Source organism: Actinomadura sp. NEAU-AAG7, assembly GCF_018603865.1.
In the GTDB taxonomy this organism is placed as follows: Bacteria; Actinomycetota; Actinomycetes; order Streptosporangiales; family Streptosporangiaceae; genus Spirillospora; species Spirillospora litoris.
Genome location: NZ_JAHFZY010000001.1, coordinates 1,017,406 through 1,478,778, shown reverse-complemented (window position 1 = coordinate 1,478,778; position 461,373 = coordinate 1,017,406). Strand labels below are relative to the sequence as shown.

The following is a 461,373-nucleotide window of genomic DNA, read 5'->3' as shown; positions in this document are numbered from 1 at the left end:
TGTCCCCTACACTTGACCAGGTCGAGTGGCGGCCACCCCGCCACCCCGGGCCCCCTTCGTCTAGCGGCCTAGGACGCCGCCCTTTCAAGGCGGTAGCGCCGGTTCGAATCCGGTAGGGGGTACCACGCGGACCGGCGCGCGTGTCCACGGCGCCGCCGTCGATCGCCGCACATGCCGCGTCGTGCTGGGTGCCCGCGATCTCGGATGTGACGGTGACTTCACACTCCACGAGATCGACCGTCCGGTCGTACCGCATCCGTAGCCTGAACACATCCAGCAGTTGGGGACAGGGCCGCTCGGGCGCCGCATTCTGCACTTCCCTTAGCTTGGTCCGGGCGGCTTCCAGGTCGGCAGCGATCTGAGCGGCGGGCAGGTCTACGCGAGACGGGCGCTCCGGTTGATCGTCCGGACGGCTGTTCGGAGGTTCGGGATCGCGGACTCCGCCGCCTCTCGGGGGTCACCGGTCCGCTCGGCCGCGAGCCGGCGCAGGTGACGCGGACGCCCCGGTCCTTCACTGGTTCGGCTCGTTGGTGCACTCGGGTACGGACTGTCGATCCTTACACAGGACAACCTGCCACCGCCGCGCGTCCTCGATCGAAGCAAATGAGTAGGCCCAGGCAGCGCCTGCCCCAGGAGCGGGGCGGTGGGGCCGCGGAGCGGGCACGCGCACATTGCAGCGTCTTCTAATGGATGGAGCACCGCCAAGCGTTTGACATCCACGGAAGAGCCTGCCTAGGATTCTAATGGATACTAGACGTGTATCCGTTAGGTGTGCTGAGGAGCTCCACGTGACCACCTCGATCCCGCGACCGCCACAGGTGCCGCGAAGGAGCTGCTCGACCCGGTCCAAGAGGCCCTCGGCACGACTCCGAACATGTCCAGGGCGATGGTGAACGGCCCGGCTCCACATCCGCGCCGCCCCGGGCGCCCCTCCACCCGGTACCCGTGGGCGCAGTCGTGTTGATCGAGTATGCGATCCGTGCCGCGTCCGGTTCAGCGGACGACTCCGTCGGCTTCCACCTGGTTGCCGCGGTCACGGGCCCACCCGCCTCGTCCCCGGCAGCCATAGCCCGCAATCGGAAGGAACCCTTCATGCCCGAGTCCCGCCCGCCGTTCCCGCCCTTCGATGAGGAAACGGCCCTGCGAAAGGTCCAGGCCGCAGAAGACGCCTGGAACACGCGTGACCCGCACCGCGTCTCCCTGGCGTACACGCCCGACTCCGTGTGGCGCAACCGAGACAGCTTCGTCACCGGTCGCGAGGCGATCGTAGAATTCCTCGCCGCCAAGTGGGAACGCGAGCAGGACTACGCGCTGCGCAAGAGCCTGTGGGGCTTTCGCGGCAACCGGATCGCCGTCCGCTTCCAGTACGAGTGGCACGACCACGAGGGCCAATGGTGGCGCAGCTACGGCAACGAACTGTGGGAGTTCACCGACGGGGGCCTGATGTCGCGCCGGGAGGCGAGCATCAACGACCTGGCGATCAGCGAGGCGGAGCGCCGAATCGTCGGCCCACGTCCGGCCCATGAGCACGGAGTCGACATTCCGGTCCAGTAGCTTGGCGGCCTGCGCGCAACGTGTCGGCCCCGCGTTCCGAGCCGCGGCAGTGCGCGGCTGTGGGCGTGGAACGGCCAGTACTCGCCGGTGTGCGGGCATCACCTCGGGGCCACGACGTCCGGGCTGATCGTGATCACTCCGGGCGTCGAAGGGCAAGTGGTGCGGCCCGGGCGGTCCGGTGGAAAAGCTGCCATTGTTCTGCTGCCACGGGGCGATGCCCACGCCGCCATCCCTGCGCGGCGCAAACTTCCGGTCGGCGTCCGAGCGGGGCACGGCATCGATGATCAGGAACCGTCCTGCCATTCGCAGCCTAAGAGCGCACACTAATGCGAAGCAAGCCTTGATACATCAGGGGTTCCGGGCCGCGCCGGGAGCCGAGCGCGAGGAGCCATGACGATCGACGACGTGCCCGACCTGTATCCCTCCGAGCCAACGCCGGTGCGCCTGATGAACACGATCTGGGCGGGCGCGGGCGGAGTGCACGACGCCCTGTCCACGGTCGGGCAACTGGAACGCTGGGCGCGGCAATGCGGGATCCCGTCCACCGGCCCACTCGGCGAGGACGACCTGCTCCTGGCCCGGGCACTCCGCGATGCCCTGCGCCGCCTCGCCGCGACCGTGGTGGCCGACGAACGTCCCGCCGCCGTGGACACGGGCCTGTCGGTCGACCGCGCCCTGGAGAACCTGAACGGCTTCACCGCGTCCTGCGTCCCCGAACTGAGACGGGAGGGCGAGCGGGGGTTCCGCCGCGACTGGCGGTTCAGCGTCCACGGGTTCGAACGCGAACTCGTCGGCCTGGCTCTCCAGGCCGACGAGTTGCTGTCCGAGCGACCGGAGATCCGGCTCGGCGCCTGCTACGGGCCCGGCTGCGTGCTCTACTACCACCGTTCGCGCTCACGACGCGGTTGGTGCTCACCGGGCTGCGGCAACCGGGCCAGGGTCGCGCGCCACTACCGCCGTCACGCGAGCCCCTGAACCGGCGGTCGGGACGAGGTCAGCGGAGGGCGGGCGAGGACTCCTCGGTGGTGCGGGTGGGGGACGGCTCGGCGCGGCGGGGAAGGGCCAGGGCGGCGAGGATGCCGACCAGGGTGAAGCCGGCCGCGATGTAGACGGCGTCGCGCAGGCCGCCGGCCGTGGCCGTGCGCAACGCCTCGCCGGTCAGGTCGCCGAGGCCGGAGGTGGAGACCCCGACCAGGACGGCCAGGCCGATGCTCGTCCCGATCTGCATGGCGGTGTTGGCCATGCCCCCGGCGGCGCCCTGGTCCTCGTCGGCGACCCCGGTTCCGGAGGCGCCGAACATGGTCGGGTAGATGGAGCCCATGCCCAGCCCGTAGACGATCAGGCCCGCGAGGATCGTCCAGTACGAGCCGTCGGCGAGCATCCCGGCGGCCATCAGCGCGCCGCCCCCGGAGCCGAGCAGCAGCGCGATGACCAGGGTCGGCCGGGCGCCGATGCGGATGATCAGCCGCTCGGCGACGAAGTTGGCGATCCCGATCACCACCGAGAGGCTCAGGAAGGCCAGCCCGCCCTGGAGCGCCGAGTAGCCGAGCACGCCCTGGAGGTACAGGCTGAGGAAGTAGACGAGGTTCTGCATCGAGATGCCGAAGGTGAGGATCACCAGCAGGGCGGCGCGGACGTTGGGGTTGCCGAACAGCCGCAGCGGCATCAGCGGGTTCTCGGTGCGTGCCTCGACGATGACGAAGGCGGTCAGCAGCGCCACCGCGAGGACGGCGGACGCGGCGACCCGCGGCGCTGTCCAGCCGACCTCCGGGCCCTGCGCGATGGCGAACACCAGCAGGGTCAGCCCGGCCGTTCCGGTCAGGGCGCCCGGGATGTCGAAGCCGCGCCCCCGCGCACGCGGGCCGTCCGGAGAGAGGAGGACGTACGCGCCCACGGTGCCCGCCACGACCAGCGGCACGTTCACCAGGAACGCCGCCTCCCAGCCGAACGCGTAGGTCAGGACGCCGCCGAGCAGCGCGCCCAGGCTCAGCCCGCCCGCACCGGCCATGGCCCATACGGCCAGCGCCCGGACGCGGTCGGGGCCTTCGGCGAACCTGGTGGTGACCAGCGAGAGCGTGGCGGGGAACAGCACCGCCCCGCCGACCCCCTGGACGGCCCGCGCGGCGATCAGCATCGCGGGCGACGCCGCCAGCCCGCCCAGCAGCGACGCGCCGCCGAACAGCAGCATTCCGAGGACGAACATGCGGCGGCGGCCCAGCAGATCGGCCGAGCGGCCGCCCAGCAGCAGGAACCCGCCGAAGAAGACGGCGTAGGCGCTGACCACCCACTGGGTGGCGTGGCCGGACAGGCCGACGTCCCGCGCGATGTCGGGCAGCGCCACGTACACGATGGTGAAGTCGAGCGAGGTGATCAGACTGGAGAAGGCCAGCAGGCCGAGGACCAGGCGCGGCCCGCCGCCGGTGGCGGTCTTCTCTCGGGGCTTCATGACGGGCTCCTTCACAGCGTCGGGATCAAGGCTTCGGTCAGGCCGCGTAGGGGCGTTCGGCGCGGGCGTCGCGCAGGGCGCGCGCCCACCAGGTCAGCTGGCCGATCAGGCTCTCGGCCGCCGCGCCGCAGCCGGCGGCGTCGATCGGCCGGCCATGGTCGTCGAACCTGTCCCGGCAGAAGTGGAAGCTGACCGTGTCGTGGACGGTGACGGCGTGGAGCTCGACGAAGACCTGCCGGAGGTGCTCCACGGCGCGCAGGCCGCCGGATGCCCCGCCGTAGGAGACGAAGCCGACCGGCTTGGCCCGCCATTCGTCCACGAACCAGTCGATGGCCGTCTTGAGCGGGGCGGGGAAGCTGCGGTTGTACTCGGGTGTCACGACCACGAACGCGTCGGCTCGGGCCAGCCGTCCGCCCAGCTCGCGGACCGGCGCGGGCGCGCCGGCGGCGCCCGGCCGGGCGGGGAGGACCTCGGGGAGGACGGCCTCGGCCAGGTCGACGACGTCGAGGGCGAGGCCGGGATGCCGGCCGGCCTCCGCCGCGAACCATCCGGCCACCGTGGGGCCGAATCGGCCGTGCCGCGTGCTGCCGACGATGATGACGATGTTCAGCGGTCCTGACGCGGTCATCGCGCGCTCCCTTCGAATCTGCGTCCTGCGCGGTTCGGTGGGTCGAGCCTGCCGACGGGCGCTTATCCGGCGCCTACCGCGCGCTTTCACGCGCCCGCAAGCGGCGGCGACCGGACCGATCTCGGAGAAGGCGCCCGTTATCGTGGGGACATGCGATTCGGGGTGCTCGGACCGCTGGAGGTGTGGGCAGCGGACGGCACCCCGGTGGCGGTGCGCGGGGCGAAGATACGGGCGCTGCTGGCCGTCCTGCTCGGGCACGAGGGACGGCCGGTGCCGGTGGACCGGTTGATCGACGACCTGTGGGGCGCCGCGCCGCCCCGCGATCCAGCTGGAGCGCTCCAGGTCAAGGTCTCGCAGCTGCGCCGCGTCCTGGACGATGCCGAGCCGGGCGCCCGGGGCCTGGTGTCCTTCGAGGAGGGGCTGGGGTACCGGCTCCGGGTGGACGCCGAGGCCGTCGACGCGACGCGGTTCACCGGTCTGCTGGCGCGGGCGCGCGAAGCCCCCGACCCGCGGTCGCGGACGGGCCTGCTGACGGAAGCGCTGGGGCTGTGGCGCGGACCGGCCTTCGCCGACTTCGCCGACGAGGAGTTCGCGCGTCCCGCCATCGCCCTCCTGGAGGAGCGGCGGCTCACGGCCGTCGAAGAACGGGCGGAGGCGAGCCTGGAGATCGGCGAGCGGGGAGCGCCGGCGAGCGAGCTAGGCGACCTGGTCGATCGGCATCCCCTGCGCGAACGGCTCCGCGCCGCGTACATGCGCGCCCTGTACGGCGCCGGACGCCAGGGCGAGGCCCTGGAGACCTACGCCGACCTCCAGGCGCGCCTGCGCGGCGAACTGGGCGTCGACCCCGGCCCCGGGATCGCCGAACTCCACCGGCGGATCCTCGACCAGGACCCCGCCCTCGCCGCGGCGCCCGGAACGCCTCCGCGGACCAACCTCCCCGCGCAGATCAGCGAGCTGGTCGGCCGTGACGAGGCGGTGGCCCGGGTCCGGACGCTGCTGGAGTCCGCCCGGCTGGTCACGCTCACCGGACCCGGCGGCGTCGGCAAGACGCGGCTGGCCCTGGAGACCGCCGCCGGGGCGGCCGAACGCCATCCGGACGGTGTGTGGCTCGTCGAGCTGGCCGGCCTCGACCGCGTGGCGGGGGCCCGCGAGGGCGATCGGCTCGCGGGAGCCCGCGAGGGCGACCTGCTGGCGGAGACCGTGATCGCCGTCCTCGACGTCCGCGATGACGCCGCGCCGGGCCTGCCCCGTTCCGGTGTGGCCGCCGATCCGGTCGAACGGCTCGCCGGGGTGCTGCGGAGCCGGAGGGCGCTGCTCGTCCTGGACAACTGCGAGCACGTGATCGACGCGGTCGCCGCGCTGAGCGAGCGGCTCCTGCGGGCGGCACCGGAGATCACGATCCTCGCCACCAGCCAGGAACCCCTCGGGCTCGCCGGAGAGGCGGTCTGGCCGGTTCCTCCGCTGGAGCTGCCCTACTCTCCCTCCGACAACGGGCCCGCGGCGCTCCGGCGGTTCAGCGCCGTCCGGCTGTTCGAGGCGCGCGCCGCGGCCGCCGCGCCGGGGTTCGAGATCGACGCCGCGAACGCCCGCGCGGTCGCGGCGATCTGCCGCCGGCTGGACGGCGTCCCGCTGGCCCTGGAGCTCGCGGCCACCCGCCTGCGGGCGCTGGACGTCCACGACCTGGCGGCACGGCTCGACGACCGGTTCCGGCTGCTCTCGTCCGGGCACCGCGGCGCCCCGGCGCGGCAGCGGACCATGCGCGCGATGATCGACTGGAGCTGGGAACTGCTCTCCGACGCCGAGCGCGTCGTCCTGCGGCGGCTCGCGGTGCACGTCGAGGGCTGCACGCTGGAGGCGGCCGAGGAGGTCTGCGCGGACGGCGACGTGGCGTCCGAGGACGTCCTCGGCCTGCTGGCCCGCCTCGTCGACCGCTCGATGGTGGTCAGGGCCGGTGGCCCGGCCGGGACCCGCTACCGCCTGCTGGAATCGGTCGCCGCCTACGCCCTGGAACGCCTGGAGGAGGCCGGGGAGACCGGACGGCTCCGCCTGCGGCACCTGACCTTCTACACGGAACTGGCCGAACGGTCCGAGCGGCGGCTGCGCGGCCATGACCAGCGGCGAGCGCTCCAGCGTCTGGACGCCGAGCACGGCAACCTGCGGGGGGCGCTGGAGGAGGCCGTCCAACGCCGCGACGCCGGCCATGCCCTGCGGCTGGTCAACGCGATGGCCTGGTACTGGTACCTGCGCGGCAGGATCGGCGAGGGACGGCGCGCGTTCGCGACGGCGCTGGGCGTCCAGGACGAGGCCCCCACCGCGACGAGAGCGCGGGCCGAGGCGTGGAAGACCGGCCTGGACCTCCTCGGCGAACGGACCACGGACTTCCGCGCGCCCTCGGAGGCCATCGCCGATCCGGGCGAACAGGCCAGAGCGGAGTGGTTTCTCAGCGACGTGCTGCTCGGCGCGGGCGATCTGACCCTCAGCCGGGACCTGGTGAACCGGGCGCTGCCGGTGTTCCGGCGGCTCGGCGACCGCTGGGGCACCGCCGCGGCCCTGGCCACCGAGGCCAACCAGGCCCTCGTCCGCGGCGACCTCGGCACGCTCGGCCGGGCCGGGACGGAGAGCCTCGCGGTATTCGACGAACTGGGAGACCGGTGGGGGCAGGCCCGGGCCACCGACCTGCTCGCCAGGCTCGCGGAGATCAAGGGCGACCATCGCGAGGCCGCCGCGCTCGTCCGCGGCGGCCTCCGGCCGGCCGAGGAGCTCGGGCTGTGGTTGCAGGTCTCGCTGCTCCAGTCCGCGCTCGGCCGGCTCGCCCTCCTGGCGGGCGACCACGCCGAGTCGGACCGCCGCCACGAGCGGGGCAGGAGCCTCGCCGCCGAGCACGGCTACCGCCCCGGCGAGGCCTTCGCACTCACCGGCCTGGCCCTCACCGCCCGCCGCGCGGGCCGCCTCGACGAGGCCGAGACCCACATGCGCACCGCCCTCGCCTGGGAACGCGAGGTGCGGTTCGCGCCGGGCATCACGCTCGCCCTGGCCGAGCTCGGATTCACCGCCGAGCAGCGCGGGGACGCCCCGGCGGCGGCGGAACTCCACCGGGAGGCCCTCGCCGTCGCGCAGGAAACCGGCGACCCCCGGGCGATCGCGCTGGCCCTCGAAGGCATGGCCGGCGTGGCGGCCCGCACGGGCGCCCCGGCGGACGCCGCACGGCTCCTCGGCGAGGCCGCCGCCCTGCGCGAGTCCACGGGCGCGCCCCTGCCACCCGAAGAACGCGCGGACGTCGACCGCATCACCGGCACGGCACGATCGGCACTCGGCGACGAAGCCTTCACCACGGCGTTCGCCAAGGGCCACACCCTCGACCGTCCGCACCCGCCCAGGTAGCTCGACCGCCGGGACCATCCGCCCCCCAAGTCGCCGAACGTCCCGGGGTCGCCGTGCGACCCATGCGAGGGCACCGTGAGCTCCATGACCGCAAGCCTGCTCGTGGTCGAGGACAAGCCCGGCATCCGTCGGGCGGCGGATTCACCATGCCGACCCGGCGGTGCTCTAGCCCTGCCTGACGACCCGCGCGGTCAAGGAATCGGAATCGTTAGTCGGCAGCGGTGGATGGTGAATTTGTGGGCGCAGCCATAGGCGCGGTTCCCCATAGGGGTTACCACACCCATGGCCACAAGCCCACCACCCCATGATCGCCACATTCGCGGCTAGCAGTCATCAGGGCAGGATGAGTGGGCGCGCGGATCCGATCCACGCCTCAGGAAAGTTGTTCCGGCCTCCGGCCGAGGTGGTGGCCTTGCGGTTTTACACCAGGTAGCCGGTGTACATGGGATTGGTCAGCACCTCTCGGACCGAGGAGTACGTCCACTTGCTCACACTGCGCTGCTTGGAGGTGACGAGAGCAATGGTCAAGAGCTGTGGATCAAGATCTTTAGGCTACTTTCCGGCAGGCTTGATCGGGTAGGGCGTAGGGTGCGACGAGTCCGCCGTTGATGAAGGCGGCGTCGGCGCGGACGGGGGCCACCAAGGTGTGGGGTGTTGGCCGGGAGCGCGAGTCTGAGAGGTGTTCCACTTCAATACCATGCGTTCCACGCAAGTGAGGCCGGCCTGAATGGGCATGGCCTCTTCCTGCTGCCCGGAAGCATAACTCATGCGTTCAAGATGGCTCCTGGTCGCGGTTTTCCTTCTTGGCGCCACGGCGTGCGGGTCTGACGGGGGGAAGGCCGCCACGGAGGTCAGGAGCGGGTCGCCTGCATCTTCGCCCGTGAACCCGGCCCCATCACCTTCGGCGTCGCATTCTCGGTCATTGCCCCCGTGGCATCTGCACGGCAAGCCGCGCTGCGATCGGCGCTCCTGGGCGTCGAGCCTGTGCCAGCATCCCCGGATCAGCGAGGACAGCGGTGTTCTCACCAAGGTTCAGGCGACCGAGCACAACGGCTACGACCGGGTCACCTTCACGTTTGACGCCTCCCGGCCGCTTCCCGGATACGGGGTGCGGTACGTCCCTGAAGTGATCAAGGATCCGTCGGCGAGAAAAGTGGAAATGCCAGGCCAGGCATACCTGGAGATCTCCTTCAGTTACGCCAATTCCATCACGGGGAAGCAGGGTTTGGGGACGCTGCTCAAGCCGAACCCTGAGCGTCCGGTGCCCATCAGTGGCCTCCACCTGCTACGTGCCTATGTCATGACCTCCGACCGCCATGGCCGTACCGACTTCGTGCTGGGGCTGGGGGACGCGGTGGACTTCCGGGTGCGCAACCGCGGCACCGCGGTGTTCCTGGACGTCAGGCATCGCTAGGCGCCCGCTGATACGAGGTTGACCTTGGCGCGGTGGCGAATCGACTCGGGTCTGGGGCCGGAACGTCCGGATTGCTCAGCGCCTTCGGGCGGCGTCCGGAGCGGGGCGCCGAGCCGCTGTTGGCCGGCCGGTTCGACCGGGTCCGCGTAAGGTGCTTCCGCTGCATGAGTAGTCGCCAGGGGCGCCGTTGCAACACTGGTTTAGTAAAGGCGTTGTCACCTCTGAGAAGGGACCTCCGATGCGCCGGATCAGCCCCCTCCTCGCCGCGGCTTTCGCGGTGTTATCGCTTTCCCAAGGCGCGGCGCGGGCCGCGGAAGGCTGGACCGCCTCGCCGGCGACCGGTGTGAACGGTCCGGTGAGCAGCTTCAGCGACACCGACGCCTGGGCCCTCGGCGGCGACCGCGGCTTCGCGCACTGGGACGGCCGGGAGTGGCGCAACGTCCCGGCGCCGGACGGCGGCGGGACGATGGAGGCGATCGCCGACGCCGGGCCGTCCGACGCGTGGGCGGTCGGCCGGCGAGGCGCCCCTCCCGCTGGGAAGAACTTCGTCACGCAGATCCAGCACTGGGACGGCGTGAGCTGGAACATCACCCCCAGCCCGGAGTTTCGGGGCCGGTACGCGGCCCTCTGGGGCGTGGCGGCGCTCGCGCCGGACGACGCGTGGGCGGTCGGCTGCGACGGAACCACCGCCCTGGCCGAGCACTGGGACGGCGAAGGCTGGAGCCGCGTCACCGTGCCCGTCCCCGGCACCGGGCTCCACTCCTCGCTGACCGCGATCAGCGGGAGCTCGTCGCGCGACATCTGGGCGATCGGCACCTACGGCAACCCCGGGCAGGCCCCGAACTCGCTGTTCGCGATGCACTACGACGGGGCGGCGTGGCGCGCCGTGCCCATGGAGCAGGTCCCGGGCCATGCCGACGGCACCTACGCGCTGCCCCGGTCAGTGGTCGCCATCGGCGCGAACGATGCCTGGGTGGTCGGCTACACGACCGGCACCGGGCAGCGGGGCGGCACGCTGACCGAGCACTGGGACGGGACGCGATGGCAGATCGTCCCCAGCCCGTTCGACCACCCCTCACCCACCTCGACCCCTACCGGCTCGCCGCACAAGGTCACGGCGCGCGCCGGACGACGTCTGGGCGGGCGGCTCCACCTACGACCATCTTGGGGGCCACTACGGGGTGCTGCTGCACTGGAACGGCGTCCGCTGGACCCAGGACACCACCGCGCCGACTCCTCACCCATTCCTAGGTCGCGCACGCCCCTACCGTTCGAGGACCTCGGTGCCTGTGATCCCGGTCAGGTATCGCCTTGTGGTGGTGGTCGGGTCGTCTTCTCGCAGCGCTTCCGCGACGTGGCTGGACGGCTGCGGGGTGGCCGTCCAGCCACGGTGTTACGGCCTTTCGCCTGGGTGTAGGCGTTGCGGGATGTTCGTCAGCGGGAAGTTCTTCCAGAAGTAGGCATCGGCCGCGTGCTGGTCCCCGGGGTAGTTGACGGCCTCGGCGATCCGGCGGCGTTCGATGCGGAAAGCCAGGGCCCAGGTGATGTCCAGGCCCTTCGGCTTGGTGCTCCAGCCTCGGTGCAGGTCCACGACCCAGTCGCCGTCCGCCGCGAGGAAAATCGTCTCGGCCTGGAATCCGGCGCGGGCGAGTTGGGCGAAGAACGCCAGCACCTCGTCGACCCCCTTCATTGTCCCGGCCAGCGGGTGATGGCCGGGAATCGTCCATGTGACGTCCGGGGCGAAGAACCGCTCACGGAGCGCCCGGAGGTCGTTCTTGGCATAGGCGGCGTAGTAACCGCGGATCAGGGTGACGTTGGGATGTTCCTTCGGGGGCTCGGCCGACGCCGCGGGGGTGGCGATGGCTGCGGCCGCTCCGGCCACCGTGAGGCCACGGAGCAGGGTCGCGCGGGAGAGGTCGGACACGGTCACTCCTTCTTCTTGGACGGGGTGGTGCCGCCGTACGGCAGGACCGCGATCACGAGGGCACCGAGCACCGCGACGGCGGCGCCCGCGACATAGGCGGCGTGATAGCCGTCGAGCACGCCGGACGGGGTGCCGGGCGACCCCGCGGCATGGGCGACCGTCACCAGGGCGGCGACGCCGAGACTGCCGCCGAGCTGCTGGGACGTGACGTTCAGGGCGCCGGCCACGCCGTGCCGGGCCTGCGGGACGTCGGTGAGCGAGGCCGCCGTCAGCGCGGCGAACGCCAGCCCCTGCCCCACGCTCATGACGGCGATCCCGGGCAGGACGTCCGCCCGGTAGCCGCCGCCGAGGGGAGTCCGCGCCCAGAGGACGCCGACGCCGAAGGCGATGAGCAGCAGGCCGCCGACGATCAGGGGACGCTGGCCCACCCGGGCGAGGACGCGGCCCGCCACGTTGGCGGAGACCATGACGATCAGGCCCATCGGCACGATCGCCAGCCCCGACTCCAGCGGCGAGTAGCCCAGCATCCCTTGCAGGTAGAGGGGCGCGAAGAAGAGCAGGCCCAGCACCGGGGTGAAGAACGCCACCGCGGCCAGCGTCGCCCGGCGCACCGGTGTGGAATGGAAGATCGTCAGAGGCAGGAGGGGGTCGGCGGTGCGCCGTTCCCAGAGCAGGAAGCCGATGAGCAGGACGACCGCGACGACGATCGGGGCCCACGTCCGCGCATCGGCCCATCCGTTCGTCGCCGCGTTGCCCACCCCGTACACGGCGGCCACCAGGCCGGAGGTGGCGAGGACCGCGCCCTGCGGGTCCATGCTCTGCCTTTCCCGGGTGCCGGACGGCAGGAGGCTCCGCACCGCCAGCAACACCGCCAGGGCGATCGCGGTGAGGACGGCGAACACCGCGCGCCAGCCGAACGCGTCGGTCAGGACCCCGCCCAGCACCAGGCCGCCGCTGAAGCTGGACGCGCCGACCGAGGTGTAGACGGCCAGGGCCCGGTCGCGGAGCGGACCCTCGGGAAACAGCTGGGTCACCAGGGCGAGCGAGGCCGGGCCGGACAGCGCGGCTCCCAGCCCCTGACCGGCGCGGGCGACGACGAGGACCTCCGCCGTCGGCGCCGCCGCGGCGATCGCCGCGCACACGGTGAAGACGCCGATGCCGAGGGCGAAGACCGGCCGCCGGCCGAGCACGTCCGCCGCCCGGCCGCCGAAGAGCAGGAAGCCGGCGAAGGCCGCCGCGTACAAGGTGATCGTCCATTGCAGCAGGGCGTCGTCCATGTCCAGCTCCCGGCCGATCACCGGCAGGGCGGCGTTCACGACCGCCACGCTGCCGGTGTCGATGGCCAGGCCCGCGGCGAGGACGACCAGGGCCGCCCAGGTGCGCCGGCCGACCCGTTCGCCGTCCCGATGGACGGCGAGGTTGGTGCTCACGTGCACTCCTACGGCGATCGAAGGTCAGTGGTAGCGGCCGAGGACGTCGCGGATCAGGCCGTCGCGGACCAGGAAGGCGTAGGAGAAGCTCTCGCCGCCCCCGCTCCCGGTGGAGAAGTCGTAGTCCACGCGGTAGCGCTCTCCGTCCCACCGGCTTCGGGTGACCTTGTAGCGGCCGCCCGCGTCGAGCACCTCGGGGATGAGGAAGCGGGTCATGATCTCCTCGCGCGAGCGGTAGATCCGGCCGACGCTGTCGAACCGGGCGTTCTCGGCGAACACGGCGGCCACGCCCTTGCGGTCGCCGGCGTTGGCGGCCTCGACGAAGCGCTGGGCGATGCGTTCGGCCGCCGCCCTGTCGGCCGGTGGCGCAGCCGGGCTTCCGCTGGGGTCCGCACGGCCTGGCCGGGCCGTTCCCGAGCAGCCCGTCGCCAACGCCAACACCAATGCCGCCAAGCCGACCTGCCCGCTGAATCGCATGACCCTTCACCTCTGGTTGGACGAGCTTCATGAACCCGGCCCGGCAGGCGCGGGGGCTCCCGCCGGGCCGGGTCGGTAGGGAGCCCTCAGACATCGGGCTCCTCGCGCCTTCAGGAAAACGCGGAGCCGCCCGGCGCGTCCAAGACCTTCTGCCATGCAATAACCGCATAGCTGGCGTCAGCCGGTCGGTCGTCCACCCACGGCGTCGACGCCGTCCCGACCGCAGCGGACACTCGGCTTCGCCGCACGGGTCCGGGACCGCGGCCCATACAGTGAACGCATAGATCAACGGCCGGCCAGGGAGGTTGCGCATGGACGTGAACACCCGCTCCCTGCGCTTCTTCATCGAGCTCGCCGAGCAGTTGAACTTCACCCGCGCCTCCGAGCGGCTCTTCATCTCCCAGCCGGCGCTCAGCCGGCGGATCCGCCGGCTTGAGGAGGATCTGCGCACGCCGCTGTTCGAACGGACGGGCCGGGAGGTGCTGCTGACGGCCGCGGGCGAGGCGTTCCTGCCGCTCGCCCGGCAGCTCATCGCCGACTGGCAGGCGGCACAGCGCTCCGCGCGCCTCGTGGCCGCCGCCAGGTCCCGCATCCTGCGGGTCGGGTTCGAGGCGTCGGGCGCGGGCGCGCTGGCCACCCACGCCTACACCGAGTTCATGCGGCGGCACCCCGGCTCCTCCGTGGAGCCCAAGCGTTTCGAGTGGGGCGGGGAGGTCATGGCGCTGCGCGAGGGACTGGTCGACGTCGCCTTCGTCTGGCTGCCCGCCGACACCACCGGGCTGCACACCGAGGTCGTGGCCACCGAGCGGCGCATGGTCGGCTTGGCGGCGGGGCATCCGCTGGCCGCTCGTGACCGCGTGTCGATCCTGGACCTCGGCGACGAGCCGCTCATGTGGACGCGGCGAGCGCCCAGGGAGTGGGTCGACTGGTGGGCGGTGAACCCGCGCCCGGACGGGCGCGAGCCGGTCTGGGGCCCGGAGAACGACAACGTCGAGGAGATGCTCGAACACGTGGCGTCCGGCGTGGCGATCTGCATCAGCCCGGAGTCGATGGCCCTGCACTACGGCCGACCGGACCTGACCTGGCTTCCCATCGAGGACGTCTCGCCCCTGCGCATCGCGATGTGCTGGCCGGTGGGCACCACGGGCCGGTCCGTGGCCGACTTCGCGGCCGTGGTCAGGCACCTGTCCGAGCGCGCCTAGACCGCGGCGGTCAGGAGGGGACGGGCGGGGGTTCCGGGAGGGGGTCCTCGGGGGTCTCCGGGGCGGTGGGCTCCAGGGCGTGGATCAGTTGGTTGACCCGCTCCAGCACCGGCTCGGGCGGCGGCACGGTGGACGGTTCGCCCAGCCGGGTGACGCGCCGGGCGCAGCACAGTTCGACCCCGGCGGCCGCGGCGTCCAGCTCGGCGATGTCGCGTGCCGCGAGGGCGTCGTCCAAGGCCCGGAGGTACTGGTCCGTGCGGTCCCAGCGGTCGTCGGGCAGGCGCCAGCGCGGGATCTCGTTCAGGAGGTCGAGCAGTTCCTCCCGGACGGACGTCTCAGGCCATCGCTCCACACCAGGGATGCTACGAGGTCACGGGACGCCGAGGAGGACGAATCCGGCCCACGTGTAGGGGTCGCGGTAGACCAGCGGGTGGGAGGCGCGGACCTCCGTCTTGGCCGATCGCAGCGCGTCGGCGGGGCGCGCGCCGGACCGCAGGTGCCGGTGGAAGGCGCGCATCAGCCGGCGGGTGGGGCGGTCCGGTATCGGCCACAGGCTCACCACGAGGGACTGCGCGCCGGCGTAGAACAGCGCCCTGCTCATGCCGACCAGCCCTTCGCCGCGCGTGATGGGGCCGACCGCCGTGTCGCAGGCCGAGCAGACGACGACGTCCGCCGTCAGGTCGAGGCCGAACATCTCGTAGACCCGCAGCGTCGTGTCGCCGGTGAAGGACAGCGCCGAGTAGAGCGGTTCGTGGTCGTCGATGGCGCCGTGGGTGGCCAGATGGACGATCCGGTGCCCGCCGGCCTCGCGGGCGAAGTGCTCCTTGGTCGCGTCCGGCCCGAGCAGGGCGCGGGCGCCACCGCCGTACTCCGCCGCGATCTCGGCGACCTCGCGCGTGCCGGGCAGCGACTCCTCCAGCCCGACCCCGAGGAAGGGCCCGCCCGCGGGACGCCGCGTCCGGCCGGTCAGCTCGCCGAGGACGGTGGCGGACGGCACGTAGGAGAGCACCGCCCGGTCCCCCAGCGGCCCGTCGCGGAACGGCAGCATCTCGAAGGGGAGGTAGGCGAGCGCGCCGCCGGGGACGATGACGACGCGGCGCGCCGCGTCCAGTTCGGGCGCGACCGGCCCGAGCAGCAGCCCGGCCAGTTCCCGGCGGGCGGCCTCCGTCGCCTCGTCGCCGAGGGCGCCCTCGCGGTAGCGGGCCAGGGCCCGGTCGAGGAGCTCCTTGATCCGGTCCTCGCCGCCCCTGATGTGGACGGCGCGCGAGGTCCCGCGCGTGATCGCCCAGACCGCGCAGCCGTAAGGGGCGAGGTGGTAGGCGAGGAGCAGCGTGCCGCCGTCCAGGAGCCGCTGGGTGGCGGGCAGGTCGAGCGGTTCCGGTTCCTTCAGGGCGGCGTAGCCGGGCAGCTCGTCGCGGATGCGGAGCGTCACCCGCTCAAGCCTCTCCTCCACGCGCCGGTACTCGCGCTGCCCGGGGCTCTGCTCGTGCAGGACGGCCAGGCGCGTGCGCAGGTCCTGCTCCTCGGCCAGCAGCGCCTCCTGCGCGGGGTCCTCGGCCCGGATCTCCAGGCGGCGCTCGGAGAGCAGGTCCATGAGCGCGCGGGTGCGGGCGCGTTCGGAGACGTGGAACGCGCGGTCGTGATCCCCCGGGCCGCCGCGGTGCACCAGGAGGGCGACGAGCCCGGTGAACGGCGTCTGGTGCTCGGCGAAGAGGCTCTCGCGCGCCGTCCCGATCCCGGCGCGGGCGCGCAGCGACTCGACGATCTCGACGGCCTCGGCGTAGCGGTCCAGCGCCGCGTCCAGTTCGTCGCGGCCCTCGTGGATGACGCCGAGGTTCACCAGGTCGATCATGGTCGACTCGGACGCCGGGGAGGCCCGCCGCGTGATGTCCAGCGCCCGCCGCGCGGCGGCCAGGGCCTGGTCGAGGTCGCCCTCGGCTCTGGCGATCACGGCGAGGTTGCCGTGGACGACGGCGGCCGAGGGCGAGTCCGGGACGGACTCGGCGTAGATCGACAGCGCCTCCTCGCAGTGCCGCCGGGCCGCGGCCAGGTCCTCGTCGATCAGGAAGCCGCCGAGGTTGCCGAGGTCGCGGGCCGTCTCCAGCGAGCGCGGCGCGGCGGCGCGGTCGATGTCGAGCGCCTCGCGGAACGCGGCGAGCGCGGCCGCGCGGTCCCCGGCGCGGAGCCGCAGGCCGCCGAGCGTGCTCAGCCGGCTCGCCAGCGACGGCGAGCGCGGGACGACCCGCCGGCTGATCTCCACCGCGCGTTCGACGGCGTCCAGCGCCCGGCCGTCCTCGCCGCGCCGCCGGTGGATCGCCGCGATGTTCGCGAGGTCGGTGGCGGTCTCGGTGGAGCCGGGGGCCAGCGCCTCGTCGATGTCGAGCGCGCCGTAGTAGTAGCGCAGGGCCTGGTCGAGGTCTCCGCCGAGCCGGAGCACGTAGCCGACGTTGACGAGTTCGCGGGCGGTCGCCCGCGAGCGGGGGTCCAGCTCGCGCTGCATGACCAGCGCCAGTTCGTAGTGGGTGCGCGCCGCGTCCAGATCGCCGTACTCGACCAGGACCGAGCCGATCAGGCTCAGGTCGGTCGCCGCCGCGCCGGGGTCGGTCTTCCGGTCGACCTCCAGGGCCCGGCGGAACAGGGCGAGCGCCTCGTCCAGCTCCCCCAGCGCGAGGTGCACCGTGCCCGCGTTGCTGAGATAGGACGGATAGGCGTCCGGGACGGGGCTGAGGGCGGACACGATCTCGGCCGCCTTCCGGAACAGCGCGAGCGCCTCGCGCAGTTCTCCGCGCGGTTTGTGCAACGAACCGAGGTTGCTGGTGAACTTCGCCACGTCGGCGCTTCCGGCGTCTATCCCGGTGGCGATGTCGAGTGCTCGCCCGAAGTGCGTCTCGGCCTCGTCCAGCCTGCTCTGCCGCAGCATGAGGTTCCCGAGGACGTCGTGCAGGTACTGGAGGAACGGCAGGAGTTCCGCCCGGTCCTCCTCACGTTCGGCGAGCGCGCGTTCCGCCCAGGGCACCGCCTCCTCGTAGCAGCCGATCGCCTCCAACTCCTGGTGGTCGTCCATCAGCCGCTTGCCGATCCGCGCGTAGGCGACGGCGTTGTTGAGCGGATCCGAGGCGTCGAGTTCCGGTGAGCTCACGCGTCCTCCGGAGTCTTCGGCGGGGTCCACAGCCACGCCTGCTCGGCGAACTCCTTCACCTGGACGTGGACCCTGGTGAACTCGTCCGCGGCGCCCCCGAGGTAGCCGGGTTTGATCACGTAGTCGTACAGGTGGTCGGAGACCAGCACGGCGAGGTCGGCCGCCCGCTCCCCGGCGGCGGCGCGCAGCTCCGGGCTGTCCACCAGGCGGTTGATGCCCACGACCATCGAACCGGAGAATCCCGCCACGCTCGGGCCGATGAGTCCGATGCCCACCGCCATGCGCAACCGGACCCGGTCGTGCTCCGCCCCGTTGTCGGCGGCGAGCCTGCGCGCGGTCGAGGCGAGCAGTTGCGGGAGCGCCGCCGTCGGGTCGGCGGTGCTGGGGAGGAACGCGACGAACCCGTCCCCGGTCCACTGCTTGTCGGCCGTGTCGATCGAGACGCCGCAGTCGAGGAGGACCCCGGCGACGAGGCGGGCCAGGCGCTCCTGCACCCGCTCCTGGGCCGGGACGCCGCGCCGCCCGTACCCCATGACGTCCACGACGAAGCCCATCTGGAGGCTCCTGCGGCCGGACGGCGGCCTGACGGCGCTCGCCGCGGCGGCGTCCTCCGCGAACGGCGGCGCGAACGGCGGCGCGATGCCCTCCGGGGCCGCGCCGAGCCGCCGCAGGTTCCGGTCGCCGCCGAGGACCCGGTCGCATACGGCCAGCTCACGGTCGGTGTAGGCGAGCAGGTAGACGACCTGGAGGCCGGACGCCGCCCGGGTGCGGTGGAAGTCGAGGACCGCGCCGAGCATGGCCCGGACCGTCCGCTCGACGTCGCCGCCGCCCTGCCCCACGCCGAGCAGCGGGAACAGGACGCTCCGCAGGGGCGGGTCGGCGTCCGCGCGTTCGACCTCCGCCAGCGCGTTGGTCACGCACCGGCCGATCTCGCGCACCTGCCGGAACCCGCCGCCGGGCTCGCCCTGGACCGCCGCGACATGGACGACGCGGCGCACCCCGCCGCGCGCCAGCATGCCCGCGCCGGTCATCACGGCGGTCGCGGCGGGCAGCGGGGCGCGCCCGGCCGTCGCGCGCGCCAGCTCATGACCCACCAGGTCCTCGACCACCTGCCCGGTGGCGTCCCGCCGCGCCCCCTCGTAGCGGACGATGCTGGACACCGAGAACTCCTCGACGCGTGCCATCTCCATGCTGGTGTTCTCGGAGTTGACCCAGACCTCGGCGCAGCGCGCCCGCCGGATGTCGCCGCAGACGATGCCGACGTAGCGCTCGCCCGCGCCCGCGGTGAACCTGAAGTAGCGGATCTCGCCGCTGTCGAGCGGCCGCCCCGGACCGGTCCGCCGCCCGCGCCGCAGCCACCAAAGGAGCGCGCAGGCCAGGGCTGGCACGCCGACACCGATCAGGGCCGTGGCCGGGCTCATGCCGTCTCGACGCCGTCCGGCGCGCGGGCCGACACCTCGGCGGTGCGTCCGCCGCGCGGGGTGAGCGGCGGGCACTCCGCCAGCAGGGCCGCGCCGTAGGAGGCGGCCGCGAGCGAGGCGTACCTGCGCCAGGTCCGGTCGGTCCGCGTGTCGCCGTAGTCGCTGACACCGCGGACCACCAGCCATTCCAGCCCGCTGGAGAAGCTCGCGACGCCGATGCCCTTGCCCTCCATCTCGACCGCGCGGAGGGCGTGCTCGGCGGCGAGCCGGTCGCGGGTGGCGGCGTTGCGCAGCGCGCGGTCGGCGCTGCCGACGAAGCCGTAGTGCACCTTCGGGTGGCCGGGCCGGTGCCCGCTGGCGGCCCGGTCGGGGTGCGGCGTCGGGGCCTGCGCGCCGTCCGACATGTACAGGACGTCCGTGGCGTCCGGCGGGCGGTCGAAGCCCTGGAGGACGGCGGCTCCCCGGGCGAGGAGGTCCTCCCACGCCCTGCGTCCGAGCTGCTCCTCGGCCTCCAGGTACCTGGCGCGGCGGACGAGCAGCGGCGACGGCCGGGGGAAGGGCTGCCGGAGCGTCAGGCCGTCGGGCCGGTCGACCACGTGGTCGTAGTCGATGACGCCCCACGTGGAGACGACGATGTCGCCGAGCCTGACGTGCCGGTCCGGGTGCCCGGGGTCCGGCACGCCCGCGGCGATGCCGACCATCAGCACGTAGCCGACCGTCGGGAAGCTCCGCACCAGGTTGGCGCAGGCGTCGGCGGCCGCGTCGTTGGCCGTGTCCCCCATCAGCGTCAGGGCCACCCCGTGCGGACGGTCCGGGTCCGCGCCGGTCATGGTCCCGACGACGTAGTCGGCGCGGTCGCCCGCCACGTTCCGCCGCCGCGCGTCCCGCACGAACGCCCGGACGGCGTTGAACTCCTCCGGCAGCGCGCTGACGATACCGATCGTCGGCTCCTCCACGGCCCTCCTTCGTTTCGCGCGGCCCGGCGCGTTCGCGTCGAGCCGCCAGAGCCCGCGTCCGGCCTCGGACGCGGCGTCCAGGTAGGCGATCTCGTCGTCGAGCCGCTGCCGGAACCAGCGGGCGAGCCGGAGGTCGTCGGCGACGAACCCGGACTCGGCGGTACCCGGCCCCAGGACGGCGGCGGCGTTGTCCAGCGCGATCTCGACCGTCCGGCGCATGGTCTTCGCTTCCGCCACGCGTCCGCTCGCCCTGGCCTGGTCGAGGCCCAGCTCCGCCAGGCGGTCGGCGAGCGCGTCGCCCTGACCGAGGGACCGGGCGAGGGAGAGGGCGTCGGACGCTCCGTCGCGGAGCCGGTCGCAGACGTCCCTGACGTCGGGGAACGTGGCGTGGACCCGCATCTGGTAGCGGCTCTTGGCCATGTGCATGAGGTAGCGGCCGAGGAAGGGCATGTCGTCGGCGGTGCCGCGCGACCAGGTCCAGGCGCTGAGCAGATCGTCCTGGTCGGGCGCGCCGAGCACGCGGATGCGGCGGTCGGCCGTCGGCTGGGCGGCGGGCCCGTACTCCCAGGCGACGATCCCCCCGGGCAGCCGGGCGGGCTGCCTCGACCAGCCCGGCGCCTCCTCGGGCGGGACGCCTTTCCCGGTGGTCTTGCCGAGAGCGAGCAGCGCCGTTCCGATGAACACGTCGGTGGGGCCGAGGACCCGGCCCAGTAACCGTTCGTGATCGGCCCAACCCGGGCCGGGCGTGCCGCCGCGCGGCGCGGCGGACACAAGGACGAGATGGAGGACGTCGTGCTCGCGGCGTAACACCATCTGGAGGTCGTGGCCGCGATGCTCGCGCGCCGCGACGGCGCCGTTCGGAACGCGCTTCAGGGAGGGCGGGACCGTGTCGCGGAGGCCGGTGGAGGGGACCGGCTCCGTCATGCCGAGCACGTCGGCGCACCGCTCCCAGATCCGGCGCAGGGCCGTGAGCGCGGCGGCCGACGCCGGACCGTCCAGGGGCGCGAAGACATGTGCCACGAGCTCCTGCTCCACCACACGAATCCCGCCCATGTCGGCTCCGCTCAGCCACGAGTGGTCTCGACGATGAAGCAATCGTATAAGGACGCGGTCGGGCGGAGCCGTCAGAAGGCCAGGGTGATCTTTCCGGCCAGGCCGCCCCGACGGAAGCGCTCGTGTGCGGCCTGGATCTCGTGGATGCCGAAGGCGGAGTGCACACGCGGCCGCAGCGCGCCCTGGTCGACGAGCCGGGTGAGTTCGTTCAGCCCCGCGCCGTCCTCGCGCACCTGGTTGACCGTCGTCCGGACGCCGCGCGCGGACAGATCCGGAACCGGACCGGCCTGCGTGGCGATCGACGCGTACCGTCCGCCGTCGGCCACCGCCCCGGTCACGAAGGCCCCGAAGGTGTCGAAGACCGCGTCGTAGCCACGGCCCTCAAGAGCGCTTTTGTCGGTGGTGACGAGATCGGCGCCGTGCTCCTGCGCGAAACCGACCTGCGCCTCCCGGGAGACCAGGGCGTCGACCTTGACGCCTCGCGCTCGGGCGATCTGCAGCGCCAGCCCTCCGACCGCGCCCGCCGCACCGGCGATCAGGAGCCGCTCCCCGGCGGACACCGCGAGCCAGTCCAGCGTCTGCGAGGCCGTCAGCCCGGGAAGCGGCAGCGTGGCGGCCTCGTTCAGGCTGACCGCCCCCGGCGCGGCCGCCACCGACCGCGCCGGAAGCGCGACCAGGTCGGCCCAGGTGCCCCGGGCGGAGCCGAGCTGGTGCGACATCGCGATGACGCGGTCCCCGGCGCGCAGGCCGCTGCCGCCGCCCTCGACCACGATCCCGGCCAGGTCCCAGCCGAGCGTCGTCGGAAGCGGCGGAGTCCCGTCCCCGATGGCGCCCTCCCGCGTCTTGTCGTCCACGGGGTTGATGCTGGACGCGATGGTCCGGATCAGCACGTCCTCCGAACCCGGTTCGGGCTCCGGAACCTCCACAAGACGGAGGACGTCGGGGGTGCCGAACCGGTCGATCTGTATAGCGCGCACGGAGAGCCCTTCACTAACTGCCGCTGACCAGCGCACTAACGCCCCCGCCGAGGCCGGGATTCCCGCGCCGCGTCCGCCGGGGCGGACGTTCAGTCCCACAGCCCGGTTCGCGCCAGCGCCTCGGCGGGCGTGTCGGCATAAAGGAGGCCCGGCACCACGTCACCGGCGGCGTCCACGATCCGCCAGCCGCCGAGTTGCACCACGGGCACGCCGCCCCGGCGCTTCGCGAGCGCGAGTTCCGAGAGGGTCCCCCAGGACCCGCCGATGACGATCACCGCGTCGCCGCTGTTCACGATGACGCTGTTGCGGGCCTCGCCGATCCCGGTCGCGATGGCGATGGTGAGGTCGGGACCGGCGCCCTCCCGGTCGGCGCGCGACAGCACCCCGACGACCGTCCCACCGGCGGCCGCCGCACCGGCCGCGACCTCGGCCATCACACCGGTGTAGCCGCCGCAGATCACCACCGCGCCCCGTCCGGCGAGCAGCCGTCCGACCTCGCGGGCGTGCCCGCGGTCGTCAGCGGTGCAGTCGCGGGGCCCGCACACCGACACCTGGATCGCCACTGGACCACCCCCACCCGTCCTTACCCATCCGAAAGGAACGGCAAGACGATCGCGGACGCGCCACCGATATGGCCGCCCAAAGATGAAACGCGAAACACACACACTCAACGCGAAGTATTCAAGCCCGACAAACGCACCCGCCGCCACAGGCGGTCATCCGCCTCCGGTCTCCCCCTGGTCCCCTCCTGGTTCTGCAACGGCCCGCCCGCCGGCCGCACCTTCTACACCCGCACCCCCTGGGCAACGCCCTGACCCCTCCCCCATAACCCCCCACCCGTCCAGCGGGGGCGCGTCGGTTGGGTTGGGCCGGGTGGGCTGCTGTTGGCCTGGGTGAACACGGGGTTCGGGTCGGAGATTTCGTGGTGGGGCGGCTGTCAGATCTTGGGTCGGGCCTGTACGGGGGTGTTCGGCGTACAGGCTGACAACAGTGATCATCTTGTGGACACGTGAGTGATCCGTGACGTTTGTCCCCGGCGGGCCCCGCTCCTCCCCACGCCCGCCACCAGGAGGGACGATGAAACTATCCTCATGTGCCGCCGCCCTTGCGGCGACCGCGCTGATCGGGTCTCTGGGCGTGGCGCCCGGGACCGCGGCGCGGGCGGCCGGGGGCACGGCCCTGCCGGGCGTGGACATGGCGGCCACCGTGAAGGCGGCCCAGATCGATCCGCGGCGCGCCGACAGCACATTGACGCCGGGGGCCAAGGCCAGCGTGCTGCTGGTCGAGGAGGCCCTGCGCGACCGGAACCTGCTGGACGCCAAATGGGTGGACGGCTATTTCGGCACCACGACGATCACCGCGTTCGCCGATTACCAGAAGTCTCTCGGCTACAGCGGTATCGACGCCTCGGGGCTGCCCGGGAAGACCTCGCTCGCCAAGCTCGGAACCGGGCGTTTCACGGTCAACCACATCATCGGCCCGGGGACCCGCGTTTCCGTTGGGGACGCCGTTATCAATACCCGGACGCAGAGCATGCTGGCCGAGGCGGAAAGGCTGCTCGGCCGGGATCTCGCGCTGGACCAGGGTTCCTACAACCCGGGCGGGGACCCGACGTCCGCCGGCACCTATGACGGCGGCGGCGTCGTCGACATCTCGGTCGAGGGAATGAGCGCCGCCACCCGCACCTATGTCTCCCGCACCCTGCGCCGCGTCGGATTCGCGGCGTGGGTGCGCAGCCCCGAGCAGGGCGACTGGCCGTGGCACATCCACGCCGTCGCCATCAGCGACACCGACCTCGCCGCACAGGCACAGCACCAGGTCGGTGACTACTACCTCGGCATGAACGGGCTCGCGAACCGCGGCCCGGACGACGGGCCGAGGCTGACGATCCGCACCTGGGAGGAATACCGGCTCGGCTGACCCATCCGTACCCCAAGCCCCACGGACAAGGAGAACAGCATGAGAACGCTCAAGAGGATCCTCACCGCGACCACCGCCGCGATCGCGTTCGGCGGGACGGCGGTCGCCTTCACCTCCGCCGCCTCGGCGTCCGCGCGTGACGGCGTGTGCGACGCCGGCGAGTTCTGTTACTACTACAACAGCAACAACGAGGGTTCGGTCTCGGACTTCACCGGATCCGTCGCCGACTACGGCACCACGCAACCCTCCTGCTACGACTTCAAGGGCCCCGGGGCGGGCCAGGGGCTGTGCATCAAGAACGCCGCCGCCTCGGTGTGGAACCGGAGTGGTCAGACCGTCCGGGTGCATTACAACAGCGACTACGGCGGCGCCTCCCAGGACTTCGCGGCGGGCGCCAAGGGCAACCTGAGCTCCGCCCTGAAGAACCAGAACGCCTCGCACCAGTTCAACCCGTCGACGCGGACGAACATGTCCTATGGGCTCTACGAGCTGAGCGGCGGCTCGATCACCTGCGGCTTCGACGGCTACACCAGCACCCCCGGACGGCACGAGGGCATCGACATCGCCCGCGGCATCGGGTCGGACGTGCACGCGCTGGTGTCCGGCGAGGTCATCTACATCGCGCGCGGCGCCAATGGCGGTTCGGGGCTCTCCACGATCTCCGTCTACAACTCCTCGCTGAACAAGACGGTCATCTACCTGCACTCCGCGCCGCGGTCCGCGCTGGCCGTGGGGCAGCAGGTCGGCCGCGGCCAGGTCATCGCCGACGAGGCGTGGCGCGGCATCTCCTCCAGCTCGGGCGCGCACACCCACGTCGAGATGCGGCTCGGCCGCCAGACCCACGCCGCCAAGAGCGTCAACGACTACACGCTCGACAACCCGAACCCGACCTCGTTCTGGAATTCCCAGGGCTACAACGTCCACTAGGGCGCCGGGACAGCGGAGGACGGCAACTGTGTCGAAACGAACCATGTGGCTCGTGGCGGCCGCCGCGATGGCGCTCGGCGGGACGGTCTCCATTCCGGGGGCGTCCGCTTCGGCGGCGGGCCGTGACGGCGTGTGCGACGACGGCGAGTTCTGCTACTACTTCAACAGCGACAACCAGGGATCGGTCTCGGACTTCACCGGGTCCGTCGCCGACTACGGCACCACACAACCCACCTGCTACGACTTCAAGGGGCCGGGCGCGGGCCAGGGGCAGTGCGTCAAGAACGCCGCCGCCTCGGTCTGGAACCGCACCGGAAAGATCGTCCGCGTCTACTACAACAGCGACTACGACGGCAATTCCCAGGACTTCGCGGCGGGCGCCAAGGGCAACCTGAACTCCGCCCTGAAGAACCAGAACGCCTCGCACCAACTCTTCGACTCCGCGCCGCCGACCGGGTGCAAGACCGACGGCTCGAACAGCGAACTGCCCTCGACGATCCTCGTCTACCGGGTGTCGCTGAACCGTGTCGAGCGGGTGGCGTTCAAGACCTACGTCCAGAACGTCCTGCCCAACGAATGGGTGACGAGTTGGCCGGCCGAGTCCCTCAAGGCGGGGGCGATGGCGGTCAAGAGCTACGGCTGGTACTGGGCGCTGCACTCGACGCGCAAGACGTCGGGCGGCCAGTGCTTCGACGTCTACGACACCACGTCGAGCCAGGTGTACAAGCCGGGCTCGGCGAAAGCCTCGACGAACGCCGCGGTGGACGCGACATGGGGCACCAGAATGACCCGTGACGGAAAGATCCTCCAAGCCCACTACTGCTCGACGACCACGGCGTGCGGCGGCTGGGTGACCGGGGACTGGATGTCGCAGTACGGCTCGCGTGACAAGGCCAACGCGGGCTCAAGCTACTCCAGCATCCTCAAGGCGTACTACAGCAGGATCGCCCTGTCCTGAGATCCGCAACCCGCCCGGCCCTGGCTCCCCGGCCCGTCCCCCCGGACGGGGAGCCAGGGCTCCTTCTTCGACGATGACCTGGAAGTTGACGGGCCTGTTCCCGGGAAAGGCGACCTTTCCGCCGGCGTCCACCAGCTTGAACCGCACATAGCACAGGCCGGGCTTTCTCGGCGTGGTGATGTCGGTCCGGATGTCGACCTCTTTGCCCGGACGGGTGTCGTCGATCGGGACATCGGAAATGGTCTGGCACTGATCGGCCTGTTGCGGGAGGTCGAGGCGGTGGAGGGAGTACCCCTCCCAGGGGACCGTTCCAGCGTTCTTGAGCCGCCAAATCTTGGTGACGGTCTTTCCCGGGGCGACTCGCGCGCAGTCGGGCAGTGTCACGTCCGCGATGAAGACGGCCGCGTCGCCGTTGTGCGCGGGCGGTGCCGGCGCCGGATTGGACACGTGCACCGGGCAGTCGGCCGGGGTGAGCGCGGCTTTGGACAGGGTTCCGGGCGGTTCGCCCCCGTCCTCGTCGGGCCCGGAGGCGCGGTGGCCGGAGATCGCGATGGCGACCGCCGCGCCCACGCCGACGACCGCCACCGCGAGCACGATCACGACCGGCCTCCGCCGCCGGCCTGCCGGGGCGGGCCGAGGCGGTGGGACGATGCCCAGGATCTCGGCGGGCGGGGGCGGCACGGCCGCGCTCACCGTCCGGGAAAGCCCGGGTCCGAGGGCGATGTGGACGGCGGGACGTTTCGCGACGTCCGTCGTGAGGGTCGCCCGCTCGTCCGGCGGACGCTCGTCGGGGGCGTCCGCCGCGGGCTCGTCCTCGGCGTCCGCCGTCTTCGGCCTGGTGCTCACCGACCTGACCGTCGAGTTCGCCTCCTCCCAGCGTGCACGGTAGGTGGCCGGGTCCGCGCCGCACGCCTTGACGAACTCGACGGTCGTGCCCCAACTCGGGAGCCGGTTACCCTTCGTGGCCTCGTGCAGGGTTGTGTGTGAGATCGCCCCTGATCGTCCCGACATCTCCCGGAACGGTGGGTTGTCTACCGATTGACGAAGTTCTCGAAGGATCGCCGCGAAGTCCGCGATGGCCGCCGCCTGCGCACGCATGTCGCCCACCGGCTGAAGCTAACAGCGCACCCGGGCTTCGCTCAAGATCCAATTCGCATCGGGAAGCGAAGCCAGGGTCCGGATACGAGTTTGTTAGATCTAGACCATCTGGAAGCAAGATCGTCGTCACAAATATCGCGGCCGGCGGCGACCCGCGGGACGCGTTGGGCACGCGCCCGCCGTCCTTGAAATTTCACGCTTCCAAAGTACGGCGATGGCTTTGGCCGAGATCACCGAGTTTGCGTGCGCGCGAGGTATTGCGACGGGGTTCACCGGCGCTTGATCAGGCGTTCGACCGCTCGCCCGGTCCGGTGGAAGGGGGCCGGAGATGCGAGCGGGCCGCATTCCTCCCTTTGTCAGATGTTGCTGATCGGCGTCTTGGGGATATGCCCTTGATTCGCGTCATCGTTTGGGCTTCACGCCCCTGCTTCACTCGGACGGAGCCCCTGTCGGCATGGCCACATGTTCCAGGTGGTCGGCCGGCTCGCGCGGCCGGGACAGCATCGCCATGTGGCTGCCGGGAATCTCGTCGGGGGTGATGCCGAGCCGTTCCCTCGCATGGCGGCGCACGAAGTCGGGGGTGAAGAAGCGGTCGTCGCGGCAGAGCAGGTACCGCGTCGGGACGTCCGGCCAGGCGGGCGGCGGCCACGGTTCGCGCCCCGCGCGGGCCATGTCCATCCCCGCGGACAGCGCGGCGTCATGGTCCAGCACGCGCCGGGCCAGGTCCGGGGGACGTCGTGCAGGTAGAGCCCGGTGCCCACTGTTCGCGGAACGGTCAGCCAGTGGATATCGACAGAGCGTGGCGGAAGATGTCGTGCGGATCCCAGCGGCGCTTCACCTGCCGGAGGCGCGAGTAGCCGTCGCCGTAGTAGAGCGCGTGCCAGGGGGTGGCCGACGTGTTCTGCTCGGGGTCGGCCAGATCCGTGTCCGGATAGTTGATGAACGCGCCCTCGTCGTCCGCTCCGGCCGGCACGCCACCACCGCCGGCGTAGATGTCCCGGTAGAACTCGCGGATCCACCCGAGGTGCCTGGCGTCCTCGGACGGGTCGTCCCAGCCGACGAGGAAACCCGCCAGGAAGGTCGAGTCGCGGTGCGCCATCGCGGTCGCGCTCGGGGAGACGGTGCTGACCCGGCCGCCATAGGTGTTGATGAACAGATGCCCGTAGGGATGCCCGTAGTCGGTCCGGGTCAGATGGTGGTGGGCGACGGCCATCTGCTCGTCGGTGAAGCGGCGGCGCCGGAACCCCGACTTCATCTTGACGCGGTGGAAGGGCCCGGGGCCGCCGCCGAATCCCTTGGTGGCGGCGAGGAGCCACGGAAGGGTGGCGACCTGCCGCGCCGGTCGGGCGGCGACGCCCCGGCCGAGCGCCTTCAGAAGGTCGTCCAGCAGAGGTCGCGCGCCTTTGTCGGTGGCCACCTGACCGGACAGCGTGATGGTCTCGGTCGGCCAGCTGGTGAGGGTGAACTCGCCGTAGAGGGCGGCGGCGGGTGAGCCCGCGGCGGAGTTGCGCTCCGTCCATTCTCCGTAGTTGCGCAGGAGCCGCACGAATGTGTCCCGATCCAGTTCGTCCCAGGACCAGTCGAGCGAGAAGTCCAGGACGGTGGAGGGCGGCCGGGGCAGTGGTTCGGCGGGGTCGCCGCCCGGCGAACGGAACCAGTAGCGGGTGATGATCCCGAAGTTTCCGCCACCGCTTCCGGTGTGCGCCCACCACAGGTCGCGGTTCGGGTCCGACGCTTCTCGGGTGGCCACGACGCTTGCGGCCCTGCCGTCCCTTCCCACGACGACGACTTCCACGGCATAGAGGTGGTCGACGGTCAGGCCGTGCACCCGGCACAGCGCTCCATAGCCTCCGCCGCAGATGTGGCCGCCCACTCCCACGTCCGCGCTGGTGCCTCCGGGAATGGTGACGCCCCATTCCAGAAACAGCCGCTGGTACACCTCGCCGAGCGTGGCGCCCGCCTCGACCATGAAAGCGTTGCGGCGCCGGTCGTACCGGACGTCCGTCATGGTGGACATGTCGACGAGCATGCGGACGGCGGGGTCGTCGACCAGGTTCTCGAAACAGTGGCCGCCGCTGCGAACGGCGATGCGCCGACCCGATCGCACGGCTTCGTCGACGGCCAGAATGACGTCCTGCGTGGAGCCGACCACGCGGATCTGGTCCGGCCTGCATTCGAACCGCCGGTTGTAGCCACGGAACACCAGCGAGTCGTAGCGGGGATCGCCGGGGCCGACCGTGACCGGTGTTCGCTTTCGGGAGAGGGACGAACCGGCGGCGGGACGGGCCGCTCCGGCGATGGGAATGGTCGCCGCGGTCAGGGCGGCGCCGCGCAGAACTGTTCGCCGAGATGGCGTGTTGTCGTTGGTCACCCCGTCAGGCTCGCCCGCCCGGCGCGGCCGTCGCATCGGCCGATGTGTTCTCCCGGATCGGCGGAAAGAGGACCGGTTCACCGCGTCGGTGTACGACTTTCCGCCGATGCCCGCCACATGGCGGAGAGGGATCAGGGCGCGAACGCCTGGGCGACGGCGAGGCTGTCCTCGTAGACGTGGTGCCGCGTGACCAGGCCGTCCTCGATTGTGAGGTGCAGGGCGAAACGGGCGCGGTAGGCGCGTCCGGTGGAACGGGCCGTCTGCCGGATCTCGCCGAGCACCACCGCGTCGGCACCGTCCACCAGAACGCGTTCCACCTCGGTGGCGACATCCTCGGGGACGTGATGCTCGGCGATCTCCCTGAAATGGGCGGCGGCATCGGCACGGGTGGCCCGGTGCCGGATCCAGGGTGTGGCGGCACGGCCGTGTTCGGCCTCGGGCCAGTCCAGCTTCCAGTCGCTGTGCTCGGCGTACATCGCGGCGATTCGCTCGGGATCGCCTTCACCGATCCGCCGCAGCAGTTCCTCGACCGCGGCGCGCGTGCCTGTGTCGGACATGGTCGGCCTCCCTCGGGTTGGACGAGGCCAACCTTGGCAGCGCGACTCACTCGGAGGCGATTACCTCCGACGTAACCACCGTGATGACCCATGGACGCCGGGGCCCTTCAGATGGACGGTCGCCGAAGTGCCAGTGGTCAGGATTCGGCCTCCAAATGCGCCAACTCCCGTTCCAGTTCCTCCTGCCGCTCGCGCAGGTCGGCCAGTTCGCCTCTGATCTCGCGGGTGCGGAGCAGTCGTCGCAGCGGCGTCCCCTCGTCGAAGGGCGTGGCGACGGTGACGAACTGCGCATTGACGTCGACACGGCTCGTCAGCAAAGCACGGGCGAGTTCCGAGAAGGCCCACCGGTGGGCGTAGGGGGTGTATCGCGTGAGCCCCGCCGCGTTCAGCGCGCCCTCGTCGCGGACCTTGGAGGCGAAGGCGAATCTCTCCACCAGCCGTGCCCGCATCCGCACGAGGTTGTCGACCGACTTCGCCGCGCCGGCGCAGGCGTCGAACAGCGCTATCTTCCTTTCGAGTTCGGCGGTGTAGGCCGCGACCTCCTCGGGGTCGGGCTCCAGTTCGGCGGCCGCCGCCCACGACGGATGCTCGTGCAGCCTGCGGTGCAGGCTCCAGTCGATCTCCCCGTCCACGACGCGCTTCTCGTAGTGCCGAAACCTGCCGTCCTCATGGCGCCTGTCGCAGGTGTAGTGCGCCTCGATCCGCCGGCGGCCCATTCCGCGTTCCGGCGAGGCGACCAGCGGACCGCCGCAGTCACCGCACCGGACGTCGGGCGCCAGCCGCAGCCGGGGCGGATGCGCCCGGTCGAACGCCTCCATCGCGGAAAGGGTGGCCCGGTAGTCGTCGGCCCGGGTGCCGTAGGTGGCGGCCCAGGCGTCGTCATCTCCGGCTATCACGGGCGCGACCAGGCCGAGCGCGATCCATTGGTTCGCCCCGCTGTGCGGCCACAGTGCCAGCGGTTTCAAGCCGTCGCCCAATGCGTGGAATCCGTGCTCGGGGTCGGACGGGCAGGCGTAGGAGACCTCAAGAGAGCGTGGATCGAAGCTGATGGCGGCCTCGGCGTCGCAGTCGTCGCAGGGGACGAGCGCCACTCGGGGTTCAGCCGGTCCGGTAAACGCCCGCCGCTTTCCGATCGCCCGATCCCAGCCGTTCACGATGTCGCTCGCGCGTTCGTCGATCGCGTCGGCGCGGCTCGTCCGCCGCTCCACCTCGCGCCGGGCCAGTTCCGCTTCGCGCGCCTGCTCGCGCCGCCTCTCCAGGATCGGAACCAGCTTCTCGAACTGCTCCGCCTGGGCGCGGGAGAGTTCCTCGACCAGCGCACCGCCGCAGGTGCGGCAGGGACGGACCTCTCCGCGTGCGCGCAGTTCCCGCGCGGTCATGGTCTCCTCGGCCGGGGTGCGCTTGCCCACCTGCCTGCATTGGGGCGCGTGGGTGACCCCGCTCGTGCTGATACGGACCGTGACGCTGAGTCCCGTCAGCGCGCTCCCTATCTCGTCCAGGCTCAGCAGGGGCGATGAGAGCAGTTCCATCGTCAGCGGTTTCGCCATCGGAGATGTTCACCTCGCAATGCCTCGGCGAAGCGGCGTGTCTATTGAACGGCGGGATCCGTCGCGTGCCGGACGAGCCGCGCGAGTCCCGTCTCGATGGCCTCGACCGCGCTCTCGCTTCCGGCTCCGAGCCCGTGCCGGTCGGCGAGCCACCGGGCCTCGTTGTAGGTCAGCCACACCTTGCCGTCGGCGTCCTCCCAGGCCAGGGCCTTCACCGGAAGGTCGATGCCGCTGGTCTGCCGGTCCCGCATCAACGGGGTCCCGCCGCGGGGGTTGCCGAAGATGAGGAGTTCGGTCGGCCGCAGCTCGAACCCGGCGCGGGCGGCGTTGCCCGCGTGGTCGATCCGGGCGAAGACCAGCAGGTCGGCGCCGGTGGCCGCGGCCTGAAGGCGGTCGATCGTCGCGCCGACGCCCCAGGCGCTGGCGACGGTGACCATTCCTTGATCGCCCATACCGTTCCCTCCTTCCGCGCCGGCCCATCTTCGCGTACGGGTGCGCGATGGACGGACGACCGGCCCGTCCGGATGGTTCCGCCGCCGAGCGATGAGTTCTCGGGCCGCGGCCGGTCTCAGGTGGTGGACGTCGTGAACGGGTGAAGGGGAGACCATGAAGAGCGATGTGTGGCCGATGGTGCACGCCGAGCGCGCGGCGCTCATCGACGATCTCGCGGGGCTGGCGGACGAGCAGTGGCGGATGCCCTCCCTCTGCGGTGAGTGGACGGTGCACGAGGTCGCCGCGCACCTGGTCGACACGGCGCTGACGACGCGCCTCGGTTTCGTGGTCGCGCTCGCCAGGGCGCGGTTCGATTTCGACCGGCAGAACGCGCGGGGTGTGGAGCGCGAGCTGGGCGCGACACCGCGGGTGACACTGGAGCGGTTGCGCCGGGTCGCCGCGCGCACCTCGGCCCCTCCGGCGCCCCTCGACACCCGGCTCGTCGAGGAGGTCGTGCACGGGGAGGACATCCGGCGGCCGCTGGGCCTGGCCCGCGAGTATCCGCGGGAGGCCGTGGTCAGGGCGCTCCGGTTGCAGGCGCGGACGTCCGCGTCCCTCGGCGGCGCCAGGGAGACGGCGTCGCGCGTCCGGCTGACGGCCACGGACGCCGGGGTGTCGATCGGTGACGGACCCGAGGTGAGCGGACCCGCGCTCGCGCTGCTGCTGGTCATCTCCGGGCGGCGGACGGCGCTGGAGGAGCTGGACGGGCCCGGGGTGGCCGCGCTGACGTCCGCCGCCTGAGGATGTCTCGGGCACGCAGAATGGGGACATGGACGAGCTGACGCCGATACGGACGGTCTCCGACTGGTTCGGGGTGCCCATCTCGACGTTGCACTACTGGGAACGGCGCGGGCTGCTGGAGCCGCGCCGGCGCTCCGGGCAGCGCTGCTTCGACCCCGAGCAGGTGTACCGGGTGGCGCTGATCAAGCTGTGGCGGGAGACCGGGCTGATGTCCATCGAGGAGATCGGCGTGCTGCTGCGCCGGGCCGAGGCCGGCCCGAGGTGGCGGGAGACCGTACACGACCGCATCGCCGCGCTGGAGGAGCACATCGCCCGGTTGGACGCGGCGCGCGACTACCTCCGCTACCTCCTCACCTGCCGGCACGAGGGCGCCCCTGAGGGCTGCCCGCTGTTCCGGGAGTCCGTTCCCGTGCCCTTCTGAGAGGTCGGTGGGAGCGGGGCATGACCAGGGTCGCGGCCAGCGCGGCGGCGGCCACGCAACCGGCGGAGACGAGGAACGCGACGGTGTGACCGTGCGCGAGCGCGTGCGGGGCGTCCGCGCCACCGCGCCCGGGATGCGCGGCGGCCCAGTTCCCCGCCGCCGACGCCGAGACCGTGCTGATCACAGCGAGCCCGATCGCCCCGCTGGTCTGCCGGACGGTGTTCAGCACACCCGCGGCGAGCCCGTTCCGGGACGGCGGGACGCCGCTGGTCGCCACCACCGTGATCGGCGTGAACGCGGCACCCGTCCCGAAACCGAAGACGCACCCGGACACCACCACCGTGAGCACGTACGAGCCGTCCACGCCGAGGAAGAAGGCCACCCCGGCGAACCCGGCCGCGCCGATCAGGCAGCAGGTCACGACGGCGCGGCGCGGCCCGAGCAGGACCGTCAGCGGGCCCGCGGCCCGCGCCCCGGCGAACATCGCGACACCGACCGGAAGGTAACCGAGCCCGGACCGCAGCGGTGTCCAACCGTGCACGTCCTGGAGGTACAGCGACAGCAGGATCGGGCTGGCGAAGAAGCCCAGGCCGTGCAGGAGCATCACCAGGTTTCCGCTGCTCACGGCCCGCGAGCGGAAGATGCCCAGCGCCAGCAGGGGCTCCCGCGACCAGCGCGCCTGGTGCAGCAGGAACACCCCGAGGAGGGCGAGACCGCCCGTTAGCGCTCCCGTGACCTCAAGGCTCGTCCAGCCCGCGACGGCGGCGTGCGTCACCGCGTACACCACGCCGGTCAGCCCGGCGGTGGCCAGCGCGGCGCCCACCACGTCCAACCGGGGGCGGCGGCCCGGGGCGTCGCGGCGCGGCAGTCCTCGCGCGGCGCCGATCAGGGCGAGGGCCCCGAGCGGGACCACCACGAAGAACACCCATCGCCAGCCCGCCCACCCGGTCAGGGCGCCCCCGACCAGGGGGCCGGACGCGGCGCCGACCGCCCCGACCGCACTCCACGTGCCGAGCACCCGCGCCCGCCGCACCGGATCGGTGAACGTCGTGGTGAGCAGCGACAGCGTCACCGGCGCGAGCAGGGCTCCACCGAGACCCTGCACCGCCCGCGCGGCCAGCAGCGTTACCGGCGTTACCGCGAGCCCGCCGAGCAGGCTCGCGCCGGTGAACACCGACATGCCGGTGAGCAGCATCGCGCGGTGCCCGAACACGTCCGCGCACCGTCCGCCGAGCAGCAGGAACCCCGCGAACGCGAGCGTGTAGGCGTTGACGACCCAGGGCAGCGCGGCGGTCGAGAACGCGAGCGAACCACGGATGTCGGGCAGCGCCACCGACACGATCGTGGCGTCCAGGATGACGACGAACGACCCCGCGCAGGCCAGCGCCATCACCAGCCGCTCGTGCCGCCGGACGCGCTCATCCCGCCGCGGCGCCGCGGCGGGCCGCCCCCGCACCGGCGGCCTCATGCGGGCTCCTCGTCGCGCTCGCCCGGCCGGGCGGAGACGCGGCGCTCCAGCACCGGGCTCGCGTAGCGCGCGTCCGGCACGTCGAACAGGCCGTCGATGGCGGGGCGGGCGGCGGCATAGGACGCGACGAGCCCGGCGACCTGCTTCTCGCCCGCGGGAAGGAAGGCGGCGGCAAGCAGACTCCGCACCCGCACGGTCACGTCGCGGTACACCGCGCTCTCCTCGGTTGCCGCGGTAGGCCGCGCCTCATCGGGCGAGCACGCGCGCCCCTCACCTGCTACTGCCACGTCGCTTTCCGCGCGCCGTGTGCCTGCGTCCCCCGGGTTCTCGTCGCGCGTGGTCACGCGGTCACCTCCGCCGCCGGTTCGGTGGCCGCCGCGTGCAGGGGGGTGCGCCGGTGCCAGGCGGTGTGCCGCTGGAAGGCGTCGCCGACCCGGAGGATCGCGGCCTCGCCCGCCACCGGGCCCGCGATCTGCATCGACAGGGGCAGCCCGGACGCGGTGAACCCCATCGGCACCGCGAGCACGGGATTGGCGAGCGGGTTCCAGTACGGCGTGTGGATCTTCCCGAAAGCGCCCGCGTCGTCCTGGTGGCCCGCCTCGTCGGCCAGGGCGTCGAACGGGGGCGCGCCGATCGACGCGGTGGGGCAGACGATCACGTCGACGTCCGCGAACAGCGCGTCGACGGCCTGCTGCGCCACCTGCCGGACGCGCTGCGCCTGGACGTACTCCGCGCCCGACACCAGCGCGCCCATGGCGAGCAGCCCGCGCGCGGCGGCGGTGTAGTCGTCCCAGCGGCGGGACAGGTCGGCGCGGTGGTAGGCCAGGCCCTCGCTGGTCGCGGTGACGAAGGTCGCGGTGACCATCTCCCGCCGGTAGGGCAGGCCGACCTCCACCGGGACCGCGCCCAGCCCGGCCAGGACGGACACGGCCTCCTCGAACGCGCCGGGCACCGCCGGGTCGCCGTCCGCCGGGAAATGGTGCTCGCGCACGACACCGACCCGCATTCCGGACAGGTCTCCCTCGAAGCGAGGTTCGGTGAAGGAGGCCGTCCCGGCGATGACGCCCAGTACCGCCGAGCAGTCGCGGGCGCTGCGGGCCAGGGGGCCGACGCGGTCGAGGCTGTATCCGAGCGGCACGCACCCTTCGACCGGGACGCGGCCGAACGTCGGCATCAGCCCCGTCACCCCGCAGAAGGCGGCGGGCATGCGGATGCTTCCGCCGGTGTCGCCGCCGAGCCCGGCGAGGAACATCCCCGCCGCGACCCCGCTGCCGGAACCCGAGCTGGAGCCCCCGGCCCAGGACCCGTGCCGCCAGGGGTTGCGCGGGACCGGGAAGGGTTCGTCCGGCTCCGGGAGCCCGCACCCGAACTCCATCGCGGTCGTCTTCCCGGTGAGCACGGCGCCGGCCGCGCGCAGCCGGGCCACGACCGGCGCGTCCCGTCCGGCGCCCCAGGCCGGGTCGAGGACGAGGCTCTGCGCGGTGGTCGGGCCGTCGGCCACCGCGATCGTGTCCTTGACGCCGACGGGGACGCCGTGCAGCGGCCCCCGGTCGACTCCGCGCGCCAGTTCCTCGTCCGCGCGCCGGGCCGCCGCGAGCGCCTGCTCGTCGAACCGCGCCAGATACACCCCGAGCACCGCGTCGGACCGGTCCGCCGCGGCGATCGCCGCCTCGGTCAGCCCGACGCTGGTCGCCGTGCCGTCCCGCAGCGCCTCCGCGGCCTCGGTCAGGGTCAACGCCTCGATCACGTTCCACCTCCGTCACTCCGCCCCTGTCGGGCGGCAGGCAGAACGCAACCTTCGTAACTCAACCCGGGTTGAGTGCAACCGGGTGTGAGTGACGTCTCCCCTCGGCGGGACGGTCCCGGGGCGTCCGGCAAGGACGCCCCGGGACCGTGACTTCAGGGTGTCAGCGCAGGCCGTAGGCGCGGGTTACGGTCTGCTGGACCGCGTTCCCGGAGCCGTCGGCGGCCTTGAACCTCAGGGCCGCGTAGCCGTTGCCGGTGGCGGGATGGGCGATCCCGGCCGTCCAGCGGTCGGTGCCGGCCGGGGTCAGCGGCGCGGCGGTCCAGGTCGCGCCGTCGTTGAAGGAGACCTCAAGCGACACCGAGGTCACGGCGGTTCCGCCCTCGGGACGCTCGACGGCGACCGCCAGCGGGAACGTGGTGCCGTACGGCGCGCGGCCGTTGGCGTCGAAGCCACCGGTGATCCGCGGCTGGAGCAGGCCGCGCAGGTGCTCGAACGGGTCCTCGGGCCGTTCGGTGGACGTGAAGCTCCAGCTCGTCTTGATGCCCGTGGCGTATCTGGACCAGGGGACCTGGCGGGTCGCGGAAAGGTCGAGCCGGTACTGCGCGCTGTCGGCGGGCACCGTCCAGTCTCCGGCGAGGGGGTTGGTGCTGGTCTCGCCGAACTTCTGCCCATTGCGGAAAAGGGTGAGCGTGCCGGTGGTGCCCTGCGAATTGTTGCCGGCGGAGTTCTCGTAGCCGAGCTGCCCGGTGTCGGCGAGCATCGGACGGGCGAGAAGCAGCCCCTGGCCGTGCCCGACCTTCATGGTCGGGCCGAAGGCCGCCTTGTTCCATGTCGCGGAAGAGGTGGTCCCGGCGGTGTAGGAGCGGAACCCGGTCTGTTGCTCCACCACCTGGACGCCGTTCAAGTAGTAGAAGTACAGCCCCTTCCATTTCACGCCGTTCGCGGTGTAGTAGACGCGCTGGGCACTGGGCGCGCCGGCCGGGTGCTGGAGTCCGGGTGCCGCGCCGATCCCGTTGAAATCGGCGTAGTCGATATGCGGGCCAGGGGTCACCGATGGCACCCCTTGCGTGCTGTAGGTGGTGTTCACCAGGGCGAGGCTTTCCGGCGTCGCGGTGAAGGTCAGCGTGGACGGAATATGACCGGCCGTCGGGAACGCCAGGTTGTAGACGCGTGGGGACGGAAGGGTCGTCAGCGGTTCCGACTGACTTTCCGCATACAGGAAATGGTAGGGGCGGGTGGTATTGGCCGACGGCCATGCGCGCAGGCTGAGCCCTGGATAGCCGCTGATGATCGTGACGAGTTCCTGGCCCGCGATCGTCTGGACGAGTTGGGCGTGGTTGACGACGCGCGCGGCGGTCGCGGACGGGCTGACCGCCTTGACCTCCGCCGCCGTCCGCGCGTCCAGCAGGAGGTCGACGTCCGCGTGCACCTGGAGCGTGGGGTCGCCGTACAGCGCCAGGTCGGTGGGCGCCTCGCGGGGCCCGGTGAGCACGATGCCCGTCAGGCTGTAGTCGCCGTCCGGGACGCTTCCGATGAGCGTGTCACCGGCCTCGACCAGCGCGAACTCCGCGCCGGTCGTCACGTCGACCAGGCTCGCGAGCGGTGCGACCGGGTTTCCGTCGACGTTGACGCCGCGCAGGGTGACCGTGTGGTCGGCGGCCTTGGGCTTCGGTTTGGCTTTGATCTTGCTGTGGCCGAGGGTGAACAGGGGCCCTGAGGAGCCGGGGAGCGGTGGCCGGGCGGCCGCGCCGGGCTCCGCCCGGGTGGCCGGGGTCGCCGGGGACGCCGTCGCCGCCTGCGGGACGACGAGCAGCGCCGCGAGCGCGGCCCCGATGGTCAGGGTAGTTCTCCAACGCCTCACCTGGTTTCCCTTCTGTGCGATGACAGGAGGTCGAGGAGTGGGCGCAGAACCGGACGGAGTGATCCTGCGGGAGGATCGCACCTGCGGGGAGTTCCGTCCCTTCTTACATGATCACCCTAACCTTGATCGCACCGATTTTGTCCCGCGCCAATCGCGATAGTGATCATCGAGGTTCAGGAGTCCCCGGTTGCGGATGTGGCGAAAGGGTCGAGAGAGGCGCGAAGGATCGCCGGGAAGCGGAGGTCGAGGTAAGGGTTGATCCGGCGGGCGACAGCACGATCACGTGCGGACCCGGCGTGGTCGCCCAAGGCCGCGCGGATATCGGCGCGGTGCCGGTAGAACAGCGCGTTGCGCCAGCCGAGGCGCATCGCCCGCCGCTCGTGGCGGAGCGCTTGGCGGTCGCGGCCGTTGAGGTGCAGGGCCCAGGCGAGCGCGTCCGCGACGGTCACGGCGTGGCGGCGCGACCATTCGGCCCGTGCGTGCCGGAGCGCGCCCGCCGCGTCGCCGGAGTCGGCGGCGTACTCGGCGGCCTCCAGGTCGCCGACGACGCCGTTGGCGGCGAGCGACCGCCATTCCGCGCGCAGCAGTCCGTCCTGGCGGGCTGCCTCGCTCCGGTGCCCGGCGGCTCTCAGGACCTCGATGTACTCGATGAGATTTTGTGGACGCGGAACGCGGGCGACGAGGTCGCGGTAGCCCTCGGCCGCCGATTCCAGATCGCCGCGCAACGCGTGCACCCTGGCCCTTCCGCGCCGGGCGGGAACGAACGCCGGATCGGTGGCGAGCACGGCCCGGTAATGCCGGTCGGCCGCGTCCAGGTCGCCGGATCGGAAGGCGATGTCACCGAGGCGGGAACGGGCGCACACGACGTCCGACGAGGTGGCGGCCGTTTCGAGGACGCGTTCCGCGATCGCCCGCGCCCCGGCGTCGTCGCCCCTCATCTCCCGTTCGCGGGAGGCGCGGGCGGCGAACGCGGTACCGGAGCCGTCCATTCGGCCGATCGCCGCGCCGGCGGCCCGGTGGGCGCCGAGTTGGGTGTAGGCGTCGGCGAGCACGCCCTGGACATCGGCGCCGATCGCGGCGCCCCGCTGACCCCAGCCGACGGCGTCGGCGTATTCGTGCCGGGCATCGGCCAGTGACGCCATCGCGGCCGTCGCCGGACGGTTGCCGCCGCCGTTGATGCTCAGCGACCGGCGAAGGGCCTCCTCCGCCTTCGGGTAGAAGGCGGGATCGACGGTGACCTCGGCCCGTTCGATGTAGGCGGCTCCGAGGGCCGCCCACGTCCGGTAGTCGCCCGGCGTGCGGCGCAGGCTGTTCTGGTACCGGACGATGGCGCCGGACGAAACCGCGACATGGCGCCTTTCGGGCGCGGTGCGATAGTGCGCCACATCGGCGCCGACCACCACGGTGACGGCCAATGCCGTGGCCGCCGCCAGGCGCAGCGCGTCGCGATGGGTCGGCACGGCCGCTTCTCCGTCTCCCAGGGCACGGAGCGAGGCGCGGGGAAACCGCGGGGCAACCGCGGGGTGAAAGCTCCCTTATGCTCGTCCGCTAACGAATACTTCCGCTATCGGCGCAAAGTAGACGTCGAACGCCGTCGCACGGAAACCGTCACCCATTATTCGGCGCGGCCGTCCGAGGCCGGGAACGAACACGGTCTTTTGGCGAACAAGTTACCGCCGGATGGTATTGGCGGCGACCCGGGGCGCTATTTCGCGTCCGACGGGATAGACGGCGCGAGAGGCGGGGCATGATTGGGCCCATGGGCGCCTGGTTCACGCGGGAGATCGTCGACAGCGGCCGGCTGCGGCTGTTCGTCTTCCTGGTGGCCTTCATCGCGGCGTTCCTTTTCATCCGGTTCAGCGTGCGGATGATCCGGCGCGGGGCCCGGTGGTGGCCGGGCAATGTCACGCCGGGCGGCCACCACGTCCACCATGTGGTCTTCGGGCTGGTGTTCATGTGCGTGGGCGGCATCAGCGGGCTGCTGGTCGCCGACGAGACCTCCGCCCTGGCCGGGGTGCTGGCGGGCGTCTTCGGCGTCGGGACGGCCCTGGTCCTGGACGAGTTCGCGCTCGTCCTCCACCTCGACGACGTCTACTGGAGCGAGCAGGGGCGCCTTTCGGTGCAGGTCGTCTTCATCGCCATCGCGCTGTGCGGCCTGGCGCTGCTCGGGCTGCGCCCGCTCGGCATCGGGGACGAGCAGGGCACCGCGGTGGCGATCGCCCTGACCCTGCTGTTCAACCTCCTGGTGACGCTGGTCGCGCTCGTCAAGGGCAAGGTGTGGACGGGCCTGATCGGACTGTTCATCGGCATCGTGGCCATTGTCGGCGCGATACGGCTGGCCCGTCCGGGCTCGCCTTGGGCGCGGCGCCGCTACGGCGAGCGGAAACTCGCCCGCGCCACCGCGCGCGACAAACGGCTGCGCGGCCCGTTCCAGCGCCTCGGCACCCGCCTGGCCGATCTGATCGCCGGTCGCCCCAGTTCCTGAAAGCCCGGAGGCGGCTACTCGGCCACCCGCGCGTGCAGGTGCATGTCGTGCCAGCCGTCCTCGTGGAGTACCGAGCTGCGCGCGGTTCCCTCCAGGGCATAGCCGCCTTTCACCGCGACGCTGCATGAGGGCATGTTCTCCACGGAGTGATAAAGCTCGACGCGGTGAAGCCCCGCGACGCCGAGGGCCCATTCGGACAGCGCGCGCAGCGCCTTGGGCGCTATGCCCTGCCCACGCGCCAGCGGCCGCACCCAGTAGGCGCATTCGGCGACGCCCTCCTTGAGGTCCATCGTCCGCAGCCCGGCATGCCCGAGGATCTCCTCGCCTCTCGCGACCGCCCACCCGGCGGTCGTCTCGGTCTTCCAGCCGTCCGCCCAGGCGGTGATCATCTCCTCCGCCTCCTCGACCGACTCGACGCTGCGCACGCCCCACCGGCGGATCGACGGGTCCTGCCTGGCCGCGAGGAGGACGGGCGCGTCCCGGTGCGTCCACGGCCGCAGCACCAGGCCGTCGCCCGCGTCGATGACGGGCTGGGCGGACGCGGCGAGAGAGCCGGGTGGGACGACCGGGGGGACGAGGTTCGGCATGCCGCCATTCAACCCCACGGGCACCCGCCGCAGACGTCCCTCCCCCGCCGCGAACGGCCCTTCTGAGGGGCCGGACGCCGCCGTCCGCACGGGAGTTAAGCGAGAGCGAAAGGTGCGGTGAAGCAGCCCTCACGCCAGCGTACCGTCCCGCTTGAGAGAATGGGATGACCCGTTAAAGGAGACGTGATGCACGACCTGACCATCACCATCGGCGGAGACCTGCCCGTCCGCAGGCTCGGTTTCGGCGCCATGCAGCTCACCGGCCCCCAGATCTGGGCCCCTCCGGCCGACCGGCCCGGGGCCGTCGCCGTGGCGCGCCGCGCCGTGGAACTGGGCGTCACCTTCATCGACACCGCCGATTCCTACGCGCTCGGGGCGAACGAGGAACTGCTCGCCGAGGCCCTGCACCCCTATCCGGAGAACCTGCTCATCGCCACGAAGGCGGGGCAGAGCCGGCCCAGCGCGTCCGAATGGGTTCCGCTCGGACGCCCCGAGTACCTGCGCCAGCAGGCGGAGTTGAGCCTGCGGCGGCTGCGCGTCGAACGCATCGACCTGTACCAGTTGCACCGCATCGACCCGAAGGTCCCGGCCGCCGACCAGTTCGGCGCGCTCAAGGGCCTCCAGGACGAGGGCAAGGTGCGCCACATCGGCCTTTCCGAGGTCTCCGTGGCGGAGATCGAGGCGGCCCGGGAGGTCGTCGACGTCGTCAGCGTGCAGAACCTCTACAACCTGGAGAGCCGCCAGCACGAGGACGTCCTCGACTATTGCGAGCGCGAGGGCATCGCGTTCATCCCGTGGATTCCGATCGCGTCCGGGAAGCTGACCCGTCCCGGCGGACCCGTCGCCCGGGTCGCCGAGGAAGCGGGCGCCACGGCCGCGCAGGTCTCCATCGCGTGGCTGCTCCAGCGGTCCCCGGCGATGCTGCCGATCCCGGGGACCTCGTCGATCGCGCACCTGGAGGAGAACCTCGCCTCGGCCGACCTGGAACTGACCGACGACCAGTTTCAGTTCCTCTCCAAGATCGCCGCGCCGTAGCCCGCGGCGGCGGCCAACTCCTCGACCATCGCGCCGATGGCGGGCCGCCGCGCCGCCTCCCGCCGCCACACCGCGTAGACGTGCCGGCTGAGCACCGGCCGCACCTCGGCGACGGTGACGCCCGGCGGCACCTCGTCCCTGCCGAGCCGTGGGAGGACGCACACCCCGAGCCCCGCCGCGACCAGCGCCAGCTGCGTCGGGTGCTCGGCGGCCGTGTGGACCACCCGCGGCTCGGCGAACGTCCGCAGCAGCCACCCGTGGCAGACGGCGCCGACGGGCCAGGTGATCCATTCCTCGCCCGCCAACTCCTCCACCCCGACGACGGCGCATCCCGCGAGCCGGTGCGAGTCCGGCAGGGCGATGTCGACGACGTCGTCCAGAAGGGGCGCCTTCAGCAGTCCGTCGGGCAGTTCGAGCGGCGCGTTGAACCAGTCCTGGACGATCGCGACGTCCAGTTCCCCGCGTGCCACGCGCGTGCTCGCCGCGCCCGGTTCCAGTTCCGAGACCTCCACCGCGAGATCCGGATACCGCATCCGCATGGCCCCGAGGGCGGTCGGCAGCAATCCGCGCACCGCGGTGGAGAAACCGGCGACGGAAAGGCGCCCGGCGACCGTGCCGCGATGCCCCTCCAGGATGGCCTCGGCCTCGTCGACCAGCGACAGAATGCGCTCGCCGTATCCGACGAGGACCATGGCCGCGCCGGTCAGCGCGACGCCGCGTCCGGCCCGCTCGACCATCGGCTGACCGGTCTCCCGCTCCAACTTCGCGATCCGCTGGGAAACCGCGGACGGCGTTATGTACAGCGCCTCCGCCGCACCGGTCAGCGATCCATGATCACGCACCGCGCACAACGCCTGAAGCAACAAGAAATCGAACACCGAACCCCCTCACCCGAACCTTAGCGACAATGCGGGCTGATAATGTGACCGGTGGTGGTCGAGCCCATGCGGACGGTCGCCTTCCGCCGGGCGCCGAGGCCGAACACCGCCGCACCCTTCGGGCCAATCCCCCTGACCAAAGGGACAGGTGTTGCACGTGTCAGAATCCGTGGAAAGCGTGATGCCGGAGACCGAGGCCTCCTGGCTCGGGCGCCTCGTCGCCCTGTTCACTCCGGTCTTCTCCGTGGCGGCCGGCTGGTTCGCCGGGCTGATCGCCGAGATCGTCCCCGGCGCCGAGCTGGACCAGACGCAGCTCACGACCTTCATGGTCGCGGCCATGACGGCGGCCCTCGCCACCGCCTGGAAATGGCTCCAGGGCTGGCAGCAGCACGAACGCCTCGTGGCCGAGGGGAAGGCCGTCCCGGTGAAAAGCGCACGTTCCAAAAAGCGCGCCTGAACCCGCGCCGCCTCGGCCAGGAAGGGCGCTTGATCTGCGACTTTATCCCGTGCGCTTCCTGGCGTTCACCCGGCGGCGTAGATCGTCATCACGGAAAGCACGGCCGGGCGACCCCGAGTTCGGTCGCGATCGGTGAATTCCGACGTTTCCTGGCGTTCACCTCAGGGACGCTTTGGGTTGGTAGCCATGGCGCGTGAACAGTGGATTGGTTTGGGCGGTCGCACTGTCGTGCCTGGGCCTCACCGGATGCGCCGCGGCAACCGCGTCGGTGTCCAGCAAGGACACGATCGTCGTCGGCGTCAAGGACGACCAGCCGGGGCTCGGGCTCATGGAACGCGGTTCCCACCGCGGGTTCGAGGTCGACGTCGGAACCTACATCGCCGAGCACATGGGCGCGAAGCACATCACCTTTCGGACCGTCCGCTCGGACAACCGGGAACGGCTCCTGAACGCGCACACGGTCGACCTTGTGCTGGCCTCGTACTCGATTACTCCCGACCGTGCGAAACTCGTCACTTTCGGTGGCCCGTACTATGTCGCCCACCAGGACATCATGGTCCGGCGGCCCGAGAACAGGATCCGGGGGGTGCGCGACCTCACCGGACGGCGGATGTGCCAGGCGAGCGGCTCGGTCTCCACTGAGCGGGTGGTGATCGGGCTGGGGATCCGCCCGACGCTCGTGCCCGCGTCGTCCTACAGCGAGTGCGTCGGAAGGCTGCTCGCCGGCAAGGTGGACGTGGTGTCGACCGGTGACCTCGTCCTGGCCGGATTCGCGGCCCGCTACCGGGACCGTGTGAAGATCATCAACGCGCCCTTCACCGACGAGCGGTACGGCGTCGGGCTGCGCAGGGGCGACATCGACGGGTGCGAGGGCGTCAACCGGGCCCTCACCACCATGTACCAGGACGGAACCGCCGCGCGGCTCCTGAGCAAGTGGTTCGGTGCCTCCGAGCTGAAGATGACGACGTCCGTCCCCGAGTTCGAGGGCTGCGCGTAGCCGTCGCGCCGGGAAATGTCGGTGGCGGCCGTTAGCGTGGGGTGATGCACGAGGAACGGGATGTCTGGGAGGAGCTGCGGGGCGCCGGGTTCCTGCACGCGGTGCGGGAGGCGCACCGCGAGGCCACGCTGGCGGTCTTCGGGGGGCTGAGCCGCGCCGCGGGGTTCAAGGAGCGCTCGTTCGGGGTCGGGGCGTTCGACGTGCTGGAATCGCAGATCGACCGCGTCTTCGAGGGCGACGGGCGGGTCGTCCGGGACGATCTGAACGGGTCGCCCGGCTGGCGCTACGGCCCGTACCGGGTGCTGACGAAGCGGCACGAGTTCGGCGCCGTGCGGGCGGTCCGGTGGGACCGCGACAGCCCGACCAAGCAGGCCGTGGCGCGGCAGGGCTACGCGGAGGATCCGCAGCTCGCGCTGGATCTCGGGATCGCCCGCGACACGCCCGGGGTCCTGACGTTGGTGCTGGCCCACAGCGCCAGCGAGGAGCCGCTGGAGATGGAGCTCTACCTGGGGCGGCCCAGGTGGAACGCGGACGGGGGGACGGCCTGGCACTGGGTCCGGGAGCTGAGTGACGAGGCGCTGGGGCGTGATCCACGTCGTAAGCTCGTCGAGCGGACGTTGCCGCTGTGGAGCGATGCGGCCGATGTGCCCATGCGGCTCCGGGAAGAGACGAGCACTGAAACGGCCTAGTGGACGATGAACGGATGGCCCGGCGGGCCGCCGGGCCGCCGTTCGACTGCGAGCGGCTGACGCTGGCCCGGCGGCTCAGGGGGCTGCGCAAGAACCAGCTCGCGCAGCGCGTCGGGACCACGCCGAAGGCGATCGGGCAGTACGAGGCGGGCGTCCACCGCCCGCCGGACGCGACGCTCGCGCGGCTGGCGATCGCGCTCGGCGTCCCGGTCGAGTTCTTCCGGCCGGGCCGGAGCCCGGTCTCGATGGACGGCGCGCACTTCCGGTCGCTGCGGTCGACGTCGCAGATCGAGCGCGACCAGGCGCTCGCCTACGGCCGCATCGCGACCGACGTCGTCGCCGCGCTGGAGCATGCCGTCGACTTCCCGGCCGTCGACCTGCCCGAGTACTCCGTCCCGCCCGACGAGATCGCCGGGAGCGGCCCGGTGGAGGCGGCGAAGGTCACCAGGAAGGCGCTGCTCGGCGAACCGGGCCCGGTCGCGCACGTGGTGCGGCTGCTGGAGGCGCACGGCGTGATCGTCCTCGTCCTGCCGGACGCGGCGGAGCGGGTGGACGCCTTCAGCGTCGGGATCCACCCCCGCCCGATGGTGTTCTTCAACCCGGCGAAAGGCGACTACTGGCGCAACCGCTTCGACGGCGCGCACGAGCTGGGCCACCTGGTGATGCACGCCGACGCCGAACCCGGTGAACGGATCGTCGAAGATCAGGCGAACCGTTTCGCGGCGGAATTCCTGATGCCCGAAGAGGGAATCTCCGAGCAATTGCCGGGAACCGCCGACTGGGACCGGCTCGCCGAGTTGAAGCGGGTATGGGGCGTCAGCATGGCCGCGCTCCTTTACCGCTCCCGCACGCTCGGGATCATGAAGGAGAACGCGTACCGGAACGCGATGAGCACGATGAGCGCACGCGGCTGGCGGCGCCAGGAACCGGGCGGCGTCAGAGCGCTCGAACGGCCCACGATGCTGACCAGGGCGGTCGAACTGGTCGGCGCGGCGGGCACCGACCGTGACCGGCTCGCCGAAAGCGCGCGCGTCACCCGCGCCGATCTGGACCTTCTCGTTCCGCCCCGTTAGAACGCCATTTTGGAGCGGTCCTGAAGGGCGAAATGAGTTACATATCTCTGTCCGGCGGTTCCCTGCGCGCCCGCCATTGACTGTGAGAAGCTCCCAGGGTTGTCAGAAACGAGACCTGGAGATCTTGTGCTGGACAATCGGCAGGCCGCGCCGACCGCGATGCGCATGCAGATCGGCGCCCGGCTGCGGCGCCTGCGGGAGGAGAAGGGCATCGGGCGCGCCCAGGCGGGCGCGGCGATCCGCGGCTCGGCGTCCAAGATGAGCAGGCTGGAACTCGGCCGGCACGCCTTCAAGCCCCGGGACGTCCACGACCTCCTCGACCTCTACGGCGTACACGACGCGGGCGAGCGCGAGGGGCTGCTCGACCTCGTCCGGCAGGCGCGGCGGCCCGGCTGGTGGCAGTCCTTCGGCGACGTCGTGCCGAACTGGTTCGAGCAGTACCTCGGGCTGGAGCAGTCGGCGTCCTCGATCCACTGCTACGAGGTCCAGTACATCCCCGGCCTGCTCCAGACCCGCGAGTACGCACAGGCGGTCATCGGCCTGGAGCACCAGGAGGGCGTCGACCGGCGCCTCTCCGTCCGGATGGCCCGGCAGGAGATCCTGCGCCGCCCCGACCGTCCCGCGCAACTGTGGGCGGTGATCGACGAGGCGGCCCTGCGCCGCCCGATCGGCGGGCCCGCCACGATGCGCGGCCAGATCGAACACCTCATCGCGGTCTCGGAGGGCATGGACAACGTGAACGTGCGCATCCTGCCGTTCGCGGCGGGCGGCCACGTCGCGCTCGGCGGCCCGATCACGGTCGTCCGCTTCGCCCACCACGACCTGCACGACGTCGTCTACCTCGAACAACTCACCGGAGCGCGCTACCCCGAGGGCCATGAGGCCGCCCGCTACCAGGAGATCATGGACCTGGTCACCGGCCGCGCCTGCCACCCGGCCCGCACCGCCGCCTTCCTCAAGGACCTCCTCTCCGACCTCTGACCCGCCGAGGATCACGGGCGAGGCGGTGGCGGTGCTGATGAGGCCGATGAGATGGCCCTCTGGGTCGCTGAACTTGCCCATGGTCAGGCCGCCCCTCACCACGTCCGGGCCTGGCGCTCGGCCTACGCCGACGTGGTCTCGACGTCGTCGACCTCCACGAAGATCGTGACGTGGCCCCGGCAGCCCTCGGCGCGGTCGGTCCGCGCCAGGAGGACGACGGGGTCTCCGGGACCTCGAACACGGCGCCGCCGATTCCCACGCTCGGCGCTGACGTCCTCCTCACCTGACACCAGCCCGTAGCGCGCTGGATTGTCCGCGTTGATCAGCCAGACGAACATGTCGGAGTAGAACTCCTGGACGCCTCGCCGTCCCTGCCCTCGATCTCGAAGTGGACAACAGCGTTTCCCACCGAGACCTCCCGTGACCACCAGCGCGCCGCTCCCTGAGCGGACCACGCGGCCCACCGGAATTCATCGCGAGATCACCATCGGCACCCCGCACACCGCGACCAACAACACGGCGATCTCGCTTGACCCCCCTGGAGCCGGCCAACCGCGCCGACCACGCCCAGCACGACCAAGGCGCCCACGGCCGCATCGACATCGGCACCCGCGCCCGCATCGGCACCGGCATCCGCATCGGCACCGGCATCCGCGTCGGCACCCGCATCGGCACCCGCACCCGCACCCGCACCCGCACCCGCAGCGGCAGCGGTACCCGCGTCCGCATCGGCACCCGCAGCGGCAGCGGCACCCGCGTCGGCGTCGGTGTCCGCGTCGGCGTCGGTGTCCGCGTCGGCATCGGCGGCGCAGCGGCATCGGCGGCGCAGCGGCATCGGCGGCGCAGCGGCATCGGCGGCGGTGGCGGCAGCGGCGGCGGTGGGGGCGGTGGGGGCGGTGGGGGCATGCCGTGGCCGTCGGGCCGGTCGGAGGGTCGGCTCGTTCTGGTGGGGGACGTTGTCCCTCGGATGGGGGAGTTCGTGGCGCGCGGACGTTCCTAGGCTCGCCGCGTGACTTCATCGACCTGGGGTTTCTCGGCCGCGATCGCCTTCGCCGGGGGCCTGCTGCTCAACACACTGATCATGGCCTACGGCGCGCGGCGGTTGCTGGACGCGCGTTTCTCGCTGTTCCGGACGGTCGTCGCCGGGGTCATGGGGCAGGCCGCGGCGAGCCCGATCATCGGTGCGCTCGTCGGCGGGCTGGACGCGCGCCGGGAGCTGACCGCGATCGCGTGGTTCGTCATGCTGGGGCTCGCGTGCGCGCTGCTCGTGTCGATGACCGTCCTGGTGCTGTGGGAGGCGTTCGTCCCGACCGGGTCCGTCCCGTCGCCGCTGCTGTGGACCCGGGGCGTGCGGTCGCGGATCGCGCGGGCGCGGCGGTACCGGCAGATCACGTTCGTGCTGCTGCGTCGCGGGCTCGGCCCCTACCTGCGGGGACGGGCGCGGCGCGGGCCGAGCACGCGGGCGGGGCGGGAGCGGCTCGCGCGGTCGCTGACCTCGGCGCTGGAGGAGGGCGGCGTGGTGTTCGTCAAGCTCGGCCAGGTGCTGTCGACGCGGCGGGACGTCCTGCCGCCGGAGTTCGTCGCGGAACTCGGGCGGCTCCAGGACCGTGCCGCGCCCGTCCCGTGGCCGGAGATCGAGCGGGTGGTCCGGGAGGAGCTGGGCGCGCCGCCCGAGGACGTCTTCGCCGCTTTCGACCGGGTTCCGCTGGCCGCCGCGTCGGTCGCGCAGGTGCACACGGCGAGGCTGCGGTCCGGGGAGGAGGTCGTCGTGAAGATCCAGCGGCCGGACGTCCGCGCGGTCGTGGAACGGGACCTCGACATCGTCGGACGGCTGGCCCGCACGTTGCGGGCCCGCGCCGGGTGGGCGCGCTCGATGGGCGTGGTGGACCTCGCCGAGGGGTTCGCGGCCGCGTTGCGCGAGGAACTGGACTTCCGGGTCGAGGCGGGCAACATGGCCTCGGTGGCGGCGGCCGCGACGGCACGCGGGTCGGACGTCCTCCTCCCGCACCCGCACGCGGACCTGTGCACCGGGCGCGTGCTGGTGATGCAGCGGCTGCCCGGGGTCGCGCTGAGCAAGGCGGGCCCGTCGATCGACGCGCGCGGGCTCGACCGGAAGGCGCTGGCGCGCGTGCTGCTCGACACGCTGCTGCGCCAGATCGTCCTGGACGGGATCTTCCACGCCGATCCGCATCCGGGCAATGTCCTGCTGCTGGACGACGGGCGCCTCGGCCTGATCGACTTCGGCTCCGTCGGACGCCTGGACTCCGAGCTGCGCGCCGCGCTGCGGCGGATGCTGCTCGCGATGAACCGCGCCGACCCGGTCGCGGTGGCCGACGCGTTCCTGGAGGTCGTCGCCCGCCCGGACGAGCTGGACGAGCAGGGCCTCGTCCGCGCGCTCGGCGCGTTCATGACCCGCCACCTCGGCGCCGGCACGACCCCGGGCATGGCGATGTTCACCGAGCTGTTCCGCCTGGTCGCGCGGTACGACCTGGCGGTCCCGGCGGAGATCGCGGCGGTGTTCCGGGCGCTCGCGACGCTGGAGGGCGGCCTCACCGAGCTGGCGCCGGGCCTGAGCATCGTCACCGAGGCACAAACGTTCGGCGAGATCTACCTGCGGGAGCAGATGCACCCCGAGTCGGTGCGGGACGCCGCCGCGGACGAGCTGACCGCGCTGCTGCCGATGCTGCGCCGCCTCCCCCGCCGTCTGGACCGTATCGCCGCGGCCGCCGAGGCCGGACGGCTGACCCTGAACATCCGCCTGTTCAGCGACGAACGGGACCGCCGGACGGTCACCGGCCTCCTCCAGCAGGTGCTCCTCACGTTCCTCGCCTCGACGGCGGGGATCATGGCGGTGATGCTGCTCGGCCTCGGCGACGGCCCGCCCATGACCGGCGAGGTGACCCTGTACGAGTTCTTCGGCTACTGCCTCCTCGTCGTCTGCTCGGTGCTCGCCCTCCGCGTGCTGGCGGTGATCTTCCGCCGCTGAGCCGGCCGGATCCGGGCCTTCGCCCGTGTCGCCGGGGCAGCGCCAGCAGGAGCGGGACCAGGAGGAACGCCGCGCCGGCCGTGACCATCGCTCCCCCGGTCAGCGCGACCAGCCCCGGGACGGCGGGCTGGGCGATCCCCCAGGAGGAGCCGTGGAAGGCGAACCATCGCGGCCGGTCGGCCTCCGGCGCCGTCTCGGCGATCAGGGCGGGCCAGCGCCCTTGCAGGACGCTGTCGACCGCCGCCCACGCGAGGTAGCCCGCCGCCATGAGCGGGACGGAGCGTCCGACGGCCATGGCGAGCGTGAGGACGCCCAAGGCGGCCATCCCGATGACCAGGACGCGCTCGTGCCCGAGGCCGCGTAGGGCGTGGCGGCCCAGACGTCCCGTCACCGGCGCCACCAGGGCGGCACCGGTCAGCGTCAGGCCGGGCAGCCACGCCGGAGCCCCGCGCTGGAGCAGGACGAACGGCACGAACATCAGCACCGCGAGATAGCCGCAGGCGAACGCCGTTCCCGCCGCCGTCAACCGCACCAGCGCACCGGGCGGCCGCCACCCCCTCACGCCACGTCGTCCGAAGAAGCGAACCCGGGTGGTCGTCGTTTCAGGATCAGCGTGTCCCCTGGCGGGCGCCTCCCTTCCGGATGCCGGGGAACCGGGGTGGGTAAACGGGGCCTTCGAGGCGTCGGAGGCCGCCAAGCCGGATGCTTTTGAACTGGGCGTCTCCACGGCAAGGGTCTCGGGACCGGGAATGCGCGAGGCGGAGGGAAGTGGGTTCGCGGTCGGCGGGCGTGGAGGGCTTCGGGTGGGCTGGTCGGGGGTGAGGAGCGCCAGGGCCACGCCTGCGGCCAGGAGGCAGGTCAGGCCGTCCGCAACGATGAGCCATCGGGCGCCGAGCGGCAGCAGGAGCGCGGCGAGCAGGCCGCCGACCGCGCCGGACGCGACCAGTGACGTCCCGAGGAATCCGTAGACGTCGGCCTGGGCGTGACGGTCGGTCAGCCGGGCCAGCGACTCCTGCGTGGCGGGTTCGTAGATCTCGAAGGCGAGCCCGACCAGTGCGACGGCGGCCAGCACCCACCCGGGGCCGCGGGCTCCGGCCAGCAGGAGCATGGTGGCGCCGGTCGCCGTCAGACCCAGGACGATCACCGAGCGGGGCGCCAGGTGATCGAGGAGCAGGCCGCCCAACCAGCGCGAGACGAGTGCCGCGGCACCGAACACGCCGAGCGACCAGGCCGCCAGGTCATGGCCCGCGAGGACGGCGAGGAACGGCAGGACGTACGCGCCCAGCTGGTTGAGCACGCGCACGCCCACCAGCGCCTTCACATCTCTCCGCAGTCTCTCGGTCACGCTGCGAGAGTACGGCTCGGCTCTGACATTTCAGTACGGTCGCCTCCATGCCTCCGACGAAGACGTCCCGCATCAAAGAGCCCGCGCGTCCCAAGCTTCCGGCCGCGCCCGCGCCCGCCGGGCCCGAGCACGATCTCGTGGACGACGAGGTCCTGCGCGAGCTGCGGTTCGGCGCGCGGGACCTCTCCGGACGGGACGCGCAGGACGTCGAGATCGAGCGCTGCGTGTTCGACGGGACGCGGCTCCCCGCGACCGTCCTGGAGCGGGCGACGGTCGCCGACTCCGCGTTCGACCGCTGCGACCTGGCGAACCTGAGGCTCACCAACGCGCGGATGTTCAACGCGACCGTCACCGGGTCGCGGATGACCGGCGCCGCGCTGACCGACTGCGCGTTCCAGGACGTGGTGTACGAGGCGTGCCGCGCCGACCTCGCCGGGTTCCGGTTCAGCACGTTCAAGCGGGTCGTGTTCCGCGACTGCAACCTGGAGGGCGCGACGTTCCAGAACGCCGACCTGCGCGGGGTCCGGTTCCAGGAATGCCGGCTCGACGGCGCGCAGTTCAGCGGCGCGACGATGACGGGCGCGCGGTTCTCCGGCTGCGATCTGCGCGGGGTGGCGGGGGTGCAGAGCATGCGCGGCGTGACCGTGTCGGCGATGGACGCGCCGGGGCTGCTCGCCAGTTTCGCGGCGGAGCTCGACATCACGATCGAGGACAGCTGATCGAACACGTGTTTGACTCGCCGGATACATTGGGGGCATGACAGGCGCTTTTCAAGGCTCGCTGCTGGACGACACGGACGAGACAGGCCCGCGGCCCCTCACCTCCGCCCGCCGGACGCGGCTGGCCCACGGCGCCTGGATCGACGTCCTGCCCGGCTGGGTCCCGGGGGCCGACGCGCTCTTCGAACGGCTCCTCACGGCCGTCCCGTGGCGGGCGGAGAGCCGCCGCATGTACGACCGGGTCGTGGACGTCCCCCGCATGCTGGCCTTCTACCGGGAGGGCGACACACTGCCCGATCCCGTCCTGGACGAGGCGAAGGCCGCCCTCGACGAGCACTACACCCCGGAACTGGGCGAGCCGTTCAGCACGGCCGGGCTCTGCCTGTACCGCGACGGCCGCGACAGCGTCGCCTGGCACGGCGACACGCTCGGACGCGGCGCGACGCAGGACACGATGATCGCGATCCTGTCCGTCGGGACGCCGCGTCCGCTGCTCCTGCGCCCGCGCGGCGGCGGCCCGACGATCCGCCGGGAACTCGGGCACGGCGACCTCATCGTGATGGGCGGGAGCTGCCAGCGGACCTGGGAGCACGCGATTCCGAAGTCGGCCCGCGCGCTCGGCCCGAGGATCAGCGTCCAGTACCGCCCGCACAACGTCCGCTGAGCCGTCCCTGGAGACGCGGGCGCTCCAGTCGTCCCCGGAGACGCGGGCGTCTCCAGCCGTCCCCGGGCACGCGGGCGTCTCCAGGCCGCGCCTACCGCCTGTGCCCGCCCTCGCCGTTGTGCTCCTTCGCCAGCTGCTGCGGGTCGTATCCGTGGAACGGGCGGTCGAAGACCCAGTTGCAGATCATCTCCCGGCAGATCTCGGGCTGGGACGCGGGCGCCTGGTGGCCGGAGTCCGGCAGGCTGACCTGCGTCAGGTGCCGGTACGCGCGGACGAACCCCTTCGGATCGCCTTGGGCCTGCGTCCAGGACGTCCTCGTAGTCCCGGTACAGGCTCTCCTTCTGGTCGATGCCGATGAACCCGGTCGTGTACACGTAGTCGACCAGGATCTTCAGCGACAGCTCGGGTTTGATCCAGCCGTTGCCGATGGCGATGCCCTGGAGGTCGATGTGCCGGCCCTCGTTCTGCCGGTTCTCCTCGTCGATCTTCGAGGCGATGTGCGGCACGTACTTCCGCCGTAGCTCTGGCCGGCGATGTAGAGCGGGCACCGCGCGTACGCCTCGTGTTCGGCGAAGGACCTCTGGAGGCCCTCCCAGAACATCTCGCTGAGCACGTCCTCGTCCTTGACGTACTCGGCGAGGTCGGAACAGCTGTAACCGGTGCCCACGGGCTGGTCCCAGAAGGCGACGTGCGCCTGCTGGTTGCCGCCGACGCGTGGACGCGCGGGGGCGACCGTCGCGTCGTCCTCCTCCCCTCACCATCCGGGGGCGGTAAAGCCTCGCCGACGACCGAGGGGCGGTGGCACGATTACGATGGTCCCCGCCCGTGGCCGAGGAGGTTCGTTTGCTGCGTCTGGTCGTCTCTCAGACCTCCCCCCGGGCGTACCGGACGGTCCTGGACGCGCTCCAGGCCCCGCTGCCGCCCTACGGCCCGCCGGGCCGGCACATCATGATCGAGCCGGGGCAGTACCCGGCGACGGGCTTCCGCAGCTCGGGCGACTTCGTGCTGACGGCCGCCGCGGGCCCCGGGTCGGTCACGCTCGACGGCGCGACGGACGCGACGATCGAGGTCACCGGGAACGTGACACTCCAGGGGCTGATCGTCCGGAACTGGAGCGATGAGGGCAACGCGCTGGACGTGGCGAAGGGCAGCGTCCTCGCCGAGCAGTGCCAGTTCGTGAGCCGCGCCGGGACGGTCGCGGTGAGCGTGTGGAACGGCGGGCGGCTGGCGCTCAAGGGCTGCCGGGTGCAGGACGGCGCGGTCGTGTACTCGGCCTCGTCCGGGCTCGTCGAGTCCACCGACCTCGCGGGGACGCAGAGCAACGCGCTGGCGATCCGCAAGGGCAGCGCGGTGACGGTGCGGGGCTGCCGCATCGAGGGCGCGACCGGCAGCGGGATCTGGGTGACCGAGGGGTCCAAGCCGCTGATCGAGCAGTGCACGATCTCGGCGCCGGGGTCGGCGGCGGTCCTGGTGGACGACCACGCGGACGCCGCGATCCGCAACTCGGCGTTCCACGGCAGCGGGACGTGCTCGCTGGTCGTCCGGGACAAGGGCAAGGCGCTCGCGGAGGACTGCCTGATCACCGACGCGGCGATGGAGGCGGTGTGGGTGACCGCCGCCGGATCGCTGACCGCGCGGCGGCTGCGGCTCCAGACGCCGCGCCGGACCGGCGTGGTCGTCGAGGAGGGCACCGGGTACTTCGAGGACTGCGAGATCCTCGGCGCGGGCAAGCACGGCGTGTTCGTCGGCGAGCGGGGGCGCGGCACGTTCGTCCGGGGGCGGGTGGCGGACGCGGCGGAGATCGGCGTCGCGGCGGTCGAGGGCGGCAGCGGGACGTTCACCGGCGTGACCGTGACCGGCAGCGGGGACATCGGCGCGAACGCCGACCCGGACTGCGAGATGACCCTGCGGGACTGCGCGATCGTCGACAACCCCGGCACGGGCCTCGTCATGGCGAAGACGGCGCGCGTCCACATGTCGGGGGTGACGAGCGAGCGGAACGGCGGGGAGGACATCCTCGACTTCGAGCCGGAGGTCGTCACCGCGAAGGTCGTGGAGACGGCGCTGGGCGCGGCCGCGGAGGCGGACGCGAAGGCGGGCGGCGCCAAGGCGGCGCCGGGCCCGAAACCCCCCGAGCGGGCGTCCGCCGACGAACTGCTCGCCGAGCTGGACGCGATGATCGGCCTCGCCGGGGTGAAGCGGGAGATCAGGAAGCTCACCAACCTCCAGAAGGTCGCCGAGCAGCGGCGGCTCGCGGGCCTGCCGCCGGGCCCGACGATCGGGCGGCACATGGTGTTCGCGGGCCCGCCCGGGACGGGCAAGACGACGGTCGCGCGCCTGTACGGCCGGATCCTCGCGGCGCTCGGCGTGGTCGAGAAGGGCCAGGTCGTCGAGGTCAGCCGCGGCGACCTCGTGTCGGAGAACGTCGGCGGGACGGCGCTGAAGACGGCCGACGCGTTCGAGCGCGCGAAGGGCGGCGTCCTGTTCGTGGACGAGGCGTACGCGCTGGCCCGCGAGACCACCGGCACCGACTTCGGGCAGGAGGCCATCGACACCCTCGTCAAGCTCATGGAGGACCACCGCGACGAGGTCGTGGTGATCGCGGCCGGGTACTCGGCGGAGATGCGCGAGTTCCTCAGCGCGAACCCGGGGCTGAAGTCGCGGATATCCCGGACGGTCGAATTCGAGAACTACGCCCCCGCCGAGCTGCTCCAGATCGTCGAGCTCCAGGCGGGCAAGGACGGCTACCGGCTCGCCGGCGACGCGCGGACCGCCGTCCTCGACCACTTCACCGCGGTGAAGCGGGACGCGAGCTTCGGCAACGGGCGCGCGGCGCGGCGGGTGTTCGAGGCGGCGGTCGAGCGGCAGGCGCAGCGGCTGGCCGAGCTGGTCGAGCTGCCGTCCGGCGAGGAGCTGAGCCTGCTGCTCGCCGAGGACCTCGACGTCGAGACGGGCCTGGCGGCGCGGTTCGGCGAGGCGCGGGACGCGGGGCAGGTCCGCGACGTCCTGGCGAAGCTGACCGGCATGACGGGCCTGGCGGGCGTCAAGCGGGAGATCGGCGACCTGCTCGACCTGCTCGCCTCGGCGCGGCGGCGCCGCGAGGCCGGGCTGGAGGCCGAGCCGTTCACCGGGCACCTGATCTTCGCGGGCCCGCCCGGGACGGGCAAGACGACCGTCGCGCGCCTGTACGGGGAGCTGCTCGCGGCGCTCGGCGTCCTCGCGCAGGGCCAGGTGGTCGAGACGGCGCGCGTCGACCTGGTCGGGCAGTACGTCGGGCACACCGCGAAGCGGACCGCGGACGTCTTCGAGCGGGCCCGCGGCGGGGTCCTGTTCATCGACGAGGCGTACACGCTGGCCCGGTCCACCGGCGGGACCGGGCACGACTTCGGCCAGGAGGCCATCGACACCCTCGTCAAGCTGATGGAGGACCACCGCGACGAGGTGATCGTCGTCGCGGCGGGCTACACGTCCGAGATGGAGGGGTTCCTGGCGGCGAACCCGGGCCTGGCTTCCCGGTTCGCGCGCACGCTCACGTTCGAGCCCTACGACGTGGACGGCCTCGTGTCGATCTTCGTGGGCAAGGCGGAGGGCGCCGACTACCTCGTCCCGGACGAGACGCGCGCGGCCCTCGCCGGCCACCTCGCGGCCGAGCGCGACCGGTTCCGGGAGGGCAACGGCCGCGAGGTGGACAAGCTGTTCCGGACGGCGGTCACCGCGCACGCCCGCCGCACCGAGCAGCTCGCGAACGGCGGCGAGGAACTGACCAAGGCGCAACTGGCGACCCTGCTCCCCGCCGACATCACGCCCGCCTAGTTCACCTTGCTCAGGTCGCCGGGCAGGTCGTGCCGGGCGCGGGGCGCTCTCCGGTGACGAGGTAGTGGTCGATCGTGTCCCGCATGCACGGGCCGCGGTTGTAGGAGCCGTGGCCGGAGCCCTCGTAGGTGAGGAGCGTGGCCGTCCTGCCGAGCTGCCGCGCGACGGTGCGCGCCCAGGAGTAGGGCGTGGCGGGGTCGTGCACCGCGTTCGCCAGCAGGATCGGCGCGCTTCCCTTCACACGCAGCTTGTGCTGCGGGTTCCTGACGGGGCCCGGCCAGCCGAGGCAGGCGGAGACGGCCATGACGGGACGCGCCTGGCTCATGTCCGGCGCGATCTTCTCGGCGCCTCGCATGATCTTCGCGTAGTCGGCGTACCCGCGCACCGGCAGGCTCCAGTCGGAGCAGAACTGCGCGGTGAACGGGTCCGTGCCGGTCGCCGTCCCGGTCGTGCGGGGCGAAGTCCGGGGCGACGTCTGAGGCGACGTCTGGGGCGACGCGCCTCGGGTCGCGACGGGCTTGGACGCGTCCAGCGCGGCGAGCCTCGTCGCGAGGTCCGCCCAGTCGGGGCCGTAGAACGCCTTGTAGGCGAGCACGACGAGGTCGAACTCCGGGAGCGCGGAGCCGGGGTTCCGCGGATCCGGCAGCGTGCCGCGCGCCGCCCGCGCGCGGAGGTCGCGCCAGAGGGCCCGGACGTCGCGGCCGTGCAGCGCGCACTCCTCCGTCCTGCCGCACCAGGCCGCGAACTGGTCGAAGGAGTCCTGGGCCGCCGCCACCTCGGAGTTCACGAACCGCCGGGTGTCGCGGAGGCTGTGGTCGTCGACGCTCTCCAGGACCATCGTCCGGAACCGCTTCGGGAACGTCTCGGCGTACATCTCCCCCAGCAGCGTCCCGTAGGAGCTGCCGTGGAAGTTCAGCCGGGTCTCGCCCAGCGCGGCGCGTATGGCGTCCACGTCCCGGACGGTGCTGAGCGTATCGGCGTGGTCGTAGAGGGGGCCCGTCCGCGTGCGGCAGTCGTCCCGCAGGCGCTTGTTGTAGGCGAGCGTCGCGTCGAACTCCTTCCGGCTCTTCATGACCGGGGACGGACGCTCCGCCAGGAGTTCCGCCGAGCACGTCACCGGGTTGCTGGCGCCGATGCCGCGCGGGTCGAAGCTGACGATGTCGAAGCGGTTCTGGAGCCGCTCGCTGAACCGGTCGATGCCGCCCTTGAGCCTCGTGACGCGCTGGACGCCCGAGTCGCCGGGCCCGCCGGGGCCGAACACGAGCGTGCCGACGCGCGCGTCCGGGTCCTTGGCCTTGCGGCGCGCGATGGCGAGGCCGAAGGACGGGCCGTCCGGCCGCGCCCAGTCGACCGGCAGCCGCAGCGTCGCGCACTCCGCCTTGCCGTCGTCGCCGCATTCCGTCCACGCGATGGACCGCGCCCGCGCCGGTTGCGACATCACCGGCACGGCCGCCGCGACGAGCGCCAGGCTCGCCGCCATCATCACCGCACGCTGCATATATGTGGTCCCCTCACTCTGGTCCGCCTTCCGGCGGGCGCCGCCCGAGAGATCAAGTTAGGGCGGTGCGAGGGGCCTCGTAAGGCCGGCCAGGGAAGGACCAGGGTCGGCTCAGGGTGACCTCAGGGTCGAGGTCCCACCGCGCCGGGGCCACAGTTTTGTGGCAGCGCCCGCCTCATGGGAGGGCGCGGCGGAGGAGCTGCGCCAGGTGCAGGGCTTCGCGTCCGGTGCCCTGGGCGACCTGCGTCCGGCAGGAGAAGCCGTCGGCGAGGATCAGCTCGCCGACGGCGGCGCGCACCTTCGGGTACAGCTCGCGTTCGGCGCAGCTCTGCGAGACCTCCCAGTGGCCGGGCTCGAACCCGAAGTTCCCGGCGAGACCGCAGCAGCCGGACCCGATGACGTCGGTGTCCACGCCGAGGCGCCGCAGGACGGCGAGGTCGGGCGCGTAGGAGCCCTTGGCGTCCTGGTGGCAGTGCACCTGCGCGATCGCGCGGGCGTCCAGCGTCCCGAACGGCCAGTCGCCCTCGTGTTCCGCGACCAGCTCGGCGAGCGTGACCGTGGCGTCCGCGAGGCGCCGCGCGCGCGGGTCGTCCGGGAACAGCTCGGGCGCCTCGTTCCGCAGCATCACCGTGCAGGACGGCTCCAGCCCGACGACCGGCAGCCCGGCGTCGAGCGCGGGCGCCAGCACGTCCAGCGAGTGCCGCAGGACGCGCTTGGCGACCCCGAGCTGCCCGGTCGAGTGCCAGGTCAGGCCGCAGCAGACGCGGCCCGGCGGGATCAGCACCCGGTACCCGAGCGCCTCCAGCACCTCGACGGCGTCCCGCCCGGCCTCGGGCGCGTGGTACTCGGTGAACGTGTCGGGCCACAGGACGACCGTCCGCCCGCGCCCGGCCGGCGGCCTCGCGCGGAACCAGTCGCGCAGCGTCCGCTCCGCGAACCGGATCATCTGGCGGCGCGGCTCGACGCCCGCCGCCCGCTTGACCACCCGGGCGACCCGTCCGCGCGACAGCGCGGCGTTGACCAGGCGGGCCGTGCCGGGGACGGCGGTGACGGCGCGCGACCACAGCGGCAGCCAGCCCATCGAGTAGTGCGCCATCGGACGCCGCCGCCGCGCGTGGTACCGATGCAGGAACTCGGCCTTGTACGTCGCCATGTCGACGTTCACCGGGCACTCGCTCGCGCACGCCTTGCACGACAGGCACAGGTCCAGCGCGTCGTGCGCCTCACGCGAGCGCCATCCGTCCGGCAGCGACTCGCCGCGCAGCATCTCCGCGAGGACGCGCGCCCGGCCCCGCGTGGAGTGCACCTCGTCCCGGGTCGCCTTGAAGGACGGGCACATCGCCCCCGTGTCGAGGTTGCGGCAGGCGCCGACGCCCACGCAGCGGTGGACGGCGGCGGCGAACGAGCCGTGGTCGCGGGTCAGCGCGTGCACGGGCGTGATCTTCAGGGCGTCGCGTCCGGGGCCGGGGCGCAGGTCGGCGTCCAGCGGGGCCGGATCGACGATCACACCGGGGTTGAGCCGGCGGCCCGGGTCGAACACGGCCTTGAACGCGGCGAACGCGTCCAGCAATCCGGGCGAGTACATCGCGGCGAGCAGCTCCGAGCGGGCGCGTCCGTCACCGTGCTCGCCCGACACCGTCCCGCCGTGGGAGACGACGAGGCGCGCCGCGTCCTCGGCGAACGCGCGGTAGCCCGCGACGCCGCGCGGCTCCTCCAGGTCGAAGTCGACGCGCAGGTGCAGGCAGCCCTCGCCGAAATGCCCGTACGGGACGCCGCGCAACCCGTGCCCGCGCATCAACCCGTAGAGTTCGCGCAGGTAACCGGCGAGCCGCTCGGGCGGGACGGCGGAGTCCTCCCAGCCGGGCCACGCCTCGCTGCCGTCCGGGAGCCGCGTCACGATCCCCGACCCGGCCTCGCGGATCCACCACAGCGCCCGCATCCGCGCCGGTTCGCCGACGACGACCGCCGTCGTCCCCGGAACCCGCTCCTGGACGGCCTCGGCGAGCGCCCGCGCCGCGTCCTGCGCCTCACCGATCGTGTCCCCGCCGACCTCGCAGTAGAGCCAGCCGCCGCCCGGCGGTAGGTCGGAGCCCGCGTCGGCGCGGCCGGGCTGGTCACGCAGCGCGACGAGCAGGTCGGCGGCCATCCCCTCGACGGTCAGCGCCCCCGACCGCGCGGCGAACGGCGCCACCTCGGCGGCCACGAAGACGTCAGGGAACCCCAGCACGGCCAGCGCGCGCGCCTTCGGAACCGGGACGAGCCGGACCGTCGCCTCCGTGACGATCCCGCACGTCCCCTCCGCGCCGACCAGAGCCTTCGCGACGTCGAACCCGTTCTCGGGCAGCAGATGATGCAGACCGTAACCGGAGACCTGGCGGCTGAACCTGCCGAGCTCGGTGCGGATCGCGCCGAGGTGCGCGTCGCGGAGCCGCCGCAGCTCGGCGTCGATCGCCGCGTCCCCGGACGTGCCGCGCTCGGCCCCGACCTCCCGTCCGCCGGGGAGCAGCACCCGCAGCGCCTCGACGTTCCCGGACGTGATCCCCCAGGCCACGCTGTGCGACCCGCACGCGTTGTTGCCGATCATCCCGCCGAGCGTGCAGCGCGAGTGGCTGGACGGGTCGGGCCCGAACGTGAGCCCGTACCGGGCGGCCTCGGCGCGCAGGTCGTCCAGCACCACGCCGGGCTCGACGACGGCCGTCCGCGCGTCCGGGTCGATCGACAGGACGCGCCGCAGGTGCCGCGAGGTGTCGACCACGATCCCGGCGCCGACGGAGTTCCCCGCGATCGACGTCCCGCCGCCGCGCATGGTCACGGGCAGGCCCTCGTCCCCGGCCAGCTCCAGCACCCGCCCCAGCTCCGCGGCGGTGCGCGGCTCGGCGACGGCGAGCGGGACGCACCGGTAGACCGACGCGTCCGACGAATAGGCGGTCCGGACGGTCAGTCCGGTACGGAAGACCCCGGGAAGCGCGGCCTCCAGCCGCCGAGCGAGTTCGGCCACACCCTCAAGGTTAGGACCGCCCGGCCAAGACGCCCCACACGACACCACCACCAACACCAACCCCGCACCACCCGCCGCGCCGCCCCGCCGCGGTGGGGCGCCGCGGCGCGGTTCCGCGTTGCGTCGTCGTCGCCTGAGAGGGCGGGGGGCGGCGGGTGCGGGGCACCGTACCGGGGTGGGCGATGCGCGCCTTCCGCGCGGGACGGTGCCTGGCAACAATCACCGGAAATGCTTCACTTCATTGTGGCGCCCGACAATTTCCGAGAAAAGTGGGGAGTTTGAGTCCCATGACTCAGCGGCCGTCCAACTCTCCGCTCCGGATGACGCGCACCAGCGCGCGCCACTGCGTGGAATTGAGCGAGAGCAGACCCGCCGCGTGGTCGTGGGAGTCGCGGACCAGCACCGAGGGCCCGGCCGCGGCGACTTCGACGCAATCTTGCCCCTCGCCGCTCGCACTGGCCTTGCGCCAGTTCAGCGTCCTCCCCTGATCCGGCCGATACACCATCCAGCAACCCTCCATCCATTGCCGGCGGGTGCCGTCTCGCCACCGATCGGGCAAGAACACCCGCCCGACGCGAGCCAAGCAGGGCACAACAAACCACGACCTTGTGGAAAATTTCCCGATCACGAGTGTAAACGGTTCCAGTTATTCCGCCTACACGGGAACACAAGATCACTCTGTGTGCTATGAAGGCCACTCGCCTTGGGGGTCGCCGGTGCGGCCGTCACCTCCGTTCTGCGCGGGAGCGGATAGGGAAGTCGGGCGTTCGGTCAGTCCATCAGCTCCTCGGCCGCCTGCCGGATCAGAGCGATCGACTTCTCCGGGGTGAGCGCCTCGTCCAGCAGGGTCTCGAAGTTGTCGCGGTACTCGGCGATCCGGGTGTCCTCGCCGGTGACCATCACGCTCGCGCTGGCCCGCCCCTCCAGGTAGAGGACGTCGCTGAGCCCGCCCTCGAACTCCAGCAGCGAGAACGGCCCGAAGATGCCGAGATGCGCGCCCGCGCTGAAGGGGATGACGCGGACGGTCAGCAGCTCGTCGGCCTCGGCGGACTCGGCGATGTGGCGGAGCTGGTTCGGCATGATCGCGGGATCGACCTTCACGCCGACATGGCGGCGGATCACGGCCTCGTCGATGATGTAGTTCTGGCGGGGCGGATCGTCGCGCTTGGCCAGCTCACGCTGCCGCTGCATGCGCAGCTTCACTCCGAACGCCTGCTGCTGCGGGGAGACGACGCCGGTGTACAGGACCTGGGCGTACTCCTCCGTCTGCAACATGCCGGGGACGAGCGTCCCGTGGAAGTGCCGGATGTAGGCCGCTCCGGCGGTGTACCCGACATAGGTGAGGAAGGTTTCGTCGAACTCGCCCCGGTAGGCGTTCCACCAGGCGGGCTCGCGCGCGCCGCGCGCCCACGACTGGAGCCGCTCCTGGCGGCTCTCCGACACGACGTCGTACACCGTGAGCAGCGCCTGAAGATCGGTGCGGGTGATCGTGTTCTTGCCGCCCTCGACCCTGATGAGCTTCGACGGGGACCATTCCAGGCGGTTCGCGACCTGCTCCTGTGTCATCCCCTTCTCTTTTCGGAGGCGCACGAGCTCGGTGCGCAGCAGCGCGCTCTGGACGATGGGCCCCTGGTCAGTGGTCATCTGTATCGCTCACCCTGTGTAGTCGGCGCCAGCAGCCCGTCTGCCAGGTGGCAGTCGGCGACCCGGCGGCGTACATGACGCCACTCCGTCATGTCCCTTCCCCCGAAGGTCGCGATCTGCCGACTCCTATCCCCACAACTGCGCTGAAATCTAGCATCTGGAGCTGGCGGCGTGCTGCATGTCGGCTGAGTATGTTGTAGCGTGCTTGGTAGCAGATTAGCAGGCTTCACGATGCGATAGGACGTCCCGCTAGCGAGAAGCCTAAGAATCTGGGAACGGAGGGTGAGGGGAAGGCGTCGACCCGGGTCGCCGCACGAACCTCGCCCGGACGGGAACCGCTCAGGAGGACAGCCTGATACGACACATTCGGCCGGTGCCGACGGACCGGCCAGATGCAGGAAACAAAACAGAGCCGCTCTCACTTCTCGCCGGTCACCGGTTGCGAGCCATGACGATCGACGAAAAGTGCGAGCGACTCCTGGAGACCGCGAGGGACGTCGCGCCGGGCCGTTCCGACATCCTGCAAAGACGCAGAGACACCGGCGTTGACCTGGCAAAACATTCCCTGCGGACTCACCCAGTCTAACCGCGATCACGCGGCATGGGCTATAGGTGACCGCGACTGTGTCGGCGAAGCGACCGCGTCCCCGGACCTCCCCGCGGCCGGCGTGCTGCGCCAGCAGACGCAAATCGAGACATGGGGTTCTCGAACATGATGTCAAGAAAGCAAGATCGTTCCCCGACCTCTGACGTCCGCCCCACACCCCGGACGAACCGTCCGCGCGCACCGAGAACGAACCGTCCGCATGCGGCCTCGGCGGCTCGCCCGGAAGCGCTCCGGACGCACCGTCCGGGCCCGTCCCGGCCAGGCCGACCGGGCTTTCCCGAGGGGGTGCGGTGATGGCCGACCGCGAGCACCGGCACGACCCCGACCAGATCGTCCCCACCGTGTTCGGGATGTCCGGCGACCATCCCCAGCCCCCGACTCCGACCCGCCACGCCTCGTCCGAGGGCGCACCCCCGGAGCACGACGCGGCCGACACGGCGGGCGAGCACGGCTCCGTGCAGGGTTCCGTTCAGGGCTCGGCGGAGGGCCTCGCGCCGTCCGTCCCGGCCGCCGAAGTGGCCGGTTCCGGCGACGCGGACCGCACCCGGGGCTTCTGGCGGGCGCTCACCTCGGCCGAGCGGGACGCGCTGCTGCTGTCCGCGCGGGAGGTCGTCTTCCCGGTCGGCGGAGTCCTCTGGGAGGAGGGCGACGTCGCCGACCACGTCCTGGTGATCCTGTCCGGCCCGGTCAGGATCTGCGTCGAGCGGGACGGCGGCGAGCGGATCATCGCCTTCCGCGGCCCGGGGGACATCGTCGGCGAGCGCGCCGCGCTGCTGCTGCGGCTCCGCTCGGCCACCGTCGTGGCGATGGACGACGTCCGGGCCCTGCGCATGAGCACGCAGGAGTTCGCCGGCTACCTGACCGACCACCCGCGCGTCCTCGCCGTCCTCGAACACGAGATGTACAAGCGGATGACCGAGCGGCCGACCCTTGAGCCGCTCCTCTCGCCCGGCGGATACATGTCGCCGTACGAGACGGGCACTCAACCCTCACCGTACGGAACAGCCACGCACCCCTCACCGTATGGAACGCCCACCCACCCCGTCACGAACCCGCACGACACGTCCCGCCCGCCGTGGGGGGTTCCCGCGCAGCGGTACGCGACCGAGCCGCCGGTCCTCGGGCATCCGCACGCGGCCCATCCGCCGATCGCGTGCCCCTACGCCTGGCATCTGCACGCGAGCCTCAACCGCTACGCGGGGATCCCGCCCTACCAGCACGACCAGAACGGCCATTCCATGATGGCCCACGTCCCCGAAGGACACGCCCCGATGGCCCTCACGCGGCGCGCCGGTGGCGCGCCGCGGCGCGGGACCGCCGCGTCACCGTCGTGGGCGGGCCAGAACTGCACCATCGTCTTCACCGACATCGCCGGCTTCAGCGACGTCGTCCACCGCGACGACCCGGCCCGCCTGGAGATGCGCGGCTGGATGTACGGGTTCCTCCGGCAGGCGTTCGAGGAGTCGCACGTCCCCTGGACGATGTGCCACCGCGAGGACAGGGGCGACGGCGCGCTGATCATCGTCCCGCCCGACACGCCGACCACCGCCGTCATCGACCCCATGGTCGCCCGGCTCGCCGCGCTGCTGAACGGCCACAACCGCCGCTCCAGCAGGGCGGTCCGGATGCAGCTCAGGCTCGCGCTGAACGTCGGGCCCGTCGTGCAGGACGAGGAGGGCGTCTCCGGCTGGGCCCTCATCCAGACGTCCCGGCTGCTGGACGCGCAGATCCTCAAGGACCGCCTTGAGGAGACCGGCGCCGACCTCGGTTTCATCGCCTCGTCGTTCGTCTACGAATCCGTCATCGCCCACCACCGGCACATGAACGCCGCCGAATACGAACTCGTCCGCTGCCGCGTCAAGGAGACGGACGTCCAAGGCTGGATGCACATGCTGGGCGCCCCCGTCCAGCCCGCGCACTGACCCCGATCCCCCAGTAACACGAGGCCCGTTCCCCGCACGGGCCCCCAGTGCGGCCCCCGCCCGCACTGGCCCCCCGCCACCGCGCGGGGTCTTCTTTTTCACGCCCCTTTTCACGCCCCTTTTCACGAGCCGCCGTCGTCACCGCGGCGCGGGCCGGGGCCGTACGGGATGCGCATGACGAACCGGGCGCCGCGCGCGCTGTCCTCGATCGTGAGTTCGCCGCCGTGCGACCTGGCGATCTCGTGCGCGATCGGGAGCCCGAGCCCGGTGCCGTTCGCGTCCTTGGCCCTGCCGTCCCGCAGCCGCGCGAACCGCTGGAACACGATCTCGCGGTCGGCCGGGGCGATGCCGACGCCGTCGTCGAGCACCTCCAGGACGGCGACGCCGTCCTCGCGCCGGACGCTGATGTCGACCCGCTCCTCCGCGTGCCGCTCGGCGTTGTCGAGCAGGTTCGTCAGCAGCCGGACGAGCCGCAGCCGGTCCCCGTTGACCGTCACGCCCTCCTGGAGGTGCGTGACGACGCGCTTGCTCCGCTCCGTCCTGGCCAGCTCGATCGTGACGAGGGCGCCGAGGTCGACCGGCTCGGCCTCGGCCCACTTGCCCGCGTCCAGGCGCGCCAGCTCCAGCAGGTCGGTCACGATCGCCTGGAGCCGGTCGAGGCTCTGCAGGACGGTCCGCCCCGTGCGCGGCCAGTCCACCTCGTCCGGATACATGAGCGCCTCCTCCAACTGCGCCCGCGCGGCGGCGATGGGGCTGCGCAGGTCGTGGGACGCGTCGGAGGTGAAGCTGCGCTGGCGCTCCAGCGCCGCGTCCAGCCGGTCGAGGGTCGCGTTCGCCGCCTCGGCCAGCAGCCGCACCTCGTCCCGGTTCTCCGGGACGGGGACGCGGTGCCCGGACCGGCGCGCCGTGATCTCGGTCAGCTCCGCGCGGATCGCGTCCACCGGCGCGAGGGCGTGGTCGACCGTCCGCCACGCCCACAGCCCCGCCAGGAGGGTCGCCAGGAGCGACACGCAGACCAGGAACGTGAACAGGCTCGCGCTCACGTACCAGGGGGTCCGGTCGGCGGCGGCGTAGACCGTCCAGTCGCCGCCCGGCTCGTACACGCGGAACGCCACGACGGACATGCAGCCGTGCAGCCCGGCGGGCGGGCACAGCGTCTTGGACGCGTAGACGCTGCTCACCTCCGGGACGATGGAGGCGAGGGGCGGCCCGTGCAGCGCCTCGGGGGTCGCGGCGACCACGGCCCGCCGCTCGTCCAGCACCTGGAGGACGATGTGGCGCCGGGCGTCCAGCTCCGCCGGGACGTTCCCGCCCCTGATCTGGTAGGCGAGCCGCAGCGCCGCCGTGGTGGCCTGCTCGCGCCGGTGGTCGGCGACGTGCCCGCGCACGCCCGCGAGGATCCCCACGGTCAGGACGGCACAGATGACGGCGGCGACCGCCCCGGCTATGACGGTCATCCGCACCCGTATGGACCATGTGCGACGTCCGTGCACCCGACCTCCCGCAGGTGAGGTAATCACCCGGGAGACCGGAATCAGTCCTGAAAACGGGGCGCTCTCGCCCAAGAGAGGTCAAAGAAATGGTTCATCCGGTGGCGGAACGACCGACGCGTCCCGTGTGCGAAGCCGCTCGCGGTCCGTTTCCGGAAGCAACGCCCGACTGTGGCCATCAGAAGCAGGGGAAATGAGAAATCCCGCTGTTAGCATCGCTGATTATGGAGCTGCGCCAGCTTGAGTACTTCGTGGCGGTGACGGAGGAGGCCAGCTTCACCAAGGCCGCCGCCCGCCTGCACGTCGCCCAGCCGGGCGTCAGCGCGCAGATCCGGCAACTCGAACGCGAACTCGGCCAGCCCCTGCTGGACCGCTCCGGGCGGACCGTCCGGCTGACGGAGGTGGGCGCCGCCGTCCTGCCCTACGCGCGCGCGGCGCTGGCCGCGGTCGAGGGCGCGCGGCTGTCGGTGGACGAGCTGACCGGCCTGCTGCGCGGGCACGTCACGATCGGCACGATCGACTGGATCAGGTCGCTGGAGCTGCCCGCGATGCTGGCCGCCTTCCACCGCGACCACCCGAACGTGGAGATCACCGTCACGCAGGAGGACACGGCCACCCTCGCCGCCGGCCTGCGCGCCGGGCGGATCGACCTCGCGTTCCTCAGCCTCGCCTCCGAGCCGCCCGAGGGCCTGCGGACGCAGGTCGTCATCGAGCAGGACGTCTACGCGGCGGTCGCCCCCGGGCACGAGCTGGCGGGCCGTCCGACGATCACGCTGGCGGCGCTCGCCGGGCACGACCTCGTCAGCCTGCCGAGGGGCACCGGGCTGCGCGCCGTCCTGGAGGAGGCGTGCGCGGACGCGGGCGTGCGCCCGCGCGTGGCGTTCGAGGCCGCCGAGCCGCCCGTCCTCGCGCAGCTCGCCGCGCACGGCCTGGGCGTGGCGATCCTGCCGGAGTCCGCCGCCCGCGCGTACGCGGACGAGCTGCGCCTGATGCCGATCGTCCGCCCGCGGTTGAGCGGACGCATCGCGCTGGCCTGGCGGGCCGAGGGTCCCCGCAGCCCCGCGGCCCGCGCGCTCATCGACCGCGCCCGCGCCCTCCCTCCGGTCTGACGCGCACGCGGGTGTCACGTTCCAGACATATGGCTGTATCGGCGCCTGGCCGGATCGCCGCCCGATGGTCCCCCTCGGCCTCCGTCACGAGGGGAGGGATCAGGCGGACCCGGCCCTGGCGTCCCGCAGCACGCCGTAGAGCACGTCCGGCTTGTTGGTGATGATGCCGTCCACACCGGCGCCGGCGGCCTGGCGCATCTTGGCGGGGTCGTCGACCGTCCACGTCTGGACGCGCATGTGCGCCGCGTGAATCTTCTTCACATATGACGCGGAAAGGTCGCGGAACGTCGGGTTGATCTGGTCGGCGTACTTCGCGAGCGCGGGCAGCTCGTCGGTCTCGGGCGTGCCGAGCAGCGCGGTCGGCACGGCGGGCAGCTTCGCGTGGAAGCGCTTCACCGAGGCCCAGTCGAACGACTGGACCGTCAGCCTGCGCTGGCTCGCGTCGGGCCGCAGCCACGACGGGTAGCGCTTCAGCTCGGTGGCGATCCGGCCCTCGATGCCGGGGTAGCTCGCCGGGTTCTTGATCTCCAGCAGCAGGCCGAGCCCGCGGCCGTTCATCGTCTTCAGGACCTCACCGAGCGTCGGAACCCGCTCGCCCTTGTACTTGGCGGAGAACCACGACCCCGCGTCCAGCTTCTTGATCTGGGCGAGCGTGAACGAGGAGACCTTCGTCCCCCGGCCGGGGAAGACGCTCTCCACATTGGTCGTGCGGGCGAGGGTGCCGTCGTGGACGATGACGAGCTTGTGGTCCTTGGTCTCCTGGACGTCGAGTTCGAACACGTCCGCGTGCTTGGCGCGTGCCAAGCGGAACGCCGCGATCGTGTTCTCCGGCGCGTAGGCCGACCCGCCGCGGTGCGCGACGTTGGAGATCTTCGAGCTGAGCGCGCCGGCCGCCGGGGCGGCGGTTCCGGGCCGCAGGTCGGGAGAACCTGGAAGCAGGGAGAGGGCGGGGGGCGGATCCGCGATCGCGGCGTCCGTCACGGATCCGGTGATCGTCGTCGTGGTCGCGACCGCGGCGAGCGCGAGACCGTACCGTCGGAACATCTTCACCTCTCGAAGGCTGGGTGATGTCACCCCCACGGTTGATCCGCTTGATGACACGGGAGTGACGAAGCGGTAGCAGGCTATGTACGAGCAGTGACAATACGTATCCGCGACCGTACGGCGCGAGGGCAACACGGAGTGTTCCTGAAATGTTGCAGCTATTCGCTTTCTTCTGATTTGTCGGACTCGACCGGAAGGGGCGCGCCGGGCTCCAGCTCCGCGGGCGGCCCCTGCCGGGACAGCCGCGCCGCCCGCGCGAGGATCAGCGTCCCGGCCAGCACCCTGCGGCTCCGGCGCAGCCCCGGCGGGCGCGGGAAGCGGACGCGGCGGGCCGACGGCGGCCCGCCCCGCGCGGGCCGTTCTTTCTTGGGCATCGGCACCGGGACGGCGGGCGGGCGCGGCGCGGCCAGCCGCGTCGGACGCCTCCTCCCCCGCAGCGTGACCGACTTGCCGAGCGCCCACTCGTCCGCCTCGCCGAGGTGGGCGAGGTCCAGCACGGGCGCCGAGGCGAGCACCCGTCCTGAGGTCATCTTCGCGAGGTCGCTCAGCCGCGCCGCCTCGTTCACCGGGTCGCCGATCACCGTGTACTCGAAGCGCTGCTCGGCGCCGATGTACCCGGCGACGACCGGACCGGCCGACACGCCGATCCCCGCGTCCAGCGTCGGGACGTCCTCGCGCAGCCGCGCCGCCAGCTCCCGCGCGGCGCCGAGCGCCCCGCCCGCCGGGTCCGGCAGCTCGGCGGGCGCGCCGAAGATCGCGAGCGCCGCGTCCCCCTCGAACTTGTTGATCCACCCGCCGTGCCGCGCGACCACGGCCACCACCACGCCGAAGAACCGGTTGAGCAGGCTCACCACCTCGTCCGGGCTGCGCGTCTCGGCCAGCCGCGTGGACCCGGTCAGGTCGACGAACAGCACCGCCACCTCGCGCGTCTCGCCGCCGAGCCGGACGTCGCGCTCCAGCGCCAGGCCCGCGACCTCCTCGCCGACATGCCGCTCGAACAGGTCCCGGAGCCGCTCATGATCGCGGAGACCGGCCACCATGTGGTTGAACCCCGCCTGGAGCTGCCCGACCTCGCTCGCGTCGTACACCGACACCTCGGCCCCGAGATCGCCCCGCTCGACCTGGGCCATGCCCATCCGCACCGACTTGATCGGATCGGCGATCGCCCGTGTCGCCATATAGGTGACATAGACGCCGACGATCAGCGCGGCGCCGCCCAGCCCCAGAATGGTGATCGCGAGTTGGGTGGCGCCGATGTCGGGCGCCGCGAGCGCGGCGACGGCCACGCAGATCAGCCCGAACACCGGGATCGCGGTGCCGAGCGCCCACGCCAGCATCACCCGCGTGGTCACCCCCGGCAGCCGGAACCGCCGGGGCGGCTCCGCCGCGAGCACCAGCGCCGCCGCGGGCCGCAGCAGCCGCTCCGACAGCAGATACATGATCGTGCACGTCGTCGCGGCGCCGAGCAGGCACGTCAGGCCCGTCTTCACGGCGAGCCGTCCGGTGAACAGCACGAGGTCGAGGACGGCCCAGCCGATCGCCCCGAGCACCCACAGACCGCCCATGAGCATCGTCAACCGGAGCGGTCCAAGCAGGACCGCGCGTCCCTGCCGCCGGTCGGGGATCCCCCCGTCCCGCGCCAGCCGGACGACCGGACGCCACAACCGCAGCCCCGCCGCCAGCGCCACCGGCACCGCGAACGCCGGGTAGCCGAAGAACGCGGCAGCGTTCACCAGGTGCACGTGGTTCCGGTCCTTGAGCGGCGGATCCGGGACCACGAACGTCGCGAACAGCAGCACCACCAGCGCGCCGACCATGTTCGCCACACCGACCACGATCAGCAGGACCCAGCGGACGCGGACCTCCAGCATGGTGCGCGGCACGACGGACAGGCGGGTCACGGGGCGCCTCCGGGGGTCAAGGCCCCATCATCGCACCGGGGGACGGGGCGGGACGCCCACTCCGGCGTCCCGACCCCGCCCGTTCACGCGCTGGTGCTCTCCTCCGCCAGCGGCGCGCTCACCGCCGGGGTCTGCGACGTCCGCCGGACGAACGGCCAGCCCACCACCACGAGAGCGAGCCATCCCGCCATCACATACAGCGCGATCCTCGTGTCGGACTCCCACGCGATCGTCACCGTGACGAACACGAAGAACGCGAGGACCATCCAGTTCGTGTACGGCGCCCACGGCATCCGGTACGACACCTTGGGCAGCGCGCCCGCCGCCACCTTCCGCCGGTAGGCCATGTGCGCGACGAGGATGACCGCCCACACCAGGATGGCCCCACCCGTCGACACCGAGGTGATGTACTCGAACGCCTTCTCCGGCACCACCGCGTTGATCACGACGCCGATGCCCATGACCAGCGTCGAGATCACCAGCGTCAGCACCGGCACACCGCGCCCGTTCAGGGCGGCCACCGCCTTCGGGCCGTCCCCGTTCACGCCGGCCGTCCGCAGCATCCGCGACGTCGAGTACAACCCGCCCGCGTTACACGAGGACAGCGCCGCCGTGAGCACGACGAAGTTGACGATGTCCCCGCCGCCCGGAATGCCGATCTTGTCGAAGGCCAGCACGAACGGGCTCGCGCCGCCCTTGAACTCCGTCCACGGCACCACCGCGAGGATCACCAGCAGCGACCCGAGGTAGAACAGCGCGAACCGCAGCGGCAGCGAGTTGATCGCCCGCGGGATGTTCTTCTCCGGGTCCTTCGCCTCGCTCGCCGTCACACCCACCAGCTCGACGCCCAGGTAGGCGAACATCACCATCTGCAACGTCATGATCATCGGGCTGACGCCCTCGGGGAAGAACCCGCCATGCGACCACAGGTTCTGGACCTCCGCCGTGTCGCCCGCGTCGCTGAACCCGAAGGCGAGCACCCCGATCCCGACCAGGATCATCATCACGATCGCCGCGACCTTGATCATCGCGAACCAGAACTCCAGCTCGCCGAACAGCTTGACCGAGATCAGGTTGACCACGAACAGCACGATGAGCGCCACCAGCGCCGTCTGCCACTGCTCGACGCCCGGCCACCACTTCTGGATGTAGGTCCCGGCCGCGGTCAGCTCCGCCATGCCGGTCGTGACCCAGATGATCCAGTACGTCCACGTCGTGGCGTACCCCCAGAAGGGCCCCAGGAACTCCCGCGCGTACCCCGCGAAACCCCCCTCCACCCGCCGATAGCTGAGCAGCTCACCGAGCGCCCGCATCACGAAGAACAACATCAGTCCGGCGACCGCGTAGGTCAGGATCAGGCTGGGCCCCGCCTTGGCGATGTTCTCCCCGGCCCCGAGGAACAGCCCGGTACCGATCGTCCCGCCGATCGCCAGCATCTGGATCTGGCGCGTTCCAAGCCCTCGTTGGTAGTCCTCTGCCTGGTCCGGGAGCTTTTCGACCATGCACTCGGCCTCTCTCGCACGTCTACTCTGACCCGGGTCAGAGTAGGAACTCAGACCACAAAAGCGAAACACCCACCACACCGGACTCCGAACCCGCTCTCGATCGGTATCGCCCCGGTACCGCCCCGTTACCCTCCGTCCCCCCGGCCAACCGCAATCGAGTTGGCGCCGCCCTCGGCCATCGCGTATGCTCTCGGACGTCGCCAAGCGCCGGCGACACCCCTCCCGAGCAAGCCAGGCTCGGATCAGCAAGGTCCTGTGGAGCAGTTAGGAGTGCTCGCCACCCTGTCAAGGTGGAGGCCGCGGGTTCAAATCCCGTCAGGACCGCGCAGGCGCCCCGCGCGCCCTGGGCAGGTAGCTCAGTCGGTACGAGCGTCCGCCTGAAAAGCGGAAGGTCGGCGGTTCGACCCCGCCCCTGCCCACACTCCCAAGCAGCAAGAACGGTCCCCGACCAGCATGTTCGCGGTCAGGGACCGTTCTCGTCTGTCTGGCCGTGTCCGGCGGTCATCGGCGGTCTACGGCTGGCCGTGCGGAATACATGCGGAACTCAGTCCCCCGTAGTGCCTTCCGGGACGGCTGGCAGCGGCCATGAGGTCAGTACATGCGGCTCGCGTCCCCCGGCTACGCAGCGATCAACCGCATCGAGACAGACTCCTCTCGCTCTGCTTTCTTCGCATACGCCACACGAGGGCAGAGCTTGGGTTAGCATCGAGTTAGCCGAGAGCTAAGAGGTACTCGCTGGGCTCATTCATCCCAGAGGAGATCTCCCCGCGACAACGGGTGGTTCACGGCAGCCGTGTGCTCCTCGGACACGGCTAACGAGCGTCCCAAGTCTTGCTGATGCAGACAAAACGAACTAGACGGACTTGTAGTACCTGAGATCCACCCGCGTGGCGAGCGACACACGCAACCGGGGTAGGGCGGGCTCAGCTCAGCCAGGTAGTGAACCTGGTCGAGTTGAGGCTTGCCCGCAAGGCCCCCCTCTCGACCAGACGAGTCGAGAGGCGAGCGGGCAAGTGGAAAACGAGCTAGTGATCGCCGTGGTGTTCGCGGCCCTTTTTTTCTGCTCGACTAGTGGCGGAGTCGCAGGCTGGATCAGTGCCGCAAACGGAGGGAAGGTCCTCCACCAGATCGGGTGGGCAGCCGCCACCTTTTCTGGCATGTTCGCCCTGATTGTTGCTGTTGCTAGTCTCGTTGCGTTGCTGTCGTAAACAGTTCGGGGAGCCTTGCCCCGTCCCGAAGCGACAGGCACGCGTCTCATAGCGCGCCTGCCCTCGGGGCTGGCTCGTCATACTCCGTAACCGCCTTCAGGACCGACCCGTTGCCGAAGACCTTTTTTTACCCACGCCCGCACCTTAAACCGGGCCGCGAACAATCCCGGGGATGCTTCACGAAACAGAGCTCACCTTTGTTGAAGAGCAGGGCCCGGGACCGGTGTGCATGCGGTCCCGAGCCGTGCTCGGTTGTCTGGGTTTTGCTGGTTGTGAGGAATGGATCCGGAACTCAGCCGTCCCGTAGTGCCTGCTCAATGCGCCGCTTGGCGGCCTCGTGCTGCCCCTCGATGCACTTCGCGTAGACGCGGAGCAGTACTTCCACGCTGTGGCCGGCCCACTCGGCGATGTCGGTGGGGGGCACTCCCCCGTTGAGCCAGGTGGACACGCACGCGTGCCGGAGGTCGTAAACCCTCCTGGCGAGCGGCGAGACGTACTCGGCGTCACTCAGCGCCGCGCGGCGGGCAGCGTCCCATGAGCGGCGGTAGGTGATGCTGGCCAGCTCGCCGCCACGGATCCCCCAGAACAGGCGTCCGCCAGGTCCGGGTCCGATGTCCCGCAGGTGAGCGCGCAGGATGCGAGTGAGCGGGGGCGGCGTCGGTACCCGGCGCCATGCGCCCTTGGCGCGCCCCTTGAGCTGGCGCTGTTCCCGGTTGGCGCCATCATCCGTCCAGTCGGTTCCGACCTGAGGGCTGGCGGTGTTGAAGTGCAGTTCTCCCCAGTCGTCCGCGGGTTCCTGCCACTTCTGGGCTTCGTCGTCCCAGACCAGGGCGGGAAGCGTGACGTTCTCGACGCGGAGGTTCACGGCCTCTTCCGGGCGAAGCGCGGCGTAGTAGATCACGGCGAAGAACGCCACGAGACGTTCGCCGCTCGGCCTCTGCTGGCGAACCGCTTCGAGGAGTCGGCGCGCTTGGGCGTGGTTGACCACCGAACGGTGGTCGACCTCGGGGGAACTCTTGCTTCGTGCCTTCCATTTCGTCGTCTTGATCGGGTTGTTGGACAGTACGCCGATTTCCACGGCGTATTCGCAGGCGTGGTGCAGGATCGCGCGGTTGCGCTGGACAGTGGACGGCGCGGCCGGCTTGCCGTCGAGAAGTGTGGCGGCGGCGTCGAGGAGTTCCCGGACGGCGGCAGGGTCGTTCAGTACGGACATGGGCTTGGTGTTGTGCTCGACCCAGCGCAGAACCTCGGCGGCGGCCGGCGGGCACGCGGGGCGATTCTTGGTGTTGAACGCCCACCGACGAAGCGCGGTCCGGATGTGCTGGTCTTTGGGCTTGCCGCGTTCGGTGGTGAGCATCGGGGGTGTGACGGTGACGAGCGCCCATGCCGTATTCGCGCGATGCTTGGCAGAGATGCCCTTCCACTTCATGTCCACGTAGGCGAGGCAGAACGCGTACCAGGACATGTCTTTCTCGGCACGTCCCCAACTCACCGGCCGACCGGTGGTGATGTCGAACGCCTCGCCCTTGTTCGCCGCCGTGCGCACTCGGACTCGAAGCTGATGGCCTGCGCGCGCTTGCGGAAGGATTCCTTCCACGGCTCCGGGCCGGTCCTCCATCGGACAGTGTACGAGGTGACCCTCTTCCCCTTGTACACCTCCATTTTGTAGATGCGGACGTCGTACGTCACGTTTTCCATCATCAGGCGGCGTCCGCCCACCTGGCCACGGCACCGCCGTTCCCGGAGATCAACACCACCCTGGGTGTCGTGGCACACGCCGACCAGGCCGAGCAGGTCTACGCCAGCATCACGGCCAGGCTCGCCGATTCCCTCCCCTCCACTCGGCACGTCCTGGAGCAGGATCTCCACAGGCTCCTGGCAGCACTGAGCTCTTGGAGCGGCGTCCCAGCGACCCGCATCCAGAGCGCGCTCACCCCTCGACCAGGAACTGCGCACCAAAGAAGCCAACCCAAAGAATCCTCGGCCGACGCCGCAGACCGTCCGCGCCCCACCTGTTCAGACGGCACCACACCAACGGTCGATTAACCGCATAACAGGAGAGCCGCCGCGCACAGCGCAAGCACGCACCCTGCCGCACATGCCTGAATCTCACCTCGGCCCAGAACAACGACGCCAGCCACCGCACTGCCCTTCCCATCGGAGGATCCCCATGACGCATGAGCACGACCACGAGGACGTCCGCCGCACCTGGCTCACCGAAATCCTCAACAGCACACTCAACGACCTCGCCCACACCGAACGGGTCATCACCGCACACGCCGCCCAGGACCCCGACGGATTCATCACCTGGGGCATGGCCGAAGGCGAAGCCATCCAAGCCCACCAAGCCCTTCGCCAAGCCCCCTCCCTCCGCGCCACCCTCCCCACCGACTACGACGGCGTGAACGCCATCGCCGACGCCCTGTTCGAACTGGCCAGCAAGATCTCCCAAAACCTCGTCCGGGCCGCCGAGCTCGCAGGCGACCCCGACGACAAGATGGCCTGCCTCCAAGCGGCCCTGCACGCCGGACGTCTCCGGGACACCCTCAGGTAGCCGCCGTGGTCACCTTCGGGGACATGACCGCACTGGCCGACCAACACCTGACCGACCTCAAACACCACCTCCAGAACCCGTCCACAGACCAGGACATCCACCGCCCAGACACCCCCGCCGAGATCGCCCGGCTCACACACGTCCTCATCCGCTACACCGACCAGATCGCCACCGGCTTCGGCCTCCCACAATCCCGCACCAACGATGTAGAGGACGCCGCACGCCAAGCGAGCGCTCTCCTCAAGCAAGCCGAGCACCTCCTCGGCCCACCCGCAGAAACCGAGACCCCACAATCAGCACTGGCCGAAAAACTCCGAGCCACATCCATAGCCCTCGGCTGCGGCCTGGACCTACTTTCCTCCCACTTCCCCACCGCCCCCGATCAGGCCACCACACCAACTGCCATCATCATCGCAACCCCGGAAACAGCCCGCTCCCTACTGCACCGACTCAGCACCCCCACAGCCACCGCCGCCCACCTCACCCAGCAAATCCTCCCACCTACAAACCAGGCAGCCACGCCTCTACTAAAAGCCGCCTCCCTCACCCAAACCCACGGCCAAGACCAGACATCACCTACCACCGCCATCCCCTTCCACCACACCCCGCAACGCATCCCGCCAACACTCGACGAAGACCCCACCCAAACCCTCGCAGGACTCACCAACAGCATTCAGCGCCTGAGCACTCCACACCCCTCCACCTCAGTCACCACATGGCGCTATCTCGCACGAGCGGCTGCCATCATCTGCGACCTCAACTCCAAGACCCTTTACCAACTCATGCACCGGATGACCGAACCAGAGAAACCCGAACACAGTTCAGCATTCAAACAAGCAGCAGCGAAAGTCAACCTCACGGGGAGCGCGTGGAGGAATATCGTCAGACGCTGGGACCAGCAACTCGGCCACTACGGTCACCCAGCCAACGGCCCTGCAACTGACGCCGACGACCTCATCATCCGCCTAGGCCGCCTCATCCACGCCGACCCCGCCTGGACCCCCGGCCCCCGCGCATCCCTTCAACTGAAACCGCCCCACCATCTCGCCCCCGACCTCCCCCGGGCAGCCCACCTCGCCACCATCACCCTCAAAGCCATCGAGGCATGCAACAACATCGCGGCCCCACCACCACGCCGCCATCAACGATGCAGCAGCAATCAGCATCCTCAATCACCAGAAACAGCACCCTACCCGCCGCCCCCGCGTCCCCATAGCAGTCCGAGAACTGCCAACCCGATACGAGACCACAAAACTCAGAGGCCACCACGCCATCGCAACCCTCGGTAGAACCATCCAAGCCCTGACGGCGCCCCCTCAGAACTTGAAAGAGGAGGCATCACTCATCATCCACCGCACCATGGCGTACCCTCGAAACAAGTCAACCTTCACTAGCCGCCGCCGCCTTCCCAGACACGATCAACACGCAACTAGAAAGCGCCCAATCATCAGACCTACGACATCACCGAAAAGATTCTAGTAAGATTACTTTTCGCTCAGCTTCCAGCTAATCTATTATACCCATGTTTGTCGACCTCGACTCGGGCCGGCAAGCGAAGCACCACAGGCGGTCACATTTGTTCATCAAACGCGGCGGACCCGAAGGATGAACCGAAACCGAAAACGAGCAGTGAACTGAACACCCGAACCCGACCAAGGGGGCGCCGAATGTCGATGTCCGAAGTCTTCTGCACGGATGTCTAAAGTCCTATGCACACCCCGATGGCTGTGGGATGTGCGGAGGACTTGGTGGTGTTGCGGTTGGGCTACCTGGTGAGAACAGCCGGACGTGCCCCCATGCGGAGATCGCCGCCCCGGCGGCCTCACCGGCCTCCAGGACCACGAAGTCCAGGCCGCGTTCGGCGGCTAGATGGGCGGCGGCGGCCAGCCCGACCGGGCCCGCCCCGATGACCACCACCGGCAGGCCGCGGCGCACGCCCGCTTGACCAGGGCGGCTTCCGCGTCATCCCAGAAACCGGCATCGGCGGCGACCCCGGTGATGCCGGTGACGTCGTCTCGGTTTTTGTCCTCCATCTCTTTCACGGCCTGGCCGCCGTGGTACCAGGCCCGGTGGGCCGGCTCCCAGGAGGCGCGGGCAACCGCCCATCCCTGCTTCTCCAGCTCCTCCCCGAGGCTGTTCAGCGCGTGCCGCGCCGTGACCTGCGCAAAGGACTCCTACTTTGGAGTTCAGGGCAGCTTGGGGAATCGGCGGCCTTGACCGGCTCCCCCGCCCGGACCTATTTTCTTTACGTTCCAGTTCCGTTTCGTAAATCGGGAGTGCGCGCGTGTCAGGGGCGGGTGAGGCTTCGCCGACGCGGGGCAGGCCGCGTGACAGCGGCCGTGACGCCGCCATACTCGACGCGGCGCTGCGTCTGCTGACCGAAGTCGGGTACGAGCAGCTGTCCATCGAGGCGGTCGCGGCCCGGGCCGAGGTCGGTAAGCCGACGGTCTACCGGCGCTACGCCGGCAAGGCCGCGCTGGTGGCCGCGGCGGTCGAGCGCCGGGCGGTGGACACCCCGCCGGTCACCTGGACAGGTGATCTTCGCGAGGTCTTGCTGGAGCTCGTGCGGTGGCTGGCGCGGCAGATCGGTGAACAGGAGGTCGGGCTGCTCGGCGCCCTGTTCGCGGGCATGCGCAGCGACCCCGAGCTCGCCGCGGCCATGCGGCGGATCCTGCGCCGCGATGGGGCGGTGATGACCGAACAGCCGTTTCGCAGTGCGACCGAGAGCGGCGAACACCTGGTGCCCGGAGCTGCCGGGCTGTTCGCCGAGGTCGCCCCGGCCCTCATCGTTCACCGGCTCATCGTCGCCGGCGAGCCCTGCGACCAGCGATTCCTCGCCCACCTCGTCGACGACATCCTCCTGCCCCTGCTCCGGCGCGGGTGAGAACCGGCGCATCGCCGCCCCTCGCCCCCGCGTGGACGGCCGCAGCCCGGACCGGCTGTCCCTCCCCTTCGGCGCACGTCCTGGCGAGCACTGAGCGCTTCGGCGCCCGACCACGTGGTCCAACACGAAACATCCGCAGAAGGGCATGATCATGATCGTCATCACCGGCGCGACCGGCGCCCTCAACGGCGCCACCATCGAGCACCTGCTCAAGCGCATCCCCGCAGAGGAGATCGGCGTCAGCGTGCGCGACGCCGCCAAAGCACAGCACTTCGCCGACCGGGGCGTGCGCGTGCGGCGTGGCTCCTACGACGATCCGGCCGCGTTGCGTGAGTCGTTCGAGGGCGCCGATCAAGTGCTGCTGGCGTCCCAGAACGACCCCCACGGCGACGGGGTCGGTCTGCACCGCACGGCGATCGAGGCCGCGGTCGCCGCGGGCGCCCGGCGCATCCTGTACACCGGTCACCAGAACGTGCGCAGCGACAGTCCGTTCGCCCCGGCGCGTGAACACGCCGCCACCGAGGCGCTGCTCGCGGACTCGGGAACCGCCTGGACCTCGCTGCGCAACGGCTTCTACGCCCACAGCCTCGACTGGCTGCTGGGCCCCTGGCGGCCGACCGGAGTCATCGCCGCGCCGGCGGACGGCCCCGTCTCGTGGACGGACCGCGCCGACGAAGCCGAGGCCGCCGCGATCATCCTCGCCGGGCAGCGCCCGTTCGACGGCCCCGTCACGCTCACCGCCCGCCGCGCCGTCACCTTCGACGACATCGCCGCGATCGCCACGCAGATCACCGGCCGCGACATCAGGCGAGTCGTCGTGGACGACGAGCAATGGATCGCCGACCAGGTCGCGGCCGGCACGTCGGAGCCCATGGCCCGCATGCTGCTGCCGTTCTTCCAGGCCGCACGAAGTGGCCATTTCACACAAGTCGACCCGCTCCTGGCCGAACTCCTCGGCCGCGAACCACGGACGGTCGCCGACCTGCTCACCGACCGCGTCACCGCCTGAGCCAGCGCCGCAGGTCCAGACACCCCCCTGACCTGCGGCTTGCCCCCCCTCCGGCTTGTCTTGGAACCAGTTCTGCCCCCCTTCCGGCAGGGGATCCCCTGTCGGTTGTCAGCGGATCTGGCGATGTGCCAGTCGATCTGACGGCGCAGATGGCGAGCGCCACTCTGAGCGGCAAAGACGACTCAGTGGAGGTCAGAGCCTGATACCTGCGGGGCGTGGTGGCGCCTCCCCCGTCGTCGCTCGTCCCCAGTGTCGGTTGTCAGTGGTCCTGGTCGGCCAAGTCGCCGTGGGGCTCACGCGGCGGAAACCGCAGCGGATACGCCCGACTGCCGATCATGACGGACTTCGGAGCCAGATTCATGCGGTGAGCTCCGGGGCCACAACTACATCAACGGCGCCGATGAGCAGATTCGGCGCAGAGGGGCCGTCACCTGACCGGATGGTCTCCCAGTCGTGTCATGGGGCGAGTTTCAGGCGGCCAGTCGCGAGGTCGAGCCCGGCGGCGACGGTGAGCACCGCCAGGTTGCGGGCGTGGCCGGGATGGAACTGGGATGGAGCCAACTGATCGTAAGCTGACGACCTCCTGGGCGAGGGTTCTAGCGTCTAGCGGCGCGCGGGCGGACGAGCTGGTCCGCGCGGCCCAGGCTCCCCACCGACCCGGCGGGTCGCCGGGACAGATCACGTGGGTCCGTGCGGACGTCTGGCCGCTGGGGATGGCCCTTCGCGTCCCGAATCAGTCAGAAGACACACGATTTTCACTTTTAGTGCACTATAAGTGACTGCACGTAATAGCCTTCGTGATTGGAGTCGCTCATGCCCCCCCCGCACGCTGACCCTGACCGTCACCACGGCCGCCGCCGCGCTGACCCTGACCGCTCTCACCGGCCCGGCCCACGCCGCCCCCGCCCTCGTCCCCGCCGTCGTCCCCGCAGCGACGGCGGCGGCTCCCCACGGCGGCGGCATCCTCGGCGTCCTTGACGCCGACGTCGAGAGCGCCGTCGACGTCCAGCTCTAGCCGCAGGTCCCCTGGATCCGACCGCCTTCCGGGCGCGGGCGCGCGGCAACCCGAGCAGGCGAGCCGCCGACCGCGCCCGGATGAGCCCGTCCCCCCGGTGTGGCCCGCGGTCGCGGCGGGCACGCGCCGTCGCCAGGGAACCCAACCCATGCAGAAAGTGCCCAAAAGACTACAGTTAGTGATATCTGTGGAGTCCCGGTTCCCTGAGCCCTGAAAGAAGGCCCTCGTGATCGCGCGCCTGTCTCTGACCTCCGCTCTCGCCCTGGCCGCCCTGCTGGCCCCGGCCGCCCCGGCCGCTCTCGCCGCCGCCCCGGCCGCCGCGACCCCCGGCTACCTGTGCTCGTCCGCGCTGCCCGACGAGGGCAGGCAGTGGATCGGCCTCGACGACTGCGAGGCGCGCGGCGGCGCCCCCGCCGAGGGTCCCATCCAGGGCACGTTCACCATCACCAGCCGCTCCCCCCGCCTCACCGTGACCTGCACCCAGCCCACCGCCTCGTTCGTCTCCGGCATCGCCGAAACCCCCGACCGGGTCACCGGCTACCAGTGCCGCCGCTAGCGGCCAGCCCACACCGCACTGCGAACCTGATCACCCCCGCTGCGTTCGGGGCCGTGCCGCCGAGGCGTTGCGGAGCATGGCTCTGGCCGGCACCACCCGGTCCGCTTGAAGAGGCCATGGCATGAACAAACAAGTCCTTTCCCGCCCCGCCCAGGCGTAGCAAAAGAGAAGCAGATGAGCCCAGTGGAGGAAGTCGGCGAGGAGATGGTGGTCCTGCTCGACTGGGTCTGGCGCGCGGTCGGGGCCGCACCCAAACGGACCGTCCACCACAGCGACACCCCCCTGCACCTGGCCTTCACCTGCTACGCCTTCGACACCGGCGGTTGGCTGCTGCTCACCCGGCGGGCCTGGACGAAGAAGACCTGGCCCGGGGTGTGGGCCAACACCTGCTGCGGGCATCCCGCTCCCGGCGAAGCACTCCACCAAGCGGTCCAGCGCCGCCTGGAAGCTGAACTCGGCACGAGGGCGGCGCGCCTGGATGTGGTGCTGGGGGCGGTGCGCTACCGGGCGGTGATGGCCAACGGCATCATGGAGAACGAGGTCGGCCCCGCCGTCCGCGTCCACCTCGCCCGGCCCCCGCCCCGCCGAAGTCGCCGCCCTCGCCTGGCGGCCCTGGGAGGACGTGGCCGACGCCGTGGCCACCGATACCTCTTCCCTCCCGCCGTGGAGCCTGATCACCATCAGTCGGCTCACCGCCCTGGGAGCCGGCCCCTGGCGGTTGGTCGGCCATCCGTCCTCGCAGTGGCCCGCCGCGCTGCCATCCGCGACAGAAAGGGGGCACCCGGCCATGGAGCGCCCGCAGCTGTTCATTCCCTTTCCGCTGCGATGCAGCCCCGAGTATGCGGAGGCTCGCGTGCGCCACCTGGGCTGGGCCCAGAAGACGGGCCTCATTCAGGGTGAAGAGGCCTCCCGGCGCTATCTGGACAGCGAGCTGGCCGACCTCGCCGCCTACATCTTCATCGATGCCACCGGCGCCGACATGGACCTGATGTACGACCTCACCGGCTGGTTCTTCTTCTTCGACGACGTCTTCGAGGTCCACCCCGGGCAGTCACCGCAGTCGGCGCTGACCGCCTACCAGCAGATGCACACCATCCTCAGCTCGCCCCCCGGCCCGGCTCCGGCCGGGGCCTGCACCGAGGTCGCCGCCTTCGCCGACATCTGGCAGCGCGAGACCGCAGGCATGTCCCCCCGGTGGGTCCGCCGCGCCGCCCACAACTGGGCCGACTGGATCCGGTCCTGCCTGACCGAAATGGCCGACCGCCTCACCGGCACCACCCTGAGCCTCAACGACTACCTCGCCCTGCGCCGCCACACCGTCGGCATGGTCCCCACCCTGGACGCGGCCCAACGCGGCGTCCACTACCAAGTCCCCGACATCGCCTACCACCACAGCCACCTCCAGCACCTGCTGGGTCTGGCCGCCGACCAGATCTCCCTGGTCAACGACCTGTACTCGCTGGAGAAGGAGGAGGCCGTCGGCAACACCAACGCGGTCCACTGCCTCATGCGCACCCGCCGCATCACCCGCGACGCGGCGATCCAGGCGACCGCCGAGCTGGCCAACGCCCGTGCCCGCGCCTTCATCCGCTACGCCGAACACCTCCCCGCACTGGCCCGCAGTCTCGGCATCACCCCCGCCGAGACCGACGCGGTCAACCGGTGCGTCGAGCACGCGCGCCTGCTCATGCGCGCTCACTCCCACTGGGGCTTCACCCTGTGCAGCCGCTACCAGCAGCCCCCCGCAGCCCAGCCTTAGACCATCGCCACCCCCACCACCCCGTCCGGTTCTGGCCTTTCGGAGCGCCATGACCACCAGCCCGACCTCGCCCCAAGCGGCGCCAAACAAGGCGTACCTGAAGGCAGAACGTCCCCGCGGGACCGGCCCAGCGCCCCCTCACCCACCCCTGTGGCGGACCGCCACGAGCCCGAGGCCGAATGAACCATCACGGAAAGGACATCGGATGAGCAGGAAGCAGCAAGCGCCGGCCGACAGGTTCCCCGCGCCTCCCCGGATCCGGTTGCGGAGCACGGTACTGCCGATGGTCAGGGACCCGCTGGGCTTCATGGCATCACTGCCCGCCCACGGTGACCTGGTGCGGATCGGAGCGGGGCCGTTGCGGGCCTATGTGGCCTGCAGCCCGCAGATCGCGCGGAGCATGCTGGCCAACGACCGCGACTTCGACAAGGGCGGGCCGGTCTACGACCAGGCGCGGGTGTTTCTGGGGAACGGTCTGGCCTCGTGCGGGCACGCCGATCACCGCATCAAGCGGCGTCAGATGCAGCCGGCGTTCCACCGCGCCCGCATGCCCGGATACGCGCAGATCATGAGCGAACGCATCGACGCCCTCACCGGCACGGACTGGCACCACGGGCAGACCATCGACCCGCGCGAGGAGTTCTACTCGATCGTGGTCGCCACCACCGCCGCCGCCCTCTTCGGCACCGACCCGGACGCCGCGGACATCTCGCGCTCCTACCGCGCGACGCAGGAGACCCTCACGGCGGGCTTCCGCCGGATGGCCGACCCGACCGGGCTGACCGCCAGGCTGCCCACCCGCGCCAACCGCCGCTACCAGCAGGCCGTCGCCGAGTGGTCGGCGCTGGTGCACCAGACCGCCCGGCAGGCCCGCCGCGACGGCCCCGACCGCGGCACACTGCTGTCGGCCCTGGCGCACAGCCGAAACCAGGACGGCACCGCGGCGCTGACCGACGCCGAACTGCACGACCAGATCAAGACACTGATGGTGGCCGGCTACGAAAGCACCTCCTCTGCGCTGGCCTGGGCGTGTCACCTGCTGGCCGCCCACCCCGACATCCAGGAGCACCTGCACGCCGAAGCCCGAAGCGTGCTCGACGGCCGCCCGGCCGACTTCTCCGACCTGCCCCGCCTGGAGCTGACCCGGCAGGTCCTGCTGGAGGCGCTGCGGCTGTATCCGGTCGGCTGGCTGTTCACCCGCAGGACCACCCGCGACACCGAACTCGGCGGCTACCGGCTGCCCCAAGGAACCACCACCGTCTTCTGCACCTACCTTCTGCACCGCCTGGCCGACTGGTTCCCCGAGCCCGCCGTCTTCGACCCCGGCCGGTGGGCCGGGCCCGGACACCCCGAGCGGTCTCCCGCCTTCATGCCCTTCGGCAGCGGCGCCCGCCAATGCATCGGCAACGACTTCGCCCTCACCCTGGCGCCCCTGCTGCTGGCCACCCTCGCCGACCGGTGGCACCTCACCATCCCGCCTGGCGCGCCCCGCGCACGCCCCCTCCCGCACCTGACCCTGGTCCCCTCGCCCGCACCCCTGACCCTGCACCGCCGGTAACACCCCACCACCAACGCGGCCGATACGACGAGGTGGTCCAACTCGCGCAGCAGATGATCGCTCCAGGAGGTCCATCTGCTGTATTCGGCGGTCGCCCAGGCACAACGCGATGAAGAACGCCCGCTTCTCCAAGACCCAGGTCGCGCTCACCTTGCGGACCCGCCGCCTGGGTCCGTGCTCTGGCCCCAGAGTGGATCGCGGGCTGAGCCCGGGTACTGGAGCGACCCCGAGCACGACGGGACGCCACAGGTTTGTCCACCGCCGGAAAGGCATAGGAGGCGCGGACGGTGACGAGGAATTCATCGGGAGCAAGTAGCCCGTCTGCTTACTGCAGCACCCGGAGGGACCGCCGAGATGCTGCCTGGCGCCGCTGAGGAGGACCTGGGGCGCGGTCGACCGCGCCGCGGGAAGCGGTGGGGCGGGCTGTGGCTGAGCCGCCGCGGCACTGGCAATGTCGGCGCCGGTGGACCTTCTGACCTGGTCGACCAGGCGCTCGCCGACGTCATAGCCGAGCAGGCACGCAGTGCCGCTAGTCACCACATGCCCGGCGAAGCGGCGCAACTACGGTGAGGAGGCGCGGGGATGGCCGTTCCGGGTACCTCGACGCCCCGCCCGCCACCGGGCCCTGGAGGGTGGGTCCGGCGCGAGCCTGCCGTGACCTGGCGGATGACCATCGACAACCTCCTGGTGAACATCCCCCCGTCCCTGATATTCGCCCTCGGCGCGTGCCTTCGCGCTCACCTGGGCGCGGTGCAGACCGCCGAGCACGCAGGGATGATCATCCTCCTGCAGATGCTGTTTGGATACGTCTTCGACGCCTCTAACCAGTCCCGCGACACCGATGAGGATCGCATCAACAAGCCGCACCGGCCCGTCCCGTCAGGACTGATCACCCCTGCCGGCGCGCGTCGGCGCTTCTGGTGCGTGATGCCTGTGTACACCCTGGTGGGCTGGGCGATGGGTGTCGTGGAATGGGTCCTGCTCTTCCAGGCGGTCGTCACGTTCCTCAATCTGCTCTGCCCACCGCGTGCCTACCTGTGGTGCAAGACGCCTTGCATGATCCTCGGTGTCGTCGCCCAGCTCGCCGCCGCCTGGCAGTCCGTCGCCCCCATCGACTCCACCGCCTGGCGGTGGATCCTGATCATCGCCGTCCCGTTCTGCCTCGCCCTGCCCTTCGAAGACGTCAGAGACATGGCCGGCGACCACGCCATCGGCCGCCGTACACCGGCGCTGGTCCTGGGCGAGTGGCCCCTGCGGGTCTGGTTCGCCGGGCTGCTCGCCTGGATTCCCCTCGCCCTGCACTACGCACTGTTCCTCCCCACCCACGCCTCCGGGCCCCGAATCCTCCTCTGCGACACGGCCCTGGCCATCGCCTGCTGGACGCCTGCGTTAAGAGCCCTGCTCCTGCGGAACACGGCTGCGGACCGCCTCACCTACCAGCTCCTGATCACCGCGTACATCATCATGACGCTCACCACTCCCGCCCTCTGGTACTGAAACCCTGGCGCATCCGTCGATCGATCTATCCATTGCTCTACGCCAGTCGCGCTGCGCGGTTACGTCGCCGTTTCCGTTGCCGTCCAGAGGTCGCAGGGGGGTGGAACGGGGTGCCAGTTGTTGTCGCCTTCCGTGTCGCGTCGCCGGCGACGTCCAGGCCCCCCGGACTCGGGCGGCGGGAGCCCAGGTCCGATGTCGTGTCGTGTCTAGGGGGCGGGGTGCAGGAGGCGCAAGCCGCCGCTGCCCCCAGCCCCTTACGACAGCACTGCGCGTGGCGAAAGGACGTGCCCCTGATGCTGTTTGCGCCCGGTACCCAGTTCCACCTGCCCGAGCTCACCCGGTCCATCCCAGTGAAGATCCATCCGCGTGCGGCCGAGTGCGAGGCAGAGTCCGAGCAATGGGTACGCGCGATGCTCGGCGCCGCCCTAGTGACCGAGCAGAAGATGGAGGAGATCCTGGAAGAACGCGGCTCCCACTGGGCCTGTCTGGGCTTCCCCACCGCCACAGGCAGGAGAATGACCCCCCTGTGCGACCTCTCCCAGTTCCTGTTCGCCTTCGACTCCGACTTCACGAACCGCATGGGCAGCCGAGGCGAACTCGACCGAGCCAAAGACACGTTCACGCGGATCTTCGGCATCATGGCAGGCGCCACCCCCGCCCCGGCTATGGCGTACGAGATCGCCTTCCATGATGTGTGGCGACGGATCGCTGAAGTGATGAACCCGCCGCAACGTAAACGATTCGTCGACGCCTGCACGGCGTACTTAAACGCCCAGCTCCTGGAAGTGGCGGCACGGGAACGCGACGAGATCTTCGATTTCGAGACCTACATGGAGATCCACCGGGACAGCATCGCCACCCGCCCCTACTGCGTCCAGATCGAGTACGGCCTTGAAATCGACCTGAGCGAGATCATCGAAGAGCCCCCGCTGAAACTGGTCCACCGGCACACAAGCGAACACTTCGTCCTGGTAAACGACCTCTTCTCGTTCCCCTTGGAATGCGCCGCTGACGACTACGTGAACGCAGTAGCCGTATTCTGCGCCGGAGACGGCATGCCCCTTCAAGCCGCTATCAACCGGCTCTGCGCCCTGATCGACCAAGCGGAGGCGAACTTCATCCGGGCCCGCGCCGAACTCCTGGCCAGCTCGCTGGGCGGCTACCCCGGACTGCGCGCCTATGTCGACGCTCTTGGCCTCATGATGTCCGGCAGCCTCCACTGGTCCTACTTCACGACCAGGTACCACGGCCCAGGCTTTGTCTGGAACGGCGCAACCTCGGGACTGGTAACGCTCTATCCCGACCACGTCACCTTCGAATGACACCCCTGACCGCTATGCCCGACCAGGCACTCCGTTCGACTTGCAAATTCCAAGATCGGTTGAGATGCGGCTTCTGATGCGACTCAGCGCACGCAGTCTCCTGACGGGACCGGCAGTGCAGGTACCGCGAGCAGGGTCACCTTGATGTCCGGCCTTGGGGAAGATCGGAACGGCCAGTAGCGACTCCGGGTGGTGGCTGATCAGTGGGCCGCCGGGGTCACAGGTCGTCGCGTTCCAGCCAGCACATCGCGGCGAGCAACTGTTCCGGGGTGAGTCCGGTCGCGTGCCGTAGTTCCTCGACAGAGATCTCTATCTGGTCGGCTGGCCTGGCGTCTTCGAGCGCGCGCAGGAGTTTCCCAGCCCATAGTTCGGCGTCGTTGTAGGGCCGGGCTTCCGCCAGGTCGTGGAGTTGCCTCATGTGATCGGGGGAGCAGGCGACCACCATCCGTCGCCCGTCCCAGGGGGCGGCCTGAAACCGACAGAAAGGGGCCGTGGCTAGGTGTTTGCTGAGGTCAGCGCTGTCGGTGGGCGGGGTCTTGCTGGGGACGGCCGGAATACCCGGAAATCTAGCGATGGGCCTCGCAAGGCACTGATCGCTACTCATCAGTAGGAGGGTGGGACGGCGAAGCGCCCGGGTTACCCGATAGAGAGGGGTTGGTAGCTCCGGCCCCGCATCGGAAGGAGTGAACCATGGCACGGTTGCCTCGACTTCCCCGGGAAGACGGCGACGTCGGTTCGAGGTACTACGCACTGGGCGAGTTGTGCAGGCTCATCACGTTCGTCATTTGGCTCCTCGTAGGCATGCCGGGCGGGCCCCGCTAGCCGCAGGAATCTCGGCCCGATCGGCTGGCGCCACCAAACCCGCAAGGTAGGTCCGGACAATACGAATCGCTGTTGTCCGGACCTACCTCGCATACCGCTGGTCGGCGCACCGGTGGAACTCCTCCTGTCCGGCCACTTTTGGTGCATACCCGCTGAGGTGCCCCGGAGATTCCGGACAGCTTCCCAGCTAGAGTTGGGGAGAACCGGAAGGGAAGGTCGTTGGTGCGACAGAGGCGGCATTTCGCCCAGGAGCACAAGGACGAGATCGTCCGCATGGTTCTGGACGGCCCGCGCCCCATCGCCCACGTTGCGCGTGAGGTCGGATCCATGACACCACCCTGGGCAACTGGGTGAAGGACTACCGCAGGAGGCACGGCGACGCGGCCGCCATCGACACCGGCGGAGGCGGGGATAAGAGCCGGCGGGAGCTCCAACTCGAACGAGAGAACCGTAAACTCCGCGAAGAGAACGAGTTCCTGAAAAAAGCCGCGGCCTTCTTCGCCAGGGATCACCGGTGACCGCCAAGTACGAGTTCATCGACGCGGAGAAGGCCGACCACGCCGTCATCGACATGTGTGCCTGGTTGCACGTGTCACGATCGGGATATTACGAATGGCGCGGACGGCCGGTGTCGGTGACCGCGGAACGACGACAGCGCCTGAAAGCGATGATCCAGGCGGTGTTCGACGCCAACCACGAGACCTACGGGTACCGCCGGATCCACGTCGTGCTGGCCCGTTCCGGTGGACAGGTCTCGCCGGGACTGGTCCGGCGGTTGATGCGCGAGTTGGGCCTGCAGCCGGTGCAGTCCAGGCCCTGGCGGCTGATCACCACCCTGGCCGGCGACCCGCGTGACCTTCCCGACCTGGTCGAACGGGACTTCGCCGCCGAGCGGCCCGGCATCAAACTCCTCGGCGATATCACCTACATCCCCACCTGGGAGGGTTTCCTTTATCTGGCGACCGTCATCGACTGCCACTCCAAGATGGTCGTCGGGTGGGCGATGGCCGATCACTTCAAGACCTCGCTCATCAACGCCGCGCTGGACTCGGCGGCCGGGCACATCGACATCGAGCCCGGATGCATTTTCCATTCCGACCGTGGTTCGAACTACACTAGTGAGGAGTTCGGCAGCCATCTACGCAGGTACCGGATGCGTCGCTCGGTGGGGCGGACGGGAGTGTGCTGGGATAATGCCATGGCCGAGTCATTCTTCGACTTCCTGAAGAACGAGTGGCTCCACCGCATGGTATTTGTCACACGCGCCAAAGCGCGCAGCGCGGTCGTCCAATACATCGAAGGCTTCTACAATCGACGTAGGCTTCACTCGGCGATCGGGTACCGGACGCCTCTGGAGGTCCACACCGAGTACCTGAGCCGACACCAGGCCGCGTAGGACATCCATCAAGCCACTGTCCGGAAAACGCAGGGCCCCTCATCGAAGCCGCCCGTGAATCACTGGTCATCGGAGTCATGTGATGACGAGCAGCCGCAGCAATCCCGAAGATCGGCATACCGCCCTGCCAGATTACACCGAAGGTTCCCGGCTACTTATCGACGAAGGTCACACGGAGCCCCTGCTCGCTCGTGGTCGTTCAGCGGTCATGCATGCCTCCGAGTGTTCGCTAGACGTTTCGTTAGATGAACGCGGTTCAGCGCGTCTCGTAGGTGCCTCAGGTGAAGGGTGCCGACTCTGGTTACGAGTCAGTTGCTGACGCTGGGAAGGGAGAGGCGGAAGGTCCCGCTGCAGGGAGCGGGAGCCTCCAGGCGAGCAGACAGGGTGATCGGGGTGGTGACGACCTCGGATGTGAGAGTGTGATCCTCACGGGGGCGAAGTCGGCCGCTGTGTTTGCCGATGGTCCAGATGAGCCTGGTTTCGGCGCCGCAGCCGGTGTCGGGACGAAAGTCGAGAAAGGCGGAGAAGAACCGGGTTCCGCCCGACAGCGGCATGTTCCTCATCCGGGGAAGGGCGAAAGAGGTGCTGACCGCCTGGCCCGCTGTCAGCCGGTACCCCAGCGCGGTGTGGCCTGCGTACGACCGCTTCTGGGACACGGCGACCCGGGCCGGCCGGGCCCCGCTGACCACCCAGCCCGGGTCCAGGCTCTTGGTCTGAGAGTAAGACTGATACCAGATGAGCGAGGAGAACAGGGCGACGAAGAGCCCGATTAAGACTGCGGGGAACGCCCAGTCAAACCAGTCATAGTCCTCCGTGTCCTCTTCGCCCCCCTCGCGGACCTGCTGGTATCCATCGGCTGACTTTGGGGGCTCCGCTGGTTGCGGGTTGTCCGTGTTCGGCTCGCGAGACTGGCGGGCTTGATCGTGGGCCTCGGCCGATGGCGGGAGCCGCACCTGGCCGGGGGGCGGCCGGTGGGGCTCGGCGTCGTCCTCCAGGAGGTCCTGGGGTTGGTTTCGGGGGTCGTGGCTGGGGCTGCTGAGCTGGGGCGGATCGGTGTCGGGGGTGTTGTCCAGGGTTTGTCCGTGGACAATGGCCGATGCCGGGCGATCTTCGGCCGGTTCCAGCCGCAGCCGGTCGCGGGCCAGGTCCAGGGCGGCCCATATCTGCTGCAGGAAGTCGCGGGCCTGGTCCAGGTACTGGTCGCATTCCTCGGGCGACCATGCCACCGCGATGGGCGGCGGCTCGCCCGGCAGTATTGCCGGGGCCCGCTCCGGCCGGTGCAGCAACTGACGCAGTTGCCCGGACTGGGTGTGTCCTTCGACCATCAGGTCTTCGGCCTCATCGCGAGCGGCCCGCGCCTGACGCAGCCGTTCTTCGGCCAGGTCCCGCCGGAGCCGGTGGACGCCGTGCCGCTCGGCCGCGACCTGGCCGGTCAGCGTCTGGTTCTGCTCACGCAGCAGGCGGACGACGTTCAACAGCGTGAAGAGCACCCGCAAGGACGCCAGCTGTGCCTGCTGAGCGACGATCTGCCCGTCCTGCGCCTGCTCCAGCCGCCGCAGCAGCTCCCCCTCCGACAACCCCCGCGCGGCCACCGCGACCTTGCCCGCGGCCGCCCGCTCGGCCCGCTCCAGCAGGTCGCGTCCCTGCTCCAACCGCCGCTCCCGCAGCCGCGGCTCGGCCACCAGATCGGTGACCACCTGTTCCAGCAGCCACCCCGGGATCAGATCGGCGCCATTGCGGAACTCGGCCCACTTGGCCCGGCCGAACCGGAACCGATCCGCGAGCTCGCGCACCGTCAAACCGGCGGTCAGCGTCTCCCGCAACCACTCTGCCAGCGCGGCCGCCTCGGGCGTCTCGGCACGCACCCGCACCCGACGGCCCGGCCGCCGGCCCTGGTTCGGCCCCGGCACCCCGTGCCCCTCCCCATCCGATCAACCCCACCCGGCCCGGTCCGCCGCCCCTCGGCCGCGTCCCACACCGCTACAGCACCGTATTTGTCCACGACCGACCTGCGCCGCGATATCCAACCAACAACGGACAACTCCTCCGGCAGGCACGGTGAGGCCAGCGACACCGCCGACACCCCCAGGCCGCCCACCCCGGGCACCGGCCGCAAGGAGCACCGTGGAACCGACAACCGCCGTCCAAGCCATCGCCGCGACCCTCAGCGTCGCGGCCGCGATTCTCTCGCTCCTGGAAACCGCCCTGCGCCACCGCACCAACCCCACCGGCGGCGAGGGCACCGACACCCGCAACGACGAAGACTCAACATGACCACCAAGGGGCGGGTCACGAAGCCGAGACTGCCGACTGCCGCGCGGGCGATGGTGAACTCCAGGCCGCAGCCAGTACCACGTGAGCGGACACGGCTTTTGAGACAACGAACCTGCACCAACACCTGCCCGGCGGGCAGCCTCGCGGCAGTCTCAGATCCGATCGTTTGCGGGCAGGTGATCAGCCTTGCCTTCCGGTAACCCCGCAGGTCGCCGACCGGCCGTTATGGGAAGCGGTTCATCTGTCGGTATTCGGCGGTGCCGCCTTCCTCGTGCTGGGTGGGGTGCACGAGGAAGGCGGTCAGGTGCCGCACGGGGGAGGACGCTCAGTGCAGGGTTTCCTTGAGCAGTCGCAGGGTGGTCTCCAGGGCCAGCCGCAGGTACTCGATGCGCAGGCGGTGGTGCCAGTAGCGGGTCTCGGTGGTCGTGGTCGTGGTCGCGGCGGCGCGGCCGGGGGCGCGGTCGCGGGAGCGAGCCTTGCGGTGGCGATTGGTCATCAGATGTCCTCAGGATGTGGAGGGGCGCCGGTGTGGCGGTGAGCGGGCCCGGCCGGGCACCTCCACTCAACGGGGCCACGCGAGCGTTGCGCCAGAGTGCTGGAGCATCCGCACACGCCTGAGGTGCAGGCGGTCACGCCTGCGGTGTTCGGCGGAACAGAAAGGGGCCGGACCTGGACGTTCTAGCGGCTCCGGCTGGATCCGCCGCTACCGTTTCGAACGGGCGAGAACGTCTGAGAACCTCCGCAAACGGCAGCGAACGGTCAGGTGAGTCATGAACGAGCATCCAATGCGCACCGACGACCTCAACCTCACCGCGATCACCACGATGTCGCAGCTGTGCCGGGCCCTGAAGGTGCTGCATCTACGCGCGGACTCCCCGCCGCTGCGATCGCTGTCGGACTGGTCGGTGCGCAACGGCAAGCCCGCGCTGTCGCCAAGCGTGGTGTCCGAGACTCTCAACGGCAAGCGGATGCTGCGTAAGCAGGCCATGTTGGCCCTGGTCGAGGCCTGCGGCGTGCCCGCGGAGTCGCACGGCCCCTGGCGTGACGCCTGGGACCGGGTGATGGCACCCGCCCCCCACACCATCGGCATCGGGAACGCGCAGGCCCACACCACCGCACCGGCACAGGGTCTCGTGCAGGCGGGCGCGTCGGCCCCCGTCCCGACGACGACACCGCCTTCCCCGCCGGCGGCCCCGGCTACCGGCGCCGGCACGGAAGCCGCGGGGACCCTCGGCGGTGGCGGAGTTGGGAGCGGCGGTGGGGCTGGGGGCGAGGGTGCGCCGGGCGGCGGGCTCGGTTCCGCGCGGCCTTTGCCGACAGGGACCGTGGAGCGGCTGAGGGCGATGCTGGATCTAGGGGTGCTGGAGGAGAACGCCGGCAACCTCGACGCGGCCAGCGGCCTCTACCAGCAGGTCATCGACGGCGGCCATCCAGAGCAAAGCGCCTTGGCCCTGAAATGCATGGCCTGGCTGCGCTACCTCCAAGGCGACCTGGACGCATCCCGCGTCCTGCACCAGGCCGCCCTCGACTCCTCCTACAGGCCAGCCCGCGCGGGAGCCAGCAAGAACCTCGCCTGGATCGAGCATCTGCAAGGCAACACCGAACTGGCCCGCGAACTCACCGCCCTGGCGGTCGAGGAAGGAGACGCCGAACTAGGCGCCCTGGCCAAACTCAACCTGGGCTACTTCGAGGAGACCGAAGGCAACTTCGACCTGGCCAGTCACGTGTACGAACAGGAATTGGACAGCCCCTACATCTCCGTGCGCGCCTACGCCCTGCGCAGCCTGGGCTGGCTCCGGCACCAGCAAGGAGACACCGACAAAGCCCGCCGTCTCACGCAAGCGGCCATCGACACCGGCTTCCCCGATGCCGTGGTCAGCGCCACACGGAACCTGGCGGCCATCGAAACACAAGCCGGCAACCTGGACCGCGCCCGCACCCTCTACCAGCGCGCCATCGATGGCACCCCGGCCACCAACCCCCCGCCCAACCCCGCACCGAACACCCCCGGCCCGCCCACACAACGCTGACCAGCCTGCACGACAGAACCACTCAGCCAGGCGCCCGCACCCGAGCACAACACGATTCCCAACGCCTCCCGGGCACCTCTTCGCCATCTCCCAGCACGCTCGCGCCGGTGGCCAGAAAGCGAATCTTGGGCTCAAGGGATCAGTGCATCACCTTTAATGATCTTGATCGTGGAGGTGTGATGCGGGACTACGGGTTGTCGCCGGGTCAGCAGGACGAGTTGTGGCGGCAGTGCGCGGCACGGCGGTCGGACGAGCGGCCCCCTCGACCGCCCCGGAGGTCGGCTTGTCGTCTCCAATAGCGGGGATGGGTCCTGTTCGCGGATGAATGCCGCCGGAACCTCCTTGGTAGTGGCTCGATCCCGCGTGGAGTCGGTGCCGATGCGCGCCCGGGCGTAGACGGCGGCGGACCGCACGTCCCGCTCGCCTGAGCCGAGCTGTTCGATCGCCTTGGTATACCGACCAGTGATCTACCCCTGCGGGCCGTGGGCTGCTGCTGCCCGGTGCGCAAGGTGACGGCGGTGGCGATGAGACTGGCGCCGGCCAGCACGGCCCCGACGAGCAGGACACCGCTGTTGATCCACTGGTGAGTGCTCTGCCGACTCCCCTCGCGCTCACTGTCCCGGCATTGGGCTCCGCCTGGAGCAACTCCAGGCGCCGATCCGCAGGCAATGCGTCCAGTTCGGTTCGCGAGGGTTGCTTGCTTCACCCGCACCGGAGACCCTGCGTAATCATCACTCCGGCCGCCCGAGACGAGCGGATCCGCGGGTTCGCTCACAAGGATCGGCCCCCGCCCGTACCGCCGTTGACCCGAAGACGGCATGTGCGTCTGGTCTCCCGATCAGAGCGGAACCCGGCCACTCGGCAACACGTGGCGGTGGAACATCGTCGGCGGCGCCCGGGCGCGGCCGCGCAGCGGCCCCTCGGCTCGAGGGTCAAGGGGGCGCCTGGCGCTGGTGCCGACCAGGGGTGAGGGCAGAACGACGAGATCACGGTGAGGCTCCTACACCGCCCTGATCCCGGCCCCTCCGGCAGGTCCTTGAGCCACCCACTCCGCCAGGCTCCTCCGCCGTCCAAAGAGCGTCGGGCAGGCCTAACGGGTCAGTCATTCGGGAAGCTGCTAGAACCGGGTCTTGGCGTCAGTCCGGGCCTCTTTCCGGATCTGCGCTTCAGTGGCCCCACGGACGCTGAACAGGAGTGCGCCGGTCAGGTCCGCGTCGATCAAGTCCACGCAGGCCATGTTCACGCCGGGTGGCGCGGGGGATGCGGGTGTTTGTGCAGATCCAGGGACTGGCCGGGGGGATCGGGGGGCGGCGGGTCATGATGGTGAGGACGGCGGCGACTTCGGTCTCGGGTTTGGTCGGTAGGTCCTTGTTCTTCACTTTGGGGGCGGGGTCGTGTTCGCGGACGTAGGCGGCCGGTACGTCGCGGATGGTCAGCGGGCGAGTGTGACGCCGTCGCCACGCAGCATGGTGATTTTCGCGACGGCCGCGCTCATCGTCCGCTGCCCGGCGCGGGGACCATGTATTGGATGACGTACCCGGGTCGCGCATCGGCCGCAGTGGCAGGTCCGCAGCTCACTTGTGATCGGTCCGGCTCATGTACATGACTTGCCATCGTGGAGCCGTTCGAGCTCAGAGCACCGGCTCGTGCCGGTGTGGATGATTTCTCGTGGAATGAGGCGTAGGGCGGTCACGGCTGCGATCAGGCACATGCCGATGGCGATGGTGATGGCTGCGAAGGTGCCCCTGTCGGGGTCTGTTGCGACGATCGCTCCGAGTAGTGCGACCCCGAGTGCGCCGCCTGTCTGCCGGGCCGTGTTCAAGGCACTCGATCCCATGTTCTGGTGCCGGGCGGGGGCGAACGTCATGACGGCGAGCGTTTGGGAGGGTGCGGAGAGCCCCATACCGATGGAGAAGACGCAGAAGCCGACTGCGATGAGTGGGTATGGTGCGGAGGCGACGGTGAGGGGCGCGAGTCCGATGGCCGAGAGGGTCATTCCGGTGGCCAATCCGCTGCGCGGGCCGAACGCGGTGATGAAACGGGCACCGAGAAAGGTCGAGGCGAGGGTGGCGGCCACGGTCAAGGGGATGAAGGCCAACCCGGTCTGCAAGGCCGAGTAGCCACGCAGCTGCTGGAAGTTGAACGTGTAGACGATCAGCATCCCGTAGAGCGTGAAATTGTACGTCGCTCCGCCGAGCAGGCCGGCGAGCACGGGACGCGCGGCGATGATGGCGGGGGGCAGGAGGACCTGTCGCCCGTCTCGCGCCCAGGAATACTGCGCTGCGACGAACACGACGAGGGCCGCGGTGCCGCCCGCGAGAGCCGTGAGCACGGCGGGGTCGAGCCAGCCCGCGACACTCGACTCGACCAGCGCCCACACCATGGCGGCGAGGCCGACGATCGCGAGGACCTGCCCGCGGATGTCGAACGGCACGCGTTGCAGCGGAACCTCCGCCACATGTCGGGCGACAAGCCAGCCGGTGGCGGCGGCGACCGGGACGTTGAGCAGGAAGATGCTCCGCCAGCCGAGAGTGTCGACCAGCAGTCCACCGATGAACGGGCCGATCACGAAGCCGATACCGCCTACGCTCACCCAGACCGCGACAGCTCTGGTGCGTTCGGTCGGCACGGTGAAGATGCGGGTGATCAAGGTCAGCGGTGCCGGGGCGAGGAGCGCTGCTCCCAGACCCTGGCAGGCGCGGCCAAGGACGAGCATGCCCGTGTTGGGAGCGACCGTGCAGGCGATCGAGGCAAGGGCGAACAACCCCAGTCCGGTCAGGTAGCCGCGTCGGGCACCGATCCGATCTCCGAGCCGGCCCGCGGACAGCAGCAGGGCGGCGAACACGAGCGTGTAGGCGTCGATGGCCCACAGTCCGCCGGCCAGGCTCGCGTGCAGGTCGGCACGTATCACTGGGATCGCGACGTTGATGACGTTCGCTTCCATGACGATCAGAGCGGTGCCGAGACACAGGCCGGTGAGGCCCAATGTCCGGCTGGTGGCGGAAGCAGGTGGTGGTAGCCGATTCTTGGCAGCGTCAGGTGACACGGTCACTCCGATGGAATATGGAGAACACGCCCTCGTCGGGAGGCGAGGGCTGTGGCAGCTGCTTGGCGCATGCCGAAGGTTGATGGGGAGAGAAGGTTTCCGGTGCCAGTGGTGTCGCTACCCGATGGAGTTATTGCCGAGCGAGGAGCGACTGGAGCCCCGAGTGCCTACGCCGGTCGGCGTCTGCGGGCACGGGAAGAGAAGGGCTTTCGAACTCGTCGAGGGCCCTGGCCGATGGGGGGTGGTGCCTGGGTTCAGTTCGCGTGCGGAGCGCTCGCCCGTAGAAGTGAGAGCACTCCCCTGATGGCGCGGTCGAAGGGCTCTATCGCCTGCGCCGCGCGGGCCAGGGCGTAGGCGCCCTGGATGACGGCGGCGACGGCGGAAGCGGTCTCGTCGATGTCCAGGTCGCCGGCGAATTCCCCGGCCGCCACGCCTTCGGCGATCGTGCGCCGGAGGTGTTCGTGCAGTACCTCGAAGGTTTCCCGGATCGGTGCGCGCAAGGTGTCGTCGGCCATGACCTCCGGATCGGCGGTGAGCCGTCCCACGCTGCATCCACGCAACACGTCGCGTTCGCGCCCTAGATATCTTGTGATGCGTTCGAGCGCAGTGCCTTCAGCGGCGAACGCTTCGGCGATCTGCTGTTGCATCAGTTCCGCGCTGCGCTGCTCGGCCGCCAACACCAGGTCCGGCTTACCATCGAAATGGTGGTACATGCTGCCCTGGCCGACGCCTGAGCGCGCCAGAATCGCGGTCGGACTGGTGCCGACGTATCCACGCTCCCACAGCAGTTGCCGCGTGCCCTCGATCAGGCGCTCCCGAGCGTTCGGTTTCATCGTGCCTCCCAGCAATGCGGTGCGTGCCTGTCGCGGCCCGCATTACAGGGCCGGATGCCGCAGGTGCCAGTCCGTCTCACGCTGGTAGGCGTGGCCGAGCTGAATCAGTGGTCGTTCCTCGAACGGCCGGCCGACGAACTGGAATCCCAGCGGCATGTCGTCCTCGCCGAAACCGCCCGGCAGGGTGATGGTCGGGACGCCGGCCATATTGAACGGAGTGACGAAGCGGAGGAAGTCCGTCAGGGCTTCGGGGTCGGTATACACCGCCTCCTTCTGCGCAAGCGTGAGGCTCGTGGTCGGCTGCACCGGAGCCAGCAGGACATCCACCTCGCACAGGGTACGCGCCAGTCCGCCGGTGAACGCGAGCCGCTGATGGTGCGCGTGCATCAGCTCGATCGCGGAGACCGTGTGGCCGTGCGTGATGAGCCCGGCGATCGATCCGGGTGTGTCGGCCGGGCCGTATTCCGAGGCGCGCGAGGGATAGCTGGCCTGGTGGGCGATCGCGGCCTCCACACCGGCGTATCGGGACCACATGGCATTGATGGTGCTGGTATCGGGAAGGGTGACCTCGACGATCGTCGCGCCGAGGCGGCGCGATACGGCGACGACGTCATCGAGCATGCCGATGGTCGCCTGGTCGACACGGGTCTCGTTGTAGGCGCGGTCCACTCCGATGCGTACCGGCCCGATCGGGGCGCCGAGGCCGGTCAGATAGTCGGGCACGGGCATGGGGGCCGCGGTCGGGTCATGCGGGTCTGCTCCGGCGATCGCTCCCAGGATCGCAGCCGCGTCCTGCACCGAGCGCGCCATCGGGCCGACGTGGTCGAGGCTCGCGGCGAGCGCAAAGATGCCGTGCCTGCTTACCCGTCCCCACGTGGGTTTGATGCCGGTGATGCCGTTGGCCGCGGAGGGGTACCGGATCGACCCGCCGGTGTCGGTGCCCAGGGAACCGAAGGCGAGGCCGGCCGCCACCGCGACGCCGGAACCGCTTGAGGAGGCGCCGGACCAGTACTCCGTGTTCCAGGGGTTGCGGGGTGGTGTGACAGACGGGTGGTGCTCGGCGAATGCGCTTTCGGTCAGCTGCAGCTTACCGAGCAGAATGGCCCCGGCTTGCGAAAGACGCCGGACCACTGTCGCATCGTAGGTGGGCACATGGCCGGAGCGGATCGTGGTGCCGGCCGCGGTGACGATTCCGGCGGTGAAGCAGAGGTCTTTCACAGCGATCGGCACGCCGTGCAGGGGGCCTCGGTATTTGCCTGCTGCCAGCTCGGTCTCGGCGTTCCTGGCTTGAGCGACGGCGACGTCCGCCGTCACCGTGGCGTAGCTGCGCAGCACCGGATCGACCTGGTCGATCCGTGCCAGCAGCGTCTCGGTCAATTCCACAGGCGTGAGTTCGCGTGCGCGTAGCTTCGCAGCGACCTCCAGCAGGCTCGCATAGTGCACACGGGACTCGGGTGCGGTGCGTGTGAGGGTCATGAGAGCCACCATACATACTAGTATGTATGGCGTCGAGTGTCGCGAGCGCTGGGGAGAGAAAGGCATGCGGGATGGTCTCGGGATGTCCTGTGGTGGCGGTGGGTTCGTGGCTGGGTGTCTTGCGTGTGATCTTCTTGTCGGGGTTCGGCGTCTTCCTGGGGGGCGGTTGGCGGAGTCGTCGGGGTGGGTGGTCGAGCACTCGGTGGGGCCGCTCGGCCTGGGGGCTCTGGTGGTCAAGCCGGTGCGGCATGTCGTCCATGTCGCCGAGTTGAACGATGCCGAGAGTGCGGCTCTGGGCCCGTTGCTGCGCCGGGTCGCCGCGGCGGTGACGGAGGTCGTCCGACCGGAGCAGGTGTATGTGTGCCTGTGGTCCCATGCGGATGCCGTGCCCGGGCACCTGCATTTCGTCGTCCAGCCCGCAAGGAAAGCCGACATGGAGCGGTTCGACGCGTACGGGCCCGCCTTGCAGATGGAGATGTTCCGCGAAGGGGCCGTGCCGGACGAGACCGAGGTGGAAGCGTTGTGCCGGCGCCTCCGACCGATCTTGGTCCGCTCGGTCGCCAGCTCGTGAGCTGGGGATTTCGCTCTGACGGGTTGAAGCTCGGTTCGGATGGGCGGGGTTGTGGGACGGGGCCGCCGACTCCGGCGGGTTGTCGCCGGGAGCGGAGGGCTGCGGTCGGATTCGATTTTGCTGATTGCGGCGTCCAGGTACCGGCGCAGGTAGGTGGGCGCGATGTTGCTTTTGGAGTCGGCGGCGGTTGGCGCTGATGCTTCTGGCGGGTACCGGCAGCGTTCCCTTATGTCGCCTTGGGCGAGCGCGGTCGGGTTTCCTGATTCACTGGTCGTGGGCTTGACCTTGACACGGTGACAAGGTCTCCAATTGTGTGAAGGAGGTGGTTTAGATCGACGGAACAACCCCGCAGCAGGCTCGGGTGGTCAACGCCCTGAGTGCCGAGGACGCTTCGGTGCGGCTTCGAGCGGCCCTGGCGGTCGGCTCGAACCCCGACCCGGTGTTCGTGGAGGCACTTGTTGAGCGGTGCGCGGTCGAGCCGGACTTCTTTGTGCGGGACATGTTGTCCTGGGCGCTGACCTGTCTCTCCCGGGAGATCACCCTGCCCCGGATCCGGCAGGAGCTCGACTCCGAGCGGCCCCAGGCCCGTAGCCAGGCGCTACATACGCTCTCCAAGATCGGCGACAGGGGGGCATGGGATTGGATCGCCCGCGACATGCTCCACGACGCCGACGATGAGGTCGCACGGACCGCGTGGCGCGTCGCGGTCGCCTTCGTCCCGGAGGAGGGGAAGAAGGACTTGGTGAACGAGCTCGTCCTGCAGCTCGGGCGCGGTGACCGCAGCGTGCGGCTGAGCCTGAGCCGCGCCTTCGTCGAACTCGGCGAGGTGATCAAGCCCGCCTTGGAGAAGGCCGCCGAGGACCCCGACCCGGAAGTGGCCGCGCACGCCCGTGCCACCGAGTCGCTCCGGCAGAACCCGGAGACCGGTTTCGACGCGGCCATCGAAGAGGCCAAGCGCGTGGCCGTGGTCGGCGCGAACTCAGCGAAGGCCGAAGAGGCTCGGGAGGCCGCGGATTGCTGATCGGCGATGTGGCCCGCCGATCGGGGGTGAGCACCCGGATGCTCCGGCACTACGACGCCTTGGGGCTGGTGCGGCCGACGGGGCGCACGGCCGGCGGCTACCGCGAGTACTCCGCCGAGGACGTCCGCAAGATCTTCCAGGTGGAGAGCCTGCGGACCCTCGGGCTCTCGCTCAAGCAGATCGGACGTGCGCTGGAGGACCCGGCCTTCACGCCGTCCGTCCTGGTCGGTGACCTCATCCGGTGGACGCGGGACCGCTTGGCGCGCGAGCAGGAACTGCTCGCGCGGCTCCGCGCGATCGACGCGTCGGCGCCCACCGACTGGCAGGACGTGCTGCGCATCGTCGAGCTCATGCGGGGACTCAACTCGACCAGTGCCGCGCGCAGGCAACAGGCTGTTCTGGTCCAGTCGGAGGGCGTGTCGGTTCCTGCGGAACTGCTGGCCGGGGCGGTCCTGGCCGAATCCGATCCACATGTCGCGGGTGCTTTGGCTTGGGCGCTCGCCCGATCGGGCGGTGAGGGGCTGGCGGTGCTGGAGGCCGGCCTGCGCTCGCCGGACGTCGACGTCCGGCGGCGCGCGGTGCGGGCGATCGCCGAGATGCCCGATGCCGCGGGTGCCGCCGCAGCGCTCGCGGACGCCCTCGGGGACCCGGACATGACGGTGCGCAGGCACGTCGCCCTGGCTTTGGGCAGGCACGGCGTGACGGCGGCTGTTCCCGCGCTTGTCGGCATGGTGGTCGAAGGCTTCGACGACGTCGCCGCGGCGGAGGTCCTGGGGACGCTGTCCCAGGACCCCAAGCGTGCGGACCAGATCATGACTGCGCTGGTCGACGAGCTCTCCGCGCCCACCGCGGACTCCGCGACGCGGATCCGCCTCGTCCAGGCACTGGTCGAACTCTCGGGAGCCGCTGGGCAGGAAGTCCTGCGCGAACTGGCCCATGATGACGACCGCGCTGTCGCCCTCGTCGCCTCGGCCCTCGTCGGCGTTCTCCAACAGCGCTCCGCCGGAGAGCAAGCCGACAAGGACTCCTGAAGAGGAGTCCTAGAGCGCCTCCGGAGGCGCCGCACGGGCTGTTCTCGTGCCAGGGCCCGCTTCGGTCGTTCTTCTCGTCGAGGTCGTCGCGCTCCCTCCTGAATTCAGCGGCGTACCGGTGACAAACGATCTTCGGAGGGCCGCTAGACGGCTGGCGAGGCACGAACTCCGTCCCGGGCCGGGGCAGGTCCCGGCCCGGGACCGGGGTCAGATCGCCTGCTCGGCGGCGCGGATGGTGCCGATCAGCTGGGTTCGGGCCCGGGCCACGCGCGAGCGGATCGTGCCGATGGGGCAACCCAGGATCTCGGCCGCCTCGGCATAGGACAGGCCGAGAATCTGGGTGAGCACGAACGGCGCGCGTCGTTCCCACGGAACCTCGGCCAGCAGGGCGGTCAGTGCCACGCCTTCCTCCCATCCGGGAGATGCGGCGGTTTGACCTCTTTCCACGGCTCGTTGCCAGTCGGCCAGATCGGAGACCACCGGTCGGCGGGCGGCCGACCGGTAGCGGTCGATGACGACCCGCCGGGCGATGGACAGCAGCCAGGTGCGGGCGGAGGAGCGGCCGGCGAAGGCGGGGAGGCTGTTCAGCACGTGCACGAAGGTCTCCTGGGTGAGGTCTTCGGCCCCGTGCGTGCCGTCCAGGTAGGAGATGAAGCGTCGTACGTCGGTGTAGACGGCGCGGGTGAAAGCCTCCACATCCGCAGGCGCGCCGTGGCGCGCGGACAGGGCGAGCCGGGTGAGTTGCTGGTCGTCGATGCCAGTGTTCACGCTGATCGTTCCTTTGAACGGTCGGTCGGGGCAGGGGGCGGGGACGCGTGGAACCTGAGCGGCCGGGGAGCTCGGCACGCATGGTGGATCCTTGAGGCGATACGCGGGCCGATGCGGCAATGGGCTCGCCACCGCAGGGGTGTCGGCCGCCTGACGTTCCTCCGCTGCGCGGAGGTCTCCGTTTCGGGTGATCCGCTGGTCTGGGACGCGGTCGGCATTGTTGCGTTGGGTGCCGCGGCCACTGCGGTGTCCGTGGTCGCGGTCATGAGGGCCCCCGCGTCGGGGGCGGCGGCAGGGAGCTTCGCGTTCGTTCTGGAGTAGATGGCCGATTGCGGGCTGTGGGGTGCCGACCGGCTCTCGTCGTCGGACCGCTGTGACTGCGGACGGCACGGTCCATCGGTGTCCCGGTGGGACGTGCCGTCGCACGGCGCCGGGACGGGATGCTCGGCCCTTGAGCCATGTGACATGGCCACCCGGCACGTGCTCCTCAGAGCGCTCGTCCTGTCGCCTGCCCCGACCAAGGTCCTCGGCCATGGGTTCAGGTCAGCGCCTTGACCGGGGCGGGGGTGTTGGCCCGGTCCACAGTGATCACGTCATGATCAGGGGCGGGGAGGTCGACGATCGCGGCTCGTCCGGACTTGAGGCCGGACGGGGCATCGCCGTCGGGAGCGATGGTTCGGCGCGCAGCCGAGGGCGGGGACGGTCTGTAGGTTTTTGGTGATGTTCCGTCACCATGGAGCGAGAGCAAGCGCAGCATCGACGACTCCAAGAAGAGTGGGGAGCGGCTTACGCCCGGATGGCACAAGGTCATCCGGTGGCGGAGTCGGCCTCGTCCTTGTCGTCACACAGATCTGTCGGTGAGCTCAGAGACGCGAGCACCCGATGTGCATGGGCGCTGAAGGATCTGGCGGTGTTCAGACGAGGGCGACGTGCTTCGCTGGAGGCCCTCTCCGCACCATGGCGTGCTTCAGCGCCTGGGCGGGACGAGGGTGGCGCCCTCTGAAAACGGATCTGATCCACGCGGGGCCGTGCACGACGGTGGGCCGCAGCCAGGTCAGGGAGCGCAGCGCCCAGGTGGCCACGCAGCGGACCAGGGCGCACAGCCCCGCCTCGCCGCGCTCCAGCCACCACGAGGTGATCAGCACGGCGATCGCGTGCGCCAGCAGCATGCTGAGGCCGGGCGAACCGTCCGACGCGGCGGACATGCCGTGCGCGGTCATGCCGTCCGCGGTGGTGGTCATGCCGTGGGCCGGGGAACTCCCTGACAGGAGGAGGTGCAGAACCACCTGGCAGAGGGCGACGGCGGGCAGGATCGTGCCGATCGAGCGTTCCCGGCGGGTCAGCAGCAGGGCCGGGACGAACATCGCGGCGAAGCCGATGGCCAGGACGAGCGGTTCGACCGCCCCGCCCGCGGCCAGGTGGCCGCCGGCCGCGAGACCGGCGCACGTCGCGGCGAACGTCGCCGCGCGCACCAGCCGCACTACCGACCACAGCTCCATGATGCGTGGATTCTTACATAATTCCCGATTGGCGTCATTATTCCCAGGACACGTCGATCGATGCGTTTGTCGTTAAGTTCACTCCGGCCACATCCACAACCTGGTCTCAAGCAGGATCGCGGTGCGCTCGACCCACCGCCGCCCCGGGAGGGGCCTGCGATTTCCCGTCCCGGGATCGCCTCGAAAGCGGTCCGGCTATACCCGGGCGGGGGAATTCGTCGGCTGCTTCAGGGGATTTTTGACATATCCGAATTAGCGACGAGCGGTCTGATCGCACGCAGGCGTCGGCCGCCGTCATGCACCCGGGTGGCGGCGGCGGCCCCAGGCCATCGCGGACCAGGGCGGTGCCAGCTCGTCCAGGGAGCCTATTTCGGTCGGTTTCAGCGTGTCCGGGTCGAGCGCCTCCCGGTGCCGGGCGAAGACCTTCTCAACGTACCGGTGGCCGGTGTCCGCGCCGATCACGAGGAGCGTGCGCTCGGGATGGCGGCGTGCCTCCTGCGCCGCGACCAGGTAGGCGGCGCCGGTCGACAGGCCCGCGAAGACGGCGTGCGCGCGCATCAGGCCGATCGTGCCGGCCATGGCGTGCTGGAAGCTCAGCCAGTGCATCTGGTCGTAGAGTTCGGGACGGACGTTGCCGAACGGGATCGCGCTGCCGATGCCCGCGATGATCGCCTCCGGGTCCTGGAACCGTTCGCTGCCGAAGCTCACGCTGCCGAACGGCTGGACCCCGACGAGCGGGGTCGACGGGTCGTGCAGGCGCAGCGGCTGGATCAGGCCCGCGCTGGACGCTCCCGTCCCGACGCCGGCCACCACGGCGAGGCGCGCGTCCGGCAGCGCGAGGCGTACCAGGTCGGCGAGTTCGGCGTACCCGAGGCGGTGCACCGGGTCGTGGTACTGGCGCATCCAGTGCATGCCGGTGCCGGCCCGCAGCAGCTGGTGTATCCGGTCGACCCGGCGGCCCTGGTCGAGGCGCAGGTCGGACTCGGCGGGCATCTGGTCGACGGTCGCGCCGAGGATCTCCAGTTGGACCCGGATCGTCGAGGTGACCGTGGTCGAGGCGACGATGTGGCAGCGCAGGCCGTAGCGGTGGCAGACCATCGCCAGGGCCAGCGCGTAGATGCCGCTCGAACTGTCGACAAGCGTGTCGCCGGGCCGCACCGTGCCGTCGGCGAGCAGGGCCCGCACCGCGCCGAGGGCCGCGTAGATCTTCAGGGTCTCGAAGCGGATGAGCACCACGTTGTCGGAGAGCCGGATCAGGCTCGGCGCCCGGATGCCGTCGGTGATGTGGTCGTGGACGGTCGTGGAGATGGCGGGCGGGACCAGGAATGGCATGGGCGGTCGTCCCTCGGGTCGTGCCGTCATGCGGGCGGCAGGTGTCCCTGTCGATGTACTGACCGGTCTTGGAAGAGGTCGCGCGCGAGATCGAATTGGTTCCCCCGGCGACAGGCCGACCGATGTCGCGGGAACCGGACCCGCGCTCCCGCCGACTACCTCTGCGGCGGGTGACCGCCTGGTGCACCGTCCGCTTGGAGGAGCCTTGTCACGACTTCGTCCAATCGCGGCGCTTGTCGCGTCGTTGACGCTGGTCAGCGCGTGTGGTGGCGGTGCCGGCAGCGGCGCCTCCACGAGCCCGGTGCTGCGCGTCGGCCTGAGCGAGGAGTCCGGCGCCCTGGACCCGCACGCCTTCACCGGCAACTTCCTGATGATCGACGCGATCTACGAGCCGCTCGTCACCTACGCCGCGGGCGGAAGGCTCGAACCGGGGCTCGCGGAGTCGTGGCGGGTGGCCGAGGACGGCAGGCAGGTGACGTTCGACCTGCGCGACAACGTCCGGTTCACCGACGGGACGCCGCTCGACTCCGCCGCCGTCAAGTGGAACTTCGACCGGTGGGTCGGCAACAAGAAGTTCAGCTTCTTCCGGGCCTCCCAGATCATCTCCTCCGTTGACACTCCGAACGCCGACACGGTCCGGCTGACGCTGTCGGAGCCCTACGAGCCGCTGTTGCAGGAGTTGTCGATCGCCCGGCCGGTGCGGTTGCTCAGCCCGAAGTCCGCGAACGCCGCAGGGAGGTTCCAGACCCCGGTCGGCACCGGGCCGTGGAAGCTGGTGTCGAACTCGGCCAAGGGGGCGACGCTGGCCCGCAACGACGGCTACTGGGGTGCCAAGCCCCGGTTGCGGCGGCTGGAGTTCAAGGTCATCCCCAGTTCCCAGGCGCGGGTGGACGCGCTCGCCAACCGCGAACTCGACCTCATCGGCGGCTCCTACCTGTCCGCCATCACGCCGGTGGAGGCCAGGGCGCTGAGCAGGCGCGCCAACGTCAGGCTGCTCACCGGCGCGCCGGACGTCTCGATCATGCTCGGCTTCCAGCCGAAGGGCCCGGCCGGGGACAAGGCCGTCCGCGAGGCCGTCCGCCAGGCCATCGACACCGCGTCCCTGAGCAAGGCGCTGTTCATGGGCTACGCCGAGCCCGCGCGCCGGGTGTTCCCGCCGGAGGTGCCCGACTCCGGCACCGACCTCCCGCTCTACTTCGACCAGGCCGCCGCCCGCCGGACGCTGGACGCCGCCGGATACACACTCAACGGCGGCACCCGGGTCAAGGACGGCAAGCCGCTCTCCCTGAAGCTGCTCATCCCCTCGACACCGGCGCAGGGGCAGCTCGACCCCCGGTCCATGGCCGCCGCCGTCGTCGCCGCCCTCAAGCAGGTCGGCATCACCGTGCGGATCGCCCAGGTGGACGCGGCCTCCTACTACGACGAGCGGGCGGAGGACGACTGGGACCTCACGTTCTTCGAGGGGCTCGGCGCGCCCTACGACCCGTCCGGCTCGGTCGTGTCCATGTTCACCACCGACGCGCGCGGGCCGCTCTGGGCCACCCCGGCCACCAAGGCCGCGGTCGACCGGGCCGTGTTCGCCCGCGACGCCGCCTCCCGCGCCGCGGCCTACCAGAGGCTCTACGCCGTGCTCGCCACCGACGCCGGGTTCGTGCCGCTGGTCTACCGGAAGCGGCTGTGGGCCGTCCGGGACGCGGTGAAGGGCTTCGCGGTGCCGCCCACCGACCTCGACCTCGGGGTCGCCGGGGTCACCGTCCGGTGAAGGCGCCCGACCGGCTGACCACCGGGGGCCGGTACGCCGCCCGCTGGGCCCTCGACACCGCCGGCGTGCTGCTGGCGATGACGGTGGGCACCTTCGCGCTGGTCCTGTTCGCCCGCGGCGACCCCGCGTCGGTGCTCGCCGCGACGCGGGCCGGGCGCCCGGCCACCCGCGAGCAGGTCGAGGCCGTCCGCGTCGAACTCGGCCTCGACGCCCCCGCCCCGATCCGGTACCTGCGCTGGCTCGCCCACGCGTGCACCGGCGACTTCGGGCTGTCGCTGCGGACGGACCTGCCCGTGGGGCCCGAGGTCGCCGACAGGCTCGGTGTCACGCTCGGGCTGGTCGCGGGATCCGCGGTGGTCGGCATCCTGGCCGGCCTGGCCGTGGGGGTGGCGGGGGCGCTGCTCCCGCGCGGCGTCCTGCGCGGCGCGCTGCGGGTCGGTGCGCTGCTGCTGACCTCGGTGCCGGTGTTCTGGCTGAGCTACCTGCTGGTGCTGGTCTTCGCCCTGCGACTGGGGCTGGTGCCGACCTCGGGCATGGCCGGGCCGGAGACGTGGGTCATGCCGATCGCGGTGCTCGCCATGCCGACCGCCGGTGTGCTCAGCCGGGTCGTGGCGGTCACGCTGCGCGAGGCCCTGGACAGGCCGTACGTGCGGGCGGCGCAGGCCCGGGGCAGCGGGACGCTGTCGATCGTGCTCCGCGACGGGCTGCCGAACGCGGCGGGGCCGATCCTCTCGGTCGCCGCGTTCGGCATCGGCGGCCTGCTCGTCGGCACGGTCGTGGTGGAGGAGGTCTTCGGCTGGCCCGGCCTCGGGTCCTATCTCGTGCACGCGGCCGGTTCCCGCGACGTGCCGGCGCTGCAAGCCGCCGTGCTCGTGATGGGCGGCGGGTTCATCCTGACCAACCGGTGCGCGGATCTCGTACAGGGGCTCATCGACCCCCGCTCCCGGCGGCGGTGGACGAGATGAACGGCATGCTCCGCCGACCGGGTACGCGCACCGCGCTGATCGCGGTCCCCCTGGTCCTGTTCGCGGTCGCGGGCGCGCTGGCGCCGCTGCTGGCTCCGGCCGACCCCAACGTCGGCGACCTCGCCGCCTCGCTGCGACCGCCGTCGCGAGAGTACCCGCTGGGCACGGACCAGCTCGGCCGCGACCAGCTCAGCCGGCTCCTGCACGGCGCGCGGATCTCCATCACGATCACGGCGGCGGTGCTGGCGATCTCGCTCGCCACCGGCGCCGTCGTCGGGGCCACCGCCGGTTACCTGGGCGGATGGGTCGACTGGGGCGTCGCCCGGGTGATCGACGTCGTGGTGTCGCTGCCCGGCATGCTGGTCGCGCTGGCGGTGATCGGTGCGCGCGGGCCCGGCGTGCAGAGCCTCGTCCTGGCCCTGTCGCTGTGGTCGTGGGCGCCCTACGCCCGGATCGCCCGCGCCCGCGTCGCCGGGATGCGCGACAGCCCCCACATGGACGCGCTGCGGCTGCTCGGGGCGGGCCGCGTGCGCGTCATCGGCCGGCACCTCCTGCCGCCGGCGCTGGCGCCGTGCCTGGTCTACGCCAGCACGGACGTCGGCATGATCGTCCTCGGCGTCGCCACGCTGAGCTTCCTCGGCCTCGGTGTCGCGCCGCCGCACGCCGAATGGGGCCAGATGCTCATCGAGGGGCAGCCGTTCCTGGACTCCGCGTGGTGGCTGGCCTACCCGCCCGGCATCGCCGTCACGGCGGTGGTCTTCGCCAGCAACCTGCTCGGCGAGCGGCTCGCGGCGGGCGAGGAGCGGCCGTCGCTCCTCCGGCTGGCCCTTCCCGGACGGATCCGGCGGACGGCGCGCCCGAAGGCCGCGGCGGGAACGACCGTGGTCGCGGAACCGTCCGTCACCCAGGACTCTGTGCTGGTGGTGCGGGACCTGTCCGTCGCGTACCCGGGCGAGGGCGGGCCGCGCCGGGTCGCGGCCGGCATCTCCTACGAGGTGCGGCGCGGGCAGGTGCTGGCGCTCGTCGGCGAGACCGGAAGCGGGAAGACCACGGCCGCGCTGGCGCCGTTCGGCCTGCTGGACCCGCGGGCGGCGGTCACGGGGGCCGTGACGCTCGGCACCCGCGAGCCGCTCGGACCCGGTCCCCGGGACCGCCGCCGGGTCGGCGTGGTCTTCCAGGACAGCGCCGCCGCGCTCAACCCGCTGCGGACGATCGGCGCGCACATCGACGAGGCGGTCCGGAACGCGGGCCGGGGCGGACGGCGCGGCGCGACCCGCCGGGTGACCGAGGAGCTGCTGGCCACGGCCGGTCTGCCGGACCCCGCACCGGTCGCCCGCCGGTTCCCGCACGAGCTCTCCGGCGGCATGCGGCAGCGGGCGCAGATCGCCATGGCGCTCGCGGGGGAGCCGGAGTTGCTGATCGCGGACGAACCCACGTCCGCGCTCGACGTGACCGTCCAGGCGCAGCTGCTCGAACTGCTGGCCCGCCTCCGGGACGAACTGGACATGGCCATGGTCATTGTCAGCCACGACCTGGCGGTGGTGGCGCGCCTCGCCGACAGCGTGGCCGTCCTGTACGGCGGACGGATCGTGGAGTCGGGGCCGCTGGAGGAGCTGATCAAGGCCCCCGACCACCCCTACACCCGGGGCCTGCTGGACGCCGTGCCGCGTCCCGGCGCGGCACCGGGGACCCGGTTCCGCACCATGCCGGGCCGGGCCGGGATCGGCCCGGACGACACGCCGGGGTGCGGGTTCGCGCCGCGCTGCGCGCTCGCGGTACCGGCCTGCACGACCGTGCCGCCGACGCTGGAACCGCTGGTAGGCCCGGCGCTGGAGCCGTTGGCCGGCTCGGCCGCGCGCCGGTCGGCGTGCCTGCGCCATCCGAGCACCTCCACGACCGCGGACGGGCCATGCTAGAGATCGAGGGCGTCAGCGCGGGCTACGGCCGTGCCGGCACGACCGTGATCGAGGACGTCACGCTGCGGGTCGCGGCGGGCGAGATCGTCGGACTGGTCGGCGAGTCCGGCTGCGGCAAGTCGACGCTGGCCCGCGTCGTCACCGGCCTGCACCGGCCCAGCGCGGGAACGGTTCGCGTCGCCGGAGTGGACGTGCGGGCGCTCCGGGGCAAGGCGCTGCGGGCCCACCGGCGGCAGGTCCAGATGGTGTTCCAGGACCCCTACCTGTCGCTCAGCCCGCGGCAGACCGTACGCCAGGCCCTCACCGAGCCGCTGGCCATCCACCGCGTCGGCGATGCCCGGTCCCGGGCCGCGCGGGTGAGCGAGCTGCTGGACCTGGTCGAACTCGACCCGCAGGTCGGGGCCCGCCGTCGCGGGCAGCTGTCGGGCGGGCAGCAGCAGCGGGTGGCGATCGCCCGCGCGCTGGCCCTGGAGCCGCGCCTGCTGGTCTGCGACGAGCCGGTCACCGCGCTCGACGTGTCGGTCCAGGCGAAGGTGCTGAACCTGCTCTGCGACCTGCGGGACCGGCTCGACTTCGGCTGCCTGTTCATCGCCCACGACCTCGCGGTGGTCGCCCAGCTCGCGGACCGGATCGCGGTCATGTCGCGCGGCCGGATCGTCGAACAGGGCCCGACCGCGGACGTGACCACCGACCCTCGGCACCCCTACACGCGCCTGCTGCTCTCGGCGACGCCCACGATGTGACGACGGCCGGGAACCATCCGGGCCATCGGGCCGACATACTGATGGTGACCATCGCCTGCCTTGAGATGCTCTCCTTCGGACTCGCCCACCTCGCGCGGGCCGCCCGCGGCGCCGGCGAGCGACTGGTGCTGCTGACCGGCGTCGAGTCGCTGTACCTGCACGAGCTCGCCACGCTGCCGCCCGGGACGATCGAGGTCGTTCCCGTGGACACCGGCGACCGCCGGGCGGTCGCCGAGGCCCTGACCGCCATCGAGGGCCTCAAGGGTCTGATCAGCTCCACCGACACCTGGGGCGTCACGGGCGCCGAACTCGCCGCCGAACTCGGCCTGCCCGGCATCGACCCGGCGGTCATCCGGCTGGTGCGCGACAAGTTCGAGGTCCGCGACCTCCTCCACCGCAAGGGCCTGAGCCCGTTCGCGCCGTTCGCGGTGGACGACGCGTCCGCGCTGGACCTCGACCGGCTCGCCGCGGCCGTGGGGCTCCCCGCCATCGTCAAGGACACGGCGGGCACCAGCAGCCGGAACGTTTGGCTCGTCCGCGACGCCGGCGACCTCGCCCGCCTCCGCCGCGAGGCCGCGGAGGCGACGCTGTTCGGACGGCTGTTCGCGGAGCCGTTCCTCGCCGGGCCGGTGTACAGCGCCGAGACGCTCACCTGGGCCGGGCGCACCCGGCTGCTGGGGCTGTCGAGCCGCCTCATGTCGCCGCAGCCCTGGTTCCGCGAGGACGTCACCGCGTTCCCGGTGGCGCTGCCGCCCGGCGACGCCCGCGAGATCGAGAGGTGGCTCTCCGAGCTGCTGGCGGTGCTCGGCTACACCGACCGGTTCGCCCACGTCGAGCTGGCCATGACCGCCGACGGGCCGCGCCTGATCGAGGTGAACCCGCGCATCGGCGGCGCGCTCGTCGGCGAGTCGATGTGCCGTGCCCTGAACGCCAACGTCTACGAGGGGCTGGTCGACCTCGCGCTCGGCCGACGTCCGCGACTGCTCGACGCGCCCCTGGGCGGCGGACCGGCCGTGGCGTTCGTCCTGGCCTACCCGGACCGGGCCGGGGAGTTGGTCGCCGTGCACGGCCTCGACGACGTCGCCCGCTATCCGGGGCGGACGGAGTGGTATCCGACCAAGGAGATCGGCGCGGACATCGCGCACGTCACCGACGGGCGCGGCCACGCCGGGATCCTGCTCGCCGAGGGGCCGACGGCGGAGATCGCCACACACCGCGCCGTCGCCGCGGCGGCCGCCCTGCGCGTCGAGACGCGTCCCGCGTGCTAGGCCCGGACGCCCCGCACGATCAGCCGCCGCGCGCGGTGGTCGTAGGGCTCGGCGTCGAACCCGCCGAAGCACTCGACGCCGGTGAAGCCCGCCTCGGCGAGCATCCGCTTGAGCTCGACGGCGCTGTAGAGGTGGTGGACGATGGACGCCTGCCGCACCCGGCCGTCCCGCACGAGGTAGAAGTCGTCCCGGAAGCGGGTCCAGTCGTCGAGGACCGTCCCGCGCACGATGAGCGTGCCGCCCTCGACGTCGAGGATCTTCGGTCGGGCCCCGTCCCGGGCCATGACCTCCTTGCCGTACAGGTCGATCAGGAGCCGGCCGCCGGGCGCCAGGCAGGTCCGCGCGTTGCGCAGCACCCGCATGTTCTCCTCGTGGTCGTCGAACAGGCCGAACGAGGTGTACATGCTGATCACCAGGTCGAACCGGTCGGCCTCGGCGAACTCGCGCATGTCCGCCCGGACGAGCCGGACCTCGGTGCCGGCCTCGGACGCGGCCGTCGAGGCGCGGTCGAGCAGCGCCGCGCTGAGGTCCACACCTGTGACCTCCGCTCCCCGGCGGGCCAGGGGCACCGTGTAGGTTCCCGGCCCGCATCCGAGGTCGAGCACCCTGGTCCCGGGCGCCACCCGCAGCAGCGGCGACGAGGCGGCCCGCGTCTCGGCCTCGGCGGCGCGCTCGGCGGAGAACAGCACGTCCGTGAAGTCGGCCCACAGCGCCTCGTCCTCGAACCACTCCATCGCAGTCCCCTCCACAATCGGCCGAACTCCCTGTGCAGTAGGTCGCCTCCGGCGTCCGGCTGGTTCCCGCCTCCTCCGACATCTGGAAAGGGCCGTCATGGATCTGAGCCTGTCCGTCCGTCGCGTGTCGTTACGGCTGACCGAGACCGTGCGAAGCTCCCGCGGTGAGATCGACTCCGTCGACACCTGCGTGGTCGCCCTCGCGCACGGCGGCGTCGTCGCCTACGGAGAGGGCACACCCGTCGAGTACGACGGGGTCACCGCGGAGGATGTCGCGCGGGCGATCGAGTCCGGCGGGCCGGACCTGCTCGGCCACGACCTGGGCGATCCGCGCGCGGCCCTCGACCGGGTCGAGCGGTGGGACGCGCCCGCGGGCGCCCGGATGGCCCTCGACGGCGCGCTGCACGACTGGATCGGCAAGGCCGCCCGGCGGCCGACCTGGAACGTGCTCGGCACGCCCCGCGAGATCGGACCGACCGTGTACACGATCGGGATCGCGAGCCCCGGCGAGGCGGCGCGGGCGGTCCGGGACGCGCCGCCGGTGGGCGCGTTCAAGGTGAAGGTCGGCGGCTCCGACGACATCGAGGTCCTTGCGGCCGTCCGGCGGGCGACCCCGCTGCCGATACGCATCGACGCGAACGAGGCATGGGATCTCGACCTCGCCCGCGCCCTCACCCCCCGGCTGCGCGCGCTCGGCATCCAGCTCATCGAGCAGCCCTTCCCCCGGGCGGCGATCGACGACTACCACCGGTACCGGGAGGTCCCCGGCCGGCTCCCGGTCGTCCTCGACGAGGGATGCACCGACGTGGCCAGCGTCCACGCCGCCGGGCGGCACTCCGACGGCGTCGTCGTCAAGCTGTGCAAGGCCGGCGGCGTCCGGGGCGCCCGGCGGGTCATGGAGGCGGCCCGCCGGGCCGGGCTCACGGTCCTGCTCAGCTGCATGTGCGAGTCGGAGCTCGCCATCAGCCAGGCCGCGCTGCTCGCGCCGCTGGCCGACCACATCGACCTCGACGGCCATCTCTACCTGCGCGAACCGCCCTTTCGCGGGCTCGGCCTGGAGGACGGGCGGATCGTCCTCGGCAAGGCGCCCGGCCTCGGGGTGACGCCCCGAGCCGCTTTCCCACCCGATCCGGATCGGAGGAGACCGTGAACTGGTACGAGGACATGCACCTGTGGTCGGGCTTTTCGGAGGTCCTCTTCACACCCGAGCGGGCGCGCGCCGCCGCCGAGGTGGTGGCCTCCTCGCCCCTGTTCGCGTTCCCCCCGGGAAGCCGCGTGCTCGACCAGTGCTGCGGCGTCGGCTTCTTCACCGAGCCGCTGGCCCGCCACGGCCACCGCGTGACCGGCGTGGACCTCCATCCCGAACTGCTCGAACGCGCGGCGGCCGCGTGCGCCGCCGCCGGGGTGAAGGCGACGCTCGTGCGGGCGGACGTGCGCGAACACGTGGCGCCGGACGCCTACGACGTCGTGGTGAACATGTACACCTCCTTCGGCTACTTCGACGACCACGAGGACAACCTGCGGGTCCTGCGCAACGCCCACCGCTCCCTCGCCCCGGGCGGTCATCTGATCGTGGACCTGTTGAGCAAGGAGACGTACGCGTCCTGGGCCGGCACCCCAAAGATCGTCGATGTGCGCGGCGGCATGGTGGTCATGCGCGACACGATCCTGGACGACTGGGCCCGCTACCGCACCGACTGGACGCTCGTCCGGGGCGACAGGGCCGAGCACACCTCGCTCACCTGCTACGTCTACAGCGCCGCCGAGTTGCGCGCCATGTTCGTCCAGGCCGGGTTCGAGGACGTCGAGTGCTTCGGCACCCTGGACGGCGGCCCGTACGACGCGGGCGCCACCCGCCTGATCGTCCGGGGCGCCAAGGCACGGCCGAGGTGACACCGGGCGGTGCCCGCTCGTTCACCGGCGTCCAGACCGCGCTGCTCGGGAGCGGGCTGCTCGTCAACCTCATCAGTTTTTCGGTGTACCCCTACCTCGCGGTGCTGCTCCGCGACCGGATGGGCCTCGGCATGGACCAGGTCGGTGTCGTGCTCGGGCTGGCCACGCTCGTCCAGTTCGCCGGGGGGCTGCCCGGCGCGGCGCTCGCGGAACGCCTCGGGCTCCAGCGGTCCCTGCTGCTGGCGATGGCGCTGCAAACGCTCGGATCGCTGGGCTTCCTCGCCGGCGGAGCCTGGCCGGCGGTGACGATCGCCGCGCTCTTCCTCCGGTCGGCGGCGACCGCGCTGTACTCGCCGAGCGTCCGCGGCTACGTGGTGCACGGCGCGGGCCCGGACGAGCGGCCGCGGCTGGTGTCGGCGAGCTACGCCACCGGCAACGTCGGGGTCGCGCTCGGGCCGGTGGTGGGGGCCGTGTTCATCCACGACCCGGGCGGGATGTTCGCCGTCGCCGTCGCGCTGCACGCGGCGCTCATGATCGCGCACGCCCTGCTGCCCCGCGAGGCCCGCGACGACCGCGAGGTGATCGAGCCGCTGCGCCGGGCGCTGGGGGGCCTCGCGGCCCTGCCGTTCGCGGTCACCGCCCTGACCATCTACCTGCACATGAACTTCTACCAGTACCTCTCTTCCTACGCGGAGGGCCGGGTGCCCACGATGTTCTACGGATCCGCCATGATGGGCTACTCGCTGCTGCTCGTCGTGCTGCAACCACTGATCACGGGCCGGGTCGAGCGGATGCGGTACGAGTACGCGATGGCGCTCGGCTTCGGTGGCCTTGCCGCCGGCGCGCTCGCCTTCACCGGCGGGAACGAGATCTCGATCGCCGCCGGGATCGCCGTCATCGCCGCCGGGAACTCGGTCCTCTTCCTCAAGAACGTTCTTGAGGCGCTCGCCCGCACCCCCCGCTCACCGGCGGTCGTCTTCGGGCACCAGCGGCTGGCCGAGGGCACCGGCGCGTCCCTGAGCGGGCTCGTCGGCGGCGGAACGTACCAGGCGTTCGAGTCCGCCGACCTGCTCCCCGGATTCTGGGCGGCCGTCGCCGCCCAGTGCCTGCTGCTGCCCGCGGTCGTGCTCGTGCTGCATCGCCGGCTCCGGCGCCCCGCGATGGGAGACCCCCGATGAACCCGGCGGAAGCATTCGCGGCCGCCCGCGCCGTCGCCGACCGGCTGCGCGCGGACGCCGTCGCCCGCGACCGCGCCAACCGGCCGCCCCGCGCCGAGATCGACCTGCTGCGCGGCAGCGGCCTCCTCGCCCTCGCCCCGGACGACCACCGCACCACGCACGCGGTCACCCGGATCGTCGCGGCGGGCGACGCCTCGATCGGCCACCTCCTCGGCTACCACTACCTGCACCTGTGGCGGGCCGCGCTGTACGACAACGCCGACCTGGCCCGCTCCCTGTGGCGGGAGGCCGCCACCGGCACGCACTTCGTGGCCGCGGTCAGCAACCCGCGCGACACCCTCACGGCCGCCGCGTCCGGCGACGCCCTGTCGATCTCCGGCCGGGGCGCGTTCGCCACCGGCTGCGCGGTCGCGGACCGGCTGCTGATCAGCGCGGTCCGCGAGGACCGCGCGTCCCGCCTCGTCGCGGTGGTCCGCGGTGGCGCGGACGGGGTCTCCCACCCCCCGGACTGGGACAACCTGGGCCAGCGCCTGACCGCCAGCGGCAGCATCGTCCTCCACGACGTCCGGGTCGGCCATGGCGACGTCCTGGGCACCTTTCCGACCGGCGAGGACGAGTCGAGCCCGCGCTGGCTCCGGCTGTCGCTGGTCCCGCTGGCCTTCCAGACGGTGCTCACCCAGATTCTCGTCGGCATCGCCGAGGGAGCGCTGGACGAGGCCGCCCGGTACACACGCGAGCGGTCACGCCCGTGGCCCGCCAGCGGCCTCGACCGGGCCGTCGACGACCCGCACGTCCGCGCCGGGTACGGAGAACTCGCCGCCACCCTCCACGCGGCCCGCCTCCTGGCCGACGACGCGACCCGCGCCTTCGCGGAAGCCGACGCCCGCGGTCCCGGCCTCACCGCGGCCGAGCGGGGCCGGGCCGCCCTGACCGCCTCCGCCGCGAAGGTGGTGTCCACCCGGCTCGCCACGGAGGCCACGAACCGGATCTTCGAGTTCACCGGCGCCCGCGCGACGACCCGCTCGACCGGCCTCGACCGGTTCTGGCGCGACGCCCGCACCCTCACCGTGCACGACCCCGTCGCCTACAAGGCACGCGAACTCGGCACCTTCCTCCTCACCGGCGCCCTCCCCCCGATCACGGCCTACAGCTGAGCGCGCCCGTCCCCGCTCGGCGGCCCGACCGTCCGGCCTGTATCCGAGCCCAACCGAACCGCCTCGAAGGACCGCTTGGCACGCGAGCAGGAACTACTCGCGCGACTCCGCGCCATCCTTCATGCGCCTTTACGAGGAAGGCCGCCCCCGCTTGGGACGATTTCGGCGGCTGCATACCGGGAAAGTCATCACGTCGACGCTCAATCGCAAGTCGGCGGGTGAGTGGTGCCGCGGGGGAATACGGCTGAGTGGGCCCTTGCTGTGTGAATCTGTGGGGGGCGCCGAGGTGATCGAGGGTCTGGGGCGGGTGGCCGAGGTCTGTCGGGAGACGCTGGGTGGCGGGCCAAGAATCAGACGTCCTCTGGCGGAGGGTTCGTCCCTCGACATTGTCGAGATCACCTGTTGTGACGATCGGCGGTCGTTTCGTCCGCCGGTCTTGGTCTCCGGGCCGAAGGCCGGGGTCACGCGGATGCTGTTGGTCCGATCCGGCGGGTTCCTGGCGCGGGTCAACGGCCGCGAGGAGTTCACCGACCCGGTCACAGGATTCGTGCTCCGCCAGGGCGATGAGGTGGCCTTCGCCCACCCGGCCCACACCCGCGACATCAGCACGATGCTCGATCTCGGCCTGGACGTGTACGGCGACGTCTGCGCTGACCTCCTGCCACCGGCCCAGAATCCTGTCGTACCGGTTACCGCCGCGCTCGACCTGGCCCACCGGCGGCTGGTCTCCGCCTGCCGGGCAGGGATCGACGGCTTCGAGGTCGCCGAGCGGGTGCATCACCTGCTCACCACAGTCCCCACCCCGCACACCCCGGCACGGACCGGGCGGCGCGCCGCCACCGTCCAGGCGCACCGCAGGCTGGTCGACCACACGCGGGCGGTGCTGATCGACGGGCCGCTGACGGTGAGCCTGGAGGAACTCGGCCGCCAGGTGGGCTGCTCCCCCTTCCACCTCAGCAGGGTGTTCCACCAAGTCACCGGGCAGACCCTCAACCGCTACCGCAACCAGCTACGGGTCCGCGCCGTGGCCGAAGACCTCGCCGGCGGACACTCCTCACTGCGGACGCTGGCCGCCACCTACGGCTTCGCCGACCAGGCCCACCTGACCCGTGTGTTCCGGCAGCACACAGGGCAGGTACCGAGCGCGGTCCGGGCGATGCTGAGACCCGCCGGCCCAGGTGAGCGAATATGAACAGGAATCTTCTACGCCACCGCTGTGCGCCTACGTGACGATCATCAACATGAAGACCGTTGCGTTCTCTGGCCATCGAGCCAGATCCATGCGCTGTCGCGTGCTGGGGATCTCGGAGCCGCGCCGCTTGGCAACGAAGAGCCTTGTATGGTGGCGGCCGCCGTGGCGCTACTGGTCACCATAGGATCGGGTCAGTTCTCCTGCTGCCGCAGCTGACATCGACCCAACGAAACCGCCCGTTCACACCGGCACGACGGCGAAGCCGTCAAGCCAACGGGTATCGGGATTCGGGGCACCGTATACGGCGACCTCTGGGCGCATGCCGTGCCTCACATATTCACCCCGATCACATATTCACCGCACACAATCCTGGGCTACTCAACCTCAAAACTGGATTGTTAACACTGCTCAGGACTCTGGTTTGGGCGGCCTGGGGCGCGGTAGCGCAGAGCGCGTTGCGGAAGTGCCGTTGACGCTGCCACTGACTGGTCTAAATGAGAGGACCTGGGGTGAAATACCGCACTATCGGCGCCGACCCGGCGACACGGCGCGAGGTGAGCGTGCTCAGTCTCGGCGCGATGCTGTTCGGCACGACCACCGACGAGGCGACGTCGTTCGCGATTCTCGACCGGTATGTCGATGCGGGCGGCACGTTCATCGACACCGCGAACAACTACGCGTACTGGAACACCGGCAGCCAGGGCGGGGAGAGCGAGGCGCTGCTCGGCCGCTGGCGGCGCAGCCGCGGGGTCGGCGAGGAGATCACCATCGCCACCAAGCTCGGCGGCCGGCCGACCGCCACCACCAAGCCGACCGGCTCCACCAGCGGGCTGGTCCCCTCAGACGGCGTCGAGGGGGTGAACGCCAAGGTGATCCGGGAGGCTTCGGCCGCCAGCCGCGAGCGCCTCGGCGTGGAGAAGCTGGATCTGTTGTATGCGCACATCGGGTTTCCGGACGCGCCATGGCAGGAGATCGTTGAGGCGTTCGGCGAACTGGTCGCAGCCGGCACGGTCGGCCTGCTGGGCGCCAGCAACCACTGGGCGTGGAGCGTGGAGCGGGCCAGGAACCTGGCCGCCGCCGCCGGCCTGCCCGGCTACGAGATCCTCCAGTACCACCACAGCTACCTGCGGCGGCGGGGCGACCTACCCGGCAGGCGCTCCCCAGACGGGGAGTTCGGCATAGCCTCTGGTGACCTGCTCAGCTATGTGCGGGCCGAGCCCGGCCTCGCGCTGGTCGCCTACTCCCCGCTGCTGGGCGGTGCCTACGTACGCCAGGACAAACCCCTGGACGCCGGCTTCGACCACGCGGGCACACCCGCCCGCCTCGCGGCCCTACACCAGGTGGCCGAGGAAACCGGGGCGACCCCCAACCAGGTGGTGCTGTCCTGGCTCATCGGCGGCGAGATACCGGTCATCCCCCTGGTCGGGGCGTCCTCGGTGGCGCAACTGGAGGAGAGTCTGGCGGCCGTGGACCTGGAGCTGACCGGGGAGCAGCGCGCCAAACTGGACGCGGCACACTGAGCCCCTCCCTAGCGGTTGGCAACGGTGTGTGATCCCCAAAACAGCCCGCCCGATGGCCCTACCCCCGGAAGGCCGCAAAGCGTGTCCTCACTTGCCGCATACTCCGCCACGCGGAACATGCGGCGGGAGGCGGTCCTGGTCTTGCCGAGTCTCCAACTCGACGGCCTACGTGGTGCGCTCCGTCGGCTCCCTCGCCGACATCGGCGAGCGGGGAGACGACGACCTGCTGCTCGGTCGGTGGCCCCAGGGCCGGCGCCTCCGAGCACACCTTGCCGATGCGGAATCTCAAAGCGGTGCATATCGGACAAGAAGCTATGAAAGGCGCATTAACTTGCTTCTCTTAACAAATGGTCCGTAGACGTCACGTAGCCTCTCCGGTCGCAACCGCCCCAGGCCATCGGACTCTCACGACCAAATCCGACACCGCCGATTGGCCATTTCAGGCCAGGAGTACCCACCCGGGGAGCCAATCGGCTCACCTACAGCGAAACCACGAGGCCGCATTGTGGCTGGTTGCGGGCCATTTTGCTCCTTATCTTGATCCTTTTATTCGACCTGGTCAATCCATCATGCCATCGAAGTCACTGCCCGTAGTTTTGACCAAGAGCTTTAGGGAAAGCTAAACTTAACGTAGATCCCGAGTAAGGGAAGGGGTGGTGCGCCATGGTCTTTTATGGTCGGCGCGAAGGCGCAGGTGACGTCCGCGCCCCCGCCGAAAGCGAGACTTGCCTGGCCAGCGCCGTGATGAATGAGATCGCCTGGTTCATGCGCAAGAACGGAATCAAGCGATCCCAACTCGCGGACGAGATGAGCGTCTCCCCGGGCCGGGTGACCCAGATCCTCTCGGGCGAGGAGAACGTCACGTTACGAACCCTGGAGACCGTGGTGACGGCTCTGGGAGCCCGCCTGGAGGTGCGGATGCACCCTCTGCACGACTCGACTCTGCCCCTGCCGAAGGGTGACCGCCAGCCGGTCGGCCGGCTGTTCTGAGGTCCCGGCAGCTCCCGGGACGCCGGGGGGCCGGTCACACCCTGTCGGGGCCCGTGGAGCTCAGCGGCACCCCCGTGAACAGCCCGGGCTTGTACCCCCAGCGCAGAGCACAGGTGAGGATCCGTTGGATCTCGCCCATCGCATCCGAGAGCAACCGTCCTCGCAGCTCGGTCAGATCCTCCCGCCGGGCCCGATCCTCATAGCCCTGACCGCCCAGCAGTCCATGCAGTTCCAGGGCCCGCAGCACCCTCTCGGACGCACGGTCGCCGGTGTCCTCGCACAGCGCGGCGACGCCGACCAGATCGTGGATGTGATCGCTCAGACGCTGCAGTTCGCGCCTGCGCTCATCCGGACTCTCTCCGCCCGCGACCTGCTTGCGCAGTCGCTGGCAGAAGAACCTCGTCGCCGCGATGATCTCCTCGGGGTCGCGCTCGCCATCCAGCCACTCCGGGTCCTTGAAGCAGCGCCCGGCCCATGACACATCGTCATCCGCCAACGATCGTTCGAACCGAAACAGCAGGTAGGCGATGCCGACACTGGCGATCATCATGGTCTGCGTCGGCGCCGACTCAGTGATCTGCCTGACCTGAACACCCCGCCTGATCTCACCGCCGAGCAGTGCCCCGACCGCCGTCAGTGACGCTCCCGCCCCCCACAAGGGGTGAGGCATGAGCACGGCGACATTTCCCAGCACCGTGGCCGCCGCGCCGATGGTCCCGATGACCGCCAGGGTCCACGGGCGGCTGACCTTGCCGAACATCTTGTGCTGGCCCCGGCAGCGAAGCTCCAGACAACCAGCGGCCGCCAGGCACGAAAGCACGAACGACAGCGCCCATCCGCCAGTGGTCTCCCATGACAGCCCCAGCATCGCCTGCAGCCTCCCCATGGCCGGCACGTGAGCCCCTGATCGCCCTCCCGTGCGCCCCCGCACGCAATGCGATCACTCACGCGTTGATCGATTGCTTTACTTCATTTTTGCCTACTCTTTGGTCTCTTTACACCGCATACACTCAGCGTTGTCCAATCGTGGCCGACAAGTCTCGTCCATAGGCGTTTGTCGCACAGATTGCGATCTTTCAAATCGCCTCAATACGGTCATTTCTGACATCAATGGAGGGGCGCATATCCGCAGGGTGTGAGATCGCCGGGCCCGCTGAGGAAGCCATTGGGACAGCGGATCACACCGAGCGGTGTCAGATCGCATGGTCCACAACGCCGCCCCTCCACCCGCCATCGCGCGGCGCCGAGTGCCCCGATCTTGAGGCTCGTCACCTCGACCTCACCGGCAAATCCCGCCAGGACGGAGATCACGGTCAGGAGAGCGCCGATCAGGCCGGCAATTGCGCGATCACAGGAGGCCGCCGTACGGACTCGCGAGGGGACCGAGTGCGGAACTCAGCGATGGTCGCCGGGGTCCCTGGAGGAGAGGAAACGGCCGGTGGCGGCGGGCCTTGTCCAGGAGGCGTGTCTGCGGGTACGGGGAGGCTCGCGGGCAGTGCGAGGGGACGCGCGGTTCGGTGCAGACCCGGCTGCACTGTTCACGACGAATGCCTGCCCGACCGTGCTGAAGTCTCGGGGGCGGCATGCCACTGCCGCCGAGGTTGGCGGACGCGTCGGACCCGCTCGCCCCGCTCGTCCCGGGAGGGAATGCCCGCCTCCGCCCCTGCCCCCGCCGGAGGACAGGCGACTCGGCTGTGGCCGTGATCGACGCGACGAACTCACCCCGACGAGCAGGCCGTACTCGGCAAGCCACTGCGCACGCTTCCGCTTTCCCTGGGCGACCGGGCTAGGAGCCCTTTAGAGGATCGGTCGACCAACGGCGGCGGGGGGGCCGTGGGGCCGTAGCTCATCGGCCAATGCGGGCCTTGAGCCGGGCGCGGTGACCGGGCGGTCTCGGGGGCGGGCCCGCGGACGGTGGCCAAGTCGAGGGGATGGAGCCGGTCGCCTCCGCCGTGGCTCCCCATGCCCGTGAGTATCGCTGGGCCCTGAAGTCAGCCGTCCCCGCGATCTCCGACGAGCGTGGGCACCGGACGAACGTCCGGTCAGCGCGAATTGCTCAATTATCCCTATTTGCACGATTTGTCTGCACGGGCTCGGGCCGCACGGCGCAATCCGTCGAGGGCGGCTGGAGGCAGGCACGCTGAGCTGCGCGCGCTCATCGGCCGCTCCCGATCGGCGAGTCGGCGCCGCCCATTCGACTCAAGATCAACTCTCGGTCAAGGGGCTCGGCATGGAGGACCGCTTCTGGCACACTGCGAACCGTTCGCTACCGAGCAAAACCCTATCTAGTGGGGCATTCTGGGGGAAGCAACGACTGCGCGGCACACTCGGGCGGGTGCCCCGCTCAGGCTCCACGAGGCGCGGTTCGGTCGCGCTCGTCAGGTTCCACGGCGTTCGGAAGGAATCGATGGCGGAGAAGCAGACCGGGCCGTACCCCGTAGCCCATTTGCAGCGTGCGGTGCGGTTGGAGATCGAGGCCATCCTGCACGACGACATGACGAATGCGGAGAAACTGTCCCTGCATGACGGTCGACTCGTCCAGCAGTCGGGGTCCGAGCGGGAGTATCTGTTCCTCTGCAAGGGATGGAAGGAAGCCTTCGGCAGTAAGGACCTGCTGATCCGGACGTCGCGGTCCCGCGGTCCGTGGGAGCGCGCCGAGGCGACCCGGTCGCCGGACGGGAGGATCCGGGTGGCCACGGAGGCCGACCTTGGCGCCCAGCCGGTGAACGCGCAGTTGGTCGAGGACGACACCGCGGGCCTGGTGGCGCTGGCCGAGCGGCTGGAGCAGACGGGCACCAGCGCGCCAGGGGTGAACCTCACCGCCGCGGGGTGGCTGGTCGACCAGGGCAAGCCGAAGATCGGCCGCTGCTCCGACACGGAGCGGTTCGTCCCGGGGTACCGGAACCGCCGGTTGAACACCCGGCAGCGGCAGGCCGTGGAACGGGCGCTCGACAGCGAGCTGACCTTCGTCTGGGGGCCGCCGGGCACCGGGAAGACCGACGTGGTCGCGAGCATCGTGGAGGGCTGTTACCGGCAGGGCCTGCGCGTGCTCTTCCTGGCGCCCACACACGTCGCGGTCGACCAGGCACTGCTGCGGATGTGCGACCTGCTCGCCCGGGAACCCGAATTCGGGTCGGGGCTGGTGCAGCGCGCCGGGGACATCGCCGTCGCGTCCCTCGCCGCGAAGTACGGGGAGCAGATCGACCGGGGCCGCATCGCCGAAAGGCTGACGGGCGAGTTGGACGCCGAGATCGCACAGATCACGCCGGAACTCGCGGGGGTGCGCGCGGGCATCGCCCGCCACGACGAGGCGACGCGTGCCATCAACGGGCGCCAGGAGCTCGGGCAGCGGCTGGTGGCCGCCCACCAGTCCGTCCTCGACGCCGAGGCGGCGGTGAACGCCGCCGCCGCGCAGATCGCCCGGGTCCGGGAGCAGATCGACCGCATCGGGCCTCCGTCCGGGATGTTCGCTCAACGCAAGCAGGCGAAGCTGGACGCGCTCGACAGCGAGCTGTACCACCACCGCCATGCTTTGGAGACCGGCCAGCAGCGGCTTGGAGCCGCCCGCGCGGACTCCCAGCGTTGCGAATCCGAGCTGGCCGCCATCACAGCGGCCTTGCCGAGCCTCCTGGCCCGGGTGGAGGGCCTGGCCCCGGTCGCGCGGCTGCGCGAGGACGCCGACCGATTGCAGCACCGGCTCGACCATCTGCGCAAGGAACTCCAGAGGATCGCGGACACCGTGCGGAGCCGCTGCCGGATCCTGGGCACGACGGTGTCCAAGGCGGTGCAGACCCGCCGGCTGATGGACGAGATCGACGTCGTGGTCATCGACGAGGCCGGGATGGTGAACCTGCCGTCCGCCTGGTACACGGCGGGCCTGGCCCGCAAGCGGGTCGTGCTGGCCGGCGACTTCCGGCAGCTGCCCGCCGTCACACGCGGTTCGAACAACCGCGGGGCATCGCCCCAGGACAAGGAGCACTCGCGGCTGTGGATGGACCGGGACGCGTTCCACGCCGCGGGGCTCGTCGATCCGCACGGCGGCGCCCGCGTCGGCGACCCCAGGATGGTCGCGCTCAACGAGCAGTACCGCATGCGCCGGGCGATCTGCGCCGTGGTGAACGAGGTCGCGTATCCGGACGCGCCGCTGCTGACCGGCAGGGAGGAGGGGACACGGCTGCCGTCCTCACCACTGATCGAGAGCCCGCTGGTGCTCGTCGACACCTCCAGCCGCGTCCCGGACCGGGGAAGGCGGAACGCCCACACCACCAACGCCGTCCACGAAGCCGTGATCCACGAGCTGATCCGGGGCTTGCAGTACGACACCGTGCTGCCCGCCCGCAAGCACACCGGGCTCGCCGAGGGGGAGGGGGCGGCCGACCGGCTCGCCGTCATCTGCCCTTACAAGAACCAGAAGAAGGCGCTGAACACGAGCCTCGCCCACCGCTTCGGCGAGACCTACGACGGTGTGGTGGACACCGTCCACCGCTTCCAGGGAAGCCAGCGTCCGCTGGTGGTGATCGACACCGTCGCGGGAGCCGGTGACCGGCTCGGCTACTTCTACGAGGGCCTCGGGCTGGCCTCGGCCACCTGCCGGCTGCTGAACGTCGCGCTGAGCCGCGCGCAGGACCATCTCGTCCTGGTCGCCAACACCGAGTTCATGCACCGCGGGCTCAGCCGCACGAGCGAGGCCGCCCGCATGCTCGCGCACTTCGAGAAGCACGCCCAGCGGCTCCCGGTCGAGGACCTCGTCCCGGTGCGCAGCGCCGCCGACCTGGGCGGCCTGGCCCCCGAGGAACTGGCGCGCCCCGCGTTCTTCCCCGCCGACGAGGTCTCCCGCGCCGTGGAATGGGACATCGCGCAGGCCCGCCAGAGCATCGACATCTACTGCGCCTTCCTCGCCCCGACCCCGGTGCGGTACTGGCTCCGGCATCTCGCGCCGCGGATCGCCGCCGGCACACGCGTCACCGTCCACACCCGGCGACAGGAACCCGGCACGAAGGACGCCGACCTCGTCGCGGCGATGCAGGCGGCCGGCTGCCGCATCGAGGCCCGCGAGCGCATGCACGAGAAGGTCCTGATCGTCGACGACACCGTCCTCTGGCACGGCTCCCTGAACCTCCTGGCCCACGGCGGCTCGACCGACCTGATGATGCGGATCACCGACCCGACGGCGTGCGAACGGGTACGGCGCATCGTCGACCGCGCCCGCATGGACCGTCCCGCCCGTCCCGGGCCCCCGGCGCCGCGCCGATCCTCGAACAACGGCATCTCCCCCGGCGACGTGGTCGACGGCCGCCTCTACCTGAACGTTCCCTACGAGGAGAAGGACGAGGCGAAGCGCCTGGTAAAGGCGAGATGGGACCCCAAAAACCAGCTCTGGCACGTCGCGGCGGCCACGCCGAGAACACACCTGACCCGCTGGCTCCCCAAATCCCCTTGAACCGCACCTCGCGCTGCCCGACCACGTGCTCGACGGGCACGGAGCATCGATCCAGGAGAAGGGCGTCTTTCTCACGCACTTGAAAGTGCCTTTTGTAGGCCCTTTCTCAGTCACTCATGATGGTGTTACGCACTACCAGTGAGGTGAGGAAGATGATGGAGAAGGCGGCAGGCCGGTTCAAGATCATGAGACGATCCGTCGAGCCGGACCCGGACGCACGATCCCGGCACCGGGGTGTGCCGCGTCCACACCGTCCACGAGACAACGGACCGATCTGCCGCCGACGGCTCAGCCCGTCGGCGCGCTGACCGCGGCCTTGGCCCGGCCTACTCCGGTCAGCTCGCTGGCGGCCCGGTTGCTCGCGATCTCGCCGTGGTGGGCGACGGCCCAGTCGGCCATCGCCATCACCGCGTCGATCAGCGACCGGCCCAGGTCCGTCAGCGCGTACTCCACTCGCGGCGGGACCTCGGCGTACGCGGTCCGCGTGACCAGGCCGTCGCGCTCCAGATGCTTGAGCGTCTGGGTCAGCATCCGCTGGGAGATCCCGGGGATGCTCGCCTGCAAGTCGGAGTAGCGCAGCGAGCCGGCGCCCAGAGTGCTGACGGTCAGCACCGTCCATTTGTCGCCGATGCGGTCGAGCACCTCACGGATGAAGGCGCTGCTCTCCGGCCATTCCCCGCACGGACCACTGATCCGTCGCGCCGGCGCCATCTCGATCACCTCTCATCCGGATGCAACCGCACCACCAGTATGTAACGCCCGCGAGGCGTCCACGCACCCGTGCACGGCTCCGGCGGATCACCGGAGCGCGCTCTCCAACCACTCTGAAAAGGAATTCCACCCATGTCTTTGAACGCACACGACACCATCGTGGTCGGCGCGGGCCCGGCCGGGCTGTGGACGGCGGCGGAGCTGGCCCTGGGCGGCGGGCGGCCGCTGGTCCTGGAACGGGCCGAGCGGCGCAGCCCGCACTCGAAGGCGCTGGCCGTCCACCCGCGCACGATCGAGGTGCTGGCGATGCGCGGGCAGGAGCGGGCCTTCCTCGACGGCGGGCTGCCCGTCCCGGACGGGCATTTCGGCATGCTGCCCGCCCGCCTGGACTTCCGCGGCCTGGCCACGCCGTTCCGGTTCCTGCTCGCGCACCCGCAACTGCGCACCGAGGAACTGCTCGAACAGCACGCCCTGACCCTCGGGGTGGTGATCCGGCGCGGGCACCAGGTGTCCGGGCTGAGCCAGGACGAACAGGGCGTGACGCTGCGGGTCGACGGGCCGGACGGCGAGTACGAGATCACCGCGGACCACGTGGTCGGGGCGGACGGGGCGGGCAGCACCGTGCGCCGGGCGGCGGGCATCGACTTCCCCGGCACCGACTCGACCGTCTTCGGCTTCCTCGGTGACGTCGAGCTGGACGACCCGCCAGACCGGCTGGGCTTCTGGCACAACGAGCACGGCGCGCTGATCGTGGCCCCGATCCCTGGCGGGCTCTACCGCGTCACCGGGTACGCCCCGTCAGATCCCACGCCGACCCTGGAGTCCCTGCGGGAGACGACGAAGCGGATCGCGGGCACGGACCTCGGCATGCACTCCCCCGCGTGGCTGTCCCGTTTCGGCAACGCCACCAGGCTCGCGGCGGAGTACCGGAGGGGCCGGGTGTTCCTGGCGGGCGACGCCGCGCACATGCACTTCCCGGCGGGCGGCGTCGGGCTGAACGTGGGAGTGCAGGACGCGATGAACCTGGGCTGGAAGCTCGCCGCCGTCCAGCGGGGCCGGGCGGACGCGGCCCTGCTGGACACCTACCACTCGGAACGCCACCCCGTCGGCGCGGCCCTGGGCGAGCACACCAAGGCCCAGACCGCCCTGATCACCGCCACGACCGAGGAGGGCCGGTCCCTGCGCCGGTTCATGGCCGATCTGCTGCGAACCCATCCCGACGTGGCGACCGCGCTGGCCGACACGCTGACCGCGCTGGACGTGCGCTATCCGGGCACCCATCCCCTGGCAGGCCGGCGCCTCCCGGCCACCCGCGAACAACTGCACCTGTTGCGCGAGGGCCGCCCGGTGCTGCTGGCCCAGGAAGCCGGCCCGGCGATGAAGGACCTGGCCATGAGCACCGACCTCCATCTGTACGAGACCGAACTGCCCTGGCCCACGGCCGCCGTGCTGATGCGCCCGGACGGACATGTGTGGGCCGCCGGGGACACTGCGGGAGAGTTGGCGGACGCCATGGCGGAACTGCCCCTGACCTGACGGAAAGCGCCGGCCCCCGGGAAAGTCCCCGGGGGCCGCGGGACCGGGGGCGCATATCGCCCACGTCCCGGCCTTCGACCACCTAGGTCACGAAGCGCTTCGTGAGGCGACGAAGGTGTACTCGCCGAGCAGAATGAACCGCCCCGGCTCGGCGGCCTCCTGCGCGCCGGTGAGGGGGACGGCGAGTCGGTGTTCGAGCGTGCCGGGACTGCTGGTCACCGGGTTGTAGGCGCGCAGCATGAGCGTGGCGTCACACGGAAGGGGCTGGGAGAACTCGACCACCACCGTGACCGTCCCGGAATAGTGGGGAGGCAGAGTGATCGAGCGGGAGTACACCTCGTCCTCGCCGGGCGCGTAGATCTGTACCGGCGGCAGAACGAACGGGAACCGCTGGTCGGTGCTGGAGAAGACGGCGGTGCCGTCGGGCAGGTGGGTTCCCGATACGCCGAAGACGTATTTGGTCGGGGTGTCGTTGAGGTTGCCGATGGTCAGGCTGGTCAGGACGTACCTTCGCTGCTCGCACGGGATGACGTCGATGTTGCGCCAGCAGACATCGGGGTTGTTCTTGACCCAGTTGACGTAGTCGACGTTGGAGTTGAAGACCGGTAGTCGCGGGGGCATGGGGTGGGCGGGCGTGTCCACCGTGCCGATCATGCAGTAGTGGCCCGGTGGCAGCCGGTTCGGTAGGACGAAGGCGTTCGCGCTGACACAGATCTGTCCGGGAGCGATCTGCCTGGAGCCGCCGCGCGCGACGAACGGCACGGTGAGGTCGCCGTTCTCCGCGTAGATCGGATGCCAGGCCCGCGGATCCAGGAACAGTCCGCCGGCGGCGTAGTAGAGCCTGACGTGACCGGACGCGGGGCAGCCGCTTCTCAGGCTCTTTCCGCGCACATAGACGCGGTTGAGCCCCCCGTACACAATGGGGTGGCGAACCCCGAGGTCGGGACCGTTGTAGCTGGATTCCAGCAGGTCGAAGTCGAGGATGTCGCTGCCGAAGGGGATGAGGTCGGGGGACCGCCACATGGGGTCGGGTGTGGGAGTCTGCCCCTGGTCCTGGAAATTGTCCCTGACCAGGATGTCGTCCCATCCGGCCTTCTGTTCAACGGGCACGGTGCCTCCCTGATCGTGGTGCCGCCCCTGTTCGGGGGCCGGGGCTTCCTCAACTCTCGTCCGCGGTAAGCGGGGGAGGCCATACCGGTCAGGGAAACGGAGGGTTACCGCAAGGACACACATTTCCTGTTGCATGGTTTTAAAGGCGTTCCGAATCAGCCTTACCCACATCACTCGCGAACAAAAGAAGCCGCCGTGCGGCTTTGGCCACCCGGAATTTGAGAACGCCGAGCCTGCCAGTAGGAAGTGGCACCCCGGGAGGGGTGGTCCCTTGGGTCCGAAAAGGGAGAACGGGCCGGATGCCTACAGGCCGCCACAGCGGGCCGCGTCTTCTTTGAGGAATGGGGCACGTACTCACACCGGCCCCATTGCCATGGTCCTTCCGGGAGCCGTCGGCGGCGGGGTGGCAAATTCGTTAACGCAGAGCAAGAGTTTCCGACTTTTCGACACCCCAACGCGCGCACGGGTGCGGATGGCGGGCCTGATCGGCGTCTCCGGGGAGCGGCGGCCCGACCTCGCCCGGTAAGGGTCCCGCGGATTCTGAGGTCGGAGGGGCCGGCGCTGGCGTCGCGCGGGCCTGGGGACCGGCCCCCGCGCGAGCGGGGGCCGGTCCCCAGGCGGATGGTCCCGTGATGGAGCGGAAGGGCCCGTCGGTCATGGGCGCTTCCTGGTTCGTACGTTCACCGGCTGTCTTACTTCGTTCTGGTCAGAGGTTCTTCCAGAAGGTGTACCCGTGTTCCTTCGCGAAGTCGATCCGCCGGATGCCGCCCTCGCCGGGGGCGAGCACCTGAGTCGCGTTTCCTCCCTCACGCCAGGTCGGCGCGCCCGCGCCGTTGGGGTCGCCTGTGCGGGCGAACCTCGTCCAGTAACCCGTCATCTGATCGGCCAGGTTCCGCTGGGCGGCGCTCAGCCGGCTCTCGTCGAAGTAGTCGGTCTCGAACTGGTATTGCAGTTCGGCGGCGTGGAAGGCGCCGGTCGGGAAACCGGGCTTCCGCACATTCGCGACCCACGGCGATTCGGCGTCCGCGAATTCGTAGGCATACGCGGGCACCCGGCTTGCGACGGAGCGGCCGAGGTCGGTCACCGAACGCGCGAACGTGGCGTCCGTGACGAGAGCGGACCAAGCCTCACTCGGCGAGCCGTAGTCCCGGAGCGGATACCGGGCCAGCACCTTCGGCGCCTTCTCGGCGCCGACATAGGCGCGCACGCGGGCGGCGTACTCCGCCTCGTCCGCCAGCGGGGGAACGCCCATGAGCTGCTGCGCGGCCTCGAACGTGCGGTACTCATCGCGCGTCATGCCGTACATGACCGGGACCTTCGCGAACCTCCCGTCGAGCAGCGCCCGCTTCGGCGAGTACGGGAGCACGCCCCCGCCGCCGTACACCGGCGCGAAGCCGTACTCCGACTCCTTCAGCAGCTTCGACGTCGGCAGCGCGCGCAGGCACGCGGCGGCCGTGGCGGGGGCGGGGCAGCCGAGCTTGGCGGCGACCGCCTGGCCCTGGCGCTCGGCCTTGCCGCGCGGACGCGGCAGCCACGCGCCGGAGGGTTCGAGCGTCCCGTCCCAGTCGGGCCAGTTCTCGACCGTGCACGGACCGCTCTGGACGATCGCCCGCTGGAAGAGGCCCGCGGCGCCCGGGGCGGTGAGCTGCGAACACGTGCTCACCCCGCCCGCCGACTCACCGAACACCGTGACGTTGCGGGCGTCGCCGCCGAACGCCGCCGCGTTCCTGCGCACCCAACCGAGGGCGGCCTGCTGGTCCTCCAGGCCGAAGTTCCCCGAACGGTTCCTGGCCGGGCCGCCGTCCAGCGACGGGTGGTCGAGGAAGCCGAAGATCCCGAGCCTGTAGTTCACGGTCACGACGATCACGTCGCCGCGCGCGGCCATCCGGGCCGGGCGGTACAGGGCACCGGAGCCATTCCGGAATCCGCTGCCGTGGATCCAGACCATGACCGGCAGCCGCTTGCCCTTCGCGGACCGCCGGGGCGTGGTCACGTTCAGGTAGAGGCAGTCCTCGCTGTCGCTCGCCTTCTCACCGAAGAACCCCGCATTCTGGGCGCACGCGTTGCCCGGCTTCGTCGCGTCCCGCGGTGAACTCCAGGCTTTTGCCGCTTGCGGCGAACCCCACCGGACGGGCGGCGCCGCGTACGGGACGCCGAGGAACTCCCGGGTGTCCGCGCTGACGGTGCCCCGCACCGGGCCTTTGTCGGTGACCACCAGCGAACCGCCGCCGGCCGCCGGAGCGGCCGCCGCCGCGACCCCGTCGAGTCCCGATCCGGCGAGCCCTATTGCCGCGACACCGCCGATCGCGGCCAGCGACCTTCCCCACGCGCGCCGCTTCCGATATGTGTCCATGAAGGCTCCCGTCCCGTTGGCTCGACTTCCTCTACGGTCTCGGGACCCGGTGCACGGGCACAGGAGCCTTTCCTCTAGACCTCCGGTAGAGCTAGCTCTACCCCTTCGCACCGAAACGCGGAGGTCAGATAACGGCGACGGCGTCGATCTCGACCAGGAAGCCCGGGGACAGTCCGGCGACGACGTGGACGGTGATGGCCGGCGGCGGGTCGGCCCGGTTCCACACCTGCTGGAAGGCGGCCACCCCCTCGTCGAAGGAGTGGCCGTCGACCACGGCGATCCGCCAGTGGACGATGTCGGACAGGCTCGCGCCCTCGCTTCGCAGGATGGTCTGAAGGTTGCGGAACGCCTGGGCGGACTGCTCTCCAAGCGTGGGGCCGACGATCTCGCCGTCGGCGTCGACGCCGTTCTGCCCGCCGATGTAGATGGTCTTGGCGGGCTGCTCGACCACGACGGCATGGCTGAAGGCCGGGCTGCGGTGCAGCCCCTCGGGGTTGATGTGCCGGACGCCCATGTCGATCTCCTTCTTCGAGACACCGGTTAAAGTGGTGTCGTTGCGACACCAGTTATACTGGTTGCATGCGAACGGGGACAACCGGGCGGGTGCTGCACGACCCCAAGGGCGGGTCGTTCCGGTTCGACGCAGGCGCGGTCTGCCTGGACTTCGCCCACACCGGCGGGGAGGGCGACTACGCGGTCTTCGAGACCCTCCACGAGCCCGGCGACCTCGCCGGATGGCTGGCCCAGCCGCCCCTGGACGCGGCCTTGACCACCCCCGTCACGTCCCGCGAACTGGGCGCGGCCAAGACCTTGCGGCAGGCGATCTGGGAGGCCGCGCACGCCCGCGCCGCGGAGCGCCCCCTGCCCGCCGAAGCGGTGGCCACCATCAACCGGGCCGCCCAGGCGGCGCCACTCGTCCCGGAGCTGTCCGGCGGGGGCACCGCCGCGACGTGGGCGTCACCCGTGCGGGCGACGCAGGCGCTGTCGGCGCTGGCGCGCGAGATGATCGACCTGCTGTCCGGGCCGCTGTCCGGGCGCGTCCGCGAATGCGCCGGCGAGGACTGCCCGCTGGTGTTCGTCGACACCTCTCGCCCCGGCGCGCGGCGCTGGTGCTCGATGGAACGCTGCGGCAACCGGCACAAACTTCGCGCCCTACGCGCCCGGCGGGCCACCGGCCCGCCCTGACCACCGTCCTCCCCTCGGTCGCCATGGCGCTTCATTCCTGGTCGGCGCCGAGTTTGTAGTTGGGACGGGACGGATGCACCCGCCCCAGCGGCCCCTCGGCCATGGCGCGGATGAGCGTCCGGCTGACCTGTGTGACGAACCGGCGTCCCGCCTCGGTGACACCGTGCCCGCAGGCGGGGCCGCGCATGGCGCAGACCCAGCGCATGGTGCCGGTCGCGAACACGCCCGCGCCTTCGCCGGTGGTGTAGTAGGAGGCGTGCGCGACGGCCCGGCGGTCCCCGCAGGTGATCGGCGAGCTGGCGACGATCTCCAGGGTGGCCGGGGTGGGCCCGGCGCGGTTGAGCGCGTCGGCCTCCGGGCCGATGACGCCGGGGAACCTCGTCCCGGCGCGCACCCCGGTGCCCCGGAACAGCCAGAAGTCCGGCCGCGCGACGGTGAAGGCGCCCTCGGCCGGGAAGCACATGTACTGGATGCCGATGATGTCGCTCTCCGGCCGAGGCTCGGGGGGCAGCCGCCAGTCCTGGGTCGTCTCGCTGGGGTCGGTCCGCGCCATGGGGTCGGCGGCGGCGTCCTTGTAGCAGACGACCAGCCGGTTCGACCCGAGCGGGGTGGCGGCGAACCTGATGTGCCGGTTGACCGCGTTGGCGCCGAGGAAGGCGATGTTGACGCCCTGGTCGCGGGCCTGCGTGGCGCGCCGGCGCATGGTGGACGACCAGTACTCGTCATGCCCGAGGGTCAGCAGGCCGCGTGCCCCCTTGAGCAGCCCGGGGTCGGCGTGCAGGTCGTTGTCGGTCGCGTACGCCAGCGGCACGCCCAGCTTCTCCGCGAGCGCGATCGCGGGCTGCTCGTAGACCATGAACTTGCCCGCGCCGTTTCCGTCGTAAGGACGGTCGAAGCTGACCGCGCTGGCCCGGTCCCCCTCCCCGCCCGACGGTCCCTTGTACAGGTCAAAGCCGCCCCACATGTTGTAGGCCTGCCAGGTGGTGGTCGCGTTCAGCACGACGACGCGTCCCGCCGCGCTGGGCGAGCGGAGGGTCACCGGCACGTACCGCCGCGCCCCCGAGGTGGCGGTCAGCATGACCAGGTAGCTGCCCGCGGGCCATCCGGAGGTGGACACGGTCAGCGACGGCCGCCAGGGAGCCGACACCGTCCGGGTCGCCTTGTCGACATGGGCGCCCGCCTGCCGCACCCCGGGGTTGAGCCCGGACCGCCACACCCGGCGCGCCTGCGCGCCGCCGTACCAGCCCATCCTGAACGCCTGGGCGGAGAACCCGGAGGACGTGGTGGACACGAACAACCGGAAGGGCTCGCCCGGCAGCACGCTCACGCGGTCGGCGTAGCCCTCGATCTCGTGCTCGGATCCGAGGTTCCGGCGGACGATCCGCCAGTCCGCGTCGCCGCGTTTGGCGTTCTCGGCTACCTGGGCCGCCTTCGGCGCCCGCCGCCCGCTGGCGTCGCGGCCGTGCGCCCCGGACGAGCAGGCCGAGGCCAGGACGAGAACCAGGGCGAGCACGGCCGCGCCCCGTCCTGGCATCGTCGTGGGCCGCCCGTGCCGGCCAGGTCCGCTTCCGCCGGGCGCACGGCTTCCCACGACGACTCCCCTCGACGGTCGGCTGCTGCGGAAGTCCTCCCCCGTCCGGGCGAGCCGGAAGCCACAGCACCGACTAACAGATGGTCATCAGGGAACCGGAAGGCTCATCCCGCGTCGGTGGAGGGCCGTCCCCGCGTCCGGCGCGTTTCGAGCGCCGCGAACCCGAGCAGCACCACCACGGCGGCGCCCTCCAGAGCGAGCGCGAGCACGATCACGGACCGGTAGCCGTACTCGTGGAACCCGAACAGGCTGGCCTGCTCGCTGATCAGCAGGCCGATGATCGTGCCCAGCGCGAACCCGGCCGCCCCGAGCGCCACGAGTGCGAGCGGCGCGCGTCCCAACAGGGGCGGCCACCGCGGCGGGCTCGCCAGGACGATCCCCAGCGCCACCGCCCCGGCGAAGTTGAGCGCGAACAGGACCCCGATGATCGGGATGACCCGGTAATGGTCGGCGACGTACTCGCGCAGATGGACGGCACCGATGCCGAACAGCAGCAGCACGCCGAGGTAACGCAGCACGTGACGCACGGGGGTCACCCGCCCGGGACGAGGGAGCCACGACTCACTCCGCCCTGGACCTGCTCACCCTGAGGTGAGACGGCGTACCATTCGGCGCCGAACTGCGTGAGCGCCTGGCCTCGGATGTCACCGCGTCCGGTATCGGCCTGGTAGTAGTACAGCGGGTGGCCCGCGTAGACGAGCTGGCGCGGCCCCTCGGAGCGGGCGATCGTGGTGATCTGGGACCGCTGGGCGGCACCGTCCGCGATCGCCGGGCCCTGGGAGGTCGCGGGCGGCCAGATGGCGGCGCACGCCCCGCCGCAGCTCGACCGGTTCGGCAGGTCGGCGACGAACAGGTAGAGCGTGCGGCCCTTCCCGTCCACCAGGATCCGCCCGAGCGAGGGCACCCGCTCCGTGCCGATCCGCGCCCGGCCGGGATGCAGCGAGTTCGTCGCCATCGCGCAGCCAGTGGCCGCCATCACCGGGACGGCGACGAGCGGAGCCCACCACCGGCGGCGCATGTCAGTAGCCGCCGCCCTTGGGCTCGACCTTGCCGCCGGACGCCGACAGCACGTACCACTCGGCGCCGAACTGGTTCAGGCCCTCCCCCTTGGCGCTGCCGGGAGTCATGCCGTCAGGCACGTAGTAGTAGACGGGATGTCCGCCATAGGTGACCTGCGTCGAGCCGTCCGGACGCTTGGTGGTGCCCAGCTTCGCCGCGTCCGCGCCCGGCCCGGCGGTGGGCCGCCCCGCAGTGGCGACCGGCGGCCACACCGCCGCACACGACCCGGTGCACGACGACATGCCGCCCGTGTCCTTCTCGAACAGGTAGACCGTCCGGCCCTGACCGTCGACCAGGATCTGCCCCAGGGCCCCCACGGTCGCCGTTTTGATGGTCTGACCACCGGACGGAGACGCGGACGCCGACCCCGCCAGAGCCGGGGATCTCGGCGCCTGCGAGTCGGACGACTTGTCCCCCTCTCCACCGCCGCACCCGGCGAGCGCCAGTACGGCCGCCGCGACGACGGCCGGCACCCCTGCGGCCACCGATGTTCGCGGTCGCCGCCGTGTCCGGGGCACCGCCACGGCCGCGCGGACCAGGTCGGGCATCTGTGACTCAGACATTCGCGAAACCTCCCCCGAAAGGCGAACGGGTGGGTCATCTGCGTTCATCTTCCGCCGCCACCTACCCGGCCGACCGACCCGTGAACTGCCAGATCCCAGCTCTGACCTGGTCTTTCCTTAGCGCCGCGATGATCTACCCGCTGTTCCCCAAGAGTGGTCGCCAACGGGGCATCGTTCGTCCGGCCCTGGAAAAAGGGAGCGCGGCGCAACGCGACCGCGGCCTCGGACGCGAACCACCCGGGCCGGGATGATCGCGCTCGCAACGGCGGCGGCCCCGGTCGCCCGGATGCCTGGCGAAAGGTCACGCGCTCGTGCAGGTGAGGCCCCAGCGCGGCCCGCGATCAATGGTTCAGTCGTCTACGAGTCCGAACAGGTCGTGGGACGTGCCTGACGCGGTCCGTGGCGCGGCGTCGAAGGCGACCTTCGCTTGGCGTTTGCGGTTGATGACGTACTCGCCCGGCCCGATGCCGTTGGCTCCGTGCTCGTCGGTGTGGATCAGGAGGGCCGTCTGACCGCCGGGGACCCGCAGGTGTCCGACCGCGAGGCCGTCCTCCTGGCCGCTCGCGGGCAGCCAGGACACCCCTGGGCTGTCGAAGCCGGGGTGGAGCCAGTGGGTGTTGCCGGTCGCTTCGCCGCGGACGACCCGCACTCCCGTCGCGGGGACGGTCCGCCAGTCCTTGGAGCGGGGCGCGCCGGTGGGGATGACCAGCAGGTCCCCCTGGGCTTGGGGCCCGGTCAGGATCGGGACCTCGGCGTCGGCGGTGAGATGGCCGGGGACGGTGACGCCGATCAGTTTCAGTGCGGTCGCGTAGGTGTGCATGGCGCTCTCCTCAGGTTCGTCGTTCCAGTCGCCGGTAGACGTCCACGGGGCAGCCGTACTGCCAGGCGGCGGCTTCGACCGGATCGTCCAGATGTCCGGGGACCGGTTCCGCATAGTCGCGGTGCGCGCCGGACCGGTCGGGGCTGCCGTTGCGCATCACCAGCAGTCGTGCGTCGGCGCCGGGGATGTCGTACAGGCGCAGGACGGCACCGGGGTTGCCGGGATCCTCCGTTTCGGCCAGCGGTTCGAGCCCGGCCCTGGAAATGAATCTCTCCCAGCCCATGCGTTCGATGGCCAGGCGCCGCAACTCGCTGTTCCGTGTTCTTTCGATCTGCTGAATGTTCCATTCGCCATCGAACAGTTCCTTCGGCACCAGGGTGCCGTGCAGGAAGAAGTGCTCTTCACCGTTCGGCCATCGCAGCGCGGCCACGTCGTCCGCGTGCGGGCGGGTGGTTCCGTCGGGCAGCGCCTCGGTGCGCACGACCGAGGGCGGCTCGACCACGATCGCCAGGCCGCGGAAGGTCGCGCAGGCGAACGCCCGCCCCGGGACTCCGAAGTGGAGGCAGCCGCGCAGGTCCGCGATATCGCCTCCCTGGAAGAGGGCCGAAGAGATCCGGAGCATGGGGAGCAGCGGATCGAACCGGGGGCTCTCAGGTTTCAGGGCGCGCAGCCTCACCCGGTCGTCGCCCAGATCCAGTAGATCGAGGCCGCCCTCTCCATCGATGGCATGTAAGGCGCAGCACAGATAGGCGAAAAGGGCGAAGAACGAATATATTCCCAGAGCTTTCGGCAGGCTCAGCTCGGCGATGCTCGCGCCGATCATCCCCGCCGGCCTGTCGTCCATGCGGCAGACGATGTAGACGCCCGCCCCCAAGGGAATGAAGACCAGGTAGAGCAAGAGCGCCGAGAGCGACAGCGACAGCGCGTACCGGCACCGAGCCCGGATGCGCTCTCCGGCGGCCAGTTTCGCGGACCGGCTGCTCCGGTGCCGGTACCTCCGGAGGTGCTCCGGGGACTCGACCCAGATCACGCGGCGGTGCCAGCGTCTCCGGGATGCCCGGTAGGCATCGCGCAGTCCGGCGACGATCTCGGCGCGATCCTGATCGCTCAGCGGCCCGTCTACTGCCACGACGCCCCCTCGGCACGCACCATGAGGTCAGCACAGCCGTCCGACGAGCGGGCGGATCGAGCCGCAGTCCGTTCTCGCCCGTCCCAGCGCAGCAGGTCGTCCGCCGGGCAGACCCGGACGTGCCCGGCCGAGGCGACCCTCGTCCCGGTGCCGCAGCGCGGGCAGAATCGGTGCGTGGCATGCCAGTGCTCCAGCGCGACGGCGTGCGTGAGCAGCCCGGAGTCGCGGTCGGCGAGGAGCGCGCCGACCTGGCGCAGGCCGGCGGGCTCAGCGCCCTCGACGGCGGGCAGCGGCGCCGTCACGCCGAAGTAGACGGTGCCCTCGGCGTCCTCCCCGAGACGCCACCCGGGCGCGCCCCGACCGGGCGGGAGGGCTGCGGCGCCGCCGGCGACGAGGACCGTACGGCGACTGGTCGGAGGCGTCATCCGAGCTCCTCGCACAGGACGGGCTGTCACCCCAAAATCGCTGGAAATTGGTTCTGTCTCAAGGGGACCCGGGACGGTCGGCCACAACCGGAACCGCCACGCGATCGCAAGCATGACCGGGTGGTCAGAAGGACCCTGCTCACCGGCGCGGATGACGGCGGTGATGGGGCACTAGCAAACAAGCCGATGCAGATCGGGCGGGGCCAGTCCTCCCCGAGCCGCAGAACACCGACTTCAGTGAACGATCCGCTTCCGTTTTCCGGAGACGAAGGCCCCACGACGCGCTGTCCCGGACGACGCACTCGATGTGTTTCGGTCCGTCCGCGACCGGGCTTCGGCCACCCCGGCCTGGGTCGAGCGGCCCCCTCGACGGCGGCGACAGGAATGGGACCGGTTATTACTTGCCCCTAGAACCGTGACACAAACCGAACTTGACAGCGTCCTGCGGCAGAGACACGTTTCGCCGCGAGGTAATCGACTTGCTCCCCGGACACATATTTACGCTCAGGGCCCTGCGGTGGATGATTTGTTCCTCTCTTGGCGGAGGAGGAGCGCATGGCCCACAACAGCAACTGTGCTCGGGCTGAACGGCCCAGATGTATGTGCGATTGCGGTGGCGCGATGCACGGTTGCCAAGGTGCCTTCGAAATCGCGGATGGAACGGAGAAACGTGTACGTGAGTACCTCGCGGAACAGGAGGGAAACTGGGACACAAGGCCGCCGGGGGTGACCCTGAAACAGGCAGCGATCGGCTGCGCGAGGGCGGACGTCGTTTACTGGCTGTACCGTGATAAGGCGTTGCGGAGGTGCGCTCGGAGCGCGGACGAAAGGGCTTTCGAGGACGCACCGGGCGTCTCCGACAGCGGGCTGGTGCTGCGCGGCCTGTCCGCTCATCTCGGGGCACAACGAATGCAAGCATTCCAGCTCTGGGCGCGCAGTACCCACTTCTGGTGCGAGTTGCTCGCTCAGATCGCCCACGCCATCACTCAGTACGAGCAACTCCGGGACAGAATTTTCCGTATGGCGGAAGAGGCTCTTCGCCTGAGAAGCACACAACCTCTCGCGGATGAGTTGCGCTGTGCGAGAGCAATAGAGGTCGCGGTGTGGTCGGCTTGGAGGTACCTGTTCGAGGGCATCATCTCGACGTTAGACGCCGGGATGAGCCTGCGAGCATTGCTGAACAGCGGGGATGTCGCGCCGCTCCTTTGGCCTATCCGGGTCCTCGCGGTTCTGATGTGCCCGGACGCGTCCGGCCATCCGGCGGTCAGAAGATACTGCTGGGACCCGATCGTGCGCCACGGCGGCGCCGAGGTCCGCCAGAAGGTCCGCGAGCGCCTTACTCAGATGTTCCCCGATGATCCGTGGTTTGCCTAGCAAACACAGGCTCCGGAGTCATCGAGTGATGCTGCCCACAAGGGCGCCCTTCTGATGCCACCTGCGCCGGGCACGGGGGTGTCTAGGGGTTGCGCCCGTCGGCGCCGGACGCGTCGAGCACATGGAGCCGGAGGGGCGGATCGTCGCGGTCCGGGAGCGCCACGCCGATCACACCCGGGCCCCGGGGAGCCGCCGCACCGTGAGGGGGACCACCTGGCCGCCGACGGTCCGGGCCTGTATCGCCTCCGCGGGCGGCGGGGCGGCGGGCAGCCCGACGTGGATGCACACCGAGTCGCATGGCGCGGCTCAGGGGTGCCTCGCGTTCGGTGGTGGTCAGGTGGAGCCGGGCCGGCAGTTCGTCGTCCGACAATGCGGCGCGAGAGGCGGCGGCCGGGGGGTTCGGTGAGGGTGTCCGGCGGGCGGTAGGGCGTGTTACCAGGCGGTCACTGTGTGCTAACCGAGGCGGTATCACGGTGGCATGGAAGTCCGGGGCTCGGCCTGTGGCCTGTTTTGTCCCTCTTTACGCGGGTAGCCCGCCGCTCGACTCCGAGTAGACGGCGAGGTGACGAGGACATGAAACTCCGGACCGGGCTCGCCGCCGGCGTGGCAGGCGCGGGCGGCGTCCTGGGCGCGTTCGCCGTCGGCCGGGTCGGGCGCCGGCTGGCGAGCCGGGTCGTCGGCCGGTACGAGGCGAGGCTGGCGCGCTCCGTCCGGCGGCTGGCGGTGCGGGCCGAGTACGGCGGGCCGCTCGCCAAGGCGTCCCTCGCCGGGGCGCGGGCGCTCGCCCAGGGCAAGTCGCCCGCGCGGGCGCTGGTGAGCTTCGGCTGGACGGCGCTGAAGGAGACACTCAAGCGGATCTTCGGCGGCGGACGGCGCGGCGGCCGGGTCGACATCGTCGAGCAGACCGATGTCGGCGCGCCCTGCCGGCTGGTCTACGACCAGTGGACCCGCTTCGAGGACTTCCCGTCCTTCATGAAGAAGGTGGTGAGCGTCGACCAGGCGTCCGAGGAGAAGCTGAACTGGAAGGCGAAGGTCTTCTGGTCGAGCCGGACCTGGCAGTCGACGATCGTGGAACAGGTCCCCGACCGGCACATCGTGTGGCGCTCAGCGGCGGGGAAGGGCCGGGTGGACGGGACGGTCAGCTTCCACGAGCTGACGCCCGACCTGACCCGCGTCCTGCTCGTCCTGGAGTACCACCCGCAGGGCCTGTTCGAGCGGACCGCCAACCTCTGGCGCGCGCAGGGCCGCCGCGTCCGGCTGGAGCTCAAGCACTTCCGCCGCCATGTCATGACCCGCGCGCTGGTCGCCCCCGGCGAGGTGGAGGGCTGGCGCGGCGAGATCCATGACGGCGAGGTCGTCCGGACGGCGTGAGCGGCCCGCAGTGAGACAGAACCCCGAAACCCAATCCATGCGGAGGAGCACGAATATGAAACGCGGAACCAAGGTGGGCCCGATGCCCATCGGCCGAATCGCGAAACGGCTGCCGGTCGGCCGGAAGAGCCCGTCGGGCCTCGGCCGGATCACGCAGAACCTGCCGGGCGGCATTCCCGGTGGCAAGGCGCTCGGGACCACCGGCGGCGTCCTGCTCGGCGCCGGTGCCGCCGTCGCGGCCGGCCGCGCGCTCAGCCGCCGCAACGGCGAGGACGGCGAGCAGGAGCAGACCGAGACCAAGAGCGGCGCACGCGGCGCCGGTGCCGCCAAGGGTGCGGCGAAGAGCGCCAAGGGCGCGGCCAAGAGCGCCAAGGACACCGCGAAGAACGCCGCCGAGAAGCCCGCCGAAGGGGCCAAGGGCCTGTTCGGCCGGCTGAAGGACACCGTCGGGGGCGCCCTGAAGAAGGGCGGCGGTGGCGGCAAGAAGGTGAAGGTCACCAACATCGTCGAGCACACCGACGTCGGTGCGCCGCGCCGCCTCGTCTACGACCAGTTCACGCAGTTCCAGGAGTTCCCGTCCTTCATGAAGAAGGTCGTCAGCGTCGACCAGGCGGACGAGGAGAAGCTGAACTGGCAGGCGAAGATCTTCTGGTCCAAGCGGACGTGGGAGGCCACGATCGTCGAGCAGGTGCCGGACGAGCACATCGTCTGGCGCTCGAAGGGCAACAAGGGCCACGTCGACGGGACGATCAGCTTCCACGAGCTGGCGCCGAACCTCACCCGCGTCCTGGTGGCGCTGGAGTACCACCCGCAGGGCCTGTTCGAGCGGACCGGCAACCTCTGGCGGGCGCAGGGCCGCCGCGTCCGGCTGGAGCTCAAGCACTTCCGCCGGTACGTGATGACGCAGTCGCTGACCCGCGCCGACGAGATCGAGGGCTGGCGCGGCGAGATCCACGACAGCGAGGTCGTCAAGTCCCATGAGGACGCGCTGAAGGAGGAGGAGAAGTCCGGCGACGGCCCGAAGGCCAGGTCCGGCTCCAGCGCGAGGAACGGCCGCAGGAACGGCTCGAAGGGCAGCAGCAGGGACAGCAAGGAGCCGGAGTACGAGGAGGCTTCCAACAAGTAAGCCGCCGCGGGGCGGTCGGCAGCCGGTCCGGGCGAGAGCCCGGACCTGCCGCCGCCGCCCGCCCGCGTCCGGAGCGGCGACGATCACGTTGCCTCTTCGGTGCGAGCGTGCTCGTGCCCGACCGTCGAGCCGTGGTCCTTCTCGGCGGCGACGGCGGAGGCGGACAGGAGCGTCCCGGCGGTGAGGCCGCCCCACAGCGCGGCCGGGCCGTGGGAGGCGAGGGCGGTGATGATCGCCGGGGAGACGGCGAGGCCGAAACCGGTGGAGAGCTGGAAGCGGGCCAGGGCGCGTCCGAGGACGTGGGCCGGGGCGAGGGTGGTGACGAGCGCGGTCGCGCTGCCCGCGTAGATGATCTCGCCGATCGTGCAGACCACGGACACCCCGGCGACGGCCGGGGCGCCCCAGCCGTGTCCCAGGGAGGTGGCCGCGAGGAAGCCGAGGTAGGACGCGGCGAGCACCACGCCGGAGAGGACCAGCGTGGTCCGGCGGGAGTAGCGGGACATCAGCACGGTGACCGGCACCTGGAAGGCGACGACCAGCACGGTGTTGGCCACGAAGACGGCCGCCGGCCACACCGGCGACGCGTGGAACCGCGTCACCAGGATCAAGGGGATGGCGATTTCGGGAACGTTGAGGCAGAAGACGTAGACCACGTTGGCGGCGAGTAGCGCGGTCATGCGGGGCGCCGGGCCCTCGTCCCGGGCCGAGGCGGCGTCCGCCGGCTGTGCGCGCACGTGGACCGACCACGCCAGAGCGGCGGCGAGCAGGTAGGCGAGCACGGTGGCGGCCGCCAGCGCCCGCAGTGCGGTGGCGCCGCCGGCCAGGCACGCGGCGGCGAGGAGCGCTCCGACGCCCAGGGCCGCGTTGCGCAGGGCGCGGGCCGCCGCGAGGGCGGTGTCGCGTTCCCGTCCGTGGGCGACCGTGGCCACGAGCGCGGCGTGGGCGGTCGGCCATGCCTGGTTGCCGATGCCGAGGAACAGGGCGGCCGAAGCGAAGAGCCAGACGTGCCCCGCCGGGGCGGCCGCCAGCAGCGCCGCGCCCAGCACCCGCACCAGCATCGACGCGGCCACGACCGTGCTGCGCGCGCCCCGGTCCAGCCACCGGCCCACCGCGGGCATGCAGACCAGGCCCGCGACGATGCCGACCGTCATGGCGGTGCCGGTGGCCGGGGCGGACAGCCCCAGCACCGTCACGCCGTAGAGCAGCAGGAAGGGCCGCAGCAGGCCGGTGCCGAGCGCGTCCACCGCAAGGGCGACGGCGTAGCGCGGGCCTCCGGAGGCGCGGACGAGGGCACGGGGCTGGATCCTGGTGGTGGTCGCCATGGCGTCAGACAGTGCGCCGACCCGCCGGGGCGGGGCACGTCGGTTGACGGTTGTCGTCAATCGATGCCGTGACCAGGCCGTCCGGGCGGTGATGATGGGTGAATGACGCTGAGGATCGACATCAGCGGCCTGCCGTCCGAACGGGTGCGGTTCGCCGCCTCCCCACTGGCGGAGCTGACCGCGATGCTGCACGTGCTGGCCGAGCCCGGCCACCATCCGCAGTTCTCCGGCTGGGCCGCGGACGTCTGGGCCGGGCTTCGGCCGGAGCCGGCCGAGCGGCTCCGGGAGGCGGAGTTCCTCTGGCGTTCCTCGCAGGCCGACTTCCTGATCCCCGCGAGACCCCGGCCGACCCTCGCCGAGGAGCTGGACGACGTGGACCGGCTCGACGACGAGACCTATGTGACCGCCGCGCTCGTCACCACGTGCGGCAGCAACCGGGTCCATTTCCCCGGGGCGTCGCCGCTCACCGACACGACCGCGCGCGAGCGGGCCCTGGTCGTGGCCCAGGCCCGCGGCGAACTACAGGAGGCGTTCGCGGAACGGCTGCTCGCGGACCCCGCCGCGGTGCGGGCGCGGGTACGCCGCACCCTCGAAGAATGCGCCGAGGCGTTCTTCGACGACGCCTGGGCGGGCGTCACCGTGCGACTCGCCGACGATCTGCGTCTGAAGAACGAGATGCTCAGGCGCCAGGGCCTTCGCGCGGCGCTCGCCTCGGTCTCCGGCGCGGTCGCCCTGGCACCGGACGGCGACTGCATCGTCGTGGACAAGGTGCAGGACAAGGCGACCACCGCCCACGGCGCCGGGGTCACCTTCATCCCCAGCGTCTTCGGCCGCCCGCACCTGGTGGCGGTCCACACGCCCGGATGGCATCCGGTGGTGCAGTACCCCGTCGCCGAGCCGGGTCCGGCGGAACCGGTCTCCCTGGAGACGGTCACCCTCCGGCTGGAGGCTCTCGCGCATCCGGTGCGGCTGCGGCTGCTGCGCACGCTGGCCCGCGGCCCGCACACCACCAGCGAGCTGGCCGACTTCTGGGAGCTCTCGCCCCCGGAGGTGTCCCGCCACCTCGCCGCCCTGCGCCGCGCGGGCCTGCTCACGTCCCGCCGCCACGGCCGCTACGTCCGCTACACCCTCAACCTGCCCGACCTGACGGCCTTGGGCACCGACCTGCTGGCAGCCGTCCTGCGCTAGCCGCGATCCCGCCGCGCGCGGGGTTTCAGTCCTGGCCGACGTGCGTTATCCGGTCGTCGTCGGTGCGGTGCTGAACCTGTTGGAGCAGAACGCGGAGCAGCTCGGTGAGCTGGGTCCGCTGGTCGGGTGTGAGACCGCTGATCAGTTCGGCCTCCCGGTGGAGCACCTGGTCGACGGTCGCCTCGACCACCTCGTGCCCGGCGGCGGTCAGGGCGACATGCACGGTGCGGGGGCGCCCCTGGGCGGGATGGCGTTCGACCAGGCCCTCGCGTTCGGCGCGGGCGACGCGCTGCGAGATCGCCCCCGCCGTGACCAGGGAGCGGCGGCTCAGCTCGCGGGTGCTGAGCGTGTACGGGGGGCCGCTGCGGCGCAGGACGCTGAGCAGGTCCAGGGTGGCGGCGTCCACCCCCGCGCGGGCCAGGACCGAGCGCCGATCATCGCCGAACAGCTTGGCCAGCTGCCAGATCGGCGTGACGATCCGGATCGAGGAGACCGGCGTGCCGGGGCGCTCCCGCTCCCAGGCGGCGGCGATCTCATGGACGGGGTGCCCGGCGCCGCCCTCGTCGTCTGTTGCCACAAGCCCCTCCCTGGAGGATATATTTAGATCTAAATTTAGACCTCAACGCTAGTGAGGGGCCCAGCTTATGACACGCACCATCCTGGTCACCGGCGGCGGTACGGGCATCGGCCGCGCCATCGCGCGGGGTTTCGCCGAGCGGCACGAGGCCGTCGTCATCACCGGCCGCCGCCCCGGTCCCCTCAAGGAGACGGCGGACGCGCTCGGCGTCCGAGCCCTGATATGCGACCACACCGACCCTGAGGCGCTCATGGGGACACTGGCGGAGCTGCCCGGCAGGATCGACGTGCTGGTCAACAACGCCGGGGGCAACACCGACTTCGACGCCGACGGCAGGACGGACCTCGCCGCCTACGCTCGGGACTTCCGCGCCAACCTCGACGCGAACCTGGTCAGCGCCGCGCTGACGACCAAGGCGGTGGACGAGCGCCTCGTCCCAGGCGGCGCGGTGGTCCACATCGGGTCGATCGCCGCCGACCAGGGCGCCGGTTCCTACGGCGCCGCCAAGGCCGGGCTCGCCTCCTGGAACCTCGACCTGGCGGGCGAGCTGGGCCCACGCGGCATCACCGCCAATGTCGTCTCGCCGGGATACGTCGCCGACACCGAGTTCTTCCGCGACCGGCTGCCGGACGAAAGGCGCGGAGAGTTGGTCTCCTCGACCGCGACCGGCCGCGCCGCCTCCCCCGGCGACATCGCCGAGGCGGTCATTTTTCTCGCGTCACCTGCGGCACGCCACATCACAGGGCAGGTGCTGAACGTGAACGGAGGCGCATACAGAACCCGCTGAACCCGGCCGCGCCACAGTCGCATATCCATATGGACCTCGACGCGTTCTGCATACGCCCCCACGGCACGGACTCCGTGCTACCTCGCCCGGTTTCCCGGCCCAGATGCCGACGGTGGGGCGCCCCACCGTCGGCCGGCCGCGAGCGGCTACTCCAGAATCAGGACGCTCTCATTCGGCGCGTAGCGCGTGGTCGTCGATGGCGGGAGGTTGAACCAACCGGCCTGGTCGGTGCAGTTCGGGCCCATGATGACCTTGATCGGCCTGGTGGTCTCGTTCCCGACGAGGCCGATCTTGGTGTGCCCGGCCTGGGCCGAGAGGTTGTAGCAGGCTCCGGCGGGCGGGTTCTCGATGGTGATCCGGTAACCGTTGCCCTGGTCGAAAGTCAGCTTGCCGGATGCGGCGTTCGCCGGGGACGGTACGGCGAGGGCCCCCGCAACCGCCAGAACTCCGATGGTGATCGCGACTCGTCGCATATCATCTCCTCACAGGAACAGGCGATTCTTAGTGAGTTGACAAATTCGCTGGAAAAAGCCGGAATACGTGATCATTGTGGCGCACCGCGGTCGTCGGCGGCAAGCCCATTTTCGCGTGATGGTCCGTAGCGGCTCGGAAACACCTCCAAGGAATGTGCGCCGTCAACCTGCCGATTCCACTCGGAGTGTTCGATACCACGCACTCGGCAACGCCGTTCCTGAACCCGTTCGGTGGGTGGTGAGCCGGTGACACAAACCCGTCACCCATGCTCTGTCTCGCTCAACTCCGCCATTCGAATCGGCGGGCGACGAAGGCCGGGGAGGGCCGGGGCTAGCGTTGGCCCGACTGCAAGGAGACTCGCGCGGGGCGCGGACGTCCCGTCGTAGCAACGGCTACCGACTGGCGGGGGCGAGCGCGGCCCGGGTCAGCGGGGCCGAGGGGTCGGTCGCCAGCGTCAGACCTGCGGGCGGGGCGCCGGCGTCCACGAGGAGTTCGCCGACGGCGGCGATCATCGCGCCGTTGTCGGTGCACAGCCGCGGCGGCGGGACGCGCAGGACGAGCCCGGCGGCGGCGCAGCGCGAGGCGGCCAGCTCCCGCAGCCGCCGGTTCGCGGCCACGCCGCCGACGATGGTCAGGGTGTCGACGCCGTGCGCGCGGCAGGCCGCGACGGCCTTGGCCGTGAGGACGTCCGCGACCGCCTCCTGGAACGAGGCGGCGACGTCCGCCAGCGGCGCGCGGGTGCCCTCGGCCTCCACATGCCGGGCGACGGCGGTCTTGAGGCCGGAGAAGGAGAAGTCGAATCCGGCGCCGAGCATCGCGCGCGGGAAGCGCACGGCGGTGGCGGAACCCTCGCGGGCGGCCCGGTCCACGGCGGGTCCGCCCGGGTAGCCGAGGCCGAGGATCCGGGCGACCTTGTCGAACGCCTCTCCGGCGGCGTCGTCGCGGGTGTCGCCGAGGTGGACGATCGGGTCCCGGGCCAGGTCGCCCAGCAGGAGCAGCGAGGTGTGCCCGCCGGAGACGATCAGCGCGACGGACCGTCCGGGCGGCGGGCCGTGCTCCAGCGTGTCGGCCGCCACGTGTCCGGCCAGGTGGTGGACCCCGTACAGGGGCAGGTTCCAGGCGAGCGCGTACGCCTTGGCGGCGGCCACACCGGTCTGGAGCGCGGTGGACAGGCCCGGACCGGAGGTGACGGCGATCGCGTCCAGGTCGGACGGGCGGACGTCCGCCTCCGCCATCGCCGTCCGCACGCACGGCGCGAGCGCGTGCAGGTGCGCGCGGGCCGCGATCTCCGGGACGACGCCTCCGAAGCGGGCGTGCTCGTCCATGGACGACGACAGCGCGGCGCCGAGCAGCCGCCCGCCCGACACGACGCCCGCGCCGGTCTCGTCGCACGAGCTCTCGATGCCGAGCACCACCGCCACACCGGCCTCCTTATCGCAATAGACTCGCAGTTGCGAATCTAGTGCAACAAAGGAGCGGACATGCGGACGGCAGAGGTCAAGCGGCGGTTCCTCGCGCACTTCGAGGCGGCGGGGCACCGGGTCGCCGCCGGTGCCCCGCTCCCCGCCGACGATCCGACGCTGCTGTTCGTGAACGCCGGAATGGTGCCGTTCAAGCCCTACCTGCTCGGGCAGCGGACCCCGCCGGGGCCGCGGATGACCAGCGTGCAGAAGTGCGTGCGGACGCTCGACATCGACGAGGTCGGCAAGACCACCCGGCACGGCACGTTCTTCCAGATGAACGGCAACTTCTCCTTCGGCGACTACTTCAAGGAGGAGGCGATCGCGCTCGCCTGGGACCTGGTCGTCAAGCCGGTGGCCGACGGCGGCTACGGGCTGGACGCCGACCGGATCTGGGCCACGGTCTACCGGGACGACGACGAGGCGTACGCGCTGTGGCGCGACCGGATCGGACTGCCCGAGGCGCGGATCGTCCGGCGGGGGAAGGCCGACAACTTCTGGTCGATGGGCGTCCCCGGCCCGTGCGGCCCCTGCTCCGAGCTGTTCTACGACCGAGGCCCCGCGTACGGCCGCGACGGCGGCCCCGAGGTCGACGAGGACCGGTTCCTGGAGTTCTGGAACCTGGTCTTCATGCAGTACGAGCGCGGCGAGGGCAGTGGCAAGGAGGACTACCCGGTCCTCGGCGAGCTCCCGTCCCGCAACATCGACACCGGCATGGGCCTGGAGCGCATGGCCGTGCTGCTCCAGGGCGTCGACAACCTCTACGAGATCGACGAGACCCGTCCCGTCCTGGACGCCGCCGCCGAGCTCACCGGCACCGCCTACCGGACGGAGCCGGACACGGACGTGCGGCTGCGGGTGATCGCCGACCATGTGCGCACGGCCCTGATGATGATCGGGGACGGGGTGACCCCCGCCAACGAGGGGCGCGGCTACGTGCTGCGCCGGATCCTGCGGCGGGCCGTCCGCGGCGTCCGGCAGCTCGGGTACGAGGACCCCGCCCTCCCGCACCTGCTTCCCGTCGCCCGCGACTGCATGGCGCCGTCCTACCCCGAACTGGCCACCGACTTCGAGCGGATCGCCTCCTACGCCTACGGGGAGGAGGACGCCTTCCGCGGCACGCTGCGCCAGGGCAGCGCCCTGCTGGGGCGCGCCCTGTCCGGCACGTCCGGGCCGCTGCCCGCCGGGACGGCGTTCCGGCTCCACGACACCTACGGGTTCCCGATCGACCTGACCGTCGAGATCGCCGCCGAGCGGGGCCTCGACGTGGACGTCGACGGCTTCCGGCGGCTCATGGCCGAGCAGCGGCGCAAGGCCCGGCAGGACGCGCGGGCCAAGAAGACCGGCCACGCCGACACCGGCCTCTACCGGTCCCTGCTGGACGCCGGCGGCCCGACCGACTGGCTCGCCCACGACACCCTCACCGCCGAGGCGACCGTCCTGGCCGTGCTGCGCGACGGCGGGCCCGTGGACGCGGCCGGCGAGGGCGAGATCGTCACCGTGGTCCTGGACCGCACGCCCTTCTACGCCGAGTCCGGCGGGCAGGACAGCGACGCGGGCACCCTGCGCGGCACCGGCTTCGCCGCCGAGGTCCTGGACGTCCAGCGGCCGGTCAAGGGCCTGATCACGCACCAGGTCCGGATCACCGGCGGCGAGATCGCGACCGGCCTGCGGGCGCACGCCGAGGTCGATCCCGAATGGCGGCTCGGCGCCCGGCAGGCGCACTCGGGCACCCATATCGTGCACGCCGCGCTGCGCGCCGCCCTCGGTCCGGGCGCCGTGCAGTCAGGCTCCTACAACCGTCCCGGATACCTGCGGCTGGACTTCTCCTGGCAGGGGGCGCTGCCGGACGCCGCCCGCGGCGAGATCGAGGAGACGGCGAACCTCGCCATCCGCCGCGACCTGCCGGTGGAGGTCCGCCGCATGCCGCTGGCGCGGGCCCGCGAAATCGGCGCGCTGGCGCTGTTCGGCGAGACCTACGACGACGTCGTGCGGGTCGTGGAGATCGGCGGCGCGTGGTCACGGGAGCTGTGCGGCGGAACCCACGTGGACCACGCCGCGCAGGTCGGCAGCATCACGCTCACGGGCGAGTCGTCCGTCGGGTCCGGGCGGCGGCGCGTCGAGGCCGTCACCGGCCTGGAGTCGTTCCGCTACCTCGCCCGCGAGCGGGACCTGGTCACCGAGGTCGCCGCCCGGCTGAACGCGCCCCGGGACCGGCTCCCCGAGCGCGTCGCGAGCATGGTCGAGAAGCTCAGGGAGGCCGAGCGCGTCAACCGGCTCCTGCGCGACCAGGTGGCGGTGGCCGAGGCGGGCATCGCCGCCGCCCACGCCGGGGACGCGGGCGGAGTCCGCTTCGCCCGCGCGCACACCGACGCGCCCCCGCGCCGGCTCGCGGAGCTGATCGTCGATCGGCTGCCCGAGCGCCGTCCGGGGGTCGCGGCCGTGACGTCGCCGTCGGGATTCGTGGTCGCCGCCAACCAGGCGGCCCAGGACGCCGGAGTGTCCGCCGGGGAACTGGTCAAGACGGTCCTGGACGGGCGGGGCGGCGGGAACGCCCGGCTGGCCCAGGGGCGTCCGCCGGGCGACGCGTCGGCGGCCCTGACGGTCCTCGCGCGGCTTCTGGCCGCGTCCGCCGACCGCTGACCGGCGCGGGGTCACTCCTCCGGGAGCCGGGGCGGGCGGCATGCGGCGCAGCGGCCCCGGACGACGATGCCCGTCGCGGCGAACCCGGCGAGGTCGCGCCGCACCAGCGCCCGGACGTCACCGAGTTCGCCGCCGCGCAGCGCGGTGACCCGGGCGCATCCGTCGCAGACGGTGTGCGCGTGCGGGTGGTCGGCCAGCCCGTAGGTGACGCGCTTCCCGATCGCCAGGGTGTGGACGATCTGGAGCCGTTCGAACAGCGCCAGTGTCCGGTAGACGGTCGACAGGTCCATGGTGCCCGCGGCGGCGGCGCGTTCGTGGACCACGTCGGCGGTCAGGTGGCCCTCCGCCTGGGCCAGGACGGTCACGATGAGCGCGCGCGGACGGGTGCTGCGATGGCCCGCCGCCCGCACCCGGCGCAACGCCCACGAACGGCGACGCGCGTGGTCCGGGCGGCAGGGGTCCCGGTGGAAGGGATCCGGAGGCGACATGGCTGCATTGTTGATGCAGTTGCGACTTATTTGCAATAGTGGCCCCATGGCCTACACACCGGTGAACTGGAGCGGCGTCGCCGCCCGCTTCACCGCCGCCAAGAACGCCTGACGCCCGCCCAGGCTCCGCGGACCGCGGCGCCCACCGGACCCCGGATCATGCTCAGAACACGTTCCCCGGGTCCGGTGGGCGCCGCCCCACATTCTCCACCCGCCCCAGTGCCGCCAGGGGAAGGGGCAGGCGACGCCCTCCTCCCCGCCAACACGAAGAGGCGACGGCACGACGAGGCGACGGCACGACGGCACGACGGCACGACGAGGTGAGGAGGCGACGAGGGGACGAGGCGACAAGGCGACAAGGCGACGAGGCGACGAGGGGACGAGGGGACGAGGGGACGAGGGGACGAGGGGACGAGGGGACGAGGGGACGAGGGGACGGCGCGATGATGGGGCGACACGGAGATGAGGCGCGATGACTTTCGTCGTGCCCTATGCCGACAAGCCGGACGCGCGGTTCGAGTACGTCAGGCGGCGTACCGTCCGCGTTCGGTACCTGCTGCGGGTGTCCGCGGTCGGACGGCGGGCCTTCAGGCCAGGCGCCGCTCCGCTTGGGGCCACGGCTGCGGCCCTGAGAAGTCGTCGCTGTCCATGGCTTCTTCCACGTACCACCCCGCGTCGGCGAGCCAGGTCCGCAGCCAGTCCGCGAGGCTGTCGGCGTCCTGGAACCATGCGTGGCTCCAGTCGTCGTCCACGGCATTCGGCTCGAAGAGCAGGACGGGCGCTTCGGCGCCGGTGCAGTCGACCGCCGCGTACATGCCGCAGCCCCAGTCGAGGACGGGAAGCACGCCGGTCGGCCACTGGCCGGGCGTCTGCTCCTCCCGGTAGGCGCTCACGACCGTGCGGCCTTCGGAGCCGATGAGGGGAAGGAACTGGTGGTCGGGCCCGAACCCGCCGTTCCCCACCTCCCGATAGAGCCGTGCCAGCAGCGGAGGCAGCGCGAACCCGAGTACCGCCTCAGCCTCCTTGACCTGCTCTTGCGTGGCACAGGAGAGATCGCCGCCGGTCTGCCGCATCGCGCGCTCGGCGACCCGGCTCAGCAATTCGTCGTGGTCCATCACGCGGATCACGATGGCATTCGCCTCTGACACCAAGGAACGCGGCGCCCGGCGCCCGCCCGACCCGGGCACGCAGTGCGTGAGGTCCGTCAGGACGTACCGAGGCCGACAGCGATGGCGGGCGCCCGGCATCCGCCGCCCCGCCACACGCCGGCCGTTCATCTCCCTCATCTGACGCACCGGCTCGCCAGCGACGCGGTGTGGACGAGGTGCTCCAGCGGCCCGCGCCGGAAGTACCGGGACCACAGGAACGCGGGGACGGTCACCGCGAGCATGAAGCCGAGCAGGATGTGCGGCGGCCATTCCGGCAGCTCGGCCCCGCGCGGCAGGAGTACGACGATGTGGGCGACGTAGGCGGTCAGCGACATCGAGCCGACCGCGATCAGCGGGACGGCCAGCCGCCGCAGCCGGGGAAGCCGGTCGACGGCGGCCAGCGCCGCGACCGTCACCAGCAGTGCCGCGCCGGTGCCGCCGGCCAGCGAGAGGGTGGTCTCGCCGTGCGGCGCGGCGGTCAGCAGCCAGGCGGCCCCCTCGGACGGGTCGCCGTCGACGTCGGACCACCAGGCCGCGGGCGACCCGGTCTCCCCCATGAGGCCCGGGAGGAGCCGGAAGGCCAGCCACGATCCGCCGTACCCGAGCACCGTGAGGGCACCGCCGAGTGCCGCGAGGCGCACGCGGACGGCCCTCGATGCGAGATCGAGGCGGCCGAAGGCCATCCCCGCGATCAGGAACGGCATGTAGGTCAGCGCCGGGTAGGTGCCCGTGAACAGCAGGTCGAGGAGACCTTCGCCGCTCACCCGGACGAGCGCGCCGCCGCCGATGGCGCCGTCGGAGAGGTCGTCCAGGACGTCCCGCATCACGAACGAGAGCTGCGGGCCGACCAGTGCCCACCCGACCGCGATCAGGGCCAGCGTCCGGGCGCGGAGGCGGATCAGGGGCAGCGCGAGCAGGAAGTAGGCGCCGTAGTAGGCGAGGACGACGTCCACGTCGGTCGGGGTCATGGTCAGCGCGACGCCGAGCGGCACCAGGATCGCCGCCCGGATGACGACCTTCGCCGCGGCCTGCCTGCCGGGCCGGCCGGTCTTCGGCGTGCGCCGCCCACCGATGATGACCAGCGTCACCCCGCCGAGCAGCGCGAACAGGGCCATGGATCTGCCGTGCGTCAACTCCGCGAGCACGCCCGTCGGCCCGCCGTCGGCCGGATCAGGGCCGACGTGCGCCACGTACATTCCGAAGACCGCCAGGCATCGGGCCAGGTCGAGACCGACGAGACGTCCCGTCGCCGGGGCGTCCCGCCGGGTCGCCGAGGCGCCGTGCTCGCTCGGGGGAGCCTGCTGTGTCATGTCATCGAATGTCGCGGCTCGGGGCGGCTGATCACATCCGCCGCCCGTCTAGAGATACCCGGCCGATCGGCTAGACCGACCCGCCGACCGGCGGGTGTTCATGGCCGTGCGGCCGTCCAACGACACTTGGACATGGTAGTAATCGAAACGTGATCCGCGTGCTTGTGGTTGATGACGAGGCACTGATCCGTACCGGCTTCACGCACATCCTCAACGCCGCCGACGGCATCGAGACGGTCGGGGCGGTCGCGGGCGGCGAGGCGCTGCGCGCCGTCCAGGACCTGCGTCCCGACATCGTCCTCCTCGACATCAGGATGCCGGACGTGGACGGGCTGACCGTGCTCGCCGACATCCGCCGGCTGGCCGATCCGCCCGTGGTGGCCATGCTCACCACCTTCGACACCGACGAGTTCGTGGCCGGGGCCCTGCGCTCCGGGGCTGCCGGGTTCGTGCTGAAGGACACCGACCCCGAACACCTGGCCTACCTGGTGCGCACCCTCGCCGAGGGCGGAGTCGCGCTGTCGTCCAAGGTCACCCGTACGGTCGTCGACGGCTATCTGGACGCCGGGTCCCAGGCCCCCGCCGTCAGCGCGGTGGCCCGGCTGACCGACCGCGAGCGGGACGTGCTCGTGCTGGTCGCCCAGGGCTTGTCGAACACCGAGATCGGGGCCCGCGTGCATCTGAGCACCTCGACCGTGAAGGACCACGTCAGCGCGATCCTCGCCAAGCTGGAGGTCGGCGGGCGCGTCCAGGCCGCGCTGCTGGCGGACCGCGCCGGCCTGCTCGTCCCGCGCGACGGGGAAGGCGCATGAAACGGCGCGCGGTCCGCCGTCCCCTGACGGACGCGGGTCTCGTCGCCATCTCACTGCTGGACGCCTGGTTCCAGGGGAGCTTCGACACGCGGTTCAACATCGCGTGCGTCGCGCTCACCTCGTGCGCCCTGCTGCTGCGCCGCCGCGCGCCGCTGCCCGCGTTCGTCCTGACCGTGCCCAGCGTGCTGACCTCGTCGGCCGTGGCCGGATCGCTGATCGCCATCTACGCCCTCGCGGCGCGGACGCGCAGCCGCCCCCTGCTGGCGGCCTGCGCGGCGGTCTTCGCCGCCTGCTACATACTGCCGTGGCCGGCGCCCAAGATCGGCCCGATCCTCGCCCTCTCGGACGTCCCGGACCTCGCCTACGGGCTGGGCCTGGCCGCCGCCCCGGCGCTGTTCGGCCAGCTCGTCCAAGCCCGCCGCGACCTCGCCCTCCGCCTCGGGGAGATCACCGAGGTACGCGAGCACGAGCAGTTCCTCGCCGCGCAGAGCGTCCTCGCCAAGGAACGCGCCCAGCTCGCCCGCGAGATGCACGACGTCGTCTCCCACCAGGTCAGCCTGATCGCGGTACGCGCCGGCGCGCTCCAGGTCAGCACGCTCGACCCGGACGCCAAGGACGCCGCGACCACCATCCGGCGGCTGAGCGTCCAGACCCTGGACGAGCTGCGGCACATGGTCAGCGTGCTGCGCACCTCCGGCAGCCCGCCCACGGAGCTGACCCCCCAGCCGACCCTCGCCCAGCTCCACACCCTGGTCGCGGGCTCCGGCATCGAGGCCGACCTGCACGTCGACCTGGACGGCGACCTCCCGCCCCCGGTCCAGCGGGCCATCTACCGGACGGTGCAGGAGGCACTGACCAACGCCCGCAAACACGCCCCGGGCTCCAGCACCCGCGTAGAGGTCCGCCACCGGGACGGGACGGTGCGCACCACCGTCACCAACACCGCCCCGACCAGACCCGCGCTCCCCCTCCCCAGCGCACACCACGGCCTGATCGGCCTACGCCAACGCGCCGAACTCTTAGGCGGCGCCCTGGAATCAGGCCCCACCCCCGACCGCGGCTACCACCTCACCCTGGAAATCCCCATACGGCCACGGCGCTGATCCGCGGGCACCCCCGGGAAGAATCATTCGGCCAAGGACCGCAAGTAGGCCATGAGCGCCTTGCCGCGCGGGGAGACGCGGTAACCGGTCTCCAGGCTTTCGGTGAGGCCGAGGGCCTTGAGACGGCGGACGTCGGCCTTGAAGGAGAGCTTCTCGCGGCCCAGCCGCTCGGCCAGATCCATGGCGCGCAGGCCGGGTCGCTCTTCGATGAGCCGGAGGACCTCACGGGTCCAGGGCGCGCGGCGGCTGCGGCCGTCGATGCCGTCCAGGGTGGCTTTGAGCCCGGCCAGTTCCTGCTCGGTCAGCTCGGCCTTCTCGGCCAGCTCCGATCGAGGGTCGGGGCCGCCCAGATGGAGCATGACGCGGTGGTAGCCGCCCTCCTTGGTGCTCTTGGACAAGGCCGTGAGCAGAGCAGCGCGCCCCTTGAACCCCGACCGGAGCGCGTCCTCCTCGGTGATCTCCTCAGGGGTGACAGCGGTGACCGAGTCGATGACGACGATCCCCGCCCAAGTGCGCTGGGTGCTTCCCGCACGAACACGCGGCTCGGCCCACACCCGGAACACCCGATCGATCCGCCCACCCGCGATCCCCTCCAGGACCTCCCGCCTGAACAGCATCGTCCCCTCCCCGGTAACACGCCCTCTCCTCCCGCAATCCTCCTAGCAAGACCCCGGAGAAGGCCACCAGACCCCAGGCCGAACCGAGGCTTCTGGGACTGGTCAGGGCCGTTGGGGAAGGGCGGCGTGGGCTATGGCGGCGCGTTCGGCCGCGTCGCGTTCGGTGGCCTCCTGCTCAGCGGCGGCGCGGAGGTCGTAGGCGGCGCGGGCCGCGGCGATGGAGTTCTGGTGCTCCTCGGTCCAGACGACCAGGGAGCGGACGGTGGCGTGCAGCGTCTCGCCCATCGGCGTCAGGGCGTAGTCCACGCGGGGCGGGACGGTCGGATGGACCGTCCGGCTGACCAGGCCGTCGCGTTCCAGGTGGCGCAGGGTGCGCGTCAGCATGCGCTGGCTGACCCCGTCGATCGCGCGGCGCAGTTCGGTGAAGCGCAGGCTGCGCTTGTCCAGGAGGGCGATCACCAGCAGCGACCACTTGTCGGCGATGCGGTCGAGGATCTGCCGCACTTCGCAGTCGGCGCGCTGGTCCCACTGGAGAACGTCGTCGTCGACGCCGGTATCCGCGCAGTAACCGAGGGACTTGAAAGTGCCGTCTTCCATGCTCACCGATGGTGCCTGACGATGCTGTCACTTACAAGAGGGAACCGGCAGTCATTCGGGGAACCACCCCGGGGTCCGGTTCCCGCGATGAGAGGGAGCGGGCACCGATGTCCGGTTCGACCAACGTGTCACCCCGGCTGGAACGGCGTGCGTGGGGTGTGCTGCTCGTGCTGTGCGGCGCGATCTTCCTGGAGGGGATCGACGTGGCGATGCTGAACGTGGCGCTGCCGTCGATCCGCGCCGACCTGGGCCTGTCCACGGGGATGCTCAGCGGGGTCGTCAGCGCCTACGTGCTGGGCTACGGCGGGTTCATGCTGCTGGGCGGACGCGCCGCCGATCTGCTGGGCCACCGCCGGATGTTCGTCCTGTGGCTGGCGGTCTTCCTGGTCTTCTCCGGGTTGGGCGGCCTGGCCACCGAGGGCTGGATGCTGCTGGTCGCCCGGTTCGTCACGGGGGTCGCGGCCGCGTTCATGGCCCCCGCCGGGCTGGCCCTGGTCACCCTGAGTTTTCCGGAGGGGCCCGCGCGCACGAAGGCGCTCGGGGTGTACGCGGGGACGGCCGCGGGAGGGTTCTCGCTCGGCGTGGTCGCGGGCGGCGCGCTCGCCTCGTTCGGGTGGCGGTGGGTGTTCTTCGCGCCGGTCCTCCTGTCGGCGCTGATCCTGGTGGCGGCCCTGGCCTTCGTCCGCGACACCGGCGGCGAGCGTCCCCCGGGCGGCTTCGACCTGGCCGGATCGTTCACCGTGACCGGCGCGATGCTGCTGCTGGTGTACGGGGTGGTCCGGCTGGAGCACCCCGGTGACGCTCCCGTCCTGACCGTCGGCGCGTTCGCGGCGGGCCTGGCGCTGCTGGGGCTGTTCATCGCGGTCGAGCGGCGGTCGGCGTCCCCGCTGCTGCGGTTGGGCATCCTGCGGACGGCGTCGCTGGTGCGCGTGAACGTGGCCGCGCTCCTGTTCCTCGCCGCGTTCGCGGGCTTCCAGTTCCTCGCCACCTTGTACTTCCAGGAGGTGCGCGGCTGGAACACGATGCAGACCGGCCTGGCCATGCTGGTGCTCGGTATCGACACCGTCCTGGCGCCTCTTTTGACGCCGCGCCTGGTGGGCCGCTTCGGCAACGCCCGCGTGCTGTTCGGCGGCATCGTGCTCGCCGCGGTCGCGTACGCGCTGTTCCTTCCCGTCGGGCTGGACTGGACCTACGCGGCCATGCTTCCGACGCTGATCCTGCTCGGGCTGGCCTTCTCGCTGACGTACGGGCCGCTGACCATGGCCGCCACCGAGGGCGTCGCCGAGGACGAACACGGCTTGGCGGGCGGTCTGCTCTACACCTCCATCCAGTTCGGGACGGCGCTCGGACTGTCGGCCGTCACCGCCGTCAGCGTCGCCGCCGGTTCGGGCCTGGACGCCCTGCGCACCGCGCTGATCGTCCCCGTGGCGGCGGCGGCGGTCGGCGCGATCGTCATCGCGTTCGGGCTTCGTACGCCCGCCATGCCGCCGAACGCGACCACCCCGGCCGAGTCCAGCGCGATCGCGGCTTGAGAAAGGAAGAGGAGAGCAATGGCCGACAAAGTGGCATCGTTCGCCGAGATCAAAGAACAGTTCGACACCTACATAGGCGACATCGTGTACGCGACCATGACCACCGTCGACACCAAGGGACGGCCTCGCGCGCGGGTGCTGATTCCGGTCTGGGAGACCGTGGACGGCGTGCCGGTGGGATGGCTGGCCACCTACAAGACGCCGGTCAAGGCCGCTCATCTGGCCGGGAACCCGCACACCACCTTCTCCTACTGGACGCCGAGGCAGAACGCGGTGAGCATCGACACCGTCGCCGCGTGGGTGGACGACCCGGACACAAAACAGCATGTGTGGGACCTGTACCAACGAACGAGTCCAAAGGGAGCCGGGTACGACCTGGGCAACTTCTGGCGCGGCGGGCCCGGCGATCCGGAACTGCACATCCTGCGGTTGGAACCCTGGCGCGTCCAGGTGATCAGGGGAACCGACCTGCACAGCAGAATCTGGCGCGCCACAGACGAAGGGTAAAAGGGCGGCGGCTTCTGCCAAGGAACAGATGTCGATCGTCCCCGCCGGGCAGCCGTCCAGCTCCGCTCGGCGGGGACACGTTATCGCGTCATCATGCGCTGACCGCCGCTTGCTCGGCGGCGGTCGGCCTTGGCGGGCCTGCTTCTTCAAGGAGTTCGGCAAGGGCGTTGAGCGCCGGGGTGGTGTGGTCGGTGCGCCAGACCAGGCCGAGCTGGCTCGTGGCCTCCAGGCCGCGTACCGGGATGTAGCGCAGGTCGGTGCGGGCGTGGTGTTCGGTCAGGGGGCGGCAGGCGAGCATGGCGTGGCGGCCCGAGGCGGCAAGGGCCAGGCCCTGCTGGACGGTGGTGATACCGGCCGTGGAAAGGATCGGCGCACCGGACGGCGTGACCGGCGGTGTCCGGGCGGCCTTCCAGTAGTCGGGGGCGTCACCGGTGCGGTGCAGCAGATCGAGGTCGGCCAACTCCTCCAGGTCGATGGTGTGCCGATCGGCCAGCGGGTGCTCGGTGCTGAGGACGATGAACTGGTCCTGGGCCGGGAACCGGAATCCGACGGTCAGTTCGGGCTCATGCACGGGCAGCTCCACGATCACGGCGTCCACCTCACCGTCGAGGACGGGGGTGAACGGTGAGCCCAGCGGGAGATCGTGGGTGTGCACGGCCACCCCGTGCAGGTCGTGCAGGGCGCGGAAGGTCGAGGTGATCTCTTCGTAGACCATGCCGGTGAACCCGATTCGCAACTCTTCCAGGGCACCGCGCATCGCCCGTTCCCGGGCGCGGTCGAAGGTCCGCAGCAGCGTCCGGTAGGCGGGACGGACCTCCTTGACGAACTGCGCCCCGGCCCGTGTGAGGGAGACCCGGCGGCTGGTGCGGGCGACCAGTCGCGCGCCGACGCGCGATTCCAGCGTGGCGACGAGCTGGCTGACCCGCGACTGGGAGTAGCCCAGCCGTTCGGCGGTGCGTCCGAAGTGGAGTTCCTCGGCCAGGATGATCAGGCACTCGATCTGTTGCAGGTGCGCCTGGTGCATCGTGGGAAGCCCGGTGGTCATATGACCGAGTGTAAGGACCGATCGATCAGCCTGGCTAATCGATCAATGAGGAGATCGGTGTTGTTCCGGCGCGTCGGTGGCGATGGGCTGGGGGGCATGAGTTCTCTGGATGCGGCCCGTGACGAGCGAACGCCCCTGCCCGGGTGGGTCGCCGTCGGGGTGCTGACGCTGAGCACGTTCCTGGTGGTGACCTCCGAGATGCTCCCGGTCGGGGTGCTCACCCCGATGGCCGACGGGCTGGGCGTCTCCTCGGGCGCGATGGGCACCAGCCTGACGATCACCGGCCTGGTCTCCGCGCTGACCGCCCCGCTGGTGCCGCGCCTGCTGGGGAACCTTGACCGCCGGGTGGTGCTGGCGGTGGCGATGGTGGTGCTCGCCGCCGGCAACGGGCTGACCGCGATCGCCGGCGGGTTCGGGATGCTGGTCGTCTCGCGGATCGTCCTCGGTATCGGGATGGGGACCGTCTGGGGCATGGCCGCGGCGGTGGCGACCCGCCTGGTCGCGCCGCGCGACATCGCCCTGGCGGTCTCCTTCGCCGTCAGCGGCGTGGCCTCGGCCTCCGTGCTCGGCGTCCCGCTGGGCACCTTCGTGGGCAACGCCTTCGGATGGCGGACGGCCTTCGGTGCCCTCGCGGCCCTGTCGCTGCTCCTCGTCCCGGCCCTGGCGCTGACGCTGCCGAGGCTGCGTCGTCCGGCGGCGACCGGCGACGAAGCCGGGGCCGGACGGCGCCGGTCACTGGCGCGTCCGGCGGTCGTCTCCGGGCTGGTCGTGGTGGTGCTGCTGGTCACCGCGCACTTCGCCGCCTACACCTACGTCCGTCCCGCGCTCGAAGAACTCCCCTGCATGTCGGCGAACGCGATCGCCCTGTCGCTGCTCCTCTACGGCGTGTTCGGGCTGATCGGCAACTTCGCCGCCGGGGCCGCCGCCGGACGCCGCCCCCGGCGGACGGTGCTGCTCCTGGCCGCGGGCATCACCGCGGCGCTCATGATCCTGGCCCTGTTCGGCACCACCGCGCTGGTCGCGGGCCTGGCGATCGCGCTGTGGGGCGCGGCCTACGGCGGCGTCTCGGTCGGTGGACAACTGTGGATGTCGGCCGCCGCCCACGACCGGGTCGAGCACGTCACCGGCCTGTACGTCGGGGTGTTCACCGCTTCCATCGCCCTGGGCGCCTTCGCCGGCGGCCTGATCGTCGAGGGCGCGGGAATCGTGCCACTGCTGTGGAGCACCGCCGCCCTGGCACTGGCCTCCCTAGTGGTCGGCCCCATCGGCCGCGGCCCGAGCAGACCGCAACCCAGCAAACCCCCCACCTCCCCCGACCTGGCCCGGCACGCTTGATCAATGTGTCCGTTCTGCTCAGGCGCGCTCCCCTACACTCTCGCCAATGAGCGGAAGGCTCTCCCGCGGCTTCATGGGCTGCGCGGCGGCCCTGGCGGCCGTCCTGCTCGCGGGTGTTCTCTTACTGGTCGTGTGGTCGTCATCGCGGTGCGGCGAAGCGGAGCCCGGTGAAGTCCAGGTCGTCAACGGCACCGGCGGTGGCGTCCGCCTTCGGCTGCGCTACGACTCCGGCGCGACCAGCGAGGCGATACCGCTGTCACCAGGACAGGCCATTCACATGGCGGCCTCATGCGCTCCCACGGCGTTCGTCGCGACGGCCCCCGACGGCCGCACCGCCACCTACGGCCCTCCGGTCTGTCCCGGAGGGCCCTGGTACATCCGCTTCCCCGGAGCCGAGTCGCCATGACGGTCGATCGCCTCGCCCGGCTCGCTCCGGCGGCGCTGCTGTTACTGACAGCGTCCGCGTGTTGCGCGCCCGGCGAAGGGCCGAGCGTCATCACCGTCATCAACGACAGTCCCGTCGCCGTGAGAGTCTGGCGCCAGTACGGGACCGGGACGGCGGACGGACGGTCGATGCGTGTCCGGCCCGGGGAGATCACCCGCCTTCCCGCGCCGTCCTCCTGCGCCCCCGACACCTACTTCGCGCGGGCGGGCGATGGGCGCACGGTCAGCGACGGGCCCCCTGTCTGCCCGGACGCGACCTGGCGGATCACCCTGCCGACGCCGGGACCGACCGCGTCGCCCACGTCCAGCTAGGACGCGTCCCCCGGCCCGACGCACCGTTCATGACCGGTCCTCGCCTCTGGCCTCCAGGGCCTCGGCGACCTGGCGGTGCACCCGTGTCAGCACGATGACCAGCACCACGAGGATGACGTCCAGGATCAGGACGGAGACCAGGGGAGACAGCCACCGCGCCGCGACTCCGGCGGCGGCGCAGGCGGCGCAGGCGAGGAGCCGGGCGGCCCACGCGCGTCCCGTGGTGACGTAGTACCACCACGCCTGCGCCACCAGGTACAGGATCGGGCCTCCGAACATGAGCAGGCTCAGCCGGACGGTCCCGGCCCCGGAGGCGTGGCCGATCACCAGCCCCGATCCGACCGCCAGGGCCACCAGGCCGGTCAGCGTGCCGTAGGTGCTGTTCACCGCGCGGTGGATCGACCGCATCGGGTCGGACGTGGACGCGACCTGCCGCGTCACGATCTCCTCGCCGCCGAGGAAGTAGGTGGCCCACAGGCACGCCGGCGCGACGAACACGCCGAGGGCCGCGGCCACCGTCGGCGCGTCGACCGGTGCGTCGGTGATCGACGAGCCGATCGTCAGCACGGTCTCGCCGAGTTGCAGGATGAGGAACAGGCGGATGCGCTCCACCATGTGCTCGGCGTCGAACACGAAGTACCGGGACGGGAAGACCCGGCCGGGCAGCGGGTGCCGCAGCCATGTGCCGGCCAGATCGACCGCGGCCGCGGCGGCCCACCAGGCGATCCGGGCGTCATGGTCCACCGCGGCCCCGACCAGCCACAGCGGGACGGAGACGGCCGCCCAGATCAGGACCCGGTGGTAGTGGCTGCGCAGTACGGCCACCGACGCCGTCACGGCGGCCGTCGTGCCGGTCAGCAGCAGGATCGCCACGAGCGGCACCACGAACGCCCACGGACGGCCCGCGAACGCGTGCGGGATCTGGGCGTTCATGAACAGGCCGAGGCCCATCACCACCAGCACGAGCCCTCGGGTCTGGGCCCGCGTGATGTCCAGGAAGGTGGCGTCGAAGCTGGTGAGGACCCATGTGCCGAGGACCGCGACGACCATCACGGCGGTCTCGGCGGCGCCGCGCCAGGACAGCTCGGTGTGCAGGTGCTCCGCGAGCTGCCCGACGGCGAAGACGAAGACCACGTCGAAGAACAGCTCCAGCGGGGACACGGCGCGGCGCGGCCCCGCGTCGGCGACCGCGCTCACGTCGGGAGGTCCGTCGGAGACGCGACACGAACCTCACTCAAGGTCAGCATGAAGTCACGTTAGGTCATCACCAGCGGCGATGGGACGAGGTGTGAACCAGCCCCATCGGGCATAGCGGCCAAAAGGACCGTTGACCACTGCGAAGACGGGAATGGATCATGGCTGTCTCCAGCACTCCGATGAACCTCACCCAGGCCGCCCACGTCGGGATCTCGGTCTCGGACCTGGACGCGTCGATCGCGTTCTACAGGGCCCTCACGGGACGGGACCCCATCGTCGCGGACGAGACCATGCGCAGCGTGCCGTTCGGCGGGACGCAGGGCCTGCCCAACGCCGAGCTCCGGTACGCCACGTTCAACCTCGACAACATCGGGATCGACCTCATCCAGTTCCAGGACCCGGTCGGCACGCCGACGCACGGGGCGGCCAACCGTCCGGGCTCCATGCACCTGTGCTTCGAGGTCGAGGACTTCGACGCGGTGCACCGGCGCATGGAGGAGGCGGGCTACGGCTTCCTCGGGGACGACTACACCTTCGTCGCGGGCGAGGTCACCCCCGATGAGGCACTCGGCACCCAGGTCGCCTACTTCAACGACCCGGACGGCACCAACCTGGAGATCATCCGGCCCAGGGGCGGGTTCGCCAACTAGCGCGGACTCACCAGGGGATGACACCGTCGTCCTCGAAGAAGGAGCCGGTCGGGCCTCCGTCGGGCATCGTGGCGAGCCGGATCGCGATCGCCGCGCCCTGCGCGGCGGTGCGGGGCGCCTGGAAGCCGGTGAAGTCGGTCGCGACCAGTCCGGGGCAGGCGGCGTTGACCAGGAGGTTCGTCCCGGCGAAGTGCCGGGCGTAGTGCACGGTGACGGCGTTGAGGAACGACTTCGTCGGCGAGTACGCCGCCATGACGGGGCCGACCTCGACCTCCGGATCCGTCTGCCGCGTGAGGGAGCCGACGGAACTGGACATGTTGACGATGCGCGGCGACGGCGCGCGCCGCAGCATCGGCAGCATCGCGTTGGTCACCCGGATGACGCCGATGACGTTGGTCTCGACATTGGCGCGGACGACGTCGAGGTCGAGCGTGGTCGGGTCCTGCACCCATCCCGGGCCCGCCTCGCCTGAGATTCCGGCGTTGTTGACCAGGACGTCCAGGCGTCCGGCCCGGCGTTCGATCAGTTTCGCGGCGTCGGCGGCGCTCTGGTCGCCGGTCACGTCCAGGGGGACGCCGAAAGCGTCCGCCCCGGCGGCGCGCAGTTTCCCGACGGCGGACTCGCGGCGTCCTTCGTCGCGGGCTCCCACGCCCACGCGGTATCCGAGGGCGCCCAGGCCGGCCGCGATCTCGTATCCGATCCCCTTGTTCGCGCCGGTCACCAGCGCGACTCTCGCTTCGCTCATGCGTCGATGCTCGCCCGCGACCGAGCGGCGGCTCCAACACCGATGAAGTGCGCTGTGATACCGGGGAGGTATCACCGCATACGCTCCGCCCATGGACACCTTGGAGACGCGCGAGCTGAGGTACTTCATGGCGGTCGCGGAGGAACTGCACTTCGGACGTGCCGCCGCGCGCCTCGGCATGGCGCAGCCGCCGCTGTCCCGGGCCGTCCAGCGGCTCGAACGGCGCCTCGGTGTCACGCTGCTGGAACGCGACCGGCGCGGCGTCGCCCTGACCGGCGCCGGAACGGTGCTGCTGGACGAGGCCCGCGCGGCCCTCGACGCGGTCACCGCCGCCGCCCGCCGCACCCGGCGCGCCGGAGGTTCGGGCTCCGGCGAGCGCCTGGTGCTGGCGGTGAAGGCCGCCGCGTCCCACGAACTGCTGAGCAAACTCCTGGACGCCTATGCCGCCGAGCCCGGCGCCGCCGGGATCGAGGTGCTGCCGAGCGGCATCTGCGAGCAGGGGGAGATGCTGCGCGACGGCCGCGCCGACGTGGCGCTCATGCACACGCCGTTCAACTCCCTCGCCGGTTTCGACAGCGAGGAACTGCTGACCGAGGGGCAGATCGCCATCCTGCCCGCAGGGCACCCGCTCGCCGCGCGCGGAACACTTTCGCTGGACGAGGTCGGCGACATTCCCGACCTGCCGCTGGCCCGCTGGGCCCGCCACGGCGTGTTTCCACCCGGTCCGGGCCCCGAAATCCACGACATGACCCAACTGGCCCAGCTGATCGCCCTCGGACGCACCGCGGCCGTTATCCCCGAATCCGCCCGCGCCTGGCTTTGGGCCGAGCACGCCGCCGTGCCCCTGAACGACGCGCCCGCCGTCGTCACGCATATCGTCTGGCCCGCCCACAGCCGTTCCCGCGCCCTCGCCGAACTCATCCGCACGGCCACACGGCTCTAATACGGCCCGCCCTCGGACGGCGCGGCAACCAGATTTCCCCTGGTTAGGGCGTTCGTTTCCGACCTCCCCGAAATGACGCGACCCCGGCGGCCTTCCCGCTCTATGATCCTTGCACTCCGGGTGCGAGTTCGAGGGGATCTCATGGGGTCGAAAGCCAAGCTGCGGGGCCATCTCAGCGCTGATTTGCAACACGGGGAGACCATCGAAGTCATCACCGTCGCCCAGCTCAAACAGGGGATGAAACAGCACCTGGGCAAGAATCTGGCGGCCGGTGTGGCCGCGGGGCTGGTGACGACGGCGGTCACCGGGGGCGGCAGCCTGTTCGTCTATGCCGCGATACCGGCGGTGTGGGTCGTGGTGACCTCTCAGCGCGTCCTGATGTACGCCAAGACCGGCAGCGCCTCCAAGCCCGGCGAGATGGTGTTCGCCGCGCCTCGCCAGGCCCTCGGCGCCGAAGCGAGGTCCGGGCTGCTCACCCAGGTCGTCATCGCCGACCGCGGCGACGGCCGATCACTGGTGCGGCTGAACCTGGGCCTCAGGAGAAAGGCCGCCAACCGCATCGTCCTTTCCATCGGAGGTTGACAGGGTCGGGCGGCCACTCGCCGGAATGCCCGCTCCAGCCGTATCGAAGCGTTCCGTCATGGCGGGCGGACTCTGCGCGATATCCGCTGTTCAGGTCGTTTGCAACGGCCTGCGGCGGCTGACTTTAGAGCGATCTGACAGGCTCAGAGATCGCTCGACAGTTCCACGGTAAACCGAAGGCCATATTCGCACGTCCTGCTTGCGAATGTTGACCAATTGGACTCCTACCCTCAGTTGAGGTGATGGCGTGAAAAGTCATGTCGGCATCACCGCCTCGGTCGCGTTGACCCTGGCGGCGAGTACGGTGGCGGCCGTTTCCGGGGCGAGTGCGGCCGTCGCGGGAACGAGCTACACCGAACGTGCGCCAAGACCCTACGAAGTGACCTCCAAACGTCCGAAGGCGCCGTTCGCGGTCGCCCCGCGGCGCCTGAACGTCCCGCTGGCCTGGTCGAAGACCGCCGCCAAGCCGGTCAGCCGGGCTATCACTTACCGCAACAACACGCGCAAGGCCATGCAGGTGCGGCTGAAAGTGAACCTGCGCGACCGTTCCGGACGCGCGGTCCCCGCCGCACTGGCGAGGTTGTCGACGACCTCCCTGACCGTCCAGGCCGGACGGGAGGCCGGGGTCGACCTGGAACTGCGTCGCGACGGGACCAAGCCCGGCGCCTACCACGGCACCGTCCAGGTCTCCTCCGCCGCGGGCGAGCCGCTCGGTTCCACGGCGGTGTCGGTCGACCTCCGGGCACCGGTCCCCGCCCCCGCCGCCGCGGTCGGGCCCGTCACCGCGTCCGCGAACTCCATCGTCGCCGACCTCGCCTCACCCGGCATTCCGGACCTGACGCGGCGCTACCCGCTCACCTACCGCAACACCGGGACGAAGCCGGTCACGCTGCGGCTGGCCGCCGACATGAACGGCCCCGGCGGCGAGCCGACCCCGGCTCCCGCGGCGCTCCTCCAGGTGCCCGGCCAGGTGACCGTTCCCGCCCGGGGCACCGCGAAGGTGACGCTGACCTTCCGGGGCGCGAAGATCCCGCACGGCCGCTACCTCGGTGCCCTGGTCGCGACCGGCACCGACGGAACCACGAAGGTGACGACCACGCTCGTGGCCGACGTCGGCCGAGAGAAGTACAGCGTCGCGGTCAACCTGCTCGACCGCGACGGCGCCGTGCCGACCCAGCCGACCTGGGTCTACGCCTGGGGCGTCTCGGACGGCGGGCGCTGGGAGCGCAAGGTCGTGAACGGCGAGGACGTCTTCGAACTGCCGCCCGGCACCTACGACATCACCACCGCGATCACCACCGGCGCGGGCGAGACCCTGATCAACCACCGGGTCACGGTCGACGACTGGGACCTCGACCTGCGAATGGACGCCCGCGAGGGCAGGCCGGTCGAGCTGAGCCCCCAGGGCATCGGCGTTCCCGGCGAGATCGAGGCCTGGTACGACACCCCCTGGTACAGCTTCAACGCCGTGGGGCCCGAGGGTTCGGTCTTCGCCGTCTGGCACGGCCCGGACGAGGTCAAGGACAACGTCGGCTTCCAGGTCACGGGGTGGGGCAAGCGCGACGCCACCGGCGGCCCGGGAGAGGCCTACATCCTGAGGCGGCGCTTCGACGGACGGATCCCGTCCGCCACCGTGTGGCACCCGAGTCCGGACGAGCTGAGCGTGACCCGCAACCACTTCCGTTCGGTGAACCTCTCCGGCTCCGGCGAGCTCAAGGTCACGGGGGGTCTTGTCGACGAGATGCGGTTGAAGGTGACCCTCCCGCAGACCGTCACCACCTACATCGAGCCGGGCCTGGTCTACAGCCGGGAGCTGGGTTACGGAATCGAGTACGGGAAGTGGGCGGAGATCGCCGACTACCGGATCGAGGCGCAACGGGGGGAACGCGACGACGTCTGGAACGGCGCGGTCCTCGCCCCGGGCGCCTTCGCCGAGAACAGGCCGTACCGCGGTTCGAACGGTCAACTGTCGGTGTCCGCCTACGACCAGTACACCGACGCGTCCGGACGGACCGGCTCGATGGACCGGACGGCCAACGCGTTCACCCTCACCGCGGACGGCCAGACGATCGGCACCGGTACGGGACAGCTGTATGCCACCCTCCCGCCTGAGTCCAAGCGCTACACCCTCACCTGGAACCGCACCGCCCACCCCGAGATCGCCAAGTTCTCCACCGCGATCACGACCGAATGGTCGTTCGAGTCGCACCACATCGAGTGGCAGAGCCAGATCCTTCCGCTGCACCTGCTGCGGCTCGCGGTGCCGGGTCTGGACGACGCCAACACCGCAGCGCCGGGCTCCCGCACACAGATCCCGGTGAAGGTGGAGCCGGTCACGGGCCTGCCCGCACCCGAGATCACTTCAATGTCGGTCGAGACGTCCGCCGATGACGGCAAGACCTGGCAGGCGGCCTCGGCCGCGGAAGAAGGCGGCAACTGGACCGCGACCGTGACCAACCCGGACACTCCCGGCTTCGTCTCCCTGCGGATCAAGGCGGCCGACGCCGACGGCAACACCGTGAGCCAGACGTTCATCCGCGCCTACGGGGTGAGGGCCTGATGCGCCGATTCACGATCTTCACAGCGACCGCCGGGGCTCTCGTGGCGTTGCTGCCCCTCCAGGCCGGCCCGGCGGCCGCGGCCCCGGCCACCGGCACCGCGCGCGCCTGCGATCCCCATCTGACCGGGTTCTCCCTCCCGACCCCCGACCTCTTCACCGCCGACGAGGTGACGGGCACGGTCCAGGCGAGCTGCGCCCCGTCCGAGGACATCGCGGTGGGCCTCGCCACCGGCGACCGGCGCGTGACGGTGCCGCCGCTCGCGATCGTCCCGGCCGGGCGGACGACCGCCGCGTTCCCGCTCAAGGTCAGGGAGGCGCCATCCGACCGGTTCACCACCAAGGTGGCCGCGCGGTACGGCGCCGACCTCCTCGCCCAGCCCGTGACGGTCAGCCCCGGCCTCAAGGCGTTCACGCTGCGCCCCGAGTCGGACGGCGTATACGTGTACGGGGAGATCTCGCTCTGGGGACTCTCCCCGACGGGCGGAACCGTCGTGCGCCTCACGAGCGACAGTCCTCTGCTCAATCCGCCCGCCACCAAGACGGTCCGTCCGAACGTGCTGGGAGAGGACTTCCGCTTCGCGGCCGAGAGGGTGACCTCGCCTCAGAAGGTTCATGTCACCGCCACAGTCGGAACTCGGACGATGACCGCTGAAGTCACGCTGGTCCCGTCCGCCTGACACGTTGGAAGGAGGCCCCGGAGCCGGACGGTTCCGGGGCCTCCTGTCACGTCTGCTGGACGCGTTGCGCGACGAGCGCCGCATGGGAGAGCGGCGTCGAGAGGTCGGCCACGTCCCCGTTGGTCGTGTAGTCGAGCAGGACGACGGTCCGGTGGTCGCTGAGTCCGCGCAGTTCGGCGACGAGTTCGGGGACGCGGTGGTCGAGCATCCAGCGATAGGTCGGGAGGTAGAGCAGGCGCCGGGCCCGCTCATATCCGAGCATTCGGCCGTCGAGGCGGTGGCCGAGCGGCGGGCCGAGCCGCCGGACCGTTCGCTTGATGCCCTTCATCGTCGCGACGTCCAGCTTGGTGAAATCCTCCTGCTCGCCGGCGAACACCTTCAGCGCCTGCCAGACGCCTTCGACGGACTGCGACGTCCGGTCCGGATGGCCGGGCACCGGGATGCCGCCGTGCGGATAGAACGGGCTGAGGCGAACCCAGGGCTCGGCTCCCCGGGAGGTCACATCGAGGATCAGCGCGTCGGGGAAGTCCCGGCGAAGGGTGGTGCGGCGACGGCTCGCGACATGAAGCGGCATGGAAGAAGCCGACCACCCGGGTCCGACAGTTCACCTCAAGGCGAGAAGACGAAACAGCACCCGGCCGCGGCGCCCCACCACATCAGCGCCCCCACGTCCCAGACCCGCATCAGGGGCCCCGCATCAAGGAACACCACGCTCCCGGCCGCCACGCCACCGGCCCCACATCACGACCCTTGCGCCACACGGCCCTTGCGTCACACGGGCCTTGCGTCACAGCCCTTGCCTCCCTTGCCTCACAGCCCTTGCCTCACGGGCCTTGCCTCACGGGCCTTGCCTCACGGGCCTTGCGTCACGGGCCTTGCGTCACGGGCCTTGCGTCACGGGCCTGGCCTCACGGGCCCGGCCTCACGGGCCCGGCCTCACGGGCCTGCCTTACGGGCCCTGCCTTACGGGCCCTGCGTCACGGGAGCCGTGGCAAGGGCTCCGGTTCAGGGCCTCCGGTTCAGGGGGTGCTGCGCCGTGCGGTGGTGCGGCACCGGCCCTGCGTGGGGAAACATGTCGCGGCTCTGTGTCGGGACTCCGCGTCCAAGGGGCGTCGCGTCAGGGGGTGCTTCGGGTGGTGAGGTTGTTGATGATCAAGGTGAGGGTGAAGTCGAAGCGGTCGTGGCCGGTGCCGGAGGTCAGTTCGGGTGCGTAGCGGCGGGTGTAGGGGAAGCGGTCGGCGGGGAGGGCGCCGAACCGGTCGATGAGCTCCTCCCGGCTGAGGACCCAGGCGTCTTCGCGGCGGCGTTGCCGTTGCTGGACGAGTGAGCGCTCCAGGGCGTAGCCGCTGACGTAGAGGGTGAGCGCGTCGAGCGTCCAGGCGGCGGTCTGCGGATCGATTCCTCCGGCGAGCAGGATCGCCAGGATTCCCTCGCCGACCCGGAGCGTTTCGAGGTGGGTGGGGACCATCGCCAGCGCGGCGCGGGAGACCCCGGGGTATCTCAGGTACTGGTCGCGGATCTGGCCGTACACGTCGAGGATCTGCTCCCGCCACCTGGCCGGGTTGGGTTCGGGGATCTCGATCTCGGCGCAGAGCCGGGCGATGAGCAGGTCGTCGAGGTCGTCCTTGTTGAGGATGTGCGCGTACAGCGAGGACGGTCCGGTGCCGAGCACGGCGGCGACCCGGCGGATCGTCAGCGCGTCGTAGCCCTCGGTGGCGATGACCTGCAGCGCGGCGTCGGTGATCCGGTCGGGCGTGATGGGCCTCTTGCGCGGCGCGGGCGAGGTGGGGTCGGCCTGGGGCGGCGTGTGGCGGGCGGCGCGTTCCGCCGCGCGGCGCCGTCGGGGATCGGCGGGCATACCGCCCACTATAGCTTGACACGAACTTAGTTCGTTATGTAGGAACTTAGTTCGTGACTACCGAACTTAGTTCGTCAACAACGACACGGGTGGTTCCGCTCCCGCTTGGCCGGGCCTGGCTGGTGCTGGTGGTCGTGGTCCTCGCCGAGCTGATGGACCTGATCGACACCAGCGTCGCCAACCTCGCCGGGCCCTCGATCCGCGCCGATCTCGGGGGCGGGCCGATGACCCTCCAGTGGGTGCTGTCCGCCTACACCGCCGCCTTCGCGCTCGGCCTCGTGACCTCGGGCAGGCTCGGCGACCTGGTGGGCCGCCGGCGGCTGTTCCTGGTCGGCATCGGCGGCTTCACCCTCGCCTCACTGGCCTGCGGCCTCGCGCCCGGCGCGGGCTTCCTGATCGGCGCCCGGCTGTTCCAGGGGCTGTTGGGGGCGGTGATGATCCCGCAGGGCATGGCGCTGGTGAAGATCGTCTTCCCGCCCGAGCACCTGCGCAAGGCGCTGACGCCCTTCGGCCCGATCATGGGGCTGGCCATGGTGGCCGGCCCGATGCTCGCCGGCTGGCTGCTGCACCTGGACCTGTTCGGCGCCCGGTGGCGCTCGATCTTCCTGATCAACGTCCCGTTCGGCGTCCTCGCCGCCGCGCTCGGCTGGTACGTCCTGCCACGGCACGGCGGCGAGGATCGCGGCGCCCGCCTCGACCTCGCCGGGGTGGGCCTGCTCACCGCCGGTTCGGCGCTGTTGATCGTCCCGCTCATCCAGGGCCGCGAGCTGGGCTGGCCCGCGTGGAGTCTCGCGATGATCGCCGCCTCGCCGGCGGCCTTCGGGCTGTTCGCCGCGTCCGAGCGCCGTAGCGACCATCCGGTCATCACCCCGTCGCTGTTCGGCAGGCGCGGGTTCGTCGTGGGACTGCTGATCGTCGGCGGGGTCTACGCCGCGCTCAGCGCGTTCGTCCTGGTGGTCAACCTGCTGCTCCAGTCGGGGTTGGGCTGGACGCCGCTGCGCACCGGTCTCGCACTCGTCCCCTGGGCGGTGGGCACCGCCGCCGCGACGCTGCTGTCGGGCGCGGTGCTCGCCGACAGGCTCGGACGCACCAGCCTGCACCTGGGTCTTTCCATTGCCATCGTGGGCGTGCTCGGGCTGTGGTGGAGCACCGCGCATTGGGGCGACGCCATCACCATGTGGAGGCTGGCACCGGCCCTGTGCGTGACCGGCATCGGCTCCGGGCTGCTGTTCATCCCGCTGTTCGACTACATCCTCGGCGACGCCCGCGCCGAGGAGGTCGGCACCGGCGCGGGAATGCTCAACGCCGCCCAGCAATTCGCCGGTGCCATCGGCGTGGCCGCGCTCGGCACCGCCTTCTTCGCCCGGGTGGGACGGCCGTCCACCGCTTCCTATCTCGCCGCCGCCGGGTTGGTGTTCGCCGTCTGCGCCGGGATCTTCGCCTTGGCGCTCCTGCTGGTCGGCCTCCTGCCCAGGCACTCCCAGCAGTCCCCTCACTAGTGCTCGCGAATCCTGATGGCGCCACGGACGGCTCTCGCTTCAGTCGTGCGCTGGTGGGGCCAGCCCTACCTCGGGCATTCCGGGGAGCCCCATGGGCGGGCCGCGCCGGCGCGCCATAGCGTTCTTCCTGCCTATGGCAGCGACAGCCAATCGGGGGATTTGTGAAAAAGGTTATCGTCGCGGTCGCGACGGCCGGTCTGAGCATCGCCGGAGTCGGTGCCACAAGCGCGTCCGCGGACGCGAGGACGCCCGAGGTGCTCCGTCCCGCGAATCTGAAATGGCACGGTTGCGACACCGAACTCGTCAACGAGGTCAAGCGCTACGACCGCCTCGGACCGGTCGCCGTCTCCAAGATCATCCAGTGCGCCGAGCTGGACGTCCCGCTGGACCACGCCCGCCCGGACGGCCAGAGGATCACGCTCCAGCTGACCCGGACCCCGCACCAGGGCCCCGGCAAGGCCAAGGGCGACATCGTGGTCAACCCGGGTGGTCCAGGGGCCAAGGGATCCCTGTTCGGCCCCGCCTTCTATGCCCAGAACTCCGCGCCGATGCGGGCGGCCTACAACGTCATCGGCTTCGACCCGCGCGGCATCGGCTTCAGCAAGCCCGCGCTCAGCTGCGACACCGGATACGGCAACGCGCCCCGGCCGGCCTACGGCCATGGGGATCCCAAGCTCGAAGCGGCCTGGCTGAAGCGGTCGAAGTCCTACGCCGACGCCTGCGCCCGCAAATACGGCAAGGGTTCGCCGGTGAACCTGCTCGACCACATGAAGACCATCGACGCGGTTCGCGACATGGACATCATCCGGGCCGCCCTCGGTGACAGGAAGCTCGACTACTACGGCGGTTCCTACGGCACCTACCTCGGCCAGGTCTACGCCACGGTGTTCCCCAAGCGGGTCGGCAAGATGGTGCTGGACGGCAATGCCGGCCCGGCCAATGTCTGGTACGAAGCCCAGGCTCCCCAGAACATCGCGTTCAACGAGAACATGGAGTACTACTTCGGCTGGCTGGCGCGATATGACGACCGTTATCACCTGGGCAAGACCCAGGCGGCGGTACGGAAGTTCTACTACGACCTGGAGTCCAGGCTCACCAGATCGCCCATCGTCAAGAACGGCGTCGCGGTCGGTGCCGCCGAACTCGTGGACACCGTCCAGAACGTCGCCTACCGGCGCGCCCAGGCCATTTGGCACACCTATGCCTCCGGCCTTTCCGCCTACAAATCCGGCGACCTGGACACCTTCCTCGACACCTTCGGCGCCACCACGGCCGGCGGCCAGGACGACAACGAGTTCGCCGCCTACCACGCCATCCAGTGCAGTGACGTGAAGTGGCCGAAGAGCTGGCGGAAGTGGCGCGCCGACGCGTCCCGCATGGATCGCGAGGCGCCGTTCTCGACCTGGTTCAACGTCTGGTACAACGCGCCCTGCATGTTCTGGCGGGCCACACCGGGAACGCCGGTGAAGGTCGGGCACACGCGGGACCTGCCCAAGAACATTCTGCTGTTCAACGCCACCAACGACGCGGCCACCCCGTACGCGGACGCGCTGGAGGTGCAGAAGATCTTCAACGCCCACCTCGTCGTCCATGACGGCGAGCGCACGCATTGCGTCGTGCATCGCGGTGATCTCCGTCCGGGCGGCCTGGACTCCTATTTCGACGCCTACTGGCTTCAGGACGAACTGCCCGACAAGCGCACCGTGCACGTCTCCCCGCTCGGTGACCCGACCCCGCCGCCGCTGAACCCGCCCTCCGCGGCGGCCTCCCCCAGGACGTGATCAAGAAGTAGCATGCGAAGGGCCCTCGGTCGTCCGGGGGCCCTTCACCCGCGGTCCCGGCGGTCGAAGCAAGGGCTGGAACCGAAGGGGTTCGCCACCGCCGCAGGCCCGCCATGGGCGCCGCCTTGTGGAAACCATGGCCGTTCGTTTCCCGAGAGTTGCTCCACTCACTGCGCACGCCGGGTTGTCCCCCGATCCTGACTCCATTACCGTCCATATTTGGATGATTACTCTATGTAATCGCATGTCAGAGAATCGGGGAGCCATGTCGATCAGGCAATTCATTGGCGGCGCCATCGTGGCCGGAGCCGTCGCGGCCGGGACCTTCGGCGGCGCTGGGACCGCGTCCGCCGCGACTCCGTCCGCCGCCGTCACCGTCCAGGGCGGGCACGGCGGCAAGGGCGGGCACGGCGACGCCACGGCGCAGGACACAGTGCTGTCCAACAGCGCGCTCGTGCGGGCGTCCAGGGCCTTCGTGCTTTCGGCGCACCGGCACGGGAACCAGCGCGTGACGCTCGTCATCATGGAACGGTCGGGCGTCATCCGGCTCGTGGTCCGTACTCGCCAGGCGGGCCCGCAGACCTATGAATCCGCCAAGCGCAAGGCCTACACCGCCGTCGCGTTCGGCCAGCCGACCAGCGCGCTGGCCGGAAACGAGACGATCAAGCAGATTCCCGGCACGCTCGTGCTGCCCGGCGGCGTCCCCGTCATCCACAAGGGCTTCCCCATCGCCGGGATCGGCGTCGGCGGCGCGCCCGACGGCAGAGTCGACGAGGCCATCGCCAACGACGTTCGCGCCGCCATCGGCCACTGATCCGGGAAACGGTTCGCACCGGGGCGGAGCCGCGATTCGCGTCCCCGCCCCGGTCGCTCCCGGCGTCCCTTTCTCACGGCCGGCCGGGAAGGATGTTGTGGGTGCGCCGGAGAATGTTGTCGGGGTCGTACCGCCGTTTGACGGTCGCCAGCCGCCGGTAGGTGTCCGCCGGATAGGCCGCCGCGACGTCCGCGTGGTCGGCCGAGCCGAGGAATCCGACATAGGCGCCCGAGCCCAGAATGGACACCCGCGACCACCGCCGCAACGCCTGGTCGAGATGTCCGGGCGGCGCGGATTCCGGAACCGGGAACGCGGCCGCCACCATGACCTCGGCGTCCCGGTGGGCGAAGGCGGTGGCGTCCCGGCCGACGCGGGCGACCGCGCCGCCCATGCCGCGGAGCGAGATCGCCGCTCCGCCGCCGGTGAACAGGTCGTGGACGGCGGTGACGCGCGCGCCGTCCAGCGTGCTGAAGAACGTGTTGCGCACCGCCATGCGCATCCCGGGAGGCAGCGCCGTGACGTCCTGGAACACCTCGGCGTACGGCACGACCCCGATGTCGTCGGAGACCACCGGGGCCAGCTCCCGGAACGGGCGCAGCGCCCGCTCCGCCCCGGCGCCGTCCGAGCCCGCGTAGCAGCAGGTCAGCGAGATGCCCTCGGGATGTCCCGGCATCGCGGGCATGAGGTTGAGCGTCGTGGTCAGGTTCTCGTCACTGGCCCGGACGAGGTCGCGCCAGCCCGCGATCAGGCCCGGCAGGTCGTCGGTCCGGTAGCCGAGCGTCCCGAAGCACACGGCCGTGATCGGCTGGGCGATGAAGTCGAAGCCGACCGCGACGCCGAAGTTCCCGCCGCCGCCGCGCAGCGCCCAGAACAGGTCGGCGTGCTCGGCGGTGTCGGCGCCGAGCATCCGGCCGTCCACGGTGACCATCTGCACCGCCGCCAGGCTGTCGATGACCAGCCCGTACCTGCGCGCCATCCAGCCGATACCGCCGCCGAGCGTCAGGCCGCCCACCCCCACCTGGCCGGTGTCCCCCGAGGACAGGCCGAGGCCGTGCCGGCTCAGGGCCGCCGCCACCTCGCCCCAGGTCGCCCCCGCGCCGACGCGGACCCGCCTGGACGCCGCGTCCAGCAGGCGCACCCGGTTCATCCGCCGCGTGTCGATGACCATTCCGTGCGTGTTCGTGCTCAGCCCCGCCATGCTGTGCCCACCGGACCGCACCGTGACGGCCAGCCCGGCGTCGGAGGCGTGCCGCAGCGCCGCCGCCACCCCCGCCGCGTCGTGAGGACGGACGACCAGGTCAGGGGTACCGTCCGCGAACAGGGCCGCCGCGGACTCGGCGTAGCCGTCCTCGCCCGGCAGAAGCACCTGCGCGACCTCGGCCAGGCCCGATGCGAGACGTTCACTGCTCAGGATGTGTGTCATGAGGCAGATCGTGCCTGGGACGGGGGCTCCGGGGCGTCCGGTGGAGGGGGTGTATTTCGCCTGCTCAGCGGGGAGTCGGCGGTCCGGCCGACTACTGCGTGGGGAGTAGGCGACAATCGGCCCGGCGGGAGGATGTGCCCGCGAAACCGGCCCGTATGCTCGGAGAATGCGTAATGGTCGCGGCTTGCGGAGGCTCTACGGGGCCGGGTGGCTCATCTCCGCGGGCGTCATGTTCGTCGTCGCCCGCATGTGGCAGCTCCACCTGCGCGAGGTGGAGCAGCGTGCCGAGGAGGCGGAGCGGACCAAGGACGAGGCCGCCAGGCGCAGGGCCGTGGAGGAGCGGCTGCGCATCGCCCGCGAGCTGCACGACTCGCTCACGCACAGCATCTCGGTGATCCAGGTGCAGGCCGGCGTCGAGGTGCACCTGGCGGGCAAGCGCGGCGAGGAGGTCCCGCCCGCGCTGCTCGCGATCCAGGAGGCCAGCGCGGACGCCGGACGGGAGCTGCGGGCCACGCTCAGCGTGCTGCGCTCCAACGAGGACGGCGACACCAGCGGCCTCGGCCAGTTGGAGAGCCTGGTCGCGCGGGCGCGCACCGCCGGGCAGCCGGTCACCCTGACCGTGACCGGCACGCGGCGCCGCCTCGCGCGCGACGTCGACCAGGCCGCCTACCGCATCGTCCAGGAGGCGCTCACCAACGTCTCCCGGCACGCCGCGGGCACCCGCGCCACCGTCCTCGTGCTCTACCGGTCGGACGAGCTGATCGTCGAGGTGGAGAACGACGGCGACGTGCCCGGCGCCGCGTCCGCCGGGCAGGGGCTCGGCCTGATCGGCATGCGCGAACGGGTCACCGAACTCGGCGGCCGCCTGGAGACGGGGCCGCGCCGGGACGGCGGCTTCCGGGTGCGCGCCGAACTGCCGATCCGGACCACGGAATGATCCGCGTCCTGCTGGCCGACGACCAGGTGCTGATCCGCAGCGGGATCCGGTCGCTGCTCGACGCCGAGGACGACATCGAGGTCGTCGGCGAGGCCGCCGACGGGCAGCAGGCGATCGCGCTGGCACTGGACCACCGTCCCGACATCGCGCTGGTCGACATCCAGATGCCGGTGCTGGACGGCATCGAGGCCACCCGGCAGATCGTCGCGGACCCGCGGCTGGCCGACGTCCGCGTCGTCATCCTCACCAACTACGGGCTGGACGAGTACATCTTCCGCGCGCTGCGCGCCGGCGCGAGCGGCTTCCTCCTCAAGGACACCCATCCCGCCGAACTGCTCCAGGCCCTCCGCGTGGCGGTGCGCGGCGACGCGCTCCTCTCCCCCTCCGTCACCCGGCGCCTGATCAGCGAGTTCGTCGCCCGTCCCCCGGACGTCCTCGCCGCCGTGGGCATGGAGTCGCTCACCAACCGGGAACGCGAGGTCGCCGCCCTGGTCGCCCGCGGGCTGAACAACGACGAGATCGCCGAGGCCATGGTGCTCAGCCCCACCACCGCCAAGACCCACGTCAGCAGGGCGATGACCAAACTCGGTGCCCGCGACCGCGCCCAACTCGTGGTGTTCGCCTACCAGAGCGGCCTCGTGAGCCCGCGCGACACCGCCCCACCCCCCAACACCCCCCGCTGAGCCCCGGCCGCCGCGCCGGGCGAAGCGGCCTGGGACCGGGCGGGTTCAGGCCCTTCGCCGAACGGTTTCGAGTGTTGATCCTGGTGGCGGCCAGGGGCGAGAAATATCCGGGACGGCGCGAACTTCCCTGCGCCTTCACGACATCCTGACGCCCGTATCGGGCAGCGGGTTCGGGGCACGGCGGGTCGGATTGATCACGTCCCGGCGCGCCAACCCCGCCGGGGTGCCCCCCATCTCACCCCGTACAGCGCGATCAAGAAGATCGCGCACCGATACGGGAGCGGGGACCCATGCGGAAGATCGTGATGACCGGAGTGGCCGCGGCGCTGGCGCTCGGGCTGACGGCCTGCGGAAACGTCGGCGACACCAAGTCCGCGGCGACGCCCGCGGCGCCCACGCCGCCGGCCGCGCCCACCACCTCGCAGGGGCCGGGCGGGACGTCCGCGCCCAGCGGCGCCGCCACCCCCGGCGGCGCGTCCACCCCCACGACCCCGGGCGGTTCGGACGCTCCGACGGTGCGGCACTCGCCGCTCGCGCAGCCGGGCGGCAAGCCCGCCAAGGAGGCGTGGGGACGGCTGCGCTACGTCGCGCCGGGCAAGTTCAGTGTCGGCAACGTCATCTTCTTCACCGCCACCGACACCGTCGTGTACGTCGCCGGGGGCACCTGCCCGGACGGCACGCCGCCGCCGGCCGACGTCAGCAGGTGCTCCGTCGACGGGTTCGACGAGTGGGTGCGGGCCGCGCCGCACAACGCCGTCGTGCGCTTCTCCGGCCAGGCCGCCACCATGATCCGCGAGACCCAGTAATACGCGCGGGCGCGGGAACGACGAGCCGGGTCGCCGGTGGCGGACGGACGAAGGGTCCGCCACCCGGCCGGGTGATTCGTCCGACTTAGAGTGGTATTGGGCCCGGGGTAATGGCGGCCGGCGGGTGAGTAAGACCCTGGCTCAGGTGCTGGTTTGTGCTGACCCGGCTCTTGGAGTCGGGGCGGGGCGGACATCATGGCTCTGACCGCGAACAGTGATTCGCGGTTCCGATCATTTCGGGGAGGAGCCGGTCGCCATGGTCAATCCCGCGCCGTTGGAGAGCTTCAAGGGCAGCACCGACGATGAAAGGTTGACGGCCGCGCTGTCCTACAGCGCGGCGCAGACCTACAAGCCCGTCATCCTGCTCGGAGAGGCCCGGCAGTACACGTTCGGAAAGCGGCGGACGATGTTCAACGGTTTCGCGATCAGCGGGCCGCCGGTGTCGGGGAGCGAGTTCCGCTACAACGGCAAGGTGAAGCTGAACGTGCCCGGGTCCGGATGGCTGGACATGACCGGCGGGCAGCTCAAGGGGATCTATATCGGCGACCTCTCGTTCGAGGGCAACGCCGAGACCTCGTTCTTCGTCGACAAGACCAACACCCAGACGGTGCTGTGGGCCAGCCATCTGAAGAACCTCGGCTTCTCGCTGTTCAAGCACGTCATCTGGGGCGCGCACACCGCCGTCACATTCTCGGGGCAGTGGGACGTCAACAACTGCTACGACACCGAGTTCAAGCTCTGGGGTTCCGACAACAACTACTGGACGGACGGCATGCTCCTGGACTCCCCCAACCATCCGGCCGGGGAGCGCTACCACATATGGCTGCCGCACCTGAGCAAGAGCACGGTCGGGCCGGTCTTCGTCACCGGCATGCACAATGTGACGCCGATGCGCGTCGACGGCGGGCGCGGCCTCGTCATCGGCGGGGCGCGGTTGGAGGCCCAGCAGGGGAACCCGACCTGGGGAAGCCAGCTCATCATCACGGGCGGGAAGTTCCTGCGGGTACGGGACGTGTTCTTCTTCAACGGCATGAGCAAGCCGGATTCCACCGGGCATCCCGACCCGGCGCTCCACAAAGGCATCGTCACGATGACCGGTGGGAGCGATGTGGTCTTCGACGGCTGCATGTTCTCCAATGGGGACGGCCAGCAGAAGGGTTCGACGCCCGCCGGGACCCCGCATCTTTATGTCGGGGGCGGTGCGCGTATCCGGGTGCGCAATCACCAGTCGTCGGACACACCGCGGATCGTGCGCGCGCAGTCCGTCTCCGCGCGGGCGTTCTACCTCGACTCCGACCTGAGCGTGACCGCCGGCTAGAGGAAGGCGGGGCCCCGGAGTTCGAGGGTCTCGTTCAGCATCCGCTGGACGGTCTCGCGGACGTGGTCGGTGACGTTGGAGACCGCGGCCGGGTCGTCGGCGTCGTGGCCGTCCAGGGGCATCGGCGCACCGAAGCGGATCAGCCACTTGGACGGGAGCGGGACGAGGCCGAGGGGCCCGAGCAGCGGGAACGTCGGGGTGATCGGGAAGTAGGGGAGGCCGAGCAGGCGGGCGAGCGAGCGCAGGTCGGCGATCTTCGGGTAGATCTCCTCGGCGCCGACGATCGCGGCGGGGACGATGGGGACGCCGGACTCCAGGGCCGTGCGGGCGAAGCCGCCGCGTCCGAAGCGCTGGAGTTTGTAGCGTTCCGCGAAGGGTTTGCCGACGCCCTTGAAGCCCTCGGGGAAGACGCCGACCAGCTCGTCCTTGGCGAGCAGGCGGGACGCGTCGGCCGGGCAGGCGAGGGTGTGCCCGGCCTTGCGGGCCAGGTGGGCGAGCACCGGGACCTGGTACACGAGGTCGGCGCCGAGCAGGCGGAGGTCGCGGCCCGCGTGGTCGTGGACGGCGACCGACAGCATCAGCGCGTCGACCGGGATCGTCCCGGAGTGGTTGGCGACGACCAGCGCGCCGCCGGAGGGGATGTTCTCGATGCCGGAGACCTCCACGCGGAACCAGTGCTCGTAGAGCGCGCGTGCCAGCGGGAGCAGGACGGTGCCGTTGAACTCCGGGTCGAAGCCGAACTCGTCCACCTCGTAGTCGCCCGCGAGGCGGCGGCGCAGGAAGGCCAGGCCGCGGTCGAGGAGGCCGTCGGGTTCGGGCGTGCCCTGGTGGCGCGCGGCGTCCAGCGGGATGACCTCCGCGTCCAGGCTCATGGCCGCCCTCCGCCGAGCACCGCGCCGAGCCGGTCCAGCATGCCGCCGTCCGACGCCGCGAACTCGGCGAACGCCTCTTCGGAGCTGTACTCGGGACGCCACCCGAGCTCGCGGACGAGCGCCGAGGTGTCGATCACACGGCCGTAGGTCAGCCAGCGCAGCAGTTCGGGGGAGAAGCCCGACAGGCCCGCGAAGCGCCGTCCGAGGTCGCCCAGCGTCGACAGCGACGAGGACGGGACGGGCACGTACGGGCGGCCCGCGCGGCGCAGCGCCTGCGACAGCAGCAGGACGCCGTCGCCCGCGACGTTGTAGCAGCCGGGGTGGTCCTCGACGGTCATGCGGCGCAGCGCCTCGGCGCCGTCGCCCGGGTGGACGAACTGGAGCCGCGGGTCGAAGCCCAGCACCGTCGGCACGACGGGCATGCGCAGGTAGCGCGTGAACGGCGAGTCGACGTCCGGGCCGAGGAAGTTCGCGAACCGCAGCACCGAGACCACCAGGTCGGGACGGCGCCGCCGGAGCCCGCGCACATGGCCCTCGACCTCGACCGCGTCCCTGGCGTAGCCGGACGTGGGCGCCTCGACGGGCTCGTCCGGCTCGGTGAAGACCGCCGGGTCCATCGGGGATGAGCCGTAGACGGCCGCCGAGGAGCGCACGACGAGCTTGCGCGTGTCGGGCGAGCGCTGGCACGCGGCCAGGAGCTGCATGGACCCGACGGCGTTGGGCTCCTTCGAACCCGCGCCCGAGGGTGCCAGGCCGAGGTGCACGACCGTGTCGACCCGCGCCGAGGAGATGGTCTCCGCGATGCCGGACGTGCGGACGTCGACCCGGACGAACTCGGTACGGCCGAGCGACGCGGTCGGCGGCACCGTGTCGACGCCGATGACCCGCTCGACGCCCGGGTCGGACTGGAGGGTGTTCGCGACCCGCGCCCCCAGGAAACGGGAGACGCCCGTGACGAGGACGACACGGGCCGCGGCGGCGGGTATGCAGGACACTGTGCGCCCCACCCCTTACGGCTGAGTGGCCGGCGTGACTACTTCTTGTTGCGACGCTGGATGCGCGTCTTCTTCAGCAGCTTGCGGTGCTTCTTCTTCGCCATCCGCTTGCGGCGCTTCTTGATGACAGAGCCCACGAGACCTCGCTCGGCGTATCGGGTGTTGTGCAGGAGACGGGCGTGCCGCAGGCGAGTTCACTCGGCACGCGCGCACGGTCCGCTGCCCAAGGGTACCGCTGTGGCGGTGGAGGTCAGGCCGCGCCCTCGCCCGACCCCGGACATGCCGGAGCCGGCACCGCGCGTCGCGCGGCGCCGGGCACCGTTCCAGCGCGGGCCGGGCATGCCCGTCCCGCACCGGTGTCCTGACCGTCCCCGGCGTCCGGGCGCCCGGGGACATCGGCGATGCCCCCGGCCCCCGGATACCGGTCCCGGTGACCAGGTGGCCACCGTCCGGTCCCTGTCCTCGTTCCCCAGCTCCGGGACGGTTCGTCCCGGATGCCCCCTGCACGGCCGGGTGTGGAGATCGCGGCGAGGGCGTGGATCGCCCCGCCCCTACCCGTTATCCGGCTTCGATGTACGCGTCGCGCAGGTAGTCGTGAACGGCCTGCTCGGGAACCCGGAACGAGCGGCCCACGCGGATCGCGGGCAGCTCGCCTGAGTGGACGAGGCGGTAGACGGTCATCTTGGACACCCGCATCACCGAGGCCACTTCGGCCACGGTCAGGAACCTGACCTCACTGAGAGGTCGCTCGCCTGAGCTCATCGGACGCCCTCTTCCACACGTGCCGCGCACCGGCCCTTTGGGTGACTTTGATCACGCACGTGTACTTCCTCCAGCGTAAATCGCGTATCGGCAGTCGCAAGAGGGGAGTTCCACCCATTTGCGTATCCGGACCTGACCGGGCGGCCACAGGGATATGTCCACACACAGCGTGGACATGACGGCACAACGCGTGGTGTCACGACCCGTTGTCAACCAAAATCAGGCGATGACCTGCGTCTCAGGCGCGATCATCGGCTCCGCGCGGACACCGGCGTCCCACCACCGGAGCCCCGTCACAGGGGGTGACGGCCGCCCGGGTGTATCCGCCGAGTGAGGAAGGTCAGCCGGACGGGAGCAGCCCCGCTCGACCCAGGAGGTAGGCCGTCATAGGCGCGTAATGGTGCGGGGATACGCCGTCGTCCAGCGGAACGACGACGTCGATCTTGCCCTCGGCGGCCCCGGCGAACAGCGCCGGATCGTTACAGTCCGCGAACCCCACGGTGTCGATGCCCGCCTGCCCGGCCGCACCCGCCCAGCCGTGGTCGGCGATGGCCAGATCCGGCCAAACTTCGGTTTTCTCGCCCGTTGGCCCATCGGGAGCGATAACGGACACACGCCCCACGGGTGCCGGTTCACCGGTCGCCAGTTCGCGCAGCATCGCCTCCATGGGCCGCGGGTCGTGGGTGTGGTGGGTGCGCCCGTCGTCGCCTTCGAGCATCGCGACGCCGCCCTCGGCGTAGACGATGCGGCGCGTCTCGGAGCCGCCCCAGCCCGCGTCGATCTCATACGTCCAGCCCTCGGCCGGGGTGAGGACGCGGCAGCCGGCGCCGGCGAGGGCGTGCGCCACCGCCTGGTACACCGGCGACAGCGTCGCCGGGTGGCCGGTGGCGATCAGCACGGTCTCGGCGCGGCGGGCGGCGAGGCCGACGCGCTCGCCCATCGCCTCCAGCATGTCGAGGGTGATGTCGGGGTCGATGGTGTCGTCGCCGTACACGTGCCCGGGATCGGGGTCGACGCCGCAGCGCTCGACCATCATCTCCAGGACGGTCCGCTCCGTCCACGAGGGCTTGAGCTCCAGGCCGAGCTGGTAGTACGGCTCGCCGTCCGCCATCAGCCGGTAGTGCTTGAGGTTGTTCTGCCGCGGTGTCGCCACATCGCCCGCGATCATCGTCTGGACGAGGTGCTCGCGCAGCTCGTCCCGTGCCGGTGCCGTCATGCCCGCTGCCGCCATCCCAGCCGCCATCCCTGCCGTCGCCATCCCAAGTGTCGTTCGCGTGCGAGGGTCGTCATTCGTCGGTCATCGGGTCGAGGCCGTGCTCGGGGAACACCGCCCGGCGCGTCGCCAGGACCGCCTGGTCGATCGGGCTGGCCGGGTCGTAGCCGTCCCCCCAGCGCTGGACGTCGACGACGTCGGTCCCGTCGGTCATGCGCTGCGGGGCGGTCTCGTCGGTGCGCAGCCGGACGAACTCGCGCCATCCCGCCGGCGTCCGCGTCCCGGGCGGGATCGGCGCGCCGGACGCCTCGGCCAGCAGGTGCGTCCACGCCCGCGGCACGACCTGGACCAGCTCGTATCCGCCGCCGCCGGTGGCGATCCAGCGCCCGCCCGCGGTCTCGTGCGCGAGCCGGTGCAGGGCGGCGTAGGCGGTGCGCTGGCCGTCCACGCTGAGGATGAGGTGCGCGAGCGGGTCGAGCGCGTGCGCGTCCGCGCCGTGCTGGGTGACCAGCACCTGCGGCCGGAACCGGCGCAGCAGCGGCGGGACCGTCGCCTCGAACGCGCGCAGCCAGGGCCGGTCGCCGGTGCCGGGCGGCAGCGCCACGTTGACCGCCGTGCCCTTCGCGCCGGGGCCGCCCGACTCGTTGGGGAAGCCGGTGCCGGGGAACAGCGTCCGCGGGGTCTCGTGCAGGCTGATGGTGAGGACGCGGGGATCGTCGTAGAACGCGTCCTGCACGCCGTCGCCGTGGTGGACGTCGATGTCCACGTAGGCGACGCGTTCGGCGCCCTGCTCCAGCAGCCACGCGATCGCGATCGCCGGGTCGTTGTAGACGCAGAAGCCGCTCGCGGCGCCGCTGAGCGCGTGGTGCAGGCCGCCGGAGATGTTCGCGGCGTGCTCGGCGGCGCCCGTCCACACCGCCTCGGCCGCCGCGACGGAGGCGCCCGCGACCAGCGCGGACGCGTCGTGCATGCCGACGAAGACGGGGTTGTCGGACGTGCCGAGCCCGTGCCTTGGATCCGGCCGGCCGGTGGCGCCCGCCTGCTTGACCGCCGCGATGTAGGGCTCCTCGTGGACGAGGCCGAGCAGCGCGTCGCCCGCCGCCTCGAACCCGGTGACCCGCACGTTCGGCCGGTCCGTCACGCCCAGCTCGCGGGCCAGCGCCATCGTCAGCTCGACCCGGACGGGGTTCATCGGGTGGCCCGAGCCGAAGTCGTAGGAGATGAGCCGGTCGTCCCACAGGATCGTGAGCCCGCACCCGGCCGGCTCGGCGGACGGGGGCGGGGCGGCACTGCTCATGACCTCACGGTATCGCGGCGGCCGCGTGGTGCGGATCACACGGCGTGCGCGCGACGCGCGCTCTCAGCGGCGGGCGGCGGGCTCGTGGGCGCGGGACGGCTCGGCGCGGCTCCCCGTCCGGGTGAGCGCGAACCCGGCGATCGCGGCCAGCGCCGCGACGCCCTCGCCGGCGAGGCTGATCGTCTTCTCGGTGTACCAGGCGGGGTCGTGCATGTCGGGCAGCGGTCCGAGCGCGCCCGTGTCGACGTAGTAGTAGAGCAGCAGCGCGCCGACGGCGCTGCCCGCGACGAGGAAGGCCAGCGCGTACGACCAGCGGCGGGCGTAGGTGAGGACCACGACGGCGGCCACCGCCGCCACCGCCGCCTGGATCCGGAACAGCAGGTCTCCGTCGATGGAGCCGCCCTGGACGTAGGCCATGTCCGGGGCGAACCTCCAGTGCACGATGGCGTCGGCCGCGAGCCCCGCGGCCACCAGCAGGCGGATGATGAGTCCCATACCGCTTACACGGCTGGAGGCCCCGTCTCGGCTCAAATGTTCAGAGATGAACTTCTCTCCGATGCCATGCCCGATTCCGTGAGATTTCGCCGACCGGCCGCCCGCGCGTCGACCGGCCGTCCGAGAGTCGACCGGCCCGCCCGCGGGTCAGCCGCCCGCCAGTTCCCGGCCCCGGTCGCGGGCCGCCTCGATCGCCTCCAGGACGGCCGCGCGGACGCCGTGCCGCTCCAGCTCGCGGATCGCGGAGATCGTCGTCCCGCCCGGGGAGGTGACGGCCTCGCGCAGCAGCACGGGATGCTCGCCCGAGTCCCGCAGCATGATCGCCGCGCCGACCGCCGACTGGATCACCATCTCCAGCGCGGCGGCGCGCGGCATGCCGAGCAGGATGCCCGCGTCCACCATCGCCTCGACCAGGTAGTAGAAGTAGGCGGGCCCGCTGCCCGACAGCGCGGTCGCGCCGTCCTGGAGCGACTCGGGGATGCGCAGCACCTTCCCGACCGGCGACAGCAGCTCCTCGGCGAGCTTGAGGTGCTCCTCCCCCGCGTGCGCGCCGGCGGAGATCACGCTCATCGCCTCGTCCACGTGGACGGGCGTGTTCGACATGACGCGCACGACCGGGACGCCCTCGGGGAGCCGCTGCTCGATGAACGGGGTCGTGATGCCCGCCGCCATCGAGACGACCAGCCGTCCGGACGGGACGTGCGGGCCGATCTCGTCCAGCAGGGCGCCCATGTCCTGCGGTTTCACCGCCAGCACGAGCGTGCCCGCCTTCGCCGCGGCCTCGACGTTCGTGACGATCTGGACGCCGTACCGCTCGCGCAGCAGCGTGCCCCGCTGCTCGCGGCGCGTGGTCGCCATCAGCTCCGACGGGCGGCGCCCGGCCCGCAGCACCCCGGACAGCAGTGCCTCGCCCATCTTCCCGGCACCCAGAATCGCGATCATCGGCATATACCTTGACGTGGGGTTTCGTTGACCGCCCCAGCCTACCGAGCGGTCAGGAGCGCCCGGTGACGGACCGCATGACGAGCCGCAGGTTCGCGGGACGCTCGGCGAGGCGCCGCATGAAGTAGGCGTACCACTCGCGCCCGTAGGCGACGTAGACGCGGACGGCCGCGCCCTGCCCGGCCAGGCGCCGCTGCTCTTGCGGGCGGACCCCGTACAGCATCTGGTACTCGAAGGTGTCGGCGTCCCGTCCGTGCAGCACCGCCAGCGCTCCCGCGATGTCGATCAGGCGGGGGTCGTGCGTGGCGAGCATCGGGTAGCCCTTGCCCGCCATGAGCACCTTCATACAGCGGACGAAGGACTTGTCGATGTCCTCCTTGCCGGTGAAGGCGATCGGCTCGGGAGCGGCGTAGGCGCCCTTGCACAGCCTCACGCGCGACCCCTCGTAGGCCAGTTCCGCGCAGTGCTCCTCGGCCCGCCGCAGATACGCCTGGACGACCGCGCCCGTGTCGGGGAAGTCGCGCCGCAGTTCGTGGACGGTCCGCAGCGTGGAGTCGACGGTGGTGTGGTCCTCCATGTCGAGCGTGACCGTCGTCCCGGCGGAGCGGGCGGCGGTGCTGACGCGCCGCGCGTTGTCGAGCGCGAGCGCCTCGTCCACGGTCTGGCCGATCGCCGACAGCTTCAGCGAGACCTCGGCGCGCGTGCCGAGCGGCGCCCCCTCCAGCCGCGTGTCGCCGAGCCGCCGGAGCAGGTCGATGTAGTGCTGGACGTTCGCCTCGGCGCGCTCGCGGTCGGTCGTGTCCTCGCCGAGGACGTCGAGGGTGACCAGCAGGCCCTCGGTGGTGAGCTCCTCGGTGACGCGCGCCGCGTCCTCGATCGTCTCGCCCGCGATGAACCGCCGGACGACGTCACGGGTGAACGGCGCGGTCTCCACCACCCGGCGCGCACCTCCGCTGCGGGACGCGGCCAGCAAAGCCTGCCGAAGCACTGACGGACCCCCCTGTCGCTCGAATCTCGCTCGAACCCCCTGCCGCTCGCCACCAGCGTAGACCCGGGGCGTCAGGACACCGTGCCCAGGTTGTCGCCGCCGCCGTGCTGCCGGACGTACTCGGGCATCTCGGCGGTCTTGACCGCGTTGAACAGCGCCTTCGACTTCGCCGGGTCGAGCAGGACGACGCTCTGCTTTCCGCGCATGCCCGTGCCCCGGAAGGGCGTCGTCATGAACGCCACATCGGAGGCGCGCAGGTGCCGCAGGCTCAGCGCGAGCGAGCGCAGCTTGCCGCCGGACACGCTCTCGTCCACGCTGATCGACTTGGTGAACGCCGACAGGAACCGGTCGAGCTTCAGCGGGTTGGTCAGCGTGCCGCCGGCCGCCGCCTGCTTGGCGAGCGCGCTGAGGAACGCCTGCTGCCGCCTGATCCGGTCGAAGTCGCCGTTCGGCAGGTTGTAGCGCTGCCGGACGAACAGCAGCGCCCGCTCGCCGTCGAGCTTCTGCGGCCCGGCCTGCCAGTTCACCTTGCGGGCCGGGTCGTACACGCTCTGCTTGATGTCGACGGTGACGCCGCCGAGCGCGTCGGTCATCGACTTGAACCCCTCGAAGTCGATGGCGCCGTAGTGGTCGATCCGGACGCCGGTCAGGCTCTCCAGCGTCTTGATCAGCAGCCTCGGCCCGCCGTAGGAGAACGCCGCGTTGATCTTCTGGTTGCCGTAGCCGGGGATCTCCACCCACGAGTCGCGCGGGAACGAGACGACGTAGGCCCTGCGGCGGTCGGCCGGCAGGTGCAGCAGCATGATCGTGTCGGTGCGCTGCCGGCCGGGCTTCCACACCTCGCCGCCGTCGCCCGTCGTGGCGGCCTCGGCGCGCGAGTCCGACCCGACGAGCAGCCAGTTCTCGGTCCCGGCGACGTTCGGGCCGGGCCGCCGGGCGCCGTCCTCGGGCAGCGCGCCCTTGATCCGGCCGATGTTGCCGTTGTAGGAGGACTGGCGCTGCCAGACCAGCCCGCCGATGCCCGCGACGACCAGCGCGAAGAACACCCCGATCGCGATCAGGACGCGCGGCCAGCGGCGCTTGCGCGGCCTGCGGTGCCCCTGGCCGCCCTCGCCCGGGGCGGCGGGCCCGTCGCCGAGGCCGGGCAGCCCCCCGATGCCGGACGGCGTCCCGCTGCCGGACGGCGTCCCGGGCCCGGACGGCGCCCCCGGAGCCGTGGCGCCCGGAGCCCCGCGCGGCGGCACGGACGCGTCGGGTGGCCGGGGCGCGGAGGGGCCGGGGAGGTCTGGGGGGGTCATGGCGCCGGAGATTACCAGCCGCTCCCTGCTGCGAGACCCACATCGGCGCAGGGTGTCCGGTTCAGGCGGGGCCCCCCGTTCAGGTGGTGCGGCGGCGGAGCGTCGCGGCGCCGAGGACCAGCGCGACGACCGTGAACCCGGCGATGACCGCGATGTCCACGGCGAGGTCGCCGGTGAGGCTCGGGTGCAGGCTGATCTCCCGCATGCCCTCCACCGCGTACGTCAGCGGCAGGACGGCGGAGATCGCCTCCAGCCAGGACGCCATGTCGCCGCGCGGGACGATCAGCCCGCACAGCAGCAGCTGCGGCAGCACGAACGCCGGCATGAACTGGACGGCCTGGAACTCCGTCCGCGCGAACGCGCTCGCGAACAGCCCGAGCGCCATGCCGAGCAGCGCGTCCAGCACCGCGACGACCACGAGCGAGGTCAGCGACCCGGCGAGGTCGAGGCCGAGCCAGGTCAGCGAGATCAGCAGCACGACACCGACCTGCACCAGCGTGACGAGCCCGAACGCCAGCGCGTAGCCGAGCAGCAGGTCGAGCTTGCCGGTGGGCATGGTCATCAGCCGCTCCAGCGTCCCGCCCGTCCGCTCGCGCAGCGTCGCGACGCTCGTCACGATGAACATGATCAGGAAGGGGAACAGGCCGAGCAGCATCGGGCCGATCCGGTCGAACAGCACGGGCTGGTCGAACACGTACCGCAGCAGGATCATCAGCAGGCTCGGCACGCCGACGAGCATGGCGAGCGTGCGGTGGTCGTTCTTGAGCTGGGCCAGGATGCGGCGCGTCGTGGCCAGCGTGATCGACAGGCTCATGAGGGGCTCCCCGCGCGCTCGGTGATCAGGTGGAGGAACGCGCCCTCCAGGTCGTCCGCGCCCGTCCTCTCCCGCAGGGCGCCGGGCGCGCCGTCGGCGAGGATCTGGCCCTCGCGCATCAGCAGGAGCCGGTCGGTGCGGCCCGCCTCGTCCATCACGTGGCTGGACACGACCAGCGTCGTGCCGCGGTCGGCCAGCTCGCGGAACAGCTCCCACAGCTCCTGCCGCAGGACGGGGTCGAGGCCGACCGTCGGCTCGTCCAGGACGAGCAGCTCCGGCGAGCCGAGCAGCGCGACCGCGAGGTTGGCGCGGTTGAGCTGCCCGCCCGACAGCGTCGCGACGACCTGGTCGCGGCTGCGGCCGAGCCCGACCTCGTCGATCACCCGGGCGACGTCGCCGCGCGGCGCGCCCAGCACGGACGCGAAGTACCGCAGGTTCTCGGTGACGCTCAGGTCCGTGTAGACGGCGGGCGACTGCGTCGCGTACCCGACGCGGCGGCGCAGGCCGCGCGACCCGGCGGGTTCGCCGAGCACGGTCACCGTCCCGCTCTGGACGATCTGCACGCCGACGAGCGCGCGCATCAGCGTCGTCTTCCCGCAGCCGCTCGGGCCGAGCAGCCCGAGCACCGCCCCCTGCGGGACGTCGAAACTCAACCCGTGCAGCACTTCCCGGCCCCCGCGGACCACCCGCAGGTCCCGCACGCTGACCGCCGGACTTGAACTCATCATGTGTTGAATTTAATTCGCGCAAGCGGTACCGGTCAAGGGGCACGCGGAAGAGAGGAGGAGCTTCGGCCGGGGTTCAGCCGAGGTAGCGCTGGAGCGTGGGCGCGACGAGGGCGATCAGCTCGTCCTCGGAGGCGGACGCGATCGGCTCGACCCGCACGACATAGCGGACGATCATCAGCCCGATCAGCTGGCCCGCCGCGGCCTGGGCGTTCAGCATCGGCACGTCGGTGGCCTCGCCGACGCGTCCGAACAGGGCGGAGGTGACGAACTCGCGCAGCAGCGCGGCGGCGCGCTCGTTGGTCATCGCCGAGCGGAGCATGGCGAGCAGCGGCGCGCGGCGCTCGGGATCGCTCCAGACCTCCAAAAAGACGCGGACCATGGTCTCGCCGAGCCGGTCGCGGGGGGCGGCGAGGATGCGCGGCAGGAGGACGGCCGGGTCCACCGGGAAGCGCATGGCCTCGATGAACACGCCCTCCTTGTTGCCGAAGAAGTGGTGGACGAGCGCCGGGTCGACATCGGCGGCCCGCGCGATCGCGCGCAGGGACGCGCCGTCGTAGCCCTTCTCGGCGAACAGCTCGCGGGCCTGCGCGAGGATCGTCTCGCGCGTCTCGCTGCGCCCGGGCCGGCGGCCGGGCCCCGGACGGCGGCCCGGACCCCGCGCGGGCCTGGTGGCCTCCGTCACCGCGCTCCCCGCAGGGTGATCTCCCCGCGCGAGCTGACCTGCCAGGTGCGGTCGGCCGCGGCGAGGTGCAGGCGGGCGAACGCGAGCGCCTCGGCGAGGTCCTCCATCCGCTCGGGACGGCCCGCCGCGCGCCGCGTGTTGACCTCCAGCACGACGTGCCCCCGGTACCCGCCCTCGGCCAGGTTCTCCAGCATCGGCCCGCACGGCTGGGCGCCCCGGCCCGGGACGAGGTGCTCGTCCTTGTTGGTGACGCCCATGCCGTCGGCCAGATGGACGTGGCGGAGCCGGTCGCCGAGGCTCGCGGCCATGTCCAGCGCGTCGGAGCCCGACACCGCCGTGTGGGACATGTCGAGGGTCACGAAGGGGTAGTCCTGGTCGACCGGGTTCCAGTCGGGGAGGTACATCCCGGCCTCGGCGCCGCGCGCCTTGAGCGGGAACATGTTCTCGACCGCGAACAGGACGTCCGTCTCGTCCTGCATGCGGGCGAGGCCCTCGACGAACTCCTTGGCGTACTCGCGCTGCCAGCGGAACGGCGGGTGGACGACGACGACCTCCGCGCCCAGCTCCTCCGCGACCTCCTTGGATCGCACCAGCTTGCCCCAGGGCTCGCGTCCCCAGACCCGCTGGGTGAGCAGCAGGCAGGGCGCGTGGATCGATTTGATCGGCACCTGGTGGTAGTCGGAGAGGCGGCGCAGGACGTTCAGGTCCTGGGAGGAGGCGTCGGTGGAGACCATCACCTCGACGCCGTCGTATCCGAGCAGGGCGGCGATCTCGAAGGCGCTCGGGACCTTCTCCGGATAGACCGAGGCGGTCGACAGCGTGATCGGCGCGTCCGGCACGCGCAGGGCCGGTGCGAACGCGCCGTTGTAGTCCGCGGTCAAGGCTCCCTCGCCAGGAATGTTCGCCAATGTTTCGTACGGAAAGCCTATGCGCACCCGGCGCCGATCGGACCCTCGCCCAGAGTGATCCTCGTTGCCCTCGCCATCACCCTCCAGTGCCACCCGCGTTCGGCGGGGCTACGCTCTGCTGGCGTGGCCGAGATAGCTCCGGGGGCGGTGCCGAGCCCGAACATCTGGAACTCCCCGCGCGTGTACGAGGTCGAGAACCGCGCGGTCGACCCGGACGGGGTGCTGGAGGCGGCGATGCGGGCCGTCCGGCCGTGGCGGGGCTCGACGGTGCTGGACCTCGGCTGCGGAACCGGCTTCCACCTGCCCTTCTTCGCCCAGGAGGCGGGCCGGGTGATCGGGGTGGAGCCGCATGCGGGGCTCGCCGCGACGGCACGGCGGCGCGTGCGGGACCTGCCGAACGTGACCGTCCGCGTGGGCGCGGCCCAGGCGCTCCCGCTCCCCGACGCGTCGGTGGACGTCGTCCACGTCCGCTGGGCGTACTTCTTCGGGCCCGGATGCGAACCGGGCCTCGCGGAGCTGGACCGGGTCGTCCGGCGCGGCGGCGCGATCATGATCATCGACAACGACGCGACGCGGTCGACGTTCGGCGGCTGGTTCCGGCGCGGGCTGCCGAAGTACGACCCCGGCGCGGTGGAGCGGTTCTGGACGCGGCGCGGCTACCACCGGGAACCCCTCATGATCCGCTGGTCGTTCCAGAACCGGAGCGACCTCGCGGACGTGCTGCGCATCGAGTTCCCGCGCGATCTCGCGGACGCGTTCCTGCGCGAACACGACGGGCTCGACGTGGACTACGCGGTGAACCTGTGGTGGCGCCGCGCGTGAACACTGACTGGCCGGTCACCCCCGACCTCTACTAGACTTCCCGTACAACAACAGCCCTTCGCAGGCGGTGTCGCCGCGTCTCGGCCGGCGTCCGCGACCCCGAGGAACGGGAGGAACCGGCCATGGGCCGTGCCGCCAGGACGAGCCGCACCCTGCTGGCCGCCGGGATGATCGGCGCCGCGGGCGCGGGCGCCGGGATCGCCGGGATCGCCGCCCAGCGCCGCGCCATGCGCCGCTTCCACCTGCGCCCCGACCCCTTCGCGGGCGAGCCGTTCGGCTCCCTGCGCGGGCGTCCCGTCCCCGTCCGCGCGGACGACGGCACCCGCCTGTACGCCGAGATCGACGGCGACGACCGCGACGACCTCGCCGTCGTGTTCACCCACGGCTGGACCCTCACCCAGGACTCCTGGCACTTCCAGCGCAGGGCCCTGCGCGGCCACGGCCGCCTCGTCTTCTGGGACCACCGCGGCCACGGCCGCTCGTCCGGCGGCGCGCGCGACGGGTACACCGTCCACCGCCTCGCCCGCGACCTCGGCGCGGTCATCGAGGCCACCGTCCCCGCCGGGACGCCGGTCGTCCTCGTCGGCCACTCGATGGGCGGCATGACGATCATGCGCTACGCGGACGAGAACCCCGGCCTGATCGGCGACCGGATCGTCGCCGCCGCGCTGGTGTGCACCTCCTCCGGCGGGCTCGGCGAGGTCACGCTCGGCATGCCCGCCCTGCTCGCGCGCGTGTCGCAGCGCGTCCTGCCCGGTGCCCTGCGCGCGGCGGGCGCCGGGTCGGCGGTGATCGACCGGGTCCGCCACCTCGGCCGGGACGGCTCGGTCCTGCTCAAGGACCTGGTCGCCTTCGGCCCCGACGCGGGCCCCGCCGCCGTCGCGTTCGCCGACCAGATGATGACCGAGACCCGCACCGACGCCTACCTCGACTTCTTCCGCTCCATGATCACCACTCAGGTGATCAGCGACTGCGCGGCCCTCGGCGGCACCGACGCGCTCGTCGTCGGCGCCGAGCACGACCGGCTCACCCCGGTCGGGCACAGCCACCGGATCGCCGAGTGCATCCCGTCCGCCCGGTTGGAGATCATCAGGGACGCGGGCCACATGGCCATGCTGGAACGCCCCGACCTCGTCTCCGCCCACCTCACCGACCTCGTCGCGCGGGCTCGCGCGAATGTCGGCGGCGGGCTCTAGGCTCCCGTCCCATGGCGAAGGCGAAGACGGCGGCCAAGGCGGCCTACCGCTGCTCCGACTGCGGCTGGCAGACGTCCAAATGGGTCGGGCGCTGCGGCGAGTGCCAGACGTGGGGCACGGTCACCGAGGCGGCGTCGGCGACGCCCGCGCGGGTGGTGCACGCGGGGCCGGTGAGCGCGCCCGCGCGCCCGATCGGGCAGGTCGACGTGCGCTCCGCCAAGACCAAGCCCACCGGGCTGGACGAGCTCGACCGCGTGCTCGGCGGCGGCATCGTGCCCGGCGCCGTCCTGCTGCTGGCGGGCGAACCGGGCATCGGCAAGTCCACGCTGCTGCTGGAGGTCGCGGCGCTGGCCTCGACCGGCGCCTCCGGCCCCGGCTCCGATGCCGATTCCCATTCCGATTCCAAGGAGACCTCGCACGTCCTGTACGTGACGGGCGAGGAGTCGGCCGAGCAGGTGCGGCTGCGCGCCGACCGCGTCGGCGCGATCACCGACCACCTCTACCTCGCGGCGGAGACGGAGCTGTCGGCCGTCCTCGGGCACGTCGAGGCCGTCCAGCCGACGCTGCTGGTCGTCGACTCCATCCAGACCATCGGGACGTCGGAGGTCGACGGCGCGCCCGGCGGCGTCACGCAGATCCGCGAGGTCGCCGCCAACCTCATCCGGGTCGCCAAGGAGCGCGGCATCACGGTCGTGCTCGTCGGCCACGTCACCAAGGACGGCGCGATCGCCGGGCCCCGCCTGCTGGAGCACCTGGTCGACGTCGTGCTCTACTTCGAGGGCGACCGGCACTCCCGGCTCCGCATGATCCGCGCCGTGAAGAACCGCTACGGCCCCACCGACGAGCTGGGCTGCTTCGACCTGTCGGAGGTCGGCATCGTCGGCCTGCCCGACCCGAGCGGGCTGTTCCTCACCCGCCGCGACGAACCCGTCCCCGGCACGTGCGTGACCGTCACGCTGGAGGGCCGCCGCCCGCTCGTCGCCGAGGTGCAGTCGCTCGTCGCCAAGTCGCACCTGCCCTCCCCGCGCCGCGCGACCTCGGGGCTCGACACCTCGCGCGTCGCGATGGTCCTCGCCGTCCTCGCGCAGCGCTGCAAGATCTCGATGCACGAGCAGGACGTGTACGTGTCCACCGTGGGCGGCGTCCGGCTGACCGAGACCTCCGTCGACCTCGCGCTCGCGCTCGCCGTCGCCGGGTCCACGGTCGAGCAGTCGCTGTCCACCACCCTGATCGCGCTCGGCGAGGTCGGGCTCGCGGGCGAGGCGCGGGTCGTCCCGGGCGTCCAGCGGCGGCTCGCCGAGGCCGCCCGCCTCGGGTTCAAGTACGCCGTCGTCCCGCGCGGCTCCCTCGAACTGGCCGACGGCTCCCCGCTCAAGCGCGCCGATCCGCAGCTCTCCAGCTACGAGGGGATGAAGGTGATGGAGGTCGACAGCATCCAGCAGGCGCTCCAGGTCGCCTTTACGGCGCCCTGAGCCGGGTAGCGCCAGAGTATTACTGCACGCAACCGGTGGTTGCGACCAGGGGAGGAACCAGGCGAGCGCCCTCCTCGGTAAACTGACGCCGTCCAGCGACCTCCGGGGGCCAGGTGCCAGCACACAACAAGGGTCATGACGAACGACGCCGCGCCACCCTCGCGGCGGTTGCCCCGGGCACCCAGATCCGGGACGGACTGGAACGGATCCTCCGGGGCCACACCGGCGGGCTGATCGTGCTCGGCTACGACAAGCCGGTCGAGGAGCTGTGCACGGGCGGCTTCGAACTCGACGTCGAGTTCTCCGCGACCCGGCTGCGCGAGCTGGCCAAGATGGACGGCGCGATCGTCCTCAACGGCAGCCACAGCCGGATCGTCCGCGCCGCCGTCCACCTCGTCCCGGACTCCACCATCCCCACCGAGGAGTCGGGCACCCGGCACCGCACCGCCGAACGCGTCGCCCGCCAGACCGGCTACCCGGTCATCTCGGTCAGCCAGTCGATGCACATCATCGCGCTGTACCTCGACGGCATCCGCTACGTGCTGGAGGACTCCGCCGCGATCCTGTCCAAGGCCAACCAGGCCCTCGCGACGCTCGAACGCTACAAGCTCCGGCTGGACGAGGTGTCGGGCACGCTCTCGGCACTGGAGATCGAGGACCTCGTCACCGTCCGCGACGTCAGCGCCGTCGTCCAGCGGCTGGAGATGGTGCGCCGCATCGCCGACGAGATCGAGGGCTACGTCGTCGAGCTCGGCACCGACGGGCGGCTGCTGTCCCTCCAGCTCGACGAGCTGGTCTCCGGCGTCGACGTCGACCGCGAGCTGATCGTCCGCGACTACCCCTCCGCCGACACCCGCGCCCGCGGGGTCAACGCGATCCTGTCCGCGCTGGACGTGCTGTCGGCCAACGAGCTGCTCGACCTGTCCACGGTCGCCGAGGTCATGGGCTTCGCCGGGCCCGACGCGCTCGACCTGCCCGTCAGCCCCAAGGGCTTCCGCCTGCTCGCCAAGGTCCCGCGCCTGCCGAGCATGGTCGTCGAACGCCTCGTCGAGCACTTCGGCGGCCTCCAGAAGCTCCTCGCCGCCAGCATCGACGACCTCCAGGCCGTCGGCGGCGTCGGCGAGTCCCGCGCCCGCAGCGTCCGCGAGGGCCTGTCCCGGCTGGCCGAGTCCTCCATCCTCGAACGCTACGTCTGACCTTCGGGCCCGGGGGTTCGCGGCCGGTCCGTCAACGGAGCTGGAAGACCTGCTTCCCGGCGCCCTTCAGCGCGACGACATAGGTGCCCGGACGGACGCGGGCGCCCCCGCAGCCGCGCCGCCGGTCCCAGCCGACGGTGTCGACGTAGGGGATGCCGCGGCGCAGCGTCCGGCGGGTGTTCTCCGCACGTCCCCCGCCGCTCCTCCGGCAGCGGGCCGACGACCAGATGCGGTCATCGCCCGACGCGACGCGCACGTCGAGTGATCCCGCGTCCCACGTGCACTCGCCCTCGCCCGCGTTGACGACCGAGACGCGGAAGCGCGGCGCGTCCCGTCCGGTGTAGGTGTCGCGGGACGCCGCCAGGCTGACGACCAGGTTCTTCGCCGCGCAGCGGCCGCCCTCCGCGACGGGCTCGGCGGAGCGGATGACGGTCCGCGTCACGGTGACGGTCGGCATCGCGGTCGGCGGCGGATCGCTCCACGCGGCGTTCGCGCGCCGCCGGGGCTCGTCCTCCCCGTCCGCGCACGCCCACGCGAGGACGCCGACGGCGCCGAGGCCCATCGCGAGGGCCACCACCCGGCGCCGCCAGTACCGGTCGAGCCCAGAACCACCGGAACCACGTCCGGTATCCACCCCCATACGGTCAGTATGCATTCGCCGAACCGGTGCGAGGACGCGACCCGCCGCGTGCCACAATGGCGATCCGCCATGAACTCCATCTACCTCGACCCGATCCTCGGCTGGTACGAGGCGAACGCCCGTGACCTGCCGTGGCGCGCCGACGACGCCACCCCGTGGGGCGTGCTGGTCAGCGAGATCATGCTCCAGCAGACCCCGGTCGCGCGCGTCCTGCCCGTGTGGCAGACCTGGATGCGGCGCTGGCCCGCACCGGCCGACCTGGCCGCCGAACCGTCCGGCGAGGCGGTCCGCGCTTGGGGGCGGCTCGGCTACCCGCGCCGCGCGCTGCGGCTGCACGGGAGTGCCCGCGCGATCACCGAACGGCACGGCGGCGCGGTGCCCTCCGCCCACGAGGAGCTGCTGGCGCTGCCCGGCATCGGCTCCTACACGGCCGCCGCCGTGGCCAGCTTCGCCTTCCGGCAGCGCCACGCGGTGCTGGACACCAACGTCCGCCGCGTCCTCGCCCGGCTGCTCGGCGGCGTCGAGTACCCGCCGAAGTCGCAGACCAGGGCCGAGGTGCGGCTCGCCGAGTCGCTGCTGCCGCTCGACCCGCCGACCGCCGCGCGCTGGGCCGTCGCGGTCATGGAACTCGGCGCGCTGGTCTGCACCGCGCGGACGCCCCGCTGCGCCGACTGCCCGGTCATCGCGTCCTGCGCCTGGCAGCGCGCGGGCAGGCCCGCCTACGACGGCCCGCCGCGCCGCGGCCAGACCTACGCGGGCACCGACCGGCAGTGCCGGGGGCGGCTGCTCGCCGTCCTGCGCGACGCCGAGGGCCCGGTCGAGAAGCCCGCGCTGGACGTCGTCTGGTCCGACGCCGTCCAACGCGAACGCGCACTCGACGCCCTGGTCGCCGACGGCCTGGTCGACCCCCTCCAGGACGGCCGGTACGCGTTGCCCGTGTAAAAGGCGACACCCGCCAGGCGGGTCGCCTGGCGGGCGTCTCACCTTGTGCTGCTCAGTGGCGGTTCTTCTCGTAGGCGTCGATCAGACGGCCGAGCTTCGAGAACTTCTCGGTGTAGGAGTAGGGGTAGGTCCCGGGCGGGGTGGCCGGGCGACCGGCGTCCACGTACTGCGTGCCCAGGTTGGAGAACACGACGACCACGTAGGAGCGGCCGCCCTTGCCGGGCAGCGCCCGGACGATGCCCGCGTCGGCGGCGGTGTTGTTCACCCAGCCGGTCTTGTGCGCGAACGCGACCTCGGCCTTCGCGTTGCACGGACGGACGTCCTGGCCGAACTTGTTGCCGTCGACGGTCACCGTCCCGTCCTCGCCGATCCAGCGGGACGGCACGGCGTTCGGGATGCCGGGCGCCGGGTAGTCGCCGCCGCACCGGTTCGCCGACGACAGCATGTCGTTGAAGCCCTGCTGCCCCAGCTCGGACAGGAAGAACTTCCGCGACTCGGTACTGAGGACCGCCCTGGTCACGGGCTTGCCGTTGGGCGCCGTCCACACCCGCCCGGGGGCGCCGTTGATGAGCGTGAGCAGCTTGGCCGTGTCGAGCGAGCTCATCGTGACCGAGTTGGACCAGCGCCCGCCGTTGGCCGGGTTCGTGCCCTTGAGCTGGAGGGTCTCCAGACCGAGGTCCTGGAACGTCTGGTTCAGCGGGTCGATGGCCTGGTTGTCGTGCAGCATCTTGATCAGCGCGCACGACGCGGCGTTGGAGGAGTAGGTCAGCGAGGCGTCCATGTACTGCCGGATCGTCTTCTTGCTGGCCCCTCCGCACAGCGAGCTGATCGGCGAGGGCTCGTAGGAGTAGGTGTCGTCCAGCTTGACCTTGCCCTGGTCGACCAGCCGCAGCACGCCGAAGTTGACCATCAGCTTCAGCACGGACGCCGGGTAGTCGAGCATGTGGTCGATGGGCGCGTTCTCCCGGCCCTGGACCACGTCGATCGTGCCCTGGCCCTTGTTCTTGTACCAGCCGGCGTCGTCCCACTGCCGCCAGCGGACGCTCTTGGTGGACAGGTTCCGGTCGACCGGGACCACGACGCCGTCCTTGTAGAGCGGGCTCATCAGCACCGTGCCGGACGAGACGGGACGTCCGCGCCGGTCCAGTTCGATGACGGTCGCGTCCATCTGCGGCTGCTGCGCGATCGGCTGCGGCGCGGCGACGGAGGCGACGCGCCTGTCGGCGTTGAGCTCCTTGTCCACCGGGTTCCGCGCGGACCGCGCCTGCGCCGTGCTGGGCGGCGCCGTGTCCAGGACCTCCTGGAACCTCAGCCCCTCGATGGCCTGGCGGAGGTGCTGGCCGACCTTGCCCGTCCGCTTCGCGTCCACACCCTTCGCCGTCTCAGCCGACGCCTGTCCGGTGGTACCGGCCACCAGCGCCGCCGCGGTGACGACTCCGACGGCCCCGTACATCCATGTGCGCCTCAATGGACCTCCCCGATCCGGTGGGCAAATTCAAGATCATCGTAGGGAGGTGCCGGACGGCCGCGCATCGGAACCCGGTATTTCGATGCCGGCCGCCTGTGCCTGAAGCTCGGATCGGACGAGTTCCAGCAGCCGTCCCGACCAGTTGCGCCCCCGATCGCCCCGGGTCGCCCAATGGTCGGAATCCATGCCGCCGTAGCCGATCGGGGCGTCGCCCGTCCCGAGCAGGATCGCGGCGAGCCTTGGATGCTGGGCGAACTTCGCGCGTTGCAGGCCCGCCATGACGGCCGTCCGCGCGTCCGGCCAACCTTCCACCCGCGCCGACTCGGCCGCCAGTTTCCGCGCCTCGGACGGAGTCTCGGCCTCCCGGACGCGCTCCCGCGCCCCGCGATCGGCCGTGGACAGCGCCCAATACGCGTGCGACACGGACGGATAGACGACTCCCCCGACCTCGATCGGTGCGGGGAACTCGTCTTGCAGCACATCGAGGCCGGCTTTCTCAGGAGGGCCTTTGGGGAGCACCCGGCCACCCAGGTGGACCGTCCCCGCGACCGGCTTCTCCGGATCATCGGCAGGCCGTTTGTTCGCGTACTCCGTGCGGGCCTGGTCACGCTCGGCGAAATACCGCAGCGCCTCGTCCCGCATGGATTCGGTGATGACCTCCACCTGGAACCAGCCGCCTATCGGCGGTTCTCCGATATCGGTGGCCAGGGCGACCAGCGGTCCGTCCTTCCGGTCCATGTCACCGAGCGCGTAGTGGCGCTTGTGTTCCGGAATCGCGAGATACGCCTCACGCAACGCGCGCCGATCATCCTCGTCCCGCGTTGCCAGATAGCGGTCGAGCCTGGTCAGGCACCGGTCGGTCGAGTCCGGACGGTCGTTGAGCCGCTCGATGTCGTCGGCGACCTCGCCCAGCAACATCTCGGCCGTGAGCCCGAAACTCGCCTCGGCCGTTTTCCACCGGCCCAACTCGAACGCGCTGACCTCGGCGCCCTCCGGCACCTCGGTCACGACCCAGCCGCTGTCGAGTTTGCGTCGCAGGCCGTCCAGGTCCACCCATTCCCAGCAGTGGATCGCGCCGTCCGCGTATATCTGAAGGCCCGTCAGGTGATATGAGAAGTTGTGAATGAAGACCAGGCGCGTCACGCCCTCGATGCGCCGCCCGTCCGCGACGCGGTAGATCCGATCCATGCCCCCGCCAACTCATAGGTGTCGCCGAAGCATGCCGGGCGCCCCGAGCCAGGTCAACGGACATAAACCGATGGCCCGCGATCACGCGGGCCGAATACGGTACGTGGCGTGCGTGATCTGCTCAGCCTCCCCAAGGTCCACCTGCATGTGCACCTGGAAAGCACCATCCGCCAGGAGACCCTCCGCGAGATAGGAGCGGCGAACGGCATCCGGGTACCGGCCGGCTCCGGCGCCCTCGGCGGTTTCGCCGCGTTCTTCGCGCAGAACAACCTGGTCCGCGAATGCCTCCGCCGCCCGCGGGACTTCCACCGGATCGCCTATGAGTTCTGCCGGGACGAAGCGGCCCAGGGCACCCGCTACGCCGAGGCGTCGTTCACCGCCGCCGCCCACGGCGAACGCCTCGGCGACCTCGACATGCCCCTGACCGCCGTCCGCGAGGGCCTGGCCGCCGGACGCGAGGCGTTCGGCATCGACGTCCGCCTCATCCTCGACCACTCCCGCCGCCGCTCCCTGGACCGCGCCTGGCACACCCTGGCCCTGGCCGAACGCCACGACGACGTGGTGGCCATCGGCCTGGCGGGAGACGAGTCCTACCCGGGCGACCCGTTCACGGCCGTCTTCGCCGCCGCCCATGACGCGGGCCTGCACGTCGTCCACCACGCGGGCGAGGCCGAGGGCCCGGCCAGCATCCGCCAGGCCCTGGACGCGGGCCGCACCGAACGCCTGGGCCACGGCATCCGCGTCCTGGACGACCCGGACCTGGTCGCGGAGGTCCGTGAACGCCGCATCCCCCTGGAGGTGTGCCCGTCCTCCAACGTGGCCCTGGGCTTCTCGCCCTCCCTGGCCGACCACCCCCTCCCTCACCTCCTCGACGCGGGCCTCCTCGTCACGATCAACACCGACATTCCAGCCCTGATCGACACCCCGCTGACCACCGAGTACACCCACGCCCGCGAAACCTTCGGCTACGACGACGCCACCTTGGCCGCCCTGGCCCACAACGCCACCGAAGCCTCCTTCGCCCCACCCCCCACAAAGACAACCATCCACAAAGCAATCAAAACCTGGCTAACCCCACCCCCCCAATAACCCCCCAGCCCCACGCCCCAGCCCCAGCCCCACCCCCGGCCTCCGGGCCCCGCTCCACGCCCCAGACCTCCCTGCCCCCGCCCATGCCCCGGCCCTCCACGGCCCACGCCAAAGCCCCCCACCCCAGACATCCCGCCCCGGCGCCCGAGTTTCGGCCCCCGCCCACACCCCCGGCCCTCGCTCCGCCCCAGGCATCCCGCCTCGCCCCCTCACACCTCATATCCACGCCCGAGCTCCGGGCCCCGCCCACACCCCAGGCCCCGCTCCGCCCCAGGAATCCCGCTCCATGGCGTCCCACCTCACGTCCCACGCCCGAGCCTCCGGGCTCCATGCCTCACCCACACCCCAGGACCCTGCCCCAGGCATCCCGCTCCGAGGCGTCACACCTCGCGCCTCAGACCCACGCCCGAGCCTCCGGACTCCACGTCCCACCCACGCCCCAAGCCCTCGCCTCACACCTCACGCTCCAGGCATCACGCCTGAGCCTCCAGGCTCCCCCCATCCCAGAAGCCCGCTTTCGCCTCACGCTCCGGGCCCCCACCCACACCTCAGGACCCGCTTCGCCCCAGGTATCCCGCTCCGAGGCGTCATACCTCGCGCCTCAGGCTCCACGTCCCCCACTCACACCCGGGCTCCCGCCTCGGGCTCCGGGCTCAGGGCCGTGGGCAGGGCTCCCCGGGGGCCTGGGTGAGGGGCCCTGGGTGGGGTTCAGTGGGAAGTGGGGGGTCGTTACCTGGATCAAGGGGGAGGCTTGGATCTCGCGGAGGAAGGGGTCGTTGTCGTCCTGCCACTGCGCGAGTGTGCGGACCACGGGGTGCACGGGCAGGCCGAGCCGGGCGGACGCCTGCTGGGCCGCGTCGAATGCCGCCTCCGGGCCGATGTCGCCGATCACCAGCACCTCGACGTCGCCCGGCGGGTCGCCCTGGGCGTCCTCGTAGCGCTTGGCCCAGGGGCCGAACAGGTGGAGCTCCCGGACGGCGGGCAGCCGCCCGAACACGTCCGCCACGACGGTCGCCGGGCCGAAGGTCAGCATGATCAGCTGGGCGAGCGGCTCGTACAGCGGGCTGCTCGTGTCGCGGACCACCACGCGGCCCGCGAGGGTGCGCCGCAGGGCCACGACGCCCGCGTCCGCGAGCGACTCGACTTCGCGCATCACGGATCCGAGGTCGCTGCGGAGCATCACCGCGAGATCGAGCATGGTGATCTCGCGCTCGGGCCCGAGCAGGACGCGGGCGAGCAGTTCGCCCTGGAATCGGGAGCGGAAGATCGGCGGTTGGGGCGGGGCGGGCGACCGGGCGTTCCGCAGGAACGCGTCCGGGACACGTCCCTGCCGTCGCCGGAATTCCGCCGCCGAACCAACCGGATTCGATCGCATGTTCGAATATTAGGACTCCCCTCCGACATTCCTCCGCTTCATATGGGGCCTTCTGGGTCGAGTTCGCTGGGTTCTTGCTTCGAGGTCGCCACCACCTCCGGGCTGGTCGGGCGGCCTAGTGAATCGGGGGCTGCCGACGCGCCCCAGAGGGAAGGGCGCTGCCGGCTGTGGGGCGTTGAGGCGGGGCGGGCGGTGGGGTGTCTGGCGGGGCTCAGGAGCGTTCAGGGGTGCGTTCTCCTCTCGACGGTTCGCACGCCCCGGGCAGGGGGTTGAGGCGCTCTGGAGTCGTCTGACGTCCAGGATCGCGGACGGGCGGCGGGGCGGGAAGGCGAACGTGGTTCTGGGGATAACGCGGCGAAGGGCCCGCGCCGCGGGAAGCGGAGCGGGCCCTTCGTGGTCCGGGGGCGGTCAGTCCTTGTTGAAGTTGACCGCGCCCTCGATCGGGGGCGGGCTGTCGGGGACCGTGGACGGCTTCGGAACACCCTTGAAGGTGAACTTGGCCTCCTCGCCGGTGCCCTCGACGCCGACGATGACGATCTGCCCGGCCTTGAGATCGTTGTAGAGGATCTTCTCGGACAGGTTGTCCTCGATCTCGCGCTGGATCGTGCGGCGCAGCGGACGGGCGCCGAGCACGGGGTCGTAGCCCCGCTCGGCCAGCAGGTCCTTGGCCTCCTGGCGCAGCTCGATGCCCATGTCGCGGTCGCGGAGCCGCTCGTCCACCCGGGCGATCATCAGGTCGACGATCTGGATGATCTCCTTCGGCGTCAGCTGGTGGAAGACCACCGTGTCGTCGACGCGGTTGAGGAACTCGGGACGGAAGTGCTGCTTGAGCTCCTCGCCGACCTTGGCCTTCATCCGCTCGTAGGAGCCCTGCTCGTCGTTCGCGCGGGCGAAGCCCATCGAGACGCCCTTGGAGATGTCCTTGGACCCCAGGTTCGTCGTCATGATGATGACGGTGTTCTTGAAGTCCACGACGCGGCCCTGGGCGTCGGTGAGGCGGCCGTCCTCCAGGATCTGCAGGAGCGAGTTGAAGATGTCCTGGTGGGCCTTCTCGATCTCGTCGAACAGGACGACCGAGAACGGCTTGCGGCGGACCTTCTCGGTGAGCTGGCCGCCCTCCTCGTAGCCGACGTAGCCGGGCGGGGAGCCGAACAGCCGCGAGACCGTGTGCTTCTCCATGAACTCGGACATGTCGAGCTGGATCAGCGCGTCCTCGTCGCCGAACAGGAACTCCGCGAGCGTCTTGGACAGCTCGGTCTTACCGACGCCGGACGGGCCGGCGAAGATGAACGAGCCGCCGGGGCGCTTGGGGTCCTTCAGGCCGGCGCGGGTGCGGCGGATGGACTGGGAGAGCGCCTTGATGGCGTCCTCCTGGCCGATGACCCGCTTGTGGAGCTCGTCCTCCATGCGCAGCAGGCGGGTCTGCTCCTCCTCGGTCAGCTTGAAGACCGGGATGCCGGTGGCGGTGGCGAGGACCTCGGCGATCAGCTCGTCGGTGACCTCGGCGACGACGTCCATGTCGCCGGCCTTCCACTCCTTCTCCCGCTGGGCCTTCTGGCCGAGGAGCTGCTTCTCGGAGTCGCGGAGCGCGGCGGCCTTCTCGAAGTCCTGCGCGTCGATCGCGCTCTCCTTCTCGCGCCGGACGTCGGCGATCTTCTCGTCGTACTCGCGCAGGTCCGGCGGCGCGGTCATGCGGCGGATGCGCATCCGGGAGCCGGCCTCGTCGATGAGGTCGATCGCCTTGTCGGGCAGGAACCGGTCGCTGATGTAGCGGTCGGCGAGCTGGGCGGCCGCGACCAGCGCGCTGTCGGTGATCGACACGCGGTGGTGCGCCTCGTAGCGGTCCCGCAGGCCCTTGAGGATCTCGATCGTGTGCGACAGCGACGGCTCGGCGACCTGGATCGGCTGGAAGCGGCGCTCCAGCGCGGCGTCCTTCTCCAGGTGCTTGCGGTACTCGTCCAGCGTGGTGGCGCCGATGGTCTGCAGCTCGCCGCGCGCCAGCATGGGCTTGAGGATGGACGCGGCGTCGATGGCGCCCTCGGCGGCGCCCGCGCCGACGAGCGTGTGCAGCTCGTCGATGAACAGGATGATGTCGCCGCGGGTGCGGATCTCCTTGAGGACCTTCTTCAGGCGCTCCTCGAAGTCACCGCGGTACCGGGAGCCGGCGACCAGCGCGCCGAGGTCGAGGGTGTAGAGCTGCTTGTCCTTGAGCGTCTCGGGGACCTCGCCCTTGACGATCTTCTGCGCGAGGCCCTCGACGACGGCGGTCTTGCCGACGCCGGGCTCGCCCACCAGGACGGGGTTGTTCTTGGTGCGGCGGGACAGCACCTGCATGACCCGCTCGATCTCCTTGTCCCGGCCGATGACCGGGTCGAGCTTGCCCTCCCGCGCGGCCTGCGTCAGGTTGCGGCCGAACTGGTCGAGCACAAGGGAGGTGGAGGGCGCGGACTCCGAAGGACCGCCGGAGGCGGCCGGCTCCTTGCCCTGGTAGCCGTGCAGCAACTGGATGACCTGCTGGCGCACCCGGTTGAGGTCGGCGCCGAGCTTCACAAGGACCTGGGCGGCGACGCCCTCGCCCTCACGGATCAATCCCAGCAGGATGTGCTCGGTGCCGATGTAGTTGTGGCCGAGCTGCAGCGCCTCGCGCAGGGACAGCTCAAGGACCTTCTTGGCGCGCGGAGTGAACGGGATGTGGCCCGACGGCGCCTGCTGGCCCTGACCGATGATCTCCTCGACCTGCTGGCGCACCGCCTCAAGGCTGATCCCCAGGCTCTCCAATGCCTTGGCAGCGACACCCTCGCCCTCGTGGATCAGACCAAGGAGGATGTGCTCGGTGCCGATGTAGTTGTGGTTGAGCATCCTGGCCTCTTCCTGAGCCAGGACGACAACCCGCCGCGCGCGGTCGGTGAACCTCTCGAACATCTCGTCGCTCCTCACAGAGCGGTTGGGCAGAGTCCGGAACGTCCGGAACTGTCCTTCCGCATGCTAGCCCGCCCCGAGGAGGCCGCCCGGTGCACTCCCACCAGGAGACGTTCCCCAGCTAAGCGCTGTTCAGTCTCATCCAACTACCGTATCGGTGCGTCATGTTCCCGCTACGCCCCAAGCGAACGAGGGGTTTCCGCAGGTCGGCCACGGCACGTCCGAGGGTCGCCGAATGGGGCGTCTCGCCCCGCGCGCCCCGGTCTACCTCACCCCCGGTCGCGACAAACCCGCCGGGCGCTACGCCACAAGCGAACGGCCCGCCGCGCCCCCGCGGGCGCTTCCGCCCCATCGCGCCGACAAATCGGTGCGTTTGTATGAGTAACGCCCCGGCCTGGCCACAGCATCCCCGCGCGCGAGCGGCGATCGCCGAAGAACGCCGGAAGGCCGCGCGGTTCCGGCGAACAGCGCACGAACAAACAACACCGCCCTGCTCGGACGGCGCACAGCGGACGCACCTCTTGGGAGGCGGCGCGGCGCTCATGACAAACAACGCACCCGTGCGAGTCCTCGGATCCGCCCGACGATCAACGGCACGCGGCGCCGCCTGAGCGGGCCCGGACAAACGGCATGCCCCGCCTCCCAGGAACAGATCACCGGCGGCCCGCCCGCAAGGACCGGCGGCGGGCGGGCGCAAGAAGCCGCGCACAAGTAGCGGCGCCATGTGGGCGGCCCGCGACAAACACCGGGCCCTCGCGAGAAGCGGCTTCGTCCGACGACCGATGACCGATGACGGGTCGGCCCTGCCCCATGACGGCGGCCTCATGACAAGGCCCTCATGACAAGGCCCTCATGACAAGGCTCCTCCGCGCCACAAGCTAACGGCCCGTCCCACGAAGGGAGACGGGCCGTTGGCGGACGAGCGGATCAGTTGGCCGCCTCGTACTGTTCGATCACCGTGGCCGGGATCCTGCCGCGCTCATTGACCTTGATGCCATTGTTCTTGGCCCAGGCGCGGATCTCGGCGCTGCGCTCTCGGCTGGACGCGCCGCGCTGGCGGCGCCGGCGGGTACCCGTGCCCGCCTTACGCGACTTCTCCACGAACGGGTGCAGGGAATCCCGCAGCTTCTTCGCGTTGGAGCCACTCAAGTCGATCTCGTAGGAGGCGCCGTCGATCGAGAACGCTACGGTCTCGTCCGCCTCGCCACCGTCGAGGTCGTCGACGAGAAGCACCTGAACCTTCTGTGCCATGGGGACAGACCTTTCGGCTGGAGCAAACTTGCATTCGGTTGACAAAGATATACCGAGAACTCCGCCGATGACAATTCAACACCCGTGATGAAGCCGTCCACCCGGAGTGACATCGCGTAAGCGTTGACCGTCGAATCCGCCATGACCACCCGGGACGGCGGGCACGGCGGCTCCGCGCCGCGGCAATTGTCCGGGTGGACGTGCCCGCGGCGGGGATTTCGGCGTGACCGGCGTCACCGTCCACCCGTCCTGACCTGGGCCGCCGATCGCGGATTGGACAGGGTTTCGGGGCGTCCAGGCTTTCCAGGCCCGCGCCGTCCGACGAAAAAGAGCCCGCTGGGACCTTAACAGGCCGGGGGCCTCCGCCCCGCCCGAACCTTTAGACCGGCGTAACGGACTTACCGCACCGCAGGGGAATGGGCGGCGCGCCCGAGGCCCTGCCCGGCGGGAGGGGTTCCGCGCCGCTCACCGGCGGATGTCGCTGGATAACGGCGAGTGCGCCGCCGACGAAATCTTCTTGCCATGTCTCCGTGACGGGAAGTCACGATCCGCTATCCCCGCGCGACGTCGAGCGGACAGTCGATCCCGATTTCAGCGGATTAGCGGCACAATCCCACCTCCTGCCCTGCTTCATCAACCCCGTCTCGGAACCTGGACCAGACCAGACCAGTCCACCCCGCGCGGGCTCCCGCCGCGCGGGCCGAAAGGCCCGTTCCAACCGAGACGTCGTCCCATCCACCGTTAGTCCTTCGCCCTATGAAGCCTGGCCGTCACCGGCGCGCGAAGCACCCCACAAAGCGGAGGGGGCGTCCGGGACAGGACACATCCGCCCCGATTCGGGGCCGTAACCGGAACGAGTGTCACATTCCCCCCGAGTGCACCGATTCCCGCCCACCTGGCGGCCGCCTTAGAGCCCACCCCAGGCCCGCTTGTGGACCGGGGGTGAACGTTCGCGGCGGCGAACCGAAAGCCACGCCTGGACGCTCCCTAACGTCCACCTGCCGACGCGCTAGTGGATCTGTGAACGGACCTCGTCCGACCCAAGCGCCGTAGGCCCTGCGCTGCTATCACGAGCTCCTAACCGCGGCCCTAAAGTGAACGCGGCCTCCTACTGCGCTCGGTATACAGAACGCGCATACGGTTCTATCGGGAGCACCACGTTGAACTGACCACCGGAACGGTCCTTTGAGACCTGGCGGACACCCCTGCCACCGGCCGCCGCCGAGCGTCGTCCGGAGAAACACGGCTCCCGGCGATGGCGCCCGGAAAGCCGCCGGCGCGGGCCGAGGAGGCTCCTGAGAACCGATGGAGGCTTCCGGGCACCTCGCCTGACACCCAGAGCCTTACGGACGCCTACACGGCCGTCAGCAACGACCTGACAGCCCGCGGCGCGATGACGGGAACCGCCCGGCCGAAAGGGCGCCCGCGCCCAGAAGGCCGCCTACTCGGGCGGCGACGAGCGGGGGCGTTTGCGGACCTGGGTGTTCAGGAGCCGGTCGTGGCCCGCCTGGCGGCCGGCGCCCTCATAGAGCAGCCCCGCGTTCACGACCCAGAAGACCCCGGCGAGCAGGCCCAGCACGGGGACGGGCCGGACGGCGACGGGCAGCGCGTAGACCGCCGCGCGGGCGATCGACCGCAGGATCCCCAGCCGGGCGCGCCGGGGCCCGGTCGCGGTGACGACCTCGATACCGGCGAAGCGCTTGCCCAGCGTCCGGCCCCAGACGGCCAGCTGGACCGCGTCGTAGACGAGCAGGCAGCCCGCGACGGCCGGCGGCGCCACGACGTCCACCCGGCTCCCGGACACCAGCTCGCGGACGACCACGATCACGGGCAGGCCGACGATGAGCGTGTCGACGATGCGGGCCAGCAGCCGCTGCCCCGGCTCGGCGAGCCCGTCCGGCCCGGCGGCGGCCTCGGCCACGGCCTCGCCGGAAGGCTCGGCGTCGGGCTCGGGGTCGGCGTCGGGGCGGGCGGGTTCGGCGGGGTCGGTGAGCGGCTCGTCCGGGTGCTGCGATGCCGTCATCGAGAAACTACTCCGCGTAGTCGTAGTCGTCCACTCGCTCGTCGATGACGATCGTCCCCGCGAAACGGTCGTGCAGGGCCTGGTGCAGGGGCTGGTCCCAGATCGCCCACAGGTGCGCCATCAGCGCGCCCGCCCAGACGAGCAACATGCCGTAGGCAGCGTAGTTCCAGACCATCACCGCGAGCACGAGAAAGAAGAACACGCCCAACTGGTAGGCGACATGGGTGATGGCGGCGCGCCACACCGCCTGGGTGGTCGTGATGGCGTTTCCAGCGGGACGCACCTGGACGACGCCCAGCCCGAGCACGCGCTTGCCCAGCGTCCTCCCCCACACGGACAACTGGACGGCCTCATAGATGAACGGCAGAACCGACAGAACGCAGAACAGGGTGAAGATGATGGGCCAGTTCCAGATGCCGCCGTCGTCCTCCGCCTTGCTGCCGGGCTTGCCCAGGCCGAACGCGCCCACCGTGATCGGGAGGACGAGCGCGAAACCGAAGACCGCGACGAGCGCGTTGTCGAGGACGCGCGCGCCGGCGCGCCGGTGGATGGGCGCGAGGGGCAGATCGGCGGCGCTCCCGTCATAGGCGCCGCCCCCCGGGTACTGGTCGTAGGCCGACTCATAGGACGGCTCATAAGACCGCGGCTGCTCATAGGACGGCGCCTCATGGGACGGCTGCCATTGTTGCTGCGGCGGCGGTGACTGCGGCCGCTGAGGCTGCTGCTGAGGCTGCTGCTGCCACTGCGGCGGGCCCTGGTAGGGGGGCGGGGGGCCGTACGAGCCCTGCCCCTGCTGCGGGTGGTAAGGCCGCCCGCGGTCGGGGTTCTCACTCATTGCGGTCAGTCCTCCAGGCGAAGCAGCATCCGGGTGTTGCCCAACGTATTGGGCTTGACCCGGTCGAGGTCGAGGAACTCTGCCACGCCCTCGTCGTAAGAGCGGAGAAGTTCCTCATACACCTCCGGCGCCACCGGGGTCCCGAGTATCTGCTCGAAGCCGTGGCGGACGAAGAACTCCACTTCAAAGGTAAGGCAGAACACCCTCCGCACGCCGAGTTCCCGGGCCGTTTCCAGGAGCCGGTCGACGATCCGGTGCCCGATGCCCCTGCCGGTCAGCCCCTTGTCCACCGCGACGGAGCGGACTTCGGCCAGGTCCTCCCACATCACGTGCAGCGCGCCGCAGCCGAGGACGCGCCCGTCGGCGTCCTGCGCGACCCAGAACTCCTGTACGTCCTCGTACAGCTTCACCGTGGACTTCTTGAGCAGGCGTCGCCCCGTTCCCGCGTACAGGCCGACCAGTCTGCGGATCTCCTGAACATCGGCGGTGCGGGCACGCCTGATCTCGACTTCCACAAACAGGCGAGATTATCGAACACCGGACAGCGGGTCGGACACCGGGCTCCCGCGTCCGCGCCGATGGGGCGGTGAGCCGCCCGCCCGCCCGCCGGGCCTTCATAACTAGCCAACAAGAACTAGTCCGCCTACGGAAAGTGAGCCAAAGCGCACTATCCGCACCGCGATCGGGTGCGGAACTGTCATGGCGACCAGCGAATTCGCATGTTCTGGTTGGCATCCAATGCCGGGTCCGTTAGTGTCCTGCGCTGACGTCGGCCAACCGCATGGCGGAGGCCGAACCGCCGAGTCCCCGGGTCGCAACCAGTGTCCCGAGGAGCCGGGGACCCCACTCCCGGCCGCCCGGGACAGCGTCCAGGGAAGCGGCCGGCAGGGGTGAATCCGTATTCGCGCGCGGACCGATCCGCGCGTGCCTGCGGACGGGCTGCTCCGGCCCGAACCCGTCAGCTAACTCGGTAGGCGGACGAGGAGAGGAGAATCGGTGGAGCCGTCCCGGCCCGCACCCGTTTCACGCTCTGCACGCCCACGGAAGGCAAGCCCGGCGAATGGGCACCCGGCCCGTTTCCGGGGACGCGCGATCGCCGTCGCCGGCGCGCTCGCCGTCGTCTCCGTCGCCCCCCATGCCCTGGCCCCGCACACCGTCGCGGCCGCCCACGCCGACCCGAAGCCCACGACCAAGGAGCTCAGGGCCCAGGCGCTCAAACTCGCCGACCAGCTTGAGCAGATGACCGAGCAGTACAACGGGCTCAAGGTCAAGCTCCAGCAGGCGCAGCGGGCCGCGAAGGTCGCCACCGACAACGCCAAGCGCCAGGAAGAGTCGCTCAAGGGAATCCGCGACAAGGTCGGCGCGCTGGCCGCCACCAGCTACATGCAGGGCGGCTCGGACCCCACGGTGTCCTTCGTCGCCTCCCAGGACCCGCAGGCCGTCCTCGACCAGGCCGCCACGCTCAACTACTTCGCCACCCAGGACAGCACGAGGGTCCTGGGGCTCATGCAGGCCATGCAGGGCGCCCAGCGCGCCCGCAAGTCGGCCGAGGCGCGCGCCCAGCAGGTGGCGCAGCTGCGGAGCCAGCTCGACTCCCAGCGCAAGAAGGTCTCGCAGAGCTATGAGAAGATCCGCGGCAAGCTGGTCAAGGAGGACCCCACCCAGCTCACCAAGCTCCCCACCGTCGGCACGGGCAAGGCCGCGCAGGCGCTGCGGATCGCGATGACCAAGATGGGGCGTCCGTACGTGTGGGGCGCCTCCGGGCCGACCACGTTCGACTGCTCCGGTCTGACGATGTGGGCCTACAAGCAGGTCGGCATCAACCTGCCGCACTACACCGGCAGCCAGTGGAACGCCGGCACGCACGTCTCCGAGAGCGAGCTGCAGCCGGGCGACCTGGTGTTCTTCTACTCCGACCTGCACCACGTCGGGATGTACATCGGGGGCGGCAAGATGCTGCACGCCCCGCACACCGGCGACGTCGTGAAGATCGCCCCGATGGGGGGTCGTCCCTTCGCGGGCGGGGTCCGGGTCGCCTGAGCCGAACCCAGCCCAGTCCGGCCCAGTCGACAGCCGGGAGCCCGCCGACCCGCAAGCCGAGGTGACATGGCATCCGCCGGACGGACCGGGGATGGCACTCGCCTCTCGACCGGAGGTGGCGCACGATGTCCCGCGGACGGCGGTGGCGGGCGCGGTCAGGGCCCGTGCCGCCGCGGCGGTGACAGGACGAACGGTCTTGCGACGAGCGTTCTTGCGACGAGCGGTGGTGCGACGAGCGGTGGTGCGACGAGCGGTGGTGCGATGCGACGAACAACGTCCGCGGCGACGCCTGCTGCAGGGACCTACCTGTCAGGCCGTCGGCGCCGCCGCTGCGGGGTCGGACGGAGTTCGCGAAAGTTGGCCGCCTGTTCTCTCCTTGGTGACGCCCGCCGTCCCCTGACGGGCGTCGTCTGTGCACTCCGCTAGATGAGCTGCCTCCGGGCCGCCCACACAACGGCCTCGATAGGGGTGTTGACCTCCAGCCGGTCGCAGATGGTCCGCAGCCGCCGGCGTAGGGTCCGTGCGCTCAGTTCCAGCTTGCGTGCCGCCACATCGGCGGTGACACCGCTGGCGATCTGGGCGAGCAGCCGAATCTCCTCATCGCTCAGCCGCAGATCGTCGATGCCACGTCGCAGCAGTGTGGCCTGTTCCACTCCGTCCTCCCTCGTCCGTGGTTGATGACCGCGGGGATGCAGCCGTCCGCTGCACAGGCACGGGTTGGCCTCGATCTGTACGCGTTGGGTTGCCGGGTCCGGAGCCTTCCGGACTTAGATCATCGGGTTCCTTTGCTGTCTCGCGCGCTTGGCCGGAGGTGGCCGATGGGCCGATTGCTGGGTCGAGCGGGGGAACTCCGGGTGACGATTCACTCGTTGGCCTACCGGACGACGACACGCTCCCAGGTCCGGGCCGGCCCACGACGGCGTGGGGAGGCCCCTTCGGAACGGGGTATGTCTCGCCGGGGACGGGTCACGATCGCCAGCCATCGAAACCGTCCCTTCCGGTTGGACTCACGAAATCTCCGCGCGGACGAAGATCGTGAATCGTTTCAAGCTACGCTCGTGCCGGAACGCTAGGCGGCCGGATCCGGCCCGTCAAGCGCTGGTTAAATGCAATCTGTGCTCGTATGGTTGCCTTGCGTGACCGACTGTCCGGGGGCTAGATATGGAAAACTCCACTACCTGCGAAAACAGATCCGGGGCGGACGAGGAGCGAGTTGCCACAGACCAGTATTCGTGAGGTCGCGAGGCGAGCCGGGGTCTCAGTTGGGACCGTTTCGAATGTCCTAAACCGGCCAGACCTCGTGGCCGAAGCTACCCGTGACCGCGTCCGAGCGGCGATCGAGGAGCTCGGATTCGTCCGGAACGAGTCCGCCAGACGGCTCCGCCAACGCCCCGACCGCACCGCCGGAGAGTTCGGCGACGAGCGCCGGCGGGCCTTCGGCGTCGTCGTCGAGGACCTCACCAACCCCTACGCGACCGATGTCGTCCGCGGCGCCGAGCAAGCGCTCAACGCCTCGGGGCACGACGCCCTCTGGCTGTCGAGCGACCACTCCTCGGCCAAGGAGCGGCGCTCGCTCGAACTGCTGGAGGACCAGCGCGCCGCCGGAGTGATGATCATCCCGGTGGGGCTGGAGTCCGGCGACATCGCCCGGCTGCGCGCGGCGGGCCTCAGCGTCGTGCTGATCGACCGCGACGGGCCCGACGCGTGCTCGGCCCAGGTCGACCATGTCGCGGGCGGCGAGATCGCCGCCGCGCACCTGCTCGGCATCGGCTGCGAGCGGGTGGCGTTCGTGACCGGCGCGCCCGAGCCGCGCCCCTGTGTGGAGCGCCGGGACGGCGCCGCCCGGACCCTCGTCGAGGCGGGTTTCGGTAAGCCCAAGACCCTTGTTCAGGACGCGTTGAGCCCGGCCGAGGGACAGGTCGCCGCGCAGCGGATCATGGGGATGTCGCCGCCGCCGGACGGCGTGTTCTGCGCGAACGACCTGCTGGCCATCGGCGTGATCAACGAGCTGACCCGGCTCGGCGTCAGCGTCCCGGAGGACATCGCGGTCATCGGCTACGACGACATCGAGTTGGCCGCGAGCGCCGCGGTGCCGCTGACGACCGTGCGGCAGCCGAGGCGCGAGCTGGGCGAGGAGGCCGCCGAACTCGCGATGGCCGAGATCAGGGAGGGTAAGGCCCACCAGCACCGGCAGGTGGTGCTCACCCCCGAACTGGTCGTGCGCGAGTCGGCCTGACCCTGTTCGGGCGCTGTTGCGCGCCCGATTCGTGGGCCAATAACCGAATTGGCCAAATGGGTTGGCTCGGATGGACCAGGTTGTCCACAGGGCGTTGTCTCTGTTGACAGGATTTCGCCGATCGTGGTGACTTGGGCCATGGAGGAAGCGACGGAGCAGGCGGTCGAGGCCGCGGCGATCCTGGGGTTCGACCCGTCCGATCCGGCCTTCCGCGCCGACCCGTACCCGCACTACCGGGCGCTGGCGGCCGGCGGACGGCTCCAGCGGACCGACATCGGCCTGTGGGTCGCCACGTCCTACGAGCTGTGCGATCGGGTCCTCCGCGATCCGCGGTTCGGGCACCAGCCGAAGAACGGCGGCCTGTGGCGCGACATCGCCGAACGGCACCGCTCCTTCCTCACCCTCGACCCGCCCGACCACACGCGGCTGCGCGGGCTCGTGAGCAAGGCGTTCACCCCGCGCCTCGTCGAGCGGCTGCGGCCGCGGATCGAGGCGCTCGTCGACGAGCTGCTGGACGCCGCGTCCGGCGAGACCGACCTGGTCTCCGCGCTCGCCTACCCGCTGCCGGTCATCGTGATCAGCGAGATGCTCGGCGTCCCGGCGTGCGACCGCGCGCTGTTCAAGGGCTGGTCGACCTGCCTGGCCCGCGGCCTCGACCCCGACTTCCTGCTGCCGGGCGAGGAGATCAGGCGCCGCGACGACGCGCGCGAGGAGTTCGGGGCCTACTTCCGCGAGCTGGCGGCGTGCCGCCGCGCGCGCCCGCGCGACGACCTGCTCAGCGCGCTCGTGCGCGTGTCGGACGGCGGCGACGTCCTGTCGGAGGACGAGCTGGTCGCCACCTGCGTGCTGCTGCTCGTCGCGGGCCACGAGACGACCGTCAACCTCATCGGCAACGGCGCGCTGGCGCTGCTGCGCTCCCCCGAGCAGCTCGCCGCGTTCCGGGCGCGGCCGTGCGACGCCCCGGCGGCCGTGGAGGAGGTCCTGCGCTACGACCCACCCGTCCAGCTCACGATGCGCGCCGCCCTCGACGACGTCGAGCTGGACGGCTCGCTCATCGAACGCGGACGGCTCGTCCTCCTGCTGACCGGCGCCGCCAACCGCGACCCGGCCGCCTTCCGCGACCCGGACCGCCTCGACCTGCGCCGCTACGCCGCCCCCCGCGCGCGGGGCCGCGAGGCCCCGCACCACCTCACGTTCGGCCACGGGATCCACTTCTGCCTGGGCGCGCCCCTGGCCCGCCTTGAGGGCCAGATCGCGCTCCGCAAACTCTTCGAGCGCGACGTGGCCCTCACCGGCGCGCCCCTCGCCTACCGCGAGAACCTCGTCCTGCGCGGCCTACGCGCCCTTCCCGTGACCCTCTGACGCCCGCCCGGCAAAGGGCCCGCCGTCGAGCGTCACGGCGCGGACAGGCGCCCCTCAGAGCCCCTCCGCCCTACGCGGCGAAAGGGCGACGGGGAACGCGCCGGCGCCGCTCAGCCCGAGGGGGCCGCCGGTGCCGCGGCCGGCCGAGCGGTCGTGATCACTCGGGCTTGACCAGGGGAAACAGGATCGTCTCGCGGATGCCCTTGCCGGTGAAGGCCATGATCATGCGGTCGATGCCGACGCCGACGCCGCCGGTGGGGGGCATGGCGTACTCCAGCGCGCGCAGGAAGTCCTCGTCGAGCTGCATGGCCTCGACGTCGCCGCCCGCCGCGAGCAGGGACTGCTCGGTGAGGCGGCGGCGCTGCTCGACGGGGTCGGTCAGCTCGGAGTAGCCGGTGCCGAGTTCGGTGCCGAAGCCGATGAGGTCCCACTTCTCGGTGAGCAGCGGCTCCGCGCGGTGCTGGCGGGCCAGCGGGGACGTCTCGACCGGGTAGTCCATGACGAAGGTGGGCTGCACGAGCGTGTGCTCGACCAGCTCCTCGAACAGCTCCTCGACGAGCTTGCCCTGCCCCCACTTCGGGTCCCACGCGATGCCGCGCGCGTCGGCGAGCCCCCGGACGGTCTCGATCGGCGTGTGCGGCGTGACCTCTTCGCCGACCGCGTCCGACACCAGGGAGTACAGGGTGACGCGGGGCCACGCGGCACCGCCGAGGTCGATCTCGACGCCGTCGCGGACGACCACGGTCGTGCCGAGCGCGGCGACGACCGCCCGCTGGTACATCCGCTGGGTCAGGTCGGCCATGTCGTTGTAGTCGAGGTAGGTGCCGTAGGCCTCCAGCATCGTGAACTCCGGGTTGTGCGTGGAGTCCGCGCCCTCGTTCCGGAAGTTCCGGTTGATCTCGAAGACCTTGTCGATGCCGCCGACGACGAGCCGCTTGAGATACAGCTCGATCGCGATGCGCAGGTAGAGGTCCATGCCGTAGGCGTTGATGTGCGTCTGGAACGGGCGCGCCGCCGCCCCGCCGTGGATCGGCTGGAGCATCGGCGTCTCGACTTCGAGGTAGCCCTCGTCCTGCCAGAAGTCGCGCGCGGCGCGGACGGTGGCGCTGCGGACCCGCGCCATCCTGCGGGCCTCGTCGTTGACGATCAGGTCGACGTAGCGCTGCCGCACCCGGGCCTCGGGGTCGGTGAGGCCGGCGTGCTTGTCCGGAAGCGGTCGCAGGCACTTGGAGGTGATCGCGAAGGACTCGGCCATGACCGACAGCTCGCCGCGGCGGGAGGTGATGACCTCGCCCTCGACGCCGATGTGGTCGCCGAGGTCGACCTCGCGCTTCCAGAAGTCGAGCCGCTCCTGACCGACGTTGGCCAGCGACAGCATGACCTGGATGTCGCCGCCGCCGTCCCGGATGGTGGCGAAGCACAGCTTCCCGGTGTTGCGGACGAGCATGACGCGACCGGTGACGCCGACCTTCTCGCCCGTCTCGGTGCCCGGCTCCAGGTCCGGGTGTTTCTCGCGGATCTCGGCGATGGTCGCCGTGCGCGGGAAGGTCACCGGGTACGGGTCGGTCCCGCTCTCGCGGAGGCGGTCGAGCTTCTCGCGGCGGACGCGCATCTGCTCGGGCAGCTCGGCGCCGGCGTCCCCGCTCGGAGCGGTGTCGTTGGTCTCGTCACTCACGGCTCAAGGCTATCCAGCCCGCTCGGTGCGCCGCGAACCACTTCCCGGACGGCCCCCGGCCCGCGCGCCAGCACGGGGCCGAGGTCGCGGGCGAGGGCGGCGGCCAGCGTCCGGAAGGCGCGGACCTCGGCGGACGGGTCGTCCCGCCGGCTGGTGAGGACGCTGTTGTCCCACGGCGCGTCCACGATCGGGAGGTACCGGACACCGGGCCAGGAGTAGAAGCGGGCGAACGAGGCGAGCCCGGACCCGGTGCCGCGCCCGGCGGCGACGCTGGCGAGGGCCTCGTGCGGGTTGCGGGCCTGGTCGGGGCCGCGGCGGGGCCCGGCGCCGCCGCGCGCGGAGTTGAAGTACAGGTAGTCCCGGAACGCGCGCGGGGTCGTGGGCGGCAGGGTGAGGAACGGCAGGTCGAGGATGTCGGAGAGGCGCGCGGAATCCGCGTCGCCGAGGGGGCTGGACGCGGGGACGATGACGATCCGCGGCTCGGTCGTCAGCACGTCGACCGCCACCCGGTCGTCGTCCACCGCGGGGCGGACGAACGCCACGTCCACCTTGCGCTGGAGGAGCGCCGACACGTGCTCGGTGAAGTCCAGCGGCTCGATGTGGAGCCGTGTCAGCGGCCTGGCCTGCCGGAACGCGCGGATGATCGCCGGTGTCAGCTCGGCGGACCCGTGCCCCATCACGCCGACCCGCAGCACCGGCTCGGCGTCGCCCGAGCCGAGGTCGGCGACGGACCCGGCGGCGGCGGCGACGGCGGCGAGCGCGGCCCTGGCGTGCGGGACGAACCGCTCCCCGGCCTCGGTCAGCCGCAGCGGGGAACGCTCCAGCAGCGGCACGCCCAGCTCGCGTTCGAGCCGCGCGACATGCCCGGTCACGGCGGGCGGCGACAGGAACAGCCGCTCGGCCGCCCGCGCGAACCGTCCCTCCTCGACCACCGCGAGGAACGACGCCAGCTCCCGCAACTCCATACCGTCCACGGTAGCCACCGGCCGATCCGGCGATCCGGCCCGGGTTCACGAAATGTAAAGAGATGCGGAGTTCAGGCGTTTCGCGACGTAGACAGGGGCTCATGGCTGCCACGACCTCGTCATCCGTCTCGTCCCGGCCGCGCCGCGCCGCCGGGCCGGGCGCGGTCGCATCGATCATGTTCGGCGTCGGCTGGGGCGCGAACCAGTTCGCCTCGCTGCTCGGGCTCTACAGCGGGAGGCTGCACCTCGGCGACGGCGCCGCGCAGGCGATGTTCGGGATCTACGCGCTGGGGCTGGTGCCGGGCCTCGTGCTCGGCGGGCCCGCCTCCGACCGGCTCGGGCGGCGGCGGATCGCGCTGCCGTTCGCGTCCGTGTCCGCGCTGGTGACGCTGGTGCTGATGGCGGGCGCGACGGCCCCGGCGCTGCTGTATGTAGGCCGCTTCCTGGCGGGCATCGTGACCGGCGCGGTCCTCGCGACCGGGACGGCGTGGGCGAAGGAGCTGTCGCCCCGCTCGGGGACGCGGCTGACGGCGCTGGCGGTCTCGGCCGGGTTCGGCGCCGGGCCGCTGGTGGCCTCGCTGGTCGCGCAGTGGGCCCCGGACCCGCTGGTCACCGCCTACGTCCCGCATCTGCTGATCATGGTGGCGGCGGTGCCGCTGGCGTTCCGCGTCCGCGAGACGAGCGTCCGGCGGCCGAAGCCGGTCGAGGGCCGGGGGCCGCGGCTCGGCGGGGTCGGGCGGGCGCGGTTCTGGCAGGTCGTGGCGCCCGTCGCGATCTGGACGTTCACCGCGCCGGTCACCGCGTTCGCGGTGCTCCCGACGCGGGTGCCCGTCCGGCATCTGCCGATCGTGTACTCGGGGGTCATGACGGCGCTGACGCTGGCGGCCGGGATGGCGGCGCAGCCGGTGGCGCGGCGCCTGGAGGGGCGGCATCCGCGCCTGGTCGCGCGCACCGGGCTGGCGGGGATCATCTCCGGCCTCGTCGCGGCCGCGCTGACCGTCGGGCTGGAGCAGCCCGCGCTGAACGCGGTCGCGGCCCTGCTCCTCGGCGGCGGGTACGGGTTCGTCCTGAACTACAGCCTCACGGAGGTCGCGCGCATGGCGCGGCCGGGTGAGCTCGCCGGTCTGACCGCCGCCGCATACGCCCTGGTCTACGTGGGGATGTTCACGCCGCTGGTGCTCACGAGGCTGGACGGCCTCGTCCCGCTGGACGCGCTGCTGGCGACGCTCGCCGTGCTGGCCTCGGCCTGCCTCGCCTACGTGTGGCGGCGGAACGCCACGGCGCGGCCGGAGGCGGCGGAGCGGCTCACGGAGTGTTCCGCTGGTAGATGAGCCGCAGCCCGACGAGGGTGAGCCACGGCTCGAACACGTCGATGCGGCGCGACTCCTCCAGCACGAGCGGCGCCAGGCCGCCGGTCGCGATGACCGTGACGTCCTGCGGGTCGTCGGCGAGTTCCTCCGCCATCCGCGCTACGATGCCGTCGACCTGCCCGGCGAAGCCGAAGATGATCCCGGACTGGAGCGCCTCGACGGTGTTCTTGGCGATCACGCTGCGCGGCCGGACCAGCTCGATCTTGTGGAGCTGGGCGCCGCGCGAGGACAGCGCGTCGATCGAGATCTCGATACCGGGCGCGATCGCGCCGCCGACGTACTCGCCCTTCGCCGAGACCGCGTCGAAGGTGGTGGCGGTGCCGAAGTCGACGACGATCGCGGGGCCCCGGTGCAGGTGGACGGCCGCCAGCGCGTTCACGATGCGGTCGGCGCCGACCTCCTTGGGGTTGTCCATCCGGACGGGGACCCCGGTCTTGACGCCCGGCTCCACGATCACCGCGGACACGTCGCCGTAGTAGCGGCGGCACATCTCCCGCATCTCGTGCAGGACGGACGGGACCGTGGAGCACAGCGCGATGCCGCTGATGTCGGTGTCGGCCAGCAGCGGGCTCTGCTGGACGAGCCCCTGCAGGACCACGGCGATCTCGTCGGCGGTGCGCCGCGGATCGGTGTTGATCCTCCAGTGCTCGATGACCTCCTCGCCCTCGAACAGGCCGAGGACCGTGTGGGTGTTACCGACGTCGATGGTGAGCAGCATCAGGTCCCCGCTGGTCAGGTGAAGTCAAGGCCGATGTCGAACACGGACGCCGAGTGCGTCAGCGCGCCGACCGCAAGGTAGTCGACCCCGGTCACGGCAACGTCTCGGGCCCTGTCCAGGGTAAGGCCACCACTGGCCTCCAGCTCCGCCTTCCCCCCGACCAGGGCGACGGCCTCGGACATCTCCGCGTCGCTCATGTTGTCGAGGAGGATCGCGCGGGCGCCGACCGCGAGGGCCTCCGCGACCTGGTCGAGGGTGTCGCACTCGACCTGGATGTGCAGGGACGGGTAGACGGCGCGGACGGCCTCGTACGCCTTGGAGACGCTCCCGGCGGCGGCGATGTGGTTGTCCTTGATCAGCGCGGAGTCGTGCAGGCCCATCCGGTGGTTGACGCCGCCTCCGCACCGCACGGCGTACTTCTGGAGCGTGCGCAGGCCGGGCAGCGTCTTGCGGGTGTCGCGGACCCTGGCCTTGGTGCCCTCCATCGCGTCCGTCCAGCGGCGCGTGGCGGTCGCGATTCCGGACAGGTGGGTGAGCAGGTTCAGGGCCGTCCGTTCGGCGCGCAGCACGGCCCGGGTCGGCCCCTCCACCGAGATGAGCACCTGCCCGGGGACGACGCGGTCCCCGTCGGCGACCTTCGCCTCGTAGGCGACCTCCAGCGCTTCGAACACGACGGCGGCGACCGGGATCCCGGCGACGACCCCCTCCTCGCGGGCGGTGAAGTCCCCGGTCGAGGGGTCCCGCGGCGCGAAGATCGGCTCGCTGGTGACATCGGCCTCGCCGTCCTCGGCGAGCGCCGTCCGGACGACGTCCTCCACAGCCTGTGGATCGAGCCCGGCGGTCCTGAGCGTCCCGTCCAGTTCCGGTGTCATGCGCGGCTTCCTTCCTGGCGTTCGTAGGTCGTGGTGAGAGCGTTCCCGTCCAGGCGGGTGACGAGGTGGCCGCGCCAGGTCCCGTCGGCGCGGTCGGGGAAGTCCTCGCGCCAGTGGCTGCCCCGGGTCTCCTCCCGGAGCCGCGCGGCGGCCGCGATCGCGGACGCGACCGTGTGCAGGTTGGTGACCTCCCACGCCGCGACGCCCGGCGCCTGCTCCCGCCGCGGCGCGGACGGCTCCGAAAGCTCGGACAGCTCGCGGACCGCCGTCGCGAGGCCCTCGGCGCCTCGGAGCACGCCGACATGGGACGTCATGATCCGCTGGATCTCGCCGCGCAGCCCCGGATCGAGGAGGCCGCCTGCTCTCCGCTCATCTGCCGGCAGGTCCGTGCCGGGCGGGCCGGCGAGGTCGTCCTCGATCGCGGTGGCGATCCGGGCCGCGAACACGAGCCCCTCCAGGAGGGAGTTGGACGCGAGCCTGTTCGCGCCGTGGACGCCCGTGCAGGCGACCTCCCCGCATGCGTACAGGCCCGGAACGGACGTCCGTCCGAACAGGTCCGTGCGGACGCCTCCGCTCGCGTGGTGCGCCGCGGGGACGATCGGGATCGGCTCGGTCACCGGGTCGATCCCGTGGTGCCGGCAGGCGGCGAGGATCGTCGGGAAGCGGTGCTCCCAGGTAGCGGCGCCGAGGTGCCGGCCGTCCAGGTACATGTGGGACGCGCCGGTCTCGTGCATCCGGTTGATGATCCCCTTGGCGACGACGTCGCGGGGGGCGAGTTCGGCCAGTTCGTGGCGGCCGGTCATGAAGCGCTCGCCCGCGTGGTCTACCAGGTGGGCGCCCTCGCCGCGCACCGCCTCGGAGATCAGCGGCTGCTGCCCGGCGGCGTCCGCACCGAGCCAGAGCACCGTCGGGTGGAACTGGACGAACTCAAGGTCGGTGACGGCCGCCCCGGCGCGCAGCGCGAGCGCGACGCCGTCGCCGGTGGAGACCTCGGGGTTGGTCGTGGCGGAGAACACCTGCCCGAGCCCGCCGGTGGCGAGGACGACGGCGCGGGCGCGGACGGCTCCGACGCCGCCCGGCTGGCCCTCGCCCATGACGTGCAGGGTGATCCCGGCGGCCCGTCCCGAGGCGTCCTTCAGCAGGTCGAGGACCAGCGCGTGCTCGATGACCTCGACGCCGGAGTCCTTGAGCGCGGCGAGCAGCGCGCGGCTGATCTCGGCGCCGGTCGCGTCGCCGCCCGCGTGCGCGATGCGGCGCCGGTGGTGGCCGCCCTCCCTGGTCAGCTCGATGTCGCCGGAGCCGGAGCGGTCGAAGGCGGCGCCGAGGTCGATGAGCCCGCGCACGGCCTCCGGCCCCTCGGTGACCAGGGCCCGGACGGCGTCCTCGGCGCAGATCCCGACACCGGCGGTCAGCGTGTCGGCGAGGTGCTCCTCCGGGGTGTCGTCGGGGGCGAGCGCGGCGGCGATCCCGCCCTGCGCCCAGCGGGTCGACCCCGCGTCCAGCAGTGCCTTGGTGACCAGCAGCACCCGCCCGCGCGGCCGGCACCGCAGCGCGGTGACCAGGCCGGCGATGCCGGATCCGATGACGACGACGTCGGTCTCGGTGGTCCAGCCGGGGGCGGGGGCCGCGAGAACGGAAGGGATCATGAGCCCTCCTCGGGGTTCGGTTCTCGTCATTGTGACATTAACCCCGGGGGCCGCCAATGAATCGGGACGAAGGTCACATTGACGGAGAACTTTCCAGGCAAGCGAAACGGCCGTACGCCCCCGGGCATACGGCCGATACGGCACGCGGATCAGCGCTCAGGCGGGGCGCCGAGGTCCAGGGGCAGGTTGTCGATCAGGTGGGTGGCGCCGACCCGGCCCGCCGCGGCGAGCACGGCGGGGCCGGTGTGCGCGTCCGCGACCTCAAGGAACGTCGCCGGATCGACCAGGACGAGGTAGTCCAGCGTGAGCGGGGGCTCGGCCGTCGCGGCCTCGGCCAGGACGGCCCGCGCCGCGCCGGCGATCGCCTCCGGGCCGCCCCCGGCCGCGTCCGCGCCCGCGCGCAGGGCCCGCGACAGCGCGAGCGCCGTCGCGCGCTCGTCCGCCGACAGGTAGCGGTTGCGGCTCGACAGCGCGAGGCCGTCGGGCTCCCGGACGGTCGGCGCGCCGACGACCTCCACCGGCAGGTTCAGGTCGAGGACCATCCGCCGGATCATCGCGAGCTGCTGCGCGTCCTTCTGCCCGAAGACCGCGACGTCCGGGCGCACCAGGTTGAACAGTTTCAGGACGACCGTGAGCATCCCGTCGAAATGGCCCGGTCGCGTCACGCCCTCCACCCGGGCGCCCATCGGCCCCGACCGCACCGTGACCTGCGGCTCCGTCGGATACATGACCTCGCGCCCCGGGGCGAACACGAGGGCGGCGCCCTCCTCGGCGCAGGCCCGCAGGTCCGCGTCGAACGTCCGGGGGTAGCGGTCGAAGTCCTCGCCGGGGCCGAACTGCAACGGGTTGACGAACACGCTCACGGCCACCACGTCCGCGCGCCGCCGCGCCTCGCGGATCAGCGACCGGTGCCCCTCGTGCAGCGCGCCCATGGTCGGGACGAGGGCGAGGCTCCCCCCGGCCGCCGCCCTGGCCTCCGCCAACTCCTCGCGCGTCCTGACGACGGCGGGCATCGCGGACATCGGGTCCTCCTCGATCGTTGGGGGCGGTCGGCCCGCTCAGTCGGCCAGCGCTTCGAGGAGGCGTTCGGCGTCCTCGGGTTTGAGCAGTCCCGCGCCGAGCGCGCGGTCGGCGGTGAGACGGGCCAGCGCCACGTAGGCGCGGCGGCTCTCGGGCGACACCCGGCCGAGTTCGGCGACATGGTCGGCGACGGTGCCCGCGTCGCCGCGCGCGACCGGCCCGGTGAGGCCGTCGATGCCGAGGCGCAGCCCGTTGTCGAGCGCCGCGCCGAGCAGCGGCCCGAGCATCCGGCCGGGCTCGGCGACCCCCGCGCCGCGCAGCAGGTCCATCGTCTCGACGACCAGCGTGACCAGGTGGTTCGCGCCTCCGGCGAGGGCCGCGTGGTAGAGCGGGCGTCGCTCCTCGGGGATCCACACCGGCTCGCCGCCCATCTCCAGCACGAGCGCCTCGGCGACCGGGCGCAGCGGCTCGGGCGCGGTCACGCCGAACGAGATGCCGGTGAGGCGGTTCACGTCGTCGGGCCGTCCGGTGAAGGTCATGACCGGGTGCAGCGCGAGCGGCAGCGCCCCGGCCCGCGTGACCGGGTCCAGGACGGACGCCCCGTACCGTCCGCTCGTGTGCGCGACGAGCTTGCCGGTCACCTCGACCCCCGCGCCGACGAGCCCGGCGGCGAGTTCCGGCAGGGCGTCGTCGGGGACGGTGAGGAGCACCAGGTCGGCGGCGGCCACGACCTCGTGCGGGGGCGCGACGTCCACGCCGGGGAGGCGCTGCTCGATCCGCTCCCGCGACCGCTCGGACACCGCCGCGGCGGCCACGACGCGGTGTCCGGCGCCGGCGAGCGCGGCGCCGAGCGCCGTCCCGACGCGTCCGGCGCCGACGACGCCGACCGCCAGCCGCGCGGGCCGCTCCCCGGCGCCGCCCGGACCGTCTCCGGGGCCGTTCCCAGGCGCGGCGGCAGGGGGCGTGGCATGTGAATCCATCGGTTCGTTCCAGTCCTCAGGTAGGTACCGGACGTGCGCGACCCAATGTACTCGCGGGCCCGTGGCCTGACGTCCGGCGGATGGCACGGCGCCTGTGCGGCGGGGTGGCACCGCGCGGACACTACCCGAGCCGGCCACGCCATCACATGCGAGTAAGGACTCAACTACCGAGTGTGACGATCATCTCCCCGATCCGGCCACACTTTCTGGGCGACGGAGGGTCATCTCTTGCGGCGCGCCGAAAGGCGAGCGTATCTCTGGATTGCGACGGCGCCGTCACCATAAGTGAAACCCTCGGACGCACCCGAGCCATCGCGGACGGCCCGGCGGTAGGGGAACGGACCCGCTCCTACCACCTCGGAAAGGCCGCCCGCACCCCACTCCGCCCCACCGCTAACCGTCGTCCCCTGCGGTGGGGCGGAGCCAACCCTCATCACGCATCGCACCCGGTTTGGGACCGCGCCGATCCCGCCCCGGGCGCCCTCGCGCACTCAGTCGGTGGCGAGGGACTCGACGATGGACGCCTTGGCGGCGCGCCGCGCGGGCATGACCGCCGCGACCGTCCCGGCGGCGCCCGCGAGCACGACGAAGCCGACGACCTGGAGGTAGGGCAGCGAGAAGACCGACCCCTCCGCCATCGCGCGGGTCGCGGCCCAGCCGAACGCGATCCCGAGCACGACCCCGGTGGACGCCCCGATCACGGCCATGACCAGCGCCTCGACCGACAGCATCCGGCGGAGCTGGCGGCGGGTGAGGCCGAGGGCGCGCAGCAGCGCCGACTCGCGCGTCCGTTCCACGACCGACAGCGTCAGCGTGTTCGCGATCCCGAACAGCGCGATGACGATCGCCAGCCCGAGCAGCCCACCGAAGATCATCAGCATCATGTCGATCGCGTTGCTGACGCTCTCCTCGAACTCCGCCCCCGAGTACACCTTCGCGGTCGGGTAGGGCCGCGCCGCGTCCTCGACGACGCGCCGCGCCGCCTCCGGGGGCACCCTGTCCTTGTCCTGGATGTAGATCGCCGACTGGCCGGGGGCACCGAAGTACCGGCGGAAGTCCGCCTCCGGCACCAGGACCTCGCCGACCGGCGCGGGCGAGGTGTACACCGCGGCGATCTTGACGGGCACGGTTCCGTGCGCGGTCTTGAGCTGGACGGTCCGGCCCGCCGACAGCCCGTTCCTGTTCGCGATCAGCTTGTCCACCAGCACGGTCCCGGGCTGGAGGCCGCCCGGCTTGAGCGCCGCCTCCGACCCCGCCTCGATGCGGGGCTTGAGCACAGTGCCGAGCGCCCTGCCGGTCAGGCTGGCGACCGTCACCGACCTGCCGCCGATCTCGGTGTCCTTGCCCAGCACCTCGAAGACCTGGGCGAACTCCGGCCGCTTGGCCAGCGTCTCGGCGAGCGCGTGCGGGACGACCCCGCCGCTGTCGCGGCCGGGCCCCGCGCCGCCGCGCGCCTCCACCTGGAACTCCACCGGGTACTGCTCCGCGAGCTTGGCCGCCGAGGTCGCCTTGCTGCTCGCCGCGACCACCGCGAACAGGCTCATCAGCCCGACGCCGACGGTCAGCGCGATCGTCGTCGTTGCGGTGCGGCGCGGCGTGCGGCGTGCGTTCTCCACCGCCAGCCGACCCGGGACGCCGCCGAGCCGCGCCGGGATCGCACCGGCGACGCGTCCGAACGGGCGCACCAGCGCGGGCATCCCCGTGACCACCGCCAGGAAGAACACGCCGCCGCCGAGCGCGACGACGTACATCGCGGTCGGCCCCTTCCCCATCTGGAGCGAGCCGAGCCCGCCGAGCGCGAGCCCGGCCGCCCCGAGCAGGACGGTCAGCGCCGTCCGGACGCGCCCGAGCCGGAACCGGCCCCCGCCTGGCTCCAGCTCCGAGCGCAGCGCCGCGACCGGCGGCACGCGCGTCGCCGCCCGCGCCGGCAGCAGCGCGGAGAGCACGGTCACCGTCACGCCGACCGCCAGGCCCACCACGACCGTGCGCCCGGCGAAGGCCAGCCCGCTCACCGGCACCTCCGAGGCGAACCGGCTGAGAGCGGCGACCGCGCCCGCGCCGAGCCCGATCCCGGCGAGGATGCCGAGCAGCGAGCCGACCAGGCCGACCACCGCCGACTCCACCAGGACGCCGCCGAACACCTGCCGCCGGGTCGCGCCGACGCAGCGCAGCAGCGCCATCTCCCGCATCCGCTGCGCGATCAGGATCGAGAACGTGTTGTAGATGACGAGGGCCGAGACCAGCATCGCCACCAGCCCGAAGATCAGCAGGCCGGTGCGGATGATCTCGGTGTCCGCGCCCGCGCCCTTGGCGAGCCGCTTGGCGAGCCCGTCCCCGGTGAGCACCTCGTAGGAGCCGCCGACGGCGGCGGCGACCGCGGCCCGGTCCGGCCCGAGGACGTCGATCTCCGTGTAGCTCTTCCTGCCCGTCATCGCCTGCGCCGTCGCGGCGTCGAACCCCACCCCGCCCTGGGCGCTGACCTCGTTGTCTATGCCGAAGTCGACGATCCCGACGACGGAGAAGCGGTGCGGGCGCCCCGCGTGGTCGAGGACGGTCACCGCGTCCCCGACCTTGTATCCGGCCCGGTCGGCGACCTCCTGGTTGAGCACCGCCTCGGCGGCGCCGGACGGCGCGCGGCCCTTGTCCACGTCGAACCGCAGCAGCCGCCCGGTCGGCACCGACAGGCCGAAGGTCGGGTAGTCGCCGACGGTCTTGCCATCCTTGCCGACGAGCGCGGCCTCCCCGCGCACCGCGCCCTGCGCGTCGGTCACCCCCGGCAGGCCCCGCACCTTGCGCAGGACGTCGGCGGGGATGCCGGTCTCGTCGTCCGCCCCCTTGCCGGCGCCGCGGCTCGGCAGGATCGCGACGTCCACCTTGCCGGCGGACTTCGCGAAGGTCTTGGCGACCCCCTGCTCCATCGTGTCGGTCAGCACGAACGTGCCGGAGATGAACCCCACCCCCAGCGTGATCGCCACGGCGGTCAGCAGCAGGCGCAGCTTGTGGGCGAGCAGGCCCGCGAGTGTCGTCCGCAGCATCACGCCCCCAGGCTCTTGAGGCGGTCGAGCACCGCGTCCGGCGTCGGGCGGACGATCTCCGAGACGATCTCCCCATCGCGCAGGAACACCACCCGGTCCGCATACGAGGCCGCCACCGGGTCGTGGGTGACCATGACGATCGTCTGGCCCATCTCCCGCACCGACGAGCGCAGGAACCCGAGCACCTCGGCGCCCGCGCGGGAGTCGAGGTTGCCGGTCGGCTCGTCGGCGAAGATCACGTCGGGCCGGGCGACGATCGCCCGCGCGCACGCGACCCGCTGCTGCTGCCCGCCCGACAGCTCGCTCGGCCGGTGCCCGAGCCGCTCGCGGAGCCCGACCACGTCCACGACCCGGTCGAACCACGCCCGCTCGACCTTGCGGCCCGCGAGGTCGAGCGGCAGCCGGATGTTCTGCTCGGCGGTCAGCGTCGGCAGCAGGTTGAACGCCTGGAACACGAACCCGACCCGCTCCCGGCGCAGCATCGTGAGCTGCCGGTCGTTCAGGCCGGTCAGCTCGGCGTCGCCGAGCATGATCCGTCCCTCGGTGACGGTGTCGAGGCCCGCCAGGCAGTGCATCAGCGTCGACTTGCCCGAGCCGGACGGCCCCATGATCGCGGTGAAGGCGCCGTCCGCGAACCCGACGCTGACCCCGCGCAGCGCGTGCACGGCCGCGTCACCGGACCCGTACACCTTCGACACGCGGTCGGCCGCGACCGCCGGCGCTTTCGCCGCGTCCGGCGCTCCCCCGGGTGGGCTGGTGAACGTGCTGGTCACGGCGACTCCTTCGTGGATGGGGACGGTCGTGCTCCACGCTAGGAATCGGCGCCGCTCCCGCCATCGCCCCCACGGCCACGGTTCGCGTCAGCCATGTGGCGCGTCCGGAACGCCCCGTACGACCTGAGTCGTACGCCCCCGTCAGCCGTCCTACCGACTCAGCGGCTCCCCGGCCGCCACGGCATGCGATCGGCAACCCCCGGCAGACCGCGCCCGCGACCGGCAGGCCGGGGGGCGCCGCCGGTGGCCACGGCCTCGGTCTCGACCGGAGCCCGCGAACTCCGCCGGGGGACCGCGTTCTCCCCGGGCAGGCGGCGGGTTCGGCCGGGCAAGGCTCCGACCAGGCGATTCGTCGATCGGAGGCGATGCGAGGTCGGTCAACGCGTCCGGAACGCGCGCGAGCGCCGGGGGCCCGAAGGACCCCGGCGCTCGCGGCTGAGACCGGGACGGCTCAGTGGTTCAGGTAGTTCACCGACGCGCCGCCCTTGCAGCCGGCGTTCGCGATGCCGACGACGGCGATCGCGTTGCCGCAGACGTCGATCGGGATGGAGATCGGGGCGATGATCTGGTTGCCGCCCAGGATCGACCCGTTACCGCTGGTGTGGTTGTTCGAGAACTGGCCGCCGTGCCCGTGTCCGTGGCCGTGCCCGTGCCCGTGGCCGTGGCCGTGGCCATCGGCGAAGGCGGGGCCGGCGGTCAGGATCGAGCCGGTGACGGCGAAGCCGATGATGCCGGTAGCGGCAAGCTTCTTGATCACGTGAATCCTCCCGTACGTCGGGTTTCGGTGGACCCGATGGACATTGCCCGAGGCCATCCGCATGAATGGCATCGCGTACGGTAGTTACCCAGCTACCGTCTGGTAGCGGAAATGCTATCCCCAAGCTGTCTGACAATAGTCATCAAGCGGTGACCAAGTCGTTACGGTGAGTCGTCTCTTTGGCCGCTTTTGACCAGACCCGTCTCATACGCGAACACGACCGCCTGGACCCGGTCCCGAAGCCCCAGTTTCATCAGGATCCGCCCCATGTGCGTCTTGACGGTCGCCTCCGACACATACAGCCGCGCCGCGATCTCCGCGTTGGACATCCCGCGCGCGACCAGCCGCAGCACCTCGCCCTCCCGCTCGGTCAGGCTCTCCAGCGCCCCGGTCGCCCGCTCCTGCGCGTCCGGCAGGTGCAGCGCGAACCGGTCCAGCAGCCGCTTGGTCGTGCTCGGCGCGACCACCGCGTCCCCCGAGTGCACCGCCTTGATCGCCTCGATGAGCTGCGCGGGGCCCGCGTCCTTCAGCAGGAACCCGCCCGCCCCCGCCTTGATCGCCGCGAACGCGTACTCGTCGAGGTCGAACGTCGTCAAGATCACGACCTTCGGCCCGGACGCCGCCACCACCCGCCGGGTGGCCTCGATGCCGTCCATCCGCGGCATCCGCACGTCCATCAGGACGACGTCGGCCGCCGTGGCCCGCAGCAGCTCCAGCGCCTGAACGCCGTCGGCCGCCTCCCCCACCACATCGATGTCGGGCTGCGCGTCCAGGACCATCTTGAACCCGGCCCGCACCAGCTCCTGATCGTCGACGAGGGCCACCCGGATCGGGCCCTCGTCCGCAAGCTCGTCCACACTGCCTCCCAGCACGCTCCTGCCACCTCCCACCCAACACCCAGCCGCGGACCCCTCCGGTCACGCCGCCTCGCGGACGGGGATCCGCGCGACCACCTCGAACCCGCCGCCCGGACGCGGCGCCGCCCTGACGCTGCCCCCGTACACCGCCGCGCGCTCGCGCATCCCGACCAGGCCGTGCCCGCGCCCGTCGTTGACCGCGGCGGCACCGCGCCCGTCGTCCACGACACGGATCTCGACGGTGTCCCCGGCATAGCAAAGCCGGACATGGGCGGACACACGCAATCCGCCGTGTTTGAGCGTGTTGGTCAGAGCCTCCTGGACGATCCTGAACACGGTGAGCTGCCGCCCCTCCGACATGGCCGCGGGTGAGCCGTCCACGCCCATCGTCACCGAAAGCCCCGAGGCGCGGAGCTGTTCCACCAGGTCATCGAGCTGCGCGACCCCGGGCTGCGGCGCGTACTCGCCCGCGTCGTCGTCCTCGCGCAGGACGCCGAGCAGCCGCCGCATCTCCCCCAGCGCCAGCCGTCCGGTCGAGGAGATCGTCTCCAGCGCCTGCCGCGCCCGCACGACGTCGGTGTTGATGGCGTAGGACGCGCCGTCCGCCTGGACCACGATCACGCTGACGTTGTGCGCGATGACGTCGTGCAGCTCCCGCGCGATCCGGCCGCGCTCGGCGGCCATCGCCATCTGCACCTCGGCGTCCCGCTCGCGCTCCAGCCGCTCGGCGCGCTCCTCCACCGACCGCAGGTAGGCGCGCCGCGTCCGCATGTGCAGGCCGAGGATCCACACGCCCGCCACCACCGCCGTCATCGCGAGGAACGTGAACTTCCTGTCGTTCGCGTCGACCGGGTACCGGAGCGTCGCCATGAGCGTCCCCAGCTCGCCGATCAGCGCTGTGGCCACCCCCCACCGGAAGGCGCAGCCCGCCGTGACGGTGTAGATCCCCATCAGGATGGCGATGTTCGCGGGCAGGACGGGGATGTGCAGCGCCCACTGGACGAACGAGACGGCGGCGACGACCGCGAAGACCGTCCGGGGGAACGTCCGGCGCAGCACCATCGGCACCAGCAGCGCGGCCGTGACCGCCACATATCTGTTCCCGCTCAGATCGGGACCGTTGCCGAGCAGCACCGGGAACACCAGTACCAGCACCGGCGCGACGAGGAACGCGTCGACCAGCGGCTTCCTGCCGCGCAACCACTCCCAGAACCTCGGGGCCATGCCGTCAGCGTAAGGACACGCAGGTCAGCCTCGGATCAGCCGCAAGTCGGAACCGGCTCCACCCCAAGGATGGACCTCGGCGGCGGCGACCCACGGTAACCTCACAGGAGTGCCGATGCCCGTGACCGAATGGCTGACCTGGCGCACCGCGATGGAGCGGGCCCTGTACGGCGAGGAGGGCTTCTACCGGCGCGGGGAACGCCCCGCCGAGCACTTCCGCACCTCCGTGACCGCCTCACCCCGCTTCGCCGCCGCGATCGCCCGGCTGCTGGCCGAGATCGACGCCGCGCTCGGCCATCCCGCCCGGCTGGACATCGTCGACATCGGCGCCGGTTCCGGACGGCTCCTGGCCAACGTGCTGGCCTGCGCGCCCCCCGCCCTCGCCGACCGGCTCGCGCCGACCGCCGTGGAGATCGCACCGCGCCCGTCCGACGTTCCCGCCCGCATCACCTGGCGCGCCGACCTTCCCACCGAGATCACCGGCCTGGCGGTCGCCAACGAGTGGCTCGACAACATCCCGCTGGACGTGGCCGAGCACACCCCGGACGGCGTCCGCACCGTGCTGGTCGACCCGTCCAGCGGCGCCGAGCGCACCGGTCCCGAGCCCACCGCCGAGGACCGCGACTGGCTGGAGCGCTGGTGGCCCCTGCGCGAGGCGGGCGACCGCGCCGAGATCGGCCACCCCCGCTGCGCCGCCTGGGCCTCGGTCATCGGGCGGCTCCGCCGCGGCCTCGCGATCGCCGTCGACTACTCGCACTACCGCGAGTCCCGTCCGCCCTACGGCACCCTGACCGGCTACCGCGACGGCTCCACGGTCCCCGCCGTCCCGGACGGCTCCTGCGACGTCACCGCCCACGTCGCCCTTGACGCCTGCGTCGTCGCGGGCGAACGCGCGGGCGCCACCTCCACCCTCCTGACCACCCAGCGCGCCGCCCTACGCGGCCTCGGCCTCTCCGGCGCCCGCCCCCCGACGGCCCAGGCCCACCAAGACCCGCGCGCCTACCTGACCGCCCTCTGCCACGCGGGCGAGGACGCCGAGCTGACCGACCCGTCCGGCCTGGGCGGCTTCGGCTGGCTGGCCCAATCCGTCCAGATCCCCCTCCCAACCTCCCTGACCGAGACCCCATAAGCCCCACCCCACCCCGCAGCCCCCGCCCACAACCGCGAACGTCCCAGCATCTCCCCCCGCAGCAGAGCGTCCCGCGCAACAACGGGTCCCCGGCACCACAACACCCTCCCAGCACCACAACGCCCTCCCAGCACCACAACGCCCTCCCGGCACCACAGCACCCTCCCGGCATCACAACTCCCTCCCGGCACCACGGCACCCTCCCAGCACCACAGCACCGTCCCGGGACCACAGCGCTTTTCCGGAGCACATGGCCTTCCCGAGTAACAGCACCCCGCCGCAGCAACGACGGGCCGACGCGGCGACAAGGCATGAGGCGCCAGGGTGACAAGGCGACAGGGTGACAAGGCGACAGGGCGACAGGGTGACAAGCGGCAGGCCGCCGGCACACGACACCGCGCTCCCCTAACGCCTGCAAGCGATGACCGTGACGGCGAAGGGACACGCCTTCCCGGGGGCCAACAACTTGCCCCAGGGACGGCAGGACAAGAAACCGCGCGCCCTCACGTCCGCAAGCGATGAAGCGCCAGCGCGCAGGGCGGCCCCGGCGCGCCGATCACAGCTCGGATGGTCGTCACGGTTGAACTCCGCCAGGCCGAACAAGCCGAACCGGCTCCCAGATCAGCATTCGACGTAGAGGGCCTCCAGGCCACGCAGGACGAAGCCGGACTTCCATTTGGGCTCGTCCGTCAGACGGAGGTCGGGGGCAAGGCGCAGGAGCGCGCCATAGGACTCCGCGAGTTCGATCCGGGCCAGCGGCGCGCCCAGGCAGTAATGGATGCCGAGGCCGAACGTGATGTGCGGGTTCGGGTCCCGTCCCAGGTCAAGGCGGTCGGGATCGGCGAACGTCTCTGGGTCGCGATTGGCGGACGCGAACTGAAGCGCGACCTCGGCACCGCGCGGGATATCGATTCCGGCAACGGTGATGTCCTCCAGTACCCACCGCTCGAACATCGGCGCCGGAGTGTCATACCGCAGCAGTTCCTCGATCGCGGTGGGGACGAGCGAGGCGTCGGCGCGCAGCCGCTCCAGTTCCCCCGGATGGCGGAACAGTGCCCACCACCCATTTCCGGTTGTGTTGACCGTGGCCTCATGGCCCGCGTTGAGCAGCAGGACGCAGGTGCCGATCAGCTCGTCCTCGGTGAGCCGGTCGCCACCGTCCACGACCTGGGCGAGCGCGCTGATCAGATCGTCGCGCGGCTCGTTCCGCCGTGACCGTGCCAGCTCACGCAGGTAGTCGGAGAACTCGGCGGCGGCCCGGACGGCCGTCCGCTGCACGTCCACCGGCGGATTCAGCTCGTACATACCGCAGATGTCGGCGGACCAGGGACGCAGCAGGTGCCGGTCCGAGACGGGCACGCCGAGCATCTCGGCGATCACGTTCACCGGCAGCGGCTCGGCCACCTCGGCGAGCAGGTCGCCGCCGCCCTTGGCCGCCAGGGACTCGGCCAGTTCCCCGGCGAGCCGCTGGATCGTCGGCCGCAGCCCCTCGACCATCCGCGCCGTGAACGCCTTGGAGACGAGCCGCCGCAGCCGCGTGTGCGTGGGCGGCTCCATGTCGAGCATCCCGGCGCGGACGAGATCCCAGAACGGTCTGAGGAACTCGGTCTCCGGCTCCTGCCCGAACTCCTCGTGCCCGGCGATGTGCAGGTAGGTGCGCCCGAGCCGCCGGTCCCGCAGCAGCGCGTTCACGTCCTCGTACCTGCTGATCACCCATTGGCCGCTGGGCTCATGGAAGAACACCGGACGCTCATCACGCAGCCACTCGAAGACGGGATAGGGGTTGGCGACGAAGTCGGGCGACCACGGATCATAGGCCAGCTCGTTCATGGTTCCGACGATAAGCCCGTGATCGCCTCATTCCGAGGGCAAATCGGTGAGAGAACCGGGCATCAGATGGCGCGCCAGCGTCTCCAGCGCCGCCGTCACGTCCGGGACGTGCTCCGGCCCGCCCAGAGCCGCCGTCAAGGCCCCCTCGATGCCCGCCGCGCGTACCTCGGCCACCCGCTCGGACACCTCACCGGCCTTGCGCACCAACGACCGCCGCCGATCCGCCGGATCCGGCGCCGTGACCACCGATCCCGCCTCCCTGAGCCGCGCGACCGCCATCGAGACCTGACTCTGCGGCAACCCGGTGCGCTCGGCGATCTCCCCGACGGCCGTGTCCGGATGCTCGACGACATCGCTCAACACGATCAGCACCGCCCGAGTCCCCCCGCGCTCCCCACCCCGCGCCGCAGGCATCGCCTCCTCCCCGACCTTCATCAACGCCCGCCCCAACAAGAACAGCTGAACTCCGTTCACCCCCTCAACTTACATCTAACGAGATACATCAAACTTGATACATCTAAATAGATCCATTAAGCTCCCCACCAACAACCCCCGCCCAACCACCCACCCCCACCCCTTCGCCACCCCTTCGCCCGCCCCTTCGCCACGCCTTCGCCCACCCACCCTCTCTACATCCAGCGCCGCTTCCCCCAATCAGGGGCCTTCTCCCAGCCGCCCCTCACCCAGAGGCCTTCGCTCAACCGCCCTTCCTCCAGAGACCCTTCGCTCAACCCCGCCCTCGCCCAACCGCCCACACCCGTCCGCCCGAACCGCTCCCCCTGACGACTGGCGGGGGGCTGACCGTATTCACCGCTCCCCGGCGCCGACGGCCCGGCAGCTCATCCGGGACCGCGGCCCCTCTTCTTCGCGCGAGAACCGCAGCACCGGCACCGCAGCACGGACGCCGCAACACCGGCGTCGCACCACGCGCGCCGCAGCACGAAGACCGGCGCACTGCTCTCACCACCTCCCCCGGCAATCCGATCAACCTCGCTCTCACCCGAGCGACCTCGTCTTGAGAGGACGTAGAAGACATGGCAGCCACCAAGAGCGGGATGCTCCCCGTACCTGGAGCCGAGCTGTACTACGAGGTCAGAGGGGGCGGGCCGCTGCTGGTGATCGGTCAGAGCGGCGAGGGGGACGCGCGGCGGAGCGTGGACATGGTCGACCGGCTGGTCGAGCACTACACCGTGGTCACCTATGACCGGCGCGGGCTTTCGCGGACGATCGTCGCCGACCCGTCCGCGCCCGTCTCACCCGAGACGCACGCCGAGGACGTCCACCATCTGCTGGCGAACCTCACCGACGAGCCAGCGCTCATGCTCGGGTGCAGCTTGGGCGCGCTCTACGGGCTTCACCTGGCCGCCACGCACCCCGGGCAACTCTCCACGCTCGTCGCCCATGACGTGGCCGCGCCCGGTTTGCTGCCTCCTTCCGATCGTGCCCGGATCGAGCGCATGCTGGGCGAGGTGGAGATCACCGCTCGGGCGGGCGGCTGGCGTGCCGCCATCGCGATGGTCGCCGCCGCCACCGGGCTCGACCCCTCCCGCATGGAGACCGAGTCCGGCGTCACCCTGGTGCCGATGACCGAGGATCGGGCCGCCAACATGACGTACTACCTGACCAATGACGTTTCCGAGCTTCGGCGCAGCGCTCTCGGGCCCGACGAGGTCGCCGCGGCCGCCGCGAGCACGCGGATCGTGCCCGCCGCAGGAGCCGATTCGAAGAACGCCTGGAACCATCAGTGCGCCGAGGAGCTGGCCTCCCTCCTCAACACCCCGCTCGTGGAGTTCCCCGGCGGGCACAACGGCAACACCGCGTTTCCGCGTGCCTTCGCCGCCCGCCTGCACGAGGTCCTGACCCTCACCTCCTGACGATCACTCGTGTGTTTCGGGCGGTCGGCCCGCCCTCCCCCTCTCGGACGGGCCGACCAACTCCATGGTCGGGGCGGGGCGCCGAGGGCAAAAGTAGAACGGCGTTCTGTGGATAGCCCGGCCGGCGAGAGGGCCCAGCGGGGCGTGCCCCTCCTCGCCACAGTTCCCGGACGAACGGACGACGGCCGGTCAGTGAAGCCCCGGGAGGGTCGTGTCGCTCTACGCCGCAGATCCCGGTCGGGCACGACGGCCGCCGGTCGGCAACCGAGCCTGGTGCGACGTCCGGCATCACCTTCGCGACGACCTCGCGCGTGCCTGGCGGGGGTCCGCAGCACGATCTTCCCGCCGGTCCCTGCCGCGATCCGGAGCGGGCGGTTGCCGACCGGCATGCGCGCGTAGGACGCCGAGGGCCGCGACCTCATATGTGACCCGCCCGCCGCGCGGGCGGGGATGACGGAGAAGCCGTGTTCGGCGGGGCCCCGACCCATACGTGGCCCGCCCCGCCGCGGGTGCTGGACGAACAGGACGCGGCGGCGGCCAGCGAGCGGCCCAGCGGGGTGTGTCGCGCTCCGCCGCGGTTCCTGGGCGAGCGAGAAGGCCGCCGGTCAGCGGGCCGCCCAGTGGGTCGTGTCGCCTGAGGTCCGGCGGGCCGCCTGGGCCCGCCGGGCGGTCGAATCGACGATCGCGCGCGCCTCGCCCAGGTCCCGGGCGGACGCGGCGACCTGCACCGGCCCCGGCGGCGCGTCCACGTGGACCGTCGCCAGCCCCTTGAGCCGCTGGAACAGGTTGGCCGTCAGGCGCACGCTCTGCGCGCGAGCGTGCGCGATGACGTCGGTACGGCGGCAGGGCCAGCCGTGGCGGGCCACGAACACCACGTCGTCGGTACCGGCGCCACCCGCGCGGTCGATGGTCACGGCCTTCGACGACGCGGGGACGAGCGGCAGCGCGTCGATGTTCGTCCCTGGGAACACCTGCGACACGAGGTACATGGCGACCTGCCGGGGCGCCACCGGCAGGAGGGTCGAGGAGAGGGCCTGACGCCCGCCCGCGTATCCCGCGACGGTGACCTCGATCCGGGCCCACCCCAGGGCGCGCCAGAGCGCCGGTTCGACGATGCTGACCGCCTGCACGCGTCCGGGCGGAAGGGTCTGCATGCGGGTCTCCAGCAGCCCGTAACGCAGGCGGATGCCGTCCGGTGACATCGCGACCGTGAAGTTGGCGTACATCACCAGCGGCGCGATGACGGCGCGGATCAGGCCGAGCAGCGCGGGCACGGTGACGGCCAGCATGCCGCCTTCCGCGTAGGCCACGAGGAACACCAGCGAGGCCAGGAACAGGACGATCGTCCCGATCACAGGGAGCCGTATCAGCAGGGATCCGAACAGCGCGCCGAAGGGCACGCGCCACAGATGGCGTTCGGGCGCCTCGGGTGTATGGCCCGGCAGCCCGGCCGCCCGCGCGAGGAGTTCGGCCCGTAGTTGCTGGGCGGAACCACGTCCGAGATAGCGCAGTGCGATTTCGCTCTGCTCGCCCCCGGCGAGTTCCACCCGCACCTCAGCGAGGGCGAAAACGCGAGTGACCAGCGGACGGACGAGGTCGATGGCCTGGACGCGCGACAGCGGTATGCGGCGCTTGCGCTTGCGCAGCAGCCCGGTCTCGACGACGAGGTCGTCACCGTCCACACGGAAGCGCAGCCCCAGCCACGCCCACAGGCCGGAGCCCACGGCGATCAGCATCATCGGGAGGGTCACGACCAGGAACCTGGCGATCACCTCGGGCGTGAGCTCGATGGTCACACCCTCATCGGTCTGCGTGAGCAGCAGCGGAAAACCGAGCAGGACGAAGTACACGATGAGGATGAAGAACGCCCGCAGCGGCGCCGTCGCCCAGTGCAGCCTGTGCGTGCCTTCCGAGAACCGCACCAGTGGGGGCGGCCCATAACCCGGTGGAACTCCATACCCATGAGGCGGACCGTACGGCGGGCGAGGAGGCCCATAAGGAGGGCGTCCCCCAGGCCCATACGGCCCATGCGGCCCGAAGGGGCCCGGTGCTCCGTTAGGGACGGGCGCACCATACGGCCCAGGCCGCCCATACGGACCCGGCTGCCCAGGAGGGCCGTTCTGCCCAGGAGCGCCATATGGTCCGACCGGCCCGGCATGGCCGGGCGCTCCATACGGCCCTTGCTGATGTGGGTGTGGCCCGTGGGGAGAACCCCCGTTTTCTGGAGGAGGGCCAGGAGGGCCGCTCATAGGCCCATGCTCCGCTCCTCGCCCTTCTGGGCGAGCCGATCGCGCAGCAGTCCGGCCTCCGTCGCGGGCAGGCCCGGGATGGTGGCATCGGTGGCCGCGGCGGCGGTGTGCATGCGGACGGTGGCGATTCCCATCCACCGCTCCAGAAGCCCGGCCGTCACGTCCACGAACTGCATCCGCCCGTAGGGGACGACGATGAGCCGCTTGACGAGCACCCCATGCGTGACGATGAGGTCGTCACCCCGTTCCGCGTAGCCGAGGGAGCGGCGCCCCATCTCGGCCATGAGTCCCGCGAGGACGACCACGAGCGCCAAGGCGGCGAGCCACAGGGCGGCGGCCACCGCCCCGCCGCCGTTCCGCCACACCAGGAAGGCCCCGAGGGCGCCGACGGGGATCGCCCACAGCACGGCCGTGGTCAACCGGTGCCAGGTGTGGCGCTTGGAGATGGGCGACCAGTGGAGCCCGTTCCCCGGCGCGAACGCCTGATCCGCCGGGTAGGCCGGGGGCGCGGCCACCGCGCCGCCCCGGCCATGCGCCGCGTAGCCTCCCGGGATCTGCCCCGCCGCGGGGGGCGCCGCGCCGGGGCCCGGCCCGTCCCGGCCTGCCCCACCCCGAGCAGGATCCGGTGGCGGCAACGGATGCGCCGCGCCCTGCGATCCCGGGTTTGCGGCGGGCTCATATGGCGGTTCGCCACGGCTCGCGTTCATCGCCTCCTAGTCAACCGGATAACGCCGACCGCTCGCCATGCGACTATGAGGCGGTGATCGGAGCGGCGGAGACGCGACCATGACCACCGAACGAATCGTCGGTATCGGTGCGGGCGCCAAGGAGCTCGCGACCGAGGACATGACCCTGAACATCGGGCCCCAGCACCCGTCCACGCACGGCGTGCTGCGGCTGCGGCTGACGCTGGACGGCGAGCGGATCTCGGCCGCCGAGCCCATCATCGGCTACATGCACCGCGGCGCGGAGAAGCTGTTCGAGGTGCGCGACTTCCGGCAGATCATCGTGCTGGCCAACCGGCACGACTGGCTTTCGGCGTTCTCCAGCGAGCTCGGAGTCGTGCTCGCCGTGGAGCGGATGCTGGGGATGGAGGTTCCGGTCCGCGCCGTATGGGCGAGGACGTTGCTGGCGGAGCTCAACCGCGTCCTCAACCACCTGATGTTCCTCGGGTCCTATCCGCTGGAGGTGGGCGCCATCACGCCGATCTTCTACGCCTTCCGCGAGCGCGAGGTGCTGCAGCGGGTGATGGAGGAGGTCTCCGGCGGACGCATGCACTACATGTTCAACCGTGTGGGCGGTCTGAAGGAGGAGCTGCCCGCAGGCTGGACGGGACGCGCGCGGCACGCCGTCACCGAGGTCCGGGCGCGCATGAGCGACATCGCGGACCTCATCATGGGCAACGAGATCTTCCGCGCACGCACCCGGAACGTGGGCGTCCTCACCCGTGAGCAGATCCTCCAGTACGGGGTGTCCGGGCCGATCGCGCGCGCGTCCGGTGTGGACTTCGACCTGCGGCGGGACGAACCGTATCTGGCCTACGGCGAACTCCCCGTCCGCGTGGTCACCCGCCAGGAGGGCGACTGCCTCGCCCGGTTCGAATGCCTTCTGGACCAGGTGTACGCGTCCCTGGACATCGCCGACGCCTGCCTGGACCGGCTCGCCGAGCTTCCGCCGGGGCCGATCAACCAGCGGCTCCCGAAGGTCCTGAAGGTCCCGGAGGGCCACACCTACGCCTGGACGGAGAACCCCCTCGGCCTCAACGGCTACTACCTGGTGTCACGCGGCGAGAAGACCCCGTGGCGGTTGAAGCTCCGGTCGGCGTCGTTCAACAACATCCAGGTGCTGGCGGAGCTGCTGCCGGGCAACCTGGTCGCCGACATGATCGCGATCCTCGGCTCGATGTTCTTCGTTGTGGGCGACATCGACAAATAGCCCCGCTCTGGAGCACGCCCCTCTACTAGCGGACCGGGCTCCAGGGGCGGGCGGGGGTCAGGCGCGGGAGGCGCCGCGGTTGTGCTCCTCCTCGTTCGGGTCCTTGGGGACGCGGCATGCGTACTCCAGGAAGAAGGCGGCTCCGGCCAGTACGACGGCGGCCAGGAACGTCCCCCCGCTGACGAAGAAGTCGTGGCGGGGGGTCGGCTTGTCGAGGGAGTCGGCGAGGCTGCCGGCGAACCCCGCGAAGACTCCCGCCAGGACCGCGGCCGCATGCGCGCTGGCCTTGCCCAACGCGGCCATGCGCGCGACCACGAGCGGCTCCACCGGCTTGGTGCCCGGCTTGCGGCGGATGCGGCGCAGCACGTTCACACCGGTGAAGCCCTCGCCCAGCGCCAGCAGCAGCAGCGTCGGGACGGCCGTCCACGGGAGCGGCGGCAGCGAGACGTAGGCCGTGCGCAGCACCGCCCAGGTGCTCACGCCTATGACGACGACGAGGGCGATGAGGAACAGCGGGCGGGACGGTCTCATGCAGGCTGCTGGAGCGTCAGGTCGCCCCGGCGGCGGACGGCCGACGGTCCCCCCTCCGCCTGCTTGGCCTGCGCGAGGTCACCGACACGGCCGTGCCCGGGCAGCAGCACGTCCGGCTCGATGTCGGCCCACGGGACGAGCACGAACGCCCGCTCGTGCGCGCGGGGGTGCGGGAGGGTCAGCGCGGGGTCGTCCATGGCGATGTCGCCGAACACCACGATGTCGATGTCGAGCGTGCGGGGGCCCCACCGGACCTCGCGGACACGGCTCATGGAGTTCTCGATGTTGAGGACGCGTTCGAGCAGGTTCTCCGGCGGCAGGCGGGTGTCGGCGACCAGGACGATGTTGAGGTAGTCGCCCTGTTCGGGGATCGTCTCGCCGGGAGGCGCGAAGGGGGCAGTCTCGTAGACGGGGGAGAACGCCACGAACTCCAGCCCGGGGGCGTCGAACAGCGCGTCCACGGCCTCCTGGATGTTGTCCAGGCGGTCGCCGAGGTTGCTGCCGAGTGAGAACACGACGCGGTGCTGGACCAGCATGTGCCCGCCGGTCGCGGTGCGGTCGGGCATGCGGTCGGACGCTGTCATGGGCGACTCCTCCTGATCTTCACGGCCACGTCCGTGAAGGGGTGCGGCACCGGGGCGCTGGGCTTGTGGACGGTGACCTCGGCCTCCACCACCGTCGCGTCTTCCAGACATATCTTCGCGAGCCTCTCGGCAAGCGTTTCGATCAAGTTGACGGGATCACCCTGGACGGCGGCGACGAGCCGGTCGGCGAGCGATCCGTAGTCGACGGTACGCGAGAGGTCGTCGCCCTCCGCGGCCGGACGCGTGTCCAGGCCGAGGACGACGTCCACCACGAACTCCTGCCCGAGTTCGCGTTCGGCGGGCAGGCAGCCATGCCGGCCCCGGGCGCGCAGGCCGCGCAGTTCGATGTGGTCGAGAGTCATTCTTCCTCTGCATCGACGACGTTGAGCACGGGTGAACCATGGTGGAGCAGGAGCCGCCACTCACCGTCCGACCGGACGAACACGTTGGTGGCGACGATGCTGCCGCCGGCGAGGAACCCCGATTCGGTGTCCTCGTCGGCGGTGAGAACGTTCTCCTTGCAAGTGACCACCGCGTGATCGCCGTAAACATCGGTCTCGACGTCGGTCAGCACGAACTGGATGTAGGGCGTGTTGGCCATGATGAGGGCCCAGGAGCGCAGGACCTCCTCGCGCCCCCTGAGCATCGCCCAGCCCGGATGCACGCAGGAGACGCCGTCGGCGAACCGGCCGTCCGCCCATACGGCCGACATCCGGTCGAAGTCACCGGCCTCGAACGCGGCGTAGAACTCGGCGTGGACCTCGTCCAGATCGGCGCGGTTCACAGCGTGGCTCATCGGTCGTCGCTCCCGGATTCGGCGCGACCGTCCGCCGCGGCAGGTTCGGCGTCGGGGACATCGTGCTCGGGCTCCAGCGGACGGGTCGCGCGCATGGCGGCGGCCACGCGGACGGCGTCGACGTTGGGCCGGACGCGGTGCACGCGCACGCACCACGCCCCGCCGTACGCGGCGAGCGCCGAGGTCGCCACGGTGCCGTCGTCGCATTCGGCGAACGGACGGCGCGTACCGTCGGGGTTGGCCAGGAGGGTCGTCAGGAAGCTCTTGCGGGAGGCGCCCACGAGAACGGGATAGCCGGTTCCGGTGAGCTCCTCCAGGTGCGCCAGCAGCGCCCAGTTGTGCCCGGCCTTGGGGCTCTTCGCGAAACCGAGCCCCGGATCCAGCACGATCAGCGACGGGTCCACGCCCTCTTCCAGGACGGCGTCGACGCGGCGGAGGAGTTCCTCACGGACCTCGCGGACGACGTCGGCGTACACCGCGCGGGTCTGCATGTCGTGGCTGTGGCCGCGCCAGTGGACCACGACGTAGGGGACGCCGGCGGAGGCCACGACACGGGGCATCTCGGGGTCGGCCAGGCCGCCGCTCACGTCGTTCACCAGCCGAGCGCCCGCCGCCACCGCGGCCTCGGCGACCTCGGCCCGCATGGTGTCGACGCTGACGGGAACGTTCTCGTCCCTGAGCGCCTCGATGACGGGGATGACGCGGCGGAGCTCCTCGTCCAGCGACACTCGCTGGGCTCCGGGCCGGGTGGACTCCCCGCCCACGTCGACGATGTCGGCGCCCTCGGCGACGAGGTCCAGCCCGTGCCTGACGGCCTTGTCCGCGTCGAACCAGGAGCCGCCGTCGGAGAACGAGTCGGGGGTCACGTTGACCACGCCCATCACGAGGCAGCGCCCTGGCGCGGGCAGCCCCGGAACAACGGCACTGGTCATATGACCAACCCTATGCCTTGATCTCAGCACTCCGGGGCGCGCCCCAGGGCCTACCGGACACCGGCTCGCGCGCGCATACAGGGACCACCGGGAACGCCTCCGGCGTCCCTGGCGAACGACCACCTGAGACGTCCGAGCGCGGCATCGGCAGAAGATCGTCGAGCAGCCCGGGAAGATCGTCGCGACGGCGCGGAGGCCCGCGGCGGCTCTCGGTACGCCGGACCTCCGGCGGGTCTGCCGGGGCCCCTGAGACGCGCCGAACGGGCCTCAGCTCGTCGCTGAGGCCCGTTCAGATGCCTTGAGAGACCCGGGAGAAGGGCCGACCGGCGCTAGCGCGTGAGGATCAGGCTCATCGCCTCGGCGCGCGTCTCGGGATGATCGCGGAAGTCGCCGCGGACCGCGGACGTCACGGTCTTCGCGCCCGGCTTGCGCACGCCCCGCATCGTCATGCACAGGTGCTCGGCCTCGATCACCACGATCGCGCCGCGCGGCTCCAGGACGCTCATCAGCGCGTCCGCGACCTGGCTGGTCAACCGCTCCTGCACCTGCGGGCGGCGCGCGTACACGTCCACCAGCCTGGCGAGCTTCGACAGGCCGGTGATCTGGCCCTTCTTGTTCGGCGTGTACCCCACGTGGGCGACGCCGTGGAAGGGCACCAGGTGGTGCTCGCACACGCTGTACACCTCGATGTCCTTCACCAGGACCATTTCCTCATGGTCGGCGTCGAACACCGTCGTCAGCGCGTCCTCGGGACGCTGGCGCAGGCCGGCGAACTGCTCGGCGTACGCCCGCGCCACGCGCGCGGGGGTGTCGCGGAGCCCGTCGCGCTCGGGGTCCTCCCCGATCGCGAACAGGATCTCGCGCACGGCCTTCTCGATCCGGGCGTGGTCGAAGCCCGGGGGGTCGTCCCTGATCGGCGCCTCGTCGTACGGAATGGCCAAGGCGATCAGCTCTCGCCCTGGGCCGGGTCCACGGACTCGGAGCCGACGCCGCCGGACACCCCGCCCTGGCCGTTGCCCTTGGTCAGGTCCGTCACATCCTGCGGACCGAGCAGCGCGAGCTCCTTGGGCGAGAGCACCGGCGGACGGTCGGACGGCAGGCGCTTGCCATAGCCGGTGTAGGAGTTCTGGTGCGGCCGCTTGGTGATCGGCGCGAAGATCGCCAGCACCTGGTCCTTGGACAGGGTCTCCTTGTCCATCAGGTTGACCACCAGGTCGTCCAGGACGTCCCGGTACTCGACGAGGATCTCCCACGCCGTGTCGTGCGCGCTCTCGATGTAGCGGCGGACCTCGTCGTCGATCGCGGAGGCGATGTCCTCGGAGTAGTCGCGCTCGTGGCCCACGTCGCGGCCCAGGAAGACCTCGCCCGCGCCGGTGCCGAACTTGCGGGCGCCCAGGCGCTCGCTCATGCCGTACTCGGTCACCATGTTGCGGGCGATGGAGGTCGCCTTCTCGATGTCGTTCGCCGCGCCCGTCGTCGGCTCGTGGAACACCAGCTCCTCGGCGGTGCGCCCGCCCAGGAGCATCGCGAGCTGGTCGTTCATCTCCGAGCGGGTCGTGAGGAACTTGTCCTCCATGGGCAGCGTCATGGTGTAGCCCAGCGCGCGCCCGCGGGGGAGGATCGTCACCTTGTGCACGGGGTCGGCGTTCGGCAGCGCGTGCGCCACCAGGGCGTGCCCGCCCTCGTGGTAGGCGATGATCTTCTTTTCCTTCTCCGACATCACCCGGGTCTTGCGTTCCGGGCCCGCCATGACGCGGTCGATGGACTCCTCAAGGGTGTCCATGTCGATGAGCTTGCGGTCGAAGCGCGCCGTGAGCAGCGCCGCCTCGTTGATGACGTTCGCCAGGTCCGCGCCGGTGAAGCCCGGGGTGCGGCGGGCGATGACGTCCAGGTCGACGTCCGGCGCGAACGGCTTGCCGCGGCCGTGCACCCGCAGGATGCCCTTGCGGCCCTCCAGGTCGGGACGGTCGACGGTGACCTGGCGGTCGAAGCGCCCGGGACGCAGCAGCGCCGGGTCGAGGATGTCGGGGCGGTTGGTCGCCGCGATGAGGATCACGCCGCCCTTGACGTCGAACCCGTCCATCTCCACCAGGAGTTGGTTGAGGGTCTGCTCGCGCTCGTCGTGCCCGCCGCCGAGGCCGGCGCCGCGGTGCCGGCCGACCGCGTCGATCTCGTCGATGAAGATGATCGAGGGGGCGTTGGCCTTGGCCTGCTCGAAGAGGTCGCGCACCCGGGAGGCGCCCACACCGACGAACATCTCGACGAAGTCGGATCCGGAGATCGAGTAGAACGGCACCCCGGCCTCACCGGCCACCGCGCGCGCCAGCAGCGTCTTACCGGTGCCGGGCGGGCCGTACAGGAGCACGCCCTTGGGGATCTTCGCGCCGATCGACTGGAACTTCGCCGGGTTCTGCAGGAAGTCCTTGATCTCCTCAAGCTCCTCCAGGGCCTCGTCGGCCCCGGCCACGTCCGCGAAGGTCGTCTTGGGCGTGTCCTTGGTGATGAGCTTGGCCTTGGACTTGCCGAAGTTCATCACCCGCGAGCCGCCGCCCTGCATCTGGTTCATGATGAACAGGAAGATCAGCACGATGACGACGATCGGCAGCAGGCTGAACAGCAGGTTCAGGAAGAAGCTCTGCTTGGGCACGTCGACGTTGTAGCCGCCGGGCAGCTTGCCCGCGTCGGCCTGCTTCTGCAACTGCTGCTGCAACTGCACGCCCTGGCCGTCGACCCATGACGCCTGCTGGTGCGTCTTGTTGTCGGTGAGCGTGACCTCGATCCGCTGGTCCTTGTCGATGATCTTGGCGGACTTCACCTGGCCCGCGGCGATCTCCTGGACGACCTTGGAGGTGTCGGTCTTCTCGTACGAACGGCCGGGGTTGAAGCCCCACATGACGAGGGCGACCAAGAGGCCGAACAGCAGGATCCACAGCAGCGGCCCGCGAAAATAGCGCTTCACGTCCATTTATCCGGTTACCCCTTCGGGGCCCGTCCCTCCTGACCAACGTCTGTGTGCGATCCACGCCCGTCCCGGGGGGCGGGCGCCACTGCGACCAACCAAAGGCCCGCATCCCGGGGCTCCGGACTCACCAAGGCGGCCTCCCTCGGGCGGCTCCCTGACCCGAGGGCCGGGGACACCGACGGTACACCGCAGGACACAGGAGACGCAGCCAGCGCCGATCTCCTGATCCTTTCCATATACCCGTCAACGACCTTTGCAACGATCCGTCACGGTCCCTTGTTCCCCGGCGCCGTTGTCAAGCCCCTCACCAGCCGCTGAGGCGCTCGATTTCTTCGCCGGTCCGGGCCCGCCCCGAGCCGGGGCTCTGGAACACATCCGTCCAGGGGCGGGTGCCGCAGGTCAAGAGTAAGCGCGAACCGGCCCGGCGCCCGCACCGCCCCATCGAACAGGGGGGACAAGTCGCCGTCACCCCGCGCTCGCCGCTCCCGCGTGAAGCGTTCCCTATGCGGCCCTCCCCCGCGTCAGGCCCTGTCCCCTCCGTACACGTGCGGGGCGAGCGTGCCGACGAATGGCAGGTTCCGGTACTTCTCCGAGTAGTCGAGCCCGTACCCGATGACGAACTCGTTGGGGATGTCGAACCCGATGTAGCGCACGTCGATGTCGGTTCTGACCGCCTCGGGCTTGCGCAGCAGCGCGCAGATCTCCAGCGAGGCGGGCCCACGCGACAGGAGGTTGCTCACCAGCCACGACAGGGTCAGACCCGAGTCGACGATGTCCTCCACGATCAGGACGTGGCGGTCGATGATGTCGGTGTCCAGGTCCTTGAGGATCCGCACCACACCGGACGACTTGGTCCCGGAGCCGTACGACGAGACCGCCATCCAGTCCATCGACGCGGGCGTGTGCAGGGCGCGCGCGAGGTCCGCCATGATCATGACGGCGCCCTTCAGGACCCCGACGAGGAGCAGGTCCCTGCCCGCGTAGTCGGCGTCGATCTGCTCGGCCAACTCCCGCACCTTGGCCTGCAACCGGTCCTCGGGGATCAGTACCTTCGCCAGGTCCGTGCCCAGGTCCTTCTCGTCCACAACCCCACCCTCATCGCTGTGACACTCGCTTGCCCGGCGGACGGGCGCCGCCGCGCGGCGGACGCGCCGATCGGCGCCTGCGACGCGATATCAGGCCGGGCCGAACAGCAGCCTGCCATACCGCCGGAACGTGCGAAGACCCCCGGGCAGGTCGACGTGCCGCTGGCCGTGCCAGGCCGTGACCAGCCGATCCATTGCATCGACATGGACGGCCGCGAGCGTACCGGGTGGGCTTCCGGCCTCGATCGCCGCCATCCGCAACACCCGGGTGCGGACGGCCCTGGGCAGGTCGCCTAGCCCGTCCAGACGAAGCGTGACAAGGGCGCGGGGGCCGTCGCCCCCACGGGTGGGGCCGGCCTGTTCGGAGGCCGTCAGATCCGCGTACGCGGCCTCGGCCAGCTCGTCGAGGGCGTCGGCGTCGTCGCGGAGCATCCGGGCCGTCCTCGCCAGCGCCTCGGCCACGCCGGGGCCCAGCGCCTTCTCCAGGACGGGGAGGGCCTCATGGCGGACGCGCACGCGCGTGTAGACCGGGTCATCGTTGTGGGGGTCGTCCCACGGTTCCAACCCCATGGCGAGGCAGGCCCTGCGCACGGTCGCCCTCCCGAGTTCCAGCAGAGGCCGTTGGTAGAGCACGGTCGCCACGCGCTCTGGGGTGGAGCGTGTGCGTGTGAAGGACGAGCCCATGCCGGACAGGGAGCGCGTACCGGAACCCCGCGCCAACCCCAGCAGAACGGTTTCGGCCTGGTCGTCCCTGGTGTGGCCCAAGAGGACCGCGGCGGCGTCCAACCGCTGGGCGACCGCGTCCAGGGCCGCGTAGCGGGCGTTGCGGGCGGCGTTCTCCATTCCGCCCTCGGCCCCCACCGTGACGGCGACCGATCCGACCGGGTCCAGGCCGAGGCCCGTGAGCACGCGGACGACGGTGTCCGCGCGGGCCCCGGAGCCCTCCTGGAGGCCGTGGTCGACCGTGACCGCGCCCGCCGGGCGTCCGGAGCGCGGCGCCTCGAACGCCAGCGCCCCGGCGAGCGCCAGCGAGTCGGCCCCGCCGCTACAGGCCGCGAGCACCATCGCGTCGGGCGGCAGTGAGGCGAGCGCCCCCCGCACAGCGTGACGTACCGCCGCCACCGCCGGATCAGGCCCCATGCGCTACCTCTACCACCACCCGCCGACATATTCGGCGTGCGGGAACCGGTGCGGGCGCCGGGATCGGCCGCTCCGGCTCACGCCTCGTTGGCCTCCGGCGGGGCCACGTCGATCGCCTGGGGACCGACCACCCGCGCTATCCACAGCGCCGGTTCCTTGATCTCGTCGTGCGTCGGCAGGGACTCCGGCGACTGCCAGACCTTGTTGAAGCCGGACATGCCGGTCTCGGCGACGACCCTCCGCACGAACCGCGAGCCCTCGGCGTACTGCTTCATCTTCAGGTCGATGCCGAGCAGCCGCCGGATCGTCTTGTCCAGCTTGGAGCCGCCGTCCCGCCGCCCCTGGAAGCGCGACCGGATCTGCTGCACGGAAGGGACGACCTCCGGGCCGACGGCGTCCATGACGTAGTCGCCGTGGCCCTCCACCAGCGTCATCACCGCGGTGAGCCGGTCGAGGATCTCGCGCTGCTCGGGGCTCTGGATCGCGTCGATGAGGTTGGCGTCACCGCCCCGGACGGCGTCGGCGACGGCCTCCGCCGCGTCCCGGATGCGGTCCAGCATGACGCCGGGGTCCAGGTCGGACGCGAGGAGGAACTTGGTCATCTGGTCCTGCACGTACTCGCGCAGCCAGGGGACGCCGGTGAACTGGGCGCGGTGCGTCTCCTCGTGGAGGCACACCCAGAGGCGGAAGTCCCGTGATTCCACGCCCAGCTCTTGCTCGACATGCACGATGTTGGGCGCGACCAGGGTGAGCCTGCCCGTCGGAGCGCGGCCGGACGGGTCCGGAGGCAGGAACAGCTCGTACTGCCCGAGGACGCGGCTCGCCATGTAGGCCAGGATCGCGCCCACCTGCATGCCCGTGACCCTGGAACCGACGGCTTGGACGACCACGTTGCCCGCGCCGCCCAGCCCGCCCAGCCCGCCCGTCCCGCGACGTTCGGACATCTGCTCCATGAGCGGTTCGAGCACCACCCGGAAACCGTCGACGTTGGCCCGGATCCAGCCGGGCCGGTCGACGATCGTCGCGGGGGCCGGATCGACCTCGGAGGCCATGCCGGTGAATTCCCGGACGTGTCCGTGGGCGAGCCTGGACAGCTCGCGGAGCTCCGTCACGACCTCACGGGCCTCCGCCTGGCTGACCTGGGGCCCCGGCCTGACGAGCCGGGTACCGGCCTGGACCGCCACGTTCCAGTCGATCATTGAGGCGCTCATGTACTCCACCGTACGTTTCGGAGACGGCGCCGGAGCGCCCCTGCACGATCGTTCAACGAACAACCGTTCTGGTTATCTCCCGTACGGGCCCGCCCACACCCGGGCGGCCTGCCGATAAGACCAGTTCAGCCAGGCCGAAACCCCGTGCGGCGGAGGTCGGCCGCACCATCCGCCCCAGCCGTCGACACGCGACCCATCAGCCGCATCCGCACGTCGCGACGGCGGCGGCGAGCCTGTCGAGTTTTCCGGGGTCCACCGGCGCCTTGCCGTCGCCCGCCATGAAGGCGAACGCCAGCAGTCGTCCGTCCGCGTCATAGGCGATGCCCGCGAGCGTGCTGACGCCCGACAGCGTGCCGGTCTTCGCGCGCACGATCCCGGCCCCGCCCTGGCTCGCCGGAACCGTGTAGCGGGGCGGGCTCAGCGTCCCGGAGAAGCCCGCGATGGGCAGGCCCGTGATGACGGCCCGCAGGTCGGGGCGGTCGGGGCCGGCCGCGAGGGAGACGATGCGTGCGAGCGCGACCGGCGAGATCCGGTTCTGGGGCGACAGCCCGCTGCCGTCGTTGACCTGCACGCCGTTCGCGACGCCGAGCCTGGCGAGGACGTCGTGCACCGCTTGGGCCGCCCCCGCGAACGACGGCGGGCGCCCCAGTTTGATGGCGACCTGCCTGGCCATCGCCTCGGCCACATCGTTGTCGCTGTCGGTCAGTAGATGCTCGACCAGAGCGGACACGGGGGGCGACTGGACCGCGCCCAGTTGCGCCGCGGCCTTCGGCGCGGTGACCATCCGTCCCGCCTTGGCGGACACCCCGTACCGGGACAGCAGGCGCGCGAACGTGGCCGACGCCGCGGCGGGCGGGTTGGCGACCCGGGTCTTGTGCGCCGAACCCGCGGGAGCGACCCGTCCCTCGTCCACGGTCAGCGCGGTGACAGGAGCGAGCTCACCGTCGGGGAGGTAGTTGGGCTTCCAACTGGCGGCGGCGCGGGGGCCCTGATAGGCGGACGTGTCGTAGTCCACTCGCGTGCGCCTCACTCCGGACGACTTGAGGTTCGCGGCGGTCTGCCTGGCCAGCTCCGAGAGCGAGGCGTAGGGCGGATGGCCCCCGCCGGGGCGCTCCGGGAGGGCGGTGAGGGTGGGGTCCCCGCCACCGACCAGCACGATTCCGCCGCCGGCGCCGCGCACGACCTTGGTGGTGATCCGGTGCCGGGGCCCGGCCGACGCCAGCACCGCCACCGATGTCGCCAGCTTCGTGGTGGACGCCGGGGTGGCCGGCTGCCCGGCGCGCAGGTCGAACAGCGGATGCCGGGTCACGGCGTCGATGACGACCGCGTTAACCTTCCCGCCCGGGCCACCGATCAGGGGTGACAGCCGTCCGGCGAGGGCGGAGGCGTTCGGCGGGCGTCCCCCGGTGGGATCGGCGGCGGGCACCACGGCCGAAGCCCGCACGAGATCGCGCTCGGCGACGGAGGGGGGCTGGGGCGACAGGTGCCGTTGTGGTGTGAGTTTCGCCACTGCCACCCCCGCCACGACGGTGAAGACAATAAGGAGGGACAATGACATCACTGCCAGGGTCCGGCCCCGTCCAGGCACGTGACCGCCCCTCTCCCACTCAGCAACCACCAACGTGCGACATCCTTATATAAGGGAACACCCACCCTGTTGGGGGCGGCCTCGCCCGCACAGGCTCCCGAAAGACTATTCACTGCGACCGCGCAGGGAGCGGAGGACATCTTGGATTTCGACGTCACCATTGAGATCCCCAAGGGCCAGCGGAACAAGTACGAGGTGGATCACGAGAGCGGCCGAATCCGGCTCGACCGCATGCTGTTCACCTCCACGCAGTACCCCGCCGACTACGGGTTCATCGAGGACACGCTCGGCGAGGACGGCGACCCCCTGGACGCGCTGGTCCTGCTGCAGGAGCCGACGTTCCCCGGCTGCCTCATCCGCTGCCGCGCGGTGGGCATGTTCCGGATGACGGACGAGGCCGGTGGTGACGACAAGGTCCTGTGCGTCCCCGCGACGGACCCGCGCATGGAGCACCTGCGCGACATCCACCACGTCGCCGAGTTCGACCGGCTGGAGATCCAGCACTTCTTCGAGGTGTACAAGGACCTTGAGCCCGGTAAGTCCGTGGAGGGCGCGAGCTGGGTGGGCCGGGTCGAGGCCGAGGTCGAGATCGAGCGCTCCCGCAAGCGCGCCGCCGACCAGGGCGGGCACTGAGGGACTCCCGGCCCTGGTGACCGTCGGGGCTCCGCCCCAGGACGACACCGCGCGACTCGGGACGACGCTTGGCGGACGGCGCTGGTCCGCTCCCGCCGCCGCCCGCGAGACGGGCTCCTGGAGAACCCTTCCGCACGGGACACCGTGCGGAAGGGTTCTCACCTTCCAGGCGTCCCCTGCGGGGCCCGATACGGATGCGGATCGGCTCAAGAGCAGCTCAGCCTGCGGGGCGTGTGGCGCCGATCAGGTCGTTCCGGTGGATGCTGGAGATCCGTACGCGCGCACCCGTGTAGGGCGCTTCCACCATCCGGTCCTGGGCGAGGTAGATGCCGACGTGGTGGATCGTGTCCGGGTTGGACGTGTCCTTGGCGAAGAAGACCAGATCCCCCGGACGAAGCTCGCTCACCGGGACGTGCGGGCCGGACGTCCACTGCGTACCCGTCCAGTGGTCGAGCCGGACACCCGCCTGGGCCCACGCGTACATGGACAGGCCGGAGCAGTCGAAGCCGTAGATGCTCGCGCCCTGCCCGGTACCGAGGCTCGGCCCGCTCGCCGTGCCCCCGCCCCAGGAGTACGGCGTGCCGAGCCACCGGAGCGCCGCCCGCGCGACGATGACACCGCGCGTCCTGGACATGGCCAGGCCGGCGGCCGGACGGCCTGAACCCTCGTAGGCCGATCGGGTCTCCGCAGCCTCCAACGCCTGCGCCCGCGCGCGCTTGAGCCGGGCCGCATGCGTCTCCGCTTCGGCCAGGCGAGACTCCAGCTTCCGCTTCACCGCGGCTATGCGTTGGACGGATGCCTGCTGCACATCCACCGCGTCCTGCGCGTGCCGTTTGGCGTCCTCCGCGCGTCCGGTCGCGTCCCCCTGCTCCTTGAACGCGTCCTCCGCCTGCTTACGGAAGACACCCGCCACGGTCTCGGACGCCTCCACCCGGCGGAGCGCGCCCGCACGCTGCTCGGCGAGCACCTCCACCATCCCCGCCCGGTCCATGAACCCCTGGGGGCCGCCGTGACCGGAGACGGCGGACGACATCTGGTCGTAGCCCGTGTTGTGCTGGTAGGCCTGCGCCGCGAACGTCGCCAGCGCGGCCTGGTTCTCCGCCACCCGCCGCCTTGCCTGGACGAGTCGCGCCTGGGCGTCGCGGTAGGTCCGGTGGGCTTGCTCCAGTCTGACCCGCTCGCCGTTGTAGCGCTCGATGGCGCTTTCGGCGGCGACCGCGAGCCTGCCGAGTTCGCCGTCCGCCTGGGCGAGCATCGCCTTGGTCCGGCCGACCTCCGCCGCACGGTCCTCGACCGCGCGCTCGCTCCGCTCCACGTCCCGCGCGCTGGGGGCGGGCTTGGCGGAAGCGGACGGCATCAGCCACGCCGCGCCGATCGTCACCCCGGTGGAGAGGGCGACGAAGCGCAGCATCGCACCCCAGGTGGAGGTACGGGTCCGGCCGCGGAGCCCCGCCGTGCTCGATGCCATGAACACGTCCTGCCCGCGGCCGGTTTTGCTTAGCGCAAATGATCACCTACGAAGAGTGGTGCAGTTGGGCAACGATCGGAACTTCCCTGCCCCGGACATGGTCGAACCGCCCAAGCACGACTGGACCGGTCGGGCGCGTACGAATCAGTCAGGATCGGTCGCGACACGGGCAGATCGGCCGTCTCACTTCGCGGACCGGCTCGTGGCGGGGCCAAGGCCGGGAGGGATCGGCGGCGCGGGCAGGTTGCCCGGCGACTGCGGCGGAGCCGAATTGCTCTTGGACGCCGGCGGGCCCGACGCGGGGGCCGGATCCGGCTTCTGCTGCTTCGGCGGGGAAGGCGGCGGCTTGGGCGCCGAAGGTGAAACCGGGCCACCCGCCCCTCCCGTCGCCGATGGCGTGGTGGGAACCGCTGGGCCCGTACTCGTGGGAGTGGGCGCCGACGGAGGGCGTGGTCCTGGGGCGGGACTGCCGGGCCGCCAGGTGACATGAACGGGAATGCCGCCGGGCTGGAACGCGACGCCACCTTCGCCCTGCGAAGTTGCGGCCCGGCGTACATGCACGTTCACGGTCGCCGCCTGCCCCGGCTCAAGGCGTCCGGAAGCCGGGTCGGCCCGCACGCCGCCCCAGCTCCTGGCATGCCACGTGACCGGGCTGCCCACCGCGCGCAGCACGATCGCTCCGTCCGAACCTCCCGCCAGATCGAGGAAGTGCGGGGCGACCTCCAGCCGCCTGGCCTCACCGGAGGACGCCGTGTTCCGCCCCCAGCTCTCGGCACTGACCTCGTACACCGCGCCCGAGGACGTCGGGGACAGGGCGATCGGCGGCGCGGACGACTCGCGCGAGCCGAGCGGGAAGGTGGCCGACACGGGCACGGCGTCGATGGATCCGTCCCGGCCCGTCCCCGGCCGTGCGGTGGCGCCCTCGGCACGTGCCGGCAACCGGCCCGACCCAGCACTCGGGCGGGGGCTTGCGACGGTATCGGCCCGTTCGGGGCTCCCGCCCAGCAGGCCGAGGAACCCGTTCATTGAGGCGAGCACACCCCCGAGGAGGACCGCCGCCGCTCCCACCACGACGGTCGCTCGACGGTGGCGCGTACCCGGCTTGACCCCCTGTGACGCGATACGCGCCGGACGGAGGCGATGCGGCCAAGCGAAACCGCGCCCAGGGGAGGACGCGTCAGGCGCATGCACCGGCTCCCTCGGCTGGACCGGAAACCCGCTCGGCGTGAACTCGGTCGCGCGGGTGGCGACGAAGAGCCGGTAACCGACGAGTTCCTCGTCCCGGAAGCAGTCCAGTACCCGCTGCCGCAGGTCTGCCGGAGGCTCCACGTCCGGAAGCAGGCCGAACACCTTGGCCGCCGACACGGTACGCGTACGGAAAGCCCCGCAGACCTCGCATTCCCTAGCGTGCTGGAGAAGCCGCTCCCCCCGCTCCGTCGAGGGCTCACCCCGGCGCACGCGCAGGAGCAGCGCTCGTTCGGCGCACCCGTAGGGGCCCTGATGAGCGAGGAGCTCGGCCGTCAGCGCCTCTCCGAGCTCCTCGTGCGCGCGATCCAGCGCGGCCTGGGCCTCCTTGGGCGGCATGTCGAAGATCGCCGCGAGGTCGGGTACCGACAACTGGTGCCGAACGCGAAGCTCCAGGACCTCACGGGCGCGCGGCGGCAGCGCCAGCACGGCCTGCCACGCCATGATCCGCCGATCGGCGTCGTCCTGGTCGGGCTGGGCGACGGGGAGGTCGGGCGGGCGGGCGCCGGCGGGCGGCGGGCGGCGGGAGCACTCCTGCCGGGCGATGGCGTACAGCCACGCCCCGAACCGATCCGGGTCGCGCAACCTGCCGATATGAGCCTCGACCACCACGAAGGCGTCGCGCAGCACGGTCTGGGACGCGTCACTGTCATGCAACTGGAACCAGCAGTAGGCGTAGAGCCGATCGGCATACGCGTCATAGAGCTCTGCCATGGCATCCGGATCGTGCGCGCCCAACGCCTCGACCAGAAGAGGGTCGTCCATGGCAGCAAGGTAAGTGCTCTGAGATCCCCCAGCCGTCAATTCAAGGGATCTGAAGCCGGTGTCGCGCGCCATCCTCCCGCATTAGCTGACACTTTACTGAATTGCGACAAGTTAAATTTTCCCGGCAAATCAACTGTCATATCGGCTTCCATGCGGAGGGGATGCCGGGGCGACGCACTCGACGCGACAAACCCACCATTTCGAATCTTCGTGACTTCCCGCCCCTTCGGGTGATCTCGGACGAATCAACGTTGACACTGTCATCGTGACAGTGTCACCATGGGGCCATGGACGGAACCTGGACGATCGGCGAGCTGGCGGAACGCGCCGTGGCGGCCCTCGCCGCCGGCGAATCCGCGCAGGTCAGCGGCCGGGTCCGCGACATGCCGAACGAGCGGCTGATCCGGTGGTACACGACGATCGGCCTCGTCGACCCGCCGCTGGCGCGGCGCGGGCGCACCGCGCTCTACGGCCGGCGCCATCTGCTCCAGCTCACGGCCGTGAAGCGACGGCAGGCCGCGGGGCGCTCGATCGCCGAGATCCAACTGGAGCTGGCCGCCGCCACCGACGCGAAACTCGAACAGATCGCCGCCCTTCCCGCCCCCGGCTCTCCGGCACCACCGGCCGCCACATCCGGCCCGCAGCCGACGGACGCGCCGAGCACCGATGCCGTCGCCCGGCCGCGAAAGAGCGCGGCATCAACCGGACAGCGAAACCGAACCACCGGCCGCGTTTCCGGCTCCCCAAAAGGTGCACCCCATCCGACACCGTCGCCAGCGGACACCACAGAAAGCCGGAACGCCCGGCCGCCGGACTCCGCCACTTCCCGTCCCGCCGCCACGCCCACCCCGGCCCGCCCAGGCACCACCACCGAGGCACCCGAGACGGCAGCCCCACCGCACCAGCAGGAACCAACGACCAGCGCCCCCGACTCCGCCTGGACGAGCGCGGCCGTCGACCTCCCCTCAAGCGCCGAGGAGCCGCCGGGCACCGCAGCCGGTGACGTGGCCGGCTCCGCGGGCCGTCCACGGTTCTGGAGCACCCGCCCCGACGTGACCTACGACCGGGACGTGTCCGTCGACTACGACACGCCTCCACCCGCGCTCGTCCAGGGCGTCCGCCTGGCACCCGGTCTCACGCTGCTGCTGGAGGTCTCCATGCTGGGCGGCGACGACCTCGCCGCGATCCAAACCGCCGCGGAACCGCTGCTGGAGGAGTTGCGGCGACGCGGCCTCGTCCCCTCCCCGATCCTGCCCACCGCCCCTCCCCGGAGGTCACAGTGACCGTGCGCATCATGCCGCTACCCGAGACCGCGACACCTCCGGAACCCGACGGCGGGCTCGGGGCTCTGACCACCGACAGGGGCAACCTGCCGCTCGACTCCGTCGACGTCCACGCCTCGATCACCGGCCTGTCCGCCGGGATCGAGCTCGCCCAGGGCTTCCGGAACCCGTTCGACGTTCCGCTGGAGGCGACCTACATCTTCCCGCTGCCCGACCGCGCCGCCGTCACCTCGCTGCGGATGGAGGCGGACGACCGCGTCATCGAGGGGACACTGAAGGAGCGGGGGCAGGCCCGGCAGGACTACGACGCCGCCATCGCCGCCGGCCGGCGGGCCACGATCGCCGAGGAGGACCGTCCGGACGTCTTCACCATGCGGGTCGGGAACATCCTGCCCGGTGAACGCGTGACGGTCCGGCTCACGCTCGACCAGCCGCTGCCCTACGAGGCCGGCGACGCGGGCTCCGGCGCCACGTTCAGGTTCCCGCTGGTCGTGGCTCCCCGCTACATCCCGGGCGCACCGCTGGACGACGAACGCGCGGGCTCGGGCGTGGCGGACGACACCGACGCCGTGCCCGACGCCTCGCGGATCAGCCCGCCGGTCCTCCTGCCCGGCTTCCCCAACCCGGTGCGGCTGTCGATCTCCGCCGACATCGACCCGTCCGGCCTGCCGCTCACCGGGGTCCGCTCCGCCCTGCACGTCGTGACCGAGAAGGAGGAGGCCGGGCGCACGACCCTGCGCGTCCAGCCGGGCGAGCGCCTCAACCGCGACTTCATCCTGCGCTTCGACTACGCCGCGCGAGAAGCCGCGTCCCTCATGCTGGTCCCGGACGCCTCCGGTGAGGAGGGCACGTTCACGCTGACCGTCCTCCCGTCCGGTGAGGCCCGACCGAGGCCGCGTGACGTGGTCCTCATCCTCGACCGTTCCGGCAGCATGCAGGGCTGGAAGATGGTCGCCGCCCGCCGCGCCGCCGCCCGCATGGTGGACACGCTCCGCGCCGAGGACCGCTTCGCCGTGCTGTCGTTCGACACCGTCGTCGAGCGGCCGCGCGACCTCGACACCGGCCTCGCCGACGGCACCGACCGCAACCGGTTCCGCGCCGTCGAGCACCTGGCGACGCTGACCGCCCGCGGCGGGACGGAGATGCTCGCCCCACTCGACGAGGGCTGCGCCCTGCTCGCCGACTCCACCCGGGACCGGGTCCTCGTCCTCATCACCGACGGGCAGATCGGCAACGAAGACCAGATCCTCGCCCATCTGGAACCCCGGCTCCGGGGCGTCCACGTCCACACCGTCGGCATCGACCGGGCCGTCAACGCGGGCTTCCTGAACCGCCTCGCCGCCATCGGCCAGGGCACCTGCGAACTCGTCGAGTCCGAAGACCGCCTCGACGAGGCGATGGACCACATCCACCACCGCATCGGCACGCCACTCGCGACCGGTCTCTCGCTCCGCGCCGACGGGCTGGAGATCGTGCCCGACTCGGTCTCCCCCAGCCGCTTCAACGCACTCTTCCCCGGCGTCCCCCTGGTGATCGCGGGCCGCTTCCGCGGAGAACCCGCTGGAGCGCTGTCCGTCCACGGCACCGGCAGCGACGGCGAGCCCTGGGAGCGGCACGCCGCCGCCACGATCACCGAGAGCACGAGCGCGTCGTCCATCTGGGCCCGCGCGCATCTACGCGACCTCGAAGACCGCTACACGATCAGCGGCTCCGACGACCTCGAACACCGCATCGTGGCGACCTCCCTCAGATTCGGTGTCCTGTGCCGCTTCACCGCCTTCGTGGCCGTCGACAGCCGGGTCGTCGCCGAAGGCGGCACGCCCCACCAGGCGATCCAGCCCGTCGAGGCCCCCGATGGTTGGGCGACCCCGATGGCGGCCCCGATGGTCGCCCCGGCCGCCTTCACGGCCCAGATGGACGCGGCCGCTCCCCCTTCCATGGCCTACGGCGCGCCGCCACCCGCACCGGGGGCCATGCCGCCACCTCCCGCACCGGGAGCCGTAGCCGGCCGAGGATCAGCCCGCCCACCGGAAGCCGCCTACCGGATGGCCCGTCCCCCCGCGCCCGGTCCCGCACCCGCACCCCGCAGGGCCCGCCGTCCGCTCAGCCAGGAGATCACCACCGAACTCGAACGCCTCCGCCACGTCCCCGACGACCACGACCAGCGACTCGATCACCTGACCCGCGAGCTACCACCCATCCTCGACTCGCTCATCCGGCACATGACGTCCCACAACCTCGACACCACGTCCCTGAGGGCGCTCCGCGACGAACTCCGCCACCTGAACACGTCCTCCGCCCCAACACAGGTCAACGAGGTCTGGACACGCGCCCTCCAGACCTTCACCGATCTCGCCAAGGAGCCGCCCCGCCGCCCCTTCTGGAAACGCAACAACTGACCCCAGCCCACCCCACCACCGCCCGCACCACTCACGGGAGCACCCAAGGCCCGACCCCGTTTCCGATCAACCACCCCCGGCCGTCAACCAACATCCACGACAAGCACACCCACTCGGCGAGGGGCCGCCGGCGGGCACACCAGACGCGCGAACCCCCACCATCACCGCACCGGCGCGGAGGGTCGTGAGGTGCGGACACAGCGCCTACGCAAAGCCTCGCCCTCACCCCAGCCTCACAGCGAGGTGGGGGCGGGCCTAGCTAACCCACAAGGTCTAGGCCTCACCCGAGCCGCGCGGCGAGGCCGTGGAGAGCGGATTCAGCAATTGGGCCACGTTCGCTCGCCTCCCATCCACACGGCGAGCGTCGAGCGTCGAGCACTGCGGATGCGTAAGGTCTCGCCCTCACTCCAGCCCGCGCGGTGAGAGGTGGAGAGCAGGCACAGCAGATAGGCCGCGCGGTGAGGTGCGGAGAGCGGGCTCAGCGGTTGGCCAGGCCTCGCTCGCCACCTACCCGCACGGCGAGCGTCGGGCGTCGGGCACTGCGGATGCGCAGGGCGAGACCCTGGTCTCGCCCTCACTCCAGCCGCGCAGGGGCGTGTGGAAAGCAGGCACAGCAGATAGGCCAAGGCTCGCCCACCCCCTGCCCGGCGGGGTGTTGGGGGCGGAGCACAGCAGATGGGCAAGATCTCGCCTGGGCGGGATCCGCGCTCCATCGAGGCTGCGGTGAAGGGACGAGGGGCGCAGCGCGAAGACACCCGCAGAGGGCAGCGCGAAGACACCCGCAGAGGGCAGCGCGAAGACACCCGCAGAGGGCAGCGCGAAGACACCCGCAGAGGGCAGGGGGAAGGCACCCGCAGGGGGCGGGGAAGGCACCCGCAGGGGGTGCAGCGCGAAGGGGCGCCCTCCTGGATGGAGGACGCCCCCGCGATCACCCGGCCCCCAGGGGCGGAGGGCGCCCCCGCGGGTGCCTTCCGAAGCCAAGGGCCTTCGGCTGATCGATCAGACGTGCTTGGGGCTGTGACGACGACGGAGAAGGGGGATCAGGTTGAGGACCAGACCCACGACCGCGACGCCGCTGACGAGGTTGACCCCGGGGTGGAACTCGCCGAAGTCCCCGCCGCCGCCCTGCGCGCCACCGGCGACCAGGGCGGTGACGACGGCGAGCACCAGGGCCGCGCCGACCTGGCCGGAGGTCTGCACCAGGCCGGAGGCGAGCCCCTGCTCGGAGTCGTCGATGCCATCGGTGGCCTGCGCCATGATCGAGCTGAACCCGAACGCGAAGCCGCCGCCCAGCAGCAGCATCGTCGGCAGGACGGTGAACGCGTAGTGCGGCGTGTCACCGGCGGTCGCCAGGAACCACACGTAGCCGAGGCTCATCGACAGCATCGAGGCGAAGATCAGCGGCGGCGTCCCGTAGCGGTCGATGAGGCGGCCGACGAACGGGGAGCCGAAGGCCACCAGGAGTCCGGCGGGCAGCAGCGCCATCGCCATCTTCAGCGGCGACCAGTGCAGCACGTCCTGCAGGTACAGGGTCATCATGAACTGGAAGCTCAGGTACGACCCGAAGAGCGCGACGATGCTCAGGTTGGCGCGGACGATCGAGCCGATCCGCAGGATGCCGAGGCGGATCAGGGGGTGCTTCACCTTGTTCTCGGTGATGACGAACCCGGCCAGCAGGATCGCCGCGACCGCGACCGAGCCGAGGGTCACCGGGTCGAGCCAGCCCCGGTCCGGTGCCGACACGACGGTGTAGACGGCCAGCAGCATGCCGCCGGTCAACGTGACGGCGCCGACGAGATCGTGCCCGCCGTCGGCGGACGGCTTGTCCCGCGGGATCAGGGCGATGCCCGCGACCAGCGCGATCACAGCGAGCGGAACGGGGGTCAAGAACGTCCAGCGCCAGCCGAAGCTGGTGAGCAAACCGCCCAGGATCAGCCCGGACGAGTAACCGCTGGCGCCGAAGACCGAGAAGACCGACAACGCCCTGTTGCGCGCGGGGCCCTCATGGAAAGTGGTGGTCAGGATGGACAGGGCGGTCGGCGCGGTGAACGCGGCGGCCAGGCCCTTCACGAAACGGGTGACGATGAGCAGCGTGCCGTCGTTCACCAGCCCGCCGACCAGGGACGCGACGGCGAACACCGCCAGCGCGGCCAGGAAGACCTGGCGACGCCCCAGCAGGTCGGCGGTCCGTCCGCCCAGCAGCAGGAGGCCGCCGTAGCCCAGGACATAGCCGTTCACGATCCACTGCAGCGAGGTGGTCGACAGGCCGAGTTCGGACCCGATCGACGGCAGCGCGACGCCCACCATGGAGACGTCGAGTCCGTCGAGGAAGAGCACAGCGCAGAGGACGGCGAGGACTCCCCACAGCCGGGGGGTCCAGGTCTGTTCGGCCGGGGCGCCGGTCGCCGGCCCATGGACGGCGGAGGCAGGTGAGGTGTCGGTGATAGTCACGTCGAAGGACAGTACATGCACATGCATCAAATGTCCACGCACTAAATTCTGCGGAATTTAATGCCGATGCATCTGATGCGTGCGCATGCTAGGATGCGCGGCATGGAGTCGAACGCTGCTCTGGTCGGGCGGTGGCGATCGCTGTCGACCTGCTACAACACCGTCGCGTGTGACCTCGATCGCACGTTGCACGAGGCCCACGGCCTGACCATGAGCGAGTTCGAGACACTCGACCGGCTCGTCGAGTCCGACTGTGAGAAGCACCGCATGCAGGAGATCGCGGCCGAGATGTACCTCAGCCAGAGCGCGCTCTCCCGGACGGTCGCCCGCCTGGAGAAGCAGGGCCTCGTCCAGCGCGGCCTCTGCGAATCGGACCGGCGCGGCGTCTTCGTCGTGGTCACCGAGGCAGGCCGGCAGTGCCATGCCAAGGCGAGGAAGACCCACCTGGAGGTCCTCGCCAAGCACTTGGCCGCCGTCCCAGAACTGGTCGGCTGACCCCTCTACCTCAACGCGGCCCCACGCCGGAGCCACGTCCGGGCTCACACGCCCGGTCGCGGCAACGCCCGCGACACTCGCGCGACCTCCGGAACACGCGTCCCGGCACCGGCCGACAACGTCGGCACCCCACCGCCCAGGGCATCGTCACCGCTTACCGCCCTGGACCGCCGATGACGGGGCCGTCGGGCCAGAGGGAGACCAGGTCGGCGGGGGTCAGGGGCGTCGAGTAGGCCGCGCGGAGTACCTCGCTCTGGGTGGCGGTGTCCGCGTCCGCGAGGTGGACGAACCAGTCGATTCCGGCCGGATAAGACCACAGGTAGGTGCGCAGCTGGGGATCGCGGCGGTCCGTCAACGCGTCGGCGATCACCGCGTCCCTCCACCACGGGACGCGGCGCCGGGCGTGATCGGCGAGATCCCTGATCGGTACACCGTCGTCCAGGCCGAGGTGCAGTTCGGCCCGGACGAGCTGGATGTAGTGATCGAGCCGGATCCGGGCGATGAGAGCCTGGTCGTCCGGGGAGATGAAGAGCGGCAGCGTTTGGGCCAGCCCTTCGAGGAGCACCTGCTGCAAGGCGTGGACGGACATCAGCGGCACCCACGGCACCGAGCCCTTCACCGTCTCGGTCCAGCTGGAACTCTGCAGGCCATGCCCGAGGACTTCGTGGAAGGCGAACCGCCGCGCGCCGACCTCGGTGAAGACCGCGTTCCGCAGGTTCAGCCGCAGCCGAACGCTGTTTCCCGCGCCATCGAGCCAGTACGCCCAGTACGCGTCCACGTCGGCGGTCTCGATGTGAAGCTCGAACGGCGCGGTGCTGCCGGTCGCCTTCCGGACGGCCGGCTCGAACCGGTCGCTGGCCTGCCGGATCTCCTCGGGCGCCGCGTCGAGGTCGAGCGGCCCCTCCGCCTCGTTCAACTCGGTGTCGGTCACCGCGCCCCAGCCGACGCCAAGGCCCGCCAAGGCCGTGCGCGCCCGCTCACCTATCGCGGTGACGTACTCCGCCGACCAACCCGCGGCCCCACACCCCTGCGTGACCTGCACGTACTCGGCAAGCGGCCGGTGCTCGCCGAGCAGGGCACCGAGATAGGCGATGTCCGCGTCGAGACGTCCGGCCAGGCAATCGACGCCCTCGGCGCGCTCCCGCAGCTCGATCAACCGCCGGTAGACGTCGAGTCGGCTGCGCGCGGGCTCGATCTCCTCCTCCACGGGACGGCAGTCAAAGTCGATCACCGGCGCGCATCCGCGGCCCACCTCGTATGCGTGCCAGGCCCGCAGGGCGGACTCCACCTCGTCCCGCACCGTCTCAACGTCCAGAAGTTCCACGACCACCCCAAGATCAGCTTTGCCCCGACCCTAACTCCCTACATGACCTTCGTCACATGGCTACTTCAGCCAAAGTCCGGGCTCCTTCCGCACGGTTGTCACCCGGCCATGACCTGGCCGCATAGTCCCAGTCCTATGGGGTCCGCAGGTTCCTGCGATAACCGGATGCGAGGACGGGACTCCCGGCGTGCGGCACGTCGAGCCGTTGCTCAGGTTCCCTCTGACGGACCCGCCGGAACGGAGCCGTTCACCTCAGGGCTCATTCCATCCACGCGACGGGCGCCGCAGTTGCGCCGCCTCGGGACAGACCACGGAAGCGGTCCCTCAGCCCGCCGAAAGGCCGCGATTCCGTTTGTCAGAGGGCACCGATAGCGTCCCAGGTGACGCCACGCCGCGAGCGGGCAACACAGCTGAGGCGAGTCGGACCGTTCTCCGGTTCACCGATGAGTTCGGGCGGCCCGGAAGGTCCATCAGGGATAGAGCACATCGACGACTCGCAGGGAGACCACCATGAAGAAGATCATCGCGGGCCTGTTCATCTCACTCGACGGCGTCGTGGAGGCGCCCGACAAGTGGCACTTCCCTTACTTCAACGATCAGATGGGTGTGGCGGTCACCAACAGCATGGTCGGGGCGGACACCATGCTGATCGGACGCAAGACCTACGACAGCTTCGCGGGCGCCTGGCCCGGCCGTGAGGCTGCGGGCGGAGAGGACGCCGAGTTCGCCAAGACGCTCGGCGACGTCCGGAAGATCGTGGTGTCCAACCAGCAGCTGGAGTTCACCTGGCGCAACTCCGAGCAGCTCAAGGGCGACCTCGTCCAGGCGGTCACCGCTCTGAAGAACGAGCCCGGGGACGGCTTCATCTCCATCCCCGGCTCGATCTCGATCATCCGCCGCCTGCTGGACGCCCAGCTGATCGACGAGCTGCGCCTGCTGGTGCACCCGATCGCCATCCGCAAGGGCATGCGGTTGTTCGACGAGGGCGACACCTCGATCCCGCTGAAGCTGATCTCCTCGGAAGCCTTCGACACGGGCGTGCTCAACCTCATCTACGCCCCCGCCGAACCTGCCAAGCAGGCCACCTACGACGACGCCAAGTCGCACCTGCCCAACGCCGAATAGCCATCGCGAGAAGCCGCAGCGCTTGTACCTCCACAGGACGCGTGCAACGCGCTGCGCCCCCGCGCACCCATCAGCCCGCCCCCTCCAGAACGAGGCGGACGTGCGCCCCAGCGCCCAACAGCCAAGGCGCAATCGTTTGTCGGCCCGGTTCATGGACGTCGGAGCAACGCACTCCATGAACGCGAGGAGCGACGCCCGTCCGGCCGCAAACCACGGGACCGTTGGCGCAGGGCACCGTGACACCCCGGTGCGGCCCGCCCAGCGCGACGGGTGCTCGATACGGGCGAACGGCTGGTCGGCAACGAATCCGGTGAAAGGCTAGTAGGCGAGAACCCACCGGTGATTCGCGCCGCTCGCCGTCCCGCCAGCCATTCCGACAGCCCGCCGGGCGGCGTGTCGGGCGGCGCGTCGGCGGGATCGAGCTGCGGGAAGTCCGTGCCCCGCGCCCCGCCCGCGCCCCGCCCGCGCCGCGTTCGGGGCCGCCACGCCGCCCGGGCCAGGCCCCGGCATCACCTGTTCGGCAGCATGGCCAGAAACTTCAGCTCCGCCGCACCTCCGGAGATCAGATCCAGGCATTCACCTGGGCCTCCTTGACCGGTACGAGGACGCGCCGTCCGCCCGGTCATGCCGGATGACCTCCGTGCAGAACCATCCGGAGACGATCAAGACGAACGCCCCCGGACTCCCGCAATGGCGTCCGGCAGGCAAAAAGCTGAGGCCGCGCCGCACACCTGCATACGGACCTGCGGCGTCGCGGCCCGCCGCACTCGGCCAGCTCGTCCGTAGGTGCCCCACAGGACCACCATCCCCAGCAGAAGTGCGCCATCATGCCGGCCGGTGCCCAGGACACCATGATCTCAATGACGGAGAGTAGCGAGCAAGGCATGGATGGTGACTCATGCCTTACTGCACGCCCGATTCTGGATAGTTTTGACCATAATCCAGCGGTTCATCCATTCTTGGCCAGAATCGATCGATGGTGGCTCCCGGGTCGGCCCACGGCCGGTCCCCACCACAGATCATGGAGGCGAGAATGCGAACGACCCGCAGGAACCGAAGACGGTCGGCGACGGCCGCGGCCGCCGTGCTGCTGACCGGCGTACTCGGCGCGCCGGCCCACGCCGCCGAGGGCATCGTGATCAACGCGGACGCGCCCGGCACGGTCGACGGCCAGTACATCGTGGCGCTGAACGGCGCGACCTCTCTCGCGCCGACCGCCGCAGCACAAGTGTCCGCGCAGGCCAGGGACCTGGTGCGCCGTCACGGCGGCTCGGTCCAGAGCGTCTTCAGCGCCGTGCTGCGCGGCTTCGCCGCCGACATGACCGCCGAGCAGGCACGGCACCTGGCCGCGGATCCGGCCGTCCGGTACGTGCAGAAATCGGTGATGGTGCATACGGCCGGGCCCGGTACGCAGCCCAGTCCTCCGTCCTGGGGGCTGGACCGCGTCGACGGCAGGCAGGACCGCACCTACGCCTACCCGGGCACGGGTACCGGCGTTACCGTCTACGTCCTGGACACCGGTGTCCGCATCAGCCACCGGACGTTCGAGGGCAGGGCGTCCTACGGCTATGACTTCGTCGACAAGGACACCACCGCGCAGGACTGCCACGGCCACGGCACGCACGTCGCGGGCACCGTCGGCGGCGAGCAGCACGGCGTCGCGAAGGACGTCAGGATCGTCGCCGTCCGCGTCCTGGACTGCGACGGCTACTCCCCCGACCGCTACGCCATCCAGGGACTGGAGTGGGTCGCGAAGAACGCCCACAAACCGGCCATCGGCAACATGAGCATCGGCTCGGACCCTCCGGCCCCGGAACCGCAGGCGTTCCGCGAGGCGACGCGCGGCGCCATCCGCGCGGGCATCCAGTTCGCGATCGCCGCGGGCAACGACTCACGGAACGGCTGCGACGCCCCAGGCGACGTGGCCGAGGCCGTCACCCTCGGCTCCACGGACGAGGGCGACCGGCGGTCCTACTTCTCCAACTACGGCCGCTGCATCGACCTGTTCGCACCGGGCGGCGACATCGTCTCGGCGGACAACGAGTCCGACACCGGCGAGGTGGTCCTGGGCGGAACGTCCATGGCCACACCGCACGCGGCCGGAGCACTCGCCCTCTACCTGGAGGGACACCCCAACGCGACGCCTCAGGAGTCGCGGAACGCCGTGGTCAGGGCCGCCCAGCCCGGCGTCGTCTCCGACGCGGGCGGCGGCTCCCCGAACCTGCTACTGAACGTTACCGCCCTCGCCAGGCTGGCAGCGCGCCGTTAGCAGACGCAAGAACGCCGGTAGCGGGCGGTAGGACGGCACTCCTCGCCGTCCTCGACTCCACGAACCCGCCAGGCCATGTCCCGCCCTCCAGCGGTCACGCTCCCAGCATGAGGAGGACGACGGACGTGGCGCAGGCGTAGCCCGCACCGGTACGAGGCCCATCGCGAACGCCCGCGATGGGCCTCTCGTCTGGGCACCACCAGGCGGCCGCTCAGTCACGCCTGATCACGGCGAGCCAAGCACGAACCTGGGTCACGCCCTGAATCAGGTTGAGGTCGAAGGTGTCGGCGGTGAGGGATTCGAAAGTCCATCCGTTAGTGAACGCGGCGCGCAGCTCGTCCTCGCGGAACCGGCGCGGACCCCAGTCGCCTGGCTCCTGGTCACTGAAACACATCAGGTAGCAGATACCACCAGGACGCAGCGCGGACGCGAGAGCCGTGACATACCTGGCCCTGTCCGCATCGTCGAAAACGTGGAAGACACCGCTGTCGATCACGGTGTCAGCGGTGAGAGCCCGGCGCGGCAGGTCGAGCGCGTCGGCGACCTCGAACCGCACGCTCACGCCCCGCTCGGCCGCCTTCGCGCGGGCGCACGCGATCGCGGTCGGCGAGAGATCCATGCCGGTGACGGCGGCGCCACGTCCGGCCGCGAGCAGCGCGTGCTCCCCTGTGCCGCAACCAAGGTCGAGGACGCGGCCCGCCAACCTCCCCTCGTCCGCGAGCCGCACGATGGCCGGCTGCGGCCGACCGATGTCCCACGGCGGCGGCGTGTCCCCGGTGTAGCTGGCATCCCAGGATGCCTTCATGTCACGTGCCGAGACGATGCGGGCCTCATCGCCCTCGGCGATCACCACGACCAGCAGATGGCGCCCCGCGAGAGTGAGGCCGTAGAGGATGGTCGTGCCGTCCCGTCCGGGCGCCGACCAGTAAGGACGGTCAAGAACCGCCTCCCGCACCTCCTCCGGACTGACACCGTCCACAGCAAAACGATCTTCCAATAGATCACTGTCCCGAACCACCTTGAACTGATCATGCAACATCGACGTTCTCCTCCGGCTAGCGCCTCCGAACACACAACATCACTATCAAATTCTATAGCCAGCACCTAAGCTTGCCAGCACAAGCAGAGGTGAATCTTGGGCTGGATACATGATTCTAAAGTAGATGGAGCGACGAGTCGCTGACCGGGAAGGTCGGCCGGGCGGCGTTACCGCCCGGATGCCCAGGTCGTCCGCCGGGGATCAGAAACTCGCGCCGAGCGGGTACCGGATCGTCACCTGCGAGCAACGCCTCCGCCAAGGCTTCGACCCGCCAGGCGACCAGGACGCCGTGCCGAGCGAAGTAGATCGCGCGTAACGCACTCAGTAGGTGTCAGAGGGTGGCGATCCACACACAGGCGAGCGACCGCCATGTCCGGTGGCGCACGTCAGTGCGGCCGAGGGAACGTCGACGGCACGCCAGATCGTAGCCGTGGCCATCGCCGGTCCCCTCGCCCGTGTCATGGCCGGCGGCGTCCTGTGGGTGTCAGCACTGGACCGGGCCCTGTGCACGGGTTGCTTCTGCTGCCCCTTTTCGGTGATGGCCGCAGCCTTGTTCGCGGCCTGCGCGCGTCATGGAACCAACCGCCCGACCCGGACTGGATCGAGCCGTCCGCCAAGGGGAGCGACAGGGATGGCGTTCAGGAACAAACTATTCGAATTCTGACGGCCGACCCTCCTCGTGTGAATGCATTCCGCGGCTACTCGTGCTCATGCGGAACCGGGAGCACCTTCCGGGAAGGGGTCCGATTTGGCTTGGTCCGCGTCGTCCTCGGACAGGTAGCGGACCTCGGCCAGGCGGTAGGTGAGGCCGGTGACGATCGGGTCGAAGTACTCCCAGTATTCGCAGATCTTGCCGTGGGCGTCGAACTTGAAGATGCAGACGTAGGTGTTCTGGTACTTGCGGTCGCCGCCCTTCATGACGTTGTCGGAGTCGAAGCGCGCGATGAGGGTGTCGGAGTCGCGGTCGGCCCAGATTTCGTGGATGGGGAAGCGCAGGCTGTCGAACAGGTCCGGCACCGACTTCCAGTTGTCGTAGATGGCCTGCCTGCCGTGCAGGTGCCGCGGGAACATCTCGGTGCCGAACGGGTAGTAGTGTTCGGCGCCTTCGGCCCATAGCTCGATCCAGGAGTCGATATCCTTTTCCTCCAGCAGGCGCAGGAAGGTCCGCACCGTCGTCTTGTGCCGGTCGGGGCCACCCGGCTCGTCCGTGGTGTCCGCGCTCATGGGAAACCTCTTTCGATCAGGAGTGTGCTGTGAGAATGGAGAACGAGGGGCGACCCGGTCGGGGGTCCGGTGGTGGATAGGCCGGGAAGAAGGCGTCATGAAGGCCGTCGTCGTCAGGTAGTTGGTAGCGGCGGTAGATGTATCCACCCGGCGCGGTGGTGAAGCGCGCGTCGGCGGGCAGAAGGTGCGCCGCCAGAGTGTGGCGCCATGCGGCTCCCGTCCGCTGAGAACCGGCCGCACCGTGCCAGACGTTGCCGTCGTGGAAGACGATCGTGCCTGCCGGGACTTCGAGTTGGACCACGGCGGGATCCGCGACCCCCGCCGCGGCGGCGGACGCCCGCATCCGTGCGCGATGGTCGCCCGGATCGTGGAAGTCGGCTGGTAGCGGGGCGGTCGGCCAGAGGTGGGAGCCGGGAACGTACTCGATCGTCGCCGCGTCGGCGTGGGTGTCGTCGAACGTCATCCAGCAGGTGCTCATCGTCGCCGGTGCCAGGAAGTCGATAAAGGAGTTGTCCTGGTGCAGGCTCGACGGCCGCGCCAACGGCGGTTTGATCCAGATCGTGTCCTGGCCCAGGCGCGTCCTCGGCCATCCGTTGAGGTAGGCGATCCAATCGCCGACCCACGGCGCCTGGACGATCGATGCGATGAGATGGTCGGACTTCCAGGCGTTGGACATGTGCCGTGTCGCGTCGGGACGGCTCAGCCCTTCACGCCAGTACCACTCGTCCGGATAGGTCCCCGTCGGGAAACGACCTGTGAAGAGCCCTGCGAGACGGTCGCGTGCCCATCGGCACTCGTCAGGCGTGAGAGCGGCTTCCATGACGACGAATCCGTCGCGGTGAAAGCATTCGCGCGCGCTATCGGGCCTGTCCCACGGGATGATCAGATGCATGCGGCGAAAGCTACAGTACCTTCGTCAAGATCTATGATGGCCCGAAACTCTCTCGGAAACTAAGGGTCTTCTATGGAACTGTCACGGGCCGACCTAGAGATTCTGGTCGCTCTCCAGGAGAACTCTCGGCTGACGAACCGCGAGTTGGCCAAGCGGCTCGGTGCCGCCGAGTCGACGACGCACGAACGCCTCCGGCGCCTGGTCCGCGGCGGCGTGATCAAGCGGTTCACCGCGGAGATCGACCTGGCCGCACTGGGCCGGCCGATGCAAGCCATGATCGCCGTCCGACTGCGTCCCCAGAGCGAGGACGTCGTCGAGCGCTTCCTGAGAACCGTGATGGATGATCCCTGCGTGGTCGACGCAATCGTCGTGTCCGGTGAGATCGACGTTCTGCTGCGCGTCGCCGTACAGTCGGCCGAACACCTCCGCACCTTCGCCTGGCGCAAGGTCACCTCGGCGAAATCGGTGCAGTCGATCACAACACATCTGGTGTACGAGTACCGGCGCCGTCCGATCACAGCCCCGCCCTGACCGACTGCCCCGCCCACCTGGAGCGTCGCGAGGCCCCGCTGTGCAGCACGGGCAACCACATCGCCATGTGGCGAGGCGATCTACTGGCACCAGATCCACCGGAGCGGACTCCATGGACGACGTTTCCTCGGCACCGCCGAGAGTGAATAGCCAGGCAGTTGGTCAGGCACTCACGTAAGAGGCCCCTTCCGAAGATCGGAAGGGGCCTCTGAAGTGGAGCCGCCTATCGGAATCGAACCGATGACCTATTCATTACGAGTGAATCGCTCTGCCGACTGAGCTAAGGCGGCCTACCGTGCGGGGCACGGCGGGTAGCAGTCTACCGGGTGCCGGGGGGTGGGTGTGCACTGGTTAATCAGCGGCAGATCGTCCCGGGCTTCGGTGGATCGGCGTTGAGCAGGTAGTCGTCGGTTGCCCTGGTGATGCAGGGGTTGCCCTGGAGGTAGGCCGTGTGGCCGTCGCCGTCGAGGGTGAGGAGGACGCCGCTGGAGAGCTGGGACGCGAGGTTCTGGGCCCACTTGTACGGGGTGGCGGGGTCGCGGAGGGTGCCGATCACGAGGATGGGCTTGGCGCCCTTGGCGGTGACGGGCGTGGGTCGCGTTTTGGTCTGGACGGGCCAGTAGACGCAGGGGAGGCCGCCCCAGACGACGAAGGGGCCGAAGTGGGGGGCGACCCTCTTGGCCTCGGCCGCGGCTTGGCCGTAGGCCTTCGCGGAGGCGGGGTTGGGCTTGTCCACGCAGTTCACGGCCATGTTGGCGTCGGTCTGGTTGCTGTAGGAGCCGTCCGGGTGGCGTTCGACCATCTGGTCGGCCAGCGTCAGGAGGAGCGTGCCGTCCGACTTCTGGAACGCCTGGGCGAGGCCCTGGCGTAGGACGGGCCAGTTCTCTTTCAGGTAGAGGGCCGAGGCGATGCCCATGACCGCCAGGGCTTCCGTGACCTGGCGCGTGTCGCGGGTGTTGCCCAGGGGCTTCTTGTCGGTCTGTGCAAGGAAGGACGCGAGTTTGGTCATGGCTGCGTCCGTGGACGTGCCCAGCGGGCAGTTCGGCTTCTTGACGCAGTCGTTCGCGAAGGCTCGGAAGGCCGTCTCGAAGCCCTTGGCCTGCTCGACGAGCAGGCCGGTGGACGAGGTGGTGGGGTCGACGGCGCCGTCCAGGGCGAGGGCACGGACGTTGCCCGGGAACTGCTGCGCGTAGAAGGCGCCCAGGTAGGTGCCGTAGGAGGCGCCGTAGTAGGTGAGCTTCTTGTCGCCGACGGCGGCGCGCAGGACGTCGATGTCGCGGGCCGCGTTGACGGTGCCCACGTAGGGGAGCTCCGAGGCTGCCTTGGCCCCGCAGTTCTGGGCGAACTCCTTGCTGTCGGCGGCGAACGCGGCGGTCTCCTTCTGGTCGTCCGGAGACGAGTCCGCGGCGAAGAACGCGTCGAGCTGGGGGCCGGTGTTGCAGTGGACGGGATCGCTCTGGCCGACGCCCCGAGGGTCGAAACCGACGATGTCGAAGCGTTTACGCAGGTCGGAGCCGAAGGCTTCGGCGGCCTGGCGGACGAATCCGACGCCGGATCCGCCGGGGCCGCCCGGGTTGATGAACAGGGAACCGATCCGCTCGGACTTGTCCCGGGCGGGAAGCCTGATCAGCGCGATGCCGATTTTCTGACCGGACGGCTTGGAGTAGTCCAGGGGGACTTTGGCGGTCGTGCACTGGAACCCGCCGCCGCAGCCCTTCCAGGAGAGCTGCTGACCGTAGAACGATCCAAGACCGGTGGGAGCGCTCACGCCCACCTCCGAGGTGGCCTGCTTCTCGCCGGAGTTGCATCCGGCCGCCGCCAACGCCAGCACCGTGGCCGCGCCGATGAGCCTTGCTCCCCGCACCCTGATCCCCGTCTCGTCGTCACGGTCCGTACGTTGACGCATACGGTACGTCTTCCCGCCGGTGCGGGGCTACTTCTGCCCGTATTCGTTTTCGATGCCGTCCAGCAGCCACTTGAGGCCGCGTTCGAAGTCGGACTGGCCGTAGAGGCCGGACTCGAAGAGCGGCTTGAGGTGGGGCAGTTCGCCTCTTTCCACGAGGGAGCGGATGTAGGTCTGCTCAAGCATGCTGGTGTAGGCGCGCTGCAGCCCGTTCTCGCCGAGGTCGCGTACGTGCTGCTCGCGGACGGTGAAGCCCAGCATGTAGTAGTCGACGGCGGTGATGATCGCCAGCCTGGCCTCCGGGTCGTCGGTGAGGCGGGCGGCGGCGGCGAGGGACTGCTCGGCGTGTCGGAGCCCGTTCGGGCCCACACGGCTGGCCCGGCCGGCCAGTCCGAAGACCCACGGGTGCCGCAGGCCGGCGTCGCGCTCCCGGCGGGCGATCTCGATCATGGCCTCACGCCAGTCGTCCGGCGGCTCGCCCTCGACCAGGACCTCCTTGGCGATCTCGTCGTACATGAGGTCGAGGAGGTCTTCCTTGGCGTCGATGTGGCTGTAGAGGCTCATCGCGCGGACGCCCAGCTCGGCGGCGACACGGCGGATCGAGACCGCCTCCAGGCCCTCCGCGTCCGCGAGCTTGATCGCGGCCTCGACGATCGCCTCGCGGGTCAGCTTCGGGCGGCGACCGCTCTTCGGGCTCGTCCACAGATCGCGGGGCTGCTCGCGCTGACTCCTGGGGTTACCTGCCACGACGTTGATCGTACGCGATACGGCGTATCGATACGCTGTACGGATTCGGAGATACGGTGTAGCGTGTGGCCGATACGGCGTACGGAAGGCGGTTCGATGATCACCACAGCGGGTGCCCGGCCCGGCGGCAAGGAGCGGATCGACCCCCATCTCCGCACGCTCGCGATCGTCGTCGTGCTCGGCGCGATCATGACCGTCCTCGACAGCACGATCGTCAACGTCGCGATCAGCGCGCTCGGCAAGGACTTCGACACCTCGCTGTCGACCATCCAGTGGGTGGTGACGGGCTACACGCTGGCGCTGTCGATGGCGATCCCGCTGACCGCGTGGTCGGTGCGAAGATTCGGCTCCAAGACGATGTGGCTGCTCTCGCTCGGTCTGTTCATCAGCGGCTCGCTGCTGTGCGGGGTGGCGTGGTCGGTGCCCTCGTTGATCGCCTTCCGCGTCCTGCAGGGGCTCGGCGGCGGGATGCTGATGCCGATCGGGCAGACCATGCTCGCCCGTGAGGCCGGCCCCGAACGGATGGGACGGGTGATGAGCATCGTCTCGGTGCCCGCGATGCTGGCGCCGGCGCTCGGCCCGCTGCTCGGCGGGGTGATCGTCGACCATCTGAGCTGGCGGTGGATGTTCTTCGTCAACGTCCCGTTCTGCGTGGTCGCGCTGCTGGCGGCATGGCGGATGCTTCCGCGCGACACCGAGCGGAGCCCGGACGCCTCGCTGGACGTCCTCGGCATGCTGCTGCTGTCCCCCGGCCTGGCCGCCCTGGTCTACGGGCTGTCCGAGGCGGGCAATGGCACCAGCCTCACGGGCGGACGCTTCGTCGGCAGCGTGGTCGGCGGCGCCGTCCTGATCGCCGCGTTCCTCGTCCACGCCGTACGCAAGGGCGACGGCGCGCTCATCGACGTCCGGCGGCTGACCACCCGCGCGTTCACCAGCGCGACCGGCGGCTTCTTCCTCTACAGCCTGGCCGTCTTCGGGCTGATGATCCTGATCCCGCTGTTCGCGCGGATCGTGCAGGGCGAGTCCGCGCTCGACTCCGGCTGGCTCCTGGCGCCGCTGGGCGTCGGCGCGATGATCACGATGCTGGTGTCCGGACGGCTCGCCGACCGGTTCGGCGGCCGCTGGCCGGCCGCCGCGGGCCTGGTCGTCGTCCTGTGCGGCGCACTCGTGCTCACCTCACTCGACCCCTCGACGGGACGAGCGGTGATCATGAGCGCGATGTTCGTCGTCGGCGTCGGGCACGGCCTGATCGGCCCGTCCCTGATGGCGATGAGCTACCAGGGCCTCCCGCGCGAGGCGGTACCCGCCGCGACGACCGGCGCGAACGTCGTGATCCGCGTGGGCAGCTCCTTCGGCACCGCCGTGTCGGCGGTCATCCTGCAGATCGGCATCCGAGACAAGATCCCGGGCGCGAGCGGCAACCTCGGCGAGGCGGCCGGACAACCGGCGGCACTGTTGTCGGACGCCTTCACCGGCACCTTCTGGTGGCTCGGGGCGATCCTGCTGATCGCCCTTGTGCCGACCCTGACCATTCCGCGCAAGGTGAGGAGTTCACTGTCATGAGGATCCAGGGGGCGACGGGTATCCGGGCGGGGCCGCTCCGGTACGGGTGTCTACCGGCGCCCGCCGAACTCCCACTTGTGGACCTCGATGTCGGCGTACAGATCCGGGGCCAGGACGGCGCGTGCCGTGTCCGGGTCGGGTGCCCTCAGGAGAACCGCGGTGCCGAGCCAGGTGGCGCCGTCGTCGGACAGCAGCGGCCCGTAGGCGACCAGTTCGTCCTCGCCGGGCGGGACGGTGGGGGCGACGTCCTTCTCCGGGCCGAGGCCGAGCACGAGGAAGCGATCGCCGCCGGTCCGGCCACCGGGAAAGTCCCACATGGTGCGTCCCAGCATGTTGCGCCACCGCCGCAACAGCACGTCCCGGTAGACGCCGGCCTGATAGCCGGGCTCGTCGAAGGCGAACGCGCGAGCGGCAGCGGGATCGGGCAGCTCAACGATGTGCACGCTCCCGGTGGGCGTCTCATCATCGTCGGCGTAGGTGGGGCCACGAGCGATCAGTTCCCGCTCGTACCCGTCCATGTAGGCCCAGTGCTCTTCGCCCAACTTCCTGCGCAACGCCAAGGAGTCGGCGCGGTCACGGTGGTAGCAGAAGAACTCCATGCACCACAGTCTTCACTGCGCCCCGCAGCGAGATGGAGCGGGGGGAGGCCATGCACTCGCCGCGCGATCTTGAGTCGGGGTGGGAACGAGAGCCGGAGCCAGGCTCGAAGAACTGAGCCACAGCGGTCGGAGCGCTGAGGAGTAAGGCTGCAAGCGGCCGGAGAGGGGTCAGGAGCCGAAGACCGAGAGGGGAGGGCCGAGGGCGAAGCGGCCAGAGACCGCAAGCGGAGCGGCCCCCGGCCCCCACCGCGAACCGACGACCAAGTCCTGAGCCCCCATAGCCACCCCGACCGCCAACACTGCGGCACCGACGACACCGCCTCAGCGCGGCAGCGGTCAACCCCGCCGGCCTCCGTCCTGCACGCTTCGAGGCGCAGGGCGAATGAGTAGACGGCGCTCCTGGGGGTCACGAGAAGCAAGGTCAGCGAACAGAGGCAGGGCGAGGAGGCAGGAGGGCGGGAGGCCATAGCGCGGGAGGCCATAGCGCGGGAGGCCGAAGGACCGGAGGCCGGGGGGCGAGTGGTCGCACGGCGGGGCGTCACAAGGCGACACATCCAAGGCGGGAGAGCGAAGGACCGGAGGCCGGGGGGCCAGTGGCCGCAGGGCGGAAGACCGGAGGCCGGAGCCGGAGGCCGGAGGGCGGGAGGTCACACGGCGGGGCGTCACAAGGCGACACGTCCCAAGGCGGGAGGACCCAGGATTGTCGACCGGAGGACCGAAGGCGACGGAGCGCGGGGCCGACGGCCGCAGGACCGGATGGCGGAGGGGGTAGGCGTTCGCAGGAGCGCGGAGGCCGGCGGCGCAGGGCTGGAAGGTTGGAGGGTGGCAGGGGCAGGAGCTGGGGGCCGTGGATCCGGGGGGATGGGGGCCGTGGATCCGGGGGGTGGGGGTCGTGGTTGGGGGTGTGGGTGGCGGGGGATGTGGGGGCGGGTGGCGGGGGAAGTGGGGGCGGGTGGCGGGGGAAGTGGGGGCGGGTGGCGGGGGAAGTGGGGGCGGGTGGCGGGGGAAGTGGGGGCGGGTGAAATAGGGCTGTGGGGTGGGCTGTTGGCTCGGTCATGAGTGCACCACACAGCAGTGCTTCGCAGCGGACGGCTGTCCGGATCGAGCAGAGTGGTAAGCGCGTCAGGGCTTACCTTGGCGGCCACCTGGTCGTTGACAGCACTTCGCCGTCTCTCGTCTGGGAGAACCCCTACTACCCCAGTTACTACCTGCCGGTGACGGACGTGCGGGCAGAGCTTGTCGAGGATGGGCCGGGCCAGCATTCGCCGAGCCGTGGGGACGCCACCCTCTTCACCGTGAAGGTGGACGGTAGGCAGGCGCCCGGTGCCGCCCAGCGCTACACCGAATCGCCGATCGAGGAACTGCGCGACCTCGTCCGGCTGGACTGGGACGCCATGGACGCCTGGTTCGAGGAGGACGAGGAGGTCTTCGTCCACCCGCGCAGCCCTTATACGCGTGTCGACATCCTGCCCAGCTCCCGGCACGTTCGTGTCGAGGTGGACGGGGTGACGGTGGCGGAGTCGTCCAGCCCGCGTCTGCTTTTCGAGACGGGACTGCCGGTGCGCTACTACCTGCCGAAGACGCATGTCCGGATGGATCTGCTGGAGCACACGGACACCATTACCCGCTGTCCCTACAAGGGCGATGCGGAGTATTGGTCGGTGCGTGCGAACGACAAGGTTCACGAGGACATCGCCTGGTCGTATCCGTCGCCGCTGGACGAGAGCCGCAAGGTACTCGGTCTTGTCTGCTTCTACAGCGAGAAGGTCGACATTTACGTGGACGGCGTCCAGCAGGAGCGTCCCAAGACCAAGTTCAGCTGATCAGAGGCGCATGTGACGGTGCTGTTCCGCCTCCGCTTCGGCTTCAAGTGAGCGGAGGCCGAGCAGCGATCGGGCTCCCGGAGGTGATTGCGGTGCTGTCGTCATGCTTGTGGGGCGCCGGGATCTGGCGGTGAAGCCTTTTGGCTGTTCTCTCCGTTGCCATTCATCTGGAGTCGGCGCCGATAGGAGGCTGGGAAGGTTGGCGAGGGGTCGGTCTTCTCGTGCTGGGGTTGTGTGGGTGCGCGGCGCATTTTTGGCGCGACTGGTGGGCTAGCCCAGGGCTTGGGCTACGGGGAGGTAGAGGCGGCCGAGGTCGTTTGCGATGGGGGCGCCGTACTCCATCACCGTGGTGGTGAACGCTGCCCGCAGTCCTCGTTTCTCGGCCCAGGTGATGATTTCCGGGTGCCTGGTGTCGATGTCCAGCCGCGACAGCTCGTTGACGGCCAGGTCGTCCAGCAGGGTTGTGGCGGTCTTCTCGTCCTGCGCGATTACGGGGCCCATCATGGTTTGCGGGCCGTTGCGCCAGCGGCCTCCGAATCCTTCCAGGGCACCACCGACGTTTCGGATGACGCGGAACTCATCACAGAAGGACGGCATTTGACGCATGAGAGCCGCGCGTTTCGCGCCGAAGACCTCGTTATCGAGGGCAACTACATCTGAGATGTCGTCAGGTTCGGCTGGGGCGGACGAGTTGTTCGCAGGACCCAGCAGGTCGGGCATGACTCCCGTGTAGGTCACGCAGTGTCCGACTGAGCGGAACCCGAGGCGTTCGTACACCGGACGGCCGTACTCGGTCGCGGTGAGGCACAGGCTCGCGGTTCCCGCGTGTTCCATCGCGTACCGCATGAGGTTCCCGGCGATGCCCCGCCGCTCGTGGCGCGGTGCCGTGAGCACCATGCTGATGGCCGCGACATCGGGCCCGTAGGGGGTGGACACGACCGTGCCGAGCAGGCCGTCTCCGTCCGGGTCGTCGAGGCCGTACACGTTCCCGACCTCGAAGAGCAGGCGCCACTTGCGGTCTTCGGCGCCCCAGTCACGGCTGACGGCGAGCCGCTGGCAGGCGGGCAGGTCGTCCAGGTCGAGCCGCCGTACCGCCCCGTCCATCGGGTCCCCCTCCGTTTGCTACACGGACCCTAGGGCGCCTCAGTCCGGGATTCCAACCGGTTAACGAGAGGCCCGGATCGTTCGCTCGGGGGACGAGGATCACCCGGCAGGGGGAAGGACGATCAGGCGCGGCTCACGAGACTCGGTCCCATGGTGATCATGTCTCGCAGGGCGGTGCTGGCGGCCGGGGTTGTTTCAGTGCTGGGGGCGACCTCGTTCGTGCAGCCCGGGACCGCGTCCGCGACGGAACCTGCGCGGAAGGCCCGGCTGTCCCTCCCGGCTCCCACCGGCAGGGCCGAGGTCGGGGCGACGGACCTTCATCTCGTCGACCGTTCGCGCCGTGACCCGTGGGTGTCGTCCAAGCCGTACCGGGAGTTGATGGTGACCGTCCGGTACCCGGCGCGGGCCACCCTCGGCTATCCCGTGGTACCGCAGATGCCCGCCAAGGCCGCCGAGCATTTCGACGCCGTGGTGTCCGAAGGGGACGATCCGCTCGTCCCGGCCGGAAGAGTCGACTGGGCTGCCACCAGCACCCATTCGTATGCGGGGACACCCGTCGGTCGGCGGGGTGAACGTCATCCGGTGGTGCTCTACTCGCCGGGCCATCGGACGCCGCGCGCGCTCGGCACGCTGCTGGCCGAGGATCTGGCGTCGCGCGGATATGTCGTGGTCTCCATGGACCACACCTACGACCCGAGTGAGGTCGAATTCCCCGGCGGCCGCGTGGAGCCCCATGCCCAGCCGCAGGAGACCCCGGAGAACATCGGCGCGCTGCTCGCCAAGGAGGTGGCGACCCGCAGCGACGACGCCCGGTTCGTTTTGGACGAGATCACGCGGCTGAACCGCGGCCACAATCCCGACGCGGGGCAGCGGCCGCTGCCGCGCGGGCTTCGAGGCGCGATGGATCTGTCCCGCATTGGCATGTTCGGGCATTCCCTTGGCGGTGCCGCGTCGGCCCAGACCATGCATGACGATCGACGTGTGGGAGCTGGGATGAACATGGACGGCGGGATGCTGTTCAATGGAACGCCGATCGGTTCCGTTTTCAAGAACGGCCTGTCCCGGCCATTCCTGCTCATGAACTCGGACCCGTTCGATCACACAGCTCCGGAGCTTCAGCCCTTCTGGGACAACCTGCGCGGCTGGCGTCGAAACACACAGCTCAAGGGCTCGGCGCATAATTCCTACACCGACCTCGTCGCGCAGGTGCCGCAGTTGTTCAAGGCCGGGTTGATATCCAGGGAAGGCGTCATCCAGACGATCGGCACGGACGACCCGTCCCGCGCCGCCCGCGCGCTGGACGCCGAGCGCGCCGTGGCCGGGTCCTTCTTCGACCTCCAGCTCCGCCACCGCGATGACCACCTGCTGGACGGCCCGACGCCCCGCTTCCCCGACCTGAGGTTCGTCCCGTGACCAAGGCAGGGCCCGCCACGCCCCGTACCGTCCCGCTTCCTCCCAGTATGTCGAGGGAGACCCAGGCCGAAACGGCCGCGACCTAGTTTCAAGATCCTCTTCCGTGCGGGCCCCGCCGCAGGTCAGGATGATCCTTGCCGGACCTCACCACCCACGGGAGCCTCACCATGACCCACGACTCGCAGGACGACTCGATCAAGCGGAACCTGGACACGTCCATCCCGCATTCCGCGCGGGTCTGGAACTACTGGCTCGGCGGTAAGGACAACTATCCTCCCGACCGAGCGGCGGGCGACCACTTCATCGCGACGTTTCCGAGCATCGTCGAGATCGCGCGCCAGTCCCGGCTGCTGCTCGGACGGGTCGTCCGGCACCTCGCGGGGGACGAGGGGATCCGGCAGTTCCTCGACATCGGCACCGGCCTCCCGACCGTGGACAACACGCACGAACTCGCGCAGCGCGTCGCGCCGGACGCCCGGATCGTCTACGTCGACAACGACCCCCTCGTCCTCACGCACGCCCGCGCCCTGCTCACCAGCACCCCCGAGGGACGCACCGCCTACATCGACGCGGACCTGCGCAGCCCCGACCAGATCGTCCAGAAGGCCGCCGACACCCTCGACTTCGACGAGCCCATCGCGCTGATGCTGATGGGGATCCTCGGCCACATCCCGGACGAGGCGCAGCCGCACACGATCGTCCGGAATCTGGTGGACGCGCTGCCGTCCGGCAGTTTCCTGTCCATCTGGGACGGCGTGAACGTGGTCACCGGCGACGCCTTGGAAGCCGCCCAGGAGGATTACAACGAGGGCGACGCCGACCCCTACTACCTGCGCAGCCCCGAAGAGATCGCGCAGTTCTTCGACGGCATGGAACTGCTCGACCCCGGCGTCGTGACGATCTCCCACTGGCGTCCCGCCCCGGACGCCGAAGAGCGCGGAAACCTGAGGGAGGTCGACGCCCTCTGCGGAGTCGCCCGCAAACCCTGAACCGCGACGCCCCTACCGAGCCGCCGCCCGCCAACGGATCTTCGCTGGCGGGTAGGTGTGGGCGCTTCGTGTTATCTGGGTGAGGGGCCCTGATCAGGTGCGACCCCGGATCAGGTTGGGTCGTTGTAGTGGGCTTCGTGTTGTTGGCGGGGGGAGCAGACGGAGGCGGACGGGCAGGAGCAGCGGCGGGAGCCGACCTTCACCGTCACGCGGTCACCGGGCACGTTGTAGCCGATGACCTGGCCTTCTCCCTCGGGCGTGCTCACCCGGGAGCCCAGGCGGGGTGCGCTCTCCTTGAATTCCATGTAGAGCGGGTGCTCGTATTTCAGGCAGCACATCAGACGTCCGCAGGCGCCCGCGATGCGCAGGGGGTTGACCGGAAGGTCCTGTTCCTTGGCCATGCGGACGGACACGGGCTCGAAATCCTTGAGGAACGTCGCGCAGCACAGGTCGCGGCCGCAGGGCCCGATCCCGCCCTGGAGACGGGCCTCGTCGCGGGGGCCGACCTGGCGGAGTTCGACGCGGGCCTTGATGCCGCGGGCCAGGTCGCGGACGAGGGCGCGGAAGTCGACGCGGTGCGGCGCGGTGAAGTAGATCTTGAAGATGTTCTCGGCGTCGAGGTAGTCGACGCCGATGACCTTCATCGGGAGGTCGTGCTTGCGGATCAGGCGTTTGGCGATCGAGCGGCCCTCGGCGCGGCGGCGGCGGTTGGCCTCGTCGCGGGCGAGGTGCTCGTCGGCGGCGGGTCCGGCGCATTCGGGGAGGCCGCCGATGTCGTCGGAGACCCATTGCGGCGCCCAGACGCACTCGGCGACCTCGGGGCCCGCGTCGGTGGGGACGAGGACCTTGTCACCCACCTTCGGCGTGTGCGGGCCTGGGTCGAGGTAGTACAGGCGGCCGTACCGGGTGAAGCTGACTGCCATCACCATGCCCACGGTTTCGCTCCGTTCGCCCGATTCCGTGAGACACACTCTATGACGTCTTGTCCGGTTGGCTCCGCTACGCGCCGTTGATTACCAGGCGGCGTCGGTGAGATCGCGCGCGTCCATCAGCGAGCGGTCGGCGAAGAGGCGGCCGTCGGTGAAGGAGATCAGCAGGTGGCGGCCGGTGTGGTCGGTGTCGAGGACGGACACGCGACCCTTGGACGGCTGCCGCGCGATCGTCTTCGTCGGCCTGCGGGCGCCGGGCGTGAACGCCTGGAGGGTGATCTGTCCGCGGTCGGCGAGCGCGGCGATGACCTGCCGTCCGTCGCGGGTCAGGACGGCGTGGGACGCGCCCCTCGGCAGGTTCAGGACGGGCTTGCTGGCCTTGAGGTCGCCGGACGGGCCGCTGGTGTCGAGCGCGCGGACCTGGTGCCGCGCCTCGGTCACCTTCCCGTCGACGCGGCGCAGCGGGCTCCAGACGAAGGCGAGAGTGTCACCGGCCCATGAGAGGCTGCCCACGTGGGCGGGGAGGCGGGTCGTCCACGATTTGCGGGCGCCGGTGCGGGCGGAGACGACGTCCAGCCGGCTCCGCGTGCCCCGGTAGGTGACGTAGGCGATGCGGTCGCCGTCCGGGCTCACGGCCTGGTCGGAGTAGGCGGTGGAGACGCCCGCGAGCGTCGCCTTGGGGAGCGGCTGGAGGGCGGACGGGCGGCCGTCCTCGTCCAGCTTGAGGCGCTGGAACACGACCTCGCGGGAGGGCGAGTAGGACGAGACGGTGAACGTTCCGGCGCGTCCCGACGAGACGCGCTGGTAGCGGCTGCCGGACGGCGCGGCGACGGGCAGGCCGGCGGTGCCGCCGCGCAGGTCGCGGACGACGAGGGCGGTCCCGGTGTCGCGGACGCCGACCACGAAGCGGGACGAGGAGGTCTGCTCGCTCTTGGACGCGGGCTCGGCCTCGTGCTTCTTGCTCGACGCGCGCTGGCGGTTGTGGACGACGTCCACGCCGCCGCCGATGACCAACGCCATCCCGGCGGCGACACCGACCGGGAGGAGCCCCTTCCACGCGGAGCCGATCCGCGATCTTCCGTCCATGGGGTTGCCCCGCACCAGCCTCTCCGCGCCCGTCCAGTCGTCCAACCTGACGTTTCTACCTCATCTACCTCTCGGCAGACAGCCGTCAACGGCTCGTTATCAGTTCGATGCCTCGCGACGGCCGACGTCGAAGCGCGGCGCAGGTCAGGTGGTGAGGGCCGCCGGGGCCGCCCGGAAACCCGGTCGAAGGCGGGCCCCGAAGAGGCCCGACGGAGAGAGCCGGGACCGTCCCCCGTGAGCACGGACGGGCTCAGGGCGCCATCCGCCGAGCAAGTCCGGGCGCTGGTGGAGCGGACGCGCCAGGCGGGGCAACCGTCAGCAAGGAGGGCGAGCCTGCCGCGACGGGCCGGTCACCTGACGGGCCGACGCCTAGCAGATCCGGTGTATCGCGGACGTATCGAAAATCTCAGACGCCGCTGCCACACTCTCCCGGCTGCACTGGACGGGAGGGCCTGTGGCGCAGCGAGGATCGCGCTCTACCTGCGGAGGCGGCGTGATCAAGGGGTGGCAGGGCTGGTTCGGCACGTTCACCGGCATGATCCTCCTCACGATGCTCACCCTGCCCCTGGTCGCACTGGCGATAGGAGCCCTGGCGCGCCACCGCACGGCCACGGGGGTCCCGCGGCCGTGGGCGTTTCGCTCGTCGCTCGCCGAGATCGGCATCGTCTACGGAACCGTTCCGCCCGTCTGGATGATCATGCTGCCGGGCGGCCATGCCGGGGAAGTCCCGGGACGGGTGAGCCTGGTGCCGCTGCGGGACCTGTTCTCGATGCCGACCGGCCAGATCATCGGCAACCTGCTGGTGTTCGCGGCGCTGGGCTCCCCCGCCCCGATCCGGTTCGCGGCGCTGGCCTCGGTGCCCCGGATCCTGGCGCTCGGCGCGGCCTGCTCGGCCCTGCTGGAGACCGGGCAGTACGTCCTGCGACTGGACCGGGTGTCGTCCGTGGACGACGTCCTGCTCAACGCCGGTGGCGCCGGACTGGCCGCGCCGGCGTCGCGCCGCTGGTGGCGCGATACGTCCGACACGCCGCCTGATCGTCTTCGACCCGTGCCGGGACGGGCCGCGGGGTGACCGCGCCCCGGACGTCCGGGGGCGGGTCAGGCCGGTTTCAGGGCGGCGCGGATCTCCTCCAGGAGCTTCGGCATCGCCGCCTCCACCATCTCCAGCGCCAGGTCGAAGTCGGCGCGGCCCCCGTAGTAGGGGTCGGGGACGTCGAGGTCGGGGCCCGCGTCCGGGTCGAACTCGCGGAGCAGCCGGACCCGGCCGCGGGCCTCCTCGTCCGGCGCCATCGACCGCAGCGCCCGCAGGTGGCCCCCGTCCAGCGCGATGATCAGGTCGTAGCCGTCGAACCAGCCCGGTTCGAACCGGCGGGCGATGTGCGCCGACCGGTAGCCCGCCCGGTGGAGCGCCGCGACCGTCCGCTCGTCGGCGCCGTCGCCCGCGTGCCAGCCGCCCGTGCCCGAGCTGTCCACCTCGACGTCCAGGCCCTCGTCCTCGATGTGGTGGCGCAGCACCCATTCCGCCATCGGGGAGCGGCAGATGTTGCCCGTGCATACGAAGGTGACCCGGTACGGCATACCGCAATCATGCCCGAGGCTTGTCCTCGACGATGACGGTGTCGACCCCGGGCAGGCCGATGACCGCCTGCTGCACGAGCTTGACGCCGTCGTTCGAGACCTGCACCCGGAAGGCTTCGGGGATGTCACCGGGCTTCACGGTCTCCCAGTGCTTCTTGTCGGAGAACGCCCTCTTGACCCGTTCGTACGCCTGGAGCTTCGACTCGTACGCGACCTGACGCACCTGCCTGATGTTCGCCAGCCTTTCCTTGATGTTCGCCTTCTGCGCATCGGTCGCCTCCGCATGCCCGCAGGACGCGTTGCTGGAGGTCTTCGTGCAGAGGTACACCGCCACGTGCTTGTCCTCGGGAGGCGAGGACGCGGCACCGCCCCCGTTCCCGGTCAGGGTTTTGCCGCCCACCACCAGGCCGCCCACCACCAGGCCGCCTATCAGCACCAGCGCCACCGCGCACGCGGAGGCCAGCACCGCCGGACGCGCGAGACCCGAACGGCGGGACACGGGTGAACGCATCGGCGGGACGTCCTCGGAACCCATCGTGTCGCCCACGGTCTTCAGCGCCTCCCTCAGCCGATCCTCGGTGCTCTTCACTTCTCCCCCTCCAGAATGCGGCCCAGCGAGGCGAGCGCCCGGGACGTCGTGGACTTGACCGTGCCGCGACTCACGCGCATGGCGTCGGCGATCTCCTCCTCGCTGAGGTCGCAGAAGTAGCGCAGCACCAGCGCCTCGCGCTGCCGGGTGGGGAGGCGGTGCAGGGCCTCGACGACCTCGCGCCGGTCCTCACCGACCATCGCCTCCGATTCGGCCGACCAGACCGGCGGCTGGTGGACGGCCCGGAACGGCCTCCTGCGGCGTCTCAGCGCCGTCCTGGAGCCGTTGAGGACGGCCGAGCGCACGTAGGTCAGCGCGTTCTCCCGGTCGCGCAGGCGCGGCCACCGGCGGTAGAGCCCGGCGAACGCGTCCTGGACGACGTCCTCGGCCGTCCCCCGGTCGCCGATCATGACCAGGGCGAGGCGCATCAGCCCGAGCGCGTGCCCCCGGTACAGCTCGGTGACCGCCCCGGACGCGTCCATGGGCGCCTCGCGCGGCGGAGGCTCGTCGAACACGGTCTCGGTTTCCATGTCCCAGAGACGCCGTCCGGCCTCATTGGTTGCCTCCGCCACGGGAAATTCCTCACACCGCCGATGCGAGGGGCTCGGCGGAGGTCAGTGCTGGACGGCGCGCAACGCGTCCACGATCCCCTCACCGTAGAACCCGTTGCGGCGCGCGCGCCCCTCGCAGGTCTGCGTCGAGGTGTTCTTCACCCATTTGCCGTCCGTCAGCTTGTACCAGACGTACTCGACGGTGTTCGGGCTCGGGCAGGGCGTGGCGGTCGCGGTGCCGCGCAGGACGCGCTCGACGACCCACGGGTCCAGCGCGAGGCGGCCGCGGCCGTCCGGCCTGCCGTACCTGCTGATGATCAGCGCGGCGACCCCGCCGGCGTGCGGCGCGGCCATCGAGGTGCCCTGCATCGACTGGTAGTAGGCGCAGGTGCCGTTCTTGCAGCTGCGGACCACGCTCGGCACCTTCGGAGTGCCGTCCGGGTCGAGCTGGCCGCGCAGTCTCGCGATGTGCTCGGGGTAGGCGGCCCAGATGCCGCGCCGGTCGTCGGGCCTGCCGTCGGGGGCGTCCGCCTTGTCGCCGCCGGGCGCGGCCACGGCGACATGGCCGTCGCCGAAGCTGCTGTAGTAGGACTTGCGGGTGCTGGGCCCGGTCGCCGAGACCGGGATCACGTGCTCGCCCTCGGTCGGCATCGACAGGCAGTTCGCCGAGACCGTCCGCTTGTGGGGCTTCTCTCCCGGGACGGACGGGAAGTTCGGGCTCGCGTTGTCCGCGTGCGGCTTGGTGTAGTCGACGAGCTGGTTTCCCGCGGCGGCGACCAGCGTGACGCCGTGCTCGTGCGCGAAGTCGAGTGCGCGCTGCGTGGCCGCGATGATCGTGCGCTGTTCGAGCCGGTCGGCGGGCGAGTCGGCGGGGTTGTCGGCGCAGCTCCAGATCCACGGATCCACGAAGTAGGACATGTTCACGACGTTGACGCCGATCTTGGCCGCGTAGGTCAGACCGTCCACCGTCGGCTGGAGGTAGAACTGCCCGGAGTCCTGGCCGACGCGGATGTTGACCAGCGAGACGTTCGGCGCGACGCCCGAGATGCCGAGGCCGTTGCGCGGCGCGGCGATCGTGGACGCGACGTGCGTGCCGTGCTCGTTGTCGTCCCAGTCCACCGGGTCGACGCACGACGTGAACTCGCAGGGCCCGTCGAGCTCCCTCCCGTCGACGTCCTTCGGGATGTCGTGGGTGAAGTTCCGGCTGAGCTCCTTGTTGAAGTTCGCCTTGATGTCGGGGTGGTCCCCGTCGATACCGGTGTCCAGGACGCCGACCAGCACGCGCCTGTCGCCCGGTTCGGTCTCGTAGGAGCCCTCGTCGGTCGCGTGGATCTGCTTCATGTCCCACTGGAGGTGGGCCAGAGGCTCGGTGTCCTTGCCGGGCCTGCCCGGCACGAGAGCGCCGGTGCCGGTGGCCGTCTCGACCTCGGTGGACGAACGCCCCTTGGGCGCCTCGCCTATCACGCGGTTGTGCGCGACGCCCTCCAGCGCGCGGTGCTCCATGGCGTCGGTGGTGAAGTCCGGGTTCCTGGAGACGACCGTGGCGACACCCACGTCGGTGTTCTCGTGCACGATCCTGCCCCCCGCCGCCTTGACGGCGGCGTGGGCCCTCCCTGGGGAGACGTCCTCGTTGTAGAGGACGACGTACTCCGACGCCGCGCCCTCGTCCCGGGACCGGGACCGGTCGGGAGCGGCGGACGCCGGGAACGCGAGGGCCATCGTCGTGGCGATGGCGCATGTGGCCGAGATGGCCGAGATGAGGGCGTGCCGCACAGCAGACCTCCTGGCGTGGGGGGAGCTTGCCCAGGTTCGCCGGGCTCGGCCCGTTCGCCGGACTCGGCCAGCCGACCGTACGTCCGACCGCGTTGAGAGAGGCGTACGGGAATGTAACGAAAGAGGACAACTCTTGTAAGTCGTCCGGCTGCACCGTTCCCACCGCGGGCCATGGTTCAGGACGTGCGCAGGGCGAGGGTGAGCGCCTCGACCGCGAGCAGCGGGTTGACGTTGGCCTCCAACCGCTCCCGGCAGTCCATGATCGCGTCCAGCCGGCGGAGCGTGTCCTCGGGACGGCCGCCGCCCGCCGCGCTCCGCAGCTCCGGCCCCAGCTCGGTGTTGACCAGCTCGCTGCCCGCCCCGAGCTGCAACGTCAGCACGTCCCGGTAGTAGGAGGCGAGGTCGAGCAGCGCCCGGTCGAGCGCGTCGCGCTTCACCCGCGTCGCCCGCGACTTCTGCCGGTCGTCGAGCTCCTTCAGGGCACCGGCGGTGCCGCGCGGCATGCGCCCCTTCGCGCTCTCCCCGAGCGCCTGCCGCAGCGCGGAGGTCTCGGTCTCGTTCAGCTCCTCGGTCTGCGCCTTCGCCTCCGCCTCGGCGGCCTTGACCAGCGCCTCCGCCGCCGTCACCGCGGGCCCGACCCCGGTCAGCCGGCGCGGCACCGCCAGCACCTCGGCGCGCCGCGCCCGCGCCTGAGGGTCGGTCGCGAGCCGCCGCGCGCGGCTGATGTGCCCCTGCGCCGCGCGCGCGACGACGTCGGCGGTCTCCCGGTCGACCCCGTCCCGCTGGACGAGGAGGTCCGCGACCGCCTGGACCGGCGGGGTCCGCAGCGTCACCAGCCGGCAGCGCGACCGGATGGTCACCAGCAGGTCGTCGGGCGCCGGGGTGCACAGCAGCCACACCGTGCGCGGCGGCGGCTCCTCGATCGCCTTCAGCAGCGCGTTGGCGGCGGCCTCGGTGGCCCGGTCGGCGTCCTCGAACAGCACGATCTGCCAGCGCCCGCCGCTCGGCGACGACGAGGCCCGCAGCACCAGCTCGCGGGTCTCCCGCACCCCGTAGGACAGCCCCGCCGGACGGACGACCTCCAGGTCGGCGTGCGTCCCCTGGAGCACCTGGTGGCAGGACGCGCAGTGCCCGCACCCGCGCGGAGCCTCCAGGCATTGCAGCGCCGCCGCGAACGCGCGCGCCGCCGCGGAACGTCCGGCGCCCGGGGGCCCGGTGAACAGCCACGCGTGCGCCATGCCGCCCGCCTCACCGGCGGCGGATGACAGTTGCGCGACGACCGGCTCCTGGCCCACCAGGTCATCCCACACGCTCATGGGCAAAGGCTAGTCGGTGATGATGGGGAACGTGCTCGTGACATCCTCGGTACCGGCCGGTATCGGGTCGGGCAGGATCTCGCGGATGCGGTACTGGATCTCCCGGCTCAACTCGCCCTGCGGACGGCTCGCGTCCAGCACCAGGTAGCGCTCGGGCTCGGCCTCGGCGAGCGCGTGGAAACCGGCGCGGACCCGCTCGTGGAACTCGTCCGGCTCGGACTCGATGCGGTCGGCGGGCGCGGACAGCCGTCCGAGGCCCGTCCGCGGCGGCACCTCCAGCAGGACGGTCAGGTCGGGGATGAGCCCGCCGGTCGCCCAGTCGTTCACGCGCGCGATCTCCTCCACCGGCTGCTCGCGGCCGTACCCCTGGTAGGCGAGGGACGAGTCGACGTAGCGGTCGCTGACCACGATCGAGCCCCGCTCCATCGCGGGCCTGATCACGTTGGCGACGTGGTCGGCGCGGTCGGCCGCGTACAGCAGGCTCTCGGCGCGCGAGGACAGCCCGGTCGTCTCCCGGTCGAGCAGCATCGCGCGCAGCCGCATGCCGATCTTGGTGGCGCCGGGCTCCTGCGTGGCGACCACGTCGTAGCCGTGGTCGCGCAGCCAGATCGCGGCGAGCCTGGCCTGCGTGGTCTTGCCCGCGCCCTCGCCGCCCTCGAACGCGATGAACACCCCGCGCTCGCGGCGCGCGACCCGGCGGTCCTCGGGAGCGGCCTGCTCCGGCGGCGTGTAGACGCGGCCCTGCAACGCGGCCCGCAGGTCGGCGACGAGCGGGATGCCGTGCCGGTCGTCCAGCCGGCGGAACGCGACCAGCCCCGCGAGCAGGGCGAGCAGGCCCGCGATCAGCATCGCCGCGCCCGTCCCCTGGAAGTCGTAGTCGCCGTCGCCGAGGTCGTAGTGCCGCGAGCCGATCACCCCGGCCAGCGGCGGGACGGCCGCGGCCACGACCAGCGCGGTGACGAGCGCGACCGACCTCGGGAACGCGTCGGGACGGTCCTGCGCGAGGTCGTCGGAGGGCTCGTCGGAGGGCTCGTCGCCCGCGAGGACGGCGGACGCCGTGGACCACGCGGCCCCCGCCGCGACGCCGAGGAACGCCGTCACGAACGCGACGACGACCAGGTTCTGCACGAGCGAGACCACGACCAGCGCGAGCGCGGCGGCGATCACCGCGAGGCCGAGGAGGCGGCGGCGGCTGAACGGTCCGAGCACGCGCGGGCCGAGGAACAGCCCGAACCCGAGGCCCGAGGTCAGGCCGGTGAGGACGGCACCGTAACCCGCGTCCCCGCCGCCGAGGTGCCCGGTGTGCACGCGCGCGACCGCGACGACCGCGCCCGCCGCCAGCGCCACGCCGACGACCGCGAGCCCGAGCCCCCGGACGCCCGGCACCCGCGGGCCCCGGAACAGCGTCTTCACCGGCGAGAACGTCTCGACCGGCTCGCTCCCCGGCACCTCGCCGAGCGCGGCGACCCCGGCGGTCGCGGCCAGGAACACCCCGGCCGTGACGTAGAGCGCCAGATCGGCGCGGTCGCCCTCACCGAACGCGCCCTTCGCGATCAGCGCGACGAACGCGAACACCACCGCCGCGACGGGCGCGGGCCAGCACATCGCGCGGGCGGCGGAGCGCCGGGCGGCCGGGCGCAGCTCGTCCGGGACGAGCCCGGCCGGAGCCGTCGCCGCCACCGCCGACCACGCCACGCTCACGCAGGCCACGAGGAACGCGGCGGCGAACGTCCACGGCAGCGCGTCCAGCAGCGGCACCGACAGGACGATCAGGAACCGGAGCGCGTCGGCGACCAGCAGCGTCAGCCGCCGGTCGAGCCGGGACAGCGCCGCGCCCGCGAGCGGCGCCAGCAAAACGGCCGGGACCAGCAGCGCCACCAGCACACCGCCGACCGCCTGGGCCCGCGCGGCGGCGTCGTCGCCGCGGGTCAGCGTCGCGGCCATGGCGGTCAGCGCCGGGACGCTCAGCCAGTGGCCGAGGCCCGACACCGACAGTGCGATCCAGAGCCGCCGGAACGGCCTGATCGACGAGAGAGACGAAACGCCCGGCGGCGCGGCGGGGTGCGGCCGGGTGGCGCCCGTTCTGGTCATGTCGGTCAGGGTATCGGCGTAGTTGTCCCTAGGAACCGGACTTTGCGGAGGTTCGGCGGCGCGTTGTCGTCTTCTTCTTGCCGCCACCCGCCGCCACCTTCTCACGACGCTCCGCGAGCAGCTCGGCGGCGCGCTGGATGGTGATCGACTCGACCTCGTCGCCCTTGCGCAGGCTGGCGTTGGTCTCGCCGTCGGTGACGTAGGGGCCGAACCGCCCCTCCTTGACCACCACGGGCTTCTTGCTCGCCGGGTCGTCGCCCAGCTCACGCAGCGGCGCCGCCGCCGCGGCCCGGCCCCGCCCGCGCTGCTTCGGCTGCGCGAACAGCTCCTTGGCCTTCTCCAGCGTGACCGTGAAGAGCTCCTCCTCCGAGCCGAGCGAACGGCTGTCGGTGCCCCGCTTGATGTAGGGGCCGAACCGCCCGTTCTGCGCGGTGACGGGCTCGCCGTCCAGTTCGCCGAGCGTGCGCGGGAGCGACAGCAGCTTCAGCGCGTCGTCCAGCGTGACCGTGTCGAGCGACATCGACTTGAACAGCGAACCGGTGCGCGGCTTGGGCGCGTCGGCCTTCTTCGTCCGCTTCTTCTTCTCGCCCTCGCCGGGCGGCGCGGCCTCCGGCAGGATCTCGGTGACGTAGGGGCCGAACCGCCCCGACTTCGCCACGATCGTGTGGCCGGTCTCCGGGTCCTTGCCCAGCTCGCGGTCGCCGGACGGCTGCGCGAACAGCTCCTCGGCCTTGTCGGCGGTCAGCTCGTCCGGCGCGATGTCCTCGGGGATGTTGACCCGCGCGCCCTCGCGGTCGAGGTAGGGCCCGTACCGGCCGACGCGGACCATGATGTCGCTGCCCTTGAGCGGGAACGAGCTGATCCCCTTGGCGTCGATGTCCCCGATGTCCTCGGTGAGGTCCTTCAGGCCCTCCTCGCCGTTGTCGCCGAAGTAGAACCGGGTCAGCCAGCGGACGCGCTCGGCCTCGCCCCGGGCGATCTCGTCGAGGCCGTCCTCCATGTGGGCGGTGAAGTCGTAGTCGACCAGGTTCCCGAAGTGCTGCTCCAGCAGGTTCACCACGGCGAACGCCAGGAACGAGGGGACCAGCGCCGTCCCCTTCTTGAACACGTAGCCGCGGTCGAGGATCGTGCCGATGATCGAGGCGTAGGTGGAGGGCCGCCCGATCTCGCGCTCCTCCAGCTCCTTGACCAGGCTCGCCTCGGTGTAGCGCGCGGGCGGACGGGTCGAGTGGCCCTCGGCGTCCACCGCGAGCGCGCTCAGCGGGTCGTTCTCGGTCAGGTTCGGCAGCCGCCGCTCCTGGTCGTCCCGGTCGGTGGACGGGTCGTCCGCGCTCTCCACGTACGCCTTGAGGAACCCATGGAAGGTGATCGTCTTACCGGTCGCGCCGAACTCGGCCGTCTCGTTCCGCGTCGAGACCCCCGTCACCCGGATCGAGACCGACTGGCCCGCCGCGTCCTTCATCTGGGACGCGATCGTCCGCTTCCAGATCAGCTCGTACAGCCGGAACTGGTCGCCGGACAGCCCCGTCTCCGCCGGGGTGCGGAAACTCTCACCCGCCGGGCGGATCGCCTCGTGCGCCTCCTGCGCGTTCTTCACCTTGGAGGCGTACACGCGCGGCTTGTCGGGCACGTACTCGCCGCCGAACAGCGAGGCCGCCTGCCGCCGCGCCGCCGTGATCGCCGTCTCCGACAGCGTGATCGAGTCGGTGCGCATGTAGGTGATGAAGCCGTTCTCGTACAGCTTCTGCGCGACCGACATCGTGTACTTGGCGGAGAAGCTCAGCTTGCGGCTGGCCTCCTGTTGCAGGGTCGTCGTGCGGAACGGCGGGTAGGGCTTGCGGGTGTAGGGCTTGCGCTCGACCGACTTCACCGCGTACGGCCGCTCCCGCAGCCGCTCGGCCAGCGCGCGCGCCGCCGCCTCGTCCAGGTGCAGCGCGTCCTTGGTCTTCAGCCGACCGTCGGAGGCGAAGTCGCGGCCCTGCGCGACGCGCTTGCCGTCCACGGAGATGAGCCCGGCCTTGAACGCCGTCGGCTCCTCGTCCTTGCCGGTGTCGAACTGCGCGGCGATGTCCCAGTAGTGGGCCGGGACGAACGCGATCCGCTCCCGCTCGCGCTCCACCACCAGCCGCGTCGCCACCGACTGCACCCGGCCCGCCGACAGCTTCGGCATGACCTTCTTCCACAGGACGGGGCTGACCTCGTACCCGTACAGGCGGTCCAGGATGCGGCGCGTCTCCTGCGCGTCCACCAGCCGCATGTTGAGCTGCCGCGGGTTCGCGGCGGCGCGCTGGATCGCGTCCTTGGTGATCTCGTTGAAGACCATCCGGTGCACCGGCACCTTCGGCTTCAGGACGTCCTGGAGGTGCCAGGCGATCGCCTCGCCCTCCCGGTCCTCGTCCGTCGCGAGGAAGAGCTCGTCGGCCTCGGCCAGCAGCTTCTTCAGCTTGGCGACCTGCGCCCGCTTGTCGGTGTTGACCACGTAGAGCGGCTCGAAGTCGTGCTCGACGTTCACGCCGAGCTTGGCCCACGGCTCGCCCTTGTACTTGGCCGGCACCTCCGAGGCGCTCCCGGGGAGGTCCCGGATATGGCCGATACTGGACTCCACGATGTAGCCACGCCCAAGGTACCCGGCGATCGTCTTCGCCTTCGCGGGCGACTCGACGATCACCAGGCGCGTACCGGCGCCATTGTTCCGGCCACTGCTCGCGGTGCCGTTCTTGGCTGGCACAGTCGCTCCAACCTCGCTGTCTGGTCTTCTCGCTCAGATCTTCTGGCTCAGGGTCTTCTTGCTTCGCTTCTAGCTCGGGGTCTTCTCCCGCACGTCCGTCTTACTCGCCTCGCTCAGAGCCGCCCCACCGTCTTCCTACACGGGCTCCCTACAACGTCGCATGACGGCGCCTTCATGCCCGCGGGTCCCGTGGGTCCGTCCAGCGATCACCGCTCCGCCCGGTGGAGCGGACGCGCCTCCCGGCGCCCCTTCGCGCCTCCGACAGGATGACATGCCGCCGGGCCGAGCGCGGACCGGGCAGCCACCGTACGGTGTCGCGACCCCGGCGGACCACGTAATAATGGTCGCAATGGTGGAGTACACCTACCTCGTTCTGTCCCTGCCGCGCGGCACGACGCGTGATACCGCCCGGCAGATCTTGACCGAGCACGCGGAACGCGGCGGCTGGGAGATCGATCGGTTGCGGCTCTACCCCGACGGTAGCCGCCGTATTCAACTGCGCCGCAAGGTCATCCGCCAGGTTCGCACGTTCTGAGCACCGCTCCGACGGGGCGCCCGACCCCTGTTCCGGCGCGTCGGCGCAGGTCGGCGGCCGGTGGCCGGCGGTCTGAATGGCCGGACGTTTCGCCCGCGCGGGGCGCGGTCCGTTCGATACTCGGCACGGTTTCGCGGGCACGGGCACGCATCGTCTGAACCCCCGGCCCCGGATCTGGACCGGTGCCGAATTTTGTACCGGTTCACCTCGATTCACTCCGGTTCGCCTTTCCCGCATCCGTAACCGGACGACCGTGGTGTGACGTTCACTCCGCGGACCACATGCGTCATGTCCGTCACGTCGGACACGTCCGAAGAGTCGCGCTACGTACCAATCCTATGACGTGGCGTAATCATAATCGCTGGAGACAGGGCTTTGCCCGCCCCGGACCGCGCCTCCGGGACGGGCAAAGCGTTCTCGACCCCCTGTCGGGCCGCTGCGCCGCTACGCGGCTGAGTGCTGTGGATGGGAGGAACGGCCAGGTCAGCGGCCGTCCGTCCGGGTCAGTGGCGACCGCCCAGCTTGATCCGGCGGGTCAGCGCCAGCGCACCGGAAACGGCCGCGAGCAGGGTCGCCGCGCCGAGCACCCACATCGAGCCGGCCTCGGCGTCCGCGATGATCGGCTTCTCCGCCGCGACGGTCCGCACCGGGCCGATCTCGTGGTCCACCTCGGGGGCGTGCACGTCGGCGGTGACCGGCGGCTTGGACAGGCCGGGGACCTCCCCGCCCACGCCCGTCAGGTCGAGGCCGGACCCGTCGATGCCGGGGCCGCCGTGGCCGCGCGCGGACGACGGCGCGGGCACGACAGGCTTACCGGGCAGCGTCATCCCGCTGGCCACCCCGGGCACGCGCGCCGCGCCGGTCACCACGCGCAGGTCGAGCGGCTGCGAGGGGGCGGGGTCCCCGACGCGCTTCACCCCGAGGCCCTCCACAAGGTCCTCCAGGCCGGGGACGCCGCCGAGGGGGCCGCCGGCGGACGTCGTCGCGGCGACCTCGCCGCGGCGCAGCGCCTCACCGTCCAGCACGGACGCGGCCCCGGACAGGAGTTCCTCGCCCGGCCCGCCCTCCTCCGGGCCCCCTTCCTCGTCCATGTGCCGCATACCGGGCATCCCCCCGGCCTCCGGGAACCCCTTGGGCAGCCCCTTGCCCTTCGGAAGCCCCTTCCCCTTGGGCAGACCGTCGGCCTTGGGCAGACCGCCGGCCTTCGGCAGTCCGCCCCCGGTCGGCGCGATCGACATGGGAGCGGGGGTCCAGGGGCCGGGCTCACCGCCCTTCCGCAGCACGTCCGTCCTGGCCAGGGTCTTCGCTCCCGGCAGCGTGTAGATCACGGCCGCGTTGTTCGTCCGCAGCAGCTCGGTCGCCGGCTGCGGCAGGCCGACCTCTCCCGGCGAGGGAATCCGGGACGGGACGGCGGGCGGCTTGGCCGCGGTGACGGGCCGGGGCGCGCCCGCGGCGGACCCGCCCGTCCCCGACATCCGGTAGTAGGGGTGGTAACCGCCGTGGCCGCCCGTGCACTGCGGGTCGGAGTCGCCGACGACGGCGGCCGCGTCGCCGCACACGTCGACCGGGTTGGTGGACGGCACGTTCTCCTGGTTGCCGCCGCCCACGCTCGACCCGCCCGACGACTGGCCGCCGGAGCCGTGCGAGCCCGTGACCAGCGTCTGCCCGGTGCAGGTCGCGGCGGCGGCGCCGACGGCGGCCGCCGCGTCGCCGCAGACCTCGACCGGCGTGCCGACCGGCGTGTTCCCCTGGTTGCCCGCGACGATCCCGGCCACGCCCGAGGTCTGCTGGTCACCGCCCGAGCTGCTGCGCACATGCGCGCCGCCCTCGCAGAACGCGCCCGCCTCGCCGAGCACCGCCCCCGCGTCCCCGCAGGCCGTGACCGGAAGGCTGATGGGGGCGTCGGCCTGGTTGCCCCCGACGACGCTGAGGTCGCCGTTGGTCAGCTGGCTGCCGGACAGGTGCCCGCCGTTGCGGACGGACGCGCCGCCCTCGCACCCCGCGAGGGCGTTGCCGACCGCGTTGCCGCAGACGTCCACGGGAACGCTGATGGGGACGTTCAGCTGGTTCCCGCCGACGGCGCTGGAGACGCCGGAGGAGGTCTGCCCGGCGCCGGTGGCGCCGCCGTTCTTGACCAGGGCGCCGCCCTCGCAGCCCGCGACCGCGGTCCCCGCGACCGCCACGGCGTTGCCGCAGGCGTCCACCGGCGCCGAGACCGGCGCGTTGACCTGGTTGCCCGCGACCACACCGCCCGCGCCGCTGGTGACCTGGCCGCCGTCGCCGTCGCCGCTGACCCTGGCCCCGTTGACGCAGCTCGCGTGCGCGTCACCGAGGACCCCGACCCCGTTGCCGCAGGCGTTCACCGGCGCGGAGACCGGCGCGTTCACCTGGTTGCCGGAGGCGACGCCGCCCGCGCCGGACGTCCGCTGCCCGCCGCTGCCGCCGCTGCCGGTCACCGACGAGCCGCCCCTGGAGGTGCCGGTCGCCGTGCCGGCCGCGGCCACGGCGTTGCCGCTGGCGTCGACCGGCGCCGAGATCGGCAGGTTGACCTGGTTTCCGGAGAGAACGCCGCCGTCGCCGTTCGTGACGTCGGCGAAGGCATTGGCGGGAAAGGCCGTCGCACCGAGAGCGACGAAACTCGCGGTGAGCGCTACTGCACGCGAGGTGCCTTTTGCCCACGTTCGCATGATGCTCCGTTCGGGGAGTTGTTGATGGGAATGACGAGACACGCGTGCCACAACGGGCACACCGGTCTCAGAAAGGGGAAGGAAAGACCGCGCCGAAGGCACGACCGGCGCCCGGACTGTGGACGGGCGCGGGACCGGTGGCTAGTCGGGCGCGAAGGAGGGCTCGTCCGCCGCTGTGCGGACGGGCGGGGGCACCGGACCGAAGACGAGCGCGATCGCCGCCGGTGGACGCGCCGGAACCCACGAGGAGACGGCCGGAACCACGGCCGATCCCCCGATCACGGAAAGCCCGCCCGCCCTCGTGTCGCTCCGGACGGGCATCGGGACGGGCGCCGGACGCACGTCCGGGGCCTGAACGTGAGAATGCCGCTGCTGCTGTTGGTGCCGCACGACGCCGACCCGGCGCACCAAGGCACGCTCGACCCGGACGGCACGCGAGGGCGCACTCGGCCGCCGCACCTGCACGGCACTCTGAGCCGCGGGCGCCGCGGGACGCACCACACGCCGCGGGATCTCAACGGGCGCCAGGACCTCCGGCACCTTTTCAACAGGCACCACGTCGGGCACGGCCGGACGCGGCGCCACCACCTCGGGCAGCTCGGGCCTCTGGTCCAGAACGCGCTTCAACTCGGGATGCGCGTTCTGGACCACCTCGACCGGCGGCGGCAACTCCTCGGCGTGCGCGGACTGCGCACAGCCGCCGAGGAGCCAACCCGCGAACAGCAGACCGCCCAAGACGAGCAACGCCCGGAGGACGCGGCGCAGCCATGCCTCGTCGTCCGCCACCGGTCGCCCTCTCTACGGCCAAACCATCCCCTACAGATGGTAACCATAGCACCACACAACGGCAATGCGCGAGAAATTCAGGACCGATCGATAAACCGGTCGAGAACCCGCGCGCCGAACCGGAGTCCGTCCACCGGGACGCGCTCGTCGACCCCATGGAACATTCCGGAAAAGTCCAACTCTGGGGGAAGTCGGAGCGGCGCGAAACCGAAGCACCGCATGCCCAGCCGGGCGAAGGACTTCGCGTCCGTCCCGCCGCTCAGGCAGTACGGGACCGGCAGCGCCCCCGGGTCCTCCGAGGTCAGCGCCGCCTCCATCGCCGCCACGAGCGCCCCCTCGTAGTCGGTCTCGACGGCCCGGTCGTGATGGACGAAATCGCGCTGGACATCCGGACCGAGAAGTTCGTCCACAGTCGCGAAGAATTCCGCCTCATATCCGGGCAGGAACCGCCCGTCCACCTGGGCCGTGGCGCTCTGCGGAATGACGTTGGTCTTGTACCCCGCGTCCAGCCGCGTCGGATTCAGCGTCTGCCGCAGCGTCGCCCCGATCATCCGCGCCATCGGCCCGAGCTTCTCCAGGCACTCCTCCGGCCGCTCCGGGTCGAACTCCAGCCCGTACGCCATGCACGCCCGCTCCAGGAACGCCCGCACGGTCTTGGTCAGCTGCACCGGGAACTCATGCTCCCCCAGCCGCGCCACAGCCGCCGCGACGGCCGTCACGGCGTTGTCGGGATGCACCATCGACCCGTGCCCGGCCGTCCCCTTGGCGGTCAGGTTCATCCAGGCGAGGCCCTTCTCCGCCGTCTCGATGAGGTACATCCGCCGGTCCCCCGGCACGGTCACGCTGAACCCGCCGACCTCCCCCACGGCCTCCGTGCACCCCTCGAACAGCTCAGGATGCCGCTCCACCAACCACTGCGCGCCCCACTTCCCCCCGGCCTCCTCGTCCGCCAGGAAGGCCACCACCACGTCCCGCGGCGGCCGGCGCCCCTCCCTGAGCCGCTGCCGCACCACCGCGAGGATCATCGCGTCCATGTCCTTCATGTCGACGGCCCCGCGCCCCCAGACGCACCCGTCCGCGATCTCACCCCCGAACGGATCCCGCGTCCAGTCCTCCTTGCGCGCGGGAACCACGTCCAGGTGCCCGTGCAGCAGCAGCGCGTCCCGCCCCGGATCCTCCCCCTCGATCCGCGCCACCAGGCTGGCCCGCCCCGGATGCGACTCGAAGATCTGCGACTCCAGCCCCACCTCCGCGAGCCTCTCGGCGACGTACTCCGCCGCCACCCTCTCCCCGGGCCCCGAATGATCTCCCGGATTACTGGTGTCGATCCGGATCAGCTCCTGGCAGAGCCGGACGACCTCGTCCTCAGCGGTCGGCTGGTGGGCCACAGTCATCACCTTCGCGCCTAGCGTCCTCCCGGTACGCCCACCATGGTGCCCCGTCGATCCACTTCGCCGCGACTCGGGACCTTTGGTATGGTGAAGCCCGCCGCGGCCCCAGGCCACGGCCTGCGACCGGTCCGGGTGGCGGAATAGGCAGACGCGCTAGCTTGAGGTGCTAGTGCCCTTTACGGGGCATGGGGGTTCAAGTCCCCCCTCGGACACATTTTTGTACATGATCGCCCGGTTCCGCCCGGGCGATTACTGTTTTTCGGGGCAGGGTCGTAGGTGAGGGAGAGCCCGAGGTTCCGGTAGATCTGGACCTTGTCCGCAGGGTCGGCGGTGCGCAGAACCTTGAGCAGGTCGCCGAACGTGGTGGTGAGGGTCACGATCTCCTCCTTGGTGAGGCGGTGGGGCCGCTCTCCGGTGATCTCGCGGAGCCTGGCCTGGTGGACGGCGCGTTGGGCCTGGATCTCGGTGATCCAGCCGGACACGACGGCCGGGTCACGCCACTACAGCGGCAGCCCTCGCCACCGTCCGAAGTCGATCTTGATCTCGCTGACGGCCACAGGGAGCCTTCGAACAGCGGAGAGGATGTCGGTTAGCCCGACGCGGAGAAAGCGAAATCGCCACAGATGGCGGTGATGACTTCTGCTTCGGCAAGATCACCGAAACGGCTATCGTAGCTGCGGGAGCTGCTCTTCCTCGCCCTGTCCCGCTTCGAGCTTCGGCCTTGGTTGGTGGCGGCTTCCACGATGGGCTCGACTCCGAACGATCTCTCGCACTCGAGTGGCGGCCTCGACGGGATCTTCATGCTCCCATACTCGTACCACCATCCAGCCGGCTTCGGATAGCTTCCGCTCGGTCTCTCTGTCCCGTTCACGATTGCGCTCTATCTTGGCGGACCAGAACTCGCTATTGCGCTTGGCGGGGCGATGATGTTCAGGGCAACCATGCCAGAAGCAGCCATCGGAGAAGACTGCGACCTTCGCGCCAACGAACACCAAGTCGGCAGTCCGTCGAATCTCCGGGATGGGACGCCGGTCGATGCGGTATCGAAGTCCAAGCGAATGGACAGCCGACCTCAACGCGAGTTCCGGCTTGGTATCCCGGCTGCGATTACCGCGCATCACCGAACGAACTGCAGGCGAACTCGCCCAGGATTCCGTCGGCTCTGGTGTCTCTTTGAGAAGTCCCTTGGCCGCTGCCATCTTCCATGCTTGCGCCAAGTTCTTCGCCCGTGTTTCTTGGTCTACCTCGCCAACGTACACCTCAGGCGAGCGTCCCTTATCTGACCAGCGAAGATAGGCTCGTATACGCCGGTTCTTGCGCGGCAACCGCAACGCGATTGACGCGCACGCGATACGCCCATCATCAAGATCAACCATGCGGCGCTCACGGCCACCCGCCGCGCGATCCTGCTCCGCGGTCCGCGCGGCCCTGTTTTGCCCTGGTCGCCCCTTCCAAGCCCTGTCAGGCGGCGGCTTATCCTTCCAGCGTCCGGGGTCAGCGCTTTCGAGAGCGGTCACTGCTGGGCCTCTGCCTCGTCGAGTGCTTGGGCCACCGCCTTAGCGAAGACCTCGCCAAGCAGGACGGGCACCGCGTTGCCGAGTTGCCTCATCTGCTCACCGCGGGGCCCCTCGAGCTTCCACGTGTCGGGGAAGGTCATGACGCGTGCCGTCTCGCGGACCGACATGTAGCGGTGAGTCCCGTCGTCACGCAACATGACGGACTCACCTCCAGGTACCCCGTGGACACCGGCCTTGACGGTCTTGGCGGGACGGTCGAGCACGTTGGGGGTGTGCCCATCATAGATCCGGGCGCCGGGCCAGCCAATATGCTCTGTTACACCACGGACCTTGCGAGGTTCACGGTTCAGCTGCTCATCTTTGATGTCTGGAAGCTTTGGTTCATTCTCGAAGTTGCCGGCGATCGCGTCACGTAGGGTTCTCCACGGCTTGAGGCCGTCGGGAACTAGAACCTCAGGGGGGAGATCCGCTATGACTTTCTCTCGAACCTTCTTCCTGACTTTATGACGTTCCCAGTACTCTCCATTGGTCATGGAATGTATGAGGGCGTCGTTCGAGTGAGTCTCCGAGACAAGTTTTTCAAATTTTTCAAGGTCGACACCGAGGTCGGCCCGAAAGGCCACAATGATGATTCTGTGCCTAATCTGCGGTACACCGTAATCCGCCGCGTTCACGGGCTTCATAAAGACCTGGTAACGTCGGCGCGAATCGGAGGAACCGTCTTCGATACGCCGCCGCAAGATCGCGTCATGCTCTTGCCAGGCAGCACTCTCGCTGCGCTCCTCGAAGGGTAGTCGCATCTCTCGGAGAATGTATTCAAAGTATGGCTTGAAGGAAGGGCGCAGCAACCCTCGAACATTTTCACATATAACAGCTTTGGGTTCCATTTCGCGGATAGCTCGAAACATCTCAGGGAACATGTTTCGTTCATCCTCGTCACCTTTGGCTACGCCGCCAAGGCTAAACGGTTGACATGGGGGGCCGCCAGCCAGAATGTCAACTTTATCCTTCAGGTGGTCAAAATCGACCTTGCGAATGTCGCCGGGCTTGAGCGGGCAAGGCTGACCGGGTTCGGGGATGTTCGGGACTTGTCCCTCGTCTAGCAGTTTGGCCCCGTTTGCTTGAAGCGTCTCACAGGCCCGCTTGGCGAACTCGTTGAACAGGAGCGGCCGGAAGCCCGCTCGCTTGACCGCCTGGGCCAGCCCCCCGCCCCCAGCAAACAACTCCACGCTCGTGCGGTCGTTGCCTGCCCCCTGCTCCTGTTCAGACATGGCGAAAGCATACCGCGGAGTTGTGGATCTTGGGACCCGTCCGTCGAAGAATTTTCAGGTCATACCGCTCCACCGACAGCAGCGCGCGCCGGGCCGCCACGAGCGTTGTGGACAACGCGGCGCGCCTCCCCGTCTCCGGGAGTCAGCCCGCCTCGTCTTCAGCGACTTCCCCGTGCTCCGCGTCGAGAACATTGCCTTCCGTCGCTTCCTCGGGGTCAGGCTGCGCGCTAGCCGTGTCTCCGCGAGCGTCCACCCAGTCGTTCGGGCCGATGTCGACACCGAGCGCGGCGTTCTCGGCGATGAACGCGTCCACCCTGTAGACACGGAGGCGCTGGTCGCTCGCCCCCTTCTTCGCGGGAGACCAGATCATGTTCGCGCGCCGCCAACGCACCGCTCGAACTCGAGCCTCGCGCTGCGGATCCTCTTCCGGCAGAAGAGAGATCGCGATCCCGTCGCGGATACGATCTTCCATCTCCGCGCGGGTGAAGCGCCGGTTGCAGGTCCGGTTGGCCGCGCGAGGCCGTCCAGGATGAATCGTGTCCCAGATGGATCGAGCGTTGGTTCGTGCGGTTCCGGATGGGTTCGCGCCGAACCCGGGTATGAGCGTGTTCCAGAGAACGGGAGAGTACGCGCGGAGAAGCGCTCGCTCGCCGAGGACGATCCACACGTCGTCGAGGGGCAGGATTCGCACGTCGAAGTCGGTCAAGTTGAGGTTCCCCCCGCAGTCCTCTGCCGACGCCTCTTCGAGGCTCACCCGGTGCTTGCCGACGATCCGGTCGTACAGGGCAGGCTTCGCCTCGTCAGGAGGATCGCCATAGCTGCTGTTCCCTGCTTCGGCCTTGCCGACGTACACCGGAACGTCGCCGTCCTTCAACCGCTCGTAGAGTGGGAGAGACCCCGTGTAGTAGAGCGCGTACAAACCGGCTCCAGGGAACGAAGGAAGAGACTTCAAGGGGATCCGAGGTTGGTCGTCCAACGCCTCTCGAAGATTCCGACTCAGTTGATCCAAGCTCAGTGGATCGAATTTGTCGCCGATCTCCTTGGGACGCGCGGGAGTGAAGTTGCGGCTGATCCGAGAAGGCATAATCAGAGGCTATCGCGAAATCTCTGACAGAAATCAATCTCTGAGTCAACCCGCCTCTGTCCGCCTCCAGCGCGATGAGCAGCCCCTGACCTAAGGTGATGTGAGCTAGTTCGTCACCTCGCCAGGCGATCGCCACCTCGCCAGGCGAAGGGCCCGAGCGAAGGGCCTCCGCGGGAGCGTCGAGCGAGAGGGGCGGCTGGAGCGATTCACCTCTAACACAATTCGCACAAATATGCAAGAACAACTGCAACCTCGTCGGTCCCACCGCATATCATCGGTCCCACCTCGATCCCGATGCTTGGGCGTGCCACCCCTTGGCACCGCCAAGGGGTGGCACGCCCAGCCGAGGATCAGAGACAGGAGGGCCGTTGAAGATCACACCGTCCTCCCGCATCCTCCGGATGTTGGGAGAGATTGAGTTCGATGAGTGGCAGTGCGTCGCCGAGTTGGTGGACAACTCCCTGGATGACTTTACCGAGATCGTACGCTCGGGAGTGCCTTGGGCCGGGGGCTTCAAGATCAGTGTCGCACTGCCCAGTCCCGGAGCCAAGCCCTCTGACGCCGTCGTGAAGGTCACGGACACCGGGCGCGGCATGAGCTACGAACGGTTGGAGCAATCCGTCCGGGCCGGGTGGTCCAGCAACGATCGATTCGACAAGCTCGGTCTCTTCGGCATGGGCTTCAACGTCAGCACCGCTCGTTTGGGGCGCCGCACACGAGTTCTGACCACCCGGCCAGGGGACGATCAGTGGATCGGCGTGGAGATCGACCTCGACCGTATCGGGGATGATTTCGAGGCCAGCGACATCACTGAGCCAAAGACGGACCCCAACGAGCACGGGACTCGTATCGAGATCAGCGGCCTTCATCCCGAACGCGCTGACTGGCTTCGGCGCAACGCGAGCAACCTCCGTGACACGCTGGGGCGCACCTACTCATGGATCCTCGACAACCAGCCCTTCGAACTCTGGGTGCAGGGACAGCGAGTCAGGCCACGGCGCCACTGCCGGTGGGGTGACGACCGGCACGTGATCTACGGCAGCGGCGCCTCCTCACAGAAGATCCCTGCCTACATCCCCATCGATGAGACCTTCGAACCAGCGGAAGCCTGCGCCAATTGTGGAAACTGGCAGACGCCTGACAAGGGAACGTGCGACCAGTGCGGTGGCGACCGCCTCACTCTGCGTGAGCGCCGGATCCATGGCTGGCTTGGTGTCCAGCGCCATTTGGACAAGCGCGAATTCGGTATTGATTTCCTACGCAACGGCCGCAAGATCCTCCAATGGGACAAGCGGCTGTTCGACTGGAAGAACCCCAATGACCCACTCGGCGCTGTGGACACCGAGTATCCGATCGAGCTAGCCAACCAAGGAGGCCGGTTGATTGGAGAGATCCACCTCGATCACGTGCCGGTCACTTACCAGAAGAACGCGTTCGAGTACAGCGACCGCGGCTGGCGTGCCGCCGTGGACTTCTTGCGGGGGGTCGGTCCTCTTCAACCCGAGAAGGCCAAGAGACTGGGCTACCCAGAGAACACAAGCCCGCTCGGGCTCCTCTTCAAGGGATACCGGAGGAACGCGGCGGGCATGCGTTGCCTCGTCCCAGGTGACGGGACCCGGCCGATCCATGACTTGACCCGCCGCTGGGCGCAACTCTTCCATCGAGGAGACTCTGAGTTTCAGAGTGATCAACGGTGGTGGGAAGCCGTGGTCAATCACGAGGAGCAGAGCAAGAGGGCCAAGCTCGCGAAGGTCGAGGGGGTTTCCCAGAACAGGCCTGATGAGCTCGCCGTGCTGGAAGCACTCGGTGTCAACTCCGACGGCGCTCCCGATGTAGCGAGCGACTCGGCTCTAGTTCCGCCCAAGGCCGTGGCGGCATCACCCAAGCCCTCGAAGGAGACCACCCAGGAACGAATCGAGCGTTACCACGCCGACTCCATAATCGTTCCCGAGCTGACCCGGGACTTCGGAATCCCGCGGGTCGGTGACCTTGTCGTCGAGACCCGCAGGCTCAGGACGCTCAGCCTCCGCGACGACAACGGACAACCCACACCCGCGCTCCTGGTCCAAGGACCCGGCGGCACGGCGACTGCTTTCCTGGACCCCGCCCACGACGTTTTCGCGAAGCTGGGAGTCGACGCGGCCGAACTACTGGTAGTGGAGATCGCCGCAATTCTCAAGGTCAAGGCTGATAGTGACCTCACCTACGCCCAGTTGGTCTCGTCACTCCGGGCCCACAGCCTGCCCGACTCGGCGCTGCGTATGGATGTGGTCTTCAGGCAAGCTCGGGAGTTGCTAACCGACGTCCGCAGGATGATGGCCGCCAGGATCGAACCCGATCCCGGGCGAGCCTTCCAACACCTGTCCCCCGACGAACTGACGGCCACAGAGAACGAGATGATCGCGAACGGTCAGGTCATGCTCACTCAGAAGCTTGGGGAGACTGGGGAGTTCCTGCTGTACGCTCCGCCTCTCTTCACGGTGAAGTTGTTGGAGGAGTGGCCTGAGGCATTCATGGACGGGAAGGTCTTCGCCGGCCCGTACGCCTCGCTCTCCTCCCCTTCGGCGCGGCGGCTCAGCCTGGCGAGGTTGTCTGGCTACCTCAACGACATCGCGACGTTGGTGAGCTTCACTGTTGACCTCGGTCCGCAGCAGCTTCAGCGGACCAGGCTCAGTATCCAGCTACTCGCCGACGAACTCGTGGCGGAAGCATGACGGGTGGGCTCCTCTCGGCCGAGGCTCTCCTGGAAGGAGGGCCTCGCGGACTACCGCGCGCGGTCGAGCGCGCACTGTGGCACCTGGGTTTCGTCGACGTGCGTGTAGTGGATGGCCCCGGTGACGGTGGCGCTGACCTGCTGGCGGTGCGCAGCCGTGAGCAGTGGGTCTTCCAATGCAAATGGTCCGCGAACCGGCCAATAGATCGCGAAGGTGTGGACGACCTTGAGCGAGCCCACACTCGCTATGGCGCCGACAGGTCGGTGCTGGTCACCAACACGGGACTCACGAGATCAGCCGAAGAGCGCCGACGCGCGCTCGAAACGGTTGGCATCAAGATCTCGGTATGGGACGGCCCCACGCTGGGGGCGATCTGGGAGCGCATGCCCGATCGGGTACCCGAGCAGTATGAGTTGCGTGGCTACCAACTCTCGGCGGCCGAGGCGATCCTGGCCGACCTGAACGGCACCGGCAGGGCCCTGCTGGTACTGGCCACCGGGTTGGGCAAGACCGTTGTCGGCGGAGCGGTTATCCGTCGGTACCTCGAAACGGATCCGAAGCTACCAATCCTCGTGGTCGCGCACACCAAGGAACTAGTAGAGCAGCTGGAACGGGCACTGTGGCGACATCTGAGCAAGGCCATTCCGACACGCCTTCTCACAGGCGACAACAAGCCACCCTCGTACGATGGCGTCCTAGTCGGCACGGTCGAGTCGGTCCTTGGCGTGGTCCGCGCGGGCTGGCGCCCGAGTCTCATCATGGTCGATGAGACCCATCACGTCAGCGAGAACGGAAGGTTCGCGGATCTGCTAGATCTGTGTGGCGACGCGGCCCAGTTCGGAGTGACCGCGACCCCGTGGCGTGGCGACAAGTTCGATATCACGGCACGTTTCGGCCCAGCGAGCTTCATGATGGGTATCGCCGAAGGGATGGCCGCTGGATACCTTTCCGCAGTCGACTACAGGCTCTTCGTCGACAACCTCGACTGGGAGACGGTCCGGCAGACGAGTCAGCATGGATACTCGATCAAGGAACTCAACCGAGCCCTGTTCCTGCCTCAGCGCGACGAAGAGATCGTCGAGCAGTTCCGGGAGACGTGGCGACAGACCCCGGACCCACGGGCCATCCTGTTCTGCCAGACCATCGAGCACGCGGAGCGGATCGCTACGTTGCTGTCCTTGTCGGACACCGCGTGGCACCGGGCGTCCTTCCTGCATAGCGGGCTGCCAAGACAACGGCGCCAGATCCTGCTGAACGAGTTCCGGCTCGGCCGAGTGCCGATCATCACCTGTGTCGACGTCTTTAACGAGGGAGTCGACGTCCCCGACGTCAACCTGATCGCTTTCCTACGCGTCACTCATAGCAGACGGATTTTCGTACAGCAGCTCGGACGTGGCCTACGGCTGAGCCCAGGCAAGAAGGCGCTCAAGGTATTGGACTTCGTGACGGACATCCGCCGAGTCGCCGCCACGCTGGACCTCAAGCGCTCACTCGAAGCCACCGAGGCCGAGCATCTCCGGCTCCGACTTCCGTCTGGGTCCCGTATCGAGTTCAACGACGAGACTGCGGGCACCCTCCTCGACCACTGGATCCAGGACGCCGCAAGCCTGGAAACCGCGGCCGACGAAGTACGGCTTCAATTCCCCCCACCCCTCTAGGAACCCTCCTGTGACAATCAACCAGCGACTTCAGGGCAAGATCGTTCGACGTCTTTTTCAAGAGGCTGAGGAGATCGACTGGATCTACCTTCCTGACCAGAGGCGGACCGAGACGTACAACCAGTGGGTGCAGAACCCTGAGATCGGAGGGAGGCTGACAGAGTTCATGCCCGCCGAACAAGCGAGGGTTTGGATCAAAGACGGCCCCATGAAGGAGTTCGCCCGCGCCAGATTCGGTGTGGGGACCTACGCTCAGTACATATCCAACCCCACCGCTGGCGCCAACCAACTGGTTCGGAGCGCTCTCGGCGAAGACTGGGAAGCGGACATAGAGACCAGGAAAATCAAGCCTCTTCGACTCCGTGTCTACAAGGGCGAGGAGGAAGTCGTGTTCACATGGGCTCCCTTCAAAGACTTCAAACACCTCGTCTGGGCTGCGATCAAAGCCAAAGCCGAGGGCAATGAGATGCCCTGGGTCTTGTGCGCACTAGGCTCCTTCGAGAACCCGATCCCCGAAGATATGAAGGCATTTCACCGTCGCGTTGCCCAACAGTGCCAGGTACGAGTGGTTCACGTGGAAGGGGTCTGAATGCCGGCGTTCCAGAACCGACTGTTCGTCGACGGTCACTGGTTGTCGACGGCATGGGCGGCTCTGGACGATCGGGCTCGAGACATGCTGGCACGCCGTCGCGGCAATCAGACCCTTGAGGCGATCGGGCGCGCTCACTTTGTCACTCGTGAGCGCGCCCGTCAGATCATCCGTACGGCCAGTGAGGCCTTGGTCACAACCGCCCGCGAGGTCGAGGAAGGCTGGCGCGAGCAGATCGACGAGTTGTTCCTTGACGCGCCTGCCGTGCCGGACACCGCACTCCGAGAAATCTTCCCCGACCCGGAGGGAACGGCCCGTTACACACTTCTGCGGGCTCTCGGCTTCGAGAGCCCGCGTACTTGGGCGGGCGCACTTCAGGGGTTCTGGACCCGTCTGCCCGGTGAGCTAGACAAGCTCTTTCATGACCTAGCGAAGAACGGCCCGTACCGGTCGGCCGAACTCCGTTTCCGCGCCGTCGTCCTTGGCATCCCGGACGCCGTACCGATCGAGTCAGTCGCTTCCCACGAGAAGAGTCCCCTGACACGTGCCGAGCAGGGCGTGTGGGTAAGGCGCGGAGCACGCTCCCGCGATACCGCATACCTCTGGCTGGCGGAGGAAGGCGCCCCGCGTTTCCTCGACGAGATCGTGGCCGCGCTCGGAGAGGAGCATCGAGCCGTACGGGAGTCCCTACGGAGGGACGATCGGTTCCGCCAGATCCGTCCCGAGGGAACGTGGGCGTTAAAGGAGTGGCCGCTCAACGGTGTCGGCGAATACCGCACCACTCTTGAGGTAGTACTCGCGGTGCTCGCCGAACTCGGCCCGATACCTAAGGCCCGTCTCATCACCGAGACTCGGCGACGCTACCCCGTAGGTTATAACCGCGTCGCGCAGTGTCTGCTCAGCGACCGTGTGGGGATCACCGCCAACGGCATGTGGGATCTCGTCGAACGTGGCGCCACGCCCGTGGAGGAGAGTGAGCCCAGGCGCCCTGACCACGTTGTCGTTGACCTGTCCGGGAAGGTCCTGGGCTTCAGGATCCCTGTGGATAAGGACCTGCTCCGTGGTAGCAGTGTGGTCATACATCGCTGGGTCACTTGGCACTTGGGGCTGCGCCAGGCCCCAATGTCCCGGACGTTCAACCTCATCGGGACTTCCGGCGATCTGACGGTGACGCGCAATACCAGCGCCGCGCAGGTCTCCAGTCTGCGGGCCCACGTCGAGTCCATGGGCTTGGCCGAAGGGTGCGAACTGGCAGTGGTGCTTCGGCTGGAGGAAGGCTCGGCTCGACTCGAACACGCCTGCGCCCGCGAAACCTGTCCAACTCAACGGCACCTCCAAGAAGCGTGATCCCGGGCTCCCGCGGGAGCGACGCGCAGCACCCAAGTCCCATGAGATTCACAGGTAGCGCAACCTTCATCAATTTCGCAAGCACCCCTTTGCCCTCTAGATCAACAGGAGTACCTTTGCTTTCAAGCTATATCAAGGAGGCCGCTATGTAACCGGAGTGAGCATCAGATGTCACCAGGATCGCCGTCTTCCCGAGAGATAGAGGCGTTCTATTAAGCCTGCACCTAAAGCGGTTGCCGCAGAAATTTTCGCTGTGGCTCGAGCGTGTTGACGTGCGGGTTCAATGCTCCCGCTCACAGGGCGCACGGTTAAGGACAGTCATGGATAATTCGCGCACGTAATCCATGGCACGGGGAAATCCGTTCCACTTCCATCTAGTTCATCCCGGGCCAGGGCGTAACCATAATTCGATGTGCTTGCACACCGGGTTTATTTTCCCATGCAGGTCGGGAGGAAGGGGAACGACCCCTTCCTCCCGACCTGCATGGGAACGCTCGGCCCTCGATCCAACGCTCGGCTCACCACCTTCAGTGAACGCATGGCCTTGATGTCAGAGGCCAGCGCAGCGAGGGGCGGTCCTCCGCGGCGAACGGAGGACCGCCGGACAGTCCAACCACCCCACCGGTTCGTATCAGGAGGTCAGACCACCAATGAATGTGCCTTCCAGCCCGGGAGGAAGTCAAACCCCGCCTGAGAAGCCCCCGCGTCATCCCCGCAGGTGGAGGCGGATATCCGCCATGATCGGGGGTGCCAGCGCACTGACACTCGCCACCTACCTCTATCCTCCGTCAGCCGCCCCGATCGCCGTCTGGCTCGGGGCGTGGGAAAGCTTCTACCGGCTCTCGCGTCGTCCACCGCGGGACTCAGACAACGACAAGTAGCCCTGTTCAGGACCTCGCTGCCGCCCGGCCACTGCGCGACGGAGGCGGCAGCGAGGTGACCGCATCCCTCTTCACCGCGGTGAGGACGTGCTTCGCCGTGAGGCGCCCCAGGGCAAACTTCGCGGAGGCGGTCGTGGCGGCGGGCCTGGTGTGGATCGCCCCCCTTCTCGCCGGGGACGTCAGGGACGACGCGGTCGTCCACGTGACCGCGGAGGACGGGGAACTGAAGGTCCGACGGAACGCCCGGATGCGGCCGCTGCCACCGGCCCCTGGCCTGGATCGCCGAGGCCGACGACACCACCTTCACCGAGGTCGTCGAAGGTGCCCCACCGCCGGTGGTGGCCGACTTCTGGGCCCTGTGGTGCGCCCCGTGCCTGCGCATCAGCCCCGCCCTCGAACGCATCGCCGCGGATCTGGCGGGCAGAATCGTCAAGATCAACGTCGATGACGCGGCGGGACTGTCCGGAAGGTTCGATGTCCGGCACGTTCCCACCCTGATGGTCTTCCACCGCGGCGAACCGGTGGCCCGGCTGCCCGCCGGGGCACCGGCCGACCAGATCCGCGACTGGGTGACGGAGAAGGTCACCGAGAACGAACGGCGGGGCACGCCCCGATCATGAGGTGCGGTGCTTCCTCTGCTGTTCCAGGCGGCTGCGTTGACGGACCCCGTACGCGGTGTCGCGCACGGCCGACTCGTCCTCCAACCCCGACCCGAGCGCACCACCGGCCATGCCCATGGACGTGGTGAGCCAGGCGATCGACAGGTAGAAGCCCCATTCGGCCCCGTGGTCGAGGCTGGACGCAAGCGCCTCGCCGGTCAGCACCACCGGCACCAGCACGATCGTCAGCGCGAAGACGGCCCCGTAAAGGCACAGCACGCCGATCAGCAACGTGGCCAGGGTGACGGCGTTGTACAGCCTGGCACGCTGGCGACTGATGACGTCGTCCGGGCGTTCCCACAGTTCGTGGTCGATGATGAGCCACGCCAGCAGGGCCGCGACCGCCAGTACCGCCAGCACCGCCTGCCGGATCGGGCCGAGCGTGTCGGTGATCTTCCAGACGGTGACGTTGACGACCGCGAACGCCGCGGTCGCCAGCACCCCGGCCAGCGCCTTCGACAAGCCGGTGAACAGCCGCCAGGGGCGGTTCGCCCGGATCATGCCGGACAGCAGCCGGAGCCGGCCCAGCAGCCCCGGTGTCACGAACCGCTGCTCAGACCGCTCTTCGGGATCGGCCCGGTGGACGGTGTACTCCCGCGCGAACCTCGGCGGCGTCCCGTCATGGACCAGTGCGACCAGATCCACCACACCGCGGCGGGCCCGGCCCGGCCGATGGGACCAGCCGAGAGCGGGCAGCGACAACAGGGCGACCTTCGCGGGCCTGCTCACCTCCGCCAGAATCGGCTGGGTCCTGTAACGACGCGGCAGATCGGTCACGAACACCGCGACGTCGTAGTCTCCACCCGGGAACTGGTCGGCCAGGACGTCCGCCAGGTGCTCCGCCTCCACCTGCTCGTCGGCCGACAAGGTGCCGGGACCGGCGTCGACCTCCCATTGCACCGGCGCCGCCGAACGCTTCCGCATCTCGTCGGGCAGTGTCTCGGCGATCTGACGGACGATTTCCAACGGCAGCCCGGGATCAGCGCGAAGCACCACGCGCACCACGTTTTGGTCGGCCAACCCGCTGCTCCTCCCGATGCGACAGTCGGGGGCCCTACCCGGAAGAGGTACCTGAAACCCCGCCGTGGCCACCGTGCTCCGGCCTCCTCCGACCGGGCCCTCGTCACCCCTGGCCGATCCCGGTGACCAGACTGATGGCGACCGCCAATATCCCGGTGCCGAAGGCATACGCCAGCAGGGCGTGCCCCAAGACGGTTCGGCGGATCCGGGTGTCGGCGGGCTGGCTCTCGGAAACCGCGGACGCCATTCCGACGGTGAAGGCCATATAGGCGAAGTCGCTGTAGGAGGGAGGCGCGGTCTGCATGAAATCGATGCCTCCGTCGGCGTCCTCGTAGTAGAGGCGGGCGTACCGGAACGCGAACACGGTGTTCACGAGCGCCCAGGACAGCACGACGGCAAGGACGACGAGAATGACCGCCGTAACCGAGAGCGCGTCCTGACGCCCCGCGAAGCGAATCTGGGCGTGGGCCTCGATGGCCAGACTGGCCACCGAGGCCAGGAGCACCGCCGCGTCGGTCGAGCGGGCGTCGCCCTCCGCCTCGGCCAGCAGCTTGGTGTCGTCCGGCCCCTGCGGCCAACTGAGCCACCACACCCATGTCAGGATCGTGCCGGTGGCCAGGACCCACCCGACCAGCAGGCTCACCTCGGCGGCCCCGAGCACGGCGGCCGCGGCACCGCCGACGACACCCGCTCCCAGCGACAGCCCCAGCCTGCGGACCGACAGGAAGCGCCTCGGAGGTCCGGTCCCGTTCTCCTCGACGGACGGGTCGAGTGCGTCGCCCAACTCGCCTCCCCAATGGTCAAAGGCTCCGAGGTCTCGGGTGTCGGCTTGGTGAGCTCAGCCGGTTCCGGCGAGGTGCCTGTGCGCCATCTGAACCGCCATGGCGCCTTCCCCGACGGCCGAGGCGACCCTCTTCACCGACCCGCTCCGGACATCACCGGCCGCGAACACCCCCCTCCAACTCGTCTCCAGCGGTGTGCCCGGCCCCGTCCGCACGAATCCGCGCTCGTCCAACTCCAGGTGCCTGGCGAGCCATCCGGTATGCGGCACCGCACCGATGAACACGAACAACGCCCGCGCGGGAACCGTCTCACGTTCTCCGGTGCGGTTGTCCTCGGTGACCACCGCGCGCAGCGTTCCGTCTCCGTGCGCTTCCCGGACAATGGTGTGCCGCCGTACTTCGATCGTCTCGGCGCGTTCTATCTGCTCCACCAGGTACAGCGACATTTTGGCGCTCAACTCACCACCACGAAGCAGCAACGTGACCCTCGACCCGTGTCGGGCGAGGAACAGCGCGGCCTGTCCGGCCGAATTGCCGCCCCCCACCACCACGACCGGTCCGGGACGGCATGCCTGCGCCTCGATCACGGTGGCGGCGTAGAAGACGCTCGTTCCCTCGAACCGTTGCAGGCACGGCACGTCCAGCCGCCGATAGCGCGCACCGGTGGCGATGATGAGGCAGCGGGCGCGCACCGGCTCCCCGTCCGCCAACCTCACCACCAACAGCCCATCTCGCCGCTCCAGACTCATCGCCTCCGCGGGGACTCTGACACGTGCTCCGAACCGATCGGCCTGAAGGGTCGCGCGGTCGGTCAGATCGGCGCCCGCGATCCCGGCGGGGAAGCCGAGATAGTTCTCGATCCGCGGCGATGTGCCCGCCTGCCCGCCCGTGGCCACCGCGTCCACGACCACGGTCGTCAACCCGTCCGAGGCGCCGTAGACCGCGGCCGCGAGACCGGCCGGCCCCGCACCCACCACCAGTAGATCGGTGTCCGGCGGCGAGGCCGGCGTGGTCAGCCCGATGACCTGGGCCAGTTCGGCGTTGCTGGGATTACGCAACACCCGTTCCGATCCCCACACCACCACCGGTGCGTCCTGCGGAGCGATCCCGAAATGGCGCAGCAGCGTTTCGGCGGACGGGTCGTCCTCCAGATCGATCCATCGGTGCGGCAACCGGTTGCGAGCCGCGAACTCCAGCAGCCGCCGGCTGTCAGCGGAGAATCGGGATCCCACGATGCGCAACCCGGTGCCGCTGCCGAGCAGCATGGACCGCCGGATCACATACGCGCGCAAGATGAGATCACCGAGAGGCGGGTCGCAGGCGATCAGCTCGCGCAGCCCGTCGACCGGCACCGCGAGCAACTCTCCCGCCTCATCGACCACGGCGTTCACGAACGAACGCTGCCCGGTCAGCAACCCCAGCTCGCCGAGAAAACGCCGCGGGCCATGGACCGTGACCATGCCCGGCCGCCCGCCGTCCCGATCGCCAGGTTGCTCACCGGCCTCGTCAGCGGGCCGGTCGACGACGGCGATCTTGCCGGTCAAGATCACCAAGAAGCCCGGCCAGGACTCTCCCGTCCGGCACAGCACATCGCCGACGCGGGTGCGCTGATGGACACCGCCGTACTCCGAAAGCCGGTCGATCTGTGCGTCGTTGAGCCTGGGGAACGCCCCGTTCACATCCGGTGTCTCCTCCACAGCGCCCTCCTCCGCAGGCATCCGACTCAGCCGACCGGACGACCCGGCGACCCCTTGTCCCCTGCCCGCCCTCGGGCAACTTGCCCCTCGGCACAGCCGAAGACCTTCAACCGGCACCGGCCCGTCCGAACGGCGACCCACCCCGCCCGGCAGCCGGGTGAAGATCTGATTCGGCCCGGCTACCGGTGACGGCACCGGCGAGCGAGGCCCATCCCCGCCATCCTTCGGGGCCGCCCTAACCGTCTTGAGCGCGGACCTGAACGAGGGACCGGCCGTACGGTAGGGTGCGCCTCCTTCTGCCGTTCCACGCTCCTCGCCCAGGCTCCGGTCACCGTGGCACGCCCACATCCCTCAATCGAGCAGGTCCTGACAACCCCGTGCACTGCGCAGCGCGGCGCCCGAGCGACCCTGTCCCGAACTGCTGGACGCACTCCCCGTCGGAGCGATCGACCTCGGGCGCGTTCCTGAACCGGTGCTGCGGCGGCTGCTGGATGTGTTCCGACTACGCATGCGGTACGACCGGACGGTCGATCTCGTGGAGTGTGAAGTCACCATCACGTCCGAAATCGCGGGCACCCAGCATGACGCGGCATGCGGCGATCGGTACCGGCGCACGGTGAGACCTGTGACGTAGTGTTACAATCTGTTCGCATCCAGGCACGACGGTCCTCGATAACTTCGGGCCCAGATGCGGGTTGCTTCGCATGCGGGCCCGGACTGTCCCGACGAGTGCGGTACGACCGGCTGGTCCCCCACCGTGATGCGCTGGACGTCGCCGATCGGGACGGCGGGCGCCATGTGCAAATGGTTGTGATCGCCCCGGCTTCCATTAGCTGTTTCTGCGGGTAGTAGGTCATCTTGAGCCCGAGCTTGGCGTAGAGCTCGGCCTTGTCGACCGGGTGAGCGCGGATGACCGCGCGGACGAGTTCGCCGGTCTGGTGCAATGCCTTCGCCACCCCGTCGCTTGCGACCACCTGACCTGTCGAGATGGCGCGCAGTTCGCCCTCCAGTTGTGCGCTTTCCTGTTCGGTTTCGTTGGTTGGCGGCCTGTTCTCGATGTCGGTGAGCTGTGCGGTCATCGCTTCGATGCGGGTCGGTGGGATGGCTGTCACGAGTCAGGTGTCGAAGCTCCGTTGGAGGTCTGTCCCATCGTGATCTAGTCGCCCCGTTCCAGGTGGCAGCGGTCGCACGCGGATCTGGAGCCATCCGGGCAGTGCCCGCAGAAGGGGCAGATGTAGCTCCGGGCGTCCTGCCAGCACGGAACGGAGAGCAGCTCCTGGGAGAACTTCTCGTCCAGTAGGTCGCCGTGCCCTCCCGGCTGCTCGCTCAGCGCGCGGACGGTCAGGACCGGATAGCGCCGTTCGCACGTAGCGCGGAGGCACCGCCGCAGCTCCCAGCCGGTGTGGCAGTTCGGGCACTGGCAGCGGTACGTGTCATGGTCGCGCGGGGCGAACACGGCCGCCGCGTTCGGGGGGCGGCGGAGGCAGTAGGGGCAGATGGCCAGCTTCGCCACCTGATCCGCGGCGTCGAGCAGGTCCGTGTGCAGGCGGTCCAGATCGTCCCGGTTGTCGCCCTGCCGCCGGGCCGCGTCGGCGCGCGTACGAAGGCCGGCCAGCGCCGACTTCAGCCCGCTGAGCTCGTGCGCCGGGGGCGGCCGGGTCACGAGCAGCCGACCGTCCCTCCAGGCGAGCCAGTCGAAGCGCCGCGCCAGAGCGTCGGCCCCGGCGACCCGGCTCGGCACCGGCGCCGGGTAGGCGAGCATGATCCGCCCGTCGAGCGCGCCGCGCAGCGTCCGGGCGACGCGTCCCATGCTGCCGAGGTCGGCGGGGCTGACCGGCACCATCGCGGGCAGTCCCCCCGGGTCTCCGGACGAGCCGTGCACCGCGAGGCGCCGGGCCGGCGGCAGCGCCTCCCGCTCCTTCCTCTCTCCCGGGTACAGCACCGCGGTCGGCCCGTCGGCGGCGTTCCGGAGGCCGTCGAGCTGCTGGTCGAGCTCGCCGGGATCCGTGTGCCAGGTCAGCGCGTGGGCCACGGGCACTATGCGCAGGACGGGTTCGTCGCCGAGCAGGAGGGAGAAGGTGTCGTCGCGGTTCCAGTCGAGCCGGACGGCGTGTCCCCTGTAGGAGTACGCGGGGCCGGGTCTCCCGATCTCCGGCCCTTCCGTGGTGGACGGTGCCAGGCCGAGCTGCTCCGCCGCGCGCAGCACCAGCACCAGCGCGTAGTGCGCGAAGTCGCGGCACCACGCGTCCATCGCCCCGGCGGGTTCGGCGGCGCCGTCCGCGCCCGGCCGCGAGGCCACCTCGACGTCCCACAGGCGGCGGCAGTGCCGGTAGCCGACCTGGTTGTCGAAGAGGTTGGTCGGGCGGAGCCGCGGCGGCCCGGTGTAGGGGCCCCGGACGCCCGCGCGCAGTTCGGACGACAGCAGCGGGGCCAGCGCTCCCCGCAGCGCGACGAGTTCCCTGCGCCGCTCCTCGATGCGTCCGGACAGGTCGTCCTGCTCGATCAGCTCGGCGATGAACGCGTACAGGCGCTGCTTCGCCCGGAAGTCCGGACGGGACTCGGCCTGCCCGAGCAGCTCGGGGCCCTGCCTGACCATATGGTCGATCCCCTCGATCTCGGCGATCCTGGCCAGCACGTGCATCCAGAGCCGATCGACGAGGGTCGCCACCACCCGGTTCTCGTAGAGGTCGTGGTCGGCGACCTGGACGGGCACCAGCAGCCGGGCCGGCTCGACGCCGTGCAGCCTGCGGGCCGCCCAGGTCTCGCTGTGCGCGGCCAGATGGACGACGGTGCGCCAGGTGATCCGCCGGGCCTTGCTGACCGGCACCAGGACGTCCTCGGTGCGCAGCCGCGCGTGCGGGTCGCGGCACACGGCCCGCAGATGGCCGAGCCGGAAGCGCAGGTGCTCTTCCAGCCGGTGCGGGCGCAGCCGTTCCGCCACCCCGTTGACCATGGGCGGAACGTCCGTCCAGTCGCTCAGCGGCGCGCTCGCGCGGTGCAGCTCGCGGACCTTGCCGGCGATGACCGCGACGCTCTCCATGACGAGCGCGGCCGGGGCGGGCGCGGCGCCGAAGCCGCCCGGCCAGCGTTCGGCGCCGTGCCGCAGCGTCCACTGCCCGGCGCCGGCGGCCAGGTAGGCGCCGGGCGCCAGAGGCTCCGAGCCGACGATGAGGCCCCGCGCTCCGGCGGGGATCTGATACCGGCCCAGCGGGACGATCCCCGGGGGGACGGGCCTCGGCGCGGCGGCGACCCGGTCCCACAGCTCCGGGCGGCCCCTCATCCGAGCCCCAGCGACCGGATCTCGCCGTCCAGCACCCGCAGGGACTTGGCGGCGGTGGTGCCGGGGAAGGCGGGGCCCCACAGAGCCTCGATGTCCTTGTGGAGCCGCTGAAGGTCGCCGGGAGCGATCTCGACCCGGCCGATCAGCTTGCGCAGCACCTTCGTGGCGAGCAGGTGGTCGGCGGCCTCACCGGTCCGGCCCCCGGCGGCGACCGTCACGGGCACGAAGCGTTTGGCCTGCCGTTCCAGCCGGTTGCCCCAGGAGACCCCGAATCCGTCCCGCAGCCGCTCGCCCAGGCTGCCGTCGAGGAAGCTCAGCACCTTGTCCGTCTCGCCGCCGTGCCGGGCCTCGGCGGCATCGAAGGCGTCCGTCAGCGCCTTGCGGGAGACCGGCGCGAGCGGACGGGTCTCCCCAGGATCGAAGATCCGGGGCCTCGGTGGCAGTTCCAGCACGTGCGCCCTGTCGTAGGTCTTGTCGGCGAACCTGACCGTGGTCTCGTCGTTGTTGGCCGTTCCGATGAACCAGACGTTGCCGGGCAGCTCCAGCGCGCGGCCCTCGCGCAGCAGCCGGGGCGCCGGGGAGACCGGCGCCGTCATGAGCGGAAGCAGCGCCGGTGCGCCGGGATCGCCCTCCTTGCGCTCCATCGCCGACAGCAGATCGCTGAAGTACTGCTCGGGGTGCGACAGGTTCATCTCGTCCAGCACCACGATGAACGGCTTCTCGCGGAAGAGCGGGAGCTGCGCCTTGTAGAGGCTCTGGGTGAACTCCGACTCGTAGAACTTGCGCTCGAAGGCGTTGTAGTAGCCCAGCAGGTCCTGCGGGCTGCGCCATTCGGCCGCGACCGCGACCGTCTCCCGCCCGGCGCCGATGACCTGGGCGAACGCCTCGGGCAGCCGGGTCTTGCCGATACCGCTGATACCTTGCAGCAGGTGCAGGCGGCTGGAGGCCAGCCCGGCCACGAAGCACCGCAGGTCGGCGCCGGAGTAGTACAGCCGCAGGTCCAGCGCCATCCGCCCGCGCACGCGCTCGACGAAGTCGCGCAGCCGGACGGGCTCGTCGTCGAGCTCGGGCCGGAACCCGTAGCGCTCCTCGTCGTCCATGGCGGTGCAGGCGGGAAACGGCGGGCTGTCCTTCACCATGGCCTGCATCTGCTTGAGCCGCGCCGACTGCTGGTCGATCTCCGAGGTCAGCGTGTCGTTCTGCCGCTGCAGCGCCTGGTTGATCATGCGGGCGTTCTCGCGCTCGGTGGCGGAGATCATCGACGCGGTGACATGCCGGCGCAGCTCGGCGTTCTGGCGCAGCAGCTCCTCCCGCTCGACCATCAGGTCGTGGTGGGCGGCCTTCAGCTCCTCGACCCGCGCCCGGTCCTGGACGGGGTTCGCCGCCGCGGCCATCCGCAGCTCACGGTTCTCCTCGTGCAGCCGCCGCAGCTCCTCGGCCAGCTCCGGCGCCCGGCGCCCGCCGAGCTCGGCCGCGGCCGTCTCGTACCGCGCCAGCTCGGCGGCCCGCTGCTCGGCGAGGCCCCGCATGGCGTCGAGCTGCCGCCGATGACCGAGGGAGTTCTGCCGCTCCAGCTCCAGGTCGGTCTCCAGCCGGGCGAGCCGCTCCCGGACGCGGTCGTCGGCCTCCTGGTCCAGATGCTCCGCCCGGACGCCCAGGCGCCGTTCGAGGCGCCGCTGCTCCAGCTCCTTGCGGTCCAGGTCCGCCGCGCGCTCGTCCAGCTCGGCGCCGCGCGCGATCAGCGCGGCCTCGCGCTCGGCGTACCGGGCGGCGTGCCGGTCCTCCAGCTCCCGCTGCTCCTCGTCGAACGCCGCCCGCCGCTCCTCCAGCTCGCGGCGCAGCGCGGCGAGCCGTTCCTGCCGGTGGCCGGCGAAGCCTCGCCTGGCCTCCTCCTCCAGGCCCGCGAGCTCCTCCTGCCGCTCGGCCAGGCGCCTCTCCTCGGCGTCGATCTCGTCCTTGCGGCGCTGGAGCCCGGCGGCCTGCCGCTGGTGCTCGGCCCGCGCCTCGGCCAGCCTGGCGCTGTCGGCGTCGAGCTTCTCCTGCTTCTTGCCGAGCGCGCTCTGGCGCGCCTCCGCGCGTTTGCGGGCCGCCTCGGCCTGGGCGATGGCGCGCCGCAACCGGTCGGCGGTCGCGGGGCCGGTGACCTCCGCCCCGGTGGCCGGCTCTTCGACCGGCCCTTCGACCGGCTCCGCGCCGTCCGCCGGCTCGGGCGCGGGCTCGGTGGCCTGGAGCCGTTCGGCGGCCTCGATCAGCGCGTCCTCGCCGTCGCCGGCCTTGGACGCCTGTTTGCCGCCCGGGGCCTGGCCCGCGCGCTGATTGCCGCCTCGCTTGCTGCTACGGCTACCCATCGGGTCGTCAGTTCCTTTCCAGGGGGGTCGGGGGCATCGAGACGATGAGCCGCGCGGCGTCCAGCGCGAGCCGCCGGCACCAGTCGATGTCGTCCTCGACGGTGGCGTCGCGCGTGGCGTGCGAGCCCCGGTTGCGCAACTCGCGGAGCTGCTCCAGGTCGGCGAGGACGCCGGGGCGGTCGCGGGCCAGCTCGCGCAGCGGGTGGTCCCGCCGGTGCGGGCTCTTCGGATCGGCCGCCGCGATCAGCGCGTAGGGCAGCAGATCCCTGACGTAGGCCCGCTCGACGTCGATCGCCCGGCCGTGCATCCTCACCTGCTTCGGGTATTCGGTGAGGGCCTTGCCCACGTTCATGCCGTCCAGGTAGGAGCCGCGCGGTCTGTCCAGGCCGAGGGCCTTCGCCGCCGTCGCCAGCGCCGATCTCACGGTCGGGACGGAGGCCGCCCGCGCTCCCGCCGCCCAGCTCGGCCGCTCGGGGGGCGGGTACTCGGCCACCAGCCGCCGGAACAGGTGTTCGTGCAGCCGGTACGCCTCGCGGGCCACCGACTCGACGCCGGACTCCCCGCCCCGCGCCGCCGCCTCCTCCAGCCCGAGCAGCAGGGTCAGCGCCTCCGGACGGCGCCGCAGCTCGCCGCCCAGCCGCTGGACGAGCCGGCTCTCGGCGGCGCGCCTGACCGCGTCCCCGGCGGCCCGGTACTCCGCACCGACCCTGGCGGAGGCGGTGTCGGCCGCGCCCGACACCGCCTCCGCCAGCCCGGGATCCTCGCGGATCCATTCGGTCAGCGTTCGCCGCAGCATCGAGTTCGGCTCCAGCCCGAACGGGTCGCGGACGCGCGGCCCGCCGTCCTGCCCGTCCCCCTCGCTCAGCCAGACCAGCAGGTACTCGGCCATCGGGCGTCCGGTGTCGAGCACCCGGTGCACGGCGGTCTCGTGGGGCATCGTCAGTTCGGTGGCCAGGGCCCGCAGATCGCGCTCGGCGGTGTGCGCGGCCGGGCTGCGTCCGTTCCGGAAGTCGGTGAACCGCTCCGCCCGCCGGGCCAGTTCGGCCTGCCGCTGCGCGGCGACGGCGTCGATGACCTGCTGGGCGCCGGGCGGGCGCGGCCGGACGAGGTCCACGCCCTCCCCGACGATGCGGGCCGTGATCGGACGCGGCGAGCCGGCGCTGTCGAGACGCAGCTCCGCCTGTCCGTCCCGGACCCCGTGGACGCGCTGGAACACGAGGTCCCGTGCGGCCCGGGGCCAGAGCCGCCCGGTCAGCGGGTCCTGGAGGACGTGGGTGACGATGAGCTCGGCCTCCGCGCCGACGCGGCCGGTGTCCAGCGTCTCCCGGCCGAGCGCGGTCGGCACCCCGTACCGGTCGACCCGTCCGCCCTCGCGCAGCTGCCGCAGCACGTGCTCGCACAGCTCGGCGCTCTGGTGGATCCTCTCCGCGATGTCCTCCGGCCGCCGCACCCCCGCCCGGCAGAGGGCGAGGACGACCCTTTCGATGATGTTGAGGTGGCGCACGGCCAGGACGGGGGCGGTCACCCGGTAGGCCAGCACCGGCCAGCACAGGAACAGCAGTTCACCGGAGTCCGGCGGCCGGTGGAACCGCAGGACCCCGCGGCGGATCTGGAACATGTCCTCCTCGGCCACCGCTCAACCCCTCCGGCCCGGCTCAAGCAGCACCCCGGACGCGGACGGCGGCGCGCACAACCGGTGGAACTCGCTCAGCGGCCGGACGCGCTCCGGGGCCAGTGCCGAGGTGAACATCGCAGCGTCGCCGACCACGACGAGCAGCCGTTCCTGCCGGCTCATCGCCACGCACATCCGGTTGGCCAGCATGAGGTGGCCGTAGGCGCGCCGCGTCCACTCCTCGTACTGGGCGTGGCCGGGATGGGCGGGGTCCCTCAGGGCGGGGTCGAACGGCGGCGGCGGGCTCGACCGGGTGACCGACAGCAGCGCCACGTCGAACTGCTTGCCCTGGAACGCGTCGACGGTGCCGACCTGCAACCGGTCGCGCTCCACGCCGTCGCCGTCCCGTCGCAGTTCCTCCACGGGCCGGTAGGACGGACCCGCCCGCTCGGCCAGCCCCTCCCTGAAGAGCTGCTCCCAGATCAGCCGGACCTGCGCGCCGTAGAAGCTGATCACGCCGAACGTCAGGTCGGGCCTGGCCCTGATGTGGCGGCGCAGCTCCCGGGCGATGGCCACGGCCTCGGCCGTCCGCGACTTGCTCTGCCCGCCGTGCTCGCCCCCGGCGGCGTGCGGCACCGGCAGCCAGGCGGCCGGACGGCCGCCGTACCCGTCCAGCCTGTGCGCGAACTGCTCGGCGGGGCGGGGCGAGTCCAGGCCGCCGCCCGGGTAGAAGTTGTCGCCGACGAACGTGCCGAGTACCGGATGCATCCGGTACTGCTCCCTCAGCCGCACCGCGCGGCGCGGCCCCGGGGTGTCGTCGCCGTTGTGCAGCAGGGTGAACATCCGCCCGAACAGGCTCTCCCGCAGGGTGGCCAGCTCGCTGACCGCGTCGGACCGCAGTTCCCGCTCCACGTCCGGCTCCAGCATGTGCGGGAGCTGGTTCTGGTCGCCCACCAGGATCACCCGCCGGGCCGCGAGCGTCAGCGGGATCAGCAGGTCCAGCGGGTTGGCGCGGGCGGCCTCGTCGACGATCACCGTGTCGAACAGCCGCTCGCCGTCCTTGACGTCCTGGACCGCCCGCGAGTCGGCCTGCTGGCAGGTCGCGGCCAGCGACGTCGTGTAGAGGCGGAGCGTGGCGAGCACGGCCTCCGGGTCCCCGTCGAGCGCTTCGAGGTATTCCAGGAGGGCCACGTGGACGCCCTCGGCGGTCTCCCGGCGCCGCGCGTCCAGCTCGTCCACGATCTCGTTGAGCAGGTCGGCCACGTCCGCCCGCGCGGCCGGGCGGAACAGCCGGTCCGCCCGGTCGGTGAGCCGGTCCAGCAGCTCGTCGCGGACCGCCGTCAGCTCGTCCAGGAACGGCGGCGTCCCGTCGCCGTCCCAGTCGGCGGCGCGGTCGAGCAGCTCCCGGTGCGCCTCGTCGGCGGCGGGCAGCCGGTCCAGGTGGTCCAGCGCGGCCGCCGCCATCAGCGGCCCGTCGTCGCCGAAGGAGATCGGCTCGCAGCGGATGCCGCGCACCGCGCGCAGCGTGCTCTCCCGCCGGTGGTCGGCCTGGAACCCGGACGCCCGGGTCGCGGCGCGCAGCCCGGTGGCGATCTGTTCCAGCCGGCCGAGCAGCTCGTCCGGCACCAGCCCGCGGACCTGCCCGGCGATCCCGTCGAGCCACCGCACCAGCTCCTCGGCGGGGACGGGGGCCGTCCCGTACTCGGCGGCCCGCCGCGCCACGTCGCGCATCGCGAGCGTACGGCGGCCGTCCGGGGTGCCGCCCATCTCCTCCCGGAGGGCGCGCACGGTGGCCGTCCGCCAGTTGTCGATGTGCGCGGTGGATCCCCGGTTCCGCGAGTCGATCTTCATGGACGGCAGGTCCCAGACCGTCGAGCGCTCGACCAGGTTGTCGACGGCGGCGTGCTGGTAGCTGGTGAGCAGCATGCTGCGGCTGACGACGGCGTGCCCGCGTCCCTCCTCCGCCAGCCGCACCTGGAGGGCCGCGATGAGCTGGGTCTTGCCGGTGCCGGGCGGCCCCTGGACGACCGCGATGTCGGGGGTGTTCAGCGCGGTGCGGAGCGCGAGTTCCTGCTCCTTGTTCGGACGGCCCTGGGCGAAGCACTTCTCCGCGGCCGGAGACATCGCCGGGACGGGGCGCCGCTCCTTGCCCCTGGCGGGGACGCCCTGGAGCAGGGGCAGCAGCTGCGGCAGCGGGATCCGTCCCTGGAGCAGCCGTTCCAGCGCCCGGTTCCGGCGATCGAGGCGGCGGCGGTCACCGCGGACGGCGGCGTGCAGGAACCCCTGGGCGGGCGGCATGACCGGGCCGTCGGCGTCCCCGCCGCGCCGCACCAGCCGCATGTCCACGGTCCGCGACTCGACGTCGGCGTGCACGACCTCGCCGGTCTCGTTGCCCTTGGCCAGTTCGAGTTCCAGGAGCCCGGCGTCCCGCTCGACCCGCCCCGAGCCGCCCAGGATCTCGGGGAGCTGGACGGTGCACTCCAGCTCCGTCTCGTGACCGGCGCCGACCTCCTCCCGCAGCCGCCTCAGCAGCCCGTCCCGGCCGCCGGCGATCTCGAACCGGACGACGTCCTCGGTGTCGTCCAGATAGGACCACCGCGTGTACTCCAGGAAGCCGAGGTCGCGCATCCGGCGCAGCGCGTACCGGTTCTCCAGCTCGTGGTAGCGGCGCCAGACCGCCATGAACGTCTGCTCGCCCTCGCCGCTGCCGAGCCGGGACAGCTCCTCGCGCATCTGCCGCTTGAGCCCGGCCTTGACCGTCGCGTCGAAGAGCTCGATCCGGACGTCGATCAGCGCGGTGCGCTCGTGCTCGCGGGCCGAGCGGGTCTCCCGGTGCACCTGCCGCAGCCGCCACTCGCCGTTCTGCTTCCGCAGCGTGGCGACGATGTCGCCGCCGACGAGCCGGCACGGGACCGGCTCGGCCATGTCCTGTCCCGGCGCGACGAGCGCGACCAGCCGCCGGGGCCTCGGCCCGCCGCGGCGGGCCGCGTCGCCGGGCGTCGCGGCCGGCGGGCTCGGCCCGCCCGGCGGCTCGGGGAACAGCAGTTGCCGCTCCAGCCAGCCCAGCGCGTCCTTCCAGCCACGCACCTGCCTGTCCCCGGCGATGCTGCGGGCGGAGCCGAGCGCCGCCTCGTCCGCCCCGACGCGCAGCTCCCCCCAGTCGAAGCGCCCGGCGAGCTCGTGGACGCGCAGCCGCAGCCAGCGGCGGCGCGGCTCCCCCTCGTCGAGGTCGTCGGCGAACGCGATGACGTGGTCGTTCTCGGTGACCACGGTGCGCAGCGCGTCGTCGTCCCCGCCGGTGCGGCCCCGCACGGGATGCTCGTGGACGGAGCCGTCCGGGCCGGTGTGGGATGCCGTCAGCGTCGGGCCGAACCGCGCCAGCACGACCTCCCTGCCGACGATCCCGTCGGCGGGGACGGCGCCGGGCAGCTCCACCCACGCGAACGTCGGCGCGCCCGGCAGCGCGTCGACCAGCGGCACCGGCCTGTCGTGCGCCCGCCGCGCGGCCATCACACGCCCCTCTTCGGCGTGAGGAACCTCATGAAGCGGTGGGCCTCGTCCCGGACCCCGAAATGCAGCGTCCAGCGGCCCGCGTCGTCGAGGTCGAGCGGCCACGTCTCACCGGCACCCAGCCGGACGCTGCGCCGCGCCGACCGGTCGACCATCCACGCGTCGTGCCGTCCCACCCGCTGGACCGTGAGCCGGGGTGCGCCGGACCAGGCGAGCTCCACCAGGGGCTCGCCGGGATCGACCGGGATCTCCGACGGGCCCCGGTCGAGGCACAGCAGCCCGGTGCGGGCCCGCACCACCTGAGCCTGTCGCATGGGCAGGATCATCGACCTGAGCCGGTCGGTCTCGGTCTCGTCCGGCGTCCCGGGCACCGCCCCGGCGGGCAGGAAGCCGTGGACGTCGCAGCGCAGGACCGACGGGCGCGCGCACCCCCGGCACCACGGGCACTGGGACAGCTGCGCGTGGTAGGTGCCGCCGCACGCGGGGCAGGCGACCATCAGCAGCGCCGCCTGGTCGAGCTTGTCGTGCCACTCGCGCAGGGACGGCCGCCGCTCGGGACGCCGCAGCCCGTCCTCGAAGGTGAGGGCCGCCAGCCTCCGCAGCCCCCCGGTCAGCACCAGGTCCCGCCCGAGACCCTGGGAGCTGCTGTTGCGGTGGTCCTCCGGATGATCGATCCACGGCCATTCGCCCCGGAAGGCGGCCGGCTCCAGCCCGGGGTCGCGGTCGACCGCGTCCCCCTGGAAGGGATGCACCAGGGCCAGGACGTGGAAGGCCAGCACCGCGAACGCGAAGGCGTCGGTCAGGCTGTCCTGCCCGGCCCTCCCGGTGATCAGCTCGGGCGCGGCGTAGCCGGGGGTGACGTGCGCCGCGTCGGACGGCCGGGCCCGCACGGACACGTTGTCGGGGTCGATGAGCCACACCTGGTCGTGCTCGCTGCGCGTCGACACGAGGATGTTGCCGGGCGACACGTCGCCGTACGCCAGCCCCCGCGCGTGCAACCGGTCGAGCGCCTCGGCCGCCAGGGCCAGCAGCCGCAGGCGCCTGCGCAGCCCGCCGGTGCCCTGGAACCATGCGGCCGTCCCCTCGTACGGGACGGCGGCCAGCGAGCCGATCGCGGTCATCCCGGCCAGCAGCTCCATGGTGTAGCCGACCTCGTCGCCGACCAGCAGCGTCAGGGGCCGCGCGATGGGGATCCCGGTCAGCTCGAAGCGCCGGACGGCCGCCAGCCTGGTGCGCAGCTCGCCGGCGCCGATCCCGGCCTCCGGCTTGAGGATCTTCGCGGCCACCTGCCCCCCGGCCAGCGACCAGACCGTGCCCTGGCCGCCGCCTCCGATCTCCTCGCGCAGTTCCAGGGCCTCGCCCCGGTCGTCATGGACGGTGTCGCCCGTCCGGTACCGGCGGCGCCGGGCCCGGCGGCCGCCCGCGGGTGCGGTCACGTCGCCCTTCCCTCCCACTCCACAGATCAACGGGCGGGCCGCCCGGCGGCCCGCGGAGGCGGCTCGGCCGCTTCAGTCGCTCAGGTCGGAGAGGTCGTCGGGGTCGAACACCGAGACATCGTCGGGCCGGGCACTGTTGACGCGGACGCTCATGCTCCGCGTGAGATATCGGAAGATCTCCGTCACCCGGTCGGCCTCCTCGGCCCGGACGACCGGGTAGAGCGGGTCGGCCACGAACGCCTCCAGCACCTGGTAGGCGGCCGACCCCGCCTCGGGCCCGATCGCCACCGCGAGCCGCAGGGACCTCCCGCCGCGCGGCGAGCCCAGCAGGCGGTCGAGCTGCGGCCGCCACTCCGAGGTGGGCCTGCCGTCGGAGATCAGGACGAGCGTCGGGTCGTACGCCGACGCCGGGACCAGGTCCTCATCGTCCAGGACACGCCGGGCCAGCTCGAAGACCGCGCCCATCGGGGTGCCGCTCGGACCGCCCACCGCGTCCATGTTCGTCCAGGTCACCGAGGCGGCGGGCACCGGCCGCAGATGCAGCGCCGCGCCCTGGCCGCCGAACACGAGCACGCCGATCGTGATCTCGCCCCGCGGCGACCGCTCCCGCGCGAAGGCGCCGATCATGCTCGCCATCGCCTGGTTCAGCGCCTCGATCTTGCCGTGCTCGGCCATGCTCCCGCTGACGTCCGCGAGCACCAGCACCGGCAGCGGCCGGGGCCGCCGCACGGACGCGAACGGCGTCTCGCCCTGGTCGTTCGGCATGGAATCCGTGCCCCCTCCCGTCCCGCCCAGCGCGGAACATTGCAGAATTCCGCCATCCGGTCCGCCAGTCAAGGAGTAAATGTATTACTTAACGGTAACTGCCAACTTTGAGAAGTAGCGCCCTATATGCGAGGTTCTGGCGCCGCATTCGTCGGACCGGCATGAGACCGGCGACATCGTTGTCCCCCGGTTCGACGCGGAGGCGCGCTCGTATCCGCCACAGGCCGCGTAGACCCCCGCGCCTGGGCCGGTCTGGTCTCTGCGGGCCGCCGGTGCCACCGGCCGGGCGCTCGACCTCTCCCGCTGTGGCTACATATGCGGTTTTAGCTTGTTTCGTAGAGGAATTCGAAGTTCCTACGACGGGGGCGCGCATACTCGGTAGGTTGCCGCCGGAAGTGGTGGCGAACGGGAGGTCCGGGTGCGGGACCAGTTGGTCGAGGCGATCCTCGCGCGTGTCGAGGAGACGCACCGGACGGGTGACCATGCCCCGGTCCTGGCCGAGGACGCGCTGGACGAGGCGAACCTGCTCCTGCTGCGTGTCTTCGGGCCCGCGTCGACGCCCGACATGCCCGTCGACGCGGTCGCGCTGACGGTGCTCGGGCGGTTCCACCTGCTCCGGCACCGCGCGCGGCGGGGAACGGAGGACCTGAGAAACGCCCTGCTGTACCTGGGCCAGGTGTACCGGGTCGCACCCGACCTGCTGCCGGACCATGTGCGCCGGTCGTTCGACGACACGCCGGAGATCGCCGGGCCGGACGACCATGTGTTCGGGTACGACGACGACCCTGATGCCTATGTCGAGCAGGGCGACGCGCTGTGCTCGTGGTACGAGGAGCGCGGCGAGGTGGAGGCGCTGGAGGCGGCCGTCCGGGTCTACCGCGCGGCCGTCGCCGCCGACCGGTCGAGGAACGCCCGGTACCTGTGGAGCCTGCACTCGGCCCTTGTCGAACTCGCCCGCGCGACCGACGACCCGGAGGCGGCCCGCGAGGCCACCGAGGTGGCGCGGATCCTCACCGAGTCGGGCACGGTGGTGTCGTCTCCCGCCGAGGGCGAGGCGATCCGTCTCGTGAACCTCAGCGACACGCTCCGGGGCGAGTTCGCCCGCACCGGGGACGAGGCGGTGATCAATGAGTCGATCACGACCGCGCGGGCCGCCGTCGAGGCCGCCGAGGACGACGAGGAGCGCGGGCTCGCGCTGACGAACCTGTCCGCGTCCCTGGAGACCCGGTACGAGTACCTGAACGACGACGAGGCGTTGCGCGAGTCGGTCGATGTCGGCCGGGCCGCGATCGCGGCCGACCCCGATCTGCTCCTGACCGTCGCCAACCAGGCCGTCTTCCTGAGGGAGCTGTTCCTGCGCACCAAGGACACCGCCCTGCTGGAGGAGTCGCTGGCCGCGCACGCGCGGGTCCTGCGCGCGACGTCGGACACCCAAGCCTCCCTGGACTCCCGGCTCATGAACGCCGCGAACACGCTGCGCGTGCTCTACCGGTGGACCGAGGACCCCTCTCCCGTGCTCGACGCCGTCGAGGTGGCGGCCGCCGACGAGGAGGAGGAGGCCGGGCTCGGCGAGGCCGCGATCCTCGCCGACGCGCTCGTGGACCTGGCCGACCGGACCGGGGACGAGGACATCCTGCGCGAAGGGATCGCGGCCTGCCGGATGGTCCTCGCCGAACTGGACGACGAGCCGTTGCGCGGCGACGTCCTGTATTCGCTCTCCGCCGCGCTCTACCTGCTGACGTGGCACAACCAGGACCCGCACGTGGTACGTGAGTCCGTCGACACCGCCCGGGAGGCGGTCGGGGCCGACGCCGAGGACGACGTCGAGCCGGCCCGGCGACTGACCCACCTCGGATTCGTGCTGCGCAACGCGTTCGAGGCGACCGGCGAGCACACCCTGCTGGCCGAAGCCCGCACCGCCTTGACCCGGGCGTTGGCGCTGACCACGCCGGAGGTGGTCCAGGAGGTCCTCGGCGCCCGCGAGGAAGCGGTCGACGCGGTGGTCGAGGACGACCGCGTGATGGAACTGTGGATCCTGGAGCGGAGCGTGAGCTGGGCCGCGCCGAGGGTGCGCGCCATGCACCGCGCCGAACTCGTGCGACTCGCGGGCGGCCTCGGTGAGAGCGCGCACGCTGTGGCGCTCGAACTCGCACAGGAGTTCGCGGCGGCCCTCGACCGTCTGATGGCGTCCGGGTTCTCCCCGACCGAGCGATCAAGCCTGATCACCGCCCTGCGCGAGCGTGTGACCGCGTTCCATGGCAACCGCGATGCCGACGAGGTGCTCGTCCCCGAAGCGCTCGACGAGCTGGTCGACCTTCTGTGCGTGGTGCCGGACCCGCTCGACGACGTGCAGGTCACACAGACGGCCGGGTGGCTCCTGTGGTCGCGGTTCGCCGCGCGCGGCACGTCCGAGGGCGGTGCGGAGCTGCTGGTCGCGCTCGACCTGCTCGCGCCCCTGTACCGGATGGGCGGTCGGGCGCACGTGCCGACGTTGATCGCCGAGAGGTTCGACGAGAAGCCCCCCGCCGACCCGGACAGCGCCGCGACGCTCGGGAGACTCGGCCGCGTCCAGTACGGCGACGTCGACACCGATCCGGGCGCCCTGGACCGGGCCGTCCTGCTGTTCCGCCGGGCGATCGACCTCGCCGGGGACGGGCACGCCGAACTGCCGCTTCTGCGCACGAACCTCGGTACCGCGCTGATGTCGAGGTTCGACCGCGACGGGGACCTGGACGATCTGGACGAGGCGGTCGGTGAGTGCCGGGCCGCCGTCCGGGAGACCCCGCCGGACGCTTCGACGCAAGCGACATACCTATCCAACCTGGGCATCACCCTGTTGACCCGGGCCGAACGGCTGGGCAGTCAGCAGGACCTGGAGGACGCCGTCGCGGCATGCCAGGCGGCGGTCGACGGATGGCCCGGCCACCCCGAATTCGAGGGGATGACCACCAACCTCGACACCGCGCGGCGCACGCTGGCGAACTTCCTCGACCACGAGGCCGGCCTGAGTGAACGGATCGACGCGACATCCGATCCGGCGGAACTGGCCGACCTGCTGTGGAACCGGTTCGTCCGCACCGGTGACCCGGCGGACCTCGACCGGGCTGTGCGGGTGCGGCAGGACGCGCTCGACGCGGGCGAGTCACCGGCCGAGCACCTGGAAGACCTGTGCAGCCTCCTTCAGCACCGGTTCGCCCACTTCGGACGGTCCGAGGACCTGACCGCGTCCATCGCGGCGGGGCGGGCGGCGATCGAGGCGACGCCGCCCGGCGACCCGGAGCTCGCCGGGCGCGGGTCCACGCTGGCGAACGCGCTGTCCAGCCGGTACGAGAACGGGGGCGCGCTTGAGGACTTGGAGGAAGCCCTCCGGTACACCCGGGAAGCGGTGGTGTCGGACGCCGAGCCCTCGCCTTCCGAGTTGTCGAAGCTCTCCCTGTTCCTCCGCCTGCTGTTCGAGCGCACCGACCGCGTCGAGCACGTCGACGAGGCGGTCGAGGCCGGACGGGCCGCCGCCGGGGCCGCGTCCAAAGGCGACCCGCTCCTCGGCGTCTACCTGGGCAACCTCGGCGGCACGCTGCTGGCCCGGTTCCGCCGCACCGACGGTCAGGCAGACCTGGACGAGGCGGTCGACACGCTGCGCCGGTCCGTGTCGGCCATCCCCCCGGCGAGCCCCGAGCGCGGGATGATGCTGACCAACCTCTCGTCCGCGTTCTACAGCCGGTTCGACTCCCGGCGCGACCGGGCCGACCTGGACGCGGCGATCGACACCGGCCGGCAGGCGGTCGAGGCGACCCCGCCCGACCACACCAGCCGCCCGCCGCGCCTGTCGAACCTCGCGGCCATGCTCCGAATCCGGTTCGGCGTCAACGACGTCCCCGCCGACCTCGACGAGGCGCTGGAGGCGTCCCGGGAGGCCCTGAAGTCCCTGGCTCCCGGCGATCTGCGACGCGCGGGCGCGCTGCTGAACCTCACGCAGACGCTGCTCGACCTGCACGGCCGGACCGGACGGAGGGAAACCCTCGACACCGCGATAGACCTCGCCCGCGAGTCCTTGGCGGAACTCCCGGTCGACCACCCCGACCGACCCCTCCACCTGCTCTCCCTCAGCCGGGCGTTGCAAGGACGCGACGCCGTGACCGGTACGGACCTGGAGGCCGCGGTCGCGGCGGTCCGGGAGGCGGCGTCGACCGACCTGGGCGGACCGCGCGTCCGCGCCACGGCCGCCGCGGAGTGGGCCGCGCTGGCGGCGTCCGACGGGCGGTGGGCGGAGGCCGCCCAGGCGTACGGGACGGCGGTCGACCTGGTGGGCCTGACCGTCTCCCGGGCCCTGACCCGGCGCGACCGCGAGGCGTTGATCGACGGTATGGCGGGGCTCGGCGCGGACGCCGCCGCGTGCTGTGTGCGCGCCGGATCACCGGCGCGGGCGGTCGAGCTGTTCGAGCAGGGGCGCGGGCTGCTGCTCGGGCACACGCTGGACAGCCGCACGGACCTCACCGCGCTCGCCGAGCGCCGACCGGCGTTCGCGACGATGTTCACCGAGCTGTGCGCGGCGTTGGAGGAGCCCGACACCGATGCCGCGACGCGGCGCGGGCTGGCCGCGCGCTACGACCGGCTGCTCGCGGACATCCGGACGCTGCCCGGTTTCAGCGCCTTCCTGCGTCCGCCGACCGCGCGCGACCTCGCGCCCGCCGAGGGCCACGCCGTGGTCGTCGTGGTGTCCGACTTCGGGTCGTACGGGCTGATCCTGTCCGCCGCGGGCGAGGTGACGCCCGTTCCGCTGCCCGCGCTCACGCCGCAGGTCGTCCTGGAGGAGGCGCTGGACTTCCTCGATGCGGTCGACGACACCGAGTCCGAGGGGGCCCGGACCAGGGCCGCCGGGCATGACCGTGTGGTGCGTACGCTGGAGTGGCTCTGGGACGCGGTGGCCGGCCCGGTGCTCGACCACCTGGGTGCCGCCGAACGGTTGTGGTGGTGCCCGTCCGGCATGCTCTCGCTGCTGCCGCTGCACGCGGCGGGCCACCACGGAACGGGGTCGCTCACCGTGGTGGACCGGGTGGTGTGCTCGACCACGCCCACCCTCCGGGCGCTGGCGCACTCACGGCGCGGTGCCGGCCCCGCCCGACCGCGCGCCGACCGCGCACTGGTCGTGGCGATGCCGGACACGCCGGGCCACGCCGTGCCGCTGGCCGGCGCGGAGCGGGAGGCGGCGGTGGTGCGCACCCACCTGCCCGGGGCGGTCGACGTGCTCGGCGGGACCGCGGCGACCCGCGACGCCGTGATCGCGGCCCTGCCGAAGGCGCGGATAGCGCACTTCGCGTGCCACGGTAACAGCGACCTGACCGACCCCTCGGAGAGCCTGCTCCTGCTGGCCGACCACCACAACCACCCGCTCACCGTGCGGGACCTCGCACACCTGAGCCTGGACGCCGACCTGGCGTTCCTGTCCGCGTGCTCGACGGCCCGCCCCGGCGGGCGGCTGGCGGACGAGGTGATCCACCTGGCATCGGCGTTCCAGTTGGCGGGGTACCGGCACGTGATCGGCACCCTCTGGCCGATCGGCGACCAGCACGCCGTGGACTTCGCGGAACTGGTCTACCCGGCGATCGCCGCGGGCGGAGACATCGCGACGGCCGTGCACGCCGCTACCCGCACCCTGCGCGACCGCCATCCCGACGACCCGCTGGTGTGGGCGTCCCACGTCCACATCGGCGCGTGAGTCAGACCCCGGGCCGCCCCAACAGGAACTCCGCGACGCACTCCGGGTGGTCCTCGTCGTCGGCGGCCAGCACCATCCCCCGGACACCCGCTCCGCCGTGGTAGCAGGCCACGAGGGCGGGCCGTGCGGCCCTGCCCATGTCCCGGGTGGTGAAGACGAACCGCCCCTCGGTGACGGTGACGAGCGCGATCCCGTGGGTCCTGGCGAATTCGACGGCCCCCGCCTGGAACGCCGAGGTCGCCACCAGCACCCCTTTGTGCGCCCCCACGCTCTGGACCTTCTGCCGCAGTACCTGCACCAACTCCCGCTTGATCGGGTTCCGGTGCAACTTCGCCTCGACCACCACCCGGAACTCCAGCCCGGCGAACCGGTACCGCGCGGTCGCGTCGAACTCGTAGACCCCGTCCACCCCGGCGACCTTCTCATGCGTGCTCACGACCAGCCCGTCGACCTGCGGGCTCGCGGCACCCAACAGTTCCCCGGCGACGAACTCCTCGAATTCACGCGGCGTGATCCCCGGATACGGATACCGGCCCACCACCCGATCGTCCTGTACCACCACGGCACATTACCGCGCTCGGTCATGGCGCCGGGCCCCGGCGACGGGGACCGCACCTTGCCCGTACTGGTGTCGGGCCTCCATGCGGGGGATCTTGGACTTCCGCAACGAGGAGGTCGGGATGAGGAAAGTCGTGTCCATTGCCGGGATCGCCGCCGTGACCATGTGCGGGCTGAACGGGGTGGCGCATGCTTCGGCCGACAAGTACCAGAACTATGCCGAGCTCGCGCAGCACGAGAAGGAGGGCCAGGACTACCGGCGTACCCTCCGCGCGCCCGGTGAGCCGAAGGTCGCGCACATCGCGATCCACGGAGGAGGGATCGAGCCGGGCACCACCCAGCTCGCGGACCGTGCCGCCGCGGCCCGCAGCGGCTACGCCTACTACTCGTTCGAGGGCGTCAAGCCGTCCGGGAACAAGGATCTGCACATCACCTCGACGCGTTTCGACGAGCCGCGGGGACTCGCGCTGGCGCAGCGGGTCGACCGCACGGTCTCCTGGCACGGCGCGGACGGCAGCACGCCCGTGACCTACGTCGGCGGGCTGGACGACCAACTGCGCGAGCAGGTCGCCTGCCGACTGGGCAAGGCCGGGTTCGCGGTCGCGCCGACGGTCCCCGGCGACATCGACGGTAGCGACCCGCACAACATCGCCAACCGGAACCGCCGGCACAAGGGCGTGCAACTGGAACTGAGCACCGCCCAACGCAAGGCGTTCTTCACCGACGGCCGACTCGACCGCGCCTGGATCGAAGACCCGACCCACCGCACCGCAGCCTTCGAGAAATACATCAAGGCGGTCGACCAGGCCCTCTCCAGCGGAGATTGCCAAGGAATCCATAGGGCCGATGGGCACGGACCGCCGAGTCGGACGCCGTGATGCCCCGTTACCGGTCATGTCCGGTAACGGGGCGCTGTAGGCAGGTGCTACTTCAGCACCTTCACGGCGACCTGGGACTGGTTACCCTGTGCGTCGACCGCTATGACTTCCGCGCGGTATTTCACGCCGTCGCGCTCGGCCGGGACAGGGATGTCCATGGAGTCGGCGGCGGGCACCACGTCGAAGCGGTTGGCGACCTTCGTGGTGAGCACCTCGGTGCCGTTGTCGGCGCGGGTGACGCGGACCTTGTAGTGGTACACCAACTCATCGTCCTTGGCCTGCTCGATGCGCAGTGCCAGTCGGCCGTCCTCGCCGGTCTGGGCCGACAGCGGGTGCGATGACGTCCAGCGCGGAGCCCTGCGGTTGCGGTTGGCGTCGGTGTAGGTGAAGTTCCGCACGACCTTGGCGTCGCCGCCGGCGGTCTTGATCTCCCAGGGCTCTCCGGCCAGTGTTCCGTCGCTCTGGTACGGCGGCTTCCAGTTCGCCGACCATTTCCCGCCGGTGTAGATGTCGTGGAGGTCGGCGTTGAGGTTGATCCGGTTGATGACGGTGCGGCCCCGGTAGATTTCCACGGCCAGGCCCTGGGCGGTGGGAGTCTCGAAGCGGCCGGCCAGTTTCCCTTCCGCGTCGAGCATCTGGTACCCGTGGTCGAATTCGATGTACGACGAACTGGAGTCGTTCACCGCGGTGAAGTTCTTCTGGTGGATCGCACGCGGGTCGTTCAGGTTCAGGTGCGAGTGGCCTGAGAAGTAGACGGCGCGGGGGAACCTCGCCATGTCCTGGGCCAGCGCCGGGTTCGCGGTCTGCTGGCCGTCCAGCACGGTTCCCGGAACCGGCTTGTGGCCGCCGACGATGATCGGCAGGTCCCGGTAGGCGGGGTTCGCGGAGATCTGGGCTAGTTGCGTACGCAGCCAGGCCCCCTGGGCGGCGGAGTAGTTCTCGGTGTTGACCGTGACCACCGGGATCCCCTTGACCTCGGTGCGGTAGTAGCCGTCACCGGAATCCGGGAACCACTCCTTGGGGTAGCCCGCGCGGACGTCCGCCAGGCTCGCGTCATGGTTTCCGTACGCCATGAGCACCTTGGTGGCGTTCATGCCCTTGCGTTGGAGGTTCTCCTTGAAGATGCGGGCGACCATCTGGTGGTCCTTGCCGCGCCCGTCCCCGTTGTCGTTGATCATGTCGCCGTTGGAGAGGATGGCGTCCGGCTTGCCCAGGACCCCGCCGATGGTGTCGAAGTAGGAGGTCCAGCGGTCGCGGTCGGCCCCGTAGTCGCCGACGTGGACGTCCGAGAGGATCATCATGCGGGCGATCGGCTGCTCGCCCTTGCGGATGAGATAGCCCGCGGATTTGAAGGCGCCGACCTTGTTGCCCTTGAAGGCGCGTGCCGTCAGGTTCGTATCTTTGGAGATACGGATCGGCCTGCCGCCGTAGGCGCGGCTGCTCTTCTGGGGAATGCTGCCGTCGGTGGTGTAGCGGATCGTCTCACCCCGCTCGGCCTTGAGTTCGACGGCAACCGTGTGCTCGTAGCGGCCGCCGGCGACGCTGAACTTCGGGGCCTGCGGCGTCTCGTCGGCCGTGGCGCCGTGTGCCAGTGGGAAAAGACCCAGACCGACGCCGACCGAGGCCGCCGCAAGGCGGCGCCACGAAGCTGATTTTCGGCGGTGGGTGGCTACCTGGTGCATGTGGAGGCTCCGATCTTGGCGTGCTGTGGGCACTGTGAGATTTGTTTCGTGCGCGAATTGAATTTTGGGTACCAAGCAGCGCATTTCGCCCTTGAAAACGCCTACCTGAAGTGGACGGTCAAGGGGCGAGTCTGCGTCGGACGAAGGAGCTGAGCAGGTCCACGATGACGACCAGCACCAGGACCATCAGGATGTAGGTGAGCATCTGGTCGAACCGGAACTCCTGGATCGACTGGTTGATGAGGAAGCCGATGCCGCCGGCGCCCACGAGCCCGAGGACCAGTGACGACCGCACGTTCACGTCCAGCCGGTACAGCACCAGGCCGACGAGCTGCGGTAGGCATGCCGGGAGCACCGCGTGCGCGATGAGCTGCGTGCGGCCGGCGCCCGCGATGCGCAGCGCCTGCGCCGGGCCGTCGTCGACCTCCTCCATCGCCTCCGACCACAGCTTGCCCATGACGCCTGTGTTGTTGCAGATCAGCGCGAGCACCCCGGCGAACGGACCGAGGCCGACGGCGGTCACGAAGACGAGGGCGAACACGACGTCCGGTACGGCGCGCAGGAACGACATGATTCCGCGGGCGACCTGGTAGACGGCCGCGTTGCCGTTGGTGGCGCGCGTCCCGAGCACGCACAGGACGATCGTGAACGGGATCGACAGCGTGGTGCCGAGGAGCCCGATCCACAGCGTCACCAGGCAGGCGTCCAGGCCGTCCTTGACGACCGGGTCCCAGGCGAGGTCCGGCGGGATCGCCTCGGAGACGAAGCGGACCATGCCGTGCCAGCCCTCGGCGAGCATTCCGAGGTCCATCTCGGCGCCGCGCCAGGCGGCGACGTGCAGTGCCACGAGAACGGCGGTGATGCCGGCGGCCATGCCGATGGCGCGGGGGCCGCGCCGCTTGCGCGGCACCGGCATCCGTTCGGGGGTCCGCTCGTCGACGAGGGCACTCATGCGCGCCGCCTGCGGAGGGGCCCCCAGGTTCGCTTCGCTCATGTGTGCCTCCTGCGGGGGGACGGCCTCCCGCACCCCCCGGTTCGCTTCGCTCATGAGTGGACCCCCTTGTCCACGACGTACAGGGAGGACATCTGCTCCTGGGTGACCTCGTCGGCGGCGCCGGCGAAGGCGATGCGGCCGCCGCGCAGCCCGACCAGCCGGTCGGCGTGGCGGCGGGCGAGCTCCGGCTGGTGCAGCACCGCCGCGACCGCGATCGACTCCGCGCGGGCGAGATCGGCCATGACGCTCATGACCCGTTCGGCGGCCGAGGGGTCCAGCGCGGAGACCGGCTCGTCGGCCAGCAGCACCTCGGCCCGCTGGCAGAGCGCGCGGGCCAGCGCGACCCGCTGCTGCTGGCCGCCGGACAGCGCGGCGACCCGTTCGTGCGCCCGGTCGGCGAGGCCGACCCGGTCCAGGCAGGCCATCGCCTCCTCGCGCAGTTCGCGCGGGAAGGCGAGGGGCGTCCAGGACCGGTGGAGCGGGAGCCGTCCGAGCGCACCGGCGCAGACGTTGTCCAGGGCGGAGCGCCGCCGCACCAGGTGGATCTGCTGGAAGACCATGGCGACGCGGGTGCGGGCGCGGTCCGCCGTCCGGGAGCCGTCGAGCAGGTCGGTGCCGAAGACGCCGACCCGCCCCCGGTCGGGGCGGACGAGGCCGACGGTGCATTTCAGGGCCGTCGACTTGCCCGATCCGTTGGCGCCCAGCAGGGCCACCACCTCTCCCGGGGCCACGTCCAGGTCGAAGCCGGAGAGCACCGCGCGGCCGCCGAAGGACTTGCACAGGCCGCGCACGGTGAGCGCGTCGGTCGCGGTCGCCGTCGTCACCGTCCTAGACGTCCTTCTCGGTCAGGCCGAGGGTCTTGGCCAGGTCGAACAGGGGCTGGTAGGTCTGCTTGGCGACCGGGACGAGCGGGCCGGGCTCGACGTCGAGGTAGGAGCCCACCTTCGCGACGTCCTGCGGGGTGAGCGAGGTGAGCGCGGACACCAGCTTGGCGCGGAACGCCGGGTCGAGGTCCTTGCGGACGGCGATCGGGTCGTTGGGGATCGGGTCGGAGGCCCAGATCTGCCGGTACTTGGACGCGTCGAACTGCTTCTCCTCGGTCGAGGTGGCCTGCTGCTGGGTGTTGATCTCGGCGGCGTCGACCTTGCCGTAGGTCAGCGCGAGCAGCGCCTGCGGGTGGCCGCCCGCGTACTGGCGCTTCACGTCGGACTCCGCCAGTCCCGCCTTCTTGATGGCGAAGCGGGGCAGCGCGTCGCCCGACGTCGAGCCGGCGTCCGACAGGGCCAGCGTGCGTCCCTTGAGGTCGGCGACGGTCTTGATCGGGCTGTCCTTCTTGACCCAGATCCCGGCCTTGTAGCTCGACACCGTGCGGTCGGGGTTGCCGAAGGACGCCACGGCCTGCGCGCCGGTGCGCTGCGAGGCGAACACGAAGCCGAGCGGGCCGAACTGGGCGATCTCCAGCTTGCCGTTCTGCAGCGCGAGGACCTCGGCGGAGTAGCCCTGCACGATCTGCACCTCGACCGGGCAGCCGAGCTTGGTCTCCAGCGCCTTGCCGAGGGTCTTGTAGGCGGGGGTGAGCTTGGCGGCGTCCTCGAACGGCTCGACGCCGAACCGCACCTTGCCGCCGGGGCAGGAGCCCGTCGAGGACCCCTTGGCGTCCGAACCGGACGCGTCGTCGCCGCAGCCGGTCAGGGCGAGGGCGGCCGCGGGCACGAGGGCGGCCATTGCTATGGAGAGCCGGAATCGGCGCATGGGAAGACCTTTCATGTTCTGTTCGGGGAGGGGTGCGGTCAGGCGAAGGAGTCGAGGACGGCCTGGGCCAGACCGTGGGCGATGGTCATGCCGATGCCGGAGGTGACCGAGACGGCGCGGACGCCGTCCGCCACCTCCGTGTCGAGCACGTCGGCCCGCGCCGACGAGGCGTACTCGCCCCGCCAGCGGCGCAGGACGCGCAGCGACGGGACTCCGAACAGGTCAGCGCCTTCGCGCAGCAGCAGCCGGGCCAGTTCCTCGTCGTCGAACGGGCCGTGGGTGAGGGCGTAGTGGTGGGTGTCGCCGAGCACGATCGCGCCGCCGGGACGTTGGACGAGCATCAGGTTCACCCCGGCGTCCAGCAGCTCCGGCGCCCGGGCCGCGACCGCCTCCCGCAACGCGGCGGCCGACGGCTGCGCGGTGAAGCCGCCGTAGCGCAGCATCGACAGGCCGGTCAGCACACCGGGATCGATCCGGACACCGCCCGGCGCCTCGACCTCCAGCATCTGGAGCTTGCAGCGGGTGATCCCGGCGGCGTCGGCGACGTCCGGGTAGAGCCGGTCGACGTCGTGGCCGACCGCGAGCACCGTGCGCGCGGCCCGCACCTCGCCGCGGGAGGTGCGGACCAGGCCGGGCTCGGCCGACAGCACGCTGGTGCGCCAGGCGATCGGGACGCCCTGCGCGGCCAGCCACTCCGCCACGGCGGGGATCACCGTGGGCGAGTTCAGCCGCAGGTCCAGGGGGAGGTGGGCGCCGCCCAGCGGCGCGGCCCCGTCCACCGGCAGGTGCCGGCGGACGCCCGCCCCGTCCAGCAGCCGGACCTGCTCGGGGCCGCGCTCTCCCGCGAGGTCCTCCAGGACGGCCATCTCCTCCGGCCGCCGGGCGACCACGAGGGTGCCGGCCTGGTTGAGGGCGAATCCGGCCTTGCCCGCGAGCCAGAGCCAGCGCTCCCGTGCGGCCAGCGCGTATTCGAGCGCCCGCCCGTTCTGGGCCGTCACGCAGACGTGGCCGAAGTTGCGGACGGACGCCCCGGCCGCGAAGGCGTCGCGGTCGACCACCGCGACCGAGAGCCCGCGCAGGTGCGCTTCGACGGCGTGCGCGAGCCCGACGACGCCCGCGCCGACCACGAGCAGGTCAACGGGTTCGCTGGGCAGCGCCGACGGTGCGCGATGGTTGCTCATGGCTCCCGAGATTGGGGGTCCGACCGGTATGCCGTCAATGCTCGTCCGATACCTGTACAAACAAGTTAAGCGGCCGTTCACCTGGCACTTTGCGGAAAGAACCCGGCATTGACAGCGCGGTGATCAGCTCTTGTATGGTCAAGCCATGTCGTCGGAGTCACTGCATGCCAAGCTGGCCGACGCGCTGCGGGAGCGGATCGTCAGCGGCGCCCTCACCGTCGGTGAGACGCTGCCGTCGGAGGCCCGGCTCGTCGAGGAGTTCGGGCTCTCCCGGGGCACCGTCCGGCAGGCGCTGTCCGCGTTGCGCAACGAGGGCCTCATCGAGGGCGGCCAGGGGCGCCCGCCGGTCGTCCGGCACCGTCCGATGGGCCAGCCGTTCGAGACGTTCCTGTCCTACAGCGCGTGGGTCGAGCAGTCCGGGCACCGGCCCGGCCAGCGGACGATCGAGCTGGCCCGGCGCGGAGCGGACGCGGTCGCCGCCGCGGAACTCGGTCTGAAACCGGGCGAGCCGGTCGTCGACGTCCAGCGGCTGCGGCTGCTCGACGGCGAGCCGGTGATGCTGGAGCGCAGCACGTTCGTGCTGGACGTCGGGCGGCTGCTGTTCGACTTCGACCCGGACGCGGGCTCGATCTACGCGGGCCTGCTCGCCCAGGGCGTGGAGATGGCCGCCGCCACCCACACCATCGACGCCGTCGCCGCCACCGACGAGGACGCCGCCCTGCTGGAGGTCCCCGACGGCAGCCCGCTGCTGCGCGAGCGGCGCACCGCGGGCACCGCCGACGGCCGTCCGGTCGAGTACGCCGACGACCGCTACCGTCCCGACCGCGCGACGTTCACCATCGCCAACGCACGCGCCCACCGCCTCGCCTTCGCGCGCACCATGCCCACCTCAGGAGCGACCCCGTGACCGCAGATCCGCCGTTCGAACTCGCCGCGCTGGACATGGCCGGCACCACCGTCCAGGAGGGCGGCGCCGTCTACGCGGCGCTCGACGAGGCCGTCGCCGCCCACGTCGGCCGCCCGGTCCCGGCGGAGACGCTGCACCGCTGGACCGGGACGAGCAAGCGGGAGGCCGCCGCCGGGCTGCTCACCGAGCTGACCGGAACCGCGCCGGACGCCGACGTCGACGCCGTGTACGGCGACTTCACCGCCCGGCTGGCCAAGTCCTACGCCGCCACTCCACCGACCCCGATCCCCGGGGTCACCGAGGCCGTCGCCGCGCTGCGCGCCGCCGGTGTGAAGGTCGTCCTCCAGACCGGCTACGCACGCGAGATCGCGCAATCGATCCTGGACGCGATGGGCTGGACCGTCGGCGGCACCGTCGACGGCCTGGTCACCAGCGACGAGGTCGCCGCGAGCCGTCCCGCCCCCTACCTGGTCTTCCACGCGATGGAGGCGGCGGGCGTCACCGGCGTGGACCGGATCCTGGTCGCCGGCGACACCCCCAACGACCTGGCCGCCGGACACAACGCCGGCGCCCGCTACGTGATCGGCGTCCTCACCGGCGCGACCCCGGCCACCGAACTCGGCCGCCACCACCACACCCACCTCCTGAACTCCGCCGCCGACCTCCCCACCCTCCTCTAAACCCGCCGCCCGGCAGGCCCGGAAGGAGGGCGAAAGCCTCACCGCCAGCAGGTGGCACACGAGGCAGGTGGTCAGTTCCTCACCGAGCAGATCGCGCTGAGCAGACCAGCGTGAGGTGCCTCAGCTCCGCACGGTTGTCGCCTTTCCTCCGCGCCGCGCCGCGTCGGTTCGGTTCCGCAAGCCCGACAGGTCACCCGCGCCGGGTTCGAGAGCTTGATGAGGCCGTCGATCGCATTGCGCAGCGCCCTCACCATGCGGCTCGACGACTTGCCGTCCACGGCCATGCTGCCGCTGACGTCCGCGAGCACAAGAACGGAAAGCGGGTCAGGGGCGCTACACCTCAGCGAAGGCCGTTTTTCACCAAGCGATCGGCGAGTCGAGAAGAGCGTCGAGACTCATCTCTCCACATGCCTCACGGGCGGGGGTCGACCGTGCGGAGGAGATTTAGAAGAGCGTTCAGCTGGTCGTACTTCTCGCCGGAGAGTTCGTCCGTCGTGAAGTGCATGAGCTCGTTGCGGACCCGGCGCACCTCCTCCAGACGATCCAGGAAGAGAACATGGTCGATGTGCCACCCGAGTGCGGACCAGCGCCGTGGATCGCGCAGCAGGTGGCAGTAGTTGCCGAAGGTCAGATCCGCGGCCTGGTGGACGCGCGACCTCTGGTGCTGAGGGACGGCCTCCTTGAGATCGTCCACGGTGAAGATTTTGTCCACGGCCCGCCGGAGCCGGTTCTCGGCCTCTTCGATGAGGACGAAGGGGCGTGCGAGGGTGCCGAACTGCCCGGTGAGATCCGAGGCTGTGATGATCCCCGTGACGTTCATCCGGTCGGCGTTCCGGACGAAGATGAAGCCCTGATCGTAGATGGGTCTGATCTGCTCGAGGAGCAGCGCGTCGTGATCGACCACCAGGGCGGGGACGATCGCGTCCTTCAGCGTCGGGTCGTGGGACGCGATGTGCGCCTTTCCGATCGACTCCCAGCTCACCGCACCATGAAAGGTCCCGTCGTCGTCGACGACGGCGAGTTGCGAGAACCTCCGCGTCAGCATCACGGTCTTGGCATAGGTGAGTGTGGCGGTGCTGGCAACCGACACCAGCGGCGCCGGCAGGCTTCCCAGCCGCAAGGTCATCGGCTGGAGCTCGGTGACATCCTCCGTGTTCTCCTCACCCGGAGTCTCTTCGGCGGCTTCCCCACCCGAGCCGGGCTCGGAGGCGATGGGGACCAGGACGACCTCGTCGCTGACGGAGCCCTCGGTGAAGGGTGGGCGCGTCGTCAGCCCCTTGGCCGCGAGATCCGCCTTGATCACGTCGATGACCGCGCTGGTCCTGCGCTCCCAACCCCAGTGTTCAAGGAGGCTCCGGATCGTCAGCGTCCGAAGGTTGTCAGAGTCCCGGGACGCGGCGTCCTCAAGAAGCTTCTCAGAGCTCGTCACCTCCTCCTCGTCGCCCATTCCGGGGTCGGTGCCACCGGCGGCGAGCACGGCGATGCGCCGGGCGGCGTCGTTGCGCGCGAGTCGGCAAACGGTGAGCAGGGACCCCAGACTGGCGCGGAGATCGGCTCTGATCGCCTCTCCAGATATATCCGAGCGAAGCCATTTGACCCTGCGAATCTGCCGGAAACCCGGCGGCTCGGCGCTTCGATACTCGTAGGGGCCTGTGACTCGGCCGACCGCGAAAAAGCCGAAGGGTGACCTCAGCGGCATCACCAGAAGATCGCCTTCGGTGATCTCCTTGGAGAACTTCCAGAGCTGCCCCGTCCAGTTCCCGATGACGTTGCGTGTAGCGTCGGGGTAGACACGCTGTAGTTCGCTGGTCAGATCAGCCCAGGTCCGGAGCGCACTGAGATCGCCCAGCTCGTTCCATCCGACGATGGCGAGCCCCTCTTGGAGAGCGCGCGGTTCCCGCTCTCCGTCCCTCCCACCGCGGATCAGCCACGCTCGCGGTTCGCCGTCAGGGTACCGCTCTCCCATGTCGCCCTCACTCCAACGCCGCCAAAGCACCTACTCTCCCAGATGAGCATCACTCAGCGCCGGGGGTCGTCAAAAAGCAGCTCACCGCGCCCGCCGACAGGGTGGGCCGCCGCAAGTGAGGTTTTCGGCAATGCCACCGCTGGCACCACCCGGGGGGTCTATCCAGGTAGCCAGAGGTCGAGGCCGAGGCGTTTCAGTCGGGCGCGGCGGGCTGAGTAGTCGGGCATGGTCCGCTCTACGCGCCGCCAGAACCGCTCACCATGATCGTGCTCGTGAAGATGCGCCAGCTCATGCGCCAGAACGTAGTCGATCAAGTCGGGCGGCAGCTGCATGGTCGCCCAGTGCAGGTTGAGGTTCCCCTCCAGCGAACACGACCCCCAGCGGTAGCCGAGTGGGAGAACCTTGAGCCGAACTTGCGGGGCCTGCATCCGCTCCGCCCAGGGGTGTATTCGTTCGGGCAGCCACGCCCTGCCCCGGCGCGTGTACCAGCCGATCAATGCGGGCGCCGGGTCGTCGAGGGCGTCTCGCCGGATCTCCAAGCGCCCGCGCCACAACCGGACAGGCGACGGTGCGCTGTCCACGATCAACAGCCGGTGGCTACGCCCGAGGTACGGAAAACCCTCGCCGGAGACGTACTGGCCTTCAGGTCGCGGCTCACGGGGTGACTGACGTTCGGCGAGCTTGCAGTACAGCCAGCGCCGCCGGCTCTTGACGAGCTTCACCAGTTCGTCCTGGTCGATCCCGCTCGCTAACACGTATCCGTACGTCGAAGCACCGACCCGGACGATCTCTGCGCCTCCTGAACCGGTCACCACCCCAGCTTCCCATCCGGCACGGACGTCGCCGCGCGGCGGCACACCGGGAACGCTTCGTCAGGGACGCGGATTCTCCGCGCGCCGGATCGACCGGTTCTGGCGCGGTGTCGTCCTCGCAAGAATCTCGGTGCACTCGGCGAGGCCTGGCGGAGGGGCCCATCACCGCCCTGGAAAGCGATCTGGACGAGGCGCTGTCAACCTGGAGCCTGTCGGTGAAGGTCGATGTCAGCGAATTGTCGAACGAGATCATCATGCGCCATCTCATCGAACTGACCATCCGGCAGGGAGGTGCCCGGGGGGCGCTGGAGACGCAGGGCGCGGGCGTGCAGCGCACGCTGATCGCGGCGCTGATCCAGACGGCGGCGAAACTGCGGTCCGAAGCCAAGGAGAACGCGTTCCGCTGGATCCTGTTCGAGGAGCCCGAGGCATTCCTGCACCCGGCACAGGTCACCCGGCTCGCGCACGACCTCCGTGAACTCGTCGAGTCCGGCGACACCGCCGTGACCATCACGACCCGACCATGCTGGCCGTGACCGAAACCTCGCCGGAGGCGATCCTCCGAGTGCAGCGGCCGGTACAGCGGATCGACGCTGTCTCCCCCACTCCGGCGCAGGTCAGCGCCAGCCTGGCTGATATCCATATCCGCTCGCCATACGCGGGGGCCTCCAAAGACTGCTTCAAGTCCCCGCGCATGACCGCCGCCGACGAGGAATGGGATCGGGTGCTGTTCGACCTGGGCGCCCGCCGGGCTGCGGCGTTCTTCGCGAACCGGGTCATCGTGGTCGAGGGCCCAGTGACGCCCTCTTCATCGAATGGCTGAGCCGGCGTGGGAACCTCGCCGGGCTCGGCTCCAATGTCGCCGTACTGGACGCGTTCGGGAAGTACGAATTGCACCGGGCGTCGAGCACGCTCTCGCGTTTAGAATCCCGCACGTCGTGTTGTGGGACGAGGACGCAGCGATGCCGACGACCAAGCCCCGTGTGCACAGGGAGCGGCGCCGCCAGGACCAGGCCGCGCTGGACGCCCTGGCGGCGGCCACTCATGCCCCGGCGTCCTCCTTCTTGGGAGCCGTCCGCCTCACCGGCACGATTGAAAAGTGGCTCGACATCACCGAGGAAAAGGAGGGATCTTGGAAGGCCGCCAACATCGCGGCTTCCCTGAACCACGCATACGCCGATCCGGCATCGCCCGTGCCCGGCCGCGTTCGCGGACTGCTGGCGCTGATGGCCGACCTGTTCGACGGCGTGGACCCCGCACCGCATCCAGCGTCGCCGGACTTTCAAGGCGCGCTGATCGAACGGAAACTGGCACTGCCCTCGTTGAATCTGGCCGCTGAGGTCGCGACCTTCCCCCGCGCGTCCTGCGCCTGCGCGCCCTCCATCTAGTTGTCCGGCGCGGCGGGGCCAGGCGGGGCGAGGGTGAATGGTACGTCCTGAAGTTTCCGGCTGTCAGGCCCCGAGTTTGCGTCCGACGTGCGCGATCGTCGCCTTTCGCTGCTCGGGTACAAGTCGAAAGTAGACGCGCCCCGGGTTTGGCGTGAATCGGCCGTGCAGGTCGAAGAGGCGTACGACACCGTCGAAATCCTCGAACTCGCAGTGGTGCTTGCGACTCGCCGACTCAGGCGTCACATGGGACCGCCACGCGGGCGCGGTCGACCTCGCCGGGTCCCATTGGCCGATCGTTTCGTTGATCCGCAGTAGTTCCCGCGCCCCCGGGACGACCCAGCGAGGCTCCAGCTCGGCGAACTGCTGCTCGGTCTGCGGCAGGAACAACAGGTGGGGATAGAGGTCGGCGCGGGCTTCCCAGATCTCCGAACCGTGCAGAAGTTCCGATATCCCGGCCGCGCTGATCCATTCGTGGTGGACGTCGACATGATCGGGCGCGGAGGCGTGCCGAACTTCTACATAGTCTTCGTGGATGTCGCCGTCCGGGTCGTCCGTCAGGGTCTCGCACCGAGCCCGAACCCACGGAACTCCCCAGGCAGGGGCCACGGGCAGGCTCACCGCAGCACCGTCCATCAGGTGCGCCGCTCCCAACCCCTTCGCCGGCCGGCCTTCCCAGAAGTACTCGGCGCCGTCCTCCGCCCCGGGTGGAAGAACCGAGCTGAAGGGTGCCCGGTTCTGCAAGCCGCGAATCCAACGCCAGAGGTCACGGTTGGCGGGGCGACCGGACCATTCACCGAGGTAGTAGCCGGGAGCCAGTTCCACCTCCGCCAATTTCAGCTCCGAGATGAGGGCCGTGTCGCCGCGTTGTGCTGCTATCTTGCGCAGCACTCCAACAAACTGTTTCATCGCGTCGTCCACCTTTTCCTTCGGGAGGACGACGGTGCAGGACAGTTCGTTGAAGAACAGCAGGACGCGCACGAGGCCCCTTTCGCATCAGGGGAAACGGAAGGTTGTCAGTCGAGAAGCCGATCGAGCGAACGGTCCCACTCGTCGAAGAACCCCTGCGGCCACTCCGACAGCATCCCGTCCGGGCCGATCGTGGGGTTGACGATATCGATGATCCCGTCGTCCTTGCGGTGAAAATAGAGCAACCGCACGTCATCGGCGGGAATCTGCTCGCGCTTCACCGCCAGGCGGACACCGTTGAGGATGTGGTCGCTGTGCGTCTCGACGATCACCTGCGCCCCGGCCGCTGCCGCCGCACACGTCAGCCCGGCGAGTGCGCTCTGCCCTTGCGGATGGACATGCGCCTCCGGATTCTCAAGAAGGATCATGGCCCCAGGCCGGGCGGTGAGGCAGGCGACCACGACCGGCAGCACGTAGGTGAGCCCGAACCCGACGTTGGTCGGCCTCCGTACGTTCGACCTTAGGTGCCCTTTCCTGGCGAACTCGAAACCGAGTCGGACCAGGTCGGTCTGCTCAATCGCGGCTGTCGAGATCTTGACCCCGGGACATATCTCGCCCATCCAGGCTTCCAGTTGGTCGGGCAGGCGATGCGATGCCGCAGGGTGGTGCAGGGCGGTCGCCGTTACGGTCTCATCCTGGTTATGGCGCAGGAAGTCGATGGTGTATTCACCCCGAGTGCCGAGGAATCCGCGCCGCACTGCCATTTCATGGGATCTCGGATAAGTCACGGCCGGGTTGATCCGATCAGCCCTCAAGTACTGAAAACCGCGATTGAAAAGGGTAAACGCGGTCCCTCCTTCGTCGTCCCAGTCAGGATCCACGTGCACCATGTCGGGATCCAGGCCACGGAGTAGCGGAAGGAGGTCGTCCTCACGACCATAGCGAGCCAGGATCGTATGCGAGAAATCGTCCACTACGACCTCGAACCCGATCTCCGGAACCCTTCCCTGGTCTGCGGCATAATCTTCATGGAGAATGTCCTGACCGGTCCCAAGTTCTACGAGCTCCCCGTTCAATGGGAGACTTCCTGAGGATCCCCTCTCGTCGATAAGAGTATAATCTACGAGCATGCTCGCGTCGTCTGCTTGGCGTAGCAGCGCCAGGGCTTGCAGGACGGTGCTCTTTCCGGAGGAGTTCAGGCCGGAGAGGAGCGTATAGGGAGCGAGCGGAATTTCCGCCTTGGCGAACGCTTTGAAGTTGGTGATGGTCAGCTTGTCGATCACTTGGCAACCCGCCGGAGGAGTTCTTCGACGGCACGGAAGCGCAGCCGCACCTTTTTCGCGTCGCCGGTCGCGACGGAGATGGCCTGCAAGAACCAGTCGTCCTGCATGAGGGTCGTGAATTGCTCCTGCGCCATATCGCGCCTTTCGACCAACGCGCTGATCTCTCGAGGCTTCATCTTTGCCAGGTTCACCGAGACCGCCTCGAACAGGGCCTTGTTGATCGGAAGCCGTCGCTCCTGCCCGGGGAACCGCTTACGGAACGCGTGCTCCTCAAAGATGTCGCGGGCCGCCCACATCGCCCGCTCGAAGTCCGTCCGAAGCCGTTCGATCTCCTTCGCGCCGAGGCCGTTCAACCGCTTCATCGCCTGCCGGAGGAAGTCGTCGAGATCCCCGCGCTGATAGTCCGCGGGGTCGGTGAGCCGGAAGGCGAGGAAGCGCAACACCATCTCGCGGTCTGCCATTCGGTCCGGCTTGACGCTGTGCTGGGTCGCATCGAGGAACGCTTCGCTGCCGGCCAGCTCGGCCAGCAGCTTGCGGGCGTAGCCTGGGATGAGGGCGTGCCGGAGTTCCTGAAGTGTGAGGGTCTTGCCGCCGATGTTGATGCGGGCGAAGATGTTGAATTTCACCGGCTCCGGCGTCCCCGCCCGGATCAGGTGGACGATCAGTTCGGTCTCGTCGATTCGGGTCTGGAGCCCGCCGGGCAGCTCTGAATAGGCACAGCCCTCGTAGGCGTGGAGATATTCCAGGCCGCGGAGCCTGAGCGGCTCCGCATCGATCACTTCCGGGGAGACGAAGCGGGCGATCGTGGTGAGCCGCTGGATGCCATCGACGATCGCCCAGCTCTCCTCGCCGCTCTCGGCCGCGTAGAGGGTGGGCAGGGGGATGCGGAGCAGCAGCGACTCGATGAGCCTGCTCTGGGCGGTCTCGTTCCAGATCCCGGCGAGGCGCTGGAAGTCGGGGTTCAGATCGAGGACGCCGCGCCGCAGCCTGGCCAGTAGCAGTGCCACCGTCGGGTTCCTGGTCTGAACGTCGATCTTGGCCGGATCGAACGGTTCATGGATCGACTCGGCGGGAGGGGGCTCCTCTTCCTTCTCCACACCCGTACTGAAGCCCTGGTAGGTGTACTCCACCGGGACGTCGAACTCTTCCTGCCTGCTCACGCCGATCGTGCCCGTCCTTCGCCGCGCCGGTCCACCCGCGTGCGCCTGGTGACGCGATCCAACACTATCCAGAGTCTTCCCACCGGCCAGCGACACTCCGGGATCGCCAGACCGTTACAGTCGCGCGGGTGCGGGGAAGTCGGCACCTTCGCGTTGGTTCGGGGGTGACAATGGGGCGATGGCGGATTTGGGCTCGGGGGCGGAAGGGCCGCAGCCGTTCGCGCATCTCAGTGCTCCCAACGCGGCCCTCTACCGGGACGTGCTGCGCTCGTTCGCACGGGCGAAGGAGCGCTTCACCGTTCACCTGCGTCCCGAGGACGTGGCGGCAGAACTGCGGCGGGGAAGCGACGAGCAGCTCGCGCAGGCGTTGGACAAGCTGGTGGAGTGGGGGAACCTGCGGGCCGACGCCGACACCGGTCGTGTGACGACCGTCGAGGACTTCCACCGCAAGCGGTTCCTGTTCCAGCTCACCGCGGCCGGTCATGCCGCCGAGCAGGCGATCGCGTTCTACGAGGAGGCGATCGGGCAGCGCGGCGTGCTCCAGTCGGTGGCGCTCGCCGACATCGCCGAGCAGCTCGCGGCCCTGTCGGCGCTCGCGTCCGAAGCCGACCCCGACCCGGCCAAGGCGCACCTGCTGCTCCTGGCGCTGGCGGACCGGTTCTCCTCGCTGGCCGACAACGCGCAGGCGTTCATGTCGTCGCTGCGGCGGGCGATCGACTTCTCCGACGGCGACGTCGAGGGGTTCATCGCCTACAAGGAGCGGCTCATCGACTACATCAACCGGTTCATCGCCGACCTCGCCAACTCCGGGGCCCGCATCGCGGGGCTCTTGGACGAGGTGGAGGAGCACGGCCATGAACGGCTGCTGGGATTGGCGGCGCGCCGGGAGGCGTCCGACGCGGTTCCGGGCGGGCCCACCGCGAAGGGACGCACGCCGTCCGGAACGGAGCAGGACGCCGCCGACGAGGCGTTCAGCCGCGCAGAGGCCGCCGCGTTGGAGTCGTGGCGCAACCGGTGGCGCGGGCTGCGAGACTGGTTCGTCTCCGGCGGGACGGACCGCCCGTCGCAGGCGCGGCTGCTCCGGCAGTCGGCGGTGACGGCGATCAAACAGCTGCTCGACACGGTGGGACTGCTGAACGAGCGCCGCTCCGGCCGCTCCGACCGGTCGGCGGACTTCCGGGCGCTGGCCCGGTGGTTCGCCGAGGCGCCGGACGAGGCGGCGATGCACCGGCTGTGGAGGGCGGCGTTCGGGCTGACGTCCGCGCGGCATCTAACCGTGACCGCCGCGACGGTCGCGGCCTGGGACGAGGCGGAACCGCAGGGACACCCGTGGGCGGACGCGCCGCCGGTGCGGATCTCGCCGCAGCTGCGCCGCACCGGCTCCTACGAGCGGCGGGGCAAGCCGAACCGCGTCCAGGACCGATCGCGAATGCGCAGGATGCTGCGCGAGCGCGCCGATCGAGAGGCCGCAGAGACGGCGGTGGCGCGGGAGCGGTTGTGCACTGACGGACCCGTCCTCCTGTCGGAGCTGGGGACGCTGGACGCACGGGCCTTCCGGCTGTTCCTGTCTTTACTGGGTGACGCGCTGGCGGCGCGGGTGCCGGGTGAGGCCGAGGTGAAGGCGGTCACCGGGGACGGATCGATGGAGGTGCGGCTGTCCCTCGTTCCGGACGGCGGGCAGGTGCGCATCGTCACCGAGGAGGGCGTGCTCAGCGGGCCCGAGCACCTCATCGAGATCACTGATCTGCATGGGTGACGAGGAGGACGCGCGGCGGCGGGCCGCGCTGCGGGCGCTGCTGCGGCGGCCGCTGCTGACGGCCGAATCCGATCCGGAGGTTCTGGTGCTGGTCCGCCGGCACCAGGCGGAGCTGCGCGACTGGTTGAGCAGGGAGACGGGTTGGCGGCTCCAGGTGGACGCCGAGATGGCCCGGCTGTTCAAGACCGTGCCGACGCTCGACGACGGCACGCATCCGGCGCGCGGCAGGGCCGGGGAGCCGTTCGGGCGGCGCCGCTATGTGGTGCTGTGCCTGGCCTTGGCGGTACTGGAGCGCGCCGACGCGCAAACGACCCTGGGCCGGCTCGCGGAGGAGGTGCTGAACGCCGCCGCCGAACCGGATCTGGCGTTCCCGTTCAGCCTGGACAGCCGGGCGGAGCGGTCCGACCTGGTCGCGGTCGTGCGGCTGCTGCTCGGCCTGGGTGTGCTGCGGAGGGTGTCCGGGGACGAGGAGTCCTATCTGTCGGCGACCGGGGACGTCCTGTACGACGTGCGCCGGGCCGTCCTCGCGGCGCTGCCGACCGGGGCGCGGGGGCCGTCCACGGTCACCGCGGCGGGGTTCGAGGAGCGGCTGGCGGAACTGGTCGACGAGCCCGTCCCCGACACCGACGAGCTGCGCAACCGGGCGCTGCGGCGCGGCCTGACCCGCAGGCTGCTGGAAGACCCGGTGGTGTACTACGACGACCTGGACGACGCCGAACGCGCCTACCTGGTGTCCCAGCGCGCCGCGATCACCCGCCGGATCGAGGAGGCCGCCGGCCTCGTCGCCGAGGCGCGGGCCGAGGGCGTGGCGATGGTCGACCCGGACGACGAGCTGACCGACGTGCGGATGCCCGAGCAGCGCACCGACGGGCATGTGACGCTGCTGGTCGCCGAGTACCTGTCGGACCGGGACGGGGCCGGGTGGGACGAGCTGACCGTCTTCGTCCAGGACATGGCCGAGCGGCACAAGGCGTTCTGGCGCAAGGGCGTGACGGAGCCAGGAGCCGCGGAGGAACTTCTGGACCTCGCGCTCGGAAAGCTGGCGGCGCTGAGGCTGGTGGAGGTGACGCCCGGCCGGGTGAGGGCTCGTCCGGCCATCGCGCGATACGCCGTGGAAAAGCCGACCATCCGGTTACCGAGGGGCGTGGCGGACCGTCCCCTCACGGAGAACACGAGGAGGGCCGAACCGTGAGCGAGGTGCCCACCGCGGCGTCCGAGCGCTGGAAGCCGCTGCGCGCCGGGCTCGTCGACATGTTCTACTACGACGTCGAGGAGTTCCGGTTCCATGACGGGCGGCTGCTGCTGCGCGGCAACAACGGCACCGGCAAGTCGAAGGTGCTGGCGCTGACGCTGCCGTTCCTGCTGGACGGGGAGCTGTCCTCGCACCGGGTGGAGCCCGACGGCGACCGGCAGAAGCGGATGGAGTGGAACCTGCTGCTCGGCGGGAAGCACCCGCATCCCGAGCGGCTCGGCTACACGTGGCTGGAGTTCGGCCGCCGCCACCCGGACGGCACCGAGGAGTACCGGACGCTCGGCTGCGGCCTGAAGGCGGTGAAGGACCGCGGGATCGCCCGGCACTGGTTCTTCGTCACGTCCCGCCGCGTCGGCGTGGATCTGGCCCTGGTCTCGGACGGGGGCGTGTCGCTGACGCGGGAGAAGCTGCGCGAAGCCGTGGAGGGGCACGGCCTGGTCTACGACCGGGCCTCCGACTACCGGCGGGCGGTCGACGAGGCGCTGTTCGGGCTGGGTGAACACCGCTACGAAGCGCTGGTCAACCTGCTGATCCAGCTCCGCCAGCCACAGCTCTCGAAGAAGCCGGACGAGCGGCTGCTGTCCCGCGCGCTGGCGGAGGCGCTGCCACCGCTCAGCCCCGCACTGATCACCACGGTGGCGGAGGCGTTCCGCGGCCTGGACGAGGAGCGTGACGCGCTGCGTGCCTTGGAGGACGCGCACAGGGCCGCGACCGGTTTCCTCGGGCACTACACCAGGTATGCGCGGATCGCGGCGAAACGGAAGGCGGCCGGACCGCGCCTGACGCAGAGCCGCTACGAACATCTCAACCGGGGTCTCACCGAGGCGGAGGCACGGTTCTCGGCGGCACAGGCCGACCTGGCGGAGGCCGGGCGGCTGCTGGAGGAACTGGAGTCGGAGAAGACCCGGCTGGAGGCGCGGCGGACGGCGCTGGAAGCGAGCCCGGAGATGCGCGACGCCGAGCGCATCGAGCAGATGGGCGCGGAGGCGCGGCGCCGGGACGCGTACGCGCGGACCCGGGAGCGCGACCGCGACGAACTGGTCCGCGAGGTCGACCACAAGCGCGGCCGGGCCCGGACCGCGCTGTCACGCGCCGAGTCGGGCGAGTCCGTCTTCGGCGCCGTCCGGGACGAAGCGGCGACGCTGGCGGAGGCCGCGGGCTGCGGTCGCGCCCACGCCGAGGCGATGGACGGATGGGACGCCGACCCCGCGACCGCGCAGCGGGGCACCGGCAGGCTCGCGGAGGACCGGTCCCGCGCGCTCGCCGAACTCGACCGGCTGCGGGCGGAGGTCGGCTCGGCCCGCACCCGGCTAAACGCCGCCACCGCCGAGGTGGAACGGCTGCTCGCGGAGCAGCAGGCCGCGGCCGAGCGGATCGCCGCGGCCGACGCGGGAGCGCAGGCGGGTGCGGCGGCCCTGCTGGACGGCTACATCGCCTACGTCGCCGGGCTCACCGAGATCCGGCTGGACGACGCCGACACCGTCCTGGCCGCGCTGGAAGACTGGACGAGGACGGCGGAAGGCCGCAACCCCGCCGCGAGCACCGTGGACGACGCCGCGCGCGCGGCGACCGCGGCGCTCGGCGGGCAGCTGGCCGACGTCGAATCCCGGCTGCGGACCGAGCGGGCCGGAGCGGAGGCGCTGCTCGACGAGATCGGACGGCTGGAGGCCGGCGGGCACGACGTCCCGCCCGTCCCGTACATGCGCACCGGCTCTCGCGCGGGCCGTGCGGGCGCGCCGCTGTGGAAGGTCGTCGACTTCGCCGAGACGGTGCCGGGCGACCACCGGGCAGGGCTGGAGGCCGCGCTTGAGGCGGCCGGGATCCTGGATGCCTGGGTGACGCCGGACGGAGCCCTCGTCGGGGAGGACGACACGTTCGTGCTGACCGGTGGGGACGTCCAGGGTCCGTCGTGCGCGTTGGTGCTGCGGCCCGCCGTCGACCGCGCCGACCCCGCCGCCGCCGCGCTCGGCGACGACGCCGTCCGGGCCGTCCTCGCCGGGATCGGCCTCGGTCCCGGCGCTCGGACCTGGATCGCGGTGGACGGGCGGTGGGCGAACGGCGTCCTCGGCGGCTCCTGGCACAAGGAGAACGCCCGCTTCATCGGCGAGGGCGCCCGGGAGGCCGCCCGCCGCACCCGCATCACCCGGCTCCGCGAAGAGCTCACCGACACCAGGACGCGGATCGCGGTGCTGGAGCAGGAACGGGACGCGCTGACCGCGCGGCAGAACACGCTGGCCGCCGAACACCGCGCGCTCCCGCCCGACACGGACCTGCGCGAGGCCCACATCCGGCTCGCCGCCGAACACCGCAGGCGGCGGGATCTGGACGCCGAGCGCACGCGCGCGGACGAGGTCGTGACGCGGTGCCGCGACGAGGTGAACGCGGCGGAGGGCCGGGCCGCTGAGTTCGCCTCCGACGTCGGCCTGCCGGTCGACGGGGCCGAACTCGCCGCCGTACGCGAGGCGTTCGACGGCTACCGGATGGTGCTGGCCGAACTGTGGCCCGCGGCGCGCGCTCTGCTGTCGGCGCGGGAGACGGCGCGTGAGGCCGCGGAGGAACTGGAGCACATCCAGGGGCGGCTGGCGAAGGCGGCGGAGGAGGCCACGGAGGCACGCGGGCGGTCGGACGCGGCCGCCGAGCAGCACCGGGCGCTGGTCGAGACCGCGGGCTCCGCCGTCGACGAGCTGTTCCGGCAACTTGAGCGGGTGAAACTGGCCCTCGCCGAACGGGACCGCGCCGAAGCCGCGGCGCGCCAACGGGAACGGACGGCGCTGGAAGAACGCGGCAAGGCCGAGGGAAAGCGCGAGGAGCTCCAAGACGAGATCACCACGGCCACGGCCGCCCGCGACGAGGCCGTCGCCGCCTTCCGGGCGTTCGCCGCGACCGGCCTGCTGAGCGTCGCGCTGCCCGATCTGGACGTGCCCGACCCGGCGCAGGAGTGGGCGGCCAATCCCGCCGTGCTCCTGGCCCGCGCCGTCAACGCCGACCTGGACGCGATCGACGACGGCGACGGCCCCTGGGACCGCGTGCAGAAGAAGGTGACCGAGGAGCACAAGCTGCTGTCGGACGCGATGTCCCGGCACGGCCACTCGGTCGGCCTGACCCTGCGCGAAGGGATCATGGTCGTGGACGTGCTGTTCCAGGGCCGCAGCCGGGACATCCCCGGTCTGGCGGAGGCCCTTGCGGCCGAGACGGGGCACAGGGCCCGGCTGCTGTCCGCCCGCGAGCGGGAGATCCTGGAGAACCACCTGCTCAACGAGGTCGCCGGCACCCTCCAGGAGCTCATCGCCGCCGCCGAGGACGAGGTGCGGGAGATGAACGGCGAGCTGACGTCCCGTCCGACGTCCACCGGGATGCGGCTGCGGCTCGTGTGGAGACCCGCGAAGAACGCCCCGGACGGGCTGGACCGCGTCCGGGACAGGCTCCGGCGGACCATCGACGCCTGGTCGGCGGACGACCGCGCGGCCGTCGGCCGGTTCCTGCAAGAGCAGATCGCGCGCGAGCACGCCGACAACCCGTCGTCCGGCTGGACCGAGCAGCTCACCCGGGCGCTGGACTACCGGTCCTGGCACGCCTTCACGATCCAGCGGCTCCAGGACGGGCAGTGGCGTCCGGCGACCGGGCCGGCGTCCGGCGGCGAACGGGTGCTCGCCGCGTCGGTACCGCTGTTCGCCGCCGCGTCCGCGCACTACAAGTCGGCCGGCAACCCGCACGCGCCGCGGCTCATCGCCCTGGACGAGGCGTTCGCCGGGGTGGACGACGACTCGCGCGCCAAATGCCTCGGCCTGCTCGCCACCTTCGACCTGGACGTCGTGATGACCAGCGAACGCGAATGGGGCTGCTACCCGCAGGTACCGGGCCTGTCGATCTGCCAGCTGTCCCGCCGGGACGGCATCGACGCCGTCCTCGTGACCCCGTGGCGCTGGGACGGCCGGGAGCGCACCCGCGCCGATGCGCCGCGGCCCGCGCCCACGGCGGATTCCTTGTGGAAGGACGACCCCCCGACAACTGCCACGGGGCAGGCGGACCTGTTCGGATGACGGGCACCGACCGGCTGCGGCGGCTGCTCGGCGGCCCCGATACCGCCTGGCTGCTCCAGCGGGTCCGGCGACGGCTCGAACGCGGCGGCACGCTGACCGGGACCGTCACGCTCACCGCGGCCACCCCCTCCCAGCGGCGCGCGATGGAACTGCTCCTCGGCCGCCGTACCGTCCCCGGCGCATCACTGTCGGTGCCCCTCGCCGAGGTCGACCGCGTGCTGCGGGCCAGCGGCGCCTGCCCCGGCGGGCTCGCCGCCGCAGTCGAGGCCCTGGACGGCCCCGTCCGCGACCTGGCCCGGGAACAGGCCGAGACGGCCGCCGCCTGGGCGGCGGCCTTCCGACCGCTGGACGAGGCGGTCGCCTCCCGTCCCGAACTGGCCGAATGGCGCGAGTGGCTCGACTCCTCCGGCCTCGTCCGCCGTCTGACGTCCCTTGAGGACGCCGCAGGGACGCTGAGGCGGCTCGCCGCGGTCGTGCGGGCGCTGCCCGCCTCCGGTGTCCCCCTGGGCCGGTTCGCCGCCGAGACCTGCGGCAACGCCCACGCTCTCGATGACGGCCGCCCGCTCGCCACCCTGGCGAACTCCAGCGCCCGCGCCATCGCCGGGTTGCCCTTCCGCGCCGACGGCGGCGCGGAGTCCCGGCGCGACACCTGGGCCATTGTCGGCGTGTACCTGGACGAACTGTCCTCCACCGTCCTGTGCCTGGGGCTACCCGGCGACACCGCGACCGCGACCGGTCGAATGCTGGCCGCCATGCGCGGCGAACCGGTCTCGCTCACTCTTCGCCAGCTTCGCCGCCACACCACCGCGATGCGCATCGACCAGCCCCTGGAGGCGCGGGGGGACGTCCCCGCGCAGGAGACCGGCCTGGTTCGCGTCTGCGAGAACCCCGTCGTCCTGACGGCGGCGGCCGACGCCCTCGGTCCGTCCTGCCCACCGCTGGTCTGCTGCAACGGGCGCCCGTCCGCCGCGGTCTGGCGCCTGCTGGAACTCCTCGCCGAAGGCGCTTCGGAGTTCGCCTACCACTGCGACTTCGACTGGGGCGGGGTGGCGATCGCCACCGCCGTCCATACCCGTATCGGCTGGCGCCCCTGGCGCTTCGAGGCCGCCGATTACCTCCAAGCCGCCTCGGACACACCCCTGACCGGACGCCCCACTCCCACACCGTGGGACCCCGCACTGGCCACCGCGATGACCGAACGCGGCGTCCGCGTCGAAGAGGAACAAGTGCTGCCGCACCTCATCGGCGACCTCACCACGCCGCACAACGCATCTCGACGTGCGACCAGCTAAGCCAGAAATGTAATGCACCCGAGCGGCCGAGGGCCCTGCGATCACATCCAAGCCCCGACACTGGTTACTCGTCTGTTGCGGCCTCAACGTCATCCTCTGTCTCGTCGACGAGCGGCAGGATGTACTCCTCCGCGAGGCGAGCGAGGTGCAGTGGAAGCGGATTGCGCAGGTCCTGATCGTATTCGGGTGGCTGCCGCAGGTGGTGCGCCACGAGCGCCAGCATCTCGGGATCGTCACCGTCGGCCGGGTGGCAGCCCAGCACGGCCAGTTCCACAAGATCTGGGATCCACGCCTGCATGTCCGCGTTCGGCCCGACCTTACGAATGCCCTTGGGTGTCTTGAAATTGCCCGGTTTCGCTGTAGTGCTCCAGAAGACGCGTTCGGTGTCGTCTTCGGTCGTCCACAGGTGGACGGCCAGCCCTTTCGCCTGGTTGGGTTTGGCCACGGCCCACCACTGCGCGGTCTCACCGCGATTGCCATTACCGGTGCGGACGCGCAGCAGCCGGACACCGGGGTGGAGCGGACGGGGCGGCGCGTGGCCGAGCCGAATCTTGTCGCGCTCGATGACGCCGTCCTGCATCCAGGGCCAGAACGTGCGGATGTTCTGCGCGTGAACCATAAGCAGAATTTGGTCATGCCGCAGCGACCGGTACACCACCTGTAGCCATTCCTGGACGGCGTGCCTCTGCTCGTCCCGGCGGTTCCCATCCGGCCGTGACCTTTCTTCGGCCTCGGCAGCCCGTTCCGCCAGGACGTCCGTCCGCTGCGTGAGGTTGAGCAGTGCGCGGGGATAGGAAATCCATCCGCCCGCCCCGCAGTCTGCGTCCGGGCACCAACCCTCGATGTGCGCCAGCCCGGGATCGGCCGGGTCGGGCGTCACGCGGACGGCCAGCGGGGCGATCCCCTCCCAGCCGGTACGGCTCCGGCGGGTGCGACGGACCACCCAGATCGCGCCGTACGACAGTCCCGTGAGGAGATCACCGTGGCGCACGTCCGGGATGGGCAGGAGACGGGCTCCGAGCTGGCGGAGGCCGTCGTTCCACGCATGCTCCGCGCGATGCTCGATGTTCTTCACCGAGTCGTGGTGTTGCTCCTTGATCGGGACCTCGACGAACTGGCTGAGCACACCCGCGTGCGCGAAGCCGAGCCGCAGCGCTCAGCGACTTGCTCGCCGCCGGCCGGCTCACCCCTCACTGACACTTGACACCACGCTGGACCCATGGTGGTTCACGCTATGGCGAAGCGGGAGTCATGGGTAGGACACGCTGACTAGAGCCAGCGGGAGCCGTGCGCCGCGAAGGCCAGACTCCGCGCGGTCGCCGCTCGGCGACACCATAGCCCTCCCTCTCTGAAAGCGCTCTCCGTATGACATGGAACAGAGCCGAGAGGACATCACACGTGGGCACCAGATAAGCAACCTCGTTCAGGCCCCAGCGTACGCCTATTCGAACCTGACGGATCCACGTATAAGGCGGTGGCTGTCATCGACGTATCGAGCACTCCTGGTGGCAACTATTGCGCAGGCTCGGCGTGGATGTGCCGAATCATGAAAGTCGGCTCCCTCGTATCTGGTCAGTCACCGCCTCGGAGTAGGACGACCCCTTCCGGCAATGCGACAATCTGGCTTCTACAAGCGACGCGCCCTCTGGACCACAGAGAAAAACCGTCCTCATGCGGCTGCAGCCCGTGCAGGCCGCCCCGATGCAGGAGCAGGTGCTCCAGACCGGCTACGCGCGCGAGATCGCCCGATCGATCCTGGACGCGATGGACTGGACCGTCGGCGGCACCGTCGACGGCCTGGTCACCAGCGACGAGGTCGCCGCGAGCCGCCCCGCCCCCTACCTGGTCTTCCACGCGATGGAGGCGGCGGGCGTCACCGCCGTGGACCGGGTCCTGGTCGCCGGAGACACCCCCAACGACCTGGCCGCCGGACACAACGCCGGCGCCCGCTACGTAGTGGGCGTCCTCACCGGCGCGACCCCGGCCACCGAACTCGGCCGGCACCGGCACACCCACCTCCTGGACTCCGCCGCCGACCTCCCCACCCTCCTCTAACCCGGAATCGCTCCCCGCTAGGAATGAAGGCTGCCGTTGGGGGTGGGGCGTTGGGTGGCTTGTTCGATGGCGGTCTGGACGGCCGCGACGCGGTCGGTGAGCAGGGTGAGGGCGCCGACGGCGCGGCCCACCGGGTCGTCGGTCGTGCCGCCGAGGGCCTGGGATCGCCGGTAGGCGGCCTTGACCTCGTTCCAGCGCGCCGCCTGCTCGGGGGTCGCGCGACCGCGGAGTTCGGCGAGCTTCAGGAGGTTCGCCTCGGCGTCGCCGGTGAGGGTCTGGGCTTCGGCGGCGTAGTGGTCGTCGACGAGGGTGTCGAGTTCGTCGTCGTTCATCGCCGGGACGATCCGCTCGGCGAGCTTGTTCATGTTCCGGTACGACCCCTGGAGCCGGAACGGGGGTTCGGTGCGGGAGGCGTCGTTCTGGGCGGACGAGGCGATGTAGGCGCGGTTGACCGCGAGGACGACGTCGCGGGCGTGCAGGAGTCCGCGCAGCACGGACAGGATCTGGTCCAGCTCGGCCCGGGAGTAGGGGTGGACGAGCCGGTCGGGCCGCGCGGACGGGTCGCCGTCCGCGAGCCGCACCAGGAGCCGCGGGTCGCCGGGGTCGCGGGCGGACAGCGGCGCGAGGACGGGGTTGGAGGTGAGGGCGTTCTCGACGTAGCTGAGCGCGAACAGGTCGTCGCGGCCGGACAGGACGTCGCCGAGGTTCCAGACGTCGGCGCGGTTGGCCAGCATGTCGGGTATCTGGAAGCGGGTGCCCGACTCGGTGTAGGGGTTGCCGGCCATGCAGACCGCGAAGCGTTTGCCGCGCAGGTCGTAGGTGCGGGTGCGGCCGTTCCAGGTGCCCTCGACGCGGCGCTGCGCGTCGCAGAGGGGGATGAACTTCTGGAGCAGCTCGGACGAGGTGTGCTGGATGTCGTCGAGGTAGAGCAGCACATTGGTGCCGAGCTCGAACGCGAGGTTGATCTTCTCGATCTCGCGGCGCGCGGTGGCGTCCGGTGCCCCGGCGGGGTCGAGCGAGGTGACCGAGCGGCCGAGGGCGGGGCCGCTGACCTTGATCATCAGCAGGCCGAGACGCTCGGCGACGTACTCGATGAGGGTGGTCTTGCCGTAGCCGGGCGGTGAGAGGAGCAGCAGCATCCCCATCTGGTCGGTGCGCTTGCCGGTTCCGGCCGCGCCGAGCTGCTTGGCGAGGTTGTCGCCGATGAGGGGCAGGTAGACCTCGTCGATGAGCCGGTTGCGGACGAAGGCGCTCAGCACGGCCGGTCTGTGCTCGGCGAGGCGGAGCCTGCGCTGTTCGGCGGAGATCAGTTCGGTGCGGTGGCGCTGGTAGGCGCGGTAGGCCGGGACGTGGTCGCCGCGGAAGCGGCGGACGCGCGCGAGGGTCTCGTCCAGCCGGAGGCCCAGGTCGCGGCCGGTGATCCTCGGGTGGGCGCCGAGCAGGCCGGTCACGGTGGCGGTCAGCTCGGCGTCGGAGTCGTAGCGGGTGGCGGAGGTGCCGCACAGGAGCATGGCGATCACCTCGGGATGGTCGAGCCGGTCGGTGTCCGGGGTCGCGGCGTCCAGCCACGCCTCGGCGAGGTGGTGGCGGGCGGGGAGGGAGGCGGGTTCGTCGCCGAGGGAGCGCAGGTCGTGGTCGAGTTCGTCCGACAGGGCGCCGAGTGCGGCGCGGAAGTCGCGGAGAAGGCCGCGGGCGCGGGGGCCGGTGACGAATCCCGCCGGCGACGTCGCGAGTTCCTCGAACAGGTACTCCCCCGCCAGCGCGTCGGACGGCAGGTCCAGGGCCGCGCAGAACGCGGTGACGGCGGCGTTCAGTTCGGCGCACAGGTCGTCCACGGCACGGGTCCGGCCGAAGGCGGCGCGGGCCTGGGCCAGCGAGGCGGCCCGGACCGTCCAGGCCGCGCGGGCGGGTTCGTCGGTGCCGTGGTTCCAGAAGAGCAGGGCCGCGGCCCTCGCCGCGGCGGGGTAGCGGAGCAGGGCGGCACCGGCGTGCAGGCGCAGGAGTTCGGTCAGGACGAGGGTGGCGTCGTGGTCGTGGACGCCCCGCTCGTAGCCCTCGTCGTACCGGGTCGCCGCGATGTTCCGCACCAGGTCGTACAGGCCCGACTCGGTGGCGGCGGCACGGTGGAGTTCGGCCACGGACGACTCGCCGGTCCCGGCCTCGGCGTCCAGGAGGATCGAGGCGGCCAGGTACTCGGCCCGGTACACCCGCGGGGTCTCCGACACCAGCGCCTGGTCCCAGAACGGGCGGGTCTTCTGGAACGGCTCGTCCCGTACGTCCGCGCGGTAGTCGGTGCCCGTCACGGCGAAGGCCATGGTCCCGGCGTGGGGGACGAGGGTGAGTTCGGCCGGACGGGTGTTGACGGCGAAGCGGTGGCGTCCGAGGCGGAGCGTGTCGCCGCCGTCGGCGTAGAGGTCGAGCCGGTCGCGGAGCGCGCGGCCCGCCTCCTGGCGCGCGGCCTTGACGCGGCCGTCCAGCTCTTCGGCGCGGACGTGGTCGCCGAGCGTGCGGAGTTCGGCGGCGACGCCGTGCAGGCGGGCCACCGAGGGGTCGGTGGTGAAGTAGGTGTTGACCTCGTCCGGGGAGGTGAACGCGGCGGCCCTGCGCTGGACGCCGGCGAGGATCCGCTCGGCCGACTCGGTCAGCCGTCCGGCGTGGCGGGCGCGTTCGTCCAGCAGGGCCTGCTTACGGGCGGTGAACGCCTCGTACAGGTCGGTTCGCTTGGCCTCCAGTTGCCGGAGGAAGTCGTCGAACTCGGCGAACCGGGTCTCCAGGCTCTCCACCCGCAGGAGCAGGCGTCCGAGTTGCTCGTCGCAGCGGTCGGGGGTGTCGGCCGCGGTGAGCGCGCCCGCCACGGCCTGGTCGAGCAGCGCGTGCTCGGCGGCGAACGCGGCGCGGCCCTCGGTGTCGAGCAGCGCGCGGCGGCGGGAGTCCAGCAGGGCGCGGGCGCGGTTGACGCCGGCCAGCACCGCGCCGACGCGCTCCAGGATCGCGGTGCGGACGGTCGCGTCGGCGATGTCGAGGTCGCCGACGACCTCGGTGACGATCTCCAGGCCCTCGGCCTGCGCGGCCAGCCGCTCGTGCACGGGCGCGGCCGCGGCGACGGTGCCGATGCCCTCGGCCTGGGCGGTGAGCCGGTCGATCTCGGCGTGGTAGCCGGTGAAGGCGCCGTCGCCGCGCAGGAACGCGACCGCGCCCCGGCCGGTGTCGTGCTGGGCACCGGCGAGGGCGGACGCCAGCTCGTCGACGCGGTCGTGGTCGGCGTGGCGCAGCTCGCGCAGGGTCTCCAGACGGCCCCGGGCGCGACGCAGCTCGGCGAGCCTGGCGACCCAGGCGTCGGCGGTGCCCGGGTCCTGGTCCCGCACCAGCCGGATCAGTGCCGCGACCGTGCCGGCGGCCTCCTCGACCGCCGCGTGCGCCTGCGCGGTGAGCGCCTGGACGTTGCCGTACTCGGCCAGCACCTGGTCGGCGGTCGCACGGACCTGGGTGAGCGGGGCCAGCAGGTCCCCGAGCGCCCCGTCGCCCAGCCAGTGGTAGAGGTCGGCCGCGCGGACGCAGGCGGCGATGAGCGCCTGGAACATCGCGGTGGACGGCGGCGTCTCCTCGGCCATCCGGGTCACCGCGAGGCAGTCGGAGATGCCCCGGACCAGGTCGGCGTTGCCGACGCGCTCCAGCGGTCCGGTGCCGACCGGCCGCGCGGCGGCGTGCGCGTCCGAGACGTACGGGGTCCGCCACACCTGCACGGGGTGGACGCGGGACGGCTCGTCGGACTGGGCGCGCAGCACGACGAGCGTGCCGTCGTCGAACAGCGAGTGGCCGTGGCAGGTGATCGGGGCGGCCACCTGCTCGCGGATCACGTTGTAGTGCAGCAGCAGCGACCGGCCGTCCTCGCGGGAATGGAACACATACAGGACGTCCTCGCCGTTGGGCGAGCGGACGGCCCGCTCGTACTCCAGCCCGGCGACCTCGGTGTCGAAGGTCTTGGCGGTCCCGGTGTCGAGGTAGTAGCCGCCGGGGAAGACGACGCCGCGGTCGTCCGGGAGCCGCCGGCACGCCTGCTCGATGCCGTCGAGCCGGACCACCTCCTTGGTGCGGGTGTTGAACACCAGGTGCCGCCAGGCGCTCTCGTTGTAGGGACGGATCCGCAGCAGGATCAGCGCGCCGACACGGGCATGGTGCACGTCGGCGTCGGCGAGGCTCTGCAACGGCTCCTCGACCGGCTCGGCGTGGATGCCGGCGTCCGTCCCGGTGTCGTCCTCGATCTTGACGGTGAGGGTGCCGCCGGTGGTCCCGACGAACACCTCGCCCCCGATGGAGATGTGCGGGTGGCGGCCCTGGACGTGGTCCTCGCGGGTCGTCTCCGTCCAGGCGAAGTCGTGGGACGGCGGGAAGACGTGGTCGCGCTCCCCCCGGTTGTCCAGGTAGCGGACGGTGCCGTCGGCATCCACCGACCAGCGGAGCACGCGGACGTCCTCCAGCCGCGGGCCGGTCTGGAAGACCGCCAGGAGCCGGCCGTCCAGCCGCCGAAGCTGGAGCAGCCGGGCCTGCCGGTAGTACCGGTACATCTCGGCGAAGTCCCGCTCGAACCGCGGATCGCGCAGCAGCCGCGGCGACGCGTCGGGCCCGGCCGCCGTGAAGGCGAAGCCGTTCCCGTCCCCGTCCCCGTCGCGGGCGAAGCGGTGCAGCGCGAAGACGTCGCCGACGCCCGCCTCGGCCCTGAGCCCGGTGAGCGTGTTGTAGCCGAACAGCAGGAGCCCGCCGACCGGCACGAGGTCGCGGGGCACGCAGCCGTTCCCGGTGCGGATCCGCTCCGTCCCGAGCAGGCGCAGCTCGGTGCCGCCGAAGACCTCCACGCGCCGGGCGTTGAGCGCCTCGGCGCGCTCGGCCAGCTCGGCCGCGTGGCCCGCCAGGCGGGCGCGCAGCACCTCGTAGGTGCCGTGGTCGAGCCCGGTCCCGGCGTCATCGGACGCCTTCGCCTCGGTCACATCCGCTTCTCCGGCGGCGAGCCCGCTCACAGATCCTCCTCCAGTCGTTCCACCGGCGCCCCCGCCGGCCGTTCCGCATGCCCGGCGGGGGCCGCCGGGCTCAGCCGGTCATGGTTCAGTGCGTGGCCGCGTTGGCGGCCGGCCTGGGCATCCCGGTGAGGGGCGTATCCCCGAGCGACACCTCGGCGAGCGGCATCTCGGCGACGCCCAGGTGCCGGGCCGCCTCCAGCAGTTCGCGCATCTTGCCGGTGTCCGGGCCGCCGGACCCGATCAGCCGCATCAGCAGCGCCGACAGCGTCAGGTCCCGCACGCCCGCGGTGTCGAGCGAACCCAGCAGCCGCGCCATGTCGCCCGTGAAGCTCGCCGAACCGTCCAGCCACGGGCCGGCGAGCGTCTGAGCCACCTCGCTGTTCCGCACGAACCCGTCCACGCCCTTGCCGAGCGCGATCGAGCCCATGAGGCGGTCGAGGAACACGCTCTCGCCGCCGACGATGCTGATGTCGGCCTGCTCCAGCCCGGTGGACAGCACGGCGGCCTGGGCCTCGGCGACCTGCCGCTGCGTGTCGATGCCGGCCAGCCGGACCTCCTTCTCCGCCTGGAGCCGCAGCCGGTACTCCTCGTGCCCGCGGCCGGCGTCGTCCAGGGCCGCCATCGCGGCCGCCTTCTCGGTGAGCCCCGCCGCCTCGGCCTTCGACCTCTCCCGGACGGCCGTGGCCTCGGCCAGCGCCTTCTCCTGGGTGACGGCGGCCTCGGCGCGGCCCACCTTCTCGATCGCCGCCGCGTCGCGCTCGCGCACCTGGACCGCGGCGAGCCCGGCCGCGGCGGCCTCCGCCCGCGCCCCCTCGGCCAGCCGGATCCGGGCGTCGGCGTCCAGCTCCGCGGCCTGCCGGCGGGCCTCGGCGAGCGTCAGCTCCTCGCGCGCCCGGTGGGCGGCCGCGGCCTCGGCCGCCTCGGCGGCCTTGATGTCCTTGACCAGGTTCTCCTGCGCCTCGGCCTCGGCACGGATGACCACGGCCTGGCGGGCGCGCTCGGCCTCCTCGACCGCGCGCAGCCGCTTGATGTCCTCCTCCTGCTCGGCGACGGTCCGCTCGACCGCGATCCGCTCCCGGATCACCTCGGCGATGTCCCGCTTCTGCCCCTCGACCTCCTTGTCCGCCGCGATCCGGGTCAGCTCGGTCTCCCGCTCGCGGGCGATGACCTCCAGCAGCCGGTCCTTCTCGATCCGCTCGCTCTCGATCGCGATGACCCGCTCCCGGTTCTTCTCCGCGACCGCGATCTCGCGGGACTTGTTCTCCTGCTGGACGCCGAGCTGCTCGTCGGTGCGCAGGTGCGCCGCCTGGGCGCGCAGCCGCTCCTCGGCCTGCACGCGCTGGGTCTCGGCCTCCTCGCGGGCCCGCACCGTCTCGATCTCCCGCCGCTGCCTGAGCTCGGCGTCCGCCTGGCGGCGCTCCAGCTCCAGGATCGCCTCCCGCGCCTCCACGTCCTGGCGGGCGATCTCCTTCTCCTCGTTGCGCGCGTGCTCGTTGGTGCGCACGTGCTGGATCGCGGTCAGCTCGGTGATCTTGCGGATGCCCTGGGCGTCCAGGATGTTGCTCTTGTCCAGCGACAGCAGCGACGTCTGCTCCAGGTGGTCGATCGCGGCGTCCTCCAGGCTGTAGCCGTTCAGGTCGGTGCCGATCACCTCGATGATGTGGTCGCGGAACTCGTTGCGGCGGGTGTAGAGGTCCTCGAAGTCCAGGTGCTTGCCGACGGTCTTGAGCGCCTCGGAGAACTTGGCCGCGAACAGCTCCTGCATCGTCGTCTGGTCGCTGGCGCGGGCGGTGCCGATCGCCTGGGCCACCTTCTTGACGTCCTCGACGGTCTTGTTGACCCGCACGAAGAACGTGATGCGGATATCGGCCCGGATGTTGTCCTTGCAGATCAGGCCGTCCCTGCCGGTCCGCTCGATCTCGATGGTCTTCACCGAGATGTCCATCATCTCGGCCTTGTGCAGCACCGGCAGCACGACCGCGCCGGTGAAGGTGACGTCCACCTTCTTGAGCTTGGAGACGATCATCGCCCGGCCCTGTTCGACCTTGCGGAACAGCCGGGACACCATCAGCACCAGGCCGAGGGCGATGAGCAGGGCCACGGCGAGGAGCACGCCGAGCCCGATCGTGATGACATCCATCGAGATCCCTGTCTAGGAGGAGGAGAGACGCGGGGAGGGGCGTGCGGATCAGGAGGGCGGGTGGTCCGGGGCCATCGCCGCGTCGTACGGCATGACCCAGAAGAACCCGCCCGCCGCGTCGAAATCGAAGATCAGCGCGGTGCTGCCGAAGGTGAGGGCGGTGCCGTCCGCCGCGCCCGCCACGGGAACGTCCGCCGCGGGCCGCCTGACCTGGACGGTCGCGATGGTCCCGTCGGCCGCGGTGACCTCGGCTTGGCCGAAGTCCGGCCCCACCCGTCCCGTGCGGACGACGCAGGTCCGGCCCACGAAGTCGCGCAGCGAGGTCTCCGCCCCGCCGCGGAAGACCCGGCGCAAGGGCAGGACGGCCAGCCGTGTCCCCAGCCAGGCACTCGCCGACGCCACCACCAGCACCGCGAGCGAGAGCACGACGCGCGCGGCGGTGCCGCCGATGCCGCCGAGCAGCGCCGAGCCCGCCAGGCTGACGAACCACGCCAGCGAGACCAGCGACGACACCGCCACCGTCGCCGGGACGCCGTCGAGCCCTCCCGCCACCAACAGCCCGCCGAAGCCGCCGTCCGCACCGCCGGCACCGGCCCCCGTGTCGGTGCCGGCGTCGAGGAGGTCGACCCCGAGGCCGCCGAGCAGAACCAGCGCCCAGTACCCGGCGACCACCGCCAGAGAAAAGCTGAAAAGTACCGTCGGAAAACCGAGCGCGGCGTCAATGAACTCGCCCATGTGAATGCACGCCTTCGCGTCGAGGCCATGACCGATCAGACCGCCGCACCCTGTGCGTGGCCGACAAAGAAGAGAAAGGGAAAGCGCGGCTCAGCCGAGCGCGACGGCGCGCCGAGGCTCAGCTATCGGGGAACGCCGCCGCCCAGAAGATGACACGAAGGCCGACGCGCGTGGCCGTGACCTCGGCCATCGGCTTGGGGGGACGTAGCGCGGTGAAATGGTTGCGGGGCGTCATCCGACCTCCTGATGGGAGACGTATCCTGTCTCGCCGACCAGGCTTCCCGGCACACCAGTGGTTACTTTAGCGCATTCTTTACGTCCAGGAAAAGCCCTTTCTCGGCTTTCCCGCCGCCGGCGAAAGCGCACGCTGGCGGCCGCGCACCAGCGGGTGCCGCCCGCCGTCGCCGGATCACCACCGGGCGATGAGCGGTGAGCCCGGTTCGCTCCGCCGCCAGACCTCGGTGAGGCGGACGAGGCGGGCGGGGGCGGCGATCCCGTGCACGGACGCGATCCTGCCGTCGGCGATGTCGAACGCCACGGCGCCGACGACCCCGTCGCCGAGCACGAAGAGGACGGCGGGGCCGCCGTTGACGAGCGCGTAGTGGATGGCGGGGGCGCCGCCGACGAAACGCCGTTTCGCGTCCGTGGGTTTGAAGCCGGCCCGTGCGAGGGCGGCGATCCGCAGCGGGGAGTCGTACCGGTGCGGCCGCCCGGTCAGCCCGGCGCCGTCGGAGATCGCGGTCGCGTCGTCGGTCAGCAGCGCCACCAGCCGTTCGGTGCGGCCCGAGGAAGCGGCGGCGAGGAACTCCTCGACGATCCGGCGGGCGGACGCCGGGTCCACCCCGCCGCCGTGCCGGCGCGCGGCGGTGATCCGGCGCCGGGCCCGGTGGAGGTGCTGTTGGCTCGCGGACTCGGTGATCTCCAGGATCTCGGCGATCTCGGCGTGGCCGTAGGAGAACGCCTCGCGGAGGAGGTAGACGGCCCGCTCCAGAGGCGACAGGCGCTCCATGAGGGTCAGCACGGCCAGGGAGACCGATTCGCGTTGCTCGAACGTGTCGGCCGGGCCGAGCATCGGGTCGCCGTCGAGGAGCGGTTCGGGCATCCAGGCGCCGGCGGCGCGTTCGCGGCGGGCCCGCGCCGAGCGGAGCCGGTCGAGGCACAGGTTGGTGACGACCTTGGTCAGCCACGCCTCCGGCACCTCGATCCGCCCCCGGTCGGCGGCCTGCCAGTGCAGGAACGCGTCCTGGACGGCGTCCTCGGCATCGGCGGCGGAGCCCAGCAGCCGGTACGCCAGCGAGGCCAGCCGGTTCCGGCTGGCCTCGAACCGGGTGGTGTCGAAGCGATCGGTGGCGGTGCCGTCCACACGGACCACCCTAGGCGGCTGATTCGGGACGCCCGCCGATTCCCCCGAGACTCCGCGTGGACCCGGCGAGACGGGACGAGGCCCCGCGGGCGGCGCCGCTCCGTGCCCGTTCACGTGCGGATGACCACCCGCTCCTCCGCCTCGTCCGGCGCGGCCGCGGGGGTGGCGTCCTCCGGGCCGCGGAGGACGATGCAGACGAGCAGCACGCCCATGACGGCGACGCCGATCCACATGGCCTGCTGCCATCCGTCGACGTAGGACCGCCTCGCGGCGTCGATCAGGTCCCGCGCGTACGGACCCGCGCCGCCCGACGCCTGGACGGCGTTGGCGATGCCCTCCCGGGCGGTGTCCGCGGGCCCTTGGGGGACGCCCCGCAACCGGTCGTCGATGGCGTCGCGGTACCCGGCCGAAAGGAGCGCGCCGAGCATGGCGACGCCGAGCGCGGTCCCGAACTCGCGGGTGACGTCGTTGAGGGCGGAGGCGACGCCCTGCTTGTGGCGCGGCAGCGAGCGGGTGATGGCCTCGGTGGAGGGCACCATGGAAAGGCCCATGCCGAGACCCATGACGAGGATGCCGGGCAGAATCGACCGGTAGCCGTCCTCGACGGAGACGAACAGGGCCATGAGCGCCAGGCCGACGCTGGTCAGCCCGATCCCCGCGGTCATGGTCGCGCGGGGGCCGACGCGCCCGGCGAGCCTGGGGGCCAGGCCGGAGGCCGTCATCATCGCGGCCGCCATGGGCATCAGCGCCGCCGCGGACGGCAGCGCCGACCAGCCGACCACGGCCTGGAGGAACGGGAACAGGACAACGAAGACGCCCGCCTGGACCCCGAAGACCATCACGAGCGTGATCGAGCCGACGGCCAGACCGCGCTCACCGAACAGCCGCACGTCCAGCAGCGCGGCGTCCCGGCGGCGCCGTTCCCAGACCACGAAGGCGGCCGCGGCGACGAGGCCGACGGCGAGGCCGACCAGCGTCGCGGGCGCGGTCCAGCCGCGCCGCGGGCCCTCCTGCAAGGCGAAGATGAGGGCGGCCACGGCGACGACGGACACCAGCGCGCCGACGGTGTCGAAGGCGTGGCCGGAGCGCTCGTGGGAGTTGGGAACCGACGTCAGGGCCAGGGCCAGGGCCAGGGCGACCAGCGCTACGGGCAGGACGAACTGCCAGCGCCAGTCGGCGACGTCGACGAGAAGGGCGGACAGGAACATGCCGAGGATGCCGCCGCCTCCGGCGACGCCCGTCCATACGCCGATCGCCTTGCCGCGCTGCTCCTCGGGGAAGGTGGAGGTGATGACGGCCAGGGTGATGGGCATGATCGTCGCCGCGCCGACCCCGCCGGCCACGCGCGCGGCGAGCATCACCTCCGCGGACGGGGCCAGTCCCGCCGCGACGCTCGCGACGCCGAAGACGGCCAGCCCGGTGACCAGCGTCGGCTTGCGGCCCAGGCGGTCACCGATCGCGCCGAGCGGCAGCAGCAGCGCCGACAGCGTGAGCGTGTAGACGTTGATGATCCACAGGACCGTGTCCTGCGAGGTGTCGAAGTCGACCGCCATGTGCGTCTGGGCGACGTTCAGCCCGGACACCGACGCGATGACGGCCATGAGCGCCATCGAGACGGCGACCAGGATCGCGCGCAACCGACGCGCGTCCGGTGCGGCCCCGTCGGCGGGTGCCGTCCGCGGAGGGTTCGTGACCATGGATTCCTCTCCAGAAGGGCATGCGGCATCAGCGCCGGAGCAGGTCCGGTCGCCGGGTGAAAGGGGTTGCGGGCCCTCGCCCGCCACGTCGGATGGTGGTGAGGCCCTGCGTCACGGCGAGGGCCGCGTCGGTGTCGGTGCCGTCCAGCTCCTGTCGGTTCGCTTGCTCTCGTGAGTTGAGCGGAACAGCGCCCCGATTCCTGACAGAACCGACATGTGGCATGGACCACAGCGCAGCGGGAGCACCTCCCAGCAAACCCCGTGAGGCCGCAGGGCCAGGGGCAGGAGTTCATCCCCCGGCCGCACCGGCACGTCACAGGTGCTGGGGACGGCCAGGATGCCCACCGAGAGCTTCGCGCCGACGTTCGTGGTGAGCCTCGCGCGGAAATCAGGCGCAGGAGGGTTTGAGTTTCGCCTGCATGACGTAGCCGGATAGGTGCCGGGACGGGATGGTGCCGTAGTAGCGGTAGCGGCGGGGGGCATGCTCTTCCGGGATTTCCCGGAAGAAGGTGTCGCCGGGGATCGACCGTCCGACCAGGTCGCCGTCCTCGTCGAGGACATCGGCCGCCTGCTCGACCTCGTATCGGTTCGGCCGGCAACCGGCGGTCGGGGCGGTTTCCGGTGTCGAGCGTGCGGCGTGCCGGCTCCCGAAGATCCCGCCGAGGGCCGAGGCGGCGATGATCGTGGCTACCCCCGCGAGGACGGTCCAGCGCGCCCCGACCCGCGTTCTCTGGACCCGCCGCGTCACATCGGACGTCACATCGGACGTCTCATGTCGCCGGTTCACACCTGGCACGGTCTGGTCCCGGCCGTGCTCCGCGAGTTCCCCGGGGCCGTCGAGGTCCGGGTCATCGGGCAGGGAGACGGCGCCTCGAACGTGTTGATCAGCGTCCGCGGGTCCGCTCTGGTCCACGGGGGCGCCCAGGAACGCGGCCAGGAACTCCTCTCGCTCGCCCGGCCTCCACAGATCTCGCGCGTCCGCGGCAGCGACCATTAGGTGCAGGTTCGTCGCAGATACCGGCTTCCCATGCAAATAACGCCCCAACGCGGACTTCGACACACCGAGCACGTTCGCCTGCGCCACCAGGGTACTTTTCCCTGTCCGCTGTACCAGTTGCCGCATCAACTTTCTGCGCCGCTCAGCATCCATCGGCCCCGATGAGTGGGTCCCGGTCATTTCTCATCATCCCGTCTGCGTCGATCCCGGTGGGAACCAGCAGGTCAGAGCAGTGGGCCCTGGGATGGGAATTCCCACTTCGCGCGGGGCCCGTTCCGCCGCCGCGCTGCTGCCAATCTTTACTGACCGGGCGCCGGCGTGGCGCCGAAACACCAGGCAAAGGATCGCAATTATGATCATTGGCCCTGCCCACCTCGACCGATTCGCGGTCAAGGCCGGAACCGGACTCATGCTCGCGCTCACGCTCGCGACGGGCAATGCCGCCACGGCCTCCGCGTCACCGGCGACGCCCGCGCGAAGCGCGGCCGCCACCGCGCCGGCCGCGCCCAAGGTCCACTACACCAACAGCACCTTGGTCAACAGGAACTGCAAGGTCTTCTTCAACCACCCCGCCAAGCACCGCGACGACGCCAGTTGGCCCGCCGGCCCCTCGACGGCCTCCAAGAAGGTCGGAGTCCGCTACACCGCGGCCGGCTACGCCATGGTCCGCGACCCGCAGCGGGAGAAGGCGGGCCAGGCGCCCTGGTGGGGGTGGATCAACACCAAGTGCCTGGTCGACCCGGTCGCGCGCAGATTCCCCCGCGTCTCGAAGCCGCGCGATCTGACCAGCCGTCCCGACCCGGAGGGCTACGCCCCGGCCCTGCCCGACCGCCATGCCACCCGCGGCGACAACACCATCACCATCGTGGACATCACCCCCGCGGCCAGGCCCCTGCACGGGCGCGTGACGGTCACGTCCCCCGGCACCCTCCGCAACGGAGCCAAGAAGTACGCGATCGGCGCGGTCGACACGGGCTGGACCTTCCGCATCACCCGCAAGCACTGCCGCCGCCAGGACGGCCGCCCCTACGGCCGCAAGCAGTGGGTCTACGGCTACTCACCCAACGCGCGTCGCTACGGATGGGTGCAGGCCCACCACATGTCGGCCTGCATCGGCTGACCCGGCCACCGATCCCGCCCGCCCCACGAACACCCTGATGCGACGGTGCCGCCACATGAGCCGGGCGGCACCGTCGCGGCCGATCGCCCAGGGTCGGCCATGCGGGGGCGGCGGGCGGCTATCAACGTTTTGTTGACAACAATATGTTGATGGCCCAGGGTGGGTCGCATGGAGAACGCAGACGCCGACCACGAGTCGGCCGCCCGCGAGGCGGATGCGCGCCAGCGGTTGCTGGACGCGGGCGCCTCGTCCCTTCCCCGGGCACCCTGGCTGCACGGGAACCAGCCGCCCTCGGCGGTCGACCTGATCCGCTTCGCCCTGTGGCAGGACGGCTCCGGCGGTGGCGACGAGCGTGCCGTGGAGGCGGCCCTGACCCTGCTGGCGGCCGCGCGGGCCGAGGTGGACCAGGTGGAGGCCGCGCTGATGTTCACCGCACGCTCGCACGGCCTGTCGTGGCCGCGGATCTCCCGCGCGATGGGCCTGGCCTCCCCCCAGGCCGCGCAGCAGCGGTTCGGCCGGGTGACGGGCCGCGTCGAGGACCGTCGAGGGGGTGCTTGAGATGACGTATCCGTCCGCCCCGGAGGACCTGGCCCTCCACGGCGTCCGGGTGCTGGGCTTTCCGACGGCGTCCCGCGTCGCCGCCCGCTACGGGCTGGACGCCGACGCCGTCCAGGAGGCACTGCTGGACTTCGAGGCCCGGGGCTGGGTTCGCAGGTCGAGCTTCGCCGGCAGCTCCGGCTGGTCGCTGAGCGACGCCGGCCGCGCGGAGAACGAGAGGCGGCTGGCCCGCGAACTCGACCGGGCGGGTGCCCGGGAGGCCGTGACCAGCGCGCACACCGCCTTCGTGCCTCTGAACCGACGCTTCGGCAAAGCCTGCACCGACTGGCAGATACGGCCGAGCCGGACCGATCGCATGGCCTCCAACGACCACACCGACTGGCCCTGGGACGAACGGGTCCTGCGGACGCTGGCGAGCGTGGGCACGTCGTTCGCCGAACTATGCGGTCGACTCAGCGAGTGCCTGGCCCGCTTCGACGGCTACGCCGACCGTTACTCCTCGGCGCTCCAGAAGGTCGATCTGGGACAGCGCGTCTGGGTCGACGGCCACGACCGGGACTCGTGCCACATGCTGTGGGTCCAGTTCCACGAGGACCTTCTCGCCACCCTCGGGATCCCGCGAGGGTCCGACACCTGACGGCCTCCGCCCCGGCCGGCTCCCATGTGCTTGCTAGTCGGTGTTGCTAAGTACCGGTAGTCGGTGTTACTTTGTAGCAGTAGTCAGCGCTACCGAGTAGCTGGAAGGGGGGTCATGGACAAGCAGGTCACGGAGATGCTCAAGGGCACGCTGGAGGGCTGCGTACTTGAGATCATCGGCGCCGAGGAGACCTACGGGTACGCCATCACGCGGCGGCTGAACGAGCTCGGCTTCGCCGATGTCGTCGAGGGGACGGTCTACACCATCCTGCAGCGGCTGGAGAAGAACGGCCTCGTCCAGGCGACCAAGCGGCCGTCGGAGTTGGGGCCGCCGCGCAAGTTCTACGCGCTCAACGACGCGGGACGCGAAGAACTCGAATCGTTCTGGGCGAAGTGGGAGTACATCACCTCGCGGATCGAGAAGCTCAAGGAGGGCGGAAGATGAAGTTCTGGGAGACCGTGACGGGCGGCGACCTCACGAGGGAATGGAAGGCGTTCGAGGTCCGGGCCGAGGCACTGCCCTCCGGCCATCGGGCGGCATGGGAAGAGATCAAGGGCCATATTCTTCCCTATTCGAACTTCACCGGCCGGAACCTGATGCCGATTCTCGACGGTGCCCTGGGGCTGCTCGAAGAGTCCGCCGCCGACGGGCAGAGCGTCGAGGAGGTGCTGGGCGACGACATCGCAGGCTTCTGCGCGGCGCTGGCCGGCGGCGACGGGGCCCGGGGCTACCGCGACCGGTGGCGCGAGCAGTTGAACAGGAACGTCGCAAGGAAACTGGACCGGCTGGAAGGCTGACATGGGCATCCGAGACATCATCGAAGGCAAGAAGCAGTGGCGGACGCACATGGCCCGGGTCAAGGCGCTGCCGCCGGACTACCAGATCGTCTACAAGGAGATCCAGAAGTACCTCTTCAAGGTCGGACCGGTCGACCTGGTCGAGGGGAACCTGCTCTCTGAAATGCTCGAATTCTTCGAGGAGGGCGTCGCGTCCGGGAAAGGGGCCCGGGAACTCCTCGGCGAGGACATCGCCGCCTTCTGCGATGAACTGATCAAGGACTCGCGCACCTACGCGGACATCTATCAGGAGTCCGTCAGGGAAAAGCGCCGCACGACCGGAAAGTAGCACCCGCGACCGGTGCCCGCGCCGGTCCCCGCACGTCCACAGCCCGCCTGCCGCGTCGCGCGGCCACTACGCCGGCTGTCCGCCGCGGTCGCCCGCGCCCCCCGCCCGGTGAGATCCCGGTCGCGTTCATCATCGGACGCGACCGCCTGGGCCCCGTCCGCCCATCCCGCGTCCCCGAGGCGACCCGCTCCCCCCGAGTGCCGACTCCTCCATCACCCATGCCCGAGCCCGGCGTCCTCCCACGGCGGCCGCGCCTTACCCGCTGCTTCGAAGGAGCACCATCATGACCAGCGCGATCGCGGTCACCGGACTGCGCAAATCCTATGGCGACAACCTCGTGCTCGACGGCATCGACCTGACCGTCGCCGAGGGGACGATCTTCTCCCTGCTCGGGCCCAACGGGGCCGGCAAGACCACCACCGTCCAGATCCTGTCCACCCTGATCGGCGCCGACGGCGGCGACGTCCGGGTGGCGGGCCACGACCTGGCCACCTCTCCTCAGGCGGTCCGCGCGTCCATCGGCGTCACCGGCCAGTACTCGGCCGTGGACAAGCTCCTCACCGGCGAGGAGAACCTCATGCTGATGGCCGACCTGCACCACCTGCGGCGGCGCGAGGGCCGCCGGCTCGCGGCGCGGTTGCTGGAGCAATTCGACCTCGTCGAGGCCGCCGGGAAGCCCGCGTCCACCTATTCGGGCGGCATGGCCCGCCGGCTGGACCTGGCGATGACGCTGGTCGGCGACCCGCGCGTCATCTTCCTGGACGAGCCCACCACGGGCCTGGACCCGCGCAGCCGCCGCACCATGTGGCAGATCGTCCGCGACCTGGCCGGAAGCGGGGTGACGATCTTCCTCACCACGCAGTACCTGGAGGAGGCCGACCAGCTCGCCGACCAGATCGCGCTGCTCGACCACGGGACGCTGATCGCCGAAGGGTCACCCGCGGAGCTCAAGCGGCTCGTTCCCGGCGGGCACGTGTCCCTGCGGTTCACCGACGACGGCGCGCTCACCGGCGCGCTCACCGCGCTCGGCGCCGGTTTCCTCGACACCTCCGACGACGACCGCCTCACGCTGCAGGTCCCCTCCGACGGCGGGGTCGCCTCGCTGCGCACCCTGCTCGCCCGGCTGGAGGCCGCCGGCATCGAACCGGCCGACCTGGCCGTGCACACCCCCGACCTCGACGACGTCTTCCTCACCCTCACCGGCAACCCCAAGGACAAGGACGCAGTCCGATGACCACCGCCACCGCCGCCACCGTCCGCACCCGCACCCTGGCCGACTCGGCGACGATGATCCGCCGGCGCCTGAAGCACATGCTGCGCTACCCCGCCATGACGGTGCAGCTCATCGGCATGCCGGTGGTCCTGCTGCTGCTGTTCGTGTACGTCTTCGGCGGCACGCTCGGAAACGGGCTCGGCGGCGGGGGCCGCGGCCAGTACCTCGACTACGTCACCCCCGGCATCATCCTGATGACCACGGTCGGCGCCGCCACCAGCACCGCCATCTCGGTGGCCATGGACATGGCCGCGGGGATCGTCGCCCGGTTCCGGACGATGGCCATCTCCCGGGCGTCGATCCTCATCGGACACGTCATCGGCAGCATGATCTCCATCGCGGTCAGCATCGTGGTCGTCATCGGCGTCGCCCTGGCGATCGGCTTCCGGCCCAACGCCGACCCCGTCGAGTGGCTGGCCACCGCGGGCTTCCTGGCCGTGTTCGTCTTCGCGCTCACCTGGCTGGCGGTCGCGCTCGGCCTGGCGGCCAAAAACCCCGAGGGCGCCAGCAACGCGCCCCTGCTGCTGATGCTCCTGCCGTTCTTCGGCAGCGGCTTCGTGCCCACCGACTCGATGCCGACCGCCCTGCGCTGGTTCGCCGAGTACCAGCCGTTCACCCCGGCCATCGAGACGCTGCGCGGCCTGCTGACGGGCGAGGCCATCGGCGACAGCGCCTACCAGTCCCTCGCCTGGTCCGCGGGCATCGCCCTGGTGGGCTTCCTAGGGTCTATGTGGCTGTTGGGCCGCGCCCCCGGCCGGTGACCGCACCCGAACCGGCCGCGGCCGTCAGACCAGCCGGTCTGACGGCCGCGGCCGCCGAGTCCGGGCGTTGAGGTCGTTTTCTTGCCGGAGGACGGGTAACGCGGCGGTGTAGGGCTAGTCGTAGGCCCTGACTACTCCTGGAAGGACGCTCGATGCCCATCGCGCTCGCGCATCGTTCCCATCTGGTGCTGGACAGCCCCGTCGGTCCGCTCACGCTCGTCGCGACCGGCGGCGCCCTCTCCGGGCTCTATATGGAGCACCAGGCGTACCGGCCGGCGGAGGAGGTGTTCGGACGGCCGGCGGCCGATCCCGGGACCGCGCCGTTCGGCGCCGCGGCCGAGCAGCTCGCCGCCTACTTCAAGGGGCGGCTGACGAGCTTCGACCTGCCGCTGCTGCTGCACGGGACGCCGTTCCAGCGGCGGGTCTGGGCCGCGCTGCGGCGGATCCCCTACGGCGGGACCGTCACCTACGGGCGGCTCGCCGCGTTGATCGGAAGCCCCACCGCCTCGCGGGCCGTCGGCCTGGCCAACGGACGCAACCCGATCGGTGTGATCGTCCCCTGCCATCGCGTCGTCGGCTCGTCCGGCGGCCTCATCGGCTACGGCGGCGGCCTCGACCGCAAGCGCTTCCTGCTCGACCACGAGTACGGGACGCTGGCGGGGAGCGCGGCCGCCGTGGAGCCGGAAGGGCTCTGTCTCTCATGGTGACCACGGATCGGAAGGCGCCGCCGGAGGATCCGGCGGCGGTGCGGGTGCTGTGCGCGCTGGAGGGCGGCCGGGTGCTGCCGGTCAGCGCGATCTCCGCGGACAGCGGGATCCCGGTCGCCGCCGTGCGGGGCCGGTTGCGTGAGCTGGGCGACGCGGGGCTGGTGACCAAGGTGCGGCACGGCGACTACCGCTACTACCGGCTGTCCGGGCCGGGCGCGGCGGCGATCGCCGGACGGCGGGCGGGGACGCCGCCGCCCGCGTCCCTGCGGGTCGGGACGCGGGCCTACGCGTTCCGGCAGGCGCGGAGCTGCTACGGCCATCTGGCGGGACGGCTCGGCTGCGCGCTGACCGGCTCCCTCATCGAGGCGGGTCACCTGGCCGGGCATGATGGGACGGTCGATCTGGAGCGGCTCGGCGCCGCCAGGACGGTCGCGGGCGCGCTCGACCCGATCGGGTACGCGCTGACCGCGTCGGGTGCCGCGCTGTTCCGGGGGCTCGGCGTCAGGCCGCCGGTCGACCGGGCGGTCCGGTGCTGTGTCGACTGGTCGGAGCAGCGGCACCATGTGGCCGGGAGCGTGGGGCGGCTGCTGCTGGCCCGGTTCGTGAACCTCGGCTGGCTGGTGCCCGGCGGGCCGCGCCGGGTGCTGGCGGTGACCGCGGAGGGGCGCCGGGCGTTCGCCTCCCGGTTCGGTGTCGAGACCCCGGTCGGGTGACGACGAGCGAGGGCCCGGCGGATCGGTGATCCGCCGGGCCTTCGTCGCGCTCAGGTGTCCCGTGCTCAGGTGTCCACGGTGACGCCGTAGGTGTCGAGCCAGGCGTTGAGCGACAGCGGCACCTCCAGGTCGATGCGGGTGATCTGCGTGCTGTTCTCGGTGATGGGCCCCTCCAGCCGCCGCCGGACGCGGTCGGCGTCGAGCAGGGCCATCACCGGGCCGTCGGCGGCGACGACCTCCGCGAGCTTGTCGCGCAGGTTCTTCTCGTAGCCGGAGTCCTGCGTGCTGGGGTAGGGGGCCTTCACGCGCTCGACGATCGAGTTCGGCAGGACGTCCCTGGTGGCGGCGCGGAGCAGGCTCTTCTCCCGGCCGTCGAAGGTCTTCATCGCCCACGGCGCGTTGAAGACGTAGTCCACGAGCCTGTGGTCGCAGAACGGCACCCGCACCTCCAGGCCCGTCGCCATGCTCATGCGGTCCTTGCGGTCGAGCAGGGTGTTGAGGAAGCGGGTGAGGTTGAGGTAGCCGATCTCCCGCATCCGCCGCTCCAGGCCCGTCTCGCCCGGCAGGACCGGCACCTCGGCGAGCGCGTCGAAGTACGCGGCGCGCCGGTAGCCGGGGATGTCGAGGGTGTTCAGGAGGCCGCCGTCGAACAGCGGCGTCCCGTCGTAGAACGGGCCTGGGGTGGAGGTGAGCCAGGGGAAGGTCTCGGCCGTCAGCACCTCCGGGTCGTGGAACCAGCTGTAGCCGCCGAACAGCTCGTCGGCGGACTCGCCGGACAGCGCCACGGTCGAGCGCTCGCGGACGGCGCGGAAGAGCAGCAGCAGCGAGGGCCACAGGTCCCCGTACCAGACGGGCGGCAGGTCGGTGGCGGCGAGGACGGCCGCGCGCACGCTCGGGCGGCTCAGGTCGTCGCTGTCGAGGAGGATCTCGGAGTGGTCGGCCGCGACGTGCTCGGCCAGGTCGCGCACGAACGGCGCGTCGGGCGTGCTCCGCAGCGGGTCCGGGACGAAGCTCTCCGCGGCGCCGACGAAGTCGACCGAGAACGAGCGGACCGGTCCGGCCCCCTCGGCGGCCAGGGCCTTCGCGGCGAGCGCGGTGACGGCCGAGGAGTCCAGGCCGCCCGAGAGCAGGCTGCACAGCGGCACGTCGGAGATGAGCTGCCGGGTGACGATGTCCTCCAGCAGATCCCGGACGGTCCGGACCGTCTTGTCGAGGTCGTCGGTGTGCTCGCGGGCCTCCAGGGCCCAGTACCGGTGCTTGGTGAGCCCCTCGCGGCGCACCTTGACGAAGTGGCCGGGGCGGACCTCGTGCATCCCGGTGAAGATGGCGTGCTCGGGGGTCTTGACCATGTCGAGCAGCTCGCGCAGGCCATCGGTGTCGATCCGGCGGGGCACGAGCGGGTTGGCGATGATGCCCTTCGGCTCGGACGCGAAGATGACGCCGTCGCCCGTCTGGAAGTAGTAGAGCGGCTTGACGCCCATCCGGTCGCGGACGAGCAGCAGCTCCTCGCTGCGGAGGTCCCAGATCCCGAACGCGTACATGCCGTTCAGTTTCTCGACGAGGCCCTCACCCCATTCGAGATAGGCCCGGAGCACCACTTCGGTGTCGCTTTTCGTGTGGAAGGCGTGCCCGCGCGAGGCGAGTTCCGAGCGCAGCTCCCGGTAGTTGTAGACCTCGCCGCTGAAGGTCAGCACGGCCAGTTCCCGGCCGTCCTGCTCGGCGACCATCGGCTGCCGGCCGCCCTCCAGGTCGATGACCGACAGGCGGCGGTGCCCGACCCCGCCGTGCCGGTCGACCCATATCCCTTCGTCGTCGGGGCCACGGCAGTCCATGGTCCTGGTCATGAGTTGCAGGGTCGCACGCTCCAGCGTGAGATCCCGGTCGAATCCGGCCCAGCCCACGATGCCACACATGCGCGATCTCCTCTTCTGTTCCAGCAGGTCATGCGGCGGATGAATCGGGCACACGAAAGTGCCGATGATTTCGGATGATGTTCGTTGGAACGAATGGCCCCATGGCGCCGGGCCCCTCCGGAGACGGGCACCAAGCTAACCCATCGGTGCCCGCTCCGGCATCCGTGTGCTCACGCGTTCTCCGGCCATGGGACGCGTTTCGCGAAGTGCATCCACACCGTGACGACCATAAGGACGGCGGCCATTCCGCCGAGCACCATGACGGTCGAGGGAGAGGTGTGGTCCACGGTTATGCCGCCGACCAGCGCACCCGTGGAGAGCGTCGCCTGGAACGAGGCCGTGAAGAGCACGGACGCCGCCTCAGGCGCGTGCGGCGCGGATTTGAGGAACCAGGTCTGCGAGCAGACCGGGATCGTTCCGTAGCCGATCCCCCAGATGACGAGCAGGACCAGGGCACCGGCGTCCCATCCGCCGAGGACGGGCAGCAGCAGGGTCGCGCAGGCGATCATCGCGGTGGCGGCGCCGAACGTGGCGCGCGGATAGCGGCCGACGATCGAGCCGCCCGCGAAGTTGCCGGCGATGCCGGCCACCCCGTACGTCAGCAGGAACACCGTGATCATGCTGGAACCGACGTGCGTGACCTGCTCCAGGAAGGGCGTGACGTAGGTGTAGGTCCCGAAGTGCGCCATCACCACCAGGAACGTCAGGAGGAGCCCGACCCTCGTGTTGGTGCTGCGGAACATGCCGCGCAGGACGCTCAGGCGGGTGACCTGCTCGGCCGGGAGCCGCGGGACGAACGCGACCGTCGCGGCGAGCACGGCCGAGGTCAGCGCGCCCATGACCACGAAGCTCACGCGCCATCCGGCGAGGTCGCCGATGAAGGTGCCGGCGGGCACGCCGAGCACCGATCCGAGCGGGACGGAGGAGAAGATCACCGCGGTCGCCCGGGTGACCGACTCGGGCGGCACCAGCCGCTCGGCGAGCCCGGCCGCGATCGACCAGAAGCCCCCGATGGTGATCCCGACCATCACCCGGGAGATCAGCATCACCCAGAAGGCGGGCGCGGCGGCGGCGAGGAAGTTCGCGGCGGCGAGCAGCACCATGAAGGCGCACAGCATCACGCGCCGGTCGAGTCTCGCGGTCGCGACCGTGAGCGTCGGCGCCGATACGGCGGCGAGATATCCCGGCATGGTCATCATCAGACCGGCCGTTCCGTCCGAGATCGTGAAACTGGATCCGATCGAGGTCAGCAGACCGATCGGAAGGATCTCGGTGGTGACGATCGAGAAGATTCCCATCATCACCGTGACGACGGCTAGCCAGCCTAGCAACGGCGATCGAGTCGATACGGCGGGGCCGCCGACTGTCGTGGTGGCTGTGGACATGGCATCCATTTCTGTCGTTGTCTCGTCACTGGCCGTACGCATCAGTAGAGCAGCCGCCGCGAAGGCATGTCTGGCAGGTTCGCGACACCAACATCGCGCCCGATCCAATGCGAAAAACGTTTCAGAGCACGGTTGGTCAGACACTGTTCCCGGCTTCCGGAGAGCCTCTCCGGTCGATGGGCGAAGGCCGCGGGAGATTTCGGCCCTGAAGGGCGAGTGGGGATTTTCCTCAGTTGTTCGCGGCGCGTATGGCTCGCGCGGCGCCGCGTCCCTACTCGCTCGCGGCGTTCGCTTCCTCGCGCGGCGGGTCCGTGCGGCAGAAGTGCGCGAACGCCGCCGCCCGCCGGGTCAGCCGCGCCCCGGCGGCGCGCGCCAGCACGACGCGCATCGGCACGACGGGGTCGCCGATCGGCCGGACCTCCACCGGCAGCCCCTCGTAGCTGACGCCCACCCTCGGCCGCTGGATCAGCAGCGAGTACCCGGCGCCGCGGGCGACCAGGCTGCGCACCATCTCAAAGCTCGCCGTGCGGTGCCGGATCGCCGGGTCCACCCCCGCCCCGGCGAGCAGCCCGGTGAAGTAGTCCATGCTCGGCGGCACGTCCAGCATGACCATGTCGTGGCCGGCGAGGTCGGCCAGCGCGACCGTGTCCCGGCGGGCCAGCGGGTGCGCGGGCGGCAGCAGCACATGCGGGCTGGCCTCGTACAGGACGTCGTACTCGATGTCCTGCCGGATGCTCGTCTCATACAGCACCGCCAGTTCGCAGCGCCCGTCGAGCAGGAGCTCCTGGAGCTCGTCGAGCGACCCCTCGGCCAGGTCGACCGTCACGTCCGGGTGGACGGCGCGGAAGTCCTCCAGCAGGCGCGGCACCAGGAACGGCGCGATCGTGGTGAAGCAGCCGACCTTGAGCCGTCCGGCGAGGGTGCGGCCCACCGCGGCCATGCCCGCCCGCAGCTCGTCGGAGCAGGCCAGCAGCGCGCGGGCCTCGGGCAGCAGCAGCCGCCCGGCCTCGGTCAGCGTCAGCCCCTTGGCCTTGCGGCGGAGCACGAGCGCGACCCCGAGCTGCCGTTCCAGCTCCGATATCCCCATCGAGACCGCCGACTGCGAGACGTGCAGCCGGCCGGCCGCCGCCGTCATCGTGCCGGACTCGGCGGCGGTCACGAAATAGTCGAGCCGGCGCAGGCTGATCCGTTCTGTCATCACGGCCTCCGGCCCCCGCGGGGGCGGGTATTCGCATTACCGGGGTTCAATGGAACCATTATGCGCTTTTCGGCTCCCGGCGGCTGAAACATACTGGCCCCATCGAGCCGAGGAGGGTTCTTCATGACGAGCGCCGAAACTGCCTCGTGTCCCGTACACCAGAACTTCGATCCGCTGGAGGAGACCTATCTGGCCGATCCGTATCCGACCATGTCCGCCGTACGGGCCGAGGTCCCGGTGTTCTATTCACCGGAGGTCGACATGTGGGTGGTGACCCGCTACGGCGATATCGAGTCCGTGTTCAAGGACCCCGGGTCCTACTCCGCGTCGATCGGGCAGCGGCCGGTCTTCCCGCTGACCGACGAGGCGCGGGAGATCGTGCGGGGCGGCTTCCACGCCACGCCGGTGATGTCGGACTGCGATCCGCCCCGGCACACGCGCATCCGCAAGCACAACATGAAGGGCTTCTCGGCCCGGCGCACCGCCGTGCTGGAGCCCAAGGTGTGGGCGAAGGCCACCGAGCTGGTCGACGCGATCGAGCCGGGCCGGGTGGACCTCGTCTCGGCGGTGACCTACCCGCTCCCCGCGTACATGATCTTCACCTTCATCGGGTTCCCCGACGCGGACATGGACATGCTGAAGCGGTGGTGCGGCAACCGCATGCTGTTCAGCTGGGGGCGGCCGAGCCCCGAGGAGCAGAAGGACATCGCGGGCAACATGGTGCGCTACTGGCGCTACTGCGAGGAGTTCGTCGCGGACCGCGCGAAGAACCCGCGCGACGACTTCACGAGCGACCTGGTCCGGATCCACCGGGACGACCCGGAGGCCGTGTCGCTGGAGGAGATCGTCAACGTCGCCTACGGGCTGAGCTTCGCCGGGCACGAGACCACCACCAACTACACCAGCAACATCATCCGCAGGCTGCTCACCCACCGCTCCCAGTGGGAGGACGTCTGCGCCGACCGGGAACTGGTCACCGACGCCATCGAGGAGGGGCTGCGCTATGACAGCAGCATCATCGCGTGGCGGCGGATCACCACGCGCCCGGTCACGCTGGGCGGCGTGGACATCCCCGAGGGCGGGAAGATCATGCTGCTGCTCGGGGCGGCGAACCGCGACCCGGAGGTGTTCCACGCTCCGGAGAGCTTCGACATCCACCGCGACGACTCCCGGTCCCATCTCGCGTTCGGCAAGGGGATCCATTTCTGCCTGGGCGCCGCGCTCGCCCGCATGGAGGCGCGCATCGTGCTGGAACTGCTGGCCGAGCGCGCACCGGGGATGACGCTGGTGGAGGAGCAGGAGTACACCTTCCCGGCCAACATCTCCTTCCGGGGGCCCCGGCGCCTGCTGGTCGACTGGCCCGCCGCCACCTGACCGCCCGCGCCGCTCCGAGCACGCCCTCCCGCGCGTCCCACCCCCCGTGGCGCCGGGAGGGCGTCCCGCGTGTTCCAGACAATGGCCGCCGCCCGGCCCCCGAAAGGCGTGCGCTTTTGTTCGGGCCCAATCACCGGGGCCCAAAAGATTGGGCGCAGGTACACAAATCAAGAGGGCATGTATAGGCTTGGAATATGCCAACTGTCGCCCTGGCGATCACCGATCGTATTTCGCTGGTCGACGTCGCCGCGCCGTGCGAGATATTCGGCGTCGACCGGTCCGACCTCGCCGATCCCTGGTACGACTTCACCGTCTGCGGCCCCGCGGGCGCCCGGGTCGGCGACTGGTTCCACCCCGCCTCCCCCGCCTCGCTCGACGGGCTCGTGAGCGCCGACACCGTGATCGTCCCGGCGTCCCACCGGCTCCGCGAGAGCCCGCCGGCCGACCTCGTGGCGGCCGTGCGCGCGGCGTACGAGCGGGGGTCGCGCGTCGCCTCCATCTGCACCGGCGCGTTCGTCCTCGCCGCGGCCGGGCTGCTGGACGGGCGGCGCGCGACCACCCACTGGATGCACACGGCGGCGCTGGCGGCGCGGTGTCCGCGGGCGCGCGTCGACCCGGACGCGCTGTACGTCGACGAGGGCCGCGTCCTCACCTCGGCGGGCAAGTCGGCGGGGTTCGACCTGTGCCTGCACCTGGTGCGGCTCGACCACGGGGCGACGGCGGCGAACGACGTGGCCGGGCAGCTCGTCCTGCCGCCGCGCCCGGACGGCGGGCGGGCGCGGCCGATCCAGGCGGCCGGCGGGGAGGATCCCGTCCTGTCCGCCCTTGAGCCGTGGGTGGCCGCGCACCTGCACCGGCCGCTCACCGTCGGGGACCTGGCCCGCCAGGCGAACATGAGCACCCGACACCTGACCCGGAAATTCAACGCGATCACCGGAATGACGCCGCTGCAATGGCTGCTGGCCCGGCGGATACGCCGGGCCAGGGAACTCCTCGAAACGACCGACGAGTGCGTCGAGCAGATCGCGGACCGGACGGGAATGGGCACGGCGGCCACCCTGCGGCGCAATTTCAACCGCGCTGTCGGCGTGCCGCCCGACACCTATCGGCGCACGTTCCGCACCGGCCCTCAGGTCGCCCGGAGATTCGGGTGAGGTGAAGCGGGACGCCGGGTCCCCCGCGCCGGGTCGGTCCAGATCTCGGCCAGTGCCCCGGTCTCCAGCCGCCGCTCGGCCCGGCCGTGCTCGCCGGGGTCGAACGCCGCGGCCCCCGGTTCGGCCAGCAGGGCGAACGCCGCGTCCGGGGCGCCTTCCGCCGCCAGCCCGTCCGAGCCGATGATCAGCAGCTCCCCCACGACGGCCAGGTCCGACGCGATCGGCGACGGGTGCCGCGTGCGCGCCTCCGCCGGAGTCCCGAGCATCGCCTCGTAGAGCGCGACGGACCGCTCGAACGCGGCGCTCGGCGTGACCAGCCGCGCCATCAGCCGCACGCCGGTCGGGCGCGGTGCGGGCCCGCCGGGCGGCCGGGGGCGCTCCCCCGGCCTCGGCCGGTGCTCGACCAGCTCCGCGATCGCCCCGTCGGCGAACCGGACGCGCGCCCGCGCCCCGGGAACGATCGCCTCCCGCGGTTCCAGGACGATCCCGCCGTTCGCCCGGACGAGCCGGAGCGCGCCCGCGAGCGAGGGCACGATCAGCGAGTACGCCGTCCGCCGCTGCATCGGGGTGAACGGCCGCTCGCTGGCGATGAGCAGGAGGCCGCCCACCGCCGCGAGCTCCAGCCCGCCGAAGTCGGGGATGGGCATGCGCAGGTCGGCCCGCGCGCCGAGAAGGCGCTCGTAGCGGCCGATCCGGTCGTCGAGCGCGGCCGCGTCGATCAGCGATCGGGCGAGCAGCCTGGGCCTGTCCAGGACGGAGGAGTCGGGGCGGGTGCGGAACCAGCGTTCGGGGAGCGTCATCTCCGGTCCTCTTTCTCTCGGGGCGCCCGGCCGCCGGTCGGCGCGCCGCCGAGCCATGGCTCCGCCCGCAGCCCCCACCTCGCGCACTCGTCCGTGACGAGGCGGTGCAGGGACGTGGCGTCGCCGAACCGGTCGGGCATCCCGGTCGCGGTCATGATCATCTGCCCGCCCGTGTCGAGCAGGCACAGCGAGGCGCGCAGCCTGGCCTTCCCGGGGACGATCCCCGGGACGTTCACGGTGCGCAGCGCGACGCCGTCCGCCCGCTGCCCCGCGAAGCGCGCGACGCCCTCGGGCACGCGGCCGAAGTTGGAGGCGACCGCGTCGGTCTGCTGCGCGCCCGGGGCCTTGAGCCGGTCGGCGTACCGGCCGGGCAGCAGGTGCCACAGCGGTTCGGGGACGAGGGTCGCGCTGCGCTCCCCCGAGCCCTGGAGCAGGGTCCTGGTGTCGCGCCGCGTCCGCGTCAGGTCCCCGTGCCCCGGCTCACCGGCCGGGACGCTCAGCGGGACCACGACCAGGGCGTTCGCGCGGCCGTCGCCGTCCGGGCCGCGCAGGCTCATCGGGATCCCGATGTCGATGGACGAGCGGCCCCGGAGCGGGACCCGGGCGCGGACGAGGTTGGCGGCGATCTCCACGAACAGGCTGTTCACCGTGCCGCCGTGGGCGTGGGCGCGTTCCTGCCACTCCCCCGCGTCCATCGCGAGGATCGTGGTCGCGAAGTAGCGCGGCTCCGCGCCGCCGGCGGGGCACGGCGGCGCCGGGGAGCCGCCGCGCAGAGCGCTCATCACGCGGGCGCGCGCGGAACCGTCCGCCAGCAACCCGGCGCTCCATCGCGTGGACTCCACCGCTGCCCGGAGCGCCAGCCCAAGCACGTCGCCGACGTCGCCGCCGCCGAGGCGCGCCGCCGGCGAACTCCGAGGAGCCGGGCCCGGGGGCGGGGCGGCCAGCGCGTTGAAGATGCCCAGCCCGTCCGAACGGAAATGCGGCACGGTCAGCGACACCAGGCCGCCGCCGCGGTACGGCGCCGCGGCGAGCCGCCACAGCGCGTCGGAGCCGGCGGGCAACGGCACCCGGGCCTGGGCGTCGATCCAGTCCATGACGTCGGCGTCCGCCAGCGGCCGCGGATGCGTCACCGGCTCCTCGGCGTTGTGCGCGTGCACCCACCTGCGGCGCGCCCCGGGGACGCGGGCCGGAACCGCCTTCCGGCTCAGCAGGCCCAGGTCGAGGCGGTCCCATTCGGCGCGCAGCGCGGAGCCGCTCACCTCGGCGGGGAACCTCCAGAGCACCTGGACGATCCTGGACGAGCCCAGCCTCTCGCCCGCCTGGAACAGCATCTCGTCGGTCGGGTTCAGCCGGTAGGTCGGGGCGCCGGGCATCAGGCGATCACCTCCCGGATCCGGGCCGCCGCGCGTTCCCCGATCACCGGGGCCGTCTTGAAGGCCCCGCCGTTCCATCCGGTGGCGGTGACCAGGCCCGCGGGCTCCGGCCAGGCGGTCACGGCCCCCTCGCCGCCGGGCGCGAGCGCGTCGTGGGCCATGACCCCGCCGCAGACCCCGGCGTCCGCGAGCGCCGGGCACCGCCGCGCGACGACCGCCCGGACGCGCTCCTGCTCGGCGGGCGGCGTTCCCCGCGTCACGGTCACCGGCACCCCGGTCACGTGCGAGACCACGCCCGCGAGCACGCCGCCCCGGCCGGTGGCCTCATCGCTCCACCGGCGCAGCCACGCGCCGGTGGTGGTGTCCACGACGGCGGGCAGGTCGCCGGGGGCCTCGCGCGGTTCGAAGACGCAGTAGCCGATCGAGCGGCTGCGCAGCGGCAGCCGCACCCCGGCCGTCAGCGCCAGGTCCGCGCTCGCGACCCCGGCGGCGATCAGCACGGCCGGGGCCGCCACCGGGCCCGCCGTCGTCCGGACGCCGCGGACGCGGGATCCGCGGATGTCCACCTCCGTCGCCCGCACCCGCTCCAGGACGGTCAGGCCGTCCGCCGCGTCGCGGAGCATCGCGCGTGCGACGGCCCGCGCCGGCAGCCAGCCGGCGCTCGGCTCGTAGACCCCGGCGAGGTCCGGCGACACCGACAGGCTCGGGAACCGCTCGCGGATCTCCGCCGCGTCGTGGACCCACGCGCTGTGCCCGGCGTCGCGGGCGGCCTCCACCCCGGCCAGCACCCCGGCCCGCACCCCGGCGAGCGCGCCGCCCGCGCCCGCCGGGACCAGCGTCAGCCCGCCGTGCCGCCGGACGGCCGGCCAGCGGCCGTGCCGCCCGCGCCGCAGGTAGGCGGCCAGGCCCTGGGCGGCGGCCCGCGCCCGGTCGCCGCCGCCCGGGTCGAAGGCCCGGACGAGCCCGCCCGAGACCCCGCTCGGGCCGTCCGCGATCCCGGCGGCGTCGATCAGGACGACCGACAGGCCCGCCGCGACGAGGCGCTCGGCGGCGGCGAGGCCGATGATCCCGCCGCCGACGACCGCGACGTCCGCCGAGGCGGCGGCGCCGCCGGGGCCGCTCATCGGAAGACCTCGGCGACCATGTGCTCGGGAATCCGGGCGTCGCGCACCGAACGCCGGCCGCCCGCCCCGGCGCTCATGCCCGAGGGGTACCGCATGAGCGACCCGGCGATGTCGGCCGCCCGTGCCGACAGCACGGCCAGCGCCCCCGCGTCGCCCATGCCGTGGCTCGCCTCGCACAGCCCGTTGAGGAAGAGGCGGAGCGGGCGGCGGCCGCGGCCCCGCCCGGCGAGCTCGACCGAGTAGTCGCGCGCGACGACCGGGACGCCCTGGTCGTCCAGCGGCAGGCGGTCCGCCACCCCTTCCAGCAGCGGGTGGTAGCGCTCGTCGCCGGGCCCCGCCCCGAAGTCGCGGAACCCCGTCGCCAGGATGACGGCGTCGGCGTCGCACGTGCTCTCGGTCCGGTGGTTGACGTCCCGCACGAGGAGCCGGTGGCCGCCGCGCAGCCGCGGGCGGACCCGCGCGACCTCCGAGAACGGCATCAGCCGGAGCCGGTCGGCCCCGGTCAGCTCGTTCTCGTACTGGGCGGCGGCGAGCCGGTCGATCACGTCCTGGTCGCAGGCCGCGTAGTTGACCGTCCGCAGCTCGGCCCGGATCCGCCGCTTGGTCTCGGCGGGGAGCGGATGGAAGTAGTCGACGAACTCCGGAAGGAAGACGCGCCTGCTGTAGGGGCTGGTGTCCTTCAACCGGAACCCGATGCCCCGGTGGATGGAGGTGACCTGCGCGACGTCGGGACGGCCCAGCAGGTCGAGCACGATCTCGATCGCGCTCTGGCTGGCCCCGACCACGACGACGCGCAGCCCGCCCGTCCCGCGCGCCCGCGCCGCCAGGCCCTTCACGGACGTGAGGTAGCGGGTGGAGTGGAAGACCGTCGGCCCCAGGGCGTCCTGGAACTCGGCGGGGACGCGCGGGGACCGGCCGGTGCCGAGGACGAAGGTCTCGCCCAGCAGGCACCGGCCGCTCCCCGTCTCCACGCGGAACACCTCGCCGTCGCCCGACCGGGCGAGCGACAGCCGCACCGCGGGCTCCCCGTAGTCGACCGACCCGCGGAACGACTCGGCGACCCACGCCAGGTAGCCCGCGTACTCCCGCCGCAGCGGGAACTTGAGGTTGAGGTGCAGGTAGTCGGTCAGCTTCCCGCGGCACGCCAGATAGTTGACGAACGAGTGGCGGCTGTCGGGCCGGCGCGGCATGGCGAGGTCCCGGAACGGGTTGTTCTGGATGTCGGTTCCGGAGAGGAGCTGCTCGTCCTGCCACTGGAACCCGCGGGCCCGCTCCACGAAGCGGACCGTCCCCGGGTATCCGAACTCCTCCAGCGCCACCGCGAGCGACAGGTTCGCCGGCCCGAAGCCGGCGCCCACCGCCGAGTGGACGTGGTCATCCGTCATCGTTCACACACCTTCGGCTCGTCGTGCCCGCCGCGGCGGCGGGACGGGCGGTTCGGGGACGGCTCGGCCCGCGGGTCGGCCCCGCGGATCAGTCCCACAGCGCCTTCGGGGGCCGCGCGCTCGCGCCGGCCGCCACCGGCTCGGCCGGGGCGGTGCCCGCGCCGACCGTCTCGACCACCCGGTTCTCGTCGTCGACGAGGACGACCCTCGGCTGGTGCTCCTCGACCTCGGCCTCGTCGTACTGGGCGTAGCTGATGATGATGACCTTGTCGCCGCGCTGGACGAGGCGCGCGGCGGCGCCGTTCACCACGACCTCGTTGGCGCCGGGCTCGCCCAGGATCGTGTAGGTCTCGAACCGGGCGCCGTTGTTGATGTTCACCACGTGGACCAGCTCGTGCACGCCGATGTCGGCGATCTCCAGCAGTTCCGGGGAGACCGTGAGCGAGCCGACGTAGTTCAGGTCGCTGTCGGTCACGGTCGCACGGTGGATCTTCGAGTGCATGAAGTTGCGCAGCATGTTCTCTCCTCGGATCGGTTTCTTCGTGCGGATGAGCGGTGTGGTCAGCGGCGGGCGAGGGAGATCCCCCGGAAGCGCCCGGACGGGGGCTCGGCGACGTCCTCCAGCAGCGGGGGCGGCTCCGGCGGCGGCGCCCCGCCGAGCGGGTCGCCGGGCGAATCGGCGGTGCTGGTCTCGAATGCGGTCGCGACCCCGGCGGCCAGGTCAGGCGTCACCGGCCAGGCGAGCACGCGGAGCGCCCAGAGGAACATCAGCGCGCCGGACACCTCGCTCGGGTCGTCGGTCCGCAGCCGCGCGCCGCGCAGCGCCAGCACCTCCAGGTGCAGCGCGAGCGCCTCGGCGGCGCGGCGGATGCTGAACGTGTCGAGCGCGTAGGCGCTCTCGAACCGCCGGACGGACGCCTCCAGCGCGCTGCGCCACCAGGGCGAGGGCGGCGCGTCGATCCTGCGCCCGGCCAGCCGCTCGTTCAGCGCGGCGTCGATCACGGCGAGCGGCTCGTCGAAGCGGGTCTTGAGCGTCGCGGCCGCCACCTGCTCGGTGAACTCCGACTGCTGGAGCTCCGGGCTGGTCAGCGCCAGGACGAAGCGGGCGCGGTCGCGCCCGGCGCCCGCCAGGTAGTCGCCCGCCCAGACGACGTCGCCCTTGCTGGTCGAGAACTTCCGGCCTTCGAGCAGGAAGTACTGGTTGGTGATCGTGCGGGTCGCGGGCCGCTCGACCGGCAGGCCGTGCTCGACGGCGAGCAGCGACAGCGCGAGGTAGACGAACGCGTTGTAGAAGCCGTTGTCGATCCCGATGAACTGGACCAGTTCGTCGCAGGCGCCCGCGCGGGACTCCCGTCCGGCGATCGCGTCCCGGGTCTCGCGGGCCCGCCGGAGCCAGTAGAGGTGGCCGACGTAGATCTCGGGCCAGGCGTTCACGGTCTGCGGCGGCGCGTCCGGGCCGTCCCAGTCGACGGAGATCCCCCAGTCGCCCGGATAGGTGACCGGAATGGCGGGGAGCCGTCCGGCGAGGGTCTCGGCCACCACGCCCCGCAGGTCGGGACGCTGGACGGCGCCCTCCGGCGACGCGTAGAAGCCGGTGATCATCGAGCGGTACCGCTCCAGGTCGAGCACCCAGATCGGCACCCGCTCGCGCGGCGGGGCCGGGCCGCCGTCCTCCACCGGCAGCAGCGCGCCGGGAAGGTTGTAGAGCCCGCACGCCTCGCAGACGCCCGCCCTGGCGTGGGCCAGGCAGGAGGGGCACCGGCCGGTGACGAACGCCTCGGCCCGGTACTCGCCGCTCTCCGCGTCGTAGGGCAGCTCGACCTCGCGCCGGTCGAACGCGCCCGCCTCCCAGAGCGTCGTGAAGAAGGTGCGGACGAAGGTCTCGTACCGTTCGTCCGGCCGCTCGAAGAGGTCCACGTCGACGGCGGCGGCGCCGAGCGTCCCGCGCACGCCGGCGAGCGCCTGCCGGATGAGCGCCTCGGGGGTCGTCCCGAGCCGCCGCGCCGTCGTGACCACGTAGGTCTGGTTGTCGTCCGTGCTGGACGCGAAGGCCACGTCGTTCCCGAGGATCTTCTGGGACCGGGCGCAGACGTCGCTCGCCAGGACCGGCCCGGACAGGTGCCCGAGATGCAGGTCCCCGTTCGGGGTCGGCGGGGAGAACGTGACGTCGACCCGGCGCGGCCCGCCGTCGGAGGCGCCCCTCGGCTCAGCCATGGCCCGCACCCTCCGAGCCGGGCTCCGGCTGGAGCCAGTAGATGCTGACGAACGTCAGCGCCTCGGTGTCGCTCCCGTTGGTGACGACGTGGTCGTTGCCGTTCGGGACGTAGATGACGTCGCCCGGCTCCACCGGACGGCTCTCCGCGCCGATCCGCACCGTGCCCGACCCGCTCGTGAAGATGAACGTCTCGTCGGTGGCGTGCCGGTGCTCGGTGCTGGACTCCAGCGGCCGGATCGAGCACAGCGTGCTGTTCCACGGCGGGACGACCACCCCCTCCCACGGATACAGCTGGCGGATGTCGCAGCCGTTCTTGCGGATCTGCCGATCCCCGGTCTCGGTGCGCACGTACATGCGGGTTCTCCTTCTGGTCGCGGTCGGACGCCGCTCGGAGGCGGGCGGTATCAGCGGAGGGCGAAGATGCGTTCGAGCACGTCGTCCTCGAAGGACTCGGGCGGCACCTCGAAGGGCCCCTTGAAGGTCGCGAGGCGGGACCCGGCGAGCACCGGGTCGGTGGGCCAGGACTTCGCGTAGGCGAGGCGGCGGGCCGCGCCCTCCGGGGTGAACGTCATGTTGATCGTCGTGCGGACCCGGCCGGACGCCCGGAGCCTGCGCATCCGCACCTCGCGCTCGCGGCCGTAGGGGGCGAACGCGCGCGGCGTCCAGTCGCGCTCCGTGCGGAGGACGTCCCAGACGACCCGGGCGTCGCGCAGCGCGACCGAGAGCCCCTGGCCGATGATCGGGTCGGTCCAGCCCGCCGCGTCCCCGATCAGCACGGCGCCCGGGACGTAGGGGACTTCCGTCCACGAGTCGTTCATCGGATAGAACGCGCACGACTGGGACGCGCGGGCCGCGCCGAACATCTCGCTTCCGGGGATGCAGCGGAACTGGAACGCCTTCAGGAACGCCTCGCGCCGGTCCGGGCCCGCGAAGCGACCCTTCTGGGCGACGTCGTGCAGCAGGTACAGGCGGGCCTTGCCGCCCGACCGGGGGAAGACGAAGTAGAGCAGGTCCCCTTCCGTCCCGATCGAGGTGATGTGCACCGGCCAGGCGTCCAGGTCCTCGACCAGGAGCCCGCCGCCGAGCGAGTTCGGCGGCGTCTGGGTCAGCGGGACGCCGAGCTGCCGCCGCACGGTGGAGGTCCGCCCGTCGGCGCCGACGACCAGCCGGCAGGGCGCCTCGTACTCGGCGCCGCCGTGCTCGTACCGGACGCTCGGGGCCGCCCCGCCGGTCACCCGCACGTCCCCGACGCCGCGCACGACGGTCGCGCCCGCGGCCTCGGCCGCCGTCGCGAGGGCCTCGCACGCCTCGGGGTGGCCGACGTCGAGGACGCCGCGGATGCCGGGGAGCATCTCGTCCAGCTTGAGCGCGTTCCCCAGCGCGACGTCCGGGTCCACGACCTCGTCGAACCCCACGAAGCGGTTCACGTAGGTGCCGCCCGCGTCGAGGACCGCCTGTTCGAGCCCGAGGCGGATCAGCTCCAGGACGCCCCAGCAGTTGATCACCTCGCCGCGGACCTTGTCGCGGTAGACCACCTGCCGCTCCAGCAGGAGAACCCCGTGCCCGTCCCTGGCGAGCACCGCCGCCAGGGCCGAGCCCGCGATTCCGCCGCCGACCACGACGACATCGACGCGTTTGGCCTTCACCATTGGATCCCCTAAGCGATGTGGGCGGGGACGCGGGCCGGCCGTCCGGTCGGGATCACCTCGATCTCCGCTGGGCTGCCCCGCTCCTTTCCCGACCATCGTCACAAGGGCGGATGATTGGCGGGAGGTCGCACATGGACATCGGGCGAACAATTCTGGCCACCGCGCTGCTCGCAAGGGTTTGGGATCGGCGGCCTTTGCCGGGCTGTGATCTGCGCGCCGGTGACCCTGGGTACACCGGGGCTCGGCTCAGAGAATGGTCGTGCCGCTAACGACAGAGGGCCGCGGACGGCGTGGTGCCGTCCGCGGCCATTGGCGGGTCGTGCCGGGTTGTCAGCGGCGCGCCGGGCGCGTGTTCCGCCTGGGGGAAAGGGGGCGGCTCAGTGACTTGCTCAGTTCTGCCAGGCGCTTCCACTCCGTCACGCGCTTCGCCGCGATGGCACGTACCAAGGGCGCACTGTGCGGAGGGATGTTGTTGATGATCGTCCGCCACCGTTCGAGCTCGACCTCCGTCGCGATCAGCATCCGGAGCAGCTGCCGCCCGGACTCGGTGCCGCGGAACGCCGGGTCCCGCGTCAGCTTCCGCAGCACCGCCTCGGTGTCCTCCGGAAGGGACTCGGCGGACTCGGCGGACTCGGTGGACTCGGCGGACTCGGCGAACCCGGTCGCCTCCGCGGTCGCGGGGGCCGGCGCCTCGCACCCGGGAGCCGGCGCCTCGTGCGCGCCGGTGCCACCGGGCGGCGGGACGCATCCGCCGCGCCCTTCGGGCACGGGGCTCTCGCCCCGTTTCAGCCTTTCCCGCACGTCCCGGGCGGTGCTCACCGAGACCCCCGCGGTGGCGGCGAGTTCGCGGAGCGACATGCCGGAATCCTCCGACAACCGGTTCGCGATGGTCCGGCGCCCTTCCGCGCTGCTCACCGGGCGCAGCCGCCCGTCGCGGCCGATCCGGGCGTCCAACTGCGGAATTTCCCCACTCGCGTGGCGGCGCAGCTTGCCGACGGTCTTGGAGCTGATACCGGCCCATTCGGCCACCGCGCGGTCGGACCAGTACGGATGCGAGGTCATGATCCGGATGGCGGCGCTCCGGCGCTCGGCCAGCGTGAGCGGCAGGCCGTGCCCGACGTTCAGCCGCACCGACAGGATGAAGGCGTCCTCCTCCGAGCCCTCGAACATCCGCGCCTTCATCGTCGTTCGGCCGCGCCGGGCGGCCGCGCGCAGCCGGTGGACGCCGTCGATCACACGCATCGTCCGGCGGTGGACGAGAATGGGTTCCAGCTCGCTCTCCGTCTCGGCCAGCACCCGAATGTGCGCGGCGTTCTCCCGGCGCATGCGGGGCGAATGCGACGGCGACAGTTCCGCGATCGGAACATCCTGCGTCGGGAGTGAGCTAAGAAGGCCGATTAAGCCTGCCGGGGTCATGACCTGGCCCGTCGACAGAGCCGCCTCGGGAAGCGCGACGTCCACTGACCGCTCCTTGCATGGGAACCATTAGCAAAAGAAGACCACACGACCGGTTTTCTTTCAAGAAGCGAATATGTGACTCACACCACAGCGAGGTATTATGATCAATATATGCGCTGGTCAAGCACGCCATGCGAACGCGAAATAGTTTCGGTCACGCATTTATTCGTACCAACTAAATCCGACCAGTCGGTTAGCATTCCCACCGACTCCGAACGCCTCGCGCACAAGTGCGGAGCACTCACCGTGACCACCGGGTCGGCCCGCCGGGCGCACCGGTGCGGCGCGGGACCCGCCGCGCGGCCGGGCGGGAGGGCCGACGCCTCGCGGCAGAGGGGGGTGACCATGGCGCCAGTCCGAGTCTGAGGTGCCTTCCCGGCACCTGACCGAGCCCCTATTCTCAAGCATTGACAAAGCGTCCACTGACTCTGTCAGTCCCGGGCCTTTTAGGAGGCCACCACCTTGCCCCAGCAACAGCGTGCGATACGCACCCGCCAGGTGATCCTGTCCGCCGCCGCGAAGGTGTTCGAGGAGCGCGGATACACCGCCGCGAGGTTAGGGGAGATCATCGAACGGGCGAACGTGACCAAGGGGGCCGTCTACTTCCACTTCCAGTCGAAGGCGGAGCTGGCGCTCGCCGTCATGGACGAGCAGCGACGCTTCGTGCCCCCGTCGGCGCCGCGCCCCTCGCCGCTCCAGGACACGATCGACCTGACCCACCGGGTCGCGCGCGACCTCCAGGAGAACGTGGTGCTCCGCGCCGCCGTCCGGCTCGTGATCGAGCAGGGCTCGTTCACGATGCCCAACCCCTCGGCGTACCTGATGTGGGTCCGGTCGCTGCGCGGGCTGCTCGACGCGGCCCGCGAGAACGGCGACCTGCGTCCGGAGGTGGACCTCGACGACGTCGCCGACCTGGTGGTCGGCGCGCTCACCGGGATCCAGCTGATGGACCAGGTCCTCACCGGCCGCAGCCTGTTCACCCTGAAGATCACCAACCTGTGGCGCTACCTGCTCCCCGGCCTGACCACCCCGGAGCGGCTGGCCGCGCTCCGCCCGGAAGGCTCCCTGCCCGCCGAGCCGTAATAGCTTGTGCGGATGGGGCAGTCCCGGTTTCCGCGCGGCCGCAGGGCCGACGCGATCGTCGCCGCCGCGGCGTTCGCCCTGGACCTCGCCGAGCTGCTGATCCGCGCGGTCGGCCACGCCCCCGCCGGCCGGATCCTTCTCGTCGCGGCCGGGCTGGCCGCGGCGGCGGCGGCGCTGACGGCACGGCGGCGCCACCCCGTGGCCACGCTCGTCATCGTCGTCGCCTTCGACCTGCTGCGCGGCGCGCTCGCCGGGTCGTGGAGCGACTCGATCAGCACGGTGTCCCTCGTCGCCCTCTACAACGCGGGCCGGTACCTGCCGGTCGCCCGGGGGTGGGCGGCCGGCGGCGGCGCCGTCGCGCTGCTGGCGGTGCCGGTCACCGTCCGGACGGGCGCCGGCGGCCTGGCCGACGAGCTGCTCACGAACTTCCTGGTGGTCGTCGTGGGCCAGCTCATGGCGGCGCGGGAGGAGCTCACGCGCCGCCACCGCGCGCAGGCGGTCGAGGCGGCCGTGCACGACGAGCGGCGCCGGATCGCCCGCGAGCTGCACGACGTCGTGGCGCACCACATCGGCGTCATGAACGCGCTGGTCGGCGCCGCGCGGACCACGATGACCCGCGCCCCGGAGGAGTCCCGGGAGGCCCTGGAGGCGGCGGAGCGGACGGCGCGGGAGGCGATGGTCGAGATGCGGGAGATGCTGGCGGTGCTCAGGGCCGAGGACGGCACCGACACCGGCGGCGGCGAGCCCGCGACGGCGGGCGGTGTGGCGGCGCTGGTCCGGCGGGCCGGGGAGACGGGCGTCCCGGCCGCGCTGGAGGTGTCCGGTGTTCCGCGCCCGTTGCCGTCGTCGGTCGACCGCGCCGTCTACCGCGTGGCGCAGGAGGCGCTCACCAACGTCCGCAAGCACGCGGGCGGGGCCCGCGCGACGGTCCACCTGCGGTACGCGCCCGACGCGGTCGGCGTGGAGATCACCGACGACGGCCCGGGGAGCGGGCCGCCCGAGGAGGGGCACGGCCTGCGGGGGATGGCCGAACGGGTGGCGCTGTGCGGCGGGACGATGCGGGCCGCGCCCCGTCCGGAGGGCGGGTTCCGCGTCGCCGCGCACATCCCGCTGCCGTCGCCGGCGGACCACGACGCCGGCGCCGCCTCGCCGGGCCGCCCGCGATGATCCGGGTCCTGATCGCCGACGACCAGGCACTGATCCGGGTGGCGTTCCGGATGATCGTGGGCGCGCAGCCCGACATGGAGGTCGCCGGCGAGGCCGCCGACGGGGCGGCCGCGGTCGCCCTGACCCGGCGGCTGCGACCCGACGTGGTGCTCATGGACGTCCGGATGCCGGAGCTGGACGGCATCGAGGCGACCCGGCGGATCATCGACGCCCTGCCCCGCACACGCGTGCTCGCCGTGAGCACCTTCGACCTGGACGAGCACGTCGTCGCGGCCCTGCGCGCGGGCGCGTCGGGCTTCCTGCCGCTGGACGTGTCGCCGGAGGAGCTGACCGAGGCGATCCGGATCGTCCACCGGGGGGACGCCGCCGTGGCGCCGCGCCTGCTGACCTACCTGATCGGCACGTTCATCCGGACGGCCCGGCCGCGCCCCGCCGCCGTACCGCCCACGCTCGCGGGCCTGAGCGCGCGTGAGCTGGACATCCTCGTCCTCATCGCGCGGGGGTCGTCCAACGCCGACATCGCCGGGGCGCTGTCCATCTCCGAGTCCACGGTCAAGAACCACGTGACGAGCGTGTTCGGCAAGCTGCGGATCAGGGACCGCGCGCAGGCGGTCATCGCCGCCTACGAGGCGGGGCTGGTCACTCCGGGCGACGGCGCGAAGGCCGCCGGCGGCGGGCGGCCGCCCGCCTCGTCCGCCCGACCAGAGGACTAGGAACCCGGTCCTAGCGCGCCGCACGGGATCGTCGGGCAGGCCGAAGCGGTGCCGGGACCGCGACACCTACGTTTCGATCCATGGACTCTGCGAAGAACGGCCGCCTTCCCCGGCGGACGCTGTGGCGCGCGACCGCCGCGGCCGCCGCGGTGCTCTCCGTCGTGGTCGTCGGGCTGGTGGGAGCCCCGCCGACGCGGGGACGGGCGGCGGCGGCGACCACCGTGCAGGGGGAGTCGCCGGTCAGGACGAACATCCCGGTGGCGGAGGACGGCCGGGCATCGGGCGGCGCCTACCTCAAGCTGGACACCACCCGGAGACCGCCGTCCGGCGGGTGGTACGCCACCTACCGCGTGAACGCCCCGGCGGACGGGGCGTACCGGATGGAGGTGGCGGCCACCTCCCCCGTCGAGCAGTGGGGGCAGCAGGCGTGGGGGTCCTACTTCGACCTGTCGGTCAACGGGGCGCCGTTCGCGCAGGCCGCCTGGTCGCAGCCGCGCTGGACCGGCTCGCCGCACGCGTGGGGCGACCTGTACCGGCTGCGGCTGGACGACGTGGAGCTGAAGCGCGGAGCCAACACGATCATGTTCAAGGTGGACGGGGCGGTGGCGGCGGCCCCGGCCGTCCGGTACCGGCTGCTGCTGGACGCGTTCACGCTGGCGCGGACGGACCTCGCGCTGCGCGAGGTGGGTTCGGCCACCCCCGGCAACATCGGCGTCTACCGGGACGGCGAGCGCGCGGACCTGCTCCTGCGCCTCAACGCCCGCACGCCGACCGCGTGGCCCGTCCGGTACGAGATCCATGACTACTTCGGGCGCCGCGTCGGTGCGGGCACCGCGACGATCCCCGCCGGGGCGGCGTCGGCGACCGTCCCGCTCCCCGGCCTGCCGGCCGGCAACTTCCGGGTGAGCGCGTCGCGGCCGGGGGCATCCGGCGGCGCGGTCGTAGGCCACCTCGCGCGTCTGCCCGGACGCAGGCCGGTGACCGGGGAGGCCAACCGCTTCGGCGTGAACGTGTGGGCGGCGGGCGTGGTGCCGCCGTCGCGGCTCGACCCGGTGCTGGCGGCGATGCGGGAGATGGGCGCCGGGCACGCGCGCGACGGCGACGACTGGCCGACCGCCGAACCGTCCCGGGGCCGGTACGTCTCGACCCCCTACGACGCGCTGGTCCGCGCGTACCACGCCCACGGCCTGACGTCGATGGACACGATCACCGAACCGCCCGGCTGGGCGGTGCCGCCGACGTCCGCGCCGCTGCCCGCCGACCTGCGGGACGCCTACGCGTTCGCCCGGCAGCGCGCGGGCAAGACGGGCGCGGCGCGCTCCGACGCGATCCATCTGTCCAACGAGCCGGAGTCGGACGACACCGCGAGCACCGGCGACCAGCAGGCGGCCTACGTCAAGGCCGCCGCGCTCGGTGCGGCCGACCGTCGCGGGCCGCGGCAGGCCACCGTGCTGCCCACCTACTACGTGCCCGGCTACTTCCAGGACCTGGTGCTGCAAAACCAGGTCGCCGGCTACGCCGACTACTGGGCGTGGCAGGCGTACCCGAACGGATACCCGGACCCGGTCAACCCGCGGCTCCCGGCGGAGGACCTCAGGAAGCACCGGGAGTTGAAGCGGCTCCACGGGGCCCGGACGCCGCTGTGGGCGGCGGAGGCCGGCGCGTACATCCGGTCGTCGCCGGACGGGCTGAGCCGGGAGAGCCAGGTCACCCAGGCGCGCTATCTGGTCCGGTCGACCGTGGAGGGCTTCGCCGGGGGCGTGGCAAGGTCGTACTGGTTCAGCGGGACGCCCATCGGCTACCTCTCCGCCGGGGGCGGCGAGGAGGCCGTGTACTTCGGGCTTCTGAGCCCGACGTTCCAGCCTTGGCCCGCCTACAGCGCGCATGCGGCGATGGCCTCGATCCTGGGCGAGGCGGACCATGCCGGCCCCGCGCGAGGGCTGCCGGACGGCGTCACCGGCCAGGTGTTCGCCGCGCACGGGAAGACCGTCACCGTGGTCTGGGCGGACAAGCCCACCCGGGTGGACGTGCCGACCCCCGGCCGCCGCGTCGAGATCCTCGACATCATGGGCGCACGCCAGGGCGTCGCCACGCCCGCGCGGAACGGGACCGTGCGCGTGGCGGCCTCCCCCGACCCCGTCTACCTGGCCTCGGACGCCGCCGCCCCGAAGACGGCGCCCGCCGCCGCGCCGGTTCGCCGCGTGAAGCCGTCGAGAGCCGAGCACATCGTGCTCGCCCAGCGGTTCGCGCCGCGGAACGCCGCCCCGAACAAGAACGGCGACGGGACGGAAGGGCCGCCCCACGGCTACCGGCTGGATCCCGCCACCTCCATGAACCTGGACGTGTACAACTTCAGCGACACGGCCCAGACCGTGACGGTCACCGCCCGCGCGTACGGGGGCTGGAGCGTTCGCCCGTCCACCGGGTCGGCGGCGACGGTGCGGGTGCCCGCCCACGGCCGGGTCAGCGTGCCCCACACCGTCACGGCGCCCGCCGCGGTCCGGCGCGGGGTGGACTATCCGCTGGTCTTCGACGCCACCACGGGCGGGCGGCCGGTCACGCCGTCGGTGGGCCGGATCCAGCGCCCGGCGGCGAAGCCCGGGACGCCGGTACCGCTGGCCCCCTCGATCACCGATCTCTCGCCCCGCGGCGGGACGACCGCCGCCGGCCCCCGCGTGAGCCTGAGCGCCCGCGTCACCGACGCCCTGTCAGGTGTCGACGCACGGCGGCTCACGCTCCAGGTGGACGGCCGCGACGTGCCCGCGCGGTTCGACCCGTCCACCGGACGCCTCACCGCGTCCGCGCGGCTCGCGCCGGGACGGCATGAGGTCTGGGTCCGCGCGTACAACAGGGCGCACGCACCATCCCAGGCGTCAGCCGCCTTCACCGTCGCCGGGCTCAGGAGGACCGGCTCCTGACCGCCCACGCGCGGACCAGGGTCTGGTCGGCACCCGCCGCGGAGGCGCGCAGCGAGACGAATCCCGACGCGGGGTTCCGCACCGTCGCGACCCAGTCCCCGCCCCTGCGCCGGACGCCCACCGGCTTCCACGTCCTGCCGTCGTCATAGGAGATCTGGAGGGTCGGCCTGGCGTCCGGTGCGCGATCCACCCTCAAGGCCAGCTCCTGCTCGGCCCCGGCGACGGCGGACGCGTCGTCGCCGAGGGGCGTGCGGTACTGGATCGACGGGAGGTGGACGATGCCGTCCCGCACGGAGAACCTCCACTCCGCGTGCTGGCGGGTCGCCAGCGGCGAGTAGGAGGCGGCGCGCACCTCATCGACGGTCAGCGTGTAGTCCCCGGGCGGGGGGACGGGCCACTTGTGGGCCGTGCCGGGCTCGTCGCTCTCGTAGACGACCTGTCCCTTGGCGTCCCGCAGGACGGAGGAGCCGGTCGCTCCCGCGTAGGGCGCCAGGATGCTGCGGCCGTCCCAGGTCGAATGCATGAAGACCGCCAGCGCCGGTTCGCCCCCGCTCCCCCAGATGACCAGCGGGGTGGCCGGGCCGAGCGGGGCCGGGGTCAGGTTCCACTTGTGCGGGCCCGGCTTCGCGAACCGCACGGTCCGGTACCAGAGTTCGGTCTGGTCGAACCCGAAGCCGCAGTCCGGCGTCGTGTTCATCCAGTCGACCCTCCAGTCGATGCCCGGCGTGTAGTACTCGGTCCGCGTGACGGGCCCGGCACCCGCACCGGTGAAGAAGCCGACCCAGCCGCCTTCGGCCCAGGCCGCGGCGGCGTGCCCGCCCACGCAGACGGGGCGGCCCTCCGTCCCGTACCGGACCGCCACCTCGGCCATGTCCGCGGTCCTCACCCGGAACTCGGGCTTCGCCGGCACCCTCCCCTTCTCCTCGGTCACCACGTTGTACACGTACGGGCTTCCGGACTCCGCGCCGTTCCTCGTGATGACCGCCTGGGCGCTGAAGTGCAGGCCCGCCTCGGTGGCGGTCGGCGTGACGTAGCCGTTCTCGATCGGGATCCCCCAGACCGTGACCGTGGGGGCGCCGCCGAGCCGCTGGGCGATCCGGATCATCCCGTCCAGTATGCGGGCGTCCGCGCGGTCCACGGAGACGGAGACCGGCCGGGCCTCCCGGGCGTCCAGCACGAGCGCGGTCGTGCCCTTCACCGCCACGCGGGGACGGTAGACCACGGCGGTGGACGGGCGGCCCTTGGCCTCGGGCGTCTCCACGTACGCCACCACCGCGTACTCGCCCGCCGGGAGCTCCCCTTCGAGGTGCCCGTCGACGAGATCGCCGTAGAACGCGTCACTCCCATCGAGAGGGTGGAAGACCACGACATTCGCGTCGGATGTGGCCGGGGCCTCGCCCCTCCGGTCGAGGACGTCCACGAGCACCTTCACCCCGTTCGCGGTCCGGGACGCGAGCGGCCGCCTCGTCGCGGGCCGGTTCACGGGCTTGGTGACGGCGTCGTTCCGCAACCCCCGCGGGTACCGGTCGCGGACGGACGCGGACGGTTCCGGCGCGGGTGCCGCCACCGGTGCCGCCGGTGCCGCCGCCCGGTGCGGAAGCGCGAACGCCGCCGACGACGCGGCCGCCGCGATGAGCGTGATCATGGCGGTGCTCTTCCTGACTGCCAAGGATCTCCCTCTCCATGCGCGCCCGCGCGGGCGCGCGGGTCTCGTCTGGAGGGGTGTCCGGCACCTGGAGATCATTTCTTCCGAAATGCTCGTCCGGGAGCCGGACATTCTCCGACCGTCGGGCACGCTGCGCCCCCTCGGGCGCCCACCGGGAGGAGATGGCTTGGGACACGAACGCTCGGCCCGGTTCGAGGAGCTGTACGCGGCGCACCTCGGACACGTCACGGGCTACGTGCGGCGCCGTACGGGCGACCCCGACGACGCCGCCGACGTGATCTCCGAGACCTTCCTGGTCGCCTGGCGCCGCCTCGACGACGTCCCGCCGGGCGAGGAGGCGCGCTTCTACCTGTACGGCGTCGCGCGCCGAACGCTGGCGAACCTGCACCGGGGCCAGCGGCGGCGCCGCGACCTGACGACGCGGATCGGCCGGCGCCTCGCCGCCGACCTGGCGGCCGCACCGGCCCCGGAGCCGGACCGTCCCGAGATCGGCGCGGCCTTCCGCGCGCTGCCGGACGCCGACCGGGACCTGCTCGGCCTGGCCTCCTGGGAGGGGCTCGACAACGGCCAGATCGCCTCCGTGCTCGGGGTGAGCCGCAACGCGGTCCGGATCCGGCTGCACCGGGCCCGCCGCCGGTTCGCCCGCGAGCTGGAGCGCCGGGGGATCGCCCGCGCGCCCGCCGCCAAGCCCGAGCGCCCCGCACCGGAAACCCCCGTACCGTCCAGAAAGGTAGGGTCCGCATGACCAGCGACCTCGACTCCCTGATCCGCCACGCGGCGCCGCTCTCGGACGCCGAGGCCCTGCGCCCGGTGCGCGATGAGACCCGGCGGGAACTGCTCGAACGGATCACGTTCGCGGAGGCCGGCGAGGCGGCTCCCGCGCCGCGGCCGCACCGCCGCCGCTGGAGGATCGGACTGCCCGTCGCCGTGGGGGCCGCCTGCGCCGTCGCCGTGGCGGCGCTGGTCGTGCGGCCCGGTGGGCACGCCCCGGCGCCGTCCACGAGCGGCGGGCCCGGCGGGTTCGACCCGCGGCCGGTCGCGGCGCTGAGCTTCACCGAGCGCAAGGGCTACATCGACGTCCGGATCAAGGACCCGCTCGCCGATCCGCAGCGCTACCGGAAGGAGTTCGCCGCCCACGGCATGCGGATCGACCTGATCATGGTTCCGGCCTCGCCGAGCTTGGCCGGCACGATCGTCATGCAGGACGACGGGGGCCCGGACAAGCGGCAGATCGTGCCGATCGAGGAGGGACGCTGCGTGACCGGGGGCGGCGACGACGGGAAGTGCGTCCGCGGCCTGCGCATCCCGACCGGCTACCGCAACACCGCGGGTATCTCGTTCGGCCGCGAGGCCCGCCCCGGCGAGCGGTACGACAGCACCAACAGCGCCTTCGCGCCGGGCGAGGTCCTGCACTGCCTCGACGTCAGGGGCCTCACGGTCGAGCAGGCGGACCGGCGCCTCAGGCAGCGCGAGGTGACCGCCACGATGTTCCACTGGGAGACCGGCACCGAGGGCTACACCGAGGGCCGCGACAAGCTGCCCGGCAACTGGTACGTCACCAACGCCGATCCCTGGGCCCCGGGCCAGGTCATGCTGTCGATCCAGAAGGACCGTCCGGCCGTCAGGGACACCGCTCACGACAGGGCCCTGTTCAAGGGCTGCTGATCCCGCGGTTGTGAAGGGTTAGCACGAAAGCGTATAGTCCGAAATCGTGAAATCCGACATCGTGGCTTCTGGGTGGTCGCCGCTGCTCGCGTTGCAGCGGGCCACCCACGCCACCCTCCAGGTGCTGTCCGCCGAGCTGGTCGATCTGGACCTGACCGGCTCCGAGATCAACGCGCTGGCGAACCTCGCCGACGGGCGCGGCCGGACCGTGTCCGAACTCGGCGCGGCCGTGGGCAGCCGCCCCACGACGCTGACCAGCGTGCTCGACCGGCTGGAGCGGCGCGGTCACATCACCCGGGGCACCCGTCCCGGAGACCGCCGGGCGGTGCTCATCGAACTCACGCCGTCCGGACGGGCGGCCGCCGCCACGATCCGGGACGCGGTCGCCGACGTGGAGCACCGCGCGCTCGACGGCCTGCCGGACGAGGCGCTCGTCCACCTGCGCGCCGCCCTGCAAGCGCTGACGGAGGTCTCCTCATGAGCACCGCCCCCGCCGACTTCGACGCGTTGATGGCCGAGGTGATGGCGGGCGCCGAGCGGTTCGGCCATCGCGAGCACGTCCATCTGACCTGGTTGGCCGTGCGGCGGGTCGGGACGGTCGCGGCGGTCGGCCTTGTCGGCGGCGGCATCCAGCGCACCGCGCGCTACGCGAACGTGCCCCAGAAGTACCACGCGACCATGAGCCGGGCCTGGGTCGAGCTGGTCGGTCACCACGCGGCCGAACGCGGCGAAGAGGACTTCGGCGTGTTCGTCGGCCGCCATCCCGCCCTGCTCGACAAGCGCCTTCTCACCCGCTTCTACCGTCCGGCGACCCTGGCCTCGCCACCGGCCAGGAACGGCTGGGTCGAACCCGATCTCGCCCCGTTCCCATGGCAGGACGCGAGCCGCGCGGGTTAGCCGTCCCGGTCGCCCCGTCCGGCCCGGTGGACGCGCGGGACGTCCGCCGGCCGGCGGCCGAGGACGGCGAGGGCCCGGTCGAACGCGGAGTCGCGGTCGGCCGCGAACTCGGCGGGGGTGAAGACGGGCGTGCGGATGTGCGGCGGCACCCCGGCCCCGTCGAAGGTCCTCCCGTCCCGGGTGAGGAACTCCTCGTTGGGCACCCAGAGGCTCCAGTCGTTGGGCAGCGGGCATTCCATGATGTCGGAGAAGACGCCCTGGGTGTTCTGCCCGATCCGGACCACCCGTCCGGGCCGCGCCATCAGGGCCTGGGTGAAGGTCTCCCCCGCGCTGTTGGTGGTGTCCGAGGTGAGCAGGGCGATCGGCCCGGTGTAGCGGGGCGCGGCGGCGGGCCTGACCGTGATCGGCTGCGGACGGGTGAACCGGGTGGCGTCGCCCGGGTCGTTGCGGGCCCGCTTGCGGTAGGCGAGGAACGGCCGGTCGGTGAGCCGGGCGGCCAGTTGCAGGCCCAGCGCGTCGTAGCCGCCCGGGTTGTACCGGACGTCGATGATCAGACCGCGCATCCGGCGCTCCGGGGTGATGATCGCGTCGAGGGCCTGGGCGAGCCGGGCCCGGTCGGCGGCGTAGTCGAAGTCGCTCCCGGTCTCGTACCCGAAGAACCCGGCGACCCGCAGGTAGCCGACCCCGCCAGGCAGCTCGGCGAACGTGAGCTGGCCCGCCGCGTAGTCCTTCCCGGCGCCGCGCAGGTCGCGGCGGTCGATCAGCTCCTTGACGCGGGCCCCCAGCTTGCGGGTCGTCGGCTGGGTGCCCGGACGCAGGCCGGTGAAATTCCGTTCGCCCGCGAAGACACCGGTGTGCGCGTCCCCCAACGGCTCGATCATGTCCCGCAGGATCTCGAAGAGCCGCTCGTCGGTGGTGCCCGCGTTCACCATCGGCCGGTACCGCCTCCGCTGGGCGGCCCAGTCGACGTGCCGCTGCCGGAAGAAGGGGTAGTTCTCGGCGAAGGTCTGCCAGAAGACGTCGAACGTCCCCACCGGCCCGGACGGCTGCGGTGCGCCGCAGGTGGCCGGAGCCTTGGCGAGCCTGATCAGGCCGAGGTCCCCGGTGGACCCGACGGAGTGGAGCTTCGCGACGTCCGGCCGTCCACCCGGCCGGAGCGTGATCGTGTTGCCGTCGCTCAGCCGGTAGACGGCGGCGGCCCCGGGACGCGGCGTCCCGACACGGGTGGCCTCGTCAACGGGCAGGCAACTGATGGCGGTCGTCTGGAAGAGCGTCGCCTTGGACGGTTGGACCGACAGCACCATGCCGTAGCCGTCCGTCCGCCAGAGACCCGTCACGGACGCGGCGGGCGACGCGGGCGCGGCCGTCGCCGCGGGCGCGGTCAGTGCGGGGGCGGTGATGAGTGCCAGCGAGAGCGCGGCCGCGAGGGTCGGGGCTCGCATCAGTGGTTCTCCTCAGGTCGGAGGGTTCCAGGGAAGAGGGTTTCCAGGAAGAAAGTGCGGACGGCGTCGTCGTGGTACTCGCGCCGAAGTCCTCACCCCAGCCTCCTGCGCCGCCCCTCCCACCACCAGTGACTAAGGTCGCGCCAACACCCCCACCAACGGCGGGGGTCGGGTTCAGCCCGGGATCGGGATTCTTACCGGGGGGAGGGCGGGCGGGGGTCGGCGCCATTCCTGGGAGAGCAGCACGCTCAGGGTGTAGACGTGCCAGATCTGCTTGGTCCACCGGCCCGGGGAATCGCGGAGCAGGGTGGTGTAGGCGTCGCGGTCGACGATGTCGAACAGGGCCTCCGGGCCGTCCAGGATCTGTTCCTGGAGCAGGTCGCGGAAATTCTGGTCGAAGGAGACCCGCCAGTTGAAGCCGGAGGTCCCGCCGTTGGCGGTCAAGGGGGCGCGGGCCCGCCAGGCGCGCCTGCCGGAGAACAGCGGGCCCCGGCCCCGGTCGAAACGCCAGCGCTTGCCTTCGGGCGGGATCGCCGCCAGGGGCGGGGCGAGTTCCTGGAGGAGCAGGTAGAAGGGGTATTCGCTGCGCCGCCATTCCGCCGACAGGGCGAGCGCCTCGCGGACGACCCGGTTGTCGAAGAAGGGGTGGTAGTAGGGCGTGTTCATGAGCGTCGCGGTGTGCGAGCCGACGATCCACCGGCCGGTGCGGTAGTGCAGGTAGAGCTTGTCGAGGACGTCGAATCCGTCGCTCTTGGCCCGCTCGGCCCACGGCCGGTGCTCGGCGGCGGCCCGCTCGTTGGCGGCGGACGTCATGAACCGCTCGGCCGCGTGGAAGATGAGCCGGACCCGTTTCTGAAGGCCCTCGTCCGAGATGTCGTCCTGGTCGTAAAGGAAACCGCCGCGCAGTGTCTCGCCGCCCGAGCCCGATGTGCGCGGAGCCAGGTCGTACGGCCGATATCTGTTCACGCTCTCATACGCCGAGTTCATGCCCTCGCACATGCGGATGATGTCGTGGGTCCGGGAGAACGGGTGCTGGACATCGACGAAATCCTTGCGCTCCTGGGGGACGGTCAGCTCCACCTCGTGCTCGATCTGGAGCGCCTGAGCGACGCGCGTGCCGAGGACGACGTCCGGGTCGTCCGCGAACCCGTGCGTCGTCGCGGTGAAGGCGACACCGGCCGATCTCAGTACGGCCGCCATCAGCCTGCTGTCGCGCCCTCCCGAGAGGGCGAGCCTCACCGGGTCCTGGTGGCGGGCCAAGGGAGCGGCCGAGGCGACCAGCGCTTCGGCGAGCGGGCGGACGAGCTCGCGCCGCCCCCTGTCATCGCGCGGAGTCTCCCGCGCCGGTGCCGAGGGCTGCCGCCGGACGACGGTCGGCTCACCCGGTACCGCCCGTATCAGCGAACCCGCCGGGAGCGCGTGCACCCCGCGGAAAGGCGTGTCGTCGTTGGCGTGGAAGCCGTGGCGGACGAGGGGGTGCAGCGCCTCCACATCGATATCGACCTCGGGGTCCTCCCGATCGGTCCGCGCGGCCTGGGCCACGAGGTGCACCAGCAGGGCGCGGCTTCCGATGACGCGGAGCCCCCGCGCCTCGGCGTGGTAGACGGGGCAGACCCGCGCCATGGCGGTCGCGGCCTCGGCCCCCTCCGTCCCGGCCCGGAAGATCGAGAAGACGCCGCCCAGTTCCGCGGCGGTCGCGGCGAGGTCGTCCCTGGCGAGCAGGAGGTCCACGTCCCGCTTGGGCTCGGCCAGGTAGCCGCAGTACCCGAGCCGCCACGCCGCGCCGCTGATCACGGTCTCGGGGAGCAGCTCGTGCTCCGGCTCGTTCGTCCAGCCCAGCAGCGCGACCCGGCCGCCGGGCGCCGTCCACTCGACGGCCTTGACGACGTCCGGGGGAACCGGGAACGCCTCATGGATGGCGCGGCGGGCCGCCCGGAACGCCGGCGCGGGAATCCTCTCGCGGGCTTCGCGAGTGGCCAGGACGAGGTAGACGCGCACGCGCCCTCCGCTCCTCGGTGGGACTGAAGCGGAGAATTCACCACGCCCTGGTTAATCAGCGATGAACCATCAACGTCACACACGAAAACGTTAACGACCTTGAAAGTCCGCCCGGGCATGAATCGCAAAGGAGTTCACGACGATCTCCCGCCAATGCGGTCGGAATCCCCCTCAGCCCTGCCGATCCTCTCGATATCCGAGGCTCGAAACGAGCAAATCAGATGGGCTGTCCATAACAGGCCAGCCGCCCAATACAGCGTTCCTTACCCTCACGCGACGCAACCAACCCGGAACACGAGTTCACGCAACCGTCCCCCGCGTCACCGCCGTTCCGGTGGTCGGGGCAGGGGGCACTCCAGGCGCGGTTCACCGTCACCGAAGGCGTTGTCCACGAACCCGCGGTGGTGCGGACGGCCGGTGCCCGGATGGGCCCGCGAACGGAAGTACGCGCACGGGCGCCCGTTCTGGCGGGTCACGGGTTGCCCTCGGGCTCCAGGGTGCGGGGCGCGGGGCGCAGGCGCGGGGTCCGGCGGATGATGTGGTGGGCGATGCGGCGGCCCGCGAAGTCCGAGCCGTGGACGAAGCGCATGACGGGCCCGAAGGTCGCGGCGGCGGCCAGGCCCGCGAAGTACAGGCCGGGCAGCGAGGACTCGAAGTCGCGGGTCAGCACCGGGGCGCCGAGGCGGGTGTCGACGCGGACGCGGATCTCGGGCGAGAGCATCGTCAGCCGCTGGACGTTCGGGACGAAGCCCGTCGCGGCGATGATGTGGTCGGCCTCGATGACCAGGCGGTCGCCGGTGCGGTCGACGGTGGTCAGCGCGATGCCGTCGTCCTGCTCGACCGCCTTCACCAGCTGCCGGCCGGTCGTGACCTGGACGCGCTCGTCCAGGCGGTCGCGCAGCCACCACGCGCCCGCTGGGGGCAGGGTCTCGCGGACGATCCGCTGCCGCCTGCGGTAGGGCAGGTGGCGGACGAGGCCGGGCCGCTCCGCCCACAGCCACGTCCGGTAGCCGGTGCCGAGGCCCGAGCGGGGACCGCCGGCGATCCTCACGCGGAGCGGGCGGGGCTCCCGCGGGACGGTGTTCCAGTCGAGCGCCCCGCGCCGGGCGACGACGTGCGGGCGGGCGCCCGCGTCGGCCAGCAGGACCGCCGTCTCCAGCGCGGACTGCCCCGCGCCGACGACCGCGACGTCCTTGCCCGCGAACAGGGTCAGGTCGCGGTGGGCGGTGCTGTGCGAGAGCAGCCAGGACGGCATTCCGGACAGTTCATCCGGAATATGAGCGAACGGCCCCACGCCGACGGCGAGGACGACGGCGCGCGTCACGGCCGTCTCACCCGTGGACAGGGTGACGACGTATCCGGCCGGGCCCCCGCGCTCGACGCTCACGACCTCGGCGGTCTCGATGTCGGGGACGGTCTCGGCCGCGAACCAGCGGCCGTAGGCGATGAACGTGTCGAGGGGTATCGGCTGGCCCGTCCGCCATCCCGGGTGGCGGTCGGTGAAGGCCATGCCCGCCTGCGGCGCGCCCAGGCTGGAGGCGAAGGGCTCGGACTTCAGGAACATGCCCTCCGGCATGTTCTCCTCCCAGAAGCGCATCGGCGTGCCGATGACCCTGACCTCCAGCCCGACGTTCCGCAGGTGCGCGGCCGCGGAGAGGCCGTAGGGTCCGGCGCCGACGATGACGACGTCGCTGGCCGACTCGTTCATTCTCGTTCCCCCGTGTGTGTGTCGTGCGTGTCGTGCGGACGGCCCGATCCGCGTTTGCCGAGGCCGCGGCGGGCGGCCGTGAGGACGGTCCGGCGGCCCATCGCGAAGAAGGGCGGCAGGTCGTCCCCGGCGTACCAGGCCAGTTCGTCGGCGCGGCGCAGCGCGCCCCGGGGCGGCGCGTCGCGGCGCAGGGGGCGGCCGAGCGCCTGGCGGAGGTAGTGGTTCTCCACCAGGAGGCGGCGGCCGTAGGCGGGCCGGGGGCGCGGGACGCGGCGTCCCGACTGGTGCAGGTGCAGGACGCGCGCGAGGTCGAGGCCCTGCCGGTCGGCGAACAGCCGGAACTGGGCGCCGATCCGCGGGTTGAAGTCGAGCAGGTGGTAGGCGCCGGTGCGGGGGTCGCGGCGGAAGTCCAGGTCGACGAGGCCGCGGCAGCCGAGCAGCCGGACGGCCCTGATCGCGAGTTCGGTGAGTTCGGGGTTGTCGACCCACTCGCCCGAGACGGTGTGCCCGGCGTGCGGCGGGTGCGCGAGGTGCTTGCGGCCCGTCCCGCCGAAGAGGCAGTCGAGCGCGCCGTCGAAGTAGCCGTGGAAGAACCAGTCGCCGCCGCCGGGCGGGATGTGCCGCTGGAGGATCAGCGGGCCCGCGTCGTGGGAGGCGGCGAGCAGCCGGTGCGCGTCCTCGCGGGTGTGGACGAGCGTCGTGCTGCGCAGCCCGGGGCCGAGCCGCCACGGCCGGGCCCACTTGGCGACGAGCGGCAGGCCGAACGCGCGGGCGGCGGCGTCGACCTCGGCGGACGTGCCGGGCGTGCGGCTGTCGGGGCACGCGAGCCCGTACCCGGCGCAGGACTCGATGAGGCGCGCCTTGTCGGCGACGAGGCGGGGGACGTCCGGGTCCTGGCGGGGGAGGACGAACGCGGGGGCGAGCGCGTCGGCGTGCTCGGCGACGAAGATCGCGCCCGCGTCGTCCAGGGGCAGCAGCAGCGCCGCTCCGCCGACCCGCTCGCTTATCACCCGCAGGTGGCTGAGCAGCGCGGACGGGCGGTCGACCGGGGGCGCCCACGGGTGCCCCTCGCGCAGGTACCGGGACCGGGACACGGGGTTGGCCCGCCCCTCCAGGATCGCGTGCACCGGGACGCCGGCGCGGCCGAGCGAGCGGATCGCCCCGAGCGTGCCGTGGTGGAAGAAATTGTGATTCGTGCGCAGCAGCAGGACGGGAAGCCCCGGGTCAAGACACGGTGATTCCGGGGGGCGCGTGTCGAGGGACGCCCGCGGGTTGTGGCGCACAGTAGCCTTCCTCGTCGTAAGGTAAATTCTCCCGTCGGCCCCTCGGCCGATTTGTTCACGGTCAACGCCAGAGGGCATACGATACGCATGCGAGCTGCGGATATCCATCCAGCGGGGCGGCCATTCCGGCGCCGCCGGCAAAGGCGGGTTCCCTTCTACCCGCTCCCTCCCGTTATGGCCGTGTCCGCGGTCCTGGTCGCGCTCACCGCGTCCAGTCTGGTCACCTGTATCGAGCCCCGCGCAGCGCTGCGGCAGTCGAAATATGTGCCGTTGGGCGCCTTTCTCGGCTCCGGCCCCGAGGGGGTGGAGAAAGTCGCGAGGTTCCAGGAATGGCTCGGCGCGCCGGTGACCGTCGGGCACACCTACCTGCCGGGGGACGGCTGGCACGGCGTGGAGGGCCCCGAGGAGATCCTGCGGCCGTGGGCGCGCTGGCGGCGGGCGGATCCGCGCAGGTCACTGGTGCTCAACGTGCCGATGATGGCGCCGAACGAGGCCCGGCTGCCCTCGCCCGCGCTGCCCGCGCTGCTGCGCGCCGGGGCCTTCGGCATGTTCGACGCGCACTACCGGATCCTCGCGCGGCGCCTCGTCTCGCTGGGCGCCGCCGACACCGTCATCGTGCTCGGCTGGGAAATGAACGGCGAGGCCTACGGGGGCCGCTGCTCGCCCGATCCGGCGGCCTGGAAAGGCTACTGGCGGCGCATCGTCGCGTCCATGCGGGGTGTCGCGGGCGCGGCGTTCCGTTTCGATTTCGCGCCGACACGCGGGCGGGACACGATCCCCTGGACGTACTGCTACCCGGGCGACGATGTGGTCGACATCATCGGATCCGACAGCTACGACCAACCCGAGGGAAAGACTTTCCAGGATTACGTCAACGAACCCTACGGGTTGCAGGCGCAGGCGGATTTCGCCGCCGCCCACCGTAAACCCATCTCCTTCCCAGAATGGGGCCTGTTCCGCAACTCCGACAACCCCGAATTCATCCGCGGAATGCACGACTGGATCGCCGGGCACGACGTCGTCTACCAGACGATCACCGACTACTGCCCGCACGGCGTCTGGCTCTGCGGGCAGAACCCGCGCTCGTCCGCCGCCTACCGGGAGCTGTTCGGCGGCACGACCGCCCCCTCGCCGGCGCCGTCGGCGGACGCGCCCTCGGCGGACGTGCCCTCCCCGAGACCGCCGAACCCGGCAAATCCGGCAACTCCGTCGAGCGCGCCGAATCCGGCGGTGACGCCGCCGTTCACGGTGCCGCCCCCGACGGCGCCCGCCCCGCTTCCGGCCCGGGGCTGACCCGCGGCGACGTCCCGGGTGACGGCGGCGAGCATCGACAGCGTCCCGGTGAGGTCGAAGGCCGCCGACGCCGCGGCCCCCGCGTGCCCCTCCTCCTCGGCGATGCCGGGGCACAGCAGCCGGGGCACGATCGCGGCGGCGAGCGCGCCTGGGTCCTCCGGCGGGACGAGCGCTCCGCAGCCGGGGCGGACGACCTCGCGGATGCCCGGAATGTCCGTCCCGACGAGGCAGCGGCCCATCGCGATCGCCTCCAGCGCCGTCAGCGGCAGCCCCTCCCAGCGGGACGGCAGCGCGACGAGGGACGCGGCGCGCAGCCAGTCCCGGGGGTCGGCGACCGCCGGGACGAACAGCACCCCCGCCGGGGCGCTCCCGCGCAGCCGGTCGCGGTCCTCGCCGTCCCCCACCAGGACGAGCCGCGCGGACGGGCAGCGCGCGAGCACGTCGGGCCATGCCGCGACCAGCACGTCCTGACCCTTCTGCCGGGTCAGGCGGCCGACGCACAGGACCAGCGGCGCGCTCGCCGGCAGCCCGAGCCGGGCCCGCGCGACGAGCCGCGCCGCGCCGTCGGCGGGCCGGAACCGCCGCCGGTCCACCCCGTTGCGGACCAGCCGGTACGGGCCGCGCACCCCCGCGCGCATGCCCTCGCGCAGCTCGCCCTCGCCGACGCAGACGAGCGCGCCGGTGCGGCCCGCCGCGCGCCGCTCCCACAGCTCGCTGAACGACGCCTGCCGCCCGGTGGCGGCGAGCCACGACCAGCCGTGCGGCTGGAAGATCGTCGGCACCCGCGGCGCGAGCCGTCCCGCGAGGCCCGCCTTCGAGGAGTGCAGGTGGACGACGTCCGGCGCGAACCCCCGGACGAGCCGCCGCAGCCGCAGGACCTCCAGCAGCGTCGCGGGTCCGGGCGCGCGGCGGGCGTCCCAGCCGAACCAGGGCACGCCGGCGGCGGCGCAGCGCCTCGACAGGTCGCCGCCGACCGGGCAGGCCACGGCGACGTCCCAGCCGCGCCGCCGCTGGTCGCGGACCACCTGGCCGATGTAGACGGCCACCCCGCCCGCGTTCGGCTGGCTGACGTGCAGCACCCGGAGCCGCCCGGAGCCGTCGCCGCCCATGCGGGCGCTCAGACCCCGTTCGCGGCGTTCGCGGCGTTCGCTCGGGAGCGGGACGACGCGTCGTGCGAGCCCTTCCGGCGCCGTCCGCTCAGGATCGCGGCGCCGAGCCCGGCGAGCAGGATCCCGGAGGCGGTCCCGACGGCGACGTCCAGCGGAAGGTTGGGCGAGGTGGGCGCGGCGGGCCTGCCCGCGAGGCTCATCAGCGCGACCCGCACGCCGGTGTCGGCCCGGTGGGACGTGCCGTAGCGGACGAGCGCGTCGGCGGCGGCGTTGGCGAACCCGGCGGCGTCGGCCGCGCTCGCGCCGCTGCCGGTCAGCCGCACGAGCGGCGTCTCCGGCGAGGTGGACGCCTGGATGTGCTCGCGGGTCGCGCCCCGCGCGACCTTCGGCAGCGGCAGCGAGGAGTGGCGGAGCGTCTCCGGGAGCGGGGCGAGCCGTCCGTAGGCCTGCGCGAAGCTGACCGCCGCGGGGCCGCGCGCGCCGCCCGCGCCCTCGTCCACGACCAGTACGTACGCGGTCGCGGTGTAGGTCGCGGGCACGACCAGGGAGTAACCGAGCCCGCCGAGCGTCCCGGTCAGCACCAGCGCGAGCGCCGGGCCGAACCGCCTGGTGAACGCGGCGACCGGACGGCCGACACGGCGCGCGAGGAACCCGGCCCTCCGCTCGGCGGGCGCGGGCGGCTCCGGCGTGTCGGCGACGGCGCCCTTCGGCTCGATGGCTTCACGCTGCGGCATCACAAGCCCTTCCTCGTGTCGGCTGGCATGGCGGGCGGCAGATCGGGTGGCATGTCGAGCGGCAGGGCGTCCCGGTAGAGCCGGGCGAGCCGGTCGGCCTGCTCGGCGATCGCGTAGCGGCCGACGACGGCGGGGACGGGCGACCGCCCCGCCACGCCCCCGGCCCCGGCCCCGGCCCCGGGCGGCGGGACGAGCGCCCGCGCCGCCTCGGCGAGTCGGGCGAGTTCGCCGGCCCAGGTGCCGGTGTCGGTGGGCAGGCGCACCGCGCCCGCCTCGTGGTCAGGAAGCAGGTCGAGGGGAAGGTCGTCGAGCGCGGGGCAGGTCGTGTACCGGACCGGCAGCCCGGCGGCGAGCGCCTCCAGCACGCCGAGCCCGAACGTCTCCTGGACGGACGGCGCCGCGAGCACGTCCATGGCCGCGAGGACGCCCGGCATGTCGTCGGTCGCCCCGGCGAAGACCACGCGGGCGGCGACGCCGAGGCGCGCGGCGAGCCGGCCGAGCGCCTCCCGCTCGGGCCCGGCCCCGGCGATCAGCAGCCGCGGCGCGCCCGGCATCCGCGCGAACGCGTCGATGAGCAGGTCGAACCGCTTGGTCGGGACGAGCCGTCCGACCCCGCCGACCACGAAATCCGCCCGGCCGATCCCGAACCGGAGCCGGGTCGCGGCGCGGCGCGCGGGGTCGAAGGCGAAGGCGGCGGCGTCGATCCCGTTGGGGACCACCACGATCCGGCCCGGCGGCACGCCCCAGCCGCGCAGGCGGGCGGCGACCGTCGGCGACACCGCCACGGTCATCGACCCGAGCCGCTCGGTCGCCCGGTAGAGGGCGCGGACGCCGCGGGTCGCCGGGCGGCCCTCGATCTGGCCGTCGCCGAGCGAGTGCTCGGTGGCGATCACGCGCGGGGCGCCCGCGAGCCGGGCGGCGACCCGCCCGTAGACGCAGGCGCGGTAGAGGTGGGTGTGGACGACGTCGAACCGTCCGGCGCGGATCAGCCGCGCCAGCCTCGGCAGCGCGGACGGGTCGCGGTTGCCGCGCATGCCGATCGCGTGGACGGCGGTCCCCTCGTCCGCGATGGCGTCGCCGACGGTCCCGGTGCGGGTCAGCGACGCGACCTCGCACTCCGGCGACGAGTCGCCCGACTCCCGCCAGTGCCGCAGCAGCAGCGCGAGCTGGCGTTCCGCGCCCCCGGCGTCGAGCCCGGTGATCACATGCAGGACGCGCGTCGCCCCCGCCGCCCTCGTACGCGGCGCCCTCGTACGCGGCGCCGCCCTCATACGCGGCTCCGTCGCCGCAGCTCGTGCCGGGCGAGCTTGACGCGCAGCCGGAGCCGCCGGTCGCGGTCGCCGACGTAGGTGCGGGGCAGCGCGTGCCGTCCCGGCTCGGCCGGGCGGATGTCGCAGGCGTAGTCGTAGCCCGCCGCCCGCACCGCCTCGATCTCGCGTCCGGTCGCGACGCCGTAGGGGTAGGCGAACCCGGTGACCGGCCGGTCGAGCACGTCCTCCAGGCTCGCGCGGCTCTCCTCCAGCTCCTCACGCAGCTCGCAGCCGCCGGTCTCGGTGAGCGGCACGTGGTGCCGCCCGTGCGAGGCGACCTCCATGCCCGCGCCGGCGACCGTCCGGATCTGGTCCACGGTCATCAGCGGCTTGCGCGGCCCGTCGTCCCACGCGTTGTAGGAGCCGATCCGCCCGGACACGACGAACACCGTCGCGCTGAACCCGAACCGCACCAGCGCCGGGACGGCCCGGGTCGCGAAATCGGCGTAGCCGTCGTCGAAGGTGAGCCCGACGAGGCCGCGCTCCTCACCCGCGTCCCGCGCCCGGAGCAGCTCCGCCATGCCGACGCCGTGCAGGCCGCGCGCCCGCAGCCAGGCGAGCTGGCCCTCGAAGCGGCGCGGCGAGACCGTCACCAGATGCGGGTCGTCGCGGTAGTGGTCGACCGAGTGGTACATCAGCACCCAGGGCGCCGGACGGAGCGCCTCCACCGGCCGGGCGGCCCCGGTCACGCTGGTCACGGGTTCCCTCACTGCTCGTCCTCCTCCGGGTCGGCGGGGCGGCGGCGTGCGCGCGGCCCCGCGGTGCTCCATGCGGTGATCCAGGTGGCGATGAGGTCGCGTCCGGCGAGCGCGACCAGCGCGGCGAAGGTCAGGGCGGTCACGGCGCCGCCCGCGAGCAGCGACGCGAACGACGGGCCGAACGCGGCGGCCGCGAGCAGGCCCGCCGCGCAGGCCCCGGCCGCGACGAGCACGAGCCGCGCGACGTCCGCGCCGATCCGGCGCAGCGAGACGGGCGCGACCCGGCGCCGCACCCCGGCCAGCATCAGCACGGCGGCGAGCGTGATCCCGGCGGCGTTCGCGGCGGCCAGCGCGACCGTCCCCCCGGCGGCGGCGAACGCGGCGCCGACGGCGGCGGTCACGGCGAGCCCCGCCGCGAGGACGGCGGCGGGGCGCCAGGTCGGGCGGCCGTGCGCGAAGAACGCCCGCGCGGCGAGCCCCACCGTCGTCTGCCCCCACAGCCCGAGCGCGTACACCCGCATGATCGCGGCCGTGCCGCCGGTGTCGGCGGCGGTGAACGCGCCGTGCTCGAACAGCGCCGCGACGATGGCGGGCGCGAACGCGACCAGGTAGGCGGTCGCGCACAGCACCATGCCGCTGACGACGGCGAGGTCGCGCTGGATCTGGGCGGCGACGCGGCGGGTGTCGCCGTCCGCCGAGGCGCGCGCGAGCCTCGGGAACGTCACCGTGACGATCAGCAGCGACAGCACCATCGGGACCTGCGCGACCTTCTGCGCGTAGTTGAGCTGCGAGATCGACCCGGCGGCGAGCCCCGAGCCGAGGAACCGCTCGACGAACACCTGCGCCTGCCGCGTCACCGTGTACACGACGATGGGCACGACGGCCGCGACCCCGAGCCTGATCTCCTCCCCCGTCGGCCGCGCGACCGGCTGGACGGGCCCCGAGCGCAGGCACCGCACGAACGCGGGCGCCTGCACCGCGACCATCAGGACGCTGCCGCACGCGACCCCGATCGCCGCGCTGGTGACGCCGACCGTCCCGGACAGCCCCGCGATCAGCGCGAGGATGCCGACGTTGTAGGCGAGGTAGATCGCGGCCGGGGGCCCGAACCGGTGGTGGGCGCGCAGCGTCGCGCTCATGAACCCGGCGATCCCGAACGTCACGACCGTGACCGCCGTCAGCCGGACGCACAGCACGGCGGGCCCCACCTGCGTGAGTCCGGGCGCGAGCACGCCGACGACCAGCGGCGCGCCGGCCGCGAGCGCCAGCGTGACCAGCGCGAGGCCCGCCACCATGCGCGGCAGCGTCGCGCCGACGAACGGCCGCACCCCGTGCCCGCCCGCGAGCAGCCGCGTGACGGCGGGGACCATCAGCAGCGCCATCGCGTCCTCGATGAGCAGCGGCGACACGGTCTCGGGGATCGTCCAGGCGACGAGGAAGGCGTCGGTGCTGCCGCTCGCGCCGAACAGGTCGGCCATCGCGAGGTCGCGCAGGAAGCCGAGCGCGGTGCCGCCCGCGATCAGGGCGGCCGACAGCGCGGCGGCCCGTCCGACCGAGGCGCTCGGCGCCGGCGCCGGCCGGCGCGTCGCGGTTCCGGTGGCCGTCATCGGCGCGGTTCCGGGCCGAGGGCCCGCGCGGTCGCCGCGCCGAGCAGGATCGCGATGAGCACGCAGGTCGGCCCGCCGAGGTCGGCGTAGAGGAAGTTGGTCAGCAGGAACGTCATGACCCCGGCGCCGATCAGCCAGAACGGGTCGCGGACGCGGCGCCGCGTCCACAGCCCGCCGAGGATCGCCGCGACCAGCGCCGCGAACCCGGCGAACCCCGCGACGCCCTGCTCGGACAGGATCAGCAGGTACTCGTTGTGCGGCGACAGCAGCGGCTCGCGGACGTAGCCGTTGACCGGGTCCTGGGTCTCGCTGCCGGACGACAGCTCGATCGTCGCGTAGGTGTCGCGGTAGGCGGGGAAGTTCTTCACGCCGACGCCGGTGAGCGGATGGTCCTCCCAGATCCGCCCGGCGGCGCCCCACAGCAGGTACCGGTCGCTGACCGACTGGTCGGGGGAGGACGTGACCACGCCCGCGATCGACCGCGACCGCGCGACCACCGCCTGCGCCCCGCCGCCGAGGCCCGCGACGACGACGAGCAGCAGCGCGGCGCAGCACACCAGCGTCCGCACCGCGAGCCAGCGGTCGTAGACGACCAGCATCAGCACGGCGGCGGCGCCGAGCGCGAGCCAGGTCCCCCGGCTGAGCGCGCCCGCGAGCGCGACCGCCAGCACCCCGAGCCCGCCGATCGCCGCGAGGACCGCTCCCGGCCCGTGCCGGGGGGCCTCCAGCGCGAACGCGGTGAGGATCAGGACGGCGAACCCGACGATGACCGACAGCGCCATGACGTCGACGGCGCCGAACGTCCCGACCGCGCGGATCGCCCGGCCGTCGATGGTCGCGCCGTGCCCGGTCGTGGACTGCCAGATGCCGTAGGCGGCCTCGGCGAGCCCGAGGGCGAGCACGGCCGCGCAGACGATGCCGAGGTCGCGGCGGTCCCGGACGAGCAGCACGACCGCCAGCGGCACCAGCACGAAGATCTGGAGGCAGCGCGCGTAGCCGGGCAGGCTCGCCCCGATGTCGGACGAGCACACCGTGCTCACGCCGAGCCCGAGCACCAGCGGCCCGAACGCGAGCGGCGCCGGGCGCGGCACCTCGGCCCGCCGTGTCACCGCGAGGAACACCGCGACCAGGACGAGCCCGGCGCTCGCGACGTCCCCGGCGGTGACCTGGACGCCCTCGCCCGTCCCGGCCCCTCCCGAGGGGAGGCCGACGCACAGCACGGTCACCGCGACCAGCCAGCTCGGCCGCCGCGCCCAGTCCGCCACGGCCGGGTCGGCCCAGAACGGGCGCGCGGCCACCGCGTGCGCGTTCACCCGGGGTCCCGGCAGAGCATGGCCCGCGCGGTCAGCAGCAGGATCCGCAGGTCGGACGCGAACGACCAGTGGTCGATGTAGTGGTTGTCCAGGCGCGCCCGCAGCTCGATGGAGGTGTCGCCCCGGAACCCGTGGACCTGCGCCCAGCCCGTCATCCCCACCGGCACGCGGTGCCGCAGCCGGTAGCCGGGGCAGGTCCGGGAGAACTGCTCGACGAAGTGCGGGCGTTCCGGACGCGGCCCCACCAGGCTCATGTCGCCCCGGACGACGTTCCACAGCTGCGGCAGCTCGTCGAAGGAGGAGCGCCGCAGGAACCGTCCGACGGGGCCGACGCGGTCGTCGTCCTCGACCGTCCAGCGGGTGTCGGACTCCTCCTCGTCCACCGGCTTCAGCGTGCGGAACTTCAGCAGCACGAACTCCTCGCCGCCGAGCCCGACCCGCCGCTGCCGGAACAGCACGCCGGGCCCGCCCTCCAGCCGGACGGCCAGCGCGCACGCGGCGAGCAGCGGCGCCGCGCCGACCAGCAGCAGGCTCGCCACGACGAGGTCGAACACGCGTTTGGCGAGCCGGGCGCCCGGTTCGCGCAGCGGCCAGTCCACCCGCGCGCACGGCAGCCCGGCGAGGTACTCGCGCCGCGCCGCCGCGACCGGCACCACGTCCGAGGGCGGCTGGACGAGCAGCGTCTCGCACGCCAGGCCGAACGAGACGCGCAGCACCGCGTCCAGCTGGCCGGCGCCGATGTCCTCGGCGACGACCATGACCGTGTCGGCGCCGTGGTCGCGGACGAGCGCCGGGAGGTCGGTGGTCCCGCCGAGCACGGGCAGCGCGGCCGCCGCGTCCGGCGGACCGGCCGTGACCTGCCCGACCGGCACCAGCCCGAACTCGCCGCGCACCCGCAGCAGGTGCACGACGTGCGCGGCCGCCGCGCCGGTGCCGACGACCAGCGCGAGCCGCGCGCGGGTGCGGCGACATCGGTAGGTCCGGACGGCGGCGTGCGCGACCGCGCGGGCCCCGAGCGACAGCCCGCACGCGACCACCCCGATCCAGACCACCGTGAACCAGGACGAGCCGGGCACCATCGCCGCGACCAGCACCCCGACGGCCAGCGCGCGGACGAGCACCGGCCGCAGGTCGGCCAGCAGCGAGGGGCTGCGCCTGACCCGGTACAGGCCGCCCGCCGCGTTCAGCCCGACCACCACGACGGACGCGAGCATCGACGCTCCCCCGGCCCGGACCTGGAGGGAGGCCACCGCCGTCGAGGCGGCCCAGGCGTCGGCGAGCGCGAGGCACGCCGGATACAGCCGGGCGAGGACGCGGGACCCGGCCGCGCGGCGGTCGGGCAGCAGGGGCAGGGCGGCGGCGTCACCGGACGTGGGAGAGAGATCCGAGTGGGGCGCCCCCGGATCGAGGGATGCGCTCAGCCCCTGGGCTCTCATTGACTCACCACTTTCCCTACCGCCGATTACGGGGACACACGAGCGCCACGATCAGCATCGCAGCAGTCCGCCGCACAGATCACCGCTCTTTAACGAAGGGCGCCCCAACCTTGAATAGAAGATCAACACAGGCAGGAACCCCAGCCCACAGCTCGTTTCACCGAATCACCCACCTGACACCCGCCGCCGGGCAATCTTCCTTCCAAAACCCTTTACCAGCGCCATTGCGTCCCCCTTTCCGGCGAATGCGAGAAATGCAGCGATCACCCCGTACCGGGCCCGCCGGGGCCGCCCGGCACGGCACGACGCGCCCGGCGGGCCGGTCCGCCGCGTCCGGCGGCGCGGTACGGCGCGTCCGGCGGCGCGCGGTACGGCGCGCGCCGGGGCGTCCGACACGTGGCCGGCGACACGGCAGGGCGCCGTACCTGGCGCGACACGGTCATGGAAAGATCCAGGAACCGGTCCCGTACCACGAACCTTCGGGGCACGATGGACGTCACAAGTGATCGGACGCGAAACCCGGCCGCCGGCCGGGCATGAGGCTCGTTCCGTAGAAGATCGTGTCGCGGGTCCCCGCTAGCGCGACCCGCGTTGCTGATGAGGGAGAACGGTGCGAGGTAAGGCCTTGGTGCTTGCCCTGGTCATGGGGCTGGCGGCGGCGTGCGGCGGCAGTGACGGTACGGGCGGCACCACCGCCAAGGGCGGCGAGGAGGGTGCGCCGCGGGTGGCGATCACCCCGGCCAACGGCGACGGCCGCGCGCGTCCGGACGCGGGGATCACCATCACCGCGTCCGGCGGGAAGCTCAGCCAGGTGTCGGTCAAGCTGAAGAGCGCCGACATCCCCGGCACGCTCTCCGCCGACAAGACGAGCTGGCGCTCCACCTGGACGCTCGTCCCCGGCAACCGCTACCAGGTGTCGGCGACGGCGACCTCCCCCAAGGGCAAGGCCACCACCGCGACCAGCGCGTTCCGCACGTCCAAGGCGACCGCCGCGACCACGATCAACAACGTCATCCCGAGCCCGGGAGAGACCGTCGGTACCGGTATGCCGGTCTTCGTCCAGTTCAGCAAGGAAGTCCCGGTCAAGGCCCGTCCCGCCGTCGAGCGCGCCATCGAGATCACCTCGACGACCCCGACCGAGGGCGCCTGGCGGTGGCTGACCGCGGGCGAGTCGTTCAACGGCCTCCCCTCGGTGGTGTTCCGGCCGAAGCAGCCGTGGGCGCCGCGCCAGCGCGTCTCGGTCACCGTCCACTACGCGGGCCTCAAGATCGGCGACAAGGTCTTCGGCGACAAGGACGTGACCCGCTCCTTCCGCATCGGCGACTCCCACACGATCAACGTCAACGCCAAGACGCACAAGCTGGTCGTCAAGAAGAACGGCAGCACGGTCCGCTCGTGGGGCGTGAGCCTCGGCGCGGGCGGCGACCGGCAGGCCGACGGCGTCGACCACCTGCTCACCACCAGCGGCGTCCACCTCACGATGGACCGCAGCCGTCTGGAGCGCATGCGCCCGCCCGGCAAGAAGAAGGGCGACCCCGGCTGGTACGACGAGCAGGTCCCCTGGGCCACCCGCATCTCCAACAGCGGCGAGTACATCCACCAGAACATGGACGACCCGTCCTGCCTCGGAAACCGCAACTGCAGCCACGGCTGCGTCCGCTCCCCCGCCGCCTCCGCGCAGTGGTTCTACAACTGGGCCTACCGCGGCGACATGGTCACCATCACCGGGACCAAGCGCGACCTCCAGTGGACGAACGGCTGGGCCTACTGGCAGCTCCCCTTCACCAAGTGGACCTCGGGCGGCGCCCTCGGCAAGCCGGTGACCACCGGCAAGGCCGCCTGAGCCGGTGGACTCCTGGAGCGGCCGGCGGGTACGGCTGCGCGGAATCGAGCCCGACGACTGGCAGGCGTTCAAGGAGTTCGACGCCCATTCCGCGGATATGCGCAGCGGCGACATGCTGCACCCGCCGCGCTCCGACGAGGGCTACCGCCGGTGGGCCCTGGACGAGGCGACCCGCCCGCCGGACGGCGACGAGTTCCGGCTGGCCATCGCCACCGCGCGGGACGGCGTGCTCGTCGGGACCGTGAACACCGTGGACGCCGACCCGAGGGCGGGGCGCTTCGGCTACGGCGTCGCGATCGGCCACCGGCACCAGCGGCGCGGCTACGCCCGCGAGGCGATCGGGCTGCTGCTCGCCTTCATGTTCGGCGAACGCCGCTACCACAAATGCGAAGTCGGGATCTACGCGTTCAACGAGCCCTCACTGCGGCTGCACCGCTCCCTCGGTTTCACCGAGGAAGGGCGGCTGCGCGACCACGAGTACTTCGCGGGCGCCCATCACGACCTGGTCCTGCTGGGGATCACCGCCGACGAGTTCGCCGAGCGCCGCCCGTTCCCGGCGCTTCCCGATGTCAGCGGTGGCTCAGAACGTTGACCACCCTCCCGCTGGGGTCGCGGACGAAGAAGCGCCGCACCCCCCATTCCTCGTCCTGGAGGGGATGGACGATCTCGGCGCCGCTCGCCCGGACGGCGTCGTAGGCGGCGTCCACGTCCTCCACCTCGACGCTCATGTCGGGGACGACCGGCGCCGTCAGGTCCTCGGTCATGACGCTGATCTGCGCCGGCGGGGTGGAGGGCGAGGCCAGTGTCACGATCCAACCGTGGTTCATGACCTCCTCGAACCCGAGCAGGCCGTAGAACTCCCGGCTCTCCTCCACGGCCTCCGACCGGACGTTGGGCACGACACGGCGAACGGTCATTTCGGAACTCCATCACGGCAGGGACGGCGGTACGCCTGGGCCCAGCTCACGCTATCGCGGGCGAACGACATCGCCCGCGACGCGCTCGGCCGGCGCGGCCTACGCGCGGAGGGCCCCGGTGGTCGCGCGGGCCAGCGTGAGGAGTTCGTCGTGGCGGGCGGACGGCCCGGACGTGAGCCGCCCCGCGATCGCGGCGGTGACCGCCGTCCGGAAGCGGGCGACCAGCTCCACGCCCTGATCGTCGAGTGACACCCGGGTCACCCGGCGGTCGTCCGGATCGGGGCGCCGCCGGACCAGCCCGCGCCGCTCCAGCCGGTCGACCAGCCCGGTGACGTTGGTCTTGTCGCAGTTCAGCCGGTGCGCCAGCTCGCCGTGGGTCAGCTCGCCCGGGTCCACCAGCGTGAGCAGTTGCGCCTGCTGGGGGGTGAGGCCGAGCTCGCGGCTCACCACGCCCCTGATGCCCTCGATCACGCACGCCAGTTCGAGCAGGGCTCCGGCGACCTCCCGATCGCCCGCTGGACGGCTCATGCGCCGAGACTACTTGACAGTCCATGATGTCCACTATTTAGTAGATGATCTCAACAGTCCACGACATCAACTAATTGGAGCATCATGGGGACGCGGACACCCGACCGGGTCGCGGTCGTGACCGGAGGCTCGCGCGGGATCGGCAGGGCGACCGCACTGCGGCTGGCCGCCGACGGGATGGCGGTCGTCGTGAACTACCGGTCCGACGCCGCCGCCGCGAACCAGGTCGCCGCCGACATCGAGGCGGGCGGCGGGCGCGCCGCGGCGACGCGCGCGGACGTCGCCGAACCTGGCGAGCTGCGCGACCTGCTCGACACGGCCGAGCGGCGCTACGGCGGCCTGGACGTGCTGATCCACAACGCGGGCGGCTACGTCGGGGGCCCGCTGGCGGAGGCCACCGACGACGACTACGCGCGGGCGTTCGCGCTGAACGCCCGCGCGACCTTCCACGTGCTGCGCGAGGCCGGGCGCCGGATGCGCGACGGCGGCCGGATCGTGTTCGTCTCGACGGCGGCCACCCTCCTCACCCCGCCGGCGCAGGCCCTCTACTCGGCGGGCAAGGTCGCCGGGGAGCACCTCGTGCGGACGTTCGCCCGCGAGATCGGCACGCGCGGCATCACGGTCAACAGCGTCCTGCCGGGCCCGACCGAGACCGAGGGGTTCGCCGCGTCCGAGGCCCCGGTCGACCTGCTCGTCGCCCAGACCCCGCTCGGCCGCCTCGGGAGGCCCGAGGACATCGCCGAGGTCATCGGCTTCCTCGCCTCGGACGCGGCGCGATGGATCACCGGGAAGAACATCGTCGCCGACGGCGGCCTGTCCTGACGCGCCTGTCCTGACGCGCCTGTCCTGACGCGCCTGTCCTTGCGCGGCCCGTCCTGATGGGTCCCGCCGCTACTCCCCGGGGCGGACGAGCCCGTGGTCGAAGGCGAAGACGACCGCCTGGATCCGGTCGCGCAGCCCGAGTTTGGCGAGGACCCGCTTCACGTGCGTCTTGGTCGTCGCCTCACCGACATGGAGGCGGACGGAGATCTCCGCGTTGCTGAGACCGCGCGCCATCAGCAGCAGCACCTCGTGCTCGCGGCCGGTGAGACGCTCCAGGCGCCGCCGCACCCCGGCGTCCGGCGGGGCGGGGGAGGTGCGCGCGAACTCGGCGAGCAGCCGCCGCGTCACCGAGGGGCCGAGCAGGCCCTCGCCCGAGGCGATGGTCCGCACGCCCTCGACCAGCGTCTCGGGCGGGGTGCGCTTGAGCAGGAAGCCGCAGGCCCCGGCGCGGACGGCGGCGAAGACGTACTCGTCCAGCTCGAAGGTGGTCAGCACCAGCACCCGGGACGCCGGATGCCGGGCGGTGATCTCGGCGGTCGCGGCGACGCCGTCCATGACGGGCATCCGGACGTCCATCAGGACCACGTCCGGCGCGAGCGCGGCGGTGCTCCGGACGGCCCGCACCCCGTCGGACGCCTCCCCGACGACGGTGATGTCGGGCTGGGTCTGGAGCATCATGCGCAGGCCACCGCGCATCAGCTCCTCGTCGTCGGCCAGCAGCACCCGGATCACGCGACGGTCCGCGCGTCGAGGGGGACGCGGGCCTCGACCCGCCAGCCGCCGTCCGGCCGGGGCCCCGCGCGGCACGTCCCGCCGAGCCGGGCGGCGCGCTCGCTCATCCCGGCGAGCCCCCGCCCGGCGGCCGCGGGCGCGCCGGGCGCGGTGGCGCCGTCGTCGGTGACCGTGACGCGCACGCCGTCGCCCGCGCGGGACACCTCGATCCGCACCGCACGGGCGGACGCGTGGCGGACCACGTTGGTGAGCGACTCCTGGACGATGCGGTGCAGCGTCCCGACGACGGGCTCCCCGACCGGGGGCAGGCCGCCGTCCACGACCAGGTCGGCGCGCAGGCCGGGCGGGAGCCCCACGACCAGGCCGCGCAGCGCGGACGCCAGGTCGGGCGGGTCCGGCGGATCGGCGGCGTCCAGCAGCCCGAGGACGCGGTCGAGGTCGCCGAGGGCGGCGCGGCCGGTCTCCTCGATGCTGCCCAGCGAGCGGCGCACGTCCTCATGGGCGTCACCGGAGGCGCCGAGGGACAGCCGGGCCGCGCCCGCGTGGGTGACCATGACCGTGACGGCGTGCCCGACGGCGTCGTGCAGCTCGCGCGCCATCCGGGCGCGCTCGTCGGCGAGCGTGCGCCGCTGGAGCGCCGCGACGCGCTCGGCCTCGTGGGACCGCAGCGCGGTGGCCGCCTCCCAGCGCGAGCGCGCGGCCTCGCCGGCGAGCAGCGCGCCGCCGTGCAGGAGCGCGCCGAGCACGAGGGGCTCGGCGCCCCGCGCGCCGAGGGCGGCGAGCGCCGCCGCGACCGGAGCGGCGGCGAGCCACGCGGCGCGCGGGCGGGGCCGGGTCTGCGCCACCATCGTCAGCGCCAGCGCGGACCCCGCCGACAGGTTCGTCAGCGGCTCCCCGGCGAGCGCCGTCGCCACGGTGGCCGCCGCCGAGGCCCACAGCGCGGTCGCGGGCGCGAAGCGCCGGCCGGCGATCGCGGCGAACCACACCACGGCGGCGGCGCGGGTGACGAGCGGCCCGTCGAGCACGGAGGCGGTGGCGTCGGATTCCCCGATCGCGATGGTCGCCGACACGTAGGCGACGAGCAGGTCCAGGGCGACCCAGCGCCACCGGCGGTCGGCGGCCCGGTCCGGGCCCCACCGTCGAAGGTCCATGGCGGTCAGCGTACGGAACGCCCGTGATCTGGGGAATCACCCCGGCTGAGGACGACCGGTCCCCCTCCGGGGGGACCAACCCCATCCCGCCCGAAGGACGACCGCGCCCCGCCGCCGTTCCTAGCGTCGCGGCATGATCTCCACACAGATCCCTCAGACGCGGGCCCCCGGATCCCTGCCGCGACGGCTCGGCGGCGGCGCGCTGGTCCTCACCGGGGCGCTGCTCGCGCCGCCCGCCGCGATCGCCGCGCTCCTCCTCGCCGCCGCGGCGAACGCGCCCCTCCCCGCCTGCGCGGCGGCCGCCCTGTCCGCCTCCGCCCTGGTCGCCGGTGCCGTCGCCCACCTCGGCGGACGACTCGCCCGTACCCGCCGCCGCGGGCTCCTCGCGCTGCTGGTCGCCGCGGGCATGACCGGCATCGTGGCGGTCGCGGGCCACCTGCTGGTCTTCCGCCCGCTCGGCTTCACGGCCGCCCCGCTCCCCGCCCAGGACACCCGCTACTGGCAGCTGTCCACGGGCTCGCGCATCGCCTACACGCGGACCCCGGCGCACGGCCGGCCCCGGCCGGAGCCGGTCGTCCGGCTGCACGGCGGCCCCGGCACGCCCGGCGCGGGCCCGGACGACCTCGACCGCGCCCTGGCCGCGTCCGGCTTCGACGTCTACACCTACGACCAGCTCGGGTCGGGGCGGTCGCAGCGCCTCGCCGACCCGCGCGGGTACACGGTCGCGCGGCAGGTCGCCGACCTGGAGGCGATACGGCGGCGGATCGGCGCGGGGCGGCTGGTCCTGGCGGGCAGCTCGTGGGGCGCCACGCTCGCCGCCGCCTACCTCGCCGCGCATCCGGGCAACGTGGCCCGCGTCGTGTTCACCTCCCCCGGCGCCCTGTGGGCGCCCGAGTGGGAGAAGTCCGGCGAGGGGGAGATCTGGGACCGGCTCTCCCCGGCCCAGCGCGAGCGGATGGACGACCTGGAGAACCGCCCCCAGCTCGTCGCGTGGTCACTGCTCATGGCCGTGAACCCGCGCTCCGCCCACGCGCTGCTGCCCGACGCGGACCTCGACCCGCTCTTCGACGAGCTGCTGTCGTCCGTCGGGTCCGCCGCGACCTGCCACCCCGGCCGCCCGCTCCACGAGGCCGTGTCGCGGTCGGGCTTCTACTCCAACCAGATGACCTCCGAGGACGCCCTCAAGGCCCCCGACCCGCGTCCCGCGCTGCGCCGCGCCGCCGCCCCGGCGCTGATCCTGCGCGGCCAGTGCGAGTTCAAGCGGTGGGAGATCGCCCGCGAGTACCGGGACGCGATCCCGGGCGCCCGGCTCGTCCAGGTCCCCGGCGCCGGACACGTGATCGACGCCGAGCGTCCCGAGCTCTACCGGGACACCGTCGTCGCCTTCCTCACCGGGCGCCCGCTCCCGCTCCCCCCGTACACGGGCCAGGCCGCCCCGCGCTGACCGGCGCGCTCAGGTCGCGGGGGCGCGGATGGCCTCGAAGACGCTGGACAGGCCGCCGTCACCGTGCCCCATGTCGACCGCCCGCCAGAAGAGGTCCTTCAGGGCGGTCGGGCCCGTCGTGTCGATTCCCGCCTCCTGGCCGGCCTCGACGACATGCCCGGCACCGACCGCCTGCATGCGCAGGGTGTTGTCGGCGCCCGGGGACAGGCCCGAATCGACCTCCTCGGTGATGATGCGCAGGTACCCCATGGGCCCGTCCGCCGCCAGCGCGGAGACGAGCGCGGTGCCGAACGGGCGGAACTGCTCCCCCGACACACCCGCCGACCCCACCAGGGCCAGCGCGTGCATGTAGGCCGTGGTCGTGGACCAGAACAGGTACAGCTGCGCCTGGTAGTAGAGCATCGCCAGGCCCACGTCCGTCCCGACGAAGGTGATGTCCCCCAGGGCGCGCAGGGTTTCGCGGTGCGCGTCCAGGGTCTTCTCCTGGCCGCTGTAGAAGACGTAGGAACCCGGTTTGCCGATTCCCGGGGGCGGCACCATGATCCCCCCGGTGAGCAGTTCCGCCCCGTGTCCGGAGGCCCAATCGCCCGCGCGGCGCAGTTCGTCCGGGCTGCCGGAGCTGAGGTTGGCCAGGACGCGCCCCTTCAGCGCGTGGGTCGAGTCCTTCAGGGAGTCGTACATCGCCGTGTAGTCGGTCTGGCTGATGACGACGAGTTCGGACGCGGCGAGCGCCTCGGCGGGCGTCGCGGCGAGCGTCGCCCCCTTCTCCACCAGCGGGGCGGCCTTGGCCGCCGTCCGGTTCCACACCGTGGTCGGGTGCCCGTGCTCCAGGAACGTGGCGGCCATCGTCGCGCCCATGGGGCCCAGCCCGATGACGGTCACGGGGGTCTTCGGCATCAAGATCTCCTGTGTCTCGTCCGTTCAGTGGGCTTCACCGTGGCCTCCGCCGCTACGGGAACCCTTCGGACCCGCCCGTAGCGGCGGGGTTGTCAGGGATGGTGCATAAGCTGGCGGAATGCGTTTCGGGGTGCTGGGCCCGCTCGCCGTGTGGACCGATGGCCCGGCGGGCGTCGAGGTCCGCGTGCCCGAGGTGAAGGTCCGCCTGCTCCTGGCGATGCTGCTGGCCGACGCCGGGCGTCCCGTGTCCACCGACCGGCTGGTCGACGCACTGTGGGGCGAGCGGCCGCCGCGCAACGCGACCGGCACGCTCCAGGCGCGCGTCTCCCAGCTCCGCAAGGTCCTGGACGGCGCCGAACCCGGGGCGCGGCGGCTGATCGCGGCCCGCCCGCCCGGCTACCTGCTGGACGTCCCGCCGGACGCCGTCGACGCCGGACGGTTCGCGGCGCTGCTCGTCCGGGCCGGGGAGGCCGCCGACCCGTCGGCCAGGGCGCGCCTGCTGGGGGACGCGCTGGCGCTGTGGCGCGGGCCCGCCTTCGAGGGGCTCGACGGGCAGGGCGGGCTCGGCGTCCCGCACGCCGCGACCGCCCTGGAGGAGCGGCGGCTGGTCGCGCTGGAGGAGCATGCCGAGGCCCGCCTTGAGCTGGGCGAGCACGCGGCGCTCGCGGCCGACCTGGCGGCGGAGGTCGCCCGGCACCCGCTGCGCGAACGGCTCCGCGCGGCGCACCTGCGCGCCCTGCACCGCGCCGGACGCCGCAACGAGGCCCTCGCCGGGTATCACGACCTGCGCGAGCGCCTGGCCGAGGAGATGGGCGTCGATCCGGGGCCCGCGCTGGCCTCGCTCTACCGGTCGATGCTGGAGCAGGACCCCTCCGAGGAGGACCCGTCCGGTGAGGAGCGGCCGCGCGTCCCGTCCCGGCTGCCGGTGGCGCTCGGCGAGCTGATCGGACGCGAGGACGCGGTCCGCCGCACCCGCGACCTGCTCGCCGCCGACCCGCTGACCTCGACCCGCCTCGTCACGCTGACCGGACCCGGCGGCGTCGGCAAGACCCGGCTCGCGTTGGAGGCCGCCGCCCGGTCCGCGGGCGACCACCCGGGCGGGGTGTGGTTCGTCGAGTTGGCGGCCGTCCGCGCCGAGACGGCGGAGGACGTCGCCGAGCAGGCGGCGCGCGTGCTCGGCCTGCGCGAGGACGGCGCGGGCGGCCCGGTCGAGCGGCTGGCCGGGGCCCTGCGCGGGCGCCGGGCGCTGCTCGTCCTGGACAACTGCGAGCACCTCGCCGGGCCCGCCGCCGACCTGGCCGCGCGGCTGCTGTCGGACGCGCCGGGCCTGCGCGTCCTCACGACGTCCCGCGAGCCGCTGGGCGTCCCCGGCGAACAACTCCAGATCGTCCCGCCGCTGGCGCTCCCCGCCGGCGGGGATTCGGTCGCGGAGCTGCTGGGGTTCGGGGCGGTCCGGCTGTTCGTCGCGCGGGCGGAGGCGGCGGCGCCCGGCTTCGCGCTGGACGCGGCGTCCGCGCCCTGGGTCGTGTCGATCTGCCGCCGCCTGGACGGTCTGCCGCTCGCACTGGAACTCGCCGCGACCCGCGTCCGCGCGCTCGGCGTGCGGGACCTCGCCGCCGGGCTGGACGACCGGTTCCGCCTGCTCTCGGACGTCCGGCGCGGCGGCCCGGCCCGGCAGCGGACGCTCCGCGCGGTGATCGACTGGAGCTGGGAGCCGCTCACCGAACCGGAACGGGCCGCGCTGCGCCGCCTCGCCGTGCACGCGGGCGGCTGCACGCTCGCGGCGGCCGAGGCGGTCGGCGGCGGATGCGCGGACGTGCTCGCGCGCCTGGTCGACCGCTCCCTCGTCGTCCGCGGGGACGACGGCCGCTACCGGCTGCTTGAGTCCGTCGCCGCCTACGGTCTGGAACGCCTCCGGGAGTCGGGCGAGGAGGAGGAGTTCCGCCGCCGCCACGCCGACCACTACACCGCGTTCGCCGAGCACGCGGCCCTCGAACTGCGCGGACACGGACAGCCGGAATGGCTCGACCGCCTCGACGACGAGGCCGCCAATCTGCGCCTCGCGCTCGACCACGCGGACGGCGGGACCGCGCTCCGTCTCGTGAACGCCCAAGCCTGGTACTGGTTCCTCAGAGGGCGCTCCGCCGAGGCCCGCCGCGCGCTCGCAGCGGCCCTGGCCGCAGCGGGCCCGGCCCCGGCGGCGCGCACGGAAACGGCGGCGGCGCGCACGGAAACGGAGACGTGGCTGGCGGGCTTCACCATGGCGTCCGGCGAGGCCACCGACTCCGAGGAACTCCGCCGAGCCGCCCTCGCGCACCACGGCGACGAGTACGAGCGCGCCAAAGCGGAATGGTTCCTCACCCACGTCCACTGGGCCTATGGGGACCTGGTCGCGAACGAGAAACGCGTCGGGAGCGCGTTGGCCGTGTTCCGCTCGCGCGCCGACCGATGGCACACGGCGGCGGCGCTCGCGATCCACGCCAAGCAGGCGATGGGACGCGGCGACCTGCGCGCGATGGAGCGCGCCGGCGCCGAGAGCCTCGCGATCTTCACCGGCCTCGGGGACAGGTGGGGGCGGCTGGAGGCGACCGACGTCCTGTCCCGGCACGCCGAGATCACCGGCGACCACGCCGAGGCGGCCCGGCTCCGGCGCGCGGAACTGCGGCTCGCGCGGGAGCTGCGGATGTGGCCCGACGTCGCGTTCCGCCTCGCCGCGCTCGGCCGGATCGCCCTGCTGACCGGCGACCTCGCCGAGGCCCACCACCTGCACGAACGGTCGCTGGAACTGGCGAAACGGCACGCCGCCCCGTCCGCCGCCGAGTTCGCCGAGATCGGCCTCGGCCTCGTCGCCCGGCGGCGCGGCGACCTCGACGCCGCCCAGGCGCACCTGCGGGCCCCGCTCGACTGGCTGCGCGGCATCGGCGGGACGGCCGGGATCGCCTTCGCGCACGCCCAACTCGGCTTCGTCGCCGAGGAGCGCGGGGACGCGGCGGCGGCCCGCGACCTGCACACCGAGGGCCTCGCCGCCGCCCGCGCGACCGGCGACCCCCGCGCGATCGCGCTGGCGCTCGAAGGGCTCGCCGGCGCGCGCTCGCTCGCGGGCGAGCACGCGCCCGCCGCGCGGCTCCTCGGCGCCGCCGCCGCGCTCCGCGCCTCGGCCGGAGCGCCCCTTCCGGCGGCCGAACGCGGCGACGTCGACCGGATCAGCGGAAGGATCCGGGCCGCCGTCGGCGTTTCCACATTCGGAACCGAATTCGACCGGGGCCGCCGCGAGCCCCCCGACGCGGCCGTGCCGCACCAGCACATCGAAGGGACGCCATGACCGAGGATCTCGGGTACGGATGGCAGAGCGATCTGCTCGACCTGCCCGCCTACCTGAAGCGGGTCGGATACGACGCCGACCCGAGGCCGGACGCGGCGACGCTGCGCGCCCTGCACCGCGCGCACGTCACCTCCATCCCGTTCGAGAACCTGGAGGCGATCCTCGGGCGGCCGGTGGAACTCGGGGTGGAGGCGCTCCAGGCCAAGCTCGTCGACCGCCGCCGCGGCGGCTACTGCTTCGAGCACACCGAGCTGTTCGCGGCCGTCCTGGAGAAGATCGGTTTCGAGTTCACCGCGCTGGCCGCGCGGGTGACGATGGGCGCGACGAAACTGCGGCCGACCACGCACGCGCTGCTGCGCGTCCAGATCCCCGGGGAGCCCGCGCTGCTCTGCGACGTCGGCTTCGGCTCCGGCCCGCTCGAACCCCTGGAGTTCCCCGCCGAAGGGGTCAACGAGGTCGAACAGGACGGCTGGGGTTTCCGGCTCTTCGAAGGCCCGCGCGCCTGGGAACTGCACCAGCGCGGCGCCGACGGCTGGGTCCAGCGCCACACCTTCACGCTGAACGAGACGTTCCACATCGACTACGAGCTGTTCAACTACTTCATCTCGACGAGCCCGCACTCACCGTTCACGACACGCGCGTTCACGCAGAAGTTCTCCGTCGACTCCCTGCGCGTCCTGGACGGGACGACCCTCACCACCACCCGTCCCGACGGGCACCAGGAGAAGCGGGAACTGCCCCCCGAACAACTCGGCGCCGTTCTCGCCGAAGAATTCGGCATCGTCCTCGACTCGCCGGACATCGAACGCCTCACCGCATCCTGACCCCGTCAGGCACCGCACCTTCCGAACACCCGCCTGAGTCAGGTCAGATCCAGGCGGGTCAGTTCGTTGCGTGAGGCGACCCGCAGTTTCGGATACGCCTTGTAAAGGTGGTAGCCGACCGTCCGGGGGCTGAGGAACAGGCGCGCGCCGATCTCCCGGTTGCTCAGGCCGCCGGCCGCGAGCCGGACGACCTGGAGTTCCTGCGGGGTGAGGCTGCCGACCGCGTCGTCCCGTCGGGTGCCGCCTCCCGCCGGGCTCTCACCGGCGGCGCGCAGTTCGCCGCGGGCACGGTCGGCCCAGGGCGCGGCGCCGAGGCGCTCGAACCCGTCGAGGGCCGCGTGCAGCAGCGTCCGCGCGTCGTTGCGGCGGCGGACCCGGCGGAGCCATTCGCCGTACAGCAGCTCGGTGCGGGCCCGCTCGAACGGCGGCCCGCCCTCGCGGTGCAGGTCGAGGGCGCGGGTGAAGGTCTTGTCGGCGTCCTCGTCCGGCCCGAGGAGCGCGGCGCAGCGCAGCGCGACCGCCTCCGCCCACGGCTCCCGCACCTGCGCGGCCCACTCCCGGTACCAGTCGGCGGCGTCCCGGCCGCGCTCCGGACGCCCCAGCCGGACGGCCGCCTCGACGAGGTCGGGCAGGCTCGCGATGGCGCCGTGCCGGTGCGGCCCGGACACCGCGTCCGACAGCCGTTCGAGCGCCGCCTCGTGCCGCCCGAGCCCGAGGTCGAGCAGGCCGCGCGCCGCCGCCCCGTGCACGCTGCTCGGCGGGACGCCCCGCTCGATGCCCTCCGCCGTCAGCTCCAGGCAGCGCCGCTCGTCGCCCTCGATCGCGGCGAGCAGCCCGAGGACGGTCGAGAGGTACACGCGGACGCGGTGCTGCCCGGTGTCCTCGGCGATCCGCAGTCCCTCGGTCGCGTCGGTGAGCGCGTCGCGGTGCCGTCCGAGGAGGAGCCGCGTCCGGGAGCGGAGCATGAGAGCGGAGGCGAGCAGGCCGATCGCGCCCCCCTCGCGGAACCGCGCCTCCAACTCGTCCGCCGCCGCGTCGGCGCCGGCCAGGTCCCCGAGCATGAGGTGCCACATCGCGACGCGGATCCGCTCGCGCGGGCCGTAGCACAGCCGCATCGCCTCCATCAGCTCGCGCAGCGCCGCCACCCCGTCGGCGGCGCGGTGCCGCAGGGCGCGCGGGTCCTGCCCGGCGAACAGCCTGGCCAGCGCCCGCAGGTGGGCCGCGTTGGGCAGGCCGAGCTCCTCGACGCGCGCGGCCATCTGGTCCACGGCGGCGAAGTCGCCCGCGTTGACGGCCGCGGACGCCGCCTGGAAGAACAGGTAGCCGGCCGTCCGCGCGTCCTGGTCGGCCACCGACGCCGCGGTCTCGGCGAACATCCGGTACGCCTCGCCGGTGCGGTCCTGCCCGTCGGCGAGCGAGGCCCGGATCAGCGTCAGCTCAGCGCGCGCCAGCGGGTCGTCCAGGTCGGACTGCGCGCGCATGGCCAGATCGACCGCGCGCTCGGGCAGCCCGGCGTCGGCCGAGATCCGCGCGGCGACCGCAAGCCGCCGTCCGCGGTGCGCGCGGTCGGGGCTCAGCGCGGCGGCGGCCTCGTACAGGGCGGCCACCGCCTCGCTCCCACCGAAGCCGCGCCCGTTGACGGCGCGCGCGTCGGGGACGCCGACGGCGCCGACGACGCCGCCGCCGTGCCCCGCCTCCGCCGTCTCCTCCAGGACGGCCGCGACGCCCTCGTCCGGCCCCGTCACCGACCGGGCGAGATGCCAGGCGCGGTGGCAGACGTCGCCGCGCTCCAGGTAGACGTCGGCGAGCGCCCGGTGCGCGTCCAGCCGCAGACCCAGCGGCGCGGACTCGTACGCGGCGGACCGGATCAGCGGATGCCGCACCGCCAGCCGCCCCTCCCCGGTGGTCCGCAGCAGCCCCTGCCGCTCGGCGGGCTCCAGGTCCCGCACGGACGCGCCGAACCGCCCCGCCGCGTCCATCACCACGCCCACGTCGCCGAGGTCATCGGACGCGACCATCAGCACCAGCAGCCGCGAGGGCTCGGGCAGCGCGGCGATCCTCCCGGCGTAGGACCGCTGGATCCGCTCGTAGGCCGTCGACCGCTCCCCCTTCGCGCCCGCCTGCATCCCGGGCAGCTCCAGCAGCGCCAGCGGGTTCCCCATCGCCTCGGTCAGGATCTCGCGCCGGAGATGGCCGGGCGGGGCGTCGGCCCGCGCGTCCAGCACCCGCGCCGCCGCGTCCGCGTCCAGCCCGCGCAACCGCAGCTCGGGCAGCCCGGGTGCGGCCACCACGGGACGTCCCGGGGCGTCCGGCGCGTCGGGGTCGCGGGCGGCCAGCAGCAGCGCGATCGGCTCGGCGTCCAGGCGGCGGGCCGCGAACAGCAGCGCCTGTGCGGACGGCTCGTCCAGCCAGTGGGCGTCGTCCACCAGGCAGAGCAGCGGGCGCTCCTCCGCCAGGTCGGACAGCAGCGTCAGCACCGCGAGCCCCACGAGGAACCGGTCGCCCTTCCCCGGCTCGGAGCCGGAGCCGGAGCCGCCGAGGTTGAAGGCGTCGCGCAGGGCATCCGCCTGCGCGTCCGGAAGGTCGCCGATCCGGTCGAGGTACCGGCCGAGGAGCAGGTGGAGGCCCGCGTAGGGCATGCCGCTCTCGTACTCGACGCCGGTGCCGCGCACCACCCGCATGTCCCCGGCGGACGCCGCCGCGCGGTCCAGCAGCGCGGACTTGCCGATCCCGGCCTCGCCCCGCAAGACGAGCACGCCGCTGCGTCCGGAGCGGGCCCGGTCGAGCAACCGGTCGATCTCGGCCGCCTCTGCGTCCCGCCCGTACAGCATGCTCGCCAGCCTACTCAGCGCCCCTCCCCTTCCTCGCCGCCGAATCCGGCCGCCGATCACCCTCCGATGGTTGAAGCGCGCCAGTCGGGTACCGCCACTCACCGAACGCAGTCGAGCCGAGAGAGAGTGTGAACCGTGGCCGAGAACTCCGAGAACGTCGTCGACCTGCTGCTCGCCCAGCACGACGAGATCCGCCGCCTGGCCTCGATCGTGGACGGCAACAGCGGCCAGGTCCGCAAGGACGCCTTCGACCGGCTGCGGCGCCTGCTCGCGGTGCACGAGACCGCCGAGGAGGAGATCGTCCACCCGTTCGCCCGGCGGGCCCTCGACGACGGCGGCGCGGTGATCGACGCGCGGCTGGAGGAGGAGAACGAGGCCAAGGGCGTGCTGTCGGAGCTGGAGAAGCTCGACCCCGACTCGGACGAGTTCACCGCGAAGTTCAGCGCGTTCCACAAGGACCTGGAAGCGCACGCCGCCCGCGAGGAGCGCGAGGAGTTCCCGCGCATGGCGCGGGACGCCTCCCCCGAGCAGCTGCGCGGCATGGCCGCCACGGTCCGGGCCGCCGAGGCGATCGCGCCGACGCATCCGCACCAGGGGGTCGAGTCGCCCGCGGCGAACCTCGTGGTCGGTCCGTTCGCCGCCGTGGCCGACCGCGCCCGCGACGCCATCGCCAAGGCCCGCCACTGAACCCGGAGCACGCCGGAAGGGGAGGACATGCCCGACGAACGCAGAAACGACGAGGACAAACCGCTCGCCGACCGCCGCGCCGAAGCCGGTGCCGCGCCCGAGGACCCGAACGCCGAAGGGGACTTCGCCGAGGAGCACACTCCCGGCCCGACCGACCCGGCGAACGCCGAGGCCGACGCCCCCGGCGGCGAGGACGACGGCTACTCCCCGCAGACCGAGGTCCCTTAGCCCACCGCGCGCGGCGGCTACTCGCCGTCGTCGTCGCGATCGGCGCCGACCGTCACCCCGGCGATGTCGGGAAGCTCGCCCAGCACCGCCGTGAGCTCCGGCACCGATCCCGCGCCTTCCAGGACGAGCGTCACCACCGCGTTTCCGGGCCGCCGCGCGGACGGCTCGCGCCGATCCCGCCGCTCGTCGCGGCCGCGGTCCGAATCGTCCGGGAGGTACTCGCGTTCGACGTTGAGCGCGGACACCACGAACCCCCGCCGGGTGCATTCCATGAGCGCCCGCCGCAGCGCGCCGCGTCCGTCCCGGTAGACGAGGCGGAGCCGCGCCGTCTCGGCGGGACGGAACCGGTCGAGCGGCAGCATCCTGCTCAGCCGGCTCAACCCGTACACGACCAGGAAGTGCCCGGCGGTGACCGCGACCGCGAGCACGGGCAGCCCGCCGCCCGCCGCCATCCCGACCGCCGCCGTCACCCACACCACGGCCGCCGTCGTCAGCCCCCGCACCGCGTCCCGCCGGACGAAGATCAACCCACCGCCGATGAACCCGATCCCGGACACGATCTGCGCCGCCACCCGGGACGGGTCGAACGACACGTGCTCGCCCGGCACGTCATCGAAGCCGTACTTGCTGACCAGCATGAACAGCGCGGCGCCGACCCCGACGAGCGTATGCGTCCGCAGGCCCGCGCTCTTGTTGCGCAGCCCGCGCTCCAACCCGATCGCGGCCGACAGCACGAGGGCCAGCAGCAACTCCCCGATCTGCGCGAACCCCTGCCCCGGCGCCAACTCCAACACCCGGCCCCCTTCCTCCCCACCTGCCCGAGCGCAGGCCGCCGCCGGTGCCCGGAACGGCCACGACCCCTCACCGCCGACCACACCACGTCCAGCGGACGGCTCTCCGACCGCCGCACACCGCTCCGTCCCGGTTCGCACCGTTCCGACCGGCCTACCCGATCACCACCGCCCCATTCGCCCACCGCGCCACACTCCACTGCCCTCTCCGCCACCACACGCGGGCGTTACATCGCCCGGCGTCGGGGAAGGCGTCGCCCATGGACCACTCGGAAGCCCCCGTCCTGGACGCGCTCGCCGCCTACCACCGGGAAGGGCAGGTGCCGTTCACCCCGCCCGGCCACAAGCAGGCCCGGGGCGCGGACCCGCGCGTCCGGGAGGTGCTGGGCGACGGGGTGTTCCTGTCCGACGTCCTCGCCATCTCCGGTCTGGACGACCGGATGTCCACCCACAAGGTCCTGGAGCGGGCCCAGGAACTGATGGCCGACGCGGTCCACGCCGACCACACCTTCTTCTCCACGTGCGGGAGCTCGCTCTCGGTGAAGAGCGCCATGCTGTCGGTCGCGGGTCCGGGCGAGAAACTGCTGGTCGGACGGGACGCGCACAAGTCCGTGGTGTCCGGCCTGATCCTGTCCGGCGTCCGCCCGGTGTGGGTGGAGCCGCTGTGGGACGCCGACCGCCACCTCGCGCACCCGCCGTCCGCCGCCGCGTTCGCGGCCGCCCTCGACGAGCATCCCGACGCGCGCGGCGCCCTGGTCACCAGCCCGACCCCCTACGGGACGTGCGCCGATCTCCTCGCCATCGCCGAGGAGTGCCACCGGCGCGGCAGACCGCTGATCGTGGACGAGGCGTGGGGCGCCCACCTGCCCTTCCACCCCGGCCTCCCGTCCTGGGCCATGGACGCGGGCGCCGACGTGTGCGTGACGAGCGTCCACAAGATGGGCGCCGGGCTGGAACAGGGCTCGGTGTTCCACCAGCAGGGCTCGCTCGTCGACCCGGCGGTCCTGAAGTCGCGCGAGGACCTGCTCGGGACGACCAGCCCGTCCGTCCTGATCTACGCGGGCCTGGACGGGTGGCGCCGCCAGATGGTCGAGCACGGCCGCGACCTGCTCCAGAACACGCTGGACCTCGCCGCGTCCGTCCGCGCCGCGCTGGGCGCGATCCCCGGTTTCGACGTCCAGGGCCCCGCCGAGTTCACCGGCCTCGGCCTCGCCCACGACCTCGACCCGCTCCCCGTCGTGATCGACATCGCCTCGCTCGGCACCACCGGCTATCGCGCCGCCGACTGGCTCCGCGAGCACCACCGCGTCAACCTGCACCTCGCCGACCACCGCCGGATCAGCGCCCAGCTCACGTTCGCCGACGACGAGAGCACCACGGAACCGCTGCTCGCCGCCCTGCGCGACCTCCACGACAAGGTCGACGCACTCCAGGGCGTCCCGCAGGTCGAGGTGCCCTCGCCCGACGAACTGCGCCTGGACCTGGACGTCCTCCCCCGCGACGCGTTCTTCGGCGAAGCCGAGCAGGTCCCCGCCGAGGAGGCCGTGGGCCGCGTCGCCGCCGAGATGATCACGCCGTATCCGCCGGGGATCCCGGCCGTGCTGCCCGGGGAGCGGATCACCAAGCCCGTCCTGCGGTACCTGCGCAGCGGGGTCGCCGCCGGAATGATGCTGCCGGACGCCGTGGACCCCGAACTCGACAGCGTCCGCGTGCTCATCGAAAGCTGATGTAGTCCTCAAGCCGCGCGACCGCGAAGCCCTGCCGCCGGATCCGTTTCAGCATCTCGGCGAACATCTTCGTCATCGACTCGCCCCTGAGCTGCTTCGGTCCCCGGAAATGCGCAAGTAGCACATCACCGTTATGCAGTTTCTTGTTCGGGTCGTCGTACTGCATGTCATGGATCTGCATGGACGCCGTCCAGAGCACGATCCCCTGGATCCCGCACTCGCGCGCGGCCTCCTGCGTCGCCGAACCCCACATCCCGAACGGCGGACGGAACAGCTTCGGCGCCGTCCCGTACTCCCTGGTCAGGGACTTCTGGGCGCCGCAGATCTCCCGCCGCTGCCCCTCCGGCCCGAGATGGGGCATCACCGGATGGGTCAGCGTGTGGTTCTGGACATGGTTCCCGAGCGCCTGGAGCGGCTTGAAGTACCCGTAGTCGTCCCGCACGTTGCCGTCGGTGAGGAACATCGAGACGGGCACCCGCAGATCCCTCAGCATCTCGACGAACTTCGGATCCTTCTCCTGCCCGTCATCGATCGTGACGAACACGACCCGGTCCTTCGTCGGCACAGTGGAGAAGACCTTCACGGGCCCTTTTCCGCCGAGCTTGAGCGGCTTATCTTCCGGCGGGACGGGCGCCGGACGCAACGCGTCGAGCCCCCATTTCCCCCAGTCAGGCCGCGCGGCCCCGCCCCCACCGCCCGCCCTGCCACCCGAAGGCTCCTCGGCGACCGGCTTCCGACACCCGCCCAGCAACAGAACAAGCGCGACCACGCCCGCCACCACCCGGACCCACACCCCGATGGCCTCCCCACAGACCCGCCCGAATGCCCCAGAACCTACCCGGCCCCCAGCAGCCCCCGACCCCCGCCCCACCCAACCCGCCGATTTTCGACAAAGGGCATGGTCGCTAGTAGATGGGCGGCCTTCGCTGATTGATCCGGTCCCTGAGCAGCCGGTCGATCTGCATGCCCGCCTGGGCCGCGTTTCCGCAGGGGAACAGGTAGCCGTGCCTGCCCCGTTGCGCCTCGTAGTAGCCCCACGTCCCGCCGGGCGTCGCGAGGACGGTGACGACGAGCCCGATGTCCTCGGCGCCCGAGATCCACAGCAGCGGCATGGGCATCGGATGCACGTCCGAGCGGTAGAACTTCACGAACCGCCACTCGCCCGGCAGCAGAGCGGCGACGAGCAGGTCCAAGTGCTGCGTCGTCGTCTCCTTGCCGAGCCTCGTCCGCCATTTCAGGACGTACCGCTCCGCTCGGTCGCCGAGACCGCGCATTTCACCCACGTGATCTTCCCTCTCTCCAGCAATGGTCGAATTCCCCAGGCGATCGCGAGTCGCGACACCAGCAGCAGGCCGCGCCCGTTCGTGTCGCCGCAGTCGGCGTGCCGGACGAAGGGGCGCCCTTCTCCTCCGTCCCACACCTCGATCACGACCGCGCCGGCCTCCTCGTCTTGGATCACCCGCACGACGATCGGCCCGTCCCCATGCATCCAGGCGTTCGCCACCAGTTCGGTCACCACCAGCCGCGCCGTGTAGTCGTCCGAAATTCCCCACTCACGAAGCCGCGCCGACACGAACGCCCGCGCGAACCCGGGCGCACGATCGGTCGATTCCAGTACAAGCGTCGGAATCTCCGGCATAAGCACCGCTGGTCCCATGGAGCACAACCTCCCGGACGTGGCTGGTTCGGCTGACATGAGCCAAGCGGATGAGCGACACTCTGTGTGACAAGGCCGGTTCATCTGTGTAATCACGCCAGCCAGGGTCGGGGTGTACTCGCGATTACTTGCTGGGTGGCGCAGACTGGTTGCGAGAGGACAGGACCATGGGTCGAAAGGCACACCGGAACCCCCAGGCCATCAGCCCCACACTTATCGCGTTCGGCAACCAGGTGCGCTTCTACCGGGAGCGGACCGGCCTCAGCCAAGATCGGCTAGGAGAGCGCTTCCCCGTCAGCGGCTCCTACATCGGCCAGATCGAAACCGGCAAGACCCGCTGCACCAAGGACTTCGCCGAGCAACTCGACAAGGAGGTGGGCGCGCAGGGGTGCATCACCCGCCTCTGGGAAGACCTCGTTCAGAACGCCGCCTACCCCACCTGGTTCGACTGGCCTGGCATTGAGCAGGCGGCCGGGATGCTCCAGGCGTTCGAACTCTCCGTCATCCACGGGCTCTTGCAGACCCCGGATTACGCGACTTCGCTGCTGGGGAATGAGTCGGCGGTAGCGGCTCGTCTCGGTCGCCAGAGTATCCTGACGAGAGAAGACCCGCCGCCCCCGGTCCTCTCCGTTCTGATGGACGAAGGAATCCTGTACCGCGAGGTAGGGAGCCCAGAGATCATGCAGGGACAGCTAGAACACTTGATCCAGGTCGCCTCCAAGCGCCTCGCGATCCAATTCGTTCCGGCTCGGGTGCATGACGGCTTGTCAGGTTCGTTCATCCTCGCGACCATGGAAGATCGCAGCGAGGTGGCTTACGTGGAGACGGCCTTGCGTGGGATGACGATGGCCGGAGTCGCGGACGTGGCAAAACTTTCGGAGTCGCTACTCTCCCTCCGGGCCAGCGCCTATTCGGTCCGGGAATCTACAGACCTAATTCGTGCAACGATTAAGGAGAAGTGGTCGTGAAAGAAGTCGTTTGGCGCAAGAGCAGCCGCAGCACCAACAACGGCGGGGCATGCGTGGAGGTGGCCAGCGCACCTACTCACATTGCCGTCCGGGACAGCAAAGACCCCCAGGGGCCCCACCTGATCCTCAGGCGAGCGGACTTCCGGGAGCTTGCGGACGCGATCAAGAACCTCTAGCGAGGAGAAGTCGGGTGGAACTCAGGGACCTGGCCTGGCGTAAGGCCAGTCGCAGCACCAACAACGGCGGCGACTGCGTTGAGGTGGCGGGTGCGCCTAGCGGTGTTGCCGTTCGGGACAGTAAGGATCCTGGCGGGCCTCGGCTTCTTCTGAGTCGTGATGGGTTTCGGCGGTTGGCCGAGGTCGTCAGAGGGGCGTCAGGCGTCTAGGACGGCGCGGATGTGCGCCAGGATCGGGGCGCACAGGCCGGGGAGGGCGGCGTGTTCGCCCATGGCCACCTTTCCGGTGACCAGGGACGCCACGCCGCCTACCAGCATTCGGCCGGCCAGGTGCGGGTCGGGGTGGGTGCGGAAGCGCTCGTCCTCCAGGAGCAGGCCCGCGATGGTCTCGGCGAAACGGTGCTGGGCGCCGTAGCGTAGCGCCGCGACGCTCGGGCCCGCCGCGTAGACCTCCAGGAGGAAGGTGCGGGCGGTCGCGGCGTCCAGGGAGAGTTCTCCGAGGTAGGCGACCAGGGCGCGCTCGAAGCGCTGCATCAGTGGCGCGTCGCCCGTGACCAGGGCCTCGTGGACGAGGACGCCGATGCGGTCGGCGGCCATCTGGTAGGCCGAGATGAAGCACGCGTGCTTGTCGGCGAAGTGCTCGTAGAACGTCTCGCGGGACACGTGCGCGCGTTTCAGGACGTCGGCGACGGATGTCCGCGCGTAGCCCTTCTCGCCGACGGCGTCGGTCATGCCGTGGAGCAGGCGCGTCCGCTGGGACGCGCAGACCTGTTCGCGGGTGAGGTGGTGACGCCCGCGCGGCAGGGAGCCGCGGCCCTGGGAGTCCATGTGCCAAAGCTACCAACCGGGACGTCCCACGAGAACAATTCCAACATCACGAACATTTTTGTTCGCAGGTGTTACGGTTCTGTCTGCATGATCGGGGGCGGACGCCTCCTGCCCGGAAACGGGGAGGGGCGGCCGAGCGATCATGGCCCGGCGCAGCCGGCTCGTGGTGACCGTTCCGACCAGGCAGTGCGCCACGGGGGCCGATCTGTTCTGGATGGCGCGCCCGCCGCGCGAGTGCTGACCCCGTCGCCGGGCCGATTACCGGAGCACCCGCCGTCCGCCGCAACCTCGCGGCGGCGGCCGGGGTTGTTCCCCGCATGACCGCTCCCCCCACGCCGCCCGTCCGCCGGGCGGGGATGCTGGCCGTGCTGCTGACCGGGCAGTTCATGGTCAACGTCGATGTGTCCATCGTGAACGTCGCCGCGCCCTCGATCCAGGAGGGGCTGCGGCCGTCCGCCGGGGCGCTCGAACTGGTGATCTCCGGCTACACGCTCGCCTACGCCATGCTGCTGATCACCGGGGCGCGGCTCGGTGAGGCGCGGGGGCATCGGCGGATGTTCCTGCTCGGGCTCGCGGCGTTCGTCGTCGCGTCGCTCGCCTGCGGGCTCGCCCCGGTCACCGGTGCGCTGGTGGCCGCGCGGCTCGCGCAGGGGGTGGCGGGCGCGTTGATGATCCCGCAGGTGCTGTCGGGGATCCAGCTCCACTTCACCGGACGCGCCAGGGCTCGGGCGCAGGGGCTGCTGGCCGTCGCGCTGTCGGGCGGAGCGGTCGCGGGGCAGGTGCTCGGCGGCGTGCTGGTGTCCGCCGACCTGTTCGGGCTCGGCTGGCGGCCGATCTTCCTGGTGAACGTGCCGGTGGGGATCGTCCTGCTGGCGGCGGGTGTGCGGCTGCTGCCCCGGGATCCCGGTGGCGGTCGCACCCGGCTCGACCTCGGCGGGGTCGCGCTGCTGTCGGGGGCGGTGCTGTTCGCGGTCGTTCCCCTGCTGTTCGGACGCGAGGCCGGGTGGCCGCCGTGGACGTGGGTCTCGCTCGCCGCGTCCGGGCCGGTGCTGGTGGCGTTCGTCCGGCGGCAGCGGCGGGTCGCGGCGCGGGGCGGGGCCCCGCTGCTCAACCTGTCCGTGCTGGCCAGGCCCGTCGTCGCGTGGACGCTCGGGGCGCTCGGCGCGGCGACCGGCACCTACTACGCGATGCTGTTCGTGCTCGCCCTCTACGTCCAGGACGGGCTGGGCCGCAGCGCCCTGTTCTCGGGGCTCGTGCTGGTGTCGTGGGTCGCGGCGTTCGGGGTCGCGGGGCCGTTGCTGCCGCGCATGCCCGCCCGCGTCGTCGCGCTGGGGCCGATCGCCGGGTATCTGGTCCTCGCCGCCGCGTACTTCACCATCGGGCTCACGCACGCGGACGGTGCCGCGCTGGTCGTGCTGCTCGGGTTCGGCGGGTTCGGGCTCGGCCTCGGTTTCGCGCCGCAGCTCGGACGGCTGACCTCCGGCGTCCCGGCCCGGCTCGCGCCCGATCTCAGCGGCCTGATCAACACGAACTTCCAGCTCGCGGGGTCGGCGGGGCTCGCGGTCTTCGGGACGCTCTACCTCGGTGTGTCCGGTCCCCGGCACGCGTTCACCGTGGTGATGACCGCCTTCGGTATCACCGCGCTCGCCGCGTGCGGGGCCGCGCTCCTCGGCGGACGCGCCGCCCGCGCGGACGATCAGGGCAGCAGCCCGGCCCGCCGCGCCGCCGTCACCGCCTCCAGCCTGGAGTGACTGTCGAGCTTGCGCATCGCCGAGCGCAGGTAGCTCTTCACGGTCTCGGGGAGCAGGCCGAGGCGTTCGGCGGCCTCGGCGTTGGTGCAGCCGACCGCCACATAGGACAGGACGTCCAGTTCGCGGGGGGAGAGCGTCGCCCGCACCGCGGTGTCCTGGCCGTCCAGCCCGGCGGCGGCCAGGCGCAGCGTCGCCGCGCGCAGCCGGTCGCGGGTCGGCCCGTCCTGTACCTGTTCGGCGAGGGCGCGCAGCTCGGCGTGGACGGCCCTCACCTCCTCCCAGCGGGCGGCCCCCCGGTCGATGCCGGGTGCGCGGCGGGCACGGGCCAGCGTCTCGCCCGCCCGGTCCCGGACGGCGAGGTCCTGCTCCAGGTCGCGGGCCACCTCCATCGCCGCGCCCACGACACGGTCGGCGAGCGACAGCGGTTCGCGCAGCGCCCCGTACAGCACGCCCCGGACCCTGCGGCGCACCACCACCGGGACCGCGACGATCGACAGCAGCCCCTCGCGTCCGACCGGCGCGTCGTAGTCGTGGCTGATGGACGCGGCGCACGGGTAGTTGCTCACCCACGCGGGGCGGCCCAGCGCCATCGCCTTGCCGCCGAGCCCGCTGCCCTCCCGCACCACCAGCCCGTCGAGGGAGTCGGTCGTGTTGCCGACGAGCTCGGAGATGCGCAGGCTGCCGCGTCCGCTGAGCGCGCCGCCGAACACGACGGGCAGCCCGGTGGTCCGGTGCAGGGTCAGCACCGCCGACCTGACCGCACCGGCGTCGTCGCTCTTCGCGGCGCCCCTCGGCATCGGCGTGTCCATGCACCGAAGCATGCCCCGGACGATGCCGGTCACGGAAGGTCATCCGCGGAGAAAACCTCGGGGCGACCTTTGTGCCCGGCCGGGACCCCGGGACGCCGGGCCGCCCTGGTCAGGCGGCCCGGCGCACGCCCGCCGTTTACCGGAAGGCGCTCCAGCCGATGTGCTTGCCGTCGCCGCCGTACTGGATGAGCTGGTACGGAGCCGCACCCGCGACCCAGGTCTGGTTCGAGCGGACGCCGCGGCAGCCCTTGTGCTGCCACAGCCCGACACCGCCCATCTTGGAGCCGACGACCATCGACTTGGCCTTGTCGTTGACGCTTCCGGGCAGATTGGTGCACTTGGCGCCGCTCTTGGGGGCCACGGTCGCCTTGGTCCCCTGGTGGCCGTACTTGGTCCAGAAGCACACGGCCTTGGCCTTGCAGGACGGCTTGCGGGCCTCGGCGCTGCCCGCGGCCGACACCGTCACCGCGACCCCGTCGACCACGCGGGTCCCGGCCGGACCGAACCCGGAGTCCGGGGAGTCCGCGAGGGCGGGGGCGGTCGCCGTGAGAGGGGCGGCCAGGGCCAGGGAGCCGATCGCGACCGCGATCCTACGCTTGTTCAACTTTCTCCTCCGATGTCGATGGCCCCGGTGCCGAGGCCGCGGATCGGACCCGAGCACCCCGAAGGATGATCTTGGTCCTCGGACAATGGGACGACCGAAAGACCAATAACGTGACATCGAATGGGAGGAGGCGCGGTATTAACCGCCTACCTGCGCGAATGCTGCTTAATTTGAAATATAAACCTTGCTCGATGGGAACAGGGGAGCGTCGGCGGTGCGGCTCAGGTGCCGTCCAGGCCGAGGATGTCGACGGCCTCCGCGCGCATCTGCACCTTGCGGATCTTTCCGGTGACCGTCATCGGGAACGCGTCCACGACGTGGACGTAGCGGGGGATCTTGAAGTGCGCCAGCCGGCCGCGGCAGAACTCGCGCAGCGCGTCGGCGGTCAGCTCGGGGGCGCCCTCGCGCAGCCGCACCCAGGCCATCAGCTCCTCCCCGTACTTCTCGTCCGGGACGCCGATGACCTGCGCGTCCAGGATGTCGGGGTGGGTGTAGAGGAACTCCTCGACCTCGCGCGGGTACACGTTCTCCCCGCCGCGGATCACCATGTCCTTGATCCGGCCGGTGATGCCCAGGTAGCCGTCCTCGTCCATCACCGCGAGGTCGCCGGTGCGCATCCAGCGGGCCGCGTCGACGACCTCGGCGGTGCGGTCCGGTTCGTCCCAGTAGCCGAGCATCACCGAGTAGCCGCGCGTGCAGAACTCGCCCGGCGTGCCGCGCGGCACGGTCACGCCGGTCACCGGGTCGACGACCTTGACCTCCAGGTGCGGGTGGACGGTCCCGACCGTGGAGACGCGGCGGTCGAGCGAGTCGCCCGCGCGGGTCTGGGTGGACACCGGCGAGGTCTCGGTCATCCCGTAGCAGATCGTGACCTCGGCCATCCCGAGCCGGTCGATGACCTGCTTCATCACCTCGACCGGGCACGGCGACCCGGCCATGATCCCGGTGCGCAGGCAGGACAGGTCCAGCGTGCCCGCGGACGGCTCGTCCAGCATCGCGATGAACATCGTCGGCACGCCGTACAGCGACGTGCAGCGCTCCGCCGCGGCCGCCTCCAGCGTCGCCTTCGCCTCGAACGCGGGCGCGGGGATGACCACGCACGCGCCGTGGCTGGTCGCCGCGAGGTTGCACATCACCATGCCGAAGCAGTGGTAGAAGGGGACCGGGACGCAGATCCGGTCCTCCTCGTCGTAGCCGCACAGCTCGCCGACGAAGAAGCCGTTGTTCAGGATGTTGTGGTGCGAGAGCGTCGCGCCCTTGGGGAAGCCCGTCGTCCCGGACGTGTACTGGATGTTGATCGGGTCGTCGGGGCTCAGCTCCGCGCCGATCGCCGTGAGGACGGTCCGGTCGGCCGCGCGGCCCGTCTCCAGCAGCGCCTCCCACGCGTCCGAGCCGAGCAGCAGCACGTCGGTGAGCGCCGCGCAGCGCGGCCCGACCTCCTCGATCATCGCCGCGTAGTCGGAGGTCTTGAACGCGGGCGCCGCGACGAGCGTCCGGACGCCCGACTGGTTGAGGACGAACTCCAGCTCGTGGACGCGGTAGGCCGGGTTGATGTTCACCAGGATCGCGCCGAGCCGCGCCGTCGCGTACTGCACGAGCATCCACTCGGCGCAGTTCGGCGCCCAGATCCCGACCCGGTCGCCCTTGCCGACGCCCAGGCCGCGCAGGCCGAGCGCGACCGCGTCCACGTCGGCGGAGAACTGGTCGTAGGTCCAGCGCCGGCCCGTCGCGCGCTCGACGACGGCGTCGCGGTCGGCGTGGGAGGCGACCGTCCGGGCCAGGTTCTCGCCGATGGTGTCGCCGAGCAGCGGCACGGCGGAGGTGCCCGAGGCGTAGGAGGGGCGCGGGGGGTGCGGGGGTGTCATCGCAGGTCCTCCTCCCGGAACTCGCCCTCCGGACGGTCGTCCGCGCCCGGATGCTTGGCGATCTCGCTCGTCCGCAGCTCGACCCGGCGGATCTTCCCGGAGATCGTCTTCGGCAGGTCGCCGAACTCCAGCAGCCGCACCCGCTTGTACGGCGAGAGCTGCGCCCGGCTGTGCTCGAAGATCGATCTCGCGGTCTCGGCGGTCGGCTCCCAGCCCGCCGCGAGCGTCACGTACGCCTTCGGGACGGCGGCGCGCACCGGGTCGGGCGAGGGGACCACCGCCGCCTCCGCGACGGCGTCGTGCTCGATCAGCACGCTCTCCAGCTCGAACGGCGAGATCTTGTAGTCGGACGCCTTGAACACGTCGTCGGACCGCCCGACATAGGTGATGTATCCGTCCTCGTCCCGGGAGCCGATGTCGCCGGTGTGGTAGTAGCCGTCTGCCATCGCCTCGTCGGTGCGCGCCTCGTCACCGTGGTAGCCGACCATCAGCCCGAGCGGACGGTCCTCCAGGTCGAGGCAGATCTCGCCCTCGTCGCCCGCCACGCCGGTGACCGGGTCGACCAGCGCGATCCGGTACCCCGGGACGGGCCGTCCCATCGAGCCCGGCCGCACCGGCTGCCCCGGCGTGTTCGCGATCTGGACGGTCGTCTCGGTCTGCCCGTACCCGTCCCGGATCGTCCGGCCCCAGGCGTCCCGGACCCGCTCGATGACCTCCGGGTTGAGCGGCTCGCCCGCCGCGACGACCTCGCGGGGCGGCGCGGCGAGGCGGCCGAGATCCGCCTGGATCAGCATGCGCCACACGGTCGGCGGCGCGCAGAAACTGCTCACCCCGCAGCGGCTCATCGTGTCCAGCAGGCGGTCGGCGTCGAACCGCGTGTAGTTGAAGATGAACACGCACGCCTCGGCGTTCCACGGCGCGAACACATTGCTCCACGCGTGCTTCGCCCACCCCGGCGAGGAGATGTTCAGATGGACGTCACCGGGCCGCAGCCCGATCCAGTACATCGTCGACAGATGCCCGCCCGGATATGTGGCGTGGGTGTGCTCCACCAGTTTCGGCTTCGCCGTCGTCCCGGACGTGAAATAGAGCAGGAACGTGTCCCGCGACATCGTCAGCCCGTACGGCGAGAACTTCTCCGGCCCGTCGTAGGCGTCCGCGTACCGCAGCCAGCCCTCCACCGGATCCCCGACGGCGATCCGCGTGAAGTCGCCCTCCAGCCCGTCGAACTTCCCGGCGTCGGACGAACCCGCCACCACATGCCGGGCACGCCCCCGCGTCAGCCTGTCCTGGAGGTCGGCCGGGCCGAGCAGCGGCGTGCACGGGATCAGCACCGCGCCCAGCTTCATCGCCGCCAGGACCGTCTCCCACAACTCCACCTGGTTGCCGAGCATGAGGATGATCCGGTCGCCCCGCCGCACGCCCGCCGCCCGCAGCCGGTTCGCCACCTGGTTCGACCGCCGCGCCATGTCCGCGAACGAGAACCGCGCCTCCGAACCGTCCTCCTCGACGATCCACAGCGCCGGGGCGTCATTGTCCTCCGCGATCGCGTCGAACCAGTCCAGCGCCCAGTTGAAACCGGTCAGCACCGGCCAGCGGAACTTCTCGTACGCCGTCGCGTAGTCATCGCGATGCGCGAGCAGGAAGTCGCGCGCCGCCCGGAACTCGACTGCAGGCATGGGTGTTTCCTTTCTTTGCCCTTGGCGTCAGGCGCGGAGCGCCTTCCTTCAACGGGCAAAGCGGCGATCGCTGGCATCGCTCCGAACTCGCCTGGCGGCTCGCTCCGCGATCAGGTTCTCGCAAGCTCGAACCTGCCTTCGGACGCGATCGCAGCGCTTCAGGTTGTTGATCGGCTGGGCATCGGCTGGGGTTGGTGCGTTCGGTGGCTTGTGTTCGCGTGCTCGTTACCTCCCCGATCGTGGTCCGGTGACGTGACCTACGCCACCCCCGAACGGGGGTGGCGGGGTAGGTCTTGGTCAAAATCTCAGCCCCTGTCCAGGACCGTGGGCAGCAGGCCCAGGGGCGGGGCCCCCAGGGCCAGCAGTGCCGTGTGGAAGCGGCGCAGGGTGAAGGCCGCCCCCCAGCGGTGTTCCGCCTGGTCGCGGAGCTGGCGGATGGCCAGTTTGCCGCCGGTGTAGCAGTAACCGGAGACGGGGTCGATGAGCGTGCGGTGCGCGGCGGTGCGGGCGGCCGGGCCGTCCAGGAAGGCGTCCTCGGTGAAGCGGTGCTCGGCCTCGGCGACGGTCATCGTTCCGGTGTGCAGGCCGATCGTCGTCGCCAGGCGGGTGACGCGCCAGAGCGCGTCGCGGTAGGCGCCCACGGCGTGGCGGGCGTCGTGGTCGCGGAACCCTTCCTCGACGGCGAGTTCCTCGCAGTAGTGCGCCCAGCCTTCGGTGAACGCCTGCGAGTGCAGCGTGCGGCGGACGTCGGTGGAGGCGTGCCGGAGGGCCCGCGCATGCGAGAAGTGCCCTGGCGCGACCTCGTGGACGGCGATGTTCGGCAGCGTCGTGTAGCTGAAGATCGACAGCCATGCGTCCTGTTCGCCTTCGGGCGCGTCGGGGGCCGGGAGGTTCACGCGGAACCAGCTCGGGCCGTCGGGCTCGTAGGGGGCGGCGGGCGTCATCGTGGCCACCTCCCAGGGTTGGGACGGCGGCACCTCGCCCACCAGGCATTCGCCGTCGGTGTAGGGGACCAGCCCGCTCGCCGAGGTCCAGGCCACCGCCTCCTCCGTGACCGCGCGGGCCTCGTCGACGAGGGCGCTCGCGGGCGGGTGGTCGGAGAGGAGGTGCCGCATCGTCTCCGGCAGCGGGGCGTGGGGGTCTATCCGGTGGCAGGCGTCCCTCAGCAGGGCCCGCACGCGGGCGCGTTCCGCCTCGGCTTGGGACGCCAGGTCGTCCAGGTCGATCTCGCATGCCTCGGCCGAGGAGATCATGCGGGTCAGGGCGGTGCCGCCCAGGGCCGCCGACGGGTCGCCGTGTTCGGCCGCGCCTTCCAGGTGGGCGACGAACCGCGCGTGGGCTTTCCGGGCGGCGTCCGGTGCCTCGTGCAGGTAGTGGGCCAGGCCGCGTGCGGCGGGGAGGGTGGCCGCCGCTATGGGGGCGGGTACCCGGTCCAGGGCCCGCAGCGCCGCGTCCACCGCGTCCGGCCAGGCGGCCAGGTGGGTCAGGCGGGCTTCGCGGCGTTCCTCCTCGGGTGCGTAGGCGCGGTCGTAGCAGGCCAGGTCGAGGTTCTTGATGTGCCAGATCGGGTTCGCGCGGTGTTGTGCCAGTTCCCCGAATGTCACGCACAGTGCGTTCTCCGCCGCCGCTGCCTGGGCCTCGTCGTGCGGGTCTGTGTACACGGCCCCGCCGAGCCTCTTCAGGCCGTGCTCAACGCCCTCGGGTGACAGGTCCTGGACGGCGCCGTCGTATTCGTGCCGTCCGGCCTCCTCCCGGACGGTCGCCACGCTCAGGTCGCAGATCGCCCGTAGCCGTTCATCGCCGGTCTTCCGCATTTCGGCCCCCTTTTCGTCCGGTGCTTCCGGCGCTAGCGTTGCAGTCCACATCGCAGGCCACCCGAGCCATTGGGACGGGAATTGGACCGTTATCGCAGCGCCGACGAGCTGATCGAGATCCTCGGCGACTGGGCCACCGCCGCCGGGCCGCTCTACCGGCGCCTCGTCACCGCCGTGGCGGGCGCCATCACGTCCGGCGCGCTGGGCGCGGGCGAGCGGCTGCCGTCCGAACGCGACCTGGCCCGGACGCTCGTCATCAGCCGCGCCACCGTCACCGCCGCCTACGACGAGCTGCGCGCCCGGGGCCTGGTCGCGAGCCTGCGCGGGTCGGGGACGCGGGTCGCCGCGGGGCCGCCCGGCCCGCCGCCCGGCACCGACGGGCGCGTCCCCGGCGGCCGCGCGACGTCGATCTTCCAGCGCTTCGTGGACGGCCCCGGCGAGGTCATCTCGCTGGCCCACGCCATCGAGGGGCCGGTGCCCGACCTGCGCCAGGCGCTGCTCGACCTCGTCCGCGACGATCTGCCGCACCTGACCGCCGACGCCGGGTACCACCCGCGCGGCCTCCCGGCGCTGCGCGAGGCGATCGCCGCGCACCTCACCGGGCTCGGCCTGCCCACGGCGCCCGACCAGGTGCTGGTGACGGCCGGGGCGTCCCAGGCCATCGGTCTCGTGACGCGCATGCACCTCCGGGAACGGTCCGACGTGGTCGTGGAGTCGCCGGGCTGGCCGGGGTGTTTCGATGTGTTCCGCGCGGCCGGTGCCCGGTTGCACGGCGTCCGGCTGGACGAGGAGGGCGCCCGCGCGGACGAGATCGAGCGCGCCTTCACCGGGCGGCGGCCGTCGCTGCTGTTCGTCATGCCGACCTACCACAACCCGACCGGCGTGCTGATGTCGGCGGCGCGCCGGTCGCGGATCGCCCGGCTCGCCGAGCGGCACGGCGTCCCCGTCCTGGAGGACAACGCCTACACCGGGCTCACCGGCGAGGTCCCGCCGCCGATCGCCGCCTACGGGCGGCCCGGCGCGGAGATCCTCACCGCCGGTTCGCTCGCCAAGGCGGTGTGGGGCGGGCTGCGCATCGGGTGGATCCGCGCGTCCGCCGAGACGACCGAGCGCCTGGCCCGGCACAAGGCCCTCGCCGACCTCGGCAGCCCCGTCCTGGACCAGGCCCTCGCCGCCCGGTTCCTGCCGCGCCTGCCCGAACTGGAGGCACGCCGCTCGGCGACCGCGCGCCGGCGCCTGGACCACCTGACCGGCCTGCTCAGGGAACGCTTCCCCACCTGGCGCTGGACGCCGCCCCAGGGCGGTGCCGCGCTGTGGATCGAACTCCCCGGGATCGACGCCCGCTCCTTCGCCCACGTCGCCCTGCGCCACGGCGTGGAGATCGTCCCCGGCGCCGCCATGGACCCCGGCGGGCACCACGACGACCACATCCGCCTGCCGTTCACCTTCCCCACCGAGACCCTGACCGAGCTGGTCAACCGCCTGAGCGGCGCCTGGACGGAACTCCAGCGCTCCGCCGCCCGCCCTTCTCTGATCCTCTGACCGATGAGTTCCGGCGGTGCCGGCGGTCTGTTCTGGTAACCACCCCGACGACGGAGGTCGAGATGAGCACCACGCTGGACAAGCAGTTCACCGCGAGCCTGCGCAAGAGCCCGAACAAGGGCGGCTGGACCTATGTGGTCTGGCCCGAGTCCGCCGAGTTCTTCGGGACGCGCGGGCTGGTCAAGGTCCGGGGGACGATCGACGGGCAGCCGTTCGAGGGGTCCTTCATGGCGCTCGGGGACGGCAACCACAAGCTCGCCGTGAAGGCGTCGCTGCGCGCGGCGATCGGCAAGGATGCGGGCGACGACATCACCGTCCACCTGCGGGAGCGCGTCGGCTAGCGCTCAGAGCGCGGGGCCGGTCTCCAGGGTCGCCAGGGCCGCGTCCAGGGACTCGGGCAGGTTCAGCGCCGGGTCCTCGGCCCAGCGGATCATCAGGTCGAGCATGATGCCGAAGGCCGCGCCGGTGAGGGTGCGGACGGCGGCGTCGTCCGGCGGGCGCCCGGCGCGCTCGGCGAGGATCACGGCCACGTTGCGCATGGTGTCGGCGAAGTTGCCGAAGGCGGCGCCGCGCAGCGCGGGGACCGAGAGGATCAGGATCGCCCGCTCGCGCCCGGCGGCGAGGTCCTCGGGCGAGAACGCGCCGAGGACCTCGCGCATGGCCGCGCGCAGCGCCTCGACGGAGGTCATCCCGGCGGGCCGCGTGCGGAGCGACTCGTAGAACACCGGATCGGTGTCGTCGGTGATGACCAGGTCCTCTTTTGACGGGAAGTAGCGGAAGACGGTGGTGTGCGCGACCTCCGCCGCCTGCGCGACCTGCTCCACGGTCGTGGCCTCGTAGCCGCGCTCGCGGAACAGCCGCAGCGCGTGCCTCTGGATCGCGGCGCGCGTCCTGGCCTTCTTCAACTCCCGCAGGCCGGTGGACCTCTCCCCCATCACCCCGCCTTTCCTAGCCCGCCTCGGAGCCTACTGTCAGGCGCTCGCCCTCCACGTCCACGCTGGGCAGGACGCGGGCCAGGCGCGGCGGGAGCCACCAGCCCGCCCGTCCGAGCAGCGCCATCACGGCGGGCACGAGCGTCAGCCGCACGACGAACGCGTCGAAGAACACGGCGGCGGCGAGCGCGAAGCCGAACGACTGGACCATCGGGGTGTCCGACAGCAGGAACCCGGAGAACACGCTGATCATGATGATCGCGGCGGCGGTGACGACGCGCGCGCCGTGCGCGACGCCGGTGACGGCGGCCCGCGTGGGCTCGGCGCCGCCGACGTGCTCCTCGCGCATCCGGGTGACGAGGAAGACCTGGTAGTCCATCGCGAGCCCGAACACCATCCCGATCATCATGACCGGCAGCAGGTTGACGATGAGCCCGGACGCCTGCAAACCGAGCGGGGCGTCCAGCCAGCCCCACTGGAACACCGCGACGACCGCGCCGAACGTCGCCGCGACGCTGAGCAGGAACCCGGCGGTCGCGGTGAGCGGCACGAGCAGCGAGCGGAACACGACGAGCAGGAGCAGGAACGCGAGGCCGACGACGACCGCCAGGTAGGGCGGGAGCGCCCCGGCGAGCTTCGCGGAGGTGTCGATGTCGAGGGCGGTCTGGCCGGTGACCGCGATCGCGGTCCCGTCGCGGTCGCGGATCCGCTCGGCGCGGTCGCGGATCGCGGTGATGAGGTCGACGGTCGCCTCGTCCGCCGGGCCGGTCTTCGGCACGACGGCGACCAGGGCCGTGTCGCCGCCCTTGTCCACCCCGGCCGGTTCGGCCATGGCGACGCCGTCCAGCCGCGCGAACTCGGTCGCGACGCCCTTCGCCGCCGCCGCCGTGTCGCGCGGGGACTGCACCACCAGGGTCAGGGGGCCGTTGAAGCCGGGGCCGAAGCCGTCCGCGAGCAGGTCGTAGGCGGCGCGTTGCGTCGTCCCGGACGGGGCGGTGCCGTCGTCGGGGAACCCGAGCCGCAGGTCCAGCGCGGGGATCGCCGCGAGGAGGAGCGCCAGGACGCCGGTGAGCAGGATCGGCAGCGGGTGCGCGGTGACGAAGCGCCCCCAGCGCAGGCCCGCCGCCGCCTCCTTCAGGGTCCTGGCGCGGGTCGTCAGGGCCCGGCGGCCCGCGACGGCGAGCAGGGCGGGCAGCAGCGTGAGCGCCACGGCGACGGCCACGGCGACGGTGAAGGCGGCGGCGAGCCCGATCTGGGTGAGCACCGGGATGTCCACGACCGCGAGCCCGGCCAGCGCGATGATCACGGTGAGGCCCGCGAACACGACGGCGGACCCGGCGGTGCCGACGGCGTGCGCCGCAGCGTCCTGCGGGGAGCGCCCGCCGCCGGACGGCGCGGCCTCGTGCCGGTAGCGGGAGATGATGAACAGCGCGTAGTCGATCGCGACCGCGAGGCCGAGCATCAGCGCGAGCGCCTGGGTGTCGGAGGTCATCTCGACGAAGGCGGTCGCGGTGCCGATCGACGACAGCCCGATGCCGATCCCGGCGACGGCCGTGAGCAGCGGCAGCCCGGCGGCCACCAGCGAGCCGAGCGTGACGATCAGCACCAGCGCGGCGACGGCGACGCCGATCAGCTCCCCGGCGCCCTGCCCGGGACGCGCGACCGCGTCGCCGCCCATCTCCACGCGCAGCCCCGCGGCTTCGGCGGGCGCGGCGGCGGCGCGCAGGGCTTCGCGGTCGGCGGCCTTCATCTCGGCGGACGGGACGCGGTAGCCGACCTCCGCCAGCGCGATCCGGCCGTCCTTGGACACGGTCCGGCCGGAGTAGGGGTCGGTGGCGGAGGCGACCTGCGGGGCGGCCCTGAGCTTCGCGACGGCCTGCTCGACGGCGGCTCGCGCGCGGGGCTCGGTGACCGTGCGGCCGCCCGGCGCGGCGAACACGACGCGCGCGGTCGCGCCGCCGGTCGCGGCCTCCGGGAAGCGGCCCTTGATCAGGTCGTTCGCGCGCTGCGCCTCGGTGCCCGGGACGGTGAAGGTGTCGGGCGCGGGCTCGGACAGCGTCGCCGCGCCGAGCCCCGCCGCCACGAGGAGGGCCAGCCAGACCGTCAGCACCGTCCAGCGCCGCCGGAAGCAGAACCGGCCGAGCCGGGAGAGGGCCACCGCCATGACGGATGCTCCTTTTCGCTAGTGAGATAGCGAATAGTAGTCCACTAGTGTTTCATGTCAACGGCGGCTCCCTCTGCGGTAGCGGGTGCGGACTACCCGGGGCGGGCGATGCGCGTCCGGCCGCCCGGCGGTGACCATCGGGGGATGAGGAAGATCTTGAGGAGGATCGGCGTGCCGGCGGCCGTGTGCGCGGTCGTCGCGGGCGGCGTCGCGGCCGTGCCGGGGGCCGCCGACGCGGGCGTCCGCGACGACTGCGTCGCGGTGCCGGGCGCCGAGTGCGGAACGCTGCGGGTGCCGCTGGTGCGGTCGCGTCCCGAGCTGGGGCGGACGACCGTCGCCTACGCGGTGATCCGGCATCGCGACACGTCCCGTCCGGCGAAGGGGACCTTCACCGTCAACCCGGGCGGGCCCGGCGACTCCGCCCTCGCCTACGCCCCGATGTACGCCCAGGCGTTCGCGGGCCTGCTGCGCGACCACGACCTGCTGCTGGTCGAGCCGCGCGGGGTCGGCCGCTCCGACTCGCTCGACTGCGGCTTCGGCGGGATGCCCGCGACCCGCGACGGGTTCGTCCGCGCGATCGGCGCCTGCGGGACGGCCCTCGGAGCGCGCGCCGACGGCTACACCTCCGCCGAGACCGCCGACGACATCGACGCCGTCCGGGCGAGGCTGGGCGTCGACCGGCTGGACCTGCTCGGCGAGTCCTACGGCACCTACCTGATGACGGTCTACGCCCAGCGGCACCCGAAGCGGGTGCGGTCGATCGTGCTGTCCAGCGCGTATCCGATCGGCTTCGACATGTGGGCGCGTCCCAACGCCCGCGCCGCGCGCCGCACGATCGGCCTGCTGTGCGAGCGGAGCGGCGGCGCCTGCGACGGGCGCGCCGTCCTGCGCGACATCGACCGGCTCTCGGACCGGCTGGCCGAGCGGCCCGTCCCCTACACGACGCCGGACGGCGCACGGCGCGTCGTCGATGACACCGCGCTGGCCGCGATCGTCTACAGCGGCGGGACGGAGGGCTCCGCCGAGACGATCGGGAACCTCCCGTACGCGGTCGGAGCGGCGCTGCGCGGCGACAACGCCCCGCTGGTCGAGGCCGCCCGCGAGGCCGAGCCGATGAGCGGATCGTCCGCGCGCCGCGCCCCGGGCGCGGAGGAGGAGAGGTTCAACACGGCGCACGCCGCGGCCGTGATGTGCAACGACTACCCGACGCTGTGGGACCGCGCCGCGCCGGTCGGGACCCGCCTGCGGCAGTACGCGGCCGGACGCGCCGCCCTGCCGGACGAGGAGTTCTGGCCGTTCGGCAAGACGGCCTGGACGAGCGCGATCGAGGACCGGGGGAACACCTGCGTCCGCTGGCCCGGCCGGACGCCCGCCACCCGGCCCGTGCGCGACCGGCTGCCCGACGTCCCGGTCCTGGTCGTGTCGGGCGACCTGGACCCCAACACCCCGACCGAGGAGGGACGGCTCGCCGCGCGCCAGTTCCGCCGCGCGTCCGTCCTGGAGGTGCCGAACACCGGCCACGTCGCCGAGGGGGAGCCGACCGGCTGTGTCGCCGGTATCGAATCCGCCTTCCTGCGCGACCTGGAGGTCGGCGACACGGCGTGCCTGGCGAAGATCCCGCCCGTCGAGGTGCGGACCGCCGCCTGACCCCGGCGCCGGGCCGGCGGGACCTGTTCCCGCCGGCCCGGTGGCGTCAACTCTTGAGGAACTCCAGCAGGTCGGAGTTGAACCGCTCCTTGTCGCCGGGCACCATCCCGATGCCGTGCGAGCCGCCCTCGTACACCTTCAGGGTCGCGTCGGAGATCAGCTCCGCCGCCTTGCGGCCGGTGGCCTCCAGCGGGACGATCCGATCGTCGTCGCCGTGCACCACCAGCGTCGGGACGTCGAACCTGCGCAGATCGTCATGGAAGTCGGTCCGCGCGAAGGCGTCCACGCACTTCAGGCCCGCCTGGAGGTTCTCGTGCATGGCCATGAACCAGAAGGCGTCACGGTTGCCCTGCGTCGCCTTGCCTCCGGGATCGGCGCTGAAGAACGCCTCCGAGGCGTCTCGCCAGTATTGCGAGCGCTCGCTGAGGAGACCCTTCTTGATCTCCTCGAACGCCTGCGCGGGGACGCCCTCGGGGTTGTCGGGCCCCTGGAGCATCAGCGGCGTGATCGCCGACAGCAGCACCGCCTGGCGGACGCGGCCGGTGCCGTGCCGCCCGACGTACCGGGCGAGTTCGCCACCGCCCATCGAGTGCCCGACGAGCGTGACGTCGCGCAGGTCGAGGGTTTCGAGCAGGGCGGAGAGGTCGTTGGCGAACGTGTCGAAGTCGTAGCCGTCGAACGGCTGACTCGACCGGCCGTGCCCCCTCCGGTCGTGGGCGACGCCGCGGAACCCGTTCTCGGCCACGTGCCGCATCTGGTCGTCCCAGGCGTCGGAGTTCAGCGGCCACCCGTGGATGAACACCACGGGGCGCCCCGTCCCCCAGTCCTTGTAGTAGATCTGTTCGTCATCGTGCGTTCTCACATAGCCCATGGCGGTGCGGTACCCACGCTGAACAGCGAAAACATGGGAGGGCCCCGCGCCGGGGCCGGGCGGTCAGGTGGTGTACCGGACGGTCTCGGCGTCGCCGTCCACGTCGCCTTCCACGTCGCCTTCCACACGGCGCAGTCCCGCGTTCTCCAGCACGCGGACCGACGCCGGGTTGGACGTCTCGGCCGACGCCGTGACCCTGTCCACGCCGGGCGCGGTCAGGGCGAACGCGACGAGGGCGCGGGCCGCCTCGGTGGCGTAGCCGCGGCCCCGCCGGGACGGGACGACGCCGTAGCCGAACTCGACGGCGCCTCCGGCGGGCGGCCAGAAGAGCCCGGCGGAGCCGACGACGAGGCCGGTCGCGCGTTCGACGATCTGGCGCTGGCCGTACTCGCCGAACGCGGACGGCGTCTCGGCGACGAGGCCCGCTATGACGCGGTCGCCGTCGGCGGGGAAGTCGCCGGCCCAGTGGGCGGGCCGGGCGCCGCCGGTGACGGCGGACACCTCTTCGGGCGTCCACGCGCGCAGCGCGAGCCGGGCGGTGCACAGTTCGATGGTGGTCAGGCCCGGAAAGGGCTGGTCTGGAACGGACAAGCGAA

The 461,373-nt window shown here is 71.4% G+C and carries 384 protein-coding genes, 5 tRNA genes, 6 pseudogenes and 1 riboswitch; of the genes and pseudogenes, 166 read left to right on the top strand and 229 right to left on the bottom strand.

What is annotated here, in order from left to right; genetic code table 11:
• Positions 1 to 49 precede the first annotated feature (49 nt).
• From KLI87_RS06750 to KLI87_RS06740, 3 genes are all read left to right on the top strand, one after another.
• Positions 50 to 125, top strand: a tRNA-Glu gene (locus KLI87_RS06750).
• 967 nt (positions 126 to 1,092) lie between these two features.
• Positions 1,093 to 1,554 (top strand): nuclear transport factor 2 family protein, encoded by a 462-nt coding sequence (locus tag KLI87_RS06745; RefSeq protein WP_214616226.1) that lies wholly within the window; start codon positions 1,093 to 1,095, stop codon positions 1,552 to 1,554.
• Between the two features lie 390 nt (positions 1,555 to 1,944).
• The gene (locus KLI87_RS06740; RefSeq protein WP_214616225.1) at positions 1,945 to 2,529 is read left to right on the top strand and encodes an ABATE domain-containing protein; all 585 of its coding nucleotides are present in this window, start codon (positions 1,945 to 1,947) and stop codon (positions 2,527 to 2,529) included.
• Between the two features lie 19 nt (positions 2,530 to 2,548).
• On the opposite strand, the gene KLI87_RS06735 is transcribed toward KLI87_RS06740, so the two are convergent.
• Both KLI87_RS06735 and KLI87_RS06730 read right to left on the bottom strand, forming a co-directional pair.
• Positions 2,549 to 4,000, bottom strand: a complete 1,452-nt coding sequence (locus KLI87_RS06735) for an MFS transporter (RefSeq protein WP_214616224.1) — start codon at positions 3,998 to 4,000, stop codon at positions 2,549 to 2,551.
• A gap of 37 nt (positions 4,001 to 4,037) precedes the next feature.
• Positions 4,038 to 4,628 carry an NADPH-dependent FMN reductase gene (locus KLI87_RS06730; protein WP_214616223.1) on the bottom strand — a complete coding sequence of 197 codons (591 nt, stop codon included), beginning with the start codon at positions 4,626 to 4,628 and terminating at the stop codon, positions 4,038 to 4,040.
• Positions 4,629 to 4,778: 150 nt separating this feature from the next.
• Here KLI87_RS06730 and KLI87_RS06725 point away from each other — a divergent pair, with 150 nt between their 5' ends.
• Complete coding sequence (locus tag KLI87_RS06725; RefSeq protein ID WP_214616222.1) at positions 4,779 to 8,009, top strand: BTAD domain-containing putative transcriptional regulator; 3,231 nt, start codon at positions 4,779 to 4,781, stop codon at positions 8,007 to 8,009.
• Between the two features lie 420 nt (positions 8,010 to 8,429).
• On the opposite strand, the gene KLI87_RS06720 is transcribed toward KLI87_RS06725, so the two are convergent.
• The gene (locus KLI87_RS06720; protein WP_214616221.1) at positions 8,430 to 8,537 is read right to left on the bottom strand and encodes a recombinase family protein; all 108 of its coding nucleotides are present in this window, start codon (positions 8,535 to 8,537) and stop codon (positions 8,430 to 8,432) included.
• A 394-nt stretch (positions 8,538 to 8,931) separates the two neighbouring features.
• On the opposite strand from KLI87_RS06720, the gene KLI87_RS06715 reads away from it, so the two are divergent.
• Complete coding sequence (locus tag KLI87_RS06715; protein ID WP_214616220.1) at positions 8,932 to 9,423, top strand: hypothetical protein; 492 nt, start codon at positions 8,932 to 8,934, stop codon at positions 9,421 to 9,423.
• A 355-nt stretch (positions 9,424 to 9,778) separates the two neighbouring features.
• Positions 9,779 to 10,840, top strand: a complete 1,062-nt coding sequence (locus KLI87_RS06710; RefSeq protein ID WP_214616219.1) for a hypothetical protein — start codon at positions 9,779 to 9,781, stop codon at positions 10,838 to 10,840.
• On the opposite strand, the gene KLI87_RS06705 is transcribed toward KLI87_RS06710, so the two are convergent.
• From KLI87_RS06705 to KLI87_RS06695, 3 genes are read right to left on the bottom strand one after another with little or no spacing between them, the layout of a single operon-like run.
• Positions 10,817 to 11,347 carry a nuclear transport factor 2 family protein gene (locus tag KLI87_RS06705; RefSeq protein ID WP_214616218.1) on the bottom strand — a complete coding sequence of 177 codons (531 nt, stop codon included), beginning with the start codon at positions 11,345 to 11,347 and terminating at the stop codon, positions 10,817 to 10,819. The two genes, KLI87_RS06710 and KLI87_RS06705, sit on opposite strands and share 24 nt — an antisense overlap.
• Positions 11,348 to 11,349: 2 nt before the next feature.
• A complete protein-coding gene (locus KLI87_RS06700) occupies positions 11,350 to 12,777 on the bottom strand; it encodes an MFS transporter (protein ID WP_214616217.1) in 1,428 nt (475 codons plus the stop codon).
• Between the two features lie 24 nt (positions 12,778 to 12,801).
• Positions 12,802 to 13,254, bottom strand: coding sequence for a nuclear transport factor 2 family protein (locus tag KLI87_RS06695; RefSeq protein WP_214616216.1), 453 nt, complete (start codon positions 13,252 to 13,254; stop codon positions 12,802 to 12,804).
• Between the two features lie 311 nt (positions 13,255 to 13,565).
• On the opposite strand from KLI87_RS06695, the gene KLI87_RS06690 reads away from it, so the two are divergent.
• A complete protein-coding gene (locus KLI87_RS06690) occupies positions 13,566 to 14,456 on the top strand; it encodes a LysR family transcriptional regulator (RefSeq protein WP_156214371.1) in 891 nt (296 codons plus the stop codon).
• 10 nt (positions 14,457 to 14,466) lie between these two features.
• On the opposite strand, the gene KLI87_RS06685 is transcribed toward KLI87_RS06690, so the two are convergent.
• From KLI87_RS06685 to KLI87_RS06660, 6 genes are all read right to left on the bottom strand, one after another.
• Entirely contained in the window at positions 14,467 to 14,808 is a 342-nt protein-coding gene (locus KLI87_RS06685) for a CATRA system-associated protein (protein ID WP_214616215.1), read from the bottom strand.
• Positions 14,809 to 14,826: 18 nt separating this feature from the next.
• The gene (locus tag KLI87_RS06680; RefSeq protein ID WP_214616214.1) at positions 14,827 to 17,595 is read right to left on the bottom strand and encodes a tetratricopeptide repeat protein; all 2,769 of its coding nucleotides are present in this window, start codon (positions 17,593 to 17,595) and stop codon (positions 14,827 to 14,829) included.
• Positions 17,592 to 19,016 carry a macro domain-containing protein gene (locus KLI87_RS06675; protein WP_214616213.1) on the bottom strand — a complete coding sequence of 475 codons (1,425 nt, stop codon included), beginning with the start codon at positions 19,014 to 19,016 and terminating at the stop codon, positions 17,592 to 17,594. The genes KLI87_RS06680 and KLI87_RS06675 overlap by 4 nt, the downstream gene beginning before the upstream one ends.
• Entirely contained in the window at positions 19,013 to 21,025 is a 2,013-nt protein-coding gene (locus KLI87_RS06670) for a CATRA conflict system CASPASE/TPR repeat-associated protein (protein WP_214616212.1), read from the bottom strand. Before KLI87_RS06670 ends, KLI87_RS06675 begins: the two co-directional genes overlap by 4 nt.
• Positions 21,026 to 21,096: 71 nt before the next feature.
• Positions 21,097 to 22,002 carry an NADP-dependent oxidoreductase gene (locus tag KLI87_RS06665; RefSeq protein ID WP_214616211.1) on the bottom strand — a complete coding sequence of 302 codons (906 nt, stop codon included), beginning with the start codon at positions 22,000 to 22,002 and terminating at the stop codon, positions 21,097 to 21,099.
• Between the two features lie 89 nt (positions 22,003 to 22,091).
• Positions 22,092 to 22,565, bottom strand: coding sequence for an LOG family protein (locus KLI87_RS06660; protein ID WP_214616210.1), 474 nt, complete (start codon positions 22,563 to 22,565; stop codon positions 22,092 to 22,094).
• 631 nt (positions 22,566 to 23,196) lie between these two features.
• Here KLI87_RS06660 and KLI87_RS06655 point away from each other — a divergent pair.
• From KLI87_RS06655 to KLI87_RS06645, 3 genes are read left to right on the top strand one after another with little or no spacing between them, the layout of a single operon-like run.
• On the top strand, positions 23,197 to 23,922 hold the full coding sequence (locus KLI87_RS06655; RefSeq protein WP_250903491.1) for a peptidoglycan-binding protein: 726 nt from the start codon (positions 23,197 to 23,199) through the stop codon (positions 23,920 to 23,922).
• A 39-nt stretch (positions 23,923 to 23,961) separates the two neighbouring features.
• Positions 23,962 to 24,849 (top strand): peptidase inhibitor family I36 protein, encoded by an 888-nt coding sequence (locus KLI87_RS06650; RefSeq protein WP_156214377.1) that lies wholly within the window; start codon positions 23,962 to 23,964, stop codon positions 24,847 to 24,849.
• A gap of 28 nt (positions 24,850 to 24,877) precedes the next feature.
• Positions 24,878 to 25,807, top strand: coding sequence for a SpoIID/LytB domain-containing protein (locus tag KLI87_RS06645; RefSeq protein ID WP_173390613.1), 930 nt, complete (start codon positions 24,878 to 24,880; stop codon positions 25,805 to 25,807).
• Here the strand turns inward: KLI87_RS06645 and KLI87_RS06640 are convergent.
• The 6 genes from KLI87_RS06640 to KLI87_RS06615 all read right to left on the bottom strand — a co-directional run bounded on the left by KLI87_RS06640 (position 25,754) and on the right by KLI87_RS06615 (position 31,832).
• Positions 25,754 to 26,818 carry an NBR1-Ig-like domain-containing protein gene (locus KLI87_RS06640; protein ID WP_156214378.1) on the bottom strand — a complete coding sequence of 355 codons (1,065 nt, stop codon included), beginning with the start codon at positions 26,816 to 26,818 and terminating at the stop codon, positions 25,754 to 25,756. The genes KLI87_RS06645 and KLI87_RS06640 overlap by 54 nt on opposite strands.
• Positions 26,819 to 27,334: 516 nt before the next feature.
• Positions 27,335 to 27,616 (bottom strand): alpha/beta fold hydrolase, encoded by a 282-nt coding sequence (locus KLI87_RS06635; protein ID WP_214616208.1) that lies wholly within the window; start codon positions 27,614 to 27,616, stop codon positions 27,335 to 27,337.
• A gap of 64 nt (positions 27,617 to 27,680) precedes the next feature.
• A complete protein-coding gene (locus KLI87_RS06630) occupies positions 27,681 to 29,276 on the bottom strand; it encodes an FAD-binding oxidoreductase (protein WP_214616207.1) in 1,596 nt (531 codons plus the stop codon).
• A 131-nt stretch (positions 29,277 to 29,407) separates the two neighbouring features.
• Positions 29,408 to 29,833 (bottom strand): nuclear transport factor 2 family protein, encoded by a 426-nt coding sequence (locus tag KLI87_RS06625; RefSeq protein WP_214616206.1) that lies wholly within the window; start codon positions 29,831 to 29,833, stop codon positions 29,408 to 29,410.
• A gap of 137 nt (positions 29,834 to 29,970) precedes the next feature.
• Positions 29,971 to 31,380 (bottom strand): hypothetical protein, encoded by a 1,410-nt coding sequence (locus tag KLI87_RS06620; RefSeq protein WP_214616205.1) that lies wholly within the window; start codon positions 31,378 to 31,380, stop codon positions 29,971 to 29,973.
• A 41-nt stretch (positions 31,381 to 31,421) separates the two neighbouring features.
• Positions 31,422 to 31,832, bottom strand: a complete 411-nt coding sequence (locus KLI87_RS06615; RefSeq protein ID WP_156214382.1) for a DUF302 domain-containing protein — start codon at positions 31,830 to 31,832, stop codon at positions 31,422 to 31,424.
• Between the two features lie 154 nt (positions 31,833 to 31,986).
• Between KLI87_RS06615 and KLI87_RS06610 the strand changes: the two genes are divergently transcribed.
• The gene (locus KLI87_RS06610; protein ID WP_214616204.1) at positions 31,987 to 32,613 is read left to right on the top strand and encodes a maleylpyruvate isomerase family mycothiol-dependent enzyme; all 627 of its coding nucleotides are present in this window, start codon (positions 31,987 to 31,989) and stop codon (positions 32,611 to 32,613) included.
• Positions 32,614 to 32,641: 28 nt separating this feature from the next.
• Positions 32,642 to 33,034, top strand: coding sequence for a MerR family transcriptional regulator (locus KLI87_RS06605; RefSeq protein ID WP_214616203.1), 393 nt, complete (start codon positions 32,642 to 32,644; stop codon positions 33,032 to 33,034).
• Here the strand turns inward: KLI87_RS06605 and KLI87_RS06600 are convergent.
• The 5 genes from KLI87_RS06600 to KLI87_RS06580 all read right to left on the bottom strand — a co-directional run bounded on the left by KLI87_RS06600 (position 32,964) and on the right by KLI87_RS06580 (position 39,570).
• A complete protein-coding gene (locus KLI87_RS06600) occupies positions 32,964 to 34,502 on the bottom strand; it encodes an MFS transporter (RefSeq protein ID WP_214616202.1) in 1,539 nt (512 codons plus the stop codon). The two genes, KLI87_RS06605 and KLI87_RS06600, sit on opposite strands and share 71 nt — an antisense overlap.
• Positions 34,499 to 34,714 (bottom strand): hypothetical protein, encoded by a 216-nt coding sequence (locus tag KLI87_RS06595; protein ID WP_214616201.1) that lies wholly within the window; start codon positions 34,712 to 34,714, stop codon positions 34,499 to 34,501. The genes KLI87_RS06600 and KLI87_RS06595 overlap by 4 nt, the downstream gene beginning before the upstream one ends.
• 128 nt (positions 34,715 to 34,842) lie before the next feature.
• Positions 34,843 to 36,249, bottom strand: coding sequence for an amidase (locus tag KLI87_RS06590; protein WP_308165880.1), 1,407 nt, complete (start codon positions 36,247 to 36,249; stop codon positions 34,843 to 34,845).
• 160 nt (positions 36,250 to 36,409) lie between these two features.
• Positions 36,410 to 38,110 carry a hypothetical protein gene (locus KLI87_RS06585; protein ID WP_214616200.1) on the bottom strand — a complete coding sequence of 567 codons (1,701 nt, stop codon included), beginning with the start codon at positions 38,108 to 38,110 and terminating at the stop codon, positions 36,410 to 36,412.
• Between the two features lie 173 nt (positions 38,111 to 38,283).
• The gene (locus tag KLI87_RS06580) at positions 38,284 to 39,570 is read right to left on the bottom strand and encodes a lipopolysaccharide assembly protein LapB (RefSeq protein ID WP_214616199.1); all 1,287 of its coding nucleotides are present in this window, start codon (positions 39,568 to 39,570) and stop codon (positions 38,284 to 38,286) included.
• Positions 39,571 to 39,869: 299 nt separating this feature from the next.
• Between KLI87_RS06580 and KLI87_RS06575 the strand changes: the two genes are divergently transcribed.
• Complete coding sequence (locus tag KLI87_RS06575; protein WP_156214389.1) at positions 39,870 to 40,595, top strand: hypothetical protein; 726 nt, start codon at positions 39,870 to 39,872, stop codon at positions 40,593 to 40,595.
• A gap of 14 nt (positions 40,596 to 40,609) precedes the next feature.
• On the opposite strand, the gene KLI87_RS06570 is transcribed toward KLI87_RS06575, so the two are convergent.
• Positions 40,610 to 41,182, bottom strand: coding sequence for a GNAT family N-acetyltransferase (locus KLI87_RS06570; RefSeq protein ID WP_214616198.1), 573 nt, complete (start codon positions 41,180 to 41,182; stop codon positions 40,610 to 40,612).
• A gap of 186 nt (positions 41,183 to 41,368) precedes the next feature.
• On the opposite strand from KLI87_RS06570, the gene KLI87_RS06565 reads away from it, so the two are divergent.
• Complete coding sequence (locus KLI87_RS06565; protein WP_214616197.1) at positions 41,369 to 42,217, top strand: aldo/keto reductase; 849 nt, start codon at positions 41,369 to 41,371, stop codon at positions 42,215 to 42,217.
• On the opposite strand, the gene KLI87_RS06560 is transcribed toward KLI87_RS06565, so the two are convergent.
• Positions 42,187 to 43,095 (bottom strand): LysR family transcriptional regulator, encoded by a 909-nt coding sequence (locus KLI87_RS06560; RefSeq protein WP_214616196.1) that lies wholly within the window; start codon positions 43,093 to 43,095, stop codon positions 42,187 to 42,189. The genes KLI87_RS06565 and KLI87_RS06560 overlap by 31 nt on opposite strands.
• Before the next feature lie 181 nt (positions 43,096 to 43,276).
• Between KLI87_RS06560 and KLI87_RS06555 the strand changes: the two genes are divergently transcribed.
• From KLI87_RS06555 to KLI87_RS06535, 5 genes are all read left to right on the top strand, one after another.
• Positions 43,277 to 43,552, top strand: coding sequence for a hypothetical protein (locus tag KLI87_RS06555; RefSeq protein WP_214616195.1), 276 nt, complete (start codon positions 43,277 to 43,279; stop codon positions 43,550 to 43,552).
• A gap of 268 nt (positions 43,553 to 43,820) precedes the next feature.
• On the top strand, positions 43,821 to 44,549 hold the full coding sequence (locus KLI87_RS06550) for a glutamate ABC transporter substrate-binding protein (RefSeq protein WP_308165879.1): 729 nt from the start codon (positions 43,821 to 43,823) through the stop codon (positions 44,547 to 44,549).
• 44 nt (positions 44,550 to 44,593) lie between these two features.
• Complete coding sequence (locus tag KLI87_RS06545; protein ID WP_156214393.1) at positions 44,594 to 45,238, top strand: hypothetical protein; 645 nt, start codon at positions 44,594 to 44,596, stop codon at positions 45,236 to 45,238.
• 14 nt (positions 45,239 to 45,252) lie between these two features.
• Positions 45,253 to 46,311, top strand: a complete 1,059-nt coding sequence (locus KLI87_RS06540; RefSeq protein ID WP_156214394.1) for an ImmA/IrrE family metallo-endopeptidase — start codon at positions 45,253 to 45,255, stop codon at positions 46,309 to 46,311.
• 126 nt (positions 46,312 to 46,437) lie between these two features.
• Positions 46,438 to 47,292, top strand: coding sequence for a helix-turn-helix transcriptional regulator (locus tag KLI87_RS06535; RefSeq protein ID WP_308165878.1), 855 nt, complete (start codon positions 46,438 to 46,440; stop codon positions 47,290 to 47,292).
• A 122-nt stretch (positions 47,293 to 47,414) separates the two neighbouring features.
• Here KLI87_RS06535 and KLI87_RS06530 read toward each other — a convergent pair whose 3' ends face one another.
• Positions 47,415 to 47,630, bottom strand: a complete 216-nt coding sequence (locus KLI87_RS06530) for a hypothetical protein (protein WP_214616193.1) — start codon at positions 47,628 to 47,630, stop codon at positions 47,415 to 47,417.
• 191 nt (positions 47,631 to 47,821) lie between these two features.
• Here KLI87_RS06530 and KLI87_RS06525 point away from each other — a divergent pair, with 191 nt between their 5' ends.
• Both KLI87_RS06525 and KLI87_RS06520 read left to right on the top strand, forming a co-directional pair.
• Positions 47,822 to 48,292 (top strand): hypothetical protein, encoded by a 471-nt coding sequence (locus KLI87_RS06525; RefSeq protein ID WP_214616192.1) that lies wholly within the window; start codon positions 47,822 to 47,824, stop codon positions 48,290 to 48,292.
• 9 nt (positions 48,293 to 48,301) lie between these two features.
• Positions 48,302 to 50,278, top strand: coding sequence for an AarF/UbiB family protein (locus KLI87_RS06520; RefSeq protein ID WP_308165877.1), 1,977 nt, complete (start codon positions 48,302 to 48,304; stop codon positions 50,276 to 50,278).
• 382 nt (positions 50,279 to 50,660) lie between these two features.
• Here KLI87_RS06520 and KLI87_RS39815 read toward each other — a convergent pair.
• Positions 50,661 to 51,575 (bottom strand): annotated as a pseudogene (locus tag KLI87_RS39815) (MFS transporter); the annotation flags it as partial.
• Between the two features lie 95 nt (positions 51,576 to 51,670).
• On the opposite strand from KLI87_RS39815, the gene KLI87_RS06515 reads away from it, so the two are divergent.
• Both KLI87_RS06515 and KLI87_RS06510 read left to right on the top strand, forming a co-directional pair.
• The gene (locus KLI87_RS06515; RefSeq protein WP_214616191.1) at positions 51,671 to 52,342 is read left to right on the top strand and encodes a pentapeptide repeat-containing protein; all 672 of its coding nucleotides are present in this window, start codon (positions 51,671 to 51,673) and stop codon (positions 52,340 to 52,342) included.
• A 37-nt stretch (positions 52,343 to 52,379) separates the two neighbouring features.
• A complete protein-coding gene (locus tag KLI87_RS06510; RefSeq protein ID WP_156214399.1) occupies positions 52,380 to 53,006 on the top strand; it encodes an alpha-ketoglutarate-dependent dioxygenase AlkB in 627 nt (208 codons plus the stop codon).
• Positions 53,007 to 53,097: 91 nt separating this feature from the next.
• Here the strand turns inward: KLI87_RS06510 and KLI87_RS40900 are convergent.
• Positions 53,098 to 53,349: pseudogene (locus KLI87_RS40900) on the bottom strand (hypothetical protein); the annotation flags it as partial.
• Positions 53,350 to 53,373: 24 nt separating this feature from the next.
• Positions 53,374 to 53,697, bottom strand: a pseudogene (locus KLI87_RS41840) (hypothetical protein); the annotation flags it as partial.
• 152 nt (positions 53,698 to 53,849) lie between these two features.
• Here KLI87_RS41840 and KLI87_RS06495 point away from each other — a divergent pair.
• The gene (locus tag KLI87_RS06495) at positions 53,850 to 56,819 is read left to right on the top strand and encodes an AAA family ATPase (RefSeq protein ID WP_214616189.1); all 2,970 of its coding nucleotides are present in this window, start codon (positions 53,850 to 53,852) and stop codon (positions 56,817 to 56,819) included.
• A gap of 10 nt (positions 56,820 to 56,829) precedes the next feature.
• Here KLI87_RS06495 and KLI87_RS06490 read toward each other — a convergent pair whose 3' ends face one another.
• From KLI87_RS06490 to KLI87_RS06475, 4 genes are all read right to left on the bottom strand, one after another.
• A complete protein-coding gene (locus tag KLI87_RS06490) occupies positions 56,830 to 58,317 on the bottom strand; it encodes an alpha/beta hydrolase (RefSeq protein ID WP_214616188.1) in 1,488 nt (495 codons plus the stop codon).
• A 175-nt stretch (positions 58,318 to 58,492) separates the two neighbouring features.
• Complete coding sequence (locus tag KLI87_RS06485) at positions 58,493 to 61,315, bottom strand: FAD-binding and (Fe-S)-binding domain-containing protein (RefSeq protein ID WP_214616187.1); 2,823 nt, start codon at positions 61,313 to 61,315, stop codon at positions 58,493 to 58,495.
• A gap of 292 nt (positions 61,316 to 61,607) precedes the next feature.
• Entirely contained in the window at positions 61,608 to 61,820 is a 213-nt protein-coding gene (locus KLI87_RS06480) for a DUF397 domain-containing protein (RefSeq protein ID WP_156214403.1), read from the bottom strand.
• A 266-nt stretch (positions 61,821 to 62,086) separates the two neighbouring features.
• Positions 62,087 to 62,959, bottom strand: coding sequence for a helix-turn-helix transcriptional regulator (locus tag KLI87_RS06475; RefSeq protein WP_156214404.1), 873 nt, complete (start codon positions 62,957 to 62,959; stop codon positions 62,087 to 62,089).
• 900 nt (positions 62,960 to 63,859) lie between these two features.
• On the opposite strand from KLI87_RS06475, the gene KLI87_RS06470 reads away from it, so the two are divergent.
• Entirely contained in the window at positions 63,860 to 65,488 is a 1,629-nt protein-coding gene (locus KLI87_RS06470; RefSeq protein ID WP_214616186.1) for a cyclic nucleotide-binding domain-containing protein, read from the top strand.
• Between the two features lie 122 nt (positions 65,489 to 65,610).
• Here KLI87_RS06470 and KLI87_RS06465 read toward each other — a convergent pair whose 3' ends face one another.
• A complete protein-coding gene (locus KLI87_RS06465) occupies positions 65,611 to 66,945 on the bottom strand; it encodes a HAMP domain-containing sensor histidine kinase (RefSeq protein WP_214616185.1) in 1,335 nt (444 codons plus the stop codon).
• A 257-nt stretch (positions 66,946 to 67,202) separates the two neighbouring features.
• Here KLI87_RS06465 and KLI87_RS06460 point away from each other — a divergent pair, with 257 nt between their 5' ends.
• On the top strand, positions 67,203 to 68,087 hold the full coding sequence (locus KLI87_RS06460) for a LysR family transcriptional regulator (RefSeq protein WP_156214407.1): 885 nt from the start codon (positions 67,203 to 67,205) through the stop codon (positions 68,085 to 68,087).
• A gap of 99 nt (positions 68,088 to 68,186) precedes the next feature.
• Here the strand turns inward: KLI87_RS06460 and KLI87_RS06455 are convergent, their stop codons facing one another.
• The 3 genes from KLI87_RS06455 to KLI87_RS06445 form a co-directional block, all read right to left on the bottom strand.
• Positions 68,187 to 69,131 carry a glycerophosphodiester phosphodiesterase family protein gene (locus KLI87_RS06455; protein ID WP_250903667.1) on the bottom strand — a complete coding sequence of 315 codons (945 nt, stop codon included), beginning with the start codon at positions 69,129 to 69,131 and terminating at the stop codon, positions 68,187 to 68,189.
• A 158-nt stretch (positions 69,132 to 69,289) separates the two neighbouring features.
• The gene (locus tag KLI87_RS06450) at positions 69,290 to 71,032 is read right to left on the bottom strand and encodes an adenylate/guanylate cyclase domain-containing protein (protein ID WP_308165876.1); all 1,743 of its coding nucleotides are present in this window, start codon (positions 71,030 to 71,032) and stop codon (positions 69,290 to 69,292) included.
• An 83-nt stretch (positions 71,033 to 71,115) separates the two neighbouring features.
• Positions 71,116 to 72,534: an amino acid permease gene (locus KLI87_RS06445; RefSeq protein WP_156214408.1), complete on the bottom strand. Its 1,419-nt coding sequence runs from the start codon at positions 72,532 to 72,534 to the stop codon at positions 71,116 to 71,118.
• A 252-nt stretch (positions 72,535 to 72,786) separates the two neighbouring features.
• On the opposite strand from KLI87_RS06445, the gene KLI87_RS06440 reads away from it, so the two are divergent.
• Positions 72,787 to 72,861, top strand: a tRNA-Asp gene (locus tag KLI87_RS06440).
• A 21-nt stretch (positions 72,862 to 72,882) separates the two neighbouring features.
• Positions 72,883 to 72,956, top strand: a tRNA-Phe gene (locus tag KLI87_RS06435).
• A gap of 1,081 nt (positions 72,957 to 74,037) precedes the next feature.
• On the opposite strand, the gene KLI87_RS06430 is transcribed toward KLI87_RS06435, so the two are convergent.
• Positions 74,038 to 75,291, bottom strand: a complete 1,254-nt coding sequence (locus tag KLI87_RS06430) for a tyrosine-type recombinase/integrase (protein WP_308165875.1) — start codon at positions 75,289 to 75,291, stop codon at positions 74,038 to 74,040.
• Positions 75,234 to 75,614 (bottom strand): hypothetical protein, encoded by a 381-nt coding sequence (locus tag KLI87_RS06425; RefSeq protein WP_214616183.1) that lies wholly within the window; start codon positions 75,612 to 75,614, stop codon positions 75,234 to 75,236. Before KLI87_RS06425 ends, KLI87_RS06430 begins: the two co-directional genes overlap by 58 nt.
• Before the next feature lie 301 nt (positions 75,615 to 75,915).
• Here KLI87_RS06425 and KLI87_RS06420 point away from each other — a divergent pair, with 301 nt between their 5' ends.
• Both KLI87_RS06420 and KLI87_RS06415 read left to right on the top strand, forming a co-directional pair.
• Complete coding sequence (locus tag KLI87_RS06420; protein WP_214616182.1) at positions 75,916 to 76,299, top strand: hypothetical protein; 384 nt, start codon at positions 75,916 to 75,918, stop codon at positions 76,297 to 76,299.
• Positions 76,300 to 76,322: 23 nt separating this feature from the next.
• Positions 76,323 to 77,588 (top strand): hypothetical protein, encoded by a 1,266-nt coding sequence (locus KLI87_RS06415; RefSeq protein WP_214616181.1) that lies wholly within the window; start codon positions 76,323 to 76,325, stop codon positions 77,586 to 77,588.
• Positions 77,589 to 78,072: 484 nt separating this feature from the next.
• Here KLI87_RS06415 and KLI87_RS06410 read toward each other — a convergent pair.
• Together KLI87_RS06410 and KLI87_RS06405 are read right to left on the bottom strand one after the other, a co-directional pair.
• Positions 78,073 to 78,234, bottom strand: a pseudogene (locus KLI87_RS06410) (FAD-dependent oxidoreductase); the annotation flags it as partial.
• The gene (locus tag KLI87_RS06405; protein WP_214616681.1) at positions 78,165 to 78,341 is read right to left on the bottom strand and encodes a hypothetical protein; all 177 of its coding nucleotides are present in this window, start codon (positions 78,339 to 78,341) and stop codon (positions 78,165 to 78,167) included. The gene KLI87_RS06405 and the pseudogene KLI87_RS06410, both read right to left, overlap by 70 nt.
• 242 nt (positions 78,342 to 78,583) lie before the next feature.
• Here KLI87_RS06405 and KLI87_RS39810 point away from each other — a divergent pair, with 242 nt between their 5' ends.
• From KLI87_RS39810 to KLI87_RS06360, 9 genes are all read left to right on the top strand, one after another.
• Complete coding sequence (locus tag KLI87_RS39810) at positions 78,584 to 79,183, top strand: TetR/AcrR family transcriptional regulator (protein WP_308165874.1); 600 nt, start codon at positions 78,584 to 78,586, stop codon at positions 79,181 to 79,183.
• A gap of 151 nt (positions 79,184 to 79,334) precedes the next feature.
• Positions 79,335 to 80,192, top strand: a complete 858-nt coding sequence (locus KLI87_RS06395; protein ID WP_214616179.1) for an NAD(P)H-binding protein — start codon at positions 79,335 to 79,337, stop codon at positions 80,190 to 80,192.
• Positions 80,193 to 80,967: 775 nt separating this feature from the next.
• Positions 80,968 to 81,207 (top strand): hypothetical protein, encoded by a 240-nt coding sequence (locus KLI87_RS06390; RefSeq protein ID WP_214616178.1) that lies wholly within the window; start codon positions 80,968 to 80,970, stop codon positions 81,205 to 81,207.
• Between the two features lie 226 nt (positions 81,208 to 81,433).
• Entirely contained in the window at positions 81,434 to 81,763 is a 330-nt protein-coding gene (locus tag KLI87_RS06385) for a hypothetical protein (protein WP_214616177.1), read from the top strand.
• Positions 81,764 to 81,937: 174 nt separating this feature from the next.
• Entirely contained in the window at positions 81,938 to 82,663 is a 726-nt protein-coding gene (idi, locus tag KLI87_RS06380) for an isopentenyl-diphosphate Delta-isomerase (protein ID WP_308165873.1), read from the top strand.
• A complete protein-coding gene (locus tag KLI87_RS06375; protein ID WP_308165872.1) occupies positions 82,617 to 83,522 on the top strand; it encodes a terpene synthase family protein in 906 nt (301 codons plus the stop codon). The genes idi and KLI87_RS06375 overlap by 47 nt, the downstream gene beginning before the upstream one ends.
• A gap of 205 nt (positions 83,523 to 83,727) precedes the next feature.
• The gene (locus tag KLI87_RS06370) at positions 83,728 to 85,080 is read left to right on the top strand and encodes a cytochrome P450 (protein WP_214616176.1); all 1,353 of its coding nucleotides are present in this window, start codon (positions 83,728 to 83,730) and stop codon (positions 85,078 to 85,080) included.
• A gap of 666 nt (positions 85,081 to 85,746) precedes the next feature.
• Positions 85,747 to 86,577 carry a UbiA family prenyltransferase gene (locus tag KLI87_RS06365; RefSeq protein WP_214616175.1) on the top strand — a complete coding sequence of 277 codons (831 nt, stop codon included), beginning with the start codon at positions 85,747 to 85,749 and terminating at the stop codon, positions 86,575 to 86,577.
• 293 nt (positions 86,578 to 86,870) lie between these two features.
• Positions 86,871 to 87,899, top strand: a complete 1,029-nt coding sequence (locus KLI87_RS06360; RefSeq protein ID WP_250903663.1) for a terpene synthase family protein — start codon at positions 86,871 to 86,873, stop codon at positions 87,897 to 87,899.
• Positions 87,900 to 88,116: 217 nt separating this feature from the next.
• On the opposite strand, the gene KLI87_RS06355 is transcribed toward KLI87_RS06360, so the two are convergent.
• Positions 88,117 to 88,503, bottom strand: a complete 387-nt coding sequence (locus KLI87_RS06355; RefSeq protein ID WP_214616173.1) for a hypothetical protein — start codon at positions 88,501 to 88,503, stop codon at positions 88,117 to 88,119.
• Between the two features lie 437 nt (positions 88,504 to 88,940).
• On the opposite strand from KLI87_RS06355, the pseudogene KLI87_RS06350 reads away from it, so the two are divergent.
• Positions 88,941 to 90,117: pseudogene (locus KLI87_RS06350) on the top strand (IS3 family transposase).
• Between the two features lie 308 nt (positions 90,118 to 90,425).
• Here KLI87_RS06350 and KLI87_RS06345 read toward each other — a convergent pair.
• On the bottom strand, positions 90,426 to 92,027 hold the full coding sequence (locus tag KLI87_RS06345; RefSeq protein ID WP_214616172.1) for a hypothetical protein: 1,602 nt from the start codon (positions 92,025 to 92,027) through the stop codon (positions 90,426 to 90,428).
• A 214-nt stretch (positions 92,028 to 92,241) separates the two neighbouring features.
• Between KLI87_RS06345 and KLI87_RS06340 the strand changes: the two genes are divergently transcribed.
• Positions 92,242 to 92,391 carry a hypothetical protein gene (locus tag KLI87_RS06340; RefSeq protein WP_214616171.1) on the top strand — a complete coding sequence of 50 codons (150 nt, stop codon included), beginning with the start codon at positions 92,242 to 92,244 and terminating at the stop codon, positions 92,389 to 92,391.
• Between the two features lie 325 nt (positions 92,392 to 92,716).
• On the opposite strand, the gene KLI87_RS06335 is transcribed toward KLI87_RS06340, so the two are convergent.
• On the bottom strand, positions 92,717 to 92,887 hold the full coding sequence (locus KLI87_RS06335) for a hypothetical protein (protein ID WP_214616170.1): 171 nt from the start codon (positions 92,885 to 92,887) through the stop codon (positions 92,717 to 92,719).
• Between the two features lie 289 nt (positions 92,888 to 93,176).
• Here KLI87_RS06335 and KLI87_RS06330 point away from each other — a divergent pair, with 289 nt between their 5' ends.
• Positions 93,177 to 94,421: a lipopolysaccharide assembly protein LapB gene (locus tag KLI87_RS06330; protein WP_214616169.1), complete on the top strand. Its 1,245-nt coding sequence runs from the start codon at positions 93,177 to 93,179 to the stop codon at positions 94,419 to 94,421.
• A gap of 1,594 nt (positions 94,422 to 96,015) precedes the next feature.
• Here the strand turns inward: KLI87_RS06330 and KLI87_RS06325 are convergent.
• From KLI87_RS06325 to KLI87_RS06315, 3 genes are all read right to left on the bottom strand, one after another.
• A complete protein-coding gene (locus tag KLI87_RS06325; RefSeq protein WP_214616168.1) occupies positions 96,016 to 97,473 on the bottom strand; it encodes an MFS transporter in 1,458 nt (485 codons plus the stop codon).
• Positions 97,474 to 97,721: 248 nt separating this feature from the next.
• The gene (locus KLI87_RS06320) at positions 97,722 to 98,300 is read right to left on the bottom strand and encodes a TetR/AcrR family transcriptional regulator (protein ID WP_214616167.1); all 579 of its coding nucleotides are present in this window, start codon (positions 98,298 to 98,300) and stop codon (positions 97,722 to 97,724) included.
• A gap of 42 nt (positions 98,301 to 98,342) precedes the next feature.
• Positions 98,343 to 99,776: an amidase gene (locus tag KLI87_RS06315; RefSeq protein WP_214616166.1), complete on the bottom strand. Its 1,434-nt coding sequence runs from the start codon at positions 99,774 to 99,776 to the stop codon at positions 98,343 to 98,345.
• A 187-nt stretch (positions 99,777 to 99,963) separates the two neighbouring features.
• Between KLI87_RS06315 and KLI87_RS06310 the strand changes: the two genes are divergently transcribed.
• The 3 genes from KLI87_RS06310 (at position 99,964) to KLI87_RS06300 (ending at position 102,399) form a co-directional block, all read left to right on the top strand.
• Positions 99,964 to 100,347, top strand: a complete 384-nt coding sequence (locus KLI87_RS06310) for an HIT family protein (RefSeq protein WP_214616165.1) — start codon at positions 99,964 to 99,966, stop codon at positions 100,345 to 100,347.
• Positions 100,348 to 100,708: 361 nt separating this feature from the next.
• On the top strand, positions 100,709 to 101,368 hold the full coding sequence (locus tag KLI87_RS06305) for a HEAT repeat domain-containing protein (RefSeq protein WP_214616164.1): 660 nt from the start codon (positions 100,709 to 100,711) through the stop codon (positions 101,366 to 101,368).
• Positions 101,362 to 102,399, top strand: coding sequence for a HEAT repeat domain-containing protein (locus KLI87_RS06300; RefSeq protein WP_214616163.1), 1,038 nt, complete (start codon positions 101,362 to 101,364; stop codon positions 102,397 to 102,399). Before KLI87_RS06305 ends, KLI87_RS06300 begins: the two co-directional genes overlap by 7 nt.
• A gap of 207 nt (positions 102,400 to 102,606) precedes the next feature.
• Here the strand turns inward: KLI87_RS06300 and KLI87_RS39805 are convergent, their stop codons facing one another.
• The 3 genes from KLI87_RS39805 to KLI87_RS06285 form a co-directional block, all read right to left on the bottom strand.
• The gene (locus tag KLI87_RS39805; protein ID WP_308165871.1) at positions 102,607 to 103,167 is read right to left on the bottom strand and encodes a sigma-70 family RNA polymerase sigma factor; all 561 of its coding nucleotides are present in this window, start codon (positions 103,165 to 103,167) and stop codon (positions 102,607 to 102,609) included.
• Between the two features lie 914 nt (positions 103,168 to 104,081).
• Positions 104,082 to 104,666 carry an MFS transporter gene (locus KLI87_RS06290; RefSeq protein ID WP_214616161.1) on the bottom strand — a complete coding sequence of 195 codons (585 nt, stop codon included), beginning with the start codon at positions 104,664 to 104,666 and terminating at the stop codon, positions 104,082 to 104,084.
• 294 nt (positions 104,667 to 104,960) lie between these two features.
• Positions 104,961 to 105,998 (bottom strand): pyridoxal-phosphate dependent enzyme, encoded by a 1,038-nt coding sequence (locus KLI87_RS06285; RefSeq protein ID WP_214616160.1) that lies wholly within the window; start codon positions 105,996 to 105,998, stop codon positions 104,961 to 104,963.
• A 244-nt stretch (positions 105,999 to 106,242) separates the two neighbouring features.
• Between KLI87_RS06285 and KLI87_RS06280 the strand changes: the two genes are divergently transcribed.
• The 5 genes from KLI87_RS06280 (at position 106,243) to KLI87_RS06260 (ending at position 112,652) form a co-directional block, all read left to right on the top strand.
• Positions 106,243 to 107,760 (top strand): ABC transporter substrate-binding protein, encoded by a 1,518-nt coding sequence (locus KLI87_RS06280; protein ID WP_214616159.1) that lies wholly within the window; start codon positions 106,243 to 106,245, stop codon positions 107,758 to 107,760.
• Positions 107,757 to 108,725, top strand: coding sequence for an ABC transporter permease (locus tag KLI87_RS06275; RefSeq protein WP_214616158.1), 969 nt, complete (start codon positions 107,757 to 107,759; stop codon positions 108,723 to 108,725). The genes KLI87_RS06280 and KLI87_RS06275 overlap by 4 nt, the downstream gene beginning before the upstream one ends.
• Before the next feature lie 5 nt (positions 108,726 to 108,730).
• Positions 108,731 to 110,641 (top strand): dipeptide/oligopeptide/nickel ABC transporter permease/ATP-binding protein, encoded by a 1,911-nt coding sequence (locus KLI87_RS06270; protein WP_214616157.1) that lies wholly within the window; start codon positions 108,731 to 108,733, stop codon positions 110,639 to 110,641.
• Positions 110,635 to 111,384 carry an ABC transporter ATP-binding protein gene (locus KLI87_RS06265; RefSeq protein WP_214616156.1) on the top strand — a complete coding sequence of 250 codons (750 nt, stop codon included), beginning with the start codon at positions 110,635 to 110,637 and terminating at the stop codon, positions 111,382 to 111,384. The genes KLI87_RS06270 and KLI87_RS06265 overlap by 7 nt, the downstream gene beginning before the upstream one ends.
• 65 nt (positions 111,385 to 111,449) lie before the next feature.
• Positions 111,450 to 112,652, top strand: a complete 1,203-nt coding sequence (locus tag KLI87_RS06260; protein WP_214616155.1) for an ATP-grasp domain-containing protein — start codon at positions 111,450 to 111,452, stop codon at positions 112,650 to 112,652.
• On the opposite strand, the gene KLI87_RS06255 is transcribed toward KLI87_RS06260, so the two are convergent.
• On the bottom strand, positions 112,649 to 113,386 hold the full coding sequence (locus tag KLI87_RS06255; protein WP_156214439.1) for a class I SAM-dependent methyltransferase: 738 nt from the start codon (positions 113,384 to 113,386) through the stop codon (positions 112,649 to 112,651). The two genes, KLI87_RS06260 and KLI87_RS06255, sit on opposite strands and share 4 nt — an antisense overlap.
• 124 nt (positions 113,387 to 113,510) lie before the next feature.
• Here KLI87_RS06255 and KLI87_RS06250 point away from each other — a divergent pair, with 124 nt between their 5' ends.
• From KLI87_RS06250 to KLI87_RS06220, 7 genes are all read left to right on the top strand, one after another.
• Positions 113,511 to 114,536 (top strand): enolase C-terminal domain-like protein, encoded by a 1,026-nt coding sequence (locus KLI87_RS06250; RefSeq protein ID WP_214616154.1) that lies wholly within the window; start codon positions 113,511 to 113,513, stop codon positions 114,534 to 114,536.
• Positions 114,533 to 115,279, top strand: a complete 747-nt coding sequence (locus KLI87_RS06245) for a class I SAM-dependent methyltransferase (RefSeq protein WP_308165870.1) — start codon at positions 114,533 to 114,535, stop codon at positions 115,277 to 115,279. The genes KLI87_RS06250 and KLI87_RS06245 overlap by 4 nt, the downstream gene beginning before the upstream one ends.
• Positions 115,276 to 116,457, top strand: a complete 1,182-nt coding sequence (locus tag KLI87_RS06240) for an MFS transporter (protein ID WP_214616153.1) — start codon at positions 115,276 to 115,278, stop codon at positions 116,455 to 116,457. Before KLI87_RS06245 ends, KLI87_RS06240 begins: the two co-directional genes overlap by 4 nt.
• Positions 116,454 to 117,611, top strand: a complete 1,158-nt coding sequence (locus KLI87_RS06235; protein WP_214616152.1) for an acyl-CoA dehydrogenase family protein — start codon at positions 116,454 to 116,456, stop codon at positions 117,609 to 117,611. The genes KLI87_RS06240 and KLI87_RS06235 overlap by 4 nt, the downstream gene beginning before the upstream one ends.
• Before the next feature lie 469 nt (positions 117,612 to 118,080).
• Positions 118,081 to 118,803 carry a helix-turn-helix transcriptional regulator gene (locus tag KLI87_RS06230; RefSeq protein WP_214616151.1) on the top strand — a complete coding sequence of 241 codons (723 nt, stop codon included), beginning with the start codon at positions 118,081 to 118,083 and terminating at the stop codon, positions 118,801 to 118,803.
• 509 nt (positions 118,804 to 119,312) lie between these two features.
• Positions 119,313 to 120,323 carry an aldo/keto reductase gene (locus tag KLI87_RS06225; protein WP_308165869.1) on the top strand — a complete coding sequence of 337 codons (1,011 nt, stop codon included), beginning with the start codon at positions 119,313 to 119,315 and terminating at the stop codon, positions 120,321 to 120,323.
• A 663-nt stretch (positions 120,324 to 120,986) separates the two neighbouring features.
• A complete protein-coding gene (locus KLI87_RS06220) occupies positions 120,987 to 121,313 on the top strand; it encodes a helix-turn-helix domain-containing protein (protein ID WP_156214444.1) in 327 nt (108 codons plus the stop codon).
• 34 nt (positions 121,314 to 121,347) lie between these two features.
• Here the strand turns inward: KLI87_RS06220 and KLI87_RS06215 are convergent, their stop codons facing one another.
• Positions 121,348 to 122,199 carry a hypothetical protein gene (locus tag KLI87_RS06215; protein WP_156214445.1) on the bottom strand — a complete coding sequence of 284 codons (852 nt, stop codon included), beginning with the start codon at positions 122,197 to 122,199 and terminating at the stop codon, positions 121,348 to 121,350.
• A 1,521-nt stretch (positions 122,200 to 123,720) separates the two neighbouring features.
• Here KLI87_RS06215 and KLI87_RS06210 point away from each other — a divergent pair.
• The gene (locus KLI87_RS06210) at positions 123,721 to 126,753 is read left to right on the top strand and encodes an AAA domain-containing protein (protein WP_214616149.1); all 3,033 of its coding nucleotides are present in this window, start codon (positions 123,721 to 123,723) and stop codon (positions 126,751 to 126,753) included.
• A gap of 288 nt (positions 126,754 to 127,041) precedes the next feature.
• Here the strand turns inward: KLI87_RS06210 and KLI87_RS06205 are convergent, their stop codons facing one another.
• Positions 127,042 to 127,464, bottom strand: coding sequence for a helix-turn-helix domain-containing protein (locus KLI87_RS06205; RefSeq protein ID WP_214616148.1), 423 nt, complete (start codon positions 127,462 to 127,464; stop codon positions 127,042 to 127,044).
• Between the two features lie 132 nt (positions 127,465 to 127,596).
• Here KLI87_RS06205 and KLI87_RS06200 point away from each other — a divergent pair, with 132 nt between their 5' ends.
• Positions 127,597 to 129,000: an FAD-dependent monooxygenase gene (locus tag KLI87_RS06200; protein WP_214616147.1), complete on the top strand. Its 1,404-nt coding sequence runs from the start codon at positions 127,597 to 127,599 to the stop codon at positions 128,998 to 129,000.
• A gap of 87 nt (positions 129,001 to 129,087) precedes the next feature.
• Here KLI87_RS06200 and KLI87_RS06195 read toward each other — a convergent pair whose 3' ends face one another.
• The 3 genes from KLI87_RS06195 to KLI87_RS06185 all read right to left on the bottom strand — a co-directional run bounded on the left by KLI87_RS06195 (position 129,088) and on the right by KLI87_RS06185 (position 132,977).
• Positions 129,088 to 130,110 carry a hypothetical protein gene (locus KLI87_RS06195; RefSeq protein ID WP_214616146.1) on the bottom strand — a complete coding sequence of 341 codons (1,023 nt, stop codon included), beginning with the start codon at positions 130,108 to 130,110 and terminating at the stop codon, positions 129,088 to 129,090.
• Between the two features lie 706 nt (positions 130,111 to 130,816).
• The gene (locus KLI87_RS06190) at positions 130,817 to 132,463 is read right to left on the bottom strand and encodes a carboxylesterase/lipase family protein (protein WP_214616145.1); all 1,647 of its coding nucleotides are present in this window, start codon (positions 132,461 to 132,463) and stop codon (positions 130,817 to 130,819) included.
• Between the two features lie 124 nt (positions 132,464 to 132,587).
• Entirely contained in the window at positions 132,588 to 132,977 is a 390-nt protein-coding gene (locus KLI87_RS06185; protein WP_214616144.1) for a RidA family protein, read from the bottom strand.
• Between the two features lie 65 nt (positions 132,978 to 133,042).
• On the opposite strand from KLI87_RS06185, the gene KLI87_RS06180 reads away from it, so the two are divergent.
• Positions 133,043 to 133,648, top strand: a complete 606-nt coding sequence (locus tag KLI87_RS06180; protein ID WP_250903488.1) for an ABATE domain-containing protein — start codon at positions 133,043 to 133,045, stop codon at positions 133,646 to 133,648.
• A 31-nt stretch (positions 133,649 to 133,679) separates the two neighbouring features.
• Here KLI87_RS06180 and KLI87_RS06175 read toward each other — a convergent pair whose 3' ends face one another.
• The 7 genes from KLI87_RS06175 to KLI87_RS39800 form a co-directional block, all read right to left on the bottom strand.
• Positions 133,680 to 135,161 (bottom strand): N,N-dimethylformamidase beta subunit family domain-containing protein, encoded by a 1,482-nt coding sequence (locus KLI87_RS06175; protein WP_214616143.1) that lies wholly within the window; start codon positions 135,159 to 135,161, stop codon positions 133,680 to 133,682.
• Between the two features lie 182 nt (positions 135,162 to 135,343).
• Complete coding sequence (locus KLI87_RS06170) at positions 135,344 to 135,766, bottom strand: hypothetical protein (protein WP_214616142.1); 423 nt, start codon at positions 135,764 to 135,766, stop codon at positions 135,344 to 135,346.
• Positions 135,767 to 135,771: 5 nt separating this feature from the next.
• Positions 135,772 to 136,257, bottom strand: a complete 486-nt coding sequence (locus KLI87_RS06165) for a hypothetical protein (RefSeq protein WP_214616141.1) — start codon at positions 136,255 to 136,257, stop codon at positions 135,772 to 135,774.
• A 1-nt stretch (position 136,258) separates the two neighbouring features.
• A complete protein-coding gene (locus tag KLI87_RS06160) occupies positions 136,259 to 136,861 on the bottom strand; it encodes a hypothetical protein (protein WP_214616140.1) in 603 nt (200 codons plus the stop codon).
• Positions 136,862 to 137,210: 349 nt separating this feature from the next.
• Positions 137,211 to 137,681, bottom strand: coding sequence for a hypothetical protein (locus tag KLI87_RS06155; protein ID WP_156214454.1), 471 nt, complete (start codon positions 137,679 to 137,681; stop codon positions 137,211 to 137,213).
• A 10-nt stretch (positions 137,682 to 137,691) separates the two neighbouring features.
• Entirely contained in the window at positions 137,692 to 138,810 is a 1,119-nt protein-coding gene (locus KLI87_RS06150; RefSeq protein WP_214616139.1) for a DUF6745 domain-containing protein, read from the bottom strand.
• Entirely contained in the window at positions 138,801 to 139,235 is a 435-nt protein-coding gene (locus tag KLI87_RS39800) for an NADH pyrophosphatase zinc ribbon domain-containing protein (RefSeq protein ID WP_374225423.1), read from the bottom strand. The genes KLI87_RS06150 and KLI87_RS39800 overlap by 10 nt, the downstream gene beginning before the upstream one ends.
• Before the next feature lie 555 nt (positions 139,236 to 139,790).
• On the opposite strand from KLI87_RS39800, the gene KLI87_RS06140 reads away from it, so the two are divergent.
• The 3 genes from KLI87_RS06140 (at position 139,791) to KLI87_RS06130 (ending at position 143,106) form a co-directional block, all read left to right on the top strand.
• Positions 139,791 to 140,609 carry a hypothetical protein gene (locus KLI87_RS06140; RefSeq protein WP_214616137.1) on the top strand — a complete coding sequence of 273 codons (819 nt, stop codon included), beginning with the start codon at positions 139,791 to 139,793 and terminating at the stop codon, positions 140,607 to 140,609.
• Between the two features lie 573 nt (positions 140,610 to 141,182).
• Positions 141,183 to 141,980: an SRPBCC family protein gene (locus KLI87_RS06135; protein WP_214616136.1), complete on the top strand. Its 798-nt coding sequence runs from the start codon at positions 141,183 to 141,185 to the stop codon at positions 141,978 to 141,980.
• Positions 141,981 to 142,062: 82 nt separating this feature from the next.
• Positions 142,063 to 143,106, top strand: coding sequence for an SRPBCC family protein (locus KLI87_RS06130; RefSeq protein ID WP_214616135.1), 1,044 nt, complete (start codon positions 142,063 to 142,065; stop codon positions 143,104 to 143,106).
• 83 nt (positions 143,107 to 143,189) lie between these two features.
• Here the strand turns inward: KLI87_RS06130 and KLI87_RS06125 are convergent, their stop codons facing one another.
• Positions 143,190 to 144,428 carry an MFS transporter gene (locus KLI87_RS06125; protein WP_214616134.1) on the bottom strand — a complete coding sequence of 413 codons (1,239 nt, stop codon included), beginning with the start codon at positions 144,426 to 144,428 and terminating at the stop codon, positions 143,190 to 143,192.
• 102 nt (positions 144,429 to 144,530) lie between these two features.
• Between KLI87_RS06125 and KLI87_RS06120 the strand changes: the two genes are divergently transcribed.
• Positions 144,531 to 145,616, top strand: coding sequence for a DUF5937 family protein (locus tag KLI87_RS06120; protein WP_156214460.1), 1,086 nt, complete (start codon positions 144,531 to 144,533; stop codon positions 145,614 to 145,616).
• Positions 145,617 to 145,641: 25 nt separating this feature from the next.
• On the opposite strand, the gene KLI87_RS39795 is transcribed toward KLI87_RS06120, so the two are convergent.
• Complete coding sequence (locus KLI87_RS39795) at positions 145,642 to 146,193, bottom strand: MarR family winged helix-turn-helix transcriptional regulator (protein ID WP_214616133.1); 552 nt, start codon at positions 146,191 to 146,193, stop codon at positions 145,642 to 145,644.
• A 67-nt stretch (positions 146,194 to 146,260) separates the two neighbouring features.
• On the opposite strand from KLI87_RS39795, the gene KLI87_RS06110 reads away from it, so the two are divergent.
• A complete protein-coding gene (locus KLI87_RS06110) occupies positions 146,261 to 146,980 on the top strand; it encodes an SDR family NAD(P)-dependent oxidoreductase (RefSeq protein WP_214616132.1) in 720 nt (239 codons plus the stop codon).
• A gap of 146 nt (positions 146,981 to 147,126) precedes the next feature.
• Here the strand turns inward: KLI87_RS06110 and KLI87_RS06105 are convergent, their stop codons facing one another.
• Both KLI87_RS06105 and tsaD read right to left on the bottom strand, forming a co-directional pair.
• Entirely contained in the window at positions 147,127 to 147,453 is a 327-nt protein-coding gene (locus KLI87_RS06105) for a hypothetical protein (protein WP_156214462.1), read from the bottom strand.
• 393 nt (positions 147,454 to 147,846) lie between these two features.
• On the bottom strand, positions 147,847 to 148,875 hold the full coding sequence (gene tsaD / locus KLI87_RS06100; RefSeq protein ID WP_214616131.1) for a tRNA (adenosine(37)-N6)-threonylcarbamoyltransferase complex transferase subunit TsaD: 1,029 nt from the start codon (positions 148,873 to 148,875) through the stop codon (positions 147,847 to 147,849).
• A 60-nt stretch (positions 148,876 to 148,935) separates the two neighbouring features.
• On the opposite strand from tsaD, the gene alaS reads away from it, so the two are divergent.
• Entirely contained in the window at positions 148,936 to 151,557 is a 2,622-nt protein-coding gene (gene alaS, locus KLI87_RS06095) for an alanine--tRNA ligase (protein ID WP_214616130.1), read from the top strand.
• Between the two features lie 11 nt (positions 151,558 to 151,568).
• Here alaS and KLI87_RS06090 read toward each other — a convergent pair whose 3' ends face one another.
• From KLI87_RS06090 to KLI87_RS06080, 3 genes are all read right to left on the bottom strand, one after another.
• Complete coding sequence (locus tag KLI87_RS06090) at positions 151,569 to 152,045, bottom strand: Fur family transcriptional regulator (RefSeq protein ID WP_214616129.1); 477 nt, start codon at positions 152,043 to 152,045, stop codon at positions 151,569 to 151,571.
• Positions 152,046 to 152,632: 587 nt separating this feature from the next.
• Positions 152,633 to 153,160: an SMI1/KNR4 family protein gene (locus KLI87_RS06085; protein WP_214616128.1), complete on the bottom strand. Its 528-nt coding sequence runs from the start codon at positions 153,158 to 153,160 to the stop codon at positions 152,633 to 152,635.
• 167 nt (positions 153,161 to 153,327) lie between these two features.
• Positions 153,328 to 154,503: a DUF418 domain-containing protein gene (locus tag KLI87_RS06080; protein ID WP_214616127.1), complete on the bottom strand. Its 1,176-nt coding sequence runs from the start codon at positions 154,501 to 154,503 to the stop codon at positions 153,328 to 153,330.
• 149 nt (positions 154,504 to 154,652) lie between these two features.
• Between KLI87_RS06080 and KLI87_RS06075 the strand changes: the two genes are divergently transcribed.
• Positions 154,653 to 155,315: a response regulator transcription factor gene (locus tag KLI87_RS06075; protein ID WP_214616126.1), complete on the top strand. Its 663-nt coding sequence runs from the start codon at positions 154,653 to 154,655 to the stop codon at positions 155,313 to 155,315.
• Entirely contained in the window at positions 155,312 to 156,418 is a 1,107-nt protein-coding gene (locus tag KLI87_RS06070) for a sensor histidine kinase (protein ID WP_214616125.1), read from the top strand. The genes KLI87_RS06075 and KLI87_RS06070 overlap by 4 nt, the downstream gene beginning before the upstream one ends.
• Positions 156,419 to 156,441: 23 nt before the next feature.
• On the opposite strand, the gene KLI87_RS06065 is transcribed toward KLI87_RS06070, so the two are convergent.
• Both KLI87_RS06065 and KLI87_RS06060 read right to left on the bottom strand, forming a co-directional pair.
• Entirely contained in the window at positions 156,442 to 157,035 is a 594-nt protein-coding gene (locus KLI87_RS06065) for a hypothetical protein (RefSeq protein ID WP_214616124.1), read from the bottom strand.
• A 102-nt stretch (positions 157,036 to 157,137) separates the two neighbouring features.
• Positions 157,138 to 157,632, bottom strand: a complete 495-nt coding sequence (locus KLI87_RS06060) for a helix-turn-helix domain-containing protein (RefSeq protein ID WP_214616123.1) — start codon at positions 157,630 to 157,632, stop codon at positions 157,138 to 157,140.
• Between the two features lie 107 nt (positions 157,633 to 157,739).
• Between KLI87_RS06060 and KLI87_RS06055 the strand changes: the two genes are divergently transcribed.
• Entirely contained in the window at positions 157,740 to 159,164 is a 1,425-nt protein-coding gene (locus tag KLI87_RS06055; protein WP_214616122.1) for an MFS transporter, read from the top strand.
• An 18-nt stretch (positions 159,165 to 159,182) separates the two neighbouring features.
• Complete coding sequence (locus KLI87_RS06050; protein WP_214616121.1) at positions 159,183 to 159,671, top strand: pyridoxamine 5'-phosphate oxidase family protein; 489 nt, start codon at positions 159,183 to 159,185, stop codon at positions 159,669 to 159,671.
• Positions 159,672 to 159,762: 91 nt separating this feature from the next.
• Here the strand turns inward: KLI87_RS06050 and KLI87_RS06045 are convergent, their stop codons facing one another.
• Positions 159,763 to 160,716, bottom strand: a complete 954-nt coding sequence (locus KLI87_RS06045; protein WP_250903487.1) for a LysR family transcriptional regulator — start codon at positions 160,714 to 160,716, stop codon at positions 159,763 to 159,765.
• A 96-nt stretch (positions 160,717 to 160,812) separates the two neighbouring features.
• On the opposite strand from KLI87_RS06045, the gene KLI87_RS06040 reads away from it, so the two are divergent.
• The 3 genes from KLI87_RS06040 to KLI87_RS06030 are packed head-to-tail and all read left to right on the top strand — an operon-like array spanning position 160,813 to position 162,807.
• The gene (locus KLI87_RS06040; protein ID WP_214616120.1) at positions 160,813 to 162,051 is read left to right on the top strand and encodes an MFS transporter; all 1,239 of its coding nucleotides are present in this window, start codon (positions 160,813 to 160,815) and stop codon (positions 162,049 to 162,051) included.
• A 46-nt stretch (positions 162,052 to 162,097) separates the two neighbouring features.
• A complete protein-coding gene (locus tag KLI87_RS06035; RefSeq protein ID WP_156214478.1) occupies positions 162,098 to 162,457 on the top strand; it encodes a hypothetical protein in 360 nt (119 codons plus the stop codon).
• Entirely contained in the window at positions 162,454 to 162,807 is a 354-nt protein-coding gene (locus KLI87_RS06030) for a hypothetical protein (RefSeq protein ID WP_214616119.1), read from the top strand. The genes KLI87_RS06035 and KLI87_RS06030 overlap by 4 nt, the downstream gene beginning before the upstream one ends.
• Positions 162,808 to 162,834: 27 nt before the next feature.
• Here the strand turns inward: KLI87_RS06030 and KLI87_RS06025 are convergent, their stop codons facing one another.
• Complete coding sequence (locus KLI87_RS06025; RefSeq protein ID WP_214616118.1) at positions 162,835 to 164,004, bottom strand: low temperature requirement protein A; 1,170 nt, start codon at positions 164,002 to 164,004, stop codon at positions 162,835 to 162,837.
• Positions 164,005 to 164,162: 158 nt separating this feature from the next.
• Between KLI87_RS06025 and KLI87_RS06020 the strand changes: the two genes are divergently transcribed.
• A complete protein-coding gene (locus KLI87_RS06020; RefSeq protein WP_156214479.1) occupies positions 164,163 to 164,654 on the top strand; it encodes a VOC family protein in 492 nt (163 codons plus the stop codon).
• A gap of 7 nt (positions 164,655 to 164,661) precedes the next feature.
• On the opposite strand, the gene KLI87_RS06015 is transcribed toward KLI87_RS06020, so the two are convergent.
• Positions 164,662 to 165,399, bottom strand: coding sequence for an SDR family oxidoreductase (locus KLI87_RS06015; protein ID WP_214616117.1), 738 nt, complete (start codon positions 165,397 to 165,399; stop codon positions 164,662 to 164,664).
• A gap of 91 nt (positions 165,400 to 165,490) precedes the next feature.
• Here KLI87_RS06015 and KLI87_RS06010 point away from each other — a divergent pair, with 91 nt between their 5' ends.
• The 4 genes from KLI87_RS06010 (at position 165,491) to KLI87_RS05995 (ending at position 170,161) form a co-directional block, all read left to right on the top strand.
• Entirely contained in the window at positions 165,491 to 166,342 is an 852-nt protein-coding gene (locus tag KLI87_RS06010; protein ID WP_214616116.1) for a LysR family transcriptional regulator, read from the top strand.
• Between the two features lie 141 nt (positions 166,343 to 166,483).
• A complete protein-coding gene (locus KLI87_RS06005) occupies positions 166,484 to 166,924 on the top strand; it encodes a hypothetical protein (RefSeq protein WP_214616115.1) in 441 nt (146 codons plus the stop codon).
• Between the two features lie 379 nt (positions 166,925 to 167,303).
• On the top strand, positions 167,304 to 169,484 hold the full coding sequence (locus tag KLI87_RS06000) for a hypothetical protein (RefSeq protein ID WP_214616114.1): 2,181 nt from the start codon (positions 167,304 to 167,306) through the stop codon (positions 169,482 to 169,484).
• Entirely contained in the window at positions 169,484 to 170,161 is a 678-nt protein-coding gene (locus KLI87_RS05995; RefSeq protein WP_214616113.1) for a hypothetical protein, read from the top strand. Before KLI87_RS06000 ends, KLI87_RS05995 begins: the two co-directional genes overlap by 1 nt.
• Positions 170,162 to 170,207: 46 nt before the next feature.
• Here the strand turns inward: KLI87_RS05995 and KLI87_RS05990 are convergent, their stop codons facing one another.
• Together KLI87_RS05990 and KLI87_RS05985 are read right to left on the bottom strand one after the other, a co-directional pair.
• Positions 170,208 to 170,735, bottom strand: a complete 528-nt coding sequence (locus KLI87_RS05990; RefSeq protein ID WP_214616112.1) for a hypothetical protein — start codon at positions 170,733 to 170,735, stop codon at positions 170,208 to 170,210.
• Positions 170,736 to 171,278: 543 nt separating this feature from the next.
• The gene (locus tag KLI87_RS05985) at positions 171,279 to 172,019 is read right to left on the bottom strand and encodes a TetR/AcrR family transcriptional regulator (RefSeq protein WP_214616111.1); all 741 of its coding nucleotides are present in this window, start codon (positions 172,017 to 172,019) and stop codon (positions 171,279 to 171,281) included.
• An 89-nt stretch (positions 172,020 to 172,108) separates the two neighbouring features.
• Here KLI87_RS05985 and KLI87_RS05980 point away from each other — a divergent pair, with 89 nt between their 5' ends.
• The 3 genes from KLI87_RS05980 (at position 172,109) to KLI87_RS05970 (ending at position 176,113) form a co-directional block, all read left to right on the top strand.
• Positions 172,109 to 173,518 (top strand): MFS transporter, encoded by a 1,410-nt coding sequence (locus KLI87_RS05980; RefSeq protein WP_214616110.1) that lies wholly within the window; start codon positions 172,109 to 172,111, stop codon positions 173,516 to 173,518.
• A 161-nt stretch (positions 173,519 to 173,679) separates the two neighbouring features.
• Entirely contained in the window at positions 173,680 to 175,299 is a 1,620-nt protein-coding gene (locus KLI87_RS05975; protein WP_214616109.1) for an alpha/beta fold hydrolase, read from the top strand.
• A 265-nt stretch (positions 175,300 to 175,564) separates the two neighbouring features.
• A complete protein-coding gene (locus KLI87_RS05970; RefSeq protein ID WP_214616108.1) occupies positions 175,565 to 176,113 on the top strand; it encodes a heme-binding protein in 549 nt (182 codons plus the stop codon).
• Positions 176,114 to 176,186: 73 nt separating this feature from the next.
• On the opposite strand, the gene KLI87_RS05965 is transcribed toward KLI87_RS05970, so the two are convergent.
• Complete coding sequence (locus tag KLI87_RS05965) at positions 176,187 to 177,536, bottom strand: FAD-binding oxidoreductase (RefSeq protein ID WP_214616637.1); 1,350 nt, start codon at positions 177,534 to 177,536, stop codon at positions 176,187 to 176,189.
• Between the two features lie 166 nt (positions 177,537 to 177,702).
• On the opposite strand from KLI87_RS05965, the gene KLI87_RS05960 reads away from it, so the two are divergent.
• The 4 genes from KLI87_RS05960 (at position 177,703) to KLI87_RS05945 (ending at position 181,280) form a co-directional block, all read left to right on the top strand.
• The gene (locus KLI87_RS05960; protein WP_156214489.1) at positions 177,703 to 178,473 is read left to right on the top strand and encodes a sensor histidine kinase; all 771 of its coding nucleotides are present in this window, start codon (positions 177,703 to 177,705) and stop codon (positions 178,471 to 178,473) included.
• A complete protein-coding gene (locus tag KLI87_RS05955; protein ID WP_214616107.1) occupies positions 178,470 to 179,156 on the top strand; it encodes a response regulator transcription factor in 687 nt (228 codons plus the stop codon). Before KLI87_RS05960 ends, KLI87_RS05955 begins: the two co-directional genes overlap by 4 nt.
• A 290-nt stretch (positions 179,157 to 179,446) precedes the next feature.
• Positions 179,447 to 179,962, top strand: a complete 516-nt coding sequence (locus KLI87_RS05950; RefSeq protein ID WP_214616106.1) for a hypothetical protein — start codon at positions 179,447 to 179,449, stop codon at positions 179,960 to 179,962.
• Between the two features lie 256 nt (positions 179,963 to 180,218).
• Positions 180,219 to 181,280 carry a hypothetical protein gene (locus tag KLI87_RS05945; protein ID WP_214616105.1) on the top strand — a complete coding sequence of 354 codons (1,062 nt, stop codon included), beginning with the start codon at positions 180,219 to 180,221 and terminating at the stop codon, positions 181,278 to 181,280.
• Here KLI87_RS05945 and KLI87_RS05940 read toward each other — a convergent pair.
• From KLI87_RS05940 to KLI87_RS05875, 14 genes are all read right to left on the bottom strand, one after another.
• Positions 181,277 to 182,152: a lysophospholipid acyltransferase family protein gene (locus tag KLI87_RS05940; protein ID WP_214616104.1), complete on the bottom strand. Its 876-nt coding sequence runs from the start codon at positions 182,150 to 182,152 to the stop codon at positions 181,277 to 181,279. The two genes, KLI87_RS05945 and KLI87_RS05940, sit on opposite strands and share 4 nt — an antisense overlap.
• Entirely contained in the window at positions 182,149 to 183,147 is a 999-nt protein-coding gene (locus KLI87_RS05935) for an NAD-dependent epimerase/dehydratase family protein (RefSeq protein ID WP_374225422.1), read from the bottom strand. Before KLI87_RS05935 ends, KLI87_RS05940 begins: the two co-directional genes overlap by 4 nt.
• A gap of 38 nt (positions 183,148 to 183,185) precedes the next feature.
• Positions 183,186 to 183,284 (bottom strand): 30S ribosomal protein bS22, encoded by a 99-nt coding sequence (locus KLI87_RS05930; RefSeq protein ID WP_018654693.1) that lies wholly within the window; start codon positions 183,282 to 183,284, stop codon positions 183,186 to 183,188.
• Positions 183,285 to 183,705: 421 nt separating this feature from the next.
• Positions 183,706 to 183,909, bottom strand: a complete 204-nt coding sequence (locus KLI87_RS05925; protein WP_067466901.1) for a helix-turn-helix domain-containing protein — start codon at positions 183,907 to 183,909, stop codon at positions 183,706 to 183,708.
• Between the two features lie 340 nt (positions 183,910 to 184,249).
• A complete protein-coding gene (locus KLI87_RS05920; protein ID WP_156214495.1) occupies positions 184,250 to 185,125 on the bottom strand; it encodes a phosphatase in 876 nt (291 codons plus the stop codon).
• Positions 185,126 to 185,195: 70 nt separating this feature from the next.
• The gene (locus tag KLI87_RS05915) at positions 185,196 to 186,419 is read right to left on the bottom strand and encodes an acetoin utilization protein AcuC (protein WP_156214496.1); all 1,224 of its coding nucleotides are present in this window, start codon (positions 186,417 to 186,419) and stop codon (positions 185,196 to 185,198) included.
• A gap of 63 nt (positions 186,420 to 186,482) precedes the next feature.
• Positions 186,483 to 186,914, bottom strand: coding sequence for a hypothetical protein (locus tag KLI87_RS05910; RefSeq protein ID WP_156214497.1), 432 nt, complete (start codon positions 186,912 to 186,914; stop codon positions 186,483 to 186,485).
• A 147-nt stretch (positions 186,915 to 187,061) separates the two neighbouring features.
• Positions 187,062 to 187,856, bottom strand: coding sequence for a pyrroline-5-carboxylate reductase (gene proC, locus KLI87_RS05905; protein WP_173390622.1), 795 nt, complete (start codon positions 187,854 to 187,856; stop codon positions 187,062 to 187,064).
• Positions 187,857 to 187,908: 52 nt separating this feature from the next.
• Positions 187,909 to 188,844 (bottom strand): proline dehydrogenase family protein, encoded by a 936-nt coding sequence (locus KLI87_RS05900; RefSeq protein WP_214616103.1) that lies wholly within the window; start codon positions 188,842 to 188,844, stop codon positions 187,909 to 187,911.
• Positions 188,845 to 188,915: 71 nt separating this feature from the next.
• Positions 188,916 to 190,142, bottom strand: a complete 1,227-nt coding sequence (locus KLI87_RS05895; RefSeq protein ID WP_214616102.1) for an LCP family protein — start codon at positions 190,140 to 190,142, stop codon at positions 188,916 to 188,918.
• A gap of 79 nt (positions 190,143 to 190,221) precedes the next feature.
• Complete coding sequence (locus KLI87_RS05890) at positions 190,222 to 190,956, bottom strand: ABC transporter permease (protein WP_156214500.1); 735 nt, start codon at positions 190,954 to 190,956, stop codon at positions 190,222 to 190,224.
• Positions 190,953 to 191,684 (bottom strand): ABC transporter ATP-binding protein, encoded by a 732-nt coding sequence (locus KLI87_RS05885; RefSeq protein WP_156214501.1) that lies wholly within the window; start codon positions 191,682 to 191,684, stop codon positions 190,953 to 190,955. Before KLI87_RS05885 ends, KLI87_RS05890 begins: the two co-directional genes overlap by 4 nt.
• 73 nt (positions 191,685 to 191,757) lie before the next feature.
• The gene (locus KLI87_RS05880; protein ID WP_214616101.1) at positions 191,758 to 192,366 is read right to left on the bottom strand and encodes a TetR family transcriptional regulator; all 609 of its coding nucleotides are present in this window, start codon (positions 192,364 to 192,366) and stop codon (positions 191,758 to 191,760) included.
• Entirely contained in the window at positions 192,363 to 193,247 is an 885-nt protein-coding gene (locus KLI87_RS05875; protein WP_156214502.1) for a sugar phosphate isomerase/epimerase, read from the bottom strand. The genes KLI87_RS05880 and KLI87_RS05875 overlap by 4 nt, the downstream gene beginning before the upstream one ends.
• 150 nt (positions 193,248 to 193,397) lie before the next feature.
• On the opposite strand from KLI87_RS05875, the gene KLI87_RS05870 reads away from it, so the two are divergent.
• The 4 genes from KLI87_RS05870 (at position 193,398) to disA (ending at position 197,960) form a co-directional block, all read left to right on the top strand.
• Positions 193,398 to 194,096: a class I SAM-dependent methyltransferase gene (locus tag KLI87_RS05870; RefSeq protein WP_214616100.1), complete on the top strand. Its 699-nt coding sequence runs from the start codon at positions 193,398 to 193,400 to the stop codon at positions 194,094 to 194,096.
• A gap of 122 nt (positions 194,097 to 194,218) precedes the next feature.
• Positions 194,219 to 195,292: an alpha/beta fold hydrolase gene (locus KLI87_RS05865; protein WP_214616099.1), complete on the top strand. Its 1,074-nt coding sequence runs from the start codon at positions 194,219 to 194,221 to the stop codon at positions 195,290 to 195,292.
• 11 nt (positions 195,293 to 195,303) lie between these two features.
• On the top strand, positions 195,304 to 196,764 hold the full coding sequence (gene radA / locus KLI87_RS05860; protein WP_214616098.1) for a DNA repair protein RadA: 1,461 nt from the start codon (positions 195,304 to 195,306) through the stop codon (positions 196,762 to 196,764).
• Positions 196,765 to 196,877: 113 nt separating this feature from the next.
• Entirely contained in the window at positions 196,878 to 197,960 is a 1,083-nt protein-coding gene (gene disA / locus KLI87_RS05855) for a DNA integrity scanning diadenylate cyclase DisA (RefSeq protein ID WP_214616097.1), read from the top strand.
• Between the two features lie 31 nt (positions 197,961 to 197,991).
• On the opposite strand, the gene KLI87_RS05850 is transcribed toward disA, so the two are convergent.
• Positions 197,992 to 198,600, bottom strand: a complete 609-nt coding sequence (locus KLI87_RS05850) for a hypothetical protein (RefSeq protein ID WP_214616096.1) — start codon at positions 198,598 to 198,600, stop codon at positions 197,992 to 197,994.
• Between the two features lie 69 nt (positions 198,601 to 198,669).
• On the opposite strand from KLI87_RS05850, the gene KLI87_RS05845 reads away from it, so the two are divergent.
• Positions 198,670 to 199,542 (top strand): A/G-specific adenine glycosylase, encoded by an 873-nt coding sequence (locus KLI87_RS05845; RefSeq protein WP_156214506.1) that lies wholly within the window; start codon positions 198,670 to 198,672, stop codon positions 199,540 to 199,542.
• Positions 199,543 to 199,594: 52 nt separating this feature from the next.
• On the opposite strand, the gene KLI87_RS05840 is transcribed toward KLI87_RS05845, so the two are convergent.
• Together KLI87_RS05840 and KLI87_RS05835 are read right to left on the bottom strand one after the other, a co-directional pair.
• A complete protein-coding gene (locus KLI87_RS05840) occupies positions 199,595 to 201,010 on the bottom strand; it encodes a serine hydrolase (protein ID WP_214616095.1) in 1,416 nt (471 codons plus the stop codon).
• Positions 201,011 to 201,043: 33 nt separating this feature from the next.
• Entirely contained in the window at positions 201,044 to 202,198 is a 1,155-nt protein-coding gene (locus KLI87_RS05835) for an NADAR family protein (protein WP_214616094.1), read from the bottom strand.
• 108 nt (positions 202,199 to 202,306) lie between these two features.
• Here KLI87_RS05835 and add point away from each other — a divergent pair, with 108 nt between their 5' ends.
• Positions 202,307 to 203,287 (top strand): adenosine deaminase, encoded by a 981-nt coding sequence (add, locus tag KLI87_RS05830; RefSeq protein ID WP_214616093.1) that lies wholly within the window; start codon positions 202,307 to 202,309, stop codon positions 203,285 to 203,287.
• 601 nt (positions 203,288 to 203,888) lie between these two features.
• On the opposite strand, the gene KLI87_RS05825 is transcribed toward add, so the two are convergent.
• The 6 genes from KLI87_RS05825 to KLI87_RS05800 form a co-directional block, all read right to left on the bottom strand.
• Positions 203,889 to 204,662 carry a hypothetical protein gene (locus KLI87_RS05825; RefSeq protein WP_214616092.1) on the bottom strand — a complete coding sequence of 258 codons (774 nt, stop codon included), beginning with the start codon at positions 204,660 to 204,662 and terminating at the stop codon, positions 203,889 to 203,891.
• Positions 204,663 to 205,070: 408 nt separating this feature from the next.
• Positions 205,071 to 207,584, bottom strand: a complete 2,514-nt coding sequence (locus KLI87_RS05820; RefSeq protein ID WP_156214509.1) for an ATP-dependent Clp protease ATP-binding subunit — start codon at positions 207,582 to 207,584, stop codon at positions 205,071 to 205,073.
• A 924-nt stretch (positions 207,585 to 208,508) separates the two neighbouring features.
• Positions 208,509 to 208,832, bottom strand: coding sequence for an Lsr2 family protein (locus KLI87_RS05815; RefSeq protein ID WP_156214510.1), 324 nt, complete (start codon positions 208,830 to 208,832; stop codon positions 208,509 to 208,511).
• Positions 208,833 to 210,273: 1,441 nt separating this feature from the next.
• Complete coding sequence (locus KLI87_RS05810; RefSeq protein ID WP_156214511.1) at positions 210,274 to 210,855, bottom strand: RDD family protein; 582 nt, start codon at positions 210,853 to 210,855, stop codon at positions 210,274 to 210,276.
• 7 nt (positions 210,856 to 210,862) lie between these two features.
• Entirely contained in the window at positions 210,863 to 211,690 is an 828-nt protein-coding gene (locus KLI87_RS05805) for an RDD family protein (protein ID WP_214616091.1), read from the bottom strand.
• Between the two features lie 5 nt (positions 211,691 to 211,695).
• Positions 211,696 to 212,205: an amino-acid N-acetyltransferase gene (locus tag KLI87_RS05800; RefSeq protein ID WP_374225421.1), complete on the bottom strand. Its 510-nt coding sequence runs from the start codon at positions 212,203 to 212,205 to the stop codon at positions 211,696 to 211,698.
• A gap of 272 nt (positions 212,206 to 212,477) precedes the next feature.
• A riboswitch (cyclic di-AMP (ydaO/yuaA leader) is annotated at positions 212,478 to 212,683 on the top strand.
• A 3-nt stretch (positions 212,684 to 212,686) separates the two neighbouring features.
• Between KLI87_RS05800 and KLI87_RS05795 the strand changes: the two genes are divergently transcribed.
• Positions 212,687 to 213,730: an NlpC/P60 family protein gene (locus KLI87_RS05795; protein WP_242882205.1), complete on the top strand. Its 1,044-nt coding sequence runs from the start codon at positions 212,687 to 212,689 to the stop codon at positions 213,728 to 213,730.
• A gap of 422 nt (positions 213,731 to 214,152) precedes the next feature.
• Here the strand turns inward: KLI87_RS05795 and KLI87_RS05790 are convergent, their stop codons facing one another.
• A complete protein-coding gene (locus KLI87_RS05790) occupies positions 214,153 to 214,383 on the bottom strand; it encodes a LuxR C-terminal-related transcriptional regulator (RefSeq protein WP_214616090.1) in 231 nt (76 codons plus the stop codon).
• A 560-nt stretch (positions 214,384 to 214,943) separates the two neighbouring features.
• Here KLI87_RS05790 and KLI87_RS05785 point away from each other — a divergent pair.
• Positions 214,944 to 215,966, top strand: coding sequence for a LacI family DNA-binding transcriptional regulator (locus tag KLI87_RS05785; protein ID WP_214616089.1), 1,023 nt, complete (start codon positions 214,944 to 214,946; stop codon positions 215,964 to 215,966).
• Between the two features lie 138 nt (positions 215,967 to 216,104).
• The gene (locus KLI87_RS05780; protein WP_214616088.1) at positions 216,105 to 217,328 is read left to right on the top strand and encodes a cytochrome P450; all 1,224 of its coding nucleotides are present in this window, start codon (positions 216,105 to 216,107) and stop codon (positions 217,326 to 217,328) included.
• Between the two features lie 157 nt (positions 217,329 to 217,485).
• On the opposite strand, the gene lysX is transcribed toward KLI87_RS05780, so the two are convergent.
• Both lysX and KLI87_RS05770 read right to left on the bottom strand, forming a co-directional pair.
• Positions 217,486 to 219,003, bottom strand: coding sequence for a bifunctional lysylphosphatidylglycerol synthetase/lysine--tRNA ligase LysX (lysX, locus tag KLI87_RS05775; RefSeq protein WP_308165867.1), 1,518 nt, complete (start codon positions 219,001 to 219,003; stop codon positions 217,486 to 217,488).
• Positions 219,000 to 219,968: a LysR family transcriptional regulator gene (locus tag KLI87_RS05770; RefSeq protein WP_156214517.1), complete on the bottom strand. Its 969-nt coding sequence runs from the start codon at positions 219,966 to 219,968 to the stop codon at positions 219,000 to 219,002. The genes lysX and KLI87_RS05770 overlap by 4 nt, the downstream gene beginning before the upstream one ends.
• A gap of 101 nt (positions 219,969 to 220,069) precedes the next feature.
• Between KLI87_RS05770 and KLI87_RS05765 the strand changes: the two genes are divergently transcribed.
• On the top strand, positions 220,070 to 221,299 hold the full coding sequence (locus KLI87_RS05765; protein WP_214616087.1) for an MFS transporter: 1,230 nt from the start codon (positions 220,070 to 220,072) through the stop codon (positions 221,297 to 221,299).
• On the opposite strand, the gene KLI87_RS05760 is transcribed toward KLI87_RS05765, so the two are convergent.
• The 10 genes from KLI87_RS05760 to KLI87_RS05715 all read right to left on the bottom strand — a co-directional run bounded on the left by KLI87_RS05760 (position 221,274) and on the right by KLI87_RS05715 (position 233,220).
• Positions 221,274 to 222,056, bottom strand: a complete 783-nt coding sequence (locus tag KLI87_RS05760) for a type III pantothenate kinase (protein WP_156214519.1) — start codon at positions 222,054 to 222,056, stop codon at positions 221,274 to 221,276. The genes KLI87_RS05765 and KLI87_RS05760 overlap by 26 nt on opposite strands.
• Before the next feature lie 14 nt (positions 222,057 to 222,070).
• Complete coding sequence (gene nadC / locus KLI87_RS41835; protein ID WP_214616086.1) at positions 222,071 to 222,928, bottom strand: carboxylating nicotinate-nucleotide diphosphorylase; 858 nt, start codon at positions 222,926 to 222,928, stop codon at positions 222,071 to 222,073.
• On the bottom strand, positions 222,925 to 224,574 hold the full coding sequence (locus tag KLI87_RS05750; RefSeq protein WP_156214521.1) for an L-aspartate oxidase: 1,650 nt from the start codon (positions 224,572 to 224,574) through the stop codon (positions 222,925 to 222,927). The genes nadC and KLI87_RS05750 overlap by 4 nt, the downstream gene beginning before the upstream one ends.
• Before the next feature lie 149 nt (positions 224,575 to 224,723).
• Positions 224,724 to 225,596 (bottom strand): pantoate--beta-alanine ligase, encoded by an 873-nt coding sequence (panC, locus tag KLI87_RS05745; protein ID WP_374225420.1) that lies wholly within the window; start codon positions 225,594 to 225,596, stop codon positions 224,724 to 224,726.
• 36 nt (positions 225,597 to 225,632) lie between these two features.
• Positions 225,633 to 226,574: a Rossmann-like and DUF2520 domain-containing protein gene (locus KLI87_RS05740; RefSeq protein ID WP_156214522.1), complete on the bottom strand. Its 942-nt coding sequence runs from the start codon at positions 226,572 to 226,574 to the stop codon at positions 225,633 to 225,635.
• A 491-nt stretch (positions 226,575 to 227,065) separates the two neighbouring features.
• Positions 227,066 to 229,609, bottom strand: coding sequence for an ABC transporter permease (locus tag KLI87_RS05735; protein ID WP_214616085.1), 2,544 nt, complete (start codon positions 229,607 to 229,609; stop codon positions 227,066 to 227,068).
• Positions 229,609 to 230,382: an ABC transporter ATP-binding protein gene (locus KLI87_RS05730; protein WP_214616084.1), complete on the bottom strand. Its 774-nt coding sequence runs from the start codon at positions 230,380 to 230,382 to the stop codon at positions 229,609 to 229,611. The genes KLI87_RS05735 and KLI87_RS05730 overlap by 1 nt, the downstream gene beginning before the upstream one ends.
• 451 nt (positions 230,383 to 230,833) lie before the next feature.
• Positions 230,834 to 231,211, bottom strand: a complete 378-nt coding sequence (locus KLI87_RS05725; protein WP_308165866.1) for a chaplin family protein — start codon at positions 231,209 to 231,211, stop codon at positions 230,834 to 230,836.
• An 89-nt stretch (positions 231,212 to 231,300) separates the two neighbouring features.
• Complete coding sequence (locus tag KLI87_RS05720; protein ID WP_308165865.1) at positions 231,301 to 231,996, bottom strand: response regulator transcription factor; 696 nt, start codon at positions 231,994 to 231,996, stop codon at positions 231,301 to 231,303.
• A 60-nt stretch (positions 231,997 to 232,056) separates the two neighbouring features.
• The gene (locus KLI87_RS05715) at positions 232,057 to 233,220 is read right to left on the bottom strand and encodes a sensor histidine kinase (protein ID WP_156214524.1); all 1,164 of its coding nucleotides are present in this window, start codon (positions 233,218 to 233,220) and stop codon (positions 232,057 to 232,059) included.
• A 115-nt stretch (positions 233,221 to 233,335) separates the two neighbouring features.
• Between KLI87_RS05715 and KLI87_RS05710 the strand changes: the two genes are divergently transcribed.
• A complete protein-coding gene (locus KLI87_RS05710) occupies positions 233,336 to 234,349 on the top strand; it encodes an SAM-dependent methyltransferase (protein WP_214616083.1) in 1,014 nt (337 codons plus the stop codon).
• Positions 234,350 to 234,970: 621 nt separating this feature from the next.
• Here KLI87_RS05710 and KLI87_RS05705 read toward each other — a convergent pair.
• Positions 234,971 to 236,179 carry a cytochrome P450 gene (locus KLI87_RS05705; RefSeq protein WP_156214526.1) on the bottom strand — a complete coding sequence of 403 codons (1,209 nt, stop codon included), beginning with the start codon at positions 236,177 to 236,179 and terminating at the stop codon, positions 234,971 to 234,973.
• Between the two features lie 27 nt (positions 236,180 to 236,206).
• A complete protein-coding gene (locus KLI87_RS05700; protein ID WP_374225419.1) occupies positions 236,207 to 236,551 on the bottom strand; it encodes a MarR family transcriptional regulator in 345 nt (114 codons plus the stop codon).
• Between the two features lie 662 nt (positions 236,552 to 237,213).
• Here KLI87_RS05700 and KLI87_RS05695 point away from each other — a divergent pair.
• Positions 237,214 to 238,053, top strand: coding sequence for an alpha/beta fold hydrolase (locus KLI87_RS05695; protein WP_214616081.1), 840 nt, complete (start codon positions 237,214 to 237,216; stop codon positions 238,051 to 238,053).
• 605 nt (positions 238,054 to 238,658) lie between these two features.
• Here the strand turns inward: KLI87_RS05695 and KLI87_RS05690 are convergent.
• Positions 238,659 to 239,975 carry a PH domain-containing protein gene (locus KLI87_RS05690; RefSeq protein ID WP_308165864.1) on the bottom strand — a complete coding sequence of 439 codons (1,317 nt, stop codon included), beginning with the start codon at positions 239,973 to 239,975 and terminating at the stop codon, positions 238,659 to 238,661.
• 323 nt (positions 239,976 to 240,298) lie between these two features.
• A complete protein-coding gene (locus tag KLI87_RS41430) occupies positions 240,299 to 240,817 on the bottom strand; it encodes a PH domain-containing protein (RefSeq protein ID WP_308165863.1) in 519 nt (172 codons plus the stop codon).
• A 271-nt stretch (positions 240,818 to 241,088) separates the two neighbouring features.
• Between KLI87_RS41430 and KLI87_RS05680 the strand changes: the two genes are divergently transcribed.
• On the top strand, positions 241,089 to 242,237 hold the full coding sequence (locus KLI87_RS05680; RefSeq protein WP_156214530.1) for an NADH-quinone oxidoreductase subunit D: 1,149 nt from the start codon (positions 241,089 to 241,091) through the stop codon (positions 242,235 to 242,237).
• Between the two features lie 57 nt (positions 242,238 to 242,294).
• On the opposite strand, the gene KLI87_RS05675 is transcribed toward KLI87_RS05680, so the two are convergent.
• From KLI87_RS05675 to dacB, 11 genes are all read right to left on the bottom strand, one after another.
• A complete protein-coding gene (locus KLI87_RS05675; RefSeq protein WP_156214531.1) occupies positions 242,295 to 242,768 on the bottom strand; it encodes a DUF3180 domain-containing protein in 474 nt (157 codons plus the stop codon).
• A complete protein-coding gene (folK, locus tag KLI87_RS05670) occupies positions 242,765 to 243,352 on the bottom strand; it encodes a 2-amino-4-hydroxy-6-hydroxymethyldihydropteridine diphosphokinase (protein ID WP_156214532.1) in 588 nt (195 codons plus the stop codon). Before folK ends, KLI87_RS05675 begins: the two co-directional genes overlap by 4 nt.
• On the bottom strand, positions 243,349 to 243,714 hold the full coding sequence (folB, locus tag KLI87_RS05665) for a dihydroneopterin aldolase (protein ID WP_156214533.1): 366 nt from the start codon (positions 243,712 to 243,714) through the stop codon (positions 243,349 to 243,351). Before folB ends, folK begins: the two co-directional genes overlap by 4 nt.
• Complete coding sequence (locus tag KLI87_RS05660; RefSeq protein WP_156214534.1) at positions 243,711 to 244,148, bottom strand: nuclear transport factor 2 family protein; 438 nt, start codon at positions 244,146 to 244,148, stop codon at positions 243,711 to 243,713. The genes folB and KLI87_RS05660 overlap by 4 nt, the downstream gene beginning before the upstream one ends.
• Positions 244,145 to 245,029, bottom strand: a complete 885-nt coding sequence (gene folP, locus KLI87_RS05655) for a dihydropteroate synthase (protein ID WP_214616630.1) — start codon at positions 245,027 to 245,029, stop codon at positions 244,145 to 244,147. The genes KLI87_RS05660 and folP overlap by 4 nt, the downstream gene beginning before the upstream one ends.
• Positions 245,030 to 245,409: 380 nt before the next feature.
• Complete coding sequence (gene folE / locus KLI87_RS05650) at positions 245,410 to 246,021, bottom strand: GTP cyclohydrolase I FolE (protein ID WP_156214535.1); 612 nt, start codon at positions 246,019 to 246,021, stop codon at positions 245,410 to 245,412.
• A 5-nt stretch (positions 246,022 to 246,026) separates the two neighbouring features.
• Positions 246,027 to 248,045 carry an ATP-dependent zinc metalloprotease FtsH gene (gene ftsH, locus KLI87_RS05645; protein ID WP_156214536.1) on the bottom strand — a complete coding sequence of 673 codons (2,019 nt, stop codon included), beginning with the start codon at positions 248,043 to 248,045 and terminating at the stop codon, positions 246,027 to 246,029.
• A 518-nt stretch (positions 248,046 to 248,563) separates the two neighbouring features.
• Positions 248,564 to 249,127 carry a hypoxanthine phosphoribosyltransferase gene (gene hpt / locus KLI87_RS05640; protein WP_214616078.1) on the bottom strand — a complete coding sequence of 188 codons (564 nt, stop codon included), beginning with the start codon at positions 249,125 to 249,127 and terminating at the stop codon, positions 248,564 to 248,566.
• Between the two features lie 90 nt (positions 249,128 to 249,217).
• A complete protein-coding gene (gene tilS, locus KLI87_RS05635) occupies positions 249,218 to 250,267 on the bottom strand; it encodes a tRNA lysidine(34) synthetase TilS (protein ID WP_214616077.1) in 1,050 nt (349 codons plus the stop codon).
• A 77-nt stretch (positions 250,268 to 250,344) separates the two neighbouring features.
• Positions 250,345 to 251,466 carry a zinc-dependent metalloprotease gene (locus KLI87_RS05630; protein ID WP_214616629.1) on the bottom strand — a complete coding sequence of 374 codons (1,122 nt, stop codon included), beginning with the start codon at positions 251,464 to 251,466 and terminating at the stop codon, positions 250,345 to 250,347.
• 208 nt (positions 251,467 to 251,674) lie between these two features.
• A complete protein-coding gene (gene dacB / locus KLI87_RS05625) occupies positions 251,675 to 253,036 on the bottom strand; it encodes a D-alanyl-D-alanine carboxypeptidase/D-alanyl-D-alanine-endopeptidase (RefSeq protein WP_214616076.1) in 1,362 nt (453 codons plus the stop codon).
• A 171-nt stretch (positions 253,037 to 253,207) separates the two neighbouring features.
• Between dacB and KLI87_RS05620 the strand changes: the two genes are divergently transcribed.
• Entirely contained in the window at positions 253,208 to 253,699 is a 492-nt protein-coding gene (locus KLI87_RS05620; protein ID WP_156214539.1) for an inorganic diphosphatase, read from the top strand.
• A gap of 217 nt (positions 253,700 to 253,916) precedes the next feature.
• Here KLI87_RS05620 and KLI87_RS05615 read toward each other — a convergent pair whose 3' ends face one another.
• Positions 253,917 to 255,167 carry a C40 family peptidase gene (locus KLI87_RS05615; protein ID WP_214616075.1) on the bottom strand — a complete coding sequence of 417 codons (1,251 nt, stop codon included), beginning with the start codon at positions 255,165 to 255,167 and terminating at the stop codon, positions 253,917 to 253,919.
• Positions 255,168 to 255,350: 183 nt separating this feature from the next.
• Positions 255,351 to 257,177, bottom strand: a complete 1,827-nt coding sequence (locus tag KLI87_RS05610; RefSeq protein WP_214616074.1) for a sigma factor-like helix-turn-helix DNA-binding protein — start codon at positions 257,175 to 257,177, stop codon at positions 255,351 to 255,353.
• A gap of 287 nt (positions 257,178 to 257,464) precedes the next feature.
• On the opposite strand from KLI87_RS05610, the gene KLI87_RS39785 reads away from it, so the two are divergent.
• Together KLI87_RS39785 and KLI87_RS05600 are read left to right on the top strand one after the other, a co-directional pair.
• Positions 257,465 to 258,460 (top strand): MerR family transcriptional regulator, encoded by a 996-nt coding sequence (locus KLI87_RS39785; RefSeq protein WP_250903486.1) that lies wholly within the window; start codon positions 257,465 to 257,467, stop codon positions 258,458 to 258,460.
• A gap of 11 nt (positions 258,461 to 258,471) precedes the next feature.
• Positions 258,472 to 260,859 (top strand): VIT domain-containing protein, encoded by a 2,388-nt coding sequence (locus tag KLI87_RS05600; RefSeq protein WP_214616073.1) that lies wholly within the window; start codon positions 258,472 to 258,474, stop codon positions 260,857 to 260,859.
• A 999-nt stretch (positions 260,860 to 261,858) separates the two neighbouring features.
• Here the strand turns inward: KLI87_RS05600 and KLI87_RS05595 are convergent.
• Positions 261,859 to 263,310 (bottom strand): MFS transporter, encoded by a 1,452-nt coding sequence (locus KLI87_RS05595; RefSeq protein ID WP_308165861.1) that lies wholly within the window; start codon positions 263,308 to 263,310, stop codon positions 261,859 to 261,861.
• A gap of 102 nt (positions 263,311 to 263,412) precedes the next feature.
• Here KLI87_RS05595 and KLI87_RS05590 point away from each other — a divergent pair, with 102 nt between their 5' ends.
• On the top strand, positions 263,413 to 263,805 hold the full coding sequence (locus KLI87_RS05590; RefSeq protein WP_156214543.1) for a MarR family winged helix-turn-helix transcriptional regulator: 393 nt from the start codon (positions 263,413 to 263,415) through the stop codon (positions 263,803 to 263,805).
• Between the two features lie 154 nt (positions 263,806 to 263,959).
• On the opposite strand, the gene KLI87_RS05585 is transcribed toward KLI87_RS05590, so the two are convergent.
• A complete protein-coding gene (locus KLI87_RS05585; protein WP_308165860.1) occupies positions 263,960 to 265,129 on the bottom strand; it encodes a hypothetical protein in 1,170 nt (389 codons plus the stop codon).
• A 510-nt stretch (positions 265,130 to 265,639) separates the two neighbouring features.
• Here KLI87_RS05585 and KLI87_RS05580 point away from each other — a divergent pair.
• Both KLI87_RS05580 and KLI87_RS05575 read left to right on the top strand, forming a co-directional pair.
• The gene (locus tag KLI87_RS05580; protein WP_156214544.1) at positions 265,640 to 266,254 is read left to right on the top strand and encodes a dihydrofolate reductase family protein; all 615 of its coding nucleotides are present in this window, start codon (positions 265,640 to 265,642) and stop codon (positions 266,252 to 266,254) included.
• A gap of 1,033 nt (positions 266,255 to 267,287) precedes the next feature.
• Positions 267,288 to 268,523, top strand: coding sequence for a S8 family peptidase (locus tag KLI87_RS05575; protein WP_214616072.1), 1,236 nt, complete (start codon positions 267,288 to 267,290; stop codon positions 268,521 to 268,523).
• 211 nt (positions 268,524 to 268,734) lie between these two features.
• Here the strand turns inward: KLI87_RS05575 and KLI87_RS05570 are convergent, their stop codons facing one another.
• From KLI87_RS05570 to KLI87_RS05560, 3 genes are all read right to left on the bottom strand, one after another.
• Entirely contained in the window at positions 268,735 to 269,562 is an 828-nt protein-coding gene (locus KLI87_RS05570; RefSeq protein ID WP_214616071.1) for a methyltransferase domain-containing protein, read from the bottom strand.
• 708 nt (positions 269,563 to 270,270) lie between these two features.
• Complete coding sequence (locus KLI87_RS05565; protein WP_214616070.1) at positions 270,271 to 270,786, bottom strand: nuclear transport factor 2 family protein; 516 nt, start codon at positions 270,784 to 270,786, stop codon at positions 270,271 to 270,273.
• A gap of 16 nt (positions 270,787 to 270,802) precedes the next feature.
• Positions 270,803 to 271,678, bottom strand: a complete 876-nt coding sequence (locus tag KLI87_RS05560) for a phytanoyl-CoA dioxygenase family protein (protein WP_214616069.1) — start codon at positions 271,676 to 271,678, stop codon at positions 270,803 to 270,805.
• A 72-nt stretch (positions 271,679 to 271,750) separates the two neighbouring features.
• Here KLI87_RS05560 and KLI87_RS05555 point away from each other — a divergent pair, with 72 nt between their 5' ends.
• Complete coding sequence (locus tag KLI87_RS05555; protein ID WP_156214550.1) at positions 271,751 to 272,209, top strand: Lrp/AsnC family transcriptional regulator; 459 nt, start codon at positions 271,751 to 271,753, stop codon at positions 272,207 to 272,209.
• A 214-nt stretch (positions 272,210 to 272,423) separates the two neighbouring features.
• On the opposite strand, the gene KLI87_RS05550 is transcribed toward KLI87_RS05555, so the two are convergent.
• The 3 genes from KLI87_RS05550 to KLI87_RS05540 all read right to left on the bottom strand — a co-directional run bounded on the left by KLI87_RS05550 (position 272,424) and on the right by KLI87_RS05540 (position 274,859).
• Positions 272,424 to 272,499, bottom strand: a tRNA-Thr gene (locus tag KLI87_RS05550).
• 65 nt (positions 272,500 to 272,564) lie between these two features.
• Complete coding sequence (locus tag KLI87_RS05545) at positions 272,565 to 274,115, bottom strand: alpha/beta hydrolase (protein WP_214616068.1); 1,551 nt, start codon at positions 274,113 to 274,115, stop codon at positions 272,565 to 272,567.
• A gap of 27 nt (positions 274,116 to 274,142) precedes the next feature.
• Entirely contained in the window at positions 274,143 to 274,859 is a 717-nt protein-coding gene (locus tag KLI87_RS05540) for a TetR/AcrR family transcriptional regulator (protein WP_308165858.1), read from the bottom strand.
• Positions 274,860 to 274,955: 96 nt separating this feature from the next.
• On the opposite strand from KLI87_RS05540, the gene KLI87_RS05535 reads away from it, so the two are divergent.
• Positions 274,956 to 276,422, top strand: coding sequence for a DHA2 family efflux MFS transporter permease subunit (locus tag KLI87_RS05535; RefSeq protein WP_214616066.1), 1,467 nt, complete (start codon positions 274,956 to 274,958; stop codon positions 276,420 to 276,422).
• Positions 276,423 to 276,472: 50 nt separating this feature from the next.
• Here KLI87_RS05535 and KLI87_RS05530 read toward each other — a convergent pair whose 3' ends face one another.
• Positions 276,473 to 277,021, bottom strand: a complete 549-nt coding sequence (locus KLI87_RS05530) for a YciI family protein (protein ID WP_156214554.1) — start codon at positions 277,019 to 277,021, stop codon at positions 276,473 to 276,475.
• Between the two features lie 1,055 nt (positions 277,022 to 278,076).
• On the opposite strand from KLI87_RS05530, the gene KLI87_RS05525 reads away from it, so the two are divergent.
• Entirely contained in the window at positions 278,077 to 278,844 is a 768-nt protein-coding gene (locus KLI87_RS05525; protein WP_156214555.1) for a DUF427 domain-containing protein, read from the top strand.
• Between the two features lie 270 nt (positions 278,845 to 279,114).
• On the opposite strand, the gene KLI87_RS05520 is transcribed toward KLI87_RS05525, so the two are convergent.
• Positions 279,115 to 279,948, bottom strand: a complete 834-nt coding sequence (locus tag KLI87_RS05520; RefSeq protein WP_214616065.1) for a GNAT family N-acetyltransferase — start codon at positions 279,946 to 279,948, stop codon at positions 279,115 to 279,117.
• Between the two features lie 150 nt (positions 279,949 to 280,098).
• On the opposite strand from KLI87_RS05520, the gene KLI87_RS05515 reads away from it, so the two are divergent.
• Together KLI87_RS05515 and KLI87_RS05510 are read left to right on the top strand one after the other, a co-directional pair.
• Positions 280,099 to 281,361, top strand: a complete 1,263-nt coding sequence (locus tag KLI87_RS05515; protein ID WP_214616064.1) for a lipase — start codon at positions 280,099 to 280,101, stop codon at positions 281,359 to 281,361.
• Between the two features lie 167 nt (positions 281,362 to 281,528).
• Positions 281,529 to 282,350: an SAM-dependent methyltransferase gene (locus tag KLI87_RS05510; protein ID WP_214616063.1), complete on the top strand. Its 822-nt coding sequence runs from the start codon at positions 281,529 to 281,531 to the stop codon at positions 282,348 to 282,350.
• Between the two features lie 110 nt (positions 282,351 to 282,460).
• Here KLI87_RS05510 and KLI87_RS05505 read toward each other — a convergent pair whose 3' ends face one another.
• Both KLI87_RS05505 and KLI87_RS05500 read right to left on the bottom strand, forming a co-directional pair.
• On the bottom strand, positions 282,461 to 283,273 hold the full coding sequence (locus KLI87_RS05505; protein ID WP_374225417.1) for a stage 0 sporulation family protein: 813 nt from the start codon (positions 283,271 to 283,273) through the stop codon (positions 282,461 to 282,463).
• A gap of 90 nt (positions 283,274 to 283,363) precedes the next feature.
• Complete coding sequence (locus tag KLI87_RS05500; protein ID WP_250903485.1) at positions 283,364 to 284,410, bottom strand: hypothetical protein; 1,047 nt, start codon at positions 284,408 to 284,410, stop codon at positions 283,364 to 283,366.
• Between the two features lie 448 nt (positions 284,411 to 284,858).
• Here KLI87_RS05500 and KLI87_RS41425 point away from each other — a divergent pair, with 448 nt between their 5' ends.
• Positions 284,859 to 285,437 carry a VanZ family protein gene (locus KLI87_RS41425; protein ID WP_214616062.1) on the top strand — a complete coding sequence of 193 codons (579 nt, stop codon included), beginning with the start codon at positions 284,859 to 284,861 and terminating at the stop codon, positions 285,435 to 285,437.
• A 26-nt stretch (positions 285,438 to 285,463) separates the two neighbouring features.
• Here the strand turns inward: KLI87_RS41425 and KLI87_RS05490 are convergent, their stop codons facing one another.
• The 7 genes from KLI87_RS05490 to topA all read right to left on the bottom strand — a co-directional run bounded on the left by KLI87_RS05490 (position 285,464) and on the right by topA (position 294,991).
• Entirely contained in the window at positions 285,464 to 285,943 is a 480-nt protein-coding gene (locus tag KLI87_RS05490) for a low molecular weight protein-tyrosine-phosphatase (protein ID WP_156214560.1), read from the bottom strand.
• A 7-nt stretch (positions 285,944 to 285,950) separates the two neighbouring features.
• Positions 285,951 to 286,532 carry a permease-like cell division protein FtsX gene (locus KLI87_RS05485; protein ID WP_214616061.1) on the bottom strand — a complete coding sequence of 194 codons (582 nt, stop codon included), beginning with the start codon at positions 286,530 to 286,532 and terminating at the stop codon, positions 285,951 to 285,953.
• Positions 286,529 to 287,062, bottom strand: a complete 534-nt coding sequence (locus KLI87_RS05480) for a SigE family RNA polymerase sigma factor (RefSeq protein ID WP_214616060.1) — start codon at positions 287,060 to 287,062, stop codon at positions 286,529 to 286,531. The genes KLI87_RS05485 and KLI87_RS05480 overlap by 4 nt, the downstream gene beginning before the upstream one ends.
• A gap of 84 nt (positions 287,063 to 287,146) precedes the next feature.
• Positions 287,147 to 288,856: a S8 family serine peptidase gene (locus KLI87_RS05475; RefSeq protein WP_308165857.1), complete on the bottom strand. Its 1,710-nt coding sequence runs from the start codon at positions 288,854 to 288,856 to the stop codon at positions 287,147 to 287,149.
• 176 nt (positions 288,857 to 289,032) lie between these two features.
• On the bottom strand, positions 289,033 to 290,172 hold the full coding sequence (locus tag KLI87_RS05470) for a DNA polymerase III subunit delta' (protein WP_156214562.1): 1,140 nt from the start codon (positions 290,170 to 290,172) through the stop codon (positions 289,033 to 289,035).
• 9 nt (positions 290,173 to 290,181) lie between these two features.
• On the bottom strand, positions 290,182 to 292,263 hold the full coding sequence (gene tmk / locus KLI87_RS05465) for a dTMP kinase (protein WP_214616059.1): 2,082 nt from the start codon (positions 292,261 to 292,263) through the stop codon (positions 290,182 to 290,184).
• Between the two features lie 28 nt (positions 292,264 to 292,291).
• Positions 292,292 to 294,991, bottom strand: coding sequence for a type I DNA topoisomerase (topA, locus tag KLI87_RS05460; protein ID WP_214616058.1), 2,700 nt, complete (start codon positions 294,989 to 294,991; stop codon positions 292,292 to 292,294).
• Positions 294,992 to 295,340: 349 nt separating this feature from the next.
• Between topA and KLI87_RS05455 the strand changes: the two genes are divergently transcribed.
• Positions 295,341 to 295,526 carry a DUF5703 family protein gene (locus KLI87_RS05455; RefSeq protein ID WP_156214564.1) on the top strand — a complete coding sequence of 62 codons (186 nt, stop codon included), beginning with the start codon at positions 295,341 to 295,343 and terminating at the stop codon, positions 295,524 to 295,526.
• 503 nt (positions 295,527 to 296,029) lie between these two features.
• On the opposite strand, the gene KLI87_RS05450 is transcribed toward KLI87_RS05455, so the two are convergent.
• The 3 genes from KLI87_RS05450 to KLI87_RS05440 all read right to left on the bottom strand — a co-directional run bounded on the left by KLI87_RS05450 (position 296,030) and on the right by KLI87_RS05440 (position 300,387).
• A complete protein-coding gene (locus tag KLI87_RS05450; protein WP_214616057.1) occupies positions 296,030 to 298,213 on the bottom strand; it encodes a chaplin in 2,184 nt (727 codons plus the stop codon).
• Positions 298,214 to 298,354: 141 nt separating this feature from the next.
• Positions 298,355 to 298,999 (bottom strand): hypothetical protein, encoded by a 645-nt coding sequence (locus KLI87_RS05445; protein WP_214616056.1) that lies wholly within the window; start codon positions 298,997 to 298,999, stop codon positions 298,355 to 298,357.
• Between the two features lie 77 nt (positions 299,000 to 299,076).
• Positions 299,077 to 300,387 (bottom strand): M20/M25/M40 family metallo-hydrolase, encoded by a 1,311-nt coding sequence (locus KLI87_RS05440; RefSeq protein ID WP_308165856.1) that lies wholly within the window; start codon positions 300,385 to 300,387, stop codon positions 299,077 to 299,079.
• A 129-nt stretch (positions 300,388 to 300,516) separates the two neighbouring features.
• Between KLI87_RS05440 and KLI87_RS05435 the strand changes: the two genes are divergently transcribed.
• Positions 300,517 to 300,602 (top strand) — tRNA-Leu (locus KLI87_RS05435).
• Here KLI87_RS05435 and KLI87_RS05430 read toward each other — a convergent pair.
• From KLI87_RS05430 to KLI87_RS05415, 4 genes are all read right to left on the bottom strand, one after another.
• The gene (locus tag KLI87_RS05430) at positions 300,567 to 300,872 is read right to left on the bottom strand and encodes a hypothetical protein (RefSeq protein ID WP_214616055.1); all 306 of its coding nucleotides are present in this window, start codon (positions 300,870 to 300,872) and stop codon (positions 300,567 to 300,569) included. The genes KLI87_RS05435 and KLI87_RS05430 overlap by 36 nt on opposite strands.
• A 183-nt stretch (positions 300,873 to 301,055) precedes the next feature.
• Positions 301,056 to 301,766 (bottom strand): very short patch repair endonuclease, encoded by a 711-nt coding sequence (locus KLI87_RS05425; RefSeq protein ID WP_308165855.1) that lies wholly within the window; start codon positions 301,764 to 301,766, stop codon positions 301,056 to 301,058.
• A 137-nt stretch (positions 301,767 to 301,903) separates the two neighbouring features.
• Positions 301,904 to 303,178 carry a DNA cytosine methyltransferase gene (locus KLI87_RS05420; protein ID WP_214616054.1) on the bottom strand — a complete coding sequence of 425 codons (1,275 nt, stop codon included), beginning with the start codon at positions 303,176 to 303,178 and terminating at the stop codon, positions 301,904 to 301,906.
• Between the two features lie 142 nt (positions 303,179 to 303,320).
• Positions 303,321 to 304,262: an Eco29kI family restriction endonuclease gene (locus tag KLI87_RS05415; protein ID WP_284734053.1), complete on the bottom strand. Its 942-nt coding sequence runs from the start codon at positions 304,260 to 304,262 to the stop codon at positions 303,321 to 303,323.
• A 368-nt stretch (positions 304,263 to 304,630) separates the two neighbouring features.
• Here KLI87_RS05415 and KLI87_RS05410 point away from each other — a divergent pair, with 368 nt between their 5' ends.
• The 5 genes from KLI87_RS05410 to KLI87_RS05390 all read left to right on the top strand — a co-directional run bounded on the left by KLI87_RS05410 (position 304,631) and on the right by KLI87_RS05390 (position 312,071).
• The gene (locus tag KLI87_RS05410) at positions 304,631 to 306,976 is read left to right on the top strand and encodes an ATP-binding protein (RefSeq protein ID WP_214616052.1); all 2,346 of its coding nucleotides are present in this window, start codon (positions 304,631 to 304,633) and stop codon (positions 306,974 to 306,976) included.
• Positions 306,973 to 308,634 carry a DEAD/DEAH box helicase family protein gene (locus KLI87_RS05405; protein ID WP_214616051.1) on the top strand — a complete coding sequence of 554 codons (1,662 nt, stop codon included), beginning with the start codon at positions 306,973 to 306,975 and terminating at the stop codon, positions 308,632 to 308,634. The genes KLI87_RS05410 and KLI87_RS05405 overlap by 4 nt, the downstream gene beginning before the upstream one ends.
• Before the next feature lie 10 nt (positions 308,635 to 308,644).
• Positions 308,645 to 309,223 carry a hypothetical protein gene (locus tag KLI87_RS05400; RefSeq protein ID WP_214616050.1) on the top strand — a complete coding sequence of 193 codons (579 nt, stop codon included), beginning with the start codon at positions 308,645 to 308,647 and terminating at the stop codon, positions 309,221 to 309,223.
• Positions 309,224 to 310,570 carry a sigma factor-like helix-turn-helix DNA-binding protein gene (locus KLI87_RS05395; RefSeq protein ID WP_214616049.1) on the top strand — a complete coding sequence of 449 codons (1,347 nt, stop codon included), beginning with the start codon at positions 309,224 to 309,226 and terminating at the stop codon, positions 310,568 to 310,570.
• A 1,150-nt stretch (positions 310,571 to 311,720) separates the two neighbouring features.
• Positions 311,721 to 312,071, top strand: a complete 351-nt coding sequence (locus KLI87_RS05390; protein WP_214616623.1) for a co-chaperone YbbN — start codon at positions 311,721 to 311,723, stop codon at positions 312,069 to 312,071.
• Here the strand turns inward: KLI87_RS05390 and KLI87_RS05385 are convergent.
• The 10 genes from KLI87_RS05385 to KLI87_RS05340 form a co-directional block, all read right to left on the bottom strand.
• Positions 312,066 to 313,130 carry a hypothetical protein gene (locus tag KLI87_RS05385; protein ID WP_214616048.1) on the bottom strand — a complete coding sequence of 355 codons (1,065 nt, stop codon included), beginning with the start codon at positions 313,128 to 313,130 and terminating at the stop codon, positions 312,066 to 312,068. The two genes, KLI87_RS05390 and KLI87_RS05385, sit on opposite strands and share 6 nt — an antisense overlap.
• A 103-nt stretch (positions 313,131 to 313,233) precedes the next feature.
• Positions 313,234 to 313,914, bottom strand: a complete 681-nt coding sequence (locus KLI87_RS05380; protein ID WP_214616047.1) for a DUF1345 domain-containing protein — start codon at positions 313,912 to 313,914, stop codon at positions 313,234 to 313,236.
• A gap of 54 nt (positions 313,915 to 313,968) precedes the next feature.
• A complete protein-coding gene (locus KLI87_RS05375) occupies positions 313,969 to 315,609 on the bottom strand; it encodes an FAD-dependent oxidoreductase (protein WP_308165854.1) in 1,641 nt (546 codons plus the stop codon).
• 554 nt (positions 315,610 to 316,163) lie between these two features.
• On the bottom strand, positions 316,164 to 316,688 hold the full coding sequence (locus tag KLI87_RS05370; protein ID WP_214616045.1) for a hypothetical protein: 525 nt from the start codon (positions 316,686 to 316,688) through the stop codon (positions 316,164 to 316,166).
• Between the two features lie 77 nt (positions 316,689 to 316,765).
• On the bottom strand, positions 316,766 to 318,889 hold the full coding sequence (locus tag KLI87_RS05365; RefSeq protein WP_214616044.1) for a hypothetical protein: 2,124 nt from the start codon (positions 318,887 to 318,889) through the stop codon (positions 316,766 to 316,768).
• Positions 318,886 to 321,237: an AAA family ATPase gene (locus KLI87_RS05360; RefSeq protein WP_214616043.1), complete on the bottom strand. Its 2,352-nt coding sequence runs from the start codon at positions 321,235 to 321,237 to the stop codon at positions 318,886 to 318,888. Before KLI87_RS05360 ends, KLI87_RS05365 begins: the two co-directional genes overlap by 4 nt.
• Before the next feature lie 7 nt (positions 321,238 to 321,244).
• Positions 321,245 to 322,870, bottom strand: a complete 1,626-nt coding sequence (locus KLI87_RS05355; RefSeq protein WP_214616042.1) for a hypothetical protein — start codon at positions 322,868 to 322,870, stop codon at positions 321,245 to 321,247.
• 3 nt (positions 322,871 to 322,873) lie between these two features.
• On the bottom strand, positions 322,874 to 326,359 hold the full coding sequence (locus tag KLI87_RS05350) for an AAA domain-containing protein (protein ID WP_214616041.1): 3,486 nt from the start codon (positions 326,357 to 326,359) through the stop codon (positions 322,874 to 322,876).
• Complete coding sequence (locus tag KLI87_RS05345) at positions 326,359 to 327,795, bottom strand: lipopolysaccharide kinase InaA family protein (protein ID WP_214616040.1); 1,437 nt, start codon at positions 327,793 to 327,795, stop codon at positions 326,359 to 326,361. Before KLI87_RS05345 ends, KLI87_RS05350 begins: the two co-directional genes overlap by 1 nt.
• A 72-nt stretch (positions 327,796 to 327,867) precedes the next feature.
• Positions 327,868 to 328,560, bottom strand: coding sequence for a VWA domain-containing protein (locus tag KLI87_RS05340; protein WP_214616039.1), 693 nt, complete (start codon positions 328,558 to 328,560; stop codon positions 327,868 to 327,870).
• Positions 328,561 to 328,978: 418 nt separating this feature from the next.
• On the opposite strand from KLI87_RS05340, the gene KLI87_RS41420 reads away from it, so the two are divergent.
• Complete coding sequence (locus tag KLI87_RS41420) at positions 328,979 to 334,276, top strand: CHAT domain-containing protein (protein WP_214616038.1); 5,298 nt, start codon at positions 328,979 to 328,981, stop codon at positions 334,274 to 334,276.
• A gap of 1 nt (position 334,277) precedes the next feature.
• On the opposite strand, the gene KLI87_RS05330 is transcribed toward KLI87_RS41420, so the two are convergent.
• On the bottom strand, positions 334,278 to 334,835 hold the full coding sequence (locus tag KLI87_RS05330) for a restriction endonuclease (RefSeq protein WP_156214583.1): 558 nt from the start codon (positions 334,833 to 334,835) through the stop codon (positions 334,278 to 334,280).
• A gap of 94 nt (positions 334,836 to 334,929) precedes the next feature.
• On the opposite strand from KLI87_RS05330, the gene KLI87_RS05325 reads away from it, so the two are divergent.
• Positions 334,930 to 335,712, top strand: a complete 783-nt coding sequence (locus tag KLI87_RS05325; RefSeq protein ID WP_214616037.1) for a poly-gamma-glutamate hydrolase family protein — start codon at positions 334,930 to 334,932, stop codon at positions 335,710 to 335,712.
• A gap of 47 nt (positions 335,713 to 335,759) precedes the next feature.
• Here the strand turns inward: KLI87_RS05325 and KLI87_RS05320 are convergent, their stop codons facing one another.
• Genes KLI87_RS05320 through KLI87_RS05300 form a run of 5 tightly spaced genes read right to left on the bottom strand, consistent with a single transcriptional unit; the run spans position 335,760 to position 341,321 of the window.
• Complete coding sequence (locus KLI87_RS05320; RefSeq protein WP_214616036.1) at positions 335,760 to 337,478, bottom strand: chitobiase/beta-hexosaminidase C-terminal domain-containing protein; 1,719 nt, start codon at positions 337,476 to 337,478, stop codon at positions 335,760 to 335,762.
• 34 nt (positions 337,479 to 337,512) lie between these two features.
• Positions 337,513 to 338,388, bottom strand: coding sequence for a phosphonate ABC transporter, permease protein PhnE (gene phnE / locus KLI87_RS05315; RefSeq protein ID WP_214616035.1), 876 nt, complete (start codon positions 338,386 to 338,388; stop codon positions 337,513 to 337,515).
• Positions 338,389 to 338,438: 50 nt separating this feature from the next.
• On the bottom strand, positions 338,439 to 339,212 hold the full coding sequence (locus tag KLI87_RS05310; RefSeq protein ID WP_214616034.1) for a phosphonate ABC transporter ATP-binding protein: 774 nt from the start codon (positions 339,210 to 339,212) through the stop codon (positions 338,439 to 338,441).
• 4 nt (positions 339,213 to 339,216) lie between these two features.
• Positions 339,217 to 340,140, bottom strand: coding sequence for a phosphate/phosphite/phosphonate ABC transporter substrate-binding protein (locus KLI87_RS05305; RefSeq protein WP_156214586.1), 924 nt, complete (start codon positions 340,138 to 340,140; stop codon positions 339,217 to 339,219).
• 38 nt (positions 340,141 to 340,178) lie between these two features.
• A complete protein-coding gene (locus tag KLI87_RS05300; protein WP_214616033.1) occupies positions 340,179 to 341,321 on the bottom strand; it encodes a TIGR03364 family FAD-dependent oxidoreductase in 1,143 nt (380 codons plus the stop codon).
• A 145-nt stretch (positions 341,322 to 341,466) separates the two neighbouring features.
• Between KLI87_RS05300 and KLI87_RS05295 the strand changes: the two genes are divergently transcribed.
• Together KLI87_RS05295 and KLI87_RS05290 are read left to right on the top strand one after the other, a co-directional pair.
• A complete protein-coding gene (locus KLI87_RS05295) occupies positions 341,467 to 342,228 on the top strand; it encodes a GntR family transcriptional regulator (RefSeq protein ID WP_214616032.1) in 762 nt (253 codons plus the stop codon).
• Complete coding sequence (locus KLI87_RS05290) at positions 342,225 to 342,908, top strand: phosphonatase-like hydrolase (RefSeq protein WP_214616031.1); 684 nt, start codon at positions 342,225 to 342,227, stop codon at positions 342,906 to 342,908. The genes KLI87_RS05295 and KLI87_RS05290 overlap by 4 nt, the downstream gene beginning before the upstream one ends.
• Before the next feature lie 412 nt (positions 342,909 to 343,320).
• On the opposite strand, the gene KLI87_RS05285 is transcribed toward KLI87_RS05290, so the two are convergent.
• Entirely contained in the window at positions 343,321 to 344,874 is a 1,554-nt protein-coding gene (locus tag KLI87_RS05285; protein ID WP_214616030.1) for a CBS domain-containing protein, read from the bottom strand.
• A gap of 158 nt (positions 344,875 to 345,032) precedes the next feature.
• Positions 345,033 to 345,686: a M48 family metallopeptidase gene (locus KLI87_RS05280; protein ID WP_214616029.1), complete on the bottom strand. Its 654-nt coding sequence runs from the start codon at positions 345,684 to 345,686 to the stop codon at positions 345,033 to 345,035.
• Between the two features lie 215 nt (positions 345,687 to 345,901).
• Here KLI87_RS05280 and KLI87_RS05275 point away from each other — a divergent pair, with 215 nt between their 5' ends.
• The 3 genes from KLI87_RS05275 to KLI87_RS05265 all read left to right on the top strand — a co-directional run bounded on the left by KLI87_RS05275 (position 345,902) and on the right by KLI87_RS05265 (position 347,074).
• A complete protein-coding gene (locus KLI87_RS05275) occupies positions 345,902 to 346,222 on the top strand; it encodes an AAA family ATPase (protein WP_214616028.1) in 321 nt (106 codons plus the stop codon).
• Entirely contained in the window at positions 346,210 to 346,509 is a 300-nt protein-coding gene (locus KLI87_RS05270) for a hypothetical protein (RefSeq protein ID WP_214616027.1), read from the top strand. Before KLI87_RS05275 ends, KLI87_RS05270 begins: the two co-directional genes overlap by 13 nt.
• A 139-nt stretch (positions 346,510 to 346,648) precedes the next feature.
• Positions 346,649 to 347,074, top strand: coding sequence for a hypothetical protein (locus KLI87_RS05265; RefSeq protein WP_214616026.1), 426 nt, complete (start codon positions 346,649 to 346,651; stop codon positions 347,072 to 347,074).
• 63 nt (positions 347,075 to 347,137) lie between these two features.
• On the opposite strand, the gene KLI87_RS05260 is transcribed toward KLI87_RS05265, so the two are convergent.
• Genes KLI87_RS05260 through KLI87_RS05250 form a run of 3 tightly spaced genes read right to left on the bottom strand, consistent with a single transcriptional unit; the run spans position 347,138 to position 350,423 of the window.
• Positions 347,138 to 348,052 (bottom strand): hypothetical protein, encoded by a 915-nt coding sequence (locus KLI87_RS05260; protein WP_214616025.1) that lies wholly within the window; start codon positions 348,050 to 348,052, stop codon positions 347,138 to 347,140.
• Between the two features lie 35 nt (positions 348,053 to 348,087).
• The gene (locus KLI87_RS05255; RefSeq protein WP_214616024.1) at positions 348,088 to 349,263 is read right to left on the bottom strand and encodes a DUF3696 domain-containing protein; all 1,176 of its coding nucleotides are present in this window, start codon (positions 349,261 to 349,263) and stop codon (positions 348,088 to 348,090) included.
• Positions 349,260 to 350,423: a DUF262 domain-containing protein gene (locus KLI87_RS05250; protein WP_214616023.1), complete on the bottom strand. Its 1,164-nt coding sequence runs from the start codon at positions 350,421 to 350,423 to the stop codon at positions 349,260 to 349,262. The genes KLI87_RS05255 and KLI87_RS05250 overlap by 4 nt, the downstream gene beginning before the upstream one ends.
• Positions 350,424 to 350,601: 178 nt before the next feature.
• On the opposite strand from KLI87_RS05250, the gene KLI87_RS05245 reads away from it, so the two are divergent.
• From KLI87_RS05245 to KLI87_RS05230, 4 genes are read left to right on the top strand one after another with little or no spacing between them, the layout of a single operon-like run.
• Positions 350,602 to 352,179: a TIGR02677 family protein gene (locus tag KLI87_RS05245; protein ID WP_250903483.1), complete on the top strand. Its 1,578-nt coding sequence runs from the start codon at positions 350,602 to 350,604 to the stop codon at positions 352,177 to 352,179.
• A complete protein-coding gene (locus KLI87_RS05240) occupies positions 352,172 to 353,371 on the top strand; it encodes a TIGR02678 family protein (RefSeq protein ID WP_214616022.1) in 1,200 nt (399 codons plus the stop codon). Before KLI87_RS05245 ends, KLI87_RS05240 begins: the two co-directional genes overlap by 8 nt.
• Entirely contained in the window at positions 353,368 to 357,471 is a 4,104-nt protein-coding gene (locus tag KLI87_RS05235; protein ID WP_308165853.1) for a TIGR02680 family protein, read from the top strand. Before KLI87_RS05240 ends, KLI87_RS05235 begins: the two co-directional genes overlap by 4 nt.
• Entirely contained in the window at positions 357,468 to 358,763 is a 1,296-nt protein-coding gene (locus KLI87_RS05230) for a TIGR02679 family protein (RefSeq protein WP_214616021.1), read from the top strand. Before KLI87_RS05235 ends, KLI87_RS05230 begins: the two co-directional genes overlap by 4 nt.
• A 64-nt stretch (positions 358,764 to 358,827) precedes the next feature.
• On the opposite strand, the gene KLI87_RS05225 is transcribed toward KLI87_RS05230, so the two are convergent.
• A complete protein-coding gene (locus tag KLI87_RS05225) occupies positions 358,828 to 359,916 on the bottom strand; it encodes an RNaseH domain-containing protein (protein ID WP_250903633.1) in 1,089 nt (362 codons plus the stop codon).
• Positions 359,917 to 360,434: 518 nt separating this feature from the next.
• Between KLI87_RS05225 and KLI87_RS05220 the strand changes: the two genes are divergently transcribed.
• Positions 360,435 to 360,818 carry an HAD hydrolase-like protein gene (locus tag KLI87_RS05220; RefSeq protein WP_214616019.1) on the top strand — a complete coding sequence of 128 codons (384 nt, stop codon included), beginning with the start codon at positions 360,435 to 360,437 and terminating at the stop codon, positions 360,816 to 360,818.
• A gap of 17 nt (positions 360,819 to 360,835) precedes the next feature.
• Here KLI87_RS05220 and KLI87_RS05215 read toward each other — a convergent pair whose 3' ends face one another.
• From KLI87_RS05215 to KLI87_RS05190, 6 genes are all read right to left on the bottom strand, one after another.
• Positions 360,836 to 365,833: a DNA repair ATPase gene (locus KLI87_RS05215; protein ID WP_374225415.1), complete on the bottom strand. Its 4,998-nt coding sequence runs from the start codon at positions 365,831 to 365,833 to the stop codon at positions 360,836 to 360,838.
• Positions 365,834 to 365,918: 85 nt separating this feature from the next.
• The gene (locus KLI87_RS05210; protein WP_214616018.1) at positions 365,919 to 367,973 is read right to left on the bottom strand and encodes a flotillin family protein; all 2,055 of its coding nucleotides are present in this window, start codon (positions 367,971 to 367,973) and stop codon (positions 365,919 to 365,921) included.
• A 48-nt stretch (positions 367,974 to 368,021) separates the two neighbouring features.
• Positions 368,022 to 368,708 carry a hypothetical protein gene (locus KLI87_RS05205; protein ID WP_214616017.1) on the bottom strand — a complete coding sequence of 229 codons (687 nt, stop codon included), beginning with the start codon at positions 368,706 to 368,708 and terminating at the stop codon, positions 368,022 to 368,024.
• A 409-nt stretch (positions 368,709 to 369,117) separates the two neighbouring features.
• Entirely contained in the window at positions 369,118 to 370,071 is a 954-nt protein-coding gene (locus KLI87_RS05200; protein ID WP_308165852.1) for a sigma-70 family RNA polymerase sigma factor, read from the bottom strand.
• Between the two features lie 110 nt (positions 370,072 to 370,181).
• Complete coding sequence (locus KLI87_RS05195; RefSeq protein WP_214616015.1) at positions 370,182 to 371,768, bottom strand: MFS transporter; 1,587 nt, start codon at positions 371,766 to 371,768, stop codon at positions 370,182 to 370,184.
• A 388-nt stretch (positions 371,769 to 372,156) separates the two neighbouring features.
• Positions 372,157 to 372,852: a hypothetical protein gene (locus KLI87_RS05190; RefSeq protein WP_156214591.1), complete on the bottom strand. Its 696-nt coding sequence runs from the start codon at positions 372,850 to 372,852 to the stop codon at positions 372,157 to 372,159.
• 265 nt (positions 372,853 to 373,117) lie between these two features.
• On the opposite strand from KLI87_RS05190, the gene KLI87_RS05185 reads away from it, so the two are divergent.
• The 10 genes from KLI87_RS05185 (at position 373,118) to KLI87_RS05140 (ending at position 379,659) form a co-directional block, all read left to right on the top strand.
• Complete coding sequence (locus KLI87_RS05185) at positions 373,118 to 373,885, top strand: hypothetical protein (protein WP_156214592.1); 768 nt, start codon at positions 373,118 to 373,120, stop codon at positions 373,883 to 373,885.
• A gap of 168 nt (positions 373,886 to 374,053) precedes the next feature.
• Positions 374,054 to 374,443: a DNA-binding protein gene (locus KLI87_RS05180; RefSeq protein ID WP_214616014.1), complete on the top strand. Its 390-nt coding sequence runs from the start codon at positions 374,054 to 374,056 to the stop codon at positions 374,441 to 374,443.
• Position 374,444: 1 nt separating this feature from the next.
• The gene (locus tag KLI87_RS05175) at positions 374,445 to 375,080 is read left to right on the top strand and encodes a transcriptional regulator (protein WP_214616013.1); all 636 of its coding nucleotides are present in this window, start codon (positions 374,445 to 374,447) and stop codon (positions 375,078 to 375,080) included.
• Positions 375,081 to 375,194: 114 nt separating this feature from the next.
• The gene (locus KLI87_RS05170; protein WP_156214595.1) at positions 375,195 to 375,524 is read left to right on the top strand and encodes a PadR family transcriptional regulator; all 330 of its coding nucleotides are present in this window, start codon (positions 375,195 to 375,197) and stop codon (positions 375,522 to 375,524) included.
• Complete coding sequence (locus KLI87_RS05165) at positions 375,521 to 375,877, top strand: DUF1048 domain-containing protein (RefSeq protein WP_156214596.1); 357 nt, start codon at positions 375,521 to 375,523, stop codon at positions 375,875 to 375,877. Before KLI87_RS05170 ends, KLI87_RS05165 begins: the two co-directional genes overlap by 4 nt.
• Position 375,878: 1 nt before the next feature.
• Positions 375,879 to 376,205: a DUF1048 domain-containing protein gene (locus KLI87_RS05160; protein WP_156214597.1), complete on the top strand. Its 327-nt coding sequence runs from the start codon at positions 375,879 to 375,881 to the stop codon at positions 376,203 to 376,205.
• Positions 376,206 to 376,488: 283 nt separating this feature from the next.
• Complete coding sequence (locus tag KLI87_RS05155; RefSeq protein ID WP_214616012.1) at positions 376,489 to 377,439, top strand: ATP-binding cassette domain-containing protein; 951 nt, start codon at positions 376,489 to 376,491, stop codon at positions 377,437 to 377,439.
• Complete coding sequence (locus KLI87_RS05150; protein ID WP_214616011.1) at positions 377,436 to 378,239, top strand: ABC transporter permease; 804 nt, start codon at positions 377,436 to 377,438, stop codon at positions 378,237 to 378,239. The genes KLI87_RS05155 and KLI87_RS05150 overlap by 4 nt, the downstream gene beginning before the upstream one ends.
• 152 nt (positions 378,240 to 378,391) lie before the next feature.
• Positions 378,392 to 378,946 (top strand): methylated-DNA--[protein]-cysteine S-methyltransferase, encoded by a 555-nt coding sequence (locus KLI87_RS05145; protein WP_214616010.1) that lies wholly within the window; start codon positions 378,392 to 378,394, stop codon positions 378,944 to 378,946.
• Positions 378,940 to 379,659 carry a helix-turn-helix transcriptional regulator gene (locus tag KLI87_RS05140; RefSeq protein WP_214616009.1) on the top strand — a complete coding sequence of 240 codons (720 nt, stop codon included), beginning with the start codon at positions 378,940 to 378,942 and terminating at the stop codon, positions 379,657 to 379,659. Before KLI87_RS05145 ends, KLI87_RS05140 begins: the two co-directional genes overlap by 7 nt.
• Before the next feature lie 65 nt (positions 379,660 to 379,724).
• On the opposite strand, the gene asnB is transcribed toward KLI87_RS05140, so the two are convergent.
• The 3 genes from asnB to KLI87_RS05125 form a co-directional block, all read right to left on the bottom strand.
• Positions 379,725 to 381,572 carry an asparagine synthase (glutamine-hydrolyzing) gene (gene asnB, locus KLI87_RS05135; RefSeq protein ID WP_214616008.1) on the bottom strand — a complete coding sequence of 616 codons (1,848 nt, stop codon included), beginning with the start codon at positions 381,570 to 381,572 and terminating at the stop codon, positions 379,725 to 379,727.
• 170 nt (positions 381,573 to 381,742) lie between these two features.
• Positions 381,743 to 382,873, bottom strand: a complete 1,131-nt coding sequence (locus tag KLI87_RS05130; protein ID WP_246249343.1) for an MFS transporter — start codon at positions 382,871 to 382,873, stop codon at positions 381,743 to 381,745.
• Positions 382,874 to 383,228: 355 nt separating this feature from the next.
• Positions 383,229 to 384,155, bottom strand: a complete 927-nt coding sequence (locus tag KLI87_RS05125; protein ID WP_156214604.1) for a LysR family transcriptional regulator — start codon at positions 384,153 to 384,155, stop codon at positions 383,229 to 383,231.
• A gap of 123 nt (positions 384,156 to 384,278) precedes the next feature.
• Between KLI87_RS05125 and KLI87_RS05120 the strand changes: the two genes are divergently transcribed.
• Together KLI87_RS05120 and KLI87_RS05115 are read left to right on the top strand one after the other, a co-directional pair.
• Positions 384,279 to 385,529, top strand: a complete 1,251-nt coding sequence (locus tag KLI87_RS05120) for a cytochrome P450 (RefSeq protein WP_156214605.1) — start codon at positions 384,279 to 384,281, stop codon at positions 385,527 to 385,529.
• Between the two features lie 194 nt (positions 385,530 to 385,723).
• Complete coding sequence (locus tag KLI87_RS05115) at positions 385,724 to 386,683, top strand: GlxA family transcriptional regulator (protein WP_156214606.1); 960 nt, start codon at positions 385,724 to 385,726, stop codon at positions 386,681 to 386,683.
• On the opposite strand, the gene KLI87_RS05110 is transcribed toward KLI87_RS05115, so the two are convergent.
• The 9 genes from KLI87_RS05110 to KLI87_RS05070 all read right to left on the bottom strand — a co-directional run bounded on the left by KLI87_RS05110 (position 386,659) and on the right by KLI87_RS05070 (position 396,690).
• Positions 386,659 to 387,483 carry a hypothetical protein gene (locus KLI87_RS05110; RefSeq protein ID WP_214616007.1) on the bottom strand — a complete coding sequence of 275 codons (825 nt, stop codon included), beginning with the start codon at positions 387,481 to 387,483 and terminating at the stop codon, positions 386,659 to 386,661. The genes KLI87_RS05115 and KLI87_RS05110 overlap by 25 nt on opposite strands.
• Positions 387,480 to 388,856: a hypothetical protein gene (locus KLI87_RS05105; protein ID WP_214616006.1), complete on the bottom strand. Its 1,377-nt coding sequence runs from the start codon at positions 388,854 to 388,856 to the stop codon at positions 387,480 to 387,482. The genes KLI87_RS05110 and KLI87_RS05105 overlap by 4 nt, the downstream gene beginning before the upstream one ends.
• Positions 388,856 to 389,980, bottom strand: coding sequence for an FAD-binding oxidoreductase (locus tag KLI87_RS05100; RefSeq protein ID WP_214616005.1), 1,125 nt, complete (start codon positions 389,978 to 389,980; stop codon positions 388,856 to 388,858). The genes KLI87_RS05105 and KLI87_RS05100 overlap by 1 nt, the downstream gene beginning before the upstream one ends.
• Positions 389,977 to 391,365 carry a SidA/IucD/PvdA family monooxygenase gene (locus KLI87_RS05095; RefSeq protein WP_156214610.1) on the bottom strand — a complete coding sequence of 463 codons (1,389 nt, stop codon included), beginning with the start codon at positions 391,363 to 391,365 and terminating at the stop codon, positions 389,977 to 389,979. The genes KLI87_RS05100 and KLI87_RS05095 overlap by 4 nt, the downstream gene beginning before the upstream one ends.
• Before the next feature lie 88 nt (positions 391,366 to 391,453).
• The gene (gene panD, locus KLI87_RS05090; RefSeq protein WP_156214611.1) at positions 391,454 to 391,882 is read right to left on the bottom strand and encodes an aspartate 1-decarboxylase; all 429 of its coding nucleotides are present in this window, start codon (positions 391,880 to 391,882) and stop codon (positions 391,454 to 391,456) included.
• A 44-nt stretch (positions 391,883 to 391,926) separates the two neighbouring features.
• Complete coding sequence (locus KLI87_RS05085; RefSeq protein ID WP_214616004.1) at positions 391,927 to 393,579, bottom strand: class I tRNA ligase family protein; 1,653 nt, start codon at positions 393,577 to 393,579, stop codon at positions 391,927 to 391,929.
• Positions 393,572 to 393,934 (bottom strand): cupin domain-containing protein, encoded by a 363-nt coding sequence (locus tag KLI87_RS05080; RefSeq protein ID WP_214616003.1) that lies wholly within the window; start codon positions 393,932 to 393,934, stop codon positions 393,572 to 393,574. The genes KLI87_RS05085 and KLI87_RS05080 overlap by 8 nt, the downstream gene beginning before the upstream one ends.
• A gap of 50 nt (positions 393,935 to 393,984) precedes the next feature.
• Positions 393,985 to 395,229: an NAD(P)/FAD-dependent oxidoreductase gene (locus tag KLI87_RS05075; protein ID WP_156214614.1), complete on the bottom strand. Its 1,245-nt coding sequence runs from the start codon at positions 395,227 to 395,229 to the stop codon at positions 393,985 to 393,987.
• Positions 395,230 to 395,559: 330 nt separating this feature from the next.
• Positions 395,560 to 396,690: a ParB N-terminal domain-containing protein gene (locus tag KLI87_RS05070; protein WP_308165851.1), complete on the bottom strand. Its 1,131-nt coding sequence runs from the start codon at positions 396,688 to 396,690 to the stop codon at positions 395,560 to 395,562.
• Between the two features lie 459 nt (positions 396,691 to 397,149).
• Between KLI87_RS05070 and KLI87_RS05065 the strand changes: the two genes are divergently transcribed.
• The 4 genes from KLI87_RS05065 (at position 397,150) to KLI87_RS05050 (ending at position 402,568) form a co-directional block, all read left to right on the top strand.
• The gene (locus KLI87_RS05065) at positions 397,150 to 397,770 is read left to right on the top strand and encodes a ScbR family autoregulator-binding transcription factor (RefSeq protein WP_156214615.1); all 621 of its coding nucleotides are present in this window, start codon (positions 397,150 to 397,152) and stop codon (positions 397,768 to 397,770) included.
• Positions 397,771 to 397,782: 12 nt separating this feature from the next.
• Complete coding sequence (locus KLI87_RS05060) at positions 397,783 to 398,937, top strand: sensor histidine kinase (protein WP_214616002.1); 1,155 nt, start codon at positions 397,783 to 397,785, stop codon at positions 398,935 to 398,937.
• Entirely contained in the window at positions 398,934 to 399,650 is a 717-nt protein-coding gene (locus tag KLI87_RS05055; protein ID WP_214616001.1) for a response regulator transcription factor, read from the top strand. Before KLI87_RS05060 ends, KLI87_RS05055 begins: the two co-directional genes overlap by 4 nt.
• A gap of 80 nt (positions 399,651 to 399,730) precedes the next feature.
• The gene (locus KLI87_RS05050) at positions 399,731 to 402,568 is read left to right on the top strand and encodes a hypothetical protein (RefSeq protein ID WP_214616000.1); all 2,838 of its coding nucleotides are present in this window, start codon (positions 399,731 to 399,733) and stop codon (positions 402,566 to 402,568) included.
• On the opposite strand, the gene KLI87_RS05045 is transcribed toward KLI87_RS05050, so the two are convergent.
• Complete coding sequence (locus KLI87_RS05045; RefSeq protein ID WP_214615999.1) at positions 402,549 to 404,213, bottom strand: hypothetical protein; 1,665 nt, start codon at positions 404,211 to 404,213, stop codon at positions 402,549 to 402,551. The two genes, KLI87_RS05050 and KLI87_RS05045, sit on opposite strands and share 20 nt — an antisense overlap.
• 187 nt (positions 404,214 to 404,400) lie before the next feature.
• Between KLI87_RS05045 and KLI87_RS05040 the strand changes: the two genes are divergently transcribed.
• From KLI87_RS05040 to KLI87_RS05025, 4 genes are read left to right on the top strand one after another with little or no spacing between them, the layout of a single operon-like run.
• Positions 404,401 to 404,979, top strand: coding sequence for an RNA polymerase sigma factor (locus KLI87_RS05040; protein WP_250903482.1), 579 nt, complete (start codon positions 404,401 to 404,403; stop codon positions 404,977 to 404,979).
• A complete protein-coding gene (locus KLI87_RS05035) occupies positions 404,976 to 405,899 on the top strand; it encodes a hypothetical protein (protein ID WP_214615997.1) in 924 nt (307 codons plus the stop codon). The genes KLI87_RS05040 and KLI87_RS05035 overlap by 4 nt, the downstream gene beginning before the upstream one ends.
• Positions 405,900 to 405,945: 46 nt before the next feature.
• Entirely contained in the window at positions 405,946 to 406,380 is a 435-nt protein-coding gene (locus tag KLI87_RS05030; RefSeq protein WP_308165850.1) for a MarR family transcriptional regulator, read from the top strand.
• The gene (locus KLI87_RS05025; RefSeq protein WP_214615996.1) at positions 406,377 to 406,796 is read left to right on the top strand and encodes a hypothetical protein; all 420 of its coding nucleotides are present in this window, start codon (positions 406,377 to 406,379) and stop codon (positions 406,794 to 406,796) included. Before KLI87_RS05030 ends, KLI87_RS05025 begins: the two co-directional genes overlap by 4 nt.
• Here KLI87_RS05025 and KLI87_RS05020 read toward each other — a convergent pair.
• From KLI87_RS05020 to KLI87_RS05005, 4 genes are all read right to left on the bottom strand, one after another.
• Positions 406,793 to 408,238 carry a S41 family peptidase gene (locus tag KLI87_RS05020; protein ID WP_214615995.1) on the bottom strand — a complete coding sequence of 482 codons (1,446 nt, stop codon included), beginning with the start codon at positions 408,236 to 408,238 and terminating at the stop codon, positions 406,793 to 406,795. The genes KLI87_RS05025 and KLI87_RS05020 overlap by 4 nt on opposite strands.
• A 174-nt stretch (positions 408,239 to 408,412) precedes the next feature.
• On the bottom strand, positions 408,413 to 410,236 hold the full coding sequence (locus KLI87_RS40890; protein ID WP_214615994.1) for an asparagine synthase-related protein: 1,824 nt from the start codon (positions 410,234 to 410,236) through the stop codon (positions 408,413 to 408,415).
• Between the two features lie 472 nt (positions 410,237 to 410,708).
• Entirely contained in the window at positions 410,709 to 411,944 is a 1,236-nt protein-coding gene (locus KLI87_RS05010) for an FAD-dependent oxidoreductase (protein ID WP_214615993.1), read from the bottom strand.
• On the bottom strand, positions 411,941 to 413,227 hold the full coding sequence (locus KLI87_RS05005) for an ATP-grasp domain-containing protein (protein ID WP_156214626.1): 1,287 nt from the start codon (positions 413,225 to 413,227) through the stop codon (positions 411,941 to 411,943). The genes KLI87_RS05010 and KLI87_RS05005 overlap by 4 nt, the downstream gene beginning before the upstream one ends.
• 87 nt (positions 413,228 to 413,314) lie before the next feature.
• On the opposite strand from KLI87_RS05005, the pseudogene KLI87_RS41830 reads away from it, so the two are divergent.
• Positions 413,315 to 414,058: pseudogene (locus KLI87_RS41830) on the top strand (hypothetical protein); the annotation flags it as partial.
• 263 nt (positions 414,059 to 414,321) lie between these two features.
• Here KLI87_RS41830 and KLI87_RS05000 read toward each other — a convergent pair.
• The 7 genes from KLI87_RS05000 to KLI87_RS04970 are packed head-to-tail and all read right to left on the bottom strand — an operon-like array spanning position 414,322 to position 422,727.
• Positions 414,322 to 415,629, bottom strand: a complete 1,308-nt coding sequence (locus KLI87_RS05000; RefSeq protein ID WP_214615992.1) for a glycosyltransferase — start codon at positions 415,627 to 415,629, stop codon at positions 414,322 to 414,324.
• Between the two features lie 8 nt (positions 415,630 to 415,637).
• On the bottom strand, positions 415,638 to 416,363 hold the full coding sequence (locus tag KLI87_RS04995) for a hypothetical protein (RefSeq protein WP_156214629.1): 726 nt from the start codon (positions 416,361 to 416,363) through the stop codon (positions 415,638 to 415,640).
• Positions 416,363 to 417,634 carry a glycosyltransferase gene (locus tag KLI87_RS04990; protein WP_214615991.1) on the bottom strand — a complete coding sequence of 424 codons (1,272 nt, stop codon included), beginning with the start codon at positions 417,632 to 417,634 and terminating at the stop codon, positions 416,363 to 416,365. The genes KLI87_RS04995 and KLI87_RS04990 overlap by 1 nt, the downstream gene beginning before the upstream one ends.
• Entirely contained in the window at positions 417,631 to 418,383 is a 753-nt protein-coding gene (locus KLI87_RS04985; RefSeq protein WP_308165848.1) for a polysaccharide deacetylase family protein, read from the bottom strand. Before KLI87_RS04985 ends, KLI87_RS04990 begins: the two co-directional genes overlap by 4 nt.
• Complete coding sequence (locus tag KLI87_RS04980; protein WP_214615989.1) at positions 418,380 to 419,978, bottom strand: lipid II flippase MurJ; 1,599 nt, start codon at positions 419,976 to 419,978, stop codon at positions 418,380 to 418,382. Before KLI87_RS04980 ends, KLI87_RS04985 begins: the two co-directional genes overlap by 4 nt.
• A complete protein-coding gene (locus KLI87_RS41415; protein ID WP_214615988.1) occupies positions 419,975 to 421,291 on the bottom strand; it encodes an O-antigen ligase in 1,317 nt (438 codons plus the stop codon). Before KLI87_RS41415 ends, KLI87_RS04980 begins: the two co-directional genes overlap by 4 nt.
• A complete protein-coding gene (locus tag KLI87_RS04970) occupies positions 421,288 to 422,727 on the bottom strand; it encodes a sugar transferase (protein WP_156214633.1) in 1,440 nt (479 codons plus the stop codon). The genes KLI87_RS41415 and KLI87_RS04970 overlap by 4 nt, the downstream gene beginning before the upstream one ends.
• Before the next feature lie 628 nt (positions 422,728 to 423,355).
• Between KLI87_RS04970 and KLI87_RS04965 the strand changes: the two genes are divergently transcribed.
• On the top strand, positions 423,356 to 424,570 hold the full coding sequence (locus KLI87_RS04965; RefSeq protein ID WP_308165916.1) for an Ig-like domain-containing protein: 1,215 nt from the start codon (positions 423,356 to 423,358) through the stop codon (positions 424,568 to 424,570).
• Between the two features lie 4 nt (positions 424,571 to 424,574).
• Positions 424,575 to 425,162, top strand: a complete 588-nt coding sequence (locus tag KLI87_RS04960; protein WP_214615987.1) for a GNAT family N-acetyltransferase — start codon at positions 424,575 to 424,577, stop codon at positions 425,160 to 425,162.
• Here KLI87_RS04960 and KLI87_RS04955 read toward each other — a convergent pair.
• Both KLI87_RS04955 and KLI87_RS04950 read right to left on the bottom strand, forming a co-directional pair.
• Positions 425,140 to 425,487: a VOC family protein gene (locus tag KLI87_RS04955; RefSeq protein ID WP_156214634.1), complete on the bottom strand. Its 348-nt coding sequence runs from the start codon at positions 425,485 to 425,487 to the stop codon at positions 425,140 to 425,142. The two genes, KLI87_RS04960 and KLI87_RS04955, sit on opposite strands and share 23 nt — an antisense overlap.
• A gap of 99 nt (positions 425,488 to 425,586) precedes the next feature.
• A complete protein-coding gene (locus KLI87_RS04950; protein ID WP_156214635.1) occupies positions 425,587 to 426,015 on the bottom strand; it encodes a MarR family winged helix-turn-helix transcriptional regulator in 429 nt (142 codons plus the stop codon).
• Positions 426,016 to 426,099: 84 nt separating this feature from the next.
• Here KLI87_RS04950 and KLI87_RS04945 point away from each other — a divergent pair, with 84 nt between their 5' ends.
• On the top strand, positions 426,100 to 426,837 hold the full coding sequence (locus tag KLI87_RS04945) for an SDR family oxidoreductase (RefSeq protein ID WP_214615986.1): 738 nt from the start codon (positions 426,100 to 426,102) through the stop codon (positions 426,835 to 426,837).
• Between the two features lie 69 nt (positions 426,838 to 426,906).
• Here the strand turns inward: KLI87_RS04945 and KLI87_RS04940 are convergent, their stop codons facing one another.
• Entirely contained in the window at positions 426,907 to 427,569 is a 663-nt protein-coding gene (locus KLI87_RS04940) for a response regulator transcription factor (protein ID WP_214615985.1), read from the bottom strand.
• Entirely contained in the window at positions 427,566 to 428,720 is a 1,155-nt protein-coding gene (locus tag KLI87_RS04935; protein ID WP_214615984.1) for a sensor histidine kinase, read from the bottom strand. Before KLI87_RS04935 ends, KLI87_RS04940 begins: the two co-directional genes overlap by 4 nt.
• A 133-nt stretch (positions 428,721 to 428,853) precedes the next feature.
• Between KLI87_RS04935 and KLI87_RS04930 the strand changes: the two genes are divergently transcribed.
• Complete coding sequence (locus tag KLI87_RS04930; protein WP_214615983.1) at positions 428,854 to 430,164, top strand: alpha/beta fold hydrolase; 1,311 nt, start codon at positions 428,854 to 428,856, stop codon at positions 430,162 to 430,164.
• Positions 430,165 to 430,173: 9 nt separating this feature from the next.
• Here the strand turns inward: KLI87_RS04930 and KLI87_RS04925 are convergent, their stop codons facing one another.
• On the bottom strand, positions 430,174 to 431,061 hold the full coding sequence (locus tag KLI87_RS04925; RefSeq protein WP_214615982.1) for an NAD(P)-dependent oxidoreductase: 888 nt from the start codon (positions 431,059 to 431,061) through the stop codon (positions 430,174 to 430,176).
• 118 nt (positions 431,062 to 431,179) lie between these two features.
• Between KLI87_RS04925 and KLI87_RS04920 the strand changes: the two genes are divergently transcribed.
• Entirely contained in the window at positions 431,180 to 434,383 is a 3,204-nt protein-coding gene (locus tag KLI87_RS04920) for a BTAD domain-containing putative transcriptional regulator (protein ID WP_214615981.1), read from the top strand.
• The gene (locus KLI87_RS04915; RefSeq protein ID WP_214615980.1) at positions 434,380 to 435,207 is read left to right on the top strand and encodes an arylamine N-acetyltransferase; all 828 of its coding nucleotides are present in this window, start codon (positions 434,380 to 434,382) and stop codon (positions 435,205 to 435,207) included. The genes KLI87_RS04920 and KLI87_RS04915 overlap by 4 nt, the downstream gene beginning before the upstream one ends.
• A 38-nt stretch (positions 435,208 to 435,245) precedes the next feature.
• On the opposite strand, the gene KLI87_RS40885 is transcribed toward KLI87_RS04915, so the two are convergent.
• Complete coding sequence (locus tag KLI87_RS40885) at positions 435,246 to 438,038, bottom strand: helix-turn-helix transcriptional regulator (RefSeq protein ID WP_214615979.1); 2,793 nt, start codon at positions 438,036 to 438,038, stop codon at positions 435,246 to 435,248.
• Positions 438,039 to 438,173: 135 nt separating this feature from the next.
• On the opposite strand from KLI87_RS40885, the gene KLI87_RS04905 reads away from it, so the two are divergent.
• Both KLI87_RS04905 and KLI87_RS04900 read left to right on the top strand, forming a co-directional pair.
• The gene (locus tag KLI87_RS04905) at positions 438,174 to 438,725 is read left to right on the top strand and encodes a hemerythrin domain-containing protein (protein ID WP_214615978.1); all 552 of its coding nucleotides are present in this window, start codon (positions 438,174 to 438,176) and stop codon (positions 438,723 to 438,725) included.
• A 27-nt stretch (positions 438,726 to 438,752) separates the two neighbouring features.
• Complete coding sequence (locus KLI87_RS04900; protein ID WP_214615977.1) at positions 438,753 to 438,953, top strand: hypothetical protein; 201 nt, start codon at positions 438,753 to 438,755, stop codon at positions 438,951 to 438,953.
• Positions 438,954 to 438,970: 17 nt separating this feature from the next.
• Here KLI87_RS04900 and KLI87_RS04895 read toward each other — a convergent pair whose 3' ends face one another.
• A complete protein-coding gene (locus KLI87_RS04895) occupies positions 438,971 to 439,747 on the bottom strand; it encodes an MgtC/SapB family protein (protein ID WP_214615976.1) in 777 nt (258 codons plus the stop codon).
• A gap of 257 nt (positions 439,748 to 440,004) precedes the next feature.
• On the opposite strand from KLI87_RS04895, the gene KLI87_RS40880 reads away from it, so the two are divergent.
• Entirely contained in the window at positions 440,005 to 441,471 is a 1,467-nt protein-coding gene (locus KLI87_RS40880; protein ID WP_214615975.1) for an aminotransferase class I/II-fold pyridoxal phosphate-dependent enzyme, read from the top strand.
• On the opposite strand, the gene KLI87_RS04885 is transcribed toward KLI87_RS40880, so the two are convergent.
• The 3 genes from KLI87_RS04885 to KLI87_RS04875 all read right to left on the bottom strand — a co-directional run bounded on the left by KLI87_RS04885 (position 441,458) and on the right by KLI87_RS04875 (position 443,128).
• A complete protein-coding gene (locus KLI87_RS04885) occupies positions 441,458 to 442,249 on the bottom strand; it encodes a polysaccharide deacetylase family protein (RefSeq protein ID WP_308165847.1) in 792 nt (263 codons plus the stop codon). The genes KLI87_RS40880 and KLI87_RS04885 overlap by 14 nt on opposite strands.
• 127 nt (positions 442,250 to 442,376) lie before the next feature.
• The gene (locus tag KLI87_RS04880) at positions 442,377 to 442,745 is read right to left on the bottom strand and encodes a hypothetical protein (protein WP_173390631.1); all 369 of its coding nucleotides are present in this window, start codon (positions 442,743 to 442,745) and stop codon (positions 442,377 to 442,379) included.
• The gene (locus KLI87_RS04875; protein WP_214615974.1) at positions 442,706 to 443,128 is read right to left on the bottom strand and encodes an ATP-binding protein; all 423 of its coding nucleotides are present in this window, start codon (positions 443,126 to 443,128) and stop codon (positions 442,706 to 442,708) included. Before KLI87_RS04875 ends, KLI87_RS04880 begins: the two co-directional genes overlap by 40 nt.
• 167 nt (positions 443,129 to 443,295) lie before the next feature.
• Between KLI87_RS04875 and KLI87_RS04870 the strand changes: the two genes are divergently transcribed.
• From KLI87_RS04870 to KLI87_RS04860, 3 genes are read left to right on the top strand one after another with little or no spacing between them, the layout of a single operon-like run.
• Positions 443,296 to 444,096, top strand: a complete 801-nt coding sequence (locus KLI87_RS04870; RefSeq protein WP_214615973.1) for a helix-turn-helix transcriptional regulator — start codon at positions 443,296 to 443,298, stop codon at positions 444,094 to 444,096.
• On the top strand, positions 444,087 to 444,272 hold the full coding sequence (locus tag KLI87_RS04865) for a DUF397 domain-containing protein (RefSeq protein WP_214615972.1): 186 nt from the start codon (positions 444,087 to 444,089) through the stop codon (positions 444,270 to 444,272). Before KLI87_RS04870 ends, KLI87_RS04865 begins: the two co-directional genes overlap by 10 nt.
• A 14-nt stretch (positions 444,273 to 444,286) precedes the next feature.
• The gene (locus KLI87_RS04860; protein ID WP_214615971.1) at positions 444,287 to 444,481 is read left to right on the top strand and encodes a DUF397 domain-containing protein; all 195 of its coding nucleotides are present in this window, start codon (positions 444,287 to 444,289) and stop codon (positions 444,479 to 444,481) included.
• Here the strand turns inward: KLI87_RS04860 and KLI87_RS04855 are convergent.
• The gene (locus KLI87_RS04855; protein WP_156214649.1) at positions 444,470 to 445,099 is read right to left on the bottom strand and encodes a TetR/AcrR family transcriptional regulator; all 630 of its coding nucleotides are present in this window, start codon (positions 445,097 to 445,099) and stop codon (positions 444,470 to 444,472) included. The genes KLI87_RS04860 and KLI87_RS04855 overlap by 12 nt on opposite strands.
• A 317-nt stretch (positions 445,100 to 445,416) precedes the next feature.
• On the opposite strand from KLI87_RS04855, the gene KLI87_RS04850 reads away from it, so the two are divergent.
• Positions 445,417 to 446,850 carry an MFS transporter gene (locus KLI87_RS04850; protein ID WP_214615970.1) on the top strand — a complete coding sequence of 478 codons (1,434 nt, stop codon included), beginning with the start codon at positions 445,417 to 445,419 and terminating at the stop codon, positions 446,848 to 446,850.
• On the opposite strand, the gene KLI87_RS04845 is transcribed toward KLI87_RS04850, so the two are convergent.
• From KLI87_RS04845 to KLI87_RS04825, 5 genes are all read right to left on the bottom strand, one after another.
• Positions 446,796 to 447,659, bottom strand: coding sequence for a helix-turn-helix transcriptional regulator (locus KLI87_RS04845; RefSeq protein ID WP_250903481.1), 864 nt, complete (start codon positions 447,657 to 447,659; stop codon positions 446,796 to 446,798). The two genes, KLI87_RS04850 and KLI87_RS04845, sit on opposite strands and share 55 nt — an antisense overlap.
• Positions 447,660 to 447,795: 136 nt before the next feature.
• Positions 447,796 to 448,263 carry a peptidase inhibitor family I36 protein gene (locus KLI87_RS04840; protein WP_173390633.1) on the bottom strand — a complete coding sequence of 156 codons (468 nt, stop codon included), beginning with the start codon at positions 448,261 to 448,263 and terminating at the stop codon, positions 447,796 to 447,798.
• A gap of 221 nt (positions 448,264 to 448,484) precedes the next feature.
• Positions 448,485 to 450,128 carry an AMP-binding protein gene (locus KLI87_RS04835; protein WP_214615969.1) on the bottom strand — a complete coding sequence of 548 codons (1,644 nt, stop codon included), beginning with the start codon at positions 450,126 to 450,128 and terminating at the stop codon, positions 448,485 to 448,487.
• Complete coding sequence (locus KLI87_RS04830; protein WP_214615968.1) at positions 450,125 to 451,807, bottom strand: AMP-binding protein; 1,683 nt, start codon at positions 451,805 to 451,807, stop codon at positions 450,125 to 450,127. The genes KLI87_RS04835 and KLI87_RS04830 overlap by 4 nt, the downstream gene beginning before the upstream one ends.
• A 305-nt stretch (positions 451,808 to 452,112) precedes the next feature.
• The gene (locus KLI87_RS04825) at positions 452,113 to 453,621 is read right to left on the bottom strand and encodes a DUF885 family protein (protein WP_214615967.1); all 1,509 of its coding nucleotides are present in this window, start codon (positions 453,619 to 453,621) and stop codon (positions 452,113 to 452,115) included.
• Positions 453,622 to 453,702: 81 nt separating this feature from the next.
• On the opposite strand from KLI87_RS04825, the gene KLI87_RS04820 reads away from it, so the two are divergent.
• Both KLI87_RS04820 and KLI87_RS04815 read left to right on the top strand, forming a co-directional pair.
• Positions 453,703 to 455,163, top strand: a complete 1,461-nt coding sequence (locus KLI87_RS04820; RefSeq protein ID WP_250903480.1) for a PLP-dependent aminotransferase family protein — start codon at positions 453,703 to 453,705, stop codon at positions 455,161 to 455,163.
• A 62-nt stretch (positions 455,164 to 455,225) separates the two neighbouring features.
• A complete protein-coding gene (locus KLI87_RS04815; protein WP_214615966.1) occupies positions 455,226 to 455,504 on the top strand; it encodes a DUF1905 domain-containing protein in 279 nt (92 codons plus the stop codon).
• A 3-nt stretch (positions 455,505 to 455,507) separates the two neighbouring features.
• On the opposite strand, the gene KLI87_RS04810 is transcribed toward KLI87_RS04815, so the two are convergent.
• Complete coding sequence (locus KLI87_RS04810) at positions 455,508 to 456,098, bottom strand: TetR family transcriptional regulator (protein WP_214615965.1); 591 nt, start codon at positions 456,096 to 456,098, stop codon at positions 455,508 to 455,510.
• Positions 456,099 to 456,111: 13 nt separating this feature from the next.
• The gene (locus KLI87_RS04805) at positions 456,112 to 458,259 is read right to left on the bottom strand and encodes an MMPL family transporter (RefSeq protein ID WP_214615964.1); all 2,148 of its coding nucleotides are present in this window, start codon (positions 458,257 to 458,259) and stop codon (positions 456,112 to 456,114) included.
• A 144-nt stretch (positions 458,260 to 458,403) separates the two neighbouring features.
• On the opposite strand from KLI87_RS04805, the gene KLI87_RS04800 reads away from it, so the two are divergent.
• Complete coding sequence (locus KLI87_RS04800) at positions 458,404 to 459,906, top strand: alpha/beta fold hydrolase (RefSeq protein WP_214615963.1); 1,503 nt, start codon at positions 458,404 to 458,406, stop codon at positions 459,904 to 459,906.
• A 46-nt stretch (positions 459,907 to 459,952) separates the two neighbouring features.
• Here KLI87_RS04800 and KLI87_RS04795 read toward each other — a convergent pair whose 3' ends face one another.
• Positions 459,953 to 460,777: an alpha/beta fold hydrolase gene (locus KLI87_RS04795; protein ID WP_156214659.1), complete on the bottom strand. Its 825-nt coding sequence runs from the start codon at positions 460,775 to 460,777 to the stop codon at positions 459,953 to 459,955.
• A 63-nt stretch (positions 460,778 to 460,840) separates the two neighbouring features.
• Positions 460,841 to 461,368, bottom strand: a complete 528-nt coding sequence (locus KLI87_RS04790; RefSeq protein WP_250903479.1) for a GNAT family N-acetyltransferase — start codon at positions 461,366 to 461,368, stop codon at positions 460,841 to 460,843.
• Between the last annotated feature and the right edge of the window lie 5 nt (positions 461,369 to 461,373).

Excerpts from the sequence above, each read along its gene's own strand:
- KLI87_RS05990 (WP_214616112.1), bottom strand. The coding sequence starts at position 170,735 with ATGCCGCTTCATGTCGCGAGCCGTCGCCGCACCACCCTTCGCCGGGAC.
- KLI87_RS05110 (WP_214616007.1), bottom strand. The coding sequence starts at position 387,483 with ATGACGCTCCCCGAACGCTGGTTCCGCACCCGCCCCGACTCCTCCGTC.
- KLI87_RS06085 (WP_214616128.1), bottom strand. The coding sequence starts at position 153,160 with ATGGACCACGACGAATTGCTGAGCCGGGTCGCCGAGCGCGCGATGCGG.
- KLI87_RS05360 (WP_214616043.1), bottom strand. The coding sequence starts at position 321,237 with ATGGGTAGCCGTAGCAGCAAGCGAGGCGGCAATCAGCGCGCGGGCCAG.
- KLI87_RS04875 (WP_214615974.1), bottom strand. The coding sequence starts at position 443,128 with ATGGGACCAGCGGTGCTTATGCCGGAGATTCCGACGCTTGTACTGGAA.
- KLI87_RS05750 (WP_156214521.1), bottom strand. The coding sequence starts at position 224,574 with ATGATCCCTTCCGTTCTCGCGGCCCCCGCCCCCGGCTGGACCACCGAG.
- proC (WP_173390622.1), bottom strand. The coding sequence starts at position 187,856 with ATGATCGCGATTCTGGGTGCCGGGAAGATGGGCGAGGCACTGCTGTCC.
- KLI87_RS06675 (WP_214616213.1), bottom strand. The coding sequence starts at position 19,016 with ATGAGCCCGGCCACGGCCCTGATCGGTGTCGGCGTGCCAGCCCTGGCC.
- KLI87_RS06690 (WP_156214371.1), top strand. The coding sequence starts at position 13,566 with ATGGACGTGAACACCCGCTCCCTGCGCTTCTTCATCGAGCTCGCCGAG.
- KLI87_RS05060 (WP_214616002.1), top strand. The coding sequence starts at position 397,783 with ATGGGGCAGTCCCGGTTTCCGCGCGGCCGCAGGGCCGACGCGATCGTC.
- KLI87_RS06330 (WP_214616169.1), top strand. The coding sequence starts at position 93,177 with ATGCGCACCGACGACCTCAACCTCACCGCGATCACCACGATGTCGCAG.
- KLI87_RS06480 (WP_156214403.1), bottom strand. The coding sequence starts at position 61,820 with ATGGTGTATCGGCCGGATCAGGGGAGGACGCTGAACTGGCGCAAGGCC.
- KLI87_RS06620 (WP_214616205.1), bottom strand. The coding sequence starts at position 31,380 with ATGGCGAAACCGCTGACGATGGAACTGCTCTCATCGCCCCTGCTGAGC.
- KLI87_RS06015 (WP_214616117.1), bottom strand. The coding sequence starts at position 165,399 with ATGAGCGAAGCGAGAGTCGCGCTGGTGACCGGCGCGAACAAGGGGATC.
- KLI87_RS05805 (WP_214616091.1), bottom strand. The coding sequence starts at position 211,690 with ATGAGTGAGAACCCCGACCGCGGGCGGCCTTACCACCCGCAGCAGGGG.
- KLI87_RS06565 (WP_214616197.1), top strand. The coding sequence starts at position 41,369 with ATGCACGACCTGACCATCACCATCGGCGGAGACCTGCCCGTCCGCAGG.
- KLI87_RS05575 (WP_214616072.1), top strand. The coding sequence starts at position 267,288 with ATGCGAACGACCCGCAGGAACCGAAGACGGTCGGCGACGGCCGCGGCC.
- KLI87_RS05715 (WP_156214524.1), bottom strand. The coding sequence starts at position 233,220 with ATGGCCCCGAGGTTCTGGGAGTGGTTGCGCGGCAGGAAGCCGCTGGTC.
- KLI87_RS05115 (WP_156214606.1), top strand. The coding sequence starts at position 385,724 with ATGCCAACTGTCGCCCTGGCGATCACCGATCGTATTTCGCTGGTCGAC.
- KLI87_RS06210 (WP_214616149.1), top strand. The coding sequence starts at position 123,721 with ATGGCGGAGAAGCAGACCGGGCCGTACCCCGTAGCCCATTTGCAGCGT.
- KLI87_RS05080 (WP_214616003.1), bottom strand. The coding sequence starts at position 393,934 with ATGTACGTGCGCACCGAGACCGGGGATCGGCAGATCCGCAAGAACGGC.
- KLI87_RS05415 (WP_284734053.1), bottom strand. The coding sequence starts at position 304,262 with ATGCCTTCTCGGATCAGCCGCAACTTCACTCCCGCGCGTCCCAAGGAG.
- KLI87_RS05395 (WP_214616049.1), top strand. The coding sequence starts at position 309,224 with ATGCCGGCGTTCCAGAACCGACTGTTCGTCGACGGTCACTGGTTGTCG.
- KLI87_RS06445 (WP_156214408.1), bottom strand. The coding sequence starts at position 72,534 with ATGGTCGAAAAGCTCCCGGACCAGGCAGAGGACTACCAACGAGGGCTT.
- KLI87_RS05420 (WP_214616054.1), bottom strand. The coding sequence starts at position 303,178 with ATGTCTGAACAGGAGCAGGGGGCAGGCAACGACCGCACGAGCGTGGAG.
- KLI87_RS06605 (WP_214616203.1), top strand. The coding sequence starts at position 32,642 with ATGGACGAGCTGACGCCGATACGGACGGTCTCCGACTGGTTCGGGGTG.
- KLI87_RS05910 (WP_156214497.1), bottom strand. The coding sequence starts at position 186,914 with ATGGGACTCATCATCCGCCTGCTGGTGGCCGCGGGGCTCGCGGCCGAC.
- KLI87_RS06470 (WP_214616186.1), top strand. The coding sequence starts at position 63,860 with ATGGCCGACCGCGAGCACCGGCACGACCCCGACCAGATCGTCCCCACC.
- KLI87_RS05570 (WP_214616071.1), bottom strand. The coding sequence starts at position 269,562 with ATGTTGCATGATCAGTTCAAGGTGGTTCGGGACAGTGATCTATTGGAA.
- KLI87_RS06730 (WP_214616223.1), bottom strand. The coding sequence starts at position 4,628 with ATGACCGCGTCAGGACCGCTGAACATCGTCATCATCGTCGGCAGCACG.
- KLI87_RS05545 (WP_214616068.1), bottom strand. The coding sequence starts at position 274,115 with ATGCGTCAACGTACGGACCGTGACGACGAGACGGGGATCAGGGTGCGG.
- KLI87_RS05365 (WP_214616044.1), bottom strand. The coding sequence starts at position 318,889 with ATGAGGGGCCGCCCGGAGCTGTGGGACCGGGTCGCCGCCGCGCCGAGG.
- KLI87_RS05480 (WP_214616060.1), bottom strand. The coding sequence starts at position 287,062 with ATGGAAACCGAGACCGTGTTCGACGAGCCTCCGCCGCGCGAGGCGCCC.
- idi (WP_308165873.1), top strand. The coding sequence starts at position 81,938 with ATGAGCCCAGTGGAGGAAGTCGGCGAGGAGATGGTGGTCCTGCTCGAC.
- KLI87_RS05695 (WP_214616081.1), top strand. The coding sequence starts at position 237,214 with ATGGCAGCCACCAAGAGCGGGATGCTCCCCGTACCTGGAGCCGAGCTG.
- KLI87_RS05885 (WP_156214501.1), bottom strand. The coding sequence starts at position 191,684 with ATGATGAGTTCAAGTCCGGCGGTCAGCGTGCGGGACCTGCGGGTGGTC.
- KLI87_RS04835 (WP_214615969.1), bottom strand. The coding sequence starts at position 450,128 with ATGACACCCCCGCACCCCCCGCGCCCCTCCTACGCCTCGGGCACCTCC.
- KLI87_RS06165 (WP_214616141.1), bottom strand. The coding sequence starts at position 136,257 with ATGCGCCGCCGGTGGTGGGCTCCGCTCGTCGCCGTCCCGGTGATGGCG.
- KLI87_RS05740 (WP_156214522.1), bottom strand. The coding sequence starts at position 226,574 with ATGGATTCACATGCCACGCCCCCTGCCGCCGCGCCTGGGAACGGCCCC.
- KLI87_RS05240 (WP_214616022.1), top strand. The coding sequence starts at position 352,172 with ATGGGTGACGAGGAGGACGCGCGGCGGCGGGCCGCGCTGCGGGCGCTG.
- KLI87_RS05450 (WP_214616057.1), bottom strand. The coding sequence starts at position 298,213 with ATGCGAACGTGGGCAAAAGGCACCTCGCGTGCAGTAGCGCTCACCGCG.
- KLI87_RS06670 (WP_214616212.1), bottom strand. The coding sequence starts at position 21,025 with ATGGGCGGGATTCGTGTGGTGGAGCAGGAGCTCGTGGCACATGTCTTC.
- KLI87_RS05340 (WP_214616039.1), bottom strand. The coding sequence starts at position 328,560 with ATGCCGAACGACCAGGGCGAGACGCCGTTCGCGTCCGTGCGGCGGCCC.
- KLI87_RS05825 (WP_214616092.1), bottom strand. The coding sequence starts at position 204,662 with ATGCGATCGAATCCGGTTGGTTCGGCGGCGGAATTCCGGCGACGGCAG.
- KLI87_RS04870 (WP_214615973.1), top strand. The coding sequence starts at position 443,296 with ATGGGTCGAAAGGCACACCGGAACCCCCAGGCCATCAGCCCCACACTT.
- nadC (WP_214616086.1), bottom strand. The coding sequence starts at position 222,928 with ATGACACCGGAACTGGACGGGACGCTCAGGACCGCCGGGCTCGATCCA.
- KLI87_RS06205 (WP_214616148.1), bottom strand. The coding sequence starts at position 127,464 with ATGGCGCCGGCGCGACGGATCAGTGGTCCGTGCGGGGAATGGCCGGAG.
- KLI87_RS04795 (WP_156214659.1), bottom strand. The coding sequence starts at position 460,777 with ATGGGCTATGTGAGAACGCACGATGACGAACAGATCTACTACAAGGAC.
- KLI87_RS05675 (WP_156214531.1), bottom strand. The coding sequence starts at position 242,768 with ATGAGACCGTCCCGCCCGCTGTTCCTCATCGCCCTCGTCGTCGTCATA.
- KLI87_RS04920 (WP_214615981.1), top strand. The coding sequence starts at position 431,180 with ATGCGTTTCGGGGTGCTGGGCCCGCTCGCCGTGTGGACCGATGGCCCG.
- KLI87_RS06265 (WP_214616156.1), top strand. The coding sequence starts at position 110,635 with ATGCTAGAGATCGAGGGCGTCAGCGCGGGCTACGGCCGTGCCGGCACG.
- KLI87_RS05370 (WP_214616045.1), bottom strand. The coding sequence starts at position 316,688 with ATGACCGCACAGCTCACCGACATCGAGAACAGGCCGCCAACCAACGAA.
- KLI87_RS05525 (WP_156214555.1), top strand. The coding sequence starts at position 278,077 with ATGAGTGCACCACACAGCAGTGCTTCGCAGCGGACGGCTGTCCGGATC.
- KLI87_RS05590 (WP_156214543.1), top strand. The coding sequence starts at position 263,413 with ATGGAGTCGAACGCTGCTCTGGTCGGGCGGTGGCGATCGCTGTCGACC.
- KLI87_RS06185 (WP_214616144.1), bottom strand. The coding sequence starts at position 132,977 with ATGGGCGTCCGGCACATCAACCCCGAGGGGCTGCACCGCAGCCCGGCC.
- KLI87_RS05985 (WP_214616111.1), bottom strand. The coding sequence starts at position 172,019 with ATGCCCGCCGATCCCCGACGGCGCCGCGCGGCGGAACGCGCCGCCCGC.
- KLI87_RS06005 (WP_214616115.1), top strand. The coding sequence starts at position 166,484 with ATGGGGTCGAAAGCCAAGCTGCGGGGCCATCTCAGCGCTGATTTGCAA.
- KLI87_RS06065 (WP_214616124.1), bottom strand. The coding sequence starts at position 157,035 with ATGCTGTTCAGGCGGGAGGTCCTGGAGGGGATCGCGGGTGGGCGGATC.
- KLI87_RS39785 (WP_250903486.1), top strand. The coding sequence starts at position 257,465 with ATGGACGGAACCTGGACGATCGGCGAGCTGGCGGAACGCGCCGTGGCG.
- KLI87_RS05220 (WP_214616019.1), top strand. The coding sequence starts at position 360,435 with ATGCGGCTGCAGCCCGTGCAGGCCGCCCCGATGCAGGAGCAGGTGCTC.
- KLI87_RS04855 (WP_156214649.1), bottom strand. The coding sequence starts at position 445,099 with ATGGACTCCCAGGGCCGCGGCTCCCTGCCGCGCGGGCGTCACCACCTC.
- KLI87_RS05490 (WP_156214560.1), bottom strand. The coding sequence starts at position 285,943 with ATGCCGTACCGGGTCACCTTCGTATGCACGGGCAACATCTGCCGCTCC.
- KLI87_RS05075 (WP_156214614.1), bottom strand. The coding sequence starts at position 395,229 with ATGGTGAAGGCCAAACGCGTCGATGTCGTCGTGGTCGGCGGCGGAATC.
- KLI87_RS05055 (WP_214616001.1), top strand. The coding sequence starts at position 398,934 with ATGATCCGGGTCCTGATCGCCGACGACCAGGCACTGATCCGGGTGGCG.
- KLI87_RS04945 (WP_214615986.1), top strand. The coding sequence starts at position 426,100 with ATGGGGACGCGGACACCCGACCGGGTCGCGGTCGTGACCGGAGGCTCG.
- KLI87_RS06260 (WP_214616155.1), top strand. The coding sequence starts at position 111,450 with ATGCTCTCCTTCGGACTCGCCCACCTCGCGCGGGCCGCCCGCGGCGCC.
- KLI87_RS05160 (WP_156214597.1), top strand. The coding sequence starts at position 375,879 with ATGGGCATCCGAGACATCATCGAAGGCAAGAAGCAGTGGCGGACGCAC.
- KLI87_RS04815 (WP_214615966.1), top strand. The coding sequence starts at position 455,226 with ATGAGCACCACGCTGGACAAGCAGTTCACCGCGAGCCTGCGCAAGAGC.
- KLI87_RS05140 (WP_214616009.1), top strand. The coding sequence starts at position 378,940 with ATGGTGACCACGGATCGGAAGGCGCCGCCGGAGGATCCGGCGGCGGTG.
- KLI87_RS05470 (WP_156214562.1), bottom strand. The coding sequence starts at position 290,172 with ATGAGCGTGTGGGATGACCTGGTGGGCCAGGAGCCGGTCGTCGCGCAA.
- KLI87_RS06140 (WP_214616137.1), top strand. The coding sequence starts at position 139,791 with ATGGCCCACAACAGCAACTGTGCTCGGGCTGAACGGCCCAGATGTATG.
- KLI87_RS06070 (WP_214616125.1), top strand. The coding sequence starts at position 155,312 with ATGAAACGGCGCGCGGTCCGCCGTCCCCTGACGGACGCGGGTCTCGTC.
- KLI87_RS06465 (WP_214616185.1), bottom strand. The coding sequence starts at position 66,945 with ATGACCGTCATAGCCGGGGCGGTCGCCGCCGTCATCTGTGCCGTCCTG.
- KLI87_RS06745 (WP_214616226.1), top strand. The coding sequence starts at position 1,093 with ATGCCCGAGTCCCGCCCGCCGTTCCCGCCCTTCGATGAGGAAACGGCC.
- KLI87_RS04830 (WP_214615968.1), bottom strand. The coding sequence starts at position 451,807 with ATGCCTGCAGTCGAGTTCCGGGCGGCGCGCGACTTCCTGCTCGCGCAT.
- KLI87_RS06235 (WP_214616152.1), top strand. The coding sequence starts at position 116,454 with ATGAACCCGGCGGAAGCATTCGCGGCCGCCCGCGCCGTCGCCGACCGG.
- KLI87_RS04955 (WP_156214634.1), bottom strand. The coding sequence starts at position 425,487 with ATGACCGTTCGCCGTGTCGTGCCCAACGTCCGGTCGGAGGCCGTGGAG.
- KLI87_RS05955 (WP_214616107.1), top strand. The coding sequence starts at position 178,470 with ATGATCCGCGTCCTGCTGGCCGACGACCAGGTGCTGATCCGCAGCGGG.
- KLI87_RS06615 (WP_156214382.1), bottom strand. The coding sequence starts at position 31,832 with ATGGGCGATCAAGGAATGGTCACCGTCGCCAGCGCCTGGGGCGTCGGC.
- KLI87_RS05630 (WP_214616629.1), bottom strand. The coding sequence starts at position 251,466 with ATGATCGACTGGAACGTGGCGGTCCAGGCCGGTACCCGGCTCGTCAGG.
- KLI87_RS06475 (WP_156214404.1), bottom strand. The coding sequence starts at position 62,959 with ATGACCACTGACCAGGGGCCCATCGTCCAGAGCGCGCTGCTGCGCACC.
- KLI87_RS05350 (WP_214616041.1), bottom strand. The coding sequence starts at position 326,359 with ATGGCCGCGCGGCGGGCGCACGACAGGCCGGTGCCGCTGGTCGACGCG.
- KLI87_RS04980 (WP_214615989.1), bottom strand. The coding sequence starts at position 419,978 with ATGACGGCCACCGGAACCGCGACGCGCCGGCCGGCGCCGGCGCCGAGC.
- KLI87_RS05210 (WP_214616018.1), bottom strand. The coding sequence starts at position 367,973 with ATGGATGTCATCACGATCGGGCTCGGCGTGCTCCTCGCCGTGGCCCTG.
- KLI87_RS06055 (WP_214616122.1), top strand. The coding sequence starts at position 157,740 with ATGTCCGGTTCGACCAACGTGTCACCCCGGCTGGAACGGCGTGCGTGG.
- KLI87_RS06105 (WP_156214462.1), bottom strand. The coding sequence starts at position 147,453 with ATGCGACGAGTCGCGATCACCATCGGAGTTCTGGCGGTTGCGGGGGCC.
- KLI87_RS05960 (WP_156214489.1), top strand. The coding sequence starts at position 177,703 with ATGCGTAATGGTCGCGGCTTGCGGAGGCTCTACGGGGCCGGGTGGCTC.
- KLI87_RS06135 (WP_214616136.1), top strand. The coding sequence starts at position 141,183 with ATGAAACTCCGGACCGGGCTCGCCGCCGGCGTGGCAGGCGCGGGCGGC.
- KLI87_RS06610 (WP_214616204.1), top strand. The coding sequence starts at position 31,987 with ATGAAGAGCGATGTGTGGCCGATGGTGCACGCCGAGCGCGCGGCGCTC.
- KLI87_RS05940 (WP_214616104.1), bottom strand. The coding sequence starts at position 182,152 with ATGAGCCTGGACGCGGAGGTCATCCCGCTGGACGCCGCGCGCCACCAG.
- KLI87_RS06220 (WP_156214444.1), top strand. The coding sequence starts at position 120,987 with ATGGTCTTTTATGGTCGGCGCGAAGGCGCAGGTGACGTCCGCGCCCCC.
- KLI87_RS05425 (WP_308165855.1), bottom strand. The coding sequence starts at position 301,766 with ATGGTTGATCTTGATGATGGGCGTATCGCGTGCGCGTCAATCGCGTTG.
- asnB (WP_214616008.1), bottom strand. The coding sequence starts at position 381,572 with ATGTGTGGCATCGTGGGCTGGGCCGGATTCGACCGGGATCTCACGCTG.
- KLI87_RS04800 (WP_214615963.1), top strand. The coding sequence starts at position 458,404 with ATGAGGAAGATCTTGAGGAGGATCGGCGTGCCGGCGGCCGTGTGCGCG.
- KLI87_RS05815 (WP_156214510.1), bottom strand. The coding sequence starts at position 208,832 with ATGGCACAGAAGGTTCAGGTGCTTCTCGTCGACGACCTCGACGGTGGC.
- KLI87_RS06045 (WP_250903487.1), bottom strand. The coding sequence starts at position 160,716 with ATGACCACCGGGCTTCCCACGATGCACCAGGCGCACCTGCAACAGATC.
- KLI87_RS05265 (WP_214616026.1), top strand. The coding sequence starts at position 346,649 with ATGCCGACGACCAAGCCCCGTGTGCACAGGGAGCGGCGCCGCCAGGAC.
- KLI87_RS06255 (WP_156214439.1), bottom strand. The coding sequence starts at position 113,386 with ATGGAGTGGTTCGAGGACGAGGCGCTGTGGGCCGACTTCACGGACGTG.
- KLI87_RS05565 (WP_214616070.1), bottom strand. The coding sequence starts at position 270,786 with ATGAGCGCGGACACCACGGACGAGCCGGGTGGCCCCGACCGGCACAAG.
- KLI87_RS05725 (WP_308165866.1), bottom strand. The coding sequence starts at position 231,211 with ATGCCATTCATGCGGATGGCCTCGGGCAATGTCCATCGGGTCCACCGA.
- KLI87_RS05130 (WP_246249343.1), bottom strand. The coding sequence starts at position 382,873 with ATGATGGGAATCTTCTCGATCGTCACCACCGAGATCCTTCCGATCGGT.
- KLI87_RS05010 (WP_214615993.1), bottom strand. The coding sequence starts at position 411,944 with ATGAACGAGTCGGCCAGCGACGTCGTCATCGTCGGCGCCGGACCCTAC.
- KLI87_RS05555 (WP_156214550.1), top strand. The coding sequence starts at position 271,751 with ATGGAACTGTCACGGGCCGACCTAGAGATTCTGGTCGCTCTCCAGGAG.
- KLI87_RS06540 (WP_156214394.1), top strand. The coding sequence starts at position 45,253 with ATGGCCCGGCGGGCCGCCGGGCCGCCGTTCGACTGCGAGCGGCTGACG.
- KLI87_RS05615 (WP_214616075.1), bottom strand. The coding sequence starts at position 255,167 with ATGGCATCGAGCACGGCGGGGCTCCGCGGCCGGACCCGTACCTCCACC.
- KLI87_RS05950 (WP_214616106.1), top strand. The coding sequence starts at position 179,447 with ATGCGGAAGATCGTGATGACCGGAGTGGCCGCGGCGCTGGCGCTCGGG.
- KLI87_RS06090 (WP_214616129.1), bottom strand. The coding sequence starts at position 152,045 with ATGTCGCCTCCGGATCCCTTCCACCGGGACCCCTGCCGCCCGGACCAC.
- panD (WP_156214611.1), bottom strand. The coding sequence starts at position 391,882 with ATGCTGCGCAACTTCATGCACTCGAAGATCCACCGTGCGACCGTGACC.
- KLI87_RS05945 (WP_214616105.1), top strand. The coding sequence starts at position 180,219 with ATGGTCAATCCCGCGCCGTTGGAGAGCTTCAAGGGCAGCACCGACGAT.
- KLI87_RS05970 (WP_214616108.1), top strand. The coding sequence starts at position 175,565 with ATGTCGATCAGGCAATTCATTGGCGGCGCCATCGTGGCCGGAGCCGTC.
- KLI87_RS06640 (WP_156214378.1), bottom strand. The coding sequence starts at position 26,818 with ATGTCGGGACGATCAGGGGCGATCTCACACACAACCCTGCACGAGGCC.
- KLI87_RS05295 (WP_214616032.1), top strand. The coding sequence starts at position 341,467 with ATGTCGTCGGAGTCACTGCATGCCAAGCTGGCCGACGCGCTGCGGGAG.
- KLI87_RS06575 (WP_156214389.1), top strand. The coding sequence starts at position 39,870 with ATGGGCGCCTGGTTCACGCGGGAGATCGTCGACAGCGGCCGGCTGCGG.
- KLI87_RS04995 (WP_156214629.1), bottom strand. The coding sequence starts at position 416,363 with ATGCCGCAGCGTGAAGCCATCGAGCCGAAGGGCGCCGTCGCCGACACG.
- KLI87_RS06545 (WP_156214393.1), top strand. The coding sequence starts at position 44,594 with ATGCACGAGGAACGGGATGTCTGGGAGGAGCTGCGGGGCGCCGGGTTC.
- KLI87_RS06510 (WP_156214399.1), top strand. The coding sequence starts at position 52,380 with ATGACAGGCGCTTTTCAAGGCTCGCTGCTGGACGACACGGACGAGACA.
- KLI87_RS06365 (WP_214616175.1), top strand. The coding sequence starts at position 85,747 with ATGACCATCGACAACCTCCTGGTGAACATCCCCCCGTCCCTGATATTC.
- KLI87_RS06020 (WP_156214479.1), top strand. The coding sequence starts at position 164,163 with ATGGCTGTCTCCAGCACTCCGATGAACCTCACCCAGGCCGCCCACGTC.
- folB (WP_156214533.1), bottom strand. The coding sequence starts at position 243,714 with ATGACTCTCGACCACATCGAACTGCGCGGCCTGCGCGCCCGGGGCCGG.
- KLI87_RS06420 (WP_214616182.1), top strand. The coding sequence starts at position 75,916 with ATGACGCATGAGCACGACCACGAGGACGTCCGCCGCACCTGGCTCACC.
- KLI87_RS04825 (WP_214615967.1), bottom strand. The coding sequence starts at position 453,621 with ATGCGGAAGACCGGCGATGAACGGCTACGGGCGATCTGCGACCTGAGC.
- KLI87_RS05175 (WP_214616013.1), top strand. The coding sequence starts at position 374,445 with ATGACGTATCCGTCCGCCCCGGAGGACCTGGCCCTCCACGGCGTCCGG.
- KLI87_RS06010 (WP_214616116.1), top strand. The coding sequence starts at position 165,491 with ATGGACACCTTGGAGACGCGCGAGCTGAGGTACTTCATGGCGGTCGCG.
- KLI87_RS05035 (WP_214615997.1), top strand. The coding sequence starts at position 404,976 with ATGACCAGCGACCTCGACTCCCTGATCCGCCACGCGGCGCCGCTCTCG.
- KLI87_RS05300 (WP_214616033.1), bottom strand. The coding sequence starts at position 341,321 with ATGAGCAACCATCGCGCACCGTCGGCGCTGCCCAGCGAACCCGTTGAC.
- KLI87_RS06160 (WP_214616140.1), bottom strand. The coding sequence starts at position 136,861 with ATGTCTGAGTCACAGATGCCCGACCTGGTCCGCGCGGCCGTGGCGGTG.
- KLI87_RS06315 (WP_214616166.1), bottom strand. The coding sequence starts at position 99,776 with ATGACCCTCACACGCACCGCACCCGAGTCCCGTGTGCACTATGCGAGC.
- KLI87_RS05895 (WP_214616102.1), bottom strand. The coding sequence starts at position 190,142 with ATGACCCCCCCAGACCTCCCCGGCCCCTCCGCGCCCCGGCCACCCGAC.
- KLI87_RS40880 (WP_214615975.1), top strand. The coding sequence starts at position 440,005 with ATGGACCACTCGGAAGCCCCCGTCCTGGACGCGCTCGCCGCCTACCAC.
- KLI87_RS05660 (WP_156214534.1), bottom strand. The coding sequence starts at position 244,148 with ATGAGCCACGCTGTGAACCGCGCCGATCTGGACGAGGTCCACGCCGAG.
- KLI87_RS04925 (WP_214615982.1), bottom strand. The coding sequence starts at position 431,061 with ATGCCGAAGACCCCCGTGACCGTCATCGGGCTGGGCCCCATGGGCGCG.
- KLI87_RS04880 (WP_173390631.1), bottom strand. The coding sequence starts at position 442,745 with ATGCGCGGTCTCGGCGACCGAGCGGAGCGGTACGTCCTGAAATGGCGG.
- KLI87_RS06120 (WP_156214460.1), top strand. The coding sequence starts at position 144,531 with ATGACGCTGAGGATCGACATCAGCGGCCTGCCGTCCGAACGGGTGCGG.
- KLI87_RS06285 (WP_214616160.1), bottom strand. The coding sequence starts at position 105,998 with ATGCCATTCCTGGTCCCGCCCGCCATCTCCACGACCGTCCACGACCAC.
- KLI87_RS06740 (WP_214616225.1), top strand. The coding sequence starts at position 1,945 with ATGACGATCGACGACGTGCCCGACCTGTATCCCTCCGAGCCAACGCCG.
- KLI87_RS05405 (WP_214616051.1), top strand. The coding sequence starts at position 306,973 with ATGACGGGTGGGCTCCTCTCGGCCGAGGCTCTCCTGGAAGGAGGGCCT.
- KLI87_RS05270 (WP_214616027.1), top strand. The coding sequence starts at position 346,210 with ATGCTGGCCGTGACCGAAACCTCGCCGGAGGCGATCCTCCGAGTGCAG.
- KLI87_RS05705 (WP_156214526.1), bottom strand. The coding sequence starts at position 236,179 with ATGAACGAGCTGGCCTATGATCCGTGGTCGCCCGACTTCGTCGCCAAC.
- KLI87_RS05085 (WP_214616004.1), bottom strand. The coding sequence starts at position 393,579 with ATGGCTGAGCCGAGGGGCGCCTCCGACGGCGGGCCGCGCCGGGTCGAC.
- KLI87_RS05320 (WP_214616036.1), bottom strand. The coding sequence starts at position 337,478 with ATGCGCTGCTTGGTACCCAAAATTCAATTCGCGCACGAAACAAATCTC.
- KLI87_RS04915 (WP_214615980.1), top strand. The coding sequence starts at position 434,380 with ATGACCGAGGATCTCGGGTACGGATGGCAGAGCGATCTGCTCGACCTG.
- KLI87_RS06650 (WP_156214377.1), top strand. The coding sequence starts at position 23,962 with ATGAGAACGCTCAAGAGGATCCTCACCGCGACCACCGCCGCGATCGCG.
- KLI87_RS05245 (WP_250903483.1), top strand. The coding sequence starts at position 350,602 with ATGGCGGATTTGGGCTCGGGGGCGGAAGGGCCGCAGCCGTTCGCGCAT.
- KLI87_RS06030 (WP_214616119.1), top strand. The coding sequence starts at position 162,454 with ATGACGGTCGATCGCCTCGCCCGGCTCGCTCCGGCGGCGCTGCTGTTA.
- KLI87_RS40885 (WP_214615979.1), bottom strand. The coding sequence starts at position 438,038 with ATGCTGTACGGGCGGGACGCAGAGGCGGCCGAGATCGACCGGTTGCTC.
- KLI87_RS06290 (WP_214616161.1), bottom strand. The coding sequence starts at position 104,666 with ATGGAGCTGTGGTCGGTAGTGCGGCTGGTGCGCGCGGCGACGTTCGCC.
- KLI87_RS05285 (WP_214616030.1), bottom strand. The coding sequence starts at position 344,874 with ATGGGAGAGCGGTACCCTGACGGCGAACCGCGAGCGTGGCTGATCCGC.
- KLI87_RS04990 (WP_214615991.1), bottom strand. The coding sequence starts at position 417,634 with ATGAGGGCGGCGCCGCGTACGAGGGCGCCGCGTACGAGGGCGGCGGGG.
- KLI87_RS05735 (WP_214616085.1), bottom strand. The coding sequence starts at position 229,609 with ATGCTGCGGACGACACTCGCGGGCCTGCTCGCCCACAAGCTGCGCCTG.
- KLI87_RS06130 (WP_214616135.1), top strand. The coding sequence starts at position 142,063 with ATGCCCATCGGCCGAATCGCGAAACGGCTGCCGGTCGGCCGGAAGAGC.
- KLI87_RS05580 (WP_156214544.1), top strand. The coding sequence starts at position 265,640 with ATGAAGAAGATCATCGCGGGCCTGTTCATCTCACTCGACGGCGTCGTG.
- KLI87_RS05045 (WP_214615999.1), bottom strand. The coding sequence starts at position 404,213 with ATGATCACGCTCATCGCGGCGGCCGCGTCGTCGGCGGCGTTCGCGCTT.
- KLI87_RS05965 (WP_214616637.1), bottom strand. The coding sequence starts at position 177,536 with ATGACACACATCCTGAGCAGTGAACGTCTCGCATCGGGCCTGGCCGAG.
- KLI87_RS05760 (WP_156214519.1), bottom strand. The coding sequence starts at position 222,056 with ATGCTGCTCACCATCGACGTCGGTAACACCCACACGGTCCTCGGCCTG.
- KLI87_RS39800 (WP_374225423.1), bottom strand. The coding sequence starts at position 139,235 with ATGACGCCTCCGACCAGTCGCCGTACGGTCCTCGTCGCCGGCGGCGCC.
- KLI87_RS05305 (WP_156214586.1), bottom strand. The coding sequence starts at position 340,140 with ATGCGCCGATTCCGGCTCTCCATAGCAATGGCCGCCCTCGTGCCCGCG.
- KLI87_RS06035 (WP_156214478.1), top strand. The coding sequence starts at position 162,098 with ATGAGCGGAAGGCTCTCCCGCGGCTTCATGGGCTGCGCGGCGGCCCTG.
- KLI87_RS05205 (WP_214616017.1), bottom strand. The coding sequence starts at position 368,708 with ATGGGCGAGTTCATTGACGCCGCGCTCGGTTTTCCGACGGTACTTTTC.
- KLI87_RS05515 (WP_214616064.1), top strand. The coding sequence starts at position 280,099 with ATGGTGATCATGTCTCGCAGGGCGGTGCTGGCGGCCGGGGTTGTTTCA.
- KLI87_RS04810 (WP_214615965.1), bottom strand. The coding sequence starts at position 456,098 with ATGGGGGAGAGGTCCACCGGCCTGCGGGAGTTGAAGAAGGCCAGGACG.
- panC (WP_374225420.1), bottom strand. The coding sequence starts at position 225,596 with ATGTCCGCGATGCCCGCCGTCGTCAGGACGCGCGAGGAGTTGGCGGAG.
- KLI87_RS05925 (WP_067466901.1), bottom strand. The coding sequence starts at position 183,909 with ATGAGCTCAGGCGAGCGACCTCTCAGTGAGGTCAGGTTCCTGACCGTG.
- KLI87_RS04950 (WP_156214635.1), bottom strand. The coding sequence starts at position 426,015 with ATGAGCCGTCCAGCGGGCGATCGGGAGGTCGCCGGAGCCCTGCTCGAA.
- KLI87_RS05995 (WP_214616113.1), top strand. The coding sequence starts at position 169,484 with ATGCGCCGATTCACGATCTTCACAGCGACCGCCGGGGCTCTCGTGGCG.
- KLI87_RS04900 (WP_214615977.1), top strand. The coding sequence starts at position 438,753 with ATGCCCGACGAACGCAGAAACGACGAGGACAAACCGCTCGCCGACCGC.
- KLI87_RS05520 (WP_214616065.1), bottom strand. The coding sequence starts at position 279,948 with ATGGACGGGGCGGTACGGCGGCTCGACCTGGACGACCTGCCCGCCTGC.
- KLI87_RS05195 (WP_214616015.1), bottom strand. The coding sequence starts at position 371,768 with ATGGTCACGAACCCTCCGCGGACGGCACCCGCCGACGGGGCCGCACCG.
- KLI87_RS05125 (WP_156214604.1), bottom strand. The coding sequence starts at position 384,155 with ATGACAGAACGGATCAGCCTGCGCCGGCTCGACTATTTCGTGACCGCC.
- KLI87_RS05920 (WP_156214495.1), bottom strand. The coding sequence starts at position 185,125 with ATGACGGCACCGGCACGGGACGAGCTGCGCGAGCACCTCGTCCAGACG.
- KLI87_RS05025 (WP_214615996.1), top strand. The coding sequence starts at position 406,377 with ATGAGCACCGCCCCCGCCGACTTCGACGCGTTGATGGCCGAGGTGATG.
- KLI87_RS06695 (WP_214616216.1), bottom strand. The coding sequence starts at position 13,254 with ATGCGATTCAGCGGGCAGGTCGGCTTGGCGGCATTGGTGTTGGCGTTG.
- KLI87_RS04845 (WP_250903481.1), bottom strand. The coding sequence starts at position 447,659 with ATGGACACGCCGATGCCGAGGGGCGCCGCGAAGAGCGACGACGCCGGT.
- KLI87_RS04805 (WP_214615964.1), bottom strand. The coding sequence starts at position 458,259 with ATGGCGGTGGCCCTCTCCCGGCTCGGCCGGTTCTGCTTCCGGCGGCGC.
- KLI87_RS06530 (WP_214616193.1), bottom strand. The coding sequence starts at position 47,630 with ATGTTCGTCTGGCTGATCAACGCGGACAATCCAGCGCGCTACGGGCTG.
- KLI87_RS06395 (WP_214616179.1), top strand. The coding sequence starts at position 79,335 with ATGATCGTCATCACCGGCGCGACCGGCGCCCTCAACGGCGCCACCATC.
- phnE (WP_214616035.1), bottom strand. The coding sequence starts at position 338,388 with ATGAGCGAAGCGAACCTGGGGGCCCCTCCGCAGGCGGCGCGCATGAGT.
- KLI87_RS05765 (WP_214616087.1), top strand. The coding sequence starts at position 220,070 with ATGGCTGCCACGACCTCGTCATCCGTCTCGTCCCGGCCGCGCCGCGCC.
- KLI87_RS05535 (WP_214616066.1), top strand. The coding sequence starts at position 274,956 with ATGATCACCACAGCGGGTGCCCGGCCCGGCGGCAAGGAGCGGATCGAC.
- KLI87_RS06230 (WP_214616151.1), top strand. The coding sequence starts at position 118,081 with ATGCTGTTGGTCCGATCCGGCGGGTTCCTGGCGCGGGTCAACGGCCGC.
- KLI87_RS06555 (WP_214616195.1), top strand. The coding sequence starts at position 43,277 with ATGCCGGAGACCGAGGCCTCCTGGCTCGGGCGCCTCGTCGCCCTGTTC.
- KLI87_RS05890 (WP_156214500.1), bottom strand. The coding sequence starts at position 190,956 with ATGAGCCTGTCGATCACGCTGGCCACGACGCGCCGCATCCTGGCCCAG.
- KLI87_RS05530 (WP_156214554.1), bottom strand. The coding sequence starts at position 277,021 with ATGGAGTTCTTCTGCTACCACCGTGACCGCGCCGACTCCTTGGCGTTG.
- KLI87_RS05000 (WP_214615992.1), bottom strand. The coding sequence starts at position 415,629 with ATGGGCGGCGACGGCTCCGGGCGGCTCCGGGTGCTGCACGTCAGCCAG.
- KLI87_RS05610 (WP_214616074.1), bottom strand. The coding sequence starts at position 257,177 with ATGGACGACCCTCTTCTGGTCGAGGCGTTGGGCGCGCACGATCCGGAT.
- KLI87_RS06270 (WP_214616157.1), top strand. The coding sequence starts at position 108,731 with ATGCTCCGCCGACCGGGTACGCGCACCGCGCTGATCGCGGTCCCCCTG.
- KLI87_RS04970 (WP_156214633.1), bottom strand. The coding sequence starts at position 422,727 with ATGAGAGCCCAGGGGCTGAGCGCATCCCTCGATCCGGGGGCGCCCCAC.
- KLI87_RS05120 (WP_156214605.1), top strand. The coding sequence starts at position 384,279 with ATGACGAGCGCCGAAACTGCCTCGTGTCCCGTACACCAGAACTTCGAT.
- KLI87_RS06460 (WP_156214407.1), top strand. The coding sequence starts at position 67,203 with ATGGAGCTGCGCCAGCTTGAGTACTTCGTGGCGGTGACGGAGGAGGCC.
- KLI87_RS05145 (WP_214616010.1), top strand. The coding sequence starts at position 378,392 with ATGCCCATCGCGCTCGCGCATCGTTCCCATCTGGTGCTGGACAGCCCC.
- KLI87_RS05105 (WP_214616006.1), bottom strand. The coding sequence starts at position 388,856 with ATGCCCGGCGCCCCGACCTACCGGCTGAACCCGACCGACGAGATGCTG.
- KLI87_RS05505 (WP_374225417.1), bottom strand. The coding sequence starts at position 283,273 with ATGGCAGTCAGCTTCACCCGGTACGGCCGCCTGTACTACCTCGACCCA.
- KLI87_RS06155 (WP_156214454.1), bottom strand. The coding sequence starts at position 137,681 with ATGCACACCTACGCGACCGCACTGAAACTGATCGGCGTCACCGTCCCC.
- KLI87_RS06455 (WP_250903667.1), bottom strand. The coding sequence starts at position 69,131 with ATGTTCCGACGGTACGGTCTCGCGCTCGCCGCGGTCGCGACCACGACG.
- KLI87_RS04850 (WP_214615970.1), top strand. The coding sequence starts at position 445,417 with ATGACCGCTCCCCCCACGCCGCCCGTCCGCCGGGCGGGGATGCTGGCC.
- KLI87_RS06625 (WP_214616206.1), bottom strand. The coding sequence starts at position 29,833 with ATGTCCGACACAGGCACGCGCGCCGCGGTCGAGGAACTGCTGCGGCGG.
- dacB (WP_214616076.1), bottom strand. The coding sequence starts at position 253,036 with ATGTCATTGTCCCTCCTTATTGTCTTCACCGTCGTGGCGGGGGTGGCA.
- KLI87_RS05170 (WP_156214595.1), top strand. The coding sequence starts at position 375,195 with ATGGACAAGCAGGTCACGGAGATGCTCAAGGGCACGCTGGAGGGCTGC.
- KLI87_RS06570 (WP_214616198.1), bottom strand. The coding sequence starts at position 41,182 with ATGCCGAACCTCGTCCCCCCGGTCGTCCCACCCGGCTCTCTCGCCGCG.
- KLI87_RS06370 (WP_214616176.1), top strand. The coding sequence starts at position 83,728 with ATGAGCAGGAAGCAGCAAGCGCCGGCCGACAGGTTCCCCGCGCCTCCC.
- KLI87_RS05510 (WP_214616063.1), top strand. The coding sequence starts at position 281,529 with ATGACCCACGACTCGCAGGACGACTCGATCAAGCGGAACCTGGACACG.
- KLI87_RS05710 (WP_214616083.1), top strand. The coding sequence starts at position 233,336 with ATGCCCGTGACCGAATGGCTGACCTGGCGCACCGCGATGGAGCGGGCC.
- KLI87_RS06040 (WP_214616120.1), top strand. The coding sequence starts at position 160,813 with ATGAGTTCTCTGGATGCGGCCCGTGACGAGCGAACGCCCCTGCCCGGG.
- KLI87_RS06490 (WP_214616188.1), bottom strand. The coding sequence starts at position 58,317 with ATGCAGCGTGCGGTGATGATGGCGGCGAGCCTGGCGCTCGTCGCGGCG.
- KLI87_RS05180 (WP_214616014.1), top strand. The coding sequence starts at position 374,054 with ATGGAGAACGCAGACGCCGACCACGAGTCGGCCGCCCGCGAGGCGGAT.
- tilS (WP_214616077.1), bottom strand. The coding sequence starts at position 250,267 with ATGGGGCCTGATCCGGCGGTGGCGGCGGTACGTCACGCTGTGCGGGGG.
- KLI87_RS05185 (WP_156214592.1), top strand. The coding sequence starts at position 373,118 with ATGATCATTGGCCCTGCCCACCTCGACCGATTCGCGGTCAAGGCCGGA.
- KLI87_RS05455 (WP_156214564.1), top strand. The coding sequence starts at position 295,341 with ATGGTGGAGTACACCTACCTCGTTCTGTCCCTGCCGCGCGGCACGACG.
- folK (WP_156214532.1), bottom strand. The coding sequence starts at position 243,352 with ATGACAGCGTCCGACCGCATGCCCGACCGCACCGCGACCGGCGGGCAC.
- KLI87_RS06655 (WP_250903491.1), top strand. The coding sequence starts at position 23,197 with ATGGCGGCCACCGTGAAGGCGGCCCAGATCGATCCGCGGCGCGCCGAC.
- KLI87_RS06050 (WP_214616121.1), top strand. The coding sequence starts at position 159,183 with ATGGCCGACAAAGTGGCATCGTTCGCCGAGATCAAAGAACAGTTCGAC.
- KLI87_RS06515 (WP_214616191.1), top strand. The coding sequence starts at position 51,671 with ATGCCTCCGACGAAGACGTCCCGCATCAAAGAGCCCGCGCGTCCCAAG.
- KLI87_RS05820 (WP_156214509.1), bottom strand. The coding sequence starts at position 207,584 with ATGTTCGAGAGGTTCACCGACCGCGCGCGGCGGGTTGTCGTCCTGGCT.
- KLI87_RS06415 (WP_214616181.1), top strand. The coding sequence starts at position 76,323 with ATGACCGCACTGGCCGACCAACACCTGACCGACCTCAAACACCACCTC.
- KLI87_RS05865 (WP_214616099.1), top strand. The coding sequence starts at position 194,219 with ATGGGCCGTGCCGCCAGGACGAGCCGCACCCTGCTGGCCGCCGGGATG.
- KLI87_RS05845 (WP_156214506.1), top strand. The coding sequence starts at position 198,670 with ATGAACTCCATCTACCTCGACCCGATCCTCGGCTGGTACGAGGCGAAC.
- KLI87_RS06335 (WP_214616170.1), bottom strand. The coding sequence starts at position 92,887 with ATGACCAATCGCCACCGCAAGGCTCGCTCCCGCGACCGCGCCCCCGGC.
- KLI87_RS06200 (WP_214616147.1), top strand. The coding sequence starts at position 127,597 with ATGTCTTTGAACGCACACGACACCATCGTGGTCGGCGCGGGCCCGGCC.
- KLI87_RS05915 (WP_156214496.1), bottom strand. The coding sequence starts at position 186,419 with ATGAGCAGTGCCGCCCCGCCCCCGTCCGCCGAGCCGGCCGGGTGCGGG.
- radA (WP_214616098.1), top strand. The coding sequence starts at position 195,304 with ATGGCGAAGGCGAAGACGGCGGCCAAGGCGGCCTACCGCTGCTCCGAC.
- KLI87_RS06180 (WP_250903488.1), top strand. The coding sequence starts at position 133,043 with ATGCGAACGGGGACAACCGGGCGGGTGCTGCACGACCCCAAGGGCGGG.
- KLI87_RS05780 (WP_214616088.1), top strand. The coding sequence starts at position 216,105 with ATGGAGGAAGCGACGGAGCAGGCGGTCGAGGCCGCGGCGATCCTGGGG.
- KLI87_RS05600 (WP_214616073.1), top strand. The coding sequence starts at position 258,472 with ATGCCGCTACCCGAGACCGCGACACCTCCGGAACCCGACGGCGGGCTC.
- KLI87_RS05770 (WP_156214517.1), bottom strand. The coding sequence starts at position 219,968 with ATGGAGTTGCGGGAGCTGGCGTCGTTCCTCGCGGTGGTCGAGGAGGGA.
- KLI87_RS05020 (WP_214615995.1), bottom strand. The coding sequence starts at position 408,238 with ATGCGAGCCCCGACCCTCGCGGCCGCGCTCTCGCTGGCACTCATCACC.
- KLI87_RS05100 (WP_214616005.1), bottom strand. The coding sequence starts at position 389,980 with ATGAGCGGCCCCGGCGGCGCCGCCGCCTCGGCGGACGTCGCGGTCGTC.
- KLI87_RS06320 (WP_214616167.1), bottom strand. The coding sequence starts at position 98,300 with ATGAAACCGAACGCTCGGGAGCGCCTGATCGAGGGCACGCGGCAACTG.
- KLI87_RS06355 (WP_214616173.1), bottom strand. The coding sequence starts at position 88,503 with ATGAGTAGCGATCAGTGCCTTGCGAGGCCCATCGCTAGATTTCCGGGT.
- KLI87_RS06080 (WP_214616127.1), bottom strand. The coding sequence starts at position 154,503 with ATGACACAGCAGGCTCCCCCGAGCGAGCACGGCGCCTCGGCGACCCGG.
- alaS (WP_214616130.1), top strand. The coding sequence starts at position 148,936 with ATGCGGACGGCAGAGGTCAAGCGGCGGTTCCTCGCGCACTTCGAGGCG.
- KLI87_RS06360 (WP_250903663.1), top strand. The coding sequence starts at position 86,871 with ATGCTGTTTGCGCCCGGTACCCAGTTCCACCTGCCCGAGCTCACCCGG.
- KLI87_RS05850 (WP_214616096.1), bottom strand. The coding sequence starts at position 198,600 with ATGGGGGTGGATACCGGACGTGGTTCCGGTGGTTCTGGGCTCGACCGG.
- KLI87_RS04930 (WP_214615983.1), top strand. The coding sequence starts at position 428,854 with ATGATCTCCACACAGATCCCTCAGACGCGGGCCCCCGGATCCCTGCCG.
- KLI87_RS04935 (WP_214615984.1), bottom strand. The coding sequence starts at position 428,720 with ATGGACCTTCGACGGTGGGGCCCGGACCGGGCCGCCGACCGCCGGTGG.
- KLI87_RS05835 (WP_214616094.1), bottom strand. The coding sequence starts at position 202,198 with ATGGATCGGATCTACCGCGTCGCGGACGGGCGGCGCATCGAGGGCGTG.
- KLI87_RS06125 (WP_214616134.1), bottom strand. The coding sequence starts at position 144,428 with ATGGCGACCACCACCAGGATCCAGCCCCGTGCCCTCGTCCGCGCCTCC.
- KLI87_RS05810 (WP_156214511.1), bottom strand. The coding sequence starts at position 210,855 with ATGACGGCATCGCAGCACCCGGACGAGCCGCTCACCGACCCCGCCGAA.
- tmk (WP_214616059.1), bottom strand. The coding sequence starts at position 292,263 with ATGACCAGAACGGGCGCCACCCGGCCGCACCCCGCCGCGCCGCCGGGC.
- KLI87_RS05095 (WP_156214610.1), bottom strand. The coding sequence starts at position 391,365 with ATGACGGATGACCACGTCCACTCGGCGGTGGGCGCCGGCTTCGGGCCG.
- KLI87_RS05050 (WP_214616000.1), top strand. The coding sequence starts at position 399,731 with ATGGACTCTGCGAAGAACGGCCGCCTTCCCCGGCGGACGCTGTGGCGC.
- KLI87_RS05230 (WP_214616021.1), top strand. The coding sequence starts at position 357,468 with ATGACGGGCACCGACCGGCTGCGGCGGCTGCTCGGCGGCCCCGATACC.
- KLI87_RS05560 (WP_214616069.1), bottom strand. The coding sequence starts at position 271,678 with ATGCATCTGATCATCCCGTGGGACAGGCCCGATAGCGCGCGCGAATGC.
- KLI87_RS05680 (WP_156214530.1), top strand. The coding sequence starts at position 241,089 with ATGACCACCGAACGAATCGTCGGTATCGGTGCGGGCGCCAAGGAGCTC.
- KLI87_RS06600 (WP_214616202.1), bottom strand. The coding sequence starts at position 34,502 with ATGAGGCCGCCGGTGCGGGGGCGGCCCGCCGCGGCGCCGCGGCGGGAT.
- KLI87_RS06060 (WP_214616123.1), bottom strand. The coding sequence starts at position 157,632 with ATGGAAGACGGCACTTTCAAGTCCCTCGGTTACTGCGCGGATACCGGC.
- KLI87_RS05155 (WP_214616012.1), top strand. The coding sequence starts at position 376,489 with ATGACCAGCGCGATCGCGGTCACCGGACTGCGCAAATCCTATGGCGAC.
- folP (WP_214616630.1), bottom strand. The coding sequence starts at position 245,029 with ATGGGCGTGGTCAACGTGACCCCCGACTCGTTCTCCGACGGCGGCTCC.
- ftsH (WP_156214536.1), bottom strand. The coding sequence starts at position 248,045 with ATGGACGTGAAGCGCTATTTTCGCGGGCCGCTGCTGTGGATCCTGCTG.
- KLI87_RS06725 (WP_214616222.1), top strand. The coding sequence starts at position 4,779 with ATGCGATTCGGGGTGCTCGGACCGCTGGAGGTGTGGGCAGCGGACGGC.
- KLI87_RS05150 (WP_214616011.1), top strand. The coding sequence starts at position 377,436 with ATGACCACCGCCACCGCCGCCACCGTCCGCACCCGCACCCTGGCCGAC.
- KLI87_RS06735 (WP_214616224.1), bottom strand. The coding sequence starts at position 4,000 with ATGAAGCCCCGAGAGAAGACCGCCACCGGCGGCGGGCCGCGCCTGGTC.
- KLI87_RS06215 (WP_156214445.1), bottom strand. The coding sequence starts at position 122,199 with ATGGGGAGGCTGCAGGCGATGCTGGGGCTGTCATGGGAGACCACTGGC.
- KLI87_RS06190 (WP_214616145.1), bottom strand. The coding sequence starts at position 132,463 with ATGGACACATATCGGAAGCGGCGCGCGTGGGGAAGGTCGCTGGCCGCG.
- KLI87_RS06110 (WP_214616132.1), top strand. The coding sequence starts at position 146,261 with ATGACACGCACCATCCTGGTCACCGGCGGCGGTACGGGCATCGGCCGC.
- KLI87_RS05165 (WP_156214596.1), top strand. The coding sequence starts at position 375,521 with ATGAAGTTCTGGGAGACCGTGACGGGCGGCGACCTCACGAGGGAATGG.